This is a genomic window from Propioniciclava coleopterorum, assembly GCF_011393335.1.
GTDB lineage: Bacteria > Actinomycetota > Actinomycetes > Propionibacteriales > Propionibacteriaceae > Propioniciclava > Propioniciclava coleopterorum.
The window spans coordinates 955,995-1,412,759 of the sequence record NZ_CP049865.1; the positions used below are offsets into that span (position 1 = coordinate 955,995).

Below are 456,765 nucleotides of genomic sequence, written 5' to 3' on the forward strand. Positions count from 1 at the left end.
AGAAATCGGGAATCGCGCAGTCGACGGGTCGCGCGGCGGCGTTCCCCCTTGTCGGCCGAGGCGCCCAGGAGGTCGAGTGCGCGATTCTTGATTTTCTCGCTGCCCGCCGGCGGTCAGTCGGTGGCGAGTTCGGGCTCGTCGCCGTCGGAGGTCTTCTTCAGCCCGACGACGCAGCCGATGATCCCCACGAGGAACAGCGCCTTCAGCGGCGTGAGCGCCTCGGCGCCGGACAGCGCCGCGTACAGCACGGTGACCACCGCGCCGATTCCGGTCCAGACCGCGTAGGCGGTGCCCGTCGGGATGAACCGCATGGCCCAGCCCAGGCCGACGACGCTCAGCACGGTCGCGATCAGGAACACCACCGACGGCACGAGCTGGGTGAAGCCCTGCGACTGCGACAGCGCGGTCGCCCACACCGCCTCGAGCAGGCCGCTCACCACCAGGACGATCCACGCCATGTCAGCCCACCACCTTCAGGCCGACCACGCACGTGACGATCCCGATCAGCAACAGCAGACGCTTCAGGGTGGCGGGCTCGGTGCCGCGCACCATCGCCCAGACCACGGTCAGGGTGGCGCCGGTGGCCGTCCAGACGGCGTACGCCGTCCCGACCGGGATCGTGATCATCGCGAGCGAGAGCCCGTACAGGCTCGCGATGGACGCCACGACGAACACCAGCGTCGGCTTCAGCTTGCGCAGCCCGTCGGAGTTGCCCAGGGCGGTGGCCCACACCGCCTCCAGGACCCCCGAGGCCAACAGAATCATCCAGTCCACGTCGCGCCACGCTACCCGAGCCGCCCCGACGGGCCGCCGCCGGGGGCGCACGCGTGCCCGGTACGGCACAATGGGGGCGGCCCTGAGGGGCGTTGCCTCCGTAGCTCAGTTGGTAGAGCACCCGCCTTGTAAGCGGACGGTCGCGGGTTCGAATCCTGTCGGAGGCTCATGGATCCTTCCAAGCTCGGCCCGATCGCGCCGATCGGTGCCCGTCTCGCCGCGGCCGCCGCCCGCGCCCCGCGCAGCAAGTGGGCCGACGCGACCGAGGCCAACCCGAACCACTCGGCCTGGTACGTCCAGCGGTTCCGCGACCTGGCCGCGTCGGGCGCGGACCTCGTCGGCGAGGCCCGCCTGATCGACGCCATGGCCCCGCGCGGCGCGACCGTGCTCGATGCGGGCTGCGGGCCGGGCCGGCACGCGGGCTACCTGCACGAACGCGGCCACACCGTCGTCGGGGTGGATCTGGACCCGGTGCTGATCGAGGCCGCCGAGGAGGACTTCCCCGGCCCCCGCTACCTCGTCGGCGACCTGGCGACCTTCACACTGCCCCCCGACGTCCCGCAGGAGTACGACCTGGTGTTCAGCGCCGGGAACGTGATGGGCTTCCTGCACCCCGACACCCGCCGTCCGGCGCTGGTCTCGATCGCGTCCTGGCTCGCCCCGCAGGGGCGCGCCGTGATCGGCTTCGGCGCGGGCCGCGGCTACGCCTTCGACGACTTCTTCGCCGACGCCGCGGCGTCCGGGATGTCCGTGGACGACGCCTTCAGCACCTGGGACCTGCGCCCGTACGGCCCGGACGCGACCTTCCTGGTCGCCGTCCTGTCCCGGGCCTGATCAGGCGCCCAGCAGCGCCCGCAGCGCGGGGGTCAGCCCCGTGACCGCGACGGGCTCGGGCCCCCGCACGAACGTGTCGGGCGTGACCACCATGCACACCTCGGTGATCGCCCGGGCGCCCTCGGCGCGCAGCGACGTGCCCTGTTCGGCGTAGCCGACCTTCGCCGAGACGCGGCGCGAGCGCGCGTTGTCGAGCGTGGCGCGCGACTCGGCCCGGACGGCGCCGAGGTGGTCGAAGGCCAGGGTCAGCACCGCTCGCCGCATCAGGGTGCCCAGGCCGCGCCCTCGGGCGTCCGGATGCAGAAACGAGCCCGAGGTGACCAGTCGCAGCACCGCGAAGTCGCCGGCCGCCAGGTCCTGCACGCCGATCAGCCGACCGGCCTCGAAGACGCCGAGGGTGAAGCGCCACGCGTCCGGGCCGAAGTCGACACGCTGGCGCCAGATCCAGCGCAGCGACGGCAACGCCCCCTCGCGCTGGGACTCGCGCCACCAGCCGAACACGTGGTCGGCGTCCCGCTCGGCACCCGGGAACAGGTCGTCGGTGACCAGCGCCGCGTAGGCGTCCAGGTCGTCGTCACGCAGCGGGCGCAGTTCCAGCGGGCCGGACGCGATGCGCAGCCCGAACGGCGGGAAGACGGTCTCCAGAGCCATCCCCCCATGCTAGGGACGACCTCAGCCCTGGGGGGCCTCCTGCTTGCGGGCGCGGTAGAAGTACACCGCCAGCATGCCGACGATGATCGCGATGGAGACGTACCACAGGTACTTGCCGTAGGTGTCGACCGCGGCGACCGCCGGCTCCCCGATCCAGTAACCGAGCGCCATGTAGCCGGCGCTCGTGCCCAGCGCGCTGAGGAAGCCGACCGTGAGGAACTTGCGCAGGCTGGTGCCGGCCGCACCCAGGGCGGCGTAGACCACGGCCGCGGGGATCGGGATCGGCAGGAACGTCACGACGATCGCCAGCGTCTCGTAGCGGCGCGCCCAGCTCCAGGCCCGCTCGTAGCGGCGCTGGGTGCGCGGCGACTTGCCGTCGACCCAGATGTCGAGGATCGAGCGCCCCCACAGCTTCCCGGCCCACCAGTAGATCCAGTCGAACTTCATGCTCATCAGCGAGCCGAACAGCAACACCAGCGGCCACCACTGGTCCCCGACCGCGGCGAGCGCGCCGACCAGGACGAGACCGGTGCGGTAGCCGAGCGAGCCCAGGATGTGCGGCGCGAGGCCGAGCATGATCGGACGCAGCGGCAACATGACCAGCCCGTAGACCGCGGCGACGCTCAGCGCGGTGAGGCACGCGAAGTCGGCACGCCCGGGCTTGTGCTTCCACGGCAACCCTTCGGCCTGCCACCACTCCTGCTCCGCATCCGCGGAGGAAGCGCTCGGCGAGTCATCCGCATTCGCGGATCGGGCGGCGTCCCGCTCGGGCTGTTCGGTCACCCGTCGAAGGATACCCGGGCGGCGACGGCACCCCGGGAAAGCGTTTGATTGCGAGTCGGTCACGGCGGACGCAACAAGTCGCACACGCCCTTCGAGGCGTGCTTAGATGACCAATAACCGTGATGCTGCGGTTGTTCCACAACGGATCGTCGGGCACGTACCTGCCCGTGGAAAGGAAGTGCGGCTATGGCTGCTGTCAGCTTCAAGGACGCCACGCGCGTCTACCCGGGGTCTGACCACCCCGCCGTCGACAAGCTCAACCTCGAGATCGGCGACGGCGAATTCATGGTCCTCGTCGGCCCGTCGGGCTGTGGCAAGTCGACGTCCCTGCGCATGCTCGCAGGCCTCGAAGAGGTCAACGCCGGTTCGATCAACATCGGCGACCGCGACGTCACGGACCTGCCCCCGAAGGATCGCGACATCGCGATGGTCTTCCAGAACTACGCCCTCTACCCCCACATGACCGTGGCCGACAACATGGGCTTCGCCCTGAAGATGCAGAACGTGGCCAAGGACGAGCGCGAGAAGCGCGTCCTGGAGGCCGCCAAGCTGCTCGGCCTGGAGGACTTCCTGTCCCGCAAGCCGAAGGCCCTGTCCGGTGGCCAGCGCCAGCGCGTCGCCATGGGCCGCGCCATCGTCCGTCAGCCGCAGGTGTTCCTCATGGACGAGCCGCTGTCGAACCTGGACGCCAAGCTCCGCGTGTCCACCCGCACCCAGATCGCCGCGCTGCAGACCCGCCTCGGCGTCACCACCGTCTACGTGACCCACGACCAGGTCGAGGCCATGACGATGGGTGACCGCGTCGCGGTCATGAAGGACGGCGTCCTGCAGCAGGTCGACTCCCCGCTGGCCCTGTACGACAAGCCGCGCAACCTGTTCGTCGCCGGCTTCATCGGCTCGCCGGCCATGAACCTGCTCTCGGGCAAGGTCGTCGACGGCGGCGTCCAGATCGGCGACTACGTCGTTCCGGTGTCCCGCGAGATCCTGGCCAAGGCGGCCGGCGAGGACGAGATCACCCTCGGCATCCGCCCGGAGAACTTCGTCCCGGCCCCCGGCAACGACGGCATCGCGATCGACATCGCGGTCGTCGAGGAACTCGGCGCCGACTCCTACCTCTACGGCACCCGCGCCGGGCTGTCGGACGAGGAGAAGCTCAACGCTCCGCAGCTCGTGGCCCGCCTGCAGTCGCGTCACCCGATGACGGCGAACCAGACGGTCCGCCTGCAGCCGGTGACCGAGGCCCTGCACGTGTTCTCGAACAAGACCGGCGATCGCATCTCCTGATCACCCGTCACCGGCGGCCCCGCCCGCGCTTCGGCGCGGCGGGGCCGTTCCGCGTCCGGACGGTGGGACGCCGCGGCGCCGTCACCGCGTCCGACACGGGCGGATGCCGTCCAGGTGGTTGAATGGGGACCGTGCCTCGCTTCCTTGCGGCCCAGCCCGACGCCCGCCTGATCCCCCTGCCGTGGCACCTCCCGCTCGCCGACTGGCCCACCGACGTCCTGGTCGCCCTCCCCCGCGGCATCTCGCGGCACGTCGTCCGCTTCATCCAGGTCGGCTCGGAGGTCTTCGCCGCCAAGGAGCTCCTGGAAGGCTCGGCGATGCACGAGTACCGGATGCTCACCGACCTCAGCCGGCTCCGCGCGCCCGCCGTGGAGCCGTCCGGCGTCGTGTCGGGGCGCGTCGACCTGCAGGGCAACCCGCTGGACTCGATCCTTCTGACCCGGCACCTGCAGTTCTCCCTGCCCTACCGGTCGCTGTTCTCCACCGGGGTGCGCCGCGACACGGTGTCGCGGCTGATCGACGCCATGGTCGTCCTGCTCGCCCGGCTGCACCTGCTGGGCTTCCTGTGGGGCGACGTGTCGCTGTCCAACATCCTGTTCCGCCGGGACGCGGGCGAGTTCGCCGCCTACCTCGTCGACGCCGAGACCGGCGAACTGCACGAACACCTGTCGGACGGGCAGCGGCTGCACGACCTGGAGATCGCCGTGGTGAACCTGTTCGGCGAGTTCTGCGACCTGAAGGAGGGCCGGATGCTCGACGAGCAGCTCGACCCGCTGGCGCTGGTCAAGCAGATCGAGACCCGCTACCACGACCTGTGGCAGGAGCTCACCGGCGTGGAGGAGTTCGCCGGGAGCGAGCTGTCCCGCATCGAGTCGCGCGTCCGCCGCCTCAACAACCTCGGCTTCGACGTGGCCGAACTCGACATCCAGACCTCCGCCACGGGCGAGACCATCCGGATCCAGCCCAAGGTGGTGGACGCAGGCCACCACAGCCGCCGCCTGCTGCGTCTGACGGGGCTCGACACCGAGGAGAACCAGGCGCGCCGCCTGCTGAACGACCTGGACGCATACCGCGCCAAGAACAACCTCAGCCACGTCGAGGAGTCGGTCGCGGCCCACCAGTGGCTCATGCACGCGTTCGAGCCGGTCGTCACCGCCATCCCGCCGGACCTGGCCGGCAAGCGCGAGCCCGCGCAGATCTACCACGAGGTGCTCGACTACCGCTGGTACCAGTCGCAGCGCGAGCGCCGCGAGGTGCCGCTCACCGAGGCCGTGCTGGGCTACATCACCGACGTGCTGAGCGCCCTGCCCGACGAGGTGATCTCGTCGGAGATGCTCGCCCCGGTCGGAGAGTCCCGGCAGCTGGTCAACCCGCTCGACCCGTCCCAGGGGTTCGTCGACGACCAGGACCTCCCCGAGGACCCGTGGGAGCGGGAGGCCTTCGCGCCGGGCACCGAGGTGCTGCCCGACCACCTCGACATCGACGCCCTGCGCCGCCGCGCCAAGGGCTGAGGGGCACGCGCATGGCGACCGCGTGGAACCTGATGTTCGGCGTCCCGGACGGCGTGGCGCAGCTGCCGGTCCGGACCGCACCGCTGCAGCACCGCTCCCCGCGCGACGCCCGGCCCGTGCCGGACGGTCCGCCGTCGGGCTGGACCGGGACCGACGGGCCCGGCATCGCCTGGATGCACTGGCCCCGGCACCCGGTCACGGGCCTGCCGCTGTGCCACATCCTCACCCTGTGGCTGCCGCGGGAGTACCGCCGCGCCGGCGAGGAGTTCCCCGGCATCGCGTTCTTCTCCGCCGGCGGGAGAGCCTGCTTGGCGCCGACTACCCCGCCCAGCTCGGCGCGGCGTTCGCCGCCGACCTCGCGGCCGCGGAGCCGCACCCCCGCTGGTTGCGCCGGGTCGACGAACTCGGCTGCGAGCACGGCTTCCTGTGGCTCACCGAGTCCGAACTGGCCGCCGGCCCGACGCCGCCCGCGGCCGACCCCCGCGCGGCATCCGATCGCCGCACGGAAATGGAGAGTCGCGGCGAGGGCTTCCTCAGCGCCTGGGACTCCCCGTGGGGCCGCGACGACATCTGGCTGGTCGAGCGCGACGACCCGAACGCGGGCCTGGCGCCGCAGGACCGCTGGGCGAACCCCTCGAACGGCTACGCCGAGCCGTTCGGCGACGGCGCCGCGGACTGGGCGGCACCGCTGCGGGGCTTCTCGCACCTGGGCGGCACCACCTTCCACGCCCAGGACCTCCCCGACGGGCTGACGCCCTGGTTCCTGGAACTGGAGGAGTTCGGCCCGCTCAACTTCGGCGGCGGCTGCCTGCAGCTGGATCTGGAGTCCGACACGTTCGACTGGGCCTGCTGACACCCCGAGGAGACCCCATGCTGCCCGACGACCCCACCGCGCCCGGCGTCCTGTCCGCCGCCCTGACCCCGGCGCTGGCCACCGCGCTCGAGCGCCAGGTGACGGGCGTCCCGGACGCCGAGGTGGTGGGGCTGGGCGTGTTCACCGACGCCGACGCCACCTCGATCGTCGCGGTCGCGAACACCCGTGCCCACCTGGACGCCATGGTCGCGGCCAAGCCCCGCTACGCCGCCGACCAGGTGTGGGACATGGGCGCCTGGTGGACGCCCGCGCGCGACACCCCGCCGCGGGAGCCCGACCCGCTGCGCGGGTTCGAGGCCGCCTTCGGCCAGGTGCACGACCGGCTGCAGGGCGACGCCGCCGTCGGCGCGCCGGTGATGGCGTCGCGCCGGTTCATCTGGGACGCGATCCTCACCGCGCTGGTCGACCTGCGCGCACGCGGCTTCTTCGCCCGCTGGCCGAACGCCGTGATCGAGATGGACGCCTACGACGCCGAGATCGACTTCGAGGAGATCGCCGACTGGGGCGATCGGCTGAACCCGCCCGAGGTCGCCCGGGGCTTCCGGGCGTTCCTCGGCATCGCCTGACGCCCCGGGGCGGCGCGGCGCGCGCGGCCCCACGTCGATAGGATGGGCGGGTGAGCCTGCGCCTGTACGACACCGCGAGCCGCGCCAAGCGCGACTTCACCCCCCTGGTCGAGGGGGAGGTCTCCATCTACTCCTGCGGCCCCACCGTCCAGAAGGCCCCCCACCTGGGGCACGTGCGCAAGGAGGTCAACTTCGACGTCCTGCGCCGGTGGCTGGAACACTCCGGCTACGCCGTCACCCTGATCTCCAACGTCACCGACATCGACGACAAGATCCTCCAGCTCGCCGCCGAGTCGGGCGAGCCCTGGTACGCCTTGGCGTACCGCGTCGAGGGCATCTTCCACGACGCCTACCGCGCGCTCGGCATCCAGCCCCCCACCTACGAGCCGCGCGCCACCGGCCACATCCCGGAGATGATCGAGCTGATCGCCGAGCTGATCGCGGCCGGCCACGCCTACCCCGCGCCGGACGGCTCGGGCGACGTCTACTTCGACGTGGCGAGCTGGCCGACCTACGGCGCCCTGTCCGGGCAGAAGGCCGACGAGGTGGTCGCGGGCGAGGACGCCGACGAGCGCGGCAAGCGCGACCCCCGCGACTTCGCCCTGTGGAAGGGCACCAAGCCGGGCGAGCCCGCCACGGCGTCCTGGAACTCCCCCTGGGGACCCGGGCGCCCCGGCTGGCACATCGAGTGCTCGGCGATGGCCGGCAAGTACCTCGGCCCCGCCTTCGACATCCACGGGGCGGCCTGGACCTGCGCTTCCCACACCACGAGAACGAGCTCGCGCAGTCGCGCGCCGCCGGGCGGCCATTCGCCAACGTCTGGATGCACAACGCGTGGGTGACCCAGGCCGGCGAGAAGATGAGCAAGTCGCTGGGCAACACCGCCGACGTGCTGGAGGCCGTGGCCCGCCACGGCGGCCGGGCCGTCCGGCTCTACCTCGCCGGCCCGCACTACCGCTCCGCGATCGAGCTCTCGGACGAGTCGCTGGACGAGGCCGCCACCCAGCTGCAGCGCATCGACACCTTCCTGGAGCGGGCGCGCAAGGCCGCCGGCGCGGGCGGCGCCGCCGGCGAGGTGCCGGGCGACTTCGCGGCCGCCATGGACGACGACCTCGGGACGCCGCAGGCGCTGGCGGTCCTGTTCAACACCGTGCGCGAGGGCAACCAGGCCCTCGACCGCGGCGACGGCGACGCCGTGGGCTCGGCCCTGGCCGCCGTCGTGGCGATGCTGGGCGTGCTCGGCCTGGATCCGGACGCCCCGGAGTGGAGCGACGCGGGCGGCGCCGACGACCTGGAACCGGTCGTGGACGCCCTCGTGCAGGAGATGCTCGCGCAGCGGGCCCAGGCCCGCGCCGAGAAGGACTGGGCGCGCGCGGATGCGATCCGCGACGCGCTGGCCGCGGCCGGGCTCAAGGTCGAAGACACCAAGGACGGGGCTCGCTGGAGCCTCGAGAGGGGCTGAGATGGCCGGGAACAGTCAGCGCAAGGGGGCCGTCCGCAAGCGCGGCAAGGGCCTGGGCAACGCCGGGAACACCGCCGGCTCGGGCGGACGCGTCAAGCGCGGCCTCGAGGGGCGGGGTCCCACGCCCAAGGCGGAGGACCGCCCGTACCACAAGGCGTATCGCAAGCGCCGGCCCGAGGAGTCGCCGATCTCGGCCGAGCGGCCCCGCGGCCGCCGCACCCCGCCGGGCGAGCAGCGGGTCCGCACCGCCGACCGCAAGGCGCCCGGCGCGGAGTGGGTCATCGGCCGCAACGCGGTGCTGGAGGCCCTGCAGGCCGACCTGCCGGTGCGGCGCGCCTACCTGATGGAGGGTGCGGAGCGGGACTCCCGGATCGGCGACATCCTGCGGATCGCCGCCGAGAAGAGCATCACGCTGCTGCAGGCGTCCCGCACCGAGCTGGACCGGATGACCTCCGGCGCGGTGCACCAGGGCGTGGCGGTGCAGCTTCCCGAGTTCGAGTACGCGCACCCCTCCGACGTGCTGGCCGACGCGCTCGACAGCCACGCGCCGCTCGTGGTGGCCTGTGACTCCATCACCGATCCCCGGAACCTGGGCGCGATCATCCGCTCGGCGGCCGCGTTCGGCGCCGTCGGCATCGTGCTGCCCGAGCGCCGCTCCGCGCACATGACCGCCGCGTCGTGGAAGACGTCGGCGGGCGCGGCGGCGCGCGTCCCGATCGCGCTGGCGACCAACCTCAACCGCGTCATCAAGGAGTACGCCGACGCGGGCTTCGTGGTGGTCGGCCTGGCCGGCGAGGGCGACACCCCCGTCGACGAGATCCCCGGCGTCGAGGGCCCGGTGCTGCTGGTGATCGGCTCCGAGGGCGACGGCCTGTCCCGGCTGGTCCGGGAGAACTGCGACGTGCTGGCGTCGATCCCGATCAGCTCGTCCGTGGAGAGCCTCAACGCCTCGGTGGCGGCCTCGATCGCGCTCTACGCCATCGAGCAGGCGCGCGCTCAGGCCTGAGCCTCGCCGCCCTGGCAGCCCCGCGCGACGCCGGGGCGCAGCGCGGACGCGATCGCGCGGCTGATCTCGTTCAGCCGCGCCACCTGCTCGGCGTCGAGGGCGTCGAACACCAGCCGCCGCACGTTCTCGACGTGCCCGGGCGCGGCCGCGACGACGGCGTCCCAGCCCGTCGGGGTGAGCGCGGCCAGCGTCGCCCGCCCGTCCTCGGGGTCGGGCTCGCGGCGCAGCAGCCCGCGGCCCTCGAGGCGCGCGGCGACCCGCGACAGGTGGGACGCGTTGAGGTGCGACAACTCGGCGATCGCCCCCATCCGGGCGCTGCGCCCCGGTGCCATCGAGAGCCACGAGAGCACCTGGTATTCCGCGTGACGCAGATCGCTGTCGCGCACGAGCTGGGCGTCCAGCGCCTGGGGCAGCCACGTCACCACCATCGACAGACCGATCCAGGCCTGCCGCTCCTCCTCGCTCAGCCAGCGCGTCTCATCCATGACGGCAGCTTATTTGACGCGGAAACAAACCGCACCCGATACTGGGTTTAGTTTCCGCAGCAAATAACCAGGAGTCCCCCATGATCGTCGCCCTCTGGATCCTCAACGCCCTGCTCGCCCTCGCCTTCCTCGGCGCGGGCCTCATGAAGCTGGCCACGCCCAAGGCGACGCTGCGGGAGAAGGGCATGGCCTGGACCGACGAGTACTCCGCCACGATGGTCAAGGTGATCGGGGGCGCGGAGGCGCTCGGCGCGCTCGGCCTGATCCTGCCCCTGGCCACCGGGATCGCGCCGATCCTCGCGCCCATCGCGGCCCTGTGCCTCGCCCTCACGATGGCCGGCGCCGTCGCGACCCACGTGCGCCGCAAGGAGCCCGTGGCGCCCGGGCTCGTCCTGGGGCTGGCCTCGCTGGCCTCCGCCGCGCTGGGCTTCGCGGTCGTCCTCTAGCCGGAGCCCGGGAGCGCCGTCAGCCGCAGACGGCCTCGATGCTGCCGTGGTAGGCCAGCGGCGTCCGTGCCTGGGTGCACAGCGTGCTCGTGGCGCGGGCCGGCTGGCCGTCGATCGGCAGCGCCGCCGGCGCGACGCCCCACGGCCGGTCGGCGGCACCCAGCAGCTGCGCCCACATCGTCGGCGCGGCCGCCTCCACCACGCGGGTGTTGGCCGGGTCGAGCCCCGCGTCGGACGCGAACCGCCGCATCGCCTCGTCCCGACCCAGCTCCGCGTCGATCAGGCCGACCTCCTTGGCCTTGCGGGGCGCGAAGATCGCGGCGCCGAGCTGATCCACGATCACCGCGCGGTCGATGCTGCGCTTCGCCGCGACATGGTCGACGAAGTCGCCGTAGAACTCGTCCACGATCGCCTGCAGCTCCGCGCGCTCGGCCGGGGTCATGTCGCGGAACGGGTTGCCCGAGTCCTTGCCCGTGCCCGCGGTGATGTACTCGCTCTCGATCCGCTCGGCCTGCACCGCGCCGAGGATGCTGCCGGTGGCGGTCACGTTGCGGTACCGCTCCAGCGGGCCCATGATCACGCCGATGCTGCCCACGACCGAGCCGTGCTCGACGACGATCTCGTCGGCGCCCGCCATCGCGTACATGCCCGCCGAGGCCGACATGTCCTCGACGTAGGCGTACACCTTCTTGCCGGTGCGCTCGCGGTAGCGGTCGACCGCGTCGGCGATCGCTCGCGCCCCCGCGATCGAGCCGCCCGGGGTGTTCATCGTCAGGACGACGCCGCCCGCCGACTCGGCGGTCATCCCGTCCAGGACGTCGGCGACCTCGTAGCCGTAGGTGCCGGCGGTCAGCCCGAGCCCGTCGGCGCCGCTGGTCATCATGGCGCCGCGGATGGGGATGGACCGCAGGGTGTCGCGCGCCGTGCTCGGGCCCCAGACGGTCGCCAGGGGCTCCACCCCGGTCTGGTTCGCCCCCGTCACCGACGACGCGGCGGCGCCGAGCCCCATGAGGGCGATGCCGCCCAGGATCGACGCGACCAGCGAGCCGGCGATCAGCGCGAGCCCCGCGCCCAGCCCGGCGCCCGCGCCGAGCCCGAATCCCCGCCGGAACGGCGTCTCGGGCCGCAGCGCGCGGGGAGGCGGTCCAGCGGGTCCGGGGGGCGGTGCCAGGGGCGCCTGGGGCATGGGCCGAGGCCCGGGCGCACTGGCCGGCCACGGCTGGTTCACGGGTGCGGGCCGCCCTGCGGGCCCCTGCTGGGGCGGCCAACCCGGGCCCTGCTGCGGTCCTCCGGGGCCCTGGGGCGGCGGCCCTCCCGGGCCCTGGTGGGGCGGCGGCCCTGCCGGGCCCGGCTGCTGCGCCGGCGTGCCGGGCGCGTCCGCGCCGGATCCGGTGACGTGGGGGTCGGGGCGGTCGTTCGGGGTGTCGGTCAACTCTCGGCCTCTCGTGCGGTCGGACGCCTCCAACCTAGCCACCGGCCGGGACGGCGGCGTCCCCCGCGACGGATCAGTGCCCACAGTCACCCCGGGGGACGACACCGGCCGCCCGCGGCGTCCATCGGGGGTCGGATGGAGGCCCCCGCGCCGCCGCGTTGGTAGATTGGCGCCACCGTCGACCTTCCACAGGAGATGTTCGTGTCCGACCACGCCGCCACCGCGTCCAGCGCCTACAGCCAAGCCCTGTCGATCATCAGCAGCGTGGAGCCGCGCATCAGCGACGCCATCCGCTCCGAGCTCGACGATCAGCGCAACTCCCTCAAGCTCATCGCCTCCGAGAACTACGCCTCGCTGGCCACGCTGCTCACCATGGGCAACTGGCTGTCGGACAAGTACGCCGAGGGCACCATCGGCCACCGCTTCTACGCGGGCTGCCAGAACGTCGACACCGTGGAGGCGGTGGCCGCCGAGCACGCCCGCGAGCTGTTCGGCGCCCAGTACGCCTACGTGCAGCCGCACTCGGGCATCGACGCGAACCTCGTCGCCTACTGGGCGATCCTCAACAAGCGCGTCGAGTCCCCCACGCTGGCCCGCCTGGGCGCCAAGAACGTCAACGAGCTGTCCGAGGCCGACTGGGAGGAGCTGCGCCACGAGTTCAACGCCCAGCGCGTCATGGGCATGAGCCTGGACGCCGGCGGGCACCTCACCCACGGCTTCCGCCACAACATCTCCGGCAAGATGTTCGAGCAGCGGGCCTACGGCACCGACCCCGAGACCGGCCTGATCGACTATGACGCCCTCCGCGAGGCCGCCCGGGAGTTCAAGCCGCTGATCCTCGTGGCCGGCTACTCGGCCTACCCGCGCCGCGTGAACTTCGCGAAGATGCGCGAGATCGCCGACGAGGTCGGCGCGACCCTGTTCGTCGACATGGCGCACTTCGCGGGCCTGGTCGCCGGCAAGGTGTTCACCGGCGAGGAGAACCCGGTCGGCTACGCCGACGTCGTCGCCTCGACCACCCACAAGAGCCTGCGCGGTCCCCGCGGCGGCTTCCTGCTCTCGACGCCCGAGTACGCCGAGTTCATCGACAAGGGCTGCCCCATGGTGCTGGGCGGCCCGCTGAGCCACGTCATGGCCGCCAAGGCCGTCGCGTTCGCCGAAGCCCGCACCGACGACTTCCAGACCTACGCCCGGGCCGTCGCCGACAACGCCCAGACCCTCGCCGAGGGCCTGGCCAAGCGCGGCGTGACCCTGGTCACCGGCGGCACGGACAACCACCTCGTCCTGCTCGACGTGACCACCTCGTTCGGCCTCACCGGCCGGCAGGCCGAGTCGGCGCTGCTGGACGCCGGCGTGGTGACCAACCGCAACTCGATCCCGCGCGACCCCAACGGCGCCTGGTACACCTCCGGCATCCGCATCGGGACGCCGGCGCTCACCTCGCGCGGCTTCGGCGCCGACGAGTTCGACCGCGTCGCCGGCCTGATCGCCGACGTCCTGGCGAACACCGAGCCCGTCACGGCGTCCACCGGCAAGCCGGGCAAGGCCAAGTACACGCTGGCCGACGGCGTCGCCGACCGCACGAAGGCCGCGGCCGCCGAGATGCTGGCCGCCAACCCGCTGTACCCCGGCCTGGAGCTCTGAGCCCCCGGCACGGCGAACGGCCCCGATCCTCTCGCGAGGGTCGGGGCCGTTCGGCGTCGGGGCTCAGCGCTCCAGCAGGCGGCCCTCGACGGTGGTGATGAAGTGGCGCAGGGACTCCGGCAGGTCGGAGAGCTGCCAGCCCTCGGGGCCGTGGTACCAGAACAGGTCGGTCTCGTCGGGGTCCGGGTCGGTGTCGGTGGCGGCCAGCCCGTCCAGCCAGCGGCCGAGCCCGCCCAGCACGATGGCGTACGGCAGCACCTCCGACAGCTCCAGCTCGGCCTTGTCGGCCGGCATCTCGTCGGTGGGCTGGGTCAGCAGTTGCCCGCGCAGGATGTCGAGGCCCTCCATGACCTTCGTGCCGTCCTGCGTGCGCGCCGGGGCGTCCTGCAGCACCCACCCGAATCCGGCCGCCAGGGCGACCAGCACCAGCCCGAGCAGGCCGAACGGGGTGAGGGCGATCAGCAGGGCGGCGATGACGGCCGCGACGCCGAGCCCGATCCAGGCGTTGGTGGCCGTGCTGGCCTGGTGCGCGTCGGGCCGGCGGCCGTACCAGCCGCGCTCGACGACGTCGTCGTAGAGCTGCCCCTGCAGCGTGGGCAGGACGTCGGCGACGCGGGCGGCGAGCTGCGAGACCCGGGCGGGCACGCCGTCGACGGGCGCCAGCGCCTCCACGAGGGTCTTCTCGTAGGGCCGCAGCTCCCGGTCGGCCGCGTCCCGGGTCACGAACTCCCAGTCGCCCTGCTCGAAGCGGCCCCGCGGCAGCTCGCGGATCAGGAACGAACCGTGCACGGCGAGGTCGACCAGGGTGGCGGTGACGTCGACGGGGTCGGCGCGGCCGTCCATCAGGGTGCCGACCTGGCCGGGACGGATGCCATCGCTGATCTCGAACTCGCTGTGCCCGGGGCCGACGGGGCGGAACGTCCCCACCAGGGTCGGGGTGATGTCGGGCGAGGGCTCGCGCCGCAGCCGGTGCGACAGGAGGTACAGGCCGCCGAGGCCGGCGAGCGCAACCAGCGCGGCGAGGCCGAGCGGCAGCGGGTCGAGCGAGAACGCCCGGTCCAGCGTCCAGTGGTGGGTGAGGATCTGGTTGGGGGTGACCGAGCCGGGCGCGAACCGCAGCGTCACCTGGACGACCTCGCCGGCGCCGCGGGGGCCGTCGTGGAAGGTCGGGTCGGGCACGTCGTGCGTGCCGCCCTGGTACCAGCCGCAGGCGCCGGGAGCGGCGGGCGGGCCGGCCTCGCAGTCGATCATGGTGAACGGGACGGGCGCGTGCACGGTGGCGTCGAACGTCTGGACGGGCATGTTGAGGCCCTGCAGCAGCCGCCACACGACCGTGGTGCCGGCGTCGGAGTCCAGCGCCGCCCCGACCACCGTGTACTCCAGCACGACGGGATCGGCGCTGGTCAGGGGCACGGTGACGATGTCGTAGCCGGCGTCGTGGCGGACCGTCGCGCCGGCGTCCGCGCCGCCGCGGGTCGCCTTGACGTCGCTGATCCGGAACTCGAACGAGCGGTTGCCCGTCGTCTCCAGGGTGGTCGCGAACCGCTGCACCAGGTCGCCGCCTGCGGCGTCCGGGGTGATGGTGGCCCTGACCCGCAGCGCGCCGTCCTGCGCGACGTTCGCCTCCGCGACGTAGCTGGTCACGGAGTCGGCGGCGTGGGCGGGGGTGGCCGTCGGCACGAGCAGCAGCGCGGCCGTGGCCAGCAGGAGCAGCCAGCAGCGGACCAGGCGGGGTTTCGCGGTTACCACGATGAGAACCTATCGCACGCACCGCTAGGGTGGCAGCGTGAGTCAGCAGCAGTGGGGAACCCCGCCTCCACCCCAGCCCGGCGGAACCTGGTCGCGCGGCCCCGCCCCGTGGCAGGGCGGCAGTTCGGGGTGGCGGCCGGACGCCTACGGGCCCCCGGCCGGCTACCAGCAGCGGCAGTACCCGCAGCAGCCCTTCCCCGGCTACCCGCAGCAGCCGCAGCCCGGCGCGCCCTGGCCGGCGCCCCAGCCGCCGCGCAAGCGCAGCGGGCTCGGCACCCTCATCCGGGTCGTGCTGGTCGTGATCGGCCTGCTCATCGCCCTCAACGTGCTGCGCGGCTTCCTCGACGGGCTCGGCGGCTCCGGTTCCACGCCTCCGACGAACCCGTCCGACCCGAGCGTCGGGTACCAGAACGAGGGCTACGTCCCGCCCGCCGTCGACAAGAATCCGCCCGCCGTGCCCGGGCCCCGGAACCTCGACGCCGCCAAGAAGCTCACCCAGGACAACCCCCTCTACGAGCAGACGGTGCCCGTGCCCACCAACTGCCAGATGCGGAACACCACCCCGGTGCAGCAGATGTCGGCCAACGCCAAGGAAGCCCACTTCAACGAGCTGATGGGCTGCCTCATGACGGTGTGGGTCAACCCGGTCGAGGACGCCGGCTTCACGCTGCCCCGCCCGCAGGTCTACGTCTACACCCGGCCCATCAAGACGGCCTGCGGCGACTTCGACGACCTGAACGCCGCCTACTGCGCCGGCGACCAGCGGATCTACTACGCCAACGACCTTTTCGAGGCGTTCCCGCCGTCGGTGTCGTCGGCCAACTACGGCGCCGAGGTCGTCCTGGCGCACGAGTTCGGGCACGCCATCCAGGCGCGCACCGCCATCCTGATCTCGGAGAAGTACCTCGAGCAGGACGCCTCCAGCAACGCCACCAAGCAGCAGCTCTCGCGCCGCACCGAGGTGCAGGCGGACTGCTTTGCCGGCGAGTACGTGCAGTCGGTCGCGCACAGCCAACAGCTCAGCGACGCCGACCTGCAGAGCCTGGGCCAGCTGATGTACAACATGGGCGACGACGTCCTGACCGGCAAGAAGGACTACGTCGGCGGGCACGGCACGGGCAAGGCGCGTCAGGACTGGTTCAACCGCGGTCTGGGCAGCGCCCAGCTGCAGACCTGCAACTCGTTCGTGGCGCCGGCCGACCAGGTCCGCTGACCTGCGGGCCGTGCGCGCTCAGGCGCGGGGCAGCAGCAGCGCGGTCGCGATCGCCGCGACGCCCTCGCCACGGCCGGTGAGCCCCAGGCCGTCGGTCGTCGTGGCGGCGACGGACACCGGCGCTCCGACCGCCTCGCTCAGGACGGCCTCCGCCTCGGCCCGGCGCGCGGCGAGCCGCGGCCGGTTGCCGATCACCTGGATGGCCACGTTCCCGATCTCGTAACCGGCGTCGGCGACGCGGCGGGCGGTCTCGCGCAGGAAGGCGGCGCCGGACGCCCCGGCCCACGCCGGGTCGCTCGTGCCGTAGTTGCTGCCCAGATCGCCCAGGCCCGCGGCGGACAGCAGCGCGTCGCAGGCGGCGTGGGCGGCGACGTCACCGTCGGAGTGCCCCGCCAGGCCGGCGGGCTCGTCGGGGAACGCCAGGCCGGCGCAGTGCATCGGGACGCCGGCGGTGAGCGCGTGGACGTCCGTGCCGATGCCGACGCGCATCAGCCCTCCTCGGACGCCAGCGCCTCGGCCAGCACCAGATCCAGCGGTTCGGTCACCTTGAAGGCGCGCCGGTCGCCCTCGACGAGGGTGATGGTGTGCCCCAGGTACTCCGCGGCGGCGGCGTCGTCGGTGACCGGCGTGCCGGTCTCGGCCAGTTCCGCGTGGGCCGCCTCGATGACCGAGCGGAGGAAGCCCTGCGGCGTCTGGACGCTCCGCAGCCGGGCGCGGTCGATGACGTGGGAGCCGTCGTCGTCGTCGACCTCGCGGACGCTGTCGGTGACCGGGACGGTCGGGATGACGGCGTCGGCCCCCGCGCGGACGGCGTCCGCGACCCGGGCGACGACCTCGGCGGGCACGAACGCGCGCGCCGCGTCGTGGATCAGCACCACGACCTCCTGCTCACCCAGCATCTGCTGCAGGGCCGCCAGGCCGGCCGCGACCGAGTCCTGGCGTTCGGCGCCGCCCGCGACGGTGGTGACGGGCAGGGGCGCCCGCTCGAGGACGGCGGCGAAGGCGTCCGCCGCGTCGGGCGGAACGACCACGACCGCGTGCTGGGCACCCCCGGCCGCCAGGCGGGCGAGCGAGCGGAGCAGCAGCGGGACGCCGCCGACCTCGACGAGCGCCTTGGGCACGGAGGCGCCGAGCCGGGAACCGGAACCGGCCGCCACCACGATGGCGACGACCGGCTCGGGCGTGGAGGGTGCACTCATCGCATCAGGACGCGAGCACCTCGTCGAGCATGACCTCCGCGCGGTCCTCCTCGACCTTCTCCGCCAGCGCGAGTTCCGAGACGAGGATCTGGCGCGCCTTGGCCAGCATCCGCTTCTCGCCGGCCGACAGGCCACGCTCGCGCTCCCGGCGCCACAGGTCGCGGACGACCTCGGCCACCTTCATGACGTTGCCCGAGTGCAGCTTCTCCAGGTTCGCCTTGTAGCGACGCGACCAGTTGGTCGGCTCCTCGGTGTGCGGCGCACGCAGCACGGAGAACACCTTCTCCAGGCCGTCCGCATCGACGACGTCGCGGACCCCGACGAGATCCAGGTTGCAGGCTGGTACACGAACCACCAGATCGTTCTGGCCGACGATCCTCAGCACGAGATAGAGACGCTCTTCACCCTTGATCGTGCGGGTTTCGATGTCTTCGATGACGGCCGTCCCGTGATTGGGGTAGACGACCGTTTCTCCGACTGTAAAAGTCATAGTGTTGACCCCTTCCCTCCGATCATCATACCACGGTCGTACACACGTTCAGGATCCGAAACCTGTAGCCAGAGTCGGGTTGGGGGTCTTGACAACGCTTTCCGAATGTGGTGTGGGCAGGGTGAGCCGCGATCCTAGGAGCCTTTCCCACCCTACGACCGTAGTCAGACCGGACCAAAGGCTTCCGCGGCGTGTCCCAATGCCGTCCGGGCGCCACCGGGACGGGCGGCCCCGGCCGAGGGGTTGCACTGAGGTCACGAACCGCCGTCAGGGATGGACTCCGCTACCGCTGGGCGCGCGCGTTTCGTTATGGTGAGGCGGAGAATTCGGTGCGACCAGACCAGGAGGCCTCTGCCATGCAATCCAGCACCCCTCGCCGCCGGGGCGCACGCCTCCTCGTCGCGGCGGTCGGCTCGGCCCTGCTGCTGTCCGGCTGCGGGTTCGGCGCCCAGACGCTGCAGCCCTACACCCCCGCGGAGGGCGTCAACGCCCAGGTGGGCACCGTCAAGGTGCGCAACCTCGTCGTCGTCAGCGACGAACAGGGCAAGGGCTACCTGTCCGCCTCGCTGGTCAGCTCCGCCAACGACACCCTCGTGAAGGTCTCGGGCCACCCGATCCTGCTCGACGGCAACGCGGGCTCCTCGCTCGTCGTGACCGGCACGCCCGTGGCGCTGTCGGCCAACAGCCTCGCGGTCCTCACCGAGCCGGCGGCCACGCTGCAGGTGTCGAGCTCCGACCTGCAGCCGGGTCTCCTGGCGGCGATCACCCTGGAGTTCGCCTCGGGGGCGCACGAGACGATCCAGACGCCGGTGCTCAGCCCGGAGGACCCCGTCTACGCCACGGTCTCCCCCGCGCCCGCGGCGACCGCGACCCCGCCGGCGGCCACGGTGTCCCCGGCCCCGGGCGCGACGCCGACGCCGACGCCGACGAGGACCCCCTGACCGTTCCTCGGCCCGACGACGGACGGCCCCTCCCGCCACCGCGCGAGGGGCCGTCGCCGTCTCGGGGTCAGCCCTCGAACTTGTAGCCCAGGCCCCGCACCGTGAGCAGCAGACGCGGGTGGGCGGGGTCGGCCTCGATCTTGCCGCGCAGCCGCTTGACGTGGACGTCCAGCGTCTTGGTGTCGCCGACATAGTCCGCGCCCCAGATCCGGTCGATGAGCTGGCCGCGGGTCATGACCCGGCCGGCGTTGCGCAGCAGCATCTCCAGCAGCTCGAACTCCTTCAACGCGAGCCGGACGCTCTCGCCGCCGACCCACACCTCGTGGCGCTCCACGTCCATCCGGACGCCGCCCGCCTCGATCACGTCGGGGAGCAGCTCGACGTCCTGGCCGCGCCGCAGCACCGCCCGGACGCGGGCGATCAGCTCGCGGTGGCTGAAGGGCTTGGTGACGTAGTCGTCGGCGCCCAGCTCCAGGCCGACCACCTTGTCGATCTCGGCGTCCCGCGCGGTGACCATGATGATGGGGACGGTGCTGCGCTGCCGCAGGCGGCGGCACACCTCGGTGCCGGACAGCCCGGGCATCATCAGGTCGAGCAGGACGATGTCGGCACCGTGCCGCTCGAACTGCGCCAGCCCCTCGGCGCCGTCGGCGGCCAGCAGGACCTCGAACCCCTCACGCTCGAGCATGAAGCCCAGCGCGTCGCGGTAGCTCTCCTCGTCCTCCACGATCAAGACCACGCTCATGCGTCCTCGTCCTCCTCCAGGTCCGGGGCTGCGGGCAGTTCCATGGTGAACGTCGACCCGCTGCCGACGCGGCTCCACAGCGAGATGGTCCCGCCGTGCGCCTCCACGATCTCGCTGACGATGGACAGGCCCAGTCCGGTCCCGCCCGTCTGCCGGCTGCGCGCGAAGTCGACGCGGTAGAAGCGCTCGAAGATCCGCAGCTGGTCCTCCTCGCTGATCCCGATGCCGTTGTCCGAGACCGCGATCGTGACGCGGTCCCCGTCGGGGCCGGGCACCAGGCGCGTCGTGACGACGACGCGGGCCCTGTCGTCGGAGTAGTGGATGGCGTTGTGCAGCAGGTTCAGCAGGGCGGTGACGAGCTGGTCGCGGCTGCCGCGGATCAGCAGCCCCTTCGCGCCGCTCACCGTCAGGCTGACGTGCCGCTGCTCGGCCAGGTGGCCGCTGCGCTCGATCGCGGTGGTCACCACGTCGTCGACGTCGACGACCCCCACCGTGGCCAGTTGCGTCCCCTGCACCCGGGACAGCTGGACGATCTGGGTGACGAGCTGGGTGAGGCGGGCGGCCTCGCGCTGGATCTTCCCCGCGAAGCGCTCGACCGCGTCGGGGTCGTCGGCGGCCTGCTCGGTCGCCTCCGCCAGGAGCGTGATGGCCCCGACCGGCGTCTTCAGTTCGTGGGTGGCGTTCGCCATGAAGTCCCGCGCCGACGCCTCGACCCGCAGCGCCGCGGCGCGGTCGTCGGCGATCACGAGCACGACGCCGTCGTCCAGCTTCACGACCCGGACGGCCAGCCGCTGGCCGGCGCGACCCGAGCGCGTCTGGTCGAGGTTCACCGTCGCGGTCTCGCCGGTGCGGCGCACCTCGCGGACCAGGTCGAGCAGGGCGGGGATCGCGACCCGATCCGCCCGCACCAGCCCGACGTCGGTGGCGAAGGAGTTGCACGCGAGGATCTCGTCCTGGTCCCCCACGAGGACCGCCCCGGCGCGCAGCGCGTCCATCACGCGCTGCCGTTCGGGGGTGGGGTCGGGCGGCGGCGCGGCCAGGCGCACCCGCATCAGCACGTAGGTGGCGACCACGGCGAACAGGGCCCCGACCACGACGCCGAGCAGGGCGGCCAGGGCAGGAGTCACGAGCCGATCATAGGACGACGTCACCGCCCGGTTGACCGCCTCGGCGGCCCGGACGCCGCCCCGGGCCGAGGGTTCACGCAGTGTTCACCCGGCGTTGGCCCAGCGGCGGGCCTAAGCTTTCGGCGAACCGTAGTGTTGGGGGTCGACGCCGTCCCACGATCACGTCAGGAGAGGAACGCAGCGATGCGCGCGAGTTACCACGAGGAGCTGTCGTCGGTCGTCGACGACCTCGTCACGATGACCGAGAAGGTCAGCAACGCCGTCGAGGACGCGACCCGGTCGCTCCTGGACGCCGATCTCGCCCTGGCCGAGAAGGTCATCGGCGAGGATGCTGAGCTCGACCAATTGCACGACGACCTGGAGGGCCGCTGCTTCACGCTGCTGGCCCGGCAGTCCCCCGTCGCGGGCGAACTGCGCACCATCATCGCGGCTCTGCGCATGGTGGCCGACCTCGCTCGCATGGGCGACCTGTCGGCGCACATCGCGAAGATCGCCCGGATGCGCTACCCCCGTCCGGCGGTGCCCGAGTCGATGCAGCCCAACTTCCGCCGCATGGCGACCCTGGCCGAGGAGATGGTCCAGATCGCCGGCCGGACGCTGCGCGACCGCAACGTCCTGGACGCCGAGAAGATGGCCGACGACGACGAGGAAGTGGACAACCTGCGGACCCACCAGTTCCGGCTGCTGCTGGACGAGAACTGGGACCACGGGGTCGAGGCCGCCGTCGACTGCGCCCTGCTGGGCCGCTACTACGAGCGGATCGCCGACCACGCCGTCCTGATGGGCAGCCGGGTCATCTACATCGTCACGGGCATGCAGCCCGAGGGCGAGAACTGGACCATCGCCTAACCTCTTCGGGCGCACGCGAGGCGTCCGGGGAATCGCCTGGAGCGCGCGCCTCCACAACGAAACAAACGCTCGGCCGGATTCTTGTCCAGCCGAGCGTTTTGTTCGTGTGGGTGTTACTTCTTGCCCTGGTTCTTCACGGCCTCGATGGACGCCGCCGCGGCGTCGGGGTCGAGGTAACGGCCGCCCTTGTGGATCGGCTTGAAGTTCTCGTCGAGTTCGTACACCAGCGGGATTCCGGTGGGAATGTTGAGCCCGGCGATGTCCTCATCGGAGATGTCGTCCAGGTGCTTGACCAGCGCGCGCAGCGAGTTGCCGTGCGCGGTCACCAGGACGGTCTTGCCCTCGGCCAGGTCGGGCTTGATGTCGGACTCCCAGTAGGGCAGCATCCGCACGACCACGTCGGCCAGGCACTCGGTCTGGGGGCGCTCGTCCTCGGGGACGTCCGCGTAGCGCGGGTCGTTCCACTGGCTGTACTCGGCGTCCTTGTCCAGCGGGGCGGCGGCACGTCGTAGCTGCGGCGCCACTCCATGAACTGCTTCTCGCCGTACTTCTCCAGCGTCTCGGACTTGTTCAGGCCCTGCAGCGCACCGTAGTGGCGCTCGTTGAGGCGCCAGGAGCGCGCGACGGGGATCCAGTGCCGGTCGGCCTCGTCGAGCGCGACGTTCGCGGTGTGGATCGCGCGGCGCAGCAGCGAGGTGTGCAGCTTGTCGGGCAGCAGGCCCTCCTGCTTGAGCAGTTCGCCGGCACGCTTGGCCTCGCCGGCGCCCTTCTCGTTGACGTCGACGTCCACCCAGCCGGTGAACAGGTTCTTCTGGTTCCACTCGCTTTCGCCGTGGCGCAGCAGGATGAGCTTGTAGGTCATGGCGGCAGTTTATCGCTGCGCCCGCCGGCGCGGGCCACGAACTGCGGCCAGCAGCAGCCCACGCCCCCGGGCATCGTCCGGCGGGCGTCCTGGCGCCTCGGGCGGGGGCGTCGCCGCCCGGCGACCGCCTCCCGCACGGCCGGCGTCCCGGTTAGGCTGCCCCGATGGAACGCAGGGTCATGATCCTCAGCGCCGGCGTCGGTGCCGGCCACAACAGCGCCGCCGCGGCCCTGCAGGGCATCCTGACCCACCGACCCGAGGTCGCCGAGGTCAGGACGCTGGACGTCCTCACGACCACGCCCGAGTTCTACCGGGCCGTCTACGACGACGGCTACTTCGAGATGGTCGCGAAGGCTCCGTGGCTCGTCGGGTGGGGGTACGACCAGGCCGACGGCCCCTTCCAGCTCGGCAGTCGCGTGCCGTGGTGGGATCAGATCAACACGACCGAGACCGTCGCCAGGATCACGGACTTCTCCCCCGACCTGGTGCTGGCCACCCACTTCCTGCCGGCCCGCATCGTCGCCAACCTGCAGACGTCCCAGGACCTCTTCACCCGGATGGCCATCGTCACCACCGACTACGACGTGCAGGGGTTGTGGATCACCAACACGTTCTCCCGGATCTTCCTGGCGCGCGAGGAGTCGCGGCAGTACCTGATGTCGGCGGGCTTCCCCGCGGACCGGCTCACCGCCTCGGGCATCCCGGTGCGCCACGAGTTCGGGCGCCCGTGGACCGGGCGGCCGTGCTGCGGCGCTTCGGGCTGCGCGACGACGCGCCGGTGCTGCTGATCTCCGCGGGCGCCGCCGGGGGCAGCTACACCCTGCGGATCGTGCAGCAGATGCAGGCGCGCGCCGAGGCCTTCCAGGCCGTCGTGGTGTGCGGCCACAACGCCGACCTCAAGCAGCAGGTGGACGCCCTCGTCGGCGAGGACACCGACCGCTTCCGCGTCCTGGGGTACACCACCGCGATGCCGGACCTGATGCGCGTGGCGGCGATCTTCGTCGGCAAGCCCGGCGGGCTGTCCTCCTCCGAGGCGATGGCCGCCGGCCTGCCCATGGCACTGATCAACCCGATCCCCGGGCAGGAGGTGCGCAACAGCGACTACCTGCTGGAGCAGGGCGCCGCCGTCCGCAACAACTACGAGTCGACGATCGGCTGGAAGCTGGGCGAACTGCTGGCGGACCCGGCCCGGCTGGAGCGGATGCGGGCGTCCGCGCGGGCGACCGGACGCCCGAACGCGTCCTCGACCGTCGTGGACGCGATGCTCGCCGACACCGACGGCCAGCTGTGGGTCAGCGACAAGGCGCAACGCTCGCTGCGGGAGGCGAGTCACGTCGGGCCCGACCACCCCGTCCGGCCCAAGCGGCGGCTGCGCACCCTGACCGATGTCGGGACGGGGCGGTCGGCCGCCCTCGTCACCCAGGGGCAGGTGAAGGAGATCTCGAAGGTGATGTGGGCCTCGGGCTCGAGCCTGACCCTGGAGCGCGGCCGCCTGCGCGAGATCAGCCCCCTGCGCCTGGACCCGACCCTGGTCACGCTGCTGCGCAACGTCCTGGGCCACCGCCCCGAGGTCAGGCTCGCCATCGACTGACCGGCCGCCGGTCGGGTGGCGGCGCTGTGGGGAAGCCGCGGTCGGGGCGGCGGCGCCATGCGGGAGCCGCAGGTCAGGCGCCATGCGGAAGCCGCAGGTCAGGGCAGCGGCTCGCCCGCGCGGAGGCGTCCGGCGTAGGGGTTCGGCACGACCAGCCCCGCGGCGTAGCCGGAGAGCCGGGCCGCCTCCCGGTCCAGTCGGCCACGCTCGGCGCGGGTGAGAGGGACGCGGGGCAACACCTCGACCGAGCCCGCGGCGTCCTGGACCCACGTGCCGACGATCCGGCCGTCCACCCAGGCGGTGGACGTGCCGTTGCCGACGGTGTCGTAGGCGTGGGGCGCCACGTCGGGCGGCAGGTGGAACGCCCGGTCGCGCCAGCCCATCGTGAGCGGATCCAGCGGCGGCAGGAGCGCCGCCCAGGGTCCCGGGTCGGCGTCGGGCTCCTCGTCGCCGGGCAGCACCCAGCCGACCGCGCCGCCGTCCAGCGCGACCGCGACGGCGGCCACGTCTTCCAGCGCGGCCCGGACGGCCGTCCTCGTGGCGCCCAGCCACCAGACCAGGTCGGCCTCGGTGCCCGGCCCGAACGAGCCCAGCCACCCGCGCACCAGCGCGGCGTACCCCGCGCGCGGCTCCAGCGCGGTGGTGGGCTCCCCCAGCCAGGCGGACGCCGGCGTCCAGCACTGCCGATGGCTGCGCCAGCCGCCGTCGTTGGGTCCCCGCGCGAGGACGCCCTCGGCGGTCAGCATCCCCAGCAGCGGCGCCGCGAACGAGCGGGGCGTCTCCCAGCGGCGCGCGTCCGGCCCGACCGTGGTGCGCGCGGCCAGCGCGGGGACGGCGGCGCGCACCTCTGCCGTGCCGCGCGGGACGCCGTCGGCGAGCGCGGCCAGCACCGCCCGGGTCGCGGCGGCGATCCAGGCCGCGCCGTCCTCGGCCGCGCCGTGCCGCTCCAGGTCGCGGATCAGCGCCGAGCGTTGCCCGGCAGCGGTGCGCGCGGACACGCTGCCCAGCACCGCGGGGAGCAGCGGGCGCGGGACCGCGAACAGGGTGCGCCGCATGGCCGGCAGCACGACGAGGTCGCGGTCGGTCTCCAGCGCGCGCCGCATCGTCTCGGGATGCGGGTCGCGGGCGCGGGCGGCGTAGGCCAGGTGGATCGAGGGCAGGTCGGTGCCGTGCAGCGCCACGGCCGCCGCGGCCGCCTCCGCGGGGGTTCCGACCCGGTGGTCGGGGTGCAGGGCGTGCCGGCGCGCGAGCCGGGCGCGGCGAGCGGCGTCCGGGAAGGGCCGCGGCGTCGCGCGTCCGCCGGCGTCCGGGGCGGACGGGCCGACCGCCGTCACCACCCGTCAGTCCGCCGTGCCGAGCACGTCGGCCAGGTCGTAGCTGACGGGCTCCTCCAACTGCTCGTAGGTGCACGACTCGGGCGTCCGGTCGGGGCGCCACCGCGAGAACTGGGCGGTGTGCCGGAAGCGCTCGCCCTCCATGTGCTCGTAGCGCACCTCCACCACCCGCTCGGGACGCAGCGGCGTGAACGAGAGGTCCTTCTTGGCGTTCCAGCGCGAGTGCGCGGCGGCGGTCGGCGTCCGGGGGAACGACTGATCGCGGTTGTCGGGCAGGTCGTCGGCGGGGGCCGCCCAGCTCCACGGGTGGCCCTCGAAGCCGGTGACCAGCGGCTGCAGCTCCTCGAAGAGCTCCCTGCGCCGCGCCATCGGGAACGCGCCGATCACGCCGACCGAGTTGAGGTTCCCCTCCGCGGTGAACAGGCCGAGCAGCAGCGAGCCGATCGCGTCCGGCTCGTCGCGGTAGAGCCGGTAGCCGGCCACCACGCAGTCGGCCGTCCGCTCGTGCTTGATCTTGTACATGACGCGCTTGTCCTCGGCGTAGGGCGCGTCCAGCGGCTTGGCGATGACGCCGTCCAGGCCGGCGCCCTCGAACCGGGTGAACCACTCCCGGGCCAGCTCGCGGTCGTGGGTGGCGCGGGTGAGGTGGATGGGCGGCTCGGCGTCGGCGAGCGCCTCCTCGAGCAGGGCGCGGCGCTCCTTGAACGGCTTCTCCGCCACGTTGGTGTCGCGCAGCGCCAGCAGGTCGAAGGCGACGAAGCTGGCGGGGCAGGACTCGCTGAGCTTCTTGATCCGGGACGCCGCGGGGTGGATCCGCTGCTGCAACAGGTCGAAGTTGAGCCGGTCGCCGGACTCGGGGTCGATCATGATGATCTCCCCGTCGATGCAGGCCGGGTCGGGGAAGTTGGCCTTCACCGCCTCGACGAGCTCGGGGAAGTAGCGGGTCATCGGCCGGGTGTTGCGGCTGCCCAGCTCCACCTGGTCGCCCGAGCGCCAGATGATCGTGCGGAAGCCGTCCCACTTGGGCTCGAACAGCACGTCGGCCTTCGGGAACTCCTTGACCAGCTTGGCCAGCATCGGCCCGAACGGCGGCACGATCGGCATGTGCCATTCGGCGTCCCGCTCGGCCTTGGGCGCCAGGTACTCCTCGGTGGGCCGGTCGGCCTTGCGCTTGCTCGGCGGGACCCGGGGCGGCTCGTTCGGCATCTTGGGGTAGTCGGGCGGGAAGTTCAGCTCGCCCAGCCCGCGCCCGAGGTCGGCGTCCCAGAGCTTGAGCGCGCCGTCCAGACTCCCGACGTGCTCGTCGATGTCGGCCCAGGGGTGCCCGCGCTCGGCGAGCAGCGCGGGCACGGTGCGCACGGTCAGGGTCGTGGGGTCGGCCTCGCGCAGTTCGTCCCAGGTGAGCGGTGTGGAGACGGGCGCCCACGGCAGCGGACGCGGCGAGTAGGCCCCGGCGATGGTGCGGTCGCGGTTGGCCTGGTTGAAGTCGACGAAGACCCGCTCCCCGCGCTCCTCCTTCCACCAACTGCTGGTGACCAGGTCGGGCAGCCGACGCTCCAGCTCGCGCGCGACCCCGATCACGCCGTGCCGGACGTCCTGGAACTCGTGGTCGGGCGTGATCCGGGCGTACACGTGGATGCCGCGGTTGCCCGACGTCTTGGCGTACGCCGTCAGCCCGACCTCGGCCATCACCTCGCGCAGCGCGAACGCGGCCTCGACCGCGTCGCGGAAGTCGCGTCCGGGCTGGGGGTCCAGGTCGATGCGGAACTCGTCGGGGTTGTCGAGGTTCGCGGTCCGGACCGGCCACGGGTGGAACGTGATCGTGCCCATCTGGGCCGCCCACGCCAGCGAGGCCGGCTCGTCGAACACCAACTGGTCGTGCCGGCGGCGGGAGGGGTAGGTGCAGGTGACGGTGCGCAGGAAGGACGGCGCCCCGCGCGGAGGCCGCTTCGAGAAGAACTCCTCGCCCTCGATCCCCTCGGGGAACCGCTGCAGCGTCATGGGCCGGTCGCCGTTCAGGTGCAGGAACGGTTCGGCGACCGCGAGCAGGTAGTCGGCCAGGTCGGCCTTGGTGACCGCGGGTCCCGCGTCCGTGGCCGGCCAGAGCACCTTGTCGGGGCTGGACAGCTTGACCGTGCGGGGGCCGTCGGGGCCGTCGACCTCGAGCATCCGTGCGTCTGCGGCAGGCATGCGCCACAGGGTATAGCCCCGCCCGCCGCCGCGGCGATACCCGGCGCCGGGCCCGGAGGCCCTCACCGGCCCCGCCCCGGCGGCCGGCCGAGGCGTCAGGCGCCGGGCCGGTGCTCCTCGTTGGCCAACTCCAGGACGGCCTGCAGCAGCACGTTGATCCCGTCGGCGCACGCCTCGGGGGTGGAGTACTCGCGCGGGTTGTGGCTGATGCCGTCGTAGAGGCCGGGGACGAAGACCATGCCGGCGGGGCTGAGCGCGGCGATCTCCCCCGCGTCGTGGCCCGCGCCCGAGGTGATGTGCTCGCACAGCAGGCCGAGGTTGGTGGCCTGCAGCCGCCCCCGCTTGTGGCGAGCCGCCCCCGCTTGTGTCAGTTGCCCACGTAGGAACGGGGGCAACTGACCCGAACGGGGGCGTCTGGGCATCGGGGTGAGCAGCCGGATCGCGCAGGCCTGGGCATAGGGGACCGCAGGAGCCGTCGCCCAGGCCTGGGCGTACGGGCCGCAGGAGTCGTCGCCCGCCGCGCGGCGCCGCCCAGCGGACGCGCACCCACGGCGTCCCGAACGGTGTCCTAGGTTGGCTGCCATGGCACGCATCCACGGCATCGACCGCGACATCCTCCCGCTCAACCTCGGCGGTAACCCCTTCGGCTGGACGGCCGACCGCGACGCCTCCTTCGAGGTGCTGGACGCCTTCGCCGCCGGAGGCGGGTCGTTCGTCGACACCGCCGACGTGTACTCGGCGTGGAAGCCGGGCAACGCCGGCGGGGAGTCCGAGCGGATCATCGGCGCCTGGATGGCCTCGCGCGGCAACCGCGACGACGTCGTGGTCGCCACCAAGACGGGTTCGCTCGCCGCCCGGCACGGGTTGGGCGACGCGACGGTGAAGGCGTCGGTGCGCGAGGCGCTGGAGCGGCTGGGCACCGACCGGATCGACCTCTACTACGCCCACCGCGACGACCCGGACACCCCGATCGAGGACCAGGTCCGCACGTTCGGCGGCCTCGTCTCCGACGGCACGATCCTCGCGATCGGGCTGTCCAACTACTCCCCGAGCGGCTGCGCGCCTGGATCGCGACCGCCGACGCGCTCGGGCTGCCGCGTCCGGCCGCCATCCAGACCCGCTACAGCCTGGTGTGCCGCCACGAGTACGAGCGCGACGACGCCCCCGTGGTGGCCGAGACCGGCCTGGCGTCCTTCCCCTACTCCACGCTGGGATCGGGCTTCCTCTCCGGGAAGTACCGCGGCGAGGCGGATCTCGTCGGCGAGCGCGCCGGCGCGGCCAAGCGCTACCTGGACGCCGGGGGCCTGCCGGTCGTCGACGCGCTGGCCGGCATCGCCGAGGCGCGCGGCGTCGCGTCCACCACCGTCGCGCTGGCGTGGCTGCTCGCCCGCGGCGTCACCGCGCCGATCGCGTCGGCCTCGCGCGCCTCCCAGGTCCCGGCGCTGCTCGCCGCAACAACGCTCCGCCTGACCGACGACGAGGTCGCCGCCCTGGACGCCGCGTCCGCCCCGTTCGTGGACCTCCCCTTCGCCGCCTGATCCGGCACCGGCCCGCGGGGCGCTGCCCGCAGCCGCCTGTTCCCGCGCTGGGTGCTGGACCGCGACGCCCCCGAACTCGAACCCGCGGGGCCTGACTGATTCCGCCGGGCCCGCCTATTCCCGCCTCGACCCGCGGGGCTGCCTCATCCCGCACGGGCCCGCGGGGTCGCGGCGCCGCGCGGGCGCCCCGCGGGCGGGGTCGCGGCGTCCTAGGATCGAGGGCATGACCACCACGAACGCTCCCGTCGCCGTCGTCACCGGCGCGTCCAGCGGCATCGGAGCCGCCACGGCGCGCGCCCTCGCGGCCGACGGCTACCACGTCATCTGCGCGGCCCGCCGCTACGACCGGGTCCACGACCTGGCCGCCGACATCGGCGGCGTGGCGGTGGCGTGCGACATCACCGACCCCGACGACGTCGCGGTGCTGGCCGAGGTCGCCGGCGACCGGGTGGCGCTGCTGGTCAACAACGCCGGCGGCGCCGTGGGACAGGAGCCGCTCGCCGAGGCCGACTTCGACGCGTGGCAGCGGATGTACGACACCAACGTCCTGGGCGCCGCCCGGGTCACCAAGGCTCTGCTCCCCGCGCTGGAGGCCGCCGAGGGCACCGTCGTGTTCGTCACCTCCACCGCCGCCGAGGCCGCCTACGAGGGCGGCGCGGGCTACAACGCCGCCAAGGCCGGCGAGCGCATGGTCGTCGGCGCGCTCCGCCTTGAACTGTCCGGGCACCCGGTGCGCGTCTGCGAGGTGGCGCCGGGCATGGTGCACACCGAGGAGTTCTCCCTCACCCGGTTCGGCGGCGACCAGGCCCGCGCGGACGCGGTCTACGCCGGCGTCCCGGACCCGCTGTCGGCCGACGACATCGCCGAGGTGATCGCCTGGGTGGCGTCGCGCCCGGCGCACGTCAACATCGACCGCCTGATCGTGCGTCCGCGCGCCCAGGCCGCGAACCACAAGGTCCACCGGGTCGGCTGACGCCCCTCACCGGGCCGAAGGGGTGACTATCTGATGCCCGCCCGCACGCGCTCCTCGAACCGCCGGCGCGCGACGCGGGTGCCGCGATGATCGCCGCCGCGGCGAAGTAGGCCGTCTTGTTGTGCGGCCACCTCATCGTCACCGACTACGACGGCCATGACGGCGTCCGCTCACCCCGGCAACCGCTTCCTCCCCGGCGGCCGGCCCGCACTAGGCTGACCGGCATGAACGCTCAACCCACGATCGAACTCAACAACGGCGTCCACATCCCGCAGCTCGGCTTCGGCACCTTCCGGGTCAGCGAGGACGTGACGCAGCAGGTCACCGAGGAGGCCCTGAAGGCGGGCTACCGGCACATCGACACCGCCGCCGGCTACTACAACGAGGCCGGCGTCGGCAAGGCGCTGAAGGCGTCCGGGCTCCCCGCGACGAGGTCTTCCTGACCACCAAGCTGCGCAACGGCGACCAGGGCTACGACAGCGCGCTGACCGCGTTCGAGAACAGCCGGGCGGCGCTGGGCGTCGACGTCATCGACCTCTACCTGATCCACTGGCCGGTCCCGAGCAAGGGCCTGGCGGCGGAGACCTGGAAGGCCTTCGAGAAGCTGTACGCCGACGGCGCGGTGCGCAGCATCGGCGTCTCGAACTTCATGCCGCACCACCTGGACGCGCTGATCTCGGGCTCCGACATCGTCCCGGCGGTCAACCAGTTCGAGATCCACCCCACCCTGCAGCAGCGCGCGGCCCAGGACGCCTGCCGCCTGCACGGCGTCGCCGTCGAGGCGTACGGCCCGATCGGCCAGGGCGAGGACCTCGCACTGCCGGCCGTCGTCGAGATCGCGCAGGCGCACGGCGTGACGCCGGCCCAGGTGATCCTGCGCTGGCACATCCAGGAGAACCGCATCGCCATCCCGAAGTCGAACACGCCCGCGCGCATCGCCGAGAACTTCGACATCTTCGGGTTCGAGCTCAGCGCCGACGAACTGGCTGCGATCGACGCTCTGGAGGCGGGCAACCGGATGTACCCCGACCCCGACCAGTTCGCCAACACGCAGTACCGCAGCTGACCCCACCCGGTCGGCGACGCGGACGCACAACGGCCGCCCCCTCCAGGCGAGGGGGCGGCCGTTGCCGTCGGCTGGGAACTAGCCGAGCTCGATGAGGGCCTCGCCGCCGGCGACGGCGTCCCCCTTGCTCACGAGGATCCGCTCCACCTTGCCGGCGGCCGGCGCGGTGATCTCGGTCTCCATCTTCATCGCCTCGAGGACGCAGAGGACCTGACCGGCCTCGATCTCGTCGCCCTCCTCGACCAGGATCCGCGCGACCGAGCCGGACAGCGGCGCGGTGACGGCGTTGGCCGACGTGGCGATCACGGTCGCGGACGACTGCACGGGCGAGCCGCCCCCACCGCCGATCACGATGGAGCCGACCTGCGGCTTCTCCTCCTCCTGGACGTCCACCTCGATGTCGTAGGGGATGCCGTTGACGGTCACCTTCAGCTTCATGAATCTGCCTTTCGGATCACCGCAGGTGCAGCGGCGCGTGGACGTGCTGGGAACGGCGGGTCGTGCTCTGCCACGAATCCGACCGGGTGAAGTGCGCCTGGCGGCGCTTGGCGCGGTGCCCGAGGTAGGCGGCCACGGCGGCCGCGATGGCCACCATGGTCTCCTCCGGCACGTTCTGCGCGTTGAGCAGCTTGATGCCCCGGATCTCGGTCTCGAGCTCCTCGACGCGCGAGGTGAGCAGCTTGACCGCTGCCAGCAGCTCGGCGTTGACGTCGTCGGCCATCTCTCCCCCGATCACGCCGGCCCGAGGCCGTGCTTCTTGGCCGGACGCAGCTCGCGCTTGTTCACCAGGATCTCCAGGGCCATCGCCACCTTGCGGCGGGTGTCCTCGGGGCTGATGATGTCGTCGACCAGGCCGCGGGACGCGGCGACGAACGGCGTCGAGAACGTGTCCTTGTACTCCTGGACGAGCTCCTCGCGCTTGGCGGCCGGATCCTCGGCGGACTCGATCTCGCGCTTGAACACGACCGACGCGGCACCCTCGGCGCCCATCACGGCGATCTCGGCGGTCGGCCAGGCGAACACCTGATCGGCGCCCAGGTCCTTCGAACACATCGCCAGGTAGGCGCCGCCGTAGGCCTTGCGGAGCACGACCGTCACCTTCGGGACCGTCGCGGCCGAGTAGGCGTACAGCATCTTCGCGCCGTGGCGGATGATGCCGCCGTGCTCCTGCGCGACGCCCGGCAGGAAGCCGGGGACGTCCACCAGGGTCACCAGCGGGATGTTGAAGGCGTTGCAGAACCGGATGAACTTCGACGCCTTGTCGGAGGCGTTGATGTCCAGGACGCCGGCCATGGCGGCGGGCTGGTTCGCGACGATGCCCACCGAACGGCCGTTGATCCGGGCGAACCCGATCACGATGTTCTTGGCGTAGCCGGCCTGGACCTCGAGGAAGTCCTGGTGGTCGACCAGGCGGGCGATGACGTCGCGGACGTCGTAGCCCTTCTGGCCGTCGACCGGGACGATGTCGAGCATCTGCTCGTCGGGCTCCACGTAGGGATCCGCGTCGATGACCGGCGGGTCCTCGGTGTTGTTCTGCGGCAGGAAGCTCAGCAGCTTCTTGGCGATGAGGATCGCCTGGGCGTCGTCGTCGGCCACGAAGTGGTTGACGCCCGAGACGCCCATGTGTGCGTCGGCCCCGCCCAGGGCGTCCTGGGTGACCTTCTCGCCGGTGACCTGCTCGATGACGCTCGGCCCGGTGATGAACATGTGGGCCTTGCGGGTCTGGATGATGAAGTCGGTCAGCGCGGGGCTGTACGCGGCGCCGCCGGCGCACGGGCCCGAGATGATCGACACCTGCGGGACCGCGCCGGAGAGCTTGACGTTGCTGTAGAACACCTGGCCGTAGCCGGACAGCGAGTCGATGCCCTCCTGGACGCGCGCGCCGCCGGAGTCGTTGATGAAGACGAACGGGGTGCCGCACTTGAGCGCGGACTCCATCATCTCGACGACCTTCTTGCTGTGCGTCTCGCCCGCGGAGCCGCCCACGACCGTGAAGTCCTGGCTTGCCACGTGCACGGGGCGCCCGAACACCGCGCCGGTGCCGGTGACGACGCCGTCGGCGGGCATGTCGAGCTTGTCCATGCCGAACGTGACCGTCCGGTTGCGGCGGAACAGGCCGATCTCCTGGAACGTGTCGGGATCGAGCAGCGCCTCGACGCGCTCGCGCGCGGTCAGCTTGCCCTTGTCCCGCTGCTTCTGCAGGCGGTCCTCGCCGCCGCCGAGGCGATCCTCGGCGCGCCGCTTCTGGACGAAGGCGGCCTGCTCCTTCATGCTCTTCGGCTTCTTGGCCATGGCTGTCATGCCCTTTCCACGACGACGGAGTGCGCGCGACCGCCCATGGACACCTTGTAGGTGATGGGGCCCTTGACGGAGCGGTCGGCGTCGGACTTGTTGGCCGCGGCGGCGGCCAGCTGCTCGGGCGACTTGCCCACGTTCTTGGGGCCCTCGTCCCGGTTCTGGAAGAAGCCCGGGGCCACGCCCGGGAACATCGCGTAGGTGAGGACGTCCTCGGAGGTGCCGTTGCTGCCGGGCAGCTTGTCGGTCTCGGTGACCAGCTTGTCCCACTCGGGGGCGAGCAGGTCGGCCGGACGCTGCGTGATCGGCTCCTTCTTGGCCTGGGCCTTGGCGATCTCGATGACCTCGGGGTCGCGCTCGCCCATCGCCTCGCCGTAGTAGCCCAGCATCAGGTCGGCGAACTCGCCGGTGAGCACCTTGTACTTGCCCATCAGGACGTTGAACACCGCCTGGGTGCCGACGATCTGCGACGAGGGCGTGACGAGCGGCGGGTGGCCGGCGTCCGCCTTGACCTGCGGCACCTCGGCCATGACCTCGCGGATGCGGTCGCCCGCGCCCTGGGCCTTGAGCTGGCTCTCCATGTTGGAGAGCATGCCGCCGGGGATCTGGCTGGAGAAGATGTCGGTGTCCACGAGCGTGGCGGACTCGAACTCGGCGTACTTGGGGCGGATCTTCGCGAAGTGGTCGCGGATCTTGAGCAGCCGCTCCATGTCCAGGTCGGTGGTGTACTCGGTGCCCTCGAGCATGGCCACCAGCGACTCGGTCGGGTTGTGTCCCGGGCCGAGGCTCATGGAGCTGATCGCGGTGTCGACCACGTCCGCGCCGGCCTCGATCGCCTTCATGAGGCTGACCAGCGTGACGCCGGTGGTCGAGTGGCAGTGGACGTTGATCTGGACGTCCTCGCCGTAGGTCTCCTTGATGCCGCGCACGATGTCGTAGGCGGGCTGCGGCTGCAGCAGGGCGGCCATGTCCTTCAGGGCGATGGAGTCCGCGCCCATGTCGAGCAGGCGGCCGGCGAGCTTCACGTAGCCCTCGGTCGTGTGCAGCGGGGAGATGGTGTAGCAGATGGTGCCCTGGGCGTGCTTGCCGGTCTTCTTGACCGCCTGCATCGCCCGCTCCATGTTGCGGGGGTCGTTCAGGGCGTCGAAGACGCGGAAGACGTCCATGCCGTTCTCGGCGGACTTCTCCACGAACTTGTCGACGACGTGGTCCTCGTAGTGGCGGTAGCCGAGCAGGTTCTGACCGCGCAGCAGCATCTGGAGCCTGCTGTTCGGCATCAGCTCGCGGAAGGTCCGCAGGCGCTGCCAGGGATCCTCGTTCAGGAAGCGGATGCAGGCGTCGTAGGTGGCGCCGCCCCAGCACTCGACGCTCCAGTAGCCGGCCGCGTCGATGTCGGCGCAGGCATCGACCATGTCTTCCATGGCCATGCGGGTCGCCATGAGGCTCTGGTGCGCGTCGCGCAACGCAACTTCGGTCACACCGATGGTTCGTGGGCTCATGGCTCTATCGTGCCACCTAGCCTCCTACGAGGTGTAGGAGAATCCGCGATTGATCACCATCCGGGCGCTCTCCTTCCGCATGGTGGACTCGACCGGTCGAATGGTCGGACCAAGCGCCGATTGGGGGTCCTGGAGCAGCCCGTTGCCCGGCGCGCCTCGCGCCGCGGCCCCCTTCCACCAGCGGGCCGGATAGCATCGAGACGTGCATGACCTCGAACATCGCGACGATCGGCCGCGCACGCTGGTGGTCATGCCGGCGTGGAACGAGGCCGACGTCATCGCCGGAACCGTCCACGAGGTCCTCCAGACCGTCCCGGAGGTCGACCTGCTCGTGATCAACGACGGATCGACCGACGACACGGCCGCCATCGCCCGGGCCGCCGGGGCCACCGTGATCTCCCTGCCCTACAACATGGGGGTCGGCGCGGCCCTGCGGACCGGCTACAAGTACGCGTGGCGTTCCGGTTACGACCAGGCGATCCAGGTCGACGCCGACGGTCAGCACGACCCGAACGACATCCCGCGCGTCCTGGCCGGCCTGCAGGACGCCGACATCTCGATCGGGGCGCGCTTCGCCGGCGAGGGCAACTACCGGGCCAAGGGCCCCCGGCGCTGGGCGATGCTGCTGCTGGCCGGCGCGATGTCGCAGGCGTCCGGGACGAAGCTCACCGACGTCACCTCCGGGTTCCGGGCGGCCAACCGGCGCACGATCGGGCAGTACACGCGGCACTACCCGGCCGAGTACCTGGGCGACACGGTCGACTCGCTCATGACCGCGATCCGGATGGGCCACTCGGTCACCCAGGTGCCCGTCGCCATGCGCCCGCGCCAGGGGGGTACCCCCTCCGCGAGCCCCTGGAAGGCGGCGGTGTACCTTCTGCGCTCCCTGTTCGCCCTCCTCATCGCCAGCACCCGCCGCCGGGAACGGCGCAGCCTCGACCGATCCCAGGACGCCGCATGACGCCTTCATCCATCACGTTCCTCACGGTCGCGGTCGTCGTAGCGATCGCCCTCATCTGGGTACTGCGCAGCGGGCGCATCCGCGAGAAGTACGTGGGCCTGTGGATCATCATCGGCCTGGCCACCATCGTGCTGGCGCTCTGGCCGGGGCTCCTCACCGGGTTGACCGGCCTGCTCGGGTTCGTGCTGCCCGCCAACCTGCTGTTCTTCGTCGCGATCCTGCTCCTGATGGGGGTGTGCCTGCACTTGTCCTACGAAGCGTCGAAGCTCGAAGAGGAGACACGTATGCTGGCTGAAGAGATCACGCTTCTCAACGCTCGCCTCGACAAGTTGCAGGGCCGTCTCGAAGAAACCGACCAGCCCTGACCGAAAGCTCCGTCTGCATGACCTGGACCGCCTTGATCCCGAGCCTTGCCATCGCCGCGGCCCTGCTTCTCCTTCCGGGATACCTCGTGACCCGCGCCTGGGGCGCGAAGGGCGCCACCGCAGCAGCCCTCGCGCCCGCGGCGTCCACCACCGTCGTGGCGGTCGGCGCCGTCGCCGCGGGGGCGCTGCGCATCCCCTGGGTCTGGAGCCCTCTCGTCCTGGCCCTGGCCCTGGCGGCCGCGGGAGCGCTGGTCAGGCTCGGGATGCGTCGGCTGGCGCGCCCCGCCGCCGCGCCCCGTCCCCGGCCGGAGACCGAGGACGCCCCCCGGGCGTCCGCCTGGTGGTGGGTGGCGGCGTGGGTGATCGGCGCCGCCTTCAACGCCCGCCACTTCCGCAACGTCTTCGACTCCCCCGACGCCTTCTCGCAGACGTTCGACAACGTCTGGCATCTCAACGCGGTCCGGTACATCGTGGACACGGGTAACGCCTCGTCCCTGACGGTGGCCTCGCTCAACACCCCGGCCGGCGGTTCGACCTTCTACCCCGCGGCCTTCCACGACCTCGCCGCGCTGGTCATGCTGGGCAACGGCGGCCACCTCACCTTCGCCATCAACGCCGTGCTGGCCGTGGTGTGCATCGGCGTCTGGCCCCCCACCGCGCTCTACCTCGTGCGGAGCATCCTGCCCGCACGCCCCGCCACCATCCTGGCCGCCGGGGTCTTCACCGCGTCCCTGACGGCCTTCCCGCTCCTCATGCTCGAGTTCGGGGTGCTCTACCCCAACCTGCTCGGGCTGGCGCTCTTGCCGGCTCTGGTGGGGTTGGCCGTCCAACTGCTCGGCCTCGGCCGGGCACCGCTGGCCTCGCCGGCCCTCGCCATCGCCCTGGGAGCACTGTCGCTGCCCGGGCTCGCGCTGGCCCACCCCAACGTGGTGATGCTGCTCCTCCTGATCGGCGTGCCGCTCGCCGCCTCCTACGCCATCCGGCAGGGCGCCCGCGCGCTGCGGGGCGCGACCCCGTGGCGGTTCGCGGCGCCCCAGATCGCCGCTGCCGTCGCGTTCATCGTCGTCGTCTACCTCGCCTGGCCGGTGCTGCGCCCACCGGTCGCGGTGGACGATTGGGGCCCGGCACCGCTGGACCCCCCGGCGGCCTTCGGCTACGCCCTGCTCAACACGCCCATCTACTACAAGCCCGCCTGGGTCGTCAGCGCCTTCATGCTGCTGGGGATCTTCGCCGCCGTGCGCCACGGGATGCTGTGGTTGGTGGCCGCCTGGGGCACCGTGGTGGCGTTCTGGATGGTCATCGCGAGCTGGGCGCTGTCTGAGTTCCGCCTCCTGCTGGTCGGGATCTGGTACCAGGACGCCCATCGGTTCGCGGCGAACCTCGCGATCCTCGCCCTGCCCCTGGCCGCCCTGGGCGTCGAGTGGCTCACCCGCGTGACCGAACAGGCGTGGGCCAGGGTTCGCCCGCTCCCCGTGTGGTTCGCCCCCGTGTTCGCGGTCGCGATCGCGGTCGCGCTGGCCGGCACCACGCAGCGGGCGAACTACATGAACCACGCCGTCGAGATGGGTTCGGGGCTCTACAAGGTCACCGCGGACTCCGCGGTGATCGACCAGGACGAGTACGCGCTGCTGCAGCGCGTGCCGGAACTGGTGCCGGCGGATGCCACGATCGCCGTCAACCCCTGGAACGGCTCGGCGCTGGCCTACGGCCTGGCGGGGCGCCAGGTGACGGCGCCGCACGTGCTCTACGGGATGACGCCCGAGCGCGAGGTCGTGGCCGACCGGCTCGACGAAGCGGCCTCCGACCCGGGCGTGTGCCCGCTGCTCCGCGAGGGACGCGTCCGGTACGCCCTGGACTTCGGGGATCGCGAGATCCACGGTGGCGAGCATCCCTATCCCGGGTTCGACTCGCTGGCCTCCTCCCGCGGCTTCGAGGAGATCGCCCGCGAGGGCCACGCGGCGCTCTACCGCATCACCGCCTGCGGCTGAGTCAGGGGCGAGGTGCCGCGGTCTGCGACCGGCGCCGCAGCGCGACCCGGAGCAGCACGCCGGACACGAGGTACGCGACCAGGGACGCGGTCACGAAGGCCGCCAGGCCCACCTGCTCGCGCCCGCCCGGGGCCCCGACCAGGACCAGGACGGTGGCCGCCACCGCCGAGGCCCACGTCGTCACCACGTGGATGTGCCGCTCCAGCGCGATGAAGACCGCCGCCTGCAGCAGGGCACCCGCCATGAACGCGCTCGCCCCGAGTGCCAGCGCGACGAGCCACGGGTCCGCCTGGTAGCTCGGCCCGGCGAAGATCTGAACCGCCCACGGGCCCAGAAGGAAGCCGCCCGCGCCGAGCAACGCCGCCGCCGCCGTGAACAGCAGTGCGCCGCGTCGCTGCAGGGACCCCAGGGCCGCGACGCGGCCCCCGTGGATGGCCTCGACCGCCAGGGGGACGGCCATGGCCTGGACGGGAGAGAGCAGGACGAGCGGGACGCGCGACAGCGTCACCACCGCGAACAACGTCGCCATCCCCCGGCCCCATCACGAGGGTCACCAGCGTCGAGAACCCCGTGAGCACCAGGGAGGACAGCGCGTTCCCGCCGGCCAGGGCCCCCCAGCGGACCAGCACGGAACGCCACGGGTCCAGCGGCGCGTCCGGGTCGAGGATCCCGACGCCGTCGCGGACCAGCGGGAGCCACCCGAAGCAGCCGATCACCACGGCCAGCACGGCCCAGACCAGCGACGGCTGCACGGTGAAGCAGAGCACCACGAGGGCGACCAGTCGCAGCGCCGCCTCCGCGACGATGAGGTAGACGTAGCGTCCCGACTGCGCCCTCCCCAGGTACATGCCGCGGATCAGGAACTGTGCGCCGAAACCGATCACGGCGAGGGCCGTCAGGCCGGCCACCACGGGTGAATCGCCGAAGACACGGAGCCCGCCCGGGAAGACCGCCAACACCGCCACCGCGATCAGGCACGCCGCCACGGCGAGCCCTGTGTACTGCAGCACGCTGCGCGGCACCCGGCGCCCGTCCAGGTGCGCGAGCGTGGACTGCCGCGCGATCTCCTGCTCCGTCGCCCCGATCACGCTACCGAAGCTGAAGACCGCGCCCCAGACGGCGAGGAAGACCTCGTTCTGCTCCTTGGTGAGCCAGCGGGCGATCAGCCCGAGCATGATGAAGCCCAGAAGGCTCGCGACGACGAGGCCGACTCCCAGCGAGAGGACCCGCCGCGACGTCGACGGCTGCGGGTCGCTCACCGGCGCCGGGCGCCACGCAGCGCCATGACGAGCCCCCGCACGAACCCCGTCCCGAAGATGAGCGTGAAGGGCCACAGCAGCACCCCGACCCAACCAGCCTCCCGCGCCGTCGCACCCGAGGCCGCTGCCGCGACCCCCGCGGCGACCGGCGCGGCGACCGCTGCGGCGGCGGCGACCCGCGGCGCGCGCCAGGCCACCACGAGCCCGGCGGGCACGGCGAGGCCCAGGGCGGCGAGCAGCATCGCCGCACGGCGCGGCGTCCCGACGTACCCGTCCACGAACGTGGTCCCCCGGAACAGGACCTGCTTGGCCCATCGCCCCGCCGAGTCCCGCCCGTGGTAGTCCACGCTGAACCCCGGGTCCAGGCCGATGCGATGCGACGCCGCCACGTTCCGCAGCAGCTTGGTGTCGTCGGACGCGAACCGGGCGTCCTCGTACAGCGAGGAGAAGTCGCCCGCGGCGTCGAGCAGCGCGCGGCGCGGTGCGGCGAAGGCGCCGGTCCCCTTGGGGTAGCGGTCGAAGTCCTCGGTCCCGAACGTCAGGCGCCGCGGGTTCGCGAAGTAGGCGCGCCACCCCACCTTGGTGATGCCCGCCCAGAAGGCCGCCCACGGGTTCCCGCGGGAGACGACGTCGACGTGGGCGTTCCACACGGAGTCGGGGGCCTCGGACAGCCGCTCCACCAGGGTGACGAGCGAGTCGGGATGCAGGATCACCCGGGCGTCCAGCAGGAGCACGTAATCGTGGTCGAGGGCCGCCAGTCCGGCGGAGCGGGCCGCGAGGCGTCCCGCGTTCTCCTGGCGCAGCAGCCGGATGTCGCCCCGGTCGGCGAGGTCGTCCAGGACCCGGGGATGGTCGCCGGTGCTGCCGTCGTCCACGACCAGGACGTCGAGTTCCAGGTCGGCGCGCTCGGCCGCGCGATGCAGGGCCTCGACCGACCGCCGAACCCAGTCGCCCTCGTTGTAGACGGGCATGACGACCCCGAGAGTCGGGACAGACGACATGACGACACTCCTCGCTGTGGGGCCCTTGATATCGTAGCGCTGACCGCGCCGGACCAAGAGATGGACAAATTCGATGATTGTGTTCGTGGCAGGCACCACGGCCGAGTTGATCAAGCTGTCACCGGTGATGACCCAGTTGACGGACCGCGGCGTCCCGTTCGAGCTGTGGAGCACCAGCCAGCACGTCACCGGGGTGGACGAGAGCCTGGCCGATCTCCGGATGCGGACCCCCGACCGGTACCTCCTGGCGGAGCGACACCGCAGGCACATCGTCGCCTCCCGGCAGGTCCCCGGCTGGATGCTGCGGCTGGGCGCCGCGGCCCTGCGCCGGCGTCGCGAACTCCAGACGGTGCTACGCACGGGAGGAGGGCGGGGCACGATCGTCGTCCACGGCGACACCTTCTCCACCGTCCTGGGCTCGATGCTCGGTCGCTTCCTGGGCGCCCGCGTCGCCCACGTGGAGGCCGGGCTGCGGTCCGGCCACCTCCTCAACCCGCTCCCCGAGGAGATGAACCGCCGCATCGTCGGCAAGCTGGCGACGATGCACTTCGCCCCGACGCCGCGCGAGGTCGACAACCTCCGCAAGGCGAAAGCCCCCGGCGACTACGTGCTGACCGGGGCCAACACCGTCGTGGACGCACTGCACTCCGTCGACAAGGACCAGGTGGACGGCGTGAATCTGCCCGACCATTTCGGGCTCGTCACCCTGCACCGTTTCGAGCTGCTGCGCGACGGCGACCACTTCTCCGACCTCCTGAGGCTGCTCGCCCGGCGCTCCGTCGACTACCCCCTCGTCATGGTGCTCGGTCACGCCGAGCGCACGCGGATCACCGAACTGGGGCTGGACGGCCTGTTCAGCGAGACGTTCACGAACATCGACAAGCGGCCCTACGCGAAGTTCCTGCCCGTCCTGGCGCGCGCGGACTTCGTCGTCACCGACTCCGGCGGCCTCCAGGAGGAGTGCGCCGCCCTCGGCATCCCGTGCGCGGTGCACCGCGAGCGCACCGAGCGCCACCAGGGTCTCGGGGAGAACGTGCTCCTCGACGAGATGGACCTGGGCCGCCTCGACCGCTACCTCAGCGAGTGGCGCGACTACCGCCGGGAGCCGCAGTCGCTGGCCGAGTCGCCGTCCAGCATCATCGCCGAGCGGCTCACCTCCGCCGTCTGACACTTTTTCCCGGAGGGGCGACACAGGCCACCGGGCGCAAGTGTTGAGCGTGTCGAGGCGTCGGGCCGACAAGATTGCCGAAACAACGCCGATCCGCCCCGAACACCTCGCGGTCGGGCTCCGCCGCGCCCGGGACGCCCCGGAGAAGACTTCGCGACGCGGCGCGCACACGGGCCTCGACACGTCCTAAGTTGGTCCCCCAGAAGGACACGCACGCGAGCGGAAACGGGCTGGAGGCACCCCATGGACCTGCTGCGAACCAAGAGCGTCGAGCAATCGATCGCCGACACCGACGAGCCGGAGTACCAGCTCAAGAAGTCCCTCAGCGCGCTCGACCTGACGGTGTTCGGCGTCGGCGTCGTCATCGGCGCCGGCATCTTCACCCTCACAGGCCGCGTCGCGCACACGATGACCGGTCCCGCCATCGTGCTCAGCTTCGTGCTGGCGGCCATCTGCTGCGCCCTCGCGGCGATGTGTTACGCCGAGTTCGCGGCGTCCGTGCCGGTGTCCGGGTCGGCCTACACGTTCAGCTACGCCTCGCTGGGCGAGTTCTTCGCGTGGATCATCGGCTGGGATCTGATCCTGGAGATGTTCCTCGGCGCCTCGGTCGTCGCGCAGGGCTGGAGCGCCTACCTCGGCGTCCTGCTGGAGAACTTCGGGATCGTGATCCCGCCCCAGATCGCCTACGGCGGCATGATCGACCTTCCGGCCGTGGTGCTGGTGTGCGTGCTGGGGATGCTGGTCGCGGTCGGCATCAAGGAGTCCATGCGCGTCAACATGGTGCTGGTCGGCCTGAAGCTGTTCATCGTCCTGTTCGTCATCGTCGCCGGCCTGCAGTTCATCAACCCGGCCAACTACACCCCGTTCGTCCCCGAGCCGCAGGCCACCGAGACGCTCACCGGCTGGACGCAGCCGCTGCTGCAGGCGCTCGGCGGCGCCGCGCCGATGGCGTTCGGCTGGGGCGGCGTGGTCGCCGGGGCGTCCCTGGTGTTCTTCGCCTACATCGGCTTCGACGTGGTCGCCACCACGGCGGAGGAGACCAAGCGCCCGCAGCGGGACCTGCCGATCGGCATCATCGCGACCCTGGTGATCTGCACCGTCCTGTATTGCGCGGTCGCGCTGGTGGTGACCGGCATGGTGTCCTACCGCGACCTCGACCCGGCCGCCGCGCTGGCGAACGCCTTCGTGTTCCACGGGCAGGGCTGGATGGCCACGCTGATCTCAGCGGGCGCCGTCGCCGGCCTCACCACCGTGGTGCTGACGCTGCTGGTGGGCGCCACCCGGATCATCTTCGCCATGTCGCGGGACAACCTGCTGCCGATGAGCCTGGCCAAGGTGCACCCCACGCACCGGACGCCGGCCCGCATCACCGCGATCGTCACGGTGGTGTGCGCGCTCATCGCGGGCCTCACCCCGGTCGGCATGCTCGAGGAGATGGTGAACATCGGCACGCTGAGCGCCTTCGTGCTCGTGTCGATCGGCATCCCGGTGCTGCGGCACAAGCGCCCCGACCTGCCGCGGACGTTCAAGGTGCCGTTCTCGCCGGTGCTGCCGATCGTGTCGGCGCTGATCTGCCTCTACCTGATGCTGAACCTGTCGGTGGAGACGTGGGTGCGCTTCCTGGTGTGGCTGGCGATCGGGCTGCTCATCTACTTCGTCTGGTCCGGTCACCACTCCCGCGTCCAGACCGGCACCGAGCTCCCCCACGACCTCAAGAAGGCGCTCGACGAGAACCACTGAGCACGGCGCCGGCGCCTCCCGGGAGCCGGCTCGGTGGGGCCCATTAACACATCGGCGGCCTCGGCGCGTAGAATTGAGCGTCAATCCACCGAAGGTCTCGGAGTCTGCATGCCCATTCGCGCCGACCTGCGCAACGTCGCCATCATCGCCCACGTCGATCACGGCAAGACCACGCTGGTGGACGCCATGCTGTGGCAGTCCGGCGCCTTCCGCGAGAACCAGGACGTGGAGAACCGCGTCATGGACTCGATGGACCTCGAGCGCGAGAAGGGCATCACGATCCTCGCGAAGAACACCGCGGTGGAGCACACCATGACCGACGGGCGGAAGGTGACGGTCAACATCATCGACACCCCCGGCCACGCCGACTTCGGCGGCGAGGTCGAGCGCGGCCTGGAGATGGTCGACGGCGTCGTCCTGCTGGTGGACGCCTCGGAGGGCCCCCTGCCCCAGACCCGCTTCGTGCTGCGCAAGGCGCTGGCCAAGAAGCTGCCGATCATCGTGGTCATCAACAAGGTCGACCGGTCGGACGCCCGCATCAGCGAGGTCGTCGACGAGGTCTACGCCCTGTTCATGGACCTGGTCGACGACGACCAGGCCGACCTGCTGGACTTCCCGATCGTGTTCGCCGCCGCCAAGGCCGGGCGTGCGTCCCGGACCCAGCCGGCCGACGGCGAGATGCCCGACGCCGAGGACCTGGAGGCGCTGTTCGAGGTCATCATGGAGACGATCCCGGCCCCGACCTACACCGAGGGCGCGCCGCTGCAGGCGCACGTCACCAACCTCGATTCCTCCCCCTACCTCGGCCGGCTCGCGCTGTGCCGCGTCATCGAGGGCGAGATCCGGCGCGGCCAGCAGGTCGCGTGGATCCGCCGCGACGGCTCGGTCCAGAACGTCAAGCTGTCCGAACTGCTGATGACCAACGCCCTGGAGCGGGTCCCGGCCGAGTCCGCGGGCCCCGGCGACATCGTCGCGATCGCGGGCATCCCCGACATCAACATCGGCGAGACGCTGTCGGACCCGGCCGACCCGAAGCCGCTGCCGCTGATCCACGTGGACGAGCCGTCCATCTCGATGACGATCGGCATCAACACCTCCCCGCTGGCGGGCCGGGTGGGCAAGAAGCTCACCGCCCGCTTGGTGAAGGCCCGCCTGGACCAGGAACTCATCGGCAACGTGTCGATCAAGGTGAACAACACCGACCGTCCCGACACCTGGGAGGTGCAGGGCCGCGGCGAGCTGCAGCTGGCCGTGCTGGTCGAGATGATGCGCCGCGAGGGCTTCGAGCTGACCGTCGGCAAGCCGGAGGTTCTGCTGCGCGAGATCGACGGCAAGACCCAGGAGCCGGTCGAGCGGCTCACCGTGGACGTCCCCGAGGAGCACCTGGGCACCGTCACGCAGCTCATGGGCACCCGCAAGGGCCGCATGGAGCAGATGATCAACCACGGCACCGGCTGGGTGCGGCTGGAGTTCGTCGTGCCCGCGCGCGGCCTGATCGGCTTCCGCACCGAGTTCCTGACCGAGACCCGCGGCACCGGCATCATGAACCACGTCTTCGAGGGCTACGAGCCCTGGGCCGGCGAGATCAAGACCCGCACCACCGGCTCGCTGGTCGCCGACCGCCAGGGCACGGTCACGGCGTACGCCCTGTTCAACCTGCAGGAGCGCGGCACGATGTTCGTCTCCCCCACCCAGGACGTGTACGAGGGCATGATCGTCGGCGAGAACTCCCGCCCCGACGACATGGACGTCAACCCCACCAAGGAGAAGAAGCTCACCAACGTGCGCTCCTCCACCGGCGAGGAGCTGGAGCGGCTCGTCCCGGCGCGCGCCCACTCCCTGGAGCAGGCGCTGGAGTTCTGCCGCGCCGACGAGTGCCTCGAGGTGACGCCCGCGGCCGTCCGGATGCGCAAGACGGTGCTGCCCGCGCACGAGCGCGCCAAGGTGCGCAACCGCGCCAAGAAGGACTGACCCCGCCGCCCGGCTGCCGGGCGCCAGAAATCACGAATCGCGCACTCGACGCCTCGCGGCCGGATCCCGACAAGGGGAAACGCGCCCGCGGTCAGCATCGAGTGCGCGATCGTTGATTTTCTCGCGCCGCGGGCGGCCGGCAGCCCCTGCCCTGAGGCCGCCCAGCGTCGGCCGCAGCGGGTGTCGCAGGACTGCGACAACCCCGCGACGGACGCGGGACCCCCGCGACGGGCCGGTGCATTAGCGTCGCTTTCAACGACAGCGAAAGGCCCCCACCGCATGATCACCCGACTGGCGCTCCCCACCCTCGCGCTCGCCCTCCTCACCGGCTGCACCGTCAGCGTCGGCGGCCCCGCCCCGACCGCCGCCGGACCCGCCGGGACGGCGCCCGCGCCGGCCACCTCCGCCCCGTCCGCGCCGGCCACCTCCGCCCCGTCCGCGCCGGCCACCTCCGCCCCGTCGGCACCGGCCACCTCGGCCCCGTCCGCCCCCGCGACGGCGCCGGCCGAGGCGCGCACCTGGACGCACGGGCTGGTCGACTCCGCGACCCGCCGGGCCGACGCCACCTCCACGCAGATCAAGGGCACCACGACCACGTTCCCGAACTCGACCTCGCTGTGGGTCGGGTGCGACGGCACCACCGACGAGGTGACCCTGGCGCTCGGCGGCAAGTACAGGAAGCTGCACGGCCAGCTCGGGCTGCGCGCCGACGCCCCCGCCGGCCTGGTCGTGCACACGCTGGTGCTCGTCGACGGCAAGCCGGTCCAGAACGTGCAGCTGGACTCCGACGACCCCGGCGCGGTCGCGGTGGACGCCGTCGTGACCGGCGCCCGCACCGTGACCTTCCAGTCGAAGGCGGTGGCCGGCGAGTGCAGCCCCGCCGAGGAGTCCTACGCGGTGCTCGGCGACGGCTATGTCGCATGACGCGGCGCCCGTCCGGCTCCTCCTGGTCGACGACGACGAGGCGATCACGGGCGGGCTCGCGCCGCTGCTGAGCCGCGAGGGCTTCGCCGTGACCGTCGCCGCCGACGGCGCCGCGGCGCTCGACCGGCTCGCCGCCGGCGGCACCGACATCGTCGTGCTCGACGTCATGATGCCCGGCCTCGACGGCCGCGAGGTGCTGCGGCGCGTGCGCGCGTCTGGCTCGGCGGTCCCCGTCGTCCTGCTGACCTCGGTCGGCGAGGCGTCCGAGCGGGCCCGCGCGCTGGACGAGGGCGCCGACGACTACCTCAACAAGCCCTTCGACGCGGGCGAGCTCGTCTCGCGGGTGCGTGCCGTGCTGCGCCGCAGCCGCCCCGGGCGCCCCACGCTCGCCAGCGCGTCCACCCTGACCGCCGGCCCGCTCACCTGGGATCGGGTCGGGCGACGCGCCCACCTGGCGGGCCGCGAACTGGTCGTGACGCCGAAGGCGCTGGCGCTGCTGGACTACCTGATGACGCACCCCGACGAACTCCTCACCCGGCAGCGCCTGCTGGAGGTGGTGTGGGGGTTCGACGACCTGATCGGGACCCGGGCCGTCGACCACCGGATCGCCGAACTGCGCCGCGTTCTGGGCGAGGACGCCGCGAGTCCCCGCTGGATCCAGACGGTGCCGGGCTCGGGTTACCGCTTCGTCGCCGACGTCGCGGACGGGCGCTGACGTGCCCGGCCCCGCCCGGTTCGCCGTCGTCGCCGGCCTCGTCGGGGGCGCGGTCACCCTGCTCACGTGGTGGCTGACGCCGGGCATCACGGTCAACGTCGCGGCCAACCCGGCGCTGGTGACCGCGCTGCTCACGATGCTCGTGATCGTCGTGGGCGTCGTCCCCGGCTGGTGGCGACGCGTCGGACGCCGCCACGACGCCGCCCTGGCCGGGCAGCGCGCGGAACTCACCGCCCGGGCCGAGGCCCGGGAGGCGGCGGCCCGCAGCAGCGTCGAGCAGCGCCTCACCGCTGAGCGCGCACGGCTGCTGGGACGCATCGACCACGAGCTCAAGAACCCGGTGATGGCGACCGACCTGGCGCTGGGCCGGCTGCGGGCGGCCCAGGCTGGCTCCGCGGAGGCGTCCGAGGCGCTGGAGACGATCGCCACCCAGTCGGGGCGGTTCGCCGCCCTCCTGCAGAGCCTGCGCAAGATCACCGACGTGGAGCACCGCGAGCTCGACCTGGAGAGCGTCGACCTCGCGGGCCTGCTGCGCCTCGTGCACGACGAGGCGCAGGGCACCGCAGCCGGCGCCTCCCGGCACTGGACGCTGGCGTTGCCGCAGGCCCCCTGGCCGCTGCCGCACGTGACCGCGGATCACGACCTGCTCTACCTCGCCGTGCACAACCTGGTCGACAACGCCGTCAAGTACACCCGCCCGGGCGACCGGATCGAGATCCGGGCCGCCGAGTCCTCCGGCGGCGTCTCGGTCGAGGTGGCCGACACCGGCTCCGGCATCCCGGACGCCGAGGTGGCCGGCGTCTGGGACGAGCTGTCGCGTGCGTCCACCGCCCGCGGCGTCGCCGGGCAGGGCCTCGGCCTGGCGCTGGTCCGCTCCGTCGTGCAGCGGCACGGGGGGCGGGTGGCGCTACGGTCGCGCGTCGGCACCGGCACCTCGGCCGGCTTCTGGCTCCCGCAGTCCGCCCCCGCCACCCGGGACGCCGCGCCCACGACCACCCCTTCCACCCCCGCTCCGGCCGACGCCGGACCCCGCCCCCAGGAGAAGCCCGCATGAACCGCCTGACCCTCCCCTCGCCCTCGTCACGGCGCTCGCCCTGGCGGGCTGCACCGTGAGCGTGGCCGGCGACCCCGGCCCAACCAGCAGCGCGCCGCCACCGCCTGCCGCGCCGCCCTCCGCCGCGACGCCGTCGGCGTCCCCCACCGCGACGTCCGTCGACCCGGGACAGGTGGTGCCGGGGTACGCGCCGGGCCAGTTCCCGCCGGTGCCGCTGTTCCCGCTGCCCGACACCGCCGTCCTGACCGAGGCCGGCCGGCTGACCCGGGACCGGCTCGTCTCCGACCTGCCCGACCTGCCCGGCGTGACCGTGACCGCCGTGCAGTGCGCCGCCGACGGCACCCACGTCACCGCCGACTCCTCGCTGGTGCTCTACGGCGACGGGTCGGGGTCCTACGTCGGACCCGACGGGAGCTACACCAAGGGCGCCGACGGCTCGGAGACGTCCGTGACGGGCAGCGAGTCCATCACCCGCGACGGCCAGGGCGGGGGCACCTACGTGTCGGGGAAGCTCTCCATCACCCACGAGGGCGACGGCTCGGGTACCTACGTCGACGGCGAGACCTCGATCAGCCTCGACGGCCGCGGCGCGGGGACCTACGTCGGCCCGCTGGGCTCCATCACCAACAACGGCGACGGCTCCGGCAGCTACGTCGGCGGCCCCGTCTCGCTCTCCGTGGAGGCGGACGGCTCGGGCACCTACGTCGACCCGCGGATCAGCATCAGCAACGACGGCGCCGGCACCGCGACGGTGGTGTCCGGGTCCTTCTCCGGTGACGTCCCCGCCGACCCGCTCCCGCCGGTCCCCCGATGGGTGCGTTCCCGCCCGTGGAGCAGGTACTGCCCAAGCAGGACATCTGCGGCTTCGTGATCACGCTCGCCGACGGCGTCCTGTTCGACTTCGACAAGTCCGACATCCGCCCGGACGCCGCAGGGGTGCTGGACGACCTCGGCACCGCCATGACGTCGGTGACCGCCACCGACGCCGAGGTGAGCGGCCACACCGACGCGATCGGCACCGACGCCCACAACCAGGACCTGTCCCAGCGCCGGGCCGACTCGGTCGTCGACGCGCTCAAGGAGCGCGGCGTCAGCACCGCGCTCACCGCCCGCGGGTACGGCGAGGCGCGGCCCGTCGCGCCGAACGAGCTGAACGGCAAGGACAACCCGGCGGGTCGCCAGCTCAACCGCCGGGTGGAGGTCTTCGTCCGGGTCTGAGTCCCGGCGACCGGGCGGCGAGCGGGGCGGTCGTGGCGACCGACCACGGCGTCGCACAGGCTGCGAGGCACCGCCGCGTGGTGGACGCCCCGGCGCGCCGCCTTCCCCGGCGTGGTTGGCTGGCGACATGGACACCGTGCGGTGGGGGATCATCGGCGTCGGCGACGTCACCGAGGCCAAGAGCGGACCAGGCTTCCAGCGGGCCGCGGGTTCGGAACTCGTCGCCGTGATGCGACGCTCGCCTGGGATGGCGCAGGACTACGCGGCCCGGCACGGCGTGCCGCGCTGGTACTCCGACGCGGACGCCCTCATCCACGACCCCGAGGTGGACGCCGTCTACGTGGCCACGCCGCCGGACTCGCACGCCGACTACGCCATCCGGGTCGCCCGCGCCGGCAAGCCCGTCTACGTCGAGAAGCCGATGGCCCGCACCGCCGCCGAGTGCCGGGCGATGATCGACGCGTCCGCCTCCGCCCACGCGCCCTTGTTCGTCGCGTACTACCGCCGCGCCATGCCGCGCTTCGTGCAGGCCGCCGAGGTGGCGCACGCCGACCTGGGCGAGCTGCGGACCGTCACGGTGCGGCTGCGCCGCCCGGCCGCGCAGGACGCCGCCCTGCCCTGGCGGCTCGACCCGGCGGTCGCCGGCGGCGGGCTGTTCGTGGACCTGGCCTCGCACACGCTGGACTGGCTCGACCACGCCCTCGGGCCGCTGGGCGACGTGCACGGGGTGGCGACCCACCCGCTGGCCGGCCCCGGCTCGGCGGAGACGTCGGTGGCGGCGTCCTTCCGGATCGGCGACATCACCGGCACCGGGTCGTGGGATTTCGCCTCCGACGGCGTCGAGGACCTGATCGAGATCGGCGGCACGGCCGGGACGCTGCGCCTGTCGTCCTTCGGGACCGAGCCGCTGCAGCTCACGCGCGGCGCGACCACCACCACCATCGAGGCCCCCTACCCCGACGTGGTGCAGCAGCCGCTGATCCAGCAGATCGTCGACCACCTCACCGGACGCGGCTCCACCCCGGTCAGCACGGGCGCCACCGCCCTGCGCACCGCCACGGTCGTCGACACGGTCCTGGCCGGCTACCGCGCCGAGCACGGCATCCGCTTCGTCTGACCTTCCCACCTCGCTCAGCGGTCGGGCGGACGCGACGGGGCGGGACGCTCAGCCGTCCTTGCGGACGCGCGGTGCGCGCTTGCGGAACTCCTCCTCGAAGAGCTGCTTCACGGCGTCGGAATCGAGGGCCTCGCCCAGGCGTCCGAGCTGGCCGGCCGCCACGCGCTGGCACACGGCGAGCCACGCCTGCCCCATGGCGAGGGTGAAGCCGGACGCCACCGACGCGTTGATCGCGCCACCCGCGACGGTGCCCGCGCCCGGGATGAGCTGCAACAGCCCCGTCACGGCCGAGCGCCCGGCGGTCGTGGCGATCGACGTGGACGCGATCGCCAGCAGGGCGGCCCGGTCGAACGGCACGCTGTACAGCTGCGCGATCCGGGCCATCATCGCGAGTTGGATCGGCACCAGCACGGCGGCGGAGCTGAACGGGATCGGGACCGCGGCCGCGGCGGCGGCGCCGGCCACGGACGCGCCTATGGTCCGGTTCGCCTGTCGCGCCTTGAGGTCCAGATCGATCTTCTGCGCGGCCGCGAGGGCAGCGTGGACCGCATCTGGGACAACCAGAAAGGTGGCGTTCAACAGCTCCATCAAGCCGTAGGCCGGCTGACCCGTGAACGAGTCCCTCATCGCGTAGGTCATGAACGGGCGGCCGCCGACGATGGGCAGGTCCAGGGAGGCGACGTGGTCGGCGAGCGCCGCGGCGTCCGGGTGGACGGCCCCGTCGCGGACCGGCACCTGGGTGAACACCAGCATCACCGGCACCTCGAGGTCGGCCAGCGTCCGGATCACCTCGGCCTCGGCCTCCTCGAACCGGCGGTCCAGCGCGCGGACGCAGTACCAGGCAGCGTGCATCTGCTCGGTCAGCGGCAGCTTGCGCTGGTTGGTGACGAACGTCCGGATCTCCTTGACCAGCGTCCGGTCGTCGCGGCCGATCTCGATGCCGCGGGTGTCGATCAGACCCAGCGTGCCCTGGACGCCGACGTAGAGGTGGGAGTCCTTGGTCACGGGTTCGCCGATGCCGGTGGCGGCGACCTCCTCGCCGAACACGGCGTTGATCAGGGTGGACTTGCCCACCCCGGTCTTGCCGAAGACCCCCAGGTTGAACCGCCCCATCATGGAGGCCTGCTTGTCGAACTCGGACCGGAACGACTCGGTGAAGAACTGCGTCACAGGCTCAGCCTAGGCACAGCCGCCCCCGCGCCCCATGGCGGACACCCCTGAGTGCGCCCCGGCGTGCCCCGCACGGCCGTACCGGGCCCTAGCCTCCCAGCCGGGTGTTGGCCGAGCAGCGCGTGATCGTGGCGTCGCCGGCCGTCGTGCGCGCCGCCACCTCCGTGCCGTCGACCACGATGCGACATCCCAGTTTCGCGGGTGCGCCGGCCGGTTCCACGACGACGAGGATCGACGAATCGAACTGGACCGTCTCCAGCGTCCGGCTCCAGGTTCCCGTGAAGGTGGCGCTCTGGAAGGGCCCCTCGATCTGCCCCCAGGTGACCGTCCCGCGTCCCGCGGCCGTGGCCTCGAGGCGGATCGCCCGGTCGACGGTCGGGAGCCTCGGGTTGGCTCCTGTCGGCTCGACCGAGGGTTTCGGGCCGGGCAGCGGATCCTCTGCTCCGGACGTGGGCGACGGCGAGGACGGTTCGGAGGGCACGGGGGCCTCGGTCGTGGGTGAACCGGGGCTCTCCGGCGCGGATGGCGACCCCGACGGCGCGCCCCCCGTCGGTGACGGGAGCGTCGTCGGCGACGGGAGGGCCGGCGGGTCGGGGGTCCCCGCCAGCGGGCCCAGGAACAACCACGCCGCGCCGCCCGCAACGGCCACGGCACCTCCCCCGCGAACCACAGGCGTTTGTCCATCACGACCCCCTAGCGACCTGCCATGTCACCGGCGCGGTAGTTCTGGCCCCACGTGTCGTCGTCGGTGGAGTCGGACTGGTGACACAGGGGGTTGTTCAAGGTGGCGCCTTCGGGGTGCTGGAAGACACACGCGTCGCCGACCCCGTAGATGGGGTTCTCCGGCACCTCGTAGAACACGCCGTCGGGCTTGGCTCCCGTGAGAGCACGCGACCGGTAGGCACCCCGCTCGTACGTCTCCACCGTGAGGTAGTAGGTGTTGCCCAGCCGGAACATGGACGGCGCAGCGGTGATCTCGGGCGAGTACGCGATGAGCGTTCCGATGTCGCGCGGGTTCGCCCCCAGGCCCTCGAAGGTCGCCGCGGACTTGGTCCTGATCTCGAACACTCCGCGGTTCACCCGGTACCAGTAGAGGTGGAAGGTGCCCGTGTGCGGGTCCCGGAACAAGGTCGGGTTGCCGTTGCGGAAGCCGGGCTCGTACACGAGATCCACCGCCGGGGTGAACCGGGTGCCGTTGAGGCCGTCGACGGAGACCTGCCCCGTGATGTTCACATCCCAGTTCTCGTTGACGACGAGCGCCACCCGGTCCCCGTCACGCACCGCGGACGCCCACCGGCACGGTTCCCCGTTGGGGAAGGCCGCCTTGACGGGGTCCACGGTCCAGGAGGCCGCGTCGAGCGAATCCGCCCGGGCGAGCCGGACGCCCGAGCACAGGTTGTAGCCCGAGTACGCGAGATAGCGACGTCCCTGGTTGATGGCCGGATCCAGCTGAGGGTTCACGTCCACCGCGCTGAGGGTGTGGGGGTACGCCCCGTTCTGCGACTGGCGCGGCAGGATGTCGGTCTTCTGCCCGGTGGACTTGTAGTACCCCTGTCCGACGCCGATCGTGGCCGTTCCGTAGCCCAGAAGGGTCTTCTCGCTGTAGCCCCACGAGCGCAGCTGGGCGTCGGCGATCTCTCCGTCGCGCAGGGTGATCCAGTCGGTGTCGTCGGCGTTGAACCAGCGGTGGACGCCGACACGTCCGGTCCCCGGCCCCGAGTAGATGTAGAACTGGAAGACCTTGTCCGAGTACCCGAACCGTTCCATGGACTCGTCGGTGGTGAGATCGTCGCGCACGTCGACCCAGTCCCGGTCACCCTCGTGCCACCACCGGTTGATGCGGACCATCCCCGCCCCGGGTGTCGCGATGAGGTAGGCGCCGTACTGGGGCGCCGATCCGCTGATGTGCCCGGACGCTGTCAGTTGCGCGGAGTCCGGCTGGGACCCGTGGTCGGGAACCGTGACCCAGTCTCCGTCCCTGGCCTGGAGCCACCGCCGCACGACGGTCGGGGCACTCTGAGCTCCTGGCGTGATCGCCGGGCCGGTGGGCGTCGGGGTCGGGGTGGGCGTGGGCGTCGCGGTCGGCGTGGGCGTCGCGGTCGGCGTGGGCGTCGCGGTCGGCGTGGGCGTCGCGGTCGGCGTGGGCGTCGCGGTCGGCGTCGGCGTCGCGGTCGGCGTGGGCGTCGGCGTCGCGGTAGGCGTCGGCGTCGCGGTCGGCGTCGGGGTCGGGGTCGGTGTCGGCGTCGGCGTGGGCGTCGCGGTCGGCGTCGGCGTGGGCGTGGGCGTGGGGGTGGGCGTCGGCGAGATCCGCACGTAACCCAGGACCGCCTTGGAGGTGTATCCCCAGGACGTCAGCTGTGCGTCCGTGAACACGTTCGCCGGCAGCGTCAGCCAGTCACGATCCCCGGCGTGGAACCAGCGGTTCAGGGCCACGCGGCCCGAGCCGGCGGCGGTGTACACGTAGTACTGGAACGCCTTGCCCACGTAGCCGAAACGGGTCATGTTGGCGTTGATCGCCGGGTCGTCCAGGGCGTCGACCCAGTCGCCGTCCCCAGCGCTCCACCACCGGTTGATCGCGACCCTGCCCGAGCCGCTCCGCATCGGGACGTAGAAGGGCGCCGCATCGTTCAACTCCATCCCGGCGTCACGCAACTGGGACGGCGAGGGCTGCGAGACGTGATCAGCCACGTCGATCCAGTCCTTCGCCTGCCCGTTCCACCAGCGCCGCACCGGCGCCTCCGGAAGATAGGACAGACCGACCTGGCGTCGGATCCACTGCTCGGCGGTGGGGTTCGGACACGTGCCCGCACAGAACTCGGGATCGTGCGCCCCATAGGCGGCCAGCGCGGCGCGCTTGGCCTGGAGGTCGGCCCCGGCGACGTTCTCCGGTGCCTCCAGCACCTCGTACCCGCGGTAACCGATGACACGCTCGATCGCGTCCTCGGCGAGCGCGGCCCGCTGCACGAGGGACGCGGTGGCGAAGTGGTCGTCGTAGGGGGCGATGATGCCGGTGTTGCCGTGAGTCCGGATGACGGCGGGACGAGCGGTCGCGATGAGCGACTTCATCGTGGTCACCAGCGCGTCGAGGGTGTAACTGTTCTTCCCGTCCACCGACCTGATGGTCGATGCCGCGCCGGTGAACAGCTCCTGGATGCTGACCCCTCCCGTGACGGGGGACCCCTTCCCGTCCAGGCCGTCGGGGAGGCGGAGGAACGTCAACTCGATCCGGGGGGTCCCCTGCAGCGCGCGCGAGACCAGCGTGCGGCCGGCCACCTGGCGCACGGTGGGCACCCAGACGTTCGGGACGCCGAGCATCGTCGCATAGGCGGCCTCGACGCCCGCCTCGCGGCCGGACCAGTAGGTCTCGCCGAGCGCGGCATCGCCCGCGGTGACGTACACCGTCCTCACGCACGACGATCCCCGGACGTCGTGCAACAGGTCGGGACTCATGAAGATGAGATCGTCGTCCGGATGCGCGCTGAAGAGCAACGCACCCCCGACACACTCATCGGCAGCGTCCGCCGTGGGGGCGATGATGGCACCGAACGTGACCATGAACAGGCAAAGCATTACTGCCACGATGGGTCGTAGGCCCCTGCGGGCGCGTTCCATCGCGTCTTCGACGAGTCTCATTGTGTCCTTCTCCACCCGTGGGCGATCACGGGCGGACTCTCAGGTTAGGGACGCGCGCGCGCGGATATAAGGAGAGGGGCACCCCTCCCCCCCGCGGGTCATTGCCCGACAAGGGGAATCGTGCTAGAAGCCTTGACCTCCGTAGCGTCGGAACTGGACAAAAGCCCTGCGCCGGCGCGCATTCGGTGCCGTCGAGTCAGCGGGAGGGAGCCCCGAGCGGGCGGCGCTCCAGCCATGCCTGCCAACGCCGCACGGCCCAGCCCGGCAGCAGTTCGACCGCCAGGTCCTCGGCCGCCGGTCCCCTGCACACCAGCTCGTTCCGGGCCCCCAGGACCAGCTCAGCCTGCGCCAGGTGGGGTACGGCGCCGGGTCGGCGCGCCAGACCTGCGTGACCAGGTCACGGTCCAGCGCCGGCTCGTGCCGGGAGACGGACCATCCCGCGGCGCGCGAGCCCTCGTCGAAGAAGCGGTCGGGCGCCCAGGTGGCGAAACGGACGGCGACCGCGAGGTGGCCGCCCTGCCGCACGACGCGGTAGCCCAGCGTCCGCACGAGTCCGTCGGGGGAGGTGACGTAGAACGCGCACTCCTCGCCGAGCCGGTTGAGGTGGGCGTCCGGCAGCTCGTTGCCGAGCAGGACGCCGGTGGCGTCCAGGAGCCGGCGCCGCAGCGTCCGCACGGTGGTCATGGCGCTCACCTTCTCACCGTTCCGCGCCCGCCGCAGGCATCCGGCGCGCCGCGCCCTGTGCCCGCACCGGTCGCTCCGCCCGCTTCGGCGCGCACCCGTTCGGCTGCGAGCCCGAATCACCGAGCGGGCGAATGAGTCCCGCCCCGGGCCGGCCCGCCCCGCGGTCAGGCAGCGAGCCGCCCGTGCTCAGCGCAGCTTGGGCCGGACGTGCAGGCCGACCTCGGGGTCGACCAGCACCTCCTGGGCGGCCGCGATCCCGGCGACGGTCAAGGGCGCGTCGAGGGGGGTGTTGCGCTTGATCAGCGCCAGCCCGATCGGGCCCAGGTCGTGATGGACGGCCGAGGTGCCCATCCGCCCGACGACCCGGTCGCCGGCCAGCACGTCGTCGCCGACCTCGGGGAGTCGCTCCTCCGAGCCGTCGAGGTGCAGCAGCGTCAGCCGGCGCGGCGGACGCCCGAGCGTGTGGACGCGCGCGACCGTCTCCTGGCCGCGGTAGCAGCCCTTCTGCAGGTGGACGGCCGGACCGAGCAGGTCGCCGTCGGGGTTCGCCAACTCGTTGGGGATGGTCTTCTCGTCGGTGTCGAGGAAGATCCGCGGCTGCCCCGCGGCGATCCGCACCGCCTCGGACGCCCACGTGCCCGCGCGCTCGTCGCCCAGTTCCGCCTCCAGGTCCGCGCGCGGCACCCGGCGGGGCGCGGCGGCGTCCAGCAGGAGCGCCCAGTCCGCGGAGGCGTCCGCGACGGTCACCCGGGAGGCGAACACCATGCGCTGCAGGTAGCCCAGCAGCGGCTCGAGGCGTCCGGGTTCGGTGTCGGCCCAGAACGTGTCACCGTCGTCGACCCCGCCGAAGACGTGCTCGACGTGCCCCTGGGGGTCGAGGACGAACGCCGTGACCCGGACGCCGGGCGCCAGGCCCTCGAACGCCTGGCTGGTGACGGCGTGCAGCCACGTCAGGCGGTCGGCGCCCGACACCGTGAAGATCGGCCGGTGCGACGCGTCGACGCGGGCGCGGCCGGCCTCGAGCCGCCGCTGCTCCCCGAGCGGGTCGCCGTAGTGCCACACCGCCCCGGCGTCGGGACCCTCGGTGTGCCGGACCGCGCTCATGCCCGGGTGAGCGTCGCCCACATGTACGGGCGCAGCGCCTCGTCGGTGGTGGCGCGGTCGAAGCTGTACATCAGGTTGCCGTCCACGAGGCCGTACAGGCGGCGTCCGGCGGTGTACTCGACGGTCGCCAGCGGCGAACGGACGACCGCGTCGGTGGTCAGGTCGATGCGTCCGGGCTGCAGCGGGCCGTACCAGATCTCGGCGTAGCCGTCGGGGCTGCACATCACCACGTCGACCTGGGCGTCCTTGGTGGCCCGCCAGAACCCGGTCTCGATCGTGAGGGGGCGCTCCGGGCGGCCCTCGGCGTCCAGGGTGAAGAACTGGGCGAGGTAGTGCAGGTAGTCGCCGCCGTTGTCGACGAAGTCCACCTGGGCGCCGAACTCGATCTTGTCCTCGCCCGGCCACTCGCGGTACCCCTTGCCCTCCCAGCGGCCGCGCAGCCAGGCCAGGCCGACCAGGTCGGGGTTGAGGTCGGTGGGGATCTCGAACATGGGACGCCTCCTGAGGTTGTCTCTCGTGCATCCCAACGCTAGCCGGTCCCCGTTCCTTCCCCACCCCGCCGGAACCGTGCGCTCAGGGTCTCCGACGCCCACCGCCCGACCGCGGCCCGGAACGCGGTTCGCACCGGGCTCCACAGGGGCGCACGGCCCGCGGGTCGGCGCGGCAGGGTTGACTCACCCCCCACGGGTGGCAAGGTGGAACGATGATCGGCCGCCGCACCGCCCTCCTCGGGGCCGCGGCCGCGGGCTCGTTGCTCGCGGCCGGCTGCACCCGTCCGCCCACGGCGCCGGTCCCGGCGCAGGAGGAACCGCCGCGGATCGACCCCAAGGTCCACACCGTGCTGGCGCACGACCCGTCCGGGCACGTTGCGCTCCGCCCGGACGCCGAGCAGGTGCTGGCGGCGTCCCGCGCCCTGCTGGCGGTCGCCACGGCGGTCGTGGTGGCGGCCCCCGACGACGCCACCGCGGCGCAGGTGGCCCGCGACCTCGGCATCCCGATGCTCCCGCCCGGCGACGGCCTGGCCGCCGAACTGGACCGGCTCCGGACCCGGACCGTGTTCGCCTACACCGAGGCCGACGTGGGGACGCGCGAGACGCTGCCCGGGCCGGCCACCGCCGCCGAGGTGCAGCAGGACGGCCTGCCGGCGAAGGCCGAACCCGCGGACCTGCTCGGCCTGGCCTACGGGACCCCCTCCCCGACCGTCGCCAGCGTCGCGCACGCCGCCGGCCTCGGGCTGACCGCCGTCCCGGCGCCCCACCCGGGCGCGACCAAGGACGCGACCGCGGCCGTCCGGGGGCACCGCGGCCAGGTGGTCGGCATCGGCACCGGGTTCGGGGACGACGCCCAGTTCGGGACGCAGGTCGAGGTGACGCGCACGGCGAAGGAGTTCCCCGCCGGCGGCGTCGCCCCGCTGCCCGACCACGTGATGATCGCGCTGTACGGCCACCCGGGGACGGCCTCGCTGGGCATGATGGGCGAGCAACCGCCGGCCCAGGCCGTGCAGCGCGTCCGCAAACTCGTGGACGCCTACGCCAAGCTGCTGCCCGACCGGCACGTCATGGGCGCCTTCGAGATCATCGCCACGATTGCGTCCTCGGCGCCGGGGGACGACGGCGACTACTCGCTCGAGTCCGAGGTGGCCAAGCTGCTGCCCTGGGTCGAGGAGGCCGAGCGCAGCGACCTCTACGTCGTGCTCGACCTGCAGCCCGGCCGCACCGACTTCACCAGGCAGGCCCGCCGGTACGAGGAACTGCTGAAGCGTCCGCACGTCGGGCTGGCGCTGGATCCCGAGTGGCGGCTGCCCCCCAACGGCAAGCACCTGGTCCAGGTCGGGCAGGTCGACGTCGAGGAGGTCAACGCCGTCGGGGCGTGGCTGGCCGACTTCGTGCAGCAGCACAGGCTGCCGCCCAAGGTGCTCACGCTGCACCAGTTCCAGACCCGGATGATCACCAACCGGGCCCGGCTCGACACCACGCGCCCCGAGGTGCAGCACCTCGTGCACGTCGACGGCCAGGGCGGCCAGGGCGCCAAGCAGGGGACGTGGGCCGCCATCAAGAAGGACCTCCCGGCGCGCACCTGGCTGGGGTGGAAGAATTTCGAGGACGAGGACGTCCCGATGCTCACCCCGCAGCAGACGGTGGCGCAGGTGAAACCCCTGCCCAACTTCATCTCCTACCAGTAGGACCGACACGACAGGAGGCCCCATGCGCCTGGTGGTGCAGCGTGTCTCGCGCGCCGCGGTGAGCATCGACGGCGAGGTGGTCGGGGCGATCGGGCCCGGGCTGTGCGTCCTGGTGGGCGCCACCCACACCGACACCCCCGCCGACGCCGACCGGCTCGCGGACAAGGTGTGGGGGCTTCGGATCCTGGACGGAGAGCGCTCGGCCTCCGACGTGGACGCGCCCCTGCTGGTGGTCAGCCAGTTCACGCTGTACGCCGACGTCCGCAAGGGGCGGCGTCCGTCGTGGAGCGCCGCGGCGCCGGGGGCCGTCAGCGAGCCGCTGGTGGACGCCTTCGTCGCGGCACTGCGCCGCCGTGGCGCCCGCGTGGAGACCGGACGCTTCGGCGCCGAGATGGCCGTCGAGCTCGTCAACGACGGGCCGGTGACGCTCACGCTGGACAGCGCGATGTGGGCGCCGCGCGCGACGCAATAGAATCCCACTGGTCGATCCAGGCGGGAGAGGGACATGGCACGGGTGTTGGCGGTCAGCCCCAACGCCGCCGTCACGCCCGGCGAGCCCGCCATCGCCACGCTGGGGCTGCTGGCCCACGTCGTCACCGAGATGCTGCCGGACGCCTCGATCGTCACCGAGTCCCAGCGCGTCGACCTCATCGTCCTGGACGGCCGCGCCGACCTGGCCTCCGCCCGCCAGATGTGCCGCCTGCTCGGCGCCGCCGGCTCGGCGGTCCCCATCCTGCTGGTGCTGGGCGAGAGCGGGTTCGCCGCCGTGAACCGGGAGTGGGGCGTCGCCGACATCGTGCTCGGCGCGGCCGGGCCCGCCGAGTTCGACGCCCGCATCCGCCTCGCGCTCACCGTCGAGGCCGACACGGGGGTGGTCAACGCCGGCGGCCTGCTCATCGACGAGTCGGCCTACCACGCCTCGCTGAACGGCCAGTCCCTCGACCTGACCTACACCGAGTTCGAACTGCTGAAGTACCTGGCCCAGCACCCGGGCCGCGTCTTCACGCGCGAGACGCTGCTGTCGGACGTCTGGGGCTACGACTACTACGGCGGCACCCGCACGGTCGACGTGCACGTCCGCCGGCTGCGCGCCAAGCTCGGCGTCGAGCACGAGGCCCTGATCGGGACGGTCCGCAACGTGGGCTACCGCTTCAACCCCGACGCCGCCCGCTCCCGCGACTGACGCCCCTCCCCCAAGCCGGCCCCGACCGGTGCCTGCGAAGCCCGGACCAGGACCGGAACCGGCCCCTAGCGCCGCACGGTGGGGGCCGGGTTAGGGTGGCAGCGTGGAGCCCACCGATTCCCTGGAACCGCAGGATCGCCTCGCGGTCATCGAACTCGCCGCGGCCGCCGAGGCCGCCGACGGCACGCCGCCGCTGAACGAGGAGGCGACGCTGGCGCTGATGCGCGACGACGCCCTGCACTGGCTGGCCCGCGACGGCGACGCCGTGGTCGGTTACGCGCAGTGGCAGGCGAACAACGCCACCGGGCAGCTGGTGGTGCACCCGCACCACCGCCGGCAGCGGATCGGGAGCTCGCTGCTGGACGGGCTGCGCAGCCGCGCCAAGACCCGGGTCTGGGCCTTCGGGACGCACGCTCCGGCGCGCGCCTTCGCCGCGGCCCGCGGGCTGGCGCCCGTGCGGGGACTCACCATGATGGAGCGCGTCCTCGCCGACGAGACGGCGCCCGCCGTGCCCGAGGGCATCACGCTGCGCGGCTTCACCGACGCGGACGCCGACGCCTTCCTGGCCGTCAACGCGGCCGCCTTCGTCCACCACCCCGAGCAGGGCCACTTCAGCGCCGCCGACCTCGCGGCGCGCCAGGCCGAGGACTGGTGGGAGCCCGAGGGCCTGATCCTCGCCGTTGAGGGAGACGAGGTGCTCGGCTTCCACTGGACGAAGCGGCACGACGCCACCACCGGCGAGGTGTACGTGCTGGGCGTCGACCCGCGGGCGTCCGGCAAGGGGTTGGGCAAGGTGCTGCTGCAGGCCGGGCTGTCCCGGTTGGCCGACGGCGGCGCCACCCGCGTCATCCTCTACGTCGAGGCGGACAACGAGCCGGCGCTCGCCCTGTACCGCAGGGCCGGCTTCGAGGTCGTGCACACCGACACGCTCTACGGGCCCACGACCAGCTCCTGAGATGCCCCCGCAACGCGTTTTGCCTGCGGCACCGCTGCGTGCCATCGTGGCGCCACCTGAGGTGAAGGAGGCCGCCGTGAGCGTGGCGACCGGGGAGCCGTACCTGCCCGAGGACCGTTTCTTCGACCGCGAGCTGTCCTGGCTCGCGTTCAACGAGCGCGTGCTGGACCTGGCCCGCGACCCCGAGCGCGTCCCGTTGCTGGAGCGCGCCCGCTTCCTGGCGATCTTCAGCTCCAACCTGGACGAGTACTTCATGGTCCGGGTCGCCGGCCTGAAGCGCCGCATCGCGGCGGGCGTCGCCGTGCCGGGCGCGTCCGGCATCCTCCCCCGCGACCTGCACGAGCAGATCCTCGAGCGCGTCCGCGTCCTGGCGACCGAGCAGGCGCGCGTCTTCCAGGAGGAGATCCGGCCGCAGTTCGCCGACGAGGGCATCGCCATCGTCGGGTGGGACGATCTCGACGAGGCCGAGCAGCGCAAGATGCACGACCTGTTCGACAACCGGATCTACCCGATCCTCACGCCGCTCGCCGTCGACCCCTCGCACCCCTTCCCCTACATCTCGGGGCTGAGCGTCAACATCGCGATGCTGCTGCGCAACCCGGCCACCGGCGGCCGGCAGTTCGCACGCATCAAGGTGCCCACGAACCTGGACCGGTTCGTTCGCCTGGGGATGGGCCGCTTCATCGCCATCGAGGAGGTCATCAGCCACCAGCTCGACAAGGTGTTCACGGGCATGGACCTGGTCACCTGGAGCACCTTCCGGGTGACCCGCAACGAGGACCTCGAGGTCGAGGAGGACGACGCCGAGAACATCCTGCACGCGCTGGAGAAGGAACTGCTGCGGCGCAAGGTGGGACGGCCGCCGGTGCGGCTCGAGGTCGCCGACGACACCCCCGACGACCTGCTCGACCTCCTGCGCGACCAGCTCGACGTGGCCGAGTCCGAGGTGTTCCGGCTCCCCGCGCCGCTCGACCTGACGGGGCTGTTCGCGGTCTCGGAGCTGGACCGGGAGAAGCTGGCCTACCCGTCCTTCCTGCCCAAGACCCACCCCGAGCTGGCCGAGGTCGAGACGTCGAAGCCGGCCGACCTGTTCAAGGCGCTGCACGACCGCGACGTCCTGCTGCACCACCCCTACGACAGCTTCGCCACCTCGGTGCAGCGCTTCGTCGAGCAGGCCGCCGCCGACCCGGCCGTACTGGCGATCAAGCAGACCCTGTACCGCACCTCCGGCGACTCCCCCATCGTGGACGCGCTGGTCGAGGCCGCCGAGGCGGGCAAGCAGGTGCTCGTGGTGGTCGAGATCATGGCCCGGTTCGACGAGCAGGCCAACATCACCTGGGCCCGCAAGCTGGAGCGCGCCGGCTGCCACGTCGTGTACGGGATCCTGGGGCTGAAGACCCACGCCAAGCTGTGCCTGGTCGTGCGCGACGAGCCGACGGGGCTGAAGCGCTACGCGCACATCGGCACCGGCAACTACAACCCCAAGACGGCCCGCCAGTACGAGGACATGGGGCTGCTCACGTCGAACCCGATCGTGACCGAGGACGTCGGCCGCGTCTTCAACCACCTCTCCGGCATGACGCGCGAGCTCAACTACCGCCGGCTGCTGGTCGCGCCCGACGGCGTCCGCTCGGGGCTGCTGGCCCGCATCCGCACCGAGATCGAGCACGCCCGCGCCGGCAAGCCGGCCGGGATCGGCATCAAGGTGAACGCCCTGGTCGACGAGGACGTCATCGACGCGCTGTACGAGGCGTCGCAGGCGGGCGTCCGGGTCGACCTGTGGGTGCGCGGCATCTGCGCCGTGCGGCCCGGCGTGCCCCGGCTGAGCGAGAACATCCGCGTCCGCAGCGTCCTGGGCCGGTTCCTGGAGCACAGCCGCCTGTACTGGTTCGCCAACGGCGGCGACCCCGTCGTGGGGCTGGGGTCGGCCGACCTGATGCACCGCAACCTGGATCGCCGCGTCGAGGTGCTGGTGCCGCTCACCAACCCCCGCCACATCGCGCGGGTCAGGAACCTGTTCGAGCTGGCCTTCGACGAGGCCACGGCCTCCTGGTGGCTGGAGGACAGCACCTGGACCCAGCGCACCCACGGCGAGGACGGGACGCCGCTGCGCGACATCCAGGATCACCTGATCCAGACCCTGGGCGCCCGGCGGGCGGAGCAGCGATGAGCCGCGGCAAGCTGATCGAGGCGGCCGGGACCGTCACGCTGCGCGACAAGGACGGCAAACGTCAGGTGCTGCTCGTGCACCGCCCCTCCTACGACGACTGGAGCCTGCCCAAGGGCCACCTCGAACCCGACGAGTACGAGGCCGTCGCCGCCGGACGCGAGACCTGGGAGGAGACCGGCACCTCGGTCGAGCTCGGGCGCCCCGTCCGGACGATCCGCTACCCGGTCAGCGCCGGGGAGAAGATCGTGCACTACTGGCTGGCGCGCCCGGTCGCGTCGCAGCACCGCAAGGCCGACAAGGAGGTCGACAAGGTCGCGTGGCTGACCCCGAAGGCCGCCATGAAGCGCATGACGTACGCCGACGAGCGCGCGGTGCTGGAGGAGGCCCTCGAACTCGGGCCCACGACGCCGTTCCTGATCGTGCGCCACGCCAAGGCCATGGACCGCAAGAACTGGTCCGGGCGCGATCAGGCCCGCCCCATCACCTCCCGGGGCCGCAAGCAGTCGAAAATGCTGATCCCGCTGCTGGAGAGCTTCGGCGTCGCCACGGTGTACTCCTCGACGTCGACCCGCTGCGTCCAGACGCTGCAGCCCTACGCGCGGCGCCGCGACCTGGACGTCCACGGCTGGTCGCTGCTGTCGGAGGAGGTCGGCGAGCCCAACCTGCACGACGTGGGCAAGCTGATGCGGCGGCTCGCGCGGGAGGCCGCCGCCGGCGGGACGCCGACCGCGGTGTGCGGGCACCGCCCCGTCCTGCCCACGATGTTGGAGTCCCTGGGGATCACCAACCGGATGATGCAGACCGCGGCGACCGTCATCGCGCACCTCGACCCGTCCGGCGAGGCCGTCGCCGTCGAGTTCCACCGCCCCCGCGCCTGACTCCTCCCCTCCCGGCGCGCACCCGACCGCCCGATCGCGACGCAGCGTCACCGCTCGTGGCGCCCGGGTTGCCACGGCTTGCCCGTTGCCACCCCCCAGGCAAAAACGACTCAATAGCGCCTCCGGCAACGCCTGACACCCACCCGGGCCGGGCGATTGCCTGTTCGAAGTGACCTGTTCACGCTGTGTTCATCTACGGGGAGCAATCTCGTCACGGTCGCTGCCTACCGTCACTAGCGAGATTGGAAGAACGACCAGTCCTCGGGCCGGCCGAAATCGGCCCGACACGCTCGCACGTGAGGAATCACACATGTCTTCGAAGAAGATCGTCGCCCCGCTGGCCCTCGTGGCCGCCTCGGTGATCGCGTTCTCCGGCTGCGCCGCGAACGAGGCCACCCCCGCCGGCAGGCCCGGCGGCGGCTCCACCGCCGCGGGCCTCAACCGCCTCACCGGCAAGGGCGCCTCCTCGATGTCCGTCGCGCAGACCACCTGGGTCGCCGACTTCCAGGGCGCCAACCCGGGCGTCACGGTCAACTACTCCCCCGACGGCTCCGGCGCCGGCCGCGACGCCTTCAAGTCGGGCGCGGCCCACTTCGCCGGCTCGGACCGCGCGCTGAAGGACGACGAGATGGGCGCGGGCAAGTTCGCCGGCTGCTCGGCCGACTCCAGCGCGCTCAACCTGCCGGTCTACATCTCGCCGATCGCCCTGATCTACAAGGTCGACGGCGTGACCGACCTCAAGCTGGACGCCGAGACGGCCGCCGGCATCTTCTCGGGCCAGATCACCACCTGGAACGACCCGAAGATCGCCGCCCTGAACCCGGGCGCCCCGCTGCCCGCGGCGTCCATCACGGCCGTGCACCGCTCCGACGACTCGGGCACCACCGAGAACTTCACCGACTTCCTCGCCCAGGCCGCCCCGTCGATCTGGACCGAGAAGGCCGCCGGCACCTGGCCGAACGCCTTCCCCGGTGAGGCCGCCAAGGGCACCGCCGGCGTCGTGAGCGCCGTCGAGTCCGGCAAGAACACCATCGGCTACGCCGACGAGTCGCAGGCCGGTTCGCTGGGCAAGGCCCAGATCAAGGTTGGCAGCGAGTTCTTCGGCCCCACCGCGGACGCCGCCGCCAAGCTCGTCGACAACGCCAAGAAGGTCGACGGCCGCTCCGACAACGACTGGTCGCTCAAGCTCGACCGCAAGGCCGAGGGCCAGTACCCGATCGCTCTGGTCTCCTACGCCATCGTCTGCGAGACCTACAAGGATCCCGAGGTCGCCAAGCTGGTGAAGTCCTACGTGGGCTACATCGCCTCCGACGCCGGCCAGAAGTCGGCCCAGGCCAAGGCGGGCAACGCCCCGCTGTCGGCCGACATGGTCGCCAAGCTGAAGACCTCGGTCGACTCGGTCAAGTGATCCCCCGCTCGGCCCGACCGGCACCCCCGGTCGGGCCGAGCCCCTGCCCCGTCCCGGAACCCGTGAAGAAGGAAGCGTGAGCACCGCATCATTGACCCGGCCCACCGACGAGGACCTGTCCCTCGTCCCGGCCAAGCCGCGCATCGGCGACAAGGTCTTCTCGGGCCTGTCCACGGGCGCCGGCATCCTGATCTTCGTCATCCTGGCCGCCGTCGCGATGTTCCTGATCGCCCAGGCCTTCCCGGCCCTGGTCTCCTCGCCGGAGACGCTGCAGAGCCAGGGCTACGGCCCGTTCCTGTCCTGGGTCGCCCCCTTCGCCTTCGGCACGGTGTACTCCGCGTTCTGGGCGCTGGTGTTCGCGGTGCCGGTCTCGATCGGGATCGCCCTGTTCATCTCGCACTACGCCCCGCGCCGCCTCGCCGCCACGCTGGGGTACGTCATCGACCTGCTGGCCGCCGTCCCCTCGGTCGTCTTCGGCCTGTGGGGCGCGAACGTGTTCGCCCCCGCGCTGCAGCCGCTGCACCAGTGGCTGGCCACCTACCTGGGTTGGTTCCCGCTGTTCACGCCCCCGGCGTCCGGCACCGGCCGCTCGATGCTCACCACCTCGCTCGTGCTGGCGGTGATGATCCTGCCGATCATCACGTCGCTGTGCCGCGAGGTGTTCCTCCAGACGCCGAAGCTCCACGAGGAGGCCGCCCTCGCGCTGGGCGCCACCCGCTGGGAGATGGTCAAGATGGCGGTGTTCCCGTTCGCCCGCGCCGGCATCGTGTCGGCGGTCATGCTCGGCCTGGGCCGCGCGCTGGGCGAGACGATGGCGGTCGCCATGGTGCTGTCGGGCGCCGGCGTCATCAAGTTCGACATCATCGGCCAGCAGAACCCCAACACCATCGCCGCGACGATCGCCCTCAACTTCCCCGAGGCGTCCGGGCTGCGGATCAACCAGCTCATCGCCGGGGGCCTCATCCTGTTCGTGATCACCCTGGCGGTCAACATGCTCGCCCGGTGGATCGTCCGCCGCCGCGCCGCGTTCTCGGGAGCCAACTGATGACCGCCACCACCGTCCGTCCCGCCGGCGGCTCGCTCACCGCGGGCCAGCTGGGCCGCTGGACGCCGATCACCGTCCTCGTGGGCTCGATCACGCTGGCGTGCCTCATCACGCTGCTGCTCGGCCCCTTCAACCTCGGGCTGGCCGCCGCCCTGTCCTTCGCCATCTACCAGGGCGCCCTGTTCGCCGCCTCCGCCGCCGTCGAGGGACGCCGCCGCGCCACCGACCGGCTGATGACCGGGTTCATCGTCGGCGCGTTCCTGCTGGCGCTGGTCCCGCTGATCTGGGTCGCCGGCACCACGCTGGTCAACGGCCTGGGCCGCCTCGACGTCGCGTTCTTCAACAACTCGATGCGCAACGTGGTCGGCGAGGGCGGCGGCGCCGTCCACGCCATCTACGGCACGCTCATGATCACCGGGTTCGCGACGCTCATCTCGGTGCCGGTCGGCCTGCTGACCGCCATCTACCTCGCCGAGTACGGGCGCGGCTCGCTGGCGCGCGGCATCACGTTCTTCGTGGACGTCATGACCGGCATCCCCTCCATCGTCGCCGGCCTGTTCGCCTACGCCCTGATGACGCTGATCTTCGGGCCGGGCGCGGTGAGCGGCTTCTCGGGTTCGCTGGCCCTGTCGGTGCTGATGATCCCGGTCGTCGTCCGCTCCACCGAGGAACTGCTGCGCATCGTCCCCAACGAACTGCGCGAGGCGTCCTACGCCCTCGGCGTCCCGAAGTGGCGCACGATCCTGCGGATCGTCCTGCCGACCGCCGTGTCGGGCATCGTCGCCGGCGTCATCCTGGCGATCGCCCGCATCATCGGCGAGACCGCCCCGCTGATGGTCGCGGCGGGCTTCACCCAGAGCGTCAACCTCAACTTCTTCTCCGGCCCCATGATGACGCTGCCCACGTTCGTGTACGACCAGTACGCGTACCGCGGCGTCCCCCCGGAGGCCTTCGTGGATCGTGCCTGGGCCGGCGCACTCACCCTGATCCTCATCGTCATGGCCCTCAACCTCATCGGACGCCTCATCGCCAAGCGCTTCGCGCCCAAGACCGGCCGGTAATCAAGGAGACCCACGCACCATGTCCAAGCGCATCGAAGCCAAGAACCTCGACATCTTCTACGGCGACTTCAAGGCCGTCGAGGACGTCTCCATGACCATCGAGCCCCGCGCCGTGACCGCGTTCATCGGCCCGTCCGGCTGCGGCAAGTCGACCTTCCTGCGGTCGCTGAACCGGATGCACGAGGTCATCCCCGGCGCCTACGTGAAGGGCGAACTGCTCCTGGACGGCGAGGACCTCTACGCCCCCGCCGTCGACCCGGTGAACGTCCGCCGCCAGATCGGCATGGTGTTCCAGCGGCCGAACCCGTTCCCGACGATGTCCATCAAGGAGAACGTGCTGGCCGGGCTCAAGCTCAACAACAAGCGGCTGGGCGCCTCCGAGGCCGACGAGGTCGCCGAGCGCGCGCTGCGGGGGGCCAACCTGTGGGAGGAGGTCAAGAACCGGCTCGACCTGCCCGGTTCGGGCCTGTCCGGTGGCCAGCAGCAGCGCCTGTGCATCGCCCGCGCGATCGCGATGCGCCCCTCGGTGCTGCTCATGGACGAGCCCTGCTCGGCCCTGGACCCGATCTCCACCCTCGCGATCGAGGACCTCATCAGCGAGCTGAAGAACGAGTACACGATCGTGATCGTGACCCACAACATGCAGCAGGCGTCCCGCGTCTCCGACACCACCGCGTTCTTCAACATCGCGGGCACCGGCCAGCCGGGCAAGCTGATCGAGATGGACTCCACCCAGACCATCTTCACCACCCCCAAGGTGCAGGCCACCGAGGACTACATCACCGGACGGTTCGGCTGACCCGCCAGATGGGCCCGGGTCGGGGACCCGTGGGGCGTCCACCTAGACTCGCCCCATGAGTCAGCCAGGCTGGTACCCCGACCCGGGCGGTCAGCGGGGCATGTTCCGTTGGTGGGACGGCCGCGCGTGGACGACGCACGTCACCCCCAACCAGTTCTCCCCGGCGCCGAACCAGGCCGCGCCCGGCACGCTCCCCATCCGGGAGGCCGCCCCCTCCGGGGCATTGCCCTACAACTACGCCCAGATCGAGCAGCGCTCCTCCAAGAAGGGGCCCATCGCCGCGCTAGTCATCATCGGCCTGCTGGTGGCCGGCCTGATCTTCGGCGGCTGGTACCTGCTCAGCGGGTTCCGGCTGCCCGGCACCGACGACCCCATCCCGTCGAACCCCACCGCCGACGTCTGCCCCAAGCGGTCCCTGCAGCCCGTCGACGACAGCCCGCGCGCGACGCCTCCGGGCCGCGTCCAGGGCGGCCGGCTGTCCTACCCGCTGCTGGGCAGCCCGTGGGGCCCCGTGCAGGCCGACGACCGGGTGCCGTTCGGCCGCGACGCCTTCGGCCAGAACGTCATGATCGAGTCCAACTACGACAGGAAGGGCTCGAGCTGGGTGGCGTCGGTGCTGGTCGCCGAACTGGTCGCCGGTGACGGCTTCTTCTCCCCCCAGCAGGGCTCTGAGATCGTGACCCGCTGCGTCCTGGGCGTGTTCTACGGCGACGCCGAGGTGCAGCGGCAGGACCGCGTCAGCCAGGCCACCACGGTCGACGGGAAGGACGCGTGGATCACCGAGATGCACCTGACGTTCTCGATCCCCGGCCTGCGCGAGAAGGGCGAGACGGCGATCATCGTGATCGTCGCGACCGGCGAGGAGTCCTCCAGCCTGTACTACGCGTCCATCCCCGACAGCCGCCCCGACCTGCTGGCCACCGCCCGCCAGCTCCAGTCCCAGCTGCGCGTCGAGCCCTAGCCGCCCGCCCGTGCGTCCTGGGCCGCTCACGCGCCCGGACGCCGGGGCCGGGCTCAGCCGCGGGCCGGGGAGCAGGTGGTGACGCCGAGGCGTCCCTTCAGCGTCATGACGCGGGCCGCGCTCGCCTTCACCTGGTCGGCGAACGCCGGGTCCGCCTCGCCGGCCTCGACCAGGCCAGTCACCATCGCCGTGGCGGCGGCCGGGTCGACGCTGATCGCCAGATCCCCGCCCGCCTTCACGAACCGCACCGCGCGCTGCTTGGCCGGGACGTCCGCGACGGCCTTGGCCACGCCCAGGTCGTCGCTGGTGATGACGCCGTCGAATCCCAGGCTGCGCGCGATCGCGATCACCTTCGGGCTGAACGCCGCGGGCGCCGAGCCGTCGATCTTGGAGAAGTAGGCGGTCGAGATCATGATCGAGGCGACGTCGGCGTCGATGGCCGTCCGGTAGGGGGCCAGCGCCGGGTCGTCGGCGGTCGTCACGTCGTCCACGACCTTCGCGGCGAAGTCGGTGTTGCCGGTGACCTGCCCGAGGTTGGGGAAGTGCTTCACGGTCGCCCCGATGCCCGAGCGCTGGAAGCCGTCGACGACGGCGCCCACCTTGGCGGCGACCTGGTCGGGCTCGGATCCGTAGCCGCGGCCCAGCTTGCCGATGGGCTCGTTCGAGGACTGCTTGGACGCGGGCACCACGTCGGCCACGGGGGCGAAGTTGAGGTCCACCCCGGCGGCGCGGAGCTCCTTGCCCCACGTCGCCGCCTTGCCGGTGAGCTCGGCGTCGCTCAGCTTGGCCTGCTGCGCGGCGGACGGCATCGCGGTGAACCCGCTGCCCTTGAGCCGGACGACGCTGCCTCCCTCCTGGTCCACCCCGATCAGGACGCCGTGGGCGCCGCCGGCTTTGCGGATGGCGTCCGTGCGGGCCTTGGTCCCGCTCACCCCGTCGCTGGTGGAGCCCATGAGGATCGCCGACCCGATGTGGGAGTTCTTGATCGCCTTTGCCTCGGCGTCGTCCAGGGCGCCGGTGACCCCGATCATGACGAGCTGGCCGGCGGCGGTCCTGAGGTCCATGGCGCGGGCGAGGGCGTCGCAGGTGTTGCCGGGCCCGGACGCCGTCGGCGTGCCCGCGGGGGTGGTCGGCGCGGCGGTGTGACCCGGCGTGGTGGGCGGCGGCGTTGAGCCGCCCGGGGAGCCGGGGGACGGCGAGGGGCCGCCGGGCTGCACCTGCGCGCAGCCGACCAGCGCGAAGCCCACCAGGCCGACCAGGACGCCGCGGGCGCGCATCACGCCACCTCGTCGAGGTCCAGGCCGAGCAGGGCGTTCTCGACCACCTCGGTCAGCGCCGGGTGGATCCAGTACTGGCCGCGCGCCATCGTGTGGGCGTCCAGGCCGAACGTCATCGCCTGGATCAGCGGCTGGATGAGGGTGGACGCCTGCGGCCCGATGAGGTGCGCGCCGACGATCCGGCCGCTCACCCGGTCGGCGACGACCTTGACGAAGCTGGTGGTGTCCTCCATCGCCCAACCATAGGCCGTGCCCCCGAAGTCCTGGATGGCGACGGCGACGTCGAGGCCGCCGTCGCGGGCCTGCGCCTCGGTCAGACCCACCGAGGCGACCTGCGGGTGCCCGAAGACGGCGTGCGGCACGGGGCGGGCGTCCCGACGGGCGGGTTCCGCCGGGTCGAGCAGGTTGTGCTGCACGATTCGGGCCTCGTGGTTGGCGACGTGCTTGAGCATCCAGGGCGAGGAGACGTCGCCGAGCGCCCAGACGCCGGGGACGCTCGTGCGCTGTTGGTCGTCCACGACGACGAAGCCGGCCGCGTCGGTGTCGATGCCGGCGACGCGCACGTCCAGTTCGTCGCCGTTGGGGCGGCGTCCGGTCGCGACCAGCAGCAGATCGGACTCGACCCGGTGCTCGGCGCCGTCCCGGCCGCGGGTCGTCACGGTCACCGCGCCGTCCGTCATGGCGACGGCGGTGGCCTCCTGCTCGAGCAGCAGGTCGACGCGGTCGCGCATCAGTTCTGTGTAGCGCTCCCCGACGGCGACGTCCTCGCGGCTGAGCATCCGCCCGGAGCGTCCGATCATGGTGACCTGCGCGCCGAAGCCGGCGAACACGTGCGCGAACTCCGATCCGATGTAGCCGGTGCCCAGGATGGTGACGCGGCGCGGCAGCGCCTCCAGGCGCATCACCGTGTCGGAGGTGTGCGCCAGGCCGGCCTCGAAGGCGTCCGCCAGCCCGGGGAGCGCCGGGATCACCGCCCGGGATCCGGCGGCGACGACGATCTGCGGCGCGGTGATCTCCTGCTCCCCGACCCGCAGCACCCTGGGCCCGACGAAGCGGCCGGTCTCCCGGAACAGGGTGACGTTCGGGGACTCGGCCCGCCACGTCTCGCCGCTGAGGGAGATCGCGTCGGTGCGCCCGAAGATGCGGTCGCGCACCTGGGCCCAGTCGGCCGTCGGCTGCTCGATGTGGACGCCGACCCGCGCGGCCTCCTCGGGGCTGGTGAGGAAGTCCGCCGGGAGCACGAACATCTTGGTGGGGATGCAGCCGTAGTTCAGGCAGGTCCCCCGAACATCCGACCGTTGTCGAGGAGGGCGACCCGCTTGCCTGCGAACCGCTCATCGAGGATGGAGTTACCGGAGCCGGCTCCGATGACGATGAGATCGTATTCAAGCACCCGGCAAGTTTGTCAGATGCCCGCGTAGGAGTGCAGACCGGTCACCAGCAGGTTGATGCCGATGAAGTTGAACCAGAACACCGCCACGCCGATGATGGCGAGCCAGGCGGCCCGGGCGCCCTTCCAGCCGGCCGTGACCCGGGCGTGCAGGTAGGCCGCGAAGATCACCCAGGTGACCAGCGACCAGGTCTCCTTGGGGTCCCAGCCCCAGAATCGGCCCCACGCGTAGTCGGCCCACACGGCCCCGGCGAGGATCGTGAAGGTCCACAGCGGGAACGCGAACCGCAGGACGCGGAAGCTGAAGTCGTCCAGCTTCGCCGCCGACGGCAGCTGGGCGAGGTAGCCCGTGACGGGGCCGCGCTTCTCGGCGCGCGCCTTGATGAGGTACAGGATGGCGGCGATGCCGCCGACGTTGAACGCGGCGCCGGCGACCGCCGCGGCGACGATGTGGATGATGAACCACACCGAGTGCAGCGCCGGGACCAGCGGCGCCACCGCCACGTAGAACACCGTGACCGCCAGGCCCTGACCGACGGCGAGCAGCAGCGTGACGGGCAGCCCCAGCCACGTCCAGCCGCGCCGGAGCACGAGGATGAGGTAGAAGATCGCGGCGAACGCCAGCGAACTGGTGACGAACTCGTACATGTTGCCCCAGGGCATCCGCTGCCCGGCGACGCCGCGGAGCACGACGCCCGCGACGTGGCAGATCACCGCGATGACCGTCAGGGCCACGCCGATCCGGGCGAACCGCGCGCCGCGGCCCGCCCCGGCGTCCGGGGCGGCGGGCTCCTCGGCGGGTGCGCCGGCGCCGACCGGCACCAGGGCGGGCTCGGGACGCCGCGCCGCCGCCCACTCCAGCGCGTGCGCGCTCATCGCCAGCAGGTAGATCACCGCCGAGGTGACCATGGCGAGGCTCGAGTAGTACGCGATCATCGTGCGACCTCCTGCGCTGCGGCGGGTGAAGCGGGGGTGGAGTCATCATCGTCGGTGGCGGCCACCTCGGCCACCCCCGGGCCCTCGACGCCGTCGCGGGCGTCCGGGTGCGGGACGCCGGCGGCGGCGGCCAACTCGTCCACGTCGTCGGCCAGGCCGGTGGCGGACTCGGCGCGGTCCAGGCCGCCGGCCTCGACGCGGAGCGCGCCGTCGGCGTCCGGGCGGACGCGCAGCCACAGCCGGCGCGGCCGGATGTAGAGGCTGGCGGACACGCCGGCGACGGCCAGCAGCACCGAGGCGATCACGAGCCACAGGCCGGGCTCGTAGCTGACCTGGAGCTTGGTCCAGCGCCGCCAGTCGTCGAAGCTGAGCTTGGAGCCGTCGGGCAGGTCGACGATCTGCCCGGGCGCGATCTTGAACGTGACCAGCGTGCCGTCGGGCGTCCGCATCTGGGTGAGCCCGGTCTTGTTGAGCGAGTACACCGACTCGGGCAGCCCGGTCTCGGTGCGGGGCTCCCCCGCCCAGACGGTGAGGAACATCTCGGGCTGCAGCGCGTCGGGGAACACCGAGCGGGGGCCCTGGTCGTCGACGACCGCCGTGGGCAGGAAGAAGCCCTCGAAGCCGAGGTACTGCGGGCGGGCGTCGGGGACCTTCACCACGCCCATCGAGGTGAAGTTCCCGTCCTGGGGCAGGAACACGACCGGCCCGGAGAACGCCACCTGCCCGGTGGGGTCGGTGACCGTGACGACCGGCGCGTACCCGTGCCCGACGAGGTGGATCTGGGTGCCGTCGACCACCAGCGGCTCGTTGACCTCGATCGTGGCCGTCTCCGGCGAGCCGTCGGCGTGTGCGACCCGGACGTCGGCGCTGAAGACGCGGGCGGCGCCGCGCTGCACCTCGCCGGTCTCGAACTTCGCGGTGAACCGGTCGATCCACACCGTGAAGGGAGCCAGGTCGGCCGGCTTGAACGCCGCGCCGGCGGTGAAGTCGTCGTACTGGGTGAGGTTGTTGGAGAACGCCTGCCCCTCGACGGTGATGACCTCGCCCTTGTAGCCCCACAGCGAGTTCCAGCCGAGCCCCACCAGCATGATGACGAAGCTCAGGTGGAACAGGATGTTGCCGAACTCGCGCAGGTAGCCCCGCTCGGCGGCGACCGACTCGCCGTCGCGGCGCACCCGGAACCGCTTGGACCGCAGCAGCGCCTCGCCGGCGTCCAGCGCCTCGTCGGCCGACAGTGCGGTGGTCCCGGACGCCTGCGCGGGCAGCCGGTGGAGGTGCCGCGGCGTCCGCGGCGGCGGCGTGGAGAGCGCGCGGACGTACACGCCGATCCGCGGGACGATGCAGCCGATCAGCGAGATCATCAGCAGCAGGTAGACCGCCGCGAACCAGGGCGAGTGGTACACGTCGAACAGGCCGAGGCGCTCGTAGAGGTCGGCGACGGCCGGGTTGGCGGCCTTCCAGTCCGAGACCCGGATCGGGGCGACCGGACGCTGCGGCAGCAGCGAGCCGGGGATCGCGACGACCGCGAGGGTGAACAGCAGCAGCAGCGCCGTCCGCATCGAGGTGAGCTGCACCCAGAACAACCGCAGGAACCGCACCTAGATCACCAGGCCCCACGCCGAGGCCCACTGCCGGAACACGCCCATGAGCGCGTCCCACAGGCCCGTGACCAGCAGCAGGCCGACGATGACCATCATGCCGCCGCCGATCTTCTGCAGCAGTTCGTGGCGCTTCTTGACCCAGTTCATCGTCCCGGCGAACCGGTCGAACGCCAGGCCCGCGACGACGAACGGGATGCCCAGGCCGAGCGCGTAGACCAGCGCCAGCACCGCGCCGCGCAGGGCGGTGCCCTCGTTGATCGCCAGGCTCATCACCACGGCGAGCGTCGGTCCGATGCAGGGCGTCCAGCCCAGGCCGAACACGATGCCGAGCAGGGGCGCGGCGGCCAGCCCGACGGCCGGCGCCTTGGAGATGCGGAAGGTGCGCTGCCCGATGCCGACCACCCCGGCGAACACGAGGCCCAGGACGATGGTCAGAACGCCGATCGCGATCGAGATGGGGCGGCTGTAGGTCAACAGCAGGCCGCCGAGGCCCCCGAAGAGGGCGCCGGTGGAGACGAACACGAACGCGAAGCCGAGGATGAACAGGCTGGTGCCGGCCAGCATGCGGCCGCGCGACCCCTTGCCCGAGGTCACGTCGGTCGCCGCGAGCCCGGTGGCGTAGCTGAGGTAGCCGGGCAGCAGCGGCAGGACGCACGGCGAGAAGAAGGAGACCAGCCCGGCCAGCAGCGCCACGGGGAGCGCGAGCAGCATCGAGCCGCCCGCCGCCGCGGCGAACCACTGCCCCAGGTCCAGCGGGGTCATCGGCCCGCCGCCACGTCGTCGACCAGGCCGGTGACGGTGGCCTCGGTCACCTCGCCGAGCACGCGCGCCGCGACCTTCCCCTGGGCGTCCACCACGATGGTGGAGGGGATGGCGCTGGGCGGCAGCTGGGTGCCGAACTTGAGCAGTTCGCGCCCGTCGGGGTCGTGGACGCTGGGGTAGGTGATGCCGAACGCGCGGACGAACGCCTGCGCGGGCGCCTGGTCGAGGTCGCGGGTGTTGATGCCGACGAACTGCGCCGTGCCGCGCGTCTTCTCGGCGGCCGCCTCGAGCGCGGGCGCCTCCTTGCGGCAGGGGGCGCACCACGAACCCCACACGTTGTAGACGATCACCTGCCCGGCGTGCCGCGCCGAGTCGAAGTCGCCACCGCCCAGGAGCTGCCCCGTGATCCGGGGGGCGGGGACGCGCTGGTCGAGCGGCACGATGGTCAGGGAGCCGTCACCGCCCACGAAGCCGCCCTGCGCGGCGGGCGCGGTGCCGCAGCCCGTCAGGAGCACCGTGAGGGAGGCCGCGACCGCGGCCGAGATTCGCCGAGCCGTCACGCCATCACATCCCCGGCCGGAAGATCTTCTTCTTGGCGGGGTACAGGTCGGCCGCCGGCTCGGAATACTCGACGCCGGTGACCCGGCCGTCGATCAGGTGGAAGCTCGTCACCGACGCCAGGCGGCACTCCCGGGTCGCCGGGTTGTGCACGAAGCTGCGGCCCTCGGCGTCCAGGCGCGCGATGTAGATCGGCAGCTGGTGGGCGACGATGAGGGCCTGGGATCCCTGCGGGACCGACGCCGCGGCGTCCGCGATCGCGGCGCGCATCCGCTGGGCGATCTGCGGGTAGGGCTCGCCCCAGGACGGGCGCAGCGGGTTCCGCAGGTGGATCAGGTTCTTGGGCAGCAGCAGCCGCTGGTTGAAGCGGCCGAACGCCTGGCCCTCGAGGATGTTGGCGGCCTCGATGACGCGGGCGTCCTCGACGATGCCGAGATCGGGATGGGCGGCCGCGATGGGCGCCAGGGTCTCCTTGGCCCGCTGCAGCGGCGACACCCGCAGGTGCTGGAGCGGGACGTCCGCGAAGTGCTCCCCCAGCCGCTCCGCCATGCGATGCCCGAGTTCGCTCAACCCGTACCCGTCGAGCCGTCCGTAGAGGATGTGCTCGGGGTTGTCGACCTGCCCGTGACGGCAGACATGGACGATGGTCGGCTGCATGTGGCTAAGGATAGGCGCTCAGGAAAGCGCTGCGACGAGGCGATCACGGTCGACGAACCACAGCGAATGCTGCTCGCCGTCGACGAAGGTCACCGGCACGTGGTCGGTGTAACGAGCCTGCAGCTCGGGGTCGGTGTCGACGTCCACCGCGGACCAGGCGATGTCGCGCTGCGCGCAGACCTCGCCGATGGTCACCACGGCGTCGTCACACAAATGGCACCCCTGACGCACCAGGACCACCACACGGTCGCCCGGGAACGTCATCGGGGTGCCGACGCTCACTTACCGGCGCGGCGGCGCTGGATACGCGTCTTCTTCAGCAGCTTGCGGTGCTTCTTCTTCGCCATCCGCTTGCGACGCTTCTTGATGACCGAACCCACGTGTGACTCCTCAGGCGCCGGTTGCCCGGCTCGAATGAATGGTGACGGCCCGCCGCGGAAAACGGCCAGCCAAGAACGGAATCCTACGCGCTCCGACCCGGCAGCACCAAGCCGGAGCCACCGGTGGACGCCTCAGTCCCGGCGGCCGAGCTCCTCCGAGCGGTCCCGGGCGGCCTCGATCGCCGCCATGAAGGCGGCCTTGACCGAGCGCTCCTCGAGGTGACGCAGCGCCGCGGCGGTGGTGCCGGCCGGCGAGGTGACCATCTCGCGCAGCAGCGTGGGGTGCCGTTCCGACTCCACGAGCAGCTTGGCCGAGCCGTACATGGTCTGGTTGACCAGGGCGGTCGAGATGTCGCGCGGCAGCCCCAGCCCGACGCCGGCGTCGATCATCGCCTCGACGACGAAGAACAGGTAGGCGGGGCCGGAGCCCGACAGCGCGGTCACGGCGTCCTGGTAGCGCTCGGGGACGACGATCGCCTTCCCGACGGCCTCCATGATGTCGACGGCCTTCTCCAGGTCCACCGCGGACGCGTGCGCGCCCGCCGAGACAGCGGCCATGCCCTCGGAGACCTGGGCCGGCGTGTTGGGCATGACGCGCACGACCGGGGTGTCGGCGGGCAGGCCGTCCTCGAGCTGCCCGGTGGTGACGCCCGCGCACAGCGAGACGACGACGGCGCCCGGCGCGAGGTTCGCCGCGATCTCGGGCAGCAGGTCGGCCACGTCCTGCGGCTTGACCACGAGGATCACCGTGTCGGCGCCGGCGACGGCGTCGGCCGCGAACTCCTCGGTCTTGACGCCGTAGCGGCCCTCGAGCTCGTGGCGGCGCGACTCCCGCCGGTCGGCGCCCACGATGCCGGTGGGCGCCCACCCGGCGTGCAGCAGCCCGGCGAGCAGGGTCTCCCCCATCACGCCGGTGCCGATGAGGGCAGTGCGGCTCATGCCCGGCCGATCAGCAGTTCGGCGATCTGGATGGCGTTGAGCGCGGCGCCCTTGCGCAGGTTGTCTCCGGCCACGAACAGCACCAGGCCGCGGTCGTCGTCGACGGCCTGGTCCTGCCGGACGCGGCCGACGAAGACGTCGTCGGAGCCCGCGGCCACCCGCGGCTCGGGGACGTCGACCACCTGGACGCCGGGGGCGTCCGCCAGCAGCGCCAGGGCCTGCTCGGGGTGATCGGGCGGTCGAACTCGGCGTGGATGGCGAGGCTGTGGCCACTGAACACCGGGACGCGGACGCACGTGCCGGAGACCTTCAGGTCGGGCAGGTGCAGGATCTTGCGGGACTCGTTGCGGAGCTTCTGCTCCTCGTCGGTCTCGCCGCTGCCGTCGTCGACGATGCTGCCGGCGAGCGCGACCACGTTGTAGGCGATCGGCGCGACGTAGGGCTCGGTGTCCTCCGCGCGCTCCAGCGAGCCGTCCAGCGCCAGCGCGCGGGGTCGGCCACCGCGGCGACCTGGTCGGCCAGCGCGGCCACCCCCTTCACCCCGGAGCCCGAGACGGCCTGGTACGTCGCGACGGTGAGCCGCGTCAGCCCGGCCGCGTCGTGGAGGGGCTTGAGCACCGGCATCGCCGCCATGGTGGTGCAGTTCGGGTTGGCGATGATGCCCTTGGGCGGGTTCACCGCGTCGTCGGGGTTGACCTCGCTCACGACGAGCGGCACGTCGGCGTCCTTGCGCCACGCGGAGCTGTTGTCGACGACGACGGCGCCGGCCTCGACCAGCTTGGGCGCGAACTCGCGCGACGTGCTCGCCCCGGCGGAGAACACCGCGATGTCGATGCCGGAGAAGTCGGCGGTGGCGGTGTCCTCGACCGTGATGTCGCGCCCCTTGAACGGCAGCACCGTGCCGGCCGACTTCGCCGAGCTGAAGAACCGCACGTCATCCATGGGGACGTCGCGCTGCTCCAGCAGCGCGCGCATGACCTGACCGACCTGACCGGTCGCACCGAAAACACCAATCCGCATGGCTGAATCCTACCGGCGCCGACAGCGGGGCCATCCTGCGCCCCACCCGGCGGGATGGTTCGCCGGGGCTGGGCCCGCCGGCGTCAGAACCAGTCGGTGTAGGGGGCGACCAGGGCGTAGCCGATGAAGCTGACCAGGTCGAGGATCACGTGGGCGACCACGAGCGGCATGACGCGCCCCCACCGCTTGTAGAGGTAGCCGAAGACCAGGCCCATCACCACGTTGCCGAGGAAGCCGCCGAAGCCCTGGTAGAGGTGGTAGGCGCCGCGGATCAGCGCGCTGATGACGATCCCCACCCACGGCCTGATCCGGAGCTGGTCGAAGCGCGCGAACAGGAAGCCGAGCATGACGACCTCCTCCAGCACGCCGTTCATGACCGCATAGCCGACGAGCACCGGGATGGTCCACCAGTTCTCGGCGAGGTTGGCCGGGGAGACGTTGGTGTTGATCCCCAGCTGCCGGGCGGCGAAGTAGAACGCCAGCCCGGGGATGCCGATGAGGGCGGCCGCCCCGAACCCGCGGGCCAGGTCGAACCCCGGACGCCGCAGGTCGAACCCGATCCGTCCCCGGTCGCCCGACAGCCACAGCAGGTACAGCGCGATCCCGACCGGGACGAGCGGGAACCCGATGCCGGCCAACTGGTAGGACAGGTCGAGCCAGCTGCGGTCGGGGGTCACCGAGTTGTTGATGGTCGTCGTCTGCTGGTTGAGCGGGACGTCGCGCGTCATCTTCTCGATGATGGACAGGATCGAGTAGATCGCCGACTGCCCCAGCGAGACGCCCAGCACCAGCAGGATCTCGACCCGGGGCCGGAAGCGGGCGCGGTCGGTCGGCGCGACATCGGTGGGCGCGACATCGGTGGGCGCGACGTCGGTGGGCGCGGCGTCGGTCGGCGCGACATCGGTCGGCGCGGCGTCGGGCTGGGGGGACGCGGGCGCCGCAGGCTCCTCGCTCACCGGTTCGCGGGGACGGCGAGGTGCTCGCGCGTCCACTCCAGGGTGCGGGCCAGCGCCGCCTCGCGCGAGGACCGCGAGGTCATGCCGCGGGTGTTGACCTCCAGGACGATGTGGCCGGCGAAACCGCGCTCCACCAGGGTGGACAGCACGCGCGCGGCGTCCTGATCGCCCTCCCCGGGGAACAGGTGGCTGTCGCCGATCGAGCCGTCGCCGTCGGTCAGGTGGACGTGCGCGAGCCGCTCGCCCCACGCGTCGATGAGGTCGAGCGAGCGCTGCCGGGAGGTGGCTGCGTGCGACAGGTCGAGCGTGAGGTGGTCGTAGTCGCGGTCGGTGGGATCCCAGCCCGGCGAGTAGGCCCGCACCTCGGAGGTGCGGGGGCCGCGCCAGGGGAACATGTTCTCCACCGCGAACGTGATGCCGGTGGTGCGCTCCAGCCGCCGGATGCCCTCGACGAAGCCCTGGGCGTAGGAGCGCTGCCAGCGGAACGGCGGGTGCACGACGACGCAGTCGGCCCCCAGTCGGTGCGCCGCCAGCGCCGAGCGCTCCAGCTTCTCCCACGGGTCGTTGCCCCAGGTCCCTTGGGTGACCAGCAGGGTGGGGGCGTGCACCGAGACCACCGGGATGTCGTGGTACTCGCGGAGTTGGACCAGGGCGTCCACGTCGCGGCTGACCGGGTCGATGCCGACCATCACCTCGACGCCGTCGTACCCGAGGCGTCCGGCCAACTCGAAGCAACTCGCCGTGCTCTCGGGGTAGACCGAGGACGTCGAGAGCCCCACCAGGGGCCGCCGGGCGGCCTGTGCGCCCGGCCAAGCAGGTTGCGCGCTCACGTCCGCCAGCATAGGACCCCCGGGTCACGCGCCCGCGGCTGAAGATGTCTCCAGACCGTGATACCGCGTTCCACTATGGGGATGCCGCCGATTGGCATCTTGAACGGGCGATGGGTTTGAATGAACCATGCGTTTGTCGAACCTCACCTTCGCCGCCGGTCCCGACGGCCTCGCACCGGCGGTCGCGCGCCTGGAGGAAGCGCTGGGTGTGAACTTCCGCGACGGCGGCTTCCATCCCCGCTTCGGCACCCGCAACAACATCCTGACGGTGGCCGACGGCCGCTACCTCGAAGTGGTGGAGGTGCTGGAGCACCCGGCCGCCGAGAAGGCCGTGTTCGGCCAGGCGGTCCGAGCCCGCTCCGAGCTGGGCGGCGGCTGGCTCGCCTGGGTCCTGGAGGTCGAGGACATGGCGCCGCTGGAGGACCGGCTGGAGCGCAAGGCCGTCCACGGCTCGCGACAGTTCCCCGACGGCCGGCGCCTCGAGTGGGACCAGATCGGCATCAAGGGCCTGCTGGCCGACCCGCAACTCCCGTTCTTCGTGCGCTGGACCAGCGAGGAGGACGTCCGCCCGTCCGCGCTGGCACCCGCCGACGTCGAGATCCTCGAGGTCCGGCTGTCCGGATCCCCCGAGCGCGTCTCGGAGTGGATCGGCCAGGACCTCGGCCCGGTCTTCGACGGCGTCGCCCTCACCTTCGACGCCCCCAACGGCCACCCCGGCATCGAGTCGGTCACCTTCCGCTGCCCCAACGGCCTGGTCACCATCTGAGCCGTACGGTTTCGCAGCGCCCCGGGAACGCCTCGCGTCCCGGGGCGCTGCGCGTCCGGACCCGGCCGGCGCCGGCTCGGCGCGGGACTGTCGGACGGGCCGCGTAGGGTCTTGCCCATGGCACGGAGCACCACGACCCATCGCTGCAGCGAGTGCGGCTGGACGACCACCCGCTGGGTCGGCCGCTGCGGGCAATGCCAGGCGTGGGGCAGCCTCGCGGAGGCGTCCTCGGCGGCGCCCACCCGGTCGACGTCCTCGACGCGGCCCTCGCAGCCGGCGCAGCCGATCACCCAGGTCAACGCGCAGCACGCCCGCGGCATCAAGACCGGCATCGGCGAGCTCGACCGCGTGCTCGGCGACGGGCTGGTGCCGGGCGCCGTCGTGCTGCTGGGCGGCGAGCCGGGCGTGGGCAAGTCCACCCTGCTGCTGGAGGCGGCCGCGCGCTGGGCGTCCCAGGGCCGCCGCACCCTGTACGTGACGGCCGAGGAGTCGGCGGCGCAGGTCCGCTCCCGGGCCGACCGCACCACCGCGCTGCACGACGAGCTCTATCTGGCCGCCGAGTCCGACCTCGGCGTGATCCTGGGCCACATCGAGGACCTCTCCCCCACCCTGCTGGTCCTGGACTCGGTGCAGACGGTGCAGGCCGCGGGCACCGACGGCGTGGCGGGCGGGGTGTCGCAGGTGCGCGAGGTCACCAACGCCCTGGTGCGCACGGCGAAGCGGCGCGGGATGGCGGTGCTCATCATCGGGCACGTCACCAAGGACGGGGCGCTGGCGGGGCCGCGCACCCTGGAGCACCTCGTCGACGTCGTGCTGGCCTTCGAGGGCGAGCGGCACGGCGCGTTCCGCATGGTTCGGGCTTCGAAGAACCGCTACGGGCCGGCCGACGAGGTCGGTTGCTTCGAGATGACCGAGTCGGGCATCCGCGAGGTGCCCGACCCCTCGGGGCTGTTCACGTCCGGCCGCGGCCCCACGCCGGGCACCTGCGTCACGGTCAGCCTGGAGGGGCGGCGTCCGCTCGTCGCCGAGGTGCAGGCGTTGGTCGTGCCCACCAGCCTCACCCAGCCGCGCCGCGTGACCCACGGCCTCGACATGAGCCGCGTCACGATGACGCTGGCCGTGCTGCAGCGCCGCGCCAAGCACAAGCTGCACACCCGGGACGTGTACGCGTCCACGGTCGGCGGCGTTCGCCTGTCGGATCCCTCGGCCGACCTCGCGCTCGCGATCGCCGTCGCCTCCGCCATGCGCGACGACGAGCCGCGCGGCCGCATGGTCGCGATCGGCGAGGTGGGGCTGTCGGGCGAGGTCCGCCGCGTCCCCGCGCTGGGGCGGCGGCTCGCCGAAGCCGCCCGGCTCGGGTTCGAGCGCGCGATCGTCCCCGCGGGCTCGGGCAAGGACGCCGTGGCGGCGGGTCTGGCCGTGGTGGAGGTCCTCACCCTGGAGGACGCCCTGGCCGCCGCCTTCGGACCGCCCCGGACCAACGTGGTGCCGATCGACGGCCGCGAGCTCGCCTAGACTCGTGGTGAGGACACAACGACGCCGGGGAGGTGACGCGTGAGCATCGGCAGGCTGCCAGAGCAGATCATCGCGCTGGCCCCCGGAACCCCGCTGCGCGACGGCCTGGATCGGATCCTGGCCGGGCACACCGGCGCGCTGGTGGTGCTGGGCAGCAACGCCGAACTGGAGGCGATCTCCACGGGCGGCTTCGCCATCGACGTCCCGTTCAGTGCGCCCGCGCTGCGCGAGCTGGCCAAGATGGACGGGGCGATCGTGCTGAGCGAGGACGGCGAGCGCATCCTCGCCGCGGCCGTCCACCTCTCGCCCGCGGCGTCTCTGCCGACGGGCGAGACCGGCACCCGGCACCGCACCGCCGAGCGGGTGGCGCGCCAGGTGGGGCTGCCCACGGTCACCGTGTCGGCGTCCATGTCGACGATCTCGCTGTTCACCGGCGGCCCGCGGGTCGTCGTGCCGCGCTCCGACGAGCTGGTGGCCCGCGCCGCGCAGGCGCTGGCGGGCATCGGCGTCCACCGGGAGCGGCTCACCGCGTCCCTGGCCCGCCTCACCGACCTGGAGGTCCACGACGCGGTCACCCTGCGCGACCTGGCCCACGTCGGGCAGCGGTTCGAGATGACGAACCGGCTCGCCGACGAGGCGTCCACCTACGTGGCGGCGCTCGGCGTCGACGGCCGGCTGCCCGCGCTGCAGTTGCGCGACCTGATCGACGACCTGACGCCGCTGGGCTCGCTCGTCCAGCGCGACTACGTCCCCGACGATGCCGAGGCCATGCCGTTCAGCGGCCTGACCCGGCTCGACGATCAGGAGCTGTTCGACATCGTCCTGGTCGGCCGCGCGCTGGGGTTCGGCTCGGACCTGCACCTGGACTCCCCCATCCGGCCGCGCGGCCTGCGCCAGCTCGCCGCCGTCCCGCGGCTGGCCGCCGGGGTCAGCGCCCGGCTCGTCGGCGCGTTCGGCGACCTGCCCGGCATCGCGGCCGCGTCCCACGCGGACCTGATGGCCGTGGACGGCCTGACCGAGCCCGCCGCCCGCACGCTGCGCGACACGCTGGCGCACCTGGGCGCCCACACCGCCGACTAGTGCCGCCCCCACGCCCCGCCGGCACGGAGACGCCCCCGGCTTCCGCCCGCGGCGACCAGCCCCGGCCGGTCGCAGGTGCCGGCGTCCGCACCCGCATCGTCGGCCGGGTCAACGCGTGGTTCGCCCTGCACGCCCGGCCGCTGCCCTGGCGCGAACCCTCCGCCGGCCCGTGGGGGGTGATGGTCAGCGAGTTCATGCTGCAGCAGACCCCGGTGGCGCGCGTGCTCCCCGTGTGGACGGCCTGGCTGGAGCGCTGGCCGACCCCCAGTGCACTGGCAGCGGAGGAACCGGGCGAGGCGGTCCGCGCGTGGGGTCGGCTCGGCTACCCGCGGCGCGCCCAACGGCTGCATGCGGCGGCGACCGCGATCCGCGACCACCACGGCGGCGACGTGCCCGCCGACCACGCCGCCCTGCTGGCCCTGCCCGGGGTCGGTGAGTACACCGCCGCCGCCGTGGCGTCCTTCGGGTTCGGGCAGCGCCACGCCGTCCTCGACACCAACGTGCGCCGCGTGCTGGCGCGGCTCGAGGGCGGCGTCGAGTTCCCCGCCGACCACCTCACCCGGGCCGAACGCGACCGCGCCGCGGCCTGGCTGCCCGACGACGACCTCGCAGCCGCGACCTGGGCGGCGGCGTCCATGGAACTGGGAGCGCTGGTGTGCACCGCGACGAACCCGGACTGCGGCGCGTGCCCCGTCCGCCGCGACTGCGCGTGGCTGGCCGCCGGACGCCCCGCGCACGCCGGGCCCCCGCGCCGCGGGCAGGCCTACGCGGGGACCGACCGGCAGTGCCGCGGCGTCCTGCTGGGCGTGCTGCGGGAGGCGTCCGGCCCGGTCGCGGCGGACGACGTGCTGGCGGCCTGGCCCGTCGACCCCTCCCAGGCGTCCCGGGCCCTGGACAGCCTGCTCACCGACGCCCTCGTGCGCCGCCTCCCCGACGGCTCGCTGACGCTCTAGTCCCGGGGTCGCCCTTCCCGGGCGCCGACCCCGCAGACGCCCCCTTTCGCGCCAGTCGCCCCCGTTCCAAAGGGGGCAACTGACGCCAAAGCGGGCCACTCGTCCCAAACGCGGGCGGCTCGTCGCAAACGCGGGCGGCTCGTCGCAAACGCGGGCGGCTCGTCGCAAACGCGGGCGGCTCGTCGCGGACGGGGGCGGCTCATCGCAACTGCGGGCGGATCGTAGCAGGCGGGGGGCGACTCGTCGCAAACGCGGGCGACTCGACGCAAGAGGGGGCGCCGGCGCTGGGCTCGGTTCAGCACCGGGCACCCAGACGCCCCCGTCCGCGTCAGTTGCCCCCGTTGCAAAGGGGGCAACTGACACCAAAGCGGGCCACTCGTCCCAAACGCGGGCGACTCGTTGCGGACGCGGGCGGCTCGTCGCAAGAGGGGGCGGCCCGTCCCAAACGCGGGCGACTCGTCGCGGATGCGGGCGACTCGACGCAAGAGGGAGCGCCGGCGCCCGCCTCGGTTCCGCACCGGGCACGCCAGAACCCAGACGCCTCCGTCCGCGCCAGTTGCCCCCGTTGCAAAGGGGGCAACTGACACCAAAGCGGGCCACTCGTCCCAAACGCGGGCGACTCGTCGTGGACGGGGGGCGCCTCGTCGCAAGAGGGGGCGGCCCATCCCAAACGCGGGCGACTCGTCGCGGACGCGGGCGACTCGTCGCGGACGCGGGCGACTCGTCGCAAGAGGGAGCGTCTCGTCGCGGACGCGGGCGGCTCGTCCCAAACGGGGGCGGCTCGTTGCGGACGGGGGCGGCTCGTTGCGGACGGGGGCGACTCGTCGCAAACGCGGGCGGCCTTCGCAACAGAAGGTGATGCCGGGCGCGTCCGGTGCACCTCACCGACGCGTCCGGACGCGGAACGCCCCCGGCGTCCGGGTGGACGCCGGGGGCGGCTCGCGTGAGAAGGTCAGGCCGTCTGGCCGGGGGCCTCGTCGGGGCCGGTCAGCTCGACGGGGGCGTGATCCGGCAGGGCGGTCTGCGGCTGGCCGGTGAACGTGAACGGCAGCTCGGAGCCCTCGGGGCCACGTCCACCACCACGATCTCGCCGGGGTGCAGATCGCCGAACAGGATCTTCTCGGCCAGGTTGTCCTCGATGTCGCGCTGGATGGCGCGGCGGAGCGGACGGGCACCCAGCACGGGGTCGAAGCCGCGCTTGGCGACCAGCGACTTGGCGGCGTCGGTGAGGACGATGCCCATGTCGCGGTCCTTCAGGCGGCTCTCCACCTGCGCGACCATCAGGTCGACGATGTGTTCGATATCCGCCGGCGTGAGCTGGTGGAACACGATGATCTCGTCGACGCGGTTCAGGAACTCGGGGCGGAAGTGCTGCTTCAGCTCGTCGGAAACCTTCGCCTTCATCGCCTCGTATCCGCCGACCGGATCATCGTTGCGGCTGAAGCCCAGGTTGACCGACTTCGAGATGTCGCGCGTTCCGAGGTTCGTCGTCATCACGATGACCGTGTTCTTGAAGTCCACGACCCGACCCTGCGCATCGGTGAGGCGACCCTCATCGAGGATCTGCAGCAGCGAATTGAAGATGTCGGGGTGCGCCTTCTCGATCTCGTCGAACAGGATCACCGAGAACGGCTTGCGCCGCACCTTCTCGGTGAGCTGGCCGCCCTCTTCGTAGCCCACGTATCCGGGCGGCGAGCCGAACATCCGCGAAGCGGTGTGCTTCTCGGAGTATTCCGACATGTCGAGGGTGATGAGCGCGTCCTCGTCGCCGAACAGGAACTCGGTCAGCGCCTTGGTCAGCTCGGTCTTTCCGACGCCCGAGGGGCCGGCGAAGATGAACGAACCGGAGGGACGCTTCGGGTCCTTGAGGCCGGCACGGGTGCGCCGGATCGAGCGCGCGAGGGCCTTCACCGCATCGGTCTGGCCGATGTAGCGCTTGCCGATCTCCGCCTCCATGTTCAGCAGGCGGCTCGACTCCTCCTCGGTCAGCTTGAAGACGGGGATGCCCGTGGCGCTGGACAGCACCTCGGCGATCTCCTCCTCACCGACCTCGGCGGGCGTGCCCACCTCGCCGGTCTTCCAGCGCTCCTCCTTCTCGGTGCGCTCCGAGATCAGCTTCTTCTCGTCGTCGCGCAGCCGAGCGGCCCGCTCGAAGTCCTGGCCGTCGATGGCGGCCTCCTTCTCCCCGCGGACGACGGCGATGCGCTCGTCGATCTCCCGCAGGTCCGGCGGCGCCGTCATCCGCTTGATGCGCAGGCGCGCGCCCGCCTCGTCGATCAGGTCGATCGCCTTGTCGGGCAGGAAGCGGTCCTGGATGTAGCGGTCGGCCAGCTGGGCGGCCGCCGTCAGGGCGCTGTCGGTGATGATGATGCGGTGGTGCGCCTCGTAGCGATCGCGCAGCCCCTTGAGGATCTCGATCGTCAGCGAGATGGACGGCTCCGCGACCTGGATCGGCTGGAAGCGGCGCTCGAGGGCGGCGTCCTTCTCGATGTGCTTGCGGTACTCGTCCAGCGTGGTGGCGCCGATGGTCTGCAGTTCGCCGCGGGCCAGCATCGGCTTGAGGATGGACGCCGCGTCGATGGCGCCCTCGGCGGCACCCGCACCCACCAGGGTGTGGATCTCGTCGATGAACAGCACCACGTCGCCGCGGGTCTTGATCTCCTTGAGCACCTTCTTCAGGCGCTCCTCGAAGTCGCCGCGGTAGCGGGAACCCGCCACGAGCGCGCCGAGGTCGAGGGTGTAGATCTGCTTGTCGCGCAGGGTCTCGGGCACGTCGCCGCGCACGATCTGCTGCGCCAGGCCCTCGACGCAGGCCGACTTGCCCACGCCGGGCTCGCCGATCAGGACGGGGTTGTTCTTGGTGCGACGGCTCAGCACCGTCATCACGCGCTCGATCTCCTTCTCGCGCCCGATGACCGGGTCGAGCTTGTTCTCGCGCGCCGCCTGGGTGAGGTTGCGGCCGAACTGATCGAGGATCGTCTGGTTGCCCTGCTGCTGCGGGGTCTCGGGGGCGCCGGCCGTCGAGGGCTTCTCGTTGCCCTGGTAGCCGGACAGGAGCTGCAGCACCTGGTTGCGGACGCGGTTGAGGTCCGCACCGAGCTTGATCAGCACCTGGGCGGCGACGCCCTCACCCTCGCGGATCAGGCCGAGCAGGATGTGCTCGGTGCCGATGTAGGGGTGGTTGAGCTGCAGCGCCTCGCGCATGGACAGCTCGAGGACCTTCTTGGCGCGCGGCGTGAACGGGATGTGACCGGTCGGGGCCTGCTCACCCGGGCCGATGATGTCCTCCACCTGCGCGCGCACGGACTCCAGGGAGATCCCCAGCGACTCCAGCGCCTTGGCGGCGACGCCCTCGCCCTCGTGGATGAGGCCGAGCAGCAGGTGCTCGGTCCCGATGTAGTTGTGGTTGAGCATGCGCGCCTCGTCCTGTGCCAGGACGATCACGCGCCGCGCGCGGTCGGTGAACCGATCGAACATGAGCTCTCCTTCGCTCCGGCTGAGCCGGACTGCCCGCATGGGGCACGGGCTTCTTCGTCAGTCTAGTCAACGCCCCTGCGAGAGCCCTTGTTCCGGGGGCGGGCTTTGTTCGCCTGCGGCGCAATCGAGGATCGGCCGCGGCGCAGATCGAGCCCGGGACGCGGACGCCCCGGGCTCGTCTCCGTGCGGATCAGGCGTGCGCGGCCTGGTACGCGGCTTTGACCTGATCGCTCACGCGGCCACGCTCGGACACGTCCATGCCCCGGTCGCGCGCCCACTGGCGGATCTCGTTGGCCGAGGGGCCGGACGCCGCGGCGCTCTTGCCCCGACGCGTCTGACGGCCCGCGACCCGGCGCCCGGCGGCGACGTAGGGGGCCACGGCTTCGCGCAACTTGTCGGCGTTCTCGGAGGTCAGATCGACGTCGTAGGTGACGCCGTCGATCGCGAAAGTGATCGTCTCGTCGGCAGGGGTGCCGTCGAGATCGTCGGTAAGCTCAATGCGGACGCGTTGCGCCATGGGTTCCCTTCCAGCGAGGCAATGGTGGTGCGGTGTCGCCACCATTTACGTGATCTCGAACCTATACCCCAGGTTGGCGTGGGGCAATACGGTAAATACAATTGCAGGATGGTTCCGGAGGATTCGACGTTCGCCATCCGTGCAATTCCCCACGCGCATAACCCCGCTATGGAAATCGACCTGGGTCCCAGCCACCCGGGCTCGGCGGGGATGCTGACGGGAACCCTCAGTCATCGCGATGGTCGCATCACTGCGATCGATCCCTCGCCCGGCGCGTTGCATCGGGGCGCGGAACTCATCTTCCCAGCCCGTGATTATCGTCAGGCGCTCAGTCTCGCGAATCGACACGATTGGCAGGCGCCGTTCTTCGGCGAGTGGGCCATCGCCAGACTGGTGGAGGACGCCCTCGGCATCGAAGTGCCGGCCCGCGCGGTGGCGATCCGCGTCGCCCTGGCCGAACACGCCCGAATCTCGTCGCACCTGGCGTACCTGTCATTTCTGGGATTTCGATGGGGGCGCGGCGACCTGGCGACCGACGAAGTCCGCGCGGCCCTGCGCGCCCGGCTCGCGGAATGGACGGGCAACCGCGTCCACCCCATGGCGGTGCGACTGGGGGGCGTGGCGGCCGACATCGACCCGCCCACGGTCGAGTCGCTCCTGGCCACCCTGCGCGAGGCGACGGCGCTGGCGGGACGGCTGCGCGCGCACCTCGCGGCGTCCGACCTCGGCCGCGGCGTGGCGGTGGTGACGCCCGCCGTCGTGGACGCCTACGGGCTGGCGGGTCCGGTCGCGCGCGCCTCAGGCGTGCGGACCGACCTCCGGCTCGCCGACCCGGGCTACGCGGGCGTCCGGGACGCCCTCGCCACCGACGGGGCGATGGAGGGGGACGCGTGGTCGCGGTTCGATCACCTGCTGGCCGAGATCCCGGCCTCGGCGCTCATCATCGGCCGGGTGCTGGACGGGCTGTCGGCCGGGCCGCTCCGCGCCCATCTCCCCAAGGCGATCCGCCTGCCGGAGGGCGACTTCGTCTCCGCCGTCGAGGCGCCGCTGGGACGCGCCGGCGTGGTGGTGACGTCCCGGGGCGCGACGACGCCGTGGCGGCTGCGGCTGCGCACGGCGTCGGCGGCGAACGTGGCAGCGTGGCCCGCGGTTCTCACCGGGGCCACGCTGGAAGATCTTCCCCTCGCCCTGGCCTCCCTGCCGTGGGTGGCGGGGGACCTGGACAAGTAGGGGCGGGTCAGTTGGCGTGCGCCTGCTTGACCTCATCGAGGAGCGGCGCCGCGAGGCGGAGCAGATCCAGGTTGACGACGGTCGGCGCCTCCAGGTCGCTCCACTGCATGCCACCGTCGGTGGCGGTGCGGCGGGGCAGCGCCAGGACCTCGGCCGCCTCGGAGGACGGCTCGGAGTCGAGACGCGAGCGCAGGTCGGCGTTCTCGGCCGTGAGCGTCTCGTTCTCGATCTTCAGCGCCTCGTTGTCGCCGCGGAGCGTGGAGATCTGCGCCTCGGCCTGGCCGAGGGAGGCGGTGACCTGGCTCAGGGACGCCTGAGTGGCCTTGGTGCGCTGGTCGACGGTGCTGAGGACCTCGCGCTGACGGGCATGGAGGACGTGCGTACGCTCGCGCTCCTGGGCGCGGGCGGTCACCCCCTCTTCCTGGGCGCTCTCGCGCAGTTCGTTCCGCTCGACCGTGCCGTTCCACCAGACCAGGAAAGCGGTCAGGAGCGCGACGCAGACGGCCGCGATGGCGAGCGGCCAGAGGAAGAAGCTGGCGACGAGGAGTGCCAAGGAGACGATCGTGCCCACCGACAGGGAAGCGCCGAGCAATGCCCGGCGACGGGAACGGGTTGCAATCGTGGTTGTCACCTTGACAGGCTAGCCCGCCGCACCGCGCAGGCGCCGTCACCGGGCGGGCGTGTCAGCGTCCTTGTCCCCCTCGGGGGAGGGATCCGGCAGGCGTTCTCCAGGCGGGCGCCCAGCACGGCCCAGGCGACGCAGGCGACCACGGCCAGCCCCCCGTGCACCACCCGCTCCACCGCGAGCGGCGCAGGCAGCCCGGGCAGGGCCAGCAGCGCCACGGCGAGGTACGCGCCGCCGAGGAACGCCCCAGCGAGCAGGGACGTCTTGCCCAGCAGCAGCCGCGTCACGGCCTGCTGCGGGTCCAGCGACGTGGGGTCGTCGGCCAGCGTCCTGCGGGTGCGCCACGTCAGGTAGCCCACCCCCACCGCGATCACGGCGACGGACGCCCACGCCACGACGCCGGGGATCGGCAGGGTGTTGCCCCTCCCCTGCCACCAGGACAGGGCGAGCCATGTGCCGGCCAGGCCGACGACGGCGGCGGCGATCACCTGCACCGGACGCGTCGGGGCGATCGTGGGCTCGCTCACGTCCGGCCCTCCAGGGGTCCGGCGCGGCGGACGCCCTGGTCGGGCAGGGCGGCGACCAGGTCCGCGACGCGGCCGCGGCCGGGGAGGTGCGCGTCGGCGTCCAGTTCGAGCCAGGGCACGAGCACGAACGCCCGCTCGTGGGCGCGCGGGTGCGGCACCGTGAGGTGGGGCAACTCCAGGGTCAGCCCGCCCGCGGCGACGATGTCGATGTCGAGGGTGCGCGGCCCCAGCGCTCGTGCCGGACCCGCCCCAGCGCGGTCTCGACCGCCTGCGTGCGGGCCAGCAGTTCGGGCAGGGGGAGGTCGGTGCGCACGAGCGCCGCCACGTTGAGGAACGCGGGCTGGTCGGTCTTGCCGATCGGCGCGGTCTCGTAGGCGTCGGAGACCGCCTCGACGGCGATCGCCGGGTCCGCGGCCAGCTGTTCCAGCGCCCGGCCGAGCTGGTCGCGCGGGTCGCCGAGGTTGGCGCCCAGGGAGAGCACGACCCTCACGGACGCGTCCCGGTGAGCGTCACCGCCACGTCGGAGAACGGCACGTCGATCGGTGCGGCGGGCTTGTGGACGGTGACCGTGGCGCGCCGGACGGCCTCCGGGATCAGGCAGGTCGCGACGAGCCGCCCGGCCAGCGTCTCGATCAGGGCGACGGGGTCGGTCTCGATGTCCTCGGTGAGGGCCTCGGCGAGCGCGCCGTAGTCGACCGTGGTGTCCAGGTCGTCGGACGTGTCCGGCCGCTCCACCTCGAGGACGGCGTCCACCACGAACTCCTGGCCCTGCTCGCGCTCCTCGGGGAGCACTCCGTGGAAGCCGCGGGCGCGCAGGCCCGTGAGCGTGATCGTGACGGTCTGCATGGCTAGTCGTCCCCTTCGGATCGTGTGAGGCGGGACACGGCGCGCACCGCGTCCACGTGTGACTTTACGGGGTGGACGCGGACGCCCCACACCCCCCGCGCGGCGAAGACCGCGGTGAGGGCCACCGAGGCGTCGTCGCGCTCGGCCGGGGGCACGGGGGTGTCGTCGCCGCCGAGCAGCCGGCCCAGGAACGCCTTGCGGCTGACGGCGAGCAGCAACGGCTGCCCCAGCGCCTCGAAGGCGTCCCAGCGCTGGAGGATCTCCCAGTTGTGGCTGGCGTTCTTGGCGAACCCGACGCCCGGGTCGAGGACGAGCCGGTCCGCGGCGATTCCGGCCGCGAGGGCGGCGTCCCGCCGGGCGGCGAGCTCGGCGGCGACCTCGCCGACGACGTCGCTGTAGTGGGCGCGGTCGGCCATGTCGGAGGACTCGCCGCGCGTGTGCATCGCGATGTAGCCCGCGCCTGAGGCGGCGACGAGGTCGAGCATCTCGGGGTCGCCCAGCCCGCCGGTCACGTCGTTGATCCAGGACGCCCCCGCGGCGAGGCAGGCGGCCGCGACGGACGCCCGCGAAGTGTCGACCGAGACGGGCACGCCCGCGGCCACGAGGCCCTCGACCACCGGCAGGACGCGGGCCAGTTCGTCGGCCGGGGCGACGCGCGCCGCGCCCGGGCGGGTCGACTCCCCGCCGACGTCCACGAGGTCGGCGCCGTCGGCGGCGAGGCGCAGCCCGTGCCCCAGGGCGGCCGCGGGGTCGGCCCAGCGCCCACCGTCGGAGAACGAGTCGGGGGTCACGTTGAGGATCCCCACCACCAGAGGACGCCCCGGGTGCGGCCGTCCGGGGACGGCGCCGGGCAGGCGGCTCACGGGTGTCCTCAGCCGATGATGAGGCTCATGGCCTCGGCCCGGGTCGCGGCGTTGCGCAGGCCGCCGCGGACGGCCGAGGTGACCGTCTTGCTGCCCGGCTTGCGCACGCCGCGCATCGTCATGCACTGGTGCTCGGCCTCGATGACGACCATGACGCCCTGCGGGTTGAGGTGCTCCACGAGCGCGTCGGCGATCTGGCTGGTGAGGCGCTCCTGCACCTGCGGCCGGCGGGCGAACACGTCGACCAGCCGGGCCAGCTTGCTCAGGCCCGTGATCCGACCCTCGGGGCTCGGGATGTAGGCGACGTGCGCCACCCCGCTGAAGGGCAGCAGGTGGTGCTCGCAGGTCGACCACAGCTCGATGTCCTTCACCAGGACGAGTTCCTCGTGGTCGATGTCGAAGGTGATGCCGAGGTAGTCGGCCGGGTCCTGGTCGAGGCCCGCGAACATCTCGGCGCAGGCGCGCGCCACCCGGTCGGGGGTGTTGCGCAGGCCGTCGCGATCGGGGTCCTCGCCGATGGCGAAGAGCACCTCGCGGACGGCCGCGGTCAGGCGCTCGTGATCGATGGCCACGTCAGCGTTCCTCGTCCGCGGTGGGCCGCTCGGGCGCGGGTCCGGGCTGCTGCGGGCGCTGGCCCGGGGCGGGCTGGCCCTGCGGCTGCGGGCCCTGGGGCTGCTGGCCCTGCGGCGGCTGCTGGCCGGGGCCGACGTACGGCGGGGCGCCCTGGTAGGGCGGGCGACCCGGGTACTGCGGCGCGCCGGGGTACGGCGGCTGGCCCGGACGGTGCGCGCCGGGACCCGGCTGCCCCGGACCGGGCTGACCGGGATAGGGGCCCGGGCGACCCTGGGCGCCGGGCTGGGGCGGTGCGCCGTGCGGCGGCTGCTGTGCGCCGGGGTACTGGCCCGGGTAGGGCTGCTGCGGCCACTGCTGGCCCCACGGCTGGCCCTGGCCCGGGCGGGGTGCGGGCTGCCCCTGCGGCCCCTGCTGGCCGGGGCGGGCGTCCCAGCCGTTGGCGCCGGGGATCGGCTGCGCCGGGCGCGGCGCGATCGGCTCGGGGATCTTGCGCTCCGGCGGGTCGATCGGGGGGACGTCGCTGGGCCGGCGGTTCTCCGAGCCGGTCCAGGCGGGGCGGCGCGGACGCTTCTTCAGCGGCTCGAAGACGCGGGCGACCTGCTCCTTGTCCAGCGTCTCGTGCTCGAACAGCTGGCGGACGAGCTCGTCGAGCACCTCGCGGTTCTCCGCCAGGACGTCGAAGGCCTCCTGGTGCGCCGTCATGATCAGCTGCTCGACCTCGCGGTCGATGGTGCCGGCGATGTCCTCGGAGTAGTCGCGCCCGCCGCCGCCCATCTCGCGCCCGACGAAGGGCTCGTGGTCGCCGGAGCCATACTTGACGGCCCCCACGGTCTCGCTCATGCCGTACTCGGTGACCATCGCGCGGGCGACCTTGGACGCCTTCTCGATGTCGTTGGCCGCGCCGGTGGTCGGGTCGTGGAAGACGAGCTCCTCGGCGGCGCGTCCGCCCAGCATGTAGGCGAGCTGGTCGAGCAGCTCGCCGCGGGTCTGGCTGTACTTGTCGGCGTCCGGCATGACCATGGTGTAGCCGAGCGCTCGGCCGCGCGGCAGGATCGTCACCTTCTGCACGGGGTCGTTGCCGGGCATGGCGGCGGCGACCAGGGCGTGTCCGCCCTCGTGGTAGGCGGTGATGAGGAGCTCGCGCTCGTTCATGACGCGGGTGCGCTTCTGCGGGCCGGCGATGACCCGGTCGATCGCCTCGTCCAGGTTCGCCTTGGTGATCCACTGCTGGTTCTGGCGCGCGGTGAGCAGCGCCGCCTCGTTCAGGACGTTGGCCAGGTCGGCGCCGGTGAAGCCGGGCGTCCGCTTGGCGACGGTCTCCAGGCTGACGTCGGGGGCCATCGGCTTGTTCTGGGCGTGCACCTGCAGGATCTGCAGGCGGCCCTTCATGTCGGGGGCCTCGACGGGGATCTGCCGGTCGAAGCGGCCCGGACGCAGCAGCGCCGGGTCGAGCACGTCGGGGCGGTTGGTCGCCGCGATCAGCACGACGCCGCCGCGGACGTCGAAGCCGTCCATCTCGACGAGCAGTTGGTTCAGCGTCTGCTCGCGCTCGTCGTGGCCGCCGCCCATGCCGGCGCCGCGGTGGCGTCCGACGGCGTCGATCTCGTCGATGAAGATGATGGCCGGGGCGGCCTCCTTGGCCTGCTCGAACAGGTCGCGGACGCGGCTGGCGCCGACGCCGACGAACATCTCGACGAAGTCGGAGCCGGAGATCGAGAAGAAGGGGACGCCGGCCTCGCCCGCGACGGCGCGGGCCAGCAGCGTCTTGCCGGTGCCGGGCGGTCCGTACAGCAGGACGCCCTTGGGGATCTTCGCTCCGACGGCCTGGAACTTGCCCGGCTCGGAGAGGAACTCGCGGATCTCCTGCAGTTCCTCGATCGCCTCCTCACAACCGGCGACGTCCTTGAACGTGGACTGCGGGGTGTCCTTGCTGGCGACCTTGGCCTTGGACTTGCCGAACCCGAGGACGCGGTTGCCGCCTTGGGCGCTGTTGAGCATGAAGAAGAAGAGCACGCCGATGATGAGGAACGGCAGCACCCCCATCAGGAACATCGACATCAGGCCGCGGTCGGGGTTCTCGGCCTTCCAGGACTCCAGGGTGCCGGCGGCGACGCGCTCGTTGAGCCGGTCGACGATCTCGTTGCTCTGCTGCCCGACCCAGTTCGCGCGGATGCGTGCGCCGTTGTCCCCGGCCATCTCGATCCGGATCTCCTGGTCCCCGTCGACCATCACGACCTCCTTGAGGGGGTCGTTGCCCTGGATCACCGAGACCACCTGCGAGGTCGGGACCTGCTGGTAGCGGCTCGAGGCCGAGAACAGATTCATGCCGAGCATGATGATGAGGAAGCCTGCCAGGATCCACAGGATGGGACTGCGCAGGAACCGAGGAGCCTTCATGCCACTCCCGTTCTAGGTGTTGTGTAGCGCGGACAACGGTACTGCACCGCCCCAATCCGGCCCGGCCCGTGCCGCGGACGGACAACGCCCCCCACGTCCCGGCGGGCCGCGCGCCCACCTCCCCCACCTCCGCCGGGTTCGCCACCCGGCGGCCCGGACGCCCGCAACTCCCCGCTGGCGCCTCCGAAAACTACTTGCGTGTTTGGAAAGTAGTTGTTAGCGTTGAGTCCAACAACCGGGAGCACCCACCCGGCACCACGAAAGGATCCCCATGAACGAGTCGAAGATCGCCCGCCTCGAGATCTCCCGCCGCTACGCGTGGCTGGGCCCCGCCCTCGGCGTCGTCGCCATGGTCGCCCTGTTCGTGTACGGCGCCGTCGCGCACTTCCCCGCCCTGATGGTGATCGGCGGCACCCTGGCGGTCGCGCTGATCGCGCTCGGGGCGTCGGTCACGGTGTCCCTCGACCGCCAGCTCGCGCAGGCGAGGGCCGAGCGATGACCGCCCCCCTGGACCCGCAGCGGGCCCGCGAACTGCTCGAGCAGGCCGACAGCGCCGGCGCGACCGCGCGGGCCGGCGCGAGCTGGCCCCACATCGCGGGGCTGCTCGGCATGGGGGCGGCGTCGTCGCTGGCGCTGGTCGCCCTCGCCTACGTCCCGCCGGTGATGATCTGGCTGCCGATGGCGCTGCTGTTCGCCTGGATCGGAGCCCTGCTCGCCTTCGGCGGCGTCTTCGGCCGGTCGATCAAGCGGGGCTTCGGCCACCGCTGGCGCGTGACGATGCTCGTCTGGGGCATCGTCTGGGTGGCCGGCGTGGTGGGCACGTCGTGGCTCTTCGCCGGCCAGGCCTGGTTCGTGGTCGTGGCGAGCGTGGCGCTCACCGCGGTCACGCTGGTCGGGGCGTGGGTCGAGGCGTCGCGATGACCGCCATTCACCCGCGCCATCAACTCGTGGAGGCGCTGACACACCCGGTCAGGTTCTCCCTCGTCGCGGCGCTCAACGCCACCGACAACATGGACTTCGCCACCCTGCGCGACCAACTCCAGGTCAGTGACTCGGTGCTGTCCCGGCAGGCGTCCGCGCTGGAGGACCTCGGGATCGTGGACATCAGGAAGGGCTACGTCGGCAAGCGCCCGCGGACGTGGCTGTCGCTGTCCCCCCGCGGGCGCGAGCAGTGGCAGCACCACCTCGCGGCGCTGCGGGAGATCGCGGGCGGCTGACGCCGGCCCCGGCGCCCCGCATGGGTCGTGCAGCACGCGCACGGGCCCACCGTCGGCAGCGGGAGGAACTCCGACGGAACCGTTGTCGACCGGTTCGATCAGACTCTTCCGTAAGCCAGCGGAACTCCCCCACGGCGAGTTACAGTGATCCGTCGCCGTGAGCGACGCCCGTGGGGGGTTCGGGAGAGGGTGTCACAGTGACTTCAGCGCGCCGCGACGCCGGGCGAGGGGGCTCGGCGTGGGAGGGGCCACCGCGTGTGGTCAGCCGCCGGCTGATGGCCGTGAGCGTCATCGCGCCGGTCGTCGTCATCGTCGTGATGGCCGTGACGCACGACTCGTTCGCGACGCTGCCCGGCCTGAGCGATCAGGTGCACCCGTGGCGCGGGCCGCTGATCGTCGCCGCGGCCGCGCTCATCGCCTCGGCCACCGCCCTGATGGTGCGCAGCGTCCGGCGCGCCGAGGAGGCCGTCATGCGGCACGACGGCGACCTGCGTCTGGCGGACGCCGTGTCGGCGGCGAGCCACGGCCGGGGGGACGCCCGATCGATCGCCGACGCCGCCGCGGCCGCCCTGCTCGGCACCCTGATCGACGGGGTCGCCCTGACCCTGCTGCCCGACGGCGGGGACGCGATCCAGGCCCACGCCGGGCACAGTAGCGATCTCAACGGTTCACCCGACCTCGACGTGCCGCTGCGCGAGGGCGAACGGACCGTCGGGCACCTGAGGCTGTGGGGTCCGAACGCCGACGACCTGCGCGCGGGCGTGGGGCCGGCCACCCTCTCGGCGCTGGCGACCCAGGTGGCCGGCGCCGCCCAGTTGGCCACCGACGTCGCGGGCCTGCACCGCCGACGCGACGAGGGCGAAGCCCTCAGCGCGGTCCTGTCATCGATCTCCCGGCAGTCGGGCACTCTGCCGACGCTCACGTCGCTGGCCGGCTACGCCCGCGACCTGCTGGACGCCGACGCGGCCGCCGTGATCGTCGACCCCGCCACCGCGAGCACCGTGCGCTTCGACTCCGGCGGGGACGTCCCGCAGGCGTGCTCCGACGGGACGACCCTGCTCGGCGTGGGCCTGCCCGACCCCCTCGACCCGTCGACGGGCTCCCACGCGAACCCGATCGGTTGCCACCACTGGACCTCGTTCGTTGACCAGGAGGTGTCCGGGCCGTCGGGATCGCTCGGCCGGCTGTGGGTGGGGCGCCGCGACCCCCTGCCGTTCACCGCACGGGACCGCTCGTTCCTGGGGGCCATGGCCGGCCTGGCCGGCATCGCGCTGACCGACGGCCAGGCCCGTGGGATGCGCTCCTCGCTGGTCCAGGTGCTCGGCGAACTCCACCTGCGACTGCGGATGCAGCAGACCTTCGGCGCGGTGGCCAGGGACGCGGAGGCCGCAGCGGAGGTGGACGCCTTGGCGGACCTCTGCCACAAGGCGTACTGCCGCGTCCGGGAGGTCACCCTCGGGGGTCCCTGACGCCGACGGGCCCGACCGCGCGGGCGGGGAGCGACGCCTCAGCTGTAGACGTGCGGGGCCAGCGTCCCGACGTCGGTGAGGTTGCGGTAGCGGCCGGCGTAGTCCAGCCCGTAGCCCACGACGAACTCGTTGGGCAGGTCGAAGCCCACGTACGCCACGTCGACCGGGCTGCTGAGGGCGTCCGGCTTGCGGAACATGGTCATGATCTCGAGCGAAGCCGGCTTGCGGGAGTTCAGGTTCTGGATCAGGTAGGCCAGCGTGAGGCCGGTGTCGATGATGTCCTCGACGACGAGGACGTGGCGCCCCTCGATGTCGGTGTTGAGGTCCTTGAGGATGCGCACCACGCCCGAACTCTGGGTGCCGGAGCCGTAGGAGGAGATCGCCATCCAGTCCATCTGCAGGTGGGTGGCGAGGTGGCGGGACAGGTCGGCCATGACCATCACGGCGCCGTTGAGGACCCCGATCAGGAGCAGGTCCTTGCCCCGGTACTTCTCGTCGATCTGGGCGGCCAACTCGGTGAGCCGCTCCTGGATCTGGTCGTTGGTGTAGAGGACCTTGGTGAGCTCGGAGCTGATCTGCGTTGCATCCACCGGGACAGACTATCCCGCCGGGCGGGCCGGACGCGCGGCATCCCCGGCGACTGGGGGGCAACTCTCCCCGGGTTGCCCTCACCCCCTCGGGGGTGGAACCGAAGGCGCGTCCCCGATCGCGTCACCCGGCCCCCCGGCACGTCGACGCCGCGCTGGCCCCGCCACCGGGTCACCAGCGCCTCGACCGCCTCCACGTGGCGCGCGGACAGGTCGGTCGCGCCGCGCGCCGCCAGCCAGGCGCGCAGCCCGGCGCGGCGGACGCCCGCGGTGGCGGCGGCGAGGTCGGCGCACGCGGGTTCGGGCACGGACGCCAGGGGTGCGGCGAGGTCGTCCACCGCGTCGGCGGCGTCGCGGCACAGGTCGGCGGTGCGGGCGAGCGCCGCGGCGATCCCGGGTCCCAGCTCGCGCTCCAGCAGCGGCAGCACGGCGGTCCGGACGCGGACGCGCGCGAACCGGGGATCCTCGTTCATGGGGTCCTGCCACGGCTCGAGCCCCAGTTCGGCGCAGGCCGCGGCGGTGTCGGCCCGGGTGAGGCCCAGCAGCGGGCGGAGCAGGCGGCCGCGGACCGGGGCCATGCCGGCCAGCGAGCGCGGGCCCGAACCGCGCGCCAGCCCCAGCAGCACGGTCTCGGCCTGGTCGTCGAGGGTGTGGCCCAGCAGGATCGCCTCCTCGGGGGCGGCACGCTCCTCCAGCGCCGCGTACCGGGACGCACGCGCGGCGGCCTCGACATTGCCCTCCCCCGCGACCGCCACCCGCGCCGCCACCGCGTCCAGCCCGAAGCCCGCCAGGCGGGCCACGACGGCGGCGGCCACGACGTCCGAGCCGGCGCGCAGGCCGTGGTCCACGGCCACCGCGCGCACGGGGGTGCCGCGGCGCCCCGCCACATGGTGCGCGGCCCAGGCGAGCGCGAGCGAGTCGGCGCCCCCGGAGCAGGCGACGAGCCACGGCGCCTCCGGCAGTGCGGCGACGGCCCGGGTGAGAGCCAGCGTCGCCGGCCCGAGCGCCCGCCGCGCCATCAGCCGTGGACGCGGGCGACCCAGCGCGCCGGGTCGGCGATGTCGGCGGGGGTCGGCAGGAACTCCGGCGCGTCGTAGACGCGGTTGAGGCCGTCCACGCCGACCCGGCCGATGACGGCGCGGCAGAACCGGGCGCCGTCGCGGTACTGGGCCAGCTTGAGGTCCATCGCCATCAGCTTGTTGAGCGCCTTGGTCCAGCCGCCGCGGCCGCGCCGCTTCTCGAACCGGCGCCGGATCGTGGCGACGCTCGGCACCACGTCGGGGCCGACGCGGTCCATCATGTCGTCGGCGTACCCCTCCAGGAGGCTCATGACGGCGGTGACGTCCTCCAGGATGCGCTGCTGCTCGGGCGTCGTCACGGCCTCGATCAGCGTGTGCGGACGCCCGCGGCGCGGGGCCTCGTCGGCCCGCAGCAGCCGCCCCACCCGCTCGATGAGGTGGGCCCGCAGCCACGGGGCGCGGGCGAACTGCAGGCGGTGGGTCTGCTCGTGCAGGCAGACCCAGAGCCGGAAGTCGGCGGGATCGACGCCGAGTTCCCGCTCGACCTTGACGACGTTGGGGGCGACGACGACGAGCTTGGGCTCGGCCGCGAACGGGAGGTACTGGCCGAGGATGCGGGACGACAGCAGCGCCAGCATCCCGCCGAGCTGGGCGCCGTTGAACCGGCCGGAGATCTTCTCGAGCATCCCGCCGGGCTGCGGCCAGGACTCCTGCGCGCCCTCGGCGAGCATGGTCAGCGCCATGTCGGCGTTGGCGCGGATCCAGGAGGCGCGGTCGACCACCAGCATCGGGCCCGAGGCGACGTCGCCCAGGCCCGTCACGGCGGCGACGGGCGCCACGGACGCCGCCAGCGCGGCCCGCAGCGAGCCGGCGACCTCGGCCGCCTCCGACGGCGACAGCGCCGGGCCGGGGGGCGCGAGGGCCGCTCCGAGCGCACCGGGGACGCGGGCGTCGATGTGAGGCAGCGCTGTCATGCCGCCAAGAGTACGGGCGTCCGCGGCGCCCCGCGGCCGGTCACCGGGCCGGTCAGCAGCCGCAGGACGCCAGGGCCGCGGATGCCCGGTCCAGCCAGGCGCGCGCCGAGGTCTGGCCGGCGCCGCCGGAGGTCATCAGCGCGAACGCGAGCGGCTGGCCGTCGGAGGTGACGACGTAACCGGTGAGCGTGTTGACGCCGCGGATGGTGCCCGTCTTGGCGCGGACCATGCCGCGTCCGGCCAGCGCGTCGGCGCCCTCGAAGCGCTCGTACAGCGTGCCGGTGACGCCGGCGACGGGCAGCCCGGTGATGAGGTGGCGCAGGTCGGGCCGCTCCAACCCCAGCCGGACGGCGCCGACCAGCGCGTCGGGGGTGACCTGGTTGTCGCCCGAGATGCCGTTCCCGTCGTGCGCGACCATGCCGTCGCTCCACAGCCCGAGCCGGCTCAGCTCGGCGGCCAGCACCGCCGCGCCGTCCTCGGGCGTCGCCGCCCGCCCGCGGGCGAGCGCGACGTGCCACAGCAGGGTCTCGGCGGCGTCGTTGTCGGAGTCGCCCAGCACCCGCTCGACCAGGACGCCGACGGGCAGGGACGCCACGGCGGCGAGCTCGGTGGCGTCCGACGGCGTCGCGGCCGGAGCGGTGCCCGAGACGGTGATGCCGTGGGCGGCCAACTGCCCGGCGAACGTGTCGGCGGCGAGCCGGGCCGGGTCCGGGCTGCGGGTCCAGGACGCCCGGTCGGGGCGCGCGTGGTCGACGGTGAGCGCCGTGATCGGGGCGACCGAGGTGGCGAACGTCTCGGGCCAGTGGGGGTTCCAGGCGGGACCGCCGAACAGGCCGGCGTCGTAGCCGAGCGTGACCGCGCTCACGCCGCGCGCCTGGAGCGCAGCCGCGGTCTGCGCGGCGAGGTCCTGCAGGGAGGCGGCGTGCGGGTAGGCGTCCTGATGGGCGGACGCGAGCAAGGGGTCGCCCCCGCCGCGCAGGATGAGGCGGCCGTCGCCGGTGAGGTAGCTGCGGGTCTCGAAGCGGGTGTCGGCGCCCAGCACGTCCAGGGCCACCGCGCCGCTGAGCACCTTCATGCTGGACGCCGGCGTCTTGGCCCCCGCCCCGGTGCGGAACAGTTCGGCGCCGGTGCGGGCGTCGACGACGAGGCCGGCGACGTCGCCGAGCCCGTCGCGGGGCAGCGCCTGCAGGCGGGCGGTCAGCGTGGCCGCGTCCACCTCGCGGGTGGGGGCGGCGAGTTCGGGCAGGACGGCCGTCGGCGCCGCCGCGGTCGCGGGCCGATCGAGGCGTCCCCCGCCCACGAGCGGGTCGTCGGCGAGCTGCGGGCGGATGACCACCTGCAGCGCAGCGGTGGCGGCGACGAGGGTGAGGGCGACGATCCACACCAGGGTGGGCCAGACCCACCCGGCGCGTCCCCGCGCCCGTCGTGCAGCACTCACCCGCGCCCTCCTTCGTCCTGACACCGTTCGGGGCGGCAAACGCCCGTTCCCTCCATCTTCGCGCAAGCGGTAGCCTGTTGTTGCACGGAAGCTCCTCATCAACCAAGGACGGTAATGCGCGCATCCTTCGAACGGCCCAAGGTGAAGCCCCCGCTCCACTTCGACGTGACCGTGGAGATCCCAAGGGAACCAAGAACAAGTATGAGATGGACCACCACAACGGTCGGATCCGTCTCGACCGGACGCTGTTCACGGCGACCGCGTACCCCAACGACTACGGCTTCATCGAGGGCACCCTGGGCCAGGACGGCGACCCGCTCGACGCCATGGTGCTGCTGCCCGAGGCGACGTTCCCCGGCGCGCTCATCGAGTGCCGCGCGATCGGCATGTTCCGCATGCACGACGAGATGGGCGGCGACGACAAGGTGCTGTGCGTCCCGATCGCGGACAAGCGCCAGGAGTCGACGCGCAACCTGACCGACATCCCGGATCTGTCGCTGCTCGAGATCGAGCACTTCTTCACGGTCTACAAGGACCTGGAGCCCGGCAAGTCGGTCGAGGGCGCCATCTGGACCGGCCGCGCCGAGGCCGAGGCCGAGATCCTCGAGTCCTGGGATCGCGCCCGCGGCACGTCGTTCGAGAACGAGTTCACCCCGCCGCCCGGCGGCGACGCCAAGGACACCGTCGGCGGCCTGCACGACTGAACCTCCTCCTCGGCGCCCCGGCCCGCTCCCCGCGAGCGGCCGGGGCGCCGTCGCGTCCCCGGGAAAGGTCGGCGGCTCCGGTTAGCCTGAGGGCAGACGGCTGGCCGCATCCGAGCGGCCCGCACCACAAGAACCCGCCCACCGAGGAGGTCGCGTGGCCCGACCGCGCCCCACCCGCACGCTCGCGCACCTGAGCGACCTGCACATCACCGGCGACGGCTCCCTCGTCGGCGGGGTCGTGGACACCCGCGCGCGGGTCACGGCGGCCCTGGACGTCCTGACCTCGTGGAACGTCGCCTGCGACGCGTGGGTGTTCTCCGGGGACCTGTCCGACGACGGCACGCCCGCCTCGTACGCGTGGCTCCGCGAGGCCGTCGGGGCGGCGTCCGCGCGGGCCGGGGTCCCGGTGATCTGGGCCAACGGCAACCACGACGAGCGGGACGCCTTCCGGAGGGACCTGCTCGGCGAGCCGGGCGGCGACGAGCCCTACCTGGCCGAGCACGCGCTGGGCGGGCTGCGGGTCCTGGTCGTCGACTCCACCGTGCCGGGCCTGCCGTACGGGCGGATCGAGCCGGGGACGCTGGACTGGCTGCGCGAGCGGCTCGCCGAGCCGGCGGCCGAGGGCACGATCGTGGTGCTGCACCACGCCCCGCTGCCGCCCGCGCAGGACGGCGCGTGGGGGTGGGTGCTGGCGCATCCGGAGGAACTGGCCGCCGTGCTGCGGGGATCCGACGCGCGGGCGGTGCTCGCGGGGCACTTCCACCACGCGGCGTTCGGGGTGTTCGCGGGCGTGGGGACGTCGGTCGCCCCCGCGCTGGTCTACACCCAGGACCTCACCGTCGGGCGCGACCTGCGCGGCCAGGACGCCAACCCGGGCTTCAGCCTGGTCGAGTGCTACCCCGACGTGGTGACGCACACGGTCGTCCCGCTGACCACCGGGCGCTCGGTCGTCCCGACGATCCCGGCGGCGCCGCTGCCGGGCTGACCGGGGCCGCCGCGCCGGGGTGCGCTCCCGGCGACACCCGCTGGGGCAGGGGGCTGGGCACCTGGGGTTGCTCCGGGCCCTAGCATCGGTCCATGGCTGCGGACGGTGGAGTGGAGGACGCCGCCCCGCGCGCCGCCCCGGCCCCGACGGGGCAGCCGTCGCCCCGCCGCCGGCCGGGGGCACGCACCCACGCCGGACGCGGATCGCCGCCGCGACCTCGCGGTCCTGCCCAAGGCCCACCTGCACCTGCACTTCACCGGCTCGCTGAGCGTGCCCACCCTGATCGACCTGGCGGCGGCGCGCGAGGTGGAACTCCCCGAGCAGCTCATCGACTCGATCGCGCTGGAGGTGCCGGCCGACAAGCGCGGCTGGTTCCGGTTCCAGCGGCTCTACGACGTGGCCCGCTCCGTCGTCCGCGGCGAGGACGCGCTGCGCACCGTGGTGGCGCGCGCCGCCGCCGAGGACGCCGCGGAGGGGTCGCGTCGCCTGGAACTGCAGGTGGACCCGACCTCGTACGCCGGGTCGGTCGGCGGGCTGCAGCCGGCGCTGGAGATCGTCCTGGACGAGGCGCGCGCGGCGTCGGCGCGCACCGGCGTCCAGGTCGGGATCATCGTCGCCGGGTCGCGGATCCGGCACCCCTTCGACGCACGGACCCTCGCCCGGCTCGCCGCCCGCTACGTCGGCCAGGGCCCCGGCGAGGTGTGCGGGTTCGGCCTGAGCAACAACGAGTGGGAGGGCCCCACCGACGAGTGGGACGGTGCGTTCCGGATCGCGCGGCGCGCGGGGCTGCCCGGCGTCCCGCACGCGGGCGAGCTCCGCGGCCCCGAGCACGTCGCCGAGGTCGTGGAGGCGCTGCAGCCGACCCGGATCGGCCACGGCGTCCGGACCGTGGAGGATCCGTTCCTGCTGGACCGCATCGTGGGGGCCGGCATCGCCTTCGAGGTCTGCCCGGCCTCCAACGTCCAACTGGGGGTCTACCCGACGCTGGCGGACGTGCCGCTGCGTCCGCTGCTGGCCGCCGGCGCCCGGGTCGCCCTCGGCGCGGACGACCCGCTGCTGTTCCTGTCCCGGCTCACCGACCAGTACGCGACGGCGCGCGGCGTGCACGGGCTGAGCGACGACGCCCTCGCCGGCCTGGCGCGGTCCTCGATCGAGGCGAGCTTCGCGGCCGAGACGGACAAGCGTCGATGGCTTGACGAGGTCGATTCGTGGCTCCTAGCGTCGACGGATGAACGATCCGACGTGGGAACCGCCGCTGGCCGGCGATGAAGCCGCACACCTGTTCGGCGCGCTGGACCGGATGCGCGCCACCTTCCGCTGGAAGGCCGACGGGCTGGACGCCGACGGGCTGGCGTTCCGGCTCCCCAGTTCGGAACTGAGCCTCGGCGGCCTGCTCAAGCACCTGGCCGCCTGCGAGGTCTACCGGTTCGGCTGGGACGTGGACGGCTCGCGTCCGGACTCGCCCTTCGACGAGGAGGGCCACGGTCACCAGTGGGCCCTGGACTCCGCCGCGGAGGACCCGCCGCAGGAGCAGTACGCGCTCTACGACGGCGCGGTGGCCCGCGCCCGGGAGCGCGCGCGGGCGGCGCTGGCGTCCGGCGGGCTGGACCAGCGGGTCGCGCTCAGCGACCAGTGGGGCGAGACCGTCTCCCTGCGCCGCCTCGTCTTCGACCTGCTGGAGGAGTACGGCCGCCACACCGGGCACGCCGACCTGCTGCGGGAGGCCGTGGACGGCCGCGTCGGCGAGGACCCGCCGCCGGACTGGGCCATCCCGGCCGCCTGGGCGGACGCGCCGCGCACCGTGTCCTGAGGCGTCACAGCCGGACGATCCGGCGGTGCACGTAGTACCCGGTCGCGAGGTTCTCCCCCAGCCTCGGGTCGGCCCACGAGCGGTGGAACGTCGACAGCGGGACGGTCTGGTGGAACCACCCGACGTCGTCGTGCAGCGAGCCTCCTCCGTCCCCGCCCTTGGCGAGCGCGGGGTCGGCGGTCACCTCCTGCTTGAACTGGTCCCACGCGATCTGGACACCCATCCGGTTCGGCTCGATGAGCACGTCCGGCTCGCTGCCGTAGCCGTAGGTGGTGTCGCCCGGGTCGGCGTCCCCCCAGCGGAACAGCGTCCGCGAGCCGCCGCCGCACAGGTACTCCCACTCGTCCTCGGTCGGCAGCGCGAACCCGTCCGCGGCCAGCGCGTCCACGAGCTCGGGATGGGTCGTCTCCTCCTCCCAGAAGACCTCCAAGTCACCGGACGGGCGTCGGCGCAGCTCCACGACCCCCACCAGGCGCGCCGACCCGTTGCCTTCGATCGGGCCCAACCGCTCGATCGCGGCGAGGGCCTGCCGGGCATGCTCGGCGTCGAGCGTGTGCTCGCCGGTGGCGTCGTCGTAGGTGCCGAGGCGGCGGCGTCCGATCGGGCGCGGCACGCGCTCGACCAGCATCGGCCCGATCTCTGCCCGGCGGGCCGGCGACAGGTTCTGCGCCAGGCGCGCCCCGTAGGCGTCCAGGGTGAACGCGTCGGCCAGTTCGGGGTCGGCGTCCGGCTCCGCGGCGAGGACGGCGACCCGGTCCCGGAGCCAGGCCAGCAGCATCGGGTCGGTGTCGGGGGACGCCTCCGCGTCCGCCAGCCATCGGCGGTGGCCCTCCAGCGGGTGCCGGATCCCGAACAGGTCGGCCTCGATCCCCGCCACCACGTGGGCGGGCATGCCGGCGTAGACGCTGCGTCTCGGCTCGGTCCAGCCCAGTTCGACCTCGCCGCCGGGGACCAGGACGAACTCGGCGCCGAAGCCGCGGAACAGGGCGAGCGCGGGGCCGGGCTCGCGTCCCGGCGGCGCGTCGTGGCAGCGGAGCTCTCCGAGAGGCTCGAAGTCCGGGGGTGTCGGCCGCGTCATGCCACGAGTGTGGTCCGCACGGACTCCCTGGCGCCTGGCGTCCAGCCCGCGGGCGTTCAGCCGGGCAGTGCGATGATCGTGATCCCCGGGGCGGCGGCGGGCCCGCCCATCGCGGCCAGCGCGGCTCCGGCGTCGTCGAGCCCCAGCCGGGCGCCGATGAGCCGGTGCGGGGCCAGCGTGCCGTCCTCGATGAGGGCGAGCATCGCGGGGTACTCGTGCGCGGCCATCCCGTGCGACCCGTGGAGCTCGAGTTCGCGCGCGATGACGCGGTCCATCGGCAGCGGCGACGTGGCGTCGGCGCCCAGCAGCAACCCGACCTGCACGTGCCGGCCCCTCCGCCGCAGGCACCGCACCGAGGCCACGGCGGTCTCCGGGCGGCCGAGGGCGTCGATCGAGACGTGGGCCCCGCCGTCGGTGAGCGCCACGACGGACGCCGCCACGTCGTCGTCCCGGCTCGCGTCGATCACGGCGGCGGCGCCCAGATCGGACGCCAGCGCCAGCGCCGCAGCGGACACGTCGATCGCGACGACGCGGGCACCGAGCGCCGCGCCGATCATCACCGCGGACAGCCCCACGCCGCCGCACCCGTGCACCACGAGCCAGTCGCCCGGACCGACCCGGCCGTGGACCGAGAGCGCCCGGAACGCGGTGGCGAACCGGCAGCCCAGCGAGGCCGCCGTCGCGAAGTCCAGCGCATCGGGCAGCGCGACCAGGTTGACGTCGGCGGCGTCGATCGCCACCCGCTCGGCGAACGACCCCGGGCCCGTGAAGCCGGGCTGGGTCTGGTGCGGGCAGACCTGCTGCTCGCCGCGCGCGCAGTATTCGCAGCGTCCGCACCCGCAGACGAAGGGCGCCGTGACCCGGTCGCCGACGGACCACCGCGTCACTCCGGCCCCGACCTCGTCGACGACGCCCGCGAACTCGTGGCCGGGGATGTGCGGCAGGGCGACGGGGTCGTGGCCCCGCCACGCGTGCCAGTCCGAGCGGCAGACCCCGGTCGCCCGCACCGCGACGACCACGCCGTCGGGCGGGCACACCGGATCGGGGACCTCCCGCACGGTCGGGAGCTGATCGGTGTGGTCATACACGACGGCCTTCACCCGCAGCAGTCTGGCCGACGCGGCCGTCCCCGGCGAGCCCCCGGGCCGGCGCCGGCGGTGACGACGACCGGGGCCGGGTCACCCGCGGCGATGGGCGTCCGGGGGCTGGGCGGCGTCGGAGCGGCGTGGCACAGTGTGGGGCATGTGCCGCAACATCCGACCGCTGTTCAACTTCGAGCCGCCCGCGTACCCCGACGAGGTGCACGACGCGGCGCTGCAGTTCGTCCGCAAGATCTCCGGAATGAACAAGCCCTCGATCGCCAACCAGGCCGCGTTCGACGAGGCCGTCGCCGAGATCGAGGCGGCGACGCAGAAGCTCATCGCGTCGCTGACCACCTCGGCCGAGCCGAAGGACCGCGAGGTCGAGCGCGAGAAGGCGCGCGCCCGCAACGCCGCCCGCTTCCCGACGCCCGACGCCGCGTCCGCCTGAGCGCGGACGCGTGGTTCGACGCGACCCGCCGGCCCCCGACGCGCCGGGGCGTGACACGGAGCCGGCGGCCGGCGCGACCGAGCGCGGCGCCCGACCCGGGGCGGACGCGACGGGCCCGGCCACGCCCCGCGCGCGCGTGCCCGTGCCGGACCTCGATCAGCGCGCGCACCTGGTGGCGCCGGGGCTGATCGGCTGCGAGCTGTGGGTGGACGGCGTCGGGGTGCGGATCGTGGAGGTGGAGGCCTACGAGGGGCCCGACGACCCCGCCTCCCACGCCTGGCGGGGCCAGACCCCCCGGAACGCCGCGATGTTCGGCCCGTCCGGACACCTGTACGTTTACCAGATGCACGGACACTTCTGCTGCAACGTCGTCTGCGGACCCCCGGGCACCGCGCACGGGGTCCTCATCCGCGCCGGCGAGGTCATCGAGGGCCTCGACGCGGCCCGGGAGCGGCGCGTCGGCGTCCGGGACGCGCAGTTGGCGCGCGGCCCCGGCAACCTCACCCGGACGCTCGGCATCACCCGGGCCGACAACGCCACCCCACTGCTGACCGGGGGCCGCGTCCGACTCCTCCCCGGCGAGCGCACCGCGGCCGTCGCGGCCGGCCCGCGCGTCAACGTGTCGCGCGCCCACGACCGGCCGTGGCGGTTCGTGGATCCCGCCTCGGGCTCGGTCTCCGCGTTCAAGTGGCACCCCGCCACCCGGACGCCGAAAGCCGACCCTGCCCCGGCCTAGCCGGGCCGCCTGGACGCGTTCGTCGACGACACCGCCGACCACCCCGCCGGACGCCGCCGCCGGCGAGATGCGTCCGCGTTGCCCGCCGCGGTCCCCCGTTCGTAGGGTGACGGGGTGGAGGATCCCTTCGACTGGCAGGTCACCGCGTCCGGCGCGGTCCGCGTGAGCCGCGGCGGCCGGGGCGTCGCGGTCATCGGCGGCCGCGACGCCCAACGCCTGCTGGCGCGGCTGGGGCGCGACGACGCGACGGACCAGCTCCTGCTGGCGAAGGCGACCGGCAACTACAAGCGCGGCAACGAGCGCCGCTGACCGTCGGGCCGCCGTGCGCGTCACCGCCGCGGCCCGCGGGGGCGGACGGTCAGTGCCCCCGCTCGAGCCACTCGGCCAGGTGCGGACGCTCCTCCCCGATGGTCGTCGAGTCGCCGTGCCCGGTGTGCACGACCACGTCGTCGCCCAGCGGGAACAGCCGGGTGGTGATCGAGTCGATGATGGTGTCGAACGAGCTGAACGAGCGGCCGGTCGCTCCGGGGCCGCCGCTGAAGAGCGTGTCTCCGGAGAACACCACCCCGAGCTCGGGCGCGACCAGGCAGACCGCGCCGGGCGAGTGGCCCGGCGTGTGGAGCACCTGCAGGGTCGTGCCGCCGACCTCGATCGTCTGGCCGTCCGACAGCGCGGCGTCGGGCGCGCGGTCGGGGTGGACGTCGTCCCACAGCATCCGGTCGTCGGGGTGCAGCCACACCGGCGCGCCGAGGCGCCGAGCGAGCTCGGGCGCGACCCGGATGTGGTCGTCGTGCCCGTGGGTGCAGACGATCGCGAGCACGTTCCGGTCGCCGACGACCTCGGCGATGGCGTCCACGTCGTGCGGGGCGTCGATCACGATGCAGGACTCGTCGTCGCCGACCACCCAGACGTTGTTGTCGACGTCCCAGGCGCCGCCGTCCAGGCTGAAGGTGCCCGAGGTGACCGTGTGGTCGATCCGCGCGTTCACCAGACCACCACCGACCGCAGCACGTCGCCGGCGTTCATCTTGTCGAACGCGGCCTCGACGTCGCCCAGCCCGATCCGCTCGCTGACGAAGCCGTCCAGGTCGAACCGGCCCTGACGGTAGAGGTCGACGAGCATCGGGAAGTCCCGCTCCGGCAGGCAGTCCCCGTACCAGGACGACTTGAGCGCCCCGCCCCGCCCGAACACCTCCGCGAGCGGCAGTTCGACCGTGGCCGTCGGGTTCGGGACCCCGACCAGCACCACGGTGCCGGCCAGGTCGCGCATCTCGAAGGCCTGCCGGTACGTCTCCGGGCGCCCCACCGCGTCCACGACGACGTCGGCGCCGTTGCCGCCGGTGAGCTCCTGCACGGCCGCCACCGGGTCCTGCTGCGCCGAGTTCACGGTGTGCGTCGCGCCGAAGCGCTTCGCCTGGTCGAGCTTGCGGTCGTCGATGTCGATCGCGATGATCGTGGACGCCCCCGCCAGCTGGGCACCGGCGATCGCGGCGTCCCCGACGCCGCCGCAGCCGATGACGGCCGCCGAGTCGCCCCGGGTCACCCCGCCCGTGTTCACCATCGCGCCGAAGCCGGCCATGATGCCGCAGCCCAGCAGGCCCGCGGCCGCCGGGTCGGCGTCCGGGTCGACCTTGGTGCACTGGCCGGCCGCGACGAGGGTCTTGTCGGCGAACGCCCCGATCCCCAGCGCCGGGCTGAGCTCGGTGCCGTCGGTGAGCGTCATCTTCTGGGTGGCGTTGTGGGTGGCGAAGCAGTACCAGGGCTTGCCCTTGCGGCAGGCCCGGCACTCGCCGCACACGGCCCGCCAGTTCAGGACGACGAAGTCGCCCGGCTGCACGTGCGTGACGCCCTCCCCGACGGCCTCGACGACGCCGGCCGCCTCGTGGCCCAGCAGGAACGGGAAGTCGTCGTTGATGCCGCCCTCGCGGTAGTGCAGGTCGGTGTGGCACACGCCGCACGCCTGGATCGCGACCACCGCCTCGCCGGGACCGGGATCGGGGATCACGATGTCGACCACCTCGACGGGGGCCTTCGCGGAGCGGGCGATGACGCCCTTCACGGTCTGGGGCATTGCTGTCCTTCCTCGATGAAGCGCTGAACCCCGATCCTAGGTGGGCATGACGGCGTCCGGCCAGGGTGGGTCCACGGCCCGGCCGGACACCCGCGCGTCACCAGCCGCCGCCACCGCCGCCGCCGAAGCCGCCGCCGCCGGAGAACCCCGAACCGCCCGACGTGGCGGACGTCGCGGTGTTCGCGGCCACCGAGCTCACCATGGAGGCCCCGATCTGGCTGGTCAGGCTGTTCATCGCGGAGGCGAAGTAGAAGCCGTTCATCGGGCCGTAGCCGACGTACCAGTCGGTGGGCGTGTAGCGGCCCTCCGCCGCCAGTTGCTCGAACACCTTGGCCCAGCGGTCGGCGACGCCGAACACCGTGGCGTAGGGCAGGTAGCGCGAGAACACGTCGATGCCCTCCTCGAAGCGGATCTGGTCGGCCTCGGCGGTGGTCAGGTACTGCTTGAACCCGGCCGCCTGCGCCATCACGGCCGAGCCGTCGGCCGAACGACCCCGGCCGCCGAACGCCATCACGAGGCCCAGCAGGCCGACCACGGCCAGCGCCAGGCCGGGCAGGCCCCAGCCCACCGTCGCCGCGAGCGCGATGGTGGCGCCGACGCCGCCCAGCAGGAGCAGGAGTCCGACGACGAACTGCACGGCGCGCTGGCGTCCCAGGTCGGAGCGGAACCAGCCGCGCTTCTTCACCTCGCCGTCGAGGCGCTCCTTGGCGCCCGTCATCAGGTCGGCGTACTTCTTGTCCTTCAGGTCGTCGGTGGTGACCGAGTCCCCGCTCTGGAAGAGCGTCTTCATGACGAACCGCTCCGAGCCGGACAGGTCGTCGCGGGCGTCGGCCCGGCGCTGGAAGCGCCAGTCCTTCTTGCCCTCCTGGACGATCTGGAAGTGCCCGCGGGCGGCCAGATCGAGAATCGTGGCGGTGACGTCGGTGTTGTTGGCCGTGCCGTCCTGCAGGACGCCGATCTCCCCCGGGCCGACGCCCTTCGGCGGGGTGAACTGGACCGTCACCGGCAGCGGCTTGCTGGTCAGCGTCGTGGCGCCGCCCTGGCCGGGCGCCGGGGCGAGCCCCGGGGTCAGGCCGACGTACACCTCGTCGCGCCGGCGGCGCAGCCAGCCGCCGACCACGAAGACCAGGCCGGCGAGCGTGACGACCCCGGCGGTGCCGAGCGTCGCCGGATTCGCAGCGAAGGTGTTGCCCGGGTGGAAGCGCTTCTCGAAGCGCGGAGCGGCGTCGGTGAACGTGCCGGCCGGGAAGCCGGCGACGATCTGCAGTCCGTTGCCGGGCGCGAGATCCGGCGCGGAGAAGGTGGCCGTGTCGCCCGCGAACGACGCCTCGCAGGGCTCGGAGAACGAGCGCCCGTAGAAGCAGGCCGTCTGCTGCACCGGCACGGGCCCGGTGACGGACGCCGACACGTTCGCGATCGGGACCTCCCACTGGGTGCCGATCGCGCTGAAGTTGACCTCGTCGAGCCCGCTGGTCGCGTGGTCGGCGGCGATGAGGCCGCGCACGGTGTAGCTCAGCGTGTAGCTCCGGACGCCGGTGACCTCCTCGTCCTCATCGCCGATGCGGATCAGCAGCACGCCGTCGTCGCTCTCGGTGTCGATCTTCGCCGACGCGTTCGGGCTGGAGGCCTGCACCTCGGTGATGTCGATCATCCGCCACACGTCCGGGTCGTTCGCGACCTCCTGGCGCTCGATGAGGGCGACGATCGGACCGTGGCCCTCCTTGGTGCCGAAGTCGAAGTCGAAGTCGACGCTCACGTGGGCCGTCCCGGTCGGTTCGACCTGGACGGTGGTGTGGTGGCGGGTGATCTTCCAAGGGTCGGCGGCGCGCGCCGGCGGCGCGAGCAGCACCAGGCTCAGCACGGCCAGCAGGGCGATCAGCGGGCGGGTCACACGGGACATGCACGGGCTCCTGTCATGGGGCAGCTTGCCTCCACGTTAGCCGCGGTGGTCCGGCGCCTCGTCCGTGGGAACCCGGATCCGGCACGGATAGTACGGTGGAGGGCGCTATGACGAAACGGTTGGGCATCATCGGCGCCGGCAAGGTCGGCACCACGGTCGGGCGGCTGGCCCTGGCCGCCGGCTGGGAGGTCCGCATCGCCGTCTCCGGACGCCAACCGCTGCAGGGCCTCATCGTCGAGACGATGCTCCCGGGCGCCCGGCTGCTGCCGGAGGCCCAGGTCGTCGCCGAGTCCGACATCGTGCTGCTGGCCGTGCCGCTGTCGAAGGTCACCACGCTGGACCTGCCGGGGCTCTCGGGCAAGGTCGTCGTGGACGCCATGAACCACTGGTACCCCGTCGACGGCGCCCTGGACGACCTCGAGGGGGCCTCCTCCAGCACGGCGTGGGTGTCCGGGCTCAACCCGGCGATGCGCCTGGTGAAGTCGCTGAACCACCTCGGCTACCACGACATGGAGACCGACGCGCGCCCCCCGGGCGACCCCGACCGGCGCGCCGTCGCCGTGGCGTCCGATGACCCGGAGGCCCGCGCCCAGGTGGCCGCGCTGCTCGACGACCTCGGCTTCGACCCCGTCGAGTTCGACGCGGGCGCCGCCGGGCACCTCCAGGGCGACAGCCCGGTGTTCGGGCGCTGGGTGGACGCCGCCGGCCTGCGCGCGGCCATCGAGCGCGCGCGGACCACGGCCGCCTGAGGCGGGCCGCTCAGGCGTCGATGCCGAGGTAGGTCTGCCGCACCCGGTCGTCTTGCAGCAGCGCCGCGCCGGTGTCGGACAGGGTGATCGACCCGACCTCCAGCACGTAGCCCTTGTCGGACAGCGCCAGCGCCGCCTGCGCGTTCTGCTCGACCAGCAGGATCGTCGTCCCGGACGCCTTGAGCTCGGCGATCGTCTTCATGATCTGGGTGGTCATGATCGGCGACAGCCCCATGGACGGCTCGTCCAGCATGAGCAGGCGCGGCCGGCTCATCATGGCCCGCGCGATCGCCAGCATCTGCTGCTCGCCGCCGGAGAAGAGGCCCGCCGCCTGGCCGCGCCGCTCCCCCAGCACCGGGAACAGGGCGTACGAGCGGTCGAGGTCCTCGCGGACACCGGCGGCGTCCTTGCGGGTGTACGCGCCCAGCAGCAGGTTGTCCTCGACGCTCATGCGCGGGAACAGCCGGCGGCCCTCGGGGGACTGGGCGATCCCCAGCATGACGATCTGGTGCGCCGGGACGGCGTCGATCCGCCGCCCCTCGAACAGGATCTCGCCGGCGACCGGGCGCAGCAGGCCCGAGATGGTGCGCAGCGTGGTGGTCTTGCCGGCCCCGTTGGTCCCGAGCAGCGACACGATCTGCCCCTGCTCGACGGTGAAGCTGATCCCCTTGACCGCCTGCACCCTGCCGTAGGCGACGGCCAGGTCCTTGACCTCAAGCATCGTTGCGTCCCTCCGGCTCGTGGCCCTCGTGCCTGTGCTCGCCCCGGTGCCGGCGGCCCAGGATGGGGTTGATGGCGTTCGGCGGGAACTCCAGCAGCGGCTTGTTCGGCGCCAGCGTCCGGCGGTCGGGCTCGGGCGCCTCCGGCTCGTCGCCGGTGTCGACCGGCGCGCCGATGTAGGCCTCGATGACCCGCTCGTCGTGCTGCACGACGGCGGGCACGTCGTCGATGAGCACCTCGCCGCGCACCAGGCACGCCACCCGGTCGCACAGGCTGAAGATGAACCGCATGTCGTGCTCGATCACCAGCACCGCCATGCCCAGCTCGCGGATCCGGGTGATGAGCGCCTCGGCCTCGCGGGTCTCCTGCGGGTTCATGCCGGCGGTCGGCTCGTCCAGCAGCAGCAGCTTGGGCTCCAGCGCCAGGGCGCGCGCGATCTCGAGGCGGCGCTGGTCGCCGTAGGGCAGGTTGCGGCTCAGCGAGTCGGCGTGGTCGCCCAGCCCGACGAACTCGAGCCACTCGCGGGCCACCTCGCGGGTCTCCGCCTCCTCGCGGCGGTGCCGGGGCAGCCGGAAGATGGCGTCGAGCGCGTTGGTCTTCGTCCGGGCGTACCGGCCGACCATCACGTTCTCCAGCGCCGTCATGTTGTGGAACAGCCGGATGTTCTGGAACGTCCGCGCCACGCCGGCCACCGCGACGCGCCGCGGCTTGGGCGGCAGCACCGCGCCGTCGAACAGCACCTGGCCCGACGTGGGCTGGTACATGCCGGTGAGGCAGTTGAAGAAGGTCGTCTTCCCCGCGCCGTTGGGCCCGATCAGCCCCACGATCTCGCCGGGGTGGATGTCGAGGTCCACCTTGTTGACGGCCGTCAGGCCGCCGAACTGCATGGTGACCTGGCGCGCGCTCAGCAGCGGCTCGGACGCCCGGGCATCGGCTCGGGTGGTCGCGGTCTCGGTCATGCCTTCCCCTCCCCGGACGCCGCGGGCGCGGCCGTGGCGAGCCCCGGAGGCGCCTCGTCGGCCTCCTCGGCGAGTTCCTCGTCGTCGGCGTGGAACTCCAACTGCCGGCGCTGGTCGGGCAGCAGGCCCTCGGGCCGGAACCGCATCATGACGATGAGCAGCAGGCCGAACAACAGCAGCCGGTAGTCCTCGAAGAAGCGCAGCTTCTCGGGCAGCAGCTTCAGGATCGCCGCGCCGACCAGGACGCCGCCGACGGTGCCCATGCCGCCGAGCACGATGCCCGCCACCAGGAACGCCGACTCCATGAAGATGTACTGGTCGGGCGTGACCGACACGTCCACGTGCGCCTTCACCGACCCGGCGACGCCGGCCAGGAACGCGCCGCCGGCGAAGGCCAGCAGCTTGAGCCCGAAGACGTTGACTCCCATAGCCTCGGCGGCGCGTTCGTCCTCGCGGATCGCGACCCAGCCGCGCCCGATGCGCGACTTGTTGAGGTTGACGAAGACCGTGATGATCAGGCCCATCACCAGCAGGAGCAGCCAGTAGTAGTTCGCGAAGCGTCCGATCTCGAAGCCGAGGATCGTGTGGCTCTCGCCGAAGTCGAACCCGAAGAGGTTCAGGTTCGGGATCGCGGGGATGCCGTTGGAGCCGCGGGTGATGTTCGGCCCGTCGGTGCCGTCGAGGTTGTTCATGGTGATGCGGAAGATCTCGCCGAACGCGAGCGTCACGATGGCCAGGTAGTCGCCGGACACCCGCAGGGTCGGCGAGCCGATGATGAGGCCCAGGATCGCGGACACGCAGCCGGCGATCAGCATGACGACCGGGAAGGGCGGGTGCCACCCGATCGTCGCGAACGCCGACTCGCTGAGCGTGGCGGCCGTGAAGGCGCCCGCGCCGAGGAAGGCGATGTAGCCCAGGTCGAGCAGGCCTGCCAGGCCGACGACGATGTTGAGGCCCATCGCGGTGGCGGCGAAGATCAGGACGCCGGCCGCGATCGACATGTTGGCGTCCGAGCCGTCCTGGGTGAACGGGAACACGAACGCCACCACGAACGCCGCGAGCACCAGCGCCGACCGGTTGGCCTGCGCGGCGGCGCTCACCCAGCCCATGACGCCGAGCGCCGCCGCGACCCAGACGGCCAGGCCGGCGAAGGCCGCGAAGGTGACGAACGCGCCCGGGTCCTCCAGGCCCAGCCCGTAGGCGGCCGCGGCCAGCACGAGCGCCAGGACGACGACGATGCCGAGGATCTGCACCCAGGAGGGCGTCTTGAGCCAGCGAAGGCGCGGGTCGGCCCCCGCGGGCAGCGCCCGGGTCGCGACGGCGGCGAGCGCGGCGCCGGCGACGCCGACCCAGGCGCCCGGTTCGAGCGCGACCAAGCCGCCCAGTTCGAGCGCGGCCGACGCCGCCGCCAGCGCCTGGTAGACCAGGGACGCCACCGCGGCCGTCTTGGCGCCGCGGTTGAAGTTCAGCAGGCGCCGCAGCCGCGCGGGCGCCTTGGCCGCGACGAACGGCCCCAGCGCCAGGCAGGCGACGATGATCAGGCCCAGCGCGAAGCCGAGCCACTGCAGCAGCGACGGTTCGCCGTAGTAGGTGACGTCGTCGAGCGCCTCGGGGCGGTAGGCCCACGGCAGGAACGCGGCCGCCATCACGGCGAGCCCGCCGACGATGGCCACCCAGCGGGCCGGGACGGCCCACCGGACCAGCAGGTCGTTCAGCTTGCTCATGCGCGGTCCACCACCTTCGCACCCAGGAGGCCCTGGGGTCGGAACACCAGCACCAGGATCAGGATCGCGAACGCCCAGACGTCCTTCCAGGCCGAACTGCCGAACTGGCCGGGGATGTACGTGGTGGCCATGGCCTCCACGACGCCGAGCACCAGGCCGCCGACGACGGCGCCGTTGATGTTGCCGATGCCGCCCAGCACGGCGGCGGTGAAGGCCTTCATGCCGGCCATGAAGCCCATCTGGAAGTCGATGTTGTTGTAGCGCAGGCCGTGCGCGACGCCCGCGACGGCGGCCAGCGCGGCACCGACGGCGAACGCGGTGGCGATGGCGCGGTCGACGTTGATGCCCATCAGCCGCGCCGTGTCGGCGTCCTGGCTGGTCGCCTGCATGGCGCGACCCATCCGGGTCTTGTTCACGAACCACCACAGGACGGTGGCGCAGACGAAGAGCGCGCCGAGGGTGAAGATCGCGGAGAACTGGATCGTCACCCCGCCCAGTTGCAGCGAGCGGCCGGTCAGGCCCTCGATGACCGGGAAGGGGATCGCGCGGCGGCTGTCGGGGAAGCCGGGGATCCGCCCGTAGAACAGCCGGACGGCCTCCTGCAGGGCGATCGACAGGCCGATCGCGGAGATGAGGGGCGCCAGGCGCGGCGCGTTGCGCAGTGGCCGGTAGGCGAACCTCTCCATCAGCAACGCGGTCACCACCGAGACCAGGACGCCCCCCAGGATCATCGCCGGGAGCATGATGCCGAGCGCGAAGCCCACCGACACCTTCGTCGGCGAGCCCATCAGCATCCAGGTGGTGTAGGCGCCGAACGCGCCCATCATGAAGACCTCACCGTGGGCGAAGTTGATCAGCTGCACGATGCCGTACACGACGGTGTACCCAACCGCGATCAGCGCGTAGAGCGCGCCCAGGCTGAGCCCGTTGATGAGTTGCTGGATGAAAAGGTCCATCGGCGTCCCCCGTTCACGGGTGAGGGGCCGACCTCGAGTCGGCCCCTCACCACGTCGTCGTCGATTACTTGAAGTCCTCGGTCTTGTCGGCCTTCCAGGCCCCACCCTCGACCTTGTAGACGGTCAGGACGCGGGCCTTGCTGTCGCCGAACTCGTTGAACGCGACCGCGCCGGAGGCGCCGTTGAACGAGACCTTGCCGAGCGCCTCGACGGTGCCCTTACGGGCCGAGGTGGCGTCCTTGGCGTCCTTCAGGCTGACCTTGAGGGCCTCGATGATGGACTGGGCCGCGTCGTAGGAGTACATGCCGTAGGCGCCGTAGCTCTCCTTGTAGCCGCCCTTGCCGTAGGCGTCCAGGAAGGCCTTGGCCGAGGCCAGCGACTCGGCGGGGGCGCCGACCGACGTCGCGAGGTCGCCGTTGGAGGTCGCACCGGCGAGCTCGATGAACGCCGGGTCGAAGATGCCGTCGCCGCCCATGAGGGGGACGTTCAGGCCTGCGGCCTTCATCTGCTGGCTCAGCGGGCCGGCCTGCGGGTACTCGCCGCCGTAGTAGACGGCCGCGGGACCGGCCGCCTTGACCTTGGAGATGACCGCGGAGAAGTCCTTGTCGTCGGGGTTGATGGTCTCCTCGCCGACCACATCGCCGCCGCTGGCCTTGAACGCCGTCGCGAAGGCCGACGCCAGGCCCTGGCCGTAGGCCTTCTTGTCGTTGATCGTGGCGACCTGCTTGATGCCCTGATCGAGGAGGTACTTCGCCGCGAACGGACCCTGGACGTCGTCGGTGGTGCAGGTGCGGAAGTAGGTGGTGTAGGCGCGCTTCGGGTTCGCCAGGTCGGCGCCCTTGGTCAGCGACGGGTTGGTGTTGGCCGGGGACACCAGCGCGATGCCCGCGGACTCGAAGATGGGCTGGATCGCCTGGCCGACCGAGGAGTTCAGCGGGCCGACGACACCGACGACGTCCTTGTCGCCGGTGAGCTTGGTGGCCGCGTTCTTGCCGGCGTCGGGGCTGGCCTGGTCGTCCTCGGAGACGAACTGGAGCTCCCAGCCGGGGATCGCGCCGGACTCGTTGGCCTGCTTGACCGCCAGGTCGACCGAGTTGCGCATGCCGGCGCCCATCGCGGACAGGCCGCCCGACAGCGGCGCGATGAGGCCGATCTTGGCGATCTTCTTGCCACCGCCCTGGGTTGCCCCGGCGGTCGGCTCGGCGCTGCGCTGCCCACAGCCGGCGAGTGTCAAAGAGGCGATGAGCAGGCCGGAGATGCCGGCCGCGGCGAGACGTCGATTCACAGGTTCCTCCTGAATGGAACTGCGCGGGCGTGCCCGCTTGGATGGCGAGAACAGTAAGTTCACGCCTCCCCGCTTGGGAACACCCGGGACCCGACTGAATCCTTTCCTTTACCGAGCCGTTACCGCAGGGGCCTCCGGGTCACCCGCGCCGGTGACAGCCCTACTCTGGTCCCATGCCCGATGCGATGAAGCCCGAACCCTTCCCCGACCACGACATCCGCCGCGTGCTCGCGGTGGTCGCCCACCCCGACGACATGGAGTACGGCTGGTCGGCGGTCGTCCACCACTGGACGGCCGCGGGCGTCGAGGTGGCCTACCTGCTGCTCACCCACGGCGAGGCGGGGATGCAGATCGACCCGGCCGAGGTGGGGCCCCTGCGCGCCGCCGAGCAGCGGGCCGCCTGCGACGCGGTGGGCGTCGAGCGACTCACGCTGCTCAACCACGCCGACGGCCGGCTCATGCCGACGCTGGACCTGCGCCGCGACATCGCCCGCGAGATCCGCACCTTCCGGCCCGACGCCGTCCTCACCATGACCTGGGACGTCGTGGCGCCGTGGGGGCTCAACCAGGCCGACCACCGCGCCGCCGGGCTGTCGACGCTCGACGGGTGCCGCGACGCGGACAACACCTGGGTGTTCCCCGACCTGGCCGAGACGGGGCTGGCCAAGTGGGGCCCGGCGTGGCTGCTGGTCGGCGGCACGTCCGACCCGAACTACGGGATCGCGCTGGAGCCCGCCGACGTGGACGCCGCGGTGCGCTCGCTGGCGGCCCACGAGGCCTACCTCGCCGCGCTGGGCCCGGACTACCCGGCGCCCGACGACTTCCTGCGTCCCGCCTTCAAGGGCCAGGGGGAGGCGCTCGGCACCGAGGACGCCTACCTGTTCACCGGCCACCGCCTGCGCTGACGCGCACGCCCGGACGCCGGCGACCCGCCCGCCATCGGACCGATCGGCGGGCGGGTCGTCGCAGCGGTGCGACCGTCAGGAGGCGACGGGCTCGGCGTCGCGTGCCTGCGCGCGGTCGGCGCTGCGGCGGTAGTACATCGCCAGCATCGCGCCGGACAGGTTGTGCCAGATCGAGAACACCGCGCCGGGCAGCGCGGCCACCGGGTTGAAGTACTGGGCGGCCAGGCCCGCGGCGAGCCCGGAGTTCTGCATGCCGACCTCGATCGAGACGGTGCGGCACGAGCGCGGCGGGAGCTTGAACAGTCGGCCCGCGCCGTACCCGAGCAGGTAGCCCAGCCCGTTGTGCAGCACGACGGCCGCGAACACGATCAGGCCGGCGCTGATGACCTTGTCGGCCGAGCCGGAGACCACAGCCGCGACCACGCCCGAAATGGCGACCACCGAGATCCAGGGCATCGCGGGCAGCAGCGGCTCGAACACCCGGGGCAACAGCAATCGCAGCACGAGCCCGCCCAGCACGGGGATCAGCACGATCTGCAGGATGCTCAGCGCCATCCCCGCCCCGTCCACGGCCATGAACTGGCCGGCCAGCAGCAGGGTGAGGGCGGGGGTCAGGATCGGCGCGAGCAGCGTGGAGACCGAGGTCATCGTCACCGACAGCGCGGTGTCCGCCTTGGCGAGGTAGCTCACGACGTTGGAGGCCGTCCCGCCCGGCGCGCAGCCGACCAGGATGACGCCGGCCGCAAGATCGGGCGGCAGTTGCAGCGCCAGCGCGACGCCCAGCCCGACGAGCGGCATGATCGCGTACTGGGCCACCACACCGATCAGGATGGGCAGCGGCCGGGTCAGCACCAGCTTGAAGTCGGACACCTTCAGCGTCAGGCCCATGCCGAACATGATGACCATCAGCAGGGTGTTGACGTGGGGCGCCAGCGTCTTGGCGGTGGGCGCCGCGAAGTAGCCGAAGGCTGCGGCGGCCAGCACGAGAAGGGGGAACACCGTCACCGCGACGGTGGCGCTGCGGTCCTCGGGCGTGCGGTTCAGGGTGGTCTTCGGGGGCTCGCTCACCGTCCCGGTCTACCCGACCGTCTCACCGTTCGGAGAATCCGTCTCAGATCGTGGGCATCGGGCCGAGGCCGCATTCGGGCCGGTCCGCCAGCAGGACGCGCATCGCGCGGGCATGCTGATCCCCCAGTTCGGGGAAGGAATCCGGCCGGAAGAACGCGGCCTCGGTGTTCTCGCCGTCGGCGGGGTGGGGCTCGCCGGACACGGCCCGCGCCAGGAACGTGTGGTTGATGTACTGCGTCTGGTCGCCGTTGCCGTAGGTGACCACGTCGGTCACGTCCTGCCAGACGAGGCGCTCGACCTCGGCGGTCACCCCGGCCTCCTCGAGCACCTCGCGGGACGCCGCCTCCCAGGGGTGCTCGCCCGGGTCGATGATCCCGGTGACCGGCGACCAGGCGCCCGACTCGGCGCTGCGGACCAGCAGCCACTCCCGGCCGTCCGGCCCCTCCCGGTGCACGCCGACGGTGACCCCGGAGAGCCACAGCATGCGGGTGCCGACCGCCGCGCGCAGGTCGAGGATGAAGTCGGGGGTCGCCATGGCGTCCACTGTAGGCAGCCGCGCGGCTCCCCCGGACCGGGTGGCCGGACGCGGACGCCGCGCCGCCCGCGTCAGGCCGCGTCGTCGTCGCTGCTGAGCAGCCCGCGGATGTCGTCGCCGGTGAGCGGCGCGGCGGCGTCCGAGGCCGTCCCGACCACCTGGTCGAACAGCTGCCGCTTGCGCTCCTGCAGCGCGACCACCTTCTCCTCGATGGTGTCGGCGGCGACGAGCCGGTAGACGTTGACGGGCTTGTCCTGGCCGATGCGGTGCGTCCGGTCGATGGCCTGGTTCTCCGCGGCGGGGTTCCACCACGGGTCCAGGATGAACACGTAGTCGGCCTCGGTGAGCGTCAGGCCGAAGCCGCCCGCCTTGAGGCTGATGAGGAAGACGGGCGCGTCGCCCTCGCGGAAGGACGCGATCCGCGCGCCGCGGTCGCGGGTGCGTCCGTCGAGGTACTCGTACGCGATCCCCTCCTCCTCGAGCCGCTTGCGCACCAGGCCCAGGAAGCCGGTGAACTGGCTGAAGACGAGAGCGCGGTGCCCCGCGGAGATCACCTCGGTGAGCGAGTCCAGGAGGGTGTCGATCTTCGCCGACGCCGCGGGAAGCTCCTCGTCGATGAGCTTCGGCGCCAGGCACAGCTGCCGCAGCAGCGTGAGCGAGCGCAGGATGGTGATCCGGTTGCGGGCCAGGTCGTCGACCAGACCCAGCACCTTCTGCCGCTCGCGGGCCAGGTAGCGGTCGTACAGGCGGCGGTGCTGCGGGCCGAGCTCGACCGCGACGACCTGCTCCTGCTTGTCCGGCAGCTCGGCCGCCACCGCGCTCTTGGTGCGGCGCAGGATCAGGGGCCGGATCCGGCGGTGCAGGCGCGCCAGGGCGTCCGGGCTGCCGTCCTCGATCGGCTTGCGGAAGACGGTGGTGAAGGACTTCGGGTCGGGGAACAGGCCCGGCGCGGTGATCGACAGCATCGACCACAGGTCCATCAGGTTGTTCTCCAGCGGCGTGCCGGTCAGCGCGATCTTGCTGCGGGCGCGCAGCCTCCGGACGGCCTTGTGCGCCTGCGCGGCGCGGTTCTTGACGAACTGCGCCTCGTCGAGCAGGACGACCGACCAGTCGATCGCCTGGTACTGCTCGGCCTCCAGGCGCAGCAGCGTGTACGAGGTCAGCACGATGTCGGCGTCGGCGGCCCGTTCGGCGACCGGCTCGCCGCGCCGCTTCTCCGTCTCGGTGACGGCGACCACCCGCAGGTCGGGCGCGAACGTGGCGGCCTCGTGCTCCCAGGTGCCGAGCACCGACGTCGGGGCGACGACGAGCATCGGGCGGGTCAGCTCCCCCTCCTCGTGCAGCGCCTGGGCCAGCCCGAGGGCCTGCACGGTCTTGCCCAGGCCCATCTCGTCGGCCAGGATCCCGCCCAGCCGGGACGCGTACAGGAACCGCAGCCAGCGGTAGCCGACCTCCTGGTAGGGGCGCAGCTGGGCCTGCAGCCGCTGCGGCAGCGGCGCCTCGGGCAGCGCGTCGGCGTCCAGCAGGGCCGAGACGGCCTGGTGCCACTCGGCCGACTGCTCGGCGACCACACCGAGGGAGACCAGTTCCTCCCACAGGCCGGCCTGCTCGGGCGCAGGTGGAGGGTGTCGCCGTCGCGGTCGACGAGCTGGCGGGCCTCCTCGATCACCACGCGCAACTGGTCCAGCTCGGGATGGTCGAGCGAGAACCAGGTGCCCGAGTCGAGCAGCAGGTGATCGTCGCCGACGGCCAGGGCGGTGAACAGCTCGGTGAACGGGACGGTCTCGCCGTCGATGGTGACGGTGACGTCGAGATTGAACCAGTCGCCGGTCGGGGCGTCGGTGACGGCGAGTTCGATGCGCGGCGCCTCGGCCGCCTCGCGGTACTGCGGGACGTCGCCGTTGCGGACGACCTCGACGCCCTCGGTGTCGGCCAGGCGGGGCAGCACGTCCGCGATGAACCCGAACAGGGCGCGTCCGGTGAGGAACGCGGGCCGCAGGTCGGCGCGCCCGTCGGCGGTCTCGAACGACCACGGCCCGTGCGGCAGCGTGGCGACCAGGCGGGCCTCGGCGGCCTCGTCCCGGACGGGCGGGTCGGTGGCGGCGCGCGCCAGGCCGAGGTCGTAGCTGCGCTCCCCGATGCGGTAGCGCCAGCCCCAGCCGACCGTCGCGTGGCGGCGTCCGACGTCGACGCGGCAGATCAGCGTCGGCGGCGACGGCTCCGGGACGCCGAGGTCGTCGGCGACGCTGACGCTGAAGCGGCGCCGCAGCTCGGGCAGGTAGGCGTTGGTGAACAGCCCCGCCTCGGCCCGGGGCACGCTGATCGACCCCGACCGGACGAACAGGTCGTGTTCGGCGTCGCCCAGCGGCGTCGTGAGGGGCCCGAGCAGCAGGCGATCGTCCAGCCGCAGCGCCAGCCCGTGCGCCGGGTGCCCGAGGAAGGCCGAGCGCGGCGGGGCGAGGGCGACGCCGTCGGGCCCGACCACCGTCGGGGTGACCTCCAGGCCGTCCTCGGCGTGCCGGACGAGCACGGTCGGCTCGAAGCGGCCGGGCATCGCGACCGGGGGCAGCGGCTTGCGGTGCGCGTCGGTGCCCGACAGCAGCGGGATGCCGCGGTCCTGCGCCAGGCCGAGCAGGTCCCACAGGTCGGGGGGTAGCTCGTCCAGCGGCAGCCCGTCGGGGCGGTAGCCGTAGGCGTAGCCGGAGCGCTCGCGGGCGCGGATCAGGCCCAACAGCACCTCCCGCTGCCCCGCGGCGAAGGTGCCGGGCCGCTCGCGCACGTCGTCCCAGGAGGCGTCGGCCTTCACCCAGGCGTGCCGCTTGCCCTTCTTCAGGGGACGCAGCGTCAGGCCGAACCCCGTCTCGTTGAGCTGGAGGGCCACCTCGTCGCCGCCCTCGCCGCCGGTCGCGCCTCCGGTGGGCAGGGTGCCCGTGGCGGGCCGGGCGCCCGCGAGCAGCGGCCGGAGCGCCGACTGCCACCCGCCGTCGCCGCCCTGGGCGCGGGCCTGCTCCAGGACCGCGACGGCGTGCTTGCAGTCGCGGCGCTGCGGGCACGTGCACGTGGCGACCAGGGGGCCGCCGTCGCGGCGCACCGCCGAGGACTGGTAGACCTGCCCACCCGAGCCGCGGACCCGAGCCATGACGAGGTCCCCGGAGACCTGCAGGCGGCCGACGCGCCCCTCGCGCTGGTACTCCCGGCCGCGCTCCGCGACGATCCGCCCGAAGTGACGGGTGAGGCCGTCCTCGGTGAGCCCGGAGATCCAGTGTGGAAGTGCAGTCATCAAGCGTTCAGCCTAATCGGCTCGGGCAAAGATGCGCCCCCTCCGGTTGCCGCCCTTCCCGCTTCCGCGCGCCCTCGCCCCGGGCCGGAGTGCCGCGCCGCGTCTCACGACGGGGGATACCCCCTAGCCGGACGCATGATCCCCGGGGGAGGATGGGGGATGGACACCCCCATCTTCGCGTTCTTCGCCCTCGCCTACCTGGGCCTCCTGCTGTGGGGGGTCGCGCTCGCCCGGCGCAGCGGTTTCGCCACCCCGGCGAACCTTCCGCTGCTGGTGGTGGCGGCGCTGGTGTACGACAACGCCATCATCGCCCTGGGCGGCGTCATCGGGGAGGGGCGACGCTGGAGGGGTTGAACCTGGCCCGGTTCTGGATCCACGCCCTGATCACGCCGCTGCTGGTGGCCTGGTCGCTGCACGCCATCCGGCGCAGCGGCGTGCGGGTGGCGCAGAGCCGCGGCTACGCCGTTGCCGCGATCCTGGTGACCGCCGCGCTGGTCGTGCTGGAACTCATGCTCGAGGTCCGGGACCTGCACATCGTCCCGGCGCGGGAGTACGGCGCCCTGTCCTACACCAACGCGGAGCCGCCGACCGGCCCGCCCGCCATGGTGCTCGTCGTGGCCGCGTTCCTGCTGCTCGCCGGCGTGGTGGTCCTGGTGAAGCAGCGGTGGCCGTGGCTGCTGGTGGGAGCCGCGATCATGACGGTGGGCAGCGCGATCGACCTGCCCGTGCCCAGCAACGCCGCCACCAACGCGTTCGAGTTGATCCTCCTGGTGTCGATCCTGGCCACCAAGGCGTTCCAGGACGCGCGCGCCGGCGAGACACGGGTGACCACCGCGACCGAACACGCGGGGCGGGTCTGACAGGGTGGCGAAGAGAGGTGCTGGAGCCACCTAGCGGATTCGAACCGCTGACCTACGCTTTACGAGAGCGTCGCTCTACCAACTGAGCTAAGGTGGCGCGTCCCGACGGGCAGGACCGAGGCATCACTCTAGCAACGCCGGGGCCCCACGTCGAAACGGGAGTCGCCCGCGGTCAGCGCCGCGCGAGCGGCCTCATCCACGCAGGCGGCGCCGCGGCCCAGCGCCCCGTGCCCCTTCCCCTCCCGGGTGATCAGCACGCCGGTCGCCAGGTCGTCGGCCAGCGCTTCGGAGCCCGCGTGGGGCGTCGCCGGATCGCCCGTGCTCGCGAGCACGAGGATCGGCACCCGCACGGCCGACCCGGCCACCGTCAGCGGCGCGGCCGGCGCGGGGAAGCCGACGCAGACGAGGTCGGGGCCCAGCGCCTCCCCCAGCGTCGGCGCCGCCGTCGCCGCCTCCCGCCAGGCGGCTACCGCCGACGCCTCGTCCCGCCACGGGGTGTCCGCGCACGTGGTCGCGCGGAAGGTGCCGAGCAGGGGCCCGTAGCTCCCGTCCGGACGCCGCCCCGCGAGCCCGTCCGCCGCGTCGAGCAGCGGGGCGCCGTCGCCGGCCTCCGCGGCGGCGAGCGCGTCCGCGAGCACCGTCGTGTCGCCCGCGTAGGTCAGCGCCACCATGCCGGCGGCGGCGAGCGGGCGGGTGAGCGCGCGCTCCCCCACGGCCGGCGGGTCGCTCGCCGTCCTGGCCAGGACGGCGGCCGCCCGGCCGGCCAGCCCGGCGCGGGCGAGCGCCGCGTCGAACCCCGCCGCCTGCGGCGCCGTGGGCGGGTTCACGTCGGGCGGGGAGTCCAGCACCATCGCGGCGACCTGCTCCCCGTGGGCCTCGGCGTAGGCCGCGCCGACGCGGCCGCCCTCGGAGAAGCCGAGGAAGCGCAGCGGCTCGCCGGTCAGGCGGGCACGCAACGCCTCGAGGTCGGCCGCCTGCGTCGCGGCGTCCAGGTGATCGACGAGGTCGCCCGCGTCCGCACGGCACGCGGCGCCGAAGGCCGCCGCCTCCGCCCGCGCGCGCCGCCAGGCCGGGGTGTCGGCCTCGGCGTCGGCGAGGCTCAGGTCATGGGCGAGGAACGCGTCGGCGTCCGGGCCGTCGAGGCAGGCGAACGGCCTCGACCCGCCGACACCGCGCGGGTCCCACGCGATCAGGTCGTAGGCCTCCAGGCCGCTGCGGTCCACGGACGCCAACCGCTCGCGTCCCGACACCCCGGGCCCGCCCGGGTGGACGAAGATCGCCCCGGCGCGCGGGGCGCTCGCCGGGCGCATCGCGACCGCCAGCGTGATCCGGCGCCCGTCCGGGGCGAGGGGATCGACGGGCACGGCGACCTCGGTGCAGCGGCCGAAGGCGCAGTCTCGCCAGGCCGGGCCGTTCGCCGCGGGCGCGGGCGGGGACGGCGCGGTGCAGCCCCCGAGCAGCACGAGGGCCGCCACCCCTGCGGCGTGGCGGCCCCTGCGGTGCACGGTGTCAGTCGACGGTCTTGCGGGAGCGGAAGCCGCGGTCGATCGACCAGCCGCCGCCGCCCACGAGCAGGAACAGGATGCCGACGGCGACGAGCAGCAGCTCGAGTTCGCCGTTGAAGCCGGACCCGCCGGGCTGGAAGGGGCTCCACGGCCCCCACTGCACGAACGCCAGCGCGCCGCCGGCGACGAGCGCGACGCCCAGGCCCGCGACCCGGGTGAGGAGGCCGAAGACCAGCGCGATCGCGATCGCGATCTCGGCCGCGCCGATGACGATCGCGAGGATGCCGGGCGAGGGCAGGATCGTGTTCTGCAGCATCTCGGTGGCGGCGGGCAGGTTCAGCAGCTTGTTGGCGCCGTGGATGCCCATGATGGCCGCGACGACGAGGCGCAGCAGGAACAGCCCCAGCGACCCCAGGAACTTGTCGTTGGTGCGCTGCACGACCTTGACGGTCTCGGTGCGGGTCGGCGTCGGGGCCGGCTGCGCCGCACCGCGGACGGTGCCGCCCACGACCGGCGCGGCCGCCACGGGCGTCGGCTCGGGCTCCGGCTTGGGCGCCAGCGCCTCGAGACGCTGCTGCCGGCGCGCCGCCCGCTCCGCGACGAGGCGGTCGTGCTCGGCGGTCACCGCGGCGTCCTGCGACGCGAAGGCGCGGTTGGAGCCGGGGGCCCAATCGCCGCCGGGCGCGGGCTGCGTCGGCTCGCGGCGGAGTTCGGTGCGCGCGTCGGCCTCGGGCGCGGCGGGCGCTTCGGCCACGGCGTCCGGCTCGGTGCGTCCCGACTCCGTGAGACCCGGCTCGGCGGCGCCGTCGCGGTAGAGGCCCTCGTCGTGGACGACGGTGGCGTCGGGGTCGGCGTCCGTGGGCACGGTGGGGCGGGCGTCGGTCGCGGCGTCCCAGTCGTCGCCGGGGTGCTCGTCGCTGCGATTCTCGGCCATGGGGAAGTCCTTTGCCTTCGGAAGAAGAAACAGTCTCGACCATCGTCGCAAAGCGGGGCCGGATTGGGCCGCAGCGACACCGGCGCGGCGCGGTTAGGCGTGCAGACCGATCATGAGGGCCTCCATCGCGAGCAGCGGCGCCACGTTGGTCTCGAGCGCCTCCCGCGCCGCCAGGATGGCGTCCAGGCTGGCGATGGTGCGCTCGGGCGTGGTGCGCTTGGCGATCGAAGCGATGTCCGGCTCGACGTCGGCGTTGACCAGGCGGGTCGTCGCGGCGGTCTGCACGGCGAACACGTCGCGGTAGTAGCTGGTCAGCTCGCTCAGCACCCGGTCCAGGGCGTCGCGCTGGATGCGCTTCGCGCGGGCCTTCTGCTGGTCCTCCAGGTCCCGCAGCGCCGCCTGGGCGTGCCGCGGACGCGCCCCCTTGGTCCCGACGCCGAGCGCCTCGGAGAGTTCGGCGCGCTCCTTGACGTCGAGCTCCGCGGTCGCCTCGGCGGCCTCGGCGCCGGCCGCCTCCACGAGGTTCGCCGCGGCCTGCAGGCAGTTGCCGAGCGTGAGGAGTTGCGCGGGGATCCGCAGGATCTCGGCGCGCCGGCGGCGGGCCTCCTCGCTGCGCGCGATCGCGCGGGCGCGCCCGATGTGGCCCTGCGCGACGCGGGCGGCGTGCGCGGCCATCTCCGACGGGACGCCGTCGCGCGTCCGCAGCAGTTCGGCGATCGCCGCCTCGCCGGGGGTGGTGAGCGACACGTTGCGGCTGCGCGAGCGGATGGTCACGACCACGTCCTGCGGGGTGGGGGCGCACAGCAGCCACACGGTGCGGGGCGCCGGCTCCTCGACCGCCTTGAGCAGCGCGTCGGCGCCGCGCTCGGTGACGCGGTCGGCGTCCTCGACGACGATGACCTGGTGCCGGCCCACGGTCGGCGTCATGGCGGCCCGGCGGACGAGGTCGCGCACTTCGTCGACGCCGATGCTCAGCTGCTCGGTGCGCAGCAGCGTCACGTCGGGGTGCGCGCCGGACAGCGACGTGCGGCAGGCGTTGCACGTGCCGCAGCCGCCGCGCTCGCACTGCAGGGCGGCCGCGAAGGCGCGGGCGGCGTTCGAGCGCCCCGAGCCGGGCGGGCCCGTCAGCAGCCACGCGTGCGTCATGGCGTTCTTCTCGCCGCGGACGGCGCGGCGCAGGGTCTCGACGGCGCGGTCCTGCCCGACGAGCTCGGCCCAGACGCCCGTCCCGGCGGGCGGCGTTTCGGTCATGGGGCCAGTGTGCCGTCGGCGTCCGACACCTGCGGGTCGAGCAGCGCCCGCAGGACGCCGCGGCGTCCGACCTCGGGGCCCTCGGCGTCCGCCGGCTCGGGCGCGAGCAGGCCCGCGAGGCGGTCCCGGATCGCCGCCTGGATCTCGGTGATGGACGCGCGGGCGTCGAGGATCAGGTAGCGCTCGGGCGCGCGGCCGGCCAGCTCCAGGAAGTGGTCGCGGGTGCGGTCGTGGAAGTCGTGGCCGGCGGCCTCGAGCCGGTCGAGCTCCTTGATGGTGGCCAGGCCGTCGCGGGGCGCCAGATCGAGCAGGACCGTGAGGTCGGGCACGAGGTGATCGGCGGCCCACCAGGCGATGGGTTCCAGGTCGGCCAGGTCCAGGACGCGCCCGGCGCCCTGGTAGGCCAGCGTCGAGTCGATGTAGCGGTCGGAGATGACGACCGCGCCGCGCTCGAGGGCGGGCTTGATCGTCGCGTCGACGTGGTGGGCGCGGTCGGCCGAGTACAGCAGCGCCTCCGCGCGCGGGGACAGGTCGCCGGTGGCGGGGTCGAGCAGGATGGCGCGGATCTTCTCCCCCACCGGCCCCTCGCCGGGCTCGCGGGTCAGGACCACCTCGCGCCCCTGCGCCGCCACCCACTCGGCGAGCAGCCGCGCCTGGGTCGTCTTGCCCGCGCCGTCGCCGCCCTCGAACACCACGAAGAGTCCACGCACGGTGTTCATCCTAGGCGGACGTGACAGAGGAATAGATCCGTCCGGGACGGTGTTCGCCTAGTACACGACCACCCCCGCCATCCCTGTTACGCGTTCGGAAAGGATCATCCCTCCATGACCCAGCCGCAGAGCTTCGATCAGCCGATGAACAAGTCGCAGACCGCCGGTGGTGCGCTCGCCGAGAGCGACGCCCACTCGCTGTCGGTGGGCCCCAACGGCCCGCTCGTCCTGCATGACGTGCACCTGGTCGAGACCCTGGCCCACTTCAACCGCGAGAACATCGTCGAGCGTCGCCCGCACGCCAAGGGCGCCGGCGCCTTCGGCTCCTTCACGGTGACCCACGACGTGTCGCAGTACACCAAGGCCGCGGTCTTCCAGCCCGGGACGGAGACCAAGACGCTGCTGCGGTTCTCGACCGTGGCCGGCGAACTGGGCTCCCCCGACACCTGGCGCGACGTGCGCGGCTTCGCGCTGCGCTTCTACACCTCCGAGGGCAACTACGACCTCGTCGGCAACAACACCCCGGTCTTCTTCCTGCGCGACCCGCTCAAGTTCCCGCACTTCATCCGCAGCCAGAAGCGCCTTCCCGGCAACGGCCTGCGCGACAACACGATGCAGTGGGACTTCTGGACGCTGTCGCCGGAGTCGGCGCACCAGGTCACCTACCTCATGGGCGACCGCGGGCTGCCGAAGGACTGGCGTCACATGAACGGCTACGGCTCGCACACCTACATGTGGGTCAACGCGGCCGGCGAGCGGTTCTGGGTCAAGTACCACTTCCACACCCAGCAGGGCATGGAGTTCCTCAGCAACGAGGAGGCCGCCAAGCTCGCCGGTGAGGACGCCGACGCGCACCGCCGCGACCTGTACGAGGCGATCGAGCGCGGCGACTTCCCGAAGTGGACGATGTCGGTGCAGGTCATGCCGTACGAGGACGCGAAGACCTACCGCTTCAACCCGTTCGACCTGACCAAGACCTGGTCGCACGAGGACTACCCGCTGATCGAGGTGGGCGAGCTGGAGCTCAACAAGAACCCGGACAACTTCTTCGCCCAGATCGAGCAGGCGGCGTTCGCGCCGTCCAACATCGTGCCGGGCATCGGGTTCTCCCCCGACAAGATGCTGCTGGGCCGCGTGTTCGCCTACGCCGACGCGCACCGCCACCGCATCGGCTCGAACTTCCACCAGCTCCCGGTGAACCAGCCGATCGCGACCGAGGGCGGCCAGGAGCGGGCCAACCAGTACATGTTCGACGGCCAGATGGCGTTCTACCACTCGGGCACCGCCCCGGTGTACGCGCCGAACTCGTTCGGCCGCCCCTACTCCGACTGGCAGGGCACCCCGGCCGAGTCCTGGGAGGCCGACGGCGACCTGGTCCGCGCCGCCTACACGCTGCACGCCGAGGACGACGACTTCGGCCAGGCCGGCACGATGGTCCGCGAGGTCTTCGACGACGCCGCCCGCGACCGCCTCGTCGACACCGTCACGGGCGCGCTGGGCGGCGTCACGGGCGAGGTGCTGGCCCGGGCGCTGGAGTACTGGAAGTCCATCGACGCGGGTGTCGGTTCCCGCATCGAGGACAAGGTGAACGCTCGCTGAGCCTGTCCGCCGCGACCCGAGCGGGGTCGGCCCACTGGGGCCGGCCCCGTTCTGCGTCCGGGCTGCGACCAGGATCGGGTCTCGATCGCGACAGCGCAGCCCCCGGCGCCCCCACCAGGGTGATGGAGTGGGGGCGCCGTCGAGCCGCCGATCTCTGGTCACACGGCTCCGCCGGGCGCCCGTCGCGACGACGGTAGGGTCTGCGGGTGCCCTTGTTCGTCGTGTCCGTGACCTTCCGCAACCCCGCCGGCGACCTGCTGCTGGTCCGCAAGCGCGGCACGCGGGCGTTCATGCTCCCCGGCGGCAAGGTCGAACCCGGCGAGACCCACGCGGAGGCGGCCGTCCGCGAGGTCCGCGAGGAGATCGGACTGACGCTGCCCCGGATCAGCTGAGCCTGCTGGGCCACTGGACCGCCGGCGCCGCGAACGAGCCGGGGATGCTCATCACCTCCGACGTGTTCACCGCGCCGCTGGTCGGCGAGCCGACGGCGTCCGCGGAGATCGAGGAACTCCGCTGGCTGCCGCTCACCCCGGACGCCGTGCACGCGCCCCGGCTGTCGCCGATGCTGATCGAGCACGTGATCCCGGCGCTGGTGGGCTGACCCGGAGTCCGCGCAGGATCAGTCCTTCTTGGCGGGCGCCTTGCGGGTGGCGGGCTTCTTCGCGGCCGTCGTCTTGGCGGCGGGCTTCTTGGCCGTCGTCTTGGCGGCGGGCTTCTTGGCCGCCGTCTTGGCCGTGGTGGTCCGACGCGTCGTGGTCTTCTTGGGGGCCGGGCCCTTCGCGCGCTTCTCGGCCAGCAGTTCGGCGGCCCGTTCGAGGGTGATCTCCTCGACCGAGTCGGACTTGCGCAGCGTGGCGTTGAACTCGCCGTCGGTGACGTAGGGGCCGAAGCGGCCGTCCTTCACCACGACGGGCTTGCCCGAGGCGGGGTCGGCGCCGAGTTCCTTCAGCGGGCCAGCGGCGGCGCGGCGTCCGCGCTGCTTGGGCTGGTCGTAGATCGCCTGGGCCTGCTCCAGGGTGATGGTGAACAGCTCCGACTCGGTGGTCAGCGAGCGGGAGTCGGTGCCCTTCTTCAGGTACGGCCCATAGCGGCCGTTCTGGGCGGTGATCTCCTCGCCGTCGGTGCTCACCCCGACCACGCGCGGCAGGCTCAGCAACTGCAGCGCCTGCTCCAGCGTGACGCCGTCGAGGGTCATGTCCTTGAACAGCGATCCGGTGCGCGGCTTGGCGCTCTTGGGGGCGTCCTCGGGCAGCACTTCGGTGACGTAGGGGCCGAAGCGGCCGTTCTTCGCGACCAGCATGGTCCCGGTGTTCGGGTCGAGGCCGAGTTCCTTCTCCGCGCCCGCCGGGGTCGCCAGCAGCTCCTGCGCCTTCTCGACGGTCAGCTCGTCGGGCGGCAGGTCGTCCTCCACGTTGGCGCGATTGCCGTCGGCGTCCTCCAGGTAGGTGCCGTAGCGGCCCACCCGGACGGCGATGCCGGACTCCTGCCCGGCGACCGGGTGGAAGGTCGACATGACGCGGGCGTCGATGTCGCCCAGGTCCTCGACCAGGGACTGCAGCCCCTCGTAGCCGTCGGCGCCCTCGCCCTCGGTGCCGAAGTAGAAGTCCTTCAGCGTCTGGATCCGGTCGGCCGAACCCTTGGCGATCTCGTCGAGGATGTCCTCCATCTCGGCGGTGAACTGGTAGTCCACCAGGCGCGGGAAGTGCTCCTCCAGCAGGCGGGTCACCGCGAACGCGAGCCAGGTCGGCACCAGGGCCGACCCCTTCTTGAACACGTAGTCGCGCGTGGTGATGGTGCGGATGATGGACGCGTACGTCGACGGGCGCCCGATCTCGAGCTCTTCGAGCTTGGCGACCAGCGACGGCTCGGTGTAGCGCGCCGGCGGCCGGGTGGCGTGCCCCTCGGCCTCCACGCCGGCGACGGCCAGGTGATCACCCGAGGACAGCGCGGGCAGCTGCGCGGTGTCGTCGTCGGACGCGTCGCCCTCCTCGGTGCCCTGCACGTAGGCGCGCAGGAAGCCCGGGAACGTGATGGTACGACCGGACGCCGTGAGTCCGGCCTGCTCGACCCCGACGATCTCGCCGGTCGTGGCGTGCGCGACGTCGAGCGGGGCGCCCAGCGCGGCGGTCATGGCGATCGAGACGGTCTGCCCCTCGGCGTCCTTCATCTGGGACGCGACCGTCCGCTTCCAGATCAGGTCGTAGAGCCGGAACTCGTCGCCGTGCAGCCCGGACGCCTTGGGCGTCACGAAGCGGTCGCCCGCCGGGCGGATCGCCTCGTGCGCCTCCTGGGCGTTCTTCACCTTCGAGGTGTAGGCGCGCGGCCGGTCGGGCAGGTAGGCCTCGCCGTAGAGCTCCTTGACCTGGGCGCGGGCGGCGGCGATGGCCGAGCCGGACAGGGTCGTGGAGTCGGTACGCATATAGGTGATGTGGCCGCCCTCGTACAGGCTCTGGGCCACCGACATGGTGCGCTGTGCGGTGAAGCCGAGCTTGCGGCCGGCGTCCTGCTGCAGCGTGGTGGTGCGGAAGGGCGGGTAGGGGCGGCGCGTGTACGGCTTGGCCTCCACGGAGTCGACGGTGACGTCGGCGCCGGTGAGGGCGTCGGCGAGCGCGCGGGCGCCCTCCAGGTCGAGGTGCAGCGCCTTGCGGGCGGTCAGCTTGCCGGCGGCGTTGAAGTCGCGGCCCGAGGCGACCTTGAGGCCGGCGGCGGTGCTCACCCGCGCGGTGAACGCGGACGGCTCGGCGTCGGGGCCGGCGTCCAGGGTGACGGTGAGGTCGGCGTAGGAGGCCGACACGAACGCCATCCGCTCGCGCTCGCGGTCGACGATCAGGCGGGTGGCGACCGACTGGACGCGGCCCGCGGACAGCTTCGGCTTGACCTTCTTCCACAGGACCGGGCTGACCTCGTAGCCGTAGAGGCGGTCGAGGATGCGGCGGGTCTCCTGGGCGTCGACGAGGTCGATGTCGAGGTCGCGCGGCGCGGCGACGGCCGCGCGGATGGCGTCGGGGGTGATCTCGTGGAAGACCATCCGCTTCACGGGGACCTTCGGCTTGAGCTCCTGCAGCAGGTGCCACGCGATGGCCTCGCCCTCGCGGTCCTCATCGGTGGCGAGGAAGAGTTCGTCGACGGTCTTGAGCGCGTCCTTGAGCTTCTTGATGGTGGCCTTCTTGGCCGCCTGCACGACGTACAGCGGCTCGAAGCCGTTCTCGATGTCGACGCCGGTGCGCGCCCACTTCTCCCCTTGTACTTGGCGGGGATGTCGGCGGCGCCGGTGGGGAGGTCGCGGACGTGACCGACGGACGCCTCGACCACGTAACCGTCCCCGAGGTACTGCGCGATGCTGCGCACCTTGCCGGGGGACTCCACGATGACGAGTGCGCGTTTGGTGTCTGTTGCCACGATCTGCCTTCTACGACGAACGGGAGCGGGACCCGCTCCTGCGATGATCGGCTCCGCGAAGAGCCCACCAAACGGGATGCTAGCGGGTCTCCGCAACGACGCCCGTCACCGGGGTGTCGGCGGCGCTGCCTAGACTTGCCGCGTGACCTCGCCCTGGCCCGCCGCGCCGAAGCGCCCCGCGTCGCGGCCCACCTCGCTGGTGGCCGTGGTGATCGGCGTGGTCCTGGCCGCGGTGGCGCAGCTCTCCACGATCGCCGTGCTGGGCACGACGGCGGTCGCGTGGGCCGGCCGGACGCCGCCCGCGGCGCCGTTCCCGGGCCTGTCCCCCACTCCGATCCAGTCGCCGACGCCCACGGCGTCCCCGACGCCGACGGTCCAGCAGACCACGGGTCCGGTCGACGTGACCGACGACGTGCAGCGCGGCCTGGTGCTGATCGCGGGGCGCACCGGCAACGAGGGGGTCGCCGGCACCGGCATGGTGCTGACCCCCGACGGCTTCGTGCTCACCAACTACCACGTGGTCCGTTCCACGTCCTCGGTGTCGGCCACCGTGGCCCCGACCGGACGCACCTACAAGGCCAAGCTCGTCGGGCGGGACGCGACCAAGGACGTCGCGCTGCTCAAGCTGGAGGGCGCCCAGGACCTCAAGGTCATCGCGCACGACCGGGACCCGGTCGCGGTCGGGGACGCCGTCGTCGCGGCCGGCAACGCCAACGGCCAGGGCTACGTGACCGCGAACCGCGGCAACATCCAGGCGCTCAACACCTCCATCTCCGTGCGCAGCGCGTCCGAGAACGACCCGCCGGTGCGGCTGCGCGGCCTGATCCAGACCAACGCCCCCGCCTGGCCGGGCGACTCCGGCGGGCCCATGTTCGACGCCGAGGGCGAGGTGCTCGGCATGACGACGGCGGGCGGCTCCGACGACAACGACGAGCGCGACAAGCAGGTCTACGCGGTGCCGATCGACGCCGCCATGAAGGTCGTGGAGCAGATCCGCGCCGGCGACGAGTCGGGCACCGTCGTGATCGGCCCCAAGGCCTACCTGGGGGTCGTGGTGCGCGCCGACGACGCCGCGCAGGCGGTGGTCGTGACCCGCGTCGAGGACGGGACGCCCGCGGCCAAGGCCGGCATCCGCAGCGGCGACACCATCTCCTCGGTCAACGGCACCGCGATCACGAGCCGCTCCGACCTGTCGACCGTGCTGGACAAGGTGGAGCCCGGCAGCACCATCCCGATCGGCTGGACGACGGCGGCCGGGCGCGAGCGGACCGGCCAGGTCACCGTCGGCACGAGCTCCATCAACTGAGGGTCGCCGCGCCCTCCATCACCCGCGGACGACCGCGCCCGCGGCGTCCGGCTCGCGCGCGTCGGCGCCCAACAGGTGCTCGCCCAGGGCGATGACGGCGGCGTGCACGGTCGCCGCGCTCAGCTCGTCGTCGAACCGCAGCGCCGGGCGCGCGGGGGCGTCCAGGGCCGCCAGGAAGAGGCCGACGGCCAGGCGCCGCTCCGGGTCGGGGGCGGGCCCCAGCAGGGCGGCCTCCATCCGCGCGAACGTCCGCGCCGTCCCCGGGTCGCCGGCCAGGACCGGGGCGACCGCCGGGTCGGCCATCATCACCTGGTAGCGGCGGCGCCGCGCCACCATGATGTCGGCCAGCCCGCGCACCACCACACCGGCCCGGCGCGCCGGCTCCGACACGCGCCAGGCGCCGCGGACGACCTCCTCGAGCTCGTCGAGCCCGGGTCGCAGCACCTCCAGGACGATCGCGTCCTTGGTGCGGAAGTGGTGGTACACGGCCGCCTTCGTCAGGTCGAGCCGCTCGGCGATCATCTGCAGCGACGTGCCGGCCACACCCCGCTCCGCGAACAGATCCAGGGACGCCTCGAGCACCCGCTCGCGTCCCACCCCGGCCGCCGCGCGTCCCATGCGCCCTCCTCGTCCCCGGCCGCGTCGCGGCGTTCTCGTCAGGATTCCGCCAGTCTACTAGCCGATCGGCTAGTATTTTGGTGACGGGCCGCTCCGAGCGGCCGACGTGACCGCGGACGCTCACCAGAAAGGCACCCATCATGGCCGACAACCTTCCCGTATCGCCCCCCGCCAAGGACTGCACCGTCGACCTGCTGGTCGTCGGCTCCGGCACCGGCATGGCGACAGCCCTCGCCGCCCACGAGCGCGGCCTCGACGTCCTGGTCGCCGAGAAGACGGCCTACGTCGGCGGCTCGACCGCCCGCTCGGGCGGCGCCTACTGGATCCCCGCCAACCCCGCGATGATGCGCGACGGCGCGATCGACACCCCCGAGCGCGGCCGCGAGTACATCAGCAGCGTCGTCGGCGACACCAGCCCCGAGGCGCGCTGGCAGGCCTTCATGGACTACGGCGACGCCACGGTGAACATGCTGGAGCGCACCACCCCGCTGACCTTCTTCTGGGCCAAGGGCTACTCCGACTACCACCCGGAGGAGCCGGGCGGCGACGCCACCGGCCGCAGCTGCGAGGCCAAGCCGTTCGACCTGCGCCAGCTCGGCAGCGAGCGCCCGCGCTTCCGCCCGGCGACCATGTCGGCCCCGGTGCCGATGCCGGTGACCGGCGCCGACTACAAGTGGATGAACCTCATGGTGAAGACGCCGCTGAAGTCGATCCCGAAGATCGTCAAGAGCGTCATCCAGGGCATGGACGGCCTGGTCATCAAGAAGGAGTTCAGCGCGGGCGGCCAGGCGATCGCCGGCGGCATGTTCGCCGGCCTGGTGAACGCGGGCGTCCCGGTGTGGACCAACACCGCGCTGGTCCGGCTGTTGACCACCGACGGCGCGGTCACCGGCGCCGTCCTGAACCAGGACGGCCGCGAGGTCACCGTCAAGACCCGCCAGGGCGTCGTGCTCGCCGCGGGCGGCTTCGACCACAACATGGAGATGCGCCGCCAGTACCAGTCCGAGTCGCTGACGCAGGACCTCAGCCTCGGCGCCGAGGGCAACACCGGCGACATCATCGGCATGACGCAGGAACTGGGCGCGGAACTGGCCAACATGGACCAGACCTGGTGGTTCCCGGCCGTCGCGCCGGTCAAGGAGGGCGCCCTGCCCGCGATCCTGCTGGCCGAGCGCTCGCTGCCCGGCTCGCTGATCGTCGACCAGTCCGGCCGCCGGTTCATCAACGAGTCGACCGACTACATGAGCTTCGGGCAGAAGCTGATGGCGCTGGAGAAGGAGGGCACGCCGGTCACCGAGATGTGGCTCGTCTTCGATCAGCAGTACCGCAACTCGTACGTGTTCGCCGGGGGCAGCTTCCCGCGCATGGACCTGCCGCAGGCCTGGTACGACGCCGGCATCGCCCACAAGGCCGACAACGTCGCCGAACTGGCCCGCAAGACCGGCCTGGACGCCGAGGCGCTCGCCTCGACGGTGGGCCGGTTCAACCTGCTCGCGGGCGCCGGGAACGACGAGGACTTCCAGCGCGGCGCCTCGGCCTACGACCGGTACTACGGCGACCCGACGCAGGCGCCCAACCCGAACCTGCGCCCGCTCTCGGGCACGGTGTACGCGGTCAAGATGGTGCTGTCGGACCTCGGCACCTGCGGCGGCGTGATGACCGACCGCCGGGGCCGCGTGATGACGGCCAAGGGCGAGGCCATCCCCGGCCTGTACGCCCAGGGCAACGCCGCGGCGAACATCTTCGGCCAGACCTACCCGGGCGCGGGGGCGACCATCTCGCAGGGACTGGTCTACGGCTACATCATCGCCAAGGACGCCGCCGAGCGTAAGGCGGCCGCCCGCGCGGCCTGACCGCCGTCGCGGCCTGACCGCCGTCGCGGCCTGACCGCCACCCGCCGCACCGCGGCCCGACGCCCCGCGCGTCGGGCCGCGGTCCGCGTCCGGGCTCACAACGAACCACGAGGCGGCCCACAGGGGAGCCACAGGATCGCGGCGTCCACTGGTGGTCATGAAGACGACCACCTCGCTGACCGCACTCGCGCTGGCCGGCGCCACCGCGCTGGCCCTGGCGGTGCCCACCCTCGCCCCTCGTCTCGCCGACCGGCTGACGCCCGCCCTGCAGGCGCCCGTCTCCGGCGTCCTCATCCCCGCGCGCACGGGCGGCTCCGCCTCCGATCCCGGCACCGGGGCGTCGAGCGGCGCGGCGTCCGAGTCGGGGGTCGCCGGCTCCTCCGGGTCGGGGGTCGCCGGTCCCTCCGATCCGACCTACCCCGGTTCCGCGGCGTCCGCGTCGGCCGGCCCGACCTCCCCCACGGCCGCGCAGAGCAAGGGGATCGTCCTCATCACGACCCGGGTCGGCTCGGGTGAGGCCGCCGGCACCGGCATGGTCCTGACCCCCGACGGCCAGGTCCTCACCAACTACCACGTGGTCCAGGGCTCGACGCAGGTCGAGGTCGAGGTCGCCGACACCGGGCGGACCTACGCCGCCACCGTGGTGGGCCACGACGCCACCCGCGACGTGGCGCTGCTTCAACTCAAGGACGCCTCCGGGCTGGCGACCATCACCCCGGACGCCGACCAGGTGGCCGTGGGGCAGTCGCTGACCGCGGTGGGCAACGCCTCCGGCGGCGGCTCGCTCGTCGCGGCCCCCGGCAGCGTCACCGCGCTGAACCAGCAGGTCACCGTCAACAACGACAACGGCGGCACCGAGACCCTGACCGGCGTCATCGCCACCGACGCCGGCGCGGTGCCGGGCGACTCCGGCGGCCCGATGTTCGACGCCCAGGGCGAGGTGCTCGGCATGACGACGGCGGGCAGCCAGACCGTGACCCGCTCGCCGCGCGGCACGGCCCAGGGCACGGCGACCACCACGACCAGCTACGCCGTGCCGATCGCGGACGCCCTGAGCGTCGTGCAGCAGATCAGGACGGGCAGGGAGTCGGGTTCGGTGCAGGTGGGCGCCCGCGCGTACCTGGGCGTCAGCGTCCTGCCCACCCCCGCGCTGACGGTCGCGTCGGTCGTGTCCGGCGGCCCGGCGGCCGAGGCCGGGATCACCGTCGGGTCGATCATCACCTCGCTCCAGGGGACGCGCGTCGCGTCGCAGGACGACCTGTCCGGCATCCTCGACGGGCTCGATCCGGGCGCGAAGGCCACGGTGACCTGGGTCGACGCCGACGGCGCGCAGCACCGCGCCACCCTCACGCTCGGCGCCAGCCCGGTGAACTGACCGGCCGCGAACCCCCGGTGAGCCGGACGCGCACCTCGTCGGCGGTCTCGACGTGCGCGCCCGGCGGGCCGCGCTCAGGCCGCGGGCTCGCTCCGCGCCAGGTAGCCCTGCCGGATCAGGTCGCGCAGCCGGGGCAGCAGGTCCGCGGCCAGGGCGTCCGCGTCGGCGTCCAGGATGTCGGCGACGGCGTGGATGAGCGTCGCGGCGTTCAGTTCGCCGTCGGAGGCGCCCAGCACCGCGCCGAGCGCGGTGTCGGCCTCGACGGCGCGGGCGAAGCCGAAGCGCTGCCGGTACACGACGTGCTCCGGGTCGGCCTCCCCGGGGCGTCCGAGGGTCTCCAGGTCGACGCCGGGGTTCAGCGTCCAGGTGGCGCTCAGCAGGTGGTCGTCGGTCACGTCGGCCTCGGCGACGCCGCGCTGATGGTCGGCGAAAGCACCCCCGACGGGCTGGACGACGGCGTGCGGCCACTCCTCGAAGCGCAGGTCGGGGCGCTCGCGTCCCGCGGCGTGCAGCATGATCCAGCCCATCCCGACGCCCGTGATGCCGTGCGCGGCGAAGTAGTCCAGCCACTCCCGGTAGCGGCCCGCGTACTCGGGCTTGCCGACCAGGCCCGCGTCGTGCAGCCAGACCTCGATGTACTCGTACACGTCGAGCCGCTCCCGCTGCAGCACCAGCGCGTCGGCTCCCGTGGGCGCGATCCAGCCGGCCAGCCGCTCCTCCCAGGGCTGGTCGTCGGTGATGGCCCAGTTGCCGAGCACCTGGAGCGTGCCGCCGGGGTTGAGCCGCGCCGCGCCGCCGCGGACCACCTGCTCGACCAGTCCGTCGCCGGCGAAGCCGCCCTCGCGGTAGACCAGCCGTTCGCCGGTGGGCGGGCTCATGACGTAGGGCGGGTTGGTGACGATCAGGTCGAACCGTTCGTCGGCCACCGGCTCGTACAGCGAGCCCGCGCGGACGTCCACGTCCAGGCCGTTGAGGGCGACGGTCAGCCGGGCGAAGTCGACGGCGCGCGGGTTGAGATCGGTGGCGACGACCCGGTCGGCGTGGGTGGCCAGGTGCAGGCTCTGGACGCCGCAGCCGGTCCCCAGGTCGAGCGCGCTGCCGACGGGGCGCCGGATGGTCATCTGCGCCAGCGTGCTGGACGCCGGGGACAGGCCCAGCACGTAGTCGGGACGCGGGGCGTCGATGCGGCCGTCGAGGGTGGGCAGGAGGTCGTGGGCGACCCAGCCGTCGAAGCCGCCCGGCTCGCCGGGGTCGGCGGTGGCCGCGTAGGGGCGGATCTCGAGGGCGGCGCGCAGGTCGTCGCCGTCGCGGGCCAGGACGCCGGCGTCCAGCAACGGGGCCGGATCGCCGAGGGCCGCCGCCACCCGCGAGGCGGGCACCGCGTCGTGCAACAGGAACAGCCGGGTGAGGTCGGCCTGGGCGTCGGTGGCCTCGCCGAGGGCGTCCCGCGCGGCGAGTGTGGTGTTGCGCGCCAGGGCCGCCACGGCGGCGTCCCCGAGCCGATCGGTGGTCGCCTCCAGGGTGTAGCCGGCGTCGGCGAGTCGTCCGGCGAGGGCGTGGGCGTCCGTGGAATCGAGCATGGTCCCAGCCTCCCACGGCTCGCTAGGCTTCCCGCACCCGACCGACGCGAGGAGCCCCCATGCCCATCACCGACCCGACGATGGCGTCGTACCCGTTCCTGGCGGGCATGTACGCCTCGGACTACTTCCCCGACCACCTGGTCGACAAGGGGGCGGCGATCCTGCGGGGGTTGTGCGAGCGGATCGAGACGCAGCGCCCGGCGGATCTGCCCGCCCTGTACGCGCTGACGCACGCCGCCACCGAGCAGTTCAACGACCTGCAGGAGGAGTTCTGGGACGCCGGCAGCGAGATCGAGACCGCCGCCCGCGACTGCATCGGCCTGGACTTCGAGCGCATCGCGCAGGCCTACGGCCACGCCGACGCCGACATCGAGGAGTTGACCGCCCCCCGCGACTGGTGACGCCGCCCTCACCACCCGGGTTCGGCACCCGCCGCGCGTCCGGCCGCGGGAGTGTCGGAGGGCGGGGGTAGCCTCGCGGCCAGCGGGATGACCGGTGGTGAGGAGTGGCGCGGATGAGGACGCGGGGCGTGTTTGGCGGGTGGTCGTGATGGCCGTCCCCGCGTGGCTGGCCGACTCCGACGCCGTCGCGCACACCCACCACCGCGAGGCCCGACCCGGCCGCACCGCGGAGTGGCCGGTCTGGGCGTCCTCGCGGTTGAAACACGCGTTCGCCCGCCAGGGGATCGAGCGACCCTGGCTGCATCAGGTCGAGGCCGCCGAGGCGGCGCACGCCGGCCGCCACGTCGCGCTGGCGACGGGCACGGCGTCGGGCAAGTCCTTGGCGTACCTGCTGCCGGTGTTGGCGGCGACCGCCGACGGCGTCCTGCCCGAGGGCTGCCGCGTGCCGGGGGCGCGCGGCGAGCGCTCCGGGTTGCGGGTGACGAGCCGGCCGACCGCGCTCTACATCGCCCCGACCAAGGCGCTCGCGCACGACCAGCTGCGGGCGTGCGAGGAGTTGGGGGTGCCCGACTGGCGGGTCGCGACGCTCGACGGCGACTCCGATCCCGACGAGCGGCGGTTCGCCCGGGAGTTCGCCTCCTACGTGCTGACCAACCCCGACATGCTCCACCGCAGCGTCCTGCCGCAGCACGCCCGGTTCGCGCGTCTGCTGGGCGGCCTCACGCACGTGGTGGTGGACGAGGCGCACCGGTACAAGGGGCTGTTCGGCGCGCACGTCTCGGCGGTGCTGCGGCGGCTGCGGCGGCTGGCGCACCACTACGGCGCCGACCCGATCTTCGTGTGCGCCTCGGCGACGATCGCCGAACCCGAGTCGATCGCCGCGGCGCTCATCGGCTCCGACGATGTGGTCGCCGTCACCGACGACGCCTCGCCGCGCCCGGCGCTCGACGTCGTGCTGCTGTCCCCCACCGGCCACCTCACCGAGACCGCCGCCGGGCTGCTGGCCGGCTTCGCCCGGGAGGGCCAGGCGCTCGCCTTCACCACGTCACGCCTTCAGGCCGAACTGGTGGCGATCCGCGCCAAGGAACTCTCCCCCGACCCCACGACCATCGCCGCCTACCGCGGCGGCTACCTGCCCACGGACCGGCGCTCGATCGAGTCGGCGCTCAGCCAGGGGCGGCTGAGCGGGGTCGCCAGCACGAACGCCCTCGAACTCGGCATCGACATCGCCGGCATGGACGCGGTCGTGACGGCGGGTTTCCCCGGGACGCTGGCGGCGTTCTGGCAGCAGGTGGGGCGGGCCGGGCGCGCGGGGCGGGACGCCGTCGCGGTGCTGGCCGCCCGGGAGGATCCGCTGGACGCCTACCTGGTGCAGCACCCCGACCTGATCTTCGCGCGCCCCGTCGAGCGGACGGTCGTCCCCGTCGAGAACCCGTTCGTGCTCGGCCCGCACCTGTGCGCCGCCGCGCAGGAGCGCCCGCTCACCGAAGCCGACGCCGCGTGGTTCGGTCCGGACACCGTCCGGCTCGCCGAGAGCCTCACCCGGCAGGGCGCCCTGCGGCGCCGCGCCCTGGGGTGGTTCTGGCCGCACGCCTCGCGTGCGGTGGACTCCATCGACCTGCGGTCGGCGCAGGGCAAGGCGTACGAGGTCGTCGACCAGGCGACCGGCCGGGTCATCGGCCAGGTGGACGCCGGCGCCGCCGACCGCACGGTGCACCCCGAGGCGATCTACGTGCACCAGGGCGAGACCTGGCTCGTGCAGGAGGTGGACGAGGCCGACCGGGTCGCCCTGGTCCACCGGGCCGATCCCGCGTACTACACCCAGCCGCAGTCCCTCTCCGATGTGCGCATCCTCACCACCGAGCGCTCCCGCCCGTTCGGGTCCGGCACGCTGAGTTCGGGCACGGTCGAACTCACGAGCCAGGTGACGTCGTACCTGCGGCGCGACTCCGAGTCGGGCGAGGTCTGGGATCAGACGCCCCTGGAGTTCCCGGCCCGCCACCTCACCACCCGCGCGACGTGGTGGACCCTGCCCGAGGCCGTGCTCGCGGGCTGCGGCGTCGACCTGCTCGACCTCCCCGGCGCCCTGCACGCCGCCGAGCACTGCGCCATCGGGCTGCTGCCGGCGTTCGTGCCGTGCGACCGCTGGGACATCGGCGGCCTCTCCACGCTGCTGCACCCCGACACCGGCACGGCCACCGTGTTCGTCCACGACGGCCTGCCCGGCGGGTCGGGGCTGGCCGAGCGCGGCTTCGACCGCGCCGACGCCTGGTGGGCCGCCACCCTCGACCGGCTGCTGACCTGCCCCTGCGAGCAGGGGTGCCCCGCCTGCGTCGTCTCCCCGAAGTGCGGCTCGGGCAACAACCCGCTCGACAAGGCGGGTGCCGCCGCGCTGGTCGCGCTGCTGCTGGGGCGTCCCCTCGACGCGGACCGCCGGGCGGCATCCGCGCAACCCTGCTCGACCCGCCCGGCGACTGGGGCGCTGTCTGGCACGGCCTGAGAGGCTCGCCACGTCGCGCGGGAAGGGCGGCCTGACGGGGCTCGCCGCGCCGCGCGGGCACAGGCGGCCTGACGGGGCTCGCCGCGCCACACCCGTCCCGCTCACGCGGGGGCCCCGGTCAGCACCCCCGCGTTCGCGTGCCCCTCGACGGTGGCGCGCCATGGGCCGACACCGACCTCGGCTCTGACGTCGACGGTCACCACGATCTCGACCTCGTCTCCGGCCACCGAGCACGCGACCACCTCGACCCCGTTGAGGCGGGCCGAGGCGGCGACATCAGCGCACGCGTCCCGCGCGGCCAAGGCGGCCTTCGCCCCGGCCAGTGCGGCCAGGTCGGCGGCGCCCTGCGCCGCCCGGCCGCGCGCCGTCAGCGCCCCGGTCGCCACCAGGAGCGCGCCGAGGCCCACCATCAGCGCAAGGACCAGCCCCGCCCACAGCAGTGCCGAGCCGCGCTCGCCCCGGGGCCGGCTCATCGCTCCGCCAGGACACGGGCCTGCGCACGGATCGGCCACACCACCGGGCCGAGGCGCGCCTCGAGCCGCACCTCCGCGACGGTCGCCCCCGACTCCTCGCGCGTCACGACCGACGCACCTGCGGGGGCATCCGCACGCGCCCGCTGCACCGCGGCGGTGTCGCCGCGCGCCAACTGGCGGGCCACCTCGTCGGCGGTGACCTGGCACTGGGTCTGAGCGAACATCACCCCGGCCACCGAGATCACGAACGCCCCCACCGCCGCGAGGATCAGAACCGCGAAGGCGGTCTCGACGGCGACCATGCCCCGCTCCCACCACTGGGGACCCCGCCGCGGCCCCCGCACGACCACGAGGACGGGCTCGCTCTCCGGGCCACCCCGACCGGGAGGGCCGACGCGGGGGCGGCCGGCGCCGGGCCCCCGCGTCAGCGAGCTGGTCACGGCTTGGGGAACGGGAGCGGGATCTTGAAAGCCTGCTCCACCCAGCCCATGATCGCCCCGAGCAACTGCTCGATGAGCTGCTGGAACGTCCCGGTCTGGATGGCGGCGATCACGACACCGATGATCACGAGGACCACGACGACGCCCATGGCGTACTCGATCGTGGCCATGCCCCGCTCCCGCAGAGCCGGGTGCGCCCCCGGGCGCACCGGTGCGGGGATCGGGCCGGGGGCCGCCGAATCGGCGGGGACGAGGGTTGCTGCGGACATGGCATCTCCTGGGGTCGGGCTCCGCACCGCCCTGCGCGGTGCACCCTCAGGTTGGGCCGCGCCGGCGGCTCGGTGTCACCGCGCGGGCGGGCTGTGGACACCTCACCGGGGAGACACCGTGGCTGTGGACAGTGGCGGCGCGCTTGAGCCGCGCTCTCCACGCCACGCACCTCCTCGAGTCGTCGCGGCGCGTCACGGGGCTCAGCACGTCGAACTCCACCCTCCTGTGGTCGCCTGCTGTTCCACCCCGACGAGCCGAGCTCCAACCGGTCGGGGCCGGCGCGGTCGTCACCGAGGTCGGGCGTCGGCGATCATGCTCGTCATCGGCGGCAAGGACGCCCTCACGTGAAGCAGCGCTTCCTGATCGAACCAGCGGGCCGCTCGGGATCGATCCAGATGTGGGCCAGAGGCGACTCGTACGGTGTTCTCACAGGCTGTCGACGCGCGAGCGGCGGAGATCGCCGGAGCCCATCCGGTCATGATCCGTGGCACACGGAGGCATCGCGCCCCGTGCCCCGTCGCGCCCTCCTCTCAGGGAAGCGGCAGGTGGAACGTGAACGAGCCGAAGATCGGCACGACGCCCAGCGCGATGAACGCAGGCAGGAAGCACACCATCAGGGGGATCACCCCGCGCACGCTCGCGCTGCGCGCGCGCACGAGGGCGGCTCCGGCGAGGTCGCGATGCGCCTCCGCCGCGTGATGCCGCAGGAGGTCGGCCAGCCCCAGCCCGGAGCGGATCGCGCGCGCCACGTCACGGCCCACAGCGTGGTAGCCGGGCACCTGCGCCAGGTCGAGCCACGCCTGGGCCTCGTCGAGTCCGACGTCGATGCGGCGCACCACCGCCTCGAGCTCACGACCGGCGGGCCCTCCGACGACCGCGGCCACCTCACGCAGGGCGAACCTGGGGGGCGCGCCGGCGTCCAGGCAGACGGCCAGCAGCGCGCACACCGCCGGCGCCGAACGACGCAGGGCGGCGGCGCGGGCGACCTCCCGCCGCCGCGGCAGAGTCGGAAGCAGCGCGGTCCGACGTCCTGACTCCAAGGCCCCCGGCCGGCGCCGCAGCCGCCCGAGGACGCCCCCGTCCCGACCGGCCCGAAGCCGGCCCAGCCCGTCGGACGGAAGCCACCACGCGACTCCCGCCGCGGCGATCAGCGCGGACACCAGGCCCCACCCGCTCACCGTCACCGCCCCCCGGCGGCGACCGCTACCGCGTCGATCCACAGCACCCCGGCGCACGCCAGGCCGACCCCGACGTCCAGGCACAGCCAGCCGATCGGCGAGCCCGTGAGGAACGCGACCGGATTCCCGCCCAGCGCGAACGCGAGCAGCAGCCCGGCGAGCGGCAGCAGGCACATGGTGCGGCCGGCGAGCCTCGCCGCCGCGAGTTCGGCGTCCACGACGCGCGCCACCTCCCCCTCCTCGGCGAGGCGGCGCGCGGCGGCGTCCACCGCGTCGACGAGCGAGGCCCCGGTCCGCGTCGCGATCTCCCACGCGTCGGCGAGATCCGCCAGGCCCGCACAGCCCGGGTCGGCCGCGCCCCGACGCAGCGCGGCGGCCGCCTCGCCGCCGGCGGTGTGCTCGGCGGCGGCCAAGCGCAGCACCGGGGCGTCCTGGGACGCCTCGACCAGCGCGACAGCGGTGACCCGGCCGACCCGGAGCAGCCCCGCCATCAGCTCTCCCGCGTGCACCACCTCGACGCGGCGCCTCGAGGCGCGGCGCCGCCGCGCCCGCGCCAGCGCGAGGTGGGCCACCGTGCCCAGCAGCAGGGACGCCGCCACTCCCAGCGCGACTCCGCGGGGCCCGGCGAGGAGCGCGAGCGCCAGCAGGCCGCCCGCGAACGGGGCCGCTGCTGCGAGGGTGCCTCGGCGACGCGCACGGCCGGACCTGGCCGGTGTCGGTGGGAGCCTGCGGAGCCCCGCTCGCCCGGAGGGGACGCACCACCACGCGGCGCACGCGGCGAGGAGAGCGGCGAGCCAGGCCATCACGACCACCTTTCGAGCCTCGAGGCCGCCGGCCCCCGGGTCGGGACGCCGTCGGGACCCCACGCGATCGCCGGCACGGCCCGCACCAGGCCGTCCGCACCGGGCTCCAGCACGGCGAGTTGCTCGACGCGGCGCCCGCCGCCGGGCTCCCGGCGGACGTGCACGACGACGTCCAGCGCCGCCGCCGCCTGCGCGTGCAGCGCGTGGCGGGCGAGCCCTCCGAGCGCGCCGAGCGCCTCGAGACGGGCCGGCACGGCGGCGGCGGAGTTGGCGTGGACCGTGCCGCACCCGCCCTCGTGGCCGGTGTTGAGGGCGGCCAGCAGGTCGGCGAGTTCGGCGCCGCGCACCTCCCCGACGATGAGCCGGTCCGGACGCATGCGGAGCGCGTTGCGCACCAGTTCGGTCAGGGCGACGCCCCCGGCCCGTTCCGCGTTGGCGACGCGCCCCTCCAGGCGCACGACGTGCGGGTGCTCGGGATCCAACTCCCGGCTGTCCTCGACGATCACCAGCCGCTCCGACGGCGACACCTCGCTCAACAGGGCCGCCAGCAGGGTGGTCTTCCCCGAACCGGTCCCGCCCGAAACCAGCAGGGCCGCACGCCCCGCCACGAGCCGCCGCAGCAGGCATACACCCTCGGACGTGATCGAGCCCCGCGCCTCCCAGTCCGCCAACGTCATCCGGACGCGCGCCGGGACCCGCAGCGACAGGCACGTGCGGCCCGCCACGCAGGCCAGCGCCGCGTGGACGCGGGTGCCGTCGGGCATCCGAGCGTCGACGAACGGGCTGGCGTCGTCCAGCCTTCGGCCCACCTGGGCGGCGAGCCGGACCGCCAGCCGCCGCACGGCCTCCTCGGTGCCGAACCCGACGTCGGCCCGCTCCAGCCCGGCACCCCGATCGATCCACACCTCGTCGGGGCCGTTGACGAGGACGTCCGTCACCCCCGGGAGCCGCAGCAGGTCGTCGATCGCCCCGGCCCCCTCGCTCTCGCGGCGCAGCGCCGCGACCGTGCTCAGCACGGCGTCGTCGCTGACTACGTGACCCAGCCACGCCAGCGCGTCGGCGACCTCGGCCGGTCGCGCCGGCTCACCCCGCACGCTCAGCCGTGCCCGCACCTCGTCGAGATCAACGGTCATCGGAGGCCTCCCCCAGGGCTCGTTGCGCCAGGCGCGCGGCAGCCCGGCGCCACCGCCGTCCGGACGCGCTCGGCGGCGCCCCCTCCGCCGCTGCCCGCGGCAGCCGCGGGTCGTGCGGCAGGACGCCCGCCAGCGGGAGGCCCAGCGCGTCGGCGACCGCCTCGGGGGCCGCGCCGTCGGGCACCGCCCGGACGACGGCTGCGGCGCCGTCCCACGCGAACTGGCCTGCGGTGGCGGCCGCCGCGGCGACGCCGCGCGCGTCGGAGGCCACCACGAGCAACACCTGGTCGGCGCCCTGCACGGTGTGCCGCGCGACCGGTACCGGGGCACGGCCCGCGTCGACCACCACGAGGTCGTGGTGCCGCGCCAGGGTGCCGAGCACGGCCACCACGGCGTCCCCGGGAAGCGGGGCGGGCTGCTCGCCGCGCCCCATCGCCACCACGCTGACCCCCGCGACCCGGGGCACCAGGCCGCGCACGTCGCCGACCTCGCCGCGCGCACCGGTCAGCCGCGGCCAGCGCCAGCCGGGCACCCGCTCGGCGCCGAGCAACAGATCCAGCCCGCCGCCCTGCTCGTCGACCTCGACCAGGGCGGAGCCCCGCCCCGCGCCGGACGCCGCGAGGGCGACCCCGGCCGAAAGCGTGCTCGCCCCGACGCCTCCCGAACCACCGACCACCGCCAGGACCGTCCCGGTGGCGACCTGCTGCCCCGCGAGGACGTCGGCCAACAGCGGGGAACCGTGCGGCAGCGGGATCACGGCGGCGCCGAGAGGCACCGACCAGGTGGCCGCGTCGCCGTCGGGGAACCCGATGAGATAGACGCCGGGCCGTCGGCGGGGTGTCGCGGCGGCCAGCGCGGCCGCGAGGTCGGTGCCGATCAGCAGCAGCGCGGCGTGCGGCCAGGCCGCGAGGGCGGCGTCCGCGTCGGGTGCGAGGCGCACCGCGCGGCCCAGGGTGACCGCCGCCGCCTCCACGGCGTCGCGGACGCGGGTGTCCCGGGTCGCCAGTACCACCGGCCGCTCGTCGTCCATGCCCGCAGGTTGGGCCGCGCGACGGTCCGCGCGTCAGCGGCCGTCCGCCTGTGGATGCGTAGTCCGGCCGTCCACAGTTCCGCGTCCCGGGTTGACGCGCCGCTTTCGGCCGAGGATGCTGCGGCGCCTGAGGCGGAGGGCACCGAAGCCAGGTCCCCAGGCACGCCTCCGGCACCTCCCCTCAACGGGCACCTCTCGATCCCGAACCGCCTCCGACGAGCGCGTGCTCCGGGAACGCGCGGGAGCGGTCGCTACCATCGTGGCCATGCCCGTGACCAGCCATCCGGCCTTCCCCCGCACGGCCATCGAGTGGCTCGCGCCCGCCCGCGCGGACGCCAGAGTCCTCGTCCTGGGGCGCGCCACCGCGCCCGTGCTGGGCGGGTTCACCACCGACGGCCTCCTGGTGGCCTGCGACGCGAGCCGCGCCGGCGTCCGAGCGCTGCTGGCCCGCGCCCCGCAGGCGCTGCCCACGGTCGCCTCCCCCGAGCACCTGCCGTTCGCCGGCGGGTCGTTCGACGCCGTCTTCGTGCATCAGTCGCTGCACCGCCTCAGCGCGGACGCGCTCGCGCAGGTCGCGGCCGTCATGGCGCCGGGCGGGCACCTGGCCGTGAGCTACACCGTCCGCGACGACTCCGTCCCGTGGGTGCGGCGCCTCACCGCCCTGCTGCGCGACGTGGACCCGGGCGCGATGGCGGGCGCGTACGGCACCGAGAGCGTGGACCGGCTGATCGAGTCGGAGCTGTTCGCGACCGTCGAGGAGCGCCACCACCGGCTGTGGGTGCCGATCTCGCGGGTCGATCTGCTGGACATGGTGGCGCGCCGGTTCCCCGATCTGGACGCCGACCGCCTGGGCCGCCTGATGGGCGAGGTCGGCGCCCTGTACGAGTCGTCGGCCCGGGTTCCCGAACCCCTGCTGCTGCCCTACCAGGTGTCCTGCTGGCGCGCCGAGGTCGATCCCGGACGCCGCCCGCTCCCCCCGCAGGGCACCGACGGCCTCGCCATCAGGGTGTGAGGCCGTCCGCGCCGACCCAGGCGCCGCCCGCTAGCATGAACTGCAGTCGTCGAAGGAGCTTCCATGTCTGAGCCTCAGCTCGGTGAAGTCATCAAGGACATCACCAGCGACATCCAAACGATCGTCCGGGGTGAGATCGAGTTGGCCAAGGCCGAACTCGTCCCCCAGGCGAAGCGGCTGGGGCTGGGCGCCGGCTTGTTCGGCGCCGCCGGCTATCTCGGCCTCCAGGCCCTGACGCTGCTGTTCATCTGCGTCGCGCTGGTGTTCTCGGCGCTGTACTCCTACGTCGTCCCGCTCGCGTGGGCGTTCGTCCTGGGCTTCGTGACGCTGGCCGTCCTCATCCTGATCGTGGTGCTCGTGCTGGTGCTGATCGGCAAGAGCAAGATGCACGTCGAGGCCCCCGAGAAGACCATCAGCGAGGTCAACCTCACCATCGGCGCGGTCGCCGACGCGATCGACCAGGCGGACGCCAACGTGAAGGCCATCGCCGCGGGAGCGCCCCGGACGCCGGCGGTGGGCTCGCGCGTCAAGCTCGACTGAAAACGGCCCCGCCACCGCATCCCGATGAGCGCAACACCGATACCGCTACCTGAAACACCGTTGACCGTGCTCAGCGCCCCGCGTGTAGATTCGCGGTGAAGCACGGGGGGTGATGGGTGATCGTCGGTAGGCAGCGGCAGTTGGAGGAACTGGCCGCGCTCGCCGCCACGATCACCTCCGGCGCCCGGGTCGCCTGGCTGATCGGTCCCGAGGGCGTGGGCAAATCCACGCTCGCCCGCGCGGCCTCCTCCCTCGCTGGTCACCCCGTCCACCGCGTCGACGTCTATCCGGAGGATCGTCACCGGCCGCTCTCCGCCGCGGATGACCTCGCCCACGCGCTCGGCATCGAGTTGGGCGACGAGCCGGCGTCCGCCCTCCTGAGCGCCCTCGCCGACGCCAGCCCGTCCTGCCTCCTCATCGAGGACGCACAATGGATGGACGAGGCGTCGCAGGTGACCCTGTGGCGGGTGATCCGTCGGGTGCGCAGGCTTCCGATGTTCCTGATCGTGACCAGCACCGACGAGCCGGGGCCACTGTTCGACGGCCTGACCCTCCTGCTGCGCTCTCCCGAGGCGGGCCGCATCCTGCCGATCGAACCGTTCGGCGAAGCAGAGGCGGCAGAGTACCTGCGCCGACAACTCGGCATTCCCACCGCCGGGGACACCCTCTCCCGCGTCCTCGATGCGACCGGGGGTACCCGGCCATGCTGTCCTCGCTGGTCGATCAGTTGCGCCTGTCGGCCCGATCCACCGACCTGTTGCCCGTGCTGCGCCGGCTCGCCACGACGACCCACCGAAGCGGCCTGGTGCGTCAGCACTTGGCGGCGGCGTGGGAGACGGCCAGTCAGGCCGACAGGGCGGCGCTGCTGGCGCTGGCCCAAGCCGGCGAACTGGACGGTCCCCGACTGGCACGGGTGCTGCACCTGCGCGGCCTGCCCGACACGGGCGTCGCGCGCCTCCTGGCCACCGGGCTCGTCATGCGTTCCGGCGCCCAGACGCTCCGGCTGCGGCACCACTGCGCGGCGGAGGTGATGGACCGGGTGCCGTGGTCGGAGGCGACGGCGTCGCACGCCGCGCTGGCGCAGGTGCAGACCGGCCTGGACGCCCTGGAGCACCGGGTGGCGATCGCCGACGCCGCCACCGCCCCCGGACTGCTTGCCGAGCTTCGCGACGGGCTGGCCGAGGCGTACGCGCACCGGGACGTCGGGCTGGCGTTCCGGCTCGCCCGCTACGCCGCGCGGCTCGATCCCGCCACCCTGATCGAGGTCGTGCTGGTGCCGCTGCGCGCCGGACGCCCCGGCATGCTGGGCGACGTCGTCGACGACCTCTCCGCGATGCGGCCCGGCGTCGCGCAGGCGGCCGTGGACATCCTCATGAACGTCGAGCGGCTCGCCCCCGCCGTCGCCGCCGAGCACCTGAACCGCATCGACACCGCCCGGATCGGGGACACACGCGAACTGGTGCTCCTGGCCCACACCGCCGTCTATGTCACGCTGCAGGGGGCGCTCAGCGGAAGCCCCTACGTCGGGGAACGCTTCCGCCCGCTGATCGAGGCGCTGCACGGCCGCGGCGACTACGTGCGGCCGGACGCGCTGCTCGCCATCCCCGAGTTGATGTTGATCGCCCACGGCGTCGAGGCGCTCATCATCCACGCCCTCAACCACGAGCTCACGCCGCGGGAGCGCCTCGCCGGCCTGCGCGGCCTCGCCGACGAGATGTCCGTCGATCCCCGACTCGAACCGGTGATGCCCCTGGTGGGCTGCCTGATCGGGGGCCTTCAGTTCCTGATGGGAGACCTGGGCGCGGCCCGGGCGACCCTGGAGGAGGTGGGGCTGCCCGACCTCGCCGCGCTGCGCATCCAGGCGCGCCTCACGCTGGCGTCCGTGGCCTTCCAGGACGGCGACTGGGAGCACGCCCGGACGCTCGCCGACCAGGAACTGGCGGTCTCGCTGGACACGCTGCAGCCCACGCTGTGGCAGCAGGTGTTCGCCATGGCCGCGCTGGTCCCGGCCGGCCGCGGGGAGGAGGACCTGGTCGAGGAATACCTCGGCTGGCAGCGGACGCGCAGCGTCCGTACGGTGGCGGACGCACACCGCAACCTCGCGCTCACCTGGGGCCGGGTCGCCTCCACCGGGGCCGACGCAGAAGTTGCTCGACTGCTGGATCAGGTGTGGAAAGCGGGGCAGGTCGCGTTCATCGGCTGCTTCCCCACGGCTGTCCTCCGCGTCGGCGCGCACCTCTCGGCGGGCGATCGGCCGGCCGCCGAGGAGGCCCGAGCCGCGCTCGTCACCACCGAGTACGAACTCGAGGCGACGCGCTACATCCTGGCGCACGCCGACGCCCTGCTGGCCGCCGATGCCGGCGATCCTCGCGCCCCGGAACTGTTCGCGACCGCACTGGACCGCCTCGACGCCCAGTGCGCCGCCCATCCCGGCGGGACGCTGCGACTGTTCTCCGCGGTGCTGGCCGAAGACTGGGCGCGCGCTTGCGACGTCGCGGGTCTGCCGCGCCCCGGCGCCCTCGACGACCTGCTGGTCGAAACCTTCGACCTGCTGGAGCGGAACGGTGCCGCCCCCTGGAACGCGCGCCTACGCAGGCTGGTGGGCGGGAGCCCCGAGCCGTCGCGGCAGGACGCCCTCCTGGCGGCCCTCACCGCGCGCGAACGGGAGGTGGCGCTGCTGGCCGCGCAGGGGCTCACCAACAAGAAGATCGCGGCCAGGTTGTTCGTGACGGTGCGCACCGCCGAATACCACGTGCACAACGCCCTGACCAAGCTGGGCATGGCGTCCCGCGCCGACCTCCGCGATGCCTTCGGGACGACCGGCGAGCCGGACCCGGCCGGCGCGCCGGAGCCGCCCCAGGACGCGGCTCAGCCCGGCACGAGCGCGATCGTCAGCGAGTCGTTGCCGACCGCCTGAACCTTCGCCGACCGGGACGCGGCGGTCACGGTGTAGCTGAAGGTGTACCGCAGCGCGGTGGCCCCGGGCTCCACCGCGCCGACCATCACGGTCGCACCGGCGCTCGCCGGCGCCTTGATGGTCGGGGCGGCCGCCACGTCCGGCTGCGTCACGGTCCCGTCGGGCACGGCCACCCAGCCGTCCGCCGTGAGGCGTTCCACCTGGACGGCGAGGGCGCCCAGCGCGAGGTCGCCGGCGCCGACGGCCGAGACCGACAGCGTGAGCGGCTTCACCGCCTGCGGCGTCCAGTCGGCGCGGTTGCGCGTCGACCAGTAGTCCACGGCGACCGTCATGGCGCCGGCCTTGAACTCGCGCTTCACGCTGCCGTCGGCCAGATCGTCGACGACGGGCGGCGGCGTCCTGACCGCGGGCGGCGGCGTCACGACCGCCGCGGGCGGCGGGCCGAACAGGCTCGGCGGTTCCACCTTCGCCGGTGCCTCTGACTGCGGCGCGGACGCGGCGGGCGCCTCCGCCCAGGGCGGCGTCCCGCACCCCGTCAGGGCCAGGGCCGCGGCCACCACCGGTAGGGTCCATCGTCGGCGCATCGCCTCAACCTCTCCTCGTGAATCTCCACGTAACAGCCTGCTGGCAGCCCGGCCAGCGCCCAACCCCAGGATCCCAACCCTGGTAGCGCTACCGGGATCGGGGCAGCGAAACCGGTAGTCAAGACTCCGAATCTGGTACCACCCGCTCTGGCCCGGTCGCTCCGCGTACCCCCACCATGGATGCCGAACGAATGGAGGACCCCCATGAATCTGCTGCGGCCCGATGAACGCATCGGACGGCATCACATCGACGTGCCCGAGTCGGTGGAGGACGCCCCGGACGCCCTCGACTGCGAGGTCGTGACCGAGCCCTTCGAGGAGGACGCACTCATCAGCGAGCCCACCGAGGAGGACGAAACCTCCCCAGAGATCGTGGGCCACGCCACCACCGAAGTCGCGCTCTTCGCCGGAGCCTACGTGCCCGAGCCGCTGGGCGAACCGCGGATCGGGTGCGTCATCCCGGCGTACAACGAGGAGGGGTCCATCGCGGCAGTGATCGGGTCGCTGCTGGACCAGACCAGGGTGCCCGACGTGATCCACGTCATCGTGAACAACACCACCGACGACACCTACTGGGTGGCGCGGGAGTTCGCCGGCCACCACGAGCGCCGCTACCGCGACGAGGTGATGCACTGCGACATCCACGTCCACGACGTCGGCCACCTGGCCGAGCGGAAGGTCGGCGCCCTCAACATCGGCTTCCGGCTGGTCGAGGACTGCGACTACTTCCTCGGCGTGGACGGGGACACCGTACTGGACCGGGACGCCGTCTCCCACCTGCTGGAGGAGATCCGTTCCGACCCGCGCATCGGCGGCATCAGCGCGATCTACTCGATCGACTACAGCGAGGCGTCCGGCGGGGGCGAGCGGTTCCTCATCGCCGGCCAGCGGCAGCAATTCGCCAGCTTCAACATGCAGAACCTGTTGCACGGCCGGAACATGGCGGTCCTCGGCGGCCAGTGCTCGCTGTTCTCAATCGAGGCGCTGCGGACGGTCCGCGACGAGTACCGGCAGCGCGCCCCCTGGGTGACCGACTCCGAGGTCGAGGACTCGCTGCTCTCCATCCAGCTCAAGCGCACCGGGTTCTCCACCAAGATCTCCGCACGGGCCCGCGCGGACGTCGGCCCGATGCTCACGCTGAAGTCGCTGGACGCCCAGCAGGTGAAGTGGAACTACGGCGCCATCGATCTGATGTGGCCAGGGCAGCGCGGCGACACGCAGGGACAGCCCTTTCACCCGAACCTGCGGCTGCGGTGGCTGGAGAACTGGTCGATGGTGTTCAACCTGACGGTGCGGATCGGGTTCGTCCTCCTGCTGGCCGCCTCGCTGAGCATCGACGCCTTCGTCTTCTCGCCGTGGTGGCTGGTGCCGCCGGCGGTCGCGATCGCCCTGAACCTCCGTACGGCGCTGTCGATGCACGACCGCACCACCCGCGACGTGCTGTTCGCGCTGTTGTTCGTCCCCGGCGAGTTGTACATGTGGCTCAAGCTGGGCCACTTCATCCGGGGCTGGACGAAGTTCCTCAGCCGGCAGGAGGTCGACAACTGGGGCGCCCAGGCGGCCGCCGAACGTGGCAGCGGCACGAACGCGCACCTGCAGCCCCTGCTGTACCTGGCGGTCTTCCTGGCCGCGATCGTGATCACGTGGACGCAACTGCCGCTGCTGGCCAAGGAGGTGGCGCTGTGGCTGCTGTGGCCGGCGCTGACCGTGTTGGCCGCGATCCAGACGGTGGCGATGGCGTACCGGTTGCTGCGCCGGCATCGCGGCTTCCGGGTGTAGCGGGCCGGCGATCTCGCGGGGCCGCGTTCGGAGGGCACCCGGCGCGAGCACCGCTGGGCGACGGACCGTCGTTCTCCCCCGGGAGGCGACGGTCCGTCAGTTCCTGGCGGGCCGGCGACCGGTCAGACGGCCAACTCGTAGACCCGGGTCTCCCACGGCTGCAGCGTCTGCAGGTCGTGGCCGGTGTTGACGTTGGCCAGCAGCAGGCGCGCGTCCTCCATGGCGGGCAGTTCGGCCATCGGGACGCTGGCCAGCGACGACGTCATGTTGGCGATCACCAGGATCTGCTGGTCGCCCAACGTGCGGGTGAACACCCACAGCCGCTCGTCCTCGGGCAGCAGCAGCTCGAAGCGTCCGGTCTGCACGACCGGGAGGTCGTGCCGCAGCGAGATGAGCTCCCGGTAGTAGGCGATCACCCCGTCGGGATCGGCGGCGTCCGTCTCCACGTTGATGGTGGGCGTGGTCGGGTTCATCGGCAGCCACGGCGTCCCGTCGGTGAAGCCGCCCTGCGGCGTCCAGGGCATCGGCGTCCGGGCGTTGTCGCGGCTCATGAGACCGAGCGCCACCAGCAGCGCCTCCGCGTCCGCGCCCGCCTCGACCGCCTGCCGGTACTGCCCCAGCGCCTCGATGTCGGCGTACTGCTCGATGGTGGTGAAGCCGGCGTTGGGGATGCCGATCTCCTGGCCCTGGTACACGTAGGGCGTGCCCTCGTGCAGGTGCAGCACCGTCGCGAGCGCCTTGGCCGACGCCACCCGATGGTCGTCGGAGTCGTCGCCGAACCGGCTGACCGAGCGGGGCTGGTCGTGGTTCTCGAAGTACAGGGAGTTCCAGCCGTCGCTCGCCAGACCCGCCTGCCACAGCGCCAGGTTCTTCTTGAGGTCGGGCAGATGCAGGGGCTTGGGCTCCAGCTTGCCGCCCGGCCCCTGGTCGATCATGACGTGCTCGAACGTGAAGACCATGTTGAGGCGGTCGTGGCGGCGCGAGGTGTACTCGCGGGCGTGCTGGACGCCGCAGGCCACCATCTCCCCGACGGTGAACAACTGCTTCTCGCTGAGGCCGACGGCGCGGTTCATCTCCTCGAGGAACTCCACGAGCCGGGGACCGTTCGCGACCCGCTCCACCTCGAAGCTGTAGGGCTGGCCCGGAAGCTGCGCCCCGTCGGTCAGCGGGTGGGTCTTGCTGATGAGGTTGATGACGTCCATCCGGAAGCCGTCGACGCCGCGGTCGACCCACCAGTTCATCATGTCGTGGACCGCCGCGCGCACCTCGGGGTTCTCCCAGTTGAGGTCGGGCTGCTTCCGGCTGAACAGGTGCAGGTAGTACTCCCCGGACGCCTCGTCGTACTGCCACGCCGACCCGCCGAAGAACGAGCCCCAGTTCGTCGGCTCGGCGCCGGGCGTGCCCGGCTCGAAGCCTTCGCGGGCCGGACGCCAGACGTACCAGTCGCGCTTGGGGACGCCGGGTCGCGTGACTCCACGAACCAGGCGTGCTCGTCGGAGGTGTGGTTGACGACCAGGTCCATGATGAGCTTCATCCCGCGCTCGTGGACGCCGGCCAGCAACGCGTCGAAATCCTCCAGCGTGCCGAACAGCGGGTCGATGTCGCGGTAGTCCGAGATGTCGTAGCCGTTGTCGTCCTGCGGCGAGCGGAAGACGGGCGACAGCCAGATCACGTCCGCCCCGAGGCCGGCCACGTGATCGAGGTGGGAGGTGATGCCGCGCAGGTCGCCGACACCGTCGCCGTCGGAGTCCGCGAAGGACCGCGGGTAGATCTGATAGACGACTGCCTTGGACCACCAGGGGGTTTCGAGCTCAGACATGCGTCAAGTCTTGCCTTTCGCGGCGGAAAAAACTACCGCCGTTCTGCCAGGGGTCCGCCGGTGGTGCAGCGCGTGTTCGCGACCCCCCGCGCGCGCCCCCGCGTGTTGGTCGGGGTGACACAATGGGCTTTCGCCGTCCGTCAGGAGGTGGCTTGTCCAGCCCACCGCGTCAGCCCATGCTGCTCTCACCGGCCCGCCTGCGCCACACCTTCCGGATCACGGCCGCCCAGCACGTCCCGCCCCGCCATGACCCCGAGGCGGCGCTCCACCTGGGGCGCGGCATCGTCCGCGAGGCCGCGGCCGCCGGTGCCGACCTGGTCGCCTTCCCCGAGATGTGGTCGACGGGGTACGCCCTGCCGATCGACCTGAGCGTGGCGCAACCGGTCGACGGGCCGTTCGTCGAGGGTTTCCGCGACATCGCCGCCGAGTTGGGCGTGGGCGTCCTGGTGACGGCGCTGCTGGCCGACGAACACGGCAGCACCAACTCCACCCTGCTCATCGGACGCCGGGGCGAACTGCTGCTGCGCCACGACAAGGTCCACCTGCTCGCGGACGCCGAGGCGGGACTGCGTCCGGGCGACGGCTTCGAGATCGGCGTCTTCGACGGCGTGCGCGTCGGCGTCATGACCTGCTGGGAGCGTGAGTTCCCCGAGGCGGCCCGCGAACTGATGCTGGCCGGCGCCGAGGTGATCGTTGTGCCGAACGCCAGCGCCTGGAACCCCACCCGCTCCCATCAACTGGAGGCGCGCGCCTTCGAGAACATGGTGGCCATCGCGTCGATCAACTACCCCGGCGACGGCTGGGGCCGCTCGTCGGCGTACACCCCGATCGTGTTCGACCCGCAGGGTCGACCGCTGTCGGCGCTGCTGGCCCAGGCGGACGCCCGCCCGCAGTTCGTCCCGTTCCGCTTCGACCTGGACGCGCTGCGCGACTGGCGGGCCCGCGAGGTGTGGGGGGCCCGCTACCGGCGTCCCGAGGCGTATCGCCGGCTGCGCGGCGAGGTCGACGACCCCCGCGTCGCGACGGACTGACGCACCGCGGGGTCATGCCCGGGGGTCGCGCCGGACCGGCCGCCCGGCGGAGCTACTGCCCGGTGTCGGCGCCGGCGCGGTGCCAGAACCGCTCCGGGACCAGCTGGGAGCGGCGGACGTCCCACGGGCGTTCCCAGCCGGCCAGGGCGATGAGCCCGTCGAGCAGGTGGCCGGTGAACCCCCAGATGAACAGGTCGTCGACGACGAACGCGGGGCCGCGGTGCCCCATCGGCAGCCGCCACGTGAGCCGGTTCGCCGGGTCGATGAGGTCACCCACGCGCAGTTGGTGGATGGCCCCGACCTCGATGTCGTCCACGATCTCCAGGGGGTGCGGGGCGCGCCACCATCCGACGACCGGGGTGACGTCGTAGCCGGTCACCGCGACGTGGGCCGGCGGCAGGACGCCGAGCAGGTCCACCGTCTCGGGCCGCAGGCCCACCTCCTCGCGGGCCTCCCGGAAGGCGGCCTCCTCGCTGGAGGCGTCCTGCGGTTCGACGCCGCCGCCCGGGAAGGCGCACTGGCCGGCGTGCGAGCGCAGGTGCGGGGACTTCTCGATGATGACGACGTGCAGGTCGTCGGCCGGCGCGTCCTCGGCACCGGCGAACAGGATCATCACGGCCGCCTTGCGGCCTTCGCGCGCGGGTCGGCCGCGCACCACGCGGGCGCCGCCCCCGGGCTCAGCGAGCTCGGCGACCAGGCGGTCCAGCGCGGCGGGCCGGGCGGTCACGCCGCCCCCTGCGCGGGCGCCGGGCGCGTGGTGCGGTCCCGCCGTGTCGGGGCGCTCACAGCGTCACCCCCAGGTACTGCTCGGTGGCGTCCACGAGCTGCTGGGTCGAACCGACCGCGCCCACGGTGCGGTGGACGATCCGCCCCTGGGCGTCCACGAAGATCGTGACGGGGATGCCCGAGAACCGGACGGGGCCGGCGGTCTGCTTCAGCGGGTCGGTCAGTTGCGGGTACGTCCAGCCGGCGTACTGGGCGAAGTCCAGGGCGAGCCCGGGGTCCGGGTCGGCGTAGTCGATCCCCAGCAGCAGCACGTCGTCTCCGGCGAGCTCCGCGTACTCCTTGAGGTGCGGCGCCTCCGCGCGGCAGGGGGCGCACCACTGCGCCCAGAAGTTGATGACCATGGGCGTGCCGCGCAGGGCCGCCAGGTTGACCTGACGCCCCGACCCCAGGCAGCCGAGCACCAGGTCGGGCAGGCCGCCCCCGACGGGCTGCGCGGACGCCGGCGTGACCGGGCAATCGGCGATGCCGGCCGCCTCCCGCTGGGCCACGAGCGCCGGATCGACCGACACCTCCGGCATCGGGCCGCTCGGGGCGGACGGGCCGACGCAGCCGGCGAGCGCCGCCGCCGCGACGAACGCCGCCACGATCGCGCGCGCCCTCATGCCCGCGGCTCCCGGATCAGGGCCTCGGCCACGTCGGGGTCCATCGGGCCCAGCCCGTAGCTGGGACACACCTCGGCCAGCAGGCAGGCGCCGCAGGCGGGGCCGCGGGCGTGGCAGCGGCGGCGTCCGTGCCAGATGACGCGGTGGTCCAGCGGCACCCACTGCGCAGGCGGGAACAATGCGCCCACCGTGCGTTCCACGACGTCGGGTTTGGTGGAGTCGACCCAGCCCAGCCGGTTGCTCACCCGGATGAAGTGCGTGTCGGGGGTGATCCCCGGGACGCCGAACGCGTCGCCCAGCACGACGTTGGCGGTCTTGCGGCCCACCCCCGGCAGGCTCACCAGCTCCTCCAGCGTGCCGGGCACGACGCCGTCGAACCGCTCGATCAGCGCCTGGCCGATCCCGATGAGGTGGCCCGCCTTGGCGCGGAAGAAGCCCGTCGGGCGGATCAGCTCCTCCAACGCCGCGACCTCGGCGCCGGCGTACGCGGCGGCGTCCGGGTAGCGCGCGAAGAGCGCCGGCGTCACGGTGTTGACCCGCCGGTCGGTCGACTGGGCCGACAGGACGGTCGCGACGAGCAGCTCGAGCGGGGTCGTGAAATCCAGCTCGCAGCGCGCGTCGGGGTACATCTGCCCCAACAGGTCGAAGACCAGCTCGGGGGCGGCCACTACCAGGTGACCCCGAGCGGCTCGACGGTCAGCTCGACCTCCACCGGGGCGTCCAGCGGCAGCGACGCGACGCCGACGGCGCTGCGGACGTGCTGCCCGGCGTCGCCGAACACGGCGACCAGCAACTCGCTGGCGCCGTTGGCGACCGCGGGCTGGCCGGTGAAGTCGGGGGCGCTCGCCACGAACACCGTCACCTTGACGATGCGGCCGATCTGATCGAGGCCGCCGGCGACCGACGCGGCCGCGGCCAGCGCGTTCAGGGCGGCCACGCGGGCGGCGTCCACCGCGGCCTCGGGCGCCACCTCGGCGCCGACCTTGCCGCGGGCGATCAGCTCACCCGAGACCGAGGGCAGCTGCCCGGAGGTGAAGATGTGGCCGCAGCTCACGGTGGCGGGCACGTAGGCGGCCACGGGGGCCGCGACGGGCGGCAGGCTGAGGCCGAGCTCGGCGAGGCGAGCGGTGGGGGTGGTCATCAGGACTGCCCCTGGAGGGGCCGCTTGAAGTAAGCGACGAGGTTCTGCGGGTTCGGACCCGGGATGATCGTGACGAGCTCCCACCCGTCCGCGCCCCACGAGTCGAGGATCTGCTTGGTCGCGTGCACCAGAACCGGCGCGGTGGCGTACTCCCACTTGGTCATGGCCTCACCCTAGAGGATGAGGCCGACGGTTCTGACTAGCGTTCTTTCCGGGGACCGCACAGCACGGTCTGCCAGGAACGGATGTCGGTGCGCTGGCGCAGCAGCTGACGACGTTCGCGCTCGGTCATGCCGCCCCAGACGCCCCACTCGATGCGGTTGTCGAGCGCCTCCGCGAGGCACTCGGAGCGGACCGGGCAGCCCATGCAGACGAGGCGCGCGCGCTTCTGGTCGACGCCCTCGGGGAACAACTTGTCCTGCATCCCCCGGCACTTCGCCTGAAGCGTCCAGTCTTCCGTCCTGCTGAGCGTCATCGCCCACCTCCTGACGTGTCGGTAGCCGGGTCGAAGAACCGTGTCGGCATTACAGAATGCTAAACGTCGGACGGCAACTTTGCCAACGAGGGTTGCATGGTGGTGCAGCCTGTACGCTCCGCGCGCGAACGGGTATCGTGGTGCGGTTGCCCGCTACCGCCCGCGCCCGCTCGCCGCGGCCGGAGGAGCGCCGGCTCGACCCGGACGGCGTCCAGCACCCGGGATTTCTCAGGTGCGTCCCGTACTCTGGGTGATATGCGTGCACCAACCATGGGTCGCAGGCTGTATTCGGCCTTGTTGTTCGTCGCCGTGAGCGTTCTCGGCGGCGTCCTCGTCGCAGGCTTGGCCGTTCCGACGGCCAGCGTCGCGGCGGAGTTGTCCAAGGCCGGGGCGACCGCGATCCAAGCCATCCCCAAGGAAGTCGAGACGCCGCCCCCCGCCGAGGGGTCGAAGGTGCTCATGCAGGGCGGAGAGGTCCTGACGAACTTCTACGACGAGAACCGCGTCTACGTCCCGCTGTCGGAGATCTCCTCCAACATGCGGCTGGCGCAGATCTCTGTCGAGGACCGCCGGTTCTACGAGCACGGCGCCGTCGACCTGCGCGGCACGCTTCGCGCGCTGGTGCAGACGTCCAGCGGCAACACCCAGGGCGGCTCGACGCTCACGCAGCAGTACGTGAAGCTCGCCCTCATCGACAAGGCCGTCGCGGACAACGACAAGGAGGCCCTCGCGGCCGCCAACGACCGCACGTTCTCGCGCAAGCTGCTGGAACTGCGGTACGCGATCGCCCTGGAGGAGCGCCTCAGCAAGGACGACATCCTCGAGCGGTACATGAACCTCTCCTACTACGGCGCCGGCGCCTACGGCGTCGAGGCTGCGGCGCGCCGCTACTTCAGCTCCACCGCGAAGGACCTGACGCTGGGCCAGTCCGCCATGCTGGCCGGCCTGGTGCGCAACCCGGCCACGACGGACCCGATCAACCACGAGAAGCTCGCCATCGAGCGCCGCAACAACGTCCTCGACGTGATGCTGGGCCAGAAGGTCATCACGCAGCAGCAGTACGACGAGGCCCGCGCCGAGGTGTTCGACCGGTCCAAGATCACCCAGACCGCGCACGGCTGCGTGGCCTCGGAGTTCCCCCACCTGTGCTCCGTCGTGGAGAAGACGCTGCTGCAGATGGACAGCCTCGGACCCGACCGCGAGACGCGCCGCAGCCTGCTGAACCGCGGCGGCCTGACGATCGAGACCCAGATCGATCCGCGCACGCAGCGCGCGGCCCAGGAGGCCGTGTCCAAGTACATCTACCCCAACGACCCGGTCATCGGCGTCATGGTGATGATCGAGCCCGGCACCGGCCTCATCAAGGGCATCGCCCAGAGCCGTCCCGAGATCGGCAACGGCCCCGGGCAGACCTACTGGAACTACGGCATGGAGCCCAACCTCGGCGGCGCCGAGGGCTACAAGGGCGGCTCGACGTTCAAGATGTTCACCCTCGCGGCGGCCATCAACAAGGGCTTCCCGACGTCCCGCAGCTACGACTCCCCCAAGGAGAAGGAGTGGAAGGGTGAGGTCTTCCGGACCTGCGACAGCGACGTGAAGGTCACCAAGCCCTGGGGCGTGACGAACGCGGGTGGGGCCGGCGAGTTCAACATGTACACCGGGGCCAAGTACTCGGTGAACAACTACTTCGTCGCGCTGGAGCAGGACGTCGGCCTGTGCGAGGTCACGCAGATGGCCGAGAAGCTGGGCCTCAAGCTCAGCGGGACGACCTTCGCCAAGGCCCAGCTGCCCTCGTTCACGCTCGGCGCCGCCGAGATCTCCCCGATCTCGCTGGCCAACGCGTACGCGACGATCGCGGCCCGCGGCAAGCGCTGCGAGCCCATCATCGTGAAGTCGGCGGTGAGCAAGGACGGCAAGAACTACGAGGTCCCCTCGGCCAACTGCCAGCAGGTGATCCCCGAGGGCGTCGCCGACACCGTCGCCGACGTGCTGCGCGGGCCGTTCCAGGGCGGCACGGCGTCCGCGGCGAACATCCCCGGCTACAACATCGCCGGCAAGACGGGCACCGACACCGGCACCCCGACGATCTGGACGGTCGGCATGACCCCGCAGCTCGCGGGCGCCGCCATGATCACCGTCGACGGCAAGGCCGACCGGTACAAGAACCTGCGCCCCGAGAAGCGCAGCCTCACGGGCGCCATGATCCGCAACAACACCTACCGGCTGCGCGGCAGCTCGGGCGGCGAGGCGGGCGCCGGCATCTGGAAGCCGGCCATGACGGTCGCGCTGCAGGGCCTGGAGCGGGGCAACTTCGTCAAGCCGGGCGCCGAGCGCGCCACGGGCGAGACGGTGGACGTCCCGAGTTGCTCGGGCAAGAGCCTCAACGACTGCCGCCGCATCCTGCAGGAGGCCGGCTTCGGCACCTCGATCGTGAAGGTCGAGAACGGAAAGAAGGCCGGGACGTTCCTGGGCATCTCGCCGCGGTCGAAGGCGCCCAAGTTCAGCTCCATCCGACTCCTGGTGTCCTCGGGGCCGAAGCCCAAGCCGTCGACCCCGCCGGCCGCCGACCAGGGGCAGCCCGCGCCGCCGCCCGCCAGCCAGCCGGCCATCCAGCCGCCGCCCGAGGGTGGCGGAGGTGACGGCAACCGGTGAGGTCGCGCGCAGGCCCGCGGGCGCTCGGCGCGCTCGCAGCGGTCGGGGCCGCCTGTTTCACCTACGGCGTCGCCGTCGAGCGGACGGCGTTCCGCGTCCGCCGGGTGACCGCGCCGGTGCTGCCGGCGGGGGCGCGCCCGGTCCGGGTGCTGCACATCTCCGACATCCACCTGCTGCCCCGCCAGGGACGCAAGCGTGACTTCCTGCGCGGCCTGGCCGGGCTCGAGCCCGACCTCGTCGTCACCACCGGCGACAACATCAGCTCGGTGGACGCCGTGCCGGCGCTGCTGGAGTCGCTGGGGCGCCTGCGCGACGTCCCGGGCGTGTTCGTGTTCGGCTCGAACGACTTCGAGGTCCCCCGCTTCAAGCTCCCGCTGCGCTACCTGCTCGGCCACTCGGGCTCGACCCGTGACGGCGACGGCGCCGGGGGCGTCCAGCGCCGGGCCGAGCACCGCCCACTGCCCACCGGCGACCTGCGCGCCGGCCTGGAGGAGTCCGGCTGGGTGTATCTCGACGAGCGGACCGCGACCCTCGAGGTCGCCGGACAGACGCTGCACTTCCGCGGCACCGGGGACGCCCATCACGACCGCGACGACTACGCAGCGGTCGCCGGGCCCGCCGCGTCCGATGGGCTGGAGATCGGCGTCACGCACGCCCCCTACACCCGGCTGCTGGACGCGATGACCGCCGACGGCGTCGGCCTGATCCTCGCCGGGCACACGCACGGCGGCCAGGTCTGCGTCCCGGGACACGGGGCGCTGGTCACCAACTGCGATCTGCCGTCGGAGAAGGTCGCGGGTCTGTTCCCGCATGAGGCGTCCGGCCGTCGGAGCCTGGTGCATGTCTCGGCCGGGCTGGGGATGTCGCCGTTCGCGCCCTACCGGTTCGCCTGCCCGCCCGAGGTGACGCTGCTCACCCTGGCGCCGCGGGCCTGAGCGGCCGCGTTCGTCGGCTCACCCCGAGGCATCAGCCGAAAATCAGTTTTCGCGCAGTCACCGCCGCGCAGCGCCGCATCACCCCTTGTCGGCATCCTGCGCGAGGGCGCGACTGCGCGATCCTTGATTTTTCGTCCGGGCACTGGCCCTCGCCCCCCACCCGGGCACGGGCCCTTGCCTCTGCGCCCGGGCCTCGGAGCTGCCCCGCGGTGGCACCCCTCGTCGGCGACGCACCCGCCGCGAACCCTCCCCCAGCGCGGCCCCGAATCCGCTGCCGCCGGACACGCGGAGGCCGGAATCCTCCGTCGGGCAGCCCCGTGTCGCGCCCTCGGGCGACGGCGTTCCCGCGGGACAACGCCGATGTGAGAATCCCTCCGGGGTGGGATATGCTGTCCTACGGCTCTTGAGCCAATCGGGGTGTGGCGCAGCTTGGTAGCGCGCTTCGTTCGGGACGAAGAGGTCGCAGGTTCAAATCCTGTCACCCCGACCATCGAAAGGCCGATCCGCATGATGCGGATCGGCCTTCGTCGTGCTGTACGCCAGCCCTTCCCCGTTGCCGGGTCGCTTCGGCCTACGGTTCTGGCGTTCCGACGCGCATTTCCTAGGACGCGCCGCCCCAGAGCAGGCCGGCGGCCAGGTTCACCGCGGCGTGGACGGCCGCGCCGGGGACGAAGCTTTCGGCCCGGTGGCGCAGCCAACCCAGCAGCAGGCCGGTGACGAACTGGGCGGGCAGCAGCGGCCACACGCGGGCGTCCACTGCGAGGAGGGCCAGGTGCGGCAGCAGGAAGATCGCCGCCTGGGCGAGGTTGCCCCACACCACCCCGAGCCGTCGCATCAGGACGCCCCCCAGCAGCCCGCGGAAGAACACCTCCTCGCCCACGGCGCGCAGGATCACCGCGGCCACCGCCGCCGCCGAGGTCGCGACGCCCACAGTCACGCCCGGCTGGGTCCACACCGACGCCGGGATCAGCAGGGACGCGCCCCAGCTCAGCCCGAGGGTGACCGCCAGGATGCCGAGCGCCCAGAGCCACGCGCGCGGTGAGCCCCACGCCACGCCCAGCCGATCCAGGGCTGCGCGCATCGAGCCGTCGGGCCGGCGGGCCTGCACGAAGACGTAGATCAGGGCGGGAAGGCACCAGAGCAGGAACTCCGTCATGGGACCAACCTAGCCATCGGCCGGGCTTCGCCATCGTCGCAGGAGGCGCACCGCAGGCGCGGCACGGGTGGCGCGGCGGCGTCCGGGGTGGTGCGATGGGTGCCATGCATGGAGCAGTCATTCACGGGGCCGGCGACGTCCGCTACGAGGACCTCCCCGACCCGACGCTGGAGCACCCCACCGACGCCATCATCCGCACCGTCGCCGCCTGCGTGTGCGGCTCCGACCTGTGGCGCTACCGCGGCACCAACCCGGTTCCGCGGCCGACCCCGATCGGCCACGAGTACTGCGGAGTCGTGGAGGAGGTCGGCGCCGAGGTGACGGACGTGAAGGTCGGCGACTTCGTGGTGGGCGGCTTCAACATCTCCGACAACACCTGCGCCCTGTGCCGCCGCGGCGCGACCGCCAACTGCCTGCACAAGCAGCCCTACGCGGGCGCCCAGGCCGAACTCCTCCGGATCCCGCAGGCCGACGGCACGCTCGTGGCGGTGCCGGGGCGTCCCGACGACGCGCTGATCCCGAGCATCCTCGCGCTGTCGGACGTCATGTGCACCGGCTGGCACGCCGCCGTCGTGGCGGGCGTCGGGCCGGGCACGACCGTCGCGGTGGTCGGCGACGGCGCGGTGGGGCTGTGCGCCGTGCTCGCCGCCGCCCAGCTGGGCGCCACGACCATCATCGCGATGAGCCGGCACGCCGACCGCCAGGCGCTCGCCCGCGAGTTCGGGGCCAGCCACATCGTCGTCGAGCGCGGCGAGGCGGGCGCCGAAGCCGTCCGGGCACTCACCGAGGGCATCGGCGCCGACTGCGTGCTGGAGTGCGTTGGCACGCACGACGCCCGGACGCAGGCGATCGCGTGCGTCCGGGACGGCGGGAACGTCGGGCTGGTCGGGCTGCCGCACGGCGACCTCCCCATGGAGGACCTGTTCTGGCGCAACGTGGGCGTGAAGGGCGGGCCGGCCAACTGCCGCGCCTACCTGCCGCACCTGCTCGACCTCGTCCTGCGCGGGGTGATCGAACCCGGACGCGTGTTCGACCTCGAACTGCCGCTCAGCGAGGTCGGCGAGGCCTACGCCGCCATGGACGAACGCCGCGCGATCAAGGCGCTGCTGCGTCCCTGAGCCCGGGACGCGGCGCGTCTCCCCGGCCGACGGACTTGTTGCGTCCTGGGCGGGCACATGATGGCGCCGGGCTGGCAGCGCATCGCGGACCGCGGGGTCGGTCCGCGGACGCAGCCGCGCAAGCCCCCGGGGCGACGCGCGCGGCGCCGCCCGTTCCTAGACTGACGGGGTGAGACGCCTCCTGCCCGCGTTGGTCGCCGTCGCGTTGGCGCTCGGCGGCTGCCAGGCCGCCGACCGGACGCCGCCGGCGGTGGTCGGGCTCGATCTCGACCCCGTCGCGCGGACGTCGCCGGCGACGGTCACGGGGCCGCTGTCCGGGCTCACGATCGTGGTGGATCCCGGTCACGCGGGGGTCTACGACAAGGAGCGCAGCGGCGAACTGATCACCACCAACGGTCTGCGGGTGCCGTGCTACACCTCCGGGGCGACCGCCCCCGACGGCACCGGCGAGCACTCCCTGAACTTCGATCTGGCCCGCCGGACCGCCGCCGCGCTGCGCGCGCTGGGGCCGCGACCACGTTCACCCGCGTCGACGACACGACGTTCGGCCCGTGCAACGACCGGCGGGCCACCCTGGCGAACCAGGCCCGCGCGGACGCCCTGGTCTCGCTGCACGCCGACTCCGACGCCGCGGGCAAGCGCGGGTTCCACATCATCTACGCCCCGCAGATGGCCGGGGGTCGAACGGTCGAGGAGGCGTCCAAGGGGCTGGCCGAGGCGGTCGCGAGTGGGCTTCGGGCCACCCCGATCCGGCCGGCCAACTACAAGGGGACGCCCGAGATGCCGATCGACCCGCGGGCGAACATCGCCGCGCTCAACGGGCTGACGGCCACGCCGGGCGTGCTCGTCGAGGTGGGCAACCTCAACAACCCCGACGACTGGTCCGCGCTGCGGCAGCCCGCCACCCGGGACGCCGTGGCGACGGCGATCGCGGACGGCGTCCGAGTGGGGCTGCGCCGCTGATCAGGCGCTGAGGCGCTGGGCCGGCACCTCGAGCCGCTCGGTCAGCGACTCCAGCGCGCCGAAGAGTTCCTGCAGGGAGGCGTCCTGTCGCGCGGTCGGGCGGAACCGGCCGTCGTGGACGTCGCTGAACAGGTTGATGTTGATCTCGTTGCGGACGCCCATCATCGAGAAGTTGGCCAGGATCTGGCGCCAGTTCTCGATGGCGCGGACGCCGCCGACCGAGCCGTAGCCGACGACCGCGTACGGCTTGCCCTGCCACTCCGAGCCCAGGCTGTCGACGGCGTTCTTGAACGCGCCCGGGACGCCGTGGTTGTACTCGGGGAGACGAAGACGAACGCGTCGCACGCGTCGATGGCGTCGCTCCACGCCTGCACCCGCGCGTCGGCGTAGCGCTTGCGGGCCATCATCGGATGGGTGGCGGAGTCGAACAGCGGCACGTCGAACGCCTTCAGGTCGATCAGCGTGTACTCGGCGTCCCGGCCGGCCGACTGGGCCTTGACCCACTCGCCGATCTGCAGGCCCGTGCGCCCCTCGCGAATCGATCCGACCACGATCCCGATCAACATGTCTTCCCTCTCGCCAATTTGCTTGATGTTTCAAGCATAACGTCGAGGAGCCGCACCCTCCTAGCCGGGTTGCACGACGGACACCGCGTCGGGGTCCGTCCGCACACGCACGGTTTCGGCGTCCAGTCGGTCGGGCACCCGCAGTTCGGCCCGCTGCCCGCTCGGCAGCCGGACGCCGACCTCCACGTAACCCCGCCGCGCGAGCTGATCCACGATGGCAAGCTCGGCGCCGGCGGCGTCCTGGAAGAGGCTCTCCGGGCCGAGCGCGACGGGGGCGGTCGCCCGCAGCGTCCCGACTCCGAGCGCCTCGGCGTCCTCGGGGGTCAGGACGAGGTCGTAGCCCAGGAACGTGGCGACCTCGACGCTGACCGGGCGGCGCCACAGCACCTCCGGGCGGTCGAACTGCAGCAGCTTCCCCGCGGCCATCACCCCGACCCGGTCGGCCAGCGCGAACGCCTCGTCCTGGTCGTGCGTGACGTGGATCGCGGTCGTGCCGGTGGCGCGCAGCACCTCCGACAGGACGCCGACCAGCCGCTCGCGCAGCGCGCGGTCCAGCGCCGACAGCGGCTCGTCCAGCAGCATGAGCCGCGGCTCGGGCGCCAGCGAGCGGGCCAGCGCGACGCGCTGCGCCTGGCCGCCGGACAGCTCGCTGACCTGCCGTGAAGCGTACCCGGGCAGCCCGACGAGTTCGAGGAACCGCTCGACAACGCCCGCGCGCCGCGCCCGCGGCAGCTTGTGCAGGCCGTAGGCGACGTTCTTGCCGACGCTGAGGTTCGGGAACAGCGCCGGGTCCTGGAACATCAGCCCCATGTTGCGCTTGTGGGTCGGGACACCGGCCAGGTCGGCGCCGTCCCAGGACACGCGTCCCGCGGCCAACGGTTCGAGGCCGGCGACCGCGCGCAGCAGGGAGGACTTGCCCGAGCCGGACGCCCCCAGCAACGCGACGATCTCTCCGGGCTCGACGTGCAGGCTGACGCCCGCGACCGCCGTGATCGTGCCGTCCGGCGCCACGGCATCCGTCGGCGCCTCGCGCGTCACGGGGACGGCGTCCCGGGCGGCGCGGCGGCGTCCGGGCGCGGGCTGGCCCGCCACCTGGTAGCGCACCACCGCGTCGGCGATGTCGAGTCCGTTCACCACGTCGTGGCCTCCTTCGGCCTCATTGTCTCAGCGATCCCCATCACGACCGCGCACCCCAGCGCGAGCACCACCGCGGCCGCCATCGCCATGCCCTGGCTCTCCAGGCCGGGACGCCCGATCAGCCGGAACACCATCACCGGCAGCGTCGGCTGGTCGGGCCGCGCCAGGAACGACGTCGCCCCGAACTCCCCCAGCGAGGTCGCGAACGCGAACCCGGTCGCCAGCCCGAGCCCGCGCGACACCAGCGCCAGGTCGACGCTCGCCAGCACCCGCCACGGGCCGGCGCCGAGCACCTGCGCGGCCTCCCGCAGCCGCGGGTCGATGGCGCGCAGCACCGGGAGCAGCACCCGGACCACCAGCGGCAGCGCCACGATCGCCTGCGCGATCGGCACCAGGATCATCGAGCTGCGCAGGTCGAGCGGCGGCCGGTTGAGGGTGATGAGGAAGCCGAACCCGACCGTCACCGCCGAGACCCCCAGCGGGAGCATGAACACCGCGTCCAGGACGCCGAGCGCGCGGCGTCCCGACGGCGTGCGCGGCCGCCGCGACACCACCAGCGCCACCAGCAGCCCCAGCACGACCGCCAGCACCGTGGCCAGCGTCGCGGTGCGCAGCGAGTTCGCGGCGGCCTGCCAGACCGAGACGGTCAGCGGGCCGCCACCCGCGGACCCGAGCGCCAGGTAGTGGTCCAGGCCGTGGCCGGACGCGGTGCGTAGCGACCGCTCCAGCAGCGTCGCGATGGGGAAGAGCAGCAGCCCGCCGACGACCGCGGCGGTCACCAGCGTCGTCGGCCAGTCGCGCCGCCACCGCCAGGGGGCGTCGTGCGCCGCGTCCGTGGCGAACTTCTGGGCGCGGGCCTGGCGGGCCTGCAGGTGGTTGGAGACGATCAGGCAGGCTGCGACGACGACGAGCTGGACGATCGACAGCGCCGCGGCGCCGCGCAGGTCGAGCAGTTGGCTGGTCAGGAACCAGATCTCGGTCTCGATCGTGCCGTAGCCCGCGCCGCCCAGCACCATCACGACGCCGTAGGCCGACGCGCAGAACAGGAACACCAGGGCCGCCGCCGACGCGATGGCCGGGGCGAGCGCGGGCAGCGTCACGGTCCACCAGACGCGCGCCGGGGACGCCCCCAGCGTGGCCGCGGCCTCCGCCGTCCGGGGGTCGAGGGCCGCCCACAGCGCGCCCACGGTGCGGACCACCACGGCGTAGTTGAAGAACACCAGGGAGGCCACGATCAGGCCGAACGAGCCGTCCAGCCCGAGGCCGCCGAGCGGCCCGGTGGAGATGACCAGCGACTTGAACGCCACGCCCACCACCACGCTGGGCAGCACGAACGGCACCGTCACCAGGGCGCGCACGAGCCAGCGGCCGCGGAACCGGGTCCGGTACAGCAGCCACGCGCCGGGCACGCCGACGGCGACCGAGGCCATGGTCCCGGCGAGGGCCTGGGCGAGCGTCGTGCCGATGACCCGCCAGGTGCGGGGCGCCGCGAACACCGCCTCGAACCCGGCCCAGGACAGGCCGCCGTCGTCGAGGAAGCCGCGCGCGACCAGCGTCGCGACGGGCCAGGCGAAGAAGACGCCGAGGAACGCCAGCGGCACGGCGGCCGCCAGCGTCCAACCCAGGCGTCGACCCACGGTCAGCCGATGACCGCGTCGGTCCAGTCGCGCACCCAGCGGTCGCGGTTCTGCGCGATCGTGGCGGCGGGCACCTCGATGGGCGCGTCCGACAGCGGCGCGAACTTCTTCCACTCCTCGGGGAGTTCGGTCGCGCGGACGGCGGGGTACATGTACATCTCGTCGGGGATGTTGGCCTGCACCTCGGGGCTGAGCAGGAAGTCGATGAACTTCTGCGCGCCCTCGGGGTTCTTCGCCCCGGCGATCACGCCGGCGTACTCGATCTGCCGGAAGCACGTCTGGAGCAGGCCCTCGGTGGGCGCGACCCCGTCGACCACCTCGAACGCGGGCGACGTGGAGTAGCTGAGCACGAGCGGACGCGGCCCCTTGCCCGCGCTTCCGGAGAACTGGACGCTGTAGGCCTCGGTCCAGTCCTTGGCCACCAGCACCCCGTTGGCCTTCAGCGCGCCCCAGTAGTCCAGGTAGCCCGGGTCGCCCTTCGCGCCGACGGTGGCCGCCAGGAACGCCATCCCGGGCGAGCTGGACGCCGGGTTGGGCACGACGAGGAGGTCCTTGTACTCCGGCTTCGCGAGGTCGTCCAGGGTCTGCGGGACGGCCATCCCCTTGGCCTCGAACCACCGGGTGTCGGCGTTGACGCAGGTGTCGCCGAAGTCGATGGGCGTCAGGCGGGAGGTGTCGTCGGCCTTGAGCGCGGCGGCGTCCAGGGTGGGCAGCGCCGGGGACGCGTACGCCGTGGTGACGTCCTCGGACAGCGCGCGGCCGGCGAAGGTGTTGTCGATCCCGTAGGCGACGTCGCCCAGCGGGGAGGACTTCGTGAGCACCAGTTGGTTGACCAGGGTGCCGGCGTCGCCGGGCGCGACGTAGGTGACCTTCAGCCCGGAGCTCTCCTCGAACTTCTTCAGCAGGGCGGCGTCCAGGTTGAACGAGTCGTGGGTGACGACCGTCAGCGTCGTCGGCGCGGCCGCGCTCGGCTGCGGGGCCGCCCCGCCGGACGTGCACCCGACGAGCGCCAGGGCACCGGCGAGCGTGACGGCGAGCCCGGCCAGTTGTGTGCGTGACATGCGTGATCCTCCTTGTGTGGAGGGGTCGGCCCCTGGCCGAAGAGAACTCGACTCCCTACGCCGGTGCTAGCCGGATCAGGTTCGAGGGTCTGCGGCGCTCCGCACTCTCAGCGCCCCCGTGGGCGCTCCCCTGTCTGACCTCCAGCATAGCCGGGCGGCTCGGGGTCGGCGTCCGCGGGGCCGCCGGGATGGACGCGGGTCGCCGGCACACGCCATCGCGAACCGCCTGACGCGGTTCGCCTCCTCGCGCCGAGAACGGAGATCCCTCCGAGGCGGCCCGACCCCGGTCAGTCGTCCTCCCACGGCAGCGGGCCGAAGGACTCGGGGGCGCCGGCCCGATCGCGCCAGGCCTCGATCTCGGCGCGGCGTCCCGACCCCCGGTGCAGCCACCCGGCGAACTCCTGCTCCTCGGCCTTCGGCCCCTGCTGCGAAATCTCCGGCAGCGACGCGAACCAGGCCGCCATGCCCGCGAGGACCACCAGGCACACCCACCAGAAGAACCCGGTGAGGTCACCGCGGCGCATGGTGTGGGACGCCGTCGCGGCGATCAGCCACGCCACGGTCACCCCCCGCCACCACCGGAAACCCGGGTCGGGATGCCGCGGGTACGTCTCCAGGACGGCGGCGCGCCCCCGGTTCCAGGCCCGCCACGGCTGAACGAAGAACAGGACGACGGCGACCGCGAGCGCGACCCAGGCTTCCCACAGGGCCCCGCCCGCCCCGATCGTGAACAGCAGCGAGGGACCAGGAGCGCGCACAGCAGCGCCGGCCCCCGCGCCACCTCGTTGGACAACGCCAGGGCGCCGGCCCGCAGCCGGTCCATCGTGGTCGCCCCCGGGACGTCAGCGGTGGTGCCGCGACCGCGCGCTGCGCCCACAGGCTCCGGGCGGCTGCGACGGCCCCCGCGAGCAGAACGAGCACCCCCGCGACGCGCAGGATCTCGACCGCCCGGACGACCACCTCCACCGTGACCGCGACGGGGACGGCGTCGAAGGCCTCGCGCGGCTCCACGATCAGGTACAGGCCGGTCACGAGTGCCGCCGCGCCACCCACCCACCCCAGGTCCCGGCGCCAGGTCGGGGTGTCTGTGGCGAAGAGCATCCCCGCCGCCGCGGTGCCCAGCAGGCAGGCGGCCGCCCACGGCAGCAGACCCGTCGGCGTCCACGGGTAGCGCGAGAGCCCCGGGAAGCCCAGCACGAAGGCGGGGATGATCGCGACGAACCCCACCACGCGCGCCGTGATCAGCCACGCGGGCGGGCGGGGTGTCACGGCGCCGTCCCCGGCAGATCCCCGAACGGTGTCTGGCGGTCGCCTGAGGTCCGGTCGCGCCACGCCTCGATCTCGGCGCGGCGTCCCGGGGCGGCGTCCAGCCACCGGGCGAGGACCCGGTCCTCGCGCCCCCGCAGCAGCGTGGCCGGCAGGCCGGTGGCGAGGGCGGCGGCGAGCCCGAACCCGAGGACCGCCCACGTGGGGCTCGGGCGGATGCCGCCCAGGGCGGCGGAGAACGACCCCGTGACGACCATCAGCCAGGCGGCGGCGAATCCGCGCCACCCCGCGTACGCCGAGCCGCGTCCGGGGCGCGGGACGTCGTGCAGCACCGTCCGCGCGCCTTCGCTCTGCCAGGTGACCCAGGGCCGCTCGGCCAGCAGGAGCCAGGCGACGATGAGCGCCACCCACCCCTCCCAGAAGGCCCAGCCGCCCCAGACGCCGAACACGACCATCCCGGTCGCGGCCAGGCCGCACAGCAGGGCGGACCGCAGCAGGTCCTCCGCCCGCGCCACCGCGCCCTCGCGCAGTTGGGCGACCACCGAGTCCCCGCCGCCGCGGAACTGGACGCGGCCCGGGTAGCGGCGGCCGCGCAGCCACGCCGGCAGGCCTCGGAGGATCGCCACGGAGGCCGCCAGCGCCCCCGCGGCCCCGAGCACCTGCGCGGCGGTGTAGAGCTCGGGCGAGCCGGGCAGCAGGAACAGCAACTGCTCGGGCGCGACGAGGAGTTGGAGGCCCACCACCAGCGCCGTGAACAGCCCCACCCGGCCCAGGTCGGCGCGCCAGCGCCCGTCGTACTCCGACGGGCGCGTGCAGAACAGGCCCAGGATGAACACGCCGAGCAGGCACAGGGCCGCCCAGGCGAGGACGCCGGCGGGGATCCGGACGAAGGTCGTCAGCAGCAGCGGAAGCACGAGCAGGCTCGCACCGACCCGGCCCAGCACGATGCCGGCCGGGAAGCCTCCGCCCCGGGGGGCCACCGGCTAGCGGCCGGTCCCCGCGTAGACGACCGCCTGACCGTCGGAGTCCAGGCCGAAGGCGGTGTGCACGGCGCGGACCGCGTTGTCGAGTTGCTCGGAGTTCACGATCATCGAGATCCGGATCTCGGAGGTGGAGATCATCTCGATGTTGATGCCGGCCTCGGCGACGGCCCGGAAGGCGGTGGCGGAGACGCCGGGGTGCGAGCGCATCCCGACGCCGACCACCGACACCTTGCCGATCCGGTCGTTGTAGATGACGTCGGCGAAGCCGATGGTGGCGCGGGCGTCCCGCAGCGCGGCCATGGCCTTGTCGCCGTCGGACTGCGGCAGGGTGAACGAGATCGCGGTGGTGCCCTCGGCGACCGAGACGTTCTGGACGATCATGTCGATGTTGATGCCGGCCTCGGCGACGGTGGTGAAGATCTCGCCCGCGGCACCGATGCGGTCGGGGACGCCGACGACGGTGATCTTGGCCTCGGAGCGGTCGTGCGCGATGCCGGTGATGATGGGATCTTCCACGGTGCGTTCCTTCTCGATGTTCTTGACCCAGGTGCCCGGATTGTCCGAGAAGGACGACCGGACGTGGACCGGGACGCCCTCGCGTCCGGCGTACTCCACGCAGCGCAGATGCAGGATCTTGGCGCCGTTGGCGGCCATCTCCAACATCTCTTCGTAGCTGATCTCCGGGATGCGCGAGGCCCCCGGGACGATCCGCGGGTCGGCGGAGAACACGCCGTCCACGTCGGAGTAGATCTCGCAGTAGCCGGCCTTGAGGGCGGCGGCCAGGGCGACGGCGGTCGTGTCGGAGGCGCCGCGGCCGAGCGTCGTGACGTCCTTCGTGGTCTGCGACACGCCCTGGAAGCCGGCGACGATGACGACGTCGCCCTCGTCGAGCGCCGACTCGATGCGTCCGGGCGTGATGTCGATGATGCGGGCGTCGCCGTGCTTCTCGGTGGTGATCACGCCCGCCTGGCTGCCCGTGAAGGAGCGCGCCGTGTAGCCCAGGTCGTTGATCGCCATCGCGAGCAGGGCCGCGCTCATGCGCTCGCCCGCCGTCAGCAGCATGTCGAGCTCGCGCGGCCGCGGGTTGGGCGACACCTCGCCCGCCAGGTCCAGCAGCTCGTCGGTCGTGTCGCCCATCGCCGAGACGATGACGACGACCTCGTTGCCCTGTTCCTGGGTGTCGATAATGCGCTTGGCCACCCGCTTGATGCTCGCGGCGTCGGCGACCGAGGAGCCGCCGAACTTCTGCACCACCCTCACGCAGACCTCCTGTGCTGCTGTGCCCACGGCGTCGCCGCTGCGACCCGGGGATGAAAAACGCCACCCCAACTGTGCCACGCAGGGACGCCGTTGCGGCACCGGTCCCGCTGCCTGGGCCTGATCTGGGGCGGCTCGGGGCCTTCCCGCAGCCCTCGCGTTGTGCCGCGTGCGAGGATGGGCGGCGGAAGGAGTGACGCATGACCAACGAACCCGTGCCGCAGCGGCTCTCGGACGCCGACCGCGACCAGGCCGTCGACTGCCTGCGCCAGCACTACGAGGCGGGGCGGCTCAGCGACGCCGAGTTCGAGGAGCGGTCCGGACGCGCTCTGGAGGCCCGCATCGCCCCCGACATCGATGCCCTGTTCGGCGACCTGCCGGACCCGCGGCCGTCCCTGGGCGACGTGAGCGGTCCGTACGGCTCGCCGGCGTCGCCGTCCTTCGGCAGCACCTCGCCGTACGCTCCCACCCCCTGGTCGCAGAACTCCGTCCCCGGCACCTCGTCGTACACCCCGGGCGCGTACCCTCCCGCCCCGCACGCCGGGCAGGGCGCCTCCTCGCCGTACGCCCAGGGTGGCCCGCCGGCCCCCTACACCTCGGGCGGCGCGCCCGCGCCGTACGGGCAGCAGGGCGGCGTCCCGCAGAAGGCCGGTCAGGACTGGATCCGCACGGGCCGCCTGGTCCTGTGGCCAGCCGTCATCCTCGCCGGCCTCATCTTCGGCGACCTGACGATGTGGATCATCATCGGCGTCGTCCTGACGATCGTCCTGAGCCAGGTCTCTTCCCGCACCCGCAAGCCGCCGCCCTACTGATCGGGCCCGTGACCGCTCTACTGATCGGCCCGTGACCGCCGGGCTGATCGGGCCCGCGCCCGCCGCGGGCAGCGGCGCGACGGGTCCGGGGTAGTGCCGCGAACTAGGCTGGGGGCCATGCGCGGTGAATACAAGGTGCCCGGCGGCAAGCTCGTGGCGGTCGACGTCGAGGCCGAGGACGGACGGATCGCGTCCGCGGCGGTGAGCGGCGACTTCTTCCTGGAGCCCGACGAGGCACTGGAGGACATCAACGGCGCGATCGTGGGCCTGTCGGCCACGTCCTCAGCCGACCAGATCGCCCACGCCATCACCGGCGCGCTGCCCGCCGGCGTCCAGCTCATCGGCTTCACGCCTGCCGCGGTCGGCATCGCCGTGCGCCGCGCACTGGGGCACGCCACCGGCTGGGACGACCACACCTTCGACGTCATCGGCCCGGTCACGATGGACCCGGCCATGCACGTCGCACTGGACGAGGTGATCACCAAGGAGGTCGCCGAGGGCACCCGCCCGCCGACGCTGCGGTTCTGGGACTGGGACTCCCCGCTGGTGGTCATCGGCAGCTTCCAGAGCTACCGAAACGAGATCGACCCCGAGGGCGCGGCCCGCCACGGCATCGACGTCGTGCGCCGCGTCTCGGGCGGGGGCGCCATGTTCATGGAGCCGGGCAACTGCATCACCTACTCCCTGTCCGTGCCGAGCAGCCTGGTGGAGGGGCTGTCGTTCGAGCAGTCCTACGCCTTCCTGGATGACTGGGTGATGACCGCCCTGGCCGACGTGGGGATCAAGGCGCGCTACGTGCCGCTGAACGACATCGCCTCCGACAAGGGCAAGATCGCCGGCGCCGCGCAGAAGCGGTACGCGTCCGGCGCGGTGCTGCACCACGTGACGATGGCCTACGACATCGACGCCGACAAGATGCTCGAGGTGCTGCGCATCGGCCGGGAGAAGATGTCGGACAAGGGCACCAAGTCCGCCAACAAGCGCGTCGACCCGATGCGGAGCCAGACCGGCCTGCCCCGCGACGTCATCATCGAGCGGTTCGTCGCCTCCTTCACCGCCCACCACGCGACGCGCGAGGCCGGCTACACCGAGGAGGAGCTCGCCCGGGCGCGCGAGCTGATGGACGGCAAGTTCCTCACCGACGCCTGGACCCACCGGGTGCCGTGACCCACGGCCGTCCCGTCGAGCGGGCGCCGCGCGGCCCCGCCGCACGGCCCGGCTTCCGCCCCGAGATCCAGGGCCTGCGCGGGCTCGCGATCCTGCTGGTGGTCGCCTACCACCTGTGGACGTCGGGACGGGTCTCCGGCGGCGTGGACGTGTTCCTGTTCATCTCCGCGTTCCTGATGACCGGGTCGTTCGTCCGCAAGGGCACGGCCTTCACCCTCGTCGACTTCCTGGTGCAGCGGTTCCGCCGGCTGGTCCCGATGGCGTCCATCGTCGTCGCGGCGACGCTGGTGGCCGGCGTCACGCTGCAGACCCCCACCCGCTATCCCGGCCTGCTCACCCACGCCGTCGCGTCGCTGCTCTACCGCGAGAACTGGCAGCTCATCGCGGAGGCGACCGACTACACCGCGCCCAACCCGCTCGAACTCAACGCGTTCCAGCACTTCTGGAGCCTGTCGGTCCAGGGCCAGCTCTTCGTCCTGCTGCCGCTGCTGTTCGTCGGCTGCGCGCTGGCCGAGCGCCGCTTCGGCGTCCCGATCCGCCGGACGCTGGCCGTCGCGCTCGGCGTCCTGACGGTGGCGTCCTTCGCGTACGCGCTGCACCTGGTGGACGCCGCCCCGGCGGCCGCCTACTTCAGCACCTGGGCGCGCGCGTGGGAGTTCACCGCGGCCGGCCTGCTCGCCACCGTGCCGGCCTGGACGCCGCAGCGCCGGCTCGGCGCGGCGATGTCCTGGCTCGGGCTGGGGCTGCTGCTCGTGACGGGCATCGTCTGGGGGCGCGGCGACTTCCCCGGCGCCGCGGCCGTCCCGCCGCTGGCCGCCGCCGCGCTCATCGTCTTCGCGGGGCCCAGCACGAGCCCGTGGCACGCCGCGTGGTGGCTGTCGCTGCGTCCGGTCACCTTCGTGGCCAACCGGGCCTACACGCTCTACCTGTGGCACTGGCCGGTGTACGTCTACTACCTCGACGTCACCGAGACGACGAACCCACGGACCGGCGTGGTCGGGTCGGTCGTCGTCATCGGATTGTCCTTCCTGCTCGCTGACGTCTCCACCCGGCTGGTGGAGCGGCGGTTCCACGGGCTGGCGGTGCTGCGGAAGCGCGCGATCGCGCTGACCGCGATCCTGGCGTTCTCGCTGATCGGCGCGTCCGTGATCGGCGGCGTCGCCGCCCTGGTCGAGCGCGACACCCGGGTCACGGCGGGCCTGCCGCCCGAGGAGCGTCCGGGCGCCCGCGTCCTCACGCCGGGCGCCACCCCGCCGCCGACGCCGTCCCCCTCCCCCAGCCCGGGCCGCAACATCGCCCCGCCGACTCGATCATCGCGCAGGACTGGCCGGTGCAGTTCCCCACCTGCGTGGGCGGCGAGCCCGACATGCCCCCGCACCCCGAGCTCGGCTGGTGCGCGGTGTACGAGAAGGGGCTGACCCCGCCCGAGCGCACGATCGCGGTCGTGGGCGACTCGCACGCCTACCAGTGGCTGACCGCGATCATCCCGCTGGCGTCCCAGCGGAACTGGCGGGTGATCGCGTTCGTGCGGCCCGCGTGCCGCGTCGGTTCGCCGTCCGAGGTTCCGGGGTGCCCCGAGTACACCGCCGAGGCCGTGCAGTGGCTGCTCGATCTCCGCCCGGACTACGTGATCAGCACCGGCTCGTCCGCTCGGTCCGACGCCCCCGAGCACGACGACTGGGGGTGGGCGGAGGCCATCGCGCCGGTGGCGAAGGCGGGGGTGACGATCGTCAACATCCGCGACAACCCGCGCTGGGACGTGAACATGCCCGAGTGCGTCCAGCGGTTCGGCGCCGACGACCCGCGCTGCTTCGCCCGGCGTTCGGACAGGCTCGCCGAGGAGTGGCCCAAGGGGGCGCTCGCCGAGATGCCGAACCAGCGCTTCCTCGACTTCACCGACTGGCTCTGCCCGCCGGGCAAGGTGTCGATCTGCCCCGGCGTGATCGGCAACACGTACGTCTACATGGACACCAACCACCTCAGCCGCACGTACGTGGAGACGCTCGTGGACGTCTTCGACGACGTCTGGCGGCGGGAGGTGGGGTCGTGAGGCGCCGCCGCGCGGCGGCGTGGCTGGGCGCCGCCCTCGCCGGGGCGCTGCTGGTCACCGGCTGCGCCGTCGAGCCGCTGAGCCAGCCGCTGCGCGGCGAACTCGCCCGGCGGATCACCGTCGAGGGGCGTCCGTTCGAGTACTGCGCGTCCGCGGCGATCGAGGACCTCGGGCCGGAGGTGACCCGGATCATCGTCGCCGTGCACGGCCTCGACCGCGGCGCCTGCGGCATGCGCGCGGCGGTGGTGGACGCCCTCGGCGGCGAGCCCGCCGACACCGTCGTCGTCGCGCCCCACTTCACCACGGCGTCCGACGCGGTGCGGGGCGGCTTCGCCTGGGGCCCCATGACGTGGCCCGCGGGTTCGCCGGACCGGGGCGGCGTGTCGTCCTACGCGGTCATGGACGCCCTGGTGGAGGCCATGGGCGACCGCTCCGTGACGATGGTGGGCTTCTCCGGCGGGGGTCAGTTCACCAACCGGTACGCGGCGGTGTCCCGCACCATGCTGGAGCGCTACGTCATCGTGAACCCGTCGAGCTACCTGTGGTTCACCGCCGAGCGTCCGGGTCCCATCGAGAACTGCCCGACGTTCAACGAGTGGCGCTACGGCCTGGACGGCCGCGCCGGGGACGCCGAGACCGGCGACGCCGACGAGATCCGGGAGCGGTACTCGGGCCGCAGCGTCCGCTACCTGATCGGGACCGCCGACGACGACCCGCGCTCGGCGAGCCTGGACCGCTCCTGCGGGGCGCAGGCCCAAGGCGCCAACCGCGAGGAGCGGGCGCTGAACTACCACGCCCACCTGGTCGGGACGTTCGGGCGCCACATCGAGCGGTCGCAGCCGCTGGCCCTGGTTCCCGGGGTCGGCCACGACGCCCGCGGGATGCTCGCCAGCGACGCCGGCCGGGCCGCCCTGCGGCCCTGACAACTCTCTCGGTGCTCGCGGCTCTCGCGGCGCTCCCGGCGCTCCCGGCGCTCCCGGCTCTCCCGGCTGCCGCACAGGGCGGCTCCAGGCCCGGCGCTCGGCGCGTGGTGTCGTCCTAGTGCCGCCAGTCAGGCCCGGGTGCGACGGCCGGCCCGCTGACAAGGAGATGCGCCGAACCACCGATCGTCTGGTGGCACCACGACGACACAGGCGTTGTCGGCCCGGTGTCGTCCGGTGACGGCAACGGGGTGGCGGCGCCCAACCTGCCGACATGAGCGACGACAACGACCCCAGCGGCGGCCGGCTGGTGCGCCCGCGGACCCCGACCGAACACGCCCGCGCGAGGCGGCGCGCCGCCCGCGGACGCCTCGTGCCCCTCGTGCCGGGCGTCTACGGCCCGCCCGGAGCCGCCGAGGATCTCGCGCTCCGGATCGCCGCCGTGCGGTGGATCGATCCGGGCGCCGTGGTCACGGGGCGCGCTGCGGCGCGGGTGTGGTGGCCGGGACTGGAGGTCCCGGTGCTCTCCGTGCGGCGCTCGACGCGCGCCCGCGCGCTGCCGGGGTTCCGGTGGGAGCGGCGCAGCATCCCGGCCGCGCTGATCGCGCACCACGGCGAGGTCGCTGTCACCCGCCCCGAGCTGACGGTGCTGGACCTCATCCCGGACCTGGGCGGTGCCGTCATCGACGAGGCGCTGCGCCGGCGCGCGGTCACGGTCGATGGGCTCTCCGAAGCGCTGGCGCTCACCCCGAACCGCGCGGCCAACGGCCTGCGCCGGGCGCTGATCGAGGACTCCTGCGATCGTCCCTGGTCGGAGGCCGAGCGGTTCCTGCACCGGATCATGCGCGAGGCGCCGCTGGGGTTCCGCTTCACGACGAACCACCCCGTCGCCCTGACGGCCGGCGGGTTCGCGCTGCTCGACGTGGCGCTCCCCGCCCTCCTGCTCGGCATCGAAGTCGACGGCTACGCGTTCCACAGTGACCGCAACGTCTTCGAGCGGGACCGGGATCGCGATTCGGACCTGGTCGCGCAGGGTTGGTTGATCCTGCGGTTCTCGGCGCGCTTCGTCGAGGAACACCCCGGCGAGGTGCGTCGCAGGATCGTGGCGGCGATCGCCCAGCGTTCGCGCCGGCGCTGATGCTCGCGTCCCGCCGCCCGCTGCCCTCACGCGGGCGTGCATGTCGTTCTGGTGCCCCTAGTACTGCCCGCGTTCCGCGTTCGCCCTTGCCCGAAGCTCTGCCGGCCGACGGGCCGACCACTCAGGGCACCAGAACGACACCCCGCCGCGCCGCCGCGCGTGCGAGCGATGTCGCCGCCAAGGGCCCGCAGCGCGGGTCGCCCCGGCGTCGTACGCCAGCGTCAGGGGCGCAGGCGGACCACGAGGTCGGCGCGGTCACGCTGGGCCGCGATCGCGACGGCGTTGGGTTCGTCCACGGACGCGACCCAGTCGCGGGCCGCCTCCGGGGTGCGTCCGAAAGACTCGTGTCGGGCGTGCAGCCGGTCGGCGCGCAGCCCGTCGGGGACCTCCAGGAACCAGACCTCGTCGAGGCACGCGCCGACGGGGGCCCAGGCGTCCAGGTGGAGGTAGTTGCCCTCGACCAGCACGATCCCCGCATCCGGCGGGACGGGGATGGCGCCGGCGATGGGTTCCTCGATCGCGCGCACGAAGGCGGGCGCGTAGACGACGGCGTCCGTCTCCTCCCGGATCCGGCGCAGCAGCGCCGCCAGGCCCCCCACGTCGAACGTGTCCGGCGCGCCCTTGCGGTCAGCGCGCCCCAGCCGCTCGAGCTCGACCTGGGCCAGGTGGAAGCCGTCCATGGGGACGACGACCGCGGACGCACCCAGCACCTCCGCGAGCCGCTCGGACGTCCACGACTTGCCCGCACCCGGGGCGCCGACGATCCCGATCAGGACGCGGCGCCCGCGGGCCGCCCGCAGCGCTGTCGCGCGGGCGGCCAACTCGGCCAGGGTCAGGTCCACGAGTCCTCCGGGGTGAACGCGGGCGCCAGGGCGCCGATCTGCGGCAGGTACACCGAACGGTAGCGATCCAGCTGCAGCGGCGGGTTGCCCTCGGTGTAGTGGTTGGCGCCCCGCCACGTCCCCGCGGCCGCCTGAACCTCCCAGGAGAACAGGTAGCAGTCGCCCTCGGGCCCGCCTCGGATCCGAAGACGCCGACGGCGCCGCTCCCCTCGGGGGCGGCGCCGTCGCTCGTCGTCGGGCGGGTCAGGCCTTGACCAGCGCGAACCGCAGCCCGAGGTCGTCGTCGGTCACCACGTCGCCGGTCGGCTCGCCCTCGGTGAGGGTGGTGGCCAGCACCTCGTCGGCCACCAGGCCTGACGCCTCGCGCAGCGCCTGCGCCAGCTCGCCCTCGGCGGCCCACGTGAGCGCGATCCGGTCGGAGACCTCCAGCCCGGAGTTCTTGCGCTGCTCCTGCACCATCCGGATCACGTCGCGCACCAGCCCGGCGCGCGTCAACTCCGGCGTGAGCTCGAGATCGAGCGCGACGGTCTCGCCCTGCTCGTTGACCACCGACCAGCCCTCGCGCGGGCGCTCGGAGACGATCACCTCGTCGGCGGTCACGACCGTGCCGCCGTCGAAGTCCACGCTCGCCTCGCCCGTGGCGGCCAGCGCGGCCGCGAGCTCGGCGGCGTCCGCGGCGGCGATCGCGGCGGCGACCTTCGGGGTGTCCTTGCCGAACCGCTTGCCCAGCGCCCGGAAGTTGCCCTTGGCCGCGTAGTCCACCAGGTCGCCCGCGGACGCGAACGACTCGACCGCCCCCACGTTGAGCTCGCTGGCGATCTCCGCCACGAGCTCGTCGCTCAGCCGCGCGAACGAGGACCCCGGCACGAGGACGCGGCGCAGCGGCTGCCGCGTCTTGACCTGCGCCTCGGACCGGGCGCCGCGGCCGAGCTCGACCAGGCGGCGCGCCAGCGTCATCGACGTGACGAGTTCGGTGTCGACCGCCCCGGACGGCGTCGGCCAGGACGCCAGGTGCACCGAGGCCGGCGCGCCGGGGACGGCCGCCACGACCAGGTCCTGCCACACCTTCTCGGTGATGAACGGCGCCATCGGCGCCATGAGCCGCGCGACGACGTCGAGGGTCTCGTGCAGCGTCCACAGGGCGGCCGGGTCGCCGTCCCAGAACCGCCGCCGCGAGCGGCGCACGTACCAGTTCGACAGGTCGTCGACGAACTCCGTGAGCAGCGCGCCGGCCCGCTGGGTGTCGTAGCCCTCCAGCGCCGTGGTGACCTGCTCGATGAGCTGGTCGCGCACCGCGACGAGCCAGCGGTCCATCACCGGACGCTCGGACAGAGCCGGCGCGGAGCCGACCGGTGCCCAGCCGTTGGTGCGGGCGTACAGCGACTGGAAGCTCACCGCGTTCCAGAACGTCAGCAGCACCTTGCGCACCGTCTCGGTGATCGTGGTGTGCCCGACGCGGCGCGACGACCACGGCGAGCCGCCCGCGAGCATGAACCAGCGCACCGCGTCCGCGCCGTGCAGATCCATCAGCGGGATCGGCTCCAGTATGTTGCCCAGGTGCTTGGACATCTTGCGTCCGTCCTCGGCGAGGATGAGGCCCAGGCACACGACCGTGCGGAAGTCGGACTGGCCGAACACCAGCGTCGAGACCGCCATCTGCGAGTAGAACCACCCGCGGGTTTGGTCTATCGCCTCGGAGATGAAGTCGGCCGGGAACGCCCGCTCGAACTTCTCCTTGCTGCCGGGCGCCCACGGGTAGCCCCACTGCGCGAACGGCATCGCGCCGGAGTCGTACCAGGCGTCGATCACCTCGGGGACGCGCCGCGCCTCCCGCCCGCAGGTGGGGCAGGCGAAGGTGACGTCGTCCACGTAGGGCCGATGCGGGTCCAGGCCGGACAGGTCGCGGCCGGTCAGCTCCGAGAGCTCGGCCAGCGAGCCGACGCACACCTTGTGGTCCTCGCTGCAGCGCCAGATGGGCAGCGGGGTGCCCCAGTAGCGCTTGCGGGACAGCGCCCAGTCGACGTTGTTCTCCAGCCAGTCGCCGTAGCGTCCGTGCTTGACGTTCTCGGGGTGCCAGTCGGTCTTCTCGTTCTCGGCCAGCAACTCGTCCTTGATCGCCGTCGTCCGGATGTACCAGGACGGCTGGGCGTAGTAGAGCAGCGGCGTGTGGCAGCGCCAGCAGTGCGGGTAGCTGTGCTCGTAGTCGAGCTTGCGGAACAGCAGGCCGCGCGCGGCCAGGTCGGCGACCAGCGCCTTGTCGGCCGTCTTGAAGAACTGGCCGCCCACGAGCTCGATCTCGGGCTCGAAGGTGCCGTCGGGGCGGATCGGGTTCACCATCGGCAGCCCGTAGGCGCGGCAGCTGAGCATGTCGTCCTCGCCGAACGCGGGCGACTGGTGCACCAGGCCGGTGCCGTCCTCGGTGGTGACGTAGTCGGCGAGGATCACGTAGTGCGTGCCGCCCTCGGTCGGCGGGAAGTCGACCAGCTCGAACGGACGCCGGTACGTCCAGCGCTCCATCTCGCGGCCCGTGAAGGTCTCCCCGAGCGTCCACTCCTCGCCGAGCACCTTCTCGGCCAGCGGCTCGGCCACCACCAGCGCGTCGTCGCCGTTCCGCGCCACCACGTAGGTGACATCGGGGTGGGCGGCGACCGCGGTGTTGGAGACGAGCGTCCACGGCGTCGTCGTCCACACCAGCATGTCGGCCCGCCCGGCCAGCGGGCCGGAGGTCAGCGGGAACCGGACGTAGACCGACGGGTCGACGACGTCCTCGTAGCCCTGGGCGAGCTCGTGGTCGGACAGGGTCGTGCCGCAGCGGGGCAGTAGGGCGCGACCCGGTAGTCCTCCACCAGCAGGCCCTTGTCGTGGATCTGCTTCAGCGACCACCACACCGACTGCACGTAGTCCGACGACATGGTCCAGTAGGCGTCGTCCATGTTGACCCAGTAGCCCATGCGCTCGGTGAGGGCGGACCACTGGTCGACGTGCCGGGTCACCGACGCGCGGCAGCGGTCGTTGAACTCCTCGACGCCGAAGGCCTCGATGTCGGCCTTGCCGGCGAAGCCGAGCTCCTTCTCCACCGCAAGCTCGACGGGCAGGCCGTGGCAGTCCCAGCCGGCCTTCCGGTCGACGTGGAAGCCCTGCATCGTCTTGAAGCGGGGGAAGATGTCCTTGAACGCGCGGGCCTCGATGTGGTGCGTGCCCGGCATGCCGTTGGCGGTGGGCGGGCCCTCGTAGAACGTCCAGCGCGGCGCGCCGTCGGTCTGGGCCAGCGTCTGGGCGAAGGTGTCCTGGTCGCGCCAGAACGCGAGCACCTCGTGCTCCATCGTGGGCAGGTCCACCTGCGGGGCGACTGCGTTGTACCCGGGTTGGGCGGTCATCTCATCCTCTTCGTCGTGCGTACGGACGAAGGGACGAGGCCAGGGGCCCCGCGGTACCACCCTTCTTGGACGCCGAGGCGCCCCTCTTGCTTGTTCGCCGCGGCCGGTTCTAGTGAGCCCCAGAAGGGGGCCGTTCTTCCGGCAGCTCGGGGGTGATGGCCCCGTCGACGCCGTGCGGACCCTCCCAGTGTAGGGACGGCGCGAGCCCCGGCCAAGTACGCCGTTCGCGCCTCGGCCGGGGCCCGGTCGGTCGGACCCTGTGGCCGATCAGGGGATCCGGGCCACCACGTCGATCTCGACGAGGATGTTCGCCAGCTGCGAGCCGACCGTCGTGCGGACCGGGTACGGCTCGGTGAAGAACTCGCGGTAGGCCTCGTTGAACGCGGCGAAGTCGGCCAGATCGGCGAGGTGCACCGTGGTCTTGAGTACGTCGTCCATGCCCACGCCGCGCTGCGCCAGCACGGCGGCGACGTTGCGCAGCACCTGCCGGGTCTGCTCGGCCACGTCGTCCGGCACCTGCCCGGTGGCCGGGTCCTGCGGCCCGAACCCGGCCGTGAACAGCAGGTCGCCGTAGACGATGCCCTGGCTGTAGGGCCCCGCCGGCTGCGGCGCCTCGTCGGTGCGGATCGCGGTCTTGTCCCTGCTCATGTCTTGCCTTTCGTTGCTCGGTTTCTGGGTGCGGCTCACGCCGCGGGGGACGCCGCCCGGACGCCGCCGCCCGGGTTCTCCCCGGTCAGTTCGCCCCCCGCGAGGACGGCGCGCCCGGCGACGAGGACGTCGTCGACGCCGACGGCCAGGCTGAGCGGGTCGTCGTAGGTGGCGGTGTCGCGCACGGCGTCCGGGTCGACGAGCGCGAGGTCGGCGATCGCGCCGGGGCGGACCCGGCCGCGGGCGCCGAGATGGAAGCGGTCGACGGCGCCGGTCGACAGGTGCCGCACCGCGCCCGGCCAGTCGAGGAAGCCGCGCTCCCGGACGTAGGTGCCCAGGTAGGAGGCGAACGTCCCGCGGGCGCGCGGGTGCGGATGCCGGCCGACGAAGATGCCGTCGGAGCCGCCCAGGTGGGCCGGGTGGGCGATGAGGCGGCCCAGGTCCTCGACGGGTCGCTGATCGCGCACCGCCATGATGCCGTTCACCTCGAGCTTCGAGGCGACCAGCAGGTCCAGGGCGGCGTCGATCGGGTCGGTGCCGCGCTCCCCCGCGATCTGCCGCAGCGTCAGCCCGTGCGCCCACGCGAACTCGGGCGCGGGGGTGTGGCCGACCGTGATGAGGTCGGGCCACTGCGGCCCGAGGCTCGGGTAGTGGTCCACGCGCGGGAACCAGTCCCGCCGGACGCGCGCGCGGCCCTCGGGGTCGGTCAGCACGGCGATGGCCTCGGCCGGCTCGACGGCGTTCAGCTCGGGCGGGAGCAGCGTCATGCCCAGGATCGAGCAGCCGCGGGTGTAGGGGTAGGCGTCGTAGCTGGCGTCGACGCCCTCCGCCGTCAGCCACGCCATGAGACGCGCGGCCTCGTCCGCGCGGGTGTGGAAGTGCGAGATGTGGATCGGGACGCCCGCCTGCCGCCCGATGCGGGCCGCCTCCTCGACGCCGACCGCCGAGTTGTCCTCGTAGCCGCCGCGCATGTGCGTCACGTAGGGCAGCCCGGACGCCGCGAGCGGCGCGCACAGGGCGGCGATCTCGTCGGCGTCCGCGAACACCCCCGGGGTGTAGTCCAGGCCGGTCGACAACCCGACGGCCCCGTCGGCGATCCCCTCGGCGACGAGCGCGACCATGCGCGCCCGCTCCTCCGGGTTCGCGGGCCGGTCGACCCCGCCCATGACGACCTGCCGCACCGTGCCCGCGGGCACGAGGTAGGCCACGTTGAGCGGGACGGCGCCGTCGTAGGTGGCAAGCAGGTCGGCCACCCGCGTCCCGGCGTAGCGCGGGTGCGGGCCGTTGATCGCCGCGAAGTAGCGCGCGCCGTGCGTCCCGTCGCCGGGCGCGTAGGAGACGCCGTCCTGGCCGCCGATGATCGTGGTGACGCCCTGGCGCAGCAGCGCCGCCTGGACATCGGGGTCGAACACGACCCCCTCCGCGTGGGAGTGGGCGTCCACGAGCCCCGGCAACACGAGGCGTCCGGCGGCGTCGAGGATCGCGGCGTCGCCCGGGTCCGCGACGTCGCCCACCTCGACGATGCGTCCCTCATCGATGAGGACGTCGGCGGGCCGGGGTTCCGCGGCGTGGGCGTCCACGACGCTTCCGCCCCGGATCAGGGTTCGGGTCACGCCCGGGCTCCTTCCTGGTTCAGGTCGTTGAGCCGCCCGGCGTCGGCTGTGTCGGGCCGGATCCGGGCGCTCGCGGTCGCGACCGCACCGACGGCGCAGATCACGGCGACGTAGACGACGACGGGCCAGATCTGGCCGCCCGCCCAGCCTACGAGGGCGGTGGCGATGAGCGGGGCGAGGCCACCCCCCAGCGTGTTGGAGATCTGGTAGCCGATGTTGACCCCGGTGGTGCGCTGCTCGACGTCGAACATCTCCGTGAGCATCGTCTGCAGCGTGCCCTGCATGGCGACGCCGGGGATGACGAAGCCGATGATCATGCCCAGCCAGATCAGCCACTGGTTGTGCGTGCCGTACAGCAGGAAGGTGGGCCACACGAGGAGCGCGAACCCGATGCAGCCGGCGATGTAGACCTGCCGCCGCCCGATCCGGTCGGACAGCGCCCCGTAGGCGGGCGCCGCGAAGATCTGCAGGAACCCCACGATCATGGTGCCGACGAAGCCGATCACGGCCGTCGTGCCGCCCTGCACCATGAACGCCAGGCCGAAGGTGAGGATGATGTAGCCGGCGATCGACTGCGGCAGCCCGATCAGGATGCCGAGGATGGCGTTGCGGGGGTGCCGCAGCACCTCGACGAGCGGGGAGGTCCGCTTGACGGTGTTGTTCGCGACCGCCGTGGCGTGGGCGGTGAACTCCTCGGACTCCTCCAGGTGCCGGCGCAGCACGACGGCCAGGATCGCCAGGACGAGCGCGAACACGAACGGGATGCGCCAGCCCCACGTCAGGAAGAACGACTCGCTGCCGAGCCCGAGACCCGCCATGGCTCCGGCCGAGAGCACGTTGGCGATGCCCGCGCCGCTGATGAGGAAGGCGCCGTACAGGCCCCGCTTGCCGACCGGGGCGTGCTCGACGACCATCGTGGCCGCGCCGCCCATCTCGCCGCCCACGAACAGCCCCTGCATCATGCGCAGGATCAGCAGCAGGATCGGGGCGGCGACGCCGATGGAGGCGTCCGGCGGGATCAGGCCGATGGCCGCGGTGGTCAGCCCCATGCCGATGACCGTGACCAGCAGCGTCACCTTGCGGCCCATCCGGTCGCCCATGTGGCCGAACACGATGCCGCCGACCGGGCGGAGGAAGAAGCCCACCGCGAACGTCGCGAACGACGACAACTGGGCGATGAAGGGGTCGTCGGCCGAGAAGAACACCTTGGGGAAGACCGTGGCCGCGGCCAGGCCGTAGAGGTAGTAGTCGAAGTACTCCATCAGGGTCCCGATGGACCCGCCGGCGATGGTGCGCTTCTGCGTCCGGGTCAGGGGGACGCGTGCGGGGGCGGTCATGCCCGGGCCGAGCGGACGAAGGGATGGCGGTGGGTGATCTGGTTCACGGGGTTCTCCTGGGTGCCGCTGCGGTGCGGCCGAGACGATCGGGAGGGGGCCGCCATCGTCGGGGCGGCACGCGTCACGCTAGCAGTCCCTTTACAAAGATTCTAGATGCTTATCAACATTTACATATACCGCAACGGCGGCGTCCGGACGGGGCCGGTGCCATGATGGGAGCAGCACGCCCCGGAACGGAGATCCCCCTTGACCGCCACGCTCCCCAGCACCGACGCTCGGTTCGCCGACATCGCCGAGGCGCACGCCGTCCTCGCGCCGGTCATGCAGGCCGTGGCCGCCGCCGTGGGCCAGCACTGCGAGGTCGTCCTGCACGACCTCAGCGCCCACGACCTCGATCACTCGATCTACGCGATCGTGAACGGGCACGTGAGCGGCCGCACGGTCGGGGGGCCATCGACCAACCTCGGCATCGAGGTGCTGCGGGACGAGTCGGCGAACCACGACGCGTTCGGCTACCGGGGGCGCACCTCGGACGGCCGCGAGCTGATGAGTTCGTCGGTCTACTACCGCGATCACGGCGGGCACATCATCGCCGCGCTCTGCATCAACGTCGACCTCTCCCCGCTGCGCGCCGCGCTCGACGTGATCGCCGCCCTGGTGCCCGAGCGCCGGGAGGACCTCACCGACGCGCCCCAGGAGCTGGTCGGCCCCGACATCTCGAGCGTGCTGGACGAGATGATCTCGGACGCCATCGCGACCGTGGGCAAGCCCGCGGCGGTGATGTCCAAGCCGGACCGCATCGAGGTGCTGCGCCTGCTCGAGGCCCGCGGGGCGTTCCACATCAAGCGCGCGGCCGACCGGGTCTCGTCCCGGCTCGGCGTCTCGCGCGTCACCGTGTACGGCTACCTCGACGAGGTCCGCCGCGGCTGAGCGCCGTCAGAAGAAGGTCTCGACGGCCTCGGCGACGACGCCGTCGGCGTCGACGATCGGGACCAGCCGCCACTTGTCGAACGCCGTGCAGGGGTGCGAGAGCCCCAGCCGCACCACGTCACCGACCTCGACGGGCGGCTCGCCGGCGGCCTCGGCGTCCCACCGCAGGAAGGCGTGCTGGTCGTTCAGCGCGGTGACGTCGGCACGCAGGGGGCGCTCCGGCCCGCCGAGGGTGCCCGAGACGCCGAGGACCACGGGGAGCCCCTCGTCGAACGGCAGGTCGCGCTTGCCCGCGTCCAGCAGCGCCAGCCCCGGCTCGGGGCGCGACACCACGCGCGCGTAGGCGTGCATCGCGGCGCGGAGCGGGGCCTCCTCGCCGGTGGCGCGGCTCGCGTCCAGCGGCGAGATGCCGCGGTAGAAGCCCTCGTCGTGCACCAGGTACGCGCCGGAGCGCAGGATGGTCCGGGCGTCGGCGACGCCGGCGAAGGCGTCCGCCACCACGTCGAAGTAGGCGCTGCCGCCCGCCGTGACCCACGGCGTCCCGGTGACCAGCGGCCGGACGCGCTCGAGCGCGGCGACGAGCCGGTCGCAGTAGGCGCGCACCGTGGCCAGCGCCTCCGGCGTCCGGTCGTGGCCCAGGGCGCCCTCGTAGCCCGCGGCGCCCCGCAGCACGAGGCCTGGCGCGGCGGCGACCCGCTCGGCGATGCGGGCCACCTCGTCCTCCTCGCGGGCCCCGGTGCGTCCGCCGGGGGCGCCGAGTTCGGCCAGGACGCCGAGTCGCGCGCCGGCGGGGAGGGCGTCGGCCAGGCGGTCGACGGCGGCCTCCGAGTCGGCCCACACGACGACCTCCTGGTCGGGGTGCCGCGCCAGCAGATCCGCGAGCCGCCGCAGCAGGGGCGGGTCGACGCACATGTTGGCCAGTTGAACGGTCCCGACGCCCGCCTCCAACGCGACGGCGGCCTGCCAGCCCGTGGCCACGGTGATGCCGGTGGCGCCGGCGTCCAGTTGGCGACGCCACAGGGCGGGGGCCATCGTCGTCTTGCCGTGCGGCATGAGCTCGAGGCCGCGGCGGGCCGTCCACGCGGCCATGGCCGCGATGTTGTGCTCCAGCCCGTCGGCGTCCAGGACGAAGATCGGGGTCGAGAAGTCCGACAGCGCGGCGTCCAGGTGCCGGATGTCGCGCCCCACCAGGGCCTCCGGGAACGACTTGTCGAGCGGGGTGACCGTGCGGGGGTTCGCGTCCATGAGGGCCCTCCATCCCGGCCGCGCGGGGGCGCGATCCGTACCGGAATTATCTCGGCTTTACCAAAACCCCGCAACCGTGGCGCGGCAAGGCCCCGCCCCCCAGGGGGACGGGGCCTCGACGGGCAACGTCAGAGGGTGCCGATCAGGATCGACGCCACGAGCACCGACGACAGCGTCACGGTGGTGAAGCCGCCGATCAGCATCGGGGTGTAGATGTCCTCCATGATCGCCTCGCGCTCGCCGGCGTCGCGGCCGACCGAGCGGGAGATCTCCTGGCACAGCAGGTAGTCGGCCGGGAAGCCGAACAGTGCGGTCATGGCCACCGGCATGCCCTTGAGCGGATCCCACTTGACCAGGCGCGCGGCCAGGCCAGCGAAGATGGCGATGCCGACGACGCCGGCGGCGAGGATCACCAGGGCCGGGGCGACGGCGGCGCCCAGCGCCGCGGGCGTGAGCCCGTTCAGGGAGGCGAGCACCACGAAGATGATGAAGGTCATGCCGAGCCCGAAGCCGTTGGCCTTCTCCATGGTCTTCGGGGGACGAGGCCGATGGCGGTGGCGCCGACGCCCAGCAGCAGGGCCCAGACGCCGTAGTTCAGCCCGGTGAGCTTGTCCAGGACCGTGGCGAGGAAGCCCAGCACCGCGAGCAGCGCCAGCAGGATGATCGGGGTCTGCATGCTTGCGGGCAGCCACGTGCGCACCTTCACCGCGGGGGCGACGTGCGGGTCTGCGCCCGAGCCGACGCCCGTGGCGTGGTCGTAGATGCCGGCCGCGCGCTGCTTGGCCACGTACTTGCGCAGCATGATGTTGGCGATCGGCATGCCGATCAGGCTCTGCAGGCCCAGGATCAGGGCGGGGATCGCGATCAACTGCTGCTGCCCGATCTCGGTCAGCTTCGCGCTGGTGAGGAGGAAGGCGACGATGCCGCCCGCCACGACGCCCACGCCCGACACCGCGGTGGTGTAGCCGTAGGTCAGCGTTCCGATGCCCAGCACGAGGATCAGGATGCCGACGACGCCGGCCAGGGCGATCACGATGCCGCGCCACTGCTCCCTGATCCGGTTCAGCGGGATCATCGTGCCCATGTGGGTGATGACCACAGAGATCATCGCCGCCCCCACCGGGCCGGACGCCTTGGCCACGATGTCGGCCGGGATCACGCCCGACCACAGCAGCGCGATGTAGAGGATGAAGCTCACCAGCAGCGACGGGACCCAGGCGCGCGAGAGCAGGGACGCCGCCTCGCCGACGGCGAGGATGAGCATCAGGATCGCCAGGAAGGCGATGGGGGTGGCGAGGACGGCGTCCACGTGTTTCCTTTCGGGGCGGGGCAGGCGTCCGCCTGCGCGCGGGTGGGGGCCGCGCCCGGCGGCCGGGCGTGACGGGGTGGACGCGGACGCGCCCGGCGGCGTCCCGACCCTGATCGGTCGGGACGGGCCGCGATGGGTCAGAGCTGGGGCTGACCGGCCAGGTAGACCTGCTGGATCATCGAGCCGAGGTCGGCGAGCTGCGCCGCGTCGGTCAGGGTGCCGTTCAGGACGACCGCGTCGCCGTAGGAGCCCTCGGTCAGCGCGCCCACGGGCATGCCGACGAACGCGGCGGCGTCGGAGGTGGAGGCCCGCAGCACCTCGGCCAGCGTCATCCCGCCGACGGTGTGCATCAGGGACAGCTCCTCGAGGTTGGACCCGTGCGGGCCCACGCCGGTGTCGGTGCCCATCGCGATGTTGACGCCGGCCTCGTGGGCGGCGCGGAACGACGCCTGGTGCGTCTCCAGCACCATGCGCGCCTTGGCCACCACGTTGTCGGCCAGCCCCGAGTTGGGGCGGTCGGCGGCGCGGACGACCATGAGCGGCGCGACCAGGGTCGGGACGAGCCAGGCGTCCTTCTCCAGGAACAGCTCGATGGTCGGCTCGTCGAGGTAGATGCCGTGCTCGATGGTGCGGACGCCGCCGCGCAGCGCGTTCTGGATGCCGCCGGTGCCCTGGGCGTGCGCCATGACGTAGGAGCCGTGCGCCTCGGCCTCCTCGACGATCGCCTTGATCTCGTCCACGGTGAACTGCGGGTGGCGCGGGTCGTCGGTCGGCGAGAGGACGCCGCCCGAGGTGCAGATCTTGATGTGGTCGGCGCCGGCGCGGAACAGTGTGCGGGCGACCTTGCGGCACTCGTCGGGGCCGTCGGCGATGGCGAGCGGACGCCCGGGCGTCTGCGGCATCAGCGGGATGTCGAGGCCCGAGGGGCGGTGGCCGTCGCCGTGGCCGCCGGTCTGGCTCATGATGTTGATCGCCAGGCGCATCCGCGGGCCCTTGATGAGGCCGGACTCGACCGCGGTCTTCATGCCCAGGTCGGCGCCGCCGGCGTCGCGCACGGTCGTGATGCCGATCTTGAGGGTCTTCTCCAGGTAGCCGACCGAGCGGAAGTAGCTCAGCGAGTAGGGGTCGTTGATGATCCCCATGCTCCCGGCGTTCTCGGCGGCCATGTGGACGTGGAGGTCGATCAGGCCGGGGAGCAGGGTGTTGCCGTCGAGGTCGACGACCTGCGCACCCGCGTGGGACGCCGCCGCGTTCGGGCCGCTCGCCACCACCACGCCGTCGGAGACCACGACGTCGTTGCGCCCCTCGAGGAACTCCCGCCCGTCGAAGACGTGCGCGTTGGTGAAGGCGATGGTGGACACGTGGGACTCTCCTCGGGACGGCGGTGCGGACACGCCGGGCGGTCGGTGGCCGGCGTCCCTGCACCGTATGCCGCTTTCCATAACGTGGTCGTTCACGTTTCAGCGTGTGGACGCCGGCGCCCCGGGACGCCCCGTCGAGCCCCGCCGGGCCGCGTCAGGGGCGCAGGACGATCTTGCCCAGCAGGTCGCCCTCGATCATGGCGGCGTAGCCCTCGCGGGCGTCGTCGAGCGCGAGGACGCGGTCCGCCCGCGGCCGCAGTCCGGTGCGTCCCAGCAGGTCGAGCAGCTCACCGAGCTCCTGGCGGGTCCCCATCGTGGAACCGATCACCCTCAGCTGCAGGAAGAACACGCGGTTGAGGTCGGCGGGCGGGTTGGGCCCCGACGTGGCGCCGCAGGTGACGACGGTGCCGCCCGGGCGCAGCGACTTCAGCGAGTGCGACCAGGTCGCCTCCCCCACCGTCTCGATGACGGCGTCCACCCGCTCGGGCAGCCGGGCGCCCGGCTCGAAGGCGGCGTCGGCGCCCTGGTCGAGCGCGAACTGGCGCTTGGCCTCGGTGCGGGCCGTCGCCCAGACCCGATGCCCGAGCGCCCGACCCAGCGCAATCGCGGCGGACGCCACCCCGCCGGAGGCGCCCTGGACCAGGATCGTGCCGGGGCCGGACAGCCCCGAATCGTGGGTGAGCATCCGGAACGCGGTGAGCCAGGCGGTCGGGAGGCAGGCCGCCTGCTCGGCGCTGAGGAAGTCGGGGCGGTCGACCAGGTTGGCGTCGGGGACCGCGAGCCACTGCGCCTGCGTGCCCTGGTGGAGTTCGGAGAGCAGGCTGCGCTTGGGGTCGTAGGTCTCGTCGCCGATCCAGCCCGGCGTGGAGATCACCGAATGCACGATCACGGGGCGGCCGTCCGCGGTCACGCCGGCGGCGTCCGTGCCCAGGATCATGGGCATCCGGTCGGCGGGCAGCCCCACGCCGCGCAGCGACCAGACGTCGTGGTGGTTCAGGGCCGCGGCCTCGACCTTCACCGTCGTCCAGCCCTCGGGGGCGACGGGCTCGGGGCGCTCCCCGATCCGCAGGGCGGCGAGGGGGTCGGTGGGGTCGGCTTGCTCGACGTAGACAGCGCGCATGCTCACCAGCCTAGGGGCGGGCGCCGACGCGCACGGCCGAGGGACGTTGTCGGCCCGCGGCGATCGTGCGCCGGGCGCCGAGCCGGAGCGGCTGCGCGCGGCGTACCGCCCCGTCGCCGCGGGTCGAACCGTCAGCCCAAGAGGCGCTCGATCACCTCGGCGACGCCGTCCTCGTCGTGGTGGCCCGTCACCTCGTCGGCGACGGCCAGCGCGGCGGGGACCGCGTTGCCCATCGCGACGCCGTGGCCGGCCCACGCCAGCATCTCGACGTCGTTGTTGTTGTCCCGAAGGCGAGGACCTCGTCGCTGGAGTAGCCGCGGCTGCGCGCGAAACGGGCCAGCGCGGTGGCCTTGGAGACCCCGGCGCGTCCGACCTCGAGGAAGGGGGCGCCTGAGGTGGTCGGGTGCGCCCCCGCGACGCCCAGGCCGCGCGCGACGGCGAGCAGTTCCTCGGAGGGGGCCTCGGGGTCCAGGATGGCGAGCTTGACCGACGGCTCGGCCAGCACCTCGTCCAGGTCCGCGTGCCGGTGGGAGACGGCCCAGCGCGCCATGTCGGCGCCCGGGTCCTCCAGGCCGCTGTAGCCGTGCTGGGTGACGTAGACGTTGCCGGCGTTGCGCACCGAGGACACCTTCGCGTCCGGGAACTGCTTCAGGACCCCCTCGACGATGGCGCGCTGGGCGTCCACGTCGAGGGTCTCCTCGAACAGGACGGTGCGGCTGGGCAGGTCCATGGCGACAGAGCCGTTGCTGCCGACGACCGCGCCGTCCAGGGGGCCGTCGGCGACGAGCGCGCCGATGGAGTACGGCTGCCGCCCCGAGATCGCCAGCACGTCGAGGCCGGCGCGCCGGGCGCGCGCGAACGCCTCGCGGGTGCGGGGGCTGATGGTGCGGTGGTCGCTGCGCAGGAGGGTCCCGTCCATGTCGGTGGCGATCAGACGGATGGACATGGAACGGCTCCTACTTCGGTTGATTCAGGTGGACGCGCCCCTGTGGGCGTGCCCGGACCCCGGCGGCCTCAGACGCCGACGGCGCGGCGTCCGGAGAAGGCGCGGCCCAGGGTGATCTCGTCGGCGAACTCCAGGTCGCCGCCGACGGGCAGGCCGGACGCCAGGCGCGACACCGTGATCCCGGTGTTGGCCAGCAGGCGTGTGAGGTACGTGGCGGTCGCCTCGCCCTCCAGGTTCGGGTCGGTGGCGAGGATGACCTCGGTGACGACCGGGGAGGAGAGCCGGCGCAGCAGTTCGGCGATGTGCAGGTCCTCGGGCCCGACGTGGTCGATCGGGCTGATCGCGCCGCCGAGCACGTGGTAGAGGCCGCGGAACTCGCGCGTCCGCTCGATGGCCGCCACGTCCTTGGACTCCTCGACGACGCAGATGGTCGCCTGGTCGCGGCGCGGGTCGCGGCAGACCCGGCACGTGGTGTCCTCGGACACGTTGAAGCAGATGTCGCAGAACCGGACCTTGTCCGCCACCTCGCGCAGCGCGGTCGCGAGGCGCTCGACGTCGTCGCGGTCGGCGTTGAGCAGGTGGAACGCGATCCGCTGGGCGCTCTTGGGGCCGATCCCCGGAAGCCGACCCAGCTCGTCGATCAGCGTCTGGATGGGACCCTCGTACAACGTCGCTCCGCTCAGAAGGGCAGGTTCGGGATCTGCGGCATGGACGCCGCAGCCATCGCCTTGACCTGGCTGGAGGCGTCGCGGAGCGCGGCGACGATCAGGTCGCCGAGCGTCTCGGGATCCTCGGGGTCGATCGCCGAGGGGGCGATGACGACCTGCGTGACGTCGCCCTCCCCCGTCATGGTGACCTGGACGAGGTCGCCGCCGGCGGTGCCCTCGACGGTCGTCGCGGCCAGTTGGGCCTGGGCGTCGGCCATCTGCTGCTGCATGGCTTGCGCCTGGGCGAGCAGCGCGTTCATGTCGAAGCCGCCGCCTTCGGTACCGAACATGGACATGCGGACCTACCTTTCGTCGTGATCCATCCTAGGCGATGGGGGTCGGGCGGCCCCGCCGAGCCGGCCGGGCACGCCCACCGGACGCCGGTCCGGCGCGGTCCCGGACGGGGCGCGGGTCACGGCTCGGGGGCCTCCTCGCCGATGAGCTCGGCGCCGAGCACCTTCGCCAGCAGTTCCCCGGAGCCCAGGGGCTCGTCGTCGAGGGTGATGTCGTCGGGCGACTCGACGGTCTCGGGCTCCTCGGTCGGACCCACCTGGGTCCGCTGGATGTTCGCGCGGGCCTGCTCGGCGTAGGGGTTGGGCGCGACGTCGTCGGGCTCGGGCGGGGTCTGCGGCCCCCGCGGCGGGGGGCCGGGCGGCGGAGCGGCCGGCGGGGCCTCGGGGCCGCCGTCACCCGGCACCACCTGGACCGTCGGCGCGACGCCGAACACCTCCAGCACCGCCTCGCGGACGATCTGGTCGCTGCCCCCGCGGGAGAAGCTCTCCAGCGCGCCGGGGTTGTTGAGCGCCAGCGTGAGGACGCCGTCGGCGAACGCGTGCACCTGGGCGTTCTCGCGCAGGATGATCCAGGTCACCCGGCGGCGTCCGCGCACGGCGTCCAGGACCTCGGGCCAACGGGCCCGCACGTCGGCGGTGCTGAGCTGCGCCGGGTCGCCCCCGGACGCCGCGGCTGCGGCCGCCCGCTGCGGCGGCGCGGCCGGCGCCTCGCGGACCGGTTCGCGGCGCTGGGGCACGTTCACCGACCAGCCGGCCGACTCCCGCGACGGCTCCGCCGCCCCCTCCGGAGCGCGCCGCCCGGAGGGCCGCCGATCCGGGGCGCCCCCCTCGGCGGCGCTGCGCGGGTCGGGAGCGTTCCCGGAGTGGTGCGGGCCGGAGTCGCCCCGCGGGTCGGGAGCGTTCCCGGCCCCGGGGCGCGGGTCGGTGGCGTTCGGCGCGTCGGGGCGCTCGGGAGCGTTGCGCGGGTCCGGGGCGCCTCCGACTCCGGGGCGCGGGTCGGCGTTCGGTGCGTCGGGATGCGGCTCGGGAGCGTTCCGCGGGTCGGACGCGTCCGATGCGTCGGGATCTCTCCGGTTGTCGGGACGCGGATCGGGCGCGCTCCCCGCGGCGTCGCGCGGGTCAGGGACGTTCCGCGACGCGGGCGCGTCCCCGGCGGCGTCCCTCGTGTCGGGCGCGTCGCGCGGGCCGGGAGCGCCCCGGACGCGTGCCGCGCGTCGGGAGCGGGGCCGCCGCTGCGGGGCTCGTCGGGGCCGGGCCCATCGTTCGTGCCCGCGCCGGGACCGGGCTGGACCGGGTCAGAGGCCCCGCTGCCCGGCCATGGCCCGGGCTGCGCCCCTTCGTCGCGTCCGCGCCGGCGCGCAGGGTCGTCCGACTCGCGCGCCGGGGACGGGCCCGCACCGGGTACGGCGCCGTGCCGCTCGATCGCCCCAGGGGCGTCCTGCGGCCCACGGCCGCCAGGCGATCCGGGGCCGTCCGACGCACTCCGCCCAGCGGGCGCGGCGTCCGGCGCGGCGGGGCGCTGGCGCGCGGGGCGCTCGCCGGGCCACGGTGCGGCAGCCTCGGAACCGGCCTCCGCGGGCCGACGCGGCGACGCGGGCTGCCCGGGGGCTGCTCGCCGCGGGGACGCTGAGAACCGGGACGGGCGGCGCCCTCGCCGGACGGGCGCCCGTCGGCGGCCGGATCGCCCGGCACCATCTGCAGGCGACGCTCGAGCCGGTCCAGCCGCGCGTGGACGCCGCGGGCGTCGACGTCGGCGCCCGGCAGCAGCACCCGGGCGCACATCAGCTCGAGGTGGAGCCGGGGCGCGGTGGTGCCGCGCATGTCGGTGAGGCCCTGGGCGATGACTTCGGCGGCGCGGGTCAGTTCGCCGGCGCCCATGCCGGCGGCCTGGGTGGTGAGCCGCTCGGCCTGGTCGGCGGCGACGTCCACCAGGCCGGTCTCCAGGGCGTCCGGGACGGCGGCGACGATGATCAGGTCGCGGAGGCGGCGCAGCAGGTCCTCGCCGAACCGGCGCGGATCCTGGCCGACCTCCATCACCTTGTCGATGCAGGCGAACACGCCCTGCGCGTCGCCCGCCGCGAAGGCGTCCACGATCTCATCCAGCAGGCTCTCGGGGTGTAGCCGAGCAGGCTCGCGGCCTGGGTGTAGGTGACGCCCTCGCCGCCCGCGCCGCCCAGGAGTTGGTCGAGCACCGACAGCGAGTCGCGCACCGAGCCGGCGCCCGCGCGGACCACCAGCGGCAGCACCGAGTGGTCGACCGGCACCCCCTCGGCCTCGCACAGTTCGCCCAGGTAGGTGGTGAGCGTGCGCGGCGGCACCAGCCGGAACGGATAGTGGTGCGTGCGGGACCGGATCGTCCCGATGACCTTCTCGGGCTCGGTCGTGGCGAAGATGAACTTCACGTGGGGCGGCGGCTCCTCGACGACCTTCAGCAGGGCGTTGAAGCCCGCGTTGGTGACCATGTGGGCCTCGTCGATGATGTAGATCTTGTAGCGGCTGTGCACGGGGGCGAAGAACGCCCGCTCGCGCAGGTCGCGCGCCTCGTCGACGCCGCCGTGCGAGGCCGCGTCGATCTCGATCACGTCGATGCTGCCCGACCCGCCGCGGGCCAGATCACGGCAGCTCTGGCACACCCCGCACGGCGTGGGGGTGGGTCCCTGCTCGCAGTTGAGGCAGCGGGCCAGGATGCGCGCCGACGTCGTCTTGCCGCAGCCGCGCGGGCCGCTGAACAGGTAGGCGTGGTTGACCCGGTTGTTGAGCAGCGCCCGCTTCAGGGGCTCGGTGACGTGCTCCTCCCCGATCACCTGGTCGAAGGTCTCGGGACGGTAGCGGCGGTACAGCGCCAACGGCGCCTCGGGACGCCGCCCCACCGACTCCTGCGGGTCGGGCGCGATCTGCGGCGCGGCCGGCCGCTGCGGCGCCGCGACGGGGGCCGCAGCGTCGGGCTCGGACTCCTCGGACTCCTCAGGCTCGTCGGGCTCGTCGTCGGGCAGCGCGTCGTCGGGGTCGATCGGGATCTCGTCCATCTGGTCGAGGTCGATCTCCATCTCGGGATCGTCGGGCGGGCTGGGCTCGCCGGGCAGGATCAACTCTTCTGTCTCCATGCCGAACAGGTCGGGGCCGTCCTGCTCGTAGAGCGCGTGCTCGGCCGCCGAATCGTCGGGTTCGTCCTCGCCGAAGAGCCCGGCCATCGCGTCGTCTGCCACAGGCAGCACCCTACTTGGTGGCCCGGACAGAACTCGCCGCTCCGCAGGACGCCTCGGGGCGGATCGGCCGCCCGTCTCCACCGCTCCACCTGGGGCGCGCGAACCCCCGACACTGTTCCACGGGGACGCCTGCGGTGACCGTCCGGTGTCCTGCGCCGTCGCCCCACTCGGACCGATTCCGTGCGGAAGTCCCGCGCAGACAAGCCACCTTCGCCCGAGACGAGTCGCCCACCTTTGTGACGAGCCGCCCCCGGTTGAGACGAGCCGCCCGGCGCTTCGGACGAGTCGCCCCCGGTTGAGACGAACCGCCCCCGGTTGTGACCAACCGCCCGCGATTGTGACGAACCGCCCCCGGTTGTGACGAGCCGCCCCCGGTCGAGACGAACCGCCCCCAGTTGCGACGAACCGCCCCCAGTTGCGACGGGTCGCCCCCAGTTGTGACGAACCGCCCCCGTTCGGTGCAGTTGCCCCCGCAGCAAAGGGGGCGTCTGACGCAAGAGGGGGCGGCTGGAACCGTCCGCCCGGCGCAGGACCCACCAGCGGGCTCGATCGCGACGCACATCTGAACCAGACGCATCGCCCGAGAATGAGACAAAGTCGCCCGCGGTTGTTACGAACCCCCAGCCGAGCCCCCGCGGTTGTGACGAGCCCCCAGCCGAGCCAAGCCGCCCGCCGTTGTGACGAGCCGCCCCCGGTTGAGACGAGCCGCCCCCGTTCGGCGCAGTCGCCCCCGCTGCAGAGGGGGCATCTGACGCAAGAGGGGGCGACTTGACGGACTCACGACGCATGGCCCAACGGCAGGCTCGGCCGCAACACACATCCGAAGCCCACCACCCAGACGGGGCGACGGACGGCGTCCGACTCGGCGAGCGGCGTCTCGAGCATTCGTTCACCGGGCCGGTCAGCGGCCCGGACGCGAAGAGGCCCCCGCGCACCTGGAAGAGCTCACTTACCCTTGCTGCCTTCCGGCCCTGGGGGAGTTGGGCGAGGTACCACCGCGCGGGGACCCGGGTGTCAGTGTAGCCGACCCGGAAACGCCCGCCCGCAACAGCGGTCCGCGCCGCCCGTCGTGAACTCTCGAGAGCCCCGCGTCCCCCGGCGGAGGTCGGTCGGGTAGCGTGCCCGCATTCCGTGACAAGGGGGTGGATGATGCCGGCGAGCATCCGCATCGGACTCATCGGGCTGGGCACCATCGCCCGGACCCACGTGGACGCCCTGCGCGCCCTGGCCGAGGACGGTGTCGCCGTCGAGATCGCCGGCTACGTGGGAAGATCGGACGCCGCGGCAGCGCTCGGGATCGCCGGACGGCCGTCCACCCTGCCCGGACTGCTGGGCCGCCCTGACCTCGACCTCATCGCGGATGCCTCCCCCAGTTCGGCCCACGCCGAGCACGCCGTCGCGGCGTTGGCGGCGGGCAAGGGCGTCGTGGTGGAGAAGCCGCTCGCGACCACCGCGGCCGACGCCCGCCGCATCCTGGACGCCGCGGGGCCGCGCAGCTTCGGGTCGGTGTTCGCGCAACGCCGCTTCGAGCCCCAGCACCGCTGGCTGCACGAGCACCTGACGGCCGGACGCCTCGGCGAGCCGGTCGCTGCGTCGGTGACGCTGCCCTGGTGGCGCGACGACGCCTACTTCGCCGCGGCACCGTGGCGCGGGCGCGCGCCGGAGGGCGGCGTCCTGCTGAACCAGGGGATCCATTCCATCGACCTGCTGCTGTGGCTGCTCGGGGACGCCGTGGACGCCGTCGGCTTCGGCGCGGCCCGGCACCGCCCCGGCGACGCCGACGACACCGCGGCCGGCGCGATCCGGTTCGCGGGCGGGGCGTTGGCGTCCGTGCTGGCCACCACCGGGACGCCGCCGGGCTCGCCCGCCACCCTGACCCTGCACACCACGACGGGGACGGCGTCCTTCCGCCAGGCCGAGACCGTCGCCTGGACCTTCCCGGACGTGCCCCCTCCCCCGACGCCCACCACCGCCGGGATGGGCGCGTCCGACCCGCGCGCCATCGGACACAGCGGCCACGTCGACCAGTGGCGCGACATCGTCGCGGCCCTCGCCGAGGGGCGCGAACCGGCCGTCACCCTGCGCGACGGGCTGCGTGCCGTGGCGGTCTGCGAGGCCCTCACGGCCGGGAGCCCCCTCGATTCGGTGCCACCGCGGATCCTCGGCTAAGATCCCCCACGGAGGATTCGCCTAGAGGCCTATGGCGCTCGGTTGGAAACCGGGTTGGGTTCACGCCCTCACGAGTTCGAATCTCGTATCCTCCGCCGCGAGACCCCGCCACCCGGCGGGGTCTTTTCGCGTCCGGCTCAGGCGTGGGTGGCGCGGCCGCCCGGGCGAGACCCCAGCAACGGCCGTGCACCGGCCCATCCGGATGCCCGCACCGCCGACTCCCCGCGGGGGGTACGCTGGCAGGCGCCGCCGTGCCCCGACGGCCGAACCAGGAGGAAGCGCCCATGAACCGCCTTGCACGTCTCAGTGCCCTGAGCCTGACGGCCCTCCTGTTGGCGGGATGCGCGACGTCGACCACGGGGACGCCTCCGCCGCTCCCCGCCCCCACGCAGCAGGCCACCGGCGCAGCCCCCGGCCCCGCGCCGACCGGAGCCGGGACGCAGGCGCCGGCCCCCAGGACCCGAACGCCCCCTCCGCCGAGCAGTCCGCCAGGCCGGTCGAGACCCACGAGGCCACCGCCCCCGTCATCCCGGTCCCGGTGGACTCCCTGCCCGCCGACGGCACGCCGATCACCCTGGGCGGCCGCACGGCTGCGCGTCCCGCGGAGATCGACTTCGGCAAGCCGACCACGAAGCTGACGAACCTCCTGTGGGAGGCGTGGGGCAACAACATCGCCGAGGCCCGGGGAGAAGCGCAGGCCACCGCGTCGAGCGCGCGGACCACCGTCCGCGTCCAGGCCGACCAACTGGGCACCTGCAACGGCAAGCCGGCCTACACCCGCCTGCAGTGGTGGTTCCCCGACAAGCCCGAGGCCAGCCAGCCGGCGCCGATCAACGCCTGCACGGGAGCCGAACTCCCCAAGTCCTGACGGCCTTCCTGCGTCGGCGACATCACGCCGCGCAACCTTCCGCCCTCCTCGGTCGTCCATCATGGTGTCCGACGCGCACCCCGGAGGTTCCCATGAAGACCGCCCCATCCCTGGCAGCCCTCTCGCTGCTGTGCCTCATCACCGCCTGTGCCGGCCCCGCTCCGGCGCCGGCCTCCCCCGCGAGCACCCCGACGCCCTCGGCGCCGACGTCGACGCTCACGGCGAGCCCCACGTCCCCGACCCCGTCCGCTGCGTCGTCGGCGTCAGCCTCCCCGTCGGCCACGCCCCCGGCCACCGTGGCGCCGAGTCCCGCGGGCACGACGCGCAGCCCGAGCCCCGAGCGGCCGACCGCGGCGGGACTCGTCCTGGGCGCCGACCTGCCCGGGAAGGCGGACGAGGGGCTGGGCACCGCGAAGCCCCGCACGGTCGACTTCGGCAACCACCCCACCACCATCCTGCGCGGCATCACCTGGAAGTCCTGGGGCGGCGACACCGCCACCGGGACGGCGGAGGCCATGTGGCTCGCCCCGGGCAAGCCGACCGCGGAGGCCACGTGGGAGAAGGCCACCGTCACGGCGTCGCGGCCGGGCACCTGCGGCGGCAAGCGCGCCTACACCCGGCTGACCTGGCGGTTCCCGGGCAAGTCCGGCGAGCAGCCGATCCCCTTCAACGCGTGCACCGGCGAGGGCATCTACTGAGGGCCGCCCCACACCGGCAGCCGGACGACCGCAGCCTCTGCGATCCTGATGCCATGCCGCACCCGGACGCCGACCTGACCCGAGCACGCCTGCTCGACGCCGCGACCGACGACGGACTGGACCGGCTCGGCATCCATGCCCCCGACCGCCCCGCCGTCGCGGGGTGGCTGCGCGCGGTCGCGGACGACCCCGCCGACCTGGCCGTGGTCGCGAGGCTGCGCGCCGAAGTGCTGCTCCCCGCCATCGGCGCCTGGGACGCCCACGCCGACGGTCCCGGGTTCGACGCCGCGCTGGAACGGCACCCGCTGGGCGCCGGCGTCCTCCCGCTGTGCGCGTTGGCGGCGACCGGCGAGGACGTGCTCGCCCACCAGGCGGGGCACGGGCTGGCGTCCGAGATCGGCGTCCGGACGCTGAACGACCTGGGCCAGCAGGTCATGAAGCACCGCCACGTGTACGGCGAACCGGGCCTGCACAACCAGGGCTGGCTGCGGACAGTGTGGTCGGGCGACTTCCTGTGGCTGGGCCGGCTGCAGTTCGAGCCGCGGCTCTCCGACCTCGGCATCGCCGGCGGTCCCGCGCGCCGGGTGCTGTCGGTGCACATCCCCCAGACCGGCCCGCTGACGCCCGCCTCGGTCGACGCCGCCTTCGCCGCGGCGTCGGCGACCTACTCCGCGCACCTCCCCCACCTGGCGCCCGAGGCGTTCATCTGCGACTCGTGGCTGCTGGACCCGCTCCTGACCGACCTGGTGCCGGACACCAACCTGGCCCGGTTCGCGGAGCGCTGGACGCCGTGGGAGTGCGGGCCGGGCGACTGGGCCGCGGCGTACTTCGTGTTCGACGTGAACCCGCCCGGCAGGGCCGCCGCGGACCCCGAGACCCTGCCGACCGACAACACGCTGCGCCGCCGACTGGTCGAGCACTGGCGTGCCGGCGGCCACGTGCGCGTGTGCCAGGGCGTCGCCGACACCCGCCCCTAGATCTCCCGATACCCGCACCTCACGGCACGTCGTGGCCGTGCGACGCGTCCCCTCGAAGGCCGAGCCGATCGACGGGACGGAGCGCGGCGCAGGTTCGCCCGGATCGGCAGCGGCCGGTGCTCCCGGCTCCTATCGTCGTGGCATGCCGTCCGCTCTGCTCGATCAGCCGCTGATCGTTGCGCTCCTCGCCATCCTCGTCATCGTCCTGGTGGTGATGGTCGCGCTGCGCCGCAGAGCGCAGGGGACGCCCGACGCCGAACCGGCCGAGCCCGAGTCGCTCGAGACCGTCCGCTTCCACCTCGCCCGCCGCAACGGCTACGACCCCGCCGACGTGGACGCGCTCGTCGACAAGCTGGCCGCCCTTCCGGACACCGCGGACGGGCACCGGGAAGCGCTGGTCATCGTCGAGGACATCCGGTTCCATCTGGCGTACCGCGGCGGCTACGACCCCGGCGACGTCGACGCGTTCGTGGACCGCCAGGCCGCGCACTACCGGCGCCTGCTCGGCTGACCCCGCCCGCCGCCGGCAGCCCTCGCCGCTGGGGAGCCCTCGCCGCTCGGCAGCCCGAGCCACTCAGCAGCCCAGCCACTCGACGGGCCTCGCCGCCCGGACGCGCTCAGCCGCGGAAGACCTCGAGCACCGTCGGCGCCCCGGCCGGGCGCGACACCACGACGATCGGGTCCCCCGCGGCGATCACACCGGTGCGCAGCACGCGCAGGTAGGGCCCGACGCGGCCCTGAGCGCCGAACCGCTTGACCCAGCCGCGCTCGACGTCCGGGCCCATCCAACGGGCGAAGGTCGCGCACGGACGCCGCGGCGCCGTCACCTGGACCTCGACGGCCTCCCCGATCCGCCACACCTCGCCGATGCGGGCGGCGTTGACGTCGATCCCCTCGGTGCGCAGGTTCTCCCCGAACGCCCCCGGCGGCAGGTCGCGACCGAGTTCCGCCGCCCAGAACGCCGCGTCCTCGGCGGCGTAGGCGTACAGCGCCTGGTCGAGCCCGCCGTGGTGCTTCCGGTCGGCCTGGACGTCGGCGTAGGCGCCGTACGGCCCGACCTTGACCGCGCCCTCGACGGGGCGCTTGTCGATCGCCGTGGTCCCGACGGTCCCCGCGTCGGCGTGCAGCTGGTGGACGACGCACACGGCGACCAGGTGAGGCATGCGCTCACCCTAGGGCGATGTCGTTCCTGTGCCCCCAGCGCCCGGGCCGCGCGGGACGAATCACGCCGGCTAGGGGTGATCCTGCGGGCGTTCCGCACTGGGGGCACCAGGACGACAACGCCACCGGGTCGGCCTGGCAGAATCGCCTGCCATGAGCACCCTCTATGACTACTTCACCGCTCCCTCGGACGCCGCGGCGGCCGCCGTGCTGCCGCGGGTGGGCGGGCCGAGCAGCAACGCCGTCGCTCAGACGGTCGAGAAGAAGAAGGGCCTGTTCGGCCGCCGGACCGAGGTCGAGATCACCTTCACCGAGGACCCGTCGCTGCCGGTCTACGAGACGCTGTCGGTTCAGGGCATCGACCCGGTCGTCCAGCTGGGAACGCTGGAGGAACTGCTGACGGGACGCTCCTTCGACGACATCCTCGACGATCCCCGCGCGGAGGAGATCGCCTCCGACGGGGACGGCCCGCTGGTGCTCAGCCTGAACGACGCGCTCCCCGCCGCGCTGCTCGCCGCGTCGCAGGAGCGACTGCGGGAGGCGTCCGGCGCCTGGGCGCAGGACGAAGAGTTCGGCGGTGACGCCGACCCCGACGACCTGCTGGGGTTCCTCACCGACCTGCGGGACCTCGCGGCGCTCGCGGCCGAGCGCGGCCAGCGGGTGTACTGCTGGGTCAGCCTCTAGCGGCAGGCCGGCCCTCAGGCTCCGTCAGGAAGCGCAGGTGGGGCCGAGCCGTGCGGCCGCTGGCGTGGCCGAACACGCGGGCGTCCGGTGCGATCGCGAAGCTCGCCCGATCCGGGACGCCGACCCGGAACGCAGATCGGCCCGCCCCAGAGGGACGGGCCGACCGCGGTCATCAGCGCTTCACTGCGCGTCGAGGTCCTGCTCGATCAGGGCGGCGATCGCCTCGACGGCCTCGGCGTTGTCGGAGGTCACGATCACCTCGGCGCCCTTCTCGGCACCCAGGGTCATGATCATGAGGCTCGACGCCGCGTCGACGCCCTCGTCGTCGTCGCCGCCGACGAGCGTCAGCAGGATCTCGTCGTCGTAGCCGTCCGCGGCCTCCGCGATGATCGCGGCGGGACGGGCGTGCAGGCCGACGGACGATCCGACGGTGACGGTCTTGCTTGCCATGGGTTTCTCCTTCTTCAGGTGGTGAGGGACAGGCTACTGATCAGACGGCCGCCGCGTCTGCCTTCTTGTGGGTGAACTGCTTCAGCGCGATCACGAGCGCGGCGCTGATCGCCACGCCGGCGGCGATCGCGATCAGGAAGCCGAGGAAGTTCAGGATCGCGAAGAACACGAACACGCCGCCGTGCGGGGCGTAGCTGCCCACGCCCAGCGCCATGGTCAGCGCGCCGGTCACGGCGCCACCCGCCATCATCGACGGGATGACGCGCAACGGGTCCGCGGCGGCGAACGGGATGGCGCCCTCGGAGATGAACGCCAGCCCCAGCAGCCACGACGACTGCCCGTTCTCGCGCTCGGCCTTGTTGAACAGGCCCTTGCGGACGAAGCTGGCCACCGACATCGCGATCGGGGGGACCATGCCGGCCGCCATGACCGCGGCCATGATCTGCAGGGACGCCGGGTTGGCCGGGTCGAGGCCGGCGGTCGCGAACAGGTAGGCCGCCTTGTTGACCGGCCCGCCCAGGTCGAAGCACATCATGAGGCCCAGGACGACGCCGAGGGCGACCTTGGAGCCGCCGGACATCCCGCCCAGGCCGGTCTGCATCGCCTGGGTCAGCGCCGCCAGCGGGTTGCCGAGGAAGAAGTACATCAACCCGCCGACGATCAGGCTGGTCACCAGCGGGATCACCACGACGGGCATCAGCCCGGCGAGCCAGCGGGGCACCTTCCGGGACGCCAGCCAGGCGGCCACGACGCCGGCCAGCAGGCCGGTGAGCAGGCCGCCGAGGAAGCCGGCGCCGAGGGTGACGGAGATCGCGCCGCCGACGAAGCCGGGCGCGATGCCGGGGCGTCCGGCGATGCCGTAGGCGATGTAGCCCGACAGCGCCGGGACCAGGAAGCCGAACGCCGCCGCGCCGATGGCGAACAGGACGCCGCCCAGGTAGTTCAGGCCGGCGCCCCAGCCGGTCGCGATGGCGAGTTCCCCGATGCTGGACGCCTCGGCGCACGCCGCCGGGTCGGCCCAGGACAGGTCGGCGCACTGCCGCGCGGCCGTCGCCCCGGGGGCCAGGGAGATGTCGAAGCCGCCGAACAGGAAGCCCAGGGCGATCAGCAGGCCGCCCGCGGCCACGAAGGGCAGCATGTAGGAGACGCCGGTCATCAGCGCCTGCATGGCCCGCTTGCCCACGCTGAGCTGCGACCCCTCCCCGGCCGACTCCTCGCCCCCGCCGCCGCCGGCGGCGACCTTGCGGGCGGACGGGTTGTCGGCGGCGGCGAGCGCCTCGGTGATCATCACGGCGGGCTCGTTGATCGCCCGCTTCACGCCGGACTCGATGACGGGCAGCCCGGCGAAGCGTGCCATGTCCTTGACGCCGACGTCGGTCGCGAAGATCGCCGCCTTCGCGCCGGCGATCACGGCGGCGGGCAGCGGCGTCACGCCGCCGGAACCCTGCGTCTCGACGCGGACGTCCACGCCCGCCTCCTCGCCCGCGGCGACGAGGGAGTCGGCGGCCATGTAGGTGTGCGCGATCCCCGTGGGGCACGCGGTGACGGCCACGATGACCGGCCGGTCGCCGGCCGGGGCCGACTCGGAGGCCGGCGCGGCCCCAGCGGCCACCGCGGCCCCCGGCGCGGCGGCGTCCGGCTTCGGCTCCACCACGCCGTCGACCAGCGCGACGATCTCGGCCGGAGTCTTCGCCTCGCGCAGCGCCACGAGGAAGTCCTTCTTCACCAGCGCGCGGGCGAGCTTGGTGAGCAGCTTGAGGTGGTCGGCGTCCCCGTCCGCGGCTGCCGCGATGAGGAACACCAGGTCGGCGGGGCCGTCCTTGGCGCCGAAGTCGACCGGGTTCGACAGCCGGGCGAACGCCAGGGACGCCTCGGAGACGGCGGCCGAGCGGCAGTGCGGGATGGCGAAGCCGCCGGGCAGGCCGGTGGCGGCCTTGCCCTCACGCTCGAGGGCGTCCGCGGTCAGGCCGGACGCCTCCGCGCGGCCGGCCCTCTCGACGAGGCCCGCGAGCGAGGCGATGACGTCCGCCTTCGTGGCGCCGAGGTCGACGTCGAGGGCGACGAGTTGTTCGGTGATGAGAGCCATGGGGTCTCCTTGGGGTCGGTCAGGAGAGGGGCTGAGGTGGGATCGCTCAGGCGATCGCCGTCACCTCGATGGGGCCTGCGGGCAGGTCTTGGCGGGTCGGCAGGGTGGTTCCCGGGAGCGACGCGGCGGCCGTCCCGTAGGCGATGGCGGTGGACAGGCGGCCCGGGGCGGGGTCGCCGGACACCTCGGCGAGGATGAACCCGGCGACCGACGAATCGCCGGCCCCGACGGTGCTGGCGACGTCGATCCTGGGGGCGGTGCCGTACCAGGCGCCGTCGGCGTCGACGAGGACGGCGCCCGAGCCGCCCAGGGTGACGAGCACGTTGGCGATGCCGCGGTCGCGCAGGGTGCGGGCGGCCTCGACGATCGCGGTCAGGTCGCCGGCGGCGGCGTCCCGCTCGAACGCGGCGGCGTCCCCGCCGGTGAGCTGCGCCAGTTCCTCGGAGTTGGGCTTGATGAGGTCGAAGGACGCCTCGGGCAGGGCGGCCAGCACGGCGTCCAGGGCGGCCCCGGAGGTGTCGATGGCGACCTTGGCGCCGGCGGCGCGGAGCGCGCGGGTCAAGGTGGCGTACCAGTCGGTGGGGGCGCCGGGCGGCAGCGAGCCCGACAGCGCCACCCAGCGGGCGCCGCGGGCGACCTCGGTGAGCGCCTCGGCGGCGAGCGCGACCTGCTGCGGGGTGAGTTCGGGCCCGGCCTCGTTGATCTTGGTGGTGGTGCCGTCCGGCTCGGTGATCGCCGTGTTCACCCGGACGCGCTGCGCCCCGGACAGCGGGACGCCGATGACCGCGAGCGGCACCTCGGCGCGCTCGGTGAGGGAGCGGTACGCCCCGTCGACGGCGGCGGCCACGACGGCCACCTCGACGTCGGCGTTGAACAGGACGCGGGCCACGTTGACGCCCTTGCCGGCGGCCTGTTCGATGACGCCCGCGGCGCGCTGGACCTCGCCGCGCTCCAGCGCCTGGCCCAGAACGATCGTCCGGTCGATGCTCGGGTTCGCCGTGAAGGTCACGACCGTCGGCGTATCGCCCGACTGCTGCGTGCTACCCATGTCCACTCCCTTGTGGGGCAATGTTGGTATGTCTTTTTCTATCTTGCTTTCGGGGCGTTGGCAAGACCTCGCGACAGATTCGGGTGTGGTTTTACGTGGTTTCGGTCGTGGCGGCTCAGGCGAGTTCCACGTGGAGGCCGGCGGCGCGGAGTTCGGCGGCCTTGGTGGCCGGCAGCTTGGAGTCGGTGACCAGCGCGTCCGCCTCGTCGATCTCGGCGAACCGGACGAGGTACTCGTTGTCCATCTTCGAGGAGTCGGCGAGCACGTAGACCTGGGTGGCGCAGCGGACCATCGCCTGCTTCACGGCGGCCTCGTGCGGGTCGGGGGTGGAGAAGCCGTGCTCGGCCGAGATCCCGTTGGTGCCCAGGAACGCCACGTCGCAGCGCAGCGACCGCAGCACGCCCAGCGCGTGCGCCCCCACCGTGGCCTGGGTCAGGTTGCGGACCTGGCCGCCCAGCATCAGCACCTCCAGGTCCTGCCGGGACGCCAGCAGCTCCGCCGACGACACCGAGTTCGTCACGACCGTGGACACCCAGGCCGGCAGCAGCGCGCACAGCCGCGCGGTCGTGGTGCCGGCGTCCACGACGACCGTGAGCCCGTCGCGGCGCGGCAGCAGGCTGATGGCCCGCCGGGCGATCGCCAGCTTCTCCTCGGGGAAGCTCGTCTCGCGGCTGTCGACGGACGCCTCCGCCAGGCGCAGCTTCTCGGCCGGCACCGCGCCGCCGTGGACGCGGCTGAGCAGCCCGCGTCCGGCCAGGGCGTCCAGGTCCCGCCGGATGGTTTCGGGCGTCACGTCGAAGCGGCTCGCGAGTTCGGCCACGGACACGCGACCCAGTTCGCGGGCCCGCGTGACGATCTCGTGCTGGCGTTCCTCTGCGTACATCTCGACCCCCTTGGCGACCGACCAAGACCAGACTTGATCGGACATGATGAACGGTCCCGGTATACCCATTTTGTGTTGACCCGGCAACCCCGAGGGCGGGATGATCAGGGAGTTCAACCCCCTCATTGCGGAGGAACCATGGAAAAGAAGACCGTGCGCGGAACCGGAGTGGTCGGAGGCTACGCCTACGCCCCCGCCGCTTGGACGCGCCCCGCCCACCTGCCGCCCGCGAGCACCGCCCTCATCGCCGAGGACGATCGCCCCGCGGAGGTCGAGCGGTTCAAGGCGGCCGCCGAGACCGTCGCGGCCCGTTTCACCGAGCGGGCCAGCGCGGCCACCGGCGTCGCCACCGAAGTGCTCGGCGCGACCGCCGCGCTCGCCCGGGACCGCGGCTGGATCCGCGCCGCCTCGAAGCTGATCAACGGCGGCGAGTCCGCCGAGCAGGCGACCGTGAAGGCGATCGCCCAGTTCGTGGCCCAGTTCGAGAAGGTGGGCGGCCTGATGGCCGAGCGCACCACCGACCTGAAGGACATCCGCGACCGCGTCGTGGCCGAGCTGATGGGGCTGCCCGAGCCGGGCGTCCCCCAGCCCACCTCCCCGGTCGTGCTGTGTGCCCTCGACCTCGCGCCCGCCGACACCGCCGGCCTCGACCCGGCGATGATCAAGGCGCTGGTCACCAAGTTCGGCGGCCCGACGAGCCACACCGCGATCATCGCCCGCCAGCTCGGCATCCCCTGCATCGTCGCCGCCTCCGACCTGGAGTCGGTGGTCGAGGGCGTCCCGATCCTGGTGGACGGCACGACCGGCATCATCACCGTCGAGCCGGATCCCGCCGAGGCCGACGACCTGGTGAAGAAGGACGAGGAACTGCGCGCCGAGATCCGCGCCTGGAGCGGCCCCGCCGCGCTGGCCGACGGCACGCCGGTCCAGCTCCTGGCCAACGTGCAGGACGGCGCCGCCGCGCGCAAGGCGTCCGGCTCGCAGGCCGAGGGTGTGGGCCTGTTCCGCACCGAGTTGTGCTTCCTGACCGCCCAGACCGAGCCGTCGGTGAACGAGCAGGCCCGGATCTACGGCGAGGTGTTCGGGGCGTTCCCGGGCAAGAAGGTGGTCGTCAGGACGCTGGACGCCGGCTCCGACAAGCCGGTGCCCTTCGCCAACCACGAGGACGAGGAGAACCCGGCGCTCGGCGTCCGCGGCATCCGGCTCGGGTGGACCAACAAGGGCCTCATCGACCGCCAGCTCGACGCGATCGCGCAGGCGGCCGAGGACAACGGCGTCAAGGACGCCTGGGTGATGGCCCCCATGGTCGCCACGGTCGACGAGGCGTTCGAGTTCGCCGCCAAGTGCCGCGAGCGCGACCTGACCCCCGGGATCATGGTCGAGGTGCCGGCGGTGGCGATCATGCCGCACGCCTTCCTCAAGGAGGTCGACTTCTTCTCGATCGGCACCAACGACCTGACGCAGTACACGATGGCCGCCGACCGGATGTCGTCGAACCTGGCGACGCTGACCGACCCGTGGCAGCCCGCCGTGCTCCGGCTGATCCAGAACACGGCCGCCGCCGGCCAGGAGATGGGCAAGCCCGTCGGCGTCTGCGGCGAGGCCGCGGCCGACCCGCTGCTGGCCTGCATCCTGATCGGCCTGGGCATCACGTCGCTGTCGATGGCCACCAACGCCATCCCGGCGGTCGGCGTCCAGCTGTCGAAGGTGACCCTGGAGCAGTGCACGGAGGTCGCCGACAAGGTGGTCGCGTCCCGCAACGCGCGCGACGCCAAGGAGCTCGCCGCCGAACTGCTCGGCTGAGTCCCCCGCGCCCGACGGCGTCCCTCCCCACGCGGGAGGGGCGCCGTCGCCGCGTCCGCGGCACCGGTTACGAGGCGTGCTGTGCGCGGCACCTGGTGCCAACCGCGGGCCCCCGCCCCCGGCTCCGCCTAGCCTGTGGGCTGGCCACCACCGCGACCGAGGGGAACCATGACCGACACCACGACCGCGCCCGCCAAGGGCGACTTCGCCGCCGCGTCCGGGACCATCTGCCCGCCGCGCTCGCACCTCGCCTCGGACGCCCGGCGCCTCGACCTGGCCGGGACCTGGGACTTCACCCTGACCACGTCCGGGCGCAGCGTGACGGGGACGATGCCTGTGCCCGCGCACTGGGTGCTGCAGGACGACGGCCGCTGGGGCTCCCCCGCCTACACCAACGTGAGCTACCCGTTCCCCCTCGACCCGCCGCACGTGCCGGACGCCAACCCCACCGGCCACTACCGCCGCACCGTGACCCTGCCCGCCGACTGGCCCACGGGCGGGTCGAACCGGCTGCGGCTGCTCGGCGTGGAGTCCGAGGCGACGGTGACGCTGAACGGCGCCGTCCTGGGCCTGACGCGCGGCTCGCGCCTGACCCGCGAGTTCGACCTCGGGGACGCGCTGCGGCCCGGCGACAACGTCCTGGAGATCACGGTGCGGCAGTGGTCGCCCGGCTCCTACCTGGAGGATCAGGACCAGTGGTGGTTGCCCGGCATCTTCCGCGACGTCGAACTCCTGCACCGCCCCGACGGCGGCCTGGAGGACGTCTGGCTCCGGGCGGACTTCGACCCGGCGACCGGCGAGGGGCTGCTGGCCCCGGAGTTCGCCGGCGCGCCCGCCTGGCCGGTCACGCTGTCCTGCCCGGAACTGGGACTGCAGGTCGCCTGGGACGGCCCGGACGACGTCGCGCCGCTGGCCGTCCCGGGCGGCGAGCCGTGGAGTGCCGAGACCCCCCGGCTCTACGACGTGACGGTCGGCAACGCCGCCGAGACGGTCGCCCTGCGCGTGGGGTTCCGCCGCTCAGCGATCGTCGACGGGGTCTGGCAGGTCAACGGGCGCCCGGTGACGCTGCCGGGCGTCAACCGGCACGAGACCCACCCCCGACGCGGCCGGGTGTTCGACGAGGAGGCCGCCCGCGCCGACCTGGCGCTGATGAAGGCGTACAACGTGAACACCATCCGCACCTCGCACTACCCGCCGCACCCCCGTCTGCTGGACCTGTGCGACGAGGTCGGCCTGTACGTGATGCTCGAGAACGACTACGAGACCCACGGCTTCGAGCACATCGGGTGGGAGGGCAACCCCTCCTCGGATCCGCGCTGGCGCGACGCCCTGCTCGACCGGATGCGCCGCACCGTCGAGCGCGACAAGAACCACGCGAGCGTCATCGCCTGGAGCCTCGGCAACGAGGCGCACACGGGGCCCAACCTGGCCGCGGCCGCCGCGTGGACGCGCGACCGCGACCCGTCGCGGCCGATCCACTACGAGGGCGACCACGAGGCCGCCTACACCGACGTGTACTCGCGGATGTACCCCACCGTCGAGGAGGTCGCGCTCGTCCTGGAGCACGACGCGGGGCCGGTGGCGTCGCCCACGCACGAGGCGTCCCGCGCCAGCGCCGAGGACGCGGCCCGCATCCGCACCCAGCCCTACTTCCTGTGCGAGTACGTGCACGCGATGGGCACGGGACCGGGCGGCATCGAGGGGTACGTGGACGCCATGGCGCACCCGCGGCACGCCGGCGGCTGCGTGTGGGAGTGGCGCGACCACGCCCTCGAGCGGTTGCTCCCCGACGGGACGCGGGCGTTCGCCTACGGCGGCGACTTCGGCGAGGCGGTCCACGACGGGAACTTCGTCTGCGACGGCCTGGTGAACGCCGTCTCGCGTCCCGGGGCCGGCCTGGTCGCCTGGGCGAACCTCGTCGCGCCGGTCGTCGCCTCGGTGGACGCCGCCGGCGTCGCGGAGGTGCGCAGCCGGCTGGCCCACGCCGACATCGCGGACGGGCTGCTGCGCTGGGAGTGCGTCGGCGCGGACCGGACGCTGACCGGCGACGTGCCCCTGCCCCGCCTCGCCCCGGGAGCGTCCGTCACGGTCTCGCTCGGCATCGACCCGGACGCGCTGGCCGCCGCCGACGCCGTCACCGTCGCGGTCCTCGACCCGCGGACGCCGGGGATCGCCCCCCGCGAGCCGCGCGAGATCGACCCCGCCACCGGCGAGCCCCGGCTGCCCGCCGTCGGCGAGCAGACCGACGCCGGCCGCGTCGTGCACGTCGCCCAGTGGGTCCGACCGAACGACCCTGGCACCACGCCCGAGACCCCTGCCGGCGCTCGTGAAGCCACGCCCGACACCCCTGCCGGCGCCTCGGGAGCCACACCCGGCACTGCCGACGGCCCGGCCGGCGCCGACGCCGGGGCCGAGCCGCCCGCCTGGGTGCGGGCGCTCCGCCCGGTCGTGTTCCGCGCCCCCACCGACAACGACCGCGGCCACCGCCCCTCGGACGCCGACCGCTGGGCCGACGCCCGGCTGGACCTGCTGGAGCATCGCGTCGTCGGCCGGAACGCGACCGGGATCACGCTGCGCTCCGGCGTCCCCGACGCCGCCCGCCGGATCGACACGCACCTCACCTGGGCCGCGACCCCCGACGGCGTCCGGGTGCGCGCCACGATGGTGCCCAGCGGCGACTGGCCGACGCTGCCGCGCCTGGGCCTGACCGTCGACCTCGGCCCCGCGTGGGCGGAGGCCGCCGTGCGGTGGTACGGCCTCGGCCCGACCGAGAACTACCCGGACCTGGCCGGCGGCGTCCGGGTGGGGACGTTCGCCGCGCCCGGGATCGACGACCTGTGGGCGCCCGAGATCCGGCCGCAGGAGGCGGGCCATCGCGGCGGGCTGCGCCGGCTCACCCTGGAGGGCGCGGGACGGCTCGAGGTCGAGATCGACCCGCACGCCGAGGGCCGGCGCCCCGGGTTCAGCCTGGCGCGCTGGACCCCCCAGCAGCTCGCCGCGGCGCCGCACGCCGAGGACCTCCCCGACCCGTCGGGGGTCTGGCTGACCCTCGACGCCCGGCACGCGGGCATCGGGACCGCGTCGTGCGGGCCGGCCACGGACCCGCAGTTCCGGGTCGCGGCCGAGCCGGTGACGCTCACGTTCACCGTGCGGGGCTGACCCTCAGACGACGACGGAGCGGGCGCCCCAACGCGTGGGACGCCCGCTCCTGGCCGGGGGATCAGGTGGTCAGGGTTCGACCGTGACCTTGATCGCCTCGCCGTTCGCGACCATGTCGAACGCCGCCATGACGTCGTCGAGCGGCACGTGGCGGGTGATCAGGTCCTTGACCGGGATCTGGCCCGTCGCGATGTACTCCAGGGCGCGCTTGTGGTGGTCCGGGGCGGACCCGTTCGCGCCGTGGATGTGCAGCTGGCGGTAGTGCACCAGGTTGCTGTCCAGGGAGATGGTCGGGTTCGTCTTCGGCAGGCCGCCGAAGAACGAGATCCGGCCGTTGCGGGCCGTCATCGCGACGGCCTGCTCCTGGGTGATGTTCGCCGGCGTGGCGGTGATGACGACGTCGGCGCCGCGGCCGTTCGTCATCTTCATGACCTCCTCGACCACGTTGACGGCCGAGCCGTCGATCGTGGCGTCGGGCTGCACGGCGTCCGCGGTCATCTTCAGGCGCTCGCCGTTGATGTCGACCAGGACGATCGTCCCGGCCTTGTGGACGCCGCGGGCGATCCGGACGTGCATGGCGCCGATCGGGCCGGCGCCGAAGACGACCACGAAGTCGCCCTCCTCGATGCCGAGCTGCTCCTGGGCGTTGATCGCGCAGGCGAACGGCTCCGCGGCGGAGGCCTCGTCGTAGCCGACGCCGTCGGGGATGCGGTTGAGGCCGTCCACCTTGAGCACCTCGGCGGGCACGATCATGTACTCGGCGAAGCCGCCGTCGTACTGGTAGCCGACCGAGGTCTGGTTCTCGCAGACCTCCATCCAGCCCTTCCTGCACTCGTGGCATTCGCCGCACGGCACGGCCGCGATCACCTGGACGCGCTCGCCGACCTTGAAGTCGCCCTTGGCGTCCGCCCCGACCTCGACGACCTCACCGGCGATCTCGTGACCCATGGTCGTCACGCGGGTGATGTTGGGGTGGCCGTTGTTGCGGATCTTGACGTCGGTGCCACACATCGAGCAGTTGGCGACCTTGATCTTGACCTCGTCGGGGCCGCATTCGGGCTCGGGGACCTCCTCGAGCCGCACGTCACCGGGGGCGTAGAACCTCAGTGCCTTCATGGTGATGGATCACTCCTCTTCTTCGGGTGTCAGCAGGTCGACGACCTCGTCCACGCTCGTCGCGGTGCGCAGGCGCTCGGACTTGGTCTTGTCGGCCAGGGTCGTGGCGAGCGCCGACAGGATGCCGACGTGCTCGTCGCTGTTGGACGCGATCGGGATGACCACGTACGCGGTCTTACCGTCCCAATCGACGCCGTCGGGGAACTGCAGGAAGCCCAGGGCCGCCTGCTTGATGTGCGTGCGGGCCTCGTTGGTGCCGTGCGGGATCGCGACCCCGGACCCGAGGAACGTCGACGTCTGCAGCTCGCGGGCGAGCATCCCGTCGATGTAGCCGGGCTCCGCGGCCCCTCCGACCACCAGCACGTCACCAGCCTGCCGGATGGCGTCCTCCTTGTCGCGCGCGGTCAGCCCGAGACGGACGTTCCCGCGCGGCAGGACGCCGGCGTCCAGCGTCTTCTTGCGCTTCGGCTTCGGGGCGGCAGCGGCAGCGGCCGGGGCGGCAGTGGCCGGGGCGGCGCCGGTGGCCTCGCCCAGTCCGCGGGCCGACAGGAGGCGGCCCTCCTTGATCGCGGTCTCGACGCGGTCGAAGGCCGGATCGCCCATGTAGTTGGTGAACGGGACGACGATCGCGTTCGGCACCGTCTTGCCCGCGCGGGCGGCGAGGCCGTCCTGGGTGAGCACCACCTGCGCGTCGGCCGGGATCTGGTCGACGGGGGTGTGGGTGACCTCGACGCCGTAGGGCGAGAGCCGCTTCTTCATCTGGGACGCGACCATCACCGAGGAACCCATGCCCGCGTCGCAGGCGATGATGACCTTCCGGACGTCCGCGCCGTTGATGGATTCGGCGCCCGCGACGACCGGGGCGACGCCCGGGGCGGCGAGCATGTCGTGCCCCATCGTCGAGACGGTGTCACCCGCGACGGCGGTGTTGGTGTCGTCCTGCCCGCGGCCGAACTTCAGCAGCGCCGAGGAGACCACGAACGAGACGGCGGCGGCGGTGAACACCGTGGCCAGCATCGCCGGGAAGCCGTCGCGCGGCGTCACCGCGAGGTAGGCCAGGATCGAGCCGGGCGCAGGCGAGGCGACGAGGCCGGCGTGCAGCCAGGTGGCGACGAAGAGGCCGGACATCGAGCCCGCGATGGTGCCGAGGATCATGATCGGCTTCATCAGGATGTACGGGAAGAAGATCTCGTGGATGCCGCCGAAGAAATGGATGATGATCGCGCCCGGCGTGGAGGGACGCAGCGACTTCGGCCCGAAGAACATGAAGGCGAGCAGCAGGCCCAGGCCGGCGCCCGGGTTGGACTCCACCATGAACAGGATCGACTGGCCGGTCTTCTGGACGTCGAGGGCGGCCAGCGGCGTGAAGATGCCGTGGTTGATGGCGTTGTTGAGGAACAGCACCTTGGCGGGCTCGACGAAGATCGACGCCAGCGGGAGCAGGTTCGCCGCGACCAGGAAGTTGACGCCGCCCGCCAGGATGCCGATGAGCACGGCCAGGACGGGGCCGACGCCGAGGACGCCCAGGATCGCCAGCAGCATGCCGATGATGCCGATCGAGAAGTTGTCGACGAGCATCTCGAAGCCGGAGGGGATCTTCTCGGAGGTGAGCTTGTCGAAGATCTTCAGGACCCACGCCGCGAACGGGCCCATGATCATGGCACCCAGGAACATCGGCGTCCCGGACAGGGTCGACAGGTCGGTGATGCCGCCGATGATCGCGCCCATCGTGGCGATGGAGCCGATCACGGCGCCACGCTGGCCGTGGACCATCCGGCCGCCGGTGTAGCCGATCAGGATCGGGAGCAGGAAGTAGAGCATCGGGCCGACGAGGTTCGCCAACGTGGCGTTGGGGACCCAGCCCTTCTCGATGAAGAAGGCGGTGATGAGGCCCCAGGCGATGAACGCGCCGATGTTCGGCATGATCATGCCGGCCAGGTAACCGCCGAACTTTTGGACACGGGCCCGGACGCCGGGGCCCTCCAGGTTCTTGTTGACGCGTGCGTCAGGAAGAGTCATCGGTGACCTCCATGTGTCGGCCGGCCGCTTCCGTGCGGTCGGGCGGGCGGCTCACGCCCACGTCGGTATCGTGGCGACAAACACAGGCGAAGTCAAGAGGTACCGACACATTCAGACATTTCTCATGTCTGATCGTGTTGCTTCCCCGCGACGCCCTGCCCCGGATGGGGTGGCGCCGGCGCGCCGCCCACCGCAGCAGCCGCCCGAGCCGACGGGCGGGCCGGTCAGTCGAGGAGCGTCAGGCCCAGGTGCAGCGCGAACTGCTCGGCGAACCCGGCGGCCTGCTCGGGCGTGATCACCACACCGCGCAGGCTCTCGAAGCCGGCCAGCGCCCCGACCGTGGCGCCGCGCAGGTCGACGGAGGTGAGGCGGGCGGCGTCCAGGCGCACCTCGCCGATCACGCAGCCCCGGAAGGCCAGCCGCTCGACCCGCGCCTGCCCCAGGTCGAGCTCGCCGATCCGGCAGTCCTCGAACAACAGGTCCCGCACCTCGGCCGAGCGGAGGTTCACGTAATCGAGCTTGCTGCCCGACACGGCCACGGTCCGGACGTCCGCCTCGTAGAGTTCGGCGGCGCCGATGCGGGACGCCGCGACGCGCACGTCGCGCCAGGCGCTCCGGGCCGCGCTCAGCAGCGGCGCGTCCAGCCGCTCGATCCGCGTCTCGACGAAGCGCGCCCCGCGCAGGTCGGCCCCGTCCGCGACGAGGCCGTCGAAGGCGCACTCGTGGAACTCCACGCCCCGCAGATCGCGCCCGGACAGGTCGACGTCGGCGAACCGCAGCGCGCGGTGGTCCAGATGGGGCTCCACGTCGGACGCCTCCGCGTCCTCGAGCCCCTCCAGGACGAGCGTGTCGATGACGGGCTCCGCGACGGGCGGACGACGACGGACCACGGGATCCCCACTTCCTTCAGGCAACCCCGCCAGTATCCCCCGCGGCGGCCGGGGGCCCCGCCGAGCAACATGCGCTTGCATCACGACAGTTCACGATATATCGTTAGTGTCATGGTGTACGACACACGAAAGGAACCACCATGAACCGCACGTATCACGAGAACAACGACTTCGACCCCGACCCCCGCTCGCAGCGCGGCCCCGCGGCCGTCGTGGCGGGCCCCGCGGCGGCGCCCCGTTCGGCGGCCCCCGCTTCGACGCCGACGCGCCCGGCCGGAGCTTCGGCCCGCGCTCCGCTCCCGACTTCCCGGCCCCGCCGGAGCCGCAGCGACCGTTCCGCGGCCCCCGCGGCGAGGCCTTCGACCCCGACCTGGACGGCCCCCGCGGCCCCGGTGGCCCGCGCGGCCGTGGCGGACGCCGCGGTCACGGCCCCCGCGGCGGACGGGCCGGACGCGGCGACGTCCGCGTCACCATCCTGCGGCTGCTGAGCGAGGAGCCCATGCACGGCTACCAGCTCATGCAGACGATCTCCGAGCGCTCCCACGGCCGCTGGACGCCGAGCGCCGGCGCCGTCTACCCGACGCTGTCCGCGCTCGCCGACGAGGGTCTGATCACCCTGGTGGAGACGGACGGCCGCAAGCTGGCCACCCTCACCGAGGCGGGCACCGCGCACGTCGAGCAGCACCGGGCGGACTGGGCCGACCCCTTCGCCGACGCCGAGGCGTCCGAGGGGCCCGAACTGCCCGCCCTCATGCACGAACTGCACGGCGCCGTCCGGCACGCCGCGCAGGCGGCGACCGGCGCCCAGCGCGTCCGGATCGGCGAGATCCTCGCCCAGGCGCGCAAGGACGTCTACGCGGCCCTGGCGGGCGGCGAGGACGACACCGCGACCCCCGGCCCCGGCGACGCCTCCTGACCCCTCCCGGAGCACAGCGGTGCCCCGCCGACGTGGACGCGTCGGCGGGGCATCGCCATCTCCGGTCCCGCCTCGCTCGGGGACCAGGCTCTCAGGCCGGCAGCAGCCAGCCGCGGTCGCGCGGGAAGTCGACCTCGACGAGCTCGTCCTCGGCCAGGATCCCGTCCGGGTCCGGGTCGGAGACGACCGCGATGATCGTCCCGGCGTCGGTGTCGATCTCGTACTCCACCACCGAGCCGTAGAACACCGCCCGCAGGACGCGCCCGCGGCTGCCCGTGACCAGCTCGCCCTCCGGGGCGTCCACCGAGCTGCGGCGCAGGTGCACCGACTCCGGACGCACCAGCACGACGTGCGAGGACGCCGCCGCGGCCCCGGCTGCGGCGTTGAGCTCGCGCTGGCTGCCCAGCACGTCGACGCGGGCCCGGTCCCCCAGCACGGTGACGCCGGCCGGGTCGAGGAAGTTGGCCGACCCGATGAAGTCCGCGACGAACACCGTGGCGGGCCGCCGGTAGATCTCGTCGGGGGTGCCGATCTGCTCGATCCGGCCCTTGTTCATGACCACGATCCGGTCCGAGAGCGACATCGCCTCGTCCTGGTCGTGGGTGACGTAGAGCGCGGTGATCCCCAGCTTCTGCTGCAGGTTGCGGATCTCGGTGCGCATCTGGACGCGCAGCTTGGCGTCCAGGTTCGACAGCGGCTCGTCGAACAGCAGCACCTTGGGCCGCATCACCATGGCGCGGGCCAGGGCGACGCGCTGCTGCTGGCCGCCCGAGAGCTGGTTGGGCGCGCGGTTGGCGAGCTTGACCAGGTCCATGGACGTCAGCGCACTGTCGACGGCCTCGTCGATCGCGGCCTTGGTCATCTTCTGCAGCTTCAGCCCGTAGGCCACGTTGTCGCGCACCGACAGGTGCGGGAACAGCGCGTAGCTCTGGAACACCATCGACATCGGACGCTTGTCGGGGGTCAGCCGCGTCATGTCGGCGCCGTCGAGCAGGATGTCGCCCGACGTCGGCGTCTCGAAGCCCGCGACCATGCGCAGCGTCGTCGTCTTGCCGCAGCCCGAGGGGCCCAGCAGCGTGACGAACTCGCCGGGCTCGGTCTCCAGGTTGATCCCGTCGACGGCGCGGGTGGCGCCGTCGCGGCCCTGGAACTCCTTGACGAGGTCCTTGAGGACGATCCGGCCGGAATCGTGGTGGCGGTCGGTGTTGGTCATGCTCCGGCTCCAATCTGGGTGCGGACGTCGTTGCGACCCCGCAGCAAAAGGCTCATGACGCCCATCACCGTGACGACGATCAGCAGCAGCAGGACGCAGAACGCGAACGCGTTGCCGAAGCGCCCGGCGTCCACCTCGGCGAGGATCTGCTTGGTCATGATCTTGGTGGAGGGCGTGGTGATGAAGATGATCGGCGACAGCGTGGTCATCGACCGCGCGAACGCGTAGATCAGGCCCGCGAGGAACGCCGGGCGGATGAGCGGCAGGGTGATGGTGCGGAACGTGGTGAAGCTCTCCGCGCCCAGGGACGCCGCCGCCTCGTCGATCGACGGGTCGATCTGCTGCAGCGCCGCGATGCCGGAGCGCTGCCCCGAGGGGAGCGACCGGATGATGTAGACCATCACGATCGCCATGGCGCCGCCGAAGATCGCCGCGCCGCCGCCCAGGGCCGGCAGCAACTGGAAGGTCGTCCCACCGATGGTGAACCGCAGCGGGGTGTTGAACGCGATGGCGTACCCGATGCCGACGACGGTGCCGGGGACGGCCAGGCCGAGCATGCCGAGGAAGTCGAGCAGGCCCGAGCCGCGCTTGACTTTGCGGACGATCAGCCAGGCCATCACCATGCCGAGCAGGCCGGCGATCGGCGTCGCGATCAGGGCCAGCATCGTGGTGTCGACGATCGACTCGTTGCCGATGCCGCTCAGCACGTAGCGGAAGTTGTCGAGGGTGAACTCGTTGTTCACGCCGAGGATCTTGGTGAACGCGCCCACGATGACGGTGAGGTAGATGCCCGCGACCAGCGCGAGGATCACCACGCCGGCGATCAGCAGCGGGATGCGGCCGGCCGGGTCGGTGATGAGGCGCGGCTTGCCGGCGGGCTTGCCCGTCACCGTCACGGTGCTGCTGCGGCTGACCCAGTACTGCTGGATCACGAACACCAGCAGGGCCGGCATCAGCAGCACCAGCGAGTAGGCGGCGCCCGCGGCGACGTCGTACTCGCCCGTGATCGCGATGAAGGCGCGCGACGCCAGCACGGTGTAGTCGCCGCCGATGACCAGCGGGTTGGCCAGGTCGGCGATCGCCTCGACGAACAGCAGCAGGAACGACGCCGCGAACCCGGGCACCATCAGCGGGAGCGTGACCTTCCAGAAGGTCTGCCAACCGGACGCCCCCAGGTTGGAGGACGCGTCGTCCAGGGCGGGGTCGAGGTTCTCGAGCATGCCCTTGAAGTTCATGTACGCGACGGGGAAGAACGACAGCACCAGCACCAGCGTCAGCCCGGGCAGGCCGTAGATGTTGGTCTCCAGCCCGAGGATGCCGTGGGTGATGATGCCGCGGCGTCCCAGCAGCGTGATGACGGCCGTCGCGACCGCGAACGGCGGCGAGACCACCGGGAGCAGGCACAGGATGTGGAAGATCTTCTTGCCCCTGAAGTCGACCTTGACCTGGATGTACGCCAGCAGGAAGCCCAGCAGCGTCCCCAGGAGGCCGACGAGGATGCCCAGCACGAAGGTGTTGAGCACGATCTGCCGGTTGACCACCGAGGTGACGACCGAGGTCATCACCTTCACGCCCTCCGGGCTGAACGCCTGCCCGAAGATGGCGGCCAGCGGGTAGAGGATCAGGATCGCCAGCACGACCAGGACCACGGCAACCACGACGACCGTGGACACGTCCAGGGCCTTGCGGCGCCCGCGGGCGCGGGGCGTCCGGGCGGTGGGCACCAGGGCGGCCTCGGCCGCCGGGTTGCTCATGGCCATGGTGGTTACGACTTCGGCTGGGCGGCGACCTCGGCGTCGAAGCGCGCGGTGAGCTGCTTCTTGGCCGCGGCGGCCTTCTCGAAGTTGTAGTCGACGAGCTTGATGGTGCTCAGGTCCACCATGCGCGGGTCGGACTTCGCCTTCGGGTTGGTGTGGAGCTGGTAGGAGCCGACCGTCGGGCCGATCTCCTGCGCCTCGGCCGACAGCGCCCAGTTGGCGTAGGCCTTGGCGGCGGCGTTGTTCGGGCCGCCCTTGACGACGGCGACGCCGCCGACCTCGTAGCCGGTGCCCTCCTTGGGGAACGACACCTCCAGGTCGGTCATGCCGCGCTCCTTGTACAGGACGCAGTCGTGGCTGAAGACCAGGCCCACGGCCGCCTCGCCGCGCCCGGCGATCTGGCCCGGGGCGGTGCCGGACTTGGTGTACTGCAGCACGTTGGAGTGCATCTTCTTCATGAACTCGAGGCCCTGGTCCTCACCGCCGCGCAGGACGACCTGCGTCCACAGCGTCGTGAAGGCCGTGCCGGAGGTCGACGGGTGCGCGGTGGAGACCTGCGACTTCAGCTTGGGGTCGAGCAGCGCGTCCCAGGAGGTCGGGATCTCGACGCCCTTCTCCTTCAGCACCTTGGCGTTGGAGCAGAACCCCAGGGCGCCGACGTAGACGCCGTTCCAGAAGCCGTTGGCGTCCTTGTACTTGTCGGGGATCTGCGCGGCGTTCTCGGGGTGTACTTCTCCAGCAGATCCTGGCCGGCCGCGGCGCCGTAGCCGTCGGCGGGGCCGCCGTGCCAGACGTCGAACTCGGGGGCGGCCTTGGACGCCGCGAGGCGCGCCACGGTCTCACCCGAGGAGAGCCGGACGAACGAGGTCTGGACGCCGGTCTTGGCGGTGAAGGCCTTGGTCCACGCGTCGCAGACCTCCTCCATCGCGCCGCAGGCGACGGTGAGCTTGCCGCTGAGGGCGGCGGTGCCCTGGCCGCCGGTGGCGGCGGGGCTCGCGGTCGGGCTGGTGTCGACGACGCAGCCGCCGAGGCTGAGGGCCAGCGCCGCGGCGCCCGCGACGACTCCCCATGAACGCTTGATCATGTGAACGACTCCCTTGACGATCGAGGCCCGACGGTGGGCCTGCTTCAGCGTAGGAGCGGCGCCGCGGCGGCCGGAACGGGCCGGGAAGCGGCGAACATCACGCTTCCGTGATGCTTGTCACGGACGGCGCCCCGCGGTGACGAAACGGTAACCGCGGCCGTGCTCGGTGGCGATGCAGGGCTCCGCGCCGGCGTCCTCGATCTTGCCCCGGAGCCGGTAGATGGCGGTCCGCAGCGCCGCCCGGCCGCCCCACCGGTCGCTGTCGTGGCCGATCGCCTCGAGCAGCCGATCGGTGGCCACCAGCGTCCCCACCTCGTCGGTGAGCAGCCACAGCAGCCGGAACTCCGAGGGGGTCAGGTGCAGGTCGCGCTCGCCGCGGCGTCCCATCGACAGGGCGGCGTCCAGGGTCAGGTCGCCGACCCGCCGGCGCGTCCCGACCACCTTGGCGGGCTCCCGGTGCGACGTCCACCGCAGGATCGCCCCGACCCGCAGCACCAGTTCCCGCGGGCTGAACGGCTTGGCCAGGTAGTCGTCGGCGCCGGCCTCCAGGCCCTCGACGCGGTCGGCGGCGGCGTCCTTGGCGGTGAGGAGGATCACCGGCACCGACGCGTGCTCGCGGATCCGCTGGCACAGCTCGAGCCCGCTGGTGCCCGGCATCATGACGTCGAGGACGACCAGCGCGATCGCCTCCTCCTGCAGGACGCGCCAGGCGCGCTCGGCGTCCGGCGCGGTGCGGACCTCGTAGCCGGCGGCGCCGAGCGCGAGTTCGAGCATGGCGACCATGCGCGGCTCGTCGTCGACGACCAGGACGGTCTGGCTGCTCATGCCGCGAGCCCCGCGTCGGCGGCCGGCTGCTGCCCGCGCCGCGGCAGGCTGCACAGGATCGTGGTCCCCACGTTGACGGCGGAGTCGACCAGGCAGCGGCCGCCGTGCAGTTCGACGATGCGACGTGTGATCAACATGCCCAATCCGTTCCCCGTCTCGCTCTTGCCCGCCAGCCCGCGGCGGAAGAGCTCGCGGGTCTGCACGGGGCTCATCCCCGTGCCGTCGTCGGTGACCACGATGAGCACTCCGTCCTCGTTGGGGCGCACGGTGACCGCGATGCGCGCCTGCTCGCCGGCGTGCCGCGCCGCGTTGGTGATGAGGTTCGTCAGCGCCTGCCGGATCAGGTCCGGGTCGCCCATGATCCGCGGGGAGGCGCCGCGCGCCGACAGCGTGATCCGGTTGGGGTACAGGCTGCGCAGGTCCCGCACGACGCTGTTGGTGACCCGGCGCACGTCGACCGTCGTGGCCCGGAATGCGAACAGCTGCGCGTCGATCCTGGCGTCGGTGAGGAGGTCGGCGGCCAGCGCGAGCACCTCGGACGCCTTGACGTCGATGGTGTCCACCAGGTCGTGCTGGATGTCGGTCAGTTCACCGGCTGCCCGGTCCAGCAGCAGTTCGGCGGCCCCGCTGATGAGCGCGATCGGCGTCCGCAGCTCGTGGCTGACGATCGCGACGCGGTCGGCGCGGTCCATCGCGAGCGCCCGCCAGCGCCGGTTCTCCTCGGCGAGCTCGTCGCGGCGCAGCCGCGCCCGCCGCAGCGTGACGAGCGCCCCCGCCAGCCCGAGCGCCAGCAGGGCCGCCAGCACCGCCAGGGCCTCATCCATGCGGTGAGGTTAGCGCCGCGGAACGCGGTTGCCGTGCGCCACACCCGATCCGGGTCCGGCGACTCCGCGGGACGGCCCCGTCGCCGGCGCGTGCGGGACGCAGCGGCGGGAACTCAGCCGCGGGCGCGAGCGGGACGCAGCCGCGGGACGGCTCAGTCGCGGGGCGTGAGCGGCACGTAGCGGCAGCGCTCCAGCAGCGGCAGCCCGGCCGCGGCGTCCTCGAGGCGGACGCGCAGCGCGTCCGCGTCGGGGCCGTAGAAGTAGAGCGCGGTCTCCAGCGGACCGGTCCAGTACGACCACAGCCGTCCGGTCTCGCCGACCGCCGCAGCGAGCGCGTCCACGGTCGCCTGCAGGTCGCCGGCCGCGTAGACCTCGGGGTCGAGCCGCGTGCCGTTGAGGCGGACCGCCAGCCCGTCGAGGACGCCGAACGGCGCGGCCACGCCGTTGACGACGACCGCCGAGCCGCGCGGCAGCCCGCGCTCCAGGTCGAGGACCGCCGTGACGACCCGCTCGGCGTCCTGGGGGCCACCTCGAGGTGCGCGAGCACGGCGGCGGGCTCCCCGTGGGTGCCCACCTCGAGGCTCGAACCCAGCATCCGCGACGTGGGCGAGGTGTGGGTGAGCAGGTCGGCGAACAGCGCGTCGATGGCCTCGGGGAGTTGCGCCTCCTGCAGCCGCGCGTTGATCCGGACCGTGATCGGCAGCCCCTGTTGCGTCATGGAACCATCCGACCACACCCCGCGCCGCCGCGTCGACCGGGGCCGAAGTCGGCGCGGGCGGAGGGCCGGGATCGGGGGCGACGGCGTCCTCGGCGCCGACGCATTGAGGCAGCACCCCACCCGGGGCGAGTGGGTGCCGGACTTAGGATGCAAGGCGTGGAGTTCCTGGAACCGGTCCTGATCGGGCTCGCCGTCGGCCTCGTGGTCGGCGCCCTGGGCGCGGGCGGCGGCATCCTGTCGGTGCCGATCCTGGTCTACCTGCTGCACCAGGAGCCCCACAACGCGGCGGCGAGTTCCCTGGTCATCGTCGGGTTCACCGCCTGCACGAGCCTCATCTACCCCCTGCGTCGCGGGCTGATCCCGTGGGCGCGCTCGCTCGCCTTCGGCGGGGTCGCCGTGGTCGGCTCCCTGCTCGGATCCCGGCTGTCGCTGCTGGTCGACGGCACCCTGCTGATGCTGCTGTTCGGCGGCCTGCTGAGCGTCGTCGCGGTCGCGATGGCCGCCCAGGGCGTCCACAACCGCCGCCAGGAGAACAGCGGCGACCACTCCGACGAGCCGCTGACGCTGCCGAGCCCGTCGGCCCGGCTATGGGTCAAGACCGTCGCGGTCGGGTTGGCGACGGGCCTGCTGACCGGCTTCTTCGGGGTGGGCGGCGGCTTCATCGTGGTGCCGCTGCTCGTGCTGGTGCTGCGCGTCCCGATGCGGCGGGCCACCGCCATGTCGCTGGTGGCGATGATCCTCGCCTCCATGGCCGGCCTGGTGGGCCGGATCGGCACGGACGTCGCCATCGACTGGCCGCTCACCCTGCTCTTCACCGCCGGCAGCGCCGTCGGCGGTGTCCTCGGTGGGCCGCTCGCCGCGCGCGCCCGCCCCTCGACGCTCACCCTCGTCTTCGCGGCGCTGCTGGCCGGCGTCGCCGTCGTCACGCTGGTCAACACCCTCGGCGGGGCGCCCGCGTGACCGACGCCCGCCGGTCGTGGCACCCGGGGCGTCCGGTCGATCTGGAGGCGCAGTGGTCGGCCTGGCGGAGGGGCGCCGGCGACCCCTCCTACCGGATCGTCGGCGCCGAGCACTGGCGGGCGCTGGTCACCCCGAGGGCGCCGCCACGCTGCGGGCGCGTCCGGACGGCGACGGCGTCGAGGCCACCGCGTGGGGGCCGGGCGCCACCTGGGCGCTGGACGCGCTGCCCGCGCTGCTCGGCGACGCCGACGACCCGGCCGGCTTCGAGCCGCGACACCCGGCGCTGCAGCGGGCGCACGCCGCTCGTCCGCACTGGCGGGTCGGACGCGGCGGCTCGGTGTGGGCCGCCCTGGTGCCCGCCGTGCTGGAGCAGAAGGTGACCGGCCAGGAGGCGTTCGCGGGCTACCGCAGGCTGCTGCGCCGCCACGGCACCGCCGCGCCGGGGCCCGGAGGGGAGCTGGGGCTGCGTCTGGTGCCCGACGCGGAGCGGCTGCGGACCATCCCGTCGTGGGAGTGGCTGAAGCTGCCCGCCGACGCCGCCCGCTCCGACGTGCTGCAGCGGGCCGCCCGGGTGGCGCCCGCCCTGGAGCGGACGCTCACCCTCCCCGGCCCGGACGCCGACCGCGCGCTCCGCAGCCTTCCGGGGCTGGGCGTGTGGACGTCGGCGGAGATCCGGCAGCGCGCGCACGGCGACGCGGACGCGTTGAGCGTCGGCGACTACCACGTGGCCCGCTCGATCACGTGGGCGCTGCTCGGCGAGGAGCGCGACGACGCCGCGATGCTGGAGCTCTTGGAGCCCTACGCCGGGCACCGCTACCGGGTGCAGCGGCTGCTCGAACTGGCGGGGACGGGACACCCGCGCCGCGGGGCGCGGATGGCGCCGCGGCGTCACCTACCCGGCTGAACCGGGGCCGAACACGCCGAAACGGGACGAGGGCCGGACGCCGCGCGCCCGACCCTCGCCCCGTTCGGGCGGCCCGTCCTCAGCTGAGGATCCGCAGCTGCCACGGGTAGGTGTACGGCTCACCGTTCCACGCCTTGAGGGCGCCGACGATGCCCAGCACGATCGCGCCGAGGCTGCCGAGGATGATCATCGGGATGCCGATGATGGCGAGCACGACGGTGAAGCTGAGGATCCAGCCGATGATGCTGACCAGCGCCATCGTGATGGAGAAGTTGAAGGCGCCCGCGGACGCGTTGCGCACGAACGGGGAGCTGTCCTTCTTCACCAGCCACACGATGAGCGGGCCGAGGAACGTGAGCCAGCCGGCGGAGACCACCGCGGCGATGGGCGCCGACAGGTGGGCGAGCATCGCCCACAGCCGGTCGTCACCGTTGGCCTTGCGCTGGTTCCCGCGGCCGTACTGCGGCGAGGGGATCTGCGAGTACGACGGCGGCACCTGGGAGTACGGGTTGCTGGAGTACGAGGAGCGGCCGGCGTCCGCGTTCGGGAACGGCGGGGGCGCGTCCATCGGGTTCGCCCAGGGGTTGCCGCCCTGGGGGCTCTGCTGCTGGTTCTGGGCGTTCGGATCGGTCATGTATCCAGAATGCGGCAGCCTCCCGCGCGGGGGAAGGGGTGCAGGGGATGCTTCAGGGAGCGCTCCGGGTGAGCCCGAACCAGCACCCTGACAAGGCCGGGCGCCGAGGGAGGCGTCAGCCGCGCCGGGCCAGGTACTCCTGCAGGGCCCGGGTGGTCTTGGGACCCCAGATCCCGTCCGGGTTCGAGCCCACGACCGCCTGGGTCTTGCGGGTGGTCTCGGGTCCGCGGACGCCGTCGACCTTGGCGCCGACCTTGGCCTGCAGCGCGCGGGTGGTGTTGCGGCCCCAGATGCCGTCGGCCGGCGTGCCGACCCACTTCTGCATCGCGACGATGGTGGGGCGGTCCAGGATGCCCGACACGGTCACCGTGCCCGACGACGAGCCGCCGCCGGTGCTGCCGCCCGAGCCGTCGGTGGGCTGCGCGTTGGCGTCGGCCCCACCGTTCTCCTTGGTCAGGCCCGCCCTCTGCGAGCAGACCGGCCACGCGCCCGGACCCTGGGTGTTCAGGGTCCGGCGCGCGATGGCGATCTGCTGCGCCTTCGTTGCCTGGTGGGCGTACGGCGCGTACGTGGCCCCGCCGAACGCGCGCCACGTGGACGCGCTGAACTGCAGGCCGCCGTAGTAGCCGTTGCCCGTGTTGATCGCCCAGTTGCCACTCGACTCACACATGGCCACCCGATCCCAGACGGTCTCGTCCCACGCCTGCGCCGACCCGGACATGACGAGTCCGGTGAACATGACGGCGCCCGTGACCGCGCCGGTGACGGCGGTGCGGAGCGCGATGCGCGAGGCGAGCATGGCTGGGATCCTTCCTCAGGTGACCCGACGCACGTTGCCAGCGAATCTGAGAGGAAGTCAAAGGGTCAATGATCAATTCTCAGGTACGGGTTGAGAGTCGCCGCGCGCACCGAACAGCCACCTGAGGACGGGGAACTTTCTCCTCAGCTCTGGTTGTAGAACGAGCCCGTCAGGTGTTCGAGGTCGTCGATGGCGGTCACGCCGGGAGGGGCGATCACCAGCACGTAGGCGGTGACCCGGTCGATGTTGCCCTGCAGGCCGAAGACCAGCCCGGAGACGAAGTCGACCAGGCGGTGCATGTCCTCGGCGTCCATGCCGGTCAGGTCCAGCACGACGACGTCGCCGGCGCGCACGTGCTCGCCGATCAGCCGCGAGTCGCGGTAGGACGCCGGGTGAAGCACGGCGATGCTGCGGGGCTGCGCCATCAAGGGACTCCTCTCCTGCCGGACAGTCTTTCAGAGCCCCCGCGCCGTCGGGCGGCAACCCGCCGGGCACCGGGGTTGCCAACGTTGTGAAACCCCCAGCATCGCGCCTTGAAACGGTTGAAAATGGAGTCATGGAAGCTCCGTCGACCGCCGCCATCAACCTCCGCCTCGCTCTGCTGGGTCAGCCCCTCGTGGACGCCGACGACCTGGCCAACGACCGCACCATCGCCCCGCTCCTGGCGCGGCAGCGCGAGATGTCCCGCCGCCTGTCCGAGCGCCTCAGCCCCGTCGATCAGCGCATCCAGGCGTTCCTGGACGACTTCCTGCAGGGAACGTCGGTCTCCCCCGAACTCCCCCGCCGCACCCTCGTGCTCGACCAGCCGGGCATGGCGCGCGAGTTGTCGCTGCCGGTGCACGGCGACGAGTTCAGCTCCGAACTGCTGTCGAGCTACCGGCTGCTGAACGGCGTCCTGCACAACCCGGCCAACGACCGCCGCACCACCGCGGGCGTGTTCCACGTCGCCGAGGGCGGCCTGCCGATCCCCGACGACAAGATCGCGGTCGACCGCGACGTCGCCGCCCGCATCTTCGCGGCCGCGTTCGACGCGCCGGCCGAGGCGCTGCGCCTGCCCTGGTCGTCCGCGGCCGCCCAGCCCGCCGAGTGCTTCGTGTCGCTGCTGCTGCGTCCGACCGTCGTCCCCGGTGTGGAGGGCGTCACGACCGACAAGTCGCTGGAGGTCCGCTTCATCGTGCCCGGCGGCATGGTCGCCAACCTCGACTTCGTCGAGTCGATCTTCGGCAACGCCGGCGACCCCTACCTGCCCGAGAACGACTCCTCGCTCGACCCCGAGCACTGGACCGGGCACACCGGCCTGGTGGTGCTGGCGCCGCACCTGACGGCGCTCACCAAGAAGGAACTCGGGATGCCGCACGTGAGCGAGGCCACCGAGCGCCAGAAGCGCGACGGGCAATGCTGGGAGACCGAGGACGAGCGCTACAACGGTGGCTCGGCCTTCAAGTTGTGCCTGCGCGACGCCCGCGGCGTCATCGCCACCGTGATCGCGGACAACTACTTCGGGTACTGCAAGAAGGAGGTCAAGACCCAGATCTCCTACTCCGCCAACCTCTACGGCAACGCCGAGGAGGAGCACGCCGGCGGCGCCGTCGTCTTCCCGGCTTACAACCTGGGCACCGAGTGGACCGACGACCGGACTCCCGAGGGCTACACGCTCGCCGACGTCGTGGCGCGCGACCCGGAGGCGTTCGAGGTGCACCCCGAGGGGCACGCGACCGTGGTGGCGTGGCCGCACATCACGGTGGTCCCCCGCGGCGCGACCTTCTCGATGCGCGAGCAGTCCATCACCTGGGGCGACGGCGAGGACCGGCGCACCATCAAGCTGCTGGCCGACCACACCTACATGACGCCGAGCGGCTATCGCGTGCACGCCAAGCACCGGGAGACCGATCAGCGGCAGTGGCACCTCGTCGGCACTTCCTCGACGCCGACGCACTGCCACAAGCCCGCGACGGTGTCGGGCGGCGGCAAGTCCGAGATCAGCAAGTCGATCCTGGACGCCTTCGTCTTCGGGTCGGTGTTCACCGCCGACTTCGGGGCGGACATGGACCAGGTGCAGGCGCTGATCGACCGCGACTACTCCGAGCGGTTCGCCGACGCCGGCCGCAACGGGACCGACCACCGCGGCATCCTCAGCCCGGAGCGCTCGCTCGGCTCGGTCATCAAGCTCATGACGACCTCGCGCCGCTTCACGGCCGAACACAACGCGTTCCTGGCCACGATCCCCGAGCACGTCAAGGAACTGCTGTTCACCGTCAAGCGGTTCTACAAGCCCGAGTGGGGCACGCAGTGGCGCGAGCACTTCAGCGTCATGATGCTCAACGGCCGCGAGGGCAACGAGGTGCGCCTCGACGGCGCCGAGATCGTCGCCAACTACCTGCGCGTGGGCTTCGAGGCGGACGGCTCCTGGCGGCTGTTCTCGCTGCGTCCGGACTTCTCGGCCGCCGCGAAGGTGCAGTCCGAGGATGACATCACCGCCTCCACGGTCGTGCCGGGCTCGGCGGTGCCGGCCTCGGACGTCCCCGCCGAACTGTCGCGCAAGATCGTGCAGAACTGCGAGCGGCTGCTGTTCCAGCGTCCGGACGACGCCATCCACCGCGGCTACGACAAGCAGACCGAGAAGGACATGGCGCGCGAGGGCACGTTCATCTCCAACTTCCAGCCGCTGACCCACGACGACGCCCGCGCGATGGTCGAGGACGTCCAGGCGCAGTCGGAGTTCACCGAGCCGATGGCCGACCTCATCGAGAAGGCGGCGTCCCTGCCCCAGGACGCGTCGCCGGAGTACTTCGTGTGCTCCGCCGAGCCCCGCATCGTGAACGGCAAGCGGTCCAAGAACCCGCGCTACCTGCAGGTGCGCCCCGACCTGTCCAACCCGGACGCCACGGCGTCCGCGGACGTCTCGCTGCACCTGCTGCGCCAGGTGTCGCTCGCCGAGCAGTGCCCCGCGCCGGTGGACGTGGTGGCCGCCGGCCGCCGCAACAACGCCGCCGAGCCGGGCGTGCCGCCGCTGTGCACGTACAACCCGCTGCACTACATGGAGTTGCCCGAGCTGTTCATGGAGTTCATCAGCTCCATGACCGGCAAGTCGCCCTCCACGACGGGCGCGGGCTCCGAGGGCGCCATGACCAAGGGCCCGTTCAACGCGCTGCCGGCGATCTTCGACCTGAACGCCGCGTTCCTGTCGTTCGCCCTGACCGGCTACGACGGCTGGCTGTCCTCGGCCGGGACCATCGGGCCCCGGATGCGGATCGACCACGACTTCTCGCTGCTGGTGCCCGAAGTGTTCAGCCGGATGACGCCCAAGGAACGGGACGCGGCCACGCTGATCGAGCAGGGCTACCTGGAGCGGTTGACCGACTTCGAGCACGACGGCGAGCAGGTCCTGGCCAGCCGCCTGGGCTACCGCATGAACGAGGCCTTCGCCACACAGTTCTTCGGCCGGATCTTCCTGCACCCGGACGTGGTCTTCACCTCCGAGATGCTCAAGCCCGAGACCCAGGACCTGGACACGTTCGCCACGTCGATGGCCACCATCGTCAAGACCCACCAGCGCGTCGCGCAGGCCTACTTCGACGACGGCACCATCTCCGAGGCGATCCCGCCGCTGCGCGGCCTGCTGGAGATCATGGCCACCGGCACCACCGCCGACGGCCTCACCCTCGACGACGCCGCGTTCCGCGACCAGTTCACGCGCGACGCGGTGCTGGCCGCCGACTGGTACGCCGCCCGCCTGGACGCCAAGCGCGACGAGGACCTCGCCCACCAGGAGCGCAGCGCGCACGACCTGCGGCACTTCCTGGGGCAGGAGGCCAACGCCGAGGCCGCCGAGCGGCTGGGCCTGGCCGAGCGGCTCGCCGAGATCGAGGAGGCCATCGAGGCGATGTCGGGCCAGGAGTACCGCGACTCGCTCGTCGGCACGATCGGACGCCAGCCGCTGAGCCGCTGACGCATCCCGCCGCGCCCGCGGCGTCCGCCTGGTTCGGACGCCGCGGGCGCGGCCGTCCGGGTCGGAAAGCGGGACCGACAGGGCCGTACGATGGGCAACCGCGGCGGTGATCCGGGCTCCGCATGATAGGAGTGGGCCGTGGAGGACAGGAACATCATCCGGCTACCGGGCGTCGAGCGGACGTTTCACCGGTACAAGATCCTGTTCGTCCTGCTGCTGCCGCTGGCGATGTCGCTCATGGCGATCTCGGCGGTCAACGTGGCGCTGCCCACGATCGAGCACGGCCTGGGCGCCACCCCCACCGACGTGCAGTGGATCCTGTCGGGCTACGCACTGACCTTCGGCGTCTCGCTGATCCCGTCGGGACGCGCCGGCGACGTCATGGGCCGCGGCACGCTGTTCATCGCCGGGCTGGTGCTGTTCGTGCTCGCCGCGCTGGCGTGCGGGCTGGCGACCACGCCGGAGCTTCTGAACCTCGCCCGCCTCGTGCAGGGCCTGGGCGCGGGCATGTTCAGCCCGCAGGTCACCGGCATGATCCAGCAGTACTTCACCGGCGGCGGCCGGGCCAAGGCGTTCGCGCTGTTCGGCCTGGTCATCTCGGTGGCGGTCGCCATCGGTCCGGTCCTGACGGGCGCCATCATCAGCGCGCTGGGACCCGAGTCGGGCTGGCGCTGGGCGTTCCTGCTCTACACGCCGGTCGGCCTGCTCGGGATCATCCTCGCGACCGCCTGGTTCCCCTTCGAGACCGAGCGCGCGCGCCGGGCCGCAGGCCGCGGCGGCGGCCGCGTCCGGCTCGACCTCGACCCGGTCGGGACGCTGCTGCTCACCGCGACGATCCTGTGCGTGATGTTCCCGTTCATGGCGCACGCCGCCTGGGCCTGGTTCCTGCTGCTGGCCGCGCCGCTCCTGGCGTGGGGCTGGATGCTGTGGGAGAAGCGGTACGCCGCCCGCGGCCACGACCCGATGGTGGACCTCAACCTGTTCCGGTTCCGCTCGTTCCGCAACGGGATGCTCGTCTCCGGCACGATGTTCCTCGGCGTCGCCAGCACCTTCGCGGTGCTCGCGCTGTTCCTGCAGTCGGGCCTGGGCCTCGGCGCGCTGGAGACCGGCCTGATCGGGCTGCCGAACGCCATCGTCAGCGGCTACTCGTCGCTGTGGTCGGTGAAGTACGTCATGGGACGCGGCCGGCGCCTGGTGGTGGCGATGATGCTGCTGATGGCCCTGGGCACCGTGCTGAGCATCCTGGTCGCCGTCCTGATCCCGCTGGGGGCGCCGTGGTGGCTGCTCGGCCTCACGCTGGCGCTGAACGGCTTCGGGATGGGCGCGATCGGGTCGGCCAACCAGACGCTGGCGATGCAGTCGGTCCCGGCGCGCCACGGCGGCACCGCCGGCGGGCTCAAGCAGACCCTGGAGCGCATCGGGGCCGCGCTCGGCAACGCGGTGGTCACCGGCCTGCTGTTCGGCCTGGTGCAGGCCGGCATGGGCTGGACGTTCGCCTTCATCGGCGCCTACGTCGCCATCGCGATCTTCATCCTGTGCGCGGCGACCCTGGCCGTGGTGGACGAGCGGCAGCACCGCGCCTGACCCCACCCACGACCGGCGACCGGCCGTCGAACCCAGCCGCGCGCCGGGTCCCGGCCCGTGAGAGGTGCGGGTGGCGCCCGCGGCGTCCGGCGGGGTGCTCGAGCGGTCGGGCGGCGTCCGGGACGAGGCCGCCGGCGGGGTCAGAACCCGGCGAACCGGACGGCCGCGGCGGCGAGCGCGCCGACCAGCACCACCACGATGTAGGGGGCGCGCAGCCACAGCGCGACCGCCGCGGCGGCCAGGGCGGCGATGCGCGCGTCCAGGACGACGGCGGTGCCGGTGACGAGGGTGTTCACCGTCACCAGCGAGGTGAGCAGCCCGACGGTCATGCCGGCCGACACGGTCGTCACCCAGGGGCGCTCCAGCAGCGAGTCGGGCACGAGGAAGCCGGACAGCTTGGTCAGGTAGGCGATGGCGCAGGCGCCCAGCACCCAGACCCACATCTGCGTCATGGCTTCCTCCGATGCTGCGCGACGGCCAACGCCCCCGACACCGCGGCGGCGATGATGATCGGGATGCCGGCGGGGACGAACGGCACCGCGACCAGGGTGACGAACGCGGACGCCACCGCGATGGCGCCGGCGTCGCGGCCCTTCAGCCGTGGCCACAGCAGCCCCAGGAACGCGGCGACCGCGGCGCCGTCGAGCCCGAACGCGGCCGGGTCCCCGATCTGGGAGCCCAGCAGCGCGCCGAGCAGCGTGAACAGGTTCCACATCACCCAGACGCCGACCCCCGCCGTCCAGAAGCCGCGCCGGGACTCCGCGCGGTCGGGTTGGGACAGCGCCGTGGCGGTCGACTCGTCGATGGTGAGCTGCGCCATCACCGGCTTCAGCGCGGCGCGCGGCCGCAGCAGCGCGTTGAGCTGCACCCCGTAGACGGCGTTCCTGATCCCGAGCAGCGACGCGGCGGTCGTGGCCGCGGCCAGCGTCCCGCCGCCCGAGATCACCCCGATGAAGGCGAACTGCGAGCCGCCGGTGAACATGAGCATGCTGAGCACGACCGCCTGCCCCACGCTGAGCCCCGCGGCGACGGCCAGGGCCCCGAACGAGACCCCGTACACGCCGACGGCGACGGCGATGGAGACGCCCATCCTGACCGCGGGCGTCCACCAGGTCGGGGCTGGAGAGGCGGGCACGCGTCGATGGTAGGACGCCGCCGCCCACCCGCGCGCCGGGCGCCGTCCCGCGGGCGCCTGACCGGTCAGGCCCCGAACTCCGCCGCGACGCGCCCCCTGCGCGCGCTCAGGTCGTGGAGCGTCTCCTGGCTGAGGTGGTACTCGGAGCGGCGGTGCGCCGGATGCCCCACGAGGCTGTCCCGCACGGCTGCGGCCGCCTGCTCCCGCACCGCTCGGGGCAGCGCGGCGTCCTCGGCGAGTTGGAGGGCGGCGTCCAGTTGGCGTGGCGAGTGGGTGTCGAACGATCCGCCGACGAGGTCGGTGCCGTACGCGCGCCGGCTGATGCACCACGCCACGGCCTTGCGCGCGCCGCGTGTCGTCCGCGCGATCGCGTCCCAGCGGTCGAGGGTGGCGCCCAGCGCGTCCGCGCTCGCCAGCAGAAAGGCCGGCACAGCGTCCCCCATCCGGTCCGCCGCGGCGCGCTGCCAGACATCCTCGGGCGGGTCGGTGAGCGCGGCCACGTACTCGCGGGTGGCCGACATGAACGCCCGGGTGTCCTTCGCCACGACGGCGGCGATCTCCTCGGCCCACGGGCTGCCCGCCCGGAGCAGCACGCGCAGCATCCCGACCGCCGCCGGCAGGCCGGGCGCATGGTCGTCGGCCTTCTTCACCAGGACGCGCTTGCGCCAGCCGCGCCGCAGCGGCTCCAGGTCGGCGGCGGTGATCGGCTCGGGCGACGCGTCCAGGATCGCCAAGGCGACCGCGATCCGGCGCTCGGACGCCTCGGGGTCGGCGAACACGGCCCGCAGCCCGGCGCCGTGACGCTCGATCAGGTGCTCCATGCCCTCCAGGTCGCTCACGCGCGGCGAGCGCAGCGTGACGCCCGGGTGCGGCGGCAGGCCCGCCTCGGCGCGCACCGCGTCCACCGCGTCGTCCCAGCCGGCGCACGTCCGCTCCAGGCGAGCCCGCCGCTCGGGCGTGAGCGGTGACCACTCCGGGTCGCGGGCGGTGAGCTCGAGCCGGGCGCTGTGCCCCCGGCCGTCCGCCGACGCGGCGACGAGCAGCCGGACCCGCAGCGGCAGGTCCAGGGTCAGGACGTCGAGGACGCCCCGGGCAGCACGTTGCTCAGCGAACCGGTGACGTAGGTGAGCATGCGATCGGGCGCGTCGGCGGCGATCAGTTCCTCCAGCAGGTCGCGCCGGGTGGCGATCGGGTCGGCACCCGAGGCGTCCGATTGGGCGAAGAGGTCGCGGGCGGCGTCGGCGTCGCCGGCCAGCGCGGCGTCGTGGCGCTCGCGCAGGGTGTCGTGCGGGGCGAAGCGCTGCCGCACCGCCAGCGACGCGGTGCCGGCCGCGATCAGGCGGTCCGCGGCGGCGGCGGCGCGCGGATCGTCGGCGGCGGCGAGCACGAGCGGCGACCACGCCGCCCCGGTGGGGGCGCCGGGCGCCAGGGCGGCGTCCAGGTCGCCGGCGGTGATGAGGTCGCGCAGCCGGAGCGCGGTGGCGGCCTGGTCGCGCAGCGACTCGGCGGCGTGCCCGGCCACCAGCGCGTGCAGGGCGGCCTCCTCGCCGGGACGCAGCGGCGCGAGCGGGCGGGCGACCGTCAGCTGCGGCAGGCGGGTCGCCCAGGCGTCCGTGTCGGCGAGGTCGGCAGGGGCGACGTCCAGCGCGAGGACGAAGGGGGCCTCGCGGTGGGTGCCGCCCGTCACGGCCACCCCGAGCGGGGACAGGGCCGTCTCGAGGCACTGCCGGACGGCGTCGGCGTCCCCGCCCCAGAACACGTACTGGACGGGCTCGCGCCACTCCCCCGCCGGGGTGAACGCGTGCAGCGGCCAGGGCCAGCCGAGGTAGCCGAGGACGTCGGGGCGGGTGGTCGCCAGGCGGGCGCCGAGGTCGTGCAGCTCGTCCTGGTCGGCGAGCCGGCTGCTGGGCGGGATGAACGCCACGGCGCCCGGACGGCTCAGGGCGGCGACGATGTCGCTCAGGCTGGACACGGGGGGCTCCTCTCGGCGCCGCCGAGGGGCCGGCGCGCGTCCCCGACTGTAGCGGGGCCGGGGCCGCCGCCCGGTCGGGGACGCGGGGGCTAGCTGTATGAGGCCAGGACGTTGTTGACGCGTTTCGGGGTGGCGGATCCGGGCGGTTTGCCGTCGTGCGCGCCGTGGGGCCGGTGGTAGTTGTAGTGCAGGTTCCAGGTCTCGAGCGCATTTTCGCGTTGCTGCTCTGATGTCCAGGTTCTCGCGTAGAGGAACTCTTCGGCGAGGATGCGGTTGTAGCGCTCGACCTTCCCGTTGTGCTTGGGCGTATATGGCTTCGTGCGCTGATGTTCGGCACCATTCAGGGCGGCGGCGAAGGCGTTGGAGCGGTAACAGGAGCCGTTGTCGGTGATGATCCGCTCGATCTTCACAATCCCGTGGTTGGCGAACCAATCGCGGGCGCGGTTCAAGAAGGCGACGGCGGTGGGGCCTTTCTCGTTGTCGAGCGACTCGGTATATGCCAAGCGCGTGTGCCCGTCGATCGCGGAATGCAGATACGCGTATCCGGCTCGCGCTCCGCGTGTCTTCGCACGGGTTGCGGCTCTGGCCTCGTGGCTGTCTTTGCCGTGGGCGCGCCAGCCACCGCCGTCGGGGATGCGCCCGACCTTCTTCACGTCCAGGTGGATCATGTGCCCGGGATGCTTGGCGGTGATCGTCTTGATCTCCCGGTTCACCTTGCCGTTCGGGTCGATGAACCGCCGGCGGCTCAACCCGAACTGAGCCAGGTAGCGGGTGATCGTGCGCCGGCTGACCGTGGTTCCGCCCTCACCGAGCTCGAAGGCGATGCGAGATGCCGACCACTTGTGCTCGCGCCGCATCGACTCGATCCGCGCCACCGTCTCGCCGAGTGTCGCGGTCGGCTGCCGAACCGGAGCAGACGAGCGATCAAGCAGCCCGAGTTCGCCGAACTTCCGATAGCGGTTCACCCACTTCGATGCAGTCGCACGAGAGATGCCCATCTCGGAGGCCACGTGCGCTATTGGACGGGTGCGGCAGCGTTCGATGAGTCGCTTGCGGCCTTCCGGGGTGAGAGGGGCGTTTCGGTGGGTCGTCGCAGTCAGGGTGCGGCCTTCCCTCCTCTGTCGTCAGACGTGGAGAAGCTCGTCACGACGCGTCGATGAGTCGTCGAACCGCGTCGTACGACGGTTTGGGCGCGTAGTCGTCGTAGAGGAGTCCGAATCCGTTCTGCCAGTTGCCGTCGCTGATCCCGTCGCGGAGTGAGAACAGCTCGTACACGCTCACCTCGCCGGTCACGGCCACAGCCTCTGCGACGGCTTGCAGGATGCGCGCCTGCTTTGCCTCGTCGCGGGTGTGGCCGGTGGGCCAGCCGGTCTCGGTCACGTGGATCGGCGTTGCTTCGGAGATTCCGGCGTCGCGGGTGACGTGGCGCAGCGTGTGGACGAGGAACTGGGCTCCTGCGCCCACTTTGTCTTCCGGGAGGGGGCGGAAGACGTCGGGGAACATGTCGAGGCCGATGAAGTCGAGTCGCGCGGTCGAGTCCGGGCCCAGAGCGTCGACCATCGTGGTCCAGAACGCTGGGTCGGCGACTCCCGCGCCGTTCACGCCGATTCCGACATTCGCGCCCAGCTGGTCGCGTTCCTCGAGTCCGGCCTCAACTCCCGCCGCGACCGCTTCGAAGCAGCCGGGGAAGCCGCCATCCTGTGGGTACGGCACATTGAGTTCTTCGCCGACCTGGACTTTCCCGCCGCCCCATGCGGCAACATCTCGAACCGCCTGGCGCACGAACTCTGCGTAGCCGGCAAGGGCCGGCTCGGTGGCGCGATAGCACGCAGTGAGGTCCATCAGCCGTCCGCGTCCGGTGTAGTTCGCGGGATCGGCCGGGGCTGCGACCACGCCGGGCTCGGGCTCTCCAGATCCCCGATAGTGCCGATAGCAGCGGATGTAGAACTGCTCCGCATCGCCCTGCAACCGGTCAAGGGCGGCGCGCGTACGCTCCACATCCTCTGGTGGCGTCACAAGCGGAGTCAGCTCCACCAGATCCGCCGCGATCACACCGGGCCAGATTCCAAATAGCATAACGAGCTCCCAAGTAGTCGTATACGGGCATCATCATCGTAGCCGTATACGGCCATGCTCGCTAGCATGGACCCATGCCGACCAACGCGCTCGCCAACCCGCTCGTGCTGCCGATCCTGGGGCTGGTCGCCGAGCAGCCCGGGCACGCCTACGCCCTGTTCAGCGAGCTGCGCTCGCGCTATGCCTACATCAGCGTGCGCAACTCGACCGTCTACACACTGCTCAACACACTCGTAGAGGCCGGCTGGCTGCACTCGGAGCCGAGAGACACAGATCGACAGACGTTCCAGCTCACCTCGGCAGGCCGACAAGCTCTAGCCGAGCGAGTCGAGCATGAGCTCCGAGATGGCGCTCTCGGCAACCGCACCGCATTCATGACCGCACTGGCCTACCTCGGAATCCTCACCCCGACCGAAGCGGCAGCCGCACTGCAAAGTCGCGTCGACCGCATCCATCAGGAGGAAGAGCGCCTTGCAAGCGCGCTTGACGAGGCTGGAAGCGTCCCCGAACTACACATGATTGAAACCCACTACTACCGCGACCAGCTCAATCACGAACGCTCATGGCTGGATGCGACCGTCCGCCGCATCCGCTCCAATACCCTCGCCTGGCCCAGCCGGAAGAGCTAGTCGCCTGACACAGGCGCACGCCACATGACGGGACTCGTCCGCCCGCCGGCACCCGCCCACGAGGTTCCCGTCAACAATGTCCTGGCCAGCAACATCTAGCCACGAGGTGACACCTCCACGCTCGGGACATGATGACCTGGTGACGTAGCGCTGCGGGCGTTATCGAGTTGTGAAGGATGCATCCTTCAAGTCTGGAGAAGACCCGCTCGTTGCTGAGTTCCCTGCTCGCTGCGCGGAGGCCGAGGCGCATCGTTCGCGGATGCGCGCCCTGGCGAGGATGGCGAGGCTCACGGGGCCGATCCAAAGGAACTTGAACCCGTTCCAGAGCAACAGTGCAAACAGGAGGTAGAGGCTCTCGTGCCAGCCGTTCCGGATAAGGGTGACGCACATCGCAGCGGCGAAGATGTATCCGCCGCCCAGGAGGAGCATCGCGGGGATGCCCCATCTGAGGCCTCGGCGGGTGCGGATCTTGTCGAGGAGGATGTTCGTGGGCATCCAGCAGCGCAGGAATCTGCGGGTACGGATGCTGTCGTCCCAGAGTCGCTGGAAGAGCGTCATGGCGGTGTCTCACTTTCACACGGGAGCTATGTCGGTGCGGCTGGTCCTGTGTGGTGAGTGCCCGCCTGGTGTCGGGCGGCCTGCTTCGCCCGCTAACGACGGGTTCGGCGCGTGATTCTTCCTGCCTGTTCCAATTCTACGCCTGACCTCGTCGGCCCGGTAAGCGTTGCAAGCCCTTGCGCTCAGTAGTGACTTCGGAACCGATCGGTCGGACTTTTGGCTCGACACGCCGAGAGCAAGCGTGAAAAGGAAGCGGAGCGAAATCCTGATCGACAGCCCTCCTGCTGTGTGTCGATCGAGCCGTCCCTGCCGATCGGTCACTAACGGGCATTGCAGGGCTTTGCATCTTGACGTCGCAGAGGAGCGTCGCAAGGTGGCATCACATGACGCAGCACGAACCGACAATCGGGACGATCCTGTTTGAAATGGTTGCGTGTGTCAGATGTGATTTCATGGAGCCATGAACAGCACAACGCCCGCACCAGGTGGTAAGTCGGATGCAGCAACACCTGCCGAGACCCGGGAGTACATGACCAAGCTCTCGGGACGTGGGTATGCCCAGATCCGACACATCCTCGTGCAGCTTCCCGAGGAGGGGCAGTCCCGCGCGAGCACGCTCGCACGAATGGTGACCGGGCGTCGCCATCGGGAGCTGTTGCTGTATCTGCTGCTAGTGTCCTGCTGGAACTGGCTCGAGGAGAACCATGAGCCGCTATCCGCAGCTACCTGGATCCGCGCGCTGACCTCGAAGGACGGCGTCACCTGGTCGCCTTCCACCCTGTCCCGATCGTGGAAACGACTCGAAGAACTCGGGCTGATCGAAGAGCGGAAGCGTGACGACCGTCTGGTTCGCGTCGTTCCTCGACGAGAAGACGGCACAGAGACGTATACCGCTCCAGCCGGGCGGAAGGACCGCTGGAACACCTACTTCGTTCTACCCGATGAATTCTGGACACAGGAGCTCTTCGCGAAGCTGTCCCTGCCTGCGCTGGCGCTACTGCTCGTCGTGGCGAAAGAGACCAGCTACCAGGGTGAGTGCTGGTTCACCTACAACCGCATGGACGACTGGTACGGGCTGAAAGCCAGATCGGTGCAGACGGGCGTGAACGAGCTCAGAGAGCTCGGCCTCTTGGTGTCGCGCGAGGAATCCGTCAAGGCTCCGCTTTCTCCTACGGGCAAGACTGTGCGGACCTACTACTCCCTGACCGGGGAGTTCAGCTACGCGGCACGGTCCGCCCGGCAGAAGACCGCGCAGAAGGAAGCCCAGGCGCGAGAGCGCAAGAAGGCGGCTGCGCCGAAGGTTCGAATGAAGCCCGCCAAGCAACGTAAGAAGAGCAAGTAGGAGTAGGCAGCGAGACATGCGAGACGAGAAGGAGGTGGTACGGATGATCAGACCCAGATTCAGCGACGCCGGGTGGAAGACGGTGCGTTCGGCGCTCGACAGTTGGCCGCGCACACTGCGTCTCGCTGTCATCATGCTGGTCGCATTCACGCCTCCTGTCGCCCTCGCATGGCTCGCCGTCGAGCGGTTCATGTGACCTGATGTCTTTCAGAGGCGACGCTCAGAGGTTCGGGGAGCCGAAAGCAGAGCAGCGGCGTGCTCACCGTCCCGTGAGGTCATCGCAGAGAGCTGCGCTTGGGCGCGTTCGTAGTCGATGCGCTGAGCATCGTCGCCGGGCACCGCTCCGAGTGGGCTGCTCGAGGTGACGCCCCATCGGTCGCGGTACGCGATGATCGCCCGTGCCGCAGCCTCACCCTCTGCGGGAGCGGTCTCGTCGAGTCCCGTCAACCAGGGCTCTGGCTGCTTGAGGAGGTTCTCGACCAGGGCATCGATGCGCTGCTCCATGAGCTGCTCCCGCTCGTCGAGGGCTTGCCTCATCGCGGGATCGGTGATCCCGGTCGCGCGCGGGACCAGGCCGGCGATCATCCCGGCGGCCCGCTGCGGAGCAGGCTGGTAGGCCGCCGTGATGCGCTGGAGCCTGTAACGCAGCAGCGACCCGAGATCCTGCACCTCGTCCAGTCCTCCAACCTGGATGATGCGCGGGAGAAGACTGTCGATGTCGTGCCCGTCGGCTTCGAGCCTGCGCAGCTCGGTGGTGAGGATCCCGAAGGCGTCTGTCTCGACGAGCTCGTCGATCGTCTCCGCCGTGAGGCCTCCGGCGTGCAGGAGGGCGATCCAGCGTTCCTGTCCCGCGACTTGTGCGATGGTGTCGTACTCGGCCGCGAGTTGCTCGAGCGAGCCCCAGAAGTCCTGCTCCACGGTGATCGTGTCGTGCGCGGAGAGCTCTGCGCCGGGATGCTGCAGGATCCCGTAGAGGATGCTCCGGGCGGTGTTCTGCAGGTCCTCACGGTGCTGATGCTCCTCAAGGTGATGCTCGTCCGTGGCGACGTAGACGCGGTTGGATTCGCGGCCGCGGGTCATCGCGACGTAGAGGGATTCTCGGGTCACTTCCGGTGAGTGGACGACCGCGTGTGCGGTGTCGACGGTGGACCCTTGGGCACGGTGCGCGGTGACGGCGTAGCCGAGGTTCTGTAAACGCACCTACCTCTCACACGAGTAGGAAGGTGGGGCCGAGAGATGGGCCACGAACAGCAGGAACAGACCACGGAAGCGTTGCGGGCGGTGGTGTACGTCAGGATCAGTGACGACCCCGAGGGCACCGAACGCGGCGTGGATCGGCAAGAGGTCGACTGCCGCGCCTACGCCGAAGCCCACGGCTGGGAAGTCGCAGCCGTATTCCGAGAAAACGACACGTCGGCGTTCAAGCAGCGCACGATCACACTCTCTTCGGGTGAGCGGGTGCGGCGGGTTGTTCGCCCGCAGTTCCGCGCCATGCTCAAGAATCTCGCGGACGGCCAGGCGCAGGTGATGGTCGCGTATGACTTGGATCGGGCGGTGCGCGACCCGAGAGATTTGGAAGACCTCATCGACGCGAAGGTGCTCGGCGGGTTCACCGTCCGCTCCGTGACCGGCTCGCTCCGGTTGGATACGGATTCTGATGTGGCGATGGCCAGGGTGCTGGTCGCGATGGCGAACAAGTCATCGGCGGATACTGCCCGTCGTGTCGCACGGGCAGCGAAACAGCAGGCCATCGAGGGTGCCTGGCACGGCGGCCGGGTGCCGTTCGGATACCGGGCCGAGGCAGGCGCGCTCACGATTGATCCGGTGACGGGGCCGCTGGTGGTCGAGATGTACCAGCGGGTGCTCGCCGGTGACTCCCTGTACCGAATACGGAAGGAGTGGAACGAGCGCGGCATCCTCACCACCCACGGATGCAGGTGGTCGGATCGGACGCTCAAGATGGTGCTCTACAACCCCTCCAACAAGGGCGTGCGCGAGTACCGGCCCGTCATGCCGGACGGGAGCCGCGCGCGAACCTCGAAAATGCAGGTGAAAGCGGCGTGGCCCGCGATTGTTGACGAGGACACCTGGCAGCAAGTCTCCGACGTACTCGATGCCAGGAAGAAGGCCCGGAACTTCCACCAACCCGGAAGTGGTTCGGCGGTGCGGATGTACCCGTTCTCGGGGTTGATTCGCTGCTCACTGTGCGGGACGGCGATGATTCACCGGGGCGGCGTGTACCAGTGCATCCAGCCGACCCCAGGCGGGTGCACCCGTTCGATCCGCTCTGCCGAAATCGAGAAGCTCGTGGAGGAAGCAGTGCGTGCGACGTTCGAGCAGATCACCCTCCACCCCACGAAACACCGAACCTCCGGCAGAGACCTTGCGGCCAGGGTCGGGCTCGCGGCGACGCTCGACGCGGATAGGGAACGCTTGGCGAGGCTGGATGATGATTACTACGACGGCCTGATCGACAAGACCATGTGGGTGCGGCAACGTGCGAGGATTGCGGAGCGGATCGAGTCGACCCGCCGCGAGCATGCGGCGACGATGCCCGAGCAGCACGCAGGGCTCAACATCGACATGACCACGGTTGCGGCTGAGTGGAAGGGGCGTACCCCGATGTGGCAGTACCAGGCCGCGAGCCTGATCCTGCAAGCGGTACTCGTGCACGCTCACCCCGCAGACATGATGACCGCTGTCCCCAAGCGCCGCAACGAGAGCACCGAGGACTTCCACGTGCGCCGAGACGCGCACCGCGCGGCAGTGCTCGCACGCCGGGTCGAGTTCATCTGGCGCGCATAGCCCCGACGATGCGTGACCGGCCCCGCGTTCCTGGCTACGAAAGCATGTCAGGGTGCGGGGCCTTCGCGTTGCTCGGCGACGGGTACACGCATGGGGCGCGGAGCGTTGCAGAGTCCGCGCAGCCGAGTCAGCACGGCTGGATCATCTACGACGGTGGTGAAGCCCTGCGCGCGCCGCGAGGCGGCGGCAAGCTGAGCGCCGAGCGTGGAGTTAGGCGACGGCTCAGGGGCGGTGGAGGTGTCAGTGGGGGTAACGGTGCGGGTGCTCATACCGTTAGGTGCGGAGCCCCACCCCCAAATCAAGGCGCGGCGTGCTTGTCGGGGTTGGCGGTGCGGATCATCTTCATCAGCGCCTGATCGTTGCACAGAGCGTCCAGCGTTTCGCCGTTCAGTAATCGCAGCAGCACACCATCACCCATCGGCGTGCCCGCGTGCTTCAGGTCGGGATGCCCGAGTGTGATCCGCAACAGCGCAGACCACGACCGGGGCGGCAGACCGAGCAGCATTGGGATCGTGCGGTCACGGCGCAGCACCTCGACCCCTCGCTGACGCGAGGAGAGATCGGCAAGCCGGTAGGCCACATGCTCGACGCACTCGGCAACGAGCGCAGCATCCCAACCCGCAGACTCGAACAGCGCGACCGTGGCAGACAGCAAAGCGGCCACTCGCGCCTCACGCTCGCTCTCGTCCGGGTCGTCGTCGCGGTGCGTGAAAGCGGGATGGTAGTCGGCCAGCCGCTCCCGCTCGGCGAACCGCACCGCATCATGGAACCCGGCCATCCGAGAGGCGTGGCGTACTTTGCTGGCAGAGGTCAGCATCCCAGCAGCGCGAGTCTCCGCGTGACAGGTGATCTGCACAGCACGCGTCACCACCGCCCAAGGGTTGCCCGCGTTACGCGTTGAAGGGGCGAGCATCACCTCGAACGCGGCGGACGCGACCGCCCAGGCATCCAGCCCGTGCTTACGTGCGAGTGGCCGGTACTTCGTGGCGGTGTAGCGCATGAGTTCGGCTGCTTCACGGTCACCCCGCCAAGCGCCCGGCCCGGAATCGTGTAGTCGAGTTAGTAGGGAACGTAGACCTTCTGGGCTCTCGTAACCGCCGCTGGTCGAGCCAGTCGTTCCCGCAGCATCGTGGGTAGCGGGTGAGGTGTGTTCGTCCACGGTGACGCCTCCCACAAGGGAGGTGCGCCATCAGCACCCAAAGCCGGTAGGTGCCCTGCATGCCGCACTGTGCCGGGCGCGGTCGGGGTCTCCGCTGTCCGCCGTTGGACGCGAAATATCAGCCTTCTTGTCAAGCCAGACGCTGGTTCAGGCTTTGATGCGATCCCGAGCTTTCCTGCTCATGGATCGACCTCTTCGGCAAGCATCGAATACCGTGCGGGAGGAGGAATCAGGTCAGAACGGTATCGCCGATCAAACGTGGCTTTGCGACCCTTCACTGAGCGTCGTCATAGTCGCTTCGAGGTGTTCAGTGTGGGGTGAGTGGACTGCAGATACTTCCCGGTGATTGAATCGCTTGCGGTGAGGAGGCCCTGTGGGGGTCCGTGGTAGACGACGGTGCCTCCTCGTTCTCCTGCGCCGGGGCCAATGTCGATGATGTAGTCAGCGTGCGCGACGACCCGTTGGTTGTGTTCGATGACGGTGATGGTGGCTCCCTCGTCCACGAGCCGGTCGAAGAGTCGGAGGAGTCTGTCGGTGTCGGAGCCGTGGAGTCCGGCGGTCGGTTCGTCGAACACGAGCCGCAATCTCGAGGGTTCGGGAGTGTCGCTGAGGTGTTTGGCGAGCAGGAGTCGCTGGCGTTCGCCTCCGGATAGTGTGTTCGTCGTTTGTCCGATGCTGAGGTACCCCAGCCCGACGTCTTCCAGCCATCCCAGCGGTGTCGTGATGTCGCGGACAGACCTGAACAGGTCGAGGGACTGGGAGGCGTTCATTGCAAGGACGTCAGCAATCGAGTGTCCCTTGAACTGGGCGGAGAGCGCCTGAGGATTGAACCTGGTCCCGCCGCACGCCTCGCAGGGTGTGCTCACGTCATCGAGGAACGCGAGGTCGGTAGTGATTAAGCCTTTGCCCTTGCAGACCGGACACGCACCTTTTGCGTTGGGGCTGAACCACGACGGTGCCATATGGTTGGCGCGAGCGAACTCACGGCGGATGGGGTCGGCGATTCCCAGTACGGTGGCGGAGGTTGACCGGTTCCCGCCACGGAGTGGTTCTTGCCCGATGACGACAAACTGCGGGTGTTGAGCTGGGAGGATTTGGGCGGCGAGGGTGCTCTTCCCGGAACCCGCGACCCCGGTCACCACGGTGAGGACTTCGAGCGGGATCTCAACGGTGACATCCTGAAGGTTGTGGGCTGTGGCACGTTCGACGGTCACCCACTTCGTCGGTGTCCGAGGGTTGAGGTTGAGACGCACCTGCTCGTGCAGCATCCGACCGGTCGCCGTGTCGGTGGCGGCCAGTTCGTCGGGTGTCCCCTCGAACTGGATGTGACCGCCGTTCGTCCCTGCCCCGGGCCCCAGGTCGATGACGAGATCGGCCGCAGCGATCACCGCAGGGTGGTGTTCGACGACGAGGACGGTGTTGTGGGCATCACGAAGGTCTGCCAGGAGCGTGAGCAGCCGGTGAACGTCGTGTGGATGGAGGCCGACGCTGGGCTCATCGAAGATGTAGCAAACGTCGCTCAAGGCACTGCCGAGATGCCTGACGATCTTTACCCGCTGTGCCTCGCCGCCGGAAAGCGTCGTCGAGTGCCTGTCCAAGCTCAGGTATCCCAGCCCAACGGCGTCCAATGCTCTCAATCGTTCGCTGATCGCTGTGAGGACCGGATTCACGCGCGAATCATGAACACCGTGCACCAGGTCCCGTAGTTCGCTGACCGGGAGCGCGGACCAGTCAGCAATCGACCGGCCGTCTATGAGACTCGAGCGAGCGGCCTGGTTCAACCGGGCCCCGTGGCACTCGGGACAGGGCTGCCGAGTGACGATCCTCGCCAGCCCCGCTCGTTCTTCGTCGGTCAGCCGAGAGGGCGTCTTGCGCAGGTAGCTGTTGCGCAGCCTGGGAATCACTCCGTCGAAGTTGCTCGACTTCGGGTACTTCGGGTCAGGGGACGCCAGCGGCAGATCCTCCGCGTACAGGAGACTGTTGAGCACGTCGTCGGGCAACTCGGATAAGCGCGTCTCGGGGTCGGCAAGGCCGGAATGCACCATTCGAGACCACCGATAGGTGCCAGGTTCAAACGCCGGGAAACGAATCGCACCCTGATTCAAACTCAGCCGCATATCGAGCAACTGGTCGAGGTCGATATCGTCAACCGTTCCCAATCCCTCGCATCTCGGACACATCCCGGACGGGTCGTTGAACGAGTATGCCGGCGAGTAACCGGCGCAGGGCTCTCCGATACGAGAGAAGAGCATCCGCAGCAAGGGCGCGATGTCACTCGCGGTGCCAACGGTCGATCTCGCGTTGCCCGTGAACGGGCGCTGATCCACGACCGTCGTGAACATGAGACCGTCGATGCGATCGACATCAGCTCGTCCGCTGGACGGCAGACGGTTGCGGACAAACAGCGGGTACGACTCTGCTACCAAGCGGGTGGCTTCCGCGGCGATAGTGCCGAAAGCGAGAGACGACTTTCCCGACCCGGAGACGCCGGTGAAGGCGGTGATCTGGTGCTTCGGTACCCGCACAGACACCTCTTGGAGATTGTTGGTCCTCGCTTGCTCGACACTGATCCACGCAGCACGGTCCCCGCTCATCTTCGTCATGTCTCAACGCTACGATCAGTTGTGGACAGGTATTGACCGCAACCTGTTTGGCAGGAGGGCAAACATGAGGACGCCACGGGAGCGGATGCTGCGCTTACTCTCGTTGCTACAGAGCGGCCGCCAATGGACAGCGCCCGATCTGGCCACGGCGACCGAGAGCACACCCAGAACACTGCGACGCGACATCGAGTTCCTCCGAAACCTCGGGTATCCCGTCCAGAGCAGCCGTGGTCCCGGAGGTCACTACCAACTCGTAGCAGGCCGAGCACTCCCGCCACTCATGCTCGAAGACGACGAAGCAATTGCGGCAGTCCTGAGCCTGAAACTGGCAGCCAACGGAGCAACGGTCGGCGAGGAGACTATGACTTCTGCGGCACGAGCCGAAGCAAAAATCCACCGCATCTTGCCGCCCAAACTCAGGCGCACCGTCGACGCCCTCATCTCGACGACCGACATCTCCAGCACAGCCGGAACACTTCCTGAGTCAGGCACGGCGAAAACTGTCGCTGAGGCAATCACAGCCCACCGAATCCTGCGCTTCGACCATGCCAACACATCCCACACGACACAACGTGAGGTAGAACCGGCACGCCTAGTGCGGCTCCAACAACGCTGGTATCTCTTCTCCTGGGATCGCGCCCGTAGCGACTGGCGTACCTTCCGACTCGACCGGATGAGCAATCTACAGATCGGCGACGAGCACTTCCATCCACGCACGCTGCCTGCCAATGATCTCCCCGCATACCTCCGCACACACTTCCAAGGCGTCCCCGAACGCACGGTAGTTCTCGCCCTCCACGAAAGCGCAGAACACGCAGCCGACCGCCTCTACCGCATCGACGGCACCATCGAACCAATCAGCGAACAGGAATGCCGCTACACGGCCCACGTCGACTCATACGAATGGCTTGCGCTCTCCCTTACACTCACCGACATCGAGTTCACAATCGAATCACCGGACGACTTCCGCGCCTACCTCGCTCACCACGCAAACAGAATGCTCCGCGGAGCCCTCCCGCCAAGATAAGCCTCTTCGTCACGCAGCCCCACTGACACCAGTCCATGTGTCACCAGCCCATGTGTCACCAGTCCATGCACGTATGCCACGGCTGGGCCGTGGTGCGCACCTTCCTCATGAGGCGACTCATGAGGGAGGCCGAGATGAAGGGCGGGGTGATCCTGTTCCGCGGCACAGGTGCTGCCGCGCGCCGCTATGTCGAGGCCGACCGCTCCCGCGCGGACGAGTACTACCTCGGCGCGGACGACGCCGTGGCTGAGTACGCGGTGCTCGACTCTCACGGTGAGATCGCTTCCACTCGTTCGCTGACCGCTGAGGAGTATGAGGGGTGGGTGGACTGGACGGAACCTGTCACGGGCAAGTCGATGGGCACCCCACGCAATCCCGGCGAGAGGTCGAAGGGGTCGCCGTTGTTCGCAGAGATGACGATCAACGCCCCCAAGAGCCTTTCGGTCGCTGCCGCGCTCCACCCCGAAGTGTCGGCGGCGCTGGACGCGGCGCAGCAGGACGCGCTGGGAGAGATTCGACGCTGGCTTGGCCAGCACTCGGTGACAAGGGTCGGGCCGCGCGACCAACGGGAAGTGCTGTCTATCGAGCGGATGCAGGTCGTCGGCATCACTCACAAGACATCGCGGGCTGGTGATCCGCACCGGCATATCCATATGCAGATCGGTACTCGGGTGTTTGCGGCTGGGAAGTGGCGGGCGCTCGATACTGCGGCGTTGTTCAAGCAGCAGGGCGCGATCCGCGCTCTCGGCACCGCGGTCATCGCCGCGCACCCGCACCTCGCACAGACCCTCGCAAAGCACGGCCTGACGCTCGACCCAGTGTCCGGTGAGGTGGTGGAGTTGCAGCCATTCAACGGGGTGATGTCGAAGCGTTCGGCCCAGATCAGACGCAACCTTGACCGCCTCGAAACCGAATGGGAGCAGCAGCATCCCGGAGAGGGGCTCGGCCCGGTGATGACAGCGCGGCTGCAAGGCATCGCCTGGACACACGAACGGCCTGGAAAGAAGCCCGCTGACTTGAAGAATGAGCAGTGGTGGGTGCAGGAACTCGCCGACGCCGGATACGACCCCGCTGCGCGTCAACGCCGCACCGTGCAGCGTTCGGTGTTGTTGGATGATCTTGCGGTGCAGGAGGTTGCATCCCGTGCGCTGGATCGCTGCGCCGCTGCATCATCGGCATGGACGAGGCACACAGTGCAGGAGCACGTCACCCGCATCACCACCGAACACGGCGTACGAGCGACCCCCGCTGAGTTGCGCGAGTTCATCACGATGGCGACCGTGCTGGCGGTCTCGGATTGCTTCTCCGTGCTCCCACCGGATGCGGCGATGCCGGAGCATGTCGCGCACCTGACCAGCCTCACCGTGGTCGCCGCCGAAACCGCGCTCCGCGACCAACTCACTGCCAGCACACCGAAGCAAGAGCCCGCCCACCCGGAGGTGACCGAGGCCGCACGCGCGGCGGGGCTGGATGACGGGCAGGCGGTCGCTGCTGCTGCGGTTGCGTCGTCTGATCCGTTGGTGATCGTAGAGGGCGCTGCGGGGAGCGGGAAGACGACGATGCTGCGCACCGCCATCGACGTCTCCGCCGAGCACGGGCGGGGATCGCGGGTGGTTGCGCCGACGCTGCGCGCGGCGCAGGTCGCGCACGACGAACTCGGCATACCCGCCACGAGCGTTGCAGCACTCGTGCACGCGCACGGATGGAGATGGAACCGCGACGGCGTATGGACACGCCTCACTCGCGGCGACACCGACCCCGACACCGGGCGAACCTACACCGGCCCGCCGAAAGAGGCGCGGCTGTTGCGAGGTGAGCGGGTGATTGTGGACGAGGCCGGGATGCTCGACCAAGACACCGCCCACGCCCTCCTCACTGTGACCGCCGAGGCAGGCGCAACTATCGCGCTCGTCGGCGACCGCGCCCAGTTGCCCGCCGTCGGCCGGGGTGGTGTGCTCGACATGGCCGCCCAGATCAGAGGCCGCACCTACGATATGACTGAACTGCACCGGTTCGCTAACGCTGCATACGCGGCCCTCACGTTGACGATGCGCGACCGTGAGAACCCCGGCGACGTGTTCGACCGGCTCACCGCGATGGGGCTGGTGACGCTGCACCTGGACGAGGAGCAGGCCCGCGACCAAATCACGGAGCACGCTACCCAAGGTGATGCGATTACGGTCGCCTCGAACGACGAAGCCGCTGCCCTGAACGAGCGCATCCGCACAGGACGGGTCGAGCGTGGTGAGGTCGATGACACGATCACAGTGACTGGCAGCGATGAACTGCCTATCGGTCGGGGGATCTGATCCAGACGCGGAAGAACGACACCGCGCTTGACGTGGCGAACCGGCAACAGTGGATCGTCCAGCACGTCACCGACGACGGTACCATGTACGCTCGCGAAACCGGCAGCGGGCGCAGAAACCCGCGCACCGTCGTCCTCCCGCCTGAGTACGTGAGCGAATACGCGCACCTGTCCTATGCCGCGACTGCGTATGGCGTCCAAGGCGCAACCGTCAACGTCTCACACACGATGCTCACAGCGGCGTCGAGCGCAGCAGGCGTCTACGTCGGTATGACACGAGGCCGCGAGCACAACCGGTTGCATGTCATTGCCGAGGATATGGCGGATGCGCGGGCGCAGTTCGTTGATGCGGTGAAGCGTGACCCCGCCGACCGCGGCCTCGACCATGCCACCGCACAGTCCGTCGAAGCAGTACGCGGCATCGTCAAAAACGGCCCGATCCGGCGCGTCACCGAAGAACTCGTCCGACTCGACAGGGAGGCCCAGCGTGCCGAACGAGCGGCTGAGCGGTGGGAGCAGACCGCGAACAGGCTCGACGCCCAACTAGCCGCACACACGGTCGAGAAGGAGAAGGACGCCGCTGTGCTTCGTCAGGCCGAGGAAGAAGCGGCGCGGGTGCGTGCCGAGGTCACCGCGCCTCTCGCGGAGCAAGCCGAACGCGACGGCGAGGCATACCTTGCCAGCGTCGAGGAAGAGAGGACGGCGAGCGCGCGCCTCGCCACTGTTGGGCGGTTCGGGCGACGCAAGGCTCGCGACGAGCACCGTGCTGTGAGCGACCAAGCAGCAACCATCCGAACACATCTTCGCGATGCGTGGGAGGCTGAACCGCCACGAACCCCCAGCGCACTACCCGATTGGGCTGCACAGGTCGCAGAACGGCGAGCAGAAGCCGATCCCCGCGTAAGCGAAGCCGCCCAAGCTGTAAAGGCTGCGCGCACCGAACGAACCGCGACCGGTGAACGTCACCGCAACGAGCGCCTGGCGCTCTTGGCCCACGAGTACGGGCCTGAGAACGCTCGCGCACACCAGTACGGGATGCACGCCCTCAACCCACACCGTAACGCCCGCGACGCCCGCGCACGCGCAGCCATGCTTCGTACCGAGAGTGAGAAACTCCGCAGCCTCCCGGTGAACGATGCCGCCAAACTCATCGAGAGCAAACGCGTCGAGCGAGCGCGCGCGCAGCAACAAGCCGAACAGCGTCAACGGCGGATCTCTTCGCCCGAACCATCCTCGCGTCAAGGCCCAGATTCGCCGCGTGAGCGCGGAATCGGGTTCTGACCCTTCACCTCCTAAGACTTGGACGTAGCCTGCGTCCATTCAGAAGAACAGGGGTGGATGGCTAACTAGTCGTGAGCTTGGACGGCTGCGGTGAGTCGGCGGGCGAACTGGGTGATGTCGGTTGCCATGTCGGGTGGGGCTTCGATTCGGAAGTTCGAGTCGAGGTAGCTCAGTGCTGGCAGGACTCGTTGCCACGAGTCGAGTGCGAGTAAGGCCTCGGTGCGGGTGTGGTTCACCGAGCTCAGTCGGGCATCTTCGTGCCGGAGGGCGTCAGCGACGGCGGCTATTGGGGCGTCGATGGTGATGCGCACCCTGTGGAAGGTCTCGCCGAGCCCGGATCGCAGGTATGCCACAGCACTGTCGGCAGGGAGCGGCCTTGGCTCGTACCGCGTTCCCGTGCTGTGGAACTCGCTGATACGGTCGGTGCGGAAGATACGCCAGTCCTCGCGATCAAGATCCCACCCCAGCAGGTACCAGCGCAGTTCGATATAGACCTGGCGGTGCGGTTCCACTCGGCGCCTGCTGACGTTCTCGCGCGCATCAACATAGCCGAACGTGACGATCTCTTGAGCGGCGACGGCATCCCCGATACTTCCGAGTGCCACCGCGTGAACGCTCGGCGCGATGCGCCGTTCCGCTTCGACACTCATGCGCAGGGTCAAGGCTCTGCGTCGTAGTCGTGCCGGTAAGAGTGCATCGATCTTTCCATACGCACGACTGGCGGCGTCGCCGAGAGTTCCTGGCTGCGCAGGAGCGTTCGTGGCGAGGGTGGCCAAGCTGATTACTGCAGCAATAGTCTCCTCGTCATCGAGCACGAGCGGAGGCACCCGCTGCCCTGCGGCGAGTTGGTAGTGACCTCCTGGACCTGGCCGCGTAGTCACTGGGTACCCATATCCTCGTAGCCGCTCGACGTCTCGCCGTAGCGTCCTAGGGCTCACCTCCAGGCGTGCCGATAGTTCCTCCCCGGTGAACGCCTGCCCGCTCTGCAATGTGGCGAGCAGGCGCAGCATTCTCTCAGTGACATCGGCCATGACATCATCCTAAAGATGCGGTCAGAATCAGACCACATCTCCTGTTAGCGTCGAAGTGAACCGACGTAAGGAGTGGAGACATGACGATAGGGGTAATGACGCCGAACGGACACGTTGGGGCGCATGTCCTCCGTCTGCTCGTGCAGGCGGGAGAACGCCCGCGGGCGTTGGTTCGCAACCCGAACAAGCTGGATCAGAGCATCGCGGACTACGTCGATATTGCTATGTTGGACGCCTGGAACGAACCTACTGTTGTCGAGGCGACCCGAGGGCTCGAAGCGGTGTACTGGGTCAGCCCGACCGCGACGGACAGCGACCCGCTCGCAGCGCACTCCCTCGCCGCACGCAACATCCGCACCGCAATCGAGACCAATCGAATCGAGCGAGTGGTGTTCCAGTCCAGCGTAGGAGCCGAGAAGCGGCACGGTGTCGGAGAAATTGACGGCCTCGCCGCAACCGAGTTGGAGTTGGAAGCCAGCGGCGCTTCGGTCGCGCATTTGCGATGCGGGTATTTCTTCACGAACCTACTCATGGACATCGACTCGATCCGCGGAGGTGTCCTGAGCACAGCGATGGACATCGAGCGCCCGATCGCTTGGGTCGCTCCCGCCGACATCGCTACGGTCGCAGTAGGGCGCCTGCTCTCCCGAACGTGGAGTGGTCGCGAGGTTCAGGCAGTCCACGGCCCCGAAGACCTGTCGTTCACACAAGCCGCGGCGATCCTTTCGACCACGCTAGACGCGCCCGTGTCAGCGCTTCAGCTCAGCGACGATAACGTCCGATCCGCGCTCGGCGAATTCGGCCTGCCCGAGGCCCAGATCGAGGCAATCGTGATGATGGCCGCCGGGATCAGGGATGACTTCACTCCCGAGAATCCACGTACCTACGCGACGACGACGCCCACCACTCTTTCCAGTTGGGCAGCGGAATACCTCTCTTGAACCGATTCACGGATCGTCGTGCGGACTGGCCGTAGCGCAGATGGCGGCGCCTCACGCTGCTCCGCGGCGACATCACCCGTCGATCGCTCAGGCGAGCAGCGTCTTCAGGGACGCCTGCAAGATGACGCCGTTGGCTTACCTGACGAAGTTCCGTATCATCGAAATGGCGCGTCTACTACGCGAGACCGACCTCACTATCGCGGTCATCACCAGACGCCTCGGATGGAACAGCCCAGAGTCATCCGTAACTGCGTTTGCCTGCCATTACGGAGTCACCGTGCGTCTGTCGTCGCAGCGGTCCATCATTCGCTTCAGATCTCGGGCCGGGCGAAGGCGTCGCCCGCGACGCGAAAAGTGCTAACGGAAGTGCTAAGCAACCTGTAGGTCGGGGTATCGCGGTGGATTTATCCACAGGCCAGATGCTGTAGATCGTTGATTTCATGCGGCAGAACGCTAGGTTGAGATTCGTAGCGCGAGGGGGTCGAGCTCAGTTCAACTCCCACGCCGTTGACTGCGCTCAAGCTAGGCTGGTGCACGGCAAACCAAAAGGTTAAGACGTAGCTATGTTTGCTCCCCTACGGGTATCTTCCTCGACGTAGTGGGAGGCCAGTCTGAGTGAGCGGTCACCATGTCGGCTGGACACCGCTGCTGCCGGCTGCGCTATGCTGTCCCCCGATCCGCCTGGAGTCAGCTCGCGCACTGACGACTGATACCGTTGGAAAGTGCTTAACGTAACGTTCGACACTGTCTTGATCAATGGCAGCGTTGGCACGGGGAAGACAACCACTGCCGAGAGGCTCGGCGGCGAGTTGGAGCGGTGCGGTATTCCTGGCGCAGTCATCGATGTGGACTGGTTGCGCCGATCGTGGCCTGCGCCGCCTGGTGACCCTTTCGGGACCGCACTGGCGCTGGAGAACATGCAGGCAATCGCCTCGAACTTCCGGCGCGCGGGTGCCCGCGTGATTGTGGTCGCAACAGTTGTCGAGTCACTGGAAGAGTTGCGCCGCGCTTCTGGGGCGTTGGCCTCGAGAAGGCTGTTGCATGTGCGGCTGACAACGACACCCGATGCGGCGATCTCGCGTCTGACCAGGCGGCACGCGGACGATAAAGTGATCCTGCACTGGCATCTACAGCGTCACGCGGGGCTGGCAGGTATTCTCGACCGAGCTGGCTTCACTGATGAGTTGCGTATCGACACAACTGAAAAGCAAGCCATAGAGGTTGGGCGCGAGATCCTCACTACTATTGTCGAATGAGCGAAGCCGACGACCGGTTAGACGAATGGGAGGCACTCCAGCCGCCCATCGTCTGGTGCGCACCGGAGGGCTTGCTCACGGACGCTGCCGGATCCGGCACCTGTGGCATAACTCTCACGGTGCGCACGCGCCATGTGGGTCGTTTGTCCGGCGAGTGTTCACGTCGGCGTAATGCAACCGGGCTGAGAATTTAGTCGTCGGCGTCGGGGATGAGGATGGTGGCGAGGCTGATGCGACGTTGTGCGTCATCGCGTCGTTGGAGGTAGGGCGTGAGTACTTCCATGAACTCTGTTTGAAGTTTCTCAAGGTCTTGCGTGTCGAGGTAGAGCGGTGCACTTGCGAACCCGAGGAATCCGCGCAAGTCTGTGCGTCCGTCTTCGAGAACCTCTTCGAAATCATTTGAAAGGTCGCTGACGAACATTGCGAATGCCGACCGCAACTGCAGAGTGTCCATCGCCTGCATCTCCTCATGGCCGACGTGGGCCATGCGCTCCCCGAGTGCGAGCGTACGCTCGATGGCACCACGCACCTGTCGTTCGTCGACGACCGCCAAGATTTCGGCATCAAGCAGGGCCGCGACGTGCCGGTACAGCGTGGCCTGCTTCACTTCCGGCAGTGCTTTGCGGAGCTGAGCGGTGGTCATATTGCGGCGGCCGATTTGTTGAATGATCTTCATGCGAACAGGGTGGAGCACGAGGTCGGCGACCGGACGCTCTGCAACCATGGCTCTACCCCTAACCGTTATCACTGTGATAATGTTCTCATTGATGTACCACCCATTGAAGCAGAGGAGAGCGCGATGACGCAGGCGACCTATGGAATGGCTGGCGTTGACGTGCGCTTCCCTGGCTGGGAGTCCCTGATGGTCGGGCGAAGCTTCCTGCACGTTCCGTTAGCTGCGGTTCGGTCGGCTCGCGTTGAGCCTGGCTGGTCTTCAGAAGTACTCGGCATTCGTTCTGGTTTCGTCGTGTCCGGCTATCGCAAGCTCGGCACCTTCACTCACCCCTCGGGTGTCCGGCGACTGGTGTCGATGAAACGGGGCATGCCCCTCCTTCGCCTTCACACGGTTCGTGACGAGACCGGGTTCGACGAGATCCTCCTCAGCACCGATGACGCGGAGAGCATCGCGCACAACATTCAGGCAGGCGTCGCACGATGAGCCGTGCGCCGATTGAGATCCAGGGTCTTCGTAAGAGCTTCGGTGCTGTTGACGCAGTATCGGAGGCCACGTTCATAGCGGCGTCAGGCCGGGTCACGGGCTTCCTGGGCCCGAACGGTGCAGGGAAAACGACGACGCTACGCATACTGCTAGGGCTGACCCGACCGTCCAGAGGAACGGCACTTGTGCAGGGAAAGCGCTATCGAGATCACCCCCACCCGGCACGCATTGTCGGGGCGGTGGTGGATATTGCGGGCGCGCATCCGAGGATGACCGCCAGGCAGCACTTGCTCACTTACAGTGCGCTGTCCGGGCTTTCTCGGACACGAATCGAAGCGGTGCTCGAACAGGTGGGCGCGACCGCTTTCGCTGACCGTCGCATCGGCACGTTCTCGACCGGAATGCGCCAGCGGCTCTCGCTTGCGACGGCGCTTCTGGGCGACCCAGAGATCCTCGTGCTCGATGAACCCTCCAATGGCTTAGACCCGGGGGGTATCGTTTGGCTGAGAACGTTCCTCCAAGAGTTCGCGAGATCAGGGCGCACCGTCTTGTTGTCCAGCCACGTGCTCGGTGAGGTCGAGCACACCGTGGACGATGTCGTACTCATCGATAAGGGGCGGGTGAGGCGAGCCGCCTCTCTCACCGATATTCGCTCGTCAGGCGCATCCCTTGAGGACGTGTTCCTTCGCGCGACACAGGGAGGAGACCAATGATGAGTGTGATCCGCGGCGAGCTCATCAAACTGCTCACTCTTCGTCTCGCGCTCTGGACGATCCTCCTCGCAGCAGCCTGCGGCGCACTCCTGACAGGCACACTCGCATTCATTGGGCCGGAGAACGCGACCCCGCCAATGCCCGGGCTCGATACCCCAGATGGCGTCGCGATCGTTCTCGGGCTTCCCACGGTGCTGTTGTTCATCCCCGCGCTCATCGGCACCATCGCCATCACCTCCGAGTACCGGCACCGAACTATTGGCACCACGTTCCTCGCAGTGCCAAGGCGGGGGCAGGTGCTTGGTGCGAAACTCGTCGTCTACACCCTGCTCGGCCTAACATACGGGCTCGCCTCCTCGATCGCATCCGGTGCAGCACTCTTCGCAGGAGCAGCAGCACGAGGAGTGACGATTCCGGTGCCTGTTGGCGAGATCATCCTGCCGCTACTCCAACTCGCCCTCGCAGCGGCCGTGTACATGGTGTTAGGGGTAAGTATCGGAGCGCTCGCCCGCAACCAACTCATCGCCATCGGCATCGTGCTCGGATACTTCTACTTCATCGAGTTCGTACTCATGATGCTCCCCGGCGTGAACAAGCTATACCCCTTCATGCCAGGCGGAGCCACAGCCTCGCTGACGAGCTTCTCCTTCCTCACCGACACTCTCGCCGAGCAGACCTCACTCAGCCCGGCCTCGCTGGCGTCTCCTCTCATGGGAGCCGTGATACTGCTTGCTTACGCGGGAATCGCCGGACTCCTCGCAATATTTGTGACGTTGAAACGCGACCTGAAATGACGAAAACACCGATCGAACTCTCAACGCTCTTAACGTCACGAACCTCTGAAATGTCGGTATCCTCCGAAGCCAAACGAGGTGCAAGTCGGCGAGCTCAATTCGCCACTCCGTCAGTGGAGCACTTCTAAACGCCCATAACCCATCAAAGGAGAATCATGCGAGCAACAGGAACCTTCACAGTGGAAGCATTCACTCCCATCGAGCCACCCTTGAACGCCGGACCCGAAACTGGCACACCGGTAGCCGTCGCGACAATGGAGAAGCGCTTCGCCGGAGACATCACTGGACGTTCGACGACGCTGTTCACCTACGCACTCGACCCAGCGAGCAATATCGGCGGATACGCTGCAATGGAATCTTTCGAGGGATCGCTTCACCACCGTTGGGGAACTTTCAACTTCACGCACTCAGCGACGACAGCAGGTGAAGATCGGAGCGCAGAATCCTTCGCCATCATCCCCTCCAGCGGCACCGGCGAACTGAGTGGAATCTCAGGCGACGGGGGGATCGCCGTCGACCCCGACGGAACCCACCGGCTCTGGTTCGATTACCACCTTCCCAAATGAACGCCAACCCTGCTCGCCGCACTGAGCGGCGAGACCGCTCGGCCGAGGGAGGTAGCGGGCCTCGACGGGTGAACGCACGGGAACCGGAGGCGCAAGTGATCGTGCTCAACGGCGGATCAAGTTCGGGAAAGACGTCTATCGCACGAGCACTGCAGGAATCCCTTCCCGGAACCTGGCTGACCTTTGGGGTGGATACGTTCATCGAAGCGTTACCCGGCCGGGGCGACAGCCTGAAGTCCGGAATCAGCTACGGCCCTGATGGCACTGTCGTGGTGACGGAGCAGTACAAACGGCTGGAACGCGCTTGGTACTCAGCACTGCATACGCTGGCGCACTCGGGTGCCAACATCATTCTTGACGAGGTGCTGCTTTCCGGAGGTGAGGGGCAACGGCGTCTACAGTCAGCATTTGATGGGGTGCCGATGCTGTGGGTAGGAGTGCGCTGCGATCCAGAAGTTGCCGCGGCCCGTGAATGTTCTCGCGGCGACCGCGTACCGGGCATGGCACGCTTACAAGCCTCGCGTGTTCATGACGGGGTCGTGTACGACATTGAGATCGATACCGCTGCACGATATCCCGAAGCCTGCGCACAGCTACTGGCCGATTTCGTGACCTCGAAACGTTACTCACCCGTCGAGACAGAGTGATCGGACTTGCCATCTTGTTTCGAACAGCAATGCATCCCTGATTCCTGTGGGAAAGAAACCAAACGGAGCGTCAAGTCAGAGCACGAGGACGTATTTCAGCAGCGCCGCACCCTCAGAGGAAACGTGATCTGCGTGATGGCCTTTCGGCCCGCAAGAATCACTAACCTGGTAGGTTTCGGCTCATGAATACTGCAACCTCGCCTTCTGATGCAGTTCCGCGATACAGAGAGGTATCCAAACCGCAAAACTTAAACCCCATGCGGAGATACGCGCGGATGGCCGGTGCGTTGATGTTAGTGACTTCCAACCACAAGGTTCGTGCGTTCAGTTCACGCCCGTAGTTAGCAGCGAGGCCAACCAGTTCCCGTCCCAGCCCTCTCCGACGATACTGAGGGGAGAGTTCCAAATCCGCTATCACGACTCGTCGATTCCACACCTCGAAAACCACGTCAATAAACCCGCAGCGGGTCCCGTGCGCGTTAACGGCAACAAATCGCGCTGACTCCTCGACATCCTCAACGTCGGTGTCTTCGCCAAGAGGAAACCTCTTGACGATCGGAGAGGAGACACTCTTCTCGTTGAGAGTAAACCCGTTGGCAGAAGGCCACACCTCGAAAATGGTGTCGGTGACGAAGGAACCATCAATGTCACCGAGCACCAAGTCATCACTCGGCAGGCCCCGACGAAATGTTACCCTGCCAGAGTCAAGGAAAACGTCTTTCTGCTGTTCACTCACCTGGCAATCGTAGCAAGGCACCCAGAGATGCAACCGCGGTCGACTCGTTGGCCGTGACCCTGGCGCTTCGGACAATCTCCTTATTGCCTTTGGAGCCGGACGGCTTCCTTCTGCGGATTCTGCGTACGCCGGGCATGGTCTACCAGGTCAGCGGGTCGAGTCGAAGGTAGAAGTCCAGGCGGTCGGGGTCAAGGGCGATGCCGTACCGGGAGGCGAAGTCGTGATCCGCCCATTGGGCCGTGTCTTCGTTGGGCCAGGTCTCGCGAGCGTTCGCCAGCAGGAGCGCGATGTCGGCGTAGGGATCTGCCTGTCCGAGTCGGCCGAGGTCGATGAGCCCGGCCACGAGCGAGGTATCAGGGTCAATAAGGATGTTGGGGAGGCAGAAGTCTCCGTGGCAGACTACCCTGTCGGCGTCCTCTTGTTCCTGGCGGGAAGGGAGGTCGCGTTCCAAGCTTTCGAGGATCACCGCGGGCGGGGTCTCGATGAGGTGCTGGGGCAGGAACTCGGGGTGGACCCGGTTCTCGACGACGGTCGCGCGGGCCAGCGTGATCATCTCGTCCAGCGTTCTGCCGTACGGGCACGTGCTGGCGGGGATGCTATGCAGCCGGACCAGGGTGTCGGTGATCGACGGCCATGCCTGAGCGAGATGGGCCGGGTCGAGCCGGTCAGCCGGGACGCCCGCGACGGCGCTGGTGATGAGGCAGGCGCCGTGCTCGGTGATGCGCCAGTCGAGCACGCTGGGGCCGGGAATCCCGGTGGTCGACAGCCACTCGATCCGATCGCGCTCGCCTTCTAACGTGTGCGCATCAGCAACGGAGACGACCTTGGCGAACCGTTCCCCGGACACGTGACGCAGCACAATCGCGCATGACTCGCCATCGGTGACGCGCGCCCACACCGAGCAATCGGAAAGCAATCCGGTCAGTGGCATCGAGGGAGACGACATGCCTCTATCATCTCGCGTCGACCGTCCTTCACGTGCCCTACGCGACCTCACGACCAATACTGACCAAACACAGCATGTCCGCAATGACGGCAAAGCAGCGCGCGATGTTCGCTCACCTACTACGCATGACGGTCTCGATGCGGATGATGAGCGCCGGCGACGGCTACGAGTACCTTCTGTACTCGTTCCCGGCCGCAGACGCCGACCGCGCTGGCTCTCGACGCCGCTGATCCACTACTACGCGAAGGAAGGTGCCCCGTGCGCGAGCAGAAGTAGCCGCGTCTGGATCGGCTTGTTTTTGCAGCGAACCCTCAGAGGAACTCGTCCATGAGCCGGTAGAACCGTGTCCGTGCCGGGTCGAGGTCCTCGATCCCATACTGGTCGAGGAACAAGGGCACCCATGATTGGCCGAGTTGCTCGGCTATGTCCCGCGTTGCTAGCGCGAGGTCCTGGTGACGGTCGGCAAGGCCCAACCGCCCGCAGTCTATGAAGCCAGAGAAGCGGTCCTCGTCCACAATCAAGTTGGACAGGCATGCATCCCCATGCGTAACAATGAGATCTTCATGAACGGGACGAAGCCTCTGAAGCATCACGAGCAGTTCGCTTGGGTCGCGGTCACGGTGTTCATCGTCGAAATCATCAGTGTCGACTAGGCCCGCCTCCCAACGGGCACAGGCCTGCTCGATGCGGTGAGAGACACGGTGGTCGAAAGGGCAGCTGTCCGTCATCAGAGTGTGCAGCCAGCGCAACGCCTTAGCCGCGATCCGGGCCTTTGCCGCAGGTTCAATCGGAGCGGAGGACAGGTCGTTGCCTGGAACGTCGTCGAGCAACATCCAATGCCGCCCTGTAGCAGTGATTTCGTCGAGCACGCGGGCACATGGCACTCCCGTTGTCGTCAGCCATCTCAGGCGCGCCGCCTCACCGGGGAGTTCGCCCAAACATCTGACTGGTTCCGTCTTAACAAAGAGGACGTCTCCGTCTGGAGACGTCAACCGAAAAACGGCTGCGTCCGATCCACCGGTAGTCTGCAACTCCCATGAGTAGCCGGTCAGTTCCTGTTTCCACGTGATTGGGAACGCAGGGCGGACTGGGGACATCCGGCTCCTAACAAGACTGCGGGTTCTGGCCAAGTATAAATCGTTCTGAATCGATCCGACGTGCTCGACCACGAGCGGCATCGGGTCAGCTGCGGCTGTACAAATCATCGACGTAGGTTGTCTCGCAGCAGCTCGGTTTCACCAATGGAACGCATCCCGGGAGTGCACCTGACTTGGCACTACGGTGTCGATGCGGATCTTGAGCGCACGCGACGGGTACAAGTACCTACTGCCCATCGTCGCGGCCGTCGACGATGACAGGTCGATGTCGACTGCTCTGGCGTGCTGCTACGCGGAGGCGGGGACGCCCCCCCGCCGCTGGTCTCGTCCACAATCTACGCCCCGCGTATTCGGTGACATCAGTAGGCTGGAACTGCGCACAGGCCAACGTTCACAGGTGAGTGCGTTTACCGAACCTCGGCTAGCCGAGTTCGACGTGCTCGGCGACATAGCTCGCCGGCAGCGTGATCGTGGTGCGCCGCTTCGATCCGGCCCGCCGTACGGTGAGGGAGCCGTCGTCGTTCGCATGGGTGACATGCCAGCGGTCGCCGTTTTTCACCCAGCTCCGCCCGAGCGAGAGGCGCCGATTGTTCTCGCGGGTGATGATGAGATCGCCACGGGAAGCTTCGTTGCCGTCATGGAGCTTGACGCCGTCCACAGCGACGTCGCCCTGGACGATTCGGTCGGTGCGGGCGCGGGTGTTGAGCGCCGAGACCGTGTCGAGGGTTTCCGCGATCAGCACCGTACTCTTTCCCGTCGCGAGATCCGTGCGCCAGGCTTGGTAGGCGGCTTCGAGAATCTCGTCATACCCGCCCGGCACGACGCGGCCATGCCGGATGTAGGTGTCGATGACGTCGGTGTCGCCGATCCGCAACTGCAGGGACGCCTGCTTCTCCCAGTCGTTTCGGAAGCGGCGCACATCGACCAGTTCCGGGGCGTCGCCGCGGTCACGCACGAGCATCCCGAACGCGCCGCCCGCGTCGACCGAGGCGAGTTGCGCCCAATCGCCCACGAGCAGTACTTTCGCGCCCACCTGCTGGGCGTGACTGGTGACGGCGTCGAGCGCGAACGTTCCGCCCAACGAGGCTTCGTCGATGATGACGAGCTGCCCGCGCGTGAGGTTCCATCTCCCGAGGCGATGCTCATGCAGCCACTTCGCCGTGTTCTCCGTACCGATCTCGAGATCCCCGGCGAGGACGTCGGCGGCAGCGGCAGAGGGCGCGAGCCCGGTCACCGAGCCTGTCCCGTAGCGTCGCTCCCAGGCTCGGCGCAGGGCACGCATCGTTGTGGTCTTCCCCGTCCCTGCGGGGCCGACGAGGACGTCGAGGACGCGGCCGGAGACGCCGATCTTCGCGATCGCCTGCTCCTGATTCACCGACAGGGTGTGCCCGTCGCGGTTCTTCGTTCTGGCAGCGTCCTCGATCCATGCCAGCGGCACGGTCGGCGCCGACCGATCATTCGACGCGGCAAGGAGTCGGTCTTCTGCCGCGAGCACCTGCTCGGAGGAGAACACCGTTCCGGCTTTGGGGCGGAACACGCTCGCCCCGTCCGCACGACGAAACAGCGACGGGCTCGTCGCGAGCTCGGGCGGAGTGAGACGCAGCGAGACCCGTTCTGCGGCATCGACGATCTGCTGGGTGATGGCGTCCCGATCGTTCGCGGACGCGAAGCGGAGATCCATCGTCTGCCGGACCGCTTCCGCGTGGAGGTTCCACCGTTTCCACGTCGCTCGCCGGTCACCGACCTGCTGCACCACGACCTCGGCGACCTCCTCAAGATCCTCCAACGGGATATCGTCTGCCCGCAGTAACGGTTCGTGCTCACTACCGGCGAGCAGTGCCGACGCCCAGGTCGGCGCGTCCTCACCCAGCAACGCGGTCGCGCGTTCTCGCCACTGGGAGGTGAGGTCGCTGAGAGAGTGCTGTTGCTTCGGGGCCGGGTTTCGAGCGTGGCCTGCTGCCGGAACTGCCACACCAACTTCGGGGACGGCTGCCTCCCGTGCTTCGAAACGTACTCGTCGACCAGCCGGTCTTTGACCTGCTCGATATCGCGTGTGCGGGAAGAGAACTCATCCATCAGCTCCTGCGGCACGCCGACGATCTCCCACGCAGTGGAGCGCCCGGCTCCGCGCTCGCGGGCTTCCCACCCGACGCCGAGGATCTGAGTGAGATGGTCCGAGAGGACGGCGTTGTAATGCTCCGATAGGCCCGTGACGGCGGCGTGGATAGCGCGGGAATCGAGCGTGCGCCACTTCCCGTCATCGACGGCTTGGACGCGGTTGGCGATCACGACGTGCGTGTGGAGTTGTGGATCCGCGGTCCGAGAATCGTAGTGATCGTAGGCGGTCGCGATCACACCCCGCACGTCGACTTGCGCGACGGCGCCACGCGGCCCTTTCGCGCCGACCCTGGTCATCGCGACGTCGCGCTCAAGCAGGGCGATCACGTCTCGGATCGCGGTGTGATGGGCTTGGGCGACGAGTGCCTGAGTTCCGCCATCGGCAACTGCCCAGAGAGTCGAGACGGACTTAGGAACCGAGAACGTGAGATCAAACCCCGCGACGGGCGCATTCGTAGGCTTCTGTGCCTCCTCCGCCTCGATCAGCGTTTGCTGAGCGGCACGCTCACCTGCGGTGAGGGACTTCGGGAACTGATCGATGCGGCGCTGTGCCCGCTCGCCTGCGGTGGCGAATTTCCGGTACGGGCGCCCCAGTTGCTCGCCGCTGCTCGGATCCTGCCCGTGCCCCATGAGCCGCCGTAACTGCTCCTCGCTCACCGAGGCGCCGACGGCGATCTCTCCGGCGAGCCCTGGGAGGCCGGCCCCGAGCCAGATGCCGGGAGGCGTTCCTGCTTCAAGGTAGTACCTTGTCAGCGCTGACGACGCATCGCGATCCCCGTCGCCAGCGACAACTGCGTTCAGCAGGTACCGGTACCCGTCCCCAGCGGTCATGACCCTGATCGAAATCGTCACACTGGGCAGGTGCGCCGCAGATCTTGGGATCTACCCTCGGAAGGCGGAGAGCGCGATGTTTGCGTCAATGCAAGGAGATAGCGAAGAGCGCGCTTCAACGGAGATGCTCGAATGGGTCCACGACGGATTGGAGTCCGTGGTCGCGGCAGACGTAGATGATTCGCACGCCGTACCCGTCGGCGCCGCTCGGCTCGGGGTCGCATTCTGCGCGGCAGACGTTACAGAGCCGGTGCTCGTTGCTCCCCCAGACCGTGACCTCGATATCGTCGGGGATCTCCATTCCGTCGAACTCCATATGCGGAGGTTAGCTGTCGCGGATTGAGTCGTGTCAAGATGCGGCACCGATGCTAAACCGCCGTTACCTATGGTCATCGCGCCGGTCGCGCACTCGACGCTTAGTTCTTGAGGTACTCGAGGACGGCGATGACGCGCTTGTTCCCTGTGCGCTCGTTAAGGTCGAGCATGGTGAAGATGCTGCTGATGTGCAGTTCCGCGATCGCGACGCGACATGCATACGGTCCCTGATTTGCTCGTTTGTGAGCCCCATAGCCATGAGCGAATCGTCAGTATCGCGGAGGAGGAGGTGCTGCGGGAGCGGGAAAGGATTGACCTTACTGACGCAGAGACCCAAAGTGCGAGCATCCCTCATCGCTTTGATGCCAGCCCTTCAACCATTGCAACTAACCCGAACTCGAAATCTAGGTCTTGATCGACAGGCTCACATCCGTTGTCGAGCGCTGTTTGTTCTTCTAGTACGAAACCGACCGTATAGCGGCTGATAGCCATGAGAGCTCGGACCGCAGAGCCCTCAGCGAATCCTTCGGACACGAGAAACTCGATCTGACTTTCGGGGGCATCCGAGCCCGCTGGCATCTGGTCACTCTTTTGACGGTGAAACTCTGCGTGCAGCCGTGCTCCATCCCGGACTGCCAGAAGCGCTGTCCGGAAGCTCCGCGCGTTGCGCAGGAGAAAGTCGTCCCAGCGCTCCCCTGACTCTGGGAGTGAGGCGTGGTGTTCGCGATCAAGCACATCAGCTGCGAGCGATCCGAGCAGGTGGGCCTTTGTCCGAAAGTGCCAGTAGAGTGCTGGCTGCTGCACCCGCAGATGCGCAGCCAGCGCCCGCGTGGTGAAACCGTCGATCCCCGTGTTATTGAGCACATGCCTCGCACCGCGCAAGACTGCTGCACGATCGAGTCGCGCTTGTTTCTGAGCCATGCTTGAACTTTATCATCGATAACTGTATCGTTGATAAGGTGTCATCTCTCACTTCCGCTCGTGGCTCGTTGGCCACGGTCCTCATCACGGCTAGCCTCGACGCCGCCGGCATGGGCCTGGTGATGCCGATTCTCCCCGCACTGCTGCACGAGGCAGGGGTCACCGCTGATGCGGTTCCGCTGAACGTCGGAGTGCTGATCGCGCTCTACGCGGTAATGCAGTTCATCTTTGCCCCCGTACTGGGAACACTGTCGGACCGATTCGGCCGCCGCCGGGTGCTGCTTGTTTCCCTGGCCGGTGCGACCGTCGACTATCTCGTGCTCGCCACGACGTCCGCTCTGTCGGTGTTCTATATCGCCCGCGCAGTGGCTGGGATAACCGGAGCGACCAATGCGGTCACCGCCACCGTGATCGCCGACATCACGCCACCCCACCAGCGCGCCAAGCGTTTCGGTTTACTCAGTGCCTGCTATGGCGGCGGAATGATCGCGGGGCCAGCCATGGGTGGACTGTTCGGTGCCATCTCGCCACATCTGCCGTTTTTGCTCGCTGCTCTTCTCTCAGCGAGCAATCTGGCACTCACCTTTATCCTGTTACGCGAGACCCGTCCTGATTCGCCTGCGCGCTCTGCGTCGCTCGCTCAGCATCGTGGTCGCCCCGGCCTCAGCGCGGTGCCTGGGATTACCTTCCTATTAGTCGCATTCGGCCTTGTTCAATTCATTGGGCAGGCTCCAGGTGCGACCTGGGTGCTGTTTACTGAACACCGCCTCGACTGGAGTCCCGTCGAAGTTGGAATCTCCCTGTCCGTCTTCGGGATCGTACAGGTTCTCGTGCAGGCCCTACTTACTGGCCGCATCGTGGAGTGGATCGGTGAGGCAAAAACAGTCATCATCGGGTGTGTTACCGACGCCTTGGGTCTCGTAGGCCTGGCGATTGTCACTGACGCATTTTCCATGGCGCCTATCTTGGCGGCACTGGGGATCGGTGGCATCGGCCTCCCCGCTCTGCAAACCCTTCTCTCCCAGCGCGTCGATGAACAGCGCCAAGGGCGCCTCCAGGGTGTGCTCGCCAGCATCAACAGCGTCACATCGATCTTCGGACCGGTCGCTTTCACAACGATCTTCGCGCTCACTTACATCAACGCCGACGGCTTCCTCTGGCTCTGCGCCGCAGCACTCTACGTGCCCTGCGTGATTCTCATCATGCGTGGTACAGCAGCGTCCCCGAAGTTCGGCTCATGGGCGAGCGGCGACTCGATGTGAGTTGTGAGACGTGAGCAGGAGCAACACGGCGGCGACACTGCTTCGCCATGGCCGACTAGCGAGACGGCACCACCGGGAAACTCGGCATCATCTACCAAGGACAGGTCAGCTGGGAGCCTGATAGACCCATCGAAATGTGCGTGCCGATCGCGGAGAAGGGCCGGGCGCATCGGATCGAGCCATAGCACCATGAGTCTTCACGGAAGTGCGTCGACGGAGACTTCGTTGTGAACCGGGCCAAGGGAGAGCTGGAGGCCCTCTCCGAGTGGCTTGCCGATGACATGAGCTGGACGCTCATCGAGAAATCCACACACAGCGGCCCCAGTGCAGCCCGAGAGGTGCGCCCGCCGTTCTCCCGAGCGGGTGGAGGTCATTTCTGTCGTCATCCACGGACGACGCGCTTCCTGCGACGGCTACCTCGAGGCTGGAGGAATGCGCGTCCGTTTCAGCCATGCGTTCCGCTTGGTCAGCGCCCCCAAGACCTCGATGATCGCAGAACTGCGACGCTACTGCATCGAGACGCAGGTTGACTGAGGCCTGTGCGGACAGCACGAACGACCCTTGAGCCCGTAATCTGGGAACCGCAGAAACTACCCGATCGAAACGCAACTACTTTGCCGGCCCTACGGGGTTGGCTCGCGGTCGTCGTCCTTGGCCGCGACCGTGCGCAGGAGGTGCTTGTAGCCATCCCTCGCGATCATCACGCGCATCGAAACCGTCACGACGCTACTGCCTTCGACGATCAGGGGAGTGGGGACTGATCGCGGAGGCGCTGTCCACTTTGGTTAAAAGATTGCGCCGCTGTAGACGACCGCCATCTAGATGTATGAGGTCATGAGGTTGTTGACTCGTGTCGGTGTCGCAGAGGCGGGCGGTTGCCCGTCGTGAGCGCCGTGGGGACGGTGATAGTTGTAGTGCCGGTTCCACACTTCGAGCGCGGTAGCGCGTTCGTCTTCTGAGCGCCAGGTGCGAGCGTAGAGAAACTCTTCGGCGAGGATCCGGTTGTAGCGCTCGACTTTGCCGTTGTGTCGGGGCGTGTATGGGGTGATGCGCTGGTGTCGGCTGGTCCCGACTGCGTCGCGGAAAGCTGCGGATCGGTAGCAGGAGCCGTTGTCGGTTACGACGCGCTCGATCCCGGCGATGCCGTGCTCGGCGAACCAAGCTCTTGCACGCCCGAGGAACGCGACGGCAGTGACGGCTTTCTCATCCGGCAACGCTTCGGTGTACGCGAGTCGGGTGTGCCCGTCGATGGCCGAATGCAGATAGACGTACCCCGTCTTCGTGCCTCGGGTCTTCTTACGTGCAACAGCTTTAGCCTTCTCGCTGCCTTTGCCGTGCACGCGCCACCCGCCGCCATCGGGGATGCGACCGACCTTCTTCACGTCCAGGTGCACCATGTGGCCGGGACGTTTGGTGGTGATGTGTTGCGGTTCCCGGTTCGTCTCGCCGTTGGGGTCAATAAACTTGCGCTGGTTCAGGCCCAGCTGCGCGAGGAGCCGGGTGATGGTGCGCCGGCTGACCGGTGTTCCCGCTTGCTTGAGCTCGAATGCGATACGCGACGCCGACCATTTATGTTCTCGTCGCATTGACTCGATCTGCTTCACGAGGCGGCCAGGCGTTGCAGAGGGCTGCCGGATCGGCGACGACGAGCGGTCCATTAGGCCGACCTTCCCGAATCGTTTGTATCGGTTGACCCATTTCGAGGCGGTCGCACGGGAGACCCCCATCTCGGCGGCAACATGAGAAATGGGTCGAGTCCGACAGCGCGCGACGAGTCGACGACGACCTTCGACCGTCAGGGGCGCGTTTGCGTGCGTCACTTGACCACCTCGCTCTCGACGGGTGCAATCAGCCGAAGAAGCGGAACTGCGAGCAGTAGTGCCGTGGTGGTCACGAGCACGGCTACCCAAACGGGTCCGAGCGCGCCCGGCATAACGCTGAGTGCGGCAGAGGCGAGCACGGGACCGGCTGCCGCGCCCACGTTGAGTGCCGCTGTCGCGTATGACCCCGCCATGGTGGGCGCACCCGCCGCGGCATAAAGCACTCGCGTGATCAGCGTGCTCCCGACGGCGAACCCCACCACACCCTGAGCGAAAACGAGCCCGAGCAGGGCGACGGGGTTCGTTGCGAAGAGCGCCAGCGCGACCCACCCGAGCACCAGAACGCTGCCACCGCCCACGATGACGATGCGGGGTCGGGCATCCGAGAGCCGTCCCGCAACGGTGACGCCGATGAAGGAGCCGACGCCGAAGAACACAAGCGCCACCGGCACCCACCACTGGGTCAGGCCGGCGGTGTCCGTAACGATCGGCGCGAGAAAGGTCAGCGTGGCGAATGTGCCGGCATTCACAAGGGCAGCGAGCAGCATCGTTAGGACGAGGCGCGGAGAGGACAGCTGCGCCAGCTCCACGCGCAACGAGGTCGAGGACGACTCCTCCTTTGACGAGTCGTCGGCTTTAGTGGTGAAGCCCGCAGCGATGCCGATCGCAGCGGGGATGCAGAGAAGTGCGATCGCCCAGAACGTCGACTGCCAGCCAAGTGCCGTACCAAGTAGCGTACCCGCGGGGACGCCTGCGACGGTGGCGACGGTGGTACCCGCCAGCAGAACCGCCACGGCCCGACCTTTGGCATCGGGTGCTACGAGTTTTGTTGCCGCACCCAACGCGACCGCCAAGAAGCCTGCATTAACGATCGCCGCGATCACGCGCGTGATAAACAGAACAGTGAAGTGCGGGGTGAGAGCCCCGATGATATGGGTCAGCGCGAAACCGATCACGCAACCCAGGAGTGTCGCTTTTACAGGGAGGCGACGAGTGAACGCGGCCATCACAGGTGCACCGATTACCATCCCTGCGGCGAACGCCGACGTCAGGAGACCAGCGGTCCCCACGGAAAGGCCGAAGTATCTGGAAATGTCGGGCACGAGGCCGGCGAGCATGAATTCGGAAGTACCCATGGCAAAGACCACCAGGGCAAGAAGATAAAGAGCGAAAGGCATCGAGATAGCTCCGAAGCGAGAGTACGAACAAGAGAACGTCTCGTCACCACGGTCAGCGCCCAAAGGACACCCGAATGACATGCTGCACGTAGCGGGCAGCAGGGAGCTAGGGGCTCAGCTGAGGTGAGGGGCTGACGGCGTGACCGAAAGCCCCTGAGTGTCCGATTCAGGGCTCGACATACGACTCATCGTAGCCGCTTACGTCGCCACCCACAAAGCACGTCAACAACCTCATGGCCAGCAACAGCTAGCCCTTGCGGACCGTGATGGTCCAGGCGGCGTCGCCGGTGGCCTCGAAGTGGGTCACCTCGTGGCCGTTGGCGGCGGCCCAGTTGGGGATGGAGTCGGTGGCCTGGGTGCAGTCGAAGTCGATGACGAGTTCGTCGCCGGCGGCGAGCCCGCCGATGGCCTGCTTGGCCTCCACCAGCGGGAACGGGCAGACCTGCCCGAGCGTGTCGAGCCGGTAGCGGCGCGCGGTGCCGGTGGCGACCGCGGCGGGGGTCGGGGCGCCGCGCTCGGGGAGGTCGGCGTCCACGAGGGGCTTGCGGAAGCGGTCGAACAGGGACATGGGGTTCTCCTTGTGGGTGGGTGCGGTTCGGGAGCCGGCGGGGTCAGCGGGCGCCGACGAGGTCGTCGGCTGGGACCAGGACCGGCTGGGCGCCGGCGCGGCGGTGGGTGCGGATGAAGAAGTGGGCGCCCACGCCGACGCCGAGGAACGTGAACAGGAACGCGATCCAGCCCTGGTAGCCGAACAACGCGGTCTGGACGAGCGAGTTGCCGATGGTGCACCCGCCGGCCAGCGCCGCGCCGACGCCCATCAGGGTGCCGCCCGCGATGGCGCGGACGGCGGTGCGGGCGTCGGGGGCGCGCAGCCGGAACTCCCCCGACAGCTTCGCAGCCAGGTAGGAGCCGGGGATCAGTCCGAGGACGAACAGCACGCCCCAGTCGATGCGCTCGGCGTTGCCGGTGGTGAGGAAGTCGACCAGGTTGGCCGAGGGCGTGGTGATGCCGAGGCCGGAGTTGCGTCCGGTCAGGTTGGACAGCGGGTACGCGACGGCCGCGAGCACGCCGACCACCACGGCGGTGACGTTGGGGCTCCAGGGGCGGTCGAGCAGCAGGCCGGCCAGTCCGGCGCGGCGCTGGGCGGGCCGCGCGACCGCGACCCGGGCCCGGCGCTGCCGGGCCAGGGCCCAGCCGACGACGGCGGCCAGCACCACGACGAGCACCCATGCGCTGATGCCGAGCGAGCCCTGGATGGTGGTCAGCCCCGACTTCTGCGCCAGGACGCCGTCGTTGAGCGGCTTGAGGGCGCCGTACTTCATGACGGACGCGAACAGCGCGTAGAAGATCAGGGCGATCCAGCTCCCGATGAGCCCCTCGCCCGATCGGTAGTAGGTGCCGGTGGCGCAGCCGCCCGCCAGCACGATGCCGATCCCGAACAGGAACGACCCGCCGATGACGCCGGCCCAGACGAGCTGGGGGACGCCCGCCTTGATCAGGCCGGCCGACAGCATGCCCTGCACGAGGACGGCCTGGACGAGGATCGCCAACCCGAAGGCCGTGAGCCAGCGGGTCGAGCCGCTGAGCCACACGTCGCGGAAGGCGCCGGTGACGCAGAAGCGCCCCCGTTGGAAGACGAATCCCAACAGGGCGCCGAGCGCCAGTCCGGTGAGTAGCAACACGATGATCTCCTTGGGTGGGTGGACGGGAGGGTGGACGGAACAGGGGTGGCGGTCGACGCGTCGATCGCGTCGTCCGCGGGCGGGGTGAGCCCAGATGGCGCCGTGCGGCCGTCGCCGCGAGAAGGGGTGGGGAAGGGTTCAGGCCTTGCGGAGCGTGATGGTCCAGGAGCCGTCGCGGTGGTCCAGGGCGGTCACCTCGTGACCCTGGGTGTGCGCCCACGCCGGGAGCGAGCGGGTCGCCTCGGGGCAGTCGAACGCGATCGCCAGCTCGTCGCCGGCCTCGAGCTGCTCCAGGGCCACCGCGGCCTCGACCAGCGGGAAGGGGCAGGGGTGGCCCAGGACGTCGAGTCGGTAGCGGGTGGGGGTGGCCACGGCGACGGCACCGGCGCTGCGCGCGTCGGCGGCGCCGATGAGGGGCTTCACGAAGTGGTCGAAGGGTGACACGGGGGTTCTCCTGGCCGGCGCCGCGGCGGGCGGCGCCTCATCACGAGAGGAAGCTCGTCCTCACCGCGGGCGCGGGGGTCGAGCCGAAAGAGTGGAGGGACGGCCGGGGACCGTCGGGCGGCGTGCTGCCGCGGGAGCGTGGATCAGGCCATGCGGGCCGGACAACACGGACACGCAGCCATGCGCACGCCGGCGACGGCGTGGGGCTGACGGGAGACCGTGGTGCGGCTCATGGGTGGATCCTTCGCTCGGTGCCGACGGAGCGTCGACAACGCACGACACGATAACCGCGTCCCGCGACCGGCGCCACCACGTATCTCACGCAACGGACGCCGCCGGCGCCGCACTGCGGGCGGGCCGGCCGCACGGGCCCCGGCTTGGCGCGGCGGTAGTCTGGGCGGCGTTCCGAGATGATCGAGGAGACGAGATGGTGAAGGCCCGGCGCGCGATCGCCACGGGAGTCGCGCTCGCGGCGGTGCTGAGCGTCGCGGCCTGCTCGACCGAGACGGTGCAGACCGGACAGCGGCCCAACAAGCCCGCCGAGTCGGCCCCCTCGGCACCCCCCACCGGGCAGCCGACGCCGATCCGCCTCGCGTCGCTGCCGGGGTGGACCGAGCCCACCAAGGAGGGCGACAACACGTTCAGCCGCCCGCTGACCCAGGCCGAGGGGCGGTTCTCGTGGTCGGTGGTGGACGAGGCCGGCAAGCCCGTCCCGTACTCCGCGAAGGATCAGGTCGTCTTCGGCGATCCCAGCCAGTACGCGCAGGTCCCCGGCGTGCTGACGTTCCGCGGCAACAACTTCCGCAACGGCGGCACCTACGGCACCCCGGAGGTCACCCAGCAGAAGCTCGAGGTCGCCTGGACGAAGCAGATCGGCGAGATCCGCGGCGAGGGCTCCTACTGGCCCGGCGCCGGCTGGACCGGCCAGCCACTGCTCGTGCAGTGGCCGCGCGAGACCAAGGTCGCGATGGGGCTGGCCGACAAGTTCGTGAACGATGACTCCTTCGTCGAGGTGATCTACCCGGTCTTCGAGGGCAAGATCTACCGGCTCGACCTCGCCACCGGCGAGCAGACCCGCGACCCGATCGAGGTCGGCTGGGGCTTCAAGGGCACCGCGTCGATCGACCCGCGCGGCTACCCGCTGCTGTACGCCGGGCAAGGGCTCAACGACACCAACGGCACCTATGGACCCTGGCGCTACCGGGTGTTCGACCTCATTCAGAACAAGGAGGTCTGGCACATCTCCGGGCTGGACCCGGCCGCGCCGCGCCACGAGTGGGGCGCGTTCGACTCCTCCGCGCTGATCGACGCCGAGACCGACACCCTGATCGAGCCCGCCGAGAACGGCCTCATCTACAAGGTGAAGCTGAACAGCTCCTACGACCCGGCGGCCAAGAAGGTCTCGATCGACCCCGACGTGACGCGGCTGCGGTACGCCGCGCCGGGCAACGTGCGCTACGGCGTCGAGAACTCGGCGGTCGCCTACCGCAACCTGATGTTCGCCGCCGACAACTCGGGCAAGCTGTTCGGCTGGGACGCCACCAGCCTGCAGATGTTGTGGATGCGCGAGGTCGGCGACGACACCGACGCCTCCCTGGTCCTCTCCGAGGAGGACGGCAAGGTCTTCCTCTACACCGGCAACGAGGTCGACAACCGGATCGCCGACGGCGGCACCGACTCCATCACCAACATGCGCAAGATCGACGCCATGACCGGCGAGCAGGTCTGGCAGTACGACATCCCGGCCTACTACACCGGCATCAACGGCGGCGTCCTGGCGACGCCAGCGCTGGGCACCGGCCCGTCCGCCGACATGGTGTTCTTCAACGTCTCCCGGACGACCGCCCCGCGCGAGGGCGACATGGTCGCGCTGGACAAGAAGACCGGCGAGGTGATCTGGCGCCGCCACCTGGGCAACTACTCGTGGAGTTCCCCGACCATCGTGACGAGCACCTCGGGCACGCAGTACGGGATCCTGGCCGACTCCGACGGCGTCATGCACCTGTTCGACCCCCAGACCGGGCTGGACATCCACACGATCAGCCTCGGCAAGAACGTCGAGGCCACTCCGGCGATGTTCGGCGACACCCTGGTGGTGGCGTCGTACGACCGCAACATCTACGCGATCAAGCTGCGCTGACCCGATGGACGCCGTCGCCCTGCGCACGGCGCGGCTGCTGCTGCGGCCCTGGCGCGTCGACGAGGCGGCCGTCCAGCGCGAGCTGTGGGCCGAGCGCGACCCCCGCGTCCCGGCGCACCGCCGGCTCGACGCGTCCGGACGCCCCAGCGTGGCCGACCTGGCCGCCCGGATCCGTGCGTGGCGCCCCGAGCCGCACCCGGGGTTGCTCGCCATCGAGGTCGCGGCCACCGGCGAGGCGATCGGCTACTGCGGCCTGATCGCCTGGACGGACGCCGCCGGCGACCCCGTGCCGCAGGAGGCGGAGATCGCCTACGAGTTGCTGGCCCGCGCCCAGGGCCGCGGCTACGCGACTGAGGCGGCCAGGGCGGTGGTCGCCGCGTCGCGCGGGCGGTACCGCCGGCTGTGGGCGACCGTCCGCGCGTGGAACGAGCCGTCGCTGCGCGTCCTGGATCGGCTCGGCTTCGCCCCGACGGGGCGCGTCGACCCGGACGCCGACCACGGCGACTCGGTGTACCTCGCCCTGGATCTGCCGCGGCGGTCCTGACGAGGTTGCTGGACGGCCGGGCGCGGCCGACGTACCTGAGCAGAAATCTCTTTGCTGTCCATGGGGTGAGTCTCCTCCTGGCCTCGGACACTTCCGCGCGCCCGACGCCACGCCTCAGCGCCCGCCGACCCCGGCGCGCACGGCGATCGCGGCGTCGTAGGCGGCGAGGAGGCCGGCCAGGTGCGTGCCCTGGGCGGCGGCGTCCCGGGCGCCCAGCAGCGCGGCGCTCATCGCGGCGACCCGGGTGGGGTCGTCGCGCAGGGACGCCAGCGTGGCAGCCAGCCCGGCGGCGTCCGGGGTGGGGGTGCAGACGCCGCCGCCGACGGGGACCGCCTCGGCGAGGTCGGGGTCGCAGAACACGACCGGCAGCCCCGACGCGACCGCCTCGAGCATCACCATGGGCTGGTTGTCGAAGTCGAACGAGGTCGACACGAACACGTCGGCGTCCCGCATCGCGGCGAGCACCCGCTCCTGCGGTACCGCGCCGTGCAGCGCGAGGCGCCCCCCGGGCACGGTGCCGGCGTGGCGCCGCGTGCGCTCCAGGGCGAGCCCGTCGCCGTACATCTGAGCCGAGACGCCGGGGGTGGCCGCCACCGCGGCCACGAACACCTCGGGGCGCTTCTCCGGGGAGACGCGTCCGCACCACATCACCCGCAGGTCGCCGCGCGGCGCGCGGAGCGCCGGCGCCCCGATGGCGTCGAGGACGGAGTCCTCCAGCCCGTTGGACAGCACGGTGAGCGGGGTCGTGACGCCCTGGGCGAGCAGCTTGTCGGCGAAGTGCCGCGACGGGACGATCACGTGATCGGCGTGGTTGGCCTGGCTGACCATGAGCCGCCACATCCGCCGGGCGAGCGCGGTCCCGGTGTAGGGGGTGCCGCCGAGCGGGTTCGTGGCGTGCGGCAGCCGGCGGTGGTGCAGCCCGGCCAGCAGCACCGTCGTGAGGGCGGGCAGCGGCAGGACGCTGCGGGTGTAGACGTCGACGCGGCCGTGCATGGTCTGCACCACGGGCAGCCGCAGCGCCCGGGCCGCGTTGAACGCGCCGAGCGCGGCGAACAGCTCCGAGTGCACGTGGACGACCTCGACGCCGCGCTGCACGAACGCCGTGCGGAGGGCGTCCTCGACGGCCTGCGGCGGCCAGGTGAACGGGTAGCCGTCGGGGCGGAAGAACGACGCGATCGGGAGCCCGACGATGCCCGGGTCGGGCGACGGCTCGGCGAGCGGGCAGAACACCGTCACCTCGTGGCCGGCGGCGGTCAGCGCCTCCCGGTGCGCCTTCACCACCGTCTGCACTCCGCCGAGGGTGGGCAGGTAGTAGTCGGTGACGAGGGCGATCCGCACGCGGTCACTCTAGGGGGCTCCGGGGCGTGGCCTAGCATGTGCCGCATGCCCGGACCGACCTCAGCGCTGCGCGTCCTGGTGACCGGGGCGAGCGGCTTCCTGGGCGGCCACGTCGTCCGCGAGCTCGCCGGGCACGGCCACGCGGCGGTCGCGTCCGGGCGCGACGAGGACGCCCTGCGCGCGCTCGGCGCCGCCGCCGACGGGATCGTGGTCTCCGACCTCGCCGGGCTGCCGGGGCACCGGACGCCGGTCGACGCCGTCGTCCACTGCGCGGCGCTGTCGACCCCCTGGGCGCGCCGGCGCGACGTCCACGCCGCCAACGTGGCCGGGACGCGGCACGCGCTGGACTTCGCCGCCCGCAACGGCGCACGCCGGTTCGTGTTCGTCTCCTCCCCCAGCGTCTACGCGGCGCGCAAGGACCGGCTCGGGGTCCGCGAGGACGAGGTGGACGTCCGCCGGCCCCTCAACGGCTACATCCGCTCCAAGCTCGCGGCCGAGGCGCTCGTCGCGCAGGCGCTGGCCGACGGCCGGATCGCCGAGGCGGTCATCGTCCGCCCGCGGGGGCTGATCGGCGTCGGCGACCCCAGCCTGGTCCCCCGCCTGCTGGAGGTGCACGCGCGCCTGGGCGTCCCGCTGTTCGGCGACGGCGACCACCTCATCGACGTCACCGCCGTGGAGAACGCGGCGCTCGGGCTCCGGCTCGCGCTCACCCGCGGGGACCCGCGCGCGGGCACCTACAACCTCACCAACGGCGAGCCGCGGCCGTTCCGCGCCCTGCTGGACCAACTGCTGGACGCCTGTGGGCTGCCGGCGCGGCACCGGCGGCTGCCGCGCGGCCCCGCTTGGGCGGCGGCGTCCGGGCTCGAGGCGGTGTGCGGCGTCCTGCCGGGTCGGCCGGAGCCCCCGCTGACCCGCTACACCCTCACGACGATCGCCCACGCGCAGACCCTCGACATCTCCCGCGCCCGCGCCGACCTCGGCTACGCGCCCCGGGTGAGTCTGGACGACGCCCTGGCGCGGATCGGCGCCGCCCACCGCTCCGGGAGGACGCATGCCTGACGGCCCCGGACACCCCGCCCGCCTGACCCGCTTCGGCTGCGGCGCGACCCACCACGACCTCGCCGGGCTGTTCCGGGGCGCGGCCCGCGAGCGCAGGACGTTCCCGTCGGCGGCGTACCTGTTCGACGACGGCGCCGGCCGCCGGGTCCTGTTCGACACCGGCTACGCGGCCGCGCCCTGGGACGCGGGCCTCGCGGGGGCGCTGTACCGCCGGCTGCTGCCACCTCAGATCGGGCCCGGGGAGACGATCGGCGCCCGCCTGAGCGCGGCCGGGATCGATCCCGCGAGCGTCACCGACATCGTCCTGTCGCACGCGCACCCCGACCACATCGGCGGCGTGGCGAGCTTCCCGCAGGCGCGGATCCTGCTGTCGGAGGGGGTCGCGCGGACGCTGCGGGCGCCGCGGCTGCGCGAGGGCGTCCTCGCGGGGCTGCTCCCGGACTGGTTCGACCTGCGCGTCCGCACGGTGCCGGACGCGGACTTCACCCCCGTCGAGGTCGCGGGCGTCCCCCTGGCGGTCGCGGACCCGTGGGGCGACGGCGCCTACCGGCTCGTGCGGCTGCCGGGTCACGCCCGCGGGCACCTGGGCGCGCTCGTCGACGGCCGCGTCCTGCTCGCCGGGGACGCCGCCTGGGCCGCCGAGTTCCTGCCGCGGGCGCGCGACCTGCGGGTGCTGCCCCGGTTCATCCAGCACGACCCGGACGCCTACGCGGCGACCGCGGACGCGCTGACCGCGCTCGCCGAGGGCGGCGTCCGGCTGTGCTTCTCCCACGACCCCGGCGACGACGCGGTGCTGCTCGATGGGTAGGGCCGCCATCGTGGCGGCGTTCGTCGCCGCCCGCCGGCCGCGCCGGGACCGGGCCGCGCTCGAGCGGCACCAGGCGCGGCTGCTGCGGCGGCAGATCCGGTTCCTGCGCGCCCGCTCGCCGCGCTTCGCCGACGTCCCGCCCGACGCCGGCCTCGCCGACCTGCCGACCATGGACAAGGCGTCCATGATGGCCGGCTTCGACGACCTGGTCACCGTCGGCGTCACCCGCGCCGAGGCGGAGGCCCTGGCCCTGGGCAACGAGCGCAGCCGCGACTTCACCGGCGACCTGCGCGGCTGCTCGATCGGGCTGTCGTCGGGGACGACCGGGCACCGGGGCCTGTTCGTCGTCTCCCCCGCCGAGCGGGACGCCTGGGCCGGCACCGTGCTCGCCCGGACGCTGCCGCGGAGGTGGCTGGTCGGGCACCGCATCGCCCTGTTCCTGCGCGCCGACAACACCCTGTACGAGTCGGTCGGGTCGCGCGCGGTGACGTTCTCCTACTTCGACCTCTACGCGCCGCCCGCGCAGAACCGGGCGCGGCTGGCCGCGTTCGCCCCGACGATCCTGGTGGCGCCGCCGTCGGTGCTGCTGCCGCTCGCCGCCGCCGCCGCGTCCGGCGACCTGCGGATCGCGCCCGCGAAGGTTTACGCCGTGGCCGAAGTGCTGACCGACGCCGACGCCGCGCGGATCGCGTCCGGGCTGGGCGTCGCGGTGGTCCACCAGCTGTACCAGTGCACCGAGGGCTTCCTGGGGCACACGTGCGAGCGCGGCGTCCTGCACCTCAACGAGGACCTCGCCCTGATCGAGCGCGAATACCTCGACGAACGCCGGTTCGTGCCGATCGTCACCGACCTGCGCCGCCGCGCGCAGCCGATCGTGCGGTACCGGCTCGGCGACGTGCTCGTGGAGCGCGCCGAACCGTGCCCGTGCGGGAGCGTCCTGACGGCGCTGGAGCGCATCGAGGGCCGGGAGGACGACACCCTGCTGCTGCCCGGCCTCGACGGGACGCCGACGCGGGTGTTCGCCGACCTGGTCACCCGCGCCCTCATCCACGCCGACGGGTTCACCGAGTACCGCGTCCGCCAGGTGGGGCCCGACGCGCTCGAGGTCGAGCTGGACGCCGACGCGCCGGCCGTGCGGCGGGGCGTGCAGGCGGAACTGGACCGGCTGTGGTCACGGCTGCGGGTCCGGCCGCCCGCGGTCGCGTTCATGCCCTACCGTGCGGCGGTGGGCAGGAAGCTACGGCGCGTCGAGCGCGCCTGGACGGGGGACACGGATGCGGCGCTGTGAGATCGTCGGGACCGGCTCGTGGCTGCCCGCGGGCACCGTGACGTTCGGCGACCACACCCGCTACCGGATCGCGCCCGACGAGTCGCACCTGGACGCCCTGGCCACCGCCTCCCGGCGGGCGCTGGACGCCGCGGGCGTCGCCCCCGACGAGGTCGACCTGGTCCTGGGGGCCTCGGCGGCCGGCGTCCAGCCGATCCCGTGCACGGCGGCGCTGGTGCTGGAGCAGCTCACCTCCGGCGGCCGCGCCGCGGCGTTCGACGTGAACTCGACCTGCACCAGCTTCATCACCGCGCTCGACGTCGCGTCGCGCTACCTGGCCCTCGGCGACGCGGAGACGGCGCTGATCTTCTCCGGTGACGTCGGGACCCGGTTCCTCAACCCCGACCAGCCCGAGGCGTTCCAGCTCTTCTCCGACGCCGCCGCGGCGGTCGTGGTGCGCCGGACCGACCGCGACGCCGGCGTCCTGGCCAGCGCGCAGCGCACGTGGCCCGCCCACGCGCACGACACCGAACTGCGCGGCGGGCTGTCGGCGCACCCTGCGGCCGCCTACGCCGGCGGCGACCCCGCCGACTACCTGTTCGACATGGACGGCCGCGCGGCGCTGCTCGCCATGGCCCGGGTGCTCCCGGGGTTCTTCGCGTCCTTCTTCGAGGCCTCCGGGCTGACCACGGACGACTGCGATCTGGTCGTCCCGCACCAGGCCAGCCCGGCGATGGCGCCCATGCTGCGGCGGCTCGGCTTCGCCGAGGGCCAGTTCGTCGACGCCGTCGCCGAGTACGGGAACATGGTCTCGGCGTCGGTGCCGTTCACGCTGGTGCGGGCCCTGGAGTCCGGACGCGTGGGGCGCGGCGACACCGTCCTGCTGTGCGGCACCGCCGCCGGGCTGACCGCCAACGCGCTGGCGCTGCGGCTGTAGCGCCGGGGGCGGCCCTGCCACGGTGGGGCCGACTCCCTGCCCCTAGCATGGGGCGATCATGCTCGGTCCTTCGTACGATGCGGCGCGTGCATCGCGATGCGGGGCGCCGACGGCGTCCGCCCTACGATGGCCGGATGGGTTCGACGTCGAACACCGCTCCGACGATGGAGGCCGTCCTCGCCCGGCTCAACGGCGAGTTGGCCGAGTTGGCCGAGCTGACGTGCACGCGCATCTACGACGAACTCGAGAGCTACGCCCGCATCGAGCCGCAGGCGCTGGCCGCGGCCGTGGGACGCAACCTGCGCACCGCCCTGACCGCGCTGCGCACCGGGCACGTGCCCGAGCCGGCCATGCTCGACGGGGCGGCCCAGACGGCTCAGGAGCGCTACGAGTCGGGCGTCCCCGCCGAGGAGATCGTCCGGGGGTTCCGGATCTCGATCGCGCTCATCCACGAGCATTTCCTCGACATCGCCGTGTCCGAGGGGCTCCCGGTCGAGGAGACCGTGGCCGGCTCCCGGATCATGTGGGGCGTCGGGGACGCGTTCACGACGCGCATCATCACCGAGTACCACGACCTCGCCCTGGACGCCGCCCTCCGCGACGCCCGCGCGCGGGCCGCCGCGGTGCACAGCCTGCTCGCCGGCGAACTGCCGCACGACGCCACCCAGGTCCCGATCGACCCACACGCCAGCTACGCGGCCGTGCACTGCGACGTCGACCACCCGGCCGACGTCGAACGGGTGCGGGCCGCGCTGGAGGCGTCCGGCTCGACCCCGGGGGCGCACGCCCTGGTGGTCTCCGACGGCGGCACGTGCCTGGGCGTCGTCGCGACCCGGCCGGCCGATCCCGGCGTGCCGGTCGGGCTCGGCCCGTTCGTGCGTCCGGACGAACTGCCGCGCTCGGACCGCATCGCGCGCCAGGCGCTGCTCCTGGCCCAGCGGCTCGGCCGCAGCGGCGTCCAGGGCAGCGCCGACCTCGGCTGGCGGATGGCCGCGGCGTCCCGGCCCGACGTGTGGCGGCTCTACGCCGAGCAATTCCTCACCCCGCTGTCCCCAGAGGGCGAGTTCGGGCGCGAACTGCGGCTCGCCGTCCTGGCCTGGCTGCGCCATCAGCAGAGCGTCAACCGCGCGGCCGCGGCCATCAACGTGCACGCCAACACCCTGCGCTACCGGCTGCGCCGGTTCAGCGACATCACCGGAGCCGACCTGGATGACCTCGACGACATCATCGGCGTGACGTGGGCGCTCGAGCTGGGGCACCCCGACAACTACGCGTTGTAGTTTCGTACAACCGCACCATCCAGAACGCTGTGGGTTCGTCCGTAGCCTTCCCCGGCGCGGGACCCTACGGTTGTGGCCAACGCCCGGTTGGAGATCCGAACGAAGAGGTTCCTCCTCCGCGCGGCGTTCGCATCCATGAAACAGGACCAGAAAGGGCCTTGTGATGACCAAAGTCATCGGTGACATCGCGCCCGTACTGACCGAAACGCTCCGCGATGGCATGACCATCGCCGTCGGCGGCTTCGGCTTGTGCGGCATCCCCACCGACCTCATCCGCGTCGTGCGGGACTCGGGCGTGAAGGATCTCACCATTGTCTCCAACAACCTCGGCATCGACGGCAAGGGGCTGGGCCTGCTGCTGGAGAACGGGCAGATCAGCCGGGTGCTGTCGAGCTACGTCGGGGAGAACAAGTTCTTCATGCAGCAGTACATCGACGGCAACATCGAGGTCGAGTTCGTCCCGCAGGGCACCCTGGCGGAGCGGATGCGCGCCGGCGGCTCGGGCATCCCCGGCTTCTACACCAGGACCGGCGTCGGGACGCTGGTCGCCGAGGGCAAGCCCACCATGGACTTCGACGGCGAGACCTACCTGCTCGAGCGCGGCATCGTCGCCGACGTGGCGCTGGTGCACGCGCACACCGCCGACACCGACGGCAACCTCACCTTCCGGCTCACGGCCCGCAACTTCAACCCGCTCGTGGCCATGTGCGGGCGCGTCACGTTCGTCCAGGCCGAGAACATCGTCGACCTCGGCGCGCTGGACCCCGACGCGATCATGACCCCCGGCGTGTACGTCCACCACGTCTCGCAGGCCGTCTCCCCCACCGACATCGAACAGCACACGGTCCGGCCGCGGCCGGCTTCCCAGGAGGTCTGAGGCATGAGCTGGACCCGTGACGAGATGGCCGCCATCGCGGCCTCCGAACTGAACGACGGCGACTACGTCAACCTCGGCATCGGCATGCCGACCCTGGTCGCCAACAACCTGCCCGACGGCGTCCGCGTCGTGCTGCAGAGCGAGAACGGCATCCTGGGCATGGGCCCCTTCCCCTACGAGGGCGAAGAGGACGCCGACCTGATCAACGCCGGCAAGCAGACCGTGACGCTGCTGCCGGGCGCCGTGATCTTCGACTCGGCGACGTCGTTCGGCATGATCCGCGGCGGCAAGATGGCCGCGGCCATCCTGGGCGCCATGGAGGTCTCCGGCTCCGGCGACCTGGCCAACTGGCAGATCCCGGGCAAGCTCGTGAAGGGCATGGGCGGCGCGATGGACCTCGTGGCCGGCACCCGCCGCGTCATCGTGATGACCGAGCACGTCTCCAAGAACGGCACCCCGAAGATCGTCCGCGAGTGCTCGCTGCCGCTGACCGGCGTGGGCGTGGTGGACCGCATCATCACCGACCTGGCCGTCTTCGACGTCACGCCGGACGGCCTCGTGCTGCGCGCGCTGGCCCCCGACGTCACCGTCGACGAGGTCGCCGAGAAGACCGAGCCGGAGTTCACCGTCGATCTGGCGGAGGTCGCTGCATGATCTCGCTGCTCATCGTCGTCGCGGCGCTCGGGTTCCTGATGTTCATGGCCTACAAGGGCCACAGCGTCATCCTGTTCGCCCCGATCGCGGCCATGGGCGCGGTCCTGCTGACCAACCCCGGCCTCGTCGCGCCGATGTTCACCGGCCTCTTCATGACGAAGATGGTCGGGTTCATCGCGAACTACTTCCCGGTGTTCCTGCTGGGCGCCATCTTCGGCAAGCTCATGGAGATCTCGGGCTTCGCCAAGTCCATCGTGAGCGCCGTCATCAAGGTCGTCGGCGCCCGCAACGCCATGCTGACGATCGTCCTGGTCGGCGCGCTGCTCACCTACGGCGGCGTCTCGCTGTTCGTGGTCGTGTTCGCGGTCTACCCGTTCGCGGCCGAGATGTTCCGCCAGGGCGACATCCCCAAGCGGCTCATCCCCGGCACGATCGCGCTGGGCGCGTTCACCTTCACGATGGACGCCATCCCGGGCACGCCGCAGATCCAGAACATCATCCCGACGACGTTCTTCGGCACCACCGGCTACGCCGCGCCCGTCCTGGGCATCTTCGGCGGCATCATCGTGTTCCTGGCGGGCATGGCCTACCTGGAGTGGCAGCGCCGCAAGGCCCTGGCGAAGGGCGAGGGCTACGGCGAGGGCCACACCAACGAGCCGACCAGCTTCGCCACGGACAAGCTGCCGCACCCGCTGCTGGCGCTCACGCCGCTGGTCCTGGTGGGCGTGGTCAACCTCCTGATGACCAACCTCATCCCGAAGGCGTTCGGCAAGGAGACGATCTTCGACTCCACCGTCGTCGGCAAGCCCGCGCCCATCACGGTGGCCACCTCGGCCAACGTCGCGATCTGGGCGGTGCTGGCCGCGCTGCTCGTCGGCATCCTGTTCGTGGTCGTCACCGCGTTCAAGACGCTGCGGGAGCACTTCACCGAGGAGGTCAAGCCCGCGATCGCCGGCTCGCTGCTCGCCACGATGAACACCGCCTCCGAGTACGGCTTCGGCGCGGTCATCGCCGCCCTGGCCGGCTTCAAGATCGTCGCGGACGGCCTCACCGCCATCCCCGACCCGCTCGTCCGCGAGGCGGTCACCGTCACCTCGCTGGCCGGCATCACCGGGTCGGCGTCCGGCGGCATGAGCATCGCCCTGGGCGCCATGGCGCAGTCGTTCATCGACGCCGCCAACGCGACGGGCATCCCGATGGAGGTCCTGCACCGCGTCGCCTCGATGGCGTCCGGCGGCATGGACACCCTGCCGCACAACGGCGCGGTCATCACGCTGCTCGCCGTCACCGGCCTGACCCACAAGACGTCCTACAAGGACATCTTCGCCATGACGATCATCAAGACCCTCGCCGTCTTCGTGATCATCGGCCTCTACTACGCCACCGGCCTCGTCTAGGAGACACCCATCATGAGCACCTACCCGAACTTCCACGACGGCCGCCGCGCCATGGTCACCGGCGCCGCGTCCGGCATCGGCCGCGCCGCCGCCATCAAGCTGGCCGAGGCCGGGGCGCACGTCCTGGCCGTCGACCTGAACGCCGAGGGCCTGGAGGCCCTGGCCGCCGAGGTCCCCGGCATCGAGCCGGTCCCCTGCGACCTGTCCGACCTGGCCGGGCTGGACGCCCTGCCCAAGGACGTCGACATCCTGGTGAACAACGCCGGCATCCAGACCGTGTCGCCGATCCAGGACTTCCCGATCGAGCGCTTCGAGCTCATCATGCGCGTCATGCTGCACGCACCCTGGTACCTGATCCGCCAGAGCGTCCCGCACATGTACGCCAACGGCTGGGGCCGCATCGTGAACCTGTCCAGCGCGCACGGGCTGCGCGCCTCGGAGTTCAAGTCGGCCTACGTCACGGCCAAGCACGGCCTGGAGGGCCTGTCCAAGGTCGTCGCGCTGGAGGGCGGCCCGCACGGCGTCACCTCGGTCACGGTCAACCCCGCCTACGTGCGGACGCCGCTGGTCGAGAAGCAGATCGCCGAGCAGGCCCGCGCCCACAACATGGGCGAGGACGAGGTCGTCCAGAAGATCATGCTGGACCGCGTCCACGTGAAGCGCCTGATCGAGCCCGAGGAGGTCGGCGAGCTGGTCCTGTTCCTCACCGGGCCCGCGTCGGCGTCCATGAGCGGCACGTCCTACCCGATCGACGGCGCCTGGTCGGCGTACTGAGCACCAAGGAGATACATCATGATGAAGACTGACGACCCCGTGGTCGTGCTGGGCTACGCCCGCACCCCCGTGGGCGCCTTCGGCAAGGCGCTGGCCCAGGTCCCGGCGCACGTCCTCGGCGCCACCGCGGCGAAGGCCGCCCTGGAGCGCTCCGGCCTGACGGCCGCGGACGCCGACGAGTGGATCATCGGCTGCGTCGGCAGCACCGGCACGGACGCCTACATCAGCCGGCGGGTCGCGATCGAGGCGGGCGCCCCGGTCGAGTCCACCGCGATGACGGTCAACCGCCTGTGCGGCTCCGCCATGCAGGCGATCGGCCTGGCCGCCATGGAGCTGATGGTCGGCGAGTCCGACATCGTCGTGGCCGGCGGCACCGAGAACATGTCGGCGCAGCCCTTCCTCGACTTCTCGGCGCGCAACGGGGTGACCCTGGGCGACCGGAAGCTGATGGACGGCACCAACTCGATGATCACTGACCCGTTCACCATGCAGCCGATGGGGATCACGGCGGAGAACGTGGCCGAGCGCTTCGGCGTGACCCGCGAGGAGCAGGACGCGTTCGCGCTGGAGAGCCAGCGGCGCGCCCAGGAGGCGCTCGCGAGCGGTGCGGTGGCCGGCGAGATCACGCCCGTCACCATCAGCACCCGGCGCGGCGACGTGGTCGTCGACACCGACGAGCACCCGCGGGCGGGGCTGACCTTGGAGAAGCTGGCCGCGATGCGTCCGGTGTTCGTCAAGGAGGGCACCGTGACGGCCGGCAACGCGTCCGGCATCAACGACGGCGCCTGCATGCTGGTGCTGACCCGGGCGTCGGTGGCGGCCGAGCGCGGCCTCAAGCCGCTGGCCGAGCTGGTCGACTTCACCAAGGTCGGCATCGAGCCCGAGATCATGGGGTACGCCCCAAGCCGGCGATCGAGAAGATCCTCGACCGCAACGGCATGACGGCCGACGAGATCGGCTGGATCGAGCTCAACGAGGCCTTCGCCGCCCAGGCGATCCCGGTGATCCGGGATCTGGGCCTCGACGAGTCCAAGGTCAACCCGCTCGGCGGCGCCATCGCATGGGGCCACCCGATCGGGGCGACGGGCGCCATCATCACGGCCCGCACCATCGAGAACATGGTCAAGGGCGGGCACGAGTACGGGCTGGCATCGATGTGCATCGGCGGCGGGCAGGCCGTGGCCGGCCTCTGGCGCCTGGTGTGAGCGGGGCCGCCGCCTCGAGGGGGCATCCCACGGGGCGGTGAGCCGCGGTAACGGCGAGAGGGGAGGACGCATGTGTCCTCCCCTCTCGTCGTTCCCAGGTTCCTCACAGCCGCCTGTGAGACAGTGGGGCATGCTCACTCGCACCCTGGCACTCCTGGCGGCGGTCGTCGTCGTGCTGACCGGGTGCCAGGGCGGTTCGGGCCGGGTCGTCACGATCGACTCCTGGGGCTGGAACTCGCGCGTGAGCGGCTCGGCGATGGAGGATCGGTCCTCCACGACCATGCCGGCGCGTCCGGGGACGACGGCGACCGTCGACTCACTGTCCGGCCCCGTCACTTTCACGATCGTCGCCGTCGGAGAGCGCGGCGTCGACATCACCACGGACGTCCCGCTCGCCCCCTCCGACGGCAACGCCGCGCAGATGTCGCGTCCCGTCGACCGGTTCACGGTCGCGGCCGACCCGGTCCGCCTCGTCACGGTGAGCCTGGACGCGGGCACCCACTTCGAGGTCATCTCCCGCTGAGACCGGCCATCGACGTGCGGCGTGCCACTCGTTAGGGTCGGCGCATGAGCGCCACCACCCCGCCGCACCTGGCCGACACGACCGTGCCGCACCCCGGAACCGACGAACACTCCCGCAGCGCCGTCGAGGCGGGCATCTTCTGGGCGGGGCAACTCGTCGCCCCGACGGGGGCCGCACCTTCGACGTGTGGTCGAACTACGACAGCGCCACCAACACCGTCCCCGACGGCCCCGTGGTCATCGAGGCCCGCCGGGGCGGCGACTCCCTGGTGCTCTTCCATCAGGCCGAGCACGGCTACGACGCCGTCTTCGTCGGCGAGGACGACCTGGGCGAACCCACCGAGCTCGCGCTCGTCGCCGCGGACGCCGAGGTCGTGTGCACCGCCGGCTACTCCTTCGACTGGGAGGAGGAGAAGGAGGACTGGGTCGACGCGGACGACCGGGTCGCCCTCCCCGACGGGCGCACGATCTCCTGGGAGGAGGCGAAGGCGCTGGGCTTCGACTCGTTCGGCGTCGACGTGCGCACCGCGGGCGGGGAGTGGCGCGACATCGGGAGCTTCGAGCTCGCCTGACCCGCCGGCGGCGGACTCAGAACATCCAGAGCATCCCCGCGATCAGCGCCAGGTTCACCACCAGCCCCGCGACGGCGAGCCAGGCCCGCCGCGGGGGCAGCAGCGGCCCGGCGCGCCAGGACGTCGCCGCGAGCACGGCCGCTGCCAGCGCCGGCGCGAGCAGCAACCCCCAGATCCAGCCCCGACGGCGAACCAAGGGCCGCTGTGCCACGCGAGCAACAGGCCGAACGCCGCGGCCGCCAGGGAGCCCACCACGTGGACGCCGCTGCGGAACCGCCGCGCGGCCGCCAGGGCGCTCAGACTCAGCAGCGCGGCGACGCCCACGACGAACCAGGACACCCCGAGCAGGATCGGGTCGGTGCGGACGGGCGCCGGGCGATCCTCGAGCAGCGCCACCCCCAGCGCGTCCACCGACTGGGTGGTGTTGCCCAGGACGATCACGCCGCGTCCGGCCGCGCGATCGAGGGCGAGCATGGTCCGGAACCCGCCGGTGCCACCGTTGTGCCACAGCAGCTCCCGCGCGGGGCGTCCGTCCGCCGCGGGCAGGTCGGTGGTCACCCAGGCCCACCCGATGCCGCTGCCGTCCATCTCCGCCGTGGGCCGCTGCGCGGCGACGCCCGGACCGTCGCCGAGCTGGCTCTGCGCCCACCGGGCGAGGTCCGCGAGGGTGGTGAACGTGGCGGTCCCGCTGGGCAGGTAGCCCTCCCCGTCCCAGCGCGGCGCCGGCAGCCCGTTGACGTGGAAGCCGGGGGCGGCGTCGGCGGGGATGTCCGCCGGCGTGGCCGCGAGCCCGGTGTCGGCCATCCCGAGCGGCCCGGTGACGCGGTCGCGCAGCAGCGTGGCGTAGTCGGGGGCGCCCGCGGCCCGGGCCAGGGCCGTGCCCAGCAGCGAGAAGCCCAGGTTGGAGTAGGTGGGGGGCTGCTGCGTGTCGACCGGGGCCGCCGCGGCGTCCCGGAGGAGTTGGGCGGTCGAGGTGGAGGCGTACGGGCCCTCGTTGCCCCAGGACGCGACGAAGCCGGAGCCCGCGGCGGTCGCGCCGATGGGCGGCAGCCCGGAGCTGTGCTGGGCCAGCGAGGCCAGCGTCACCCCGCCGGCGGGGGTGCCCCGGAGCTCGGGGAGGTGGCTGGCGAGCGGGTCCTCGGCGCGCGCCTCGCCGCGCTCGATCGCCTGGGCCAGCAGCGAGCCGGTGAAGGTCTTGGTGATGGACCCGAGTTCGTACGGCGTGGTGTCCAGGGGCGCGACGCCCGTCCCGCGTCCGGCGCCGGCGTTGCCGAGGCCGGCCCACGTCACGGTGTCGGGCGTCACCTCGGCCACGGCGAGGGAGCGCCAGCCGCCGGTCGCGCCCCCGAGCGCCCGTTCAACGCGTTCGGCGAGGGCCCGGTCGCCGGACCGCGCCGTGCTGACGTGCTGCCGTTCCGGGCCCACGAGGAGGCCGAGGGCCAGCGCGACGACCAGGGAGGCCGCGAGCACGAGCGCCAGGCGGCCGCGGCCGGCGGGTGGTCGTCCTGCGGCCTGCTGGGCGGTGGGGGCGGGGTGTCCGGTCGGTGTTTCGGGGGTGGTCCCACGTGCTTGGGTGCGGGCATGGCGGACTCCTTGGATGGGTGGTCTGCGGCGACCGCCTGGGCGGTCAGGGGTGGGCGGACAGGACGGTCATCAGCAGCGGCACCACCCGCTCGGGCGGGATGGTGTAGCGGCCACGCACGGTGGCGTCGAGCCAGCCGGCCGAGACCAACTGGCGGAGGTGATGGTGCAGTTTCCCGGTGCTGGCCAGCGAGGGGTGCGCCAGCAGGTCGCCGGTGGTCTCGGTGCCCTCCAGCACCAGCTTCATGATGGTGAGCCGGACCGGGTGCGCGAGCGCGGTGAGCGCCGGCGCGAGCAGGGTCCAATCCCACTCCTGGAGGCGCTCCAGCGTCTGGCCGACCTGCCACCGGACGGGGCCCGCCGCCGGGGTCACGCTGCCGACCATGAGCACCGCCCCGGGTTCGGGGAACATGTCCTCCAGCGAGGTGAGGAAGTGGAAGTCCTCGCCCAGCGGGGGGCGTCCGGACGCCTCCTGCCCGGCGTGCGCGGGTCGCCCGGCCTCGAGCCGGGCCACCTGCTCCTCGAGCCGGGCCACGCGGGCCTCCAGCCCCTCACGCTCAGTCATGGTTATAAAGTACGTACTTCCGTATAAATGCGCAAGCGCGGGCTGGCGATCGCCCGGCTCCAGCGGGTGGCGCCCCAGCCGTCGGCGGCACGAAGGGCGCGCGGCGCCCGACCGGCCCGGGCGGTTCGGCGCCGGGGAGCCCAGTCGCGTCTCGGCGAAGTACGGAAATCCGACGCGGCGCGGCGGCGCTCAGCCCCAGAAGTCGGTCCGGGTGAAGCCGGTCAGCTCGCGGAAGCCGACCCCGACCAGCCCCGCCTCGCGGCAGGCGTCGGCGAAGGCGTCCGTGCACAGGAGGTTCCGGCCGGCGTCCAGGCTCATGAAGGCGGCGGCCGCGGGCACCTTCGCCTCGTCCACGACGAACCGAGCCACCGACTCCAGGTCGGTGATGTCCCGGTCCTCCGGGTCGCCGGCCGGCGCGTCCTGAGCCAGGGTGTACTCGGACCGTTCCCAGTCGAACACCGAGACCGGCGCGCCCCACAGCAGGTAGAAGTAGGACTTGGCGCTGCGGCGTCCAGTGGACTGGACGACCTCGACCGGGATGGCGCGCACGGGGAGGTCGAACGATCGGCACACGGCGAGGAAGGCGTCCGAGGCCATCAGGTTGAGGCCCCAGAAGTCGAAGTCGAGCACCTGGTGCTTGGCGGTGAACACGTAGCCGTCGGGGATGTCGAGGGCGTGGATGTCGGCCTCGAAGCCGTCCCAGGCCCAGTCGCGGTTCACGGTGCCCTTCAGCACGGTCGGGCAGCCGCGCGCGCCCGGCACGTAGTCCACGATGTGCAGCGGCATGCCGACCCCCGTTCCGGGCCGCCGTCGCGGGCCCGGGTCGACCCTACCGAGCCGCCGTGCCCGTACGGATGCGGTCCGCGGCGCCCGGCGGCCACCTAACGCACCCGCCGCACACACGTGGCGTCCGGCGGCACCCAGCTCACCCGCCGCACGCACGTGGGCCCTCCGGAGGCTCAGGCGTCGGTGTCGAGGACCACCACGCCCTTGTCGCCGTCCACGGTGATCAGGTCGCCGTCGGCGATCCTGGCCGTCGCCGAGCCGGTCCCGAGCACCGCGGGGATGCCGTACTCGCGCGCCACGATGGAGCTGTGGGACAGCGGGCCGCCCACGTCGGTGACGACGGCCGCCGCCATCGCGAAGAACGGGGTGTAGGCCGGCGTCGTGATGGGCGCCACCAGCACGTCTCCCGGCTGCATCTTCGCGAAGTCCTCCGGCCCGCGCAGCAGCCGCGCCGGGCCGGTCGCACTGCCCCGGACGCGCCCAGGCCCTTGAGGGTCGGCCCGGTCTGGACGTCCTCGTTGCTGGGCATGAACCGCTTGAAGAGCTGGTAGAACGGCCCCTTGGCGGGCAGCCACCCGGGCGGGCTGACCTGCCGGTTGCCGCGCCAGGTCGCCTTGCGGGCTGCGACGGCGGCGTCGGCCGCCGGCCCGATGGGACGGCCCGCGTCCAGCCCGGACGCCGCGAGACGGGCCTCGTCCTCGGTGAGCCAGAACGCGTCCCCGCCGTCGGCGAGCAGGCCCGCGTCCGCGAACCGGCGGCCGAGTTCCCGCAGGAGCCGGCGCGCCGCCGGCCACCCGAGCCCGACGTCGGCGAGCGCGTCCTCGCGCAGCGGCCCGAGCTCGCGGGCCTTGGTCAGCGCCCGCGCCAGGACGCTGCGGCGGACGGGGTCCACGTGGGCGTCGAGCCAGGCCTGCGCCGTCGCCCGCTCGGACGCCTGCCGCGCCAGCCGCTCGTCCGGATCGACCGCGTCGCCGGACGCCGCGAACCGCAGCGCGGCGAGCACGGGGGCCGGGTCGTCCGCGGCGACCGGCTGCATGACGTCGAGGTTGTAGGTGAGGTGGCCGTAGCGGGCCAGGTGCTCGGCGAGCTTCTGCTCGAACGCGGCCCGGTGTTCCTCGGGGATCGGCTCCTCGGCGGCGAGCGCGTCGGCGACGCCCGGGGTGGCGCGGCACCAGCGGGCGAAGGCGTGCAGCGAGCGCTCGGCACGGATCGGGGTGGACTCCTCCCCCAGCAGGAACGTCAGGGCGGCCGGGCGCCCCTTCCCGTGGACGAGGGTCTCGTAGAGCTTGGTGAAGCCGATCTCCGCCGCGGCCGCCTGCGGGATGACCGCCTGCACGTAGGTGTAGTAGCCGGCGCCCGCCGCGATCAGCTCGGCCGCCCCGTCGAGCAGGGCGGACGCCGCCAGCTCGCCCTCGTCCCGCGCGGCCCAGCGGTCGACAACGGCGCGGTACTCCGGCAGCCCGTGCTCGCGCCACAGGATGACCCCGTTCAGCTCGCTGGAGGGGCTGAACGCCACCTTGAGCGCCGCGGGCGAGGACGTCAGCATCCGCTTCATCCCCGCCGTGGAGTAGAAGTAGTAGCCGTAGCCGTTGATGGTCGGGAAGTCCATGTCGCCGACGCGGAGCAGTTCCTTGGTGAAGTAGCGGCCCAGCACGGTCCGCAGCGAGGACGCGACGGCCGGCCGGATCAGGTCCGCGAACAGCGGCGAGAGCGGGTCGGGCAGCTGCTCGACGATGGAGGCCCGCATGAACATGCCGTCGGTGCGCGGCAGCGGCCACTGCGTGGGCGGCGGCCCGACGGGCTCGGGCAGCGCCGTGACGGGGCGGCTCTGCACGATCTGGAACGCGCCGTCGGCCAGCACCCACTCGATGTCCTGCGGGGCACCGAAGTGCGCCTCGATGCGGCGCCCGAGCCGGGCGAGCGCGACGGCCTGGGCGTCGGTGAGGACACGGCGGCCGCGGTCGGCCTCGGGGAGCTCGCGGGTCGCGGTGCCCTGTGCCTCGCGCACGGTGTGGACGCGCTTGTCGCCGGTGGTGCGCGACGTCACGGCGTCGGCGGCCACGACGAACTCGTCCGGGGTGACCTCGCCGCCGACGACGGCCTCGCCGAGCCCGAAGGCGGCGTTGAGGACCGTCTCGTCGCGGCGTCCGTTGCCGGGGTTGGCGGTGAACATGATGCCCGCGGCCTCGGCGTCCACGAGGCGCTGCACGACGACGGCCAGGCGGACGTCGCCGTCCACTCCGGCCCGCGACCGGTAGGCGACGGCGCGGTCGGTCCACAGCGAGGCCCAGCAGCGCCGGACCGCATCCAGGAGGGCGGCCTCGCCGGAGATGTTGAGGTAGGTGTCCTGCTGGCCGGCGAAGGATGCCTCGGCCAGGTCCTCGGCCGTCGCCGACGACCGGACCGCGACCGGCCCCTCCCCCAGCGCGCGATGGGCGGCGCTGATCTCCTCGGCCAACCCGGCGGGCATCGGGGGCTCGAACAGCGCGCGGGCCGCGGCCCCGTCGGGCGCGGCTGCGAGCCGGTCGGCGATGCCGGTGGCGGCCACGTAGTGGTCGTAGGCCGCGGTGGTGATGATGAAACCGTCGGGGACGGGGAAACCCGCGCTGACCAGCTCTCCGAGGTTGGCGCCCTTGCCGCCCGCGGTGGCGATGTCGGTCCGGCCGAACGCGGCCAGCGGTGCAATCCGACTCATGTCGTTCTCCTTTACCAACCACCGACCCTAGACCTCTGGTGGGCCGATGCAAGGCCACGAGGAGAAAGATCAACAACCACGCACTCGCCGCGAACGCGCGCCTCCGCGACTAGGGGAAATACCCACGCACTGCGCTGCGAGTGCGTGATTCTTGATTTCTCGGCCGCGTCACCCGGTCCTCGGCGCGGTCAGGGCTCGACGGTCCGGCGCCGCCGAGGGCGCGGACCATCTGCGGCCACCCGCCCTGAGGTGGCGACCGAAGCCGGGCCTGTCCGGCGGGACGCCGCGGAGGTTGCCCTGGCGCGGCGCGCGCAACAGGCCCACGGGACGCGTCAGGCACACCCCGGACACCGTCGGCAGCTCGAAGCGCCGGGCGTGGGCGAACACGTGGGTCGGCGCGGCCTGGTCACACAGGCAGCCGGGTCAGGAAGCCCAGGACGGCCTCGGCGACCAGTTCGGGGCTGTCGCGCTGCACCCAGTGGCCGCCGCGCGGGATCTCGACGAGCTCGGCGCCCCGGATGGACGCGGCGGCGCGGCGGGCCGCGGCGATCGGGACGCCGGGGTCGGCCTCGCCGTGCACGATCAGCGTCGGGACGTCGAGGCCCCGAGCGCCGCCGTGTAGTCGGTGCGCAGTCCCCGCGGGCCGATCTGGTCGCGCTGCCACTGCGCGAACGCCTCGAACGCGTGCGGGCGGGCGCCCTCCTCGGCGATGCCCGTGCGCAACTCCGGGGTGAGCCGACGCGGGTCGCTGACCAGGCCGTTCCCGGACAGGCTCATCGCCAGCGCCCGGCGGCTGCGGGCCGTGCCGCGCTGCGCGGCGGCCAGCAGGCCCGTGCGGACCGACCAGTACGTCAGCCGCTGGGCCAGCGACTCCGCCGGCCCCGTATAGAGCCGGTCGCTCAGGCCGTAGCTGCCGAACAGCAGCAGGCCGGCCAGGTCGGCCTCCGGGGTGAGCGCGTGGCCCAGCGCCATGCCGCCGCCCAGGGACAGGCCGCCCAGCACCGGACGCTCCAGCCCCAGCGCGGCGATCAGGTCTTCGATGTGGGCGACGAGCCGCTCCTGCGTCGCGAGCCAGGGTGCCGCGGGCGAGAGCCCGTAGCCGGGGTGGTCGGGCGCGAACACCCGATACCCGGATCCGGCCAGCACGGGCCCGAGCCCGCTCCAGGACAGCCAGGCGTTGTCCAGGCCGCCGCCGTGCAGCAGCAGGACGTCGGCGCGCGGGTCGTCGTCGGGTGTGTAGGTGAGCACCGAGATGCTCCCCCACCCCAGGTCCACCGCGGTGCGGCCGGCGATCATGGCGTTCCCCCTCCTCGGCGCTGAGAGCTCAGGATGCCACGAACAGCCAGCCGGAACCGGGCCGGTAGGGGTGGTCGCGCGCCTCGATCTGCTCGAAGCCCGCCGCACGCAGGTCCGCGACGATCTCGTCCGCGTCCCGGTAACGCAGCGTGCACCGGGAGGCGATGGTCTCGCCGTCGGCGAAGGTGGTGGTGTCGCTGTAGTGGACCAGCGGCAGGTCCACCTCGACGTCGCACGAGGAGACGACGGTGCCCTCGTGCGCGGCGTCGTACTCCGTCGGCGGTTCGGCCCAGGTCTCCCAGGCCCGCGCAGCGACGTCCCGGACGTCGAAGACGAACCGCCCGCCCGGGGCGAGCGCGGCGCGGACCGCGCCCAGGGTGGCGAGCCAGGCGCCGTCGTCGGCGAAGACCATGGCGACGTTCGCGGTCATGGTGGCCGCGGCGACCGCGAGCGGCGGCAGGTCCTCGGCGGTGCCGAGCACCCAGGTGACCGCGTCGGCGCCGGGCTTGGCGCGGGCGACCGCGAGGCTCGCCGCCGCCGGTTCGACGGCGGTCACCTCCTTCCCGCGGGCGGCCTCGGCGAGCGCGAACACGCCGGTGCCGGAGCCGACGTCGAGCAGCGACGCCCAATCACGCTCGTCGAGCACGGCCCGGTACATGTCCAGGTCGGAGCGGTCGGTGTCGAGCGGGTCGTAGAGCGCCGCCATGCGCGGGTGCCGGTAGATCTCGTCAGCCATGGGTCCAGTTCAGCCGACCGTCACGCGCCAGGTCCAACCGGGGTCGCGGGCGTTCACGGCGTCCTTCCACTGGCACGAGCACCCGCCTGCCAACGCAGACGTGTGAGTCAGCACCTCGCTGCCAACGCACGGCGTGTCGATCAGCACCCCGCTACCAACGGCACGGCGTGCCCATCAGCACCCCTGCTACCAACGCACGGCGTGCCGATCTGCACCCGCCGAGCGGCACGAGCGCGGCCGCCCGGAGGGTCAGCTGCGCCACGTGCGCCACAGGTGGGCGTACTCGCCGTCGGCGGCCAGCAGCTCGTCGTGCGACCCCAGCTCCGCGATCCGGCCGTCGATCACCACAGCGATCCGGTCGGCGTCGTGCGCGGTGTGCAGCCGGTGCGCGATCGCCACCACGGTCCGGTCGCTGAGCAGCGCCGTCATCGACCCCTCGAGGTGCCGGGCCGTGTGCGGATCGATCAGCGACGTCGCCTCGTCCAGGACCAGCGTGTGCGGGTCCGCGATGACGAGCCGGGCCAGCGCGACCTGCTGCGCCTGCGCGGGCGTCAGCTCGGTCCGACCGCGCCCCAGGGGCGTGTCGAGGCCCAGCGGCAGCCGGTCGAGCCAGTCGCCGGCGTCCACCGCGGCGAGGGCGTCCTTGACCTGCGCGTCGGTCGCGTCTCCCTCGCGGGCGAGCACGATGTTGTCGCGCAGCGACCCCATGAACACGTGGTGCTCCTGGGTGACGAGGCAGACCTGGGTGCGCAGCACCGGCAGCGGCAGATCCATGACGTCCACCTCGCCGACCGTCACCGAGCCGGTGCGGGGCCGGTTGATGCCGGCCACGAGGCGTCCGAGGGTCGACTTGCCGGACCCGGACGGCCCCACGATCGCCAGCCGCTCGCCCGGGCGCAGCGCCACGTCCACGCCGTGCAGGACGTCGTGGTCGGGGCGGTAGGCGAACCGCAGGTCGCGGCCGACCATCGCCGAGCCGTCGGGCAGCGCCTCACCGGGGGTGCGGTCCTCCGGCAGCTCCGCGACGCCGAGCAGGCGGGTCGTGGCGGCGACGCCGACCTGCAGGTGGTCCAGGACCTGGATCAGCCGGTCCAGCGGGCCGACGAGCTGCTGCAGGTAGATCGCGGCCGTGGTGACCTGCCCCACCGTCACGACCCCGGCGTCGTAGCCCCACGTGCCGAGCAGCACGACGAGCACCAGCGGCAGCTGGAACGCCAGGTCGATCCACATGAACAGCAGGTTCCGCAGCGACATGGTGTAGCGCTCGGCCTGCGCCGACTCGGCTGTGTCGTCGTCCAGCCGGGCCTGCCGGACGCCGTGCAGGCGCAGCGCCTCGACGGTGCGGGCGCCCTCGACGGTCTCGGTGATCGTCGAGTTGATCTTCGAATACGTCGCCGATTCGGTGATGTAGCCGGGCGCCGCGTTGCGCAGGTAGCGGCGCACCGCGAAGAACAGGATCAGCCCCGACACGATCAGCGGCAGCGTCAGCAGCGGCGAGTTCAGCAGCAGCGCCACCACCGTCAGCGACACCATGGACGCCGACGTGACGAGCGCGGGCAGCGACCAGCGCACCGCCGTGCTCATCTTGGACACGTCGGAGGTGATGCGGGTCACCAGGTCGCCGCTGGACGCCGCCTCGACGTGGCCCAGCGGCAGCCGCAGCACCGTGCCGACCACGTACTCGCGCGCGGCGGCGAGCAAGTCGTAGCCCAGCGTCGCCGAGGCCCGCTTCGCGAACGCGGTGAGGACGGCCTGCACGAGCACGACGCCCACCACGAGGACCAGCACCTGATCGGTCTGGGTGAAGGACGCCCCGGCGGCGGCGTCGTCGACCAGGTCGCCGAGCAGGCGCGGGACGACGAGCGCCGCGATCGCAGCGCCCACGTTCAGGACGATCATCGCGACCGCGCGGGCCTTGCGCGTCGACACCAGGTCGCCGACGAACGCGAACGCGCGCCGCGCCCGCGCCACCGGCAGGCCGCGTTCGGGCGCGCGGGACTCGGCGAAGACGCGCCGGGCGCGCTCGCCGCGGATCCGGTGCCGTTCCCGCCACGCGCGCAGCCGCTCGCCGGTGGGCCGGGTGCGGTCCACGTGGAGCGCCGCGGGGACGCGGGGCTCGGGCGCCTCCGCGCGCCAGGTCGCGGCCGAGCCGGGCAGCAGTTCGGTGGCGTCCCCGCGCGGCGCGGACGAGCCGGGACGGGTGTGGGTCGAGCTAGTCATCGGCCTCCTCCATTCCTCGGGCCACGACGCGGCGGTAGTCGGGGTTGCTCAGCAGTGCGGTGTGCGGGCCGCGGGCGACCTGGACGCCGTCGATCAGGAACGCCACCTCGTCGACCTGATGCAGCACCAGCGGGGACGCCGTCGTCACGACCGTCGTCCGGCCGCGCCGGTGGTCGGCGAGCCGGGGCGCGATGCGGGCCTCGGTGTGGGCGTCCACGGCCGAGGTCGGCTCGACAAGGCACAGGACGTCCGCGTCCGCCAGCAGCGCGCGGGCCAGGATGAGCCGCTGCCGCTGTCCACCCGACAGCCCGCGCCCCTTCTCGTCGACGGAGCCCTGCCAGCCCCCGGGCAGGGCGTCGAAGACGTCCTCGGCGCAGGCGGTGACCAGGGCGGCCTCCGCCTCCTCGCGGGAGGCCCGCCCCCACGGGTCGACGGCCTCCTGCAGCGTGCCGGCGAACAGCATGGAGGAGGTGTCGCTCACCACGACGCGCTCGCGCAGCGAGTCCAGCGCGACGGCGTTGAGGTCGACGCCGTCGGCGGTGACGCCCCAGGGGCGGTCCGCGGCGGCGGCGTCGCGCCGGGCCTGGGCGGCGCGGCGGGCGGCCTTCTCCGAGCGGGCGCGGCGCAGCGCCCGTCCCTTGAGGCCCTCCTCGTCGTCCTCGGGCGCCTGCCCGGCCAGCGAGGGCAGGTAGCGGCCCAGCCGGTCGACCAGGGCGGCGGAGGCGTCCGGGTCGGCGCTGACGACCGCCAGGAACCGTCCGGGCTCCACCGCGACGCCGGACGCCTCGTCCACCAGGCGCGGCGAGGCCGCGACCTCGGAACCGCCGCGCGACCAGGGCGGCATGGCGCCGAGCAGCGCCGAGGTCTTGCCCGCCGCCACGAGGCCGGCGATCCACTTCTGGGCGAAGTCGAAGAACGTCTGCAGCGGCCACAGCATGTAGAGCGCGTAGCCGACGAAGGAGATCAGCTGGCCGACGCTGAGGCGTCCCTCGGCGAGTTCGTGGGTGCCGAGGTACACCAGCGTGACGAGCAGGGCGCCGGACACCAGCACCGAGATCGCCTCGACGACGCCCTGCCACGACCCGACGCGGACGCCCAGGAAGCGCACCTTCTGGCTCTGGCGGGCGTAGTTCGCGCCGAAGGTGGTCTCGCCGCCGATCCCGCGCAGGATCCGCAGGCCGGCGACGATGTCGGTGGCCAGCGAGGTCAGTTCGGAGTTCTGCGTCCGCTCGGCGCGCTGGGCGGCGCTCAGCGGGCGCAGCACCGGCGTGGACGCGGCCAGCAGCAGCGGGCTCATCACGATGACGACGACGGCCAGCTTCGGCGACGTCATCAGCATCAGGCCGCACACGAGCACGAAGGACAGCGCGGCGCCGATGGCCCGCGCGGCGACCTCCAGGGTCGCGCCGAAGGTGTCGGCGTCCGAGCTGGCGACGCTCAGCACCTCGCCGGTCGGGACGCGTCGGCTCAGCGTGTGGCCCAGGCGCCCGGACGTGTGGCCGACCCGCTTCTGGGTTTCGTAGAGGGCAATCACCCACGAGCGGACGACGAGGGTGTGCTGCAGGATGCCGCCGGCGGCCCCGAACAGGATCGCGACGAGCAGCAGCCCGGCCCAGCCCGCGGTGGCGAGCGGGTCGCGGGCGATCATCCCGGCGTCGATCGCCTTGCCCAGCAGCATCGGGCTAAGCACGTTAGGGAGCTGCCACGCGACGACGAGCAGGGTCATGAGCGTGACGAGGCCCGCCTGGCCGCGCACCAGCCAGGTCAGGAAGGAAAGGGGAGAGCGCCAGACCGGTGTATCGCCGGCCGACACCTCAGGTGGGAAATCACGCATAGCCGGTCTACGTTAGGCATCCGACTCGCCGGGGTCAATGGAGTTTCATCACGATCGGATAGCGGTTACCTCCGCAGGGCGGCGTCGAGGTACTCCCCCAGCGCCGCCAGGTCCGGCGCCTCCACTCGGACGCCCACGGCGCGGCCCGCCTCGGGCAGGTCGGCGACCCGCAGCGGCGGCATCAGGAACGAGGTGCCCGCGGCCGCGAGCATGCCGGTGTCGTTGTGGCCGTCGCCGGCGGCGAGCACGTCGGCCCAGGCGACCCCCAGATCCTCGATCAGCGCGTCGGCGCCCTTGAACTCGTGGGCCGAAGCCGGCACCAGATCGAGGATGCGCGGGTGGGCGCGGACGACCTCGACCCCGGGCGCGTCGAGCCGGTACGCCCGCTCCCACTCGTCGGCGTCGCGCGGGATGATCGCCATCTTGGTGACGTCGGCCACCGCCGCCATGTCGCCGACCCGGAAGGGGGAGCCGGTCGCGCCGGCGTCCCACAGGACGGCCTCGGACGCCTCGGCCACCACCCAGTCGTCGGCGGTGAAGACCCACGTCTCCAGGCGCTCGGCGGCGGTCCATTCCAGGATGCGCGCCACGGTCGCCGGCGGCAGGCCGTGCCCGGCGAGGTGGCGCCAGCCGTCGCCGTCGCGGGCCTCGACCACGGTGCCGCCGCCGCCCGCGAGGTGCGTGACGTAGGGGAGGTCCGCGACCAGTTCGCGCATCGACGTGATGGTGCGGCCGGAGCAGAACGCGACCGGGACGCCGACGTCGGTGAGCCGGGCCAGCACGTCCTGCGCGCCGGGAAGCCAGGACGTCTCGTGGCGCAGCGTGCCGTCGAGGTCGAACAGCGCCACCGCGGGGCGGGTCGCCTCCGCGAGCAGCGCCGACCACGGTCGCGGGCGGCCGTCCGCGTACGTGCGCAGGACCCGCGGCTCGGCCGCGCCCGGGTCGGGCACGTCGCCACCCCCGGTCATGGGCGTCGGGGCCGGGTCGGCGGCGTCGCGCGGTCGGTCATGGGCGTCGGATCGGCGCGGCCGTCAGCGGCGGCGTCCGGTGCCGAAGATCGAGCGGGTGATCTCCCGGGCGGCGGAGCGCGCCATCTGGCGGACCATCGTGTTCTGCGTGATCTGCTCGATCAGCGACTTCTGCCGCGGCGCCCGACGCTCGTCGGCGCGCGCCGCCCGCTCAGCCTCGCGCTGCGCGGCGGCGTCCAGCTTCGCCTGCGCGGCGGCGGCCTTGGCCTGCTCGGCCTCCAGCTTGGCCTGCTCCTTGGCGGCCTGCTCCGCGGCGGCCGCCTCGGCGCCGGCCTGCAGCTTGGCGTTGAGGATCTCGTAGGCGGACTCGCGGTCGACGGCCGTCCCGTAGCGGGCCTGCATCGAGCTGGACGCCACCCCGGCGGCCATCGCGCCGGCGTCCAGGGGGTCCATCGACGACTCGGGGGCGCGCATCCGCGTCCAGGCGACGGGCGTGGGGGCGCCGTTGGGGTTCAGGACGGTGACGATCGCCTCGCCGATGCCGAGCTGCTGCAGCCGCTCCGCGAGGTCGTAGTCGACCTTGGGGTAGGTCGCGACGGTCGCCTTCAGCGCCTTGGCGTCGTTGGGGGTGTGCGCGCGGAGCTGGTGCTGGACGCGCGAGCCGAGCTGCGCGAGGACGTCCTCGGGCACGTCCTTGGGCGTCTGGGTGACGAAGAACACGCCCACGCCCTTGGAGCGGATCAGCCGCACGGTCTGCTCGATGGCGTCGTTGAACGCCTTGGACGCCCCGTCGAACAGCAGGTGCGCCTCGTCGAAGAAGAACACCAGCTTGGGCTTGTCGAGGTCGCCCGCCTCGGGCAGGTCGGTGTAGAGGTCGGCCAGCAGCCACATCAGGAAGGTGGAGAACAGGGCGGGCCGGTCGGCGAGGTTCGGCAGCTCGAGCAGCGAGATGACGCCCAGCCCGTCCCCGGTCACCTTGAGCAGGTCGGCGGTGTCGAACTCGGGCTCGCCGAAGAACTGGTCCCCGCCCTGGGCGGCCAGCGCGGAGAGCTGGCGCTGGATGACCCCGACCGTCGCCTTGGCCAGACCGCCGATGTTCGCGAGCTCGGGCTTGCCCTCCTCCGACACGAGGAACTTCAGCAGCTCGTTGAGGTCCTTGAGGTCGAGCAGCAGCAGGTTGTTCTGGTCGGCGTAGGAGAACACCAGCGACAGCGACGACTCCTGCGTCGCGTTCAGGCCCAGCACCTTGCTCAGCAGCAGCGGGCCGAACGAGCTGACGGTGGCGCGCAGCGGGACGCCGGTGCCCTGACCGCCGAGGGCGTAGAACTCGACGGGGTTGCCCGCCGGGGTGAAGTTCTGGCCGATCGCCTTCGTGCGCGCCAGCAGCTTCTCGCTCGGCGTCCCGGGGATCGCCAGGCCGGACAGGTCGCCCTTGATGTCGGCGGCGAACACCGGGACGCCCGCCTTGCTGATCTGCTCGGTCATGAGCTGCAGCGTCTTGGTCTTGCCGGTGCCGGTGGCGCCGGCGACGAGCCCGTGGCGGTTCAGCATCGACAGGCTGATGCGGATCACGGCGTCCGGCACGGGCGTGCCCGCGTCCACCAGGACGCCCAGCTCGATGGAATCCGCGTCGAACGTGTAGCCGTCCCTGATGGCCTGGATCGCGTCACTCATGGCCGAAAGGTTAGCGGCCGGGGCACCCCGCCGTGGCGGGCTCCACGGTCACCGCCGGGGCGTCCGGACGCGGCGGACGGGCGCGCGCCGGGCGGCGGCGCGTGGGGGCGTGAAGTAGGCTGAGCGCGCGAGCCAGGCGGAAGGGACCCATGGACACGAATCAGATCGTGCGGGCGGTGAAGACACCCGTGACGTTGGTGCTTCTCGCCGTGCTGGTCTACTTCGCCGCGAACTGGGGCCTGGACGCCGTCCGCAAGCCGATCCCGCCGCGTCCGCCCGAGCCCTGCGTGGTCCAGCAGATCGGACCCGAGCTCACGCCCGACCACGTCTACGTGCGGGTCTACAACGGCTCCAAGACCAACGGCCTGGCCAAGCGGCTCGGGTCGGTGCTGTCGGCCGACGGCTTCAAGGTCGTCAAGCGCGTCAACGCCGACCGGGACGACTACCCGCGCTCGCTCGTGGTCGGCCACTCCGAGGACAGCCCCGAGGTGGCGCTGGTGCGCAAGGCCCTGACCAACGTGGACTTCATGGCCGACGGCCGCATCGACCGGACCGTCGACGTCATCATCGGCAGCGAGCAGCCGGGCGCCGCCGAGCAGCCGGACCTGAAGGTGCCGCTGCCCGACGGGACGGCGTGCCTGCCCAAGATCCAGACCGTCGAGGTCAACGAGTAACTCCCCGCCCGCCGGCCCGCGCCCGGGCTGTGCGTACCTCCGGTCGAGGCCCCTCGGCCCCCGCGCTCAGTCGCGGAGCCACCTGGCCAGGCGCCCGTGGCGTCCGACCTCCCGGAACCGCTTCTCGGTCTGTGCCCGCAGCGCGGACGGCACCACGACCATGAGTTCGTCGCCGGCGTTGATCCGGTCCAGCGCGTTCGGGACGATCGGGTGACCGTCGCGCAGGATCACCGCGATCACGGTGAACTTCGGCAGCCGCAGTTCGCCGATGGTGACCCCGTGGAGTCGCGACCCGTCGGGGACCTTGACCTGCATGAAGTCGGCCTGGATGCGGTCCAGCGGCGCGATCTCGACCTCGATGTCCATCGCCGCGGCGTCGTCGACGATGCCCAGCCGGCGCGCCACCCAGGGCAGCGTCGGGCCCTGCAGCAGCGTGAACACCACGACGAAGACCAGGACCTCCTCGCTGATGCGGGTCGCCGAGGGCGCGTTCGCGGCCAGCGGCACGGTCGCCATGATGATCGGCACCGCGCCGCGCAGCCCCGCCCAGGAGATGAACGCCTGTTCGCGCCACGGCACCTTGAACCACACCGAGCACACCGCCACGGCGATGGGGCGCGCGACGAAGGTGAGGAAGGTGCCGATGATCAGGGACTCGAGGACCATCTGCCACGTCAACAGCTCGGGCCGGGCCATCATGCCGAGCATCACGAACAGGCCGATCTGGGCGATCCAGCCGACGCCCTCGGCGAACGAGCGGGTGGCGTTGCGGTGCGGCAGGGCGCTGTTGCCCAGGATCAGCGCCGCGACGTAGACCGCGGCGAAGCCCGACAGGTGCAGCACGACGCCGGCGCCGTAGGCGGTGACCACGACGGCCAGCGCCGAGAGCGGGTAGAGCCCGGACGCCGGCAGCGCGACCGCCTTGAGCAGCCTCGCCCCCAGGTAGCCCAGCAACGCACCCAGGATGATGCCGCCGACCAGTTCGACGACGATCAGGCCCGCGACGCCGGCGACGCCGCCCCCGGGCACGTCGCCCATGGTCCACGCGGTCGCGGCAGAGACCAGCAGCACGACGGGCGCGTCGTTGAGGCCGGACTCGGCCTCGAGCACCGAGCGGACGCGGGCGGGCAACGGCAGCCCCCGCAGCACCGAGAAGACCGCGGCCGAGTCGGTGGGCGCGGTGATCGCCCCGATCAGGACGGCCTGGGGCAGGTCGAGCCCCAGCACGAGGTGGCACAGCGTCGCGACGAGCCCGATCGAGACCAGGACGCCCACCGTCGCCAGCAGGCCCGCCACCGTGAGCGACCCCTTGATGTCGACCCAGCGGGTCGTGAACCCGCCCTCGGCCAGAATGAACACCAGCGCCGCGAAGCCGAGCGCGTGCGCCAGGGAGGCGTCCGTCATCTTGATGCCGCCCAGCTCCAGGGCGAGGCCGAGCCCGAGGAACAGCAGCAGGGAGGGTAGCCCGAGGCGCGATCCGAGCCGGGCCGCCAGGGCTGCCGCGAGCACCACAACGGCACCGAACAGCAGCATGGCGTCGAGGCTCATCACGCCAGATTTTACGGGTATGTGGCCCCCGTCCCGCGACCTTCCTCACAATCCGGCGGGCCGGGCCGGGCGCGGGGGCTCACGCGACGTGGACGACCCGCCCGGACCGCGGTGTCCCACCGTCGAAGAGCAGCGGCACCGGCCGGGCGCGCGCGAGGTCGAGGCGGTCGACCGCCTGGACGTGCACGTGGGGCTCGGTGCTGTTGCCCGAGTTCCCGCAGCGCCCCACCGGCTCCCCGGCCCGCACGCGCGCGCCGGGCCGCACGAGGACGCTTCCGGCCTGGAGGTGGCACAGCGCGACGACGGCGCCGCCCTCGCACCGCAGCAGGACGTGGTTGCCCGCCAGGCCCGGCCAGCCGGCGGCCAGGCGGCGCCGCTGCGTGAGGGCGTAGCCCAGGGACGGCAGGCCGCGGTGGGCCGGGTGATCCGGGGCGCCGTCGGAGGCGGCGACCACCTCGGCGTCGGCGGGGGCGAGGAGGGCGCGGCCGAAGCCGGCGAAGGCGTCCGGGGGCTCGGGCCGCACCAGGGTCGAGAAGGTGACGGGCGCGCTGCGCCCCGCGGCGTCCACGCCCACGAAGTCGATGGCGAGCGCCGAGCCGAACAGCGTCGTGCCGTGGCTGGGGATCCGGTCGGCGGGGCTGTTGCGCGCGACCCAGTCGCCGCGGAACGGGTACCGCACGGCGAGCGGCGCCGTCACCGGCCCCACTCCCCCGTGCCCACTCCAGGGTTCATGGCCCCAGCGTGGCACGCCCCCGGACGCAGAAGAACCCTTGATCGCTCAAGGGTTCTTCGTGGCGGTGACGGTGGGATTTGAACCCACGGATGGGGGAAACCCATCTCGCGCTTTCGAGGCGCGCTCCTTCGGCCGCTCGGACACGTCACCGCCGACAACCGTACCGAATCGGCCCGCCCGCACGCCAATCGACGGGCACCCGGGCCCGACGCGCCCGCCCGGTGGGCAGCGCCCGGGCGCGGCATCCGGACGCCGCGGCGTACTCAGCGGTGCGGGGCGAAGAAGTCGCGCAGCAGCGCGGCGGCCTCCTCCTGCGCCACGCCGGAGATCACCTCGACGCGGTGGTTGAGCCGGGGGTCGCGCACGATGTCGAACAGGGACGCCACGGCGCCGGCCTTCGGGTCGTGCGCCCCGTAGACGAGCCGGGCGACCCGCGCGTTCACCAGGGCGCCGGCGCACATCGCGCACGGCTCCAGCGTGACGACCAGGGTGCAGGCGGACAGGTCCCAGCCGCGCTCGCCGGCGCGCTCCCCAGCGCCCCGGCGGCGCGGCGCAGGGCCAGCACCTCGGCGTGGGCGGTGGGGTCGCCGGTGAGCTCGCGTTCGTTCCCGGCGCCCGCGACGATCGCGCCGGCGGGGTCCACGACCACGGCGCCGATGGGCACGTCGCCCCACGTCGCCGCGCGGCGCGCGTGCTCCAGCGCGGCGGCCATGGCCGGCTGCCAGCGCGTCGCCCCCGCCATCGGCCGCGCCCTACAGGTCGAGGGTCGCGACGATCCGGGACAGCCCCGTGCCGAAGCCGATCTTCTCGGCGACCTCCTCGAGCGCCTCCACGGCGTCGTCGGACTCCTCGCAGATGGCCTCCATCTCCATCTCGGGCAGCCCGGCGTCGGCGAACAGGTCCAGGTCGCCGACCGGCTCGGAGTCCTCCTCGTCCTCGGGCACGTCGAGCCCGAGGTAGTCCACGGCGTCCCGCGCGATCGGCCAGTCCTGGCCCGCGATCGAGTCCGAGAGCATGAGCTGCACCACGCGGCCGCGGACGCGCGTGATGACGAAGACGTCCTGCTCGATGCTGACCATGCCGACCGCGCCGGCGTCCCCGGGCATGCGGCGCAGCGCGTCGATCAGGCCGTCGAGGTCGTTGGCCAGGTCGAGGTCGAGCGACTGGACGACCGGCGTCCCGTCCTCGCGGTACAGCGCGACGACGAGGTCGATCTCGTCCTCGCCCGCGTCGTCGGGGTAGTCGTCATCGTCGTCGAGGTCGTCGTCCAGACCCAGGGCCGAGTAGTCGTCCCCTCGGCTTCGTCCACTCCGGGCCGGTCGTCGCCGCGGTCAGCGAGTTCGGCGTCGTAGTCGTCGTCGAGTCCGGCCATGGTGGCTCCTTTCGTCGTCCCCCATCGTCTCAGACTCCGTGACGTTCGGCACCCCGTCGGCCAGGCCCGCCGGCCGTGGCGCCGCGTCCCCGCCGCCGCGCCACGGAGGGCCCGCGGCTGCCACAATGGCGGCGTGGAACTCATCGCTGTGGATCATCCCCTCGTCGCTCACAAGGTCCGTCTGCTGCGCGACGTGAAGACCGACTCCCCGACCTTCCGGCGCCTGGTCGACGAGTTGGTGACCCTGCTGGCCTACGAGGCGACCCGCGAGGTCCGCGTCGAGGACGTCGAGGTGCAGACGCCGATCACGACCACGACGGGGCCGCGCCTGTCGCACCCGCTGCCGCTCGTGGTCCCCATCCTGCGCGCGGGGCTGGGGATGCTCGACGGCATGATGCGCGTGATGCCGACCGCCGAGGTCGGCTTCGTGGGCATGGTCCGCGACGAGGAGACCCTGCAGCCCTTCACCTACGCCGAGCGGCTGCCGCAGGACCTGTCGGGACGCCAGTGCTATGTCCTGGACCCGATGCTGGCCACCGGCGGCTCGCTCGGCGGCACGGTGAAGTTCCTCGTCGACCGCGGCGCCGACCACATCACGTGCATCTGCCTGCTCGCCGCCCCGAGGGGATCGCGAACATGCGCGCGCTGGTCGACCCCGTCGGCGTCCCGTGCACGCTGGTGGTCGCCGCCGTGGACGACCACCTCGACGAGCACGGCTACATCGTCCCCGGCCTGGGCGACGCGGGCGACCGGCTCTACGGCCTCGCCGAGTAGCCTGCTCCGCGCGCGCCATCCGCCCTGCTGCGTGCCGGGCGGCGGGGCGCGGCCTCAGTCGGCGACGGGCCCCGCCGCGTGGGCGGGAGCCGTGTCCGGCACGCGGGCGGAGGCCGGGCGCAGGCCCGGGACGGTCCAGAGGATCACCGCGACGACCGCCAGGGCGAGGCCGCCCAGGAGGCCGACGGGAACCGCGATCAGCGATCCGGCGCCGGCGACCAGCACGGCGAAGATCCCCGCGAAGCCGTTGAAGGCGCCGTGGACGACCGCGGGCGCGGCCACCCAGGTGGAGCGCTCGCGCGCCCACCACAGGATGAACGACAGCGGGATCGTGATGACGACGAACATCGGGATGCCCGCAACCCAGTCGGGGCCGTAGTTGTGGCCCAGCGCGATGAGCGGCGCGTGCCACAGCCCCCACAGGACGCCGACGAGCAGGTTCGCCTTCACCAGGCCCAGCGGCCGGACCTCCTCCGACAGCACGCCGCGCCAGCCGTACTCCTCGCCGAACGCGAACACGCCGTTGATGGTGATGCCCGCCAGGAAGGCCTGCACCAGGGTCATCCCGACCATGGCGGCGATCGGGAGCGACGCCCCCGCGGCCGCCGGGTTGAGCTGCGCCAGGAAGGCGTCGAACTCGGCCTGGGTGCGCCACGTCCCGGCCCCGGGAACGCGCGCGGCGGCGGTCAGCCACGCCACGAGCAGCGTGACGGCGAACATCAGCGCGTAGGCGACGTCCGACCACGCCCAGGTCGCGCCGACGGCGCGGAGCTTGGCCCGCCGGGCCCGCTCCCACTCCCGGCTCAGCAGCGGACGCCGCCGCGCGATCCGCTCCGTGATCAGCCCGGCTCCGAGCGGGAACAGCATGGCGGAGGCGAGGGTGAACACCGAGACCAGCCCCGGGGCCGCGGTGCGGCCCATCGCCAGCAGCGCGACCGCCGCCAGGACGGGCCCCGTCAGGGCGATGCCGTAGAAGATCCACACGCGGCGCCACGCCACGGTGGGGCCGTGCTGCTGGATGACGCTCATCACCGCTCCCCCTCGGCCTCGGTGTGCGCGGCGCGCTGGGCGGCCAGGTCGCGGCGCTGTTCGCCCCGGCGTCCGGCGAGCGCCAGCCCGAGCAGGGGCGCGGCGGCTCCGCCCACCATCGACGCGACCAGCAGCGGTCCGACCCACCAGCCGCCCTTGGGCACTGCGCGGGCCACCGTCAGGGCGGCGGCGGTCCCGCCGGCCATGCCGGCCAGCGCGAGCCGGCCGGCGCGTTCGGCGCCCGGACGCGCCGGGCGCAGCGCCGTCGCGGCGAGCGCCGAGGCGCCGAGCGAGACAGCCACGTCGGTGCAGGCGGCCGTGCGGCGCGCGACCCAGGCGTCCGGCTCGCCGGCGGGACCCCAGTGGTTGGCCAGGCGCTCGGGCAGCGCGCGCCCGCGGACGGCGTAATGCGCCATGACGGCTCCGGTGAGGGCGAAGGGCAGCCCCGCGGCGAGCGTGAAGCCCCCTGGGGAACCTCGGCGAACGGCTCGTCCTCGGCGTCCGGCTCGATGAAGCCCAGCCGGACGGCGACGGCGCCCACGTTGAGGTCCCAACCGGCGCCGAAGGCGCGCGGCATCAGGAGACGCGGGTCGGCGGGGTTCCACATCGACTGCCGGATGCGCTCACCGGTGGGAGGGCGGAAGTCGTAGGGGATGCCGCACCAGCGACCGACGCGCGGGTCGCGGCCGGCCTCCGGGGCGCCGTCCGCGCCGTCATCGTCGTCCTCGACGACGAACGCCGCGATCCGCTCCACGGCGCCGGCGAACTGCTCGGGGGTCATGTCGGCGTCCATGGCCGCGCACATCGAACTCATCATCTCGTCGCGCACGACGCCGCGGTAGGACGCCGGCACCTGCGCCACGGACGCCTCCAGCCACGAGCGGGCGGCGGCGGCGGTCTCCGGGGTCAGCTCGTCGATCGAGCGGATCATCGCTCCTCCTTCAAGAGCGCGTCCAGGCCGTCCCGGACGCTCAGCCAGGCCTGATGCATCTCCGCGTAGGCGTCGCGGCCCGCGGGGTGAGCTCGTAGTACTTCCGGGGCGGCCCGACCGGCGATTCGCGCCATGTCGAGCTGATCATCTCCGCCTTCAGCAGGCGCGCCAGCAGCGGGTACACCGTGCCCGCGGTGAGAGCCAGGGCGGGCTGCCCGCCGAGCTCGTCCACGATCTCGGAGCCGTAACGCTCTCCGCCGACCAGCAGCCCGAGGACCGCGAGCTCGACGACGCCCTTGCGGATCTGCGCCGTACGTTCGTTCATGTCTAGAATGTATCACCAAGTACCCTGTATCACCTACATATAGGTGCCACATGGATCCTGGTGGCACCCGCCATCGCCCGGCCGCGGTGTCGCGCCTAGCCTGAAGGCATCCCACTGCGAAGGAGGGACCATGTCCGACAACACCGACAACGGCGGAGACATCTCCTCCGGCTTCGGCGACGAGTTCGAGCCGCCCATCTCCGACGAGAAGGCGCGGGCGATGTTGCACCCCGACGTGACCATCGACACCACCGTGGTCCACAAGGACGGCGACCGGACGGTCATCGTGCACCGGCGCGAGGAGTCCGGCACGCTCGACAAGAACCACGGCTGACGCGGGTGCCGGTCGACCCGCGCCTCGCCGAGGCCTTCCCGCCGCTGGGGCTGCGCGTCACCGCCGGCCGGCTCGAACTGCGCGGCATCGGCACCGAGGAGGCGCTGGCGCTGATCGACGTGGTGCGCGGCGGCGTCCACGACGAGTCGGTCATGCCGTTCTCCGTGCCCTGGACCGACGCCGAACCCGAGGCGCTGCCGGCCAACTACCTGCAGTGGTGGTGGCGCTCGATGGCGACGTTCGCCCCCGACGCCTGGGAACTCAACCTGTGCGCCCTGTGGGACGGCGAGGTCGTCGGCGTGCAGGGGGTCGCGACCCGCGACTTCGCCACGCTGAGGTTCGGCGAGACGGGCTCGTGGCTGGGGCGCCGCTTCCAGGGCCGGGGCATCGGGACGGCCATGCGCCGGGCCTTCTGCGCCCTGCTGTTCGACGAACTGGGATTCGAGTTCGTGACGTCGGCGGCGTTCACCGACAACCAGGCCTCGATCCGTGTCTCCTACAAGGTGGGCTTCCGGGAGAACGGCCTGGACTGGCAGCCGCCGCGCGACGAGCGGGGCACGCTGCAGCGCATGCTCCTACTGCCCGAGAACCTCGTGCGGGGCGAACCCCTCACCGTGGCCGGCGCGTCGGCCATGCGGCGCTTCATCGGCGTCGAGGACGCCTGAGCGCCGCCCGCCCGATCAGCGGCTGTTGAGCACCTCGCGCGCCCGCGCCGGGAAGTTCGTGATGAGCGCGTCCACGCCCAGGTCGCGGACGCGTTCCACCTCGACGGGCTCGTTGACGGTCCACACGTTGACCTCGAGCCCGGCCTCGTGGCTGCGCTCGACGACCTTGGGCCGCGTCGCCGACAGCGACGGGTGCAGCGCCGAGGCCCCGAGCTTCACCGCGTAGTTCCACGGCCGCCACAGCGGCTCGGAGTACAGGATGCCGAGCGGCAGCGTCGTGCCCGACTCGGCCAAGCCGCGCAGCGAGTTGTGGTCGAAGGACGACACGATCACCCGGTCGGCCAGCCCGTAGTCGTCGATGATCGCAAGGACGCGCTCCTCGAGGCCCTGATAGGGGATGCGCGAGTTCTTCAGCTCGACGTTCAGCCGCACGTCCGCGTCCCGGACCAGGTCGAACACCTCGGCCAGCGTCGGGATCCGGACGCCCTCGAAGCCCTCGTGGCCCGCGCCGGCGTCCAGACGTCGGAGGTCCTCCAGGCTGTGATCGGCCACCCAGCCGCGGCCGTCGGTCGTCCGCTCCAGCGTCTCGTCGTGGATGACCACCACGTGGTCGTCCCGGGTGAGTTGCACGTCGAACTCGAGACCGTCGGCACCCTGCTCGATCGCCATCTCGAACGCCGGGAGGGTGTTTTCCGGCGACGAGCCGCTCGCGCCCCGATGGGCCCAGACCTTCGTCACGCGCACCATGGTGGCACGGCGCGGGCGGCCGGGGTCGGCGTCCGGCCGCGCGGACGCCGACGTTCACCCGGGCGTCGGCGCCGCGACCGCGACCGTTCCCCGGCGGGCACCCGGCCGTCGACCAAGCGCCACCCGGACCACGGCGCCCTTCCTGGGCGTTCCTGACGATGGCCGACCCGGCGCGACCGCCCGCGTCCGACGGATTTCCCCAGTCCCACCCTCGCTGCGGCGGTGGGTGGACGGATCGCATCACAGTGTTGTGACGACCGCTGCGCGGCGGGCGGTGGCGGTGCCAAGATGGCGCGCCTAGAAGGAGGAAACGATGACCCCCACATCAGATCCCGCCAGGACCGCCCCCGCGTCGACGCACCGGCGCTCCTGGCTCGCGTCCCCACCGCCCGCACCCCGGCTCCCCGACGCCGAGATCAAGGAGAAGTACCCCCGCCTGCGGCTGCAGGTTTTCATGGGCATCTTCATCGGCTACGCCGGCTTCTACCTGATCCGCAACAACATCCCGCTGATCGCCGCGGTGATCCTCAAGGAGGGCTGGATCGACAAGGTCGGCATCGGCCTGATCGCCAACGCCGTCCTGATCAGCTACGGGTTCTCCAAGTTCTTCATGGCGACGGTGTCCGACCGCTCCAACGCCCGCTACTTCCTGCCCATCGGGCTGGCGCTGTCGGCGCTGACCAACCTGGCGGTGGCGTTCGTCCCGGCGGTGTCGGCCACCGTGGCGACCTTCGCGATCGTCATGTTCATCAACGGTTGGTTCCAGGGGATGGGCTGGCCGCCGTGCGGCCGCGTCCTGGTGCACTGGTTCTCCACCACCGAGCGCGGCTGGAAGACCGCCATCTGGAACACGGCGCACAACGTCGGCGGCATGGGGGTGGGCGCCGCGGCGGCGTTCGCGCTCGACTTCACCGGCGGGGCCTGGCAGAGCGCCTTCTGGTTCCCCGCGCTGATCGCGCTGGTCGTGGCGGCGTTCGCGTTCGTCGTGATCCGCGACACCCCCGCGTCCGTGGGGCTGCCGCCCATCGAGGAGTACCGCCACGACCCGGCCAAGGTGTCCTCCGACACCCAGGGCGAGGCCGGGATGGGCTACTGGCAGATCATCCTCAAGCACGTCGTGTTCAACCGGGTCATGGTGATGCTGGCCCTGGCCAACGTCTTCGTGTACGCGCTGCGCTACGGCGTCCTGTCGTGGACGCCGACCTACCTGTCCGAGCACCACCACGCCTCCGTCACCGCCGGGATCATGGGGTTCTCCCTGTTCGAGCTCGCCGGCATCTTCGGGACGCTGGCCTGCGGCTGGGTCTCCGACCGGGTGTTCAAGGGCAACCGCACCTGGACGGGCGTCACCTTCATGATCGGCGTCGGCGTGTTCCTGGTGCTGTACTGGCTCTCCCCCGTCGGCACGCCGTACTGGCTGCTGATGGTCTACCTGTTCTTCATCGGCGCGTTCATCTACGGCCCGGTGATGCTGATCGGGCTGCAGGCGCTCGACATGTCGGCCCCGCACGTCGCGGGTACCTCCGCGGGCTTCACCGGCCTGTTCGGGTACGTCCTGGGCGCCACGATGGCGTCCACCGGCGTCGGCCTGCTCGTGCAGAACTTCGGATGGAGCCTCACGTTCGCCGTCCTGACCGGATGCGTGGTGGCGGCGATCCTGCTGCTGCTCGCGATCGGCCCCGAGGAGAAGCGCCTCATCGCGCTCCACGACGCGAAGGTCCGCGACGCCGGCCCGCGCGCCTGACCGCCGGCCGCGCGGGAGGCGGCCCTCGCCGGAGGTGTGAAGACTTACCGGCGACCCGGACGTCCTCCCGCGCGGGATCCCTCGGTACGGTTCAGGGCGTGAGGGAAAACACTGCCATTGACCAACTCGCCGAGGACCACACCCGCGCGCTCGTCGCCGCCAGCCCGCTGCTGGCGACCGTGCTCGGGGTGCCCGGGAGCGAACACCTGCTCGACGACCTGTCCCCCGCGGGACACGACGCGATGGCCGCGCTCAACCGCGCCACCCTGAGCAGGCTCGCCGACCTGGAGCCCGTGGACGCCACCGACGAGGTGACGGCGGCCTCGCTGCGCGACCGGCTGGGCCTGGAACTGGAGAGCCACGAGGCCGGCGACCACGAGCGCGACCTCAACAACATCGCGTCCCCGGTGCAGGGCTACCGCGACGGCTTCGACCTGATGCCCACCGCCACCGCCGAGCACTGGGCGCACATCGCCGCCCGGATGTCGGCCCTGCCGGACGCGCTGGCCGGGTACGCCGAGACGCTGCGCGCCGGCGTCGCGCACGGCCGGGTGCCGGCGCTGCGCCAGGTGGAGCTCGCGGTCGCCGAGACCGCGGGCCTCGCGGACGCCGACGGCTCGTTCTTCACGACGTTCGCCGCGGGCGCGCGTCCGGACGGCTCGCCCGCCGCCGGCGCGCTGGCCGAGGACCTGGCCCGCGGCGCCGCCGCCGCCCGGAGCGCCTACGCGACGCTGTCGCAGGTGCTGCGCGACGAGATCGCCCCGCACGCCCCGCAGGAGGACGCCGTGGGCCGCGAGCGCTACGCGCGCGCCTCCCGCTACTTCCTCGGCGCCACCGTGGACCTCGACGAGACCTACGAGTGGGGCGTGGAGGAACTCGCCAGGATCACCGCCGAGCAGGAGGCGATCGCCCGCGAGATCGCCGGTCCGGACGCGACGGTCGCCGACGCCGTCGCGGCGCTGGACGCCGACCCCGCGCGCCGCCTGGTCGGCACCGCCGCGCTGAAGGCCTGGATGCAGGAGAGGGCCGACGAGGCCATCGCGAAGCTCAACGGCGTCCAGTTCGACATCCCCGAGCCGCTGCTCACCATCGAGTGCATGATCGCCCCGACCCAGTCGGGCGGCATCTACTACACCGGCCCCACCGACGACTGGTCGCGTCCGGGCCGGATGTGGTGGAGCGTCCCGCCGCAGGTCACCGAGTTCAACACCTGGCGCGAGCTGACCACCGTCTACCACGAGGGCGTCCCCGGGCATCACCTGCAGATCGGGCAGGCGGTCTACAACGCCGACGAGCTCAACTGGTGGCGGCGCCAGATCTGCTGGCTGTCGGGCCACGGCGAGGGCTGGGCGCTGTACTCCGAGCGCCTGATGGACGAGTTCGGCTTCCTGCAGGATCCCGGCGACCGGTTCGGCATGCTCGACAGCCAGCGGCTGCGGGCGACCCGCGTGGTGCTCGACCTGGGCGTCCACCTGGGCAAGCCCGCGTTCGCGCGCTACGGCGGCGGCACGTGGGACTACGACAAGGCCTGGCAGCTCATGAAGGACAACGTCAACATGGACGACGGCTTCCTGCGCTTCGAGCTCAACCGGTACATGGGGTGGCCGGGGCAGGCACCGTCCTACAAGGTCGGTCAGCGGCTGTGGGAGCAGATCCGCACCGACGCCGCGGCGGCCGCCGGCGAGGACTTCTCGCTGCGCGACTTCCACCGCCGCGCGCTCAACCTGGGCTCGGTCCCGCTGGACGTCCTGCGCGACGCCCTGCTCGGCTGACCCGACACGCGGACGCCCCCGGCCTTGTCGAGACCGGGGGCGTCCGCGCGTCCGGGCGGCTCAGCGTTCGGGCAGCGTGGTCGTGTCGACGACGTAGGCCTGCGGGTGGGCGGCCAGGTAGCGCACCGTCACCGGGGAGTCCAGGGGGATCCACACGTCCGTGTCGGGGTACAGCGGCGTGGAGAAGAAGTCCATCGGCTGGACGTGGCGCACTCCCTCGGTCGTGGTGAACACCACGTAGTCGCCCTCGATCTGGCCCGGCACGGGCGTGCCGTTGGCGTGGATGTAGGCGTGCGTCACCGGCAGCCCCAGCATGCTCAGCAACCCGACCACCCCGCCGCCCAGCACGACCACCGCGAGCACGCGGTAGACCAGCCTCTGCACGCCCGCCGCGGCGGCGCGGCGGCGGCGGGCGGGCGTGCTCGCCGCGTCCACGGGCTCGCGGGCGCCGCGCGCCATCATGAGGAGGCCGAGAAGGCTGAACCCGGCGATGAAGACCATCGCGTAGCCGTGCGAGACCGGGAAGTTCACCAGCCACACGAGGGTGTCGAGGAGTTCGCTCACGCCACGGTCTCCTTCTGGATCGTCACCGCGACCGTCGCGGGGTCGTGCGGTTCGTACATGGCGTAGACCGGGGACCCGACCTGCAGCCGGTCCAGGGCCTGCGGGTAGACGAAGGTGGTCGTCGAGGCCTCCCAGGGCGAACGCCCGTCCTCGGGCGTGAGGAGCAGCGTGAGGGACAGTTCGACGTGCCCCTCGCGCCGCACGCCCGTCGGCCGCAGCGACAGGACGCTGGCGGGCACCGTCACGCCGCGCGTCCGGGCGCCGACCAGGCGCGGGTCCAGCAGGCCGCGGCCGATCCGCCAGCGCAGCAGCGCCTGGCCGACCTCCGGCTCCGAGGGATCCGCCAGGACCACGTCCTGCGTCCGGGGCGAGTAGTGCAGCGGCAGCGGGTTGCCCACGACCAGCGCGACGGCGTCCACCGTGTCGACCAGCGTGCGGATCCGAGCGGGGAACGCAGGCCCGTCCGCCGGGGTGACGGTGAGCTTGATGTCGTACTGCGGGACGTCGTTGACCTCCAGGCCCGTCCGGGAGACCTTGTCGATCACCCCGACGCCGACCTCGGTCATGTCGGAGGTCCGCCGACGCCCCGCGATGTGCAGCCCCGCGCCCGAGCCGCCGACGAACGAGCCCGCGCCCATCGTGAGCAGGATGCCCCAGAAGACGCCGACGAAGATCACCGGGGCGCCGGTGGTGTCCCCCGACATGAACGGGAGGATCGACGTCGACTGGTCGACGCGCGTCAGCCCCTCGACCGCCCAGATCACCAGCACCGCCGAACACAGCAGGAACAGCGCCCGCCCGATCCATGCCATGTCGCCGCCCTCCACTCGGTCCGTGACCAGCCTAAATGCGTCCGGGACGCTGTTCCCGGGGCGTCCACGGCGCCGGATGGGCGTCGGCGGGTCGGCCCGTGCCGGAAACGAGGGCGGGCGAGCAACGCCGACCGCGACGCGCCAAGATGGGTCTCAACACACCCGCGCGACCGACACGGCCGGCCGCATCGCGACCCACAGGAAGAAGCATCCACATGACCACGACCTCGGCCTCTGAGCCGGCCTCGACCGCAGCGACGCGACGCCCCGGCGCCCTCCTGGTGATGAACGAGGCGTCCTACCGGGCGGCCCTGTCGCCGGAGTCGCTCGCCCGCCTCGGAGAGAGCGTCGACCTGCTCGTGCCCGGCCCCCTCACCGACGTGGCGGCGCTGCCCGACGACGTCCTGGCCCGCACCGAGGTGCTCATCACCGGCTGGGGCGCCGCGCCCATCACCCCGAACGCCGACCGGCTGCCTGCGCTCCGCGCCCTGGTCCACACGGCGGGCACCGTCAAGCACCTCGTCACCCCCGACATGATGCGCGCCGGCCTGGCCGTGAGCACGGCGACCGCCGTGAACGCGCGCCCCGTCGCGGAGTTCGCGACCGCGGCCATCATCTTCGCGCTCAAGCGCGTCCCGGCCGCCCGGGCCAACTTCCTGCAGACGCGCGACAAGCGCGGCGCCGGCTACCAGGCGGGCATCGGCGCCCACGGCGGCACCGTCGGCCTCATCGGCGCCTCGCGGGTGGCCCGCGCTATGAAGCCGTGGCTGGACCTTCTGGAGATCCGCGTCGTCGTGAGCGACCCCTACCTCGACCCCGCGGACGCGGCCGCCCTGGGCTGGGAACTGGTCGACCTCGACACGCTCCTGCGCCGCTCGGACGTCGTGTCACTGCACGCCCCCTCCACCCCGGAGACGGCAGGCATGCTCGGCGCCGCGCAGTTCGCGTCCATGAAGGATGGGGCGACCTTCATCAACACCGCCCGGGGAGCCCTCATCGACCACGACGCGCTGGCCGCCGAGGCCGCGGCCGGACGCCTCGACGCGATGCTGGACGTGACCGACCCGGAGCCGCTGCCGGCCGATCACCCGCTCTGGGAACTGCCCAATGTCTGGATCACCCCGCACATCGCGGGGTCCATCGGCGACGAGGTGCTGCGCCTGGGGGCGTCGGCGGTCGACGAGGTGGAGCGGTTCGTCGCGGGAGAGCCCTTCGAGCGGCCGGTCGAGGTCGAGACCTGGGCGCTGATCGGCTGAGGCGTCGAGCGCCGGCACGACGCCGGGGGACGGCGCGTCCCCCGGCGTCGGCTCGTCCTCAGCTCGGCGCGGGGACCTGCTCCGCGAAGGACCGGGCGATGTCGGTGCGCGTCATGAACGTCGCGCCCGGGGTGTCGAGGGCGTAGCGGACGAACTCGGCGAGCCCGTTGAGGCGCGCGGGGTTCCCCGTGATGCGGGGGTGGATGCCGATCGACATCATGCGTCCGCAGTCGTCGCCGTCGTCGAGCAACTGGTCCAACGTCCGCTTGGCCGTGTCGACGAAGTCCGACGGCGAGCCGAAGCCGGTGCCCATGATGTAGCGGCAGTCGTTCGTGACGAGCGAGTAGGGCACCACCAGGTGGTCCTTCCCCGCGACCTTCGTCCAGAACGGCAGGTCGTCGCCGTAGTAGTCGGAGTCGTAGAGGAAGCGGCCGTCCTCCACGAGGAGCTCGCGGGTGTTCACCGACATCTCCCGGCAGTACCAGCCCACGGGCTCCAGGCCCCAGTTGCTCCGGAACGACTCCATCGCCAGCCCGATGACCTCCCGCTCCTCCTCGCGGGAGTACTCGTAGTGGTCGATCCACCGGTAGCCGTGGCTGACGAGGTCGTCGCCCCGCTCGACGATCCGTTCGGCGACCGCCGGGTTGCGCTCCAGCGCGACGGCGGCGCCGAAGACCGTCAACGGGACCCCGAGCCGGTCGGCCATCCGGAACATCCGCCAGATCCCGGCGCGGGAGCCGTACTCGTACATCGACTCCTTGGCCAGGTCCCGCTGGTCGTCGACGTCGAACGGCAGTTCGTACATGCCGTCGTTCATGCCGTCGCCCATCGCGAAGGTCTTCTCCGAGCCCTCCTCGTAGTTGATGACGATGTTGACCGCCACCTTCGCGCCGTCCTTCCACCGGACGCGCGGGGGCGTGGCCCCGTACCCGACCAGGTCCCGCTCGGGACCCGCCACGCCGGGCAGATCGTCGTTGCGGAACCAGTGGTTCCGCGCCACCTGCTTCGGATCCGCCATGACTCAGACCTCCTTCGTGTCGGACGCCACGGCCCGGGTCGGCTCGGACGTCCGGGCCTGCACCTCCAGGTACCGCCGCTGCCCGAAGAACTGGTAGTACCCGACCGTGATGAGCAGCCAGATGATGCCGGCCAGCAGCGTCTTCCAGCCGTCCTCGACGAACAGCAACCCGACCATGGTCGCGATGATGAGGACGATGGCCAGCCACCGGGCCAGCGGTGCCGCGGGAGCCTTCCACGCCAGCGTCCCCTCGGCCTCGAACTTCTTGCGCATGGGCCCCTGGGCCAGCGCGATCATCAGCCACGCGAACATGAAGCCGAACCCGGAGAAGCTGGCCAGCCACAGGTAGGCCCCCTCGGCGAAGACCGCCATGAGCGCGCCCACGAACAGCACCAGGGTCGACAGCATGATCGCGTTGCGCGGAACGTTGCGCGCGCCGCCCACCTTGGCGAACACCGGCGGGAAGTAGCCCTCCCGCGACATCGAGAACATCATCCGGCTCGTGGCGTAGATGCCCGAGTCGATGCAGCTCAGCGCGGCGGTCAGCACCACGAAGTTCATGATGTTCGCCGCGACCGGCCCGCCGAGGATGCCCATCGCGTCCACGAAGGGGCTCGAGGACGTCCCGGCCTCACGCCATGGCAGGACGGCCGTCAGGACCACCATCGACAGCACGTACAGGACGCCGATCCGCACGATCGTGGAGCGCAGCACCTTGGGCAGGTCGCGCACGGGATCCTCCGACTCCTCCGCCGCGGTCCCGATCGCCTCGGTGCCGCCGTAGGAGAACATCACCAGCATCATCGCGCCGAGGATGCCGAGGATGCCCGCCGGCGCGAACCCGCCGTCGTTGACGAGTGTGTCCACCGACGCCGGGGAGTTGGGCAGCACGCCGGTCAGGGCGGTGGCGCCCCAGATGATGAACACGACCAGCGCCACGACCTTGATGAGCGCGAGCCAGAACTCCACCTCGCCGAAGAACGCCACGCTGACCAGGTTGACGACGGTCATCAGCACGGCCACGGCCAGGGCGAACGTCCAGATCGGGATCGCGGGGAACCACACGTGCAGGAACGTGCCCGCCGCGATGGTCTCCGACGCGGGCCCGATGAGGAACGCCAGCCAGTAGGTCCAGCCGGTGGCGAAGCCCGCCCGCGGCCCGAACGCCTCCTGCGCGTAGCGCTGGAAGGATCCGGCGACGGGCCGGGCGATGGCCATCTCCACGAGCAGCATCAACACGCACAGCGCGAGGACGCCGCCCACGAAGTAGGCGATGACGACGGCGGGGCCCGCGACGGCGATCGCGCCGCCCGCGCCCAGGAAGAACCCTGCTCCGATGACGCCGCCGACCGCGATCATCGTCATGTGCCGGGCCTTGAGCCCTTGGTTGAGCGACCCCTCGAGATGGGTCGGCGTGTGTGTACTCATGACCGCCTCCTTCTGCCGACGCGCGCGGCGCGTCGGTGGTGTGCGGCCCGCCCCTTCCCCCTGGGCGCGGTCAACTCGGTGAGCCGATCTCCCCGTGGGCGGCACGGGCGGGTCGAGTTTCCTGCTCTGACGAGCATAAGCCGACCTCGGCGCCGTGGGAAGAACGCCGTTCTGGGGCGGGTCGCCGGGCCGCGCACCACCCTTCGGACCCCGGAGCGGGTTCTGCCCCTCTCGGCCGGTGCGCGCCTCACCACCGTGAGATGCTGAACCGCACCGCCGAGGGAGGACCCACCGTGAGCCACGCGCCCTACCGCGACCCCGAACTGCCCGTCGCCGAGCGCGTCTCCGACCTGTTGGGACGCATGACCGCCGAGGAGAAGGTCGGCCAGATGATGCAGCTGGACGCCCGCGGCGACCTGGACGCCATGGTGCTCCACACGCACGTCGGCTCGATCCTGCACGCGTCTCCGGAGAAGGTGCTGCGCAGCCACGACCTCACGGCCACCACGCGGCTGGGCATCCCGCTGCTGGTCGGCGAGGACTGCATCCACGGGCACTCGTTCTGGGACGGCGCGACGATCTACCCCACCCAGCTCGGCATGGCGGCCTCCTGGGACGCCGACCTGCTGGAGCGGGTCGCCCGCGCGACCGCGGTCGAGGTGGCCGCGACCGGCATCCACTGGACGTTCTCGCCGGTGCTGTGCATCGCCCGCGACCTGCGCTGGGGCCGGGTCGATGAGACCTTCGGCGAGGACCCGTTCCTCATCGGCGAGCTCGCCTCCGCGATGGTGCGCGGCTACCAGGGCGCCGGCCTGGACGACCCGACCGCCATCCTCGCCACCGCCAAGCACTTCGCCGGCTACTCCGAGACCCAGGGCGGGCGCGACGCGTCCGAGGCCGACATCTCCCGACGCAAGCTGCGCAGTTGGTTCCTGCCGCCGTTCGAGCGGGTCGCCCGCGAGGGGTGCCGCACCTTCATGCTGGGCTACCAGACCACCGACGGCGTCCCGATCACCATCAACGACTGGCTGCTCACCGACGTGCTGCGCGGCGAGTGGGGCTACACCGGGACGCTGATCACCGACTGGGACAACGTCGGCCGCATGGTGTGGGAGCAGCAGGTGCAGCCCGACCACGCGCACGCGGCCGCCGCCGCGGTGAAGGCGGGCAACGACCTGATCATGACCACGCCGCAGTTCTTCGCCGGCGCCCTGGAGGCGATCGAGCGCGGCCTGCTGCGTGAGTCCGACCTGGACGCCGCGGTGGGCCGCATCCTCACCCTGAAGTTCGAACTCGGGTTGTTCGAGGACCCGCGCCGCCCCGACGCCGCCCGCATCGCGTCGGTGGTGGGCACCCCCGAGCACCGCGCGCTGAACCTGGAGACGGCCCGGCGCTCGCTGGTGCTGCTCCGCAACGACGGGACGCTGCCGCTGGCGGACGCGCCGCTGGCGGACGGGCCGGCGGCCGACGACGGCCGGGCGGCGTCCGGGACGCCCCGGCGGATCGCGGTGGTGGGGCCGCTCGCCGACGACGCGCAGAGCCACCTCGGCGACTGGGCCGGCGGCTCGGGCCAGGCGGGCTACCTGGAGGCGGCGCCGCGCGCCATGATCACCACGATCCTGGACGGGCTGCGCGCGCACGTACCCGACGACTGGAGCGTCACGCACGCCCGGGGCGCGGAGATCCTCACGGTCGGCCCCGACCCGACGGGCGCCTTCTTCCCCGACGGCCAGCCGACCGCGCCCGTCGTCATCCCGACCCCGCCGGACGCCGCGCAGATCGCGGAGGCCGTCGCCGCGGCGGAGGCGTCCGACGTGGTGATCGCGGTCGTGGGCGACCGGATCGAGCTCGTCGGCGAAGCCCGGTCGACCGCCACGCTGGACCTGATCGGCGGCCAGATCGCGCTGCTGGACGCCCTCGCCGCGACCGGTAAGCCGCTGGTGGTGGTGCTGCTGGCGTCCAAGCCGCTCGTGCTGCCCGACTCGGTCCGGGACGCCTCCCTGTTGTGGGTGGCCAACCCCGGCATGGAGGGCGGCCGGGCGATCGCAGAGGTGCTGCTCGGCCTGGTCGAACCCTCCGGGCGCCTCCCGATCTCGTTCGCGCGTCACGTCGGGCAGCAGCCGACCTACTACAACCAGATCCGCGGCCAGCACGGACGCCGCTACGCCGACCTCACCCAGAACCCCGCCTTCGCGTTCGGCGAGGGCCTGTCCTACACGACGGTCACCTACACCGACCTCGTGCTCGAGCGGACCGCGCTGCACCCCGGGGACAGCGTGGCGGCCGCGGTGACGCTGACGAACACCGGACGCCGACCCGCGCTGGAGACGGTGCAGGCCTACGTCTCCGACGTCGTCACCTCGGCCAGTTGGGCCGACCAGGAACTGAAGGCGTACCGCCAGGTCGCGCTGGCGCCGGGCGCGTCGGCCCGGGTGCGCCTCGCGATCCCGGTCGCCGACCTGACGCTGGTCGACGCCCGCGGCGAGCGGGTCGTGGAACCGGGCGAGTTCGAGCTGCGCGTCGGGCCCTCCTCGCGCCGCGAGACCCAGCTGACGGCCCGGTTCACCATCTCCTGACGCCCGGGGAGCCGCAGCAACTCCTGGCATGCGATGGCGGTTTCCCTGCCCGGCCTCTACTGTCCGCGGCATGGACTTCCCGGAGACCGGGGCGACGATGCCCCTGCCGACGGCGCCCTCTCCCACGGTGCTCGGCCTGGCGCCGACCGAGCGTGCGCGCGTCCTGGACGCAGCCGAACGCCACCTCGCCGAGCCGCCCCGCACGGTCACGGCGGCCTCGTCGCCGCGCAGCGCCGGCGGGACGCACGACTTCTTCTCCGAGGGCGACTACTGGTGGCCGAACCCCGACGATCCGGACGGCCCCTACGTCCAGCGCGACGGCCTGTCCAACCCCGACAACTTCGTGGAACACCGCCGCGCGCTGATGCGGCTCAGCGTCCAGGTGCCCGCGCTCGCCGCCGCGTGGCTGCTCACCGGCGACCCCCGCTTCGGCGATCACGCGGCCCGGCACGCGCGCGCCTGGTTCCTCGACCCGTCGACCCGGATGAACCCGCACCTTCGGTTCGCCCAGGCGATCCACGGGCGCACGACGGGACGCGGCATCGGCGTGATCGACACGATCCACCTGGTCGAGGTGGTGCGCGCGCTGCAGGTGCTCGAGGCGTCCGGCGCGCCCGGATCCGCGTCCGGCGAGGGCCTGACCGCGGACGAGTTCGACGCCGTCCGGGGCTGGTTCCGCGCCTATCTGGAATGGCTCACCACCAGCGCGAACGGGATCGAGGAGCGCGAGCAGGAGAACAACCACGGCACCTGCTGGGCGATGCAGGTGGCCGCCTTCGCCGCCTTCGTCGGGGACGAGACCACGCTCGGCGCGCTGCGCGAGCGGTTCACGGCCGTCCTGGTGCCGGGGCAGATCGAGCCGGACGGCAGCATGCCCCGCGAGCTCGCCCGCACCAAGCCGTTCGGATACTCGCTGTTCAACCTGGACGCCTTCGCCACCACGGCCCGGCTGCTGTCCACGCCCGAGGACGACCTGTGGCGCTTCGAGACCGCGGACGGCCGCGGGCTGCCCGCCGCCACGGCGTTCCTCGCGCCCTTCATCGCGGACCGCTCGGGCTGGCCGCTGCCGCCCGACGTGATGTACGACGACCAGTGGCCGATGCGGCACCCGAGCCTGCTGTTCGCGGGGCTCGCCTACGACGACCCCGACGTCCTGGCGCTGTGGGGCCGCCTCCCGGCGGACTCCGACGTCGACGAGGTGATCCGCAACCACTTCGTCCGCCAGCCCCTGCTGTGGGTGCCGCACTGAACCCGGGCACGAAACTGTCCGATCACGCCGCGAGGATGACCACCCGACCTTCCTGCGACCCCCAGCACTCGAGCCGCCCTTCCCGAGCCGAACCGAACCCCCGACGAGAGACGAGGACGACGATGTCTGAGCCCCACGCCCCACGCACCCGGTCGCGCCGCCTCCTGGCGGCGGCGACCAGCCTGTCCCTCCTGGCCGCCGCCCTGATCGCGGGGGCCACCCCGGCCGTGGCGGCCGCCGCCCCGGGGGTGACCACGTACGCGTCGGTGGACGCGATGGTCGCCGACAACCCGGGCGCCTTCTGGGCCGGCACCGCCGGCGCGGCGGGCGCGGGCAACCTCGTGCCCGACACCGTGAAGGGCGGCACCAGCGGGACGCCCAACGTCAAGGCCAGCTCCGCGAGCACGAACACCCCCGGCGGCGCGGACGCCACCTACGCGTTCGACGGCGTCCGGGACGCCTCGCTGGCCAACAACAACGGCACCTCGTGGGCGACCAACAGCGCCGCCGACCACCAGAACCCGGCCGCGACCACCTACGGGCTGGCGGTCGACCTCGGCGCCGCGCAGGCGTTCGACACCGTCGTGGTGTACGGCGGCAAGAGCGGCATCGGCGCCTACAAGGACACCGAGATCGGTGCCATCACGCTGGAGACCAGCACGGACGCCGCCGCCTGGGCCGCGTTGGCGCCCAACGTCAGCGGCGCCCAGAACTGGCCGCTGGCCGGCGCGCCCGGCTGGTCGACGTTCGCCGCACCCAGCGCGGCCGACAACACCAGCCGCGTGTTCGTGTTCAGAACCGCCTCCCCCATCACCGCGCAGTACCTGCGCGTCAACCTCGCCAAGGGGCGGCGAGCGCCCAGACCTTCGTCAACGCGTTCGAGGTGTACGACTCCACCCGGCCGCCGGTGACCGAGCCGGAGCCGCCGGTGCTGGTCTCGCCCGCGGCCGGCACCTACGAGTCCGGCGTCTCGGCCGCACCGGTGATCGAGTTCACCCCGCACGGCAGCACGCTCACCGGCGTGACCCGCGACGGCACCGCGGTGGACCCGGCGTCCTACACGGTGGAGGCCACCGCCGACCGGCTGAGCGTCACGCTGGCGACCGCGTTCCTGGACGCCCTGGTCACCGACGCCCCCGTCGCGCACGCGTTCGCCTTCGCGTTCAGCGACGGCACCACGCTGACGCACACGCTGACGATCGAGCCGGCCACCGCGTTCCGGCAGGGTTCCTTCGTCTACTTCACCGACTTCTTCAACGAGGCCGCCAAGCCGGGCAACGCGCTCGGGCTCGCCCCCGGCTACGACTTCGGCGAGGAGCCCTCGCCGGCCCAGGGCGGCACCGACGTCGACGGCAGGACGCCGGCCCGCGCCGGCGCCGGCCTGATCCGCCCCTCCACCGTGCGCTCGTCGCTCGACGAGGGCTCCAGCGCCGACCTGGCCACGGTCACCGGCTCGAGCTGGGCGATCGACGCCAGCGGCGACCCGTCCCTGAACGCGCCGAAGATCAACCACTTCTTCGACGGCGTCCGCTACGCCTCCCCCGGCACGGCCGTCGGCACGGCGTGGCAGACCAACGGCGGCACCGACCACGCGGCCTTCAAGCAGACGCCATTCGGGCGGCGATGAAGCTGGACGGCGAGACTCTGGTCGACACCGTCGTGATCTACGCCGGTCGCAAGGGCGCCTCGGCGTTCAGCCACGACCCGAACATCACCAACTACGGCTGGGTGACCGGGGTGTCCATCCGGACGAGCACCTCCGACGCCGACTGGGCCGCCCTGAACAAGGCGCAGGCCCCCGGCCCGGCCGGCGACTGGACGACCCCCGCCGCGGGGAACTGGTCGGCGTTCGGGAAGACCGTCCCGGTCAAGCAGGGGCCGGCGGGCGACGTGGTGAACACCGGGACGCCGAGCCAGGTCAACACCAAGGGCGGGCCGGCCGAGCGCGTGTTCGTGTTCCACGCCAAGGAGCCGATCCCCGCCAAGTACATCAAGGTCGACTTCGAGCGCGCCGAGAACCCCAAGGCGCCCGGCAAGGCGCTCCAGGCCCAGTTCGGCTACTCCTTCGAGGTCTACAACACCGCCGACCCGGTCGTCAGCCCGACCGCGGTGGAGTACAACACCAAGAAGGACGCCCCCGTCACCGCCTCGCTCTACACCGCGGGCGGCGCACTGACCGGGATCACCGGTCCCGCAGGGGCCCTGCGCGCCGGCACCGACTACACGGTCACGCCGGGCGCGAACGGCGCCGACACGATCACGTTCGCCCGCGGCTACCTCGACGGGCTCCCGCTCGGCGACACCGCGCTGACGCTGACCGTCGGCGGCCGGACGCTGGCGCTCACCCTGACCAAGGTCACGCCGGAGGATCCGACGCTCGACGCGGCGTCCGGCAGCTACGACAAGACGGCCCCGGCGACCCTGCCCAGCGTGGGCGTCTCGACGCCGGGGGGCAACCGCCTCACCGCGGTGACCCTGGGCGGCGTCCCGCTGGCGGCGTCCGACTACACGCTGAAGGACGGCCGGCTGACGTTCGCGCGCTCCTGGCTGGACGCCCTGGCCGTGGGCGAGCACCGGCTCAGCTTCGACTTCGCCTGGGGCGACGTCGCCTCGCGGCCCTACACCTTGACGGTGACCGAGTCGGCCGGGGCGTTCCTCGAGGCGTCCTGGGGCTGGTACAACACCCGCTTCCCGACCACGCCGCACACCCTCGCGGTGGGGTTCGGCGCGGCCGGCGGCTACGCGTTCGGGTCGGTCACCGGCCTGACGCCGGGCACCGACTACACGGTCGAGGGCTCGACCCTGACCTTCGCGTCGGGGTACCTGGCGGGCCTGGGTGAGGGTGAGCACACCGTGTCGGTGGTGTTCGCCAAGCCGGGCGCGCCCGACGTCACGCTGCCCTTCACCATCCGGGTGCAGCCCGGCTCGGGCATCGACTACTCGACCTGGCAGATCGAGTCGCAGGAGAACAACGGGCAGAACCTGTCGAAGGTCTACCCGTCCTCCCAGCTCGTGGCCCGGGACTACACGCCCTGGTGGTACGGCGACACCGCCGGCGAGTACGACTACTTCATGACGTCCTCGACCGGCTACAAGACGGCGAACGCCGCCAACTCCCGCACCGAGCTGCGCGAGCTGACCCCGAACGCCGACCAGCAGGCGTGGTGGAACCACGACGGCTTCCACCAGATGAGCGGCGGCTACCGGGTCGAGTACGTCGACCAGCTCCGGGACTCGGGCAAGGTCGCCATCGCGCAGCTCAAGTCGAACGGCTCGCAGGCCGAGGTGTTCGTCGACAAGGCCTTCGCGTTCTCCACCATCGGCGTCACCGGCACGGGCGTCTCGCCCAAGGTGGACGGCCCGGCGACCTCGACGGGCGCCGGCACCCCGTTCGCACTGACGGCGTCCGTGGTGGACGGCCGCGCGCAGTTCAGCATCGACGGCACGGTGATCTTCACCCAGGAGTTGGGCGAGTACCGGGACAACTTCTACTTCAAGGCGGGCAACTACGACCAGAACACGCCCAACGTGGCCGACCCGGATCCGAACGAGCCCAACAGCCTGGTCGGCGTCTCCGACCTGACGGTGCTGCACAACCCGATCCGGGGGCGCCTGGTCGGCGCCGACGGTCGGCCGCTGGCCGACCGCACCCTCGGCTACTCCCTGATGGACGCGCCCTCGCAGGTCGCCGACACCTACGGGCGCACCATCGGAGGGCTCAGCGTCACCACGGACGCGGAGGGTTACTTCGCGATCACGAACGTCCCCAACGGCCGGGTCGGGTTCGCCGACGGCGTGACGCCCAACAGCGTCTCCCGGACCGCGCGGGTCGAGATCGACCTGCCGACCGTGCCGGGCGCCGACCCGAGCCTGGCGGCGGGCGACCTGGGCGTCCTCGAGGGCGGCAAGCTGGTCATCGACGCCGCCCCGGCGGCGGGCATCACCGATTGGCGGACCGCCCGGACCGTCCAGTACGTCGTCCCGGACACGACCGCTCCCACGGTGACGGTCAAGCCCGAATCCGTGGGCCGCGACGGGGTCTACTCGCAGGTCTCCTTCAAGCTGTTCGACGCCGGCAAGATCGACCGGCTCACCCTGAACGGCGTGGAGAAGGATCTGGTGGACGACGTGTGGTCCGACCTCAACGGCGTGAAGCCGGGCGTGTTCGGCGCCCGGGAGGGCCAGAACGAGCTGACGGTCCGTGACGTCGCGGGGAACGCGACCACCCTGACCTTCGTGCTCGACGCCACCGCGCCGACGGTCACCGTCGAGGCGGCGGGGACCCAGCAGGTCGGCAACGGCGCGTACCGGGTCGTCTCGGTCGCGCTGGCGGACGCCCACCTGGTCGACCGGTACGTGATGAACGGGGTTGCGGTGGACGTCACCGACGCCGCTCGGGTGGACGTGGCCGGCATCACCCGCGTGGGACCCCGCCCGACGCCCGGGGCCGTCAAGGGCGCCAACACCCTGACGGTGTACGACGTCGCGGGCAATGCCCGCACGTGGGAGTTCCGGCTGAACTGACGTGGCGCGGGCCGGCCGGAGTCGGTCGGCCCGCCCGCGTCGGGCGGACGGGGAGGACCGGGCGCAGACAGCGAGGGGCGTCGTGGGGGAGGATGTGGGGGCACCGACCCTGGAGGAGACCATGCTGCGATTCGGCGTCATCGGCACCAACTTCATCAGCGACTGGTTCGTCGGCGCCTGCGCCGGGCGCGCGGACGTGACGGCCGTGTACTCCCGCAACCCCGACACCGCCAAGGCGTTCGCGTCCCGGCACGGCATCGAGAAGGCGACCACGAAGCTCGACGAGATGATCGCGGCCGTCGACGCCGTCTACGTCGCGAGCCCGATCCGCGCGCACCACCAGCAGGCGCTGACCGCGCTGCGCGCCGGCCGGCACGTCCTGGTCGAGAAGACGATGGCGGGCTCGGCGAAGCAGGTCGGGGAGATCCAGGCCGCCGCGATGGCGTCCGGGCTGGTGGCGATGGAGGCCGTGCGGAACCTGCACACCCCCGCGTACCAGGCGATCAAGGACGCGCTCCCCCGGCTCGGGACGCTGCGGCAGGCCGACCTCGTCAAGGAGCAGTACTCGTCGCGCTACGACGCGTTCAAGGCCGGCGAGGTCCTGAACGCGTTCGATCCCGCGCTGGACAACTCCGCGATCGCCGACATCGGCGTGTACCCGCTGCAGCCGGCCCTGGACCTGTTCGGGGTGGGACCCATCGCGACCCACGGGAGCTCGGTGCTGCTCGACAACGGCTTCGAGGCGGCCGGCAGCCTCGTGCTCGGCTACCCCGACCGGGTCGCGACCGTGTCGTGGTCGAAGATCACCGCCGGGGTGACCCCCAGCGTCATCCTCGGCGAGGACGGCGCGCTCACCATCGACGACATCGCCGAGACCAGCCGCGTCACCTTCACCCCGCGCTCCGGCGACGCCGAGGTGCTGTTCGACCGGGCGCCTGTCTCCCCCGGCGAGACGATGGCGGGCGAGATCGAGTCCTTCCTGGCCCAGGTGGACGCCGGCGCGTCCGACCAGCACCTCGCCGCGCTGACCCTGGCGTCCCGGCGCATCATGGACGCCCAGCTCGCCCAGTACCACCCGATGCCGGACGAGCGCTGACGCCCTCGGGCCCGGCGCGGACGCGCGTCCGGGCTCAGGCCGGGCGCAGCGTGAAGCGCAGCAGGATCGGCTGGCGCTGCCCGCCGACGTGGACGACGTCGTCGCCGTCGACGGTCACCTGGCTGGCGTGGTGCGCCAGCGCGGCCTTGACCCGGCCCGCCTGGCCGGGGGTCTCGATGGTGTCGCCGGGGCCCTCGGGTCGGAGGACACCTCCCAGAACGGGACCCCGAGGCTGCGGGCCGCGGACCGGCTGGGTTCGTGCAGCGCGACGTGGTCGGGGTGGCCGTAGCCGCCGTGCGCGTCGTAGCTGACGATCACGTCGGCCTCGCGGGCGCGCGCGTAGGCGGCGATGTCGGCGGCGACCTCCTCGGGGTCGGCGAGGCTCAGCGCGTCGGGGCCCGCCTGCTCGCCCGGACCGGCCAGCGTCTCGGCCTCGTCGAGCCACACCATCCCCGAGTCGGTGTAGCGCCGCGGCGCCCGGCCGTCCGCGCGGGCGCCCGCGTCGCCGAGGAACGCGCCGTGCCGCACCCCGAGCTCGCGGGCGGCGGCCGCCACCTCCCCGACGCGCGCCGCGGCGAGTTCCTCCCCCGTGAGCCCGTCGAGCGTGCCCGGCACGATCTCGCCCTGCTCGCCGCGGGTCGCGGTCAGCACCGACACGTCGAGCCCCCGGTCGGCGAGTTCGGCGATCAGGCCGCCGGTGGCCAGCGTCTCGTCGTCGGGGTGGGCGTGCACCAGCACGACGCTGCGCGCGTCGCCCAGGAGGTCGTCGAAGCTCATGGCCTCAGCGTAGGCGTGGGCGGCTCCGGGAGGCCCGTCAGGCCAGGGCGATGACCTGGACCAGCAGGATCTTCACCACGGTGCCCAGCGCGAACAGGGCGCCGTAGGCGGAATCGATGCGCTCGTCGTTCACGCGGCCGTTGGCGTAGGCCAGGATGGCCGGCTGCCCGACGAAGCCGGCCAGCGCGCCCGCGGTGCGGGGCGCCGACAGGTCGAGGAAGCGGGCGGCGACGATCAGCACGCCGCAGCCCAGCAGCAGGGTCAGCGCCGACACCGCGACGACGGCCGCGCCGGTGGCGGTGAAGGCCTGCCGGATGAACGCGGGCCCGGACGCCAACCCCACGCAGGCGAGGAAGATCATCAGCCCGAGCTGACGCAGGGTGGCGTTCACGGGGTGGGGCAGGTCCCAGCGGAACGGGCCGACGCGGTGCAGGCCGCCGAGCACCATGCCCACGACGAGCGGGCCGGCGGCCGTCCCCAGCCCGAACGCGATGCCGCCGGGCAGCGGGATCGAGATGAAGCCGGCGAGCAGGCCGAGCAGGATGCCGAAGCCGAGCGTGAGCGCGTCCACCTGCGAGACCCGGCGCTCGGAGTCCCCGAAGAACAGGCTCGCGCCCTCGAGGTTCGCGTTGGGCACGACCGCGAGCACGCGGTCGCCGGGCTGCAGCACCAGGTCGTCGCGGGCCAGCATGTCGATGTCGCCGCGCCGCACCCGGGTCACGATGCCGTGCAGCCGGCCGGTGACGTTGAGCTCGGCGATCGTCCGCCCCACCAGCGACGGGTTGGACACCACGAAGCGCCGGAAGTCGACCTCGCGGCGGTCGTGGGTGAGCGTCCGCTTGCTGGGGCGTCCCAGGAAGGAGCAGGCGGCGGCGACGTCGTCGGGGTTGCCGACCACCAGGACCCGGTCGCCGGGCTCCAGCGGCTCGCCGGGCTGCAGGACGCGCATCGCGCCGTCGCGCTCGAGATAGGAGAACTTCACCGCCTGCCGCCGCCAGCCGGGAATGTCGCCGGGCAGGACGGGCTTCTCCACCACGACGCTGCTGGCGGTCAGGCCGGCCTCGGCCAGCGAGGGCGAGTCCCCCGCGCCGCGCCACCGGCGGGCGACGACGACCGCGACCACCGCCATGCCGACCACCACGCCGGTCGGATAGGCCAGGGCATACCCGACGAGCGTGTCCGGGGCGCCACGCGTGGCCGTGATGGCCGCGTCGATGGCCGGGGAGGTGAGGACGCCGGCGTACGCCCCCGCCAGCACCTCGTGGCTGAGCCCGAGGGCGTCGACCAGCAGCAGGCCCGCGCCGGCCATGGCGAGCAGGCCCAGGACGCCGGCGACCATCAGCCCCCACTGCCGCCGCAGATCCGAACGGAACGTGGTGCCCGCCGCGAGCCCGACGGTGTAGCAGAACAGGACGACGCCGAGGGATTTCACCAGGTCGAGCCCCTCGCCGAAGCGGGGGTCCAGGGCGCCGACGACGAGTCCCATGAACAGGGCGCCGGCCGCGCCGAACCGGATGGGCCCGAACGGGATCTGACCGAACAGGCCGCCGAGCGCCAGGACGAGCATGAGCGTGAGCAGCGGGTTGGCCGCCAGCACGTCGAGCACGAAGAGCCACCTCCTGGATGCGCCCGCGGGCCCCGCGGGCCACCCCAGTGTCCCGCGTGCGGCCGCCCGACGCCATCGGGACCGGGCCGGCGGCGTCCGCGGCAACCGCCGGGCGGATTTCCCCACCGGGTTCCGCCGTTGGGCTGATCAGGGACAATGGGAGCATGACGGCGCAAGGGGGATTCGAGTCGGTGCTCGACTATCTCTCCGGCGAGATCATGCACGGGCGGGTCGCCCCGGGCACCCGGCTGCCCAACGAGCGCGAGCTCGCCGCCCGTCTCGGGGCCAGCCGCAGCGCCGTCCGCGAGGCGATCAAGGTGCTGCACGCCCAGGGCGTCGTGACGACGCATCCCGGCGCGACGGGCGGCACGCGGGTCGCGAGCCACCCCGGCGACGCGTTCGGCCGGATGCTGAAGCTGCACGTCGCGCTCGACACCATCTCGATGCGCGAGCTGACCCAGACCCGCATGGTCCTCGAGCGCGCCGCGGCCGAGGTCGCGGCCACGCGCCGCGACGACGAGGGGCTGGCCGAACTCGACCACCTCCTGACGCTGCAGCAGTCGTGGGCGACGGCGCAGGCCTTCCACGACCTCGACACCGCGTTCCACCTCGCCGTGGCCCGCATGGGCGACAACCGCCTCGTGCGCGACCTGACGATCGCGATCCGCGAGGCGGTGGCCTCCCACATCCTCGCCGCCGAGAACATCGCCCCCGACTGGGAGCGGCTGCGGCCGCGGCTGGTCGAGGAGCACCGCGGCATCGTCGCCGCGATCCGTCTGGGGGATGCCGACGCGGCGGGTCGACTCGCCGCCGACCACGTCCGCAGCTCGCACTCCGCCCTGCGGCTGCTCGACTGAGCCGCCGTGCCCGGACCCGCGCGTCGGGCGAGGGGCCGACGCGCCGGGACGCGCGGCACCCAGGGCCCCTGTCGCCGCGCGGGAGGCGCCTGCCAGAATCGGCGTCATGGACTTCGATGCCCACGACCTGAGCGCCACCCACTTCGACGAGTTCGTCCATCACCTCGGCTTGGCCGCCCACCTCGCACCGCTGCGCGCGGCGCTGCGGCCCACCACGTACCTGCTCCTGGACGGCCACGGGCCCGCGCCGGTCGGCGCCAGCAAGGTCGGCGGCGACCCCGACCTGCCCGCGGACGTCGAGTGGCCGATCGACAGCGGCGACTGGGCGATGGCCTTCGCGTTCCAGATCGACCTGGCGCAGGTGCCCGAGGCCGCGCGCGACGCGCTGCCGGCGTCCGGGCTGCTGTCTTTCTTCGTCGGGGTCGACGAGCCGGCCACGGGCGTCGAGCACACCGTCCTGCTGATCCCGGCGGGCGTGCCGCTCGCGCCGCGGCGGCCGCCCGAGGGCGTCGCGATGGCGGCCTTCATGGAGGAGGTCGACCCGGGGCCACTGCGCCTGGAGACGGTCCTGGACCTGCCGCGGTGGGCCACCAACGAGCACACCGCCCTGACCGAGGAATCGATGGACGCCGCGGAACAGGAGGCCTACGAGGCCCTGCAGGAGGCGCTGCGCCCGCCCCGGCAGGATCCGGGCAACGTCGTCGGGCGGCTGCTGGGCCACGCGGCCGGGATCGGCATCGACCCGCGCGAGGACGCCGTCGTCGTCCAGGAGGTCGACCCGAATCTGCTCTACAACTACGACGAGCGCCACAAGATCGACATGGCGCGGGCCGAGAAGTGGCGTCACCTGCTGACCATCTACAGCTGCGGGGCGCTCAACCTGTGGATCTGGGACGCGGGCTACCTCCAGGTGCTGATCCACGAGGACGCCCTGGCCGCCCTCGACTTCGAGAACGACTACGCCTCCGTCGAGTCCAGCTGACCCCTGGCCCCACGCGGACGACTAGCGCTCGGCGAGGTCCAGGGTGCGCTCGGCCGCGCGGATCATCGCCACGTCGATGAAGGTCCCGTCGGGCAGCACGTAGGTGCCGCCGCCCGCCGCGTCCGCCGCGGCGAAGCCCTCGACGATGCGCCGGGCGCGCTCGACCTCCTCGGGGGCGGGCCGGAACGCCGCCGCGATGATCGGCAGTTGACGCGGGTGGATGGCGGCCCGCCCCAGGAAGCCGGCGGCGCGACCCGCCCGGCAGGACGCCTCGAGCCCCTCGGCGTCCGCCACCTGCGCGTAGACCGACATCGCCGGGGGCTGCAGCCCGGCGGCCGCCGCAGCGTTCACGACGCGGGCGCGCTGCCAGCCCAGGTCGTCGGCGGACGCGACCCCCAGCGCGGAACGCAGGTCGGCCTCACCGAGCCCCAGCGACGCGACGCCAGCGCCGGCGATCTCGAAGGCGCGCTCGATCGCCAACGGCGTCTCGAGCAGCGCGTGCACGGCCCGGCCGCAGGCGTGCCGCACCCGCTCGACCTCCTGCGGCGTCTCCACCTTCGGGACGCGCACCTCGACGGACTCGCCCAGGCCCGCGACGACGGCGAGGTCGGCGTCCGCCCACGGCGTCCCGGCAGCGTTGACGCGCACCTGCACCGGACGGCCGGCGACGTCGGCCAGCAGCTCGGCCAGGCCGGCGCGCGCGGCGTCCTTGCGTGCGGGGGCGACGGCGTCCTCCAGGTCGATGATGACCACGTCGGCGTCCCCGGCCAGCGCCTTGCGGGCCAGGTCGGGCCGGTCGCCGGGCGCGTACAGCAGCGTGAGCGGGATCATGCGCCCGATCCTGCCCCGCGGCGCCCGGCGGCGTCGAGGCCCGCGCCCGGGTCGGAGCCCGCGCCGGAACCGTGGATCGCGCGGGAACCAGGCCGCCCGCCCGGCAGGCCGAGCCGGTGGCGTGCGGCCGGGCGGCTGGGGGCGGTCACGCGACCGCCCCGCCGGCGCGCAGGGCGGCGATCCGCTCCGGCGAGTGGCCGAGCTCGGCCAGGACGGCGTCGGTGTCGGCGCCCGGGGCTCGTCCGGTGAAGCCGATCTCGGCCCCGCCCTCGGTGGAGCGGAACAGCCCGCCGTTCATCAGCAGCGGGCCCAGATCCGGATCCTCGACCCGGCGGATCGCGCCGATCGCCTCGAACTGCTCCTCGGCGACGATGTCCTGCGCGGTGTAGATGGGCGCGATCGCGGCCTGCGCGGCGGTGAACGCCTCGATCACCTCGTCGCGGGGGCGGGCGGCGATCCAGGCGCCGACCATGGCGTCCAGCTCGTCGGCGTGCTCGGCTCGGGTCGCCCCGGTGCCGAACCACGGCTGCGTGGTCACCTCGGGGTGGCCCACCAGCGTCATCACCCGCTCGGCGATGGACTGCGACGACGTCGAGACCGCGACCCACGAGCCGTCGGCGGTGGCGTAGATGTTGCGCGGGCATTGTTGACCGACCGGTTGCCGGTGCGGGCCTGCACGGTGCCGAGCTGGTCGTAGCGCGAGACCTGCGGGCCGAGGATCGCCATCAGCGGCTCGACGATGGCCAGGTCGATCACCTGGCCGCGCCCCGTCCGCTCCCGGTGGAACAGCGCGGTCGCGATCGCGAAGGCGGCGGCCAGCGACGTGACACCGTCGGCCAGCCCGAACGCGGGCAGGGTCGGCGCGCCGTCCGGCTCCCCGGTCAGCGACGCGAACCCGCTCATCGCCTCGGCCAGCGTGCCGAACCCGGCGCGCCGCCGCATCGGCCCCACCTGGCCGAACCCGGTGATCCGGGCCAGGATCAGCCCCGGATTACCCTGCGACAACGCCTCATAACCCAGCCCCCATCGCTCCAGGGTGTCGGGGCGGAAGTTCTCGATCACCACGTCGGCCGTGCCGGCCAACTCCCGGAACACCTCCTGGCCCTCGGCGGTCCCCAGGTCGATGCCGACGGTGCGCTTGTTGCGCCCCAGCGTCTTCCACCACAGGTTGTGGCCGTCCTTGCTGGGGCCGTGGCCGCGCGAGCCGTCCGGACGCCGCGGGTTCTCCACCTTGATCACGTCGGCACCCAGGTCGCCCAGGTGCATCGCGGCGAGCGGCCCCGCGAACAGCGTGCTGGCGTCGACGACGCGCAGGCCCGTCAGCATCCCCGCCACGTCAGCCCCTCCCCTCGGGCGCGACCTCCGCGCCGGCCGTCGGGGCGGCGTCCTGCCCGGGGCCCGCGGCGTCGAACGCCACCCGGAACCCGGTCCACGCGTTGCGGTCCAGGTCGAAGCCCTTCCTCAGGTACTTCAGCGTGTGGTCGGGGCCGCGGCGGCCCGGCTCGACGTACCACTCCGACCCCTCGATGGCGTGGTCGGAGCCGCCCTTCAGGATCGCGAACCGGCTGCGGCCGTCGCTGTGCTCGCTGTCGGTCCAGTTCCACACGGCGACGTCGCCGACCCAGTCATCGGACGCCTCGCCCGCCAGTTGCCACTCGAACTCGGTCGGCAGCCGGCCGCCCACCCAGGACGCGTACGCCCGGGCGTCATCCAGGCTCACCCAGGTGGCCGGTTCGTCGGGACCCCGCTGCCCGCCCGGCCCGGACGCCGAGGCGGGCGGCGTCCAGTCGTGCCCGGTGGCGGCGACGAACGCCGCGAACTCGGCGACGGTGACCTCGCGCTCGGCCACGAAGCAGCCGGGCGTCTCCAGCACGTGCTCGCGGGTGCGCAGGTCGTGCAGCCGCGGGTGCAACGGCTTCCACTCGTCCACGAACGGCGCCTCGCCGTACAGCCCCGTCTCGCGGCAGCGGTAGCGCTGGGTGAGGAAGTGGCGTCCGGCCGGCACGGCGACGAAGCCGGACGCCGGCGCGGCGCCCGTCGCGGGCTCCCCCGCGAGCCTGACGGCCTCCCGGTAGGGGAAGCGGGCCGAGCGACCCACGGGCACGGACGCCGACGCGGCGGCGACGAGCTCCGCGCCCGGGCCGGCCACCACCCCGGAGATCGAGCGGGCCGGCACCAGCACCCCGCCGGCGACGGCCGCGCCCGAGGTGAGGCTCAGCAGCAGCGGCTCGCCCTCGGTGGGGGCGGGGTCATCGGTCGACCCAAGGCTGTCGACGGCGGCGCCCGCCCCCTCGTGGCCCGCCCCGGCGAGCCAGGGGGCCAGGTCGGCGGCGCTGAGCGTCACGTCGATCTCCGAGCGGTTCACCAGGGCCAACAGCGTCCGGGAGCCGTCGGTCCACGACGCGGCGTACGCCCCGGCCGCGTGGGCGGCGTCCGACAGCCGCACCAGGGGCGTGTAGACGCCGTCCACGAGCAGGTCGGACCAGGCGCGCTGCACCGGCCGCATCCGCCGCAGCGTGTCGGCGTCGCGGTCGTTCCAGCCGACCCACGCCGAGAACACCACCTCCCAGGCCATCACGCCGACGCCGTTGAGCCACGCCGACTGGAGTTCCTCGTGGTGGTCGCGGTTCCAGCGGCGGATGTGGTGCTGCATGTGCCGGGGCTCGTAGAAGTGCGTCTTGAGCACGCCGGGGACCGGCGAGTCGGCGTACCACTGCGCCCACGACATCGCGTGGGTGCCCAGGTCGTCCAGGGCGAGCTTGGACTCGGTCTCCAGCGCCAGCGCCGGGTTCGCGGCGAACAGCGGGGCGATGAGGGCGGCGTCCGCCTGCTTGAGGGTGTCGAGGAACACCCCGTCGAAGCCGAAGTCGGCGATGATCGCGGCCAACTCCTCGGCGTCGGTGCCGCCGCGCCGGGTGCCGGTGTCCCACGGGTTGAAGTCGCAGAACACCCGGACGCCCGCCGCGTGGAGCGTGTCGACCAGGGCCCGCAGCCCGGGGACCTCGCGGTAGTGGTCCCACTGGTTGCGCCCGTCGATCCCGATCACCGGGTAGGCGTGCCACAGCACGACGCCGTCGAAGCCACCGAACCGGGCGTCCGCGTCGGCGAGCAGCCTGTCCGGGGTGAAGACGCCGGCCTCGAAGTCGTAGAGGAGTTCGTCCCACAGCCAGACCTGCGCGATGACGTGGCAGCCGGCCGTCCACTCCCCCGGCCCGGCGTACCGGGCGGCGTGGTCGGGGTGGCGTCCGCGCGCCCCCGCGCGCCAGCGCTCCAGGGTGGCGCGCCAGGCGTCCCACTGCGCCGGATCGTCCGGCGCGATGAAGATCTTGGCCTGGTCGAGGCCGGTCAGGTCGGCGTCCGGGGCGAGCGGGACGGCGGTCGGCGCGTCGATCGGGCGGGGGACGAGTGGGTTCAGCGGGCCGGCGGCCGGCTGCGGTGTGACGGTCATGACTCCTTCTTCGTGGACGGTCGGGGGGCTGTCAGGGCAGGGCGGCCCGCACCTCGTCGCGGGTGGGGATCGAGTCCTGGGCGCCCGGACGCGTGACGGTGAGGGCGGACGCCGCGGCCGCCTCGGTGGCGGCCTCCTCGTAGCCCGCGCCGCGCGCGAGCGCCGCCGCCAGGACGCCGCAGTAGGTGTCGCCGGCGGCCGTGGTGTCGACGGCGTCGACGCAGACCGCGGGGATCTCGAGCGGTTCCTCGCCGCGGGTCACGATCCGCGAGCCGGACGCCCCCAGCGTCAGCACGACCGTCTCCACCTCCCCGCCGAGCCGCTCCAGCGCCTCGTCCAGGTCGTCGGTGCCGGCCACGTCGCGGGCCTCGTGCTCGTTGACGATCAGCACGTCGACAGCGGCCAGGAGCTGGTCGGGCAGCGGACGCGACGGCGCCGCGTTCAGCAGGAACGGGACACCGTGGTCGCGGGCCAGGTGCGCGGCGGCCGTGACGGTCTCCAGCGGCGTCTCAAGCTGGGCCAGCACGACCGCCGCCCGCGGATGAGCGCCTCCTGCGTGGGCGACAGGGCGGTGAACGCGCCGTTGGCGCCCGGGATGACCACGATGGCGTTCTCGCCGTGGGCGTCCACGCTGATCAGCGCCTGCCCCGAGGGCCCCTCGAGCCGGGCGAGCCCGGCGACGTCGACGCCCGAGGCGGCCAGGCGGTCGGCCAACCAGCCCCCGTCGGCGTCGGTGCCCACGGCCCCGACGAACGCCACCTCGGCGCCGCCGGCGCGGGCCGCGGCGACGGCCTGGTTGCCGCCCTTGCCGCCCGGGGACCGGGCGAAGCCCGCGGCCAGCACGGTCTCCCCGGGCTCGGGGATCCGCGCGACGCGCGCCGACAGGTCGGCGTTGACGCTCCCCACCACGACGACGGCGCTCATGCGAACCTCCGCGCCAGCGTCTGGGTGCGGGCGGCCAACTCGGTGAAGCTGACGCCGTCGAAGCCGGGCAGGCTGGTGGCGTAGCGATCGCGGAGCGGCTCGACCCAGGCCCGGGGCAGCGCCGCGGCGCCGGCGAGGCCGCCGGCGATCGACCCGACGGTGGCGCCGGCCGAGTCGGTGTCCCAGCCCGCCATCACGGCGTTCGCGATCGCCGCGCCGAAGTCGGGCCGGCCGTCGGGGCCGACGGCCGACGCCAGCGCCCAGCCGATGGTGGCGGCGTTGTTGAGCACGTGCACCCAGTGATGGCGGCCGTACACGTCGTGCAGCGCGTCGAGCGCGTCGTCGCGGTCGGGCACGGCGCCGAGCTCGACGCCGAACTCGATCGCGCGCAGCAGCGCCGAGTCCGCGGGCACGCACGACGCCCCCGCGGCCAGCACGGTCTCCAGGTCGTCGGCGACGACGGCGGCGGCGCAGGCGCCCGCCACCCACATCTCGCCGTAGATGCCCTCGCGGACGTGCGACAGCCGCGCGTCGGTGAACGCGAGCATCGCGGCGTCCTGCGGCCGGCCGGGGTGCGTCCAGCCGAACACGTCGCCGCGGATGAGCGCGCCGATCCACTCGCGGAACGGGTTGTCGGTGCTGCCCGCCCTCGCGGGCTCGATGCCCTGCAGCAGGTTGCGGTAGGCGACCCGCTCGGCGGTGAACACCCGGCCGGCCGGCAGGTTCGCCAGCCAGGCCGTGGCGACGTCGTCGACGGTGAAGTCCTGCCCCAGCGTCTCGAGCAGGGCGAGGTTGAGCAGCGGGTAGTTGAGGTCGTCGTCCTCGGGCATGCCCGCGATGTTCTCCCGCAGCGACGTGGGCCGCGACCGGCGGTTCCACGGGTGGCGCCGCGCGATCGCGGGGTCGAGCCCGACCTCGGTGAAGTACCGGGTCAGCGGCCACTCGCCCAGATCCTCCAGGATGGCCCGGATCCCTTCCCGCGGGATCTTCTCCACCGGCTTGCCGAGCAGGCAGCCGGCCGCGCGTCCGAGCCAGGCGCCCAGGATCCGGTCGTCGGACGCCGACGTGGGCAGCGGCGGCGGCTCGGCGGCGCGCTCGAAGATCTCCTCGGGGTCGGACTCCACCCGCACGACGCCGCGGGCCTCGACCTCCACCAGCAGGCGGCGGGCGAGCGCCCGGTTCGCGGCGGACGCCGGGGTCGGGGCCGCGCCGCTCACCGGGGCGTCCAGCGTCCCCCCGGCGGCCAGCCACTCCTCGCGCAGATCGTCGACGTCGGTGCCCTCGTCCATGGCCTGCACGAACGCGTGCAGCAGCAGGTCCTCGGGCTGCACCCAGGTGAGCCTCACAGCGTCGCCCCCTGCAGGGACGCCGCCCGGGCGCGGGCGATCTCCAGGGTGCGGGCGGCGCGCTCGGCGTCCGCGGCGGCCAGCGTCGCGGCGACCGCGGCGAGCCGGCGTCCGGCCGCCTCGAGGTCGATCCGGGACGCGGCGGCGACCTCGTCGGCCCAGTCGTCCGGGATGACGGCGGTGCCGCCGAGCCCGGCGCAGATCGCCCCCGCCATGGTGGCGATCGAGTCGCAGTCGCGGCCGTAGTTGACCGCGCCCAGCACGGCGGCGCGGTAGTCGCCGTCGTGGGCCAGCACGTAACCCAGGGCGATCGGCAGTTCCTCGATCGCCTTGGTGCGGGACGGCTTGCGCGCGTCCATGTTGGGCTCGCGGTAGGTCTCGCCGACCGTGTCGTAGGGCAGGATCGCCGCGCGCAGGATCGGCTGCAGGTCGACCGCACGATCCCACGACGCCACCGCGTCCCGGACGGCCGCGAGCGCGGCCCGCGTCCCGTCGTGCGCCACCGAGAGGGCGGCCTCGAACACCGACGCCGCGGTGGCGCCGGGTGCCAGCGCCGCGGCCACGGCGGCGGCGTACACCCCGGCGGCCTCGCGTCCGTAGCTGGACTGGTGCGCCCCGGCGATGTCCATCGCCTCGGCGTAGGCGGCGTCCGGGTCGCCGGCGTTCACCGCGCCGACGGGCGCCATGTACATGGCGGCCCCGCAGTTCACCACGTTGCCGACGCCCGCCTCGCGCGGGTCGGCGTGGCTGTAGTGGCAGCGGAGCACGATCCACTTCTCCGCCAGGAACACCCGGTTGAGGATGACGGTCGTCTTCTCCAGTTCGGGGATCCAGCGAGGCTCGGACATCATGATCGGCACGAGCGTCGACGCGACGTCGAAAGCGGTCAGGTGGCCGCCGACCCGCTCGTAGGTGTCGATCATGGCGTGGGTCATGAGGGTGTCGTCGGTCACTCTGCCGTCGCCCTTGTGGTACGGCGACATCGGCCGGGCGTTCTCCCAGTCGTCGAACCAGGGGCCGACGATGCCGGTGACCGGCCCGCCGTGACGCTCCCGGATCTGCTCGGGCTGTACCCCTCGACGGCCCCGCCGAGGGCATCCCCCACGGCGGCTCCGACGATCACCGCCACCAGGCGGTCCTCCGCTTCACGCATGTAGTCCGAACCTCGCTGAATCGTTGGTGGTGCTGAATGGGCGTCCGACTAGCGCTTCCAGCCCGACTCGAGCGCCGACTTCAGGCCGGCGTCATCGATCTCGCCCGTCAGGTACTTCTGGAACGACGGCGTCGCGACGGTGTCCTTCCACTGGGCGTAGCTGTTGGCCTTGAGGTACGGCGCCGACGTCAGCGACTCGCCCGACTTCAGGGTCATGTCCCAGCCATCCTTGCCGCCGGTGTCCTTGAGGATCTTCTCCCGCGCCGTCTTGGACGCGGGGATCAGCGCGTCGGCGGTGTTGAGCTTGGCCATGTTGTCGGGCTCGGTGAAGAACGCGACGAACTTGGCCGCCTCGGCGCCGTGCTTGGAGTCGATGTTGACCGACAGGGTCTGCGGGTTGGCGGCCTGGCCGGTGCCCTTGGTGCCCTGCAGCGGGGGCAGTTCGACCCACTCGAAGCCGTCGGGCGCGTCCTTGGCGATGTTGGCGGCCTGGTAGGAACCCTGCACCGTCATGGCGTACTTGCCGGCGTAGAAGCCCTTGAGCACGTCGCCGCCGCTCTGGGTCAGCGAGGTCTTGTCCAGGGTCCCGGCGTCCGCGAGACCCTTGATGGCCTTCGGCAGCGCGATCTCGGGCTCGCCCACGCTGATGTCGACCTTGTCGCCCTCGCCGCTGAAGAACGTGGCCCCGTTGATCGGGCCGAGCGCCATCATGGTCGCGGTCGGGGACTTCAGGCCCCAGCCGAGCCCCTTGGCGTCGCCCTTGGTGGCCTGCTGGGCGATCTGGGTGAACTGCTCCCACGTCATCGAGTCGCCCGTGGGGATCGTCACGCCGGCGTCCGTGAGCATCTTCTTGTTCGCGAACACGACGTAGGTCTGCATCTCGGTGGGGACGCCGATGATCTGGCCGTCGTAGGTGACCGAGTCCCACACGCCGTCGCTGATCTCGGCCTTCGCGTCGGGGGAGATGTCCTTGCTCAGGTCGCGCAGGTAGCCGTCCGCCGCGAAGGGCAGGATCGAGGCGGCCTCGTAGTGGATGACGTCGGGGGCGCTCTTGCCGCTGAACTGCGTGGTGAGCTTGTCGTAGACGCCGTCCCAGCCGGCCTGGATCGTCTCGACCTTGATGTTCGGGTTGGCGGTGTTCCAGGCCTCCACGATCTCCTTGGTCGCCGCGATGGCGCCGGGCTGATCGGACAGCGACTGGAAGGTGATGGACACAGGGCCGGACGCCGTCGTGTCGCCTCCCGGGTTCTGGGCCGGGGCGCCGCCGCACGCGGCGAGCCCCAGTCCCACGGTCGCGGCCAGCAGGGCCGCTGCGAGCTTGGTGGTCTTCATCGACTTACTCCTTGTTGGTTGATTCGGGACTGGGGAACAGGGGGCCGGTGGGCCGGGGAACAAGGGCCGGGGTCAGCCCTTGACGGAGCCGGCGAGCATGCCGGAGACGAGCTTGCGCTGCATGATCGAGAAGAAGACGATGCTCGGGATCGTCGCCAGCACCGCGCCGGCGGCCAGCGGGCCGAGCGCCACCTTGCCCTCGCCGCCGATGAACATCTTCAGCGCGATCGGGAGGGTGTAGTTCTCCGGCGTCTGCATGAGCACCAGCGCGAAGAAGAACTCGTTCCAGGCGGACACGAACGCGAACATCGCGGTGGCGGCGATGCCCGGGAGCAGCAGCGGGAAGATCACCTTGGTGAGCGTCCTGAGGCGGGAGGCGCCGTCGACGGCGGCGGCCTCCTCCAACTCGATCGGGATGCCCGCCGCGAAGCCCTGCAGCATCCACAGCGCGAACGGCATCGTGTAGGTCGTGTAGACGAGGATCAGGCCGGGCAGCGTGTTGACCAGGCCGGCATCCCGCAGGATCAGGAACAGCGGGATGATGATGAGGATGACCGGGAACACCTGGGAGACCAGGATCCAGCCGGTGCCCGCCGTCCGCAGCCAGCCGCGGAACCGGGCGAACGCGTAGGCCGCCGGCAGGGACAGGGCGATCACGAGCACCATCGAGCAGACCGCGACGATCAGCGAGTTCCACGCGGAGCCGACGAGGCCCTGCTGGTTCCACGCGATCACGTAGTTGTCGGGGTGGAACTCCTTGGGCAACAGCGAGATGTCCAGGCTCATCAGCTCGCGGCTGGACTTGAACGACGCCGACACCAGCCACAGCAGCGGGAACGCGAGGAAGACGACGTAGACCGCGAGCAGGGCGTACTGGCCGACGCGGGCGAGCGGCGAGATGTGGGTGTTCACTTCGCCTCCTTCTCTCGGAACTGGCTCCACAGGTAGATCGCCAGCAGGGCGACGACGATGAGGACGAGGACGCAGCCCATCGCCGAGGCGTAGCCGAGGTTGCGGCTCTTGAACGCCTCCAGGTACGTGAACAGCATCGGCAGCATGGTTTTGCCGCCCGGGCCGCCCTCGGTCATGACGTAGACCAGGCCGAACGAGTTGAAGTTCCAGATGAAGTTCAGCGACGTGATCGACGCCATCACCGGGCGGATCGCGGGCAGCGACACGTTGAAGAAGCGGCGGACCGCACCGGCCCCGTCCATCGCGGCGGCCTCGATCTGTTCGGTCGGGATCTGCTGCAGCGCCGCCAGCAGCGTGATCGTGGTCTGCGGCATCCCGACCCACACGCCGACCACGATGACGGCGGGCAGGGCGGTGGAGAACTCCCCGAGCCAGTTGGTGGTGACGTCGGGCCCGAAGACGGACAGCACGGCGTTGAGGGGGCCGTTCGTGGCGTAGATGAGCTGCCACATGATGGCCACGACGACCGGGGGCATCGCCCACGGGATCAGCGCGAGCACCCGCGCCAGCCCCTGGAACCGCAGGTTGGCGTTCAGCAGCAGGGCCAACACCAGCCCGGCGACCAACTGGAGCACCGTCACCGAGACGGCCCACACCATGCCGATGCGGAACGACTCCCAGAACATCGTGTCGCCGAGCAGGTCGACGAAGTTCTGCAGGCCGACGAAGTCGGGGGTGTCGTTGCGCCGCAGCGACGCGTCGGTGAACGCCAGTCCGATGCCGCTGAGCAGCGGCGCGACGCTGAAGATCAGGATCGGGATGAGGGCCGGGACCACCAGCGCGGCCGCCTCGACGCGCTTGGCGCGACTCTGGACGCTGCGACGCTTGGGCACCACCGGCTTGTCGACGAGGGCCAACGACTCCGTCGTCACTGTGGCCACCCCCTTCGGGTCGGGCTCGACTCTCGGAGCACGAGCGTGGGATCGACGGTGACGCGCTGGTGCGCGCGTCCGGGACGGGCGATGCGGGCCAGCAGCAGCTCGATCGCCTGGGTGGCGCGCTCCCCCGCCGCCAGCGAGACGCTGGTCAGCGGCGGCTGCACGAGGTTGGCGTACACGGTGTCGTCCATCCCGACGACGCCCAGGTCGGGGCCGACCTCGACGCCCGCCTTCGCGGCGGCGCGCATCACACCGACCGCGAGGAGGTCGTTGGTGGCGAGCACCGCGCTCGGCCGCGACGCCGCGTCGGCCATGCAGTCACCCAGCGCGACGAGCGCGGCCTCGGTGGTGAAGTCGGTCGCCGTGATGACCCGGGGCACGAAGCCGTACGCCGCGGCGGCGTCCAGGTAGGCCGCGAGGCGGTAGCGGCCGGGCGTGGTGTCGTCGGGCCCGTTGACCAGGGTCACGGCGTCGTGGCCGGCGGCGACGAGGTGGTCGATCGCGGCACGCACGCCGGCGGCGGAGTCCACGCTGACGGCGTCCAGGGGGACCTCCGGCGCGATGCGTCCGATCACGACGACCGGGACCGACAGGGTCAGCAGGGCCTCGACGAGCCCCTCGGTGACGCGGAGCGGGGTGATGATGAGGCCGTCGGCGAAGCCGCGGTCCATGCTGCGGACCAGTTCGGCGATCTCGTCGGCGTCGCTGCCCACCGAGGTCAGGGAGAGCCGGAAGCCCTCGCGCCGCGTCACGGCCTCCATGGCCTTGACCATCGCGACGTAGATCGGGTTGGCGATGTCGGGCACGGCGCAGGCGATGGCGGGGGTGTGGCCGAGCTTGAGCAGCCGCGCGGTGGCGTCGGGGACGTAGCCCAGTTCGTTGACGGCCGCGCGCACCTTCTCGACGGTGCCGCGGCTGGCCGAGCCGCCGTTGAGCGCCCGGGAGACCGAGGCCACCGACACGCCCGCCAGGCGCGCGACCTGCGCCAGCGTGGGTCGTGAGGTGCTCATCGTGCCGCCTTCGTCCTGGTCGTCATCGTCCGGATGGAAACGTTTACAACACTCCAGCACTTCTCCCCGCGGGGAGGCAAGCCCGGGGGACTGGAACTATTTCCACCACGCTCGGAGGCGAGCGTGCGGCCGACGGGAGTTCGCCGCGAGGAACCGCCCCGGAATTGGCCGCACGCACGTCACGGCGCTGCCGTCGTGGAGCCCGGAGGTGCCATCGTTGAGGGGCGCGGCTGGTCAGTGCCGGCCTTTGGCGCCCCGAAAAATCACGAATCGCGCAGTCACGCCCCCGCGGGTCGGCGTTTCCCCTAGTGGGTCACCGCCTCAACAGGACCGAGTGCGCGATTCTTGATTTCCGTTCAGCCGAAGTCGACCCCCTGGGCGAGTTCGACGCCGCCGGAGTAGTTGATCGCGTTGGTGGAGCGGCGCATGTAGGCGCGCCAGGCATCCGAGCCGGACTCGCGGCCGCCGCCGGTCTCCTTCTCGCCGCCGAACGCGCCACCGATCTCGGCGCCCGACGTGCCGGCGTTCACGTTGGCGATGCCGGTGTCCGCCAAGGCCAGGTAGCGCTCGGCCTCGATCATGTCGGCGGTGAAGATGCCGCCCGAGAGCCCCTGGGGCACCGCGTTGTGCAGGGCGATCGCCTCATCCAGGTCGCGGTAGCGCACCGCGTACAGCACCGGCGCGAAGGTCTCCTTGAGCATCACCCCGGCCTGCGTCGGCATCTCCAGCAGGGCGGGACGCACCCAGTAACCCTCGGGTTCGGCTACGGGCCGCTCCGCGCGCACGCCGAGGTCGCGGCCCTCCCCCGCGGCGCCGTGCGCGGCCGCGCCCAGGCGCGCAGCCGGCGCGGGAACCGCCGCGGCCGGAACCGCCTCCGGCGTAGGCACCGCCTCCGTCGTCGGGGCCACCTCAGCCGGCGCGTGCACATCCTCCCCGGCGACCCACTCCGCACCCTCGGCCCGAGCGGGCGCCGCTTCCCCGCCGCCCCGAGCCGCACCCTCAGCGGGCGCAGGGGTTGGGGCGAGCGGGCTGCCCTCCCCATCGTCGTCTTCGCGCCCGGGACGCACGCGGTCACCGCCGGCGACCAGCCGGCCGCCCTGAGCCTGCGCGGCGGCGATCGCGTCCGCCATCGCCTCCCAGGCGCCCTGCCCGATGAGCGGGCCGACCAGGGTCCCTTCGGCGAACGGGTCGCCGATCGGGAGGCGCTCGAACGCGGCGCCGACGCGGGCGATCACCTCGTCCGCGACGTCGTCGTGCACCAGCAGCCGCCGGGTGCTCGTGCAGCGCTGGCCGGCCGTGCCGGCGGCGCCGAACACCACCGAGGCGACCGCCTGGTCGAGGTTCGCGGTCGCGGTGACGACCACGGCGTTGTTGCCGCCGAGTTCCAGCAGCGAGCGTCCGAAGCGCGCGGCCACCCGGGGGCCCACCTCGCGTCCCATCCGGGTCGAGCCCGTCGCCGAGACCAGCGCGACACGCGGGTCGTCGACCAGCGCCTGCCCGGTGTCGCGGGCGCCCAGCACCAGCCGGTGGACGCCGTCCGGAGCGCCCACCTCGCGGGCGGCGCGCCGCAGCAGCGCGGCGCAGCCGAGCGCGCAGAGGCTGGTCAGCTCCGAGGGCTTCCAGACCACCGTGTCGCCGCACGCCAGCGCGATCGCGGTGTTCCACGACCACACCGCGACCGGGAAGTTGAACGCCGAGATCACCCCGACGACGCCCAGCGGCTGCCAGGTCTCCTGGAGCCGGTGCCCCGCGCGCTCCGACGGCATGGTGCGGCCGTAGAGCTGGCGCGACAGCCCGACCGCGAAGTCGCAGATGTCGCTCATCTCCTGCACCTCGCCGAGCGCCTCGGTGCGGATCTTGCCGGCCTCGATGGTGACGAGGGTCGCCAGGTCGTCGCGGTGCTCGGCGATCAGGTCGCCGAGCCGGCGCACCAGCCGGCCGCGGACCGGCGCCGGGGTGTCCCGCCACATCGCGAACGCCTCGGCCGCCTCCCCCACCGCGGCACGGACGCCGTCGGCGTCGGCCCCGGGCACCTCGAACAGCGTGCCGCCGGTCAGCGGGGTGCGGGCCGCGACGCGGGGCCCGGTGCCGGGCTCCAGCTCGGACGCCTCCACCCCGAGCGCCAGCAACGCGGCGCGTGCCTGGTCGGCGTACTCGGCGGTCGACTTCATGGTTCCTCCTGGTCAGCGTGCTGCGTTCGGTTCAGGTCCTGCGTCTGGTCGGCCAGCGGTGGCGATCGGTTCGGTCCTGGTGATGTCGATTGGGCCGAGTGGCCGATCCAGGCCAGTGCTCGTGATCGGTTCAGACGGCGATCGGCTCAGTGGTGGTGGTTTGTGCGGTCGGTGGGCGAGTTCGAGGGTCGATTCGGTCGGCGGTATCCGCTTCGGGCGCTCACCACGGCGAGGTCAGCGGGGCACCGTGGGGGCGCGTGGCTCGATGCGGACGCCCAGGGCGGCGCCGGCGTCCACCAGGGACGTCGCCTCCTCGGCGGCGTACAGCAGGTGCGGGTCGTGCACGGGGCGGTTCATCGCGCCGGCGAGCCAGTCCTCGTCGCGGTGCGCCCCCTCGCGCGTGGCGTCGCGGGAGCCCGCGCTGTCCAGGTTGGACGCGAAGATGCCGGCCGCCGAGCGCGGCAGGAAGTCCTCGTACACGATCGGCGTCCGGGTCAGCCAGCCGCCGGCGACGAGCTCGGACAGGGCGCGCGGGGGGTCGCCGGCCGGACGCTCGGGGCAGGCGCGTACGTGAAGTGCGCCAGGCCGGCGTCGGCGAGGCCCTGCTCGTCGGCGGGGAGCCGCTCGCGCCACACGGCCCGCAGCACGTCGGCGCGCTCGCCCGGCGTCGCGCCGACCGAGCGGGCGTCGGCGTCCGCGATCATGGCGTCGTAGAGGTCGCGGCCCGTCCGGGTGAGCGCGATGCCGCGCTGCTCCACCTCGCCGAACCGCACCGACAGCGCGCCCTCGACGATGGACCCGTCGCGCTCGCGGAAGCGGCGGCGCTCGGCGAGCGCCTTGAACGAGGTCTGGCGCAGCAGCACGTCGGGGCCGTCCCACAGCGGGGGTCCCTGCACCTCGTCGATCATCGTGATGCCGCGGGCGGTCATCCGGGCGTACAGATCGTCGATGTCGAGGACGCGCGGCGTGAGGTGGTTGATGTGGGTGGTGGGGACGCCGCCGATGTCGGCGGCCACGCCCGAGATCGCCGAGAGCCGCGCGTACCAGTCGCGGTCCACGGGGTCGTCGGCCAGTTCGAAGCAGGCGGTGGCCCCGCGGAGGAAGTCCTCGGCGTCGGCCTCCGACAGCCCGCCCTCGGCCTCGGCGCGGGCGGCCAGCGCGAGGACGTCGTCGCCGAACAGGGTGCGCGACGCCAGGAAGGCGTCCAGTTCCTCGGTGAGGTCGGGGTCGAAGTAGCGGCGGTCCTCGGTGACCAGCACCGACGTGAAGACCCGGAACGGGTTGAGCGCCAGCGCGTCGCGTCCGACGGGGCGGAACGCCGTGGAGACGATCGGGAGCGAGGTGGCCTCCGACCCGCGCAGGTCGTAGAAGCCGACCGGCTCCATGCCGAGCGCGGCGAAGATCTGGGCGACCTGCGCCAGCTCCTTGGCCGTCCCGACCCGGATCGCGCCGTGCCGCTCGGCGGTCACCCGGTCGATGCTGCCAAGCCGCTGGGCGGTGTCGGGGTGGGCCGCCAGGTGGTCCGCGTTGACCGCCGTGGACACCTCGACCAGCGTGTTGTAGGCGGGCACCTCGGTGCCGTACATCGCCGACAGCGACCGGGCGAACGCCGCCCGGAGCGCGTGGGTGTCGTGCATGTCACTCCCTTCCGCCGGGCTGCGTCGAGCCGGCTCGCCTCGCCGGGACGCCGCCCCGGCTGCCCGTCCTCCGGGGGGCTCCTGGGTTGTCCGTCGATCCTCCCCCATGTCGGGCGGGGACTCTAGCCCTCCAGCGCGGTCAGGACGCGGTCGGTCGCGTCCACGGCCCGGTCCAGTTCCTCGCGGGTCACGGTGAGGGCCGGGCGGAACCGGATGGTGCGCCGCCCCGACCCCAGCATGAGGACGCGCTCGTCGTCGCGCAGCCGGCGCAGGACCTCGTCGCGCGCGGCGGTGTCGGGCAGCGAGAGGGCGCACATCAGCCCCAGCCCGCGCGGATTGCTGGCGAACCGGTGGCGCAGGGCCAGGTCGCGGAGCCGCTCGAGCAGGTACGCGCCCTGGGTGCGGGCGTTCTCCAGGAGGTCGTCGCGCTCGATGATCTCCATGATCCGGCGCGCCCGCACCATGTCGGCGAGGTTGCCGCCCCAGGTGGAGTTGATGCGGCTGGGCACGCGGAACACGTTGTCGCGGACCTCTTCCACGCGCCCCCCGGCCGTGATGCCGCACACCTGCAGCTTCTTGCCGAACGCCATGATGTCGGGGGTGGTGCCGAGCTGCTGCCAGGCCCACGGCGTCCCGGTCATGCCGCCGCCGGTCTGCACCTCATCGAAGATGAACAGGGCGTCGTAGTGGTGCACGAGTTCCTTCATCGCCGCGAGGAACTGCGGCCTGAAGGCGTGGTCGCCGCCCTCGCCCTGGATGGGCTCCATGATGAACGCGGCGATGTCGTGGGGGTGCTCCTCGAAGGCGGCCTCCGCCTGTTCGAGGGTGTCGGCCTCGACGACGTCCATGTCGCGCTCGGAGGCCCAGTACGGGCTCGTGATGCGCGGCCAGCCGGGCAGCTTGGGGTAGCGGTCGGTCTTGTTGGGGTCGGTGTTCGTGAGCGTCATCGTGTAGCCGGTCCGGCCGTGGAAGGCGTCGGTGAGGTGCATGATCCGGCCGCCCAGGTCACGCGAGCGCCCCTCCGCCTCGTTGAGCCGCGACTTCCAGTCGAAGGCGGTCTTGAGGGCGTTCTCGACCGCGGGCGCGCCGCCCTCGATGAAGAAGTAGCGCGGGAGTTCGTCGGCGCCCATGACGCGGGCGAAGGTGTCCACGAAGCGCGCCAGGGCGACGGTGTAGATGTCGGAGTTGGAGACCTTGTTCAGGGCGGCCTCGAGGAGTTCGGCGCGGAACTCCTCATCCTCGGTGAGCCCGGGGTGGTTCATGCCGAGCGCGTTGGACGCGAAGAACGTGAACATGTCCAGGTAGCCGGTGCCGGTCTGTTCGTCGACCAGCGTCGTGCCGTGGGACGCCCGCAGGTCCAGCACCAGCGGGAACCCGTCCAGGAGCATGTGCCGTTCGAGCGTTTCGCGGACCCGGTCCGCCGGGAATCGGTCAGCCATTCTGCAGCCTAACGCGAGATCGGCCGCAAACTCTACGCTTCCGAGCGGTGTCGCCGGGCCATCTTGCGGCGACCCGCGTCACGGACGGCCGGGGCCGACGGCCGCTCAGCGGGTGGCGATCCGCATCCGCAGGCCGCCGGCGGGGCTCAGCGTCCCCTCCATCACCCACGCGGGCTGGCGCCCCACCATCCGGGGCGCGAACCGATGGGCGAGCACCGCGAGCAGGAGGTGGGATTCCAGCAGCGAGAAGTGGTTGCCGATGCAGACGCGCTCGCCCGTGGCGAACGGATGGTACGCCTGCGGATGCCGAGCCGCCTCGGCGTCCGGGGTGAACCGGTCGGGGTCGAACACCTCGGGGTCGTCCCAGAAGTCCGGATGCCGGTGCGTCCAGTAGGGCGACAGCATGACGGCGGTCCCGGCGGCGACGGGATGCCCGAGCACCGTGGCGTCCTCGACGGCGTCCCGGACGTAGAAGGGAGCGGCCGGGTAGAGGCGCAGCACCTCCTTGACCACCTGCAGCGTGTACGGCAGCGCGTGCAGGTCGGCGAGCGTCGGCGTCCGGTCGCCCAGGACGTCGTCGAGCTCGGCGTGCAGCCGGGCCGCGACGCGGGGGTTCGCGGCCAGCGCCGCCCACGTGGCGGACAGGGTGCGCGCCGTGGTCTCGTGCCCGGCGAAGAACATGGTGATCGACTCGTCGCGCAGCAGCGACTCCGCCATGGGGACGCCGTCGGCGTCGCGGGCCTCCATCAGCCGGGCGAGCAGATCACGCGGGACCTCGTCCGCGGGCAGGGCGCGGCGCTGGGCGATCACGTCGTCGATGAAGGCGTGCACGGCGGCGCGCGCCCGGCGGTACCGGTGGCGGGACGGCGTCGGGATCGCGTCGGGCAGGTGCGGACCCATCCGGGCCGTCGCGTAGCGGATCATCGTCTCGACCTGGCTCTTGAGCGCCACGATCTCGGCGGCGGCGGCGGTGCTGAAGATCGCCCGCAGGATGATCGCCGCGGTGAGTTCCATCATCTCCTCGCCCATGTCGACGACCGCGCCGTCGGCCGCCAGTCGCTCCCAGCGCCCCCGGACGCGGGTGGCGTCGGCGAGCATCGCCTCGGCGTAGGCCCCGACGGCCTTCGGCGTGAACAGCGGCGCCATGAGCTTGCGCTGGCGGCGCCACAGCGTGCCGGTGCTGGCGACCAGCCCCTCCCCGGTGAGGTAGCGCCGGACGCCGTCGTAGCTGGCCGCCTTGTCGAAGCTGCGGCGCTGCGTGAGGTTGACCTCGCGGACGGCGTCGGGGTGAACGGCGAGGAGCAGACCGCCGACCCCCAGGTCCATCTCGAACAGGTCGCCGTGCGTCCGCCACAGCCGCTCGGTCTGGGCCAGGAACCCGCGGCGCGCGAGCCCGGCGAGGTTCCCGACGGCGCCGGCGCGAGGGATCGTCATGACGCGAGCCTAGGCGGAGCGTCCGCGCGGCCACGCGGGCGGCCCGGCGCCGGCTCCGCGCCTCGAAGGCTGTCAGGCCGGACCGCCAGCTCGCTCCAAGGTCACCGACGAGGTACACGCCTGCCCGCCGCGACGGGTCGTCACAGCGGTCATGCCGAGCCGGCGCGTACGTCCGCACCCCATGGCGCCGACGTGCCGAGCGTGCCGCGTCCGCGGCGGTGGCGTTGTAGGGCGGTCCCTCGCGGCGGGTGGGCGAGGTGCCGATCGGGTCGCCATACCGGCCCGGGGTATGTAAACTACGCGGCGTAGGAGACACTCGACCCGAGAGATCACCCATGAGCCTGAAGCATCTGACCCTCGCCCTCGCCGGTGTCGCCGCGCTCGCGGTCCTGGCCGGCTGCACCGGCGCGCCCGCGGCGTCCGCCCCGGCGACGAAGCCCGCGACCCAGACCACCTCGGCGGCGGGCGACCCGAGCGCCGTCCTCGCCTCGATGGGATTCACCGGGATGTCCGGCGAGCAGATCGTGGAGAAGATCGACCAGGACTCGTCGGCCCGGCCGCTGGCGATGAAGGCGTCCGTGCGACCCGACAAGGTCGTGCTCGGCAACGCTCAGGGCGAGGTCGTCGTTCCCCTCAAGGACAAGGGCTTCTACCTGTCGATCGCCCCGTTCGCCCGGCAGACCCACGAGTGCTACTTCCACAGCCTCGCGACGTGCAAGGGCGAGATGGTGAGCACGCCGGTCCACGTCACGATCAAGGACGCCGCCGGCGCGGTCCTGGTCGACGAGGACACCACCACCTACGCCAACGGCTTCGTCAGTTTCTGGCTGCCGCGGAACATCGCCGGCACCGTCACGGTCACCGCGGATGGCCGGACGGGCACGGTCCCGTTCGCCACCGGCGCCGAGGACGCCACCTGCCTGACCACGCTGCAGGTGAAGTAGGCGCCCACCTCACGAACCAGACGCCTCTGGTGGGTGCAGTCGCCCCCGTTCGGTGCAGTCGCCCCCGATCGGTGCAGTCGCCCCCGTTGCAGCGCGGGCGACTGACTTGATCGGGGGCGGCTCGTTTCGAGTGCGGGCCGTTGGTCCCAAGCGTGGGCGGCTCGTTCAAACGGGGGCGGCTCACTCCGGCTCGCGAGTGACCCCGTCGCAGACGCGGGCATCCGTCCCAGACGCCCCCATTCGGTGCAGTCGCCCCCGTTCCAACGCGGGCGACTGACTTGATCGGGGGCGACCCGTCCCAAACGCGGGCGACCCGTCCCAAACGCGGGCGCGACGCCCGCTCAGCGGGCCTGGAACGCCTCGATGGTCTCCACGATCGCCGGGCGGAGCTCCGCGGGGGTGATGACGCGGTCCACCGAGCCGACCTCCACCGCGCGGTGGATGGAGTGCTTGGCGTCGAACTCGCCGGCCATCTCCGAGATCTTCTCCGCGCGCACCGCGCCCCGCACGTCGGCCAGCTCCAGCTGGACCGCCGCCCGCTCGGACGCCGGGGCGTCCCGCAGCCGCTCCTCCAGGGACGCCACCCGCGGGTCGGACGCCGTGCGCTTGGCGACCTCGCCGGCGAACACGACCGCGGCCGCGGGCGCGCCGCCGAGCACCGAGGCGAACGAGCCCTCGATCGCCAGCACCGTCATGTTCTCGTTGAGCCGCTTGGAGAACACCACGAACGCGCCGCCGTGGTACCGCGAGATCACCACGAAGACGATGGGGCCCTCGAAGTTCACGATGGCCCGGCCGATCTCGGCGCCGTACTCCAGCTGCAGGTTCCGCATCGACTCCGGCGAGCCGTCGAAGCCCGACAGGTTCGCCAGCACCACCAGCGGCCGGTTCCCGGACGCCGCGTTGATGGCCCGTGCCGCCTTCTTCGAGGAACGCGGGAACAGCGTGCCGCCCGTGTAGGTGTCCGGTCCGTCGGTGGGCGGGAAGCCCTGCCGCGGCACCGGCTTGGACTCGATGCCGAGCACGCAGACCGGGTGGCCGCCGATGCGGGCGTCCATGACGACGGCCGTCTCGGCGTCCGCCATGCCGGCCCAGCGCTCGACGCGCGGGTGGTCGGCGTCGCACACCGCCGCGATCACGGTGCGGATGTCGAACGGCTTCTTGCGGTCGGGGTTCTTCGCCACGGAGAAGATCTCCCCGACCGTCGCGAACTCCGAGCCCTCCACCGCGTGCGGGAAGTCCGAGATGTCGCGGTCGACCGGGTCCGACGTCACGGCGCGACGCGGCCCCGACTCGCCCGGCACCACGTAGGTGTGGTCGTAGTGGCTGAGCAGGATGCCCATCGCCGCCCCCAGGTTCGGCGCCCAGTACTGCGCCTGACCGTTGGGGCCCATGACGCGGTCGTAGCCGCCGATGCCGAAGTTGTCCTCGGCCGAGACGCCTCCGGAGAAGTCCAGCGACTGCTTGCCGGTCAGCACCATCGCCGAGTCCGGCGTCATCACGAGGATGCCCTTGGTGTGCATCAGCATGGTCGCCTCGGCGTTCCAGTACGGCTGCGCGCCCACGTTGATGCCGGCCACGACCACGTTGATCTCGCCGCCGTCCTGGGTGAAGTGCACGATGCGGCGCAGCGCCGCGGCCACCCAGTCCATGTTCTCGGTGCCCGACTCCATCGACACCCGGGCGCCCGACGAGAGCGTGAACCACTCCACCGGGACCCCGCGCTCCTCGGCCAGATCCAGCGCCGCGATGATCCGGCTGCACTCGGGCTCGGCGACCGCGCCCAGCCCCTTGGTCGGGTCGCCCGACAGCACGATGCGGGTGATGCCCTCGGGGTGCAGCGCCGTCGGCGTCGTGACCTCGGCCACGATGATGCCCGCCTTGTTCTGGCCGGGCGCGCGGTCCACCGGGGCGAGGCGACCCGAGGCGTCCAGGTCGAGCTCGGTGAGGCGGCCGCCCTCGCCGGCCAGGGACGCCGACAGTTCGTAGGGGTAGACCAGGCCGCGGCGCCGCGCGCGCAGCACCTTGGTGGCGTAGTCGTCCAGCGGCTTGAGGCGCTGGTTCGGCGGCGCGGTGATGGACGCCGTCACCCCGGCCCCCGGCAGCGCGTGGAAGCGCACCGCGATCGGGACGCTGCGGCCGTCCGGGCGGACGTAGCGGCCCTGGCACAGCACCTCCTCGATGCCGGCGCCGTCCGACAGCGGTGTGATCTTGGTCTGCAACGCGGCGATCTCCTCGAGTTCGACGTCGAACTCGGGCCACACGTGCACCCACACGTAGTTCATGTCGAGCTTGCTGCCGGCCTGGCCCCGCTCGGCGCGGGTGCGCCGGATCGCCTCCAGCCCGTTCTCGACCGCGCGCTCGGCGTGCGGCAGCGCGAGCAGCTTGCCGTCGGCGTCCCGCAGGGCGGCGAGCTGGCGGACCTGCGCCATCGCGACGAGCCGGCGGTCGTCCGGGTTGGTCTTGGCGACGCACTCGAACAGGACGACGTCCTCCGGCGCGGGCAGTCGCGTGAGGTCGAAGTCGCGCAGGCGCCACAGGTCGAGGCGCCGGGCGAGCATCGAGTGCATGCCGCGCATGTTGAGGTCCTCGGAGAACGCGCCCGAGGCCTCGGGGCGGAAGCTGCGGTACTCGACGGTGCCGTCCGGGGTGCTGATGCCCACCAGCACCCGCCGGACGCCGCCGTCCCAGTCCCAGGTCGCCAGCGTCCGCTCGAGCTCGGCGGTCACCCCGGCCGGGTCCGCGCCCTGCGGCCAGGCGACGTACAGCTCCACGACCGCCTCGTCGCCCGGACGCCGGCGCACGAGCTGGTCGGTGACCGCCGCGGCGAGCGGGCCGCCCGCGTCCAGCTCGGACGCCAACCCCAGCGTCGAGACGAAGCGCGTGGGGCGGTCCTCGATCTCGTACTCCGCCGTGACCACCGCGCGGCCGTCCACGACCTGCCGCTCGACGTCGTGCAGCTTGAAGTCGCCGTAGTACTTGCGCAGCAGCACCTCGAGCATGGGCTCGTGGGCGGGGACGCCGTCGCGTCCCAGGCGCTCGGCGAGGAAGCTCGCGGTCCACTCCGGGATGTCGGCCAGCGCCGCGACGCGGGCGTCGTGGTCGGGGGCGTCGGGGTGCGCCGCCAGGTCCGCGACCTCGTCGGCGACGCCCGCCAGGACCGTCGCGCGGTCGGCGTCCACCTGGGGCTGGTCGAACCAGCGGAACCGGATCGAGCGGGCCAGGTCGCCGACGGCGGGGAACCGGAGCTGCGTGGCGCGGACGAGCCGCTCGAGGCGGGCGCGCGCGGAGGCGGCCTGCTCGGCGTCCGGGGCGGGCTCGGAGATCCAGCGGTCGAGGATCCGCAGCACGATCGGCAGGTCGACGGCGCCGCGCTTCTGCGCGAGGAAGACGCGGAAGACGGCCTCCTCCAGCTCGGCGGTGCGGTCGAGGGAGTCGACGCCGTAGTGGCGCAGCACGGTCCGCAGCCGCTCGAGGAACTGCTCGGGCAGGGCGGCGCGGTCGGCGTCCAGGGTCGTCAGGTAGCGGTGGAAGTGCTCGCGGTCGGAGTGGATGCGGAGCTCCATGTTGACCTGCTCGCCCAGCGGCCGGTTGCGGTTGAGGGCGGCCAGGTCGGCGAACAGCCCGATCAGCTCGATCTCGCCGGACAGCACGTCGCCGCCGGCGGCGCGCACCTCCTCGCGGGCGGCGAGGTAGTCGGTGAGGGTCCGGGCGTCCGGGTCGATGTCGTAGCCCATCAGGATCGCCGACAGGCCGGCGCGCAGCCGGTCGGCGCGGGCGGCGGCGTCGGCGTCCCCCGGGACGGGCGGCAGTTCGACGGCGGCGGTCACGACGGCCTGCTCGGCGGTGCCGTCGCCCAGCGGCTCGAGCCGGACCAGCGGCGCCATGGTCTCGACCTGGGAGCCGGTCATGACGTGCAGTTCCTTGACGCGCGCATCGAACGGCGACGGGATGACGGTCTCCATCTTCATGGACTCCAGCACCACGACCGGCGCCCCCGCCGCGACGGTGTCCCCGACCGCGACCGGGGTGGCCACGACGAGCGCCGGGGCGGGCGAGCGCAGCACGCCGCCCTCGTCGCGCGAGACGCGGTGCATCACGTTGTTCACCTCGACGAGGTGGACCGGCCCGTGCGTCGCGCTGACCAGGCGGTACGGCACGCCGTTGACGCGGATCCGCCCGTGCACGTCGTCGAGGCGCTGCACCTCGACGTCGGCGGGCAGCCCGTCGACCACGACGCGGTACTGCGCCGGGCCCGTGTTGAACGCGGTGACGTGGTGGGTGGCGCCGCGCAGCTTGAGGTCGACGGTGACGCCGGAGGCGTGCTGGGTCTGCGGCCGGCCGCCGCGGGCGGTCTCCAGCAGGCGCTCGGCCTCGACCGCCGTCGTCTCCTCGTACGCCTCGATCGCGGCGGCGACCAGGGCGACGCCCGCGTGGGCGTCCGCCACGAGGCCTCCCTCGGCGCGGACCCGGTCGATCCAGCCGGTGTCGGCCCAGGCGACGCCCTCGGCGCCGATCACCTCGGGCTGGTCGAGCAGTTCGAGGACGAAGCTCTTGTTGGTGGCGCCGCCGTCGATGACGACGGTCGTCTCGGACAGGGCGCGGCGCAGGCGTCCGAGCGCCTCGGCGCGGGTGCGGCCGTAGGCGATGATCTTGGCGATCATCGAGTCGAAGTCGGCGGGGATCGAGTCGCCCTCGGCGACGCCGGTGTCGACGCGGATGCCGGGGCCGGCGGGCAGGTCGAGCCGGGTGATGAGCCCCGGCGCGGGCGCGAAGTCGCGGTCGGGATCCTCGGCGTTGAGCCGGGCCTCGACGGCGTGGCCGAGCTCGGTGGGCCGCTCGGTCAGCGGCCGGCCGGACGCCACCGCGATCTGCGCCTTCACGAGGTCGAACTCGTTGGTGACCTCGGTGATGGGGTGCTCGACCTGCAGGCGGGTGTTGACCTCGAGGAAGGCGAACTGCTCGTCGGTGGGGTGGTAGAGGAACTCGACGGTGCCCGCGCCCTTGTAGTCCACGGCGAGGGCGAGCCGCTCGGCGGACGCCTTGAGCGCGTCGGTCTGGTCGGGGCGCAGCAGCGGCGAGGCGGACTCCTCGATGATCTTCTGGTTGCGTCGCTGCACGGTGCAGTCCCGGACGCCGAGGGCCCAGGCGCTGCCCTGGCCGTCCGCGATCACCTGGACCTCGACGTGGCGGGCCCCCGTGACGAGCTTCTCGAGGAACACGACGCCGGACCCGAACGCGCGCTCCGCCTCGTCGCGGGTGCGCTGGTAGGCGTCGGTGAGGTCCTCGGGGCCGTCGACGCGCCGGATGCCCCGGCCGCCGCCGCCCGCCGTGGCCTTCAGCATGAGCGGGTAGCCGATCCGGTCGGCGGCCTCCAGGGCGGCATCCAGGGTGTCGACGCCACCGCGCGACCAGGGCGCGACCGGGACACCGACCTCCTCGGCGATCAGCTTGGAGCCGATCTTGTCGCCGAGCTTGCGCATGGCGTCGCCGCTGGGTCCGATGAAGGTGATGCCCAGCGACTCGACGAGGTCGGCGAACGCGGCGTCCTCGGCGACGAAGCCCCAGCCGACCCACACGGCGTCTGCGCCCGCGCGGGTCAGGGTGTCGGCCAGCAGCCGATGGTTGAGGTAGGGACGCTCGGAGGCCGGGCCGAGCGGGTAGGCCTCGTCGGCCTCGCGCGCGAACATCGCGGAGCGTTCGGCGTCGGTGTACAGCGCGATCGTGGTGATCGGCTCGGCGTCGGGGTGTTCGGCGTTGAGGTCCCGGACCGCGTGGATGAGCCGCATGGCGGCCTCGCCTCGGTTGACGATGGCGATGCGCTGGAACACTGGGCCTCCTGAGGTACGACGGCGTCCACGGGAGGGCGCGGCGAGCCGCGCCCGATGAGGACTGAGGACGAATCTTGCACCGATGCGCGGCGGTGGCGAGTCGGCGCGACGGGGCGTCGATCAGGTTGCGGCATTCAACCGGTTGCTTCCCAACGTGCTCCGACGAACTTTGTGGGGTCCCCACAAACCGCCCGCCTCGTCACGGCGCGCTGCCGGCGCATTGCGTCGACGGGCGGAGCGGCGCCAACGCGGCCGAACTCCACGTCGTCCCACGTGATGAAGATCGGCAGCGCCAGCCCGATCTCCTTGATGGTCGCGGCCCGCCGATCACTCGGGCCCGCCGGGCGCGATGGAACCATGCCGACCAAACGCTCCCGTCGACCACCCCTCGGGCCGGTACGCAGATGGCGGCGCCGGCGGGTGCCGAGCCCGCCGGCCGATGCTCTCAAATCTCGGGGTGCGCCGGGAGCACGTGCCCGCTCAGTTCGGACGTGTTCGCCGTACTCAGACCGGGGAGGCGCGGTCAGGCCTAGGGTGCTCGGCAACACCGCACAGCACAGATCGGAGCACTCGGCCATGAACAAGCGTCAGGTCCTGGACGACGTCCTCGCCGGCCGCCCGACGGTCGGCGTTCCCACGCTCTTCTGGAAGCACTTCGCTGGCGACGACGCGCTCGGGGACGCAGCTGTCCGGGCGCATCGGGACTGGGTCACCGCGACCGACCCGGTGCTGATCAAGGTCATGAACGAGCAGCTCTACCCCGTCGCACCCGACTGGGAGTCCGTGGCACCGTACCGAGTCGACGAGCCCCGCTTCCAGGAGCAGCTGCGGGTCGTGCGGGCACTGGTCGAGGAGTACGGCGAAAGCCACCAGGTCTTCGTCACCATGCACGGGGTGGTCATCTCGGCGTTCCACTCGACCGGCGTCCCGGGCTACGAGCCGAACCGGATGCTCGTGTCGAAGGCGCTGCGGGAGCAGACCGAGGCCGTGGACGCCGCCTACCAGACGGTCGCAGAAAGCCTGATCGCTCACGCCGAGGCCTACCTGGACGCCGGCGCCGACGGCATCACCTACGCCGCCTTGGGCGGAGAGCGCTCGAACTTCACCGCCGACGAGTTCGCCCGCCACGTCCGCCCGCGGGATCTCGCCGTCCTCGAGGCGATCGGGGACGCCGGCGGCACGCGCATGCTCCACCTGTGCAAGGACGACCTCGACATCGATCGCTTCCGCGGCTACCCCACGGAACTGGTCAGCTGGGGCGCCCGCCTCAACGACATCTCCTTCGAGCGTGCCCGCGCGCTGTTCCCGGACGCGACCCTGGTGGGCGGGATCGCCAGCGACGACCCTCTCTTCGCGGGTGGGCCGCAGGCGGACCGCGACCCGGACGCCACGATCGAGCGGGTCGTGGCCGAGAACGGCGGCAGGGGACGCCTGATCGTGGGCGCCGACTGCAGCCTCCCCGACCAGACCGCCGGCCGGGATGTCGGCGTCCTGGCCGCGGCGGCCGCCCGGGCATAGACCGGACGGCCCGGCGGGTCGGAGCGCTCCCGTTCGGCGCTCCGACCCGCTCCCGGGCGAGAAGGCGCGGGAGCTCGGCACCGCGCCGGGGCAACGGGGGAGCGTCCGCAGGCCCAAACCCTTCGGCCCCAGCACCTCCGACCGCGGCCCCGCGATGCGGGCGCGCGCCTCGTCCCCGGCGCTCCCCCCGTCTGCATCGCCCGGGCGGGACGGACCGTCCTCGTATGCTGGCGTCGTGTCCACCTCCTGCGTGCCCACCGCCTTCGGGAGGGCGTGACGTGCCCGCCCGCTACCTGACGACGAACCCCTGCGAGGACGCCTGCGGCACCGTCGAGACCGACCGGCGCGTCGAGGACGCCCCCGTCTACCGCTGCCCCGGGTGCGACTCCGAATGGATCGAACTCGGCGAGCGCACTCCCCCGGCGTCGCGGCCCACCACTGCGCCACGACCTGCCGCCGAGCGCACCGCCGACGCGCCGCGTCGGCCCGCGGGGCCTTCCGGCGACTGATCCCCGCCTCGACCGGGCGCTCGGGAGCGGAAGAATCAACAACGACGCACTCGCCGCCCGAACCCCCGGCATCCGCCCTTGTGGGTTTTCCTCAGATCGGCGCGACTGCGCGATTCTTGATTTTCTCGGTGGACAGCGACTCCCGCGGCCGCCGTCGGCCCAACCGTGAGGTGTGAAACCCGACCTGCGCCTGTTGTTCGACTCCGATGTCATCGTCACGCGGCGTGACCACCCCCAGTGGGCGAATCAACTCACGCACGGGAGCCGCGTGGGCGAGATCGTCGCACTGCTCCCCGGCGTGTACTGCCGCGCGAGCGTCGCCGCCGAGATTCCGGTGCGGCTGTTGGCCGTCATCCGCGCCGACCCGAACAGCGTGCTGACCCACGGCGCGGCCGCCCTGGCGGGGTACGACCCGCACCGGCCCTGCCCCTCGCCCATCGTCGCCGCGGCGCCGCACCGCGCCTCGAAATGGCCCCTGGCCCACTTCGAGCGCCGGCGCATCCCCGCGGAGTGGACCCACCGGTTCCGCGGCCTGCGGTTCACCCATCCCGCGTGGACCGCCCTCGACCTGGCCGCGACGGAGGGGCCCCGGGCGATCGACGAGGCATTGCGGCTCGGGGTGCCCCTGGACGCGATGGAGGCCGCGCTCGCGGCTCGCCCCGGACGCCGCGGCAACCTGCAGGTCCGGGACTGGCTGGCCGAGTCGCGGGACCGGCCGTTCTCCTTCGCCGAGCGGGCCGCCCACCTCGCACTGCGGGACGCCGGCGTCGAGGGCTGGCGCGGCAACCTGCGGCTCCGGCTGTCCGGACGCGACGTGATCCTGGACATCGCCTTCGAGGCCGAACGGCTGGCGGTCGAGATCGACGGCTTCGCGTTCCACTCCTCGGCCAAGGCGTTCAACCACGATCGCCTGCGGGACGCGGACCTGATGGCCGCCGGCTGGGCGGTGCTCCGCCTGCCGGCGAGCCTCGTCCTCGACGAACCCGACCGGTTCGTGCGTCTCGTTCGGCGGGCCCTGAGCCACCGCGGACGCGGGGAGTGAGGCAGGCTGGGGACGTGGCCACCTTCTACGACAGCATCGAACCGCAACTGGAGGCGTTCATCGCGCGGCAGCACATGTTCTTCGTCGCCACCGCCGCCCCCGACGGACGCGTGAACGTGTCCCCCAAGGGGCTGGACAGCTTCCGCGTGCTCGGCCCGAACCGGGTCGCGTGGCTCAACGGCACCGGGTCGGGCAACGAGACCGCCGCGCACGTCGCCCTCCTGCCCCGCATGACCCTGATGTTCTGCGCGGTCGAGGGCAAGCCCTGGATCCTGCGGCTGTACGGGACGGCCCGGACGTGCAGCCGCCCGACGCCGAGTGGGACGACCTCGTCGGCCTGTTCCCCCCGATGGGAGGCGCGCGCCAGGTCTTCGTGGTGGACGTCGACCAGTGCCAGACCTCCTGCGGCTTCGGCGTCCCGCTGTACGGGTACGAGGGCCAGCGCGACCTGATGCCGAAGTGGGCCGCGACCAAGGGCACCGACGGCGTCGCCGCTTATCAGCGCAGCAAGAACTCCGTCTCGATCGACGGTTTCGACGCCGACCTGCGCCAGGCGCCGCCCGCGTGAGCCCGCTGCCCGGCGACGCGCACGTCGCCTGGGTGGACGGGCTGCCCGTCCGCCTGCGCGAGCCGCACGACCTGACGTTCCTGGCACGCTGGGGACGCGTGACCGCGGTGTTCGACGACCAGGACTCCGGGAATCTCGGCTTCCGGATGTCCGGCCCCGACGGCGACCGCTTCGTGAAGTACGCCGGGGCGGCGACCGTGCGGTTCGCGGGACGCATTCCCGACGCGGTCGCCGCCCTGCGCGCCGCCGAGAGCGCCTACCGCGACCTGGCGCATCCCACCCTGATCGCGCTGCGCGAGGGCGCGGCCGTCGGGAACGGGTACGCGCTGGTGTTCGACTGGTTCGAGGGGGTCAGCCTGGGGCTCCAGTACCAGCAGCGCGACCGCCTCGCCCACCTGGACGCCGCACGGCGGGCGGGCGTGGTCCAACAGTTGTACGACTTCGCCGCCGCCGTGGCCGGACGCGGCTGGGTCGCGGTGGACCTCTACGACGCCTCCCTGATGGTCGACCCGACCACCGGACGCCTCGGCGTCTGCGACATCGACTTCTTCCGGCGCGCCCCCACGCACAACGACATGGGGCGGATGTGGGGCTCCGCCCGCTTCATGGCGCCCGAGGAGTACGAGCGGGGCGCCGTTCTCGACCAGGTCACGAACGTGGTGGCCCTCGGCGGGCTCGCGCACACGCTGCTCGGGGACGACCGCACCAAGGACCGGGCGGCCTGGCGCGGGTCCGCGGCCCAGTGGGACGTCGCCGCCCGGGCCCTGCGGCCCGAGCGCGAGCGGCGCTGGCCGTCGGTCGCGGCGCTCGCCCTCGCGTGGCGCGCGGCGACTCAGCCCAGCCAGTAGCCGGGATCCGACACGTCGGCGTCGTAGTGGGCCAACAGGGCGGCCGAGTCGGCGGCGTCCAGGCCTCGGGAGCGCAGCCAGCGGTGCACCTCCGCGGACGCGGCCGTCAGCGGCACGGGGACGCCGGCGCCGCGCGCGGCCTCGGTGGCACCGTCGAGGTCCTTGATCATGTTGCCGATCCGCCCGGTGACGGTCGGGTCCGCGGTGGCGAACTTCACGAAGAACTCCTGCAGGAGCGGGGAGTCCGCGCGTCCGCCGGACAGCGCCCCGCGGACGACCTCCGGGTCGAGCCCGCGGGCGCGCACCAGGGCGGCCACCTCGGCCAGGGCGTTCATGTGGACGCCGACGATGATCTGGTTCAGCAGCTTGACGGTCTGCCCGGCGCCGGACGGGCCGCAGTGCGTCATCCGGGCCGCGACCGCCGCGAGCACCTCGCGGGCGCGGGCCACGTCGGCGTCCTCGCCGCCGAGCATCAGCGTGAGCGTCCCGGCCAGCGCCGCGGGCGCACCGCCGGACAGGGGCGCGTCCACCCAGGCGCGGCCCGATTCGGCCGCCCGCGCCGCGAACCGGGCGGTGGCGTTCGGGTCGATGGAGGACATGTCGATGACCAGGGTGTCGACCGGACCGGTGGCGGCGCCGCCTCCGCCGAAGGCGGCCGTCTCGACGATGGGCGCGTTCGGCAGGGACAGGATCACCACGCCGCCGGCCGCGGCGTCCATCGGGGTGTCGGCGGCGCGGGCGCCGGCCTCGACGGCCCGCGCGACCGCCTCGGGGTTCACGTCGAACGCGGCCACCTCGTGCCCCGTCTCGAGCAGCCGCGTGAGGATCGCCGTCCCCATCACGCCGAGCCCCACCAGTCCCACCATCGCCGTCATGGCTCCCCCTCGTCGAGTGCGTGGGACAACGCTAGTGGAGGCCGACGCTCCGCCCGGACCGGTCCAGCGTCCGCATCGCCTCCCAAGCTGCGGCCGTTGAGGTCCGCAACGAGAAGGGCAGCCCAGAACGGACGATCCCCGTCCGCCTGCACGGAGACGAAACGCCTAGATGAGCCGCAGCAGGCCGGCCGCCGTGGGTCGCATCCCGCACCCGCGCTCGTAGAACTCCACGAGGTGCGGCTCGTAGTCGGCGTGGAGCCAGTGGCAGCCCCGACGGCGGGCCTCCGCCGCGGCACGACGCACGAGCGACGCACCGATACCGCGTCCCTGCAGGTCGGGGGCGACGCACGTGTCGAGCAGGAAGGCGTGGACGCCGCCGTCCCCGATCACGTTCACGAATCCGACGAGGTCCCCGTTCAGGGTCGCGGCGATCCAGAACAGGCTGTGGCGTTCCAGCCGCTCCCGCCACGGCGCACCGAGGGGCGAGCCGCCGAACGCCGCCGCGTGCAGGGCGTCCAACTCGGCGTCGTCCAGGGGCGGGCTCAGGTCGTAGGTCAGGCCGGTGGGGGTCACCACCCCATCATCACGCCACCGCTCGCGCTCCGACCAGCAAGGGCAGGTGCCATCCGGCAGTTCGTGCGGGACCGCCAGGGCAGATGCCCCTGGTCGATCGCGTCGAACCGGCTAGTCGCCGGCTCGTTCCCGGGCGATTCCAGCGAGGGTGACGAGCAGGTGGGCGTAGCCCAGCGCGTCGTCGAGGGCTCGGTGGGTGTGCTCCACGTCGCCGAACCACGCGGCCGGAAGCGAGCCGGGGGTCACCTCGGCGGCGGGGCGGCCCGTGATGGCGGCAGCGTAGCTGCGGATGCACACGGGGACGCCGGCGAAAAGCCGATCGGCCTCGTACGGGCCCTGCGCGATGCCGTAGCGGGTGAACCGGCGCAGGTAGCGGTCGATCCAGCCGCCGTCGAAGGCGACCGGGGACGCGGCGAACACCGCCGGCCCGGGGAGAGTTCGCACCCAGGTCACGTAGTCAGCCATCACCTCCGGGATCGGGCGGGGCGCCGAGGTCGCGGCCGCCAGCACCTCGGGCTGCGACTGGAACCACGCCCACGTGCCGGCGTCCGGAGCGGCGCCAGGCAACTCCTCGAGGACGGCCTCGAACTGGCCATGTTCGGTGCCGTCCATCGTGACCGCCACCGACGCGAAGGACCGCATCGAGTTCGCCCCGTACCACGGTCCGTCGACCTCGATGTCCGTCACCACGTAGATCCAGCCGTCGTCGCCCTCGTGCTCCATGCCAGGAGTGTTTCAGGTCGTACGACTCCGGGAGTGGGACCATGCATCAGACCTCGCCACACGGGTACCGCATGGCAACCCTGGCGGGGCGACCCCATCCTCCTGAACCTGCAGGAGAAATGGGCGGCGCCACGTGCGGCATCCTGACCGAACTTCCACCTCGGGATGCCTCCCGGAGGGTCTTCACACCGACGGAACACCCGGTTGACCCGCGGACCACATCGCCGTCAGGAGCGTGGGCAAGCGCGCGGCCGTCGCGGCTTGTGTCTCGGGTCGCGCGAGCACGAACTCGTCCACGGCGGCGAGCACGGCGCTGGTCAACCGGAGCATGATCTCGCGGTCCTCGGCGCGCACGAGGCCCAGATGCACGGCGTCCTCGATCAGAGCGGGCGTCCAAGCGTCCGCCGGCGGCACCTCGGCCGCGAGCAGAGCCCGATCGTCCGGATGGCGCGCGAGGTGGTCGGCGAGCCTGCCGGCGACGTCATGGAACTGCTGCCAGAAGGCGGACACCTCGGCCGACGGTTCCCACGCACCGAGGACGTCCGCAAGCCGTGCCAGGACGTCGGCGCGCACGGCCCCGTAGAGATCCGCTTTACCGTCGAAGTAGTGGTACGCGGAGGTTTTCGATATCCCGGCCTCGGCGATGATCCGGTTGTAGGACGCCTCCGAGAATCCGTCTCGTGCGAAGTGGGTGCGGGCGACGTCGAGCACCGCAGCCCGCGCCTCGGGAGCGAGCCGGTCGAATCGCGGCAGCGGCATCAGCCGAGCCTCCTCATGGTCGTGGCCGTCAGCGCCCAGTGAACCACCCAGAGGACGATCGCGAGCATTCCCCCGAGCAGCCCCACCTTCCCCGGGAGCAACGAGACCAACTGCGCGGCGCACCAGCCGTAGCCGAGCCGCCGCCACGCGCGTGTGACACCGGCACTCGCATGGTCGCCCAGCGCCGCCCCGACGCGCTCGATGATGAAGAAGTCCTCGATGAAGTTGTAGGGAATCGCGAACATCCACCACACCGACGCCGGGCGCGCCATCCCGACCCGTCTCGCGAGTCGGTGCAGCGCCCCGCAGTAGAGCGCGACGAGGGCGAAGAACCCGACGACGATCGCCAGATTGCCGGGGAACGGCACGATCAGGATCTCGCCGAGCACGCCGGCCCCCCACTGCGGCGCCCAGAGCGGATAGGTGAGCAGTGCCGTGACCACCAGCGTCCCCAGGATCCGAAGCGTCGCGCGCATGCAGGAGAGTGTACTACCGGTACACACCAGCAGTCCCCTCGGGGCGCGATGGAGCAGGAGGCGCCGAGGGGAGCCGGCAGAGCCCGCAGGCCGGCGTCGCGAGGTCGAGGACGTGGAGCGTCCAGCGCGCCCACCTTCGCGCAGTCCTCCGCGCGTCCTCACGCGACCCGACCGTCCAACAGGCTCCCCCACTCCGCGCACCGCCCTGGGCGAATCACATGGGTGTGATCTGTGCACAGCGGTGGACAACCCTGTGGATAACTTCTAGACAGGAGGCCGCCCGGCGTCGCGATGGCGACCGGGCTCGCCGGGCTAGGGAGCGGTCAGGCGAGCGGGGGCGGAGCAGCCCGGCGCGCTCGGCGAGCACCGCCACCGCCACGCGGTTCCGGGCGCCGAGCTTGATCTGGGCGGCCCCCAGGTGCTGCTTGGCGGTCGCCTCGGAGATGTAGAGCCGGGCGCCGATCTCGGCGTTGGTGAGCCCCTCCCCCGCGGCCACCACGACGTCGCGCTCCCGCTCGGTCAGCCGGGCGACCAGGGCGGACGCCTTGCGTCGCAGGTCGGCGTCCTGGTTGCGCTCGAGATGGTCCAGCAACTGCCGGGTGCTGCGCGGGGAGAGCACGGCGTCCCCGTTCACCACCGAACGGATGGCCCCGATGATCTCGGTGGGCGAGGCGGCCTTGAGCAGGAACCCCGAGGCACCGGCCTCCAGCGTGCGGACGACGGCGTCGTCCACGTCCCAGGTGGTCAGGGCGATCACGTGCGGGGGCTGGGGCAGCGCCCGCACCGCCCGGGTCGCCTCGACACCGTTGAGGCGGGCCATCCGCAGGTCCATCAGGACGACGTCGGGGTGCGTGGCCTCGACCGCCGCGACGACCTCGTCGCCGTCGGACGCCTCCCCGACCACCTCGATGTCGGCCGCGGCGTCGAACAGGTAACCCAGCCCCGACCGGACGAGGGGATCGTCGTCGACGAGCAGGACGCGGATGACGGGCACAGCCGCATCCTAGGGCCGCCCACCGACACCTTCGACCAGCGGCGGGATCGACGCGGGCGGTTCAGCGGGCCGGGGCGGGCGGTTCAGCGGACCGGGGCAGTCGGGGCGGGCGGTTCAGCGGGCCGTCGCGGCGTCCCGCCAGGGCAGCACCACCCGGACGCGGAAGGTCGTCTTGTCCTCGAGGCCGTACTGCAGCTTGCCGCCGAGCAGTTCGGCGCGCTCGGCGATGCCCTTCAGGCCGCGCCCCGCGTCGGCGCCGGCGCCCTCGGCCACCCCGACGAACCGATTGCGGGCGTCGATCACCACCCCGGTCGCCGGCGCGCCCTCCACGGTGAGCAGGACCGGCTCGCCCGGGGCGTGCTTGCGGGCGTTGGTGAGCACCTCCTGCACGATGCGGTACACCGCCCGCGACAGGGTGGGGTCGGCGCGCTCGGCCTCGGAGATGAAGATCGACGAGCTCACCACCTGGCCGGCGCCGAAGGACTCCTGGACGACCTCCCGCAACCGGCTCAGCGGGATCTCGGGGGTGTCCTCCCCCAGCGGGTCGCGCAACACCTGGAGCAGCGAGCGGAGGTCGTCCATCGCCTCGCCGGCGCTCTTGCGCACCAGCCCGGCCGACTCCTGGACGCGCGGGTCCTCGCCCGCGTTGAGCTCCAGCGCCCCGGCGTGCAGGTTGAGCAGCGACAGCCGGTGCCCCATCGCATCGTGGACCTCGCGAGCGATGCGCTCGCGCTCCTGCCGGCGGGCGACCTCGTCGCCGAGGCGTCCGACGGTCTCGACGGCGCCGCGCACCTCCGCGCCCTGCTTCCTCGTGAGCCTCCGCAGCCGGAGGAGGTACCCGATCCCCACGGCGCCGGCGAACCAGACCACGGTGATCGCCACCACGGCGCCGATCGGGGCGTCGACCCGCTCGAGGTCCGGTCCGGTCGGCGTCAGGAGCATCTTCGACACGGACGCGCCGCGCGGCTGGGCAAGGACATCTGCCGTGACGACCGCCGCGACGGACGCCGCCGCGACCCCCAGCGTGGCCCAGACCGCCGGTCCACGCCGGCGCCCGACGAGGGACGCCACCAGGACCAGCAGCAACGCGATGCCGATCGGGACCACGAGCGGAACCAGCAGCGCGGCGAACGTCAGCACGAACGGGAACCGATGCCGCCAGAACAGGGCGACGGGTCCCGCGACCGCCAGCAGCATGCCCAACACGGCGAGGGAGGCCGTGCCGAGGTCCGGGGTGGCCCCCTGGACGTTGCCGCCCACGGGGGAGAAGACGGCGCTGGTCATCATCGCCAGGCCGACCGGGGGCAGCATGAGCGCGGTCACCCACCAGGGCGAGGCCGCCCCGTCGTCGATCCGCTCGTAGCTCAGCACACGCTCATCGTAGGGACGATCCCCCCCGGACGGCGCCCCACCGAACGGCGGTGGAACCACACCCGATCGGGGGAGGCGGTTCCACCCGAAGCGTCGATGTGCCGGCCACCCCGCGGCCGCTGGGATGGACCCGTTCCCAACGACCCGAGGAGTACGCCATGTCCCAGCAGCCCATCCAGCCCTTCCCCGCCGACTCCGCCGCCCCCGGCGCCCAGCAGCCGCTCCCGCCGGCCAAGCCCGGACGCAACACCATCGGCCTGATCGCGCTGATCGTGGCCGTGCTGGGCTTCGTGTTCGCCGTGATGGAGGGCGCCTACATCCTCGGCTGGGTGCTGCTGCCCATCGGCTTCATCCTCGGCCTGGTCGGGCTGTTCGCACGGGACAAGCCCAAGCTGACCGCCATCGCCGCCGTCATCGTCGCCATCGTCGGCACGGTCGCCGGGGCGATCGCGTTCACCTCCTCCATGGGGCGCATCGTCGACGAGGCCTTCCAGCAGGCCGGCACCACGACCGTCGCCCCCGCCACCCCCGGCGTCGCCACCACCACGGACGCCGCCGCCTCGACCACCCAGCCGGCGACCGGCAAGCGGACCATCGAGCTCAAGGTGGCCACCGAGCGCGGCGCGACGGTGACCTACGGCACCGGCGCGGGGAGCAGCAACGAGGAGATCAAGGCCGCCTGGACCAAGACGCTCCAGACCGACAAGTCCTTCGAGATCGTGTCCCTGGTGGTCGTCTCGTCCGACTTCACCAAGGCCAACAACGTCACCTGCGAGATCCTCGTGGACGGCCAGAGCGTCGCCCAGCAGTCCGGCAGCGGCACCGGGGCCATGGCGTCCTGCACCGCGACCGTCAGCTGACCCCTCCGCGCCCGACGCCCGGCCATCCGGCCGGGCGTCTACGCTGACGCCGTGAGCGACCTCCACGTGCCGCCCGGACCGGGCATCCCACTGGGCCTCACCATCCCCGGACGCGAACTGTCCGAACGGTTCGCCCGGGCGTCGGGACCCGGCGGCCAGGGCGTGAACACCACCGACTCGCGCGTCCAGCTCAGCTGGGATCTGGGCGCGAGCACCGCCGTCTCCGCCGCCCAGCGCGACCGACTGTTCGACCGGCTCGAGACCCGGCTGGTCGGCACCACGCTCACCATCGACGCCGCGGAGTACCGCTCCCAGCGCCGCAACCGCACCGCCGCGCGCGAGCGGCTGGCCGCGATCGTGCGCGGCGCCCTGGCCCCGCCGCCCCCGAAGCGGCGTCCGCGGCGGCCGTCCCGCGCCTCGATCGAGCGCCGCCTGGCCGAGAAGCGCCACCGGTCACAGCTCAAGCAGTCCCGGCACCGTCCCGACTGACCCATACCCAGGGGCACAACCGGCCCCACGCAGGTTGGATCGAACGACCCATCACCCCTTCTACTACGCAAAGTAGGACAAAAGGGCGTTTCCGTCCTACACTCGCCTTGGAGGAGGCGAGGCACCAGTGGACCGACGCGACGCGGCAGGCACCCGAACCCTGCAACGACTACGGCTTGCGGGCCTCGTGGCCCCGTCGTCTTCGTGGGACTGTGCATGTCGCTGCGTCCCTTCCTGGTGGACGTGCTGGGCCTGCACCTCGCCCACACCACCATCGACGCGGTCCTGTTCGGCAGCGCGGTCCTCTTCGGCTGGACCATGTACCGGCTCCTGGACCAGGCACATACCGTCGTCGTGGAGGCGGGCTGCCGCAACGCCGCCCTCCTGGAGCGCGAGCGCATCGCCCGCGAACTGCACGACAGCCTGGCCCAGGTGCTGGGCGTCACCCACCTGAAGCTGCACGCACTGGCCGGACGCCCTCGGTCACCGCCGACGAGAAGGCCCACCGGGACGCCCTCGAGCTGGCCGACCTGTGCCACGAGGCCTACGCCGACGTGCGCGAGGCGATCATGGGCCTGCGGGACGCCACCCGCCCCGATCGCAGCCTGCCGCAGCACCTTGAGGAGTACGTGGCGGCGTTCACCCGCACCAGCGGCATCTCCACCGACCTGGTCCTCGACGACGGCGTCCGCCTCTCCCCGGACGCCGAGGTGCAGGTCCTCCGCGTCGTGCAGGAGGCCCTCACCAACGTCCGTAAGCACTCCGGCGCCGTCCGCGCGACGGTCCACCTCAGCCGCGGCCCGCGGCAGGTCAGCGTCGTCGTCGAGGACGACGGCGAGGGGTTCGACCCCCGCCAGACCCGCCCCGACGGCTTCGGGCTGACCGCCATGCGCGACCGCGCCGAGTCCGTCGCCGGCCGCCTCACCATCGACTCCCAGCCGGGGCGCGGGACGCGCGTCGTCGTCCAGTTCCCGACCCCCGACGGCCTTCGCCCACGACTCCCCGAGGAGATGAGCGCGTGACCACCGCGACCCAGGCGCCCCCCGTCCGCATCCTGCTCGCCGACGATCTGCTGCTGTTCCGGCGCGCGATCGCCGAGCTCATCGACGACCAGGAGGACCTCTCCGTCATCGGCCAGGCCGACAACGGCGTGGAGGCGGTCGAGATGGCCCAGGCGCTGCGCCCGGACATCGTCGTCCTCGACGTCGAGATGCCGGTCATGGACGGCATCGCCGCCGCCCGGCGGATCCGCGAACTGCTCCCCGAGACCCGCATCGTGATGCTGACGGTGTGGCAGGACGACGACCACCTGCTCGAGGCCATCCAGCTCGGCGTCCACGGCTACCTGCTCAAGGATCTGCGGCCCGACGAGCTCTACGCCATGCTCCGCTCGGTGATGCGCGACGAGACCCCGGTCTCCCCCGCCCTCGTCGGCCGGCTGCTGACCGCGCTGCGCGAGTCCGGACGCCGCACCGTCGTCCCCGAGCCCGAGCAGGCCCAGCTGTCGCGACGCGAGCTGGAGGTGCTGCGCCTCGTGGCGGACGGTCTGTCGAACAAGGAGATCGGCGCCAACCTCTGCATCACCGAGGGCACCGTGAAGAACCACGTGCACAACGCGTTGGCCAAGCTGGGCATGGAGAACCGGATCCAGGCCGCCGCCTACATCGTGCGCCAAGGGCTGGGCCTGCCGCGTCGCTGACGCCCCGGCCCAGCCGGCCCCGGTCGCGCGGGCGGCGTCCCCTCGGTCGACCCTCCGCGCGGCCCCCGGCCGACACCGCCTCCATGCCCCGAACCACCCGGCCGAACACTCGGAGCGCGCCTCGTTCGCAATGAGAGCGTCAGGGACCGCATCCCCGTTCGTCATGCCCCCGGGTATACCTCCGCGCTGCCGCTGTGCCCCTTTTCTACCCCCCGGCGGATGGGATCGGGCTTGCTTCCTCGAAAGGATGGCGGGGTCGAGATCTGTCCACACGTGCGAAAGGAGGGGCAGGTGGAACCCACCAAGACTGGCTTCGTCCAGTGGATCGGCGGCGTCCGCGGCGTCTTCCTGATGATCGCGGGTGGCCTGGTCGGCATCCTGCTCGGGGTCGCGCTGTTCACCTTCGGCTACGCCGGCGGCTGGGCCTACTTCGGCAACGATCCGGCGACCTGCAACCAGTGCCACGCGATGAACGAGCAGTACGACGCGTGGGCCAAGGGCAGCCACAAGAACGTGGCGGGCTGCAACGACTGCCACTCGCCGCACGACAACATCATCCACAAGTACGTGAACAAGGCTGACAACGGTTTTTGGCACGCCCTGAAGTTCACGACGGGCGACTACCCCGAGAACATCAAGATCCGCGAGATGAACCGTGAGATCACCCAGGAGGCGTGCCTGTCCTGCCACGCCAACCTGGTCTCCGACATCGAGAGCACGCGGGTGGGGCACGCGAACCGAGTCGACTGTCTCCAATGCCACAGCAACGTCGGGCACATGAGGTGATCCAGATGGCCAAAGAAACCAGAACCAAGCCACGGTGGCTGATCCCGGCGGGGGTGTTCCTCATCGCAGGCGCCCTCGTCACGCTCGGGATCGCGTCGTTGCTGATGAGCATCATGGAGAAGAGGAACGAGGCGCAGACCCCGTACTTCCCCGTCGTCCAGCTCGACGAGAAGAGCTTCGACCCCGCCGACTGGGGCAAGAACTTCCCGCTGCAGTACGAGGGCTGGCTGGCCACCAAGGAGATGCCGGTCGAGGACCAGCAGCCGCAGACGCCGACCGCCACCGATCCGCGCACGATCGTCGCCAAGAGCAAGATCGAAGAGGATCCGCGCCTGGTCACCATGTGGCAGGGCTACGCCTTCGCGGTCGACTACCGCCACCCGCGCGGCCACGCCTACATGCTGGAGGACCAGCGCTTCACCAAGCGCGTCACCTCCCCGCAGTTCAAGCAGCCCGGCGCCTGCCTCAACTGCCACGCCTCCACCGTCCCGATCATGGACGAGCTCGGCAACGGCGACCGCAAGGCCGGCTTCGACGTCATGAACAAGATGACGTACCAGGCCGCCACCGAGCTCGCCGAGCACCCGGTCGCCTGCATCGACTGCCACGACCCCAAGACGATGGCGCTGCGCGTGACGCGTCCCGCCTTCGAGGAAGGGATCAAGGAGTACAAGGCCGGCCAGGGCATCAAGGACTACGACGTCAACCGCGACGCCACCGCCCAGGAGATGCGCTCCTTCGTGTGCGCCCAGTGCCACGTCGAGTACTACTTCAAGGGCGAGGAGAAGACCCTCACCTTCCCGTGGGACAAGGGGCTGACCGCCGACGACGCGCTGGCCTACTACGACGAGGTGGGCTGGAGCGACTTCACCCACAAGCTCACCGGCGCGAAGGCCGTCAAGGCGCAGCACCCCGACTTCGAGACCTGGAGCCAGGGCGTTCACGCCAAGTCCGGTGTGACCTGTGCGGACTGCCACATGCCCTACCAGCGCGAGGGAGCGGCGAAGGTCTCCGACCACCAGATCGCCAGCCCGATGCGCAGTGACGAGTCCATCAACGCGTCCTGCCTGACCTGCCACAGCAACACCGAGCAGCAGATGCGCGATCGCGTCGAGGGCATCCACTCGACTTACGAGCAGACCAAGAACGTCGCGTTCGACGCCCTCACGGCGCTGATCTACGACATCGAGGCCGCCCAGAAGAACGGCACGCCCGAGGCGCAGGTGGAGGCCGCGCGCGGCTTCCAGCGCAAGGCGCAGTTCTTCCTGGACTACGTGGTCAGCGAGAACAGCCGCGGCTTCCACGCCCCGGCCTACACCAACCGGTTGCTCAACGATGTGACCGACGCCTCGCGCCGCGGCCAGATGGCCCTGCGTGGCGTGGAGTACGAGCCGGCGGGCCCGCCGACTCCGGCTCCGATCGGGCAGCCGACCCTGGCTCCGGACAAGCGCAAGTAAGCAGCTCTCGTTCGGTTTCGGGACGGGGAGGGGGAAGGGTGATCCCCCTCCCCGTTCTCATGCCCTGGAATGTACCCGCGGGTATACCCCGACCATGCCCCCTCTACCCGAACCGTGCCCCCGGCGGATTGTCTACGACACGCTGTAGCAGAGAGGCTGGAGAGCGTGGGAAGGACTATCACCCGGTCCCCCACGAGGAGTGAGCATGAGACGCCCTGCGCGCCCTGACGACGACGGCACCTACGCCGACATGGACGCCTTCGCCGAGCCGGATCCGGCGCAGCCCGACGCGGACGCCCCCGCCGACCCGGAACCCGCACCCGCCGACCCGGAACCCGCACCGTCCGAGCACGCCGCGCCCGGGCGGGCCCCGTCCGCAGCCGAGCCCCAGGACCCCGAGGCTGACGCCCCCGAGATCGAGCCCGTCGTGACCGAGGACACCGACGGCCCGGCGGCCGGAACCGACACCGCCGACGCGACGGCGGAACCGGACGCCGAGCCGGACGCGCCGCAGCCCGCCTCCTCCGAACTCGGCGAGGACCCCGTGCCGCTGGGCGAGGACGACCCGCCCGCGCTGGTCCGGCGAGCGCCCCGCGCCGCCGCCGTGGAGAAGGGCGCCGGGCGCAAGGCCCCCAAGCTGCTGTTCCTCGCCATCGGCGTCGCGATCGGGCTGGGCGTGGCCTGGTCGGTCAACGGACTGGCCCCCGCCCCCACGGCCGCCGCCGGCATGCCCAGCAACCACCCCGACATCTCCGGGGCCACGGCGTCCCCCGCGCCGGCCGCGCTCGACGAGGCCAAGGTCGCCGAATGGACGAAGCAGGCCGAGGCCAACCCCGCCGACCCCGCACCGCTGCGCGCGCTGGCCGACGAGTACGGGCGCGTGAAGGACTTCGGTGAGGCCGCCGTCTGGCTGCGCAAGCTGCTCGATCTCAACCCGGCCGACACCGACCAGCGGCTCATCCTCGGGGTGGCGCTGTACAACGACAACCAGCTCGAGGCCGCCGAGGCCGAGTGGCTGACCGTCGCCGAGCAGATCCCCACCAGCCCCGACCCCTGGTACAACCTGGGCTTCCTGTACCTCAGCCAGGACCCGCCGAACGACGCCAAGGCCGAGGCCGCCTGGAACAAGGTCCTCGAGCTGGCGCCCAACACCGAACTGGCGGCCGCCGTCACCCGACACCTGCAGAGCCTCAACACGCAGCTCCCGGTGAACGTGACCCCGGCCCCGTCACCGACTCCGAGCAAGTGAGGACGCCGGCATGAGCATCGAGACCCGACCCACCGTCGACCACGGCGCCGAGGCGCCCGAGGAGCACCACGACCTGTCCGTGGGCGAACTGTTCCGGCGGCTGTACGCCCTGTTCTACAACAAGCGGTTCGGCCTGCTGCTGATCCTCGCCATGGCCGTCCTCACGCTCGTCGGCGTCCTGTTCCCGCAGGCGCCCGGCGAGGTGCTGGCCGATCCCGAGTCCAGCGCCCAGTGGCTCGCGGGCCAGGAGGGCCGCTACGGCAACTGGACCGGCGTGCTGGCCGCGGTGGGGATCTTCGGGGTGTTCTCGGCGATCCCCTTCAAGGTCGTCACGATCCTGCTGGCGCTGAGCATCATCGCGTGCACGACGCATCGGCTGCCGCTGCTCTACAACCAGGCGATGAAGCCGCGCGTCCGCGTCCGGCCGACCTTCTTCGACCACGCCCGCGTCCGCGCCACCGCCGTCGTGAAGGGCGACGAGGCCGCCGCCGCGGAGGCCGTCCGGCAGCGGCTGCTCAAGGAGCGCTACCGCGTGACCACCGGCGAGGACGGCGTCCCGCTGTACGCCGACCGGAACCGGTTCGCGCCGTTCGGCACCGTGGTCGCCCACGCGGCGTTCGTGGTGATCCTCGCCGGGGTGTTCATCACCTCCACGTTCGGCTTCCGGGTCGACGACCTGTCCGTGCCGATCGGGACGCGCGTCGAGGTCGGCCGCGACACCGGCCTGGCGGTCGAGGCCACCTCCTTCAAGGACTCCTACAACCCGGACGGCTCGCCCAACGACTACGTCTCCGACCTGGTCCTGTTCCACGACGGCCAGCAGGTCGCGTCCCAGACCGTCCGGGTCAACGCGCCGCTGAACTGGAACGGCTGGTCGCTCAACCAGGCGTCCTTCGGCATCGCGGCCGACCTCAAGGTCAGCGCCGCCGACGGCAGCGTCGTGTTCGATCAGTCGATCCCGCTGGTGTACCAGACCCAGGACCGCCAGTACGCCTACGGCCGCATCGACCTGCCCGAGCAGCAGCTCCAGATCTACCTGATCACGCCCGCGTCGGGGAAGGTCGTCGACGACATCCCGGCCGGCAAGGCCCAGATCGAGGTCTACCCGTTCGGCGCCGAGAAGCCGTCGTTCCAGACCATCCTGACCCCCGGCGAGGCCGTCACCGGCGCCGACCACTCCTGGACGTTCGCCCGCGAGCGTCAGTACACCGGCCTGATGCTGAGCCGCGACCCGGGCGCCGTCTGGGTCTGGGTCGGCAGCGCGATGCTCGCCATCGGCACCTGCTGGACCATGTTCCTGCGCCACAAGCGGATCTGGGTCCGGCTCGAGCCCGTCAAGGGGGCACGCGCGTGTCCCTCGCCTCGCCCGACCGTCACGACGTGACGTTCGAGCGCTCCGTCCACCGCCTGGTCGCCACCCTCGGCGGCAACGAATCGAAGAGGTAGTCACCCATGCTCGAGCTGTCCCGCGCCCTGCTGATGGGCGCCACCGGCCTGGTGATCGTGTCCCTGATCATCAACGTCGTCGTCGTGGCGACCCGCCACCGCAAGCCCGTCTCCAAGGCGGCGCGCAAGCCCGTCGCCGTCGGACGCGGCGCGTCCCATCCGGTCTCCCCGCTCAGCCCGGCCGAGTTCGACGAGAACCCGAACCCGGCCGTCGCCCCGGCGCCGCAGCGCGGGGTGGCCTGGTTCAGCGACCGGTCCGTCGAGGTGGCGCTGCTCGCCATGACCGTGGCGCTGATCCTGCGCAGCGTCGTCACCGGGCACGCCCCGTTCTCCAACCAGTACGAGTTCGCCTGCGCCTTCGGCTGGGGCATCACGGCCGCCTACGTATACTTCGAGCGGAAGTACCGCGTCCGGACGCTGTCACTGGTCGTGCTGCCGCTCGTCGTCACCGCGATGCTCTACGCGTTCGCGCAGGGCTCGGAGGCCGCGCCGCTCATGCCCGCGCTGCAGAACCGGCTGCTGCTGACGCTGCACGTCATCACCGCGGTCATCGCCTACGGCGCCGCGGCGGTGTCCTCGGCGGCCGCCATCCTCTACCTGCTGCGTCCGCGGCTGACGAAGATCAAGGGCCTGCCCAGCGCCGACCTGCTCGACGAGATCGGCTACCGCGGCATCGTCATCTGCTTCCCGATGCTGACGATCATGATCATCCTCGGCGCGATCTGGGCCGACATCGCCTGGGGCCGCTACTGGTCGTGGGACCCCAAGGAGACGGCCGCGCTGGTCACCTGGCTGATCTACGGCGCCTACCTGCACGCGCGCGTCGTCCGCGACTGGCGCGGCAACAAGGCCGCCTGGCTGCTCATCCTCGGCTTCGCCGCGGTGGTGTTCACCTTCCTGGGTAACCACTTCTTCGGCGGCCTGCACAGCTACGCCTGATCGGGGATCGGTATGAGCGCTCCCACGGCCCCGCGCCCGCAGGTCACCGTCGAGAACCCCGCCGGCACGCGCGGGCGGACCCTGCTGGTCATCGCCGTCGTCGCCGCCATCGTGCTGGGCGGCGGCTGGTGGATGACCCGCCCGGTGATGACCGGCGGCGCCGAGGGCAACTACGCCGGCGTCCAGGTGGACGGCGCCGCCACCGCGCCCCGGGTGGGCACGATGGCGCCCGACTTCACCGCCACGACGACCGACGGCCGCACGATCACCCTGTCGCAGCTGCGCGGCCGGCCGGTGTGGCTGAACTTCGGCGCCACGTGGTGCGCCCCGTGCCGCGTCGAGGCGCCCGACATCCAGGCCGCGCACGCGGCGCAGGAGCAGGGCGTCCAGATCATCGCGGTGTACCTGGGCGAGGACCGGACGGCCATCGAGCCGTTCGCCTCCTCGCTCGGCCTGACCTACGACCACGTGCCGGACCCGAAGAAGGCCCTGGCGTCCGCCTGGGGCGTCAGCGGGATCCCGGTGCACTGGTTCATCGACTCCGACGGCATCATCCGGTCCACCCAGGTCGGCATCCTGGGCCCGGGCCGGATCACCGAACTGCTGGCGCAGGTCGGCTGACCACCGACCCCGTCGGCCTCGGGTCCACCGACCCGACGACGCCCGCCTCCCCTGCTCCGGGAGGCGGGCGTCGACGCGTTGCACGTCAGCGGTGCACCGGCACGCACACGTCGGTGAGGTAGTCGGCCGGGGCCGCCTGCGACGGGTCGTTCAGGTACAGGTTGAACACGTGGCTGGCGGGGTCGTCGGCCGTCCAGGCCGGGCGCAGGCCGTGCTCGGTCATGAAGGCGGCGATGCTGCCGTGCCCCTGCGGGATCGCCTCCGCGTAGGGGCCCTGGACGCGCGCGACGACGACGTCCCGGGCGGGAACGTCGAGGCCGACGAGCGGGGCGGCCACGGCGGTCCCGGGCGCGACCTCGACGAACGCGGACTCCTCCACGTCGGACTCCTTGTACTCCTGGTCGTGCTCGATGCAGCCGCCCGTCCCGGTGGGCGCGATGCCCTGGGCCTGCAGGGCGGGCATGAGCGCGTCCCAGAGGACGCCCTCGGCCTGGTAGGACGGGATGACGCTGCGGTAGGTGGCCAGGCGCGTGGCGGGCAGCGACTTCAGGGTGACGTCGATGGTGGACATGGTGGTCTCCTTCAGGTGGTCCAGCAGGGAATCGATGAGGTGGAGGCGCTGCGTGGCGGCGGCGGCCTCGTCCACGAGCACGGCGCGCTGCAACAGCAGCGACCGCTCGAACGTGGGGGTGCCGCGGGCCGCGAGCAGGGCCCCGATGGCGGAGACGCCCAGGCCGACGTCGCGGAGGTTGCGCAGGTCGACGGCGTCGGTCACCTGGGACGGGGCGTAGCGCCGGTAGCCGGACGCCGCGTCCACCGACGCCGGCGCCAGGACGCCGTGCTCGTCGTAGTGCCGCAGCATCCGCACGCTGATCCGCGTCCGGGCGGAGAACTCCCCGATCGTCATCTGCGCCCCGCGGGGGCCTGTGGGTCATCGGTCATGGCACGACCCTGCCCCCTCCCACCGTGTGAGGGTCAACCCCCGACGACGATCAGTTCTCCCGGGGCCGGAGGCGGACCGTCGGGGGTGGTCGGCGCCCGTCCCCCGGGGGTGACCCAGGCCGTGACGGGCGCGTGTCGGTCGCGGCGCGACTGCGGGCGATGGCTACCGTCAGGCGTGCTGGGGCAGTTCCCAGTCGTGACGAAGAGGTACGACCGACCCATGCAGCCCGCTTCCCCTCGAACGCTGCCGACCGCTCCGATCCCCGCGCCGCAGAAGCGCCTGCCGGACGCGGCGATCACCATGCGTCCGGGCCACCGTCCCGAACTGCAGGGGCTGCGCGCCGTCGCGATCGGGATGGTCGTCGTCTACCACGTCTTCCTCGACCGGGTCAGCGGAGGGGTGGACGTCTTCCTCCTCATCTCCGCTTTCCTGCTCACCGGCTCGTTCGCGGCGAAGCTCGAGTCGGGTGCGCCGCTGCGGATCGGGCGCTACTGGATCAAGGCCTTCAAGCGCCTGCTGCCGCCGGCCGTCGTCACGATCGCGGGCGTCCTGCTCCTGACCTACCTGTTCTTCCCCGCCTACCGCTGGCGGGAGATCCTGAACCAGGCGATCGCGTCCACCCTGTACACCGAGAACTGGCACCTCGCCGCCGCCGCGATCGACTACTACGCGGCCGATCGCTCCCTGGCCAGCCCCCTGCAGCACTTCTGGTCGCTGTCGATCCAGGGTCAGGTCTTCGTCGTGTGGCCGCTGCTGTTCCTGGGCGCCCGCTGGCTGATCCGCCGATACGGCTGGGAGACGCGGCGCACGCTCGCCGTCCTGTTCGGCGCCGTCTTCGTCGCGTCCCTGGGCTGGTCCATCCGGGAGACGGCCACCGTCCAGGCGCACGCCTACTTCAGCAGCTTCACCCGCCTGTGGGAGTTCGCCCTCGGCTCGCAGCTCGCCATCGGGCTGCCCCTGCTGGAGCGGGCGTACGGCTTCGGCCCTGGCCTGCCCGGACGCCGCGGGCCCGTGCGCGCGGCGCGGGTGGTCGCCGGCTGGGTGGGTCTGGTCGGCATGCTGAGCTGCGGGCTGCTCGTCACGGTGGAGGGCTCCTTCCCCGGGTGGATCGCGCTGTGGCCGCTGCTGTCGGCCTGCCTGATCATCGCCGCCGGCCACACGGGCAGCCGCTGGGGGTGGACCACCTCCTCGCGGGGCGTCCCCTCAGCAAGCTCGGCGACATGTCCTACGGCGTCTACCTGGTGCACTGGCCCCTGCTCATCACCCTGCTGGTCGTGCAGGACGCCAGCCGCGCCGGGGCCATCGAGGGACTGATCCTGATCGCACTGTCGGTGCGCGCCGGGTCGCTGCTGACCCGCTACGTCGACGCGCCGATCCGCTTCTCCCGCAGTCTGGCGCTGCTCCCCGGCCGGGCGGTCCTGGTGATCGCGCTGGCCGTCGCGGTGGGGGTCACGCCGTCGCTCCTGATCCAGTCCGCGCTGGACCGACAGACCGCCCGGATCCTCGCCGGCGCCGCCCTCAACAACCCCGGCGCGGCGGTGCTGCTCGGGTCCTCCTCCGGTCCGCAGGACCCGGACGCGCCGCCCATCCCGCTGCCCGAGGACATCAAGTGGGACTGGGGCAACATCGACGACCTGTCGTGCAAGGGGCCCTACAAGCCGACCGACCCCAGCCTGGCGGCGGCCTGCCGGCAGACGGCCACGGGGGAACCGGGCAAGGTGATCGTGGCGGTGGGCAACTCCCGCACGCAGCAGATGATCGGGTCCTACCTGCCGCTCGCCGAGGCCAACGGCTACACGATCGTGTCGATCATCAAGTCGGGCTGCCCGCTGGACACCACCACCACGTGGGAGGGCTGCCTGGACTGGAACGTCGAACTGCGGGACTACCTCGTGGCGTTGCACCCGGCGGCCGTCGTCACCAACACCACCCAGATCGACCCGGGGCAGCGCGAGAAGCGCACCCCCGGCGTCGAGGGCCTCATCGGCGACCTGACGGGCGCCGGCATCGCCGTGATCGGGTTCCGGGACGCCCCCCGCCTGCCCTGGGATCCACCCGCCTGCCTGCACGAGCGGAGCGAGGAGCAGTGCACGGTCCCGACGCGGGGCATGTTCGGGGAGGCCGAACTCAACCGCGGGCTGGCGAGCTCGGTCCGCGGCTCGGGAGCGTTCCACCCCATCGACCTGACCGACTACTTCTGCCCCGGCGGCGAGTGCGTGCCCATCATCGGCAACGTCCACGTCTACATGGACGCCGTCCATCCCACGCGCACGTACGTCCGCACGATCGCCCCCGAGGTCGACCGCCAGCTCTCCTCCTCCGGCTGGCGCTGGTAGGACGCCCGCGGCTGAGGGATGCTGGAGCGGTGAACATCGACCTCCACGCCGACCTGGGTGAGTCGTTCGGAGCCTGGACGATGGGCGCCGACGCCGACCTGCTGGACGTCGTCACCTCCGCGAACGTCGCCTGCGGCTTCCACGCCGGTGACCCGCTGACCATGCGCCGCACCGCCGCGGCCGCCGCCGCCCGCGGCGTCACGGTCGGGGCCCATCCCGCCTACCGCGACCTGGCCGGCTTCGGCCGCCGCTTCCTCGACGTCGCGCCGGACGAACTGGCCGCCGACGTCCTCTACCAGCTGGGTGCCCTCGAGGCCGCCTGCCGGGCGGCGGGCACCCGCGTCGCCTACGTGAAGCCACACGGCGCCCTCTACAACGCGATCGTCCACCACGAGGCGCAGGCGCGGGCCGTCGTGGAGGCGGTCGCCGCCTTCGACCCGACGCTGCCCGTGCTGGGCCTGCCCGGCTCGGCGGTGCTGCGCGAGGCCGAGCGCGCCGGACTGCGGCCGGTCATCGAGGCGTTCGCGGACCGCGCGTACACCCCCGCGGGCACGCTGGTGTCGCGCCGGGAGCCCGGGGCCGTCGTGCACGACGAGGCCGAGGTCGTCGCCCGGGCCGTCCGGTTCGCGACCGAGGGCACCGTCGTCGCGCAGGACGGATCGGTCGTCCGGGTCGACCCCGCCTCGCTGTGCGTCCACGGCGACACGCCCGGGGCGGCCCGGCTCGCGGCCGCCGTCCGCGACGCCCTCGCCGCGGCGGGCGTCACCGTCGCCCCCTTCGCGCCGTGACCGGTCGGCTGCTGCCCTGCGGCGAGCGGGCCGTCCTCGCCGAACTCGACGACCTCACCGCGGCGCTCGCGCTGTACCGCACCCTGGACGGCGCCCGGCCTGCCGGGACGGAGGACCTGGTGCTGGGCGCCCGCACCGTTTTGCTCGTCGTCGCCGCGGCGTCCCAGCTCCCGGACGCCGCCGCCGCGGTCGCGGCCCTGCTCGCCCACCCGCCGGCCGCGACCGACTGGGACGACGGCGCCGAGGTCGTCCTCGACGTCCGCTACGACGGCCCCGACCTGGCCGAGGTCGCCGGGCTCACCGGGCTGGACGCCGACGGCGTCGTGGCGGCCCACATGTCGACGCCCTGGCGGGTCGCGTTCGGGGGTTCGCCCCCGGCTTCGCCTACCTGGTCGGCGGCGATCCGCGGCTGGAGGTGCCCCGCAAGACCGAGCCCCGCACCAGCGTCCCGGCGGGATCGGTCGGCCTGGCCGGGGCGTTCTCCGGGGTCTACCCGCGCAGCTCGCCGGGCGGCTGGCAGCTGATCGGCACCACCGACGCCCTCCTCTGGGACGCCGCCCGCCCCGACCCCGCCCTGCTCACCCCCGGGACCCGCGTCCGGTTCCGGGCGGTGGACGCCCTCGCGCCCGCGCCGCCCGTCGCCGCCCCCACGCCCGCGACGGCTGCGCGCTCGCTGGAGGTGCTCCGCACCGGCCCGCTCGCCACTATCCAGGACGGCGGTCGTCCCGGATGGGCGCACGTGGGGGTCACCGGGTCGGGCGCGGCCGACCGGGGCGCGCTGCGCCTGGCGAACCGCCTCGTGGGCAACCCCCAGGACGCCGCGGCGATCGAGACGGTCCTGGGCGGCCTGGCCCTCACCGCGACCGACTCCCTCGCGCTCGCGGTCACCGGCGCGCACGCGCCCGCCACGCTCAACGGCGCCCCGGTCCCACACGCCGTCGTGCTCTACCTCACTGCGGGCGACACCCTCGCCCTCGGGACGCCGGCTGCTGGGCTGCGCAGCTACGTGGCCGTCTCGGGCGGCTGCGTCACCGACGAGGTCCTGGGCGGCCGCAGCACCGACACGCTCTCGGGCCTGGGGCCCGCGCCGCTGCGCCCCGGCGACCGCGTCCCGGTGGGCGAGCAGCCCGCCGTCGAGACCCTGCACCCGCAGGCGCCGCCGCTGCACGCCGACGCCGAGGTGCTCGTCCTGGAGGTGCTGCCCGGGCCCCGCAGCCACTGGCTCGCCGATCTGGACGCGCTGGGCGGCCCCTGGCGGGTCACGGACCAGGCCGACCGAGTCGGCGTCCGCTTGGCCGGGACGCCCCTGGCGCGTCGCCCGGAGTTCGTCGGGGTCGAGCTGCCGAGCGAGGGCGTCGTGCGCGGTGCCATCCAGCTGCCGGGCAGCGGCCAGCCGGTCGTCTTCGGGCCGGATCACCCGGTGACGGGCGGCTACCCGGTGATCGGGGTGGTCACCGAGGCGTCCTGCGACCTGCTGGCGCAGGCGCGTCCCGGGCAGGCCGTGGTGCTCCGCCCGCCGCGCTGACGGGCGGCTCGCCCCGCCAAATCCGTCCCGCCGCTTGTCCCGTGGGGTAGAACCGTCGCATGAAGGCGCTCACCGAGGACGGGGTGCGCGGCTGCTTCGTCAACGCCACGGACGCCGAGCTCGAGCGCCTCGACCTGCCCTGGTGGTTCGACGCCACGCTGTGGGACTCCCTCGACTACTTCGGCTGGACCGACCCGGCGCTGCCCGAGCGGGGGTACCTCGTCGCCGACACGTCCTTCGGCTTGGTCGGCGCGGTGCTGCGCCTCCCGAAGAACCGGCCGCAGGGACGCCGCGCGCTGTGCAGCCTGTGCTACACCCAGCACAAGAGCCAGGGCGCGCTGCTGATGGTCGCCAACCGGGCGGGGCGGGCCGGCCGCAACCACAACACCGTCGGGACCTACATCTGCGCGGACCTCTCCTGCTCGCTGTACCTGCGCGGTCTGCGGCGGGCGTTCGGCGGCGGCATGCTGCCGGAGACGCTCGATCCCGAGGCGCGGATCCGCCGCCTCAACGAGCGCGTCGAAGACTTCCTCGGACGCGTCCTCGTGGACGACTGACCCCTAGGCTGAGGGCATGTCCGAGGCGCCGCGCAGACCCTTCTTCACCATCGGCACACCGATGAAGTACGCCCTCATCCTGGCCGCGATCTTCATGCTGCCCATCGTGAACTCCTGGCTGAAGTACGGCGGCACCATCACCGACGACGACCTCATGTATTCGGCGATCGCGAGCCTGGTGCTGGTCAACCCGCTGGCGGTGATCGTCGTGGGGGCGGTGTACGCCTGGCGCCACGGCTTCAGCGCGACGGCGCCCCTGCTCTTCGGGATCGCCTTCCTGCCCGCGGCGCTGGTGGCCTACAACGAGACCGCGCTGCCTTACGCCCTGGCCTACGTGGCGTTCGGGTACCTGGGCGAGGGCATCGGCCTGGGCCTCAAGCGGCTGCGGAGTGCCGTGAGGGCCCGCTGACAAGCGCTTCTCCCGCGCTGACTCCGACTAAAGGATGAGTGGGAATTGGCACTTTCTGCCGATGTACGGGATCCATAACAGCGCTTAGGGTGTCTACTGAGGCAGGCACGGCAGTGCTGCTCGGCCAAGAGGAGGAACACATGAAGGCTGCGATCGCGTCAGTGACCGCCATGTTCGTCCTTGCCGGCGGTGTTTCCCTGGTCGGCATGCAGCCCTTGGCGCCCGACTGGTTCTGCAAGATGTTCCCCATCATGTGCCCGCCCAGGACGTAACAAGTCCGTCTGCCCACCCCAGACATCGAGCCCCGGCGTCGTCCACGTCGGGGCTCGAGGACGTCCCCGCGCGGCGAGGCGAACCCTCGCGGCCGGCACCCACCCCTCCCCCAACGCGGCAGGTCGCGCCTGGTGCGGAGCGTTGCCGGGCGTCGCCGAGGCTGGGGCCGCGCGGTCCGACTGGCCGCGCGGGTCGACGCAGCGTACGGGGCGACGCAGAGGATCGGCCGACGCAGTGTAAGGGCGGGGCACCCCCGACTCGCCTCAGGGGTGCCCCGCCGCAGCCGTCACCGCACGCGGTGCCGGCCGGGGCTCGCGGGGGTCCGCTCCGCACGGGGGGAATGGCGGTCAGCAGACAACCCAGCACGAGCCCTAGTAGCGCTCCCACGACCCCGATGGTCCGGGCAGAGCCGATGAACATCCCGATCAGTCCACCGATCAGCGCGCCGGCCACCACCGCGATGACGACGACGACGTCGGACTTGATCGACACGGGACACTCCTTGGCTTGGGGTGTGGGAGCAACGCCAGCCTAGCCACGACCCCTCCGCGTCCACATCGGGCGAAAGTCCCAACCCGACCGGTACGAAAGTACGGGTTCGGCGTGACCGTGAGACACTGCCGCCATGCAAGCCCCGCCACTGCGCCGCTGGCGCGGCCAGCTTCCCGGCTGGCTGGCACGCCTGGGCGCGAGCGGCTTCCCGGAGGCCGTGGTGGCCACGGTGCTGTTCCTGTACTTCGAGGTCTTCGGGTCCAACGGCGTGGGGGTGCGCGGCACCGAGTTCGCGATCAACGTCGTGATGTCGATGTCGGCGGGCATCGTGGGCCGGTGGCCCCGCGCCGGCGTCATCGGGGCGGCCGTCGGACTGCTGCTCATGCTGCTGAACCCCCTGGAGTTCCTCCGGTTCAGCGCGCTCGCCGCCTTCGTCCCGCTCATCTCCACCGGCGTCCGCGGCCACGCTCGGCTGTGCAACATCGCGAGCGTCGGCTACTTCGTGCTGCTCGTCGTCCTCACCGTCCCCATCAGCGGCGAGCTCCGGCAGCAGTTGGACAGCGCCATGCTGTGGGCCATCCTCATCGCTCTCACCCGGTTCGCCAGCCACACGGTCGACCGGCTGCGCCGGGAGACCCGCGCGCAGGCCGGGCTCCGGGTCGACGCGTTGCGCCAGCAGCGCCGCGGCATCGCGCACGACCTGCACGACACCGTGGCCTACTCCACCACGACGATGATCATGCGGGCCGAGCAGATGAAGCTGCGCGCGACCGACCCGGAGTTGCAGGCGGACCTCGACTTCATCATCACCACCGGGAGGCGCTCGGTCCGCGACCTGCGCGGCATGATGGAGACGCTGCGCCGCAACGACCCGGCGCTCGACACCGGCGAGGTCAGCATGTGGCGGCTGGTCAAGGTGTCCGACGTGATCGTCGAGCGCGTGGCTGAGCTCGCCGCCCACGGCCTCGCGCTGCAGGTCAGCGCCCCCGACGACCTGGACTCGCTGCCCGAGTCGGTGCGCGAGACACTGGGCAAGCTGATCGTGGAGGCCACCTCCAACATGGTCAAGCACGCCGCCCCGGGCCCCTGCCGGCTGCTGATCGAAAGCGATGCGGCCTGGGTGGAGGCGGTGTTCACCAACCGGGTCGACCCCCAACTGCCGATCTCGGACGAGGGGTTGGGACTGCTCGGCGCGGCGGAACGCGTCGAGGCGCTCGGGGGCGAACTGGAAGCCACGGAGGCGTCGGGCACCTGGATCGTGCGCGCCCAGCTTCCGTTGGGGGAATAATGGCGCTATGAGGCCGCCCGTCACCGTCGCGATCGTCGACGACGACGCCATTGTCCGGTCGGCACTGGTCTCCTACGTGTCCGCAACCCCCGGCTTCCATGTGGTGCACGAGTGCACCGACGGCGCCCAGGCCGTCGAGGTCATCGTCAACGCGCCGGTGGACGTCGTCATCACCGACGTCCGGATGCCCAAGCTGGACGGCATCCGTGCCACCGAGGCGCTGCGCCGGGCGCTCCCGGACATCAAGATCCTCGTCATCACCTCCTTCGACGAGGACGACGCGGTCCGCGAGGCGCTGCAGGCCGGCGCCAACGGCTTCCTGCTCAAGGACACCTCTCCGCGCGGCCTCATCGACGCGATCCGTGCCGTCATGGAGGGCAGCTCGGTGGTCTCCCCCGGGCCCATCACGAGCCTGCTGCTGAACCAGAAGCGCCCCAAGCCCGAGCCGCCCGCCGACCTGGGCCTGAGCCCGCGCGAACTCCACGTCCTGCAACTGCTGTGCGCCGCCTACAGCAACACCGAGATCGCCTCGGAGCTCCACGTGACGGAGTCCACGGTCAAGACGCACGTGTCGGCGATCATGATGAAGCTCAACGTCACCTCGCGCCTGAAGGCCGTCGTGCGCGCGTACGAGCTGGGCCTGGTCAACCGCGCCTGAGGCGTCCGGCGCCGCGCCTGACAACGGGCGCGGCGCGGGCCATGATGGCGGCATGGAACTGCATCCCCACACCGAGGCGCTCGGCGGACTGATCGGGACCTGGCGCGGCCGGGGCCACGGCTCCTACCCGACCATCGACGACTTCGACTACGCCGACGAGTGGGTCTTCAGCCACTCGGGCAAGCCGTTCGTCGGGTTCGTGCAGCGGACCCGCATGAACGACGAGCCCCGCCACACCGAGTCGGGCTACCTCCGCTCGCCCGGCCCCGGGCTGCTCGAGATCGTCGCCGCGCTGCCCACCGGCCAGGCCGAATCCGGCACGGGGTCCTTCCGCGTCGAGGACGACCAGACGCTCGTGCTGTCCACCGACGCGACGGTGACCAACACCCCCTCGGCCAAGACCGTCGCGCGCATCGTGCGGTCGTTCCGCCTGCGCGGCGATCGACTGGATGTGGAGACCTTCATGGACGCCGTCGGGCAGGGGCTGACCCGCCATCTCGTCGCCGCGCTGGAGCGCGTGCCGTCCCCCTGATCGGTTCCCGGTGGCGTGCCCGCGCCGCCGGGATGCCACAATGCTGTGATGGCCGATGTTCCGCCTACCTTCTCGGAGGTCCTGACCGAGGCGATCCAGCAGCGCGGTCTGTCGCTGGAGCGGATCCGCATGCGCCTGGACGCCGCGGGCGTCCCGGTGAGCATCGCGACGCTCTCGTACTGGCAGTCGGGGCGGTCGCTGCCCACGCGTTCCCGCAGCTACCACACGCTCGTGGAACTGGAGCGGATCCTCAACCTCGAACCCGGCCACCTCACCCAGCTCACCCACACCGCGGACGGCCGGACGCGCCGCGAGCTGTTCGAGTGGCAGACGGTGCTGCCCGTCCGCGACCTCGCGACGCAGATCATCGAGGACCTGGGCATCGAGATGCAGGGGCGCATCACGCGGGTCTCGATGCTGGACCACGTGCACGTGCGCGCCGACAAGTCCGAGGCGACCCAGCACAGCCAGGTGGTCTGGCGGGTCGAACGGCAGGGGATGCACCGGTGGGCCGTGGTGCTGGAGCAGGACGCCGACACCGAGACCACCCCGCAGATCGAGGCGCTGTTCGGGTGCACCGTCGGGGAGGTCGTGGAGGTGCCCGAGCGGCGGTTGCTCGTCGCCGAGATGGTGGCGCCGCGCCCCATGCAGCGCGGCGAGCACTTCCTCGCCGAGTACCGGATCACCTACGGCCGCACCACGACCCCCTCCTTCCGGACGCAGCGAGCCGTCTCGGACGCCGTCCGCACCCTCGGGTTGTGCGTCACGTTCAGCCCGGGCGCGACGCCCGCCCGCGTCGTCGCCGGCTTCCAGAGCGCGATGGACCAGCCGCTCACCCACCCTTCGGTGATCCCCCAGAACGGCCACCAGGCGCAGTCGATCTGGGTGGACGCCAAGCCCGGGGTCTACAGCCTGCAGTGGGAGTGGGACTGACCGGCTGGGCGGACGAGGTCGACGCGCTGTACGCGGGCGATCCGGCCGCCTTCGTCGCCGGGCGGGACGCGCTGGCCAAGCGCGTCCGGGCGGCCGGCGAGCGCGACGCCGCCGCGGCCATCAAGGGGCTGCGGCGCCCGAGCGTCGGAGCCTGGTACGCGAACGTGGCCGCCCGGGCGTCCCTGATGTCGCTGCGGGAATGGCTGGGGCTGGGGGCCGAGATCCGCGAGGCGCAGGCCCGGCTCGACCTGCGGCGCGTCGGGGAACTGGGCGGCCGCCGCGCCGCCCTCGAGGACCGCGTCGTGCGGGACTTGGCCGCCCACCTGGGCGCGCTGGGGATCACCGCGAGCGCCGCCGGGCTGGAGGAACTCCGGGGGACGCTGCGGGCCGCGCTGGCCGACCCCGCGGCCGCCGACGCGCTGGCGTCCGGACGCCTCGAGCGCTCCCTGAGCTACGCGGGCTTCGGCGAGGTGGACGTGAGCGCCGCCCTGGCGGCGATGGCGGCCGACCTGCCCGTCGCCGAGCCGGGCGCGGGCTCCCCCGCGGACGGCGAACCGGCCGGCGCCGCGCCGGAGACCTCCGCCACGGGCGAGGGTCCGCCTGTGCCCGCCGAGGCCCCCGAGGAGGCCGAGGAGGGGCCCGACCCCGAGGAACAAGCCCGCGCCGAGGCCCGCGCGGACCTGGAGCGTCGCCGCAACAGCGCGCGGGCGACGCTGACCCAACTCGACTCCCGCGTGGCCGCCGCGACGCGCGACACCACCGCGGCCGCGACCGCCCGGGCACGGGCGAGCGAGGCCGTCGAGGCCGCCGAGCGGGCGCTGAAGGCCGCGCAGGAGCGGCTGCAGGCCTCCGCATCCCAGCTCGGCGAGGCCAGCCGGACGCTCGAGGCGGCGCTGCGAACCGAGCGGGAGGCGACCGACGAGCGGGCGCGCGCGGAGGCCGCCCTCCGGGCCGCCGAGCGGGACCTCGACGCGGCACCCTAGGCTGGCGGGCATGCCGCTGCTCCTGCTCGATCTCGATAACACCCTCGTCGACCGCGCCGGGGCGTTCCGCACCTGGGCCGCGTCCTACCTCGCCGAACGCGGCGACTCCCCCGACCTGCTGGAGGAGATGGTCGTCGCCGACGGCGACGGCCTCCACCACAAGCCCGGGGTGGCGGCGGCGATCACCTCGCTGCTCGGACTGGGCCAAGACGAGCAGGACGCCATCATCACCACCCTGCGCGCCGGCGTCGTCGAACACCTGACCCTGGTCCCGGACGCCGAGGCGGCGCTCGCGGCCGCCCGCGGGGCGGGCTGGACCCCGTTCATCGTGACCAACGGCGTCGTCGCCCAGCAGGAGGCGAAGATCCACACGCTCGGGCTGGACCGGCTCGTGGACGGCTGGGTCGTGTCGGAGGGCGTGGGCTTCACCAAGCCCGACCCGCGAATCTTCACCGTCGCGGCCGAGCGGGCCGGGCAGAGCCTCGACGGGGCCTGGATGGTCGGCGACTCCGCGGAGGCCGACATCGCGGGCGCGCACGCCGCCGGTATCGCGTCGGTCTACCTCAGCAGGGGTCGGGCCTGGACCGCGTCCGTCACCGAGCCCACCGCCTTCGCCGATTCGCTCGGCGAGGCCGTCCGGGTCGCGCTCGCGTCGCGTTGACGGCCCCTCAGGCGGTGCCGCGGGGGATCACGAACAACGACAACGGGTCGGGCTCGAGGGGAGCCACCTCGTCACCGGTGAGGCGCATCGCGGTGTCGAACAGTTCGTCGGCCCGCTCGTCCATCGGGACCCGGATCGTGCTCAGCGGGGGGTCGAGCAGCGTCGCGTACGCCTCGTCGTCCACCCCGATCACGGCGAGGTCGCGCGGCACGACGAGTCCCAGCTCGCGGGCGGCGGCCAGCACCAGCGCGGCGACGGCGTCGTTGTAGGCGCCGACGGCCGTCACGGGGTCCTCGCCTGTGCGCCACTCGCGCAGGATCGCGGCCGCATCCGCAGCCGTCCCGGCGGGCGGCAGTTCCACCGCGGCGATCCGCGGGACCGGCAGGTCGCGCTCCTCGCACGCGGTGAGGAAACCCTCCCTGCGCGGCTCGGCCCAGGTGGCCACGTTGGCGCCGCTGGCCATCAGGTAGCCGAGCCGGCGGTGCCCCGGTCGGCGAGGTAGCCGACCTGCAGCGCTGAGACCTCGTCCTCGCGGCGGGACATCGTCTCGGAGCCCGCGGTGCACGCGTAGGGGATGTGGTGGGCGGCCAGCGCGCCCAGGTCTGCGTCGGGCAGCGGGTAGAACGACATGACGACGCGCGGCTGCAGATGCGTGATCGCCCCCGCCAGCGGCTGGCCGGGGCCGGACTGCCAGACCAGCAGCGTCAGCCCACGCTCGGCGGCCCGCTCCGCGAGCCGCGCGGTCGCCAGGCCCACGTTGCTGCCGTACGGGGTGTGCCGCACGACGAAGAGCACGACGGTGGAGCGCCCGGAACGCAGCGCCCGCGCGGCCGGGTTCGGGGTGTAGCCGAGCGACTCGGCCGCGGCGCGGACCCGGGCCCGGGTCGACTCGGGGATCGACTGACGCGTCGAGCCGTTGAGGACGTAGCTGACGGTGGCGCGCGAGACGCCGGCCACCCGCGCGACGTCGGCGCTGGTCGGTCGCCTGGTGTCCACGGTCATCCTCCCTGTCGGTGGCGGACCGCCCCGATGCGACCGCCGATCACGGACCCGTCCACCGGGCTACACGTCGTGGCCGCGTTCAGCTGCCACTACGCCGTTCGTGCTCACCCTAGCGTGCCCTGACACGTGCAATCAGGCGGTCCGCACGCCATACCGCGCGGCGGGTTGGGCGGCCGCTTTCTCGAACGTGAGAATCCTGTGGCGGGGACACATTCATCCGACGCGACCGAGGTGCAGTTTTCTTGTTCTGACAACCAGAAACACTCGGGTGCCAGCGCCGTTGTCGCGCGAAGAACAACGCGGAGGCGAATATCCGTGACCGCCGACCGTGACACGAATAACGGTGTAGCGTCGCCGGTGGGAACCCCCTTTTCGCCCCCCTCTTGCAGAGAAGACCCCGAGGACATCATGCAGACACCCATGCCGGGCAACCCCGGCCCCTCCGACGCGCCCCCGTCGGACGACCCGCTCGCCGCCGAGCGTCCGGCCATCGAGGTCGACCCCGCCGTCGAGCAGCAGCACGCGACGTGGACGCCCACCAAGATCGCCGTCTGGGTCGTCATCTCCCTGATCGGCGCCTTCTCCTGGTGGATGATCGCGTTCAGCCGCGGCGAGTCGATCAACGCGGTGTGGTTCGTGTTCGCGGCCATCGCGTCCTACCTGATCGCGTACCGGTTCTACTCCAAGTACATCCAGGACAAGCTCGTCCACCCCAACAACCGGCGGGCGACGCCGGCGGAGACGCACTACGACGGCAAGGACTTCGTCCCCACCGACCGCCGCATCCTGTACGGCCACCACTTCGCGGCCATCGCCGGCGCGGGGCCGCTCGTCGGTCCGGTGCTCGCCGCTCAGATGGGCTACCTGCCCGGAACCATCTGGATCATCGTCGGCGTCATCCTGGCCGGCGCCGTCCAGGACTACCTCGTGCTGTTCGTCTCGATGCGCCGCAAGGGCCGCTCGCTGGGGCAGATGGCCCGCGACGAGCTGGGCCTGTTCGGCGGCATCGCGGCGTTCGTCGCGACGCTGTCGATCATGCTGATCATCGTCGCCATCCTCGCGATGGTCGTCGTCAACGCGCTCGGCGAGAGCTCGTGGGGCGTCTACTCGGTCGGCCTGACGATCCCGATCGCGCTGTTCATGGGCTTCTACCTGCGCTACCTGCGTCCGGGCAAGGTCATGGAGGTCTCGGTCATCGGCTGCGTCCTGCTGATGTTCGCCATCATCTCGGGCCGCTGGGTGTCGCAGTCGGATCTGGGTCACCAGCTGTTCGCGCTCGACCGCCCGACCATCGCGTGGATCATCATCGCCTACGGCTTCATCGCCGCCGTCCTGCCGGTGTGGATGCTGCTGGCCCCGCGCGACTACCTCTCGACGTTCATGAAGATCGGCGTCATCGCGATGTTGGCCGTCGCGATCATCGTGGTGCGCCCGGAGATCCACGTGCCCGCGATCACCCGCTTCGCCGAGGCGGGCGACGGGCCGGTCTTCAGCGGCAAACTGTTCCCGTTCCTCTTCGTGACCATCGCCTGCGGCGCCCTGTCGGGCTTCCACGCGATGATCAGCTCGGGCACGACGCCCAAGCTGGTGGAGAAGGAGTCCCAGACCCGCCTCATCGGCTACGGCGGCATGCTCATGGAATCCTTCGTGGCCATCATGGCGTTCGTCGCCGCGCTGTCCATCGACCAGGGCATCTACTTCGCCATGAACTCCTCGGCGGCCGCCACGGGCGGCACGGTCGAGGGCGCGGCGGCGTTCGTGAACTCGTTGGGGCTGGTCAACGCGGACGGCTCCGCCGTCACCGTGACCGCCGAGACGCTGGCCGGCACCGCCAAGGAGGTCGGCGAGGCGTCCGTGGTGTCCCGGACGGGCGGAGCGCCCACGCTGGCCGTGGGCCTGTCGCAGATCATGCACTCGCTCATCCCCGGCGAGGGGATGGCCAGCTTCTGGTACCACTTCGCCATCATGTTCGAGGCGCTGTTCATCCTCACCTCGGTGGACGCCGGCACCCGTGTCGCCCGCTTCATGGCCTCGGACGCCCTGGGCAACATCCACGCCCGCTTCCGCGACCTGAACTGGCGCGTCGGAGCCTGGATCACCACCGGGCTGATGGTCGCGGGCTGGGGGTCGATCCTCGTCATGGGCGTCAACGACCCGCTGGGCGGCATCAACACGCTGTTCCCGCTCTTCGGCATCGCCAACCAGCTGCTCGCGGCCGTCGCGCTGTCGATCTGCCTGGTGATCTTCGCCCGCAAGGGGTACACGTGGCAGCTGCTGATCATCGCGGTCCCGATGGTCTTCACCGCGGTCATCACGGTGTACGGCTCGTTCCTGAAGATCTTCGACCCCAACCCGTCCATCGGCTACTGGGCCAACCACGTCGTCTACCGGGACGCCATCGCCGCCGGCAAGACGTCGCTGGGGGCCGCCAAGAACCTCGGCCAGATGGAGACGGTCGTGTTCAACACCGCCGTCCAGGGCTCGCTGTCGATCCTGTTCGTGGTCTGCGGCCTGATCGTGATGATCGTGTCGTCGATCAAGGCCATCCAGGCGCTGCGGGGCATCGGCATCATCGACACCGAGGAGCCGGCGGTACCCTCGAAGATGTTCGCCCCCACCGGCATCCTGGCCAACCCGGCCGAGCGCGAACTGGAGAAGGAGTGGGCGGCGTTCTACGCCAAGCACCCCGAGCAGAACCTCGAAGGGACGGGTCACTGAGTTGACCGAACCGGCAGCGCGGGCCGCCTCGGCGGCCACCGACCGGTCGGCGGGCACCCCCGCCGACCGGTTGGTCGCGCTCGCGCGGGAGATCCGGCGGTTCGCCCGCGGCATCCTGGGCTCGGACGCCTACGACAAGTACCTCCACCATCACAGGGTGACGGGCTGCCAGGCCCCGCCGCTGTCGGAGAAGGAGTTCTGGCGGGCCAAGTACCGCGACCAGGACCTCAATCCCCGCTCCCGCTGCTGCTGACCCCGACGCGGCGCGCCCCCGCCTGGGCTGCTGGGAGCGCCCGCGTCCTCCGGTCGGAGTGTCAGTCGGGCTCCGCCAGGCCGAGCGCGGCCGCCAGGTAGTCGTTGCGGTCGACGAGCATGTCCACGATGAGCGGCACCGACGGGAAGGCCTCGCCCGCATGGTGCATCCCCTCCACGACGTCCAGGTCGACGGGGACGCCCGCGGCGCGCAGTCGCGCGGCGTAGTCGAGGCACTCGTCCAGGAACAGGTCGGCGTCGCCGATGCCGATGTAGGCCGGGGGCAGCCCGGACAGGTCCGGACGGCGCGCGGGCACCGCGTAGGGGCGGTCGTCCGGCTCGCCGGGCTCATGGCCCAGGTAGGACGCCCACCCGAACCGGTTGGAGGCGACCGTCCAGGCCAGTGCGGCGACGTCGGCCGCCTCCGCGCGCGGGACGGTGCGGTCGTCCAGCATCGGTTCGACGAGCACCTGGTAGGCGACGGGCAGCCCGTCGTCGTGGGCGCGCTGCACCAGGGCCGCGGCGAGGCCGCCGCCGGCGCTTCCGCCGCCCACGGCGATCCGGGCGGGGTCGACGCCGAGGTCGTCGGCGTGGTCGAGCAACCACCGGTACGCCGCGTACACGTCGTCGATGGCGGCCGGGAAGGGATGCTCGGGCGCCAGGCGGTAGCGGGGGCTGACGACGACGATCCCCAGGTCGTCGGCGAAGCCCGACGCGAGCGCGTGGTCGAGTTCGGGGGCACCCATGATGAGCCCGCCCCCGTGGATCCAGAACAGGGCGGGCGTCGGCTCGGCGGCGCGGCCCGCCTCGTACACGTAGACGTCCGCGACGGCGCGGCCCCCGGCCGCCGGCGCCAGCACGCGGCGCGCCGCGACGCCGTCGCGGACCGCGCTGGGCACCTCGCGGGCGCGGCGCCTCCGGACGCCGGGGAGCGTGGTGACCGACAGGGGCAGCCACACGGTCGGGTTGCGTCCCTTCAGCCCCGGCGCCACGCGGCGCAGCGCGCGGACGTGGTTGAGCGCACGGCGCCAGGAACTCATGTCAGACGAGCGTAGTGGGCACGTCGAACGCTGCCACCACCCGGCGCAGTTCCTCCTCCGAGAGGCCCTGCGCGCGGCCGCCGGTGGCGAGGTTCTTGTACTCGTACAGCGCACCGGTCTCGGCGTACTCGATCTTGTCGCAGGCGCCCAGCGGCGAGGCGTCCGAGCGGGCCATGACGCCGTGCTTGGCCCACAGGACGATCTGGTGCTCGCGCAGCCCGGCGACGTTGTTCTCCATCAGCTCCGCCGACCCGGGGACCATGAACGGCAGGTACTTCACGCCCTCGGGCAGCTGCACGATGGTCTCGGGCTCCCACCGCAGGATCGCCCGGTTGAGCTCGGCGGTGCCCTGGAACTCGGGGATGTGCGAGAGCAGCGTCAGGTGCGGGGGCTGCGCGTGGATGACCGCGTGGAACGCCAGGCCCCGCCGGGCCACCTGGTCCTCGTGGACCGCCAGGTGGGAGTTGAACTCGCTGGTGGGCCGCTCGAAGTTGCCGCTCGCCTTGTAGTGCAGGGTCCCGGTGAGCCCGCCGTCGTGCACGACGACCGCACCGACGTTGCGGGCGGGCTGGGCGTGCACGCCGCGCAGGCGGCAGCCGGAGCCGGTGACCAGCACGGTGTAGCCGGCCAGGTGGGGCGCGGCCAGCGGCAACTCGATCTCGCGTCGCGCGTCGAAGAACTCCCCGAGGTCGACCTCCCAGTCGAAGACGACGGACAGGTTGCCCGCGCCGGCCTCGACGGCGTCGATGCCGTTGAGGCGTCGGCCGGCGGCGCCCATGCTCTCGAGCACTTCGGCCAGGGTCTCGGGATGCGATGTGGTGCCCATAGGACTTCCTTCGTCGGCGTTATGAATCGTTTCATAGTGTAGTGCCGGACGACCGGCCTCCGCCAGCGTTCCGGGGGTTTCGCCGAGACGGTCGTGCGCCCGTCCGGACGCCCCGGAGCGCCGCGGCCCACGCCGGCCCGATCATCTGCTGGTCTCGCGCGTCGCGGGCCTGCGCCCCGATCAGCGGCCGCGGTCGGCGCGCGCGGGCGGGCGGTCGCCGCGCAGGGACGCCACCATGTCGAGGACGCGGCGGGTCGCGCGGACGTCGTGGGCGCGGAAGACCGTCGCCCCCTGCCAGGCGGCGATGGCTGTCGCGGCGAGCGTCCCCTCGAGCCGCTCGTCCGCGGGCAGGTCGAGCGTCTCGCCGACGAAGTCCTTGCGGCTGATCGCCTGCAGCACCGGGAAGCCGAGCTCGACCAGGCGGCCCGTGTGCGCGACGAGCGCCAGCGAGTTGAGGGTGGTCTTGCCGAAATCGAGGGTCGGGTCGACCAGGACCCGCTCGGGCGGCAGCCCCGCGGCGAGCGCGCGGGCCGCGCCGTCGTGCAGGACGCGGACGACCTCGTCGACCACGGCGTCCCCCGGGCCGTAGTCCACGCCGACCGGGTCGGTGCGGGGCGGCAGCCCGCCCGCGTGCGAGACGACGTAGCCGACGCCCTGCCGCGCCGCCTCGGCGAGCAGGTCGGGGTCGGCCCCCTGCCAGGTGTCGTTCACCAGGTCGATCAGCCCGGAGCACGCCTGCGCCACCTCGGCCCGCCACGTGTCGAGCGAGATCAGCAGGTCCGGCATCTCGGCGCGGAGCGCCACCAGAGCCGGGCGCACCCGGTCGATCTCGGCGGTCGCGTCGATCCACTCCCCTCCTGGCCGGCGCGGACGCCGCCGACGTCGACGATGCTGACTCCCTCCCGCACCATCGCGCCGGCACGGGCGACCACGCTCGCGACGTCGGCGTGCCGCGCCGGCGCGTAGAAGGAGTCGGGGGTGCGGTTGATGATCCCCATGATCGCCGGGGCCGCCGCGTCGAAGCGTCGGCCGCGCAGGATCAGGGGAGCCGGGATCCGCCTCGTCATGCCCGGATTGTGCCACCCGCGGCCAACCCCGCGGGGCCGTTCCATCGCCGAGCCGGGCGCCGATTCACATCAGGGCGGAGGTCAGCCGGCAGACGTTGTTGACGTACTTCTCGTACCAGGGCCGCTGCCGCCATTCCTCGAGCGTCAGCACCGTCGAGACCTGCCGGTAGTGGGCGTCGTTGCGGTGCAGCAGGTCGACCAGGTTCCCGTCGAAGGCCATCAGCATGATCTCGTAGTCCAGCGCGAACGACCGGTAGTCCATGTTGGAGGATCCGATCACTCCGACCTTGTCGTCGACCGTCATGTACTTGGAGTGCAGCACGGCCGGCGCCGGGTACAGGTAGATCTGGACGCCGGCCTCCAGCAGGGCCTCGTAGTAGGAGCGCTGGGCGTGCCCGACGACGAACTGGTCGGCCTCCGCCCCGACGTAGAGCTCGACGTGGACGCCGCGGTAGACCGCCGAGGTGAGCGCGGTGAGCAGCGACTCGTCCGGGACGAAGTACGGGCTCGCGATCGTGATGGTCTCCTCGGCGAGGTACATCAGTGCGATGAACATGCGGTGGTTGGGCTGCGTCGGGTAGCCGGGGCCCGAGGGCACGAGCTGCATCGCGTTGACGCTGCCGCCGGGGATGAGGTCGGGCTTGTCGATGAAATGCTCCGCCGGGTCGAGCCGCTCGCCGGACTCGGTGTACCAGTCCATCGCGAACACCGCCTCGACCTCCAGCACGATGTCGCCGGACACGACGACGGACAGGTCGTGCCAGCGGCGTCCGATCTGCTCGTTGCGGCGGCTGCCGTAGCTGGGGTCGATGACGTTGTGGGAGCCCACCAGCGCCCTCTCGCCGTCCACGACCAGGAGCTTGCGGTGGTTGCGCAGGTCGGGGCGGCGCCAGCGTCCGCGCAGCAGGTCGATCGGCATCATGAGGCGCCACTCGACGCCGATGGCGGTCAGGCGCCGGCCGAACTCCCGCCAGCCGGGGTACTTCTGCGAGCCGAGCTGGTCGACGAGCAGCCGCACCTTCACCCCGCGCTTCACCGCGGCGGCCAGCGCCTGGAAGAACACGTCGGTCGTCGCGTCCCAGGCCATGATGTAGAACTCGACGTGGACGTACCGCGTCGCCCCGTCGACCGCCTCGGCCATCGCGGCGTAGGTGTCGGCGGCGTCGGCGAGCAGTCCGTGGATCTCGCCGGTCATGCACGGCAGCCCCGTGAGGTCCCGGTTCATCGCGATCACCCCGTCGAGGCCCTGCGAGGCGTCGGCGCCCTCGGGGATCAGCGGCAGCCCCAGCGCGTGGGTGCGGATGATCTCGTCGGCCTGCTGCTGCACCTGCTGGCGCCGACCCGTGACCCACGGGCTCCCGATCAGCCAGTAGAGCGGGAAGCCGACGACCGGCAGGAACAGGATCAGCAGCAGCCACGCCGAGGAGGACGAGGGTCGGCGGTTCTCGGGCACCACCCCGATGGCGATGATCTTCATCGCGTACTCGAGGACCAGCCAGATCGTGCTGAGGATCACCGTGGGGGTCATGGGGGCCTCCTTCGCCGCGATCGTAGCGGCTCGGAGGCCTCCCATCCGGCGGCCTGCGGGCGGCCGGCGCACGCCGCCCGGGGCGGCCGTCAGGCGTTCTTCAGGGTCACCCGGGCCAGGCCGGCGGCGACGAGCATCAGCACGATGCCGATCCCCGACGTCACCACCACGCCCGAGTCGAACGCGGCCCGAGCGGACTCCAGCAGCGGCTCGGCGAGCGCGGCGGGCAGCCCTGCGGCCACGTCGAGCGCACCGCCGAGCGTCTCCCCGGCCGCGGCCGCCTGCTCGGGGCTGAGCCCCGCCGGCACCTGGACGCCGCCGCGGTAGATCGCGGTCAGCAGCCCGCCCAGGACGGCGGTGCCGAGCACCGACCCGACCTCGTAGGCAGTCTCGGAGATCGCGGAGGCGGCGCCGGCCTTGGCCGCCGGGACGCTCGCGAGGATGAGGTCGTTGGAGATCGTCTCGGAGAACCCGACCCCGGCGCCCAGCAGGGCGAACGCGACCAGGAGGCCGGCGTCCGAACCGGCGCGGCCGCTCAGCATCACCAGCGCGTAACCGACCGCGTTGAGCAGCAGCCCGATCACCACGATGGTGCCCGGGCGCAGCACGCGCGCGATTCGGACGACCACGAGGCCCGCCACGATGGTGATGACCAGCCCGGGGAGCAGCACGAGGCCGGCCTGGATCGGCGTCCTGCCCGACACGAGCTGCAGGTGCTGCGACACGAAGAACAGGAACCCGACCATCGAGAAGATGCTCAGCAGGTTGGCCGACACCGCACCGCTGAACGTGGGGTTGGCGAACAGCCGGACGTCCAGCATGGGGTTGGCGCGGTGGAGTTGGCGATGGACGAACCACACGCCGGTGACCAGGGACGCGGCCAGCGTCGCCATCACCTCGGGCGTCGCGCCGTACACCGTGACGGACTTGATGCTCCACACCAGCGTCGACATGGCGGCCAGCACCAGCAGCGTGGAGAGCGGGTCGATCGCGCCGGGCTGCGGGTCGCGGGACTCGGGCAGCACCAGCAGGCCCGCGATCAGCAGCGGCAGCAGCACCGGGACGGCCAGCAGGAAGACCGAGCCCCACCAGAAGTGCTCGAGCAGGAAGCCGCCCACGAGCGGGCCGAGCGCGGCCCCGCCGCTGAAGCCGGCCGCCCAGATCGCGATGGCCAGGCGGCGCTCCTCGGCGTCGGTGAAGATGTTGCGGATCAGGCTCAGGGTCGCGGGCATGATCATGGCGCCGAAGAAGCCCATGGCCGCGCGCAGCGCGATCAGGGCGGACGCCGTGGGCGCGAAGGCGGCGATCACGGACACCGCGGCGAAGCCGGTGGCGCCGATCAGCAGGAGCCGACGGCGTCCGAAGCGGTCGCCGAGGCTGCCCATCGGGATCAGCAGGCCGGCCAGCACCAGCGGGTACACGTCGACGATCCACAGCAGCTCCACCCCGGTCGGGCGCAACGCCTCGGAGATCGCGGGCACCGCGAACGCGAGCACGGTGTTGTCGACCGCGACGAGGAGCACCGGCAGCATCAGCACGGCCAGGGCCCACCAGCGCAGCTTGGCAGCCGTCGGCGAGCTCAGTTCGGTGATGGTCATGCGGGCACATCCTCTCGGGTTCGGGGGCGGTGACGCGATTGCGCCGTCAACCATTCTAAACCGTCTAGACGGTACAGTTCAAACGCCGCTAGGGTGGTTGCCATGTCCGCGCGCGACCGCGTCCTCGACTCGTTCGAGACGATCCTGACCACCGAGGGGGAACGGGCGGCGACGCTCGACGCGGTCGCCGCCCACGCCGGCGTGTCCAAGGGCGGGCTGCTGTACCACTTCCCCAACCGGGAGGCGCTCGCCGCCGGCCTGCTCGAGCGCCTGCGCTCGCTCGCCGACGTCGACCTGGCCGCCATGGCCGCCGCCCCGAGGGCCCGTCGATCTACTACGTCTCCACGTCGTCCAACGTCGGCTCGGCGTTCGACCGCGCCCTCATCGCGGCGACCCGGCTGGGCATGGAGAAGCACCCGGACGCCAGCGCGACGATCCGCGACATCCAGCAGCGATGGCTGGCGCTGATCCGAGCCGAGGTCGGCGCCGACGGCGTCGCCGCCGCCATCATGCTGCTGGGCGACGGCATGTACTACAACGCGGTGTTCGGCGGCGAGGGCTTCGCCTCCCCCGCCCGCAACATGGACGCCCTCCTGGCCGTCGTCCGCGACCTCATCGCCACCGCGCGCGCCTGACCCACCTCGGACGCCTGAGCCACCTCGGGCGAAGGGGCGCCGCCCGAGGGAGGCTCCCTCAGATCGCCGCAGCCGCCGGCACCGTCCGGGCGTGCGCGCCCGCCCCGACCTCCAGGCGCGTCCCGTCCGGCAGGACCCAGTCGGCGACGATTCCCGCGGGCACCTCGGCGGTGACCTCGATCGTGCCGTCCGGGAGCCGCTTCCACCCCGACCGGATCGTGCCGACCGGGGCGTCCAGGGACGCCGCGGCCCAGTCCAGCCCGGGGCCGGGGACCGGCTCCAGCCGGACGCGCGCGTAGCCGGGCTCGGCCGGCCGGATGCCTCCGACGACCTGGTAGAGCCAGTCGGCGACCGCGCCCAGCGCGTAGTGGTTGAAGCTGGTCATCTGGCCGGGGTTGATCGAGCCGTCGGGCAGCATCGAGTCCCAGCGCTCCCACACGGTGGTCGCGCCCATCGAGATCGGGTAGAGCCACGAGGGGCACTCCTCCTCAAGCAGCAGCCGGTAGGCGTCGGCGACGTGGCCGGTCTCCGACAGCGCCCAGGTGACGTACGGCGTGCCGGCGAAGCCGGTGCTGACGCGGTAGCCGGCCCCGCGGACCAGCTCGGCGAGCCGCTCGCCGGCCCGCGCGCGGGCGGGTCCGTCCAGCAGGCCGAAGGCGATGGCGACCGCGTACACGGTGGCGCAGTCGGAGCGGATGCGCCCGGCGTCGTCGACGTAGTGCTCGATGAAGGCGGCCCGCACCCGGTCGGCCAGGGCGCGCCAGCGGGCGGCGTCGGCGTCCCGGCCGAGCACGGCGGCGGCGTCCGCGGCGAAGGACGCCGAGCGGAACAGGCTGGCCGTCGCGACCACGGCCGGGTCGGCCTTGGCCTGCTCCGGGGCGTCCGCGGGTGCGTCCGGGTCGAGCCAGTCACCCAGGATCTGGTCGGCCTCCCACAGGCCGGTCGGGCTGAGGACCGCCTCCACCGACTCAAGGTGGGCGACCATGCCGGGGTAGTGCTCGGCTAGCCGGCCGCGGTCGCCGTAGGCGTGCCACAGCGCCTCGGGCACCCAGCATGCCGCGTCCGCCCACACGGCCTGGATCCCGGGGAAGCCCTGCCAGCCGGCGTTCGCGCGGTGCCGCAGGACCTGGGGGACGATGATCGGGACGAACCCCTCCTGCTCGGTCTCGTGACGTAGGTCGAGCAGCCACTTGTGCAGGAAGTCGGCCACGTCGAACTGGAAGCACGCCGTCGCCGCGTAGGCGGCGATGTCGCCGGTCCAGCCCAGCCGCTCGTCGCGCTGGGGACAGTCGGTGGGCACGTCCAGGAAGTTGCCCTTCTGGCCCCATACCGAGTTGTGGACCAGCTGGTTCACGCCGGGATGGCTGCACGCGAAGGTCCCGGTCGGACGCAGGTCGCTGTGCACGACCACGGCCACCAGGTCCTCGGGTCGCAGGTCTCCGGGCCAGCCGGTGACCTCGGCGTACCGGAAGCCGTGGAAGGTCATGGTCGGCTCGACGGCGTCCTCGCCCCGGAGAGGGTGATCGTGTCGGTCTGTCGGGCGGCGCGCAACGGCCGGACGCCGAGTTCGCCGTCCTCCAGCACCTCGGCGTGGCGCAGCGTTAGGGTGGCGCCGCGCTCGCCCCGCACCGTGAAGCGCAGCCACCCGACGAGGTTCTGCCCGAAGTCGACCAGCGTCGCACCGGACGGCGAGGTCCACACCTTCACCGGCGCGATCACCTCGTGCCGCCCGATCAGCGGCCCGGTCTGCGGGACGAGCGCGGCGGCGTCCAGGGACCCCAGCGCCACCGGCTGGTCGGGCTCGGGGACGTGGGTGAAGTCGAGGTGCTGGCCGTGGTACAGGTTGTTGGCGCGCACGGGCCCCGTGGTCGCCAGCCAGGACGCGTCGGTCACCACCCGCTGCTCGTGACCGTCGGAGAACCGGACGATCAGCGACGCGGCGACGCCGGTGTCGGGCCCGTAGTCGGCCTGGGCGTCGGCGAACCCGAGCTTGCCGCGCCACCAGCCGTTGCCCACGGTGAAGGCCAGAACTGCGCCGTCGCGCACCAGGTCGGTGACGTCGAAGGACTGCACCTGCAGCCGCCACTCGTACGAGGTCCAGCCCGGGTTGAGCACCGACGCGCTGACCGGGTGGCCGTCGATCGTGGCCTCGTAGACGCCATGGGCGGTGGCGGCCAGCCGCGCGGAGACGACCGGGCCGTGCCCGGCATCCAGCTTCAGGGTGGTGTGCAGGACGGACGCCGGCGCGTCGGGGCGCGGGTCGTCCAGGGGGTGACGGATCAGGGCGGCGGTGGCGAGATCGGCGACGGCGTCGGTCATGGCTCAACCCTGGCCACCTTTTTGAAACGAGTCAATCGGTTGCCGCCCACCGCGGCCGTCCGAACCGATCGTCCCCCATGGACCGCTGCCGCCGTGTCCAAGGACGGCAGCGGTCCACTCCCGGGGGGTCCCGTCAGGCGGGAGGCCCCGGGTCGGGATGGGCCGCCTGCAGTCGGCCCACGTCTCTCCCGGCTCAGGCCGGGACGTACTGGGGTTGGCTCACCTCGTCGTTCCAGCGGCGCCTCGACCGGAACTCGGGGCGGTACTCCTCACCGCGCGCGATGACGAGCTCGACGTCGCGGAGCGCCTCGAGGTCGGCCCGCGGGTTGCCCCGCACGACGATCACGTCGGCGTCCAGGCCGGCGGCGAGCCGACCGGTGACGCCCTCCAGGCCGAGGGACTCGGCGGCCAGCGCCGTCGCGGAGTGCAGCACCTCGTCGTTCGTCATGCCGAACGCCGCCATGCCGGCCAGGCCGTAGACGTATTCGACGTGCGGCGCGTTGTCGATGCCCGCGTCGGTGCCCGCGACGACCTTGACGCCGGCGTCCAGCAGCCGCCGGTTGAGCCCCGGCTCGAAGACCTCGTCGGCGGTCTTGTCGATGTAGGTGAGGAACGTCCCGAGGGCCGCGCACACGGTCCGGCAGACGTACTGCCCGCTCTGGGCCGTCATGGCGATGACCTCGGCGTCGGGCCGGTTGGTGCCGTCGGCCTGGGTGAACGCGTAGTGCTCCAGCGAGTCGACGCCGGCGTTGATGGCGTTGCGGATGCCGGGCGTGCCGTGGCAGTGCGCGGCGACCCGCATGCCGTAGTGGTGCGCGGCGTCCACGATGGCCTGCATCTCCTCGGGCGTGAACTGGGCCTTGGCGGGCAGCGTGCCGGGGGTCATGTTGCCGCCGGTCGACATGATCTTGATGTGGTCCGCGCCGTCGCGACGCGCCCGCCGCACGGCCTGGATCACGCCGTCGACCGTCTCGGCCTCCCCGCCGAGGAAGTAGCAGTGACCGCCGGTGACGGTGATGGGGGCGTTCACGACAAGCAGGCGAGGCCCGCGCGCGCTGCCGGCGTTGATCGCCTGCTTGACGCGCACGTCCAGCAGCCCGGGCGCGCCCAGGTCGCGCGCGGTCGTGACGCCGGCGCTCAGCAGCTCCCGCGCGCTGCGCAGCATGATCGTGTAGCGCTCCAGGTCGTCGGCGGCCAGCATGACCTCGACGGGCTTGGCGGACCCGTCGAACGCCAGGTGGACGTGAGTGTCGATCAGGCCGGGCAGGATCGTGGCGTCGTCGCCGTGGTCGACGACCGCTCCATGCTCCGCCGGCAGGTCGGCGACGGGGCCGACCCAGGCGATGGTCGTCCCGTCGATCACGACGGCGGCGTCGCGCAGTTCCTCGCCGGGCGTCCCGGTCAGGACGCGGCCGGCGCGGTGGGTGGTGGGTGCGGACATTGACGTCCTCCTTGGTGGGGGGTTACCTCGGTCAGCCTCGGACGCCGACGGCGTCCAGGGCGGTGGCGATGCGATCGAGGGTGTGCATCATCAAGGGGTGGGGCATGGCGAAGACGAACCGGACGTGGCCGGCTCCGATGCGGCCGCACGCGGGGCCGTCGGAGCACATCACCCCGGCGCGCTGCAGCAGGAACTCCTGCGCCGAGCCGTCCAGCGCGTAGGCGCGCAGGTCGAGCCAGGCGATGTAGGTGCCCTCCGCGTGCGAGACCCGCGCGTGCGGCAGCCGGGCGGCGACGAACTCCTCCAGGGCGTCCCGGTTGCGGCGCAGGTAGGCCAGCACGTCGGCCAGCCAGGGGTCGGCGTCGTCGAAGGCCGCGGTGGTGGCGACGAGGCCGAGGTTCGCGGCGCCGTGCATGGGCAGGAAGCCGACCTCGTCCCAGCGCGCCTGGTCGGCGTCGTTGCTGGTGATCAGCTGGGCGCACTTCAGCCCGGGCAGGTTGAAGGCCTTGGACGCCGCCGTCGCGGTGACCGTGTGGCCGGCCGCGACGGGGCCGAGCGAGGCGTAGGAGACGTGCTGGTGTCCCGGGAAGACCAGCGGCAGCCAGATCTCGTCGGAGAACACGCGGCCGCCCTTGCGGTCGACGATCTCCTCCAGCGCGCGCAGCTCGTCGGTGGTGAAGACGCGCCCCGTGGGGTTGTGGGGGTTGCACAGCACCAGCAGGCCGCCGCCCTCGTCGAAGGCGCGCTCGATGCCGGCCAGATCGTTGACGTAGTGGACGCCGTCGTCTGTGAGCATCGGCACCTCGATGACCTCGCGCCCCATCATGGGGGGCACCGACAGGAACGGCATGTAGGCGGGCGTGGGGACGATGATCCTGCTGCCCGGCTCGCTGAAGTGTTCGATGGCGGCCTGCAGCACGGCGATGACGTCGGGCATCTCGTTGACGCGGGCGGGCGGCACGTCCCACCCGGCTCGGCGGCGCAGGTAGTCGGCGACCGCCCGCTGCATCTCGCGCTTGTGGCGCGGCGGCAGGTAGGCGAACAGCCCCGCGTCCACCTCGCGGTGGAGCGCGTCGACGATCTGGGGCGCGATCCCGTAGTCCATCTCGGCGGTGAACGCGCCGATCGCGCTGTCCTCGCGGACCCACTTGGTCGCGCCGGTGGCGCGCAGGTGGGCCAGGGTGATGGCGTCGAGTTCGTCGAAGGTGGGCATCGTCGCTCCTCTCAGGGCTGGACGGCCGGGCCGTCCGCCTCCTCGATCTCGTTGAGGTAGTTGTAGACGGTGAAGCGCGAGACCCCGAGCGCCTGCGCGGCGGTCTCCACCGAGTCGCGCAGCAGGAAGAACCCCCGCGCCTGGAGCTCCCGGACGACGTCGACCTTGTCGGCCTTGCGCATGTGCGAGACGCGCTTGCCCGTGCGGAGGATCGCGGCCTCGAGCACGTGGTCGGCCAGCTCGGAGACGCTCCGGGCGAAGCGCTCATTGCTCGGCGCCGCCTCGGTGGCCGCCGGCCGAGGCGGCAGCGCCACCCCCAGCGGCTCGGTCGGGGTGGGTGCGCCCGGCTCCAGCATGGACGCCGCGGCGTCGGCCAGGGCCTGCCAGAACGCGACCGCGCGGTTGACGCACAGCACGGCCACCGGCTCGTCCGCGGAGTTGCGGATCACCGTCGTGGTGCAGCGCAGGGTGCCGGCCGTGGGGTGCTGGGCGACGTAGTCGGTGACGGTCTCGTAGCGGCCGCGCACCGCCATCTCCAACAGCAGATCGGTCGCCGGATCGCCCACGACGCGGCCCGTGACGTGGCCGGCCAACGCGACGATCGATTCGGGGAGCGCCCCGATGTCGTGCAGCACGACCTCCACGCCGGCGGGCACGGCGCCGTGCAGCGCGTCGACCGCCTTGGCCAACGTGGCCAGGATGACCTCGTTCTCCTCGCGCGGACCCGACCCACCGCTGACGTCCATGGCACTCCTCCCGGCGTGGAACTCCTGACCTGCTTTATACACCATGTTGAAGGTGTCTCGTCAAACTGCTTAAACGTTTCATAACTTGTTGCACTATTTGCCCTAGTCACAGAGCCCTTCACTCTTGATTGTCAACAGTTCGTTGGGATAATCTCTCACCGCTTGTTGAAGTTGCGGTCACCACGGCGGTGAACGTCCCGACGAGCACACCCCACCCGACGAAGGGAGCAACCATGTCCGACACCGCGACGACATCGAGTGGCAGACGATCGATCTTCAGCATCCCCGGCGTCTCGGGCTCGCAGTTGCGGGCCGCGGCGGTCGGGAACCTCATCGAGTGGTTCGACTGGAACGCGTACGCGTTCCTGGCGGTCTACTTCTCCAGCCAGTTCTTCCCCAAGGACAGTCCCCCGCTCGTCGCCCTCCTGGGCACGTTCGGGATCATGGCCGTGGGCTTCATCATGCGGCCGATCTCGGGGCTCATCATCGGCTGGGTGGCCGACCGGCTGGGCCGCAAGGTCGCCATGCTCATCACCGTGTGGGGCATGGGCATCGCCAGCCTGCTGATCGGTCTGGCGCCCACCTTCGAGCAGGTCGGCGTCCTCGCGCCGGTCATCCTGCTGCTCGCGCGGGCCACCCAGGGCATCTGCATCGGCGGCGAGTACGCGTCGATGTCGGCGTTCGCGATGGAGATGACGCCGACGGGCAAGCGCGGCTTCATCGCCGGCATCCTCGGCGGCGTGGCCGCGCTGGGCCAGGTGGCCGTCACGCTCATCATCGTGCTGCTGGCCAACATCCTGAGCCACGAGCAGATGGTCGAGTTCGGCTGGCGCATCGTCTTCGTCGTCGGCGGCCTGCTGTCCATCTGGGGCATCATCCTGCGCCGCGGCATGCACGACACCGTCGAGAAGGCCGATCGGCCCCGCACGCGCAGCACCCTCGGCTCGATGTTCCGGCCGATGCGCGAGCACCCGAAGGAGACGGTCCGGGTCATCGGGCTCACCATCGGCTTCACCGCGATGGTCTACGCCTGGGGCGCCTACATGCCGACCTACGCGACCACCTACGCCGGCCTGGATCCGCGCTTCACCATGATCGCGATGCTGGTCACCTCGCTGACGCTCATCGTGGCCACCCCGCTGGCCGGCATCCTGTCGGACAAGGTGGGACGTCGACCCACGATGCTCGCCGCGGGCATCATCCTCGCGGTCGCGACCGTGCCGGCGCTGGGCCTGCTCAACGATCAGTTGTGGCGCCTCATCCTCATCCAGGCGGCGGGCAACCTGGTGATCGCGCTGCTGCAGGCCAGCTCGATGCCCGCCTACTCCGAGATGTTCCCGACGCAGTTCCGGGCGGCCGGTTTCGGCTTCCCGTACGCGCTGACCGTTGGCCTGGTGGGCGGCACCGTCCCGATGGTCGGCACCCAGCTCGCCTCCATGGGGGCGGGCCACATGTTCCCGTGGTACCTCGTCGCCCTGATCGTCATCTCGATCTTCTTCTACGCCACGATGAAGGAGACCGCCTTCCAGGACATGCCCGACTGACCTCTGCCGGGTTCGGCGCGCCGGCCGCCGGCGCGCCGGCCGTGCCCGAGGGTCGTCCGGTCCGGGCGGGGAGGGGCTTGCTCCCCGTTCGGACCGGGTCGCCCTGATGCTCGCCGGCTTCGACACCGACGCCCGGCCGCTCCCCCGTCGGGTGGGGCCCGGCTCAGATCACGGCGCGGATCAGCAGGATCACCGCGGCCAGGGTCGAGAACCCCACCACGGCCGCCCCGAAGGCGGTGTCGCTGAAGCGGCGTCCGCCCAGGATGGACGCCCCGAACCCGAGCAGCGTGGCCGGCAGCATCGACAGCCCCACCATCCACGAGGTCGCACTGAGGCGTCCGACCGCGGCCAGGGACGCCAGCGTCACGACGGTGCTCATCAGGAAGTAGACGGCCATGGTGGCGCGCGCCCGGGAGGGCGTGTCGTTGCGCAGCACGATCGCGATCGGCGGGCCGCCGATGGACGCCGTGGTGCCGCCCAGGCTCGAGATCGCGCCTGCGCTGATCAGGGTCGCCGGGCCGCGGCGCGGCTCGATCCGGAACAGCGGCAGCACCGCGACCAGCAGCACCACGATGCCGACGATCACCTGCAGCACGCGCGCCGGCACCGCCGCGACGATCCAGGCGCCGAGCAGCGTGGCCGGCAGCGTCCCGACCATGATCCAGCCCAGCGCGCGCCAGTCCACGGACCGGCCCTCGCGGGCGAGCGTCATGAACGGCAGCGGGATGGATCCGATGATGAGCGCCGCGGGGATCAGCTCGGGCGCGAGGAACGCCACGACGGGCGCGGCGATCACGCCGAAACCGAAACCGATGTAGCCCTGCACCGCGGCGCCCACGAAGGCGAGCACGAGCAGCACCACGAAGACGCCGGTCGAGACTCCGACGATCACAGGCGCCCGCCCACCAGGACGACGTGCAGCGTCCGGGGTCCGTGCACGCCCTCGACCCGGCTGAGTTCGATGTCGGAGGTGGCGGACGGCCCGCTGATCCAGGTCAGCGGGGAGCCGTCGCCGATCGCGGCGGTGAGGCGTGCGACCGCCTCGGGGACGCCGCTGACGACCTGGTCGGCGCGCACGACGCACACGTGCAGGTCGGGGACGAGCGTGAGGGCGCGGCGGCCCTGGTCGGGTCCGTGGTCGAGCACGATCGTGCCGGTCTCGGCGATGCCGACGGCCGATGCGGTCACGACGGCGTCGATCCGGTCGAGTTCGCGGCGGTCCAGCGGCGGGTCATCGTCGTGCACCGTCAAGCCGGCCGCGGCGATCGCATCCCGCCAGGACGCGGGGACGCCCGCGGGCAGGACGACCGAGGCCGCCTCGCCCAGCCCCGCCACGACGGCGGCGGGCACGTCGTCGGGCGCGACCCGGACGACGGTGGCCCGGTAGTCGGCGACGCGTTCGTCGAAGACGTCCAGGACGTCGCCCGCGAGCTCCACGGGACGGCCGTAGGCCCAGCCCGCGGAGCGTCCGGGCGCGCGCTCGTCGCCGAGCGCGGCGGCGATCCGCCCGAGGATGACCTCACGGCTGCCCATCGTTCCCCTTCCCCTGCGTCGCGCCGCGCTCCCGCCGCCACCAGTCCCGGAACGTCTCCGTGGGGGGCTTGGGCAGGTCGCGGGCGGTGGTCCAATGCGCGGCCGGGCCGGGGACCGGCAGCGGGCCGATGACGGGCTTGGGCCAGAGGCGTCCGGCGAGTTCGACGCCCTTCTCGGCCAGCCCGAGGCGGGCGCCGGCGCCCATGAGCCAGCCGCCGCCCTTCATGACCAGCGCCTCCGCGGTGGGGCGCTTGGCCGTCTCCACGACGCGGTTGCGCAGGTGGACGAGCACCTCGGGGATGTCGATCCGCACCGGGCACACCTCGAAGCAGGCCCCGCACAGCGAGGACGCGTACGGCAGCGACCGGTCAATGTCGGACTCCAGCCCGCGCAGCATCGGCGTCAGGATCGCGCCGATGGGCCCCGGGTAGACCGAGCCGTAGGCGTGGCCGCCGGTGCGCTCGTAGACGGGGCAGATGTTGAGGCAGGCCGAGCACCGGATGCAGCGCAGCGCCTGGCGTCCGACCTTGTCGGCCAGCACCTTGGTGCGGCCGTTGTCGACCAGCACGACGTGTACGTTCTGCGGCCCGTCGCCCTCGCGGACGCCGGTCCACATGGACGTGTACGGGTTCATCCGCTCGGCGGTCGAGGAGCGCGGCAGCAGCTGCAGGAAGACCTCGAGGTCGGACGCCGTGGGCAGCACCTTCTCGATGCCCACCACCGAGATCAGCGTCTCGGGCAGCGTCAGGCACATCCGGCCGTTGCCCTCGGACTCGACCACCACCAGCGTCCCGGTGTCGGCGATCGCGAAGTTGGCCCCGACACCGCCACCTTGGCGCGCAGGAACTTCTCCCGCAGGTGGACGCGCGCCGCCCCGGCCAGCTCGCCGGGCTCATCGGTGAGCCCCGCGGGCGCGGGCTCGCCGTAGTTGCCCATCTCGGCGTTGAAGATCTCGCGCACCTCGGAGCGGTTGCGGTGGATCGCGGGCACGAGGATGTGGCTGGGTCGGTCGTGACCCAGCTGGACGATCAGCTCGGCCAGGTCGGTCTCCCAGGACGCGATCCCGGCCGCTTCGAGGGCCTCGTTGAGGTCGATCTCCTGGGTGGCCATCGACTTCACCTTGACGACCTCGTCGGCGCCCTGCTCGCGCACCAGGTCGATGACGATCCGGTTGGCCTCCTCGGCGTCGGTGGCCCAGTGGACGACCGCGCCGGCGCGGGTGAGCGACTCCTCGAGCTGCAGCAGGTAGGTGTCCAGGTGCGCCAGGACGTCGTCCTTGATCGCCTCGCCGGCCAGCCGCATCTCCTCCCAGTTCGGGACCTCGGCCACGGCGTTGGCCCGCTTGTCGCGGATGGTCGTGGTGGCGTGCTTGAGGTTGCGCCGCAGCTGGGAGTCGGCGACGGCCTTGGCGGCGTTCTTGTCGAACTTCGGCATCCCGATGAACGTGCCGGGCGGCGGCGCCGGGGTGAGGCGTCCGGCGTCGGGGCGGCGGAGCGGGGCGTTCATGCGACCGCCTCGCCGGTCTCCGTGCCGGCGAGGATCTCCGCCAGGTGGATGGGCCGGACGCCCGTCTGCAGCCGGCTGAGCAGGCCGCCGATGTGCATCAGGCAGGAGTTGTCGCCGGCGACGAGGTATTCGGCCCCGGTGTCGAGCACCGCCCGCACCTTGTCCGAGCCCATCGCGACGGAGACGTCGGGGTTCTTCACCGAGAAGGTGCCCCCGAAGCCGCAGCACTGCTGGGCGTCGGGCAGGTCGAGCAGCGTGAGCCCGCGGACGGCCTGCAGCAGGCGGTAAGGGCGGTCCCCCACCTTCGTGACGCGCAGCGAGTGGCACGTCGGGTGGTAGGTGACCCGGTGCGGGAAGTAGGCGCCCACGTCGGTGGTGCCCAGCACGTCCACGATGAACTCGCTCAGCTCGTAGGTCTTGGCGACCACGTCGGCGACGCCGGCGCGCAGGGCCGGGCTGCCGTCACGGGCGGCGAGCATCGGGTGCTGGTCGCGGACCGAGCCGACGCACGACCCGGACGGGCCGACGATGTAGTCGTAGTCGGCGAAGGCGTCGACGTAGTTGCGCACCGACCCCATGGCCTCATCGAAGTAGCCGGTGTTGGTGAACATCTGGCCGCAGCAGCTCTGGCTCAGCGGGAACTCCACCGTGCAGCCGAGCCGCTCCAGCAGCGCGACGACCGCCTTCGGGGTCGACGGGAACATGGCGTCGTTCACGCAGGTGGCGAACAGGGCCACGGTCGGTCCGCTCATGGTCCTCCCTTGTCGTCGTCGTTCGACTCTGGTACGAGCCCGGTGATTGGTCAACTGGTTGGCACGAGGTGGCCGGGTTCGTGGCGGCGCGGGCTCGTCGAGCGGGCGACGAGGTCGCGCAGGTCCGCCAGGCCGCCGGGCAGGCCCAAGCCGCGGGCCTGGGCCAGGACGTTGCCCAGCGCGGTCGCCTCGACCGGGCCGGCGAGCACCGGGACGCCGGCGCGTGCGGCCGTCCGGGCGCACAGAAGTTCGTTCAACGAGCCGCCGCCGACGATGTGGATCTGCGCGATCGGGATCCCGGAGAGTTCCCCGGCCAGCAGCGCGGTGCGCGCGAAGGCGTCCGCGAGGCTCTCCAGGATCAGCCGGACCAGCGCGGGCTGCGAGGCGGGGACGGGCAGGCCACGCTCGGTCAGCCAGGACGCGATCCTCGCGGGCATGTCGCCGGGCGGCAGGAAGCGGGCGTCGTCGACGTCGAAGAGGTGCGCGGGCTCCGGCTCGGCGGTGGCCGCCGCGAGAACGTCCGTCAGGTCGACGGGCCGGCCCTCGCGCTCCCAGCCGCGCAGGGTCTCGGTGAGGATCCACAGCCCCATCACGTTGCGCAGGAAGCGGGTGGTGCCGTCCACGCCGCCCTCGTTGGTGAAGTTGGCCTCCCGGGCGGCGTCGGTGAGGATCGGCGCCGGCGTCTCGACGCCGACCAGCCCCCACGTGCCGCACGAGATGTAGGCGGCCCGGGTGGGGTCCATCGGCACGGCCAGCACGGCGGCGGCCGTGTCGTGGCTGGGCGCCGCGAACACCGGGACGGCCGCGCCGACCATCTCCGCGGCGTGCCCGGTCAGCGCGCCGATCCGGTCCCCCGGCTGCACGAGCGGCCCGAACAGGGACGCGGGGATGCCGAGGCGTCCCATCAGGTCGGTGTCCCAGGTGCCGGTGCGCGGGTCGAGCAGGCCGGTGCTGGACGCGTTGGTCACCTCGTTGACCCGCTCCCCGGTCAGCCAGAACGCGAGCAGGTCCGGCAGCATCAGGAACCGCTCGGCGCCCAGCCCCGACGGGGTCTCGGCGGCGAGCTGGTAGAGGGTGTTGAAGGGCAGGAACTGCAGCCCGTTGCGCCCGTACAACTCGGCGAACGGCACCACCGCGTGCACCGCCTCGACGCCGCGGGCGCCGCGCTCGTCGCGGTAGGCGTACGGCAGCCCGACCAGGGCGTCGCCGCGCAGCAACCCGTAGTCGACGGCCCACGAGTCGATGCCGATGCCGTCCAGCGGTGCGGACGCCGCGGCCGCGCGCAGGCCGTCCAACGCGGACGCGTAGAGGTGCAGCAGGTCCCAGTGCAGGCCATCGGGCAGGCGGACCGGCTCATGGGCGAACCGGGCCACCTGCTCCAAGGCGATGCCGTCGGCCGACACCCGGCCGAGCATGACGCGCCCGCTGGTCGCTCCGAGATCGACCGCGGCGACCGTGACGGGCGCGCTCATCTCTCCCCCGGCCTAGCGCAGGAACGCGGCCGCGACGCCGGCGTCCACCGGGACGTGCAGGCCGGTCGTGTGCGACAGGTCGGACGTGCACAGCACGAACGCCGCGTTGGCGATGTTCTCGGGCAGCACCTCGCGCTTGAGCAGGGTGCGCTGGGCGTAGTACTTGCCCAGGTCCTCCTCGGCGACGCCGTAGACGGCGGCGCGCTTGGCTCCCCAGCCGCCGGCGAAGATGCCCGATCCGCGGACCACGCCGTCGGGGTTGATGCCGTTGACCTTGACGCCGTGCTCGCCCAGCTCGGCGGCCAGCAGCCGCACCTGGTGCGCCTGGTCGGCCTTGGTGGCGGAGTAGGCGATGTTGTTCGGGCCGGCGAAGACCGAGTTCTTGGACGAGATGTAGAGGATGTCCCCGCCCAGCTTCTGCTCGATCAGCACCTTGGCGGCGGCGCGGGAGACCAGGAACGAGCCCTTGGCCATCACGTCGTGCTGCAGGTCCCAGTCGGCCTCGGTGGTCTCCAGCAGTGACTTGGAGAGCGACAGGCCGGCGTTGTTCACCACGATGTCCAGGCCGCCGAAGGCCAGCACGGTGGCGTCCACCGCGGCCTGCACCTGCTCGGCCGAGGTGACGTCGCACTGCAGCCCGATGGCGACGTCCGGGCCGCCGATCTCGGCGGCGGCCGCCTGCGCCTTGGCGAGGTCGAGGTCGGCGATGGCGACGCAGGCGCCCTCGGCCGCGAACCGGGCGGCGATGGCCTTGCCGATGCCGGACGCCGCGCCGGTGACCAGCGCGATCCGGGTGGCGAGCGGCTTGGGCTTGGGCATCCGCTGCAGCTTGGCCTCCTCCAGCGCCCAGTACTCGATGCGGAACTTCTCGGCCTCGTCGATGGGCGCGTACGTCGACAGCGCCTCGGCGCCGCGCATCACGTTGATCGCGTTGACGTAGAACTCGCCGGCGACGCGGGCGGTCTGCTTGTTCGCGCCGTAGGAGAACATGCCCACGCCCGGGATCAGGATGATCAGTGGGTCGGCGCCGCGGATCGCGGGGCTGTCGGGGGTGGCGTTGCGCTCGTAGTAGCCGGCGTAGTCGGCACGGTACTCCTCGTGCAGGGTCTCCAGGCGGGCGATCGTGTCCTCGACCGAGGCGTCCGCGGGCAGGTCGAGCAGCATCGGCTTGACCTTGGTGCGCAGGAAGTGGTCGGGGCAGGACGTCCCGAGCTCGGCCAGCGCGGGCGCCTTCTCCGAGGCCAGGAACTCGAGCACGACGTCGGCGTCGGTGAAGTGGCCGACCATCGGACGGTCCTGGCTGGCGATCGCGCGCAGGGTTGGGGCCAGCGCGGCGGCCTTGGCCTTCCGCTCCGCCTCGGGCAGCGCCTCGAACCCGGCCCGGACGCCGCCGAACGGGTCGGCCTTGCCGTGCGCCGCGATGTGGTCCTCGGCGGTCTTGATGATCCACAGGGAGTTGGCCTCGGCCTCCTCCGAGGTGTCGCCCCACGCGGTGATGCCGTGCCCGCCCAGGATCGTGCCGATCGCGGCCGGGTTGGCCTCCTTGATCGCGGCGATGTCCAGGCCGAGCTGGAAGCCCGGACGCCGCCACGGCACCCACACCACCTTGTCACCGAAGATCTGCGCCGTGAGCGCCTCGCCGTCGGCGGCCGTCGCGATGGCGATGCCGGAGTCGGGGTGGAGGTGGTCGACGTGGGCGGCGTCCACCAGGCCGTGCATGGCGGTGTCGATGGACGGCGCCGCCCCACCCTTGCCGTGCAGGCAGTAGTCGAAGGCCGCGACCATCTCGTCCTCGCGGTCGATGCCGGGATAAACGTCGACCAGGGCGCGCATCCGGTCCAGGCGCAGAACGGCCAGGCCCTCGGGCTTGAGGGTGCCCAGGTCGCCGCCCGAGCCCTTGACCCAGCACAGCTCGACGGGCTCGCCCGTGACGGGGTCGATCTCGGTGCCCTTGGCGGAGGTGTTGCCGCCGGCGTAGTTGGTGTTGCGGGGGTCGGCGCCCAGACGGTTGGAGCGCTCGATCAGCTGACGGACTGCTTCATTGACCATGGTTGGTGGTTTTCCTGTCGTGGGTGAGGGACGGGAGGGCTCAGGCGCCCCAGGACGCCTGGGTGCCGCCGACGCGGTCGGCCTCGATCTTCTCCTGGTAACCGGAGGCCAGGTAGGCGGCCATCGGGTCGCCGGGCAGGCCGCGTTCTCCGCGCCAGGCGGCCAGCTGGGAGCGGACGTCGGTGTAGAAGGCGTCCATGAGGACCTGATTGGCGCCGAGCACGTCGCCGTTCTCCTGGGCGACCTTCAGCGCGTCGGCGTCGACGGCCAGCGCGCGGGCCAGCATCTCCTGGACGTTGAGCACCGACCGGATCTGGCCGGGGATCTTCTTCTCGATGTTGTGGCACTGGTCGAGCATGAACACCACGCCCGAGTCGGCCTTCAGGCCGCCGCCGCGCACGACCTCGTACAGGATGCGGAACAGCTGGAACGGGTCGGCCGCGCCCACGATCAGGTCGTCGTCGGCGTAGAACCGGCTGTTGAAGTCGAAGCTGCCCAGGCGTCCGAGGCGCAGCAGCTGCATGACGATGAACTCGATGTTCGTGCCGGGGGCGTGGTGGCCGGTGTCGAGGCAGACCGAGGCCTGCTCGCCCAGCGCGAGGCACTGCACCAGCGAGGTGCCCCAGTCCGGGACGTCGGTGTGGTAGAACGCCGGCTCGAAGAACTTGTACTCCAGGACGAGGCGCTGGTCGGCGTCCAGGGCGGCGTAGATCTCGGCGAGCCCCTCGGCGAGCCGGTCCTGCCGGCCGCGCAGGTCGTCCTGGCCCGGGTAGTTGGTGCCGTCGGCGAGCCAGATCTTCAGATCCTTCGAGCCGGTGGCGCGCATGATCTCGATGCACTCGAGGTGGTGGTCGATCGCGGCGCGGCGGACGGCGGCGTCGGTGTGGCACAGCGAACCCAGCTTGTACTGGTCGTCCTGGAACGTGTTGGAGTTGATCGTGCCGATCCGCACGCCGCGGTCGGCGGCGTGCGCCGCCAGGGCGTCCCAGTCGTCCACCTTGTCCCACGGGATGTGCAGCGCGACGGCCGGGGCGAGCCCGGTGAAGGCGTTGACCTGGGCGGCGTCGTCGATCTTCTCGAACGGGTCGCGCGGGCCGCCGGGGCCGGCGAAGACCTTGAACCGCGTGCCGGAGTTGCCGTACGCCCACGAGGGCACCTCGATCGCCAGGGTGGCGAGGGTGTCGAGCTGGTCGGTGGTCAAAGCCATGTCAGTCTCCTTGAGGGGCGGTCGGCAGCCCCGCCGCGCGTAGTTGGTCGTCGAGGTTGAAGATCTCCTCCAGGCGGAGGAACCCCTGGTCGGGCGGCAGGTCGAGGTCCACGAAGAACTCTCCCATCTCGGCCTGCCAGCGGGCGTTCACGTCCGTCGCCGCCATCGCGTCCTGCGCGGCGGCGAGGCTCTCGGTCTCCAGGTACCCGATGAGCAGCCCGTCAGGGCGCAGGAAGATCGAGTAGTTCCCCCAGCCGGTGTCGCGGAGCGCGGCGAGCATGTCGGGCCACACGGCGGCGTGCCGGGCCTTGTACTCCTCGAGGCGCTCGGGCCTGACCTGCAACTGGAAGCACACGCGCTCCATGTCCCCGACCTCCTTGCCTGAAACGTTTCATGACGAACTCTGCCAGCGCCCGAACGCGCGGTCAAGGTGGTCCCCGGAATTTCCTCGTTGGCGTTGTCGCTACGATCCCAGCATGGAACGCAACGGCGCCGTGGGCGTCAAGGAGGTCGCCGCGCGCGCCGGCGTCTCGGTCGGCACCGTCTCCAACGTCCTCAACCGCCCCGCCAAGGTCTCCCAGGCCACCCGCGACAAAGTGCAGTCGGCGATCGACGAGCTCGGCTTCGTCCGCAACGAGGCGGCGCGCCAGCTCCGCGCGGGGATGAGCAACTGCGTCGGCCTCATCGTCCTCAACGCCACCAACCCCTTCTTCAACGACATCGCCGCCGGCGCCGAGGAGGTCGCCGCCGAGCACGGCGTCTCGGTGCTGGTCGGCAACAGCGCGGAGATCGAGTCCCGCGAGGACGCCTACCTCGCCCTGTTCGAGCAGCAGCGGGTCCGCGGCGTCCTGGTCAGCCCGATCGGCGCCGCCACCGCGAAGCTGGACCGGCTGAAGCGGCACGGCATCCCCAGCGTCATCGTCGACCGGGACATCACCGGCGGGTCCTACACGTCGGTCTCGGTCGACGACGTGACCGGCGGCGAGCTGGCCGTGCGCCACCTGGCCGAACTGGGCCACCGGCGCATCGCCTACGTCGCGGGGCCCGTGAACCTGCGGCAGGTCGTGGACCGCTGGGAGGGCGTCGAGCGCGAGTCGGCGCGGCACCCCGGCATGGAGGCCGAGTTCGTCCACGTCCCCAACCTCACGATCCCCGCCGGGCTGCACGCCGGCCTGCAGATCCTCGACCGCCCGCGCGAGGAGTGGCCCACGGCGATCTTCGGCGCCAACGACCTCGTCGCCCTGGGGCTGCTGCAGGCGATGGCGGCCCGCGACGTCGACGTGCCCGGCGACATCGCCCTGATCGGCTACGACGACATCGAGTTCGCCGCCGGCGCCGCCATCCCGCTCAGCTCGATCTCCCAGCCCCGCCACGAAATCGGACGCCGCGCGATGGAGCTGCTGCTGGCCACCACCGAGGCGCCCGACCGCCCCTCCGAGCGGATCGTGCTGCAACCGGAGCTCGTGGTGCGCCGCACGACCGACCCGGACGCGGCGCTGGACTGATGCTCCCCATCGCCCTGCCCCTGGCGCCGATGCTCGCGCGGTCCGTGCGGGAGGTGCCCCGCCCCGGACGCCGGGCGAGTTGAGCTACGAGCCCAAGTGGGACGGCTTCCGCTGCATCGCCGCGCGCGACGGTGACACCGTCGCCCTGTGGAGCCGCTCGCGCAAGCCGCTCACGGATTACTTCCCGGAGGTGGCCGCGGCCTGCCGCCGCTGGCTGCCGGAGCAGGCGGTCGTGGACGGCGAGATCATCGTCCGCAGCGGCGAGCCGGGCGCCGAGCGGCTGGACTGGGAGGCGCTCAGCGTCCGCATCCACCCCGCGGCCAAGCGCGTCCGCCAGCTCGTCCAGTCCACCCCCGCGGAGCTGGTGACCTTCGACCTGCTGGCCCTGGCCGACCTGGACCTGATGCCGCTGCCGCAGCGTCAGCGGCGCGAGGCCCTGCTGACGCTGCTGGGCGACGCCCCGCGCGACTCCGGGCTGCACGTGACCCGCGCCACCGACGACCCGGAGCTCGCGGCCGACTGGTTCACCCACTTCGAGGGTGCGGGCCTGGACGGGGTGATGATCAAGCCGACCGACGCCCCCTACTCCCCGGGCGCGCGCACCATGATGAAGCTCAAGCACGCCCGCACCGCCGAGGCCGTCATCATCGGGTTCTCCCGCTCCCGCACCGGCCACGGCGTCGGGTCGCTGCACCTGGGGCTCTACGACGACGGCGTCCTGCTGCCGGTCGGCGGCATCGGCGCGTTCCCGGACGCCGCCCGCGGCGTCTTCGAGGAGATCCTGGAGCCACTGCTGCTGCCCGAGGACGAGGCCCACGACGCCCCGCGGCCGTCCGCCGTCTCGCGGCTGGGGCCGCGCGACTTCGTCCCGCTGCGTCCGGTGCTGGTGGTCGAGTTGGCCTACGACCAGCTCGAGGGCAAGAGGTTCCGCAACAGCGCCCAGTTCGTGCGCTGGCGTCCCGACCGGGACCCCGAGTCCTGCCGACTCGACCAGCTCGAGGCGGTGCCGGGTTACGACCTGGACGCCGTGCTGCGCCCCTGACACGTCCGGTTCCCGGCCGCGACCCCGGCGGCGCCGGCCGTGCGCGGAGCGTCCCGGGCGGAGTCGGTCGCTAGGCGTACTGCTTGAGGTCGCCCTCGCCGCGCTTCATGGCCTCGAAGAAGGCCTTGGAGCGGGCGGCGTCCCACAGGACGCTGGAGCCCGCCGGCGTGTTCGCGTTGGCGTTGCCGACCGGGACGCTGAGGGTGTCGGCCTGCCCGGTGCCCACCTTGAGCGCCGCGGCTCCCAGCCCGAAGAAGCCCGCCGGGCCGGTGTCGTCGCCGATCGTCAGGGCCTTCGACGTGGAGGAGTTGACGCCCCACCAGCGCCACGGCAGCGCCACCGTCGCCGGCGACAGCATCTTCTTGGCCAGCGCCGAGACCATCTCCCGCTGCCGCTTGGCGCGGCCGAGGTCGCCCTCCGGGTCGGCCTTGCGCATCCGGACGTAGCCCAGCGCGGTGGTGCCGTCCATCTGCTGGCAGCCGGCGGGGATGTCGAGGTTGGAGTCGCGGTCCTTGATCGCGGTCGGCGGGCACATCTCGATGCCGCCGACGGCGTCCACGACGTTCACGAAGCCGCCGAAGCCGACCTCGACGTAGCCGTCGACGTGCAGGCCGGTGTTCTGCTCGATCGTCTGGACGAGCAGCGGGGCGCCCCCGAAGGAGTAGGCGGCGTTGATCTTGTTCTTGCCGTGGCCGGGGATCGCGACGTAGCTGTCGCGGGGCACCGAGATGAGGGCGGCGCGCCCCGACGGCGGCACGTAGAGCAGCATGATCGTGTCGGTGCGCCGGCCCGCGTCGTTGCCCGTGCCGAGCTTGTTCTGCTCGTCGGTGCTCATCCCCTCGCGCGAGTCCGACCCGGCCAGGACGTAGACGAAGCCCGGGGAGTCGGGCGGGCGCTGACCGGTGGGGGCCGCGTCGGTCCGCGGCATGAACGGCCAGGTCGCCAGGGGGATGCCCAGCAGGTACACCAGCACCAGGGCGAGGATCAGCACCAGGACGCGCGCGCCCCGGCGGCCGCGACGCCGCGGCGTCCGGCTCGGGACGGCCGAGCGGGGCTCGGGTGCGCGAGGCGGCGGACCGCTCGGCGCCGTCCGGGACGCCCGGTACTCGCCGGTGCGCAGCGGGTCGCCGTCGGCGTCGTAGTGGCCCACCGGGGTGGGTTCGGCGGCGCGGGGACGCGGTGGCTCGGGCGCCGGTTCGGGCGCTCGTTCCGCGGGCTCCTGGCCGTCGGAGTAGGCGCCCCGACGGTAGAGCCAGTCCTCGTCGTCGGATCCGCTCACCCGATCCACCGTACGCGACGGTGCCGTGGGCCGGTATCAGGCCAGGGTCGCAACCACGGCGCCCACGGTCTCACCGTGGCCCAGGACGGGGACGTCCGCCAGCGCGTCGAGGGCGGCCTCGTCCAGGCCCAGGGTCCGCAGGGCGGCGGCCGCGACGACGCGTCCCGCCCGGTTCCCGTCGGCGATCTTCACCGCGAGCCCGCGTCCGTCGGGCAGCCCCACCGCGACGACGGCCTCGGCGCCCTCCTTGGCGATGAGCCCCCGGACGGCCGCCATCAGCTCACTGTCGGGACGCCCCGGGCCGCCCACGTGGAACGGGTGCGCGCGCATGGCGTCGGCGACCAGCTTCGCCTCCCCGTCGCGCGCCGCGGCGAGCCGCCCGAAGGCGCGCGCCAGTCCGACGAGCGGGAAGGCGGGCACCGGGGCGCCGCAGCCGTCGACCGCCACGGTCACGATCTCCTCGCCGGTGTACTCCCGCGTGACCTCGAGCACCGAGGCCTGCAGCGGGTGGCGCGCATCGAGGTAATCCTCGGTGCTCCAGCCGGACGCGCGGCAGGCGCGCAGCATGCCGGCGTGCTTGCCCGAGCAGTTCTGGGCGATCCTCTCGTCGCCGTGGCCCGCGGCGAGCCACGCGGCCAGCGCCGCCTCGCCCAGCGGCTTGCCCGGCGTGTTGCGCAGGTCGTCCTCGGTCAGATCGGACGCCGCCAGCGAGGCCCGCACGCCCTCCAGGTGCCACGGCTCGCCGGTGTGCGAGGCGCAGGCCAGCGCCAGCGCCTCCCCCGTCAGGGCGGCGCCGCCGCGCAGCGACGCGATGGCCTGCAGCGGCTTCAGCGAGGACCGCGGGAAGACCGGGGTGGTGGGGTCGCCCCACGCCCGCTCCACGTCCCCGGCGGGGTCGGTGAGCACGGCCAGCCCGTGGTGCACCGACTCGACGAAACCCTGGCGGACGACGTGCGCCACCACGGGCGCGTTCTGCAGACTCACGGGACGACCCTACGCGCGGTCGGAACGTGGCGCAGGGCGGGCGGTCGGCGTCCCCCGCGCAGGGGACGGCAACCTGAGTTTTCCCTGAGAGTCCGCGCGTGCGATCCTAGGGATATGGCCCTTTTCTCTCAGCTTCGCGCGGTCGGCGCGTCCGCCGTCGCGCTGGCTGTGGCCGCGGGTGCGGGCATCGCGTTCGCCCTTCCCGGCAGCACCACCGAGGTGACCACGGCGGTGCCGGTCCAGGCGGTCGCCACGCCGGACATCAGCGAGGATCAGGCGCGCGAACTCCTCATCACCAGCCGCGCCGCCGAGCGCGAGGCGCTCGCCACCGAGGTGTCGGACGCCGCGCAGCAGCGCTACGCCAGCCTCTCCGAGACCGACCAGTCGATCGGCCGGACCGAGGAGGCCCTGCAGGCCCAGCGCGCCGCCGAGGCCAAGGCTGCGGCCGAGAAGGCTGCTGCCGAGAAGGCGGCCAAGGAGAAGGCCGCCGCGGACAAGGCGGCTGCCGACAAGGCCGCCAAGGACAAGGCCGCCGCCGAGAAGGCGACCGCCACGGCGTCCGCCGCCGATGCCAAGAAGCTCGGCTCCGCCTCCCGCGCCGCCAACAAGGAGACCGCCCGCCAGATGGCCCTGAGCCTGTACGGCTGGGGCGGGGACCAGTTCACCTGCTACGACAACATCATCATGCGCGAGTCGGTGTGGGACCACACGGCCGACAACCCCACCTCGAGCGCGTACGGCATCCCCCAGGCGCTGCCGGGCAGCAAGATGTCCAGCGAGGGCGCCGACTGGCGGACGAACCCCGCCACGCAGATCAAGTGGGGCCTGAAGTACGTCAAGGAGCGCTACGGCACCCCGTGCCAGGCCTGGTCCTTCAAGCGCGCCAACGGCTGGTACTGACACCGCCTAGGCTGTCTCGGTGACCACCGGACAGCCGCCCCAGACACCGCCGCCGCCCGCCTGCGTCAACCACCCCCACGCGCCCGGTTTCGTCCGGTGCCAGCGCTGTGGCTCACCGATCTGCGGCGACTGCATGATCGAGGCGCCGGTCGGCTTCCAGTGCCCGGGCTGCGTCACCACCGCGTCGAAGAGGATGCGCGCGACGCGCCCCAGCCTGCGGAGCGTCGCGCAGGCGTCACGGGCGATCGTCGTCATCATCGGCATCAACGTCGCGGTCTGGGTGGCCATCGCCCTGACCGGCGGCGACACCTCCTCGGTGGCCTCCGTCCTGGGCCTCAATCTGCTGTCGCTGTGCGACCTGCCGGGTGCCACCTACGTCGGGGTCGAGCCCGCGCTGTGCGCGGCCGAGGGCGGCTTCTACTCCCCCGGCACCGCCGACTTCGCGCTGTGGAAGCTCCTGACGAGCGGCTTCACCCACATCTCGATCATCCACCTGGGCTTCAACATGGTCGTGCTGTGGCTGATCGGCCCTCAGCTCAACCACTACTTCGGCACCGCGCGCTTCGTCGGGCTGTACCTCGTGTCGATCCTCGCCGGGTCGCTGCTGTCGCTGTGGGCCTCGCCCGACAACACGTTCGGCGTGGGAGCGTCCGGCGGCCTGTTCGGCCTGTTGGGCGCCCTCCTGGTGGTCTCGCTCCTGCGCGGCGGGGACGTGCGCCGCATCCTGCTGTTGCTCGGGGTCAACGCGGTGTTCACGGTGTGGGGCGCCGGCGTCATCTCCTGGCAGGCGCACCTCGGCGGCTTCGTCGGGGGCTGCCTCGCCACGTACGGGCTGCTGAAGATGGACGGGCGTCCGCCACGGGCGGCCCACCTGTGGCTGCTCGGCGTCGGGGCCGTGTGCGTCGTCGGGGCGCTCGCGCGCGGCTTCGTGGCCTGATCGGTAACCCACCTGGGGGGCTCGCCACGTCGCCCCGGCTCTGGCACAGTGGGCGTGTTCGGGTGGCGCGGTCGCCACCCGTTTCACTCCCTCCGAAAGGACATCATGGGACTCTTCGATTCCATCAAGGACGCCTTCACCACCGATGACGGCGAGCGCCTCGAGGCCGCCCGCAAGACGCTGGACAAGGCGAAGACCGCGCTGGAGAAGGTCAAGGCCGAGGTCGGCACAGCGGCCGACCCGAAGTCGCGCGAACGGCTCTCCCGGGCCGAGGAGGACGTCGCGGCCGCCCAGACCAACGTGAACGAGCTCGAGGCCAAGGTGAACGGCACGCCCGTCGCGCCGGAGAGCGCGCCCGACCCCACGCCCGTGCCCGCCGAGCCGGCGGTCGACGAGGCGCAGGCCGAGGCCGACGCCGAGGCGATCCGCAACATCGAGGCCATGAAGGCCGCCGAGGCGGAGAAGGCTGCCGCAGAGCAGGCCGCCGCGGAGCAGGCCGCGGCCGAGCAGGCGGCGGCGGAGGCCCAGGCCCAGGAGATGGCCGCCCCCGCTCCGGAGCCCGAGCTGCGCACCTACACCGTGGTCAAGGGCGACAACCTGACCAAGATCGGCAAGAAGTTCGGCGTCAGCTGGAAGTCGATCGCCGAGCTCAACGGGATCTCCAATCCCGACCTGATTCACCCCGGCCAGGTGTTCAAGATCCCGAACGCCTGATCCGAGCAGCGCGAGGCCGTCGCACCGTCCTGGTGCGGCGGCCTCGTCGCATTCCCGGAGGGGACGCCGCGGCAGCCGCCTCTCTCGGCCGGGTCCCCGGTGCGTGCCATTCTGGGGCGCATGATCCTGCTGGACGAGCCCCGCTGGTCGGCGCACGGACGCCTGTGGGGGCACCTGGTCTCCGACGCGACGCTGGCTGAACTGCACGCCTTCGCGGCGGGCGCCGGTCTGCCGTTCGGCGGGTTCGACCACGACCACTACGACTACCCCGCCGAGGCGCAGCCCCGCCTCCTGGAGGCGGGCGCGCGGCTCGTCCCCTCCGGCACGCTGTTGCGTCGGCTGCGCGCCGGTGGGCTGCGTGTCCGGCCGCAGGACCGCACGCCGAAGCGTCCGGTGGCGGCTGCGCGGCTCAGGGAGCGGTGGGCGGCCTTCGCACCGGGGCACGCGGCCCTGGGCGAGGACCTGATCGCGCGCTGGTCCCAGGGGCACCGCCGCTACCACGACGTCCGGCACCTCGCGCAGGCACTGGACGCCCTCGACCAGCTGGGCGGCGCCGAGCCGGTGGTGACGTGGGCGCTGTGGTTCCACGACGCCGTCTACGCGGGGCGTCCCGGGCACGACGAGCGCGACTCCTCCGACCTGGCGGGCTCGGCGCTGGCGTCGGTGCTGCCGGCGTCCGACGTGGCGGAGGTGGTGCGGCTGATCGGCGTCACGGTCGACCACGCGCCCGCGGCGGGCGACGCGCGCGGGGGCGTCCTGAGCGATGCGGATCTGTCCATCCTGGGCGCGATCCCCGGGCGCTACGACGTCTACGCCCGCGACGTCCGAGCCGAGTACCGGCACGTCCCCGACGACGCGTTCCGGTCGGGCCGCGCCGCGGTGCTGCGCGGCTTGTTGGCGCACGACTCGCTGTTCTGCACCGCATCCGGTCGCGAGCGCTGGGAGGGCCCCGCCCGCGCCAACCTCGTCGCCGAGTTGTCGCGGCTGGAGAACCCGGTGCGGTCACGGCTCTGACCGCGCCCGGGATGCGATGGCGTGATCGCATCGTTCGGCACGTCTTCGCGGGGTTCGACAAAGACCTGGACTGTTCCCCCGCGTTCGAGGGCCCGCCGGTTGGCGCTACCCGGCCGCCACGCCCGCGACCCGCAGCCGGGCCGCCGCGCCGCCCGGCCGGCTGGCCGGGCGGGCACGCGAGCGCGGATTCCGCGTCCCACAACGGCGTTCGCCGGATCCCCGGAGACGCGTCCGCACCCGGAACATCCCCTGATACGGGTCATCCGGTGGCCGTCGATGTGGTGTGGCGGGGTGCTGCGTGGCACCGTAGACGCATGACCGCACCGCATCCGGTGGCCGAGGCCGACTGGTCCGAAGCCACCTGGCCCCTCGGCGCCCACGTCGACCCCACCTCCGGCGAGACCACCTTCGCCGTCGCCGCACCGAACGCCACCCGCGTCGTGCTGGAGTTGTTCCCCCGCGCCCAGGGCGCGGACGCGGAGGTGTCCGTGCCCATGGCACGGGGCGGCGACGGCCTGTGGCGCGCGCGGCTGGGCGACGCGCGGCATGGGGCGCTGTACGGATTCCGGGTGTGGGGCCGCAACTGGCCCTTCGACGAGGCCTGGACGCCCGGCTCGACCGCAGGGTTCGCGTCCGATCGGGATGAGGACTTCAACCACTTCAACCCCAACAAGGTGCTGTTCGACCCGTACGCACGCGAGGTCACCCACAACCCCCTCAGCCTGGGCGAGAACCAGCAATGGCTCGTGTCGGGGCCCGTCGAGGTGGACGGCCGCCCCGGCCGCGAGATCGACAGCGCGCAGGTCGCCCCCAAGGGCGTCGTGATCGAGGACGCCACCCCCACCGGCCGGTTCCCGAGCTTCCCCGAGGAGGACAACGCGATCTACGAGGCGCACGTCAAGAACCTGACGCTGCACCCGAGCGCGCTGAGCCTGGGCGAGCTGCTGTCGGCGTCGCCCGGCTTCGAGGGGCTGCCCGACATCCCGCAGCACCTGCGCGGCACCTACGCCGGCGCGGCGCTGATGGCGCCCTACCTCACCGCCCTGGGCATCACCGTCATCGAGCTCCTGCCGGTCCACGAGACGGACTCCGACCAGGTCGGCTCGCACAACGGCACCACGAACCACTGGGGCTACCAGACGTTGGGGTTCTTCGCCCCCAACCGCGACTACAGCTCGGACAAGTCCCTCGGTGGCCCGACCCGGGAGTTCCGGCAGATGGTCAAGGCGTTCCACGACGCCGGACTCAAGGTGTTCCTGGACGTCGTCTACAACCACTCCGCCGAGGGCGGCAACTGGGGCGGGAACGTCGACTCCGCGGGCTTCACCACGCTCGGCGGGTTCGCCACCGCCGACTACTACGGCCTCAACGGCGAGGGCGGCCTGATCGACGGGGCCACCGGCACCTCGAACCAGATGAACTTCTCCTCACCGCTGACCTGCGAGCTGGTCCTGGACTCGCTGGAGTACTGGCACGACGTGATGGGCGTCGACGGCTTCCGATTCGACCTGGCGCCCGTGCTCGGACGCCGCCCGGACGCCGCCGAGGCCGACGACTGGGGCGCCCAGAAGCGGTTCTTCCGCAACCACCCCCTCCTGGACGCCGTGGCGGAACTCGCCCGCCGCCAGCGGTTCGAGGTGATCGCGGAGGCCTGGGACCTGTGGGGATACGAGGTCGGGAACTTCCCGTCGGGCTGGGGCGAGTGGAACGGCCGGTTCCGCGACGCCATGCGGCGCTACCTCAAGGGCGACGGCAACACCGACGACTTCATGGCGTTCTTCAACGGCGACTACCTGCACTTCAACGACTCGGGCGGCCCGCAGAAGTCGATCAACTTCGTCACGGCGCACGACGGCTTCACGATGTTCGACCTGGTCAGCTACAACACCAAGGTCAACAACCAGCCGTTCCCGTTCGGGCCGAGCGACGGCGGCGGCGACAACAACCTGTCCTGGGACTCGGGCGGCGACCACGCGCTGCGCCGGGCGCGCTGGCGCAACTTCTGGCTGATCACGTTCCTGGCCCGCGGCGTCCCGATGATCGTGTCGGGCGACGAGTACGGCCGCACGCAGAACGGCAACAACAACCCCTGGTCGCTGAACACGGTCGGGATGTGGAACAACTGGGCGCAGGCCGGCTCCAACGACCCCACGGGGCTGCCGGTCGACCCCACCCACCCCGACCTGCCCGGCTACCACGACAACACCGGCCAGATGCCCGGGCGGACCAACGCCCTGCTGAGGTTCGCGCGGAGCGTCGCCCGGCTGCGGGCCTCGCAGCCGAGCCTGCGGCAGCGCACCTGGGGCGACATCGAACTGGGCGGCAAGGACGTCTCCTACGTCTACTTCGGCACCACGCTGGACGATCCGCCGCGCCCCGGTGACCGCCAGATCGCGGTCGCGATCGACTCCGGCGACACCGTCGGGGACGACTTCTGGGTGCTGATCAACATGTACGACGAGCGCGCCGTGTTCGACCTGGCCGACTCGGCCGAGGAGGCCGAGCACAAGCACGAGTGGCGCCGGATCATCGACACCGCGCCGTGGGCCGAGGCCGAGGGCAACGCGTGGGACATGGACGAGGCCCAGGTCGTCACGGGCAGCTACATGGTCGAACCCTGGTCGATCGCGGTGCTGCAGGCCCACAACCCGGGCGCCGAGGAGGAGCCGGTGGCCGAGGGCGAGCCGAAGAAGCTGTGGGGCCGCCGCGACGGCCTGCAGATCGACTGGTCGGGCCGCCCCTACCAGCGCGGGCTGCTGGGCGAGTGGCTGGCGCGCGTCCGCCGCGATCGGCTGCAGCGGGCCGATCCCGCCCAGCGGCCCGAGGACGCCGACCCGCCCGCCGGGGACGGCGCCGCCGACGGGGCGGCGCCGGCGACGCCCGGGAGCGACTGATCGCGCCCGCCGCAGGTCACTCGGTGACGCTGCGGCGGTCGAACAGCACGAGCGCGGCCGCGCCGAGCGCGGTGAGGAGGCCGAGCAGGACGCCGAGCGCCTGGAGGAACGTGACCGTCACGTCGGCGTAGCCGCCCGGGCGGACGGATCCTCGATCGAGAACACCGTGTCGCCCGCCACGTAGACGCCCAGGTAGGTCTCGGGGAGCAGCAACTGGGCCTGGTCCGCGGTTCCGGACATCCCCGAGAAGATCAGGAACAGCAGGCGGACGAAGAAGTAGGCCATCGGGACGACGACCGCGGCGGCCGTGTTCTTGAAGATGACGGCCAGGAAGCCGCCCAGCAGCGCCGCCATCACGCAGGCCCCGACCCCCTTGGCGACCACCAGGCCGAGCGGGGCCCAGTCGGTGTACTCGGCCACCCGGGCGAGCGTGAAGAGCCCCACGCACAGCCAGCCGAACAGCATCTGGGCCACGCCGAACCCCAGGCCGCCCAGCGCGGTGGCCAGGGTCCTGACACCCCACACGCGCGGCCGGTCGGGCACGAAAGTGAGCAGCGTGCCGATGGTGCCGTGCCGGAAGTCGGCGCCCCAGTAGGTGGCACCCAGCAGCAGCGACAGCCCGGTGGCCGCCCCCAGCACGAGGCCCAGGTAGGACGTGGCGTACCCCTCCCAGAACGCCGCCGAGTCCTGCGGGCTGGGAGCGGAGGTCAGCATCAGCAGGGTGAACAGCAGCGTCAGCGCCGCGCCGGCACCGAGCAGCACGTAGAGGGCCCGGCGGTGCAGCAGCCGGCTCAGTTCGGAGCGCAGGAGGTTCATGCCGCGCTCCCCTCGGGTCGATCCAGGCCCGCGCCGTCGGTGAGCGCCAGGAAGGCGTCCTCCAGGGTGGCGGACTCGGAGCCGAGCTCGGAGGGCCACACGTCGACCCGCCCCAGTTCCCGGGCGACGGCGGACGGATCCACCGCGCGTCCGGCGTGCGAGACGTACAGCGCGTCGCCGTCGGCCTGCACCGTGTAGCCGGCCTGCTCCAGCGCGGTCACCCCGCGTTGGACCGTCGCTCCGTCCTCCCAGCCGCTGCCGAGCCGGACGCGGACGCGCGCCCCGCCGCGGATCAGGCCCGAGACGGGCCCCTCGTGCAGCAGTCGGCCGCGCGCGATGATGCTGACCGTGTCGGCCATCTGCTGCACCTCGGCCAGGTTGTGGCTCGAGACCAGCACGGTGCGTCCGGCGTCGGCCAGCGTCCTGATGGTGGCGCGGACGGCGTGGATGCCGGCCGGGTCCAGCCCGTTCGTCGGCTCGTCGAAGATGAACACGTCGGGATCCTTGAGCAGCGTCGAGGCGATGGCCAGCCGCTGCTTCATGCCCAGCGACAGCGCCCGCACCGTGACGCCCGCGTGCGGCGTCAGCCCGACCTGGTCCAGAGCCGAGGCCACGCGCTCCCGCGGCGCCCCGATGGCGTCCCCGAGCAGGCGCAGGTTCGTGCGCGCCGACATGGTCGGGAAGAAACGCGGCTCCTCGATGATCACGCCGACGCGGTCGATCACGGCCGTCAGTTCGTCGGGGACCTCGCGGTCCAGGATGCGCATGGTGCCGCCGTCGGCGCGCAGGAGGCCAACCAGGGTGCGCAGCGTCGTGGACTTGCCGGAGCCGTTGGGCCCGAGAAGCCCGTGGACGCCGCCGGCGGGCACCGTCAGGTCGAGGCCGTCGAGGGCTTTGGCCCCGTGGGGGAAGGTCTTGCGCAGGCCCCGCACGAGGATCGCGGCGGCTTGCGGAGGGCTCGTCGTCATGCGTCGATCTCAGCGCATGACGCGCCCGGCGCGGTAGTGGATGCGCGGGTTCGGCGCGAAATCCGGCCCCAGGTGGCACGGGCGGCCCCGGGAGGCGGCACCACGGAGCCATGGCGCCCGCTGCGAAGGCCGACCACCGGCGTCCGCGCCGGGTCCGTGGTCAGCCCGCGACGGCGTCCCGGGCGGCGACGAAGGCGTCCACGCAGGCCCGCACGTCGTCGGTGGAGTGGGCGGCCGACAGCTGGACGCGGATCCGCGCCTTGCCGCGCGGCACGACCGGGAAGCTGAACGGGATCACGTACACCCCCGCCGCGAGCATGTGCTGCGCGATCTCCCCGGCCAGCCGGGCCCCCTCCTCGCCGGGGAACATCACCGGGGTGATCGGGTGCGGCGGCACGTCGTCCGGACGGGTGGCGTCGCCGGCCGCGCCGAACGGGTCGAGGTCGAACCCGGCCTCGGCCATGAGCTCCCGGAACAGCACCGTGTTCGCGATGAGCTGCTTGCGGGCCTCGCCGCTGGCGGCGATGGTCTCCAGGGCCGCGATCGAGCCGGTCACGACGCTGGGCGCCACCGAGTTGGAGAACAGGTAGGGCCGGGCGCGCTGCCGCAGCAGTTCGACGATGGCGCCGTGGGCGGTCACGTAGCCGCCGGACGCGCCGCCCAGCGCCTTGCCGAGCGTGCCCGTGATGATGTCGACGCGGTCCTGCACCCCGAACAGCTCGGGCGTGCCGCGTCCGCCCTCGCCCACGAAGCCGACCGCGTGCGAGTCGTCGACCAGCACCAGCGCGCCGAACTCGTCGGCCAGGTCGCAGATCTCGCGCAGGGGCGCGTAGGCGCCGTCCATCGAGAAGACGCCGTCGGTGACGATGATCCGGTGCCGGGCGCCGCGGGCCGCCTCGAGCTGCGCCCGCAGGTCGCCCATGTCGGCGTTGCGGTACCGGAACCGGGCGGCCTTGCACAGCCGGATGCCGTCGATGAGCGAGGCGTGGTTGAGCTCGTCGGAGATGATCGCGTCCTCGGGGCCGAACAGCGCCTCGAAGACGCCGCCGTTGGCGTCGAAGCACGAGCTGAACAGGATCGTGTCGTCCAGGGAGAGGAACTCCGAGATCCGCCTCTCGAGCTCGCGGTGCGGCGCCTGGGTGCCGCAGATGAACCGGACGGACGCCATCCCGAAGCCGTAGTCGTCCAGCCCCTCGTGGGCCGCCTCCACGATGCGCGGGTCGTCGGCCAGCCCCAGGTAGTTGTTGGCGCAGAAGTTGAGCACCTCGTGCTCGGCGTCCACCACCCCGATCTCGGGGCCCTGCGGCGTGGTGATGATCCGTTCGCGCTTGGTGAGCCCGGCGGCCTCGATCTCGGCGAGGGTGTCCTTCAGCTGCTGCTCGAATGGTCCGTACATCGTGGCTCCTTTGCTCGCGACCACCCTAGCGATCACGGGTTCGGTGCGGCGAGGATGGTCAGCTCCAGTCGAGGATGACCTTGCCGCACTGGCCGGCCCGCGCCACGGCGAAGGCCTCCTCCCAGTCCTCGGCGGCGAACCGGTGGGTGATGACCGAGCGGACGGCGTCCTTCAGGGTGGGCGACGTGGAGAGCATCGACGTCATCAGGTACCAGGTCTCGAACATCTCCCGGCCGTAGATCCCCTTGATGGTGAGCATGTGCGTGATGACGCGGCCCCAGTTGATCGCGTAGTCGGACGCCGGCAGGCCGAGCATCGCGACGCGACCGCCGTGGTTCATGTTGTCCAGCATCTCGGCGACGGCCCGGGGCGCGCCCGACATCTCCAGGCCGATGTCGAAGCCCTCCTTCATGCCCAGGCCGAGTTGCACGTCCTTGAGCCGGGTCGTGGAGGAGTTGACGACCTTGTCGGCGCCGGCGGCGTCCGCGAGCGCCAGCCGGTAGTCCGACAGGTCGGTCACGACGACGTTGCGCGCACCGGAGTGGCGGGCGATGGCGGCCGCCATCACGCCGATCGGGCCGGCGCCCGTCACGAGGACGTCCTCGCCGACCATGTTCCACTGCAGCGCGGTGTGGGTGGCGTTGCCGAGCGGGTCGAAGATCGCGCCCAGATCGGGATCGACCCAGTCGGGGTGCTTCCACACGTTCTCGACCGGCAGGACCACGTAGTCGGCGAAGGCGCCGTCGGTGTTGACGCCCAGCCCGACGGTCCGGATGCACTGGTGGCGGCGGCCGGCGCGGCAGTTGCGGCAGTAGCCGCAGACGAGGTGGCCCTCACCCGAGCAGCGATCGCCGGGCTTGAGCTCCTTGACCTCGGAGCCGACCTCGACGATCTCGCCGTAGAACTCGTGTCCGATCGTCTGGGGCAGGTGCATCTGCTCGGCGGCCCAGTCGTCCCACTGCTGGAGGTGAAGATCCGTGCCGCACAGGCCCGCCCGCAGGACGCGGATCTTGACCTGCCACGGGCCGCACTGGGGTTCGGGTCGGTCCACCAGCTCGAGGCCGGGGCCGGGCTGCATCTTCGCGAGCGCACGCATGGCACCATCGTGCCAGCCGGCGCCCGCGCGCGTCACGGCGGAGCGCAGCCGGTCGTCAGTCCTTGGCGCGGCGGGGGGTCGTGCGCCGGGTGCGCCACGTCCGGGCGAGCCACCTCACGACGAAGACCAGCGGGGAGTGCCGCGAGAACAGTACGAGGACGGCCGCCGCCAGCCCCACGAGCGCGGGCAGCGCCATCCGGGCGTAGTAGGCGCCCCAGCCGAGGATCCCCCAGGGCGCGGACTGCCCCGAGGCCGGTCCGACCTTGAGGCCGACCACCAGCGGAGGCGTCCAGAAGTAGGCGCCGAGCAGGACGCCCAGCAGCACGCCGGCGACCGCGACGACCACGTCGCTGTACGCGGCGGTGCCGCCGCCCGCGCGGCGCATCGCCCAGCGGAAGAACACGTGGGCGAGCCAGCAGGCGGCCAGACCCAGCGGGATGACCCAGGGCTGCGGCAGCCGGCCGGTGTCCCAGGCGAACTCGCTGTTCATCGCCATGCGGCGCAGCACGTCGAGCGACCCCATCACGGCCACGGCGGTCAGGACCCAGGCGCCGCCCACGGCGAAGTGCGCCACGAGCGCGAGCAGCACGTTCCCGAGGTTCGCGAGCCGGCCGACCGGACGGGCCGGGGCGGCGGATGCGATGACGGTTGGCGTGCTCACGGCGACCATGCTAGCCGGGGCTCCGCCGGCGGCCCCGGATGCGCGGGGTGGACGGGATGGGCGACTTCCGCCAACACCGCCCCGGCGGCCGTTTCCGCTTCCAGAATGGGCCCATGGACGCCCCACCGGACGAAACGGAGACCTTCTACGACCACGTCGGGGGCCGCGCCACCTTCGCGGCCCTGATCGGCGGCTTCTTCGAGGAGGTCCGCGCCGACCCGGTCGTCGGCCCGATCTACCCCGCCGACGACTGGGCGGGTGCCGAGACCCGGCTGCGGCTGTTCTACGAGCAGTTCTGGGGCGGCCCGCACGGCTACTCGGAGTCGCGGGGGGCGCCGATGCTCAAGATGCGCCACATGGCCTACACGATCACCCCCGCCGTGGCGCAGGCGTGGGTGGGCTGCATGGAGCGGGCGGTCGACCGACTCGGGCTGCCCGAGGGGGCCGCCGAGGAACTGCGCGCGTACGCGCTGCGGGCGGCCGCCTACCTCATCAACGCCGACGAGCCTTCCTAGCGCGCGTGGCCGTGGGCGACGACCCCGACGTGGCCGCAGGGCCCTACCGGCGTTCGAGGCACCGCGGCTCTGAGCGGGCCGTGGCGCCGGGACGCTCTGTCCCGACGGTCAGCCGCGCGGGGTCTGGGGGGCGCTGGGCTGGGGCGCCGGTGACCCGACGGCCGCCTGCTCGGTGGCGACCGTGGTGGGCTCCGGGGCGCTCGTCGGCTGCGGGGAGGTGGTCGGCCCGCTGCTCGGCTGCGGCGTGGCGGTCGCGCCGTCGCCCGCATCGGTCGGCTCCGGCGTGGCGGACGGCGCCGCGGTCGGCGGCTCCGGCGTCGCGCTCACGTTGCCGGCGGGGGTGAGCGTCGGCTGCGGCGCGGCGGGGCGGTCCTGCTGGTCGGCCGGCGCGGTGTCGGCGGGGCGCGCGGCTTGCTGGATCGTGGTGCCCTGGCCACCGGACAGCGACGACCCGGTCGCCTTCTCGAACCCGGTGATGACCAGGAGCGACACGACGAACGCCAGTGCCGCGGCTGCGATCCCCGCGAGGATCCAGCGAGCCCGGACCGAGAGGCCGCTCCGCTCCGGGGTGGGCCCGTCCGCGGACGCGTCCTGGGCGGCGAGCGCCGGGGACGACGACGTGAGGTCGTGGTCGGCGGGGTCGAGGGCCGCGTGGTCCCCGGACGCTCGGCCGCGCGTCCTGGGCGTGACGGCCTTGAGGACGTGCACGGTGCGCTGGATGCTCCAGGTGTAGAGCGCCGTCGCGAGGGCGCCGATCATCGAACCGAGGGCGGCGCCGATCAGGGTGCCGGTGGTGCCGAGCCGCGATCCCACCAGGGCTGAGGTGACGGCGGCGAACGCGCCGGCGACGACGGCGGTCATCGAGACGTTGAACGTGGGCGGCGGATCGGCGGGGACGTCCTGGCGCGCCGGGGGCGCGTCAGGCGACGCCGGGGAGGCCGGTCGGTCGAGGGGTGCGAGGGAAGAAGGGCGCTGCGAAGTCATCACGTCCACGGTAACTCCGCACGATTTCGTTATCCATTTGTTGCCTGGTACCACGGTCCCCGATCTCGCCGAGCGCGTACGACGCCGGTGGCAGGCCTCCTTCACCCGGCGGGGCCGGGTCGGTCAGGAGCGGACGAGTTCGGCGATGACCACGATGTTGAAGTCGCTGCGGCGACCCTCGCTGAGGTAGCAGCTCACCCAGACCAGCCGGCCGGGGTTGACGCCCCACACCGCGGCGTCCGAGGCGAAATCGTCGCGGGGGATCTTGAGCGCGTCCGTGATCCGGTAGGTGAGCTGCTCGGTATCGGTGGTGACGCGGACGTCCGCTCCCACCGGGACGTTGCCCAGATTCACCTTGTTGCAGGGCACGGCCGTCACCGCCTTCTTGGCATCGGTGTGGCACGCGAGGTAGGTGGTGTCGGTCGCGGCGGCGGACGGCAGGACCCCGCGATCGCGGATCCACCAGGTGCGCCGGAAGTCCGGGGGCGAGATGGCGCCCTTGTCGGCGACCTCCATCGTCCCGACGTCGCTGGCGTAGCCGGCGCTCGGCAACTCGAAACGCAGGACGCGCGTCCCCTGCTGCGGATTCGGCGTCGGCGTCACCCGGGCCGCCGCCTCGGGGACGCTGGACGACGTCCCGGGCGCGACGCTCGGCGTCGGCTCGGGCGGGTGCGAGGCGGCCGAGGTCGGCCGAAGGCCCGAGGGGGTCGCGGTGCTCGCCACCACGACCCCTTCGGTGGGGTCGACCGGGTCCGGCGGGGACAGCCAGGACCATCCGGCCCAGGCCCCGGCGAGGAGGCCCAGACCGAGGATCCCGGCGGTCACCCGCCTTGTCACCCGGTCATTCACCCGGCATCAGTGCCGGCGACGGGACGCGAACAGCGCGCCACCCGACGCGGCGGCCACCAGGGCGCCACCGGCCCCGATCAGGCCGACCGGCAGGCCGCTGTCCTCGGCGCCCGTCTTGGCGGGCACGCCGCGGTCGGGCGTGGTGGTCGGCTTGGGCTTCTGCGTGGTCGGCTTCGGCGTGACCGTCGGCGTCTTCGTCGCCGTCGCGGTCGGCTTGGGCGTCTTCGTCGGCGTCGCGGTCGGCTTCGGCGTCTTCGTCGGCGTCGCGGTCGGCTTCGGCGTCTTCGTCGGCGTCGCGGTCGGCTTCGGCGTCTTCGTCGGCGTCGCGGTCGGCTTCGGCGTCCTCGTCGGCGTCGCGGTCGGCTTCGGCGTCCTCGTCGGCGTCGCCGTCGGCTTCGGCGTCTTGGTCCTCGTCGGCGTCGGCGTCGGCTTGATCAGCGCCTCACACGTTGCTCGCGTGGGAGCCGGACCGGGGTCGCCCTTGAACCCCACCACGACCGAACGCTCCTGAGCGTCGCCGAACTCGGTGCCCTTTGCCCACCAACTCTTGGCCGTTAGCTCCAAAGGCTGCCTGCCCTCCTTGAGCCGCTCCGCCTCACCGGGCTTCCCGACGAACTTACAGACGTAAGCCGTCCGGTGCTTCTCCTCCGGCCCGGCCGCATTGACGGCGAGTGGGCTGACGAGCATGGCACCCAAGGCCAGCGTGCTGGCGGCCGCGATGCCGATCGTGTACTTCACAGGGACCTCCCCCGTAGAGAAATGGACAAAATGCGGGGGATATCGCGGAGACTAGCGGTACGGAGGGGCCTCGCGGAGGGGGAGGGGTCCCCGTGTCGCCCCTTGTGGCCACGCGGTGCGCCGGCCGAGCGGACGCCCGGGGACGCGCCGATGCCCACAACGATGTCAGGCAGGGACGAGCTCGGCGATCACCACGATGTTGAAATCGCTGCGGCGGCCCTCGCTGAGGCAGCAGCTGACACACACAAGGCGTCCGGGGTCCGAGCGGGGACACGTCGGCGGGCGACAGCCAAGTCCACCCGCCCAGGCCGCCGCGAGGAGGCCCAGGCCGAGGAGCCCGGCGGTCGCCCGCCGTGTCACGCGCTCATCCACCCGGCGTCAGTGCCGCCTACGGGAGGCGAGCAGGGCGCCGCCGGACGCCGCGGCGATGAGACCGCCGGCCGCACCGATCAGGCCCACGGGCAGATCAAGTGCCCTCGGCGCCCGTCTTGGCCGGGACGCCGCGCGTCGGGGTCGCGCTGGGCTTGGCCGTCGTGCTCGGCGTCGCCGTCGGCGTGGGAGTCGGGGTCGGCGTGGGCGTCACAGTCGGCGTGGGCGTGGGCGTCGCAGTGGCGTGGGCGTCACGGTCGGCGTCGGCGTCACAGTCGGCGACGGCGTAGGCGTCGCAGTCGGCGTATCTGCAACGCCACCCGAGCGACCCGACCACCGTGGCAACCGAGTGCAACGACCCCGGTGCGCCGGCCCCGGGACCGCACACCGACGGCGGATGCAAGGATGGGCGTCACGCTTCCTGAAAGGGTTCACCATGAAGTTCCGGTACCTCGGCAACTCCGGCATGAAGATCTCGGAGACCATCTACGGCAACTGGCTCACCCACGGCTCGCAGGTCGAGAACGACGCCGCCAAGGCGTGCGTCCGCGCGGCGCTGGACGCCGGCATCTCGAGCTTCGACACCGCCGACGTCTACGCGAACACCGCCGCCGAGACGGTGCTCGGCGAGGCGCTGGCCGGCGAGCGTCGCGAGAGCCTGGAGATCTTCACCAAGGTCTATTGGCCGACCGGCCCCAAGGGCCACAACGACGTCGGCCTGTCGCGCAAGCACATCATGGAGTCGATCAACGGGTCGCTCACGCGCCTCAAGACCGACTACGTCGACCTCTACCAGGCGCACCGCTGGGACGCCGAGACGCCGCTGGAGGAGACCATGCAGGCGTTCGCCGACGTGGTGCGCGCCGGCAAGGCCCACTACATCGGCGTCAGCGAGTGGACCGCCGGCCAGATCCGGGCCGGCCACGCGCTGGCCAAGGACCTCGGCATCCAGCTGGTGTCCTCGCAGCCGCAGTACTCGATGCTGTGGCGCGTCATCGAGTCCGAGGTCGTCCCGACCTGTGAGGAACTCGGTGTCAGCCAGATCGTGTGGTCGCCGGTCGCCCAGGGCGTCCTGACGGGCAAGTACCTGCCGGGGCAGCCGGCGCCCGAGGGGTCGCGGGCGACCGACGAGAAGGGCGGGGCCAACATGATCTCGCGCTTCATGAACGACGACGTCCTCACGCGCGTGCAGAACCTCAAGCCCATCGCCGACGACCTGGGGATCACCATGGCTCAGCTCGCCGTCGCGTGGGTGCTCGCCAACCCGAACGTCGCCGGGGCCATCATCGGCGCCTCGCGGCCCGAGCAGGTCGTCGACAACGCCAAGGCCGTCGACGTCACCCTGGACGCAGACGTGCTGGCCGCCATCGATGCGGCGCTCGGCGACGTGGTGCAGAGCGACGCGGACCTGACCGCGAAGAACGCGCCGGCCACGCGCCCGGTCTGATCCGCAGGGTTCGGCGGCGCGACCAGCAGGACGGTCGCGCCGCCGCCCCGCGGCGCCACACCCTGGGCGCGATGCGCGCCGGATGGCCGCGAGCGGGCACAATGGGGGCTTCCGATCGAAAGGGCTCCCTGTGAAGCGCATCATCCTCGCCGGTGTCGCCACCCTGGCGTTGACCGGCTGCGCCACCTCCGGCCCCATCGCCACCCCCTCGGTCCCGGCGCCCTCGCCGACCCCGACCGTGACGGCGTCTTCGACGCCCGCCCGGACGGCGACGCCCAGCAGCACCCCGAAGAAGACCACCGCCAAGCCCACCAACTCCGTGCCGACCCGGACGCCGACGCGCACGCTGCCGCCGGAGACGACCGACGGCGTGATCGCCGGGGCGATCGGGCAGGTCCCCCAGGGCTTCACGCTGCCCGACGAGGGCCGAGCCGCCACCGGCGAGACCACCGCCTTCGAGACGACGCCCTGGCGCGTCGCGTGCCTGGACGAGGTCGGCATCGCGGCGCCGGCGCTCGACAAGCTCACCGCCACCCGGATCAAGGCCTCCAGCGGGCCGGAGCACGTCGAGGGCAACGGCCTGCTGGTGTTCGCCGACGACGCCTCCGCGAAGGCCTTCATGGACCAAGCGGCCGCGGCCTACGCGCAGTGCCCCGCCCAGGGCCGCACCGACGACGGCGGCTTCCGCCCCAGCCAGAAGGTCGACGCCGTGGCGGGCCTCGGCGAGCAGAGCATCCGCATCGGATCCTGGTGGGAGTACAGCGACAACGGCACCTGGGTGCAGTCCCCCGGCGCCGACCTGACGAACCTGGCGCGCAAGGGCCGGTTCGTGACCCTGACCTACGAAGGGGACGAGTCCACGGGCGACCCCAGCGCCAACCCCGACCTGACGCAGCGCGCCGAGGCGCGGATCCGGCAGATGCTGGACCAGGTGTAGCCACCGGATCCCAACTTCACGCAACCCGACGAGGGGGTCGTACGTCTTGGAGGGCATGACGGCCACAGATCGGGACTCGGCGTTCACCGGGTTCGTGGAGGTGCACCAGGGCTCCCTGCGGCGGACCGCCTACCTCCTGACCGGAAACCGGCAGGCGGCGGAGGATCTGCTGCAGGACGCCCTGGTGAAGGCATGGCTCGCCTGGCGCCGCATCACCCCGACGGGTGAACTCGCCTACACGCGGCGCATCCTGGTCAACCTGGCGACCGACCGCTGGCGGCGCCGGCGCTACGAGACGACCACGATCGAGCCACCCGACACCTCCCCCGACCCGCGCTCCGAGGACGCCTACGCCGTGGCCGACGATCGCGACTTCATCGTCCGGCAACTCGCCGCCCTGTCGGCGCGGGAGCGCGCGATCGTCGTCCTGCGGTACTACGTGGACCTCCCCGAGGCCGAGGTGGCGGCCGCGGCCGGCGTCTCGGTCGGCACCGTCAAATCCACCTGTTCACGGGCGCTGTCCCGCCTCCGCTCCCGGGGCGAGGCCGCGCAAGCCACGAGGAGCCGGTCATGAGCCCCATGGATGAGAACCAACTGCGCCACGAGTTGCGCCACGCCGCACCCGACCTGCCGGACTCCGCGACCCTCGGCCGCGCCGTCGCCGCCCGCGGCCGATCCGTCCGCCGTCGGCGGGCCATGGTCGCCACCGCCGCGGTCGCGGTGATCGCCGCCTCCGGGGTGACGGTCTGGGCCGCGCTCCCCCGCGAGCCACGCGACGCCGTGCCGATCCAGACCCCGAGCGCGTCCCCCACCCCGACGGCGACCCCCACGTCGCCCTCCCCCACGCCCACCGGGCCGACGGCGACCCCCAACCCGACGACCGCCGGCCCGACGGCGACGCCGACCGGCACGCGGACGAGCCCGGGCGGCGGCCCGGGGACGCCCACCGCCCGGCCCACGGCGTCCGGCGGCCCCGCGACGCCCACGGCCCCGAAGAAGTGGGGCAACACCATCGAGGCCCCGGGGAGCTTCGGGAGCCTGGGCACGTTCACGCTCAGCGGGGACGCGGCCCCGGGACGCGCCAAGGCGGGGTGGACCGCCGGCGACTCGGCGCTCGTCTACTGCGACGCGTCCGGCCGGGTGCAACTGGGGGCGCTCGGCCAGGTCGAGGCCGGACGCACCCTGATGGCGTCCGAGGGCGAGAGCACCAGCGTGCAGGGGGTCCTCGTGTTCCCCAACGACGCTGCCGCCACTCTCTTCCTGGAGCAGGTCCGCGCCGGCGTCACCGCCTGCCAGGGCCGGCAGCCCGGCACGGGCACCGAGGGCGCCTCGCGTTCGGTGTTCGAGCTGACCCGCCCGACCGGGCTGGGCCAGCAAGCGCTGACGACCGGCAGCCACGCGCAGATGTTCGTCAACGGCGCCTGGACCGACGCCCCGGGCGGGGACGCCACCTTGTGGGTCCGGCAGGGGCGGGCCGTCACCTTCGCCACCGAGGGCGGGGAGTACCTGGGCCCGGTGTGGAGCGGCCGCGCCGACGTGGCGGGGGAGATGCGGGCCACCGTGCGCCACGCCCTCCCGCAGATGTGCACCTGGGGCGGCTGCTGAGCGGCGGCCCCGGGGCCCCGCGCCGTCAGTGGGTGGTGCGGGGCTCGTCGGTGCCGCCCTTCTCCCCGCGCAGCAGCTTGCCGGTGACGCGCTGACCCAGCGCCTCCATGGCGAGGCGTCCGACCAGCTGCTGGTTCGTGGAGACGCGCTCGGTGCGTCCGGTGCCCAGGAAGCTGATCATCCAGTGCAGCAGCGTCGTGATGCGGCTCTTGAAGCCGGCGATGTAGAGCAGGTGCAGGAACAGCCACGCGACCCACGCCAGGAAGCCCGTGATCTCGATCCGGCCGACCTTCACGACCGCGGCGAACTTCGAGATGGTCGCCATCGAGCCCTTGTCGAAGTACGAGAACGGCTCCTCGCCCACGGGGCGGCCCGCGGCGGCGTCCTTGATGCGCCGGGCCGCGTACTTGGCGCCCTGGATGGCCCCCTGGGCGACGCCCGGGACGCCCGGGACGGCGGCCAGGTCGCCGATGACGTAGATCTCGGGGTGGTCGGGGATCGTGAGCTGCGGGGTGACCACGACGCGGCCCGACCGGTCGAGTTCACAGCCGGTCTGCTCGGCCAGCACCTTGCCCAGCGTGCTGCCCCGGACGCCGGCCGCCCACACCTTGCACACCGAGCCCACGGTGACGGGCTGCTCGCCCTTGGGCTGGTAGACCACCTGCTGGGCGGTGACGTCGGTGACGATGCTGTTGAGGACGACCTCGACGCCCGAACGCTCCAGGGAGCGCTGCGTCTTGGCGCCCAGCTTGGGGCCGAACGGCGGCAACACCTGGTCGGCGCCGTCGATGAGGATGACGCGGGCGTCGCGGGGGTCGATCGACTGGAACTGTCCGGCGAGGGTCGTGTTGGCGAGCTCGCGGATCTGGCCGGCCATCTCGACGCCGGTCGGGCCGGCGCCGACCACCACGAACGTGAGCAGGCGGGCCCGCTCGACCGGGTCGGGTTCGACCTCGGCGAGCTCGAAGGCCCAGAAGATCCGCGCGCGCAGCTCGAGCGCGTCGTCGATGGTCTTCATGCCGGGCGCGAACGTCTCGAACTCGTCGTGGCCGAAGTAGGACTGGCCGGCGCCCGCCGCGACGATGAGGGTGTCGTAGGGCGTCTGCAGGACGGCGTCGTGGAACCGGTGGCTGACCAGGCGGTCCGTCACGTCGATGCCCGTCACCAGCCCCGTCTCGACGCGGATGTTGCGCTGCCGCTTGAGGATGTCGCGGGTCACCGGCGCGATCGACCCCTCCGACAGGATGCCGGTCGCCACCTGGTAGAGCAGCGGCTGGAAGAGGTGGTTGGGCGTCTTGCTGATCAGCGTGATGTCGACGTCGGCGTGCCTGAGCGCCTTGGCGGCGAACAGGCCCCCGAACCCCGAACCGATGATGACCACGTGCTTGTTGCCCATGAGGAGACTCCTGGATCGTGCGTGCGGGTCGTACACCCCATTCTGCGTCACGCCGCCCGGACGGACCAGCCTGGCGGCTGCCGTCCGGGCGGTGCGACGAGCGGGTTCAGTCGAGCAGGTCGGCGTAGAGGATCGTGGAGAGGTACCGCTCGCCGAACGAGGGGATGATCACGACGATCGTCTTGCCGGCGTTCTCCGGCTTCGCGGCGACCTCGCCGGCCGCGGCCAGCGCGGCGCCCGAGGAGATGCCCACGAGCAGGCCCTCTTCGCGGGCCGCGCGGCGCGCCCACTCGACGGCGGTCTCGGAGGCCACGGGGATGACCTCGTCGATCACGTCGCGGTCGAGGATCGGGGGGATGAAGTTGGCGCCGATGCCCTGGATCTTGTGCGGGCCGGGCTGCCCGCCGGACAGGATCGCCGACTCGGCCGGCTCGACCGCGACGATCCGCACGTCGGGCTTGCGCTCCTTCAGCACCTGGCCCACGCCGGAGATGGTGCCGCCGGTACCGACGCCCGCGACGAGGATGTCGACGCCTCCGTCGGTGTCGTTCCAGATCTCCTCGGCCGTGGTCGTGCGGTGGATCTCGACGTTGGCGGGGTTCTCGAACTGGCGGGCCAGGACCGCGCCCGGCGTCTCGGCGGCGATCTGCTCGGCCTTGTTGACCGCGCCCCGCATGCCCTCGGGGCCCGGGGTGAGGACGAGCTCGGCCCCGAAGGCCCGCAGCAGCGCGCGCCGCTCCTTGGACATCGTCTCGGGCATCGCGAGGATCACCTTGTAGCCGCGGGCGGCGCCGACCATGGCCAACGCGATGCCGGTGTTGCCGGAGGTGCCCTCGACGATGGTGCCGCCGGGCTTCAGCTCGCCGGACGCCTCGGCGGCGTCCACGATGGCGACGCCGATGCGGTCCTTGACGGAGTTGGCGGGGTTGTAGAACTCGAGCTTGGCCACGACCTGGGCCTGCGAGTCGGGGTAGAGGCGGTTGATGCGCACCAGCGGGGTGCGTCCGATGAGGGCGGTGGCGTTGTCGAAGATGGCGGCCATGAGGGTTCCTTCGGGTGGTGGTGGTCGACGGTGCTCGTCGCCCGACAACACGTCCGCGGACGCCTGTGGTGCTCGACGACCGCGGCGCGTTCGGGCGGAACGGGCGGTCAGGCAGGTGTTGTCAGGCCCTGGGGCGACAACACCGACACATCACGTGGGCAGCGGCGCGCGCGGCGCCGATCCCCGATGCGTTGGTCATGGTGTGGACGCTAGCACGCGCCGCCAACGCCGTCCGGGCCGCGTATCAGCGGGTGGGCCGCGCTTCCGCCTCCGGGACGGCACCGGTCGGGTCCACAAGGGGCCGCCCGCCGCTGGACTCGCGGACCGTCAGGCGCCAGCCGGCGCGGTGCCGCACCGGTTCGGCACCCGGCTCGAGCACCGCGCGCAGCGCGAGCTGGGCGATCTCGGCGCGGTCGGGCGCGATGGTGGTGAGGGTGGGGTTGGACGCGCGGCCGTAGGGGATGTCGTCGTAGCCGGCGACGGCCACGTCCTCGGGGATGCGCAGCCCCGCGCGCTGCAGGCTCCGGATCACTCCGAGCGCGAGCCAGTCGGTGACGCAGAACACGGCGTCCGGCACCGGCCGCATCGCGGCGATCCGGCGTCCGGCCGCGACCCCGTCGTCGCCGCTGACGCCGGGCGTCGCCACCTCGAGGTCCGGCGCCGGCCGCGCCCCCCGGGCCTCGTGGGCCCGCGCCCAGCCGTGCCGTCGACCGCCGAGATGGTGGTTGCCCCCGACGATCGCGACCCGACGCGCACCCGCGTCCAGGAGGTGCCCGGTGACCGCCTCGGCGGCGGCGACCTGATCGATCGCCACCGAGGGGACCGCGACGTGCCAGTCCTGATCGCCGAGCAGCACCAGGGGCAGGTTCGACCGCCGCTTCGCGACGTCCTCGTCTGTGAGGGTGATCGCGCTCAGCACGATCCCGTCGATCCGCTGGCCGAATCGCCCCTCCAGCGCCCGCAGTTCGACCTCGCGCGAGCCGTGGGTCTGCTGGACGACCACGACGGTGCCCGCGTCCTCCGCCTTCTCCAGCATCTGCTGCGCCAGCGAGGCGAAGTACGGCATCTCCAGGCGCGGCACCACCAGCGCGATCAGGCCGGTCCTGCCGCTGGCCAGGTTGCGGGCCTGCAGGTTCGGGCGGTAGCCGAGTTCGGCGATCGCGCGTTCGACGCGCTCGCGCATCGCGTCGGAGACGTGCGGGTAGTCGTTCACCACGTTGGAGACCGTGCGCATCGACACGCCGGCCAACTCCGCCACATCGACCAGGCGCGGTGGTCTGCTGCGTGCGGTCACGCGATCATTCCACCACGCCGGCGCCCGGGCGGCAGCCCGTCCCGCCGCGGCCGCCTCACTTCAGCCCCGTGGTCGCCATCCCCTCCACGATCCTGCGCTGGAACAGGACGAACACGACCAGCACCGGCACGATGGAGATGATGCTCATCGCGAACATCGCCCCCAGTCGGAGTGGCCGGCCCCGTCGAGGAAGCGGCGCAGGGCGAGGGGGACCGTCAGCCGGTCGAGGCTGCTGAGGTAGATGAGCTGGCTGAAGAAGTCGTTGTAGGCCCAGATGAACGAGAAGATCGCCGTCGTGACGAGCGCGGGCGTCAGCAGCGGCAGGATGACGCGCGCGTAGATCCCGAAGTCGCCGCACCCGTCGATCCGCGCCGCCTCGTCGAGTTCGACCGGGATCGAGCGGATGAACTGGACCATCAAGAAGACGAAGAACGCCTCGACGGCGAAGAACTTCGGCACCACCAGCGGCAGGATCGTGTCGACCCACCCCAGCGTCCGGAACATGGAGTACTGCGCGATCAGGGTCACGTGCGCCGGGAGCATGATCGTCACCAGCATGACCGCGAACAGGATGCGGCGGCCGGGGAACCTCATCCGCGCGAACGCGTACGCGGTCAGGGAGCAGGACAGGCAGTTCCCGACGATCGTGAGCGCGCAGATGGCCAGCGACAGCCCGATGTGCCAGCCGAACGGCAGCCCGGTGGCGTCCCAGCCGCGGGCGTAGTTGTCCAGGATCGGCTGCGTCGTCCAGGGCGCGGCCTCGGAGAAGATCTGGTCGGTGCGCTTGAACGAACTGCCCAGCATCCACAGCAGCGGGTAGAACAGGACGAAGCCGAGCGCGGCCAGGAACGCGTGCCGGATCGCCGAGGTGCGACGCCGGTTGGCGTCCCTGGCCCGCTGGCGGTCCCTCGTGAGCGTCTCGGTGTCAGACACGGCCACCGTCCTCGTAGTAGACCCAGTACTTCCCGACCAGGAAGTTGGCGAGCGTGAAGAGCCCGATCACGATCAACAGGACCCACGCCATCGCGGCCCCGTAGCCCATCTGGAAGCTGCCGAACGCCCGCTGGTACAGGTAGAGGGTGTAGAACAGCGTCGAGTCGGCGGGGCCGCCCGATCCCCCGGAGATGATGTAGGCCGGGGTGAAGGCCTGGAACGCGCCGATCACCTGCAGCACCAGGTTGAAGAACACGATGGGCGTGATGAGCGGGAGGGTGACGGCGAAGAACCGCCGCACCGGGCCGGCGCCGTCGATCTGCGCCGCCTCCAGGACGTCGGCGGGCACCTGCCGCAGCGCCGCCAGGAAGATCAGCATGGGGGCGCCGAACTGCCACACCCGCAGGGCCACCAGCGTGCCGAGGGCGGTCCCGGGGCTGGAGATCAGGGCGGGCACGTGGACGCCGACCAGCTCCAGCCCCTTGTCGACCAGCCCGTCGGGGCCGAAGATCTGGCGCCACAGGACCGCGATCGCGACGCTGCCGCCCAGCAGGCTGGGCACGTAGTAGATCGCGCGGTACACCGCCAGGCCCTTGATCCCCTGGTTCAGCAGCAGCGCCAGGCCCAGGGAGGCGACCAGTTCGAGCGGCACCGAGACCGCGACGTAGATCAGCGTGACCCGCACCGACGCGTGGAAGCGGGCGTCGGTCAGCATCCGGGCGTAGTTGTCCCCGCCGACCCAGTTGGGCGCCTGCAGCAGGCTGAAGTCGGTGAAGGAGTAGTACAGCGACCACACCATCGGGCCGAGCGTGAACCACACCAGACCGATGAGCCACGGCAGCAGGAACAGGTAGGCCTTCCAGCGACGTCGGTGCATGGGTCTCCGATCAGGCGCCGAGGGCGGCCTTGGCCTCGCTGAGGAAGGTCTGGGCCGCCTGGGCCGGCGTCGCCTGCCCGAACCCGACGGACTCGTTGGCCCGACCGAAGGCCGACAGGCACTCGCCGTACCCCTTGGGCCAAGGGCCGGGGGCCTTCCCGGCCTTCGGCGTGACCTTCTCGACGTAGTCGATCGCCGCCGTGGTCGCGCCGCCGGCACTGGAGAGCTGGTCGCGCGCCGAGCCGGTGGGCGGCACGCCCAGCAGCAGGCCGATCTCCTTGGTGGCCGCCGAGTCGTTGATCAGGTGGTCCACGAGCGCGGCCGCCGCCTCGGGCGCCTTGGTCGTGGCGGAGACGCACCAGAAGTCGAGGGCCTTGACGAACAGCCCCGACAGGTCGCCCTTGACCTTCTGCGGCAGCGGGCTGACCGCCACCGTCCCGTCCGCGATGAGCGGCTGGAAGAACGTCACCTGCTGCACCCACCCGGCCGTCAGGGCGGCCTGGCCCTTGCTCATCGGGTTGGTCTCGAAGGTTCCGCCGGCCGCCGTGACGTCCTGGGGCGGGGCCGCCTTGCCGCGGCGCAGGCCGTCCCACATCGCGTACCAGGCCTCGACGACCGCCTGGTCGAGCAGCAGCTTGCCCTCGGGGTCGAACTGGTTGCCGACCTCCTGACGGGCGAAGACGTCGAACATCTGGAAGTTGCCGCCCAGGTCGGTGGTGCCCCACTTGTCCGGGCCCGCGTTCTTGGCGAAGTCGGTCACCCAGGTCTGGAAGTCGGCCCAGGTCCACTCGTCGGGCACGCTCGCCCCGGCCGCCTGCAGCATCCCGCCGTGCGAGAACAGGGCGGGGGCGATCGAGCTCTGGCCGATCCCCATCAGCTTGCCGCCCACGAGGCCGGAGTCGCGCACGTCGGCGTCCAGGGTGGAGGCGTCGATCGTCGACGCGGCGTCCGCCGTGAGGTCGCGCAGGGCGCCCCGGGACGCGTACTCGGTGAAGTACGTCATGGACATGCGGAACACGTCGGGGCCCGAGCCGCCGGCGGTCTCCGTCGCGAGCTTGTCCCAGTAGTCGGCGAACGCGACCCCGGTCCCCGAGGTGGCGATCGCCGGGTTGGCGGCCGTGAACCCCTTCAGCACCTGTCCATGGCGGCGTGGACGGGCGCTCCCCCGTACCAGCCGACCTTGAGCGAGCCGGACGCCCCGGCGCCCGGCGTCCCCGCGGCCGTGGGTTGGGGCGAGGCGCCACCGCCGGGCGTGCAGCCAGTGGCTGCCAGGGCGACCCCGCCGGCGGCGAGGCCGAGGAAACTACGACGATTGAAGGTGGACATGGCTACTCCTTCGTAGCGAGCGATACGGACGGTTCGGTCGGGCGGTCCGTGCGGGCCGCAGCGGATGGAGGGGGCTCGGCGTCGAGCGCCTCGGGCGCCCAACGCCAGTTGTCGGCGGGAATCCGCGGCGTGTAGCGGCCCGCGGGCAGGTCGTCGTCGACCCGCATGAGCCAGCGGGCCAGCCACCAGGTGAGGGTGGCGAGGGCATCGCGATGCGCGGGGTCGTCGGCGAGGTTGCGCGTCTCGCCGGGATCGGACGCCAGGTCGTACAGCCAGCGGCGCCCCTCGGCGTCCATGACGAGCTTGAGGTCGTCGAGCCGCAGCATGCGCTCGTGACCCGACTGGGTGACCGAGTTCAGCTCGTCGAACGTCGGGCCCGCGTAGTCGAAGTGCAGCGGCGGGCGCGCGTCCACCCCGTAGGCGACCCCGCCGTAGCCGAGCTCGACGTAGGCGGTGGCGAACTCCTCCCCCGCGTCCCGTCCTGCCCACAGCCCGGTGAGGTCGCGCCCCTGGCTGCCGCGCGGGGGCTCCAGGCCGGCGAGGCCGCACACGGTGGGCAGGACGTCGACGATGGAGACCATCTCGGTGCGCCGCTCGCCCTCCGGGACGCCGGGGCCCGCCACGATCAGGGGGATGCGCGTCAGGACCTCGGGCAGGCCGGCGCCCTTGCGCTGGAGCCCGTACTCGCCGACGTAGTCCCCGTGGTCGGCGAGGAAGAACACCAGCGTGTCGTCCAGGTGCGCGCCGAGTCCCGCGAGCAGGCGCGCGATCTGGTCGTCGACCATGCGTAGCATCCCGAGGTAGGTGGCCAGGTAGCGACGCCAGTCCTCGTCGTAGCCGGGGCGCTTGCTCTCGATCAGGTCGCGCAACCAGCGGTACCGCCAGGACAGTTCGTCGATCGCCTCGGGGCCGGCCCGGCGCTCGTGGTCGCGGGCCACGTCGTCGAACATCGAGAAGTACGGCTCGGGCACCTGGTAGGGGTTGTGCGGCTCCGGAAAGGAGACCCACAGGAAGAAGGGCCGGTCGTCGGGGCCGGCGGGACGGGCCGCCCGCAGGTCCGCCAGCGCGTCGTCCACGATCCGGTGCGGGAGCTGGCACTCCAGCGGGAACGGGGTGGCCACCGGTGAGACCGAGTGGTCGAGCCCGTCGAGCCAGGCGTCGAAGGCGGCCTGGTCGGGGGAGGTCGCGGGCCCGCCGGTGTGCATGTACGGGCCGCGGAAGTGGTCGAAGTCGGCCGGGCCCCGGTGCATGTGGGGCTTGCCGGCGAAGAAGGTCTCGTACCCGTGGGCGCCGAGGACGTCGAGCAGGTCGGCCGCGAACCGGGCCTCGGTCTCGTTGGAGTTCTGCCGCACCTGGTGCACGGAGGGGAACCGCCCGGTGAGCAGGCTCACCCGGGCGGGGACGCACGCGGGCGTCGAGGTGTAGGCGCGGTCGAACGTGCTGCCCCGCGACGCCAGCCCC

414 protein-coding genes, 5 tRNA genes, 1 other RNA gene, 30 pseudogenes and 1 riboswitch (1 of these 451 cut by a window edge) are annotated in these 456,765 nt (G+C 72.1%); of the genes and pseudogenes, 198 read left to right on the plus strand and 252 right to left on the minus strand.

Features of this window, described 5'->3' with window-relative positions; genetic code table 11:
- Positions 1-113: 113 nt before the first annotated feature.
- Positions 114-458: a DMT family transporter gene (locus G7070_RS04650; RefSeq protein ID WP_166232343.1), complete on the minus strand. Its 345-nt coding sequence runs from the start codon at positions 456-458 to the stop codon at positions 114-116.
- A gap of 1 nt (position 459) precedes the next feature.
- On the minus strand, positions 460-765 hold the full coding sequence (locus G7070_RS04655; protein ID WP_166234976.1) for a DMT family transporter: 306 nt from the start codon (positions 763-765) through the stop codon (positions 460-462).
- A gap of 103 nt (positions 766-868) precedes the next feature.
- On the opposite strand from G7070_RS04655, the gene G7070_RS04660 reads away from it, so the two are divergent.
- Together G7070_RS04660 and G7070_RS04665 are read left to right on the plus strand one after the other, a co-directional pair.
- Positions 869-941, plus strand: a tRNA-Thr gene (locus tag G7070_RS04660).
- 1 nt (position 942) lies between these two features.
- Complete coding sequence (locus G7070_RS04665) at positions 943-1,608, plus strand: class I SAM-dependent methyltransferase (RefSeq protein WP_166232345.1); 666 nt, start codon at positions 943-945, stop codon at positions 1,606-1,608.
- Here the strand turns inward: G7070_RS04665 and G7070_RS04670 are convergent, their stop codons facing one another.
- A complete protein-coding gene (locus G7070_RS04670) occupies positions 1,609-2,259 on the minus strand; it encodes a GNAT family N-acetyltransferase (protein WP_166232347.1) in 651 nt (216 codons plus the stop codon).
- A 21-nt stretch (positions 2,260-2,280) separates the two neighbouring features.
- The gene (locus G7070_RS04675) at positions 2,281-3,042 is read right to left on the minus strand and encodes a DedA family protein (protein ID WP_166232349.1); all 762 of its coding nucleotides are present in this window, start codon (positions 3,040-3,042) and stop codon (positions 2,281-2,283) included.
- A 186-nt stretch (positions 3,043-3,228) separates the two neighbouring features.
- On the opposite strand from G7070_RS04675, the gene G7070_RS04680 reads away from it, so the two are divergent.
- The 6 genes and pseudogenes from G7070_RS04680 (at position 3,229) to rlmB (ending at position 9,745) form a co-directional block, all read left to right on the plus strand.
- Positions 3,229-4,326: an ABC transporter ATP-binding protein gene (locus G7070_RS04680; protein ID WP_166232351.1), complete on the plus strand. Its 1,098-nt coding sequence runs from the start codon at positions 3,229-3,231 to the stop codon at positions 4,324-4,326.
- Positions 4,327-4,448: 122 nt separating this feature from the next.
- Positions 4,449-5,837, plus strand: coding sequence for a DUF4032 domain-containing protein (locus G7070_RS04685; RefSeq protein ID WP_431977919.1), 1,389 nt, complete (start codon positions 4,449-4,451; stop codon positions 5,835-5,837).
- A gap of 229 nt (positions 5,838-6,066) precedes the next feature.
- A complete protein-coding gene (locus tag G7070_RS04690; RefSeq protein ID WP_166232355.1) occupies positions 6,067-6,690 on the plus strand; it encodes a hypothetical protein in 624 nt (207 codons plus the stop codon).
- A gap of 17 nt (positions 6,691-6,707) precedes the next feature.
- Complete coding sequence (locus G7070_RS04695) at positions 6,708-7,277, plus strand: DUF4303 domain-containing protein (RefSeq protein ID WP_166232357.1); 570 nt, start codon at positions 6,708-6,710, stop codon at positions 7,275-7,277.
- A gap of 50 nt (positions 7,278-7,327) precedes the next feature.
- Positions 7,328-8,739, plus strand: a pseudogene (cysS, locus tag G7070_RS04700) (cysteine--tRNA ligase).
- A gap of 1 nt (position 8,740) precedes the next feature.
- Entirely contained in the window at positions 8,741-9,745 is a 1,005-nt protein-coding gene (gene rlmB, locus G7070_RS04705; RefSeq protein WP_166232359.1) for a 23S rRNA (guanosine(2251)-2'-O)-methyltransferase RlmB, read from the plus strand.
- Here rlmB and G7070_RS04710 read toward each other — a convergent pair.
- Positions 9,736-10,230: a MarR family winged helix-turn-helix transcriptional regulator gene (locus G7070_RS04710; RefSeq protein WP_166232361.1), complete on the minus strand. Its 495-nt coding sequence runs from the start codon at positions 10,228-10,230 to the stop codon at positions 9,736-9,738. The genes rlmB and G7070_RS04710 overlap by 10 nt on opposite strands.
- 80 nt (positions 10,231-10,310) lie before the next feature.
- Between G7070_RS04710 and G7070_RS04715 the strand changes: the two genes are divergently transcribed.
- The gene (locus G7070_RS04715; RefSeq protein WP_166232363.1) at positions 10,311-10,676 is read left to right on the plus strand and encodes a DoxX family protein; all 366 of its coding nucleotides are present in this window, start codon (positions 10,311-10,313) and stop codon (positions 10,674-10,676) included.
- Positions 10,677-10,695: 19 nt separating this feature from the next.
- Here the strand turns inward: G7070_RS04715 and G7070_RS04720 are convergent, their stop codons facing one another.
- Positions 10,696-11,862 carry a S49 family peptidase gene (locus G7070_RS04720; protein WP_166232365.1) on the minus strand — a complete coding sequence of 389 codons (1,167 nt, stop codon included), beginning with the start codon at positions 11,860-11,862 and terminating at the stop codon, positions 10,696-10,698.
- 447 nt (positions 11,863-12,309) lie between these two features.
- Between G7070_RS04720 and G7070_RS04725 the strand changes: the two genes are divergently transcribed.
- Entirely contained in the window at positions 12,310-13,752 is a 1,443-nt protein-coding gene (locus tag G7070_RS04725; protein WP_431977920.1) for a glycine hydroxymethyltransferase, read from the plus strand.
- A gap of 63 nt (positions 13,753-13,815) precedes the next feature.
- On the opposite strand, the gene G7070_RS04730 is transcribed toward G7070_RS04725, so the two are convergent.
- A complete protein-coding gene (locus G7070_RS04730; protein WP_166232368.1) occupies positions 13,816-15,501 on the minus strand; it encodes a DUF2207 family protein in 1,686 nt (561 codons plus the stop codon).
- A gap of 37 nt (positions 15,502-15,538) precedes the next feature.
- Between G7070_RS04730 and G7070_RS04735 the strand changes: the two genes are divergently transcribed.
- On the plus strand, positions 15,539-16,714 hold the full coding sequence (locus G7070_RS04735; RefSeq protein WP_166232369.1) for a neutral zinc metallopeptidase: 1,176 nt from the start codon (positions 15,539-15,541) through the stop codon (positions 16,712-16,714).
- Positions 16,715-16,732: 18 nt separating this feature from the next.
- Here the strand turns inward: G7070_RS04735 and ispF are convergent, their stop codons facing one another.
- Genes ispF through G7070_RS04750 form a run of 3 tightly spaced genes read right to left on the minus strand, consistent with a single transcriptional unit; the run spans position 16,733 to position 18,403 of the window.
- Positions 16,733-17,203 (minus strand): 2-C-methyl-D-erythritol 2,4-cyclodiphosphate synthase, encoded by a 471-nt coding sequence (gene ispF / locus G7070_RS04740; protein ID WP_166232371.1) that lies wholly within the window; start codon positions 17,201-17,203, stop codon positions 16,733-16,735.
- Positions 17,203-17,913 carry a 2-C-methyl-D-erythritol 4-phosphate cytidylyltransferase gene (gene ispD, locus G7070_RS04745; protein ID WP_166232373.1) on the minus strand — a complete coding sequence of 237 codons (711 nt, stop codon included), beginning with the start codon at positions 17,911-17,913 and terminating at the stop codon, positions 17,203-17,205. Before ispD ends, ispF begins: the two co-directional genes overlap by 1 nt.
- A 4-nt stretch (positions 17,914-17,917) precedes the next feature.
- On the minus strand, positions 17,918-18,403 hold the full coding sequence (locus G7070_RS04750) for a CarD family transcriptional regulator (protein ID WP_166232375.1): 486 nt from the start codon (positions 18,401-18,403) through the stop codon (positions 17,918-17,920).
- 356 nt (positions 18,404-18,759) lie between these two features.
- Between G7070_RS04750 and G7070_RS04755 the strand changes: the two genes are divergently transcribed.
- The gene (locus G7070_RS04755) at positions 18,760-19,344 is read left to right on the plus strand and encodes a hypothetical protein (protein ID WP_166232377.1); all 585 of its coding nucleotides are present in this window, start codon (positions 18,760-18,762) and stop codon (positions 19,342-19,344) included.
- Between the two features lie 67 nt (positions 19,345-19,411).
- Here G7070_RS04755 and G7070_RS04760 read toward each other — a convergent pair whose 3' ends face one another.
- Positions 19,412-20,089, minus strand: a complete 678-nt coding sequence (locus G7070_RS04760; protein WP_166232379.1) for a response regulator transcription factor — start codon at positions 20,087-20,089, stop codon at positions 19,412-19,414.
- Positions 20,086-21,216, minus strand: a complete 1,131-nt coding sequence (locus G7070_RS04765) for a sensor histidine kinase (protein WP_166232381.1) — start codon at positions 21,214-21,216, stop codon at positions 20,086-20,088. The genes G7070_RS04760 and G7070_RS04765 overlap by 4 nt, the downstream gene beginning before the upstream one ends.
- 183 nt (positions 21,217-21,399) lie before the next feature.
- Between G7070_RS04765 and phoU the strand changes: the two genes are divergently transcribed.
- The gene (gene phoU / locus G7070_RS04770; protein ID WP_166232383.1) at positions 21,400-22,065 is read left to right on the plus strand and encodes a phosphate signaling complex protein PhoU; all 666 of its coding nucleotides are present in this window, start codon (positions 21,400-21,402) and stop codon (positions 22,063-22,065) included.
- Between the two features lie 113 nt (positions 22,066-22,178).
- Here the strand turns inward: phoU and G7070_RS04775 are convergent.
- Positions 22,179-22,927, minus strand: a pseudogene (locus G7070_RS04775) (phosphoglyceromutase).
- Between the two features lie 164 nt (positions 22,928-23,091).
- Here G7070_RS04775 and G7070_RS04780 point away from each other — a divergent pair.
- Together G7070_RS04780 and G7070_RS04785 are read left to right on the plus strand one after the other, a co-directional pair.
- On the plus strand, positions 23,092-23,715 hold the full coding sequence (locus tag G7070_RS04780; protein ID WP_166232385.1) for an MGDG synthase family glycosyltransferase: 624 nt from the start codon (positions 23,092-23,094) through the stop codon (positions 23,713-23,715).
- Positions 23,655-24,518 (plus strand): glycosyltransferase, encoded by an 864-nt coding sequence (locus G7070_RS04785; RefSeq protein ID WP_166232387.1) that lies wholly within the window; start codon positions 23,655-23,657, stop codon positions 24,516-24,518. The genes G7070_RS04780 and G7070_RS04785 overlap by 61 nt, the downstream gene beginning before the upstream one ends.
- A gap of 98 nt (positions 24,519-24,616) precedes the next feature.
- On the opposite strand, the gene G7070_RS04790 is transcribed toward G7070_RS04785, so the two are convergent.
- The 3 genes from G7070_RS04790 to G7070_RS04800 form a co-directional block, all read right to left on the minus strand.
- Entirely contained in the window at positions 24,617-25,852 is a 1,236-nt protein-coding gene (locus G7070_RS04790; RefSeq protein WP_166232389.1) for a winged helix DNA-binding domain-containing protein, read from the minus strand.
- Between the two features lie 6 nt (positions 25,853-25,858).
- On the minus strand, positions 25,859-28,042 hold the full coding sequence (locus G7070_RS19535; protein WP_166232391.1) for an ATP-dependent DNA ligase: 2,184 nt from the start codon (positions 28,040-28,042) through the stop codon (positions 25,859-25,861).
- Between the two features lie 95 nt (positions 28,043-28,137).
- Positions 28,138-28,626, minus strand: a complete 489-nt coding sequence (locus tag G7070_RS04800; RefSeq protein ID WP_246227349.1) for a M20/M25/M40 family metallo-hydrolase — start codon at positions 28,624-28,626, stop codon at positions 28,138-28,140.
- On the opposite strand from G7070_RS04800, the pseudogene G7070_RS19175 reads away from it, so the two are divergent.
- From G7070_RS19175 to G7070_RS04815, 4 genes and pseudogenes are all read left to right on the plus strand, one after another.
- A pseudogene (locus G7070_RS19175) lies at positions 28,625-29,032 on the plus strand (aldo/keto reductase); the annotation flags it as partial. The gene G7070_RS04800 and the pseudogene G7070_RS19175 sit on opposite strands and share 2 nt — an antisense overlap.
- 140 nt (positions 29,033-29,172) lie before the next feature.
- The gene (locus G7070_RS19180) at positions 29,173-29,580 is read left to right on the plus strand and encodes an aldo/keto reductase (protein ID WP_250645992.1); all 408 of its coding nucleotides are present in this window, start codon (positions 29,173-29,175) and stop codon (positions 29,578-29,580) included.
- A 223-nt stretch (positions 29,581-29,803) separates the two neighbouring features.
- Positions 29,804-30,553 (plus strand): SDR family NAD(P)-dependent oxidoreductase, encoded by a 750-nt coding sequence (locus G7070_RS04810; protein ID WP_166232394.1) that lies wholly within the window; start codon positions 29,804-29,806, stop codon positions 30,551-30,553.
- Between the two features lie 224 nt (positions 30,554-30,777).
- Positions 30,778-31,619, plus strand: a pseudogene (locus tag G7070_RS04815) (aldo/keto reductase).
- Between the two features lie 78 nt (positions 31,620-31,697).
- Here G7070_RS04815 and G7070_RS04820 read toward each other — a convergent pair.
- The 4 genes from G7070_RS04820 to G7070_RS04835 are packed head-to-tail and all read right to left on the minus strand — an operon-like array spanning position 31,698 to position 35,413.
- A complete protein-coding gene (locus G7070_RS04820) occupies positions 31,698-32,057 on the minus strand; it encodes a biotin/lipoyl-containing protein (protein ID WP_166232396.1) in 360 nt (119 codons plus the stop codon).
- A 16-nt stretch (positions 32,058-32,073) separates the two neighbouring features.
- On the minus strand, positions 32,074-32,340 hold the full coding sequence (locus G7070_RS04825) for a hypothetical protein (protein WP_166232398.1): 267 nt from the start codon (positions 32,338-32,340) through the stop codon (positions 32,074-32,076).
- Positions 32,341-32,351: 11 nt separating this feature from the next.
- Positions 32,352-33,911, minus strand: coding sequence for an acyl-CoA carboxylase subunit beta (locus G7070_RS04830; protein WP_166234978.1), 1,560 nt, complete (start codon positions 33,909-33,911; stop codon positions 32,352-32,354).
- Positions 33,912-33,916: 5 nt separating this feature from the next.
- A complete protein-coding gene (locus G7070_RS04835; protein ID WP_166232400.1) occupies positions 33,917-35,413 on the minus strand; it encodes a methylmalonyl-CoA carboxytransferase subunit 5S in 1,497 nt (498 codons plus the stop codon).
- A gap of 202 nt (positions 35,414-35,615) precedes the next feature.
- Between G7070_RS04835 and G7070_RS04840 the strand changes: the two genes are divergently transcribed.
- From G7070_RS04840 to G7070_RS04850, 3 genes are read left to right on the plus strand one after another with little or no spacing between them, the layout of a single operon-like run.
- Entirely contained in the window at positions 35,616-36,374 is a 759-nt protein-coding gene (locus G7070_RS04840; RefSeq protein ID WP_246227351.1) for a glycosyltransferase family 2 protein, read from the plus strand.
- Positions 36,371-36,739, plus strand: coding sequence for a DUF2304 domain-containing protein (locus G7070_RS04845; RefSeq protein WP_166232402.1), 369 nt, complete (start codon positions 36,371-36,373; stop codon positions 36,737-36,739). Before G7070_RS04840 ends, G7070_RS04845 begins: the two co-directional genes overlap by 4 nt.
- 17 nt (positions 36,740-36,756) lie before the next feature.
- Positions 36,757-38,727 (plus strand): DUF6541 family protein, encoded by a 1,971-nt coding sequence (locus G7070_RS04850; RefSeq protein WP_166232404.1) that lies wholly within the window; start codon positions 36,757-36,759, stop codon positions 38,725-38,727.
- A gap of 1 nt (position 38,728) precedes the next feature.
- Here the strand turns inward: G7070_RS04850 and G7070_RS04855 are convergent, their stop codons facing one another.
- Together G7070_RS04855 and G7070_RS04860 are read right to left on the minus strand one after the other, a co-directional pair.
- A complete protein-coding gene (locus G7070_RS04855; protein ID WP_166232406.1) occupies positions 38,729-39,256 on the minus strand; it encodes a hypothetical protein in 528 nt (175 codons plus the stop codon).
- Positions 39,257-39,982: 726 nt separating this feature from the next.
- Positions 39,983-40,987 (minus strand): glycosyltransferase family 2 protein, encoded by a 1,005-nt coding sequence (locus tag G7070_RS04860; protein ID WP_166232408.1) that lies wholly within the window; start codon positions 40,985-40,987, stop codon positions 39,983-39,985.
- Positions 40,988-41,072: 85 nt separating this feature from the next.
- On the opposite strand from G7070_RS04860, the gene G7070_RS04865 reads away from it, so the two are divergent.
- From G7070_RS04865 to G7070_RS04905, 9 genes are all read left to right on the plus strand, one after another.
- Complete coding sequence (locus G7070_RS04865) at positions 41,073-42,155, plus strand: UDP-N-acetylglucosamine 2-epimerase (protein WP_166232410.1); 1,083 nt, start codon at positions 41,073-41,075, stop codon at positions 42,153-42,155.
- A 243-nt stretch (positions 42,156-42,398) separates the two neighbouring features.
- Positions 42,399-43,895 carry an amino acid permease gene (locus G7070_RS04870; RefSeq protein WP_166232412.1) on the plus strand — a complete coding sequence of 499 codons (1,497 nt, stop codon included), beginning with the start codon at positions 42,399-42,401 and terminating at the stop codon, positions 43,893-43,895.
- Positions 43,896-44,003: 108 nt separating this feature from the next.
- Positions 44,004-45,866, plus strand: a complete 1,863-nt coding sequence (gene typA / locus G7070_RS04875) for a translational GTPase TypA (protein WP_166232414.1) — start codon at positions 44,004-44,006, stop codon at positions 45,864-45,866.
- Positions 45,867-46,145: 279 nt separating this feature from the next.
- Positions 46,146-46,790 carry a hypothetical protein gene (locus tag G7070_RS04880; protein ID WP_166232416.1) on the plus strand — a complete coding sequence of 215 codons (645 nt, stop codon included), beginning with the start codon at positions 46,146-46,148 and terminating at the stop codon, positions 46,788-46,790.
- Positions 46,780-47,505 (plus strand): response regulator transcription factor, encoded by a 726-nt coding sequence (locus G7070_RS04885; RefSeq protein ID WP_166232418.1) that lies wholly within the window; start codon positions 46,780-46,782, stop codon positions 47,503-47,505. The genes G7070_RS04880 and G7070_RS04885 overlap by 11 nt, the downstream gene beginning before the upstream one ends.
- A gap of 1 nt (position 47,506) precedes the next feature.
- The gene (locus G7070_RS04890; protein WP_166232420.1) at positions 47,507-48,559 is read left to right on the plus strand and encodes a sensor histidine kinase; all 1,053 of its coding nucleotides are present in this window, start codon (positions 47,507-47,509) and stop codon (positions 48,557-48,559) included.
- Between the two features lie 55 nt (positions 48,560-48,614).
- The gene (locus G7070_RS04895; protein WP_166232422.1) at positions 48,615-49,430 is read left to right on the plus strand and encodes a hypothetical protein; all 816 of its coding nucleotides are present in this window, start codon (positions 48,615-48,617) and stop codon (positions 49,428-49,430) included.
- Positions 49,388-49,777, plus strand: a complete 390-nt coding sequence (locus G7070_RS04900; RefSeq protein WP_166232424.1) for an OmpA family protein — start codon at positions 49,388-49,390, stop codon at positions 49,775-49,777. Before G7070_RS04895 ends, G7070_RS04900 begins: the two co-directional genes overlap by 43 nt.
- A 127-nt stretch (positions 49,778-49,904) precedes the next feature.
- Positions 49,905-50,894 (plus strand): Gfo/Idh/MocA family protein, encoded by a 990-nt coding sequence (locus G7070_RS04905; RefSeq protein ID WP_166232426.1) that lies wholly within the window; start codon positions 49,905-49,907, stop codon positions 50,892-50,894.
- 48 nt (positions 50,895-50,942) lie between these two features.
- On the opposite strand, the gene G7070_RS04910 is transcribed toward G7070_RS04905, so the two are convergent.
- From G7070_RS04910 to G7070_RS04935, 6 genes are all read right to left on the minus strand, one after another.
- Positions 50,943-52,064 (minus strand): YcjF family protein, encoded by a 1,122-nt coding sequence (locus G7070_RS04910; protein ID WP_246227353.1) that lies wholly within the window; start codon positions 52,062-52,064, stop codon positions 50,943-50,945.
- Between the two features lie 88 nt (positions 52,065-52,152).
- Positions 52,153-52,545: a hypothetical protein gene (locus G7070_RS04915; RefSeq protein ID WP_166232428.1), complete on the minus strand. Its 393-nt coding sequence runs from the start codon at positions 52,543-52,545 to the stop codon at positions 52,153-52,155.
- A gap of 212 nt (positions 52,546-52,757) precedes the next feature.
- Positions 52,758-55,697: a PIG-L family deacetylase gene (locus tag G7070_RS04920; protein ID WP_431977921.1), complete on the minus strand. Its 2,940-nt coding sequence runs from the start codon at positions 55,695-55,697 to the stop codon at positions 52,758-52,760.
- A 123-nt stretch (positions 55,698-55,820) separates the two neighbouring features.
- Positions 55,821-56,381 (minus strand): hypothetical protein, encoded by a 561-nt coding sequence (locus G7070_RS04925; protein WP_166232432.1) that lies wholly within the window; start codon positions 56,379-56,381, stop codon positions 55,821-55,823.
- A 186-nt stretch (positions 56,382-56,567) separates the two neighbouring features.
- Entirely contained in the window at positions 56,568-57,485 is a 918-nt protein-coding gene (locus G7070_RS04930) for a CAF17-like 4Fe-4S cluster assembly/insertion protein YgfZ (protein WP_166232434.1), read from the minus strand.
- Positions 57,482-57,976, minus strand: coding sequence for a heme-binding beta-barrel domain-containing protein (locus G7070_RS04935; RefSeq protein WP_166232436.1), 495 nt, complete (start codon positions 57,974-57,976; stop codon positions 57,482-57,484). Before G7070_RS04935 ends, G7070_RS04930 begins: the two co-directional genes overlap by 4 nt.
- Before the next feature lie 212 nt (positions 57,977-58,188).
- Between G7070_RS04935 and G7070_RS04940 the strand changes: the two genes are divergently transcribed.
- From G7070_RS04940 to G7070_RS04990, 11 genes are all read left to right on the plus strand, one after another.
- The gene (locus G7070_RS04940; protein ID WP_166232438.1) at positions 58,189-59,667 is read left to right on the plus strand and encodes a hypothetical protein; all 1,479 of its coding nucleotides are present in this window, start codon (positions 58,189-58,191) and stop codon (positions 59,665-59,667) included.
- A gap of 22 nt (positions 59,668-59,689) precedes the next feature.
- Positions 59,690-60,139: a D-aminoacyl-tRNA deacylase gene (gene dtd, locus G7070_RS04945; protein ID WP_166232440.1), complete on the plus strand. Its 450-nt coding sequence runs from the start codon at positions 59,690-59,692 to the stop codon at positions 60,137-60,139.
- A gap of 33 nt (positions 60,140-60,172) precedes the next feature.
- Positions 60,173-60,850: a winged helix-turn-helix transcriptional regulator gene (locus G7070_RS04950; RefSeq protein ID WP_166232442.1), complete on the plus strand. Its 678-nt coding sequence runs from the start codon at positions 60,173-60,175 to the stop codon at positions 60,848-60,850.
- Between the two features lie 103 nt (positions 60,851-60,953).
- Positions 60,954-61,805, plus strand: a complete 852-nt coding sequence (gene mshD / locus G7070_RS04955) for a mycothiol synthase (protein WP_166232444.1) — start codon at positions 60,954-60,956, stop codon at positions 61,803-61,805.
- Between the two features lies 1 nt (position 61,806).
- Entirely contained in the window at positions 61,807-63,975 is a 2,169-nt protein-coding gene (locus G7070_RS04960; protein WP_166232446.1) for an RNA degradosome polyphosphate kinase, read from the plus strand.
- A complete protein-coding gene (locus G7070_RS04965) occupies positions 63,972-64,853 on the plus strand; it encodes an NUDIX hydrolase (protein ID WP_166232448.1) in 882 nt (293 codons plus the stop codon). Before G7070_RS04960 ends, G7070_RS04965 begins: the two co-directional genes overlap by 4 nt.
- 310 nt (positions 64,854-65,163) lie before the next feature.
- Positions 65,164-66,261 (plus strand): phosphate ABC transporter substrate-binding protein PstS, encoded by a 1,098-nt coding sequence (gene pstS / locus G7070_RS04970; protein WP_166232450.1) that lies wholly within the window; start codon positions 65,164-65,166, stop codon positions 66,259-66,261.
- Positions 66,262-66,337: 76 nt separating this feature from the next.
- On the plus strand, positions 66,338-67,306 hold the full coding sequence (pstC, locus tag G7070_RS04975) for a phosphate ABC transporter permease subunit PstC (RefSeq protein WP_246227362.1): 969 nt from the start codon (positions 66,338-66,340) through the stop codon (positions 67,304-67,306).
- Positions 67,306-68,367, plus strand: a complete 1,062-nt coding sequence (gene pstA, locus G7070_RS04980) for a phosphate ABC transporter permease PstA (RefSeq protein ID WP_166232452.1) — start codon at positions 67,306-67,308, stop codon at positions 68,365-68,367. Before pstC ends, pstA begins: the two co-directional genes overlap by 1 nt.
- Before the next feature lie 19 nt (positions 68,368-68,386).
- Positions 68,387-69,166, plus strand: coding sequence for a phosphate ABC transporter ATP-binding protein PstB (gene pstB / locus G7070_RS04985; RefSeq protein ID WP_166232454.1), 780 nt, complete (start codon positions 68,387-68,389; stop codon positions 69,164-69,166).
- Positions 69,167-69,221: 55 nt separating this feature from the next.
- Positions 69,222-70,127, plus strand: coding sequence for a DUF2510 domain-containing protein (locus tag G7070_RS04990; RefSeq protein ID WP_166232456.1), 906 nt, complete (start codon positions 69,222-69,224; stop codon positions 70,125-70,127).
- Positions 70,128-70,180: 53 nt separating this feature from the next.
- On the opposite strand, the gene G7070_RS04995 is transcribed toward G7070_RS04990, so the two are convergent.
- The 13 genes and pseudogenes from G7070_RS04995 to G7070_RS05055 all read right to left on the minus strand — a co-directional run bounded on the left by G7070_RS04995 (position 70,181) and on the right by G7070_RS05055 (position 81,433).
- Positions 70,181-71,404 carry a glycoside hydrolase family 3 N-terminal domain-containing protein gene (locus G7070_RS04995; protein WP_246227667.1) on the minus strand — a complete coding sequence of 408 codons (1,224 nt, stop codon included), beginning with the start codon at positions 71,402-71,404 and terminating at the stop codon, positions 70,181-70,183.
- Positions 71,404-72,797 (minus strand): annotated as a pseudogene (locus tag G7070_RS05000) (mycothione reductase). The gene G7070_RS04995 and the pseudogene G7070_RS05000 overlap by 1 nt, the downstream one beginning before the upstream one ends.
- Positions 72,798-72,809: 12 nt before the next feature.
- The gene (ccsB, locus tag G7070_RS05005; protein WP_166232460.1) at positions 72,810-73,730 is read right to left on the minus strand and encodes a c-type cytochrome biogenesis protein CcsB; all 921 of its coding nucleotides are present in this window, start codon (positions 73,728-73,730) and stop codon (positions 72,810-72,812) included.
- Positions 73,727-75,328, minus strand: coding sequence for a cytochrome c biogenesis protein ResB (gene resB / locus G7070_RS05010; RefSeq protein WP_246227364.1), 1,602 nt, complete (start codon positions 75,326-75,328; stop codon positions 73,727-73,729). Before resB ends, ccsB (G7070_RS05005) begins: the two co-directional genes overlap by 4 nt.
- On the minus strand, positions 75,329-76,093 hold the full coding sequence (locus G7070_RS05015; RefSeq protein ID WP_166232462.1) for a cytochrome c biogenesis CcdA family protein: 765 nt from the start codon (positions 76,091-76,093) through the stop codon (positions 75,329-75,331).
- Positions 76,090-76,653, minus strand: a complete 564-nt coding sequence (locus tag G7070_RS05020; RefSeq protein ID WP_166232464.1) for a TlpA family protein disulfide reductase — start codon at positions 76,651-76,653, stop codon at positions 76,090-76,092. The genes G7070_RS05015 and G7070_RS05020 overlap by 4 nt, the downstream gene beginning before the upstream one ends.
- A 4-nt stretch (positions 76,654-76,657) precedes the next feature.
- Entirely contained in the window at positions 76,658-77,308 is a 651-nt protein-coding gene (locus G7070_RS05025; RefSeq protein WP_166232466.1) for a histidine phosphatase family protein, read from the minus strand.
- An 18-nt stretch (positions 77,309-77,326) separates the two neighbouring features.
- Positions 77,327-77,590, minus strand: coding sequence for a glutaredoxin family protein (locus tag G7070_RS05030; RefSeq protein WP_246227366.1), 264 nt, complete (start codon positions 77,588-77,590; stop codon positions 77,327-77,329).
- Positions 77,587-77,688 carry a 30S ribosomal protein bS22 gene (locus G7070_RS05035; protein ID WP_002550589.1) on the minus strand — a complete coding sequence of 34 codons (102 nt, stop codon included), beginning with the start codon at positions 77,686-77,688 and terminating at the stop codon, positions 77,587-77,589. The genes G7070_RS05030 and G7070_RS05035 overlap by 4 nt, the downstream gene beginning before the upstream one ends.
- A 132-nt stretch (positions 77,689-77,820) precedes the next feature.
- Complete coding sequence (proC, locus tag G7070_RS05040; RefSeq protein ID WP_166232468.1) at positions 77,821-78,627, minus strand: pyrroline-5-carboxylate reductase; 807 nt, start codon at positions 78,625-78,627, stop codon at positions 77,821-77,823.
- Positions 78,624-79,647, minus strand: a pseudogene (locus tag G7070_RS05045) (aspartate-semialdehyde dehydrogenase). The gene proC and the pseudogene G7070_RS05045 overlap by 4 nt, the downstream one beginning before the upstream one ends.
- 83 nt (positions 79,648-79,730) lie before the next feature.
- On the minus strand, positions 79,731-80,444 hold the full coding sequence (locus G7070_RS05050; RefSeq protein WP_246227670.1) for a CPBP family intramembrane glutamic endopeptidase: 714 nt from the start codon (positions 80,442-80,444) through the stop codon (positions 79,731-79,733).
- Positions 80,445-80,599: 155 nt separating this feature from the next.
- The gene (locus G7070_RS05055; protein ID WP_246227371.1) at positions 80,600-81,433 is read right to left on the minus strand and encodes a sugar phosphate isomerase/epimerase family protein; all 834 of its coding nucleotides are present in this window, start codon (positions 81,431-81,433) and stop codon (positions 80,600-80,602) included.
- 127 nt (positions 81,434-81,560) lie between these two features.
- Here G7070_RS05055 and G7070_RS05060 point away from each other — a divergent pair, with 127 nt between their 5' ends.
- The 4 genes from G7070_RS05060 to G7070_RS05075 all read left to right on the plus strand — a co-directional run bounded on the left by G7070_RS05060 (position 81,561) and on the right by G7070_RS05075 (position 85,747).
- Complete coding sequence (locus G7070_RS05060; protein ID WP_166232472.1) at positions 81,561-82,199, plus strand: VOC family protein; 639 nt, start codon at positions 81,561-81,563, stop codon at positions 82,197-82,199.
- Positions 82,200-82,316: 117 nt separating this feature from the next.
- Positions 82,317-83,714, plus strand: coding sequence for a DNA repair protein RadA (radA, locus tag G7070_RS05065; protein ID WP_166232474.1), 1,398 nt, complete (start codon positions 82,317-82,319; stop codon positions 83,712-83,714).
- 39 nt (positions 83,715-83,753) lie between these two features.
- Positions 83,754-84,794: a DNA integrity scanning diadenylate cyclase DisA gene (gene disA, locus G7070_RS05070; RefSeq protein ID WP_206079952.1), complete on the plus strand. Its 1,041-nt coding sequence runs from the start codon at positions 83,754-83,756 to the stop codon at positions 84,792-84,794.
- Between the two features lie 95 nt (positions 84,795-84,889).
- Positions 84,890-85,747, plus strand: coding sequence for an HhH-GPD family protein (locus G7070_RS05075; protein WP_246227679.1), 858 nt, complete (start codon positions 84,890-84,892; stop codon positions 85,745-85,747).
- A 952-nt stretch (positions 85,748-86,699) separates the two neighbouring features.
- Here the strand turns inward: G7070_RS05075 and G7070_RS05080 are convergent.
- Positions 86,700-89,224, minus strand: a pseudogene (locus tag G7070_RS05080) (ATP-dependent Clp protease ATP-binding subunit).
- A 190-nt stretch (positions 89,225-89,414) separates the two neighbouring features.
- A complete protein-coding gene (locus tag G7070_RS05085) occupies positions 89,415-89,741 on the minus strand; it encodes a histone-like nucleoid-structuring protein Lsr2 (protein ID WP_166232476.1) in 327 nt (108 codons plus the stop codon).
- Positions 89,742-89,849: 108 nt separating this feature from the next.
- Here G7070_RS05085 and G7070_RS05090 point away from each other — a divergent pair, with 108 nt between their 5' ends.
- Positions 89,850-90,971, plus strand: coding sequence for an NADH-quinone oxidoreductase subunit D-related protein (locus G7070_RS05090; RefSeq protein ID WP_166232478.1), 1,122 nt, complete (start codon positions 89,850-89,852; stop codon positions 90,969-90,971).
- Between the two features lie 7 nt (positions 90,972-90,978).
- Here G7070_RS05090 and G7070_RS05095 read toward each other — a convergent pair whose 3' ends face one another.
- The 8 genes and pseudogenes from G7070_RS05095 to ftsH form a co-directional block, all read right to left on the minus strand.
- Positions 90,979-91,524, minus strand: coding sequence for a coiled-coil domain-containing protein (locus G7070_RS05095; RefSeq protein WP_166232480.1), 546 nt, complete (start codon positions 91,522-91,524; stop codon positions 90,979-90,981).
- Between the two features lie 74 nt (positions 91,525-91,598).
- A complete protein-coding gene (locus G7070_RS05100) occupies positions 91,599-92,123 on the minus strand; it encodes a DUF3180 domain-containing protein (RefSeq protein ID WP_166232482.1) in 525 nt (174 codons plus the stop codon).
- Positions 92,120-92,296 (minus strand): 2-amino-4-hydroxy-6-hydroxymethyldihydropteridine diphosphokinase, encoded by a 177-nt coding sequence (locus G7070_RS19765; RefSeq protein WP_431977965.1) that lies wholly within the window; start codon positions 92,294-92,296, stop codon positions 92,120-92,122. Before G7070_RS19765 ends, G7070_RS05100 begins: the two co-directional genes overlap by 4 nt.
- Before the next feature lie 6 nt (positions 92,297-92,302).
- A pseudogene (gene folK / locus G7070_RS18415) lies at positions 92,303-92,613 on the minus strand (2-amino-4-hydroxy-6-hydroxymethyldihydropteridine diphosphokinase); the annotation flags it as partial.
- A complete protein-coding gene (gene folB, locus G7070_RS05110) occupies positions 92,610-92,969 on the minus strand; it encodes a dihydroneopterin aldolase (protein WP_166232484.1) in 360 nt (119 codons plus the stop codon). The gene folB and the pseudogene folK, both read right to left, overlap by 4 nt.
- A 2-nt stretch (positions 92,970-92,971) precedes the next feature.
- Positions 92,972-93,832 carry a dihydropteroate synthase gene (gene folP / locus G7070_RS05115; RefSeq protein WP_246227375.1) on the minus strand — a complete coding sequence of 287 codons (861 nt, stop codon included), beginning with the start codon at positions 93,830-93,832 and terminating at the stop codon, positions 92,972-92,974.
- Positions 93,833-93,840: 8 nt separating this feature from the next.
- Positions 93,841-94,404, minus strand: coding sequence for a GTP cyclohydrolase I FolE (gene folE, locus G7070_RS05120; protein ID WP_166232486.1), 564 nt, complete (start codon positions 94,402-94,404; stop codon positions 93,841-93,843).
- 160 nt (positions 94,405-94,564) lie between these two features.
- Positions 94,565-96,802, minus strand: a pseudogene (ftsH, locus tag G7070_RS05125) (ATP-dependent zinc metalloprotease FtsH); the annotation flags it as partial.
- A gap of 271 nt (positions 96,803-97,073) precedes the next feature.
- On the opposite strand from ftsH, the gene G7070_RS05130 reads away from it, so the two are divergent.
- The 4 genes from G7070_RS05130 (at position 97,074) to G7070_RS05145 (ending at position 99,488) form a co-directional block, all read left to right on the plus strand.
- A complete protein-coding gene (locus G7070_RS05130) occupies positions 97,074-97,301 on the plus strand; it encodes a hypothetical protein (RefSeq protein ID WP_166232490.1) in 228 nt (75 codons plus the stop codon).
- The gene (locus G7070_RS05135) at positions 97,298-97,723 is read left to right on the plus strand and encodes a hypothetical protein (RefSeq protein ID WP_166232492.1); all 426 of its coding nucleotides are present in this window, start codon (positions 97,298-97,300) and stop codon (positions 97,721-97,723) included. Before G7070_RS05130 ends, G7070_RS05135 begins: the two co-directional genes overlap by 4 nt.
- Positions 97,720-98,019: a winged helix-turn-helix domain-containing protein gene (locus tag G7070_RS05140; RefSeq protein WP_166232494.1), complete on the plus strand. Its 300-nt coding sequence runs from the start codon at positions 97,720-97,722 to the stop codon at positions 98,017-98,019. The genes G7070_RS05135 and G7070_RS05140 overlap by 4 nt, the downstream gene beginning before the upstream one ends.
- Positions 98,020-98,300: 281 nt before the next feature.
- A complete protein-coding gene (locus G7070_RS05145) occupies positions 98,301-99,488 on the plus strand; it encodes a hypothetical protein (protein ID WP_166232496.1) in 1,188 nt (395 codons plus the stop codon).
- A 38-nt stretch (positions 99,489-99,526) separates the two neighbouring features.
- Here G7070_RS05145 and hpt read toward each other — a convergent pair whose 3' ends face one another.
- The 4 genes from hpt to dacB are packed head-to-tail and all read right to left on the minus strand — an operon-like array spanning position 99,527 to position 103,506.
- A complete protein-coding gene (gene hpt / locus G7070_RS17595; RefSeq protein WP_246227685.1) occupies positions 99,527-100,063 on the minus strand; it encodes a hypoxanthine phosphoribosyltransferase in 537 nt (178 codons plus the stop codon).
- Complete coding sequence (tilS, locus tag G7070_RS05150) at positions 99,952-101,094, minus strand: tRNA lysidine(34) synthetase TilS (RefSeq protein WP_166232498.1); 1,143 nt, start codon at positions 101,092-101,094, stop codon at positions 99,952-99,954. Before tilS ends, hpt begins: the two co-directional genes overlap by 112 nt.
- A complete protein-coding gene (locus tag G7070_RS05155; RefSeq protein ID WP_166232500.1) occupies positions 101,094-102,068 on the minus strand; it encodes a zinc-dependent metalloprotease in 975 nt (324 codons plus the stop codon). The genes tilS and G7070_RS05155 overlap by 1 nt, the downstream gene beginning before the upstream one ends.
- A gap of 52 nt (positions 102,069-102,120) precedes the next feature.
- Positions 102,121-103,506, minus strand: a complete 1,386-nt coding sequence (dacB, locus tag G7070_RS05160; protein ID WP_166232502.1) for a D-alanyl-D-alanine carboxypeptidase/D-alanyl-D-alanine endopeptidase — start codon at positions 103,504-103,506, stop codon at positions 102,121-102,123.
- A gap of 114 nt (positions 103,507-103,620) precedes the next feature.
- Here dacB and G7070_RS05165 point away from each other — a divergent pair.
- From G7070_RS05165 to G7070_RS05180, 4 genes and pseudogenes are all read left to right on the plus strand, one after another.
- A pseudogene (locus G7070_RS05165) lies at positions 103,621-104,210 on the plus strand (inorganic diphosphatase).
- A gap of 154 nt (positions 104,211-104,364) precedes the next feature.
- On the plus strand, positions 104,365-105,195 hold the full coding sequence (locus G7070_RS05170) for a metallophosphoesterase (protein WP_166232504.1): 831 nt from the start codon (positions 104,365-104,367) through the stop codon (positions 105,193-105,195).
- A 105-nt stretch (positions 105,196-105,300) separates the two neighbouring features.
- A complete protein-coding gene (locus G7070_RS05175) occupies positions 105,301-106,464 on the plus strand; it encodes an adenosine deaminase (protein WP_166232506.1) in 1,164 nt (387 codons plus the stop codon).
- Positions 106,424-107,005 carry a mycothiol transferase gene (locus G7070_RS05180; RefSeq protein ID WP_166232508.1) on the plus strand — a complete coding sequence of 194 codons (582 nt, stop codon included), beginning with the start codon at positions 106,424-106,426 and terminating at the stop codon, positions 107,003-107,005. The genes G7070_RS05175 and G7070_RS05180 overlap by 41 nt, the downstream gene beginning before the upstream one ends.
- A gap of 4 nt (positions 107,006-107,009) precedes the next feature.
- Here the strand turns inward: G7070_RS05180 and G7070_RS05185 are convergent, their stop codons facing one another.
- Complete coding sequence (locus G7070_RS05185) at positions 107,010-108,083, minus strand: type II toxin-antitoxin system VapC family toxin (protein WP_166232510.1); 1,074 nt, start codon at positions 108,081-108,083, stop codon at positions 107,010-107,012.
- Positions 108,084-108,139: 56 nt separating this feature from the next.
- Positions 108,140-109,183 carry a zinc-dependent alcohol dehydrogenase family protein gene (locus tag G7070_RS05190; protein WP_166232512.1) on the minus strand — a complete coding sequence of 348 codons (1,044 nt, stop codon included), beginning with the start codon at positions 109,181-109,183 and terminating at the stop codon, positions 108,140-108,142.
- A gap of 142 nt (positions 109,184-109,325) precedes the next feature.
- Here G7070_RS05190 and G7070_RS05195 point away from each other — a divergent pair, with 142 nt between their 5' ends.
- The 3 genes from G7070_RS05195 to G7070_RS05205 all read left to right on the plus strand — a co-directional run bounded on the left by G7070_RS05195 (position 109,326) and on the right by G7070_RS05205 (position 110,658).
- On the plus strand, positions 109,326-109,613 hold the full coding sequence (locus G7070_RS05195) for a DUF2277 domain-containing protein (RefSeq protein WP_166232514.1): 288 nt from the start codon (positions 109,326-109,328) through the stop codon (positions 109,611-109,613).
- Between the two features lie 136 nt (positions 109,614-109,749).
- Entirely contained in the window at positions 109,750-110,349 is a 600-nt protein-coding gene (locus tag G7070_RS05200) for a DNA-3-methyladenine glycosylase (RefSeq protein WP_166232516.1), read from the plus strand.
- Between the two features lie 114 nt (positions 110,350-110,463).
- The gene (locus G7070_RS05205) at positions 110,464-110,658 is read left to right on the plus strand and encodes a hypothetical protein (protein WP_166232518.1); all 195 of its coding nucleotides are present in this window, start codon (positions 110,464-110,466) and stop codon (positions 110,656-110,658) included.
- Positions 110,659-110,707: 49 nt separating this feature from the next.
- Here the strand turns inward: G7070_RS05205 and G7070_RS05210 are convergent, their stop codons facing one another.
- The 3 genes from G7070_RS05210 to G7070_RS05220 form a co-directional block, all read right to left on the minus strand.
- Complete coding sequence (locus G7070_RS05210; protein ID WP_166232520.1) at positions 110,708-111,337, minus strand: MBL fold metallo-hydrolase; 630 nt, start codon at positions 111,335-111,337, stop codon at positions 110,708-110,710.
- Positions 111,334-112,419 carry an S-(hydroxymethyl)mycothiol dehydrogenase gene (locus G7070_RS05215; protein WP_166232522.1) on the minus strand — a complete coding sequence of 362 codons (1,086 nt, stop codon included), beginning with the start codon at positions 112,417-112,419 and terminating at the stop codon, positions 111,334-111,336. The genes G7070_RS05210 and G7070_RS05215 overlap by 4 nt, the downstream gene beginning before the upstream one ends.
- A 97-nt stretch (positions 112,420-112,516) precedes the next feature.
- The gene (locus G7070_RS05220) at positions 112,517-114,319 is read right to left on the minus strand and encodes a DUF2207 domain-containing protein (protein ID WP_166232524.1); all 1,803 of its coding nucleotides are present in this window, start codon (positions 114,317-114,319) and stop codon (positions 112,517-112,519) included.
- A 107-nt stretch (positions 114,320-114,426) separates the two neighbouring features.
- On the opposite strand from G7070_RS05220, the gene G7070_RS05225 reads away from it, so the two are divergent.
- Entirely contained in the window at positions 114,427-115,068 is a 642-nt protein-coding gene (locus tag G7070_RS05225) for an NADPH-dependent F420 reductase (RefSeq protein WP_166232526.1), read from the plus strand.
- Between the two features lie 10 nt (positions 115,069-115,078).
- On the opposite strand, the gene G7070_RS05230 is transcribed toward G7070_RS05225, so the two are convergent.
- The 5 genes from G7070_RS05230 to G7070_RS05250 form a co-directional block, all read right to left on the minus strand.
- Positions 115,079-115,789, minus strand: coding sequence for an ABC transporter ATP-binding protein (locus G7070_RS05230; RefSeq protein ID WP_166232528.1), 711 nt, complete (start codon positions 115,787-115,789; stop codon positions 115,079-115,081).
- Complete coding sequence (locus G7070_RS05235; RefSeq protein WP_166232530.1) at positions 115,782-116,747, minus strand: ABC transporter ATP-binding protein; 966 nt, start codon at positions 116,745-116,747, stop codon at positions 115,782-115,784. The genes G7070_RS05230 and G7070_RS05235 overlap by 8 nt, the downstream gene beginning before the upstream one ends.
- On the minus strand, positions 116,744-118,471 hold the full coding sequence (locus G7070_RS05240; protein WP_166232532.1) for a branched-chain amino acid ABC transporter permease: 1,728 nt from the start codon (positions 118,469-118,471) through the stop codon (positions 116,744-116,746). Before G7070_RS05240 ends, G7070_RS05235 begins: the two co-directional genes overlap by 4 nt.
- Positions 118,468-119,427: a branched-chain amino acid ABC transporter permease gene (locus tag G7070_RS05245; RefSeq protein WP_166232534.1), complete on the minus strand. Its 960-nt coding sequence runs from the start codon at positions 119,425-119,427 to the stop codon at positions 118,468-118,470. Before G7070_RS05245 ends, G7070_RS05240 begins: the two co-directional genes overlap by 4 nt.
- Positions 119,428-119,491: 64 nt before the next feature.
- Positions 119,492-120,712, minus strand: coding sequence for a branched-chain amino acid ABC transporter substrate-binding protein (locus G7070_RS05250; RefSeq protein ID WP_166232536.1), 1,221 nt, complete (start codon positions 120,710-120,712; stop codon positions 119,492-119,494).
- Between the two features lie 173 nt (positions 120,713-120,885).
- Here G7070_RS05250 and G7070_RS05255 point away from each other — a divergent pair, with 173 nt between their 5' ends.
- Entirely contained in the window at positions 120,886-121,617 is a 732-nt protein-coding gene (locus tag G7070_RS05255; protein WP_206079955.1) for a PIG-L deacetylase family protein, read from the plus strand.
- Positions 121,618-121,692: 75 nt separating this feature from the next.
- Here G7070_RS05255 and G7070_RS05260 read toward each other — a convergent pair whose 3' ends face one another.
- From G7070_RS05260 to G7070_RS18420, 4 genes are all read right to left on the minus strand, one after another.
- Complete coding sequence (locus G7070_RS05260) at positions 121,693-122,685, minus strand: bile acid:sodium symporter family protein (RefSeq protein ID WP_166232538.1); 993 nt, start codon at positions 122,683-122,685, stop codon at positions 121,693-121,695.
- Between the two features lie 43 nt (positions 122,686-122,728).
- Positions 122,729-123,220 (minus strand): NUDIX hydrolase, encoded by a 492-nt coding sequence (locus tag G7070_RS05265; RefSeq protein ID WP_166232540.1) that lies wholly within the window; start codon positions 123,218-123,220, stop codon positions 122,729-122,731.
- 71 nt (positions 123,221-123,291) lie between these two features.
- Entirely contained in the window at positions 123,292-124,656 is a 1,365-nt protein-coding gene (locus G7070_RS05270; protein ID WP_246227687.1) for a DEAD/DEAH box helicase, read from the minus strand.
- Entirely contained in the window at positions 124,542-126,500 is a 1,959-nt protein-coding gene (locus tag G7070_RS18420) for an SWIM zinc finger family protein (protein ID WP_246227378.1), read from the minus strand. Before G7070_RS18420 ends, G7070_RS05270 begins: the two co-directional genes overlap by 115 nt.
- Before the next feature lie 159 nt (positions 126,501-126,659).
- On the opposite strand from G7070_RS18420, the gene G7070_RS05275 reads away from it, so the two are divergent.
- Entirely contained in the window at positions 126,660-126,854 is a 195-nt protein-coding gene (locus tag G7070_RS05275; protein ID WP_166232544.1) for a hypothetical protein, read from the plus strand.
- Positions 126,851-127,360: a hypothetical protein gene (locus G7070_RS05280; RefSeq protein ID WP_166232546.1), complete on the plus strand. Its 510-nt coding sequence runs from the start codon at positions 126,851-126,853 to the stop codon at positions 127,358-127,360. Before G7070_RS05275 ends, G7070_RS05280 begins: the two co-directional genes overlap by 4 nt.
- Positions 127,361-127,381: 21 nt before the next feature.
- Here the strand turns inward: G7070_RS05280 and G7070_RS05285 are convergent.
- From G7070_RS05285 to tmk, 5 genes are all read right to left on the minus strand, one after another.
- Positions 127,382-127,457: transfer RNA gene (locus tag G7070_RS05285), tRNA-Thr, on the minus strand.
- 31 nt (positions 127,458-127,488) lie between these two features.
- The gene (locus tag G7070_RS05290) at positions 127,489-128,865 is read right to left on the minus strand and encodes an alpha/beta fold hydrolase (protein ID WP_166232548.1); all 1,377 of its coding nucleotides are present in this window, start codon (positions 128,863-128,865) and stop codon (positions 127,489-127,491) included.
- Positions 128,866-128,869: 4 nt separating this feature from the next.
- Positions 128,870-129,799, minus strand: a complete 930-nt coding sequence (locus tag G7070_RS05295; protein ID WP_166232549.1) for a DoxX family protein — start codon at positions 129,797-129,799, stop codon at positions 128,870-128,872.
- 93 nt (positions 129,800-129,892) lie between these two features.
- Positions 129,893-131,050: a DNA polymerase III subunit delta' gene (locus G7070_RS05300; protein WP_166232551.1), complete on the minus strand. Its 1,158-nt coding sequence runs from the start codon at positions 131,048-131,050 to the stop codon at positions 129,893-129,895.
- On the minus strand, positions 131,047-131,769 hold the full coding sequence (gene tmk / locus G7070_RS05305) for a dTMP kinase (RefSeq protein ID WP_166232553.1): 723 nt from the start codon (positions 131,767-131,769) through the stop codon (positions 131,047-131,049). Before tmk ends, G7070_RS05300 begins: the two co-directional genes overlap by 4 nt.
- Positions 131,770-131,874: 105 nt before the next feature.
- Between tmk and G7070_RS05310 the strand changes: the two genes are divergently transcribed.
- The 3 genes from G7070_RS05310 to G7070_RS17605 all read left to right on the plus strand — a co-directional run bounded on the left by G7070_RS05310 (position 131,875) and on the right by G7070_RS17605 (position 133,960).
- Entirely contained in the window at positions 131,875-133,359 is a 1,485-nt protein-coding gene (locus tag G7070_RS05310; protein ID WP_166232555.1) for a catalase, read from the plus strand.
- 206 nt (positions 133,360-133,565) lie between these two features.
- Entirely contained in the window at positions 133,566-133,751 is a 186-nt protein-coding gene (locus G7070_RS17600) for an NUDIX domain-containing protein (protein ID WP_206079956.1), read from the plus strand.
- Positions 133,752-133,795: 44 nt separating this feature from the next.
- Positions 133,796-133,960, plus strand: a complete 165-nt coding sequence (locus G7070_RS17605; protein WP_206079957.1) for an NUDIX hydrolase — start codon at positions 133,796-133,798, stop codon at positions 133,958-133,960.
- An 18-nt stretch (positions 133,961-133,978) separates the two neighbouring features.
- Here the strand turns inward: G7070_RS17605 and topA are convergent.
- Positions 133,979-136,758: pseudogene (gene topA / locus G7070_RS05320) on the minus strand (type I DNA topoisomerase).
- Positions 136,759-136,900: 142 nt separating this feature from the next.
- Here topA and G7070_RS05325 point away from each other — a divergent pair.
- The gene (locus G7070_RS05325; protein WP_166232557.1) at positions 136,901-138,064 is read left to right on the plus strand and encodes a S1C family serine protease; all 1,164 of its coding nucleotides are present in this window, start codon (positions 136,901-136,903) and stop codon (positions 138,062-138,064) included.
- A gap of 18 nt (positions 138,065-138,082) precedes the next feature.
- On the opposite strand, the gene G7070_RS05330 is transcribed toward G7070_RS05325, so the two are convergent.
- Complete coding sequence (locus G7070_RS05330; protein WP_166232559.1) at positions 138,083-138,682, minus strand: TetR/AcrR family transcriptional regulator; 600 nt, start codon at positions 138,680-138,682, stop codon at positions 138,083-138,085.
- A gap of 140 nt (positions 138,683-138,822) precedes the next feature.
- Between G7070_RS05330 and G7070_RS05335 the strand changes: the two genes are divergently transcribed.
- Positions 138,823-140,535: a 3-ketosteroid-delta-1-dehydrogenase gene (locus tag G7070_RS05335; protein ID WP_166232561.1), complete on the plus strand. Its 1,713-nt coding sequence runs from the start codon at positions 138,823-138,825 to the stop codon at positions 140,533-140,535.
- A gap of 157 nt (positions 140,536-140,692) precedes the next feature.
- Positions 140,693-141,910, plus strand: coding sequence for a S1C family serine protease (locus G7070_RS05340; protein ID WP_166232563.1), 1,218 nt, complete (start codon positions 140,693-140,695; stop codon positions 141,908-141,910).
- Between the two features lie 74 nt (positions 141,911-141,984).
- On the opposite strand, the gene G7070_RS05345 is transcribed toward G7070_RS05340, so the two are convergent.
- Positions 141,985-143,490: a methyltransferase gene (locus tag G7070_RS05345; RefSeq protein ID WP_166232565.1), complete on the minus strand. Its 1,506-nt coding sequence runs from the start codon at positions 143,488-143,490 to the stop codon at positions 141,985-141,987.
- Between the two features lie 59 nt (positions 143,491-143,549).
- On the opposite strand from G7070_RS05345, the gene G7070_RS05350 reads away from it, so the two are divergent.
- Both G7070_RS05350 and G7070_RS05355 read left to right on the plus strand, forming a co-directional pair.
- Positions 143,550-143,891: a DUF5713 family protein gene (locus G7070_RS05350; protein ID WP_166232567.1), complete on the plus strand. Its 342-nt coding sequence runs from the start codon at positions 143,550-143,552 to the stop codon at positions 143,889-143,891.
- Between the two features lie 148 nt (positions 143,892-144,039).
- Entirely contained in the window at positions 144,040-146,391 is a 2,352-nt protein-coding gene (locus G7070_RS05355) for a DEAD/DEAH box helicase (RefSeq protein ID WP_166232569.1), read from the plus strand.
- 101 nt (positions 146,392-146,492) lie between these two features.
- On the opposite strand, the gene G7070_RS05360 is transcribed toward G7070_RS05355, so the two are convergent.
- From G7070_RS05360 to ssd, 7 genes are all read right to left on the minus strand, one after another.
- Positions 146,493-146,864, minus strand: coding sequence for an Rv3654c family TadE-like protein (locus G7070_RS05360; protein ID WP_166232571.1), 372 nt, complete (start codon positions 146,862-146,864; stop codon positions 146,493-146,495).
- Positions 146,861-147,166 (minus strand): TadE family type IV pilus minor pilin, encoded by a 306-nt coding sequence (locus G7070_RS05365; protein WP_166232573.1) that lies wholly within the window; start codon positions 147,164-147,166, stop codon positions 146,861-146,863. Before G7070_RS05365 ends, G7070_RS05360 begins: the two co-directional genes overlap by 4 nt.
- A 134-nt stretch (positions 147,167-147,300) precedes the next feature.
- Entirely contained in the window at positions 147,301-147,573 is a 273-nt protein-coding gene (locus G7070_RS05370) for a hypothetical protein (protein WP_166232575.1), read from the minus strand.
- A 531-nt stretch (positions 147,574-148,104) separates the two neighbouring features.
- Positions 148,105-148,752 carry a type II secretion system F family protein gene (locus G7070_RS05375; RefSeq protein WP_166232577.1) on the minus strand — a complete coding sequence of 216 codons (648 nt, stop codon included), beginning with the start codon at positions 148,750-148,752 and terminating at the stop codon, positions 148,105-148,107.
- A gap of 2 nt (positions 148,753-148,754) precedes the next feature.
- On the minus strand, positions 148,755-149,555 hold the full coding sequence (locus G7070_RS05380; protein WP_166232579.1) for a type II secretion system F family protein: 801 nt from the start codon (positions 149,553-149,555) through the stop codon (positions 148,755-148,757).
- The gene (locus G7070_RS05385; RefSeq protein ID WP_166232581.1) at positions 149,555-150,688 is read right to left on the minus strand and encodes a TadA family conjugal transfer-associated ATPase; all 1,134 of its coding nucleotides are present in this window, start codon (positions 150,686-150,688) and stop codon (positions 149,555-149,557) included. The genes G7070_RS05380 and G7070_RS05385 overlap by 1 nt, the downstream gene beginning before the upstream one ends.
- Positions 150,678-151,718: a septum site-determining protein Ssd gene (ssd, locus tag G7070_RS05390; RefSeq protein WP_166232583.1), complete on the minus strand. Its 1,041-nt coding sequence runs from the start codon at positions 151,716-151,718 to the stop codon at positions 150,678-150,680. Before ssd ends, G7070_RS05385 begins: the two co-directional genes overlap by 11 nt.
- 265 nt (positions 151,719-151,983) lie before the next feature.
- Between ssd and G7070_RS05395 the strand changes: the two genes are divergently transcribed.
- From G7070_RS05395 to G7070_RS18425, 4 genes and pseudogenes are all read left to right on the plus strand, one after another.
- Positions 151,984-152,730 (plus strand): class I SAM-dependent methyltransferase, encoded by a 747-nt coding sequence (locus tag G7070_RS05395; RefSeq protein ID WP_166232585.1) that lies wholly within the window; start codon positions 151,984-151,986, stop codon positions 152,728-152,730.
- Positions 152,731-152,793: 63 nt separating this feature from the next.
- Positions 152,794-153,270 carry a phage holin family protein gene (locus tag G7070_RS05400; RefSeq protein WP_166232587.1) on the plus strand — a complete coding sequence of 159 codons (477 nt, stop codon included), beginning with the start codon at positions 152,794-152,796 and terminating at the stop codon, positions 153,268-153,270.
- 116 nt (positions 153,271-153,386) lie between these two features.
- Positions 153,387-153,770, plus strand: a pseudogene (locus G7070_RS19770) (ATP-binding protein); the annotation flags it as partial.
- A gap of 203 nt (positions 153,771-153,973) precedes the next feature.
- On the plus strand, positions 153,974-156,187 hold the full coding sequence (locus G7070_RS18425; protein WP_246227382.1) for a helix-turn-helix transcriptional regulator: 2,214 nt from the start codon (positions 153,974-153,976) through the stop codon (positions 156,185-156,187).
- Here the strand turns inward: G7070_RS18425 and G7070_RS05415 are convergent.
- Entirely contained in the window at positions 156,139-156,744 is a 606-nt protein-coding gene (locus G7070_RS05415) for a hypothetical protein (protein WP_166232591.1), read from the minus strand. The two genes, G7070_RS18425 and G7070_RS05415, sit on opposite strands and share 49 nt — an antisense overlap.
- A gap of 231 nt (positions 156,745-156,975) precedes the next feature.
- On the opposite strand from G7070_RS05415, the gene G7070_RS05420 reads away from it, so the two are divergent.
- Positions 156,976-158,550, plus strand: coding sequence for a glycosyltransferase family 2 protein (locus G7070_RS05420; protein ID WP_166232593.1), 1,575 nt, complete (start codon positions 156,976-156,978; stop codon positions 158,548-158,550).
- Between the two features lie 122 nt (positions 158,551-158,672).
- On the opposite strand, the gene G7070_RS19775 is transcribed toward G7070_RS05420, so the two are convergent.
- Together G7070_RS19775 and G7070_RS19780 are read right to left on the minus strand one after the other, a co-directional pair.
- Positions 158,673-159,101, minus strand: coding sequence for an alpha-amylase family glycosyl hydrolase (locus G7070_RS19775; protein ID WP_431977934.1), 429 nt, complete (start codon positions 159,099-159,101; stop codon positions 158,673-158,675).
- A 168-nt stretch (positions 159,102-159,269) separates the two neighbouring features.
- A pseudogene (locus G7070_RS19780) lies at positions 159,270-160,369 on the minus strand (alpha-glucosidase); the annotation flags it as partial.
- A gap of 176 nt (positions 160,370-160,545) precedes the next feature.
- On the opposite strand from G7070_RS19780, the gene G7070_RS05430 reads away from it, so the two are divergent.
- Positions 160,546-161,400 (plus strand): carbon-nitrogen hydrolase family protein, encoded by an 855-nt coding sequence (locus tag G7070_RS05430; protein ID WP_166232595.1) that lies wholly within the window; start codon positions 160,546-160,548, stop codon positions 161,398-161,400.
- A 52-nt stretch (positions 161,401-161,452) separates the two neighbouring features.
- On the opposite strand, the gene G7070_RS05435 is transcribed toward G7070_RS05430, so the two are convergent.
- Genes G7070_RS05435 through G7070_RS05460 form a run of 6 tightly spaced genes read right to left on the minus strand, consistent with a single transcriptional unit; the run spans position 161,453 to position 164,404 of the window.
- Entirely contained in the window at positions 161,453-162,127 is a 675-nt protein-coding gene (locus G7070_RS05435; protein ID WP_166232597.1) for an NUDIX hydrolase, read from the minus strand.
- A 55-nt stretch (positions 162,128-162,182) separates the two neighbouring features.
- Entirely contained in the window at positions 162,183-162,788 is a 606-nt protein-coding gene (locus G7070_RS05440) for a TlpA family protein disulfide reductase (RefSeq protein ID WP_166232599.1), read from the minus strand.
- The gene (gene nth / locus G7070_RS05445; protein ID WP_348981485.1) at positions 162,785-163,456 is read right to left on the minus strand and encodes an endonuclease III; all 672 of its coding nucleotides are present in this window, start codon (positions 163,454-163,456) and stop codon (positions 162,785-162,787) included. Before nth ends, G7070_RS05440 begins: the two co-directional genes overlap by 4 nt.
- Positions 163,456-163,929 (minus strand): RidA family protein, encoded by a 474-nt coding sequence (locus G7070_RS05450; RefSeq protein WP_166232601.1) that lies wholly within the window; start codon positions 163,927-163,929, stop codon positions 163,456-163,458. The genes nth and G7070_RS05450 overlap by 1 nt, the downstream gene beginning before the upstream one ends.
- Positions 163,929-164,093, minus strand: coding sequence for a Sp36 family protein (locus G7070_RS05455; protein ID WP_166232603.1), 165 nt, complete (start codon positions 164,091-164,093; stop codon positions 163,929-163,931). Before G7070_RS05455 ends, G7070_RS05450 begins: the two co-directional genes overlap by 1 nt.
- Positions 164,094-164,128: 35 nt before the next feature.
- Positions 164,129-164,404, minus strand: coding sequence for a WhiB family transcriptional regulator (locus G7070_RS05460; RefSeq protein ID WP_166232605.1), 276 nt, complete (start codon positions 164,402-164,404; stop codon positions 164,129-164,131).
- Positions 164,405-164,659: 255 nt separating this feature from the next.
- On the opposite strand from G7070_RS05460, the gene G7070_RS05465 reads away from it, so the two are divergent.
- From G7070_RS05465 to G7070_RS05475, 3 genes are all read left to right on the plus strand, one after another.
- Positions 164,660-167,056, plus strand: a complete 2,397-nt coding sequence (locus G7070_RS05465) for a transglycosylase domain-containing protein (protein ID WP_166232607.1) — start codon at positions 164,660-164,662, stop codon at positions 167,054-167,056.
- Positions 167,053-167,991, plus strand: a complete 939-nt coding sequence (locus tag G7070_RS05470; protein ID WP_166232609.1) for a metallophosphoesterase — start codon at positions 167,053-167,055, stop codon at positions 167,989-167,991. Before G7070_RS05465 ends, G7070_RS05470 begins: the two co-directional genes overlap by 4 nt.
- 413 nt (positions 167,992-168,404) lie before the next feature.
- A tRNA-Pro gene (locus G7070_RS05475) sits at positions 168,405-168,481 on the plus strand.
- A gap of 111 nt (positions 168,482-168,592) precedes the next feature.
- Here the strand turns inward: G7070_RS05475 and G7070_RS05480 are convergent.
- On the minus strand, positions 168,593-169,147 hold the full coding sequence (locus tag G7070_RS05480) for a CPBP family intramembrane glutamic endopeptidase (protein ID WP_166232611.1): 555 nt from the start codon (positions 169,145-169,147) through the stop codon (positions 168,593-168,595).
- 104 nt (positions 169,148-169,251) lie between these two features.
- On the opposite strand from G7070_RS05480, the gene G7070_RS05485 reads away from it, so the two are divergent.
- Together G7070_RS05485 and G7070_RS05490 are read left to right on the plus strand one after the other, a co-directional pair.
- Positions 169,252-170,265: a zinc-dependent alcohol dehydrogenase family protein gene (locus G7070_RS05485; protein WP_166232613.1), complete on the plus strand. Its 1,014-nt coding sequence runs from the start codon at positions 169,252-169,254 to the stop codon at positions 170,263-170,265.
- A 408-nt stretch (positions 170,266-170,673) separates the two neighbouring features.
- On the plus strand, positions 170,674-171,228 hold the full coding sequence (locus G7070_RS05490) for an N-acetylmuramoyl-L-alanine amidase (RefSeq protein ID WP_166232615.1): 555 nt from the start codon (positions 170,674-170,676) through the stop codon (positions 171,226-171,228).
- Here G7070_RS05490 and G7070_RS19785 read toward each other — a convergent pair.
- From G7070_RS19785 to G7070_RS05525, 7 genes and pseudogenes are all read right to left on the minus strand, one after another.
- Positions 171,229-171,794, minus strand: a pseudogene (locus tag G7070_RS19785) (NADPH-dependent FMN reductase).
- A gap of 60 nt (positions 171,795-171,854) precedes the next feature.
- On the minus strand, positions 171,855-172,931 hold the full coding sequence (locus tag G7070_RS05500; RefSeq protein ID WP_246227384.1) for an ABC transporter ATP-binding protein: 1,077 nt from the start codon (positions 172,929-172,931) through the stop codon (positions 171,855-171,857).
- A complete protein-coding gene (locus G7070_RS05505) occupies positions 172,925-174,568 on the minus strand; it encodes an ABC transporter permease (RefSeq protein WP_246227386.1) in 1,644 nt (547 codons plus the stop codon). The genes G7070_RS05500 and G7070_RS05505 overlap by 7 nt, the downstream gene beginning before the upstream one ends.
- 2 nt (positions 174,569-174,570) lie before the next feature.
- Entirely contained in the window at positions 174,571-175,629 is a 1,059-nt protein-coding gene (locus G7070_RS05510) for a thiamine ABC transporter substrate-binding protein (RefSeq protein WP_166232617.1), read from the minus strand.
- Positions 175,630-175,664: 35 nt separating this feature from the next.
- A riboswitch (TPP riboswitch) is annotated at positions 175,665-175,771 on the minus strand.
- A gap of 145 nt (positions 175,772-175,916) precedes the next feature.
- Complete coding sequence (locus G7070_RS05515; RefSeq protein ID WP_166232618.1) at positions 175,917-176,387, minus strand: hypothetical protein; 471 nt, start codon at positions 176,385-176,387, stop codon at positions 175,917-175,919.
- Positions 176,388-176,894: 507 nt separating this feature from the next.
- Positions 176,895-177,875: a hypothetical protein gene (locus tag G7070_RS05520; protein ID WP_166232620.1), complete on the minus strand. Its 981-nt coding sequence runs from the start codon at positions 177,873-177,875 to the stop codon at positions 176,895-176,897.
- 3 nt (positions 177,876-177,878) lie between these two features.
- Positions 177,879-179,138 carry an aspartate kinase gene (locus G7070_RS05525; RefSeq protein ID WP_166232622.1) on the minus strand — a complete coding sequence of 420 codons (1,260 nt, stop codon included), beginning with the start codon at positions 179,136-179,138 and terminating at the stop codon, positions 177,879-177,881.
- 197 nt (positions 179,139-179,335) lie between these two features.
- On the opposite strand from G7070_RS05525, the gene G7070_RS05530 reads away from it, so the two are divergent.
- From G7070_RS05530 to G7070_RS05555, 6 genes are all read left to right on the plus strand, one after another.
- A complete protein-coding gene (locus tag G7070_RS05530) occupies positions 179,336-179,947 on the plus strand; it encodes a DUF1707 SHOCT-like domain-containing protein (protein WP_166232625.1) in 612 nt (203 codons plus the stop codon).
- A gap of 117 nt (positions 179,948-180,064) precedes the next feature.
- Positions 180,065-181,114: a lipoate-protein ligase LplAB gene (locus G7070_RS05535; RefSeq protein ID WP_166232627.1), complete on the plus strand. Its 1,050-nt coding sequence runs from the start codon at positions 180,065-180,067 to the stop codon at positions 181,112-181,114.
- Positions 181,111-182,532, plus strand: coding sequence for an acyltransferase family protein (locus G7070_RS05540; RefSeq protein ID WP_166232628.1), 1,422 nt, complete (start codon positions 181,111-181,113; stop codon positions 182,530-182,532). Before G7070_RS05535 ends, G7070_RS05540 begins: the two co-directional genes overlap by 4 nt.
- Entirely contained in the window at positions 182,445-183,164 is a 720-nt protein-coding gene (locus G7070_RS05545; RefSeq protein ID WP_166232630.1) for an SGNH hydrolase domain-containing protein, read from the plus strand. The genes G7070_RS05540 and G7070_RS05545 overlap by 88 nt, the downstream gene beginning before the upstream one ends.
- On the plus strand, positions 183,161-184,087 hold the full coding sequence (locus tag G7070_RS05550) for an alpha/beta hydrolase (RefSeq protein ID WP_166232632.1): 927 nt from the start codon (positions 183,161-183,163) through the stop codon (positions 184,085-184,087). Before G7070_RS05545 ends, G7070_RS05550 begins: the two co-directional genes overlap by 4 nt.
- A 271-nt stretch (positions 184,088-184,358) precedes the next feature.
- The gene (locus G7070_RS05555) at positions 184,359-185,222 is read left to right on the plus strand and encodes a DUF559 domain-containing protein (RefSeq protein WP_166232634.1); all 864 of its coding nucleotides are present in this window, start codon (positions 184,359-184,361) and stop codon (positions 185,220-185,222) included.
- Positions 185,223-185,443: 221 nt separating this feature from the next.
- Here G7070_RS05555 and G7070_RS05560 read toward each other — a convergent pair whose 3' ends face one another.
- The 5 genes and pseudogenes from G7070_RS05560 to G7070_RS05580 form a co-directional block, all read right to left on the minus strand.
- On the minus strand, positions 185,444-186,064 hold the full coding sequence (locus G7070_RS05560) for a nucleoside/nucleotide kinase family protein (RefSeq protein WP_206079958.1): 621 nt from the start codon (positions 186,062-186,064) through the stop codon (positions 185,444-185,446).
- 243 nt (positions 186,065-186,307) lie between these two features.
- A pseudogene (ileS, locus tag G7070_RS05565) lies at positions 186,308-189,441 on the minus strand (isoleucine--tRNA ligase).
- A gap of 267 nt (positions 189,442-189,708) precedes the next feature.
- Positions 189,709-190,089 carry a RidA family protein gene (locus tag G7070_RS05570; protein ID WP_166232636.1) on the minus strand — a complete coding sequence of 127 codons (381 nt, stop codon included), beginning with the start codon at positions 190,087-190,089 and terminating at the stop codon, positions 189,709-189,711.
- 35 nt (positions 190,090-190,124) lie between these two features.
- Entirely contained in the window at positions 190,125-191,702 is a 1,578-nt protein-coding gene (locus G7070_RS05575; protein ID WP_166232638.1) for an N-acyl-D-amino-acid deacylase family protein, read from the minus strand.
- Positions 191,699-193,039, minus strand: coding sequence for an MFS transporter (locus G7070_RS05580; RefSeq protein WP_166232640.1), 1,341 nt, complete (start codon positions 193,037-193,039; stop codon positions 191,699-191,701). Before G7070_RS05580 ends, G7070_RS05575 begins: the two co-directional genes overlap by 4 nt.
- Positions 193,040-193,285: 246 nt before the next feature.
- Here G7070_RS05580 and G7070_RS05585 point away from each other — a divergent pair, with 246 nt between their 5' ends.
- Complete coding sequence (locus tag G7070_RS05585; protein WP_166232642.1) at positions 193,286-193,969, plus strand: helix-turn-helix transcriptional regulator; 684 nt, start codon at positions 193,286-193,288, stop codon at positions 193,967-193,969.
- 6 nt (positions 193,970-193,975) lie between these two features.
- Here the strand turns inward: G7070_RS05585 and G7070_RS05590 are convergent, their stop codons facing one another.
- From G7070_RS05590 to ffs, 11 genes and pseudogenes are all read right to left on the minus strand, one after another.
- The gene (locus tag G7070_RS05590; protein WP_166232644.1) at positions 193,976-195,214 is read right to left on the minus strand and encodes a type III PLP-dependent enzyme domain-containing protein; all 1,239 of its coding nucleotides are present in this window, start codon (positions 195,212-195,214) and stop codon (positions 193,976-193,978) included.
- Between the two features lie 128 nt (positions 195,215-195,342).
- Entirely contained in the window at positions 195,343-195,741 is a 399-nt protein-coding gene (locus G7070_RS05595; protein ID WP_166232646.1) for a hypothetical protein, read from the minus strand.
- Positions 195,708-196,523, minus strand: coding sequence for a hypothetical protein (locus G7070_RS05600; RefSeq protein ID WP_166232648.1), 816 nt, complete (start codon positions 196,521-196,523; stop codon positions 195,708-195,710). The genes G7070_RS05595 and G7070_RS05600 overlap by 34 nt, the downstream gene beginning before the upstream one ends.
- A gap of 137 nt (positions 196,524-196,660) precedes the next feature.
- Entirely contained in the window at positions 196,661-197,884 is a 1,224-nt protein-coding gene (locus tag G7070_RS05605; protein WP_206079959.1) for a metal-dependent hydrolase family protein, read from the minus strand.
- 154 nt (positions 197,885-198,038) lie between these two features.
- Positions 198,039-199,004 carry a zinc-binding dehydrogenase gene (locus G7070_RS05610; RefSeq protein ID WP_166232650.1) on the minus strand — a complete coding sequence of 322 codons (966 nt, stop codon included), beginning with the start codon at positions 199,002-199,004 and terminating at the stop codon, positions 198,039-198,041.
- A gap of 131 nt (positions 199,005-199,135) precedes the next feature.
- Positions 199,136-199,950, minus strand: a pseudogene (locus G7070_RS05615) (HAD family hydrolase).
- A 68-nt stretch (positions 199,951-200,018) separates the two neighbouring features.
- Positions 200,019-200,618, minus strand: coding sequence for a recombination mediator RecR (recR, locus tag G7070_RS05620; RefSeq protein ID WP_166232654.1), 600 nt, complete (start codon positions 200,616-200,618; stop codon positions 200,019-200,021).
- A gap of 11 nt (positions 200,619-200,629) precedes the next feature.
- A complete protein-coding gene (locus G7070_RS05625) occupies positions 200,630-200,953 on the minus strand; it encodes a YbaB/EbfC family nucleoid-associated protein (protein ID WP_166232656.1) in 324 nt (107 codons plus the stop codon).
- A 116-nt stretch (positions 200,954-201,069) separates the two neighbouring features.
- A complete protein-coding gene (locus tag G7070_RS05630) occupies positions 201,070-201,693 on the minus strand; it encodes a hypothetical protein (RefSeq protein WP_166232658.1) in 624 nt (207 codons plus the stop codon).
- Between the two features lie 788 nt (positions 201,694-202,481).
- A pseudogene (locus G7070_RS05635) lies at positions 202,482-204,054 on the minus strand (DNA polymerase III subunit gamma and tau); the annotation flags it as partial.
- A 1,017-nt stretch (positions 204,055-205,071) separates the two neighbouring features.
- Positions 205,072-205,168, minus strand: an RNA gene (gene ffs / locus G7070_RS05640) — signal recognition particle sRNA small type.
- A gap of 137 nt (positions 205,169-205,305) precedes the next feature.
- Between ffs and G7070_RS05645 the strand changes: the two genes are divergently transcribed.
- The 6 genes from G7070_RS05645 to G7070_RS05670 all read left to right on the plus strand — a co-directional run bounded on the left by G7070_RS05645 (position 205,306) and on the right by G7070_RS05670 (position 209,379).
- A complete protein-coding gene (locus G7070_RS05645) occupies positions 205,306-206,325 on the plus strand; it encodes a Gfo/Idh/MocA family protein (protein WP_166232660.1) in 1,020 nt (339 codons plus the stop codon).
- A 10-nt stretch (positions 206,326-206,335) separates the two neighbouring features.
- A tRNA-Ser gene (locus tag G7070_RS05650) sits at positions 206,336-206,420 on the plus strand.
- 245 nt (positions 206,421-206,665) lie between these two features.
- The gene (locus tag G7070_RS05655) at positions 206,666-207,193 is read left to right on the plus strand and encodes a hypothetical protein (protein ID WP_166232662.1); all 528 of its coding nucleotides are present in this window, start codon (positions 206,666-206,668) and stop codon (positions 207,191-207,193) included.
- A gap of 92 nt (positions 207,194-207,285) precedes the next feature.
- Entirely contained in the window at positions 207,286-207,891 is a 606-nt protein-coding gene (locus tag G7070_RS05660) for a hypothetical protein (protein WP_166232664.1), read from the plus strand.
- Positions 207,892-207,944: 53 nt separating this feature from the next.
- Positions 207,945-208,868 (plus strand): acyltransferase domain-containing protein, encoded by a 924-nt coding sequence (locus tag G7070_RS05665; protein ID WP_166232666.1) that lies wholly within the window; start codon positions 207,945-207,947, stop codon positions 208,866-208,868.
- Positions 208,869-209,010: 142 nt separating this feature from the next.
- Entirely contained in the window at positions 209,011-209,379 is a 369-nt protein-coding gene (locus tag G7070_RS05670) for a DivIVA domain-containing protein (protein WP_166235013.1), read from the plus strand.
- A 106-nt stretch (positions 209,380-209,485) separates the two neighbouring features.
- Here G7070_RS05670 and G7070_RS05675 read toward each other — a convergent pair whose 3' ends face one another.
- Positions 209,486-210,031, minus strand: coding sequence for an MOSC domain-containing protein (locus G7070_RS05675; RefSeq protein WP_166232668.1), 546 nt, complete (start codon positions 210,029-210,031; stop codon positions 209,486-209,488).
- A gap of 151 nt (positions 210,032-210,182) precedes the next feature.
- Here G7070_RS05675 and G7070_RS05680 point away from each other — a divergent pair, with 151 nt between their 5' ends.
- Positions 210,183-210,713, plus strand: a complete 531-nt coding sequence (locus G7070_RS05680; RefSeq protein WP_166232670.1) for a hypothetical protein — start codon at positions 210,183-210,185, stop codon at positions 210,711-210,713.
- 180 nt (positions 210,714-210,893) lie between these two features.
- On the opposite strand, the gene G7070_RS05685 is transcribed toward G7070_RS05680, so the two are convergent.
- The 4 genes from G7070_RS05685 to G7070_RS05700 all read right to left on the minus strand — a co-directional run bounded on the left by G7070_RS05685 (position 210,894) and on the right by G7070_RS05700 (position 215,225).
- Positions 210,894-211,163: an HPr family phosphocarrier protein gene (locus tag G7070_RS05685; protein WP_166232672.1), complete on the minus strand. Its 270-nt coding sequence runs from the start codon at positions 211,161-211,163 to the stop codon at positions 210,894-210,896.
- Between the two features lie 40 nt (positions 211,164-211,203).
- On the minus strand, positions 211,204-213,249 hold the full coding sequence (locus G7070_RS05690; RefSeq protein ID WP_166232674.1) for a PTS fructose transporter subunit IIABC: 2,046 nt from the start codon (positions 213,247-213,249) through the stop codon (positions 211,204-211,206).
- Between the two features lie 46 nt (positions 213,250-213,295).
- The gene (locus G7070_RS05695) at positions 213,296-214,297 is read right to left on the minus strand and encodes a 1-phosphofructokinase family hexose kinase (RefSeq protein ID WP_166232676.1); all 1,002 of its coding nucleotides are present in this window, start codon (positions 214,295-214,297) and stop codon (positions 213,296-213,298) included.
- A 115-nt stretch (positions 214,298-214,412) separates the two neighbouring features.
- A complete protein-coding gene (locus G7070_RS05700) occupies positions 214,413-215,225 on the minus strand; it encodes a DeoR/GlpR family DNA-binding transcription regulator (RefSeq protein WP_246227388.1) in 813 nt (270 codons plus the stop codon).
- Between the two features lie 93 nt (positions 215,226-215,318).
- Between G7070_RS05700 and ptsP the strand changes: the two genes are divergently transcribed.
- Entirely contained in the window at positions 215,319-216,983 is a 1,665-nt protein-coding gene (gene ptsP / locus G7070_RS05705) for a phosphoenolpyruvate--protein phosphotransferase (protein WP_166232678.1), read from the plus strand.
- 168 nt (positions 216,984-217,151) lie between these two features.
- A complete protein-coding gene (locus G7070_RS05710) occupies positions 217,152-220,142 on the plus strand; it encodes a glycoside hydrolase family 2 TIM barrel-domain containing protein (RefSeq protein ID WP_166232680.1) in 2,991 nt (996 codons plus the stop codon).
- 69 nt (positions 220,143-220,211) lie between these two features.
- Here G7070_RS05710 and G7070_RS05715 read toward each other — a convergent pair whose 3' ends face one another.
- The 3 genes from G7070_RS05715 to G7070_RS05725 all read right to left on the minus strand — a co-directional run bounded on the left by G7070_RS05715 (position 220,212) and on the right by G7070_RS05725 (position 224,167).
- Positions 220,212-221,258, minus strand: a complete 1,047-nt coding sequence (locus G7070_RS05715) for a zinc-dependent dehydrogenase (protein WP_166232682.1) — start codon at positions 221,256-221,258, stop codon at positions 220,212-220,214.
- A 9-nt stretch (positions 221,259-221,267) separates the two neighbouring features.
- Positions 221,268-223,277, minus strand: a complete 2,010-nt coding sequence (locus tag G7070_RS05720) for a PTS mannitol transporter subunit IICBA (protein WP_166232684.1) — start codon at positions 223,275-223,277, stop codon at positions 221,268-221,270.
- A 224-nt stretch (positions 223,278-223,501) separates the two neighbouring features.
- Positions 223,502-224,167 (minus strand): pentapeptide repeat-containing protein, encoded by a 666-nt coding sequence (locus tag G7070_RS05725; protein WP_206079960.1) that lies wholly within the window; start codon positions 224,165-224,167, stop codon positions 223,502-223,504.
- On the opposite strand from G7070_RS05725, the gene G7070_RS19790 reads away from it, so the two are divergent.
- Positions 224,130-225,083 carry a PadR family transcriptional regulator gene (locus G7070_RS19790; protein ID WP_431977922.1) on the plus strand — a complete coding sequence of 318 codons (954 nt, stop codon included), beginning with the start codon at positions 224,130-224,132 and terminating at the stop codon, positions 225,081-225,083. The two genes, G7070_RS05725 and G7070_RS19790, sit on opposite strands and share 38 nt — an antisense overlap.
- Before the next feature lie 91 nt (positions 225,084-225,174).
- Here G7070_RS19790 and G7070_RS19390 read toward each other — a convergent pair whose 3' ends face one another.
- The 7 genes from G7070_RS19390 to G7070_RS05760 form a co-directional block, all read right to left on the minus strand.
- A complete protein-coding gene (locus G7070_RS19390; RefSeq protein ID WP_166232686.1) occupies positions 225,175-226,296 on the minus strand; it encodes an ABC transporter ATP-binding protein in 1,122 nt (373 codons plus the stop codon).
- A complete protein-coding gene (locus tag G7070_RS05740) occupies positions 226,293-228,050 on the minus strand; it encodes an ABC transporter permease (protein WP_206079962.1) in 1,758 nt (585 codons plus the stop codon). The genes G7070_RS19390 and G7070_RS05740 overlap by 4 nt, the downstream gene beginning before the upstream one ends.
- Positions 228,051-228,061: 11 nt before the next feature.
- Positions 228,062-228,760, minus strand: a complete 699-nt coding sequence (locus G7070_RS05745) for an extracellular solute-binding protein (protein ID WP_246227711.1) — start codon at positions 228,758-228,760, stop codon at positions 228,062-228,064.
- Positions 228,673-229,137 carry a type 2 periplasmic-binding domain-containing protein gene (locus G7070_RS18445; RefSeq protein WP_246227389.1) on the minus strand — a complete coding sequence of 155 codons (465 nt, stop codon included), beginning with the start codon at positions 229,135-229,137 and terminating at the stop codon, positions 228,673-228,675. The genes G7070_RS05745 and G7070_RS18445 overlap by 88 nt, the downstream gene beginning before the upstream one ends.
- 117 nt (positions 229,138-229,254) lie before the next feature.
- Positions 229,255-229,962 (minus strand): response regulator transcription factor, encoded by a 708-nt coding sequence (locus G7070_RS05750; RefSeq protein ID WP_166232690.1) that lies wholly within the window; start codon positions 229,960-229,962, stop codon positions 229,255-229,257.
- Positions 229,959-230,786 (minus strand): sensor histidine kinase, encoded by an 828-nt coding sequence (locus G7070_RS05755; protein ID WP_166232692.1) that lies wholly within the window; start codon positions 230,784-230,786, stop codon positions 229,959-229,961. The genes G7070_RS05750 and G7070_RS05755 overlap by 4 nt, the downstream gene beginning before the upstream one ends.
- Positions 230,787-230,938: 152 nt before the next feature.
- Positions 230,939-231,226 carry a hypothetical protein gene (locus G7070_RS05760; protein ID WP_166232694.1) on the minus strand — a complete coding sequence of 96 codons (288 nt, stop codon included), beginning with the start codon at positions 231,224-231,226 and terminating at the stop codon, positions 230,939-230,941.
- A gap of 434 nt (positions 231,227-231,660) precedes the next feature.
- Here G7070_RS05760 and G7070_RS05765 point away from each other — a divergent pair, with 434 nt between their 5' ends.
- On the plus strand, positions 231,661-232,464 hold the full coding sequence (locus tag G7070_RS05765; protein ID WP_206079963.1) for a sulfite exporter TauE/SafE family protein: 804 nt from the start codon (positions 231,661-231,663) through the stop codon (positions 232,462-232,464).
- Between the two features lie 52 nt (positions 232,465-232,516).
- On the plus strand, positions 232,517-233,368 hold the full coding sequence (locus G7070_RS05770) for a DNA-3-methyladenine glycosylase family protein (RefSeq protein WP_246227391.1): 852 nt from the start codon (positions 232,517-232,519) through the stop codon (positions 233,366-233,368).
- 79 nt (positions 233,369-233,447) lie between these two features.
- Here the strand turns inward: G7070_RS05770 and G7070_RS05775 are convergent, their stop codons facing one another.
- The 3 genes from G7070_RS05775 to G7070_RS05785 form a co-directional block, all read right to left on the minus strand.
- Positions 233,448-234,002 carry a DUF4870 domain-containing protein gene (locus G7070_RS05775; RefSeq protein ID WP_206079964.1) on the minus strand — a complete coding sequence of 185 codons (555 nt, stop codon included), beginning with the start codon at positions 234,000-234,002 and terminating at the stop codon, positions 233,448-233,450.
- Positions 234,003-234,117: 115 nt separating this feature from the next.
- Positions 234,118-234,801 (minus strand): transglycosylase family protein, encoded by a 684-nt coding sequence (locus tag G7070_RS19395; protein ID WP_166232698.1) that lies wholly within the window; start codon positions 234,799-234,801, stop codon positions 234,118-234,120.
- 143 nt (positions 234,802-234,944) lie between these two features.
- Positions 234,945-235,226: a cell division protein SepF gene (locus tag G7070_RS05785; RefSeq protein WP_166232700.1), complete on the minus strand. Its 282-nt coding sequence runs from the start codon at positions 235,224-235,226 to the stop codon at positions 234,945-234,947.
- A 131-nt stretch (positions 235,227-235,357) separates the two neighbouring features.
- Here G7070_RS05785 and G7070_RS05790 point away from each other — a divergent pair, with 131 nt between their 5' ends.
- On the plus strand, positions 235,358-238,750 hold the full coding sequence (locus G7070_RS05790; RefSeq protein ID WP_166232702.1) for a PPi-type phosphoenolpyruvate carboxykinase family protein: 3,393 nt from the start codon (positions 235,358-235,360) through the stop codon (positions 238,748-238,750).
- 138 nt (positions 238,751-238,888) lie between these two features.
- Complete coding sequence (locus G7070_RS05795) at positions 238,889-240,334, plus strand: MFS transporter (protein ID WP_246227398.1); 1,446 nt, start codon at positions 238,889-238,891, stop codon at positions 240,332-240,334.
- 140 nt (positions 240,335-240,474) lie between these two features.
- Here the strand turns inward: G7070_RS05795 and G7070_RS05800 are convergent, their stop codons facing one another.
- The 6 genes from G7070_RS05800 to G7070_RS05825 all read right to left on the minus strand — a co-directional run bounded on the left by G7070_RS05800 (position 240,475) and on the right by G7070_RS05825 (position 245,493).
- Positions 240,475-240,786, minus strand: coding sequence for an AzlD domain-containing protein (locus tag G7070_RS05800; RefSeq protein ID WP_166232704.1), 312 nt, complete (start codon positions 240,784-240,786; stop codon positions 240,475-240,477).
- Positions 240,783-241,469, minus strand: a complete 687-nt coding sequence (locus G7070_RS05805; RefSeq protein ID WP_246227400.1) for an AzlC family ABC transporter permease — start codon at positions 241,467-241,469, stop codon at positions 240,783-240,785. Before G7070_RS05805 ends, G7070_RS05800 begins: the two co-directional genes overlap by 4 nt.
- Before the next feature lie 65 nt (positions 241,470-241,534).
- Positions 241,535-242,374, minus strand: a complete 840-nt coding sequence (locus tag G7070_RS05810) for a hypothetical protein (RefSeq protein WP_166232706.1) — start codon at positions 242,372-242,374, stop codon at positions 241,535-241,537.
- 164 nt (positions 242,375-242,538) lie between these two features.
- Positions 242,539-243,441, minus strand: coding sequence for a hypothetical protein (locus G7070_RS05815; RefSeq protein ID WP_166232708.1), 903 nt, complete (start codon positions 243,439-243,441; stop codon positions 242,539-242,541).
- A gap of 89 nt (positions 243,442-243,530) precedes the next feature.
- Positions 243,531-244,541 carry an IS481 family transposase gene (locus G7070_RS05820; RefSeq protein ID WP_166235027.1) on the minus strand — a complete coding sequence of 337 codons (1,011 nt, stop codon included), beginning with the start codon at positions 244,539-244,541 and terminating at the stop codon, positions 243,531-243,533.
- 43 nt (positions 244,542-244,584) lie between these two features.
- Positions 244,585-245,493 (minus strand): glycoside hydrolase family protein, encoded by a 909-nt coding sequence (locus tag G7070_RS05825; protein WP_246227402.1) that lies wholly within the window; start codon positions 245,491-245,493, stop codon positions 244,585-244,587.
- A gap of 98 nt (positions 245,494-245,591) precedes the next feature.
- Here G7070_RS05825 and G7070_RS05830 point away from each other — a divergent pair, with 98 nt between their 5' ends.
- A complete protein-coding gene (locus G7070_RS05830; RefSeq protein ID WP_166232711.1) occupies positions 245,592-246,146 on the plus strand; it encodes a PadR family transcriptional regulator in 555 nt (184 codons plus the stop codon).
- Positions 246,147-246,305: 159 nt separating this feature from the next.
- Here G7070_RS05830 and G7070_RS05835 read toward each other — a convergent pair whose 3' ends face one another.
- Positions 246,306-246,704: a sulfate permease gene (locus G7070_RS05835; protein WP_166232713.1), complete on the minus strand. Its 399-nt coding sequence runs from the start codon at positions 246,702-246,704 to the stop codon at positions 246,306-246,308.
- 460 nt (positions 246,705-247,164) lie between these two features.
- Here G7070_RS05835 and G7070_RS05840 point away from each other — a divergent pair, with 460 nt between their 5' ends.
- Positions 247,165-248,046, plus strand: coding sequence for a helix-turn-helix domain-containing protein (locus tag G7070_RS05840; RefSeq protein WP_166232715.1), 882 nt, complete (start codon positions 247,165-247,167; stop codon positions 248,044-248,046).
- A 43-nt stretch (positions 248,047-248,089) separates the two neighbouring features.
- Positions 248,090-248,242 carry a hypothetical protein gene (locus G7070_RS05845; RefSeq protein ID WP_166232717.1) on the plus strand — a complete coding sequence of 51 codons (153 nt, stop codon included), beginning with the start codon at positions 248,090-248,092 and terminating at the stop codon, positions 248,240-248,242.
- An 11-nt stretch (positions 248,243-248,253) separates the two neighbouring features.
- Here the strand turns inward: G7070_RS05845 and G7070_RS05850 are convergent, their stop codons facing one another.
- Positions 248,254-249,246 carry a C-terminal helicase domain-containing protein gene (locus tag G7070_RS05850; RefSeq protein ID WP_206079965.1) on the minus strand — a complete coding sequence of 331 codons (993 nt, stop codon included), beginning with the start codon at positions 249,244-249,246 and terminating at the stop codon, positions 248,254-248,256.
- A 36-nt stretch (positions 249,247-249,282) separates the two neighbouring features.
- On the opposite strand from G7070_RS05850, the gene G7070_RS05855 reads away from it, so the two are divergent.
- On the plus strand, positions 249,283-250,851 hold the full coding sequence (locus G7070_RS05855; RefSeq protein ID WP_166232719.1) for a recombinase family protein: 1,569 nt from the start codon (positions 249,283-249,285) through the stop codon (positions 250,849-250,851).
- Between the two features lie 298 nt (positions 250,852-251,149).
- On the opposite strand, the gene G7070_RS05860 is transcribed toward G7070_RS05855, so the two are convergent.
- Together G7070_RS05860 and G7070_RS05865 are read right to left on the minus strand one after the other, a co-directional pair.
- On the minus strand, positions 251,150-251,851 hold the full coding sequence (locus tag G7070_RS05860) for a hypothetical protein (protein ID WP_206079966.1): 702 nt from the start codon (positions 251,849-251,851) through the stop codon (positions 251,150-251,152).
- A 446-nt stretch (positions 251,852-252,297) separates the two neighbouring features.
- Positions 252,298-254,613, minus strand: coding sequence for an excinuclease ABC subunit UvrA (locus G7070_RS05865; RefSeq protein WP_206079967.1), 2,316 nt, complete (start codon positions 254,611-254,613; stop codon positions 252,298-252,300).
- A gap of 85 nt (positions 254,614-254,698) precedes the next feature.
- Here G7070_RS05865 and G7070_RS18455 point away from each other — a divergent pair.
- From G7070_RS18455 to G7070_RS17620, 4 genes and pseudogenes are all read left to right on the plus strand, one after another.
- A pseudogene (locus tag G7070_RS18455) lies at positions 254,699-254,839 on the plus strand (HTH domain-containing protein); the annotation flags it as partial.
- A 54-nt stretch (positions 254,840-254,893) separates the two neighbouring features.
- Entirely contained in the window at positions 254,894-255,640 is a 747-nt protein-coding gene (locus G7070_RS05870) for a helix-turn-helix transcriptional regulator (protein WP_246227714.1), read from the plus strand.
- Between the two features lie 119 nt (positions 255,641-255,759).
- Positions 255,760-257,949, plus strand: a complete 2,190-nt coding sequence (gene mobF, locus G7070_RS17615; RefSeq protein ID WP_206079968.1) for a MobF family relaxase — start codon at positions 255,760-255,762, stop codon at positions 257,947-257,949.
- 32 nt (positions 257,950-257,981) lie between these two features.
- Positions 257,982-259,229, plus strand: a complete 1,248-nt coding sequence (locus G7070_RS17620) for a hypothetical protein (protein ID WP_206079969.1) — start codon at positions 257,982-257,984, stop codon at positions 259,227-259,229.
- Between the two features lie 65 nt (positions 259,230-259,294).
- Here G7070_RS17620 and G7070_RS18460 read toward each other — a convergent pair whose 3' ends face one another.
- Together G7070_RS18460 and G7070_RS19795 are read right to left on the minus strand one after the other, a co-directional pair.
- Positions 259,295-259,879 (minus strand): helix-turn-helix transcriptional regulator, encoded by a 585-nt coding sequence (locus tag G7070_RS18460; RefSeq protein ID WP_246227404.1) that lies wholly within the window; start codon positions 259,877-259,879, stop codon positions 259,295-259,297.
- A 219-nt stretch (positions 259,880-260,098) separates the two neighbouring features.
- Positions 260,099-260,260 (minus strand): annotated as a pseudogene (locus G7070_RS19795) (HTH domain-containing protein); the annotation flags it as partial.
- Positions 260,261-260,355: 95 nt separating this feature from the next.
- Here G7070_RS19795 and G7070_RS05890 point away from each other — a divergent pair.
- The 3 genes from G7070_RS05890 (at position 260,356) to G7070_RS05900 (ending at position 262,457) form a co-directional block, all read left to right on the plus strand.
- Positions 260,356-261,201 carry an NAD(P)H-binding protein gene (locus G7070_RS05890; protein WP_206079971.1) on the plus strand — a complete coding sequence of 282 codons (846 nt, stop codon included), beginning with the start codon at positions 260,356-260,358 and terminating at the stop codon, positions 261,199-261,201.
- A 40-nt stretch (positions 261,202-261,241) separates the two neighbouring features.
- Positions 261,242-261,562 (plus strand): helix-turn-helix domain-containing protein, encoded by a 321-nt coding sequence (locus G7070_RS19800; RefSeq protein WP_206079972.1) that lies wholly within the window; start codon positions 261,242-261,244, stop codon positions 261,560-261,562.
- A 361-nt stretch (positions 261,563-261,923) separates the two neighbouring features.
- On the plus strand, positions 261,924-262,457 hold the full coding sequence (locus G7070_RS05900; protein ID WP_166232729.1) for an AAA family ATPase: 534 nt from the start codon (positions 261,924-261,926) through the stop codon (positions 262,455-262,457).
- Between the two features lie 190 nt (positions 262,458-262,647).
- Here G7070_RS05900 and G7070_RS05905 read toward each other — a convergent pair whose 3' ends face one another.
- Entirely contained in the window at positions 262,648-263,181 is a 534-nt protein-coding gene (locus G7070_RS05905; protein ID WP_166232731.1) for a helix-turn-helix domain-containing protein, read from the minus strand.
- A gap of 75 nt (positions 263,182-263,256) precedes the next feature.
- Between G7070_RS05905 and G7070_RS05910 the strand changes: the two genes are divergently transcribed.
- The 5 genes from G7070_RS05910 (at position 263,257) to G7070_RS05930 (ending at position 266,336) form a co-directional block, all read left to right on the plus strand.
- Positions 263,257-263,616 (plus strand): hypothetical protein, encoded by a 360-nt coding sequence (locus tag G7070_RS05910; RefSeq protein WP_166232733.1) that lies wholly within the window; start codon positions 263,257-263,259, stop codon positions 263,614-263,616.
- A complete protein-coding gene (locus G7070_RS05915; protein WP_166232735.1) occupies positions 263,613-264,329 on the plus strand; it encodes an ABC transporter ATP-binding protein in 717 nt (238 codons plus the stop codon). Before G7070_RS05910 ends, G7070_RS05915 begins: the two co-directional genes overlap by 4 nt.
- Entirely contained in the window at positions 264,329-265,123 is a 795-nt protein-coding gene (locus tag G7070_RS05920) for an ABC transporter permease (protein ID WP_083311052.1), read from the plus strand. The genes G7070_RS05915 and G7070_RS05920 overlap by 1 nt, the downstream gene beginning before the upstream one ends.
- Positions 265,124-265,278: 155 nt before the next feature.
- Positions 265,279-265,689, plus strand: a complete 411-nt coding sequence (locus tag G7070_RS05925) for a DUF3224 domain-containing protein (protein WP_166232737.1) — start codon at positions 265,279-265,281, stop codon at positions 265,687-265,689.
- A gap of 95 nt (positions 265,690-265,784) precedes the next feature.
- Positions 265,785-266,336: a chloramphenicol phosphotransferase CPT family protein gene (locus G7070_RS05930; protein WP_166232739.1), complete on the plus strand. Its 552-nt coding sequence runs from the start codon at positions 265,785-265,787 to the stop codon at positions 266,334-266,336.
- A gap of 160 nt (positions 266,337-266,496) precedes the next feature.
- On the opposite strand, the gene G7070_RS05935 is transcribed toward G7070_RS05930, so the two are convergent.
- Both G7070_RS05935 and G7070_RS05940 read right to left on the minus strand, forming a co-directional pair.
- Positions 266,497-267,072, minus strand: a complete 576-nt coding sequence (locus tag G7070_RS05935; protein WP_206079975.1) for a GNAT family N-acetyltransferase — start codon at positions 267,070-267,072, stop codon at positions 266,497-266,499.
- A gap of 139 nt (positions 267,073-267,211) precedes the next feature.
- Positions 267,212-268,003, minus strand: a complete 792-nt coding sequence (locus G7070_RS05940; protein ID WP_166232741.1) for an APH(3'') family aminoglycoside O-phosphotransferase — start codon at positions 268,001-268,003, stop codon at positions 267,212-267,214.
- 98 nt (positions 268,004-268,101) lie between these two features.
- Here G7070_RS05940 and G7070_RS05945 point away from each other — a divergent pair, with 98 nt between their 5' ends.
- On the plus strand, positions 268,102-268,248 hold the full coding sequence (locus G7070_RS05945) for a hypothetical protein (protein ID WP_166232743.1): 147 nt from the start codon (positions 268,102-268,104) through the stop codon (positions 268,246-268,248).
- An 81-nt stretch (positions 268,249-268,329) separates the two neighbouring features.
- Here G7070_RS05945 and G7070_RS05950 read toward each other — a convergent pair whose 3' ends face one another.
- The 5 genes and pseudogenes from G7070_RS05950 to G7070_RS05965 form a co-directional block, all read right to left on the minus strand.
- Positions 268,330-269,115 (minus strand): APH(3') family aminoglycoside O-phosphotransferase, encoded by a 786-nt coding sequence (locus G7070_RS05950; RefSeq protein ID WP_166235037.1) that lies wholly within the window; start codon positions 269,113-269,115, stop codon positions 268,330-268,332.
- Positions 269,116-269,536: 421 nt separating this feature from the next.
- The gene (locus G7070_RS17625) at positions 269,537-270,901 is read right to left on the minus strand and encodes an AAA family ATPase (RefSeq protein WP_246227406.1); all 1,365 of its coding nucleotides are present in this window, start codon (positions 270,899-270,901) and stop codon (positions 269,537-269,539) included.
- 197 nt (positions 270,902-271,098) lie between these two features.
- A pseudogene (mobF, locus tag G7070_RS18465) lies at positions 271,099-272,064 on the minus strand (MobF family relaxase); the annotation flags it as partial.
- A gap of 115 nt (positions 272,065-272,179) precedes the next feature.
- Positions 272,180-272,380: a hypothetical protein gene (locus G7070_RS05960; protein WP_069408167.1), complete on the minus strand. Its 201-nt coding sequence runs from the start codon at positions 272,378-272,380 to the stop codon at positions 272,180-272,182.
- A gap of 350 nt (positions 272,381-272,730) precedes the next feature.
- A complete protein-coding gene (locus tag G7070_RS05965; RefSeq protein ID WP_005882738.1) occupies positions 272,731-273,300 on the minus strand; it encodes a TetR/AcrR family transcriptional regulator C-terminal domain-containing protein in 570 nt (189 codons plus the stop codon).
- Between the two features lie 38 nt (positions 273,301-273,338).
- Between G7070_RS05965 and tet(33) the strand changes: the two genes are divergently transcribed.
- On the plus strand, positions 273,339-274,562 hold the full coding sequence (gene tet(33), locus G7070_RS05970) for a tetracycline efflux MFS transporter Tet(33) (protein ID WP_166235039.1): 1,224 nt from the start codon (positions 273,339-273,341) through the stop codon (positions 274,560-274,562).
- A gap of 818 nt (positions 274,563-275,380) precedes the next feature.
- Here the strand turns inward: tet(33) and G7070_RS05975 are convergent.
- The 5 genes from G7070_RS05975 to G7070_RS05995 form a co-directional block, all read right to left on the minus strand.
- A complete protein-coding gene (locus tag G7070_RS05975; protein WP_065247305.1) occupies positions 275,381-276,382 on the minus strand; it encodes an IS481 family transposase in 1,002 nt (333 codons plus the stop codon).
- Entirely contained in the window at positions 276,379-277,560 is a 1,182-nt protein-coding gene (locus G7070_RS05980; RefSeq protein ID WP_065247304.1) for a Cmx/CmrA family chloramphenicol efflux MFS transporter, read from the minus strand. The genes G7070_RS05975 and G7070_RS05980 overlap by 4 nt, the downstream gene beginning before the upstream one ends.
- A gap of 247 nt (positions 277,561-277,807) precedes the next feature.
- Positions 277,808-278,128 carry a sulfurtransferase TusA family protein gene (locus G7070_RS05985; protein WP_166232745.1) on the minus strand — a complete coding sequence of 107 codons (321 nt, stop codon included), beginning with the start codon at positions 278,126-278,128 and terminating at the stop codon, positions 277,808-277,810.
- A 43-nt stretch (positions 278,129-278,171) separates the two neighbouring features.
- Positions 278,172-279,242: a YeeE/YedE family protein gene (locus G7070_RS05990; protein WP_206079977.1), complete on the minus strand. Its 1,071-nt coding sequence runs from the start codon at positions 279,240-279,242 to the stop codon at positions 278,172-278,174.
- 138 nt (positions 279,243-279,380) lie between these two features.
- On the minus strand, positions 279,381-279,686 hold the full coding sequence (locus tag G7070_RS05995; RefSeq protein ID WP_246227407.1) for a sulfurtransferase TusA family protein: 306 nt from the start codon (positions 279,684-279,686) through the stop codon (positions 279,381-279,383).
- Between the two features lie 427 nt (positions 279,687-280,113).
- On the opposite strand from G7070_RS05995, the gene G7070_RS06000 reads away from it, so the two are divergent.
- Positions 280,114-281,826 (plus strand): outer membrane protein assembly factor BamB family protein, encoded by a 1,713-nt coding sequence (locus tag G7070_RS06000; RefSeq protein ID WP_166232747.1) that lies wholly within the window; start codon positions 280,114-280,116, stop codon positions 281,824-281,826.
- A 4-nt stretch (positions 281,827-281,830) separates the two neighbouring features.
- The gene (locus G7070_RS06005) at positions 281,831-282,370 is read left to right on the plus strand and encodes a GNAT family N-acetyltransferase (RefSeq protein ID WP_166232749.1); all 540 of its coding nucleotides are present in this window, start codon (positions 281,831-281,833) and stop codon (positions 282,368-282,370) included.
- 114 nt (positions 282,371-282,484) lie between these two features.
- Here G7070_RS06005 and G7070_RS06010 read toward each other — a convergent pair whose 3' ends face one another.
- Positions 282,485-283,708 carry a glycosyltransferase gene (locus tag G7070_RS06010; RefSeq protein ID WP_166232751.1) on the minus strand — a complete coding sequence of 408 codons (1,224 nt, stop codon included), beginning with the start codon at positions 283,706-283,708 and terminating at the stop codon, positions 282,485-282,487.
- A 45-nt stretch (positions 283,709-283,753) separates the two neighbouring features.
- On the opposite strand from G7070_RS06010, the gene G7070_RS06015 reads away from it, so the two are divergent.
- The 13 genes from G7070_RS06015 (at position 283,754) to G7070_RS06070 (ending at position 295,060) form a co-directional block, all read left to right on the plus strand.
- Positions 283,754-284,767, plus strand: a complete 1,014-nt coding sequence (locus G7070_RS06015; RefSeq protein WP_166232753.1) for an NAD-dependent epimerase/dehydratase family protein — start codon at positions 283,754-283,756, stop codon at positions 284,765-284,767.
- On the plus strand, positions 284,760-285,575 hold the full coding sequence (locus G7070_RS06020; RefSeq protein ID WP_166232755.1) for an MBL fold metallo-hydrolase: 816 nt from the start codon (positions 284,760-284,762) through the stop codon (positions 285,573-285,575). The genes G7070_RS06015 and G7070_RS06020 overlap by 8 nt, the downstream gene beginning before the upstream one ends.
- Positions 285,568-286,863, plus strand: coding sequence for a F390 synthetase-related protein (locus G7070_RS06025; RefSeq protein ID WP_166232757.1), 1,296 nt, complete (start codon positions 285,568-285,570; stop codon positions 286,861-286,863). Before G7070_RS06020 ends, G7070_RS06025 begins: the two co-directional genes overlap by 8 nt.
- Positions 286,850-287,779: a 3-oxoacyl-ACP synthase III family protein gene (locus G7070_RS06030; RefSeq protein WP_166232759.1), complete on the plus strand. Its 930-nt coding sequence runs from the start codon at positions 286,850-286,852 to the stop codon at positions 287,777-287,779. The genes G7070_RS06025 and G7070_RS06030 overlap by 14 nt, the downstream gene beginning before the upstream one ends.
- Positions 287,780-287,913: 134 nt before the next feature.
- Positions 287,914-289,059 carry a PucR family transcriptional regulator gene (locus G7070_RS06035; protein WP_166232761.1) on the plus strand — a complete coding sequence of 382 codons (1,146 nt, stop codon included), beginning with the start codon at positions 287,914-287,916 and terminating at the stop codon, positions 289,057-289,059.
- A gap of 163 nt (positions 289,060-289,222) precedes the next feature.
- Positions 289,223-289,936: a CoA transferase subunit A gene (locus G7070_RS06040; protein ID WP_166232763.1), complete on the plus strand. Its 714-nt coding sequence runs from the start codon at positions 289,223-289,225 to the stop codon at positions 289,934-289,936.
- A gap of 3 nt (positions 289,937-289,939) precedes the next feature.
- The gene (locus tag G7070_RS06045; protein ID WP_166232765.1) at positions 289,940-290,590 is read left to right on the plus strand and encodes a CoA transferase subunit B; all 651 of its coding nucleotides are present in this window, start codon (positions 289,940-289,942) and stop codon (positions 290,588-290,590) included.
- Positions 290,587-291,987 carry a GntP family permease gene (locus G7070_RS06050; RefSeq protein ID WP_206079978.1) on the plus strand — a complete coding sequence of 467 codons (1,401 nt, stop codon included), beginning with the start codon at positions 290,587-290,589 and terminating at the stop codon, positions 291,985-291,987. The genes G7070_RS06045 and G7070_RS06050 overlap by 4 nt, the downstream gene beginning before the upstream one ends.
- Before the next feature lie 12 nt (positions 291,988-291,999).
- A complete protein-coding gene (locus G7070_RS06055) occupies positions 292,000-292,761 on the plus strand; it encodes an SDR family NAD(P)-dependent oxidoreductase (RefSeq protein WP_166232767.1) in 762 nt (253 codons plus the stop codon).
- Positions 292,762-292,779: 18 nt separating this feature from the next.
- Positions 292,780-293,703: a thiolase family protein gene (locus tag G7070_RS06060; protein WP_246227410.1), complete on the plus strand. Its 924-nt coding sequence runs from the start codon at positions 292,780-292,782 to the stop codon at positions 293,701-293,703.
- Complete coding sequence (locus G7070_RS18470; RefSeq protein ID WP_246227416.1) at positions 293,700-293,966, plus strand: acetyl-CoA C-acetyltransferase; 267 nt, start codon at positions 293,700-293,702, stop codon at positions 293,964-293,966. Before G7070_RS06060 ends, G7070_RS18470 begins: the two co-directional genes overlap by 4 nt.
- 130 nt (positions 293,967-294,096) lie before the next feature.
- Entirely contained in the window at positions 294,097-294,489 is a 393-nt protein-coding gene (locus G7070_RS06065) for a hypothetical protein (RefSeq protein WP_166232769.1), read from the plus strand.
- Positions 294,490-294,673: 184 nt separating this feature from the next.
- Positions 294,674-295,060 carry a hypothetical protein gene (locus G7070_RS06070; RefSeq protein WP_166232771.1) on the plus strand — a complete coding sequence of 129 codons (387 nt, stop codon included), beginning with the start codon at positions 294,674-294,676 and terminating at the stop codon, positions 295,058-295,060.
- A 54-nt stretch (positions 295,061-295,114) separates the two neighbouring features.
- Here G7070_RS06070 and G7070_RS06075 read toward each other — a convergent pair whose 3' ends face one another.
- The 12 genes and pseudogenes from G7070_RS06075 to G7070_RS06120 all read right to left on the minus strand — a co-directional run bounded on the left by G7070_RS06075 (position 295,115) and on the right by G7070_RS06120 (position 309,415).
- The gene (locus G7070_RS06075) at positions 295,115-296,530 is read right to left on the minus strand and encodes a serine hydrolase domain-containing protein (protein ID WP_166232773.1); all 1,416 of its coding nucleotides are present in this window, start codon (positions 296,528-296,530) and stop codon (positions 295,115-295,117) included.
- 157 nt (positions 296,531-296,687) lie between these two features.
- A complete protein-coding gene (locus G7070_RS06080) occupies positions 296,688-297,206 on the minus strand; it encodes an ArsR/SmtB family transcription factor (protein WP_166232775.1) in 519 nt (172 codons plus the stop codon).
- 189 nt (positions 297,207-297,395) lie between these two features.
- The gene (locus tag G7070_RS06085; RefSeq protein WP_166232777.1) at positions 297,396-297,992 is read right to left on the minus strand and encodes an imm11 family protein; all 597 of its coding nucleotides are present in this window, start codon (positions 297,990-297,992) and stop codon (positions 297,396-297,398) included.
- Between the two features lie 173 nt (positions 297,993-298,165).
- The gene (locus G7070_RS19805; protein ID WP_431977923.1) at positions 298,166-298,408 is read right to left on the minus strand and encodes a PEP-utilizing enzyme; all 243 of its coding nucleotides are present in this window, start codon (positions 298,406-298,408) and stop codon (positions 298,166-298,168) included.
- A gap of 1,400 nt (positions 298,409-299,808) precedes the next feature.
- A pseudogene (locus tag G7070_RS19810) lies at positions 299,809-300,687 on the minus strand (PEP/pyruvate-binding domain-containing protein); the annotation flags it as partial.
- 406 nt (positions 300,688-301,093) lie between these two features.
- Positions 301,094-301,267, minus strand: coding sequence for an alpha/beta fold hydrolase (locus G7070_RS17635; protein WP_246227418.1), 174 nt, complete (start codon positions 301,265-301,267; stop codon positions 301,094-301,096).
- Positions 301,268-301,269: 2 nt separating this feature from the next.
- Positions 301,270-301,983, minus strand: coding sequence for an alpha/beta fold hydrolase (locus tag G7070_RS06095; RefSeq protein WP_206079981.1), 714 nt, complete (start codon positions 301,981-301,983; stop codon positions 301,270-301,272).
- A 28-nt stretch (positions 301,984-302,011) separates the two neighbouring features.
- The gene (locus G7070_RS06100) at positions 302,012-302,719 is read right to left on the minus strand and encodes a class I SAM-dependent methyltransferase (RefSeq protein ID WP_166232779.1); all 708 of its coding nucleotides are present in this window, start codon (positions 302,717-302,719) and stop codon (positions 302,012-302,014) included.
- A 249-nt stretch (positions 302,720-302,968) separates the two neighbouring features.
- Entirely contained in the window at positions 302,969-304,939 is a 1,971-nt protein-coding gene (locus G7070_RS06105; RefSeq protein WP_166232781.1) for an ABC transporter ATP-binding protein, read from the minus strand.
- Positions 304,932-306,773 (minus strand): ABC transporter transmembrane domain-containing protein, encoded by a 1,842-nt coding sequence (locus G7070_RS06110; RefSeq protein WP_166232783.1) that lies wholly within the window; start codon positions 306,771-306,773, stop codon positions 304,932-304,934. Before G7070_RS06110 ends, G7070_RS06105 begins: the two co-directional genes overlap by 8 nt.
- Before the next feature lie 65 nt (positions 306,774-306,838).
- Complete coding sequence (locus tag G7070_RS06115; protein ID WP_166232785.1) at positions 306,839-307,723, minus strand: HAD-IIB family hydrolase; 885 nt, start codon at positions 307,721-307,723, stop codon at positions 306,839-306,841.
- 81 nt (positions 307,724-307,804) lie between these two features.
- Entirely contained in the window at positions 307,805-309,415 is a 1,611-nt protein-coding gene (locus G7070_RS06120; RefSeq protein WP_166232787.1) for a helicase HerA-like domain-containing protein, read from the minus strand.
- 149 nt (positions 309,416-309,564) lie between these two features.
- Between G7070_RS06120 and G7070_RS06125 the strand changes: the two genes are divergently transcribed.
- On the plus strand, positions 309,565-310,089 hold the full coding sequence (locus tag G7070_RS06125; protein ID WP_166232789.1) for a LytR C-terminal domain-containing protein: 525 nt from the start codon (positions 309,565-309,567) through the stop codon (positions 310,087-310,089).
- A gap of 66 nt (positions 310,090-310,155) precedes the next feature.
- Here G7070_RS06125 and G7070_RS06130 read toward each other — a convergent pair whose 3' ends face one another.
- The 5 genes and pseudogenes from G7070_RS06130 to G7070_RS06150 all read right to left on the minus strand — a co-directional run bounded on the left by G7070_RS06130 (position 310,156) and on the right by G7070_RS06150 (position 313,647).
- Positions 310,156-311,637 carry a potassium/proton antiporter gene (locus G7070_RS06130; protein WP_166232791.1) on the minus strand — a complete coding sequence of 494 codons (1,482 nt, stop codon included), beginning with the start codon at positions 311,635-311,637 and terminating at the stop codon, positions 310,156-310,158.
- Between the two features lie 79 nt (positions 311,638-311,716).
- Entirely contained in the window at positions 311,717-312,334 is a 618-nt protein-coding gene (locus tag G7070_RS06135) for a M23 family metallopeptidase (RefSeq protein WP_166232793.1), read from the minus strand.
- Positions 312,335-312,429: 95 nt separating this feature from the next.
- A tRNA-Ser gene (locus G7070_RS06140) sits at positions 312,430-312,520 on the minus strand.
- A 113-nt stretch (positions 312,521-312,633) separates the two neighbouring features.
- Positions 312,634-313,082: pseudogene (locus G7070_RS06145) on the minus strand (nucleoside deaminase).
- Between the two features lie 40 nt (positions 313,083-313,122).
- Positions 313,123-313,647 (minus strand): tRNA adenosine deaminase-associated protein, encoded by a 525-nt coding sequence (locus tag G7070_RS06150; protein ID WP_166235047.1) that lies wholly within the window; start codon positions 313,645-313,647, stop codon positions 313,123-313,125.
- 243 nt (positions 313,648-313,890) lie between these two features.
- Between G7070_RS06150 and upp the strand changes: the two are divergent.
- Positions 313,891-314,516: pseudogene (gene upp, locus G7070_RS06155) on the plus strand (uracil phosphoribosyltransferase).
- 54 nt (positions 314,517-314,570) lie between these two features.
- Here upp and G7070_RS06160 read toward each other — a convergent pair.
- From G7070_RS06160 to G7070_RS06175, 4 genes are read right to left on the minus strand one after another with little or no spacing between them, the layout of a single operon-like run.
- Positions 314,571-315,545 carry a CPBP family intramembrane glutamic endopeptidase gene (locus G7070_RS06160; RefSeq protein ID WP_166232795.1) on the minus strand — a complete coding sequence of 325 codons (975 nt, stop codon included), beginning with the start codon at positions 315,543-315,545 and terminating at the stop codon, positions 314,571-314,573.
- A complete protein-coding gene (locus G7070_RS06165) occupies positions 315,545-315,751 on the minus strand; it encodes a hypothetical protein (protein WP_166232797.1) in 207 nt (68 codons plus the stop codon). Before G7070_RS06165 ends, G7070_RS06160 begins: the two co-directional genes overlap by 1 nt.
- Positions 315,724-316,476 (minus strand): DUF5808 domain-containing protein, encoded by a 753-nt coding sequence (locus G7070_RS06170; RefSeq protein ID WP_166230669.1) that lies wholly within the window; start codon positions 316,474-316,476, stop codon positions 315,724-315,726. Before G7070_RS06170 ends, G7070_RS06165 begins: the two co-directional genes overlap by 28 nt.
- A 40-nt stretch (positions 316,477-316,516) precedes the next feature.
- Positions 316,517-316,801 (minus strand): PadR family transcriptional regulator, encoded by a 285-nt coding sequence (locus G7070_RS06175; protein WP_166232799.1) that lies wholly within the window; start codon positions 316,799-316,801, stop codon positions 316,517-316,519.
- Positions 316,802-316,931: 130 nt separating this feature from the next.
- Here G7070_RS06175 and G7070_RS06180 point away from each other — a divergent pair, with 130 nt between their 5' ends.
- Both G7070_RS06180 and G7070_RS06185 read left to right on the plus strand, forming a co-directional pair.
- Positions 316,932-317,135, plus strand: a complete 204-nt coding sequence (locus G7070_RS06180) for a hypothetical protein (RefSeq protein WP_166232800.1) — start codon at positions 316,932-316,934, stop codon at positions 317,133-317,135.
- Positions 317,136-317,140: 5 nt separating this feature from the next.
- Positions 317,141-317,800 (plus strand): GNAT family N-acetyltransferase, encoded by a 660-nt coding sequence (locus tag G7070_RS06185; protein WP_166232802.1) that lies wholly within the window; start codon positions 317,141-317,143, stop codon positions 317,798-317,800.
- Between the two features lie 15 nt (positions 317,801-317,815).
- On the opposite strand, the gene G7070_RS06190 is transcribed toward G7070_RS06185, so the two are convergent.
- Entirely contained in the window at positions 317,816-318,547 is a 732-nt protein-coding gene (locus tag G7070_RS06190; RefSeq protein WP_284690956.1) for a glycerophosphodiester phosphodiesterase, read from the minus strand.
- 313 nt (positions 318,548-318,860) lie between these two features.
- Between G7070_RS06190 and G7070_RS06195 the strand changes: the two genes are divergently transcribed.
- Positions 318,861-320,291 carry an MFS transporter gene (locus tag G7070_RS06195; RefSeq protein WP_166232806.1) on the plus strand — a complete coding sequence of 477 codons (1,431 nt, stop codon included), beginning with the start codon at positions 318,861-318,863 and terminating at the stop codon, positions 320,289-320,291.
- 98 nt (positions 320,292-320,389) lie between these two features.
- Positions 320,390-322,063, plus strand: a complete 1,674-nt coding sequence (locus tag G7070_RS06200) for a DUF885 domain-containing protein (protein ID WP_246227422.1) — start codon at positions 320,390-320,392, stop codon at positions 322,061-322,063.
- A gap of 60 nt (positions 322,064-322,123) precedes the next feature.
- Here G7070_RS06200 and G7070_RS06205 read toward each other — a convergent pair whose 3' ends face one another.
- Together G7070_RS06205 and G7070_RS06210 are read right to left on the minus strand one after the other, a co-directional pair.
- On the minus strand, positions 322,124-322,627 hold the full coding sequence (locus G7070_RS06205) for a hypothetical protein (protein ID WP_166232810.1): 504 nt from the start codon (positions 322,625-322,627) through the stop codon (positions 322,124-322,126).
- A complete protein-coding gene (locus G7070_RS06210) occupies positions 322,624-323,439 on the minus strand; it encodes a hypothetical protein (protein WP_166232812.1) in 816 nt (271 codons plus the stop codon). Before G7070_RS06210 ends, G7070_RS06205 begins: the two co-directional genes overlap by 4 nt.
- A 215-nt stretch (positions 323,440-323,654) precedes the next feature.
- Between G7070_RS06210 and G7070_RS06215 the strand changes: the two genes are divergently transcribed.
- A complete protein-coding gene (locus G7070_RS06215) occupies positions 323,655-324,695 on the plus strand; it encodes a hydroxyacid dehydrogenase (RefSeq protein ID WP_166232814.1) in 1,041 nt (346 codons plus the stop codon).
- Between the two features lie 58 nt (positions 324,696-324,753).
- On the opposite strand, the gene G7070_RS06220 is transcribed toward G7070_RS06215, so the two are convergent.
- Positions 324,754-325,713 carry a polysaccharide deacetylase family protein gene (locus tag G7070_RS06220; protein ID WP_166232816.1) on the minus strand — a complete coding sequence of 320 codons (960 nt, stop codon included), beginning with the start codon at positions 325,711-325,713 and terminating at the stop codon, positions 324,754-324,756.
- A 3-nt stretch (positions 325,714-325,716) separates the two neighbouring features.
- Positions 325,717-327,141 carry an amino acid permease gene (locus G7070_RS06225; RefSeq protein ID WP_166232818.1) on the minus strand — a complete coding sequence of 475 codons (1,425 nt, stop codon included), beginning with the start codon at positions 327,139-327,141 and terminating at the stop codon, positions 325,717-325,719.
- Between the two features lie 260 nt (positions 327,142-327,401).
- On the opposite strand from G7070_RS06225, the gene G7070_RS06230 reads away from it, so the two are divergent.
- The 6 genes from G7070_RS06230 (at position 327,402) to G7070_RS06255 (ending at position 336,586) form a co-directional block, all read left to right on the plus strand.
- Entirely contained in the window at positions 327,402-329,717 is a 2,316-nt protein-coding gene (locus G7070_RS06230) for an exo-beta-d-1,3/1,6-glucosidase (protein ID WP_166232820.1), read from the plus strand.
- A gap of 70 nt (positions 329,718-329,787) precedes the next feature.
- Positions 329,788-330,966, plus strand: coding sequence for an alginate lyase family protein (locus G7070_RS06235; protein ID WP_206079982.1), 1,179 nt, complete (start codon positions 329,788-329,790; stop codon positions 330,964-330,966).
- Between the two features lie 122 nt (positions 330,967-331,088).
- Complete coding sequence (locus G7070_RS06240) at positions 331,089-331,877, plus strand: discoidin domain-containing protein (RefSeq protein ID WP_166232824.1); 789 nt, start codon at positions 331,089-331,091, stop codon at positions 331,875-331,877.
- Entirely contained in the window at positions 331,850-332,593 is a 744-nt protein-coding gene (locus G7070_RS06245; protein ID WP_166232826.1) for a hypothetical protein, read from the plus strand. The genes G7070_RS06240 and G7070_RS06245 overlap by 28 nt, the downstream gene beginning before the upstream one ends.
- Positions 332,590-335,490, plus strand: coding sequence for a X2-like carbohydrate binding domain-containing protein (locus G7070_RS06250; protein ID WP_166232828.1), 2,901 nt, complete (start codon positions 332,590-332,592; stop codon positions 335,488-335,490). Before G7070_RS06245 ends, G7070_RS06250 begins: the two co-directional genes overlap by 4 nt.
- A 121-nt stretch (positions 335,491-335,611) precedes the next feature.
- Positions 335,612-336,586: a Gfo/Idh/MocA family protein gene (locus G7070_RS06255; protein WP_166232830.1), complete on the plus strand. Its 975-nt coding sequence runs from the start codon at positions 335,612-335,614 to the stop codon at positions 336,584-336,586.
- A 114-nt stretch (positions 336,587-336,700) separates the two neighbouring features.
- On the opposite strand, the gene G7070_RS06260 is transcribed toward G7070_RS06255, so the two are convergent.
- Both G7070_RS06260 and G7070_RS06265 read right to left on the minus strand, forming a co-directional pair.
- Positions 336,701-337,363 (minus strand): PIG-L family deacetylase, encoded by a 663-nt coding sequence (locus G7070_RS06260; protein WP_166232832.1) that lies wholly within the window; start codon positions 337,361-337,363, stop codon positions 336,701-336,703.
- A gap of 37 nt (positions 337,364-337,400) precedes the next feature.
- Complete coding sequence (locus G7070_RS06265; protein WP_166235049.1) at positions 337,401-338,930, minus strand: aspartate:alanine exchanger family transporter; 1,530 nt, start codon at positions 338,928-338,930, stop codon at positions 337,401-337,403.
- Positions 338,931-339,133: 203 nt separating this feature from the next.
- On the opposite strand from G7070_RS06265, the gene G7070_RS06270 reads away from it, so the two are divergent.
- A complete protein-coding gene (locus G7070_RS06270; protein WP_166232834.1) occupies positions 339,134-339,826 on the plus strand; it encodes a FadR/GntR family transcriptional regulator in 693 nt (230 codons plus the stop codon).
- Positions 339,827-339,932: 106 nt separating this feature from the next.
- Positions 339,933-340,808 (plus strand): DUF1963 domain-containing protein, encoded by an 876-nt coding sequence (locus G7070_RS06275; RefSeq protein ID WP_166232836.1) that lies wholly within the window; start codon positions 339,933-339,935, stop codon positions 340,806-340,808.
- Between the two features lie 21 nt (positions 340,809-340,829).
- Here the strand turns inward: G7070_RS06275 and G7070_RS06280 are convergent, their stop codons facing one another.
- The 16 genes and pseudogenes from G7070_RS06280 to G7070_RS06345 form a co-directional block, all read right to left on the minus strand.
- Entirely contained in the window at positions 340,830-341,639 is an 810-nt protein-coding gene (locus tag G7070_RS06280; RefSeq protein WP_166232838.1) for an HpcH/HpaI aldolase/citrate lyase family protein, read from the minus strand.
- Between the two features lie 145 nt (positions 341,640-341,784).
- Positions 341,785-342,965, minus strand: a pseudogene (locus G7070_RS19815) (CaiB/BaiF CoA transferase family protein).
- Between the two features lie 10 nt (positions 342,966-342,975).
- Complete coding sequence (locus tag G7070_RS06290) at positions 342,976-345,087, minus strand: SUMF1/EgtB/PvdO family nonheme iron enzyme (protein ID WP_166232840.1); 2,112 nt, start codon at positions 345,085-345,087, stop codon at positions 342,976-342,978.
- Between the two features lie 31 nt (positions 345,088-345,118).
- Positions 345,119-345,613 (minus strand): PfkB family carbohydrate kinase, encoded by a 495-nt coding sequence (locus G7070_RS19185; protein ID WP_250645993.1) that lies wholly within the window; start codon positions 345,611-345,613, stop codon positions 345,119-345,121.
- Positions 345,529-346,011 carry a PfkB family carbohydrate kinase gene (locus tag G7070_RS19190; protein WP_250645994.1) on the minus strand — a complete coding sequence of 161 codons (483 nt, stop codon included), beginning with the start codon at positions 346,009-346,011 and terminating at the stop codon, positions 345,529-345,531. The genes G7070_RS19185 and G7070_RS19190 overlap by 85 nt, the downstream gene beginning before the upstream one ends.
- Positions 346,008-347,357: an ADP-ribosylglycohydrolase family protein gene (locus G7070_RS06300; RefSeq protein WP_166232841.1), complete on the minus strand. Its 1,350-nt coding sequence runs from the start codon at positions 347,355-347,357 to the stop codon at positions 346,008-346,010. The genes G7070_RS19190 and G7070_RS06300 overlap by 4 nt, the downstream gene beginning before the upstream one ends.
- Positions 347,354-348,415, minus strand: coding sequence for an ADP-ribosylglycohydrolase family protein (locus G7070_RS06305; protein WP_348981496.1), 1,062 nt, complete (start codon positions 348,413-348,415; stop codon positions 347,354-347,356). The genes G7070_RS06300 and G7070_RS06305 overlap by 4 nt, the downstream gene beginning before the upstream one ends.
- A gap of 143 nt (positions 348,416-348,558) precedes the next feature.
- Entirely contained in the window at positions 348,559-349,842 is a 1,284-nt protein-coding gene (locus tag G7070_RS06310; protein WP_166232843.1) for an ABC transporter substrate-binding protein, read from the minus strand.
- 72 nt (positions 349,843-349,914) lie between these two features.
- The gene (locus G7070_RS06315; RefSeq protein ID WP_246227427.1) at positions 349,915-350,754 is read right to left on the minus strand and encodes a carbohydrate ABC transporter permease; all 840 of its coding nucleotides are present in this window, start codon (positions 350,752-350,754) and stop codon (positions 349,915-349,917) included.
- Positions 350,751-351,686, minus strand: coding sequence for a carbohydrate ABC transporter permease (locus tag G7070_RS06320; RefSeq protein WP_246227428.1), 936 nt, complete (start codon positions 351,684-351,686; stop codon positions 350,751-350,753). The genes G7070_RS06315 and G7070_RS06320 overlap by 4 nt, the downstream gene beginning before the upstream one ends.
- Positions 351,683-352,702, minus strand: coding sequence for a LacI family DNA-binding transcriptional regulator (locus G7070_RS06325; protein ID WP_166232845.1), 1,020 nt, complete (start codon positions 352,700-352,702; stop codon positions 351,683-351,685). Before G7070_RS06325 ends, G7070_RS06320 begins: the two co-directional genes overlap by 4 nt.
- A 356-nt stretch (positions 352,703-353,058) precedes the next feature.
- On the minus strand, positions 353,059-354,873 hold the full coding sequence (locus G7070_RS18485) for an aldehyde dehydrogenase family protein (protein WP_246227430.1): 1,815 nt from the start codon (positions 354,871-354,873) through the stop codon (positions 353,059-353,061).
- A 234-nt stretch (positions 354,874-355,107) separates the two neighbouring features.
- Complete coding sequence (locus G7070_RS17640; protein WP_206079983.1) at positions 355,108-355,353, minus strand: hypothetical protein; 246 nt, start codon at positions 355,351-355,353, stop codon at positions 355,108-355,110.
- A 9-nt stretch (positions 355,354-355,362) separates the two neighbouring features.
- Positions 355,363-356,618, minus strand: a pseudogene (locus tag G7070_RS06335) (2-oxoadipate dioxygenase/decarboxylase family protein); the annotation flags it as partial.
- A 14-nt stretch (positions 356,619-356,632) separates the two neighbouring features.
- A complete protein-coding gene (gene lat / locus G7070_RS06340; RefSeq protein ID WP_166232847.1) occupies positions 356,633-357,949 on the minus strand; it encodes an L-lysine 6-transaminase in 1,317 nt (438 codons plus the stop codon).
- 105 nt (positions 357,950-358,054) lie between these two features.
- Positions 358,055-359,383 carry a cytochrome P450 gene (locus G7070_RS06345; protein WP_166232849.1) on the minus strand — a complete coding sequence of 443 codons (1,329 nt, stop codon included), beginning with the start codon at positions 359,381-359,383 and terminating at the stop codon, positions 358,055-358,057.
- 335 nt (positions 359,384-359,718) lie between these two features.
- On the opposite strand from G7070_RS06345, the gene G7070_RS06350 reads away from it, so the two are divergent.
- The gene (locus G7070_RS06350; RefSeq protein WP_206079985.1) at positions 359,719-360,327 is read left to right on the plus strand and encodes a CueP family metal-binding protein; all 609 of its coding nucleotides are present in this window, start codon (positions 359,719-359,721) and stop codon (positions 360,325-360,327) included.
- 341 nt (positions 360,328-360,668) lie between these two features.
- Here G7070_RS06350 and G7070_RS06355 read toward each other — a convergent pair whose 3' ends face one another.
- Entirely contained in the window at positions 360,669-366,158 is a 5,490-nt protein-coding gene (locus G7070_RS06355; RefSeq protein WP_166232851.1) for an ATP-binding protein, read from the minus strand.
- 576 nt (positions 366,159-366,734) lie between these two features.
- On the opposite strand from G7070_RS06355, the gene G7070_RS06360 reads away from it, so the two are divergent.
- From G7070_RS06360 to G7070_RS06380, 5 genes are all read left to right on the plus strand, one after another.
- Positions 366,735-367,676 (plus strand): uroporphyrinogen decarboxylase family protein, encoded by a 942-nt coding sequence (locus G7070_RS06360; RefSeq protein WP_166232853.1) that lies wholly within the window; start codon positions 366,735-366,737, stop codon positions 367,674-367,676.
- A 278-nt stretch (positions 367,677-367,954) separates the two neighbouring features.
- Complete coding sequence (locus tag G7070_RS06365) at positions 367,955-368,185, plus strand: hypothetical protein (RefSeq protein ID WP_166232855.1); 231 nt, start codon at positions 367,955-367,957, stop codon at positions 368,183-368,185.
- Between the two features lie 172 nt (positions 368,186-368,357).
- Positions 368,358-369,227: an endonuclease domain-containing protein gene (locus tag G7070_RS06370; RefSeq protein WP_166232857.1), complete on the plus strand. Its 870-nt coding sequence runs from the start codon at positions 368,358-368,360 to the stop codon at positions 369,225-369,227.
- Positions 369,228-369,241: 14 nt separating this feature from the next.
- Entirely contained in the window at positions 369,242-369,679 is a 438-nt protein-coding gene (locus G7070_RS06375; RefSeq protein WP_206079986.1) for a pyridoxamine 5'-phosphate oxidase family protein, read from the plus strand.
- Positions 369,680-369,791: 112 nt separating this feature from the next.
- Complete coding sequence (locus G7070_RS06380; protein WP_166232859.1) at positions 369,792-370,643, plus strand: serine/threonine-protein kinase; 852 nt, start codon at positions 369,792-369,794, stop codon at positions 370,641-370,643.
- Here the strand turns inward: G7070_RS06380 and G7070_RS06385 are convergent.
- The 7 genes and pseudogenes from G7070_RS06385 to G7070_RS06415 form a co-directional block, all read right to left on the minus strand.
- Positions 370,628-371,518, minus strand: coding sequence for an NAD(P)-dependent oxidoreductase (locus tag G7070_RS06385; protein ID WP_206079987.1), 891 nt, complete (start codon positions 371,516-371,518; stop codon positions 370,628-370,630). The two genes, G7070_RS06380 and G7070_RS06385, sit on opposite strands and share 16 nt — an antisense overlap.
- 165 nt (positions 371,519-371,683) lie before the next feature.
- Positions 371,684-372,091, minus strand: a complete 408-nt coding sequence (locus tag G7070_RS06390) for a GNAT family N-acetyltransferase (RefSeq protein WP_246227441.1) — start codon at positions 372,089-372,091, stop codon at positions 371,684-371,686.
- A 111-nt stretch (positions 372,092-372,202) separates the two neighbouring features.
- Complete coding sequence (locus G7070_RS06395; RefSeq protein WP_166232861.1) at positions 372,203-372,814, minus strand: hypothetical protein; 612 nt, start codon at positions 372,812-372,814, stop codon at positions 372,203-372,205.
- A 183-nt stretch (positions 372,815-372,997) separates the two neighbouring features.
- Positions 372,998-373,573: a TetR/AcrR family transcriptional regulator gene (locus G7070_RS06400; protein WP_166232863.1), complete on the minus strand. Its 576-nt coding sequence runs from the start codon at positions 373,571-373,573 to the stop codon at positions 372,998-373,000.
- Positions 373,573-374,049 carry a hypothetical protein gene (locus G7070_RS06405; protein WP_166232865.1) on the minus strand — a complete coding sequence of 159 codons (477 nt, stop codon included), beginning with the start codon at positions 374,047-374,049 and terminating at the stop codon, positions 373,573-373,575. Before G7070_RS06405 ends, G7070_RS06400 begins: the two co-directional genes overlap by 1 nt.
- Positions 374,050-374,389: 340 nt before the next feature.
- Positions 374,390-375,043 (minus strand): annotated as a pseudogene (locus tag G7070_RS06410) (response regulator); the annotation flags it as partial.
- A 114-nt stretch (positions 375,044-375,157) separates the two neighbouring features.
- Positions 375,158-376,414 (minus strand): sensor histidine kinase, encoded by a 1,257-nt coding sequence (locus G7070_RS06415; protein WP_166232869.1) that lies wholly within the window; start codon positions 376,412-376,414, stop codon positions 375,158-375,160.
- 158 nt (positions 376,415-376,572) lie between these two features.
- On the opposite strand from G7070_RS06415, the gene G7070_RS06420 reads away from it, so the two are divergent.
- From G7070_RS06420 to G7070_RS06470, 11 genes and pseudogenes are all read left to right on the plus strand, one after another.
- Entirely contained in the window at positions 376,573-377,274 is a 702-nt protein-coding gene (locus G7070_RS06420; RefSeq protein WP_166232871.1) for a hypothetical protein, read from the plus strand.
- Positions 377,275-377,325: 51 nt separating this feature from the next.
- Entirely contained in the window at positions 377,326-377,763 is a 438-nt protein-coding gene (arfB, locus tag G7070_RS06425; protein ID WP_166232873.1) for an alternative ribosome rescue aminoacyl-tRNA hydrolase ArfB, read from the plus strand.
- 318 nt (positions 377,764-378,081) lie between these two features.
- Positions 378,082-378,240, plus strand: a pseudogene (locus G7070_RS19820) (histidine kinase); the annotation flags it as partial.
- A gap of 77 nt (positions 378,241-378,317) precedes the next feature.
- Complete coding sequence (locus tag G7070_RS06435) at positions 378,318-378,785, plus strand: sensor histidine kinase (RefSeq protein WP_166232875.1); 468 nt, start codon at positions 378,318-378,320, stop codon at positions 378,783-378,785.
- Positions 378,782-379,462, plus strand: a complete 681-nt coding sequence (locus G7070_RS06440) for a response regulator (RefSeq protein ID WP_166232877.1) — start codon at positions 378,782-378,784, stop codon at positions 379,460-379,462. The genes G7070_RS06435 and G7070_RS06440 overlap by 4 nt, the downstream gene beginning before the upstream one ends.
- Positions 379,463-379,753: 291 nt before the next feature.
- Entirely contained in the window at positions 379,754-380,248 is a 495-nt protein-coding gene (nrfH, locus tag G7070_RS06445) for a cytochrome c nitrite reductase small subunit (protein ID WP_246227448.1), read from the plus strand.
- A 5-nt stretch (positions 380,249-380,253) separates the two neighbouring features.
- Entirely contained in the window at positions 380,254-381,705 is a 1,452-nt protein-coding gene (locus G7070_RS06450) for an ammonia-forming cytochrome c nitrite reductase subunit c552 (protein WP_166232879.1), read from the plus strand.
- Positions 381,706-381,910: 205 nt separating this feature from the next.
- Positions 381,911-382,954: a tetratricopeptide repeat protein gene (locus G7070_RS06455; RefSeq protein WP_166232881.1), complete on the plus strand. Its 1,044-nt coding sequence runs from the start codon at positions 381,911-381,913 to the stop codon at positions 382,952-382,954.
- A 10-nt stretch (positions 382,955-382,964) separates the two neighbouring features.
- The gene (locus G7070_RS06460) at positions 382,965-384,338 is read left to right on the plus strand and encodes a cytochrome c biogenesis ResB family protein (RefSeq protein ID WP_166232883.1); all 1,374 of its coding nucleotides are present in this window, start codon (positions 382,965-382,967) and stop codon (positions 384,336-384,338) included.
- Between the two features lie 68 nt (positions 384,339-384,406).
- Positions 384,407-385,339 carry a c-type cytochrome biogenesis protein CcsB gene (gene ccsB / locus G7070_RS06465; RefSeq protein WP_166232885.1) on the plus strand — a complete coding sequence of 311 codons (933 nt, stop codon included), beginning with the start codon at positions 384,407-384,409 and terminating at the stop codon, positions 385,337-385,339.
- A gap of 12 nt (positions 385,340-385,351) precedes the next feature.
- Positions 385,352-385,960, plus strand: coding sequence for a TlpA family protein disulfide reductase (locus G7070_RS06470; protein ID WP_166232887.1), 609 nt, complete (start codon positions 385,352-385,354; stop codon positions 385,958-385,960).
- Positions 385,961-386,045: 85 nt separating this feature from the next.
- Here G7070_RS06470 and G7070_RS06475 read toward each other — a convergent pair whose 3' ends face one another.
- Positions 386,046-386,867, minus strand: a complete 822-nt coding sequence (locus G7070_RS06475; RefSeq protein ID WP_166232889.1) for a MerR family transcriptional regulator — start codon at positions 386,865-386,867, stop codon at positions 386,046-386,048.
- Positions 386,868-387,122: 255 nt separating this feature from the next.
- Between G7070_RS06475 and G7070_RS18490 the strand changes: the two genes are divergently transcribed.
- From G7070_RS18490 to G7070_RS06530, 14 genes and pseudogenes are all read left to right on the plus strand, one after another.
- Positions 387,123-388,217: an acyltransferase family protein gene (locus G7070_RS18490; RefSeq protein WP_246227450.1), complete on the plus strand. Its 1,095-nt coding sequence runs from the start codon at positions 387,123-387,125 to the stop codon at positions 388,215-388,217.
- Positions 388,124-389,239: an SGNH hydrolase domain-containing protein gene (locus G7070_RS06480; protein WP_246227727.1), complete on the plus strand. Its 1,116-nt coding sequence runs from the start codon at positions 388,124-388,126 to the stop codon at positions 389,237-389,239. The genes G7070_RS18490 and G7070_RS06480 overlap by 94 nt, the downstream gene beginning before the upstream one ends.
- Before the next feature lie 35 nt (positions 389,240-389,274).
- Positions 389,275-390,027: a LamB/YcsF family protein gene (locus G7070_RS06485; RefSeq protein WP_206080095.1), complete on the plus strand. Its 753-nt coding sequence runs from the start codon at positions 389,275-389,277 to the stop codon at positions 390,025-390,027.
- Positions 390,024-390,547 (plus strand): annotated as a pseudogene (locus G7070_RS18495) (5-oxoprolinase subunit B family protein); the annotation flags it as partial. The gene G7070_RS06485 and the pseudogene G7070_RS18495, both read left to right, overlap by 4 nt.
- Before the next feature lie 159 nt (positions 390,548-390,706).
- A complete protein-coding gene (locus G7070_RS18500; RefSeq protein WP_246227740.1) occupies positions 390,707-391,552 on the plus strand; it encodes a 5-oxoprolinase subunit C family protein in 846 nt (281 codons plus the stop codon).
- Positions 391,553-391,611: 59 nt separating this feature from the next.
- Complete coding sequence (locus tag G7070_RS06495; protein ID WP_166232895.1) at positions 391,612-392,109, plus strand: FBP domain-containing protein; 498 nt, start codon at positions 391,612-391,614, stop codon at positions 392,107-392,109.
- A gap of 16 nt (positions 392,110-392,125) precedes the next feature.
- Positions 392,126-392,518 carry a DUF2651 family protein gene (locus tag G7070_RS06500; protein WP_166232897.1) on the plus strand — a complete coding sequence of 131 codons (393 nt, stop codon included), beginning with the start codon at positions 392,126-392,128 and terminating at the stop codon, positions 392,516-392,518.
- 140 nt (positions 392,519-392,658) lie between these two features.
- On the plus strand, positions 392,659-392,790 hold the full coding sequence (locus G7070_RS19400) for a hypothetical protein (protein ID WP_284690957.1): 132 nt from the start codon (positions 392,659-392,661) through the stop codon (positions 392,788-392,790).
- 626 nt (positions 392,791-393,416) lie between these two features.
- Positions 393,417-394,571, plus strand: coding sequence for a sensor histidine kinase (locus tag G7070_RS06505; RefSeq protein WP_166232899.1), 1,155 nt, complete (start codon positions 393,417-393,419; stop codon positions 394,569-394,571).
- Positions 394,572-394,578: 7 nt separating this feature from the next.
- Positions 394,579-395,229, plus strand: coding sequence for a response regulator transcription factor (locus tag G7070_RS06510; RefSeq protein WP_166232901.1), 651 nt, complete (start codon positions 394,579-394,581; stop codon positions 395,227-395,229).
- Between the two features lie 52 nt (positions 395,230-395,281).
- A complete protein-coding gene (locus tag G7070_RS06515; RefSeq protein WP_166232904.1) occupies positions 395,282-395,761 on the plus strand; it encodes a heme-binding beta-barrel domain-containing protein in 480 nt (159 codons plus the stop codon).
- A gap of 48 nt (positions 395,762-395,809) precedes the next feature.
- Positions 395,810-396,694: a hypothetical protein gene (locus G7070_RS06520; RefSeq protein WP_166232906.1), complete on the plus strand. Its 885-nt coding sequence runs from the start codon at positions 395,810-395,812 to the stop codon at positions 396,692-396,694.
- A complete protein-coding gene (locus G7070_RS06525) occupies positions 396,679-397,677 on the plus strand; it encodes a hypothetical protein (RefSeq protein WP_166232908.1) in 999 nt (332 codons plus the stop codon). Before G7070_RS06520 ends, G7070_RS06525 begins: the two co-directional genes overlap by 16 nt.
- Positions 397,678-397,687: 10 nt before the next feature.
- Positions 397,688-398,338, plus strand: a complete 651-nt coding sequence (locus tag G7070_RS06530; RefSeq protein WP_166232910.1) for an HAD family hydrolase — start codon at positions 397,688-397,690, stop codon at positions 398,336-398,338.
- A 7-nt stretch (positions 398,339-398,345) separates the two neighbouring features.
- Here the strand turns inward: G7070_RS06530 and G7070_RS06535 are convergent, their stop codons facing one another.
- Together G7070_RS06535 and G7070_RS06540 are read right to left on the minus strand one after the other, a co-directional pair.
- Positions 398,346-398,801: a substrate-binding domain-containing protein gene (locus G7070_RS06535; RefSeq protein ID WP_166232912.1), complete on the minus strand. Its 456-nt coding sequence runs from the start codon at positions 398,799-398,801 to the stop codon at positions 398,346-398,348.
- Positions 398,801-399,334 (minus strand): LacI family DNA-binding transcriptional regulator, encoded by a 534-nt coding sequence (locus tag G7070_RS06540; RefSeq protein WP_246227452.1) that lies wholly within the window; start codon positions 399,332-399,334, stop codon positions 398,801-398,803. Before G7070_RS06540 ends, G7070_RS06535 begins: the two co-directional genes overlap by 1 nt.
- Before the next feature lie 414 nt (positions 399,335-399,748).
- Here G7070_RS06540 and G7070_RS06545 point away from each other — a divergent pair, with 414 nt between their 5' ends.
- On the plus strand, positions 399,749-402,058 hold the full coding sequence (locus G7070_RS06545; RefSeq protein ID WP_246227454.1) for a carbon starvation CstA family protein: 2,310 nt from the start codon (positions 399,749-399,751) through the stop codon (positions 402,056-402,058).
- Position 402,059: 1 nt separating this feature from the next.
- Positions 402,060-402,311: a YbdD/YjiX family protein gene (locus tag G7070_RS06550; RefSeq protein ID WP_246227456.1), complete on the plus strand. Its 252-nt coding sequence runs from the start codon at positions 402,060-402,062 to the stop codon at positions 402,309-402,311.
- Positions 402,312-402,372: 61 nt separating this feature from the next.
- Here G7070_RS06550 and G7070_RS06555 read toward each other — a convergent pair whose 3' ends face one another.
- The 5 genes and pseudogenes from G7070_RS06555 to G7070_RS06575 form a co-directional block, all read right to left on the minus strand.
- Positions 402,373-403,350 carry an alpha/beta hydrolase gene (locus G7070_RS06555; RefSeq protein ID WP_166232916.1) on the minus strand — a complete coding sequence of 326 codons (978 nt, stop codon included), beginning with the start codon at positions 403,348-403,350 and terminating at the stop codon, positions 402,373-402,375.
- Position 403,351: 1 nt separating this feature from the next.
- Positions 403,352-404,176, minus strand: coding sequence for a class II aldolase/adducin family protein (locus G7070_RS06560; RefSeq protein ID WP_166232918.1), 825 nt, complete (start codon positions 404,174-404,176; stop codon positions 403,352-403,354).
- Positions 404,177-404,356: 180 nt separating this feature from the next.
- Positions 404,357-405,288, minus strand: a pseudogene (gene folP, locus G7070_RS06565) (dihydropteroate synthase).
- A gap of 19 nt (positions 405,289-405,307) precedes the next feature.
- Positions 405,308-406,771 (minus strand): cardiolipin synthase, encoded by a 1,464-nt coding sequence (gene cls, locus G7070_RS06570; protein WP_166232920.1) that lies wholly within the window; start codon positions 406,769-406,771, stop codon positions 405,308-405,310.
- Between the two features lie 89 nt (positions 406,772-406,860).
- Complete coding sequence (locus tag G7070_RS06575) at positions 406,861-408,369, minus strand: MFS transporter (protein ID WP_166232922.1); 1,509 nt, start codon at positions 408,367-408,369, stop codon at positions 406,861-406,863.
- Positions 408,370-408,471: 102 nt separating this feature from the next.
- Here G7070_RS06575 and G7070_RS19405 point away from each other — a divergent pair, with 102 nt between their 5' ends.
- Together G7070_RS19405 and G7070_RS06585 are read left to right on the plus strand one after the other, a co-directional pair.
- On the plus strand, positions 408,472-408,837 hold the full coding sequence (locus tag G7070_RS19405; RefSeq protein ID WP_166232923.1) for a TetR/AcrR family transcriptional regulator: 366 nt from the start codon (positions 408,472-408,474) through the stop codon (positions 408,835-408,837).
- Positions 408,753-409,004 (plus strand): hypothetical protein, encoded by a 252-nt coding sequence (locus G7070_RS06585; RefSeq protein WP_246227750.1) that lies wholly within the window; start codon positions 408,753-408,755, stop codon positions 409,002-409,004. Before G7070_RS19405 ends, G7070_RS06585 begins: the two co-directional genes overlap by 85 nt.
- A gap of 58 nt (positions 409,005-409,062) precedes the next feature.
- Here G7070_RS06585 and G7070_RS17650 read toward each other — a convergent pair whose 3' ends face one another.
- The 5 genes from G7070_RS17650 to G7070_RS06605 all read right to left on the minus strand — a co-directional run bounded on the left by G7070_RS17650 (position 409,063) and on the right by G7070_RS06605 (position 414,723).
- The gene (locus G7070_RS17650) at positions 409,063-410,490 is read right to left on the minus strand and encodes an alpha-L-rhamnosidase-related protein (RefSeq protein WP_206079989.1); all 1,428 of its coding nucleotides are present in this window, start codon (positions 410,488-410,490) and stop codon (positions 409,063-409,065) included.
- The gene (locus G7070_RS17655; protein WP_206079990.1) at positions 410,487-411,323 is read right to left on the minus strand and encodes a family 78 glycoside hydrolase catalytic domain; all 837 of its coding nucleotides are present in this window, start codon (positions 411,321-411,323) and stop codon (positions 410,487-410,489) included. The genes G7070_RS17650 and G7070_RS17655 overlap by 4 nt, the downstream gene beginning before the upstream one ends.
- Positions 411,324-411,516: 193 nt before the next feature.
- Positions 411,517-412,764 carry an amidohydrolase family protein gene (locus G7070_RS06595; RefSeq protein ID WP_166232927.1) on the minus strand — a complete coding sequence of 416 codons (1,248 nt, stop codon included), beginning with the start codon at positions 412,762-412,764 and terminating at the stop codon, positions 411,517-411,519.
- A 31-nt stretch (positions 412,765-412,795) separates the two neighbouring features.
- Positions 412,796-413,977: a MalY/PatB family protein gene (locus tag G7070_RS06600; RefSeq protein ID WP_166232929.1), complete on the minus strand. Its 1,182-nt coding sequence runs from the start codon at positions 413,975-413,977 to the stop codon at positions 412,796-412,798.
- An 11-nt stretch (positions 413,978-413,988) separates the two neighbouring features.
- A complete protein-coding gene (locus G7070_RS06605; RefSeq protein ID WP_166232931.1) occupies positions 413,989-414,723 on the minus strand; it encodes a helix-turn-helix transcriptional regulator in 735 nt (244 codons plus the stop codon).
- Positions 414,724-414,956: 233 nt separating this feature from the next.
- Here G7070_RS06605 and G7070_RS06610 point away from each other — a divergent pair, with 233 nt between their 5' ends.
- A complete protein-coding gene (locus tag G7070_RS06610; protein ID WP_166232933.1) occupies positions 414,957-416,267 on the plus strand; it encodes an MFS transporter in 1,311 nt (436 codons plus the stop codon).
- A gap of 163 nt (positions 416,268-416,430) precedes the next feature.
- On the opposite strand, the gene G7070_RS06615 is transcribed toward G7070_RS06610, so the two are convergent.
- The 8 genes and pseudogenes from G7070_RS06615 to G7070_RS06650 all read right to left on the minus strand — a co-directional run bounded on the left by G7070_RS06615 (position 416,431) and on the right by G7070_RS06650 (position 425,150).
- Positions 416,431-417,159, minus strand: coding sequence for a sulfite exporter TauE/SafE family protein (locus tag G7070_RS06615; RefSeq protein ID WP_166232935.1), 729 nt, complete (start codon positions 417,157-417,159; stop codon positions 416,431-416,433).
- Positions 417,156-417,800 (minus strand): LutC/YkgG family protein, encoded by a 645-nt coding sequence (locus G7070_RS06620; RefSeq protein ID WP_166232937.1) that lies wholly within the window; start codon positions 417,798-417,800, stop codon positions 417,156-417,158. Before G7070_RS06620 ends, G7070_RS06615 begins: the two co-directional genes overlap by 4 nt.
- A pseudogene (locus tag G7070_RS06625) lies at positions 417,787-419,306 on the minus strand (LutB/LldF family L-lactate oxidation iron-sulfur protein). The gene G7070_RS06620 and the pseudogene G7070_RS06625 overlap by 14 nt, the downstream one beginning before the upstream one ends.
- Positions 419,303-420,058, minus strand: a complete 756-nt coding sequence (locus G7070_RS06630) for a (Fe-S)-binding protein (RefSeq protein ID WP_166232939.1) — start codon at positions 420,056-420,058, stop codon at positions 419,303-419,305. Before G7070_RS06630 ends, G7070_RS06625 begins: the two are co-directional and overlap by 4 nt.
- A gap of 50 nt (positions 420,059-420,108) precedes the next feature.
- Positions 420,109-421,530: a rhamnulokinase gene (locus G7070_RS06635; RefSeq protein WP_166232941.1), complete on the minus strand. Its 1,422-nt coding sequence runs from the start codon at positions 421,528-421,530 to the stop codon at positions 420,109-420,111.
- A gap of 12 nt (positions 421,531-421,542) precedes the next feature.
- On the minus strand, positions 421,543-423,579 hold the full coding sequence (locus G7070_RS06640; protein ID WP_166232943.1) for a bifunctional aldolase/short-chain dehydrogenase: 2,037 nt from the start codon (positions 423,577-423,579) through the stop codon (positions 421,543-421,545).
- Positions 423,580-423,619: 40 nt separating this feature from the next.
- On the minus strand, positions 423,620-424,786 hold the full coding sequence (gene rhaI / locus G7070_RS06645; RefSeq protein WP_166232945.1) for an L-rhamnose isomerase: 1,167 nt from the start codon (positions 424,784-424,786) through the stop codon (positions 423,620-423,622).
- 1 nt (position 424,787) lies between these two features.
- Complete coding sequence (locus tag G7070_RS06650; RefSeq protein WP_166232947.1) at positions 424,788-425,150, minus strand: L-rhamnose mutarotase; 363 nt, start codon at positions 425,148-425,150, stop codon at positions 424,788-424,790.
- A gap of 112 nt (positions 425,151-425,262) precedes the next feature.
- Between G7070_RS06650 and G7070_RS06655 the strand changes: the two genes are divergently transcribed.
- Both G7070_RS06655 and G7070_RS06660 read left to right on the plus strand, forming a co-directional pair.
- On the plus strand, positions 425,263-426,291 hold the full coding sequence (locus G7070_RS06655; RefSeq protein WP_166232949.1) for a LacI family DNA-binding transcriptional regulator: 1,029 nt from the start codon (positions 425,263-425,265) through the stop codon (positions 426,289-426,291).
- Between the two features lie 79 nt (positions 426,292-426,370).
- Positions 426,371-427,333, plus strand: a complete 963-nt coding sequence (locus tag G7070_RS06660; protein ID WP_166232951.1) for an ATP-dependent DNA ligase — start codon at positions 426,371-426,373, stop codon at positions 427,331-427,333.
- A 70-nt stretch (positions 427,334-427,403) separates the two neighbouring features.
- Here G7070_RS06660 and G7070_RS06665 read toward each other — a convergent pair whose 3' ends face one another.
- Together G7070_RS06665 and G7070_RS06670 are read right to left on the minus strand one after the other, a co-directional pair.
- Positions 427,404-428,612 carry an LCP family protein gene (locus tag G7070_RS06665; protein ID WP_246227458.1) on the minus strand — a complete coding sequence of 403 codons (1,209 nt, stop codon included), beginning with the start codon at positions 428,610-428,612 and terminating at the stop codon, positions 427,404-427,406.
- A gap of 36 nt (positions 428,613-428,648) precedes the next feature.
- A complete protein-coding gene (locus G7070_RS06670) occupies positions 428,649-429,596 on the minus strand; it encodes an asparaginase (RefSeq protein ID WP_166232953.1) in 948 nt (315 codons plus the stop codon).
- 114 nt (positions 429,597-429,710) lie between these two features.
- On the opposite strand from G7070_RS06670, the gene G7070_RS06675 reads away from it, so the two are divergent.
- From G7070_RS06675 to G7070_RS06695, 5 genes are all read left to right on the plus strand, one after another.
- Entirely contained in the window at positions 429,711-430,496 is a 786-nt protein-coding gene (locus G7070_RS06675; protein WP_166232955.1) for an aggregation-promoting factor C-terminal-like domain-containing protein, read from the plus strand.
- 19 nt (positions 430,497-430,515) lie between these two features.
- The gene (locus tag G7070_RS06680; RefSeq protein WP_166232957.1) at positions 430,516-431,433 is read left to right on the plus strand and encodes a rhomboid family intramembrane serine protease; all 918 of its coding nucleotides are present in this window, start codon (positions 430,516-430,518) and stop codon (positions 431,431-431,433) included.
- A gap of 105 nt (positions 431,434-431,538) precedes the next feature.
- Positions 431,539-432,147, plus strand: a complete 609-nt coding sequence (locus G7070_RS17660) for a LysM peptidoglycan-binding domain-containing protein (RefSeq protein WP_206079991.1) — start codon at positions 431,539-431,541, stop codon at positions 432,145-432,147.
- A gap of 120 nt (positions 432,148-432,267) precedes the next feature.
- On the plus strand, positions 432,268-433,161 hold the full coding sequence (locus tag G7070_RS06690; protein ID WP_166232959.1) for a DUF4031 domain-containing protein: 894 nt from the start codon (positions 432,268-432,270) through the stop codon (positions 433,159-433,161).
- Between the two features lie 314 nt (positions 433,162-433,475).
- Positions 433,476-436,055, plus strand: coding sequence for an alpha-amylase family glycosyl hydrolase (locus tag G7070_RS06695; protein ID WP_166232961.1), 2,580 nt, complete (start codon positions 433,476-433,478; stop codon positions 436,053-436,055).
- Positions 436,056-436,172: 117 nt separating this feature from the next.
- On the opposite strand, the gene G7070_RS06700 is transcribed toward G7070_RS06695, so the two are convergent.
- The 5 genes from G7070_RS06700 to G7070_RS06720 all read right to left on the minus strand — a co-directional run bounded on the left by G7070_RS06700 (position 436,173) and on the right by G7070_RS06720 (position 440,992).
- Positions 436,173-436,871 carry a hypothetical protein gene (locus G7070_RS06700; RefSeq protein WP_166232962.1) on the minus strand — a complete coding sequence of 233 codons (699 nt, stop codon included), beginning with the start codon at positions 436,869-436,871 and terminating at the stop codon, positions 436,173-436,175.
- Complete coding sequence (locus G7070_RS06705) at positions 436,868-437,839, minus strand: ABC transporter ATP-binding protein (protein WP_166232964.1); 972 nt, start codon at positions 437,837-437,839, stop codon at positions 436,868-436,870. Before G7070_RS06705 ends, G7070_RS06700 begins: the two co-directional genes overlap by 4 nt.
- 160 nt (positions 437,840-437,999) lie before the next feature.
- Entirely contained in the window at positions 438,000-439,235 is a 1,236-nt protein-coding gene (locus tag G7070_RS06710; RefSeq protein WP_166232966.1) for a glycine C-acetyltransferase, read from the minus strand.
- 58 nt (positions 439,236-439,293) lie between these two features.
- Positions 439,294-440,331: an L-threonine 3-dehydrogenase gene (gene tdh, locus G7070_RS06715; protein WP_166232968.1), complete on the minus strand. Its 1,038-nt coding sequence runs from the start codon at positions 440,329-440,331 to the stop codon at positions 439,294-439,296.
- 55 nt (positions 440,332-440,386) lie between these two features.
- Entirely contained in the window at positions 440,387-440,992 is a 606-nt protein-coding gene (locus G7070_RS06720) for a hypothetical protein (protein WP_166232970.1), read from the minus strand.
- A gap of 113 nt (positions 440,993-441,105) precedes the next feature.
- On the opposite strand from G7070_RS06720, the gene G7070_RS06725 reads away from it, so the two are divergent.
- On the plus strand, positions 441,106-441,507 hold the full coding sequence (locus G7070_RS06725; RefSeq protein WP_166232972.1) for a globin domain-containing protein: 402 nt from the start codon (positions 441,106-441,108) through the stop codon (positions 441,505-441,507).
- A gap of 108 nt (positions 441,508-441,615) precedes the next feature.
- Here the strand turns inward: G7070_RS06725 and G7070_RS06730 are convergent, their stop codons facing one another.
- From G7070_RS06730 to G7070_RS06740, 3 genes are all read right to left on the minus strand, one after another.
- On the minus strand, positions 441,616-442,491 hold the full coding sequence (locus G7070_RS06730; protein ID WP_166232974.1) for a hypothetical protein: 876 nt from the start codon (positions 442,489-442,491) through the stop codon (positions 441,616-441,618).
- 123 nt (positions 442,492-442,614) lie between these two features.
- Positions 442,615-443,316, minus strand: coding sequence for a class F sortase (locus G7070_RS06735; RefSeq protein WP_166232976.1), 702 nt, complete (start codon positions 443,314-443,316; stop codon positions 442,615-442,617).
- 30 nt (positions 443,317-443,346) lie between these two features.
- Positions 443,347-444,078 carry a hypothetical protein gene (locus G7070_RS06740; protein WP_166232978.1) on the minus strand — a complete coding sequence of 244 codons (732 nt, stop codon included), beginning with the start codon at positions 444,076-444,078 and terminating at the stop codon, positions 443,347-443,349.
- Positions 444,079-444,883: 805 nt separating this feature from the next.
- Between G7070_RS06740 and G7070_RS06750 the strand changes: the two genes are divergently transcribed.
- The 4 genes from G7070_RS06750 to G7070_RS06765 all read left to right on the plus strand — a co-directional run bounded on the left by G7070_RS06750 (position 444,884) and on the right by G7070_RS06765 (position 448,436).
- Positions 444,884-445,894: an aldo/keto reductase family protein gene (locus G7070_RS06750; RefSeq protein ID WP_166232980.1), complete on the plus strand. Its 1,011-nt coding sequence runs from the start codon at positions 444,884-444,886 to the stop codon at positions 445,892-445,894.
- Between the two features lie 130 nt (positions 445,895-446,024).
- Complete coding sequence (locus G7070_RS06755; RefSeq protein ID WP_166232982.1) at positions 446,025-446,831, plus strand: membrane lipoprotein lipid attachment site-containing protein; 807 nt, start codon at positions 446,025-446,027, stop codon at positions 446,829-446,831.
- A 55-nt stretch (positions 446,832-446,886) separates the two neighbouring features.
- Positions 446,887-447,405 (plus strand): SigE family RNA polymerase sigma factor, encoded by a 519-nt coding sequence (locus G7070_RS06760; RefSeq protein WP_166232984.1) that lies wholly within the window; start codon positions 446,887-446,889, stop codon positions 447,403-447,405.
- Positions 447,402-448,436 carry a hypothetical protein gene (locus G7070_RS06765; protein WP_166230672.1) on the plus strand — a complete coding sequence of 345 codons (1,035 nt, stop codon included), beginning with the start codon at positions 447,402-447,404 and terminating at the stop codon, positions 448,434-448,436. Before G7070_RS06760 ends, G7070_RS06765 begins: the two co-directional genes overlap by 4 nt.
- A 25-nt stretch (positions 448,437-448,461) precedes the next feature.
- On the opposite strand, the gene G7070_RS06770 is transcribed toward G7070_RS06765, so the two are convergent.
- The 8 genes from G7070_RS06770 to G7070_RS06805 all read right to left on the minus strand — a co-directional run.
- Positions 448,462-449,832, minus strand: a complete 1,371-nt coding sequence (locus tag G7070_RS06770) for an NAD(P)/FAD-dependent oxidoreductase (RefSeq protein ID WP_166232986.1) — start codon at positions 449,830-449,832, stop codon at positions 448,462-448,464.
- A gap of 106 nt (positions 449,833-449,938) precedes the next feature.
- Complete coding sequence (gene cysK / locus G7070_RS06775) at positions 449,939-450,874, minus strand: cysteine synthase A (protein ID WP_166232988.1); 936 nt, start codon at positions 450,872-450,874, stop codon at positions 449,939-449,941.
- Between the two features lie 244 nt (positions 450,875-451,118).
- Positions 451,119-452,168, minus strand: coding sequence for a LacI family DNA-binding transcriptional regulator (locus tag G7070_RS06780; RefSeq protein ID WP_206079992.1), 1,050 nt, complete (start codon positions 452,166-452,168; stop codon positions 451,119-451,121).
- Between the two features lie 144 nt (positions 452,169-452,312).
- Positions 452,313-453,101: a carbohydrate ABC transporter permease gene (locus G7070_RS06785; protein ID WP_211198159.1), complete on the minus strand. Its 789-nt coding sequence runs from the start codon at positions 453,099-453,101 to the stop codon at positions 452,313-452,315.
- Complete coding sequence (locus G7070_RS06790; RefSeq protein WP_166232990.1) at positions 453,094-453,978, minus strand: carbohydrate ABC transporter permease; 885 nt, start codon at positions 453,976-453,978, stop codon at positions 453,094-453,096. The genes G7070_RS06785 and G7070_RS06790 overlap by 8 nt, the downstream gene beginning before the upstream one ends.
- A 10-nt stretch (positions 453,979-453,988) precedes the next feature.
- Positions 453,989-455,113 (minus strand): extracellular solute-binding protein, encoded by a 1,125-nt coding sequence (locus G7070_RS06795; protein ID WP_166232992.1) that lies wholly within the window; start codon positions 455,111-455,113, stop codon positions 453,989-453,991.
- Positions 455,107-455,304 carry a hypothetical protein gene (locus G7070_RS06800; RefSeq protein ID WP_166232994.1) on the minus strand — a complete coding sequence of 66 codons (198 nt, stop codon included), beginning with the start codon at positions 455,302-455,304 and terminating at the stop codon, positions 455,107-455,109. Before G7070_RS06800 ends, G7070_RS06795 begins: the two co-directional genes overlap by 7 nt.
- A 2-nt stretch (positions 455,305-455,306) precedes the next feature.
- A protein-coding gene (locus tag G7070_RS06805; protein ID WP_166232996.1) for a sulfatase family protein crosses the window boundary here: on the minus strand, positions 455,307-456,765 show its 3' portion. 101 nt of this gene lie beyond the right edge of the window; the window shows 1,459 of its 1,560 coding nt (coding positions 102-1,560); its start codon lies beyond the right edge, outside the window; the stop codon is at positions 455,307-455,309.

Excerpts from the sequence above, each read along its gene's own strand:
- G7070_RS04650 (WP_166232343.1), bottom strand. The coding sequence starts at position 458 with ATGGCGTGGATCGTCCTGGTGGTGAGCGGCCTGCTCGAGGCGGTGTGG.
- G7070_RS04655 (WP_166234976.1), bottom strand. The coding sequence starts at position 765 with ATGATTCTGTTGGCCTCGGGGGTCCTGGAGGCGGTGTGGGCCACCGCC.
- G7070_RS04665 (WP_166232345.1), top strand. The coding sequence starts at position 943 with ATGGATCCTTCCAAGCTCGGCCCGATCGCGCCGATCGGTGCCCGTCTC.
- G7070_RS04670 (WP_166232347.1), bottom strand. The coding sequence starts at position 2,259 with ATGGCTCTGGAGACCGTCTTCCCGCCGTTCGGGCTGCGCATCGCGTCC.
- G7070_RS04680 (WP_166232351.1), top strand. The coding sequence starts at position 3,229 with ATGGCTGCTGTCAGCTTCAAGGACGCCACGCGCGTCTACCCGGGGTCT.
- G7070_RS04685 (WP_431977919.1), top strand. The coding sequence starts at position 4,449 with ATGGGGACCGTGCCTCGCTTCCTTGCGGCCCAGCCCGACGCCCGCCTG.
- G7070_RS04695 (WP_166232357.1), top strand. The coding sequence starts at position 6,708 with ATGCTGCCCGACGACCCCACCGCGCCCGGCGTCCTGTCCGCCGCCCTG.
- rlmB (WP_166232359.1), top strand. The coding sequence starts at position 8,741 with ATGGCCGGGAACAGTCAGCGCAAGGGGGCCGTCCGCAAGCGCGGCAAG.
- G7070_RS04710 (WP_166232361.1), bottom strand. The coding sequence starts at position 10,230 with ATGGATGAGACGCGCTGGCTGAGCGAGGAGGAGCGGCAGGCCTGGATC.
- G7070_RS04715 (WP_166232363.1), top strand. The coding sequence starts at position 10,311 with ATGATCGTCGCCCTCTGGATCCTCAACGCCCTGCTCGCCCTCGCCTTC.
- G7070_RS04720 (WP_166232365.1), bottom strand. The coding sequence starts at position 11,862 with ATGCCCCAGGCGCCCCTGGCACCGCCCCCCGGACCCGCTGGACCGCCT.
- ispF (WP_166232371.1), bottom strand. The coding sequence starts at position 17,203 with ATGCGCGTCGGCATCGGCACGGACGTCCACGCGCTCACCGCCGGCGTC.
- ispD (WP_166232373.1), bottom strand. The coding sequence starts at position 17,913 with ATGAGTGCACCCTCCACGCCCGAGCCGGTCGTCGCCATCGTGGTGGCG.
- G7070_RS04750 (WP_166232375.1), bottom strand. The coding sequence starts at position 18,403 with ATGACTTTTACAGTCGGAGAAACGGTCGTCTACCCCAATCACGGGACG.
- G7070_RS04755 (WP_166232377.1), top strand. The coding sequence starts at position 18,760 with ATGCAATCCAGCACCCCTCGCCGCCGGGGCGCACGCCTCCTCGTCGCG.
- G7070_RS04760 (WP_166232379.1), bottom strand. The coding sequence starts at position 20,089 with ATGAGCGTGGTCTTGATCGTGGAGGACGAGGAGAGCTACCGCGACGCG.
- phoU (WP_166232383.1), top strand. The coding sequence starts at position 21,400 with ATGCGCGCGAGTTACCACGAGGAGCTGTCGTCGGTCGTCGACGACCTC.
- G7070_RS04780 (WP_166232385.1), top strand. The coding sequence starts at position 23,092 with ATGGAACGCAGGGTCATGATCCTCAGCGCCGGCGTCGGTGCCGGCCAC.
- G7070_RS19535 (WP_166232391.1), bottom strand. The coding sequence starts at position 28,042 with ATGCCTGCCGCAGACGCACGGATGCTCGAGGTCGACGGCCCCGACGGC.
- G7070_RS04800 (WP_246227349.1), bottom strand. The coding sequence starts at position 28,626 with ATGGCAGCCAACCTAGGACACCGTTCGGGACGCCGTGGGTGCGCGTCC.
- G7070_RS04810 (WP_166232394.1), top strand. The coding sequence starts at position 29,804 with ATGACCACCACGAACGCTCCCGTCGCCGTCGTCACCGGCGCGTCCAGC.
- G7070_RS04820 (WP_166232396.1), bottom strand. The coding sequence starts at position 32,057 with ATGAAGCTGAAGGTGACCGTCAACGGCATCCCCTACGACATCGAGGTG.
- G7070_RS04825 (WP_166232398.1), bottom strand. The coding sequence starts at position 32,340 with ATGGCCGACGACGTCAACGCCGAGCTGCTGGCAGCGGTCAAGCTGCTC.
- G7070_RS04830 (WP_166234978.1), bottom strand. The coding sequence starts at position 33,911 with ATGGCCAAGAAGCCGAAGAGCATGAAGGAGCAGGCCGCCTTCGTCCAG.
- G7070_RS04835 (WP_166232400.1), bottom strand. The coding sequence starts at position 35,413 with ATGAGCCCACGAACCATCGGTGTGACCGAAGTTGCGTTGCGCGACGCG.
- G7070_RS04845 (WP_166232402.1), top strand. The coding sequence starts at position 36,371 with ATGACGCCTTCATCCATCACGTTCCTCACGGTCGCGGTCGTCGTAGCG.
- G7070_RS04850 (WP_166232404.1), top strand. The coding sequence starts at position 36,757 with ATGACCTGGACCGCCTTGATCCCGAGCCTTGCCATCGCCGCGGCCCTG.
- G7070_RS04855 (WP_166232406.1), bottom strand. The coding sequence starts at position 39,256 with ATGGCGACGTTGTTCGCGGTGGTGACGCTGTCGCGCGTCCCGCTCGTC.
- G7070_RS04860 (WP_166232408.1), bottom strand. The coding sequence starts at position 40,987 with ATGTCGTCTGTCCCGACTCTCGGGGTCGTCATGCCCGTCTACAACGAG.
- G7070_RS04870 (WP_166232412.1), top strand. The coding sequence starts at position 42,399 with ATGGACCTGCTGCGAACCAAGAGCGTCGAGCAATCGATCGCCGACACC.
- typA (WP_166232414.1), top strand. The coding sequence starts at position 44,004 with ATGCCCATTCGCGCCGACCTGCGCAACGTCGCCATCATCGCCCACGTC.
- G7070_RS04880 (WP_166232416.1), top strand. The coding sequence starts at position 46,146 with ATGATCACCCGACTGGCGCTCCCCACCCTCGCGCTCGCCCTCCTCACC.
- G7070_RS04885 (WP_166232418.1), top strand. The coding sequence starts at position 46,780 with ATGTCGCATGACGCGGCGCCCGTCCGGCTCCTCCTGGTCGACGACGAC.
- G7070_RS04905 (WP_166232426.1), top strand. The coding sequence starts at position 49,905 with ATGGACACCGTGCGGTGGGGGATCATCGGCGTCGGCGACGTCACCGAG.
- G7070_RS04920 (WP_431977921.1), bottom strand. The coding sequence starts at position 55,697 with ATGAGACTCGTCGAAGACGCGATGGAACGCGCCCGCAGGGGCCTACGA.
- G7070_RS04925 (WP_166232432.1), bottom strand. The coding sequence starts at position 56,381 with ATGACCACCGTGCGGACGCTGCGGCGCCGGCTCCTGGACGCCACCGGC.
- G7070_RS04930 (WP_166232434.1), bottom strand. The coding sequence starts at position 57,485 with ATGAGCGCGGTCCGGCACACCGAGGGTCCCGACGCCGGGGCGGTGTGG.
- G7070_RS04935 (WP_166232436.1), bottom strand. The coding sequence starts at position 57,976 with ATGTTCGAGATCCCCACCGACCTCAACCCCGACCTGGTCGGCCTGGCC.
- G7070_RS04940 (WP_166232438.1), top strand. The coding sequence starts at position 58,189 with ATGATCGGCCGCCGCACCGCCCTCCTCGGGGCCGCGGCCGCGGGCTCG.
- dtd (WP_166232440.1), top strand. The coding sequence starts at position 59,690 with ATGCGCCTGGTGGTGCAGCGTGTCTCGCGCGCCGCGGTGAGCATCGAC.
- G7070_RS04950 (WP_166232442.1), top strand. The coding sequence starts at position 60,173 with ATGGCACGGGTGTTGGCGGTCAGCCCCAACGCCGCCGTCACGCCCGGC.
- G7070_RS04960 (WP_166232446.1), top strand. The coding sequence starts at position 61,807 with ATGCCCCCGCAACGCGTTTTGCCTGCGGCACCGCTGCGTGCCATCGTG.
- G7070_RS04965 (WP_166232448.1), top strand. The coding sequence starts at position 63,972 with ATGAGCCGCGGCAAGCTGATCGAGGCGGCCGGGACCGTCACGCTGCGC.
- pstS (WP_166232450.1), top strand. The coding sequence starts at position 65,164 with ATGTCTTCGAAGAAGATCGTCGCCCCGCTGGCCCTCGTGGCCGCCTCG.
- pstA (WP_166232452.1), top strand. The coding sequence starts at position 67,306 with ATGACCGCCACCACCGTCCGTCCCGCCGGCGGCTCGCTCACCGCGGGC.
- pstB (WP_166232454.1), top strand. The coding sequence starts at position 68,387 with ATGTCCAAGCGCATCGAAGCCAAGAACCTCGACATCTTCTACGGCGAC.
- G7070_RS04990 (WP_166232456.1), top strand. The coding sequence starts at position 69,222 with ATGAGTCAGCCAGGCTGGTACCCCGACCCGGGCGGTCAGCGGGGCATG.
- G7070_RS04995 (WP_246227667.1), bottom strand. The coding sequence starts at position 71,404 with ATGCGCGCCCGCGGCGTCCTGGTCGGCCTGGTGGGCTTCGCGCTGGTC.
- ccsB (WP_166232460.1), bottom strand. The coding sequence starts at position 73,730 with ATGATCGCGTACTACTCGAGCCTCGCCATGGTCACCTCGGCGGTGATC.
- G7070_RS05015 (WP_166232462.1), bottom strand. The coding sequence starts at position 76,093 with ATGACCCCGCTGGACCTGGGGCAGTGGTTCGCCGCGGCGGCGGGCGGC.
- G7070_RS05025 (WP_166232466.1), bottom strand. The coding sequence starts at position 77,308 with ATGCAGCCGACCATCGTCCATGTCTGCCGTCACGGGCAGGTCGACAAC.
- proC (WP_166232468.1), bottom strand. The coding sequence starts at position 78,627 with ATGAGCCGCACTGCCCTCATCGGCACCGGCGTGATGGGGGAGACCCTG.
- G7070_RS05060 (WP_166232472.1), top strand. The coding sequence starts at position 81,561 with ATGCGTTTGTCGAACCTCACCTTCGCCGCCGGTCCCGACGGCCTCGCA.
- radA (WP_166232474.1), top strand. The coding sequence starts at position 82,317 with ATGGCACGGAGCACCACGACCCATCGCTGCAGCGAGTGCGGCTGGACG.
- G7070_RS05085 (WP_166232476.1), bottom strand. The coding sequence starts at position 89,741 with ATGGCGCAACGCGTCCGCATTGAGCTTACCGACGATCTCGACGGCACC.
- G7070_RS05090 (WP_166232478.1), top strand. The coding sequence starts at position 89,850 with ATGGTTCCGGAGGATTCGACGTTCGCCATCCGTGCAATTCCCCACGCG.
- folB (WP_166232484.1), bottom strand. The coding sequence starts at position 92,969 with ATGCAGACCGTCACGATCACGCTCACGGGCCTGCGCGCCCGCGGCTTC.
- G7070_RS05130 (WP_166232490.1), top strand. The coding sequence starts at position 97,074 with ATGAACGAGTCGAAGATCGCCCGCCTCGAGATCTCCCGCCGCTACGCG.
- G7070_RS05135 (WP_166232492.1), top strand. The coding sequence starts at position 97,298 with ATGACCGCCCCCCTGGACCCGCAGCGGGCCCGCGAACTGCTCGAGCAG.
- G7070_RS05140 (WP_166232494.1), top strand. The coding sequence starts at position 97,720 with ATGACCGCCATTCACCCGCGCCATCAACTCGTGGAGGCGCTGACACAC.
- tilS (WP_166232498.1), bottom strand. The coding sequence starts at position 101,094 with ATGGCGCGGCGGGCGCTCGGGCCGGCGACGCTGGCTCTCACCCGGGCC.
- G7070_RS05155 (WP_166232500.1), bottom strand. The coding sequence starts at position 102,068 with ATGACAGCGCTGCCTCACATCGACGCCCGCGTCCCCGGTGCGCTCGGA.
- G7070_RS05180 (WP_166232508.1), top strand. The coding sequence starts at position 106,424 with ATGAACGATCCGACGTGGGAACCGCCGCTGGCCGGCGATGAAGCCGCA.
- G7070_RS05185 (WP_166232510.1), bottom strand. The coding sequence starts at position 108,083 with ATGACGCGGCCGACACCCCCGGACTTCGAGCCTCTCGGAGAGCTCCGC.
- G7070_RS05195 (WP_166232514.1), top strand. The coding sequence starts at position 109,326 with ATGTGCCGCAACATCCGACCGCTGTTCAACTTCGAGCCGCCCGCGTAC.
- G7070_RS05215 (WP_166232522.1), bottom strand. The coding sequence starts at position 112,419 with ATGCCCCAGACCGTGAAGGGCGTCATCGCCCGCTCCGCGAAGGCCCCC.
- G7070_RS05220 (WP_166232524.1), bottom strand. The coding sequence starts at position 114,319 with ATGTCCCGTGTGACCCGCCCGCTGATCGCCCTGCTGGCCGTGCTGAGC.
- G7070_RS05225 (WP_166232526.1), top strand. The coding sequence starts at position 114,427 with ATGACGAAACGGTTGGGCATCATCGGCGCCGGCAAGGTCGGCACCACG.
- G7070_RS05230 (WP_166232528.1), bottom strand. The coding sequence starts at position 115,789 with ATGCTTGAGGTCAAGGACCTGGCCGTCGCCTACGGCAGGGTGCAGGCG.
- G7070_RS05235 (WP_166232530.1), bottom strand. The coding sequence starts at position 116,747 with ATGACCGAGACCGCGACCACCCGAGCCGATGCCCGGGCGTCCGAGCCG.
- G7070_RS05240 (WP_166232532.1), bottom strand. The coding sequence starts at position 118,471 with ATGAGCAAGCTGAACGACCTGCTGGTCCGGTGGGCCGTCCCGGCCCGC.
- G7070_RS05245 (WP_166232534.1), bottom strand. The coding sequence starts at position 119,427 with ATGGACCTTTTCATCCAGCAACTCATCAACGGGCTCAGCCTGGGCGCG.
- G7070_RS05255 (WP_206079955.1), top strand. The coding sequence starts at position 120,886 with ATGCCCGATGCGATGAAGCCCGAACCCTTCCCCGACCACGACATCCGC.
- G7070_RS05265 (WP_166232540.1), bottom strand. The coding sequence starts at position 123,220 with ATGGCGACCCCCGACTTCATCCTCGACCTGCGCGCGGCGGTCGGCACC.
- G7070_RS18420 (WP_246227378.1), bottom strand. The coding sequence starts at position 126,500 with ATGACTGCACTTCCACACTGGATCTCCGGGCTCACCGAGGACGGCCTC.
- G7070_RS05275 (WP_166232544.1), top strand. The coding sequence starts at position 126,660 with ATGGACACCCCCATCTTCGCGTTCTTCGCCCTCGCCTACCTGGGCCTC.
- G7070_RS05295 (WP_166232549.1), bottom strand. The coding sequence starts at position 129,799 with ATGGCCGAGAATCGCAGCGACGAGCACCCCGGCGACGACTGGGACGCC.
- G7070_RS05300 (WP_166232551.1), bottom strand. The coding sequence starts at position 131,050 with ATGACCGAAACGCCGCCCGCCGGGACGGGCGTCTGGGCCGAGCTCGTC.
- tmk (WP_166232553.1), bottom strand. The coding sequence starts at position 131,769 with ATGAACACCGTGCGTGGACTCTTCGTGGTGTTCGAGGGCGGCGACGGC.
- G7070_RS05310 (WP_166232555.1), top strand. The coding sequence starts at position 131,875 with ATGACCCAGCCGCAGAGCTTCGATCAGCCGATGAACAAGTCGCAGACC.
- G7070_RS17605 (WP_206079957.1), top strand. The coding sequence starts at position 133,796 with ATGCTCATCACCTCCGACGTGTTCACCGCGCCGCTGGTCGGCGAGCCG.
- G7070_RS05330 (WP_166232559.1), bottom strand. The coding sequence starts at position 138,682 with ATGGGACGCGCGGCGGCCGGGGTGGGACGCGAGCGGGTGCTCGAGGCG.
- G7070_RS05335 (WP_166232561.1), top strand. The coding sequence starts at position 138,823 with ATGGCCGACAACCTTCCCGTATCGCCCCCCGCCAAGGACTGCACCGTC.
- G7070_RS05340 (WP_166232563.1), top strand. The coding sequence starts at position 140,693 with ATGAAGACGACCACCTCGCTGACCGCACTCGCGCTGGCCGGCGCCACC.
- G7070_RS05345 (WP_166232565.1), bottom strand. The coding sequence starts at position 143,490 with ATGCTCGATTCCACGGACGCCCACGCCCTCGCCGGACGACTCGCCGAC.
- G7070_RS05350 (WP_166232567.1), top strand. The coding sequence starts at position 143,550 with ATGCCCATCACCGACCCGACGATGGCGTCGTACCCGTTCCTGGCGGGC.
- G7070_RS05355 (WP_166232569.1), top strand. The coding sequence starts at position 144,040 with ATGGCCGTCCCCGCGTGGCTGGCCGACTCCGACGCCGTCGCGCACACC.
- G7070_RS05360 (WP_166232571.1), bottom strand. The coding sequence starts at position 146,864 with ATGAGCCGGCCCCGGGGCGAGCGCGGCTCGGCACTGCTGTGGGCGGGG.
- G7070_RS05365 (WP_166232573.1), bottom strand. The coding sequence starts at position 147,166 with ATGGTCGCCGTCGAGACCGCCTTCGCGGTTCTGATCCTCGCGGCGGTG.
- G7070_RS05370 (WP_166232575.1), bottom strand. The coding sequence starts at position 147,573 with ATGTCCGCAGCAACCCTCGTCCCCGCCGATTCGGCGGCCCCCGGCCCG.
- G7070_RS05380 (WP_166232579.1), bottom strand. The coding sequence starts at position 149,555 with ATGGCCTGGCTCGCCGCTCTCCTCGCCGCGTGCGCCGCGTGGTGGTGC.
- G7070_RS05385 (WP_166232581.1), bottom strand. The coding sequence starts at position 150,688 with ATGACCGTTGATCTCGACGAGGTGCGGGCACGGCTGAGCGTGCGGGGT.
- ssd (WP_166232583.1), bottom strand. The coding sequence starts at position 151,718 with ATGGACGACGAGCGGCCGGTGGTACTGGCGACCCGGGACACCCGCGTC.
- G7070_RS05395 (WP_166232585.1), top strand. The coding sequence starts at position 151,984 with ATGCCCGTGACCAGCCATCCGGCCTTCCCCCGCACGGCCATCGAGTGG.
- G7070_RS05400 (WP_166232587.1), top strand. The coding sequence starts at position 152,794 with ATGTCTGAGCCTCAGCTCGGTGAAGTCATCAAGGACATCACCAGCGAC.
- G7070_RS18425 (WP_246227382.1), top strand. The coding sequence starts at position 153,974 with ATGCTGTCCTCGCTGGTCGATCAGTTGCGCCTGTCGGCCCGATCCACC.
- G7070_RS05420 (WP_166232593.1), top strand. The coding sequence starts at position 156,976 with ATGAATCTGCTGCGGCCCGATGAACGCATCGGACGGCATCACATCGAC.
- G7070_RS19775 (WP_431977934.1), bottom strand. The coding sequence starts at position 159,101 with ATGAGCCGCGACAACGCCCGGACGCCGATGCCCTGGACGCCGCAGGGC.
- G7070_RS05430 (WP_166232595.1), top strand. The coding sequence starts at position 160,546 with ATGCTGCTCTCACCGGCCCGCCTGCGCCACACCTTCCGGATCACGGCC.
- G7070_RS05440 (WP_166232599.1), bottom strand. The coding sequence starts at position 162,788 with ATGAGGGCGCGCGCGATCGTGGCGGCGTTCGTCGCGGCGGCGGCGCTC.
- G7070_RS05450 (WP_166232601.1), bottom strand. The coding sequence starts at position 163,929 with ATGACCACCCCCACCGCTCGCCTCGCCGAGCTCGGCCTCAGCCTGCCG.
- G7070_RS05455 (WP_166232603.1), bottom strand. The coding sequence starts at position 164,093 with ATGACCAAGTGGGAGTACGCCACCGCGCCGGTTCTGGTGCACGCGACC.
- G7070_RS05460 (WP_166232605.1), bottom strand. The coding sequence starts at position 164,404 with ATGACGCTCAGCAGGACGGAAGACTGGACGCTTCAGGCGAAGTGCCGG.
- G7070_RS05465 (WP_166232607.1), top strand. The coding sequence starts at position 164,660 with ATGCGTGCACCAACCATGGGTCGCAGGCTGTATTCGGCCTTGTTGTTC.
- G7070_RS05480 (WP_166232611.1), bottom strand. The coding sequence starts at position 169,147 with ATGACGGAGTTCCTGCTCTGGTGCCTTCCCGCCCTGATCTACGTCTTC.
- G7070_RS05485 (WP_166232613.1), top strand. The coding sequence starts at position 169,252 with ATGCATGGAGCAGTCATTCACGGGGCCGGCGACGTCCGCTACGAGGAC.
- G7070_RS05510 (WP_166232617.1), bottom strand. The coding sequence starts at position 175,629 with ATGTCACGCACACAACTGGCCGGGCTCGCCGTCACGCTCGCCGGTGCC.
- G7070_RS05530 (WP_166232625.1), top strand. The coding sequence starts at position 179,336 with ATGACCAACGAACCCGTGCCGCAGCGGCTCTCGGACGCCGACCGCGAC.
- G7070_RS05535 (WP_166232627.1), top strand. The coding sequence starts at position 180,065 with ATGCGCGGTGAATACAAGGTGCCCGGCGGCAAGCTCGTGGCGGTCGAC.
- G7070_RS05555 (WP_166232634.1), top strand. The coding sequence starts at position 184,359 with ATGAGCGACGACAACGACCCCAGCGGCGGCCGGCTGGTGCGCCCGCGG.
- G7070_RS05570 (WP_166232636.1), bottom strand. The coding sequence starts at position 190,089 with ATGAGCAGGGACAAGACCGCGATCCGCACCGACGAGGCGCCGCAGCCG.
- G7070_RS05580 (WP_166232640.1), bottom strand. The coding sequence starts at position 193,039 with ATGACCGCCCCCGCACGCGTCCCCCTGACCCGGACGCAGAAGCGCACC.
- G7070_RS05590 (WP_166232644.1), bottom strand. The coding sequence starts at position 195,214 with ATGGACGCGAACCCCCGCACGGTCACCCCGCTCGACAAGTCGTTCCCG.
- G7070_RS05595 (WP_166232646.1), bottom strand. The coding sequence starts at position 195,741 with ATGGAGAAGGCCAACGGCTTCGGGCTCGGCATGACCTTCATCATCTTC.
- G7070_RS05610 (WP_166232650.1), bottom strand. The coding sequence starts at position 199,004 with ATGCGCGCTGTCTACGTCGAGCAAGCCGACCCCACCGACCCCCTCGCC.
- G7070_RS05625 (WP_166232656.1), bottom strand. The coding sequence starts at position 200,953 with ATGTCCATGTTCGGTACCGAAGGCGGCGGCTTCGACATGAACGCGCTG.
- G7070_RS05645 (WP_166232660.1), top strand. The coding sequence starts at position 205,306 with ATGCCGGCGAGCATCCGCATCGGACTCATCGGGCTGGGCACCATCGCC.
- G7070_RS05655 (WP_166232662.1), top strand. The coding sequence starts at position 206,666 with ATGCGCGACGTCGACCACGGGGACGCCTCCGCCGCTCCCCGCCCCCAC.
- G7070_RS05660 (WP_166232664.1), top strand. The coding sequence starts at position 207,286 with ATGAAGACCGCCCCATCCCTGGCAGCCCTCTCGCTGCTGTGCCTCATC.
- G7070_RS05665 (WP_166232666.1), top strand. The coding sequence starts at position 207,945 with ATGCCGCACCCGGACGCCGACCTGACCCGAGCACGCCTGCTCGACGCC.
- G7070_RS05670 (WP_166235013.1), top strand. The coding sequence starts at position 209,011 with ATGCCGTCCGCTCTGCTCGATCAGCCGCTGATCGTTGCGCTCCTCGCC.
- G7070_RS05675 (WP_166232668.1), bottom strand. The coding sequence starts at position 210,031 with ATGCCTCACCTGGTCGCCGTGTGCGTCGTCCACCAGCTGCACGCCGAC.
- G7070_RS05680 (WP_166232670.1), top strand. The coding sequence starts at position 210,183 with ATGAGCACCCTCTATGACTACTTCACCGCTCCCTCGGACGCCGCGGCG.
- G7070_RS05685 (WP_166232672.1), bottom strand. The coding sequence starts at position 211,163 with ATGGCAAGCAAGACCGTCACCGTCGGATCGTCCGTCGGCCTGCACGCC.
- G7070_RS05690 (WP_166232674.1), bottom strand. The coding sequence starts at position 213,249 with ATGGCTCTCATCACCGAACAACTCGTCGCCCTCGACGTCGACCTCGGC.
- G7070_RS05695 (WP_166232676.1), bottom strand. The coding sequence starts at position 214,297 with ATGGGTAGCACGCAGCAGTCGGGCGATACGCCGACGGTCGTGACCTTC.
- G7070_RS05700 (WP_246227388.1), bottom strand. The coding sequence starts at position 215,225 with ATGTCCGATCAAGTCTGGTCTTGGTCGGTCGCCAAGGGGGTCGAGATG.
- ptsP (WP_166232678.1), top strand. The coding sequence starts at position 215,319 with ATGGAAAAGAAGACCGTGCGCGGAACCGGAGTGGTCGGAGGCTACGCC.
- G7070_RS05710 (WP_166232680.1), top strand. The coding sequence starts at position 217,152 with ATGACCGACACCACGACCGCGCCCGCCAAGGGCGACTTCGCCGCCGCG.
- G7070_RS05715 (WP_166232682.1), bottom strand. The coding sequence starts at position 221,258 with ATGAAGGCACTGAGGTTCTACGCCCCCGGTGACGTGCGGCTCGAGGAG.
- G7070_RS05720 (WP_166232684.1), bottom strand. The coding sequence starts at position 223,277 with ATGACTCTTCCTGACGCACGCGTCAACAAGAACCTGGAGGGCCCCGGC.
- G7070_RS19790 (WP_431977922.1), top strand. The coding sequence starts at position 224,130 with ATGACGGGCTCCGCGACGGGCGGACGACGACGGACCACGGGATCCCCA.
- G7070_RS19390 (WP_166232686.1), bottom strand. The coding sequence starts at position 226,296 with ATGACCAACACCGACCGCCACCACGATTCCGGCCGGATCGTCCTCAAG.
- G7070_RS05740 (WP_206079962.1), bottom strand. The coding sequence starts at position 228,050 with ATGAGCAACCCGGCGGCCGAGGCCGCCCTGGTGCCCACCGCCCGGACG.
- G7070_RS18445 (WP_246227389.1), bottom strand. The coding sequence starts at position 229,137 with ATGATCAAGCGTTCATGGGGAGTCGTCGCGGGCGCCGCGGCGCTGGCC.
- G7070_RS05750 (WP_166232690.1), bottom strand. The coding sequence starts at position 229,962 with ATGAGCAGCCAGACCGTCCTGGTCGTCGACGACGAGCCGCGCATGGTC.
- G7070_RS05755 (WP_166232692.1), bottom strand. The coding sequence starts at position 230,786 with ATGGATGAGGCCCTGGCGGTGCTGGCGGCCCTGCTGGCGCTCGGGCTG.
- G7070_RS05775 (WP_206079964.1), bottom strand. The coding sequence starts at position 234,002 with ATGACCGATCCGAACGCCCAGAACCAGCAGCAGAGCCCCCAGGGCGGC.
- G7070_RS19395 (WP_166232698.1), bottom strand. The coding sequence starts at position 234,801 with ATGCTCGCCTCGCGCATCGCGCTCCGCACCGCCGTCACCGGCGCGGTC.
- G7070_RS05785 (WP_166232700.1), bottom strand. The coding sequence starts at position 235,226 with ATGGCGCAGCCCCGCAGCATCGCCGTGCTTCACCCGGCGTCCTACCGC.
- G7070_RS05790 (WP_166232702.1), top strand. The coding sequence starts at position 235,358 with ATGGAAGCTCCGTCGACCGCCGCCATCAACCTCCGCCTCGCTCTGCTG.
- G7070_RS05800 (WP_166232704.1), bottom strand. The coding sequence starts at position 240,786 with ATGACGCAGATGTGGGTCTGGGTGCTGGGCGCCTGCGCCATCGCCTAC.
- G7070_RS05830 (WP_166232711.1), top strand. The coding sequence starts at position 245,592 with ATGCCGACCAACGCGCTCGCCAACCCGCTCGTGCTGCCGATCCTGGGG.
- G7070_RS05835 (WP_166232713.1), bottom strand. The coding sequence starts at position 246,704 with ATGACGCTCTTCCAGCGACTCTGGGACGACAGCATCCGTACCCGCAGA.
- G7070_RS05840 (WP_166232715.1), top strand. The coding sequence starts at position 247,165 with ATGAACAGCACAACGCCCGCACCAGGTGGTAAGTCGGATGCAGCAACA.
- G7070_RS05845 (WP_166232717.1), top strand. The coding sequence starts at position 248,090 with ATGATCAGACCCAGATTCAGCGACGCCGGGTGGAAGACGGTGCGTTCG.
- G7070_RS05855 (WP_166232719.1), top strand. The coding sequence starts at position 249,283 with ATGGGCCACGAACAGCAGGAACAGACCACGGAAGCGTTGCGGGCGGTG.
- G7070_RS05860 (WP_206079966.1), bottom strand. The coding sequence starts at position 251,851 with ATGCGCTACACCGCCACGAAGTACCGGCCACTCGCACGTAAGCACGGG.
- G7070_RS05865 (WP_206079967.1), bottom strand. The coding sequence starts at position 254,613 with ATGACGAAGATGAGCGGGGACCGTGCTGCGTGGATCAGTGTCGAGCAA.
- G7070_RS05870 (WP_246227714.1), top strand. The coding sequence starts at position 254,894 with ATGCTCGAAGACGACGAAGCAATTGCGGCAGTCCTGAGCCTGAAACTG.
- mobF (WP_206079968.1), top strand. The coding sequence starts at position 255,760 with ATGAGGGAGGCCGAGATGAAGGGCGGGGTGATCCTGTTCCGCGGCACA.
- G7070_RS18460 (WP_246227404.1), bottom strand. The coding sequence starts at position 259,879 with ATGAGTGTCGAAGCGGAACGGCGCATCGCGCCGAGCGTTCACGCGGTG.
- G7070_RS05890 (WP_206079971.1), top strand. The coding sequence starts at position 260,356 with ATGACGCCGAACGGACACGTTGGGGCGCATGTCCTCCGTCTGCTCGTG.
- G7070_RS19800 (WP_206079972.1), top strand. The coding sequence starts at position 261,242 with ATGGCGGCGCCTCACGCTGCTCCGCGGCGACATCACCCGTCGATCGCT.
- G7070_RS05905 (WP_166232731.1), bottom strand. The coding sequence starts at position 263,181 with ATGGTTGCAGAGCGTCCGGTCGCCGACCTCGTGCTCCACCCTGTTCGC.
- G7070_RS05910 (WP_166232733.1), top strand. The coding sequence starts at position 263,257 with ATGACGCAGGCGACCTATGGAATGGCTGGCGTTGACGTGCGCTTCCCT.
- G7070_RS05915 (WP_166232735.1), top strand. The coding sequence starts at position 263,613 with ATGAGCCGTGCGCCGATTGAGATCCAGGGTCTTCGTAAGAGCTTCGGT.
- G7070_RS05920 (WP_083311052.1), top strand. The coding sequence starts at position 264,329 with ATGAGTGTGATCCGCGGCGAGCTCATCAAACTGCTCACTCTTCGTCTC.
- G7070_RS05925 (WP_166232737.1), top strand. The coding sequence starts at position 265,279 with ATGCGAGCAACAGGAACCTTCACAGTGGAAGCATTCACTCCCATCGAG.
- G7070_RS05940 (WP_166232741.1), bottom strand. The coding sequence starts at position 268,003 with ATGCCACTGACCGGATTGCTTTCCGATTGCTCGGTGTGGGCGCGCGTC.
- G7070_RS05945 (WP_166232743.1), top strand. The coding sequence starts at position 268,102 with ATGACGGCAAAGCAGCGCGCGATGTTCGCTCACCTACTACGCATGACG.
- G7070_RS05950 (WP_166235037.1), bottom strand. The coding sequence starts at position 269,115 with ATGTCCCCAGTCCGCCCTGCGTTCCCAATCACGTGGAAACAGGAACTG.
- G7070_RS05960 (WP_069408167.1), bottom strand. The coding sequence starts at position 272,380 with ATGGAGTTCGACGGAATGGAGATCCCCGACGATATCGAGGTCACGGTC.
- G7070_RS05965 (WP_005882738.1), bottom strand. The coding sequence starts at position 273,300 with ATGGCTCAGAAACAAGCGCGACTCGATCGTGCAGCAGTCTTGCGCGGT.
- G7070_RS05980 (WP_065247304.1), bottom strand. The coding sequence starts at position 277,560 with ATGCCTTTCGCTCTTTATCTTCTTGCCCTGGTGGTCTTTGCCATGGGT.
- G7070_RS05985 (WP_166232745.1), bottom strand. The coding sequence starts at position 278,128 with ATGTCCCTGTTCGACCGCTTCCGCAAGCCCCTCGTGGACGCCGACCTC.
- G7070_RS06000 (WP_166232747.1), top strand. The coding sequence starts at position 280,114 with ATGGTGAAGGCCCGGCGCGCGATCGCCACGGGAGTCGCGCTCGCGGCG.
- G7070_RS06005 (WP_166232749.1), top strand. The coding sequence starts at position 281,831 with ATGGACGCCGTCGCCCTGCGCACGGCGCGGCTGCTGCTGCGGCCCTGG.
- G7070_RS06015 (WP_166232753.1), top strand. The coding sequence starts at position 283,754 with ATGCCCGGACCGACCTCAGCGCTGCGCGTCCTGGTGACCGGGGCGAGC.
- G7070_RS06020 (WP_166232755.1), top strand. The coding sequence starts at position 284,760 with ATGCCTGACGGCCCCGGACACCCCGCCCGCCTGACCCGCTTCGGCTGC.
- G7070_RS06025 (WP_166232757.1), top strand. The coding sequence starts at position 285,568 with ATGGGTAGGGCCGCCATCGTGGCGGCGTTCGTCGCCGCCCGCCGGCCG.
- G7070_RS06030 (WP_166232759.1), top strand. The coding sequence starts at position 286,850 with ATGCGGCGCTGTGAGATCGTCGGGACCGGCTCGTGGCTGCCCGCGGGC.
- G7070_RS06035 (WP_166232761.1), top strand. The coding sequence starts at position 287,914 with ATGGGTTCGACGTCGAACACCGCTCCGACGATGGAGGCCGTCCTCGCC.
- G7070_RS06040 (WP_166232763.1), top strand. The coding sequence starts at position 289,223 with ATGACCAAAGTCATCGGTGACATCGCGCCCGTACTGACCGAAACGCTC.
- G7070_RS06045 (WP_166232765.1), top strand. The coding sequence starts at position 289,940 with ATGAGCTGGACCCGTGACGAGATGGCCGCCATCGCGGCCTCCGAACTG.
- G7070_RS06050 (WP_206079978.1), top strand. The coding sequence starts at position 290,587 with ATGATCTCGCTGCTCATCGTCGTCGCGGCGCTCGGGTTCCTGATGTTC.
- G7070_RS06055 (WP_166232767.1), top strand. The coding sequence starts at position 292,000 with ATGAGCACCTACCCGAACTTCCACGACGGCCGCCGCGCCATGGTCACC.
- G7070_RS06060 (WP_246227410.1), top strand. The coding sequence starts at position 292,780 with ATGATGAAGACTGACGACCCCGTGGTCGTGCTGGGCTACGCCCGCACC.
- G7070_RS18470 (WP_246227416.1), top strand. The coding sequence starts at position 293,700 with ATGACGGCCGACGAGATCGGCTGGATCGAGCTCAACGAGGCCTTCGCC.
- G7070_RS06065 (WP_166232769.1), top strand. The coding sequence starts at position 294,097 with ATGCTCACTCGCACCCTGGCACTCCTGGCGGCGGTCGTCGTCGTGCTG.
- G7070_RS06080 (WP_166232775.1), bottom strand. The coding sequence starts at position 297,206 with ATGACTGAGCGTGAGGGGCTGGAGGCCCGCGTGGCCCGGCTCGAGGAG.
- G7070_RS06085 (WP_166232777.1), bottom strand. The coding sequence starts at position 297,992 with ATGCCGCTGCACATCGTGGACTACGTGCCGGGCGCGCGCGGCTGCCCG.
- G7070_RS19805 (WP_431977923.1), bottom strand. The coding sequence starts at position 298,408 with ATGCAGCCGGGAGACGTGCTGGTGGCGCCCATCACGACGCCGGCCTAC.
- G7070_RS06095 (WP_206079981.1), bottom strand. The coding sequence starts at position 301,983 with ATGATCGCCGGCCGCACCGCGGTGGACCTGGGGTGGGGGAGCATCTCG.
- G7070_RS06100 (WP_166232779.1), bottom strand. The coding sequence starts at position 302,719 with ATGGCTGACGAGATCTACCGGCACCCGCGCATGGCGGCGCTCTACGAC.
- G7070_RS06105 (WP_166232781.1), bottom strand. The coding sequence starts at position 304,939 with ATGACTAGCTCGACCCACACCCGTCCCGGCTCGTCCGCGCCGCGCGGG.
- G7070_RS06110 (WP_166232783.1), bottom strand. The coding sequence starts at position 306,773 with ATGCGTGATTTCCCACCTGAGGTGTCGGCCGGCGATACACCGGTCTGG.
- G7070_RS06120 (WP_166232787.1), bottom strand. The coding sequence starts at position 309,415 with ATGAGTGACGCGATCCAGGCCATCAGGGACGGCTACACGTTCGACGCG.
- G7070_RS06125 (WP_166232789.1), top strand. The coding sequence starts at position 309,565 with ATGGACACGAATCAGATCGTGCGGGCGGTGAAGACACCCGTGACGTTG.
- G7070_RS06130 (WP_166232791.1), bottom strand. The coding sequence starts at position 311,637 with ATGAGCCTCGACGCCATGCTGCTGTTCGGTGCCGTTGTGGTGCTCGCG.
- G7070_RS06160 (WP_166232795.1), bottom strand. The coding sequence starts at position 315,545 with ATGAGCGTCATCCAGCAGCACGGCCCCACCGTGGCGTGGCGCCGCGTG.
- G7070_RS06165 (WP_166232797.1), bottom strand. The coding sequence starts at position 315,751 with ATGGCCGGCGGGACCGCCGCCGCCCTGACGGTGGCCCGCGCAGTGCCC.
- G7070_RS06170 (WP_166230669.1), bottom strand. The coding sequence starts at position 316,476 with ATGATCCGCTCGATCGACGAGCTGACCCCGGAGACCGCCGCCGCCGCC.
- G7070_RS06175 (WP_166232799.1), bottom strand. The coding sequence starts at position 316,801 with ATGAACGAACGTACGGCGCAGATCCGCAAGGGCGTCGTCGAGCTCGCG.
- G7070_RS06180 (WP_166232800.1), top strand. The coding sequence starts at position 316,932 with ATGTCCGACAACACCGACAACGGCGGAGACATCTCCTCCGGCTTCGGC.
- G7070_RS06190 (WP_284690956.1), bottom strand. The coding sequence starts at position 318,547 with ATGGTGCGCGTGACGAAGGTCTGGGCCCATCGGGGCGCGAGCGGCTCG.
- G7070_RS06195 (WP_166232806.1), top strand. The coding sequence starts at position 318,861 with ATGACCCCCACATCAGATCCCGCCAGGACCGCCCCCGCGTCGACGCAC.
- G7070_RS06210 (WP_166232812.1), bottom strand. The coding sequence starts at position 323,439 with ATGGCATGGATCGGGCGGGCGCTGTTCCTGCTGTGTTCGGCGGTGCTG.
- G7070_RS06215 (WP_166232814.1), top strand. The coding sequence starts at position 323,655 with ATGACCACGACCTCGGCCTCTGAGCCGGCCTCGACCGCAGCGACGCGA.
- G7070_RS06220 (WP_166232816.1), bottom strand. The coding sequence starts at position 325,713 with ATGGCGGATCCGAAGCAGGTGGCGCGGAACCACTGGTTCCGCAACGAC.
- G7070_RS06225 (WP_166232818.1), bottom strand. The coding sequence starts at position 327,141 with ATGAGTACACACACGCCGACCCATCTCGAGGGGTCGCTCAACCAAGGG.
- G7070_RS06230 (WP_166232820.1), top strand. The coding sequence starts at position 327,402 with ATGCTGAACCGCACCGCCGAGGGAGGACCCACCGTGAGCCACGCGCCC.
- G7070_RS06235 (WP_206079982.1), top strand. The coding sequence starts at position 329,788 with ATGGACTTCCCGGAGACCGGGGCGACGATGCCCCTGCCGACGGCGCCC.
- G7070_RS06240 (WP_166232824.1), top strand. The coding sequence starts at position 331,089 with ATGTCTGAGCCCCACGCCCCACGCACCCGGTCGCGCCGCCTCCTGGCG.
- G7070_RS06250 (WP_166232828.1), top strand. The coding sequence starts at position 332,590 with ATGAAGCTGGACGGCGAGACTCTGGTCGACACCGTCGTGATCTACGCC.
- G7070_RS06255 (WP_166232830.1), top strand. The coding sequence starts at position 335,612 with ATGCTGCGATTCGGCGTCATCGGCACCAACTTCATCAGCGACTGGTTC.
- G7070_RS06260 (WP_166232832.1), bottom strand. The coding sequence starts at position 337,363 with ATGAGCTTCGACGACCTCCTGGGCGACGCGCGCAGCGTCGTGCTGGTG.
- G7070_RS06265 (WP_166235049.1), bottom strand. The coding sequence starts at position 338,930 with ATGCTCGTCCTGGCGCTCGGCGGCCTGTTCGGTCAGATCCCGTTCGGG.
- G7070_RS06270 (WP_166232834.1), top strand. The coding sequence starts at position 339,134 with ATGACGGCGCAAGGGGGATTCGAGTCGGTGCTCGACTATCTCTCCGGC.
- G7070_RS06275 (WP_166232836.1), top strand. The coding sequence starts at position 339,933 with ATGGACTTCGATGCCCACGACCTGAGCGCCACCCACTTCGACGAGTTC.
- G7070_RS06280 (WP_166232838.1), bottom strand. The coding sequence starts at position 341,639 with ATGATCCCGCTCACGCTGCTGTACGCGCCCGGCGACCGGCCCGACCTG.
- G7070_RS06290 (WP_166232840.1), bottom strand. The coding sequence starts at position 345,087 with ATGACCGTCACACCGCAGCCGGCCGCCGGCCCGCTGAACCCACTCGTC.
- G7070_RS19190 (WP_250645994.1), bottom strand. The coding sequence starts at position 346,011 with ATGAGCGCCGTCGTCGTGGTGGGGAGCGTCAACGCCGACCTGTCGGCG.
- G7070_RS06310 (WP_166232843.1), bottom strand. The coding sequence starts at position 349,842 with ATGAAGACCACCAAGCTCGCAGCGGCCCTGCTGGCCGCGACCGTGGGA.
- G7070_RS06325 (WP_166232845.1), bottom strand. The coding sequence starts at position 352,702 with ATGAGCACCTCACGACCCACGCTGGCGCAGGTCGCGCGCCTGGCGGGC.
- G7070_RS18485 (WP_246227430.1), bottom strand. The coding sequence starts at position 354,873 with ATGAAGTCGACCGCCGAGTACGCCGACCAGGCACGCGCCGCGTTGCTG.
- lat (WP_166232847.1), bottom strand. The coding sequence starts at position 357,949 with ATGGCTGACCGATTCCCGGCGGACCGGGTCCGCGAAACGCTCGAACGG.
- G7070_RS06345 (WP_166232849.1), bottom strand. The coding sequence starts at position 359,383 with ATGACGATCCCTCGCGCCGGCGCCGTCGGGAACCTCGCCGGGCTCGCG.
- G7070_RS06350 (WP_206079985.1), top strand. The coding sequence starts at position 359,719 with ATGAGCCTGAAGCATCTGACCCTCGCCCTCGCCGGTGTCGCCGCGCTC.
- G7070_RS06360 (WP_166232853.1), top strand. The coding sequence starts at position 366,735 with ATGAACAAGCGTCAGGTCCTGGACGACGTCCTCGCCGGCCGCCCGACG.
- G7070_RS06385 (WP_206079987.1), bottom strand. The coding sequence starts at position 371,518 with ATGACGGCGATGGTGGGACTGGTGGGGCTCGGCGTGATGGGGACGGCG.
- G7070_RS06395 (WP_166232861.1), bottom strand. The coding sequence starts at position 372,814 with ATGGAGCACGAGGGCGACGACGGCTGGATCTACGTGGTGACGGACATC.
- G7070_RS06400 (WP_166232863.1), bottom strand. The coding sequence starts at position 373,573 with ATGCCGCTGCCGCGATTCGACCGGCTCGCTCCCGAGGCGCGGGCTGCG.
- G7070_RS06405 (WP_166232865.1), bottom strand. The coding sequence starts at position 374,049 with ATGCGCGCGACGCTTCGGATCCTGGGGACGCTGGTGGTCACGGCACTG.
- G7070_RS06420 (WP_166232871.1), top strand. The coding sequence starts at position 376,573 with ATGTCCCAGCAGCCCATCCAGCCCTTCCCCGCCGACTCCGCCGCCCCC.
- G7070_RS06450 (WP_166232879.1), top strand. The coding sequence starts at position 380,254 with ATGGCCAAAGAAACCAGAACCAAGCCACGGTGGCTGATCCCGGCGGGG.
- G7070_RS06455 (WP_166232881.1), top strand. The coding sequence starts at position 381,911 with ATGAGACGCCCTGCGCGCCCTGACGACGACGGCACCTACGCCGACATG.
- G7070_RS06460 (WP_166232883.1), top strand. The coding sequence starts at position 382,965 with ATGAGCATCGAGACCCGACCCACCGTCGACCACGGCGCCGAGGCGCCC.
- ccsB (WP_166232885.1), top strand. The coding sequence starts at position 384,407 with ATGCTCGAGCTGTCCCGCGCCCTGCTGATGGGCGCCACCGGCCTGGTG.
- G7070_RS06470 (WP_166232887.1), top strand. The coding sequence starts at position 385,352 with ATGAGCGCTCCCACGGCCCCGCGCCCGCAGGTCACCGTCGAGAACCCC.
- G7070_RS06475 (WP_166232889.1), bottom strand. The coding sequence starts at position 386,867 with ATGACGATCGGGGAGTTCTCCGCCCGGACGCGGATCAGCGTGCGGATG.
- G7070_RS18490 (WP_246227450.1), top strand. The coding sequence starts at position 387,123 with ATGCAGCCCGCTTCCCCTCGAACGCTGCCGACCGCTCCGATCCCCGCG.
- G7070_RS06480 (WP_246227727.1), top strand. The coding sequence starts at position 388,124 with ATGTCCTACGGCGTCTACCTGGTGCACTGGCCCCTGCTCATCACCCTG.
- G7070_RS06495 (WP_166232895.1), top strand. The coding sequence starts at position 391,612 with ATGAAGGCGCTCACCGAGGACGGGGTGCGCGGCTGCTTCGTCAACGCC.
- G7070_RS06500 (WP_166232897.1), top strand. The coding sequence starts at position 392,126 with ATGTCCGAGGCGCCGCGCAGACCCTTCTTCACCATCGGCACACCGATG.
- G7070_RS19400 (WP_284690957.1), top strand. The coding sequence starts at position 392,659 with ATGAAGGCTGCGATCGCGTCAGTGACCGCCATGTTCGTCCTTGCCGGC.
- G7070_RS06505 (WP_166232899.1), top strand. The coding sequence starts at position 393,417 with ATGCAAGCCCCGCCACTGCGCCGCTGGCGCGGCCAGCTTCCCGGCTGG.
- G7070_RS06510 (WP_166232901.1), top strand. The coding sequence starts at position 394,579 with ATGAGGCCGCCCGTCACCGTCGCGATCGTCGACGACGACGCCATTGTC.
- G7070_RS06515 (WP_166232904.1), top strand. The coding sequence starts at position 395,282 with ATGGAACTGCATCCCCACACCGAGGCGCTCGGCGGACTGATCGGGACC.
- G7070_RS06520 (WP_166232906.1), top strand. The coding sequence starts at position 395,810 with ATGGCCGATGTTCCGCCTACCTTCTCGGAGGTCCTGACCGAGGCGATC.
- G7070_RS06530 (WP_166232910.1), top strand. The coding sequence starts at position 397,688 with ATGCCGCTGCTCCTGCTCGATCTCGATAACACCCTCGTCGACCGCGCC.
- G7070_RS06535 (WP_166232912.1), bottom strand. The coding sequence starts at position 398,801 with ATGGCCAGCGGCGCCAACGTGGCCACCTGGGCCGAGCCGCGCAGGGAG.
- G7070_RS06545 (WP_246227454.1), top strand. The coding sequence starts at position 399,749 with ATGCAGACACCCATGCCGGGCAACCCCGGCCCCTCCGACGCGCCCCCG.
- G7070_RS06555 (WP_166232916.1), bottom strand. The coding sequence starts at position 403,350 with ATGAGTTCCTGGCGCCGTGCGCTCAACCACGTCCGCGCGCTGCGCCGC.
- G7070_RS06560 (WP_166232918.1), bottom strand. The coding sequence starts at position 404,176 with ATGGGCACCACATCGCATCCCGAGACCCTGGCCGAAGTGCTCGAGAGC.
- cls (WP_166232920.1), bottom strand. The coding sequence starts at position 406,771 with ATGACCCCCACGGTGATCCTCAGCACGATCTGGCTGGTCCTCGAGTAC.
- G7070_RS06575 (WP_166232922.1), bottom strand. The coding sequence starts at position 408,369 with ATGACCATCACCGAACTGAGCTCGCCGACGGCTGCCAAGCTGCGCTGG.
- G7070_RS19405 (WP_166232923.1), top strand. The coding sequence starts at position 408,472 with ATGTCCGCGCGCGACCGCGTCCTCGACTCGTTCGAGACGATCCTGACC.
- G7070_RS17650 (WP_206079989.1), bottom strand. The coding sequence starts at position 410,490 with ATGACCTTCCACGGCTTCCGGTACGCCGAGGTCACCGGCTGGCCCGGA.
- G7070_RS17655 (WP_206079990.1), bottom strand. The coding sequence starts at position 411,323 with ATGACCGACGCCGTCGCCGATCTCGCCACCGCCGCCCTGATCCGTCAC.
- G7070_RS06595 (WP_166232927.1), bottom strand. The coding sequence starts at position 412,764 with ATGTCCGCACCCACCACCCACCGCGCCGGCCGCGTCCTGACCGGGACG.
- G7070_RS06600 (WP_166232929.1), bottom strand. The coding sequence starts at position 413,977 with ATGCCCACCTTCGACGAACTCGACGCCATCACCCTGGCCCACCTGCGC.
- G7070_RS06605 (WP_166232931.1), bottom strand. The coding sequence starts at position 414,723 with ATGGACGTCAGCGGTGGGTCGGGTCCGCGCGAGGAGAACGAGGTCATC.
- G7070_RS06610 (WP_166232933.1), top strand. The coding sequence starts at position 414,957 with ATGTCCGACACCGCGACGACATCGAGTGGCAGACGATCGATCTTCAGC.
- G7070_RS06620 (WP_166232937.1), bottom strand. The coding sequence starts at position 417,800 with ATGGGCAGCCGTGAGGTCATCCTCGGGCGGATCGCCGCCGCGCTCGGC.
- G7070_RS06630 (WP_166232939.1), bottom strand. The coding sequence starts at position 420,058 with ATGAGCGGACCGACCGTGGCCCTGTTCGCCACCTGCGTGAACGACGCC.
- G7070_RS06635 (WP_166232941.1), bottom strand. The coding sequence starts at position 421,530 with ATGAGCGCGCCCGTCACGGTCGCCGCGGTCGATCTCGGAGCGACCAGC.
- G7070_RS06640 (WP_166232943.1), bottom strand. The coding sequence starts at position 423,579 with ATGGTCAATGAAGCAGTCCGTCAGCTGATCGAGCGCTCCAACCGTCTG.
- rhaI (WP_166232945.1), bottom strand. The coding sequence starts at position 424,786 with ATGGCTTTGACCACCGACCAGCTCGACACCCTCGCCACCCTGGCGATC.
- G7070_RS06650 (WP_166232947.1), bottom strand. The coding sequence starts at position 425,150 with ATGGAGCGCGTGTGCTTCCAGTTGCAGGTCAGGCCCGAGCGCCTCGAG.
- G7070_RS06655 (WP_166232949.1), top strand. The coding sequence starts at position 425,263 with ATGGAACGCAACGGCGCCGTGGGCGTCAAGGAGGTCGCCGCGCGCGCC.
- G7070_RS06675 (WP_166232955.1), top strand. The coding sequence starts at position 429,711 with ATGGCCCTTTTCTCTCAGCTTCGCGCGGTCGGCGCGTCCGCCGTCGCG.
- G7070_RS17660 (WP_206079991.1), top strand. The coding sequence starts at position 431,539 with ATGGGACTCTTCGATTCCATCAAGGACGCCTTCACCACCGATGACGGC.
- G7070_RS06690 (WP_166232959.1), top strand. The coding sequence starts at position 432,268 with ATGATCCTGCTGGACGAGCCCCGCTGGTCGGCGCACGGACGCCTGTGG.
- G7070_RS06695 (WP_166232961.1), top strand. The coding sequence starts at position 433,476 with ATGACCGCACCGCATCCGGTGGCCGAGGCCGACTGGTCCGAAGCCACC.
- G7070_RS06700 (WP_166232962.1), bottom strand. The coding sequence starts at position 436,871 with ATGAACCTCCTGCGCTCCGAACTGAGCCGGCTGCTGCACCGCCGGGCC.
- G7070_RS06705 (WP_166232964.1), bottom strand. The coding sequence starts at position 437,839 with ATGACGACGAGCCCTCCGCAAGCCGCCGCGATCCTCGTGCGGGGCCTG.
- G7070_RS06710 (WP_166232966.1), bottom strand. The coding sequence starts at position 439,235 with ATGTACGGACCATTCGAGCAGCAGCTGAAGGACACCCTCGCCGAGATC.
- tdh (WP_166232968.1), bottom strand. The coding sequence starts at position 440,331 with ATGCGTGCGCTCGCGAAGATGCAGCCCGGCCCCGGCCTCGAGCTGGTG.
- G7070_RS06725 (WP_166232972.1), top strand. The coding sequence starts at position 441,106 with ATGGACGCCCCACCGGACGAAACGGAGACCTTCTACGACCACGTCGGG.
- G7070_RS06730 (WP_166232974.1), bottom strand. The coding sequence starts at position 442,491 with ATGACTTCGCAGCGCCCTTCTTCCCTCGCACCCCTCGACCGACCGGCC.
- G7070_RS06750 (WP_166232980.1), top strand. The coding sequence starts at position 444,884 with ATGAAGTTCCGGTACCTCGGCAACTCCGGCATGAAGATCTCGGAGACC.
- G7070_RS06760 (WP_166232984.1), top strand. The coding sequence starts at position 446,887 with ATGACGGCCACAGATCGGGACTCGGCGTTCACCGGGTTCGTGGAGGTG.
- G7070_RS06765 (WP_166230672.1), top strand. The coding sequence starts at position 447,402 with ATGAGCCCCATGGATGAGAACCAACTGCGCCACGAGTTGCGCCACGCC.
- G7070_RS06770 (WP_166232986.1), bottom strand. The coding sequence starts at position 449,832 with ATGGGCAACAAGCACGTGGTCATCATCGGTTCGGGGTTCGGGGGCCTG.
- cysK (WP_166232988.1), bottom strand. The coding sequence starts at position 450,874 with ATGGCCGCCATCTTCGACAACGCCACCGCCCTCATCGGACGCACCCCG.
- G7070_RS06790 (WP_166232990.1), bottom strand. The coding sequence starts at position 453,978 with ATGCACCGACGTCGCTGGAAGGCCTACCTGTTCCTGCTGCCGTGGCTC.
- G7070_RS06800 (WP_166232994.1), bottom strand. The coding sequence starts at position 455,304 with ATGTCCACCTTCAATCGTCGTAGTTTCCTCGGCCTCGCCGCCGGCGGG.